We start from the raw sequence: 333,611 nt of genomic DNA, 5'->3' as shown, positions 1-333,611 counted from the left end.
GAACACAGGACGCTGGCGGCTTGGCCGGCCGTGTTCAGGCAACGATCTTCGCAGTCCGACATCTACCTCGGCAATTGGAAGGACCGCATCCCCGGTGTCACGTTCATGCGGCAAGTAAAGGCAGCAATTAGGTAATCTAAGTAGGACTTGCAGCGCTCTCGACTTGGAGTTGCGAAAGTGCCGTACCTGATATCTTCTTGCTACTAGTAGGCGAGAGATACCTTGGCGCTAATGCGCTGGCGCTGATGAACCAGTTTGAAGTAACGCTGGCAGGCAGCGGCACGGCATACGTATGGGGGATAAGACATGCGAACAAAAAGAACAAACAAGGTATTGTTTGTTGGCGGTCTCTCGGCCGGTATCCTTTCCGCCGCAGCATTCTTGTTCGGCTTAGCGGTTGGTGCTTACAGGCTTCCTCCATACGGCCTTATAGCGAGTGCGAGAAACGAGCTCACCGGACAACATGAAGAAGCCTTCTACAATGACCCACTGTTTCGGAAGCACGTTTCTTGTCCGGAAGACGCTGTAGTCGTTTTCGGCATGGGGCAGAGTAATGCCTCGAATACGAATAGCAGTGTATCCTCTCCCGTCTACAACCACCCAGTCTACAACTTTTTTGAAGGAAATTGTTATATTCTGCAGGATCCAGTCCTAGGGGCAGATTCATACGGCGGATCAATTTGGCCACACCTAGCTTCTGAGTTGAGTGCATTTACTGATAAGCCCGTGGTTGTCGCGGTGAGGGCGAAAAGCGGAAGTGCAATTGGTAGATGGCTTCCGCCTTCGCGCTATACCGACTCAGTGAAGAGGGAATTAGAACGATTGGCCGAGGCAAATCTTGAGCCAGAACTGTTCATTTGGTTCCAAGGTGAAACTGATGCTGCTGAAGGTATCGATACGGTTGCGTACGAGAAGTCGTTAGCGCTGCTAGTTGACACTATCGCACCGAAATCGACATGGCTTGTTGTAGACACCTCTGTCTGTGGAAAGGTTCGAGAGAAGTACGTTCCTCTTGGCTTAGCGAGAGAACGTCTCATGGACGCACGTTCAAATATTATTGTCGGGCCAGATACAGACGTGCTAGGAGATAGGTTCAGGCACGACAGCTGCCACTTTAATTGGTTGGGCAAGAAGGCCGTAGTCGAAGGAATAATGGAAACCTTATCCGGCACTGAACTCCTCACTGATCCGGAGGTAGGACACATCCGTTCGTCCGAGTTCGAGAGCAAGGGGGCGTTATGACAACAGACTCGACCGAAGCAGGGTCTGGGTGCGATCGACTTCTCAACTTAGAGCTTGTCTCGAAAGGCCGGCGCGCAGCATATCCCTGCACAAGCCTTCGGGTGACGATGCAAGCGTTGGCAATGCGGAGTGGCCTACCCAGTCCGCCGTCGTTGAGCGATTTATGTTGACATCCCCTTGATCGTAGGTCTGCGCCTGGCGGTAGAGTGGTGGACCGTCGCCGTACTCGACGGCCGATACGTACGTGATGAGCCGCGCCGCAAGCGTGCTTCGCCCGATCGGCAGGGACGGCTATTTGCCAACCGTGATGCGAACCATCGGACCGAATTCAGACCGTCCGGCCCCTTACCCACTACTTTGCACTTCCATCGCTAACGACCGGTCCCGGCCCGCCCGGGGCTAAACTGTCGCTCCATCCGTTGGTAACACGCCAACGCTAGGTACTGCCCATGTCCACCGGTTCAGCACTACGCTCAGCGCCGCCATTGCCTCCTCCATCTGAACAGTGCCACGGGGGGAACCAGCGGCATCGTGCGGGTGCAGAGGACGAACATGACAGAGAGGGTCGGCCGTTCCAAAACTGCGACCCGCATAGCTGGCAGGAGAATTGCTGACGCAATCACACGGCACACCTTCTGCGGCGGCGTTAAGCAAATCGAAGGATGAGAAGAGATGAAGTACCGTCCTGAAATAGATGGGCTCAGAGCCCTCGCAATTGTCCCCGTGATAGGATTTCATGCCAAATTTATTGGTTTTAGCGGCGGATATATTGGAGTAGATATCTTCTTCGTAATAAGCGGCTATCTTATAACGACCATCATTGCGCAGGAGGTGTGTGCGGGAAGGTTTAGCATTATAAATTTCTACGAAAGGAGAGCCCGCCGAATACTTCCAGCACTTTTCGCAATGTTAGCTCCAGTATACTTGTTTTCCTGGTCCTGGCTCCCCCCCTCTGCTTTTATCGATTTCAATGAGAGTCTCGTTGCGTCTTCAATATTCTCATCAAACCTCTACTTCTGGCATTCTGCGGACTACTTTGACACGGCCGCAGAACTCAAGCCTTTGCTACATACATGGAGCCTAGCGGTCGAGGAGCAATACTACATATTTTTTCCGGTCTTGATCTGCACAGTATGGAAATTTGGTCGATATATAGTTATAAGTATAATTGCTCTTATGTTCGTTCTCAGTCTAGGACTGGCTGAGTGGGGGGTGGACCAAGTTCCTAGTACAGCATTCTACTGGCTTCCGTTTCGGGGCTGGGAAATGCTTATAGGTTCGCTTTGTGCACTCTATCGAATGTACCACCCCCCCTCTGACCGCCTCAGCTACATAAACCATGGCACAAGCGTACTCTCTATAGTAATGATTATTACGTCGGTCGTTAGCTTTAATGAACAGACCCCTTGGCCAGGTCTGTACGCTCTCGTCCCAACGGTAGGTACAGCTTTAATTATTTTGTTTGCCCACGAGAGGTCGTTAGGAGGCCGTCTACTAGCATCGCGCATATTCGTCGCGACCGGCCTTATATCCTATAGCGCCTACTTATGGCACCAGCCGCTTCTAGCCTTCGTCAGGCATCGAACGATTGGCGAGCCTAGTCATATGCTACTCGGCCTAATGGTTGTTCTTACGTTTTTCCTCGCTTACTGCAGCTGGCGCTGGATCGAGGCGCCTTTTCGAAATCGAAGCCTAATCAATCGGAACCAGATCGCCGTAGGGTCGATCTGTGGTATCGTAATTGCAGCTGGTGTGGGCTTCTTGGGCGGTGGGCAATCCGAGATGCTGCAGGTTGGTTGGGCGAACCCCTTGAATTCGCCGCCGCAGGTTGCGCTCTATGACTCCGACAACGAGGCGCTTCGCCTTCAGTCATGGGAGCCACTTCGTAAGAAAACAGGAGATGCTAACTATAGTGCTTCCAACAATAGTGCTGATTATAACGCTTGGTTCGACCCCCTCGATTTTCGAGCTAATCTTCTGTTAGTAGGGAATTCCTTCTCGAAGGATCTCTACAATACATTGAGTGCAAGCAGAAGCGTCCGGGAACAATACGAACTAGCGCGTTTTGGCGTCCAAATCCGAGACCTTTCTTACGGGCACGCTTTCTTCGATAGTCCGAACTATCGTCAGGCAAATGTCGTCATACTCGTAACACGTTGGACCGACGCTGATGTTGAAAATCTGGCCTCCCTACTGGCGCGTGTAAGACACGATGGCAAGACTGCGGGCGTTGTGAAAGCGATAACGGAGTTTCCCGAGTACCGTTATGGAGCATGGAACCTTGCTGACAAAATAGTGTTCGAGAATAGAAGCCTCACCAATAGTGAGACGGCGAACCTGATAAACAAATCCTATACTGATTTTGTTCAAAACGGTCCAGTGAATCAGTTGCAGATCGCGCATAACCTTATGATTGAAGAAGTCAGTAGCAATTTTCCGAATGTAACTGTATTGGATCGAATGGATTATATTTGTGCGAAGCAAGAATGTATTGGGTCCAGCCCAAGCGTAGAGAAGACTTTCTATGACTATGGTCATCACACTCTGAGCGGTGCCGATATTTTCGGTAGGCAAATTGATGATCTTGCTTGGCTGGATCAGGTGAAAACGAAGGCGGTTCGGTAGGTAGTGCTAATCCGGCAACGGTTGGTAACCTGATCTGCTGGGCGGTGGTCCATTGGGCTGGCATCAATATGTCGATCAACGGGAGCACAAAAGTCCCCGTTGGCCGGGACCGACGTGGCAATTTATTAAAATCCCAACTGTTCGTTGACAATTAGCTTGCGATATCAGAACATTGCGGTGATCGCAGTAGGAACCTGTGAATAAGAAGGGCGCTATGAGTCGCCTTGATCAGCCGAGAAGATCTAATGCAGTGACGCGCCAGCGTCGTGGAATCAACAGTATGTGATTGCCGTGATTGCAACAGACTCAACATTACGAAACCGAAAACTAGGCTAGCTCGCTTGAGCGTATTGATTCCTCGCTGACCCGTTCGTGCTTCGTGTAGGGTTCGGTTCGGTTCGATAATTTCATTGCGCTGTCGTTTGGATGGCAGCGGCGCTGACGATGAACCTTCGGCGCCACGTGGTTGCGACGCTTCGGGCGGAATGTCGATCGGGGGGGCGTCGGTTCTGCGCCGGAGAGGCGACTGCGGGGCACCGGCTCCGGCAGTTAAAGGCGACGGGGAACCTTGAGCCGAAGCGGCACGGCGGCCGGTTTGGCTCGGTCTTGGATGGGGGCGAGGATCTGCTGCTAGCGATGGCCTGCGAGGTGAAGAGGGACGCGGAGGTCGCCGAGGTGGCAGAGCGACTCAAGGCTGAGCGAGGCTTGCGCGTCCACGTCACGACGATCTGGTAATGGCTTGAGCGGCGAGAGATCACTCACTGAAGCGTCCGCGGACGTTGCAGAGCACGAGCGCGATGACCTCCGCCTGAGGCGGCTCTGGTTCTATAGCCGGGCTGACATCGATCCCCAACGCCTCGGCCTCATCGACGAAACGAGGGCAAGCACGAAGATGGCGCGGCGGTGCCCCGGGGGGACGAGCGTCGCGTCGCCGCAGTCCTGCATGGGCTCTGGAAGACGACTACCTTCACCGTTGGCCTGCGCCCATCCTCCCTCGTTGCACCGATGGCGCTAGACGGACCTATGGATGGTCCCGCCTTCCTTGCCCATGTTAGGTACGTGCTCGTGCCCGACCTACCCTCCGGCGATGTTGTCGTGCCCGGAAAACCTGCCAACTCACAAGTTGACCGGCATTCGAAGGCGATGGCGGAGGCCGGGGCAGAACTGCCCTACCCCCTGGCGTGCTCAAAGTTTAGGACTTTCCTCAGGACTGCCGTACCTCGAACGGTCGATGCTCTCTAGTCAGCGATCGCCGCTGCGATCGAATGCTTCTAGCCAAGCGAGTGCCGCAGCTACGTCACCACCGCTGGTCGCGAACCGCAATAAGATCAAATACCTCTAGTGGTTCAGTAATCGAAATGCTTGCGGTATCCAACAACTAGCAGGCGTACTGTTCTTGGAAATTCAATCAAACCTTTCAGAGAACGACTTTAATGCTGCTCGCGCTCCAATCACGCATGGAACGCCACGGTCTTCGGATGCGCGACGTTGCTGTGCTCATTTGTAACGGGACTCAAGGGCTTGAGCGAGAGCTAGAAGCACTGCGGCGGGGGGAACGGGACAACGCTTTTCTACCAAAGCTGGTAGAACTCGAGCTCCTCACGACGATTTAGGCAGTACCTACACCCATCCGTCCGTGGGGCTTCATTCTAACAAGCAAAGAGCTTTCCCTCCCCGATCTTCGCCGCCGCGCTTTCTGGAAGCCAGAAGGAAAGGCGGAGCGAGTTTCCTGACGCACTATGGCCAATGCAGTACGCCCCGTTCGTGAAAGCTAAGATCAAGCGTTTCCCCTTCCTATATTGGGTTCGGCTACGCAGCCAGCTTCGGCATCAGTTAAGCCGAAAATGACGTAGTCCGGTTTCGCCTCGCAGGCATGCCTTCTAGCCGCTCGAGGGAACCAGTTCGACCCGGCAGGCTGAGCGGTGCGAGCGCAAACCTCGGTAGCTTTCTCACCCGATGAGCTCCCTGACTCTCTTAAAAACCTCACGGACTCGCGGAGGACGACATAACTTCATCCAGCAGCGCCTACTATGAAGACCCGTTGTGCTGCGCCGCGCCAAGCGCCGACCACGAGTGGGACCGTGACGGTTACGTAGCCGTCGTAGGTGGCAGCAAGTTCCGGAAAGGTTTCCTCTATTAGAACGGAGGACCGGTTAACGATGGCGCCAGGCTAACTTAGCTGGCGGAGCATATGTGGACCGATCCCGAGACGGAGGACCAGCTCCAACGGCTCTTCGATGTCGAGCCGGTCCAAGAGTGTTCTCGCTGCCCCCCCCTCATGGCAAAGTTGATAGCGGCTGGGCTCGTAATGCGAAGCCATGACAAAAGCTGGTTTGCGGTTCTGCGGCTGATCAAGGATGCTTTCTAGGCTACGCAGCGTCAGCTATTTCCCCCGCGATACGGAGGTTATTCCGAGGCTTCCTCTGATCGAGGACAGCATCGGTTACGCCTACGTCGTCGATCTGACGTAGCGCAGCTTCACGACTTAAGATGGGTTAGTCGTGGAACCCTGAAAACGAAGGAAGCTTCGCGGCGGATACCGGTCTGCGAACCTCGCATCGCTTTATATAGCCATGCCTCTCAAAGTGCATGTCATCGGAGGAGCGGTAACTAGGTACACAACAATGTGGGCGAGATTCGGGGCGGGCGGATCCACCGCCCGCGAAAATCGCTAAGCTCCAACAAGATACAGCAGAAGAGTGGCGGATGGAGAGGGATTCGAACCCTCGAGACGGTTACCCGCCTACACGCGTTCCAGGCGTGCGCCTTCGACCACTCGGCCACCCATCCGGCGAAGGGCAGTTAGGCCGGGACGGGGCGGGTTGGCAAGGTTGCTTGTGTGACGACCGCCCGGATGCAGTGAGTGCGCCTTTCGCGACCGCGAGAACGCGCTTTGTGCGCCTCCCCAACTCGATTACCGCGCCGTATCAAAGACTTATCGTCCCCTTCAAATACTTGCGCACCTATTGCGCTCAGCGACACTTATGTGATAGCTTCATGACAGTTGGATGACAGTCCCGCCCTGCGGGCGTGGCTTCAGGTTCGACGCGAACGAGCGATCGGGCCGCATTTTAGGAGAGGATGCTATGGTAACCCTTCGTACTGCCCTTCTCGCAGCTGGTACTGCAGGCCTTCTTGGCTTCGGCGCCGCTTTTGCGCAGGGCCCGGCCCCTGTTTCGTACGAGTTCGGCTTCTCGCTTGAGCGCGGCGACCTCGTGAACGCCGACGCTCGCGCCGCGACGCGCGACCGTCTCGCCGACGAGGCTGAGACCTACTGCGAACGGCTGACCGCAGAGCACGGCATGCCCGATCAGGTTCACGCCTGTACCGACGCTGTCATGGCGTCCGTCGAGGCCGAACTCAGCACGCAGGCTCGCGCCGCGCTCTACGCTTCTGCCGAGTAAGCTCTCTTTCTCGCGGAACGGGCGGCGGCGCTTGGGCGTTCGCCGCCCATAGTTGTTCCGCGAGCAAGTCATGAAAGCCGTCGTCTATCACGGTCTCGGCACATCCGCCTTGATAACGTTCCCGACCCGAAGATCCAGGACGACCGCGACGTCGTCGTCCGGCTGACCGCCAGCGCGATCTGCGGCACGGACCTTCACTTCGTCCGCGGCACGTTCCCGGGCATGAAGGAAGGCACGATTCTCGGCCACGAAGGGGTGGGCGTCGTCGAGGAGGTAGGCAAAGGCGTTCGCAACTGGCGTAGAGGCGACCGGGTCGTCATCCCCTCCACCATTTCCTGCGGCGGCTGTTCCTACTGCCGGTCGGGCTACACCGCGCAGTGCGACGAGGCGAACCCGGGTGGCAAGCGCGCGGGCACTGCCTTCTACGGCGGGCCTCAGGCGGCGGGCGGCTTCGACGGCCTTCAAGCTGAGTACGCGCGGATCCCCTACGCAAACTCCTCGCTCGTGAAGCTGCCCGACGGGGTCGACGACGAGCGCGCGATCCTGATGTCCGACATCTACCCGACGGGCTACTTCGGCGCTCACATCGCCGAGATCGAGGAAGGGGACACGGTCGCCGTCTTCGGCTGCGGCCCGGTCGGCCTCTTCGCCGTCGTCTCGGCGTTCCAGCTCGGCGCGGGGCGGGTCATCGCGGTGGACGGGCACGAGGACAGGCTCGCCAAGGCCCAGGCGCAAGGTGCGGAGCCCGTCGACTTCAACGAGGAAGACCCGATCGAGGCGATCTTGTCGCTGACCAACGGCGTCGGCGTGGACCGAGCGATCGACGCGGTCGGCGTAGACGCGGAGGCACCAAAGTCGGGCCCTGCCGCGAAGGACGCGAAGCCGACGCCCGGGCTCGTGGAAAAGATCACGCAGGACGGCACGAACCAGCGAGGGCAGCTCTGGAAGCCCGGCGACTCGCCGATGCAGGCGGTGTCCTGGGCGATCGAGGCCTTAGCCAAGGCCGGCACGCTGTCGGTCATCGGCGTCTACCCGCCGACCGACACCTTCTTCCCGCTCGGCCACCCGATGAACAAGAACCTGACGGTCAACATGGGCAACGCCAACCACCGCCGGTACATCCCGCACCTGATCGACCTCGTGGAGTCCGGCACCTTCGACCCCCTGAAGCTGATCACGCAGGACGAGGGACTGACCGACGCCATCTCGGCTTACGAGCAGTTCGACCAGCGCAAGTCCGGTTGGGTGAAGGTGGTTCTGGAGCCTTCGGCCTGATCGTGAGGCCGTCGGTACTGGCCATTCGGACATCGCCCCTCTAATCGGCCTCGATGTCCGAAAGCCTGACCGACCGGCGCCGCGAACGCCTTCTCGACGGCCCCGTCGCGCCGGTCCTCTTCTCTTTGTCCTGGCCGCTGACGCTGGGGCTCTTCGCGGTCGTGGCGATCAACGTGACCGACACGTTCTATGTCGGCCGCTTGGGTCCGGACCACCTCGCAGCGATCGGTTACTGCTTCCCCGTCATCTTCGGCATGTCGGCGATCGCGATCGGCATGGGGAACGGCGCGACCTCGGTCGTCGCACGCGCCTTGGGCGCTGAGGAGATGCGGCGGGCGCGGATCCTGACGTCGAACACCTCGATCTTCGTCCTCCTCTACTCCATCGCGCTCTCAGCGTTGATGTACGCTACCTCCGACTGGGTGTTCCTGAACCTCATCGGCGCGCCGGCCGAACTCATCCCCCTGATCCACGACTACATGAACGTGTGGTACGGAGGCCTCGCCTTCCTGATCCTGCCGATCGTGCTGAACGGGCTCGTGCGCGCCGCTGGCGAAGCGGTCGTGCCGAGTGTGCTGATGGTGCTCGCCGCCGTCGTGAACGCAGCGCTCTCACCGGTCCTGATCTTCGGCCTTCTGGGCGCGCCCGCCCTCGGCATGGCGGGGGCGGCGTGGGCGACGGTCGTAGCGCGCGGCTTCATCGCGGTGCTCGCGGTCGCCTACCTCTTCCGCCAGGACCTGATCGAGGTCAGCCGCGACAGCCTCTCAAAGTTTATCCCGTGCGTACGCGACGTCCTCACCTACGGCGCGCCCGCCTTCCTGGCGCAACTCGTGGGGCCGCTCTCCGGCATGATCCTGACGCGCCTCCTGTCCGAGGCGGGGCCCGACGTCGTCGCGGGCTACGCGGTCGGTGCGCGGGTCGAGGCGCTCGCCATCATCCCCTTCTACGCGCTTCAGTCCGGCATCTCCCCCTTCGTCGGCCAGAACGTCGGCGCGACGCGCTTCGGACGCCTGCGCGAGGCGGAGGCGTCGGTCCTCCTGTTCTCGCTCGTCTGGGGGGCCTTCGCGGGTGCGATGCTGTGGTGCTTCGGCGGAGACGTCGGCAACCTCTTTACGGACGACCCGATGATCGCCGCCGTCACGGACCGCTATCTGGGCTTCGTCGGCTTCGGGATCTGGGGCGCGGGTCTGCTCATCGTCAGTGTCGGAGTCTTCAACCCCCTGGGCTATCCGAACCTTGCCATGGGGCTGAACGTGCTTCGCTACATCGCGATCTATGTCGGGCTCGCCCTCCTGGCCGCCCTCGCCGTCCTGCCCTTCTGGGCCGGGACGACGGCGATCTTCCTCGCGGCGCCGATCTCCTACGTCGCGGCGGGCGTGGTCTCCTTCGCCCTCATCCACCGCCTGATCGAGAAGCCGAAACGCGTCGTTCCCGTCAGGACGGCCGCGACGGGACCTGCGTCGAGCACCGCGGAGCCGAGCCCCGCGCCCTAAGGCGAAGTCGATCGGAGCGCCTTAAGGTCCTCGCCGTCGTCCACGTCCCGCAGGGTCCTCAGGTGCGCGACACGCGCATCGCCGGGCAGGCTGGCAAGCGTGTCGCCAAGCGCGTGCTTCGTCGACCAGCGGACGCCTTCGAACAGGCCCGGCAGCGGGCGGCGGCGCGAGGCACCGATCAGCCAGTAGCCGCCGTCCTCGGCCGGACCGACGACGAGGTCGGCGCCGCGGAGCGCCGCGAAGGCCGCCGCCACGTCCGCCCTTGTCACCTGCGGTGCGTCCGTTCCGAGGATCACGACCGGCCCTGGAGGCAGGCGCCGCAGCGCGCGCCTCATCCGGTCCCCAAGGTTTCCGCCGCCCTGCGCGATACGCCGCACGCCCGGCGGCCAGCAGGCAGGGCCTACGCCCGGCGGCGCATCGGCGCAAAGGACCGTCCGCCAGCGCGGATCGGCAAGACGCCTGAGAAGCCTCGCCGTCGCCTGCCGGTAGAAGCTCGTCGCAAAGGCGGACCCTACGTCCTTCGCCAGGCGCGTCTTGACCCGGCCCGCGAGCGGCGGCTTCGCGAAGAGGACGAGCTGCGGCGTGACGCTCACGCGTAGCGCGCCGCGATCGTCTCGGTGGGCACGCCGCGAAGGTAGGCGAGGAGGCACCACTGATTGCGCAACACGCGGCGGACGTAGCCCGCCTGCTCGTAGCGCGCGGGTGATGTGACGGCTCGCGAAGCAAGCAGACGCAGTGCCCCCCGCCCCCCGTCCGCGACGATCCTACGTGCGATGTCGACGTCCTCGAAGAGCGGCAACGGCGCGAAGCCGCCGATGCGCTCGTATCTGGCGCGAGAGATGAGAAGCCCCTGATCGCCGTAAGGCAAACCGAGCGTACGGGTACGGAGGTTCGCGCCCGCTGCCACGAGCCTCGGAGCGATACCCTTCCTTGCGAAGGCGAGGCGGAAGGCGCCCGCCGCCTCGTCCCTCGCGCAGAACGCCCCGACCTCCCCTTCCCACTCCGGCGACAGCACCGTGTCGGCGTGCAGGAACAAGAGCCACTCGCCCCGGGCCGCCTCGGCGCCGCGCCCGAGTTGGCTGCCCCGACCCGGCCCCCCCGCTACGATCTGGCAGCCGGCGGCGTCGGCGACCGCTAGCGTCTCGTCCGCAGAGCCGCCATCGGTGACGATCACCTCGCGCACGAGGCCGTCCGCGTTCGCGTCCCAAAGACAAGCGAGCGTTTCGGGCAAGGCGTCCCGAGCGTTCAGCGTAGGGATGACGACAGAGATCACGGGCTGGCTTCTCCTGCTCACCCGTCCCTTAACGGGTTCGCCACGGCCTGTCCCGCCTGTGTCTACTGTGGAAACCTCGTTCTTGCTTTGTTCGCCCCTTACGCGCCATCCTCCCTTCATGGCCCGCGTCGTGTCCCCACCCTTCCTTCCGTCCAAGCCAAGCGCGGGGCGGGGGCGCGGCGCGCGGTCGAACGCCTCGGGCCGCTTCGAGCGCATAGCCTATGAGGGCTTCGACGACGGCTGGTCCGACGAGGCACCGGAAGAGCACAAGACGAGCGTTCAGGAAGAGCCCGCACGCAAGATCGTCACCTTCAACGACAGCCCCTATGTGGGCTTCGATCGCTCCATCAACCCGTACCGGGGCTGCGAGCACGGCTGCTCCTACTGCTTTGCGCGGCCGACCCATGCCTATCTCGGACTCTCGCCGGGGCTCGACTTCGAGACCCGCCTCTTCGCGAAGCCGAACGCCGCCGCCCTCCTCCGCCGCGAGCTGTCGAACTCGCGCTACGAGGTGCGGCCCATCGCGATCGGGACCAACACCGACCCCTACCAGCCGATCGAGCGGCGCTATCGCGTCATGCGGGAGGTCCTGGAAGTCCTGCATGAGTTCAGCCACCCCGTCAGTATCCTTACCAAGTCCGACCTTGTCCTTCGCGACCTCGATCTCCTTGCGCCGATGGCACGCGACGGCCTTGCTCGCGTCATGCTCTCGATCACGACCTTGGACGGCAAGCTCGCCCGCGCGATGGAGCCGCGGGCGCCGCGCCCCGGCCTCAGGCTCGAAGCGGTCCGCGTCCTTGCCAAGGCCGGCGTGCCGACCGGGACGGTGCACGGGCCGATGATCCCCGGCCTGTCCGACCACGAGCTCGAAGCGCTGATGGAAGAGGCCGCGGCGCGCGGCGCGACCTACGCCGCCTATACGATCCTACGCTTACCGCTTGAGGTTGCAGATCTCTTCGAGGAGTGGCTCGAGACCTTCGCGCCGAACCACAAGTCGCGGGTTCTGAACCACCTGCGCGAGATGAACGGCGGGCGGACCTACGACGTCGCTTGGTCCCGTGCGGAGGAGCCTCGCTCGACCGTCGCGCAGCTCATGCGCGCCCGGTTCAGGAACGCCTATAGACGCCTCGGCTTTACCGAGATGCCGGACCTCGACTGCAGCCGCTTCTCGCCCCCGGCGGCGGTACGTCCGCAACTGTCGCTCTTCGGCTAACGCAAGATCCGAATCTGCCTAGGCACGCGGCATGGCGCTGACCTTCGAGATCGAGGACGCCCTGCTCGGCCCCGTCGCGGGCGTGGACGAGGTGGGACGCGGCCCCTGGGCCGGGCCGGTCGTCGCCGGCGCCGTGATCCTGGACCGCGCCCGCGTGCCGAAGGGCCTGCGGGACTCGAAGAAGCTGAGCGCGAAGCGGCGCGAGGCGCTGTCCGCCGAGATCGCCGAGACGGCCGCGATAGGCCTCGGCTGGGTCTCGGTCGCGGAGATCGACGCGATGGGCGTCGGCAAGGCGACCCTCCTCGCGATGAGCCGCGCGCTCGAAGCGCTTCCCGTCCGGCCCGCTGCGGTGATCGTGGACGGCCTCGTCCTACCCGCCCTGCCGGAAGGGGTTGTCGCCCGTGCCTTGCCTCGGGCCGACGACCTCTCTCCCTCCGTCGCGGCCGCCAGCATCCTCGCCAAGGTCGCCCGCGACGCCGAGATGGCGCGTCTCCACGAGCATCACACCCCTTATGACTGGGCGTCGAACAAGGGCTACGGCACCAGGGCCCACGCCGATGCCTTGGAGATACACGGCGTCACGCCGCACCATAGGTTAAGCTTCGCCCCGATCGCGCGGCGCGCGGAAAGGAAGCCTTAACCCTCCTCAACGTTCCGTTACCGGAGCGTTCATCCCCTGTTAGCCATACCGGAGTCTATTGCCGAGGCATTAAGTCGAGGCGCTTCGTGACCACTCCGTATAAAGACTCCATCCTTCGCGGCGACTGCATCGAGGTCATGAAGAGCCTGCCGGACGCCTGCGTCGACCTCGTCTTCGCCGACCCGCCCTACAACCTGCAGCTCGGCGGCGGCCTGACCCGGCCCGATCAGTCGGATGTCGACGGCGTCACGGACGAGTGGGACCAGTTCGAAAGCTTCGCCGCCTACGACGCCTTCACGAAGGCGTGGTTGGCGGAGGCGCGCCGCGTGCTCAAGCCCAACGGCGCGTTATGGGTCATCGGCAGCTATCATAACATCTTCCGCCTCGGCTGCGCCGTTCAGGACCTCGGCTTCTGGATCCAGAACGACGTCGTCTGGGTAAAGACGAACCCGATGCCGAACTTCCGCGGTACGCGCTTCGCCAACGCCCACGAGACCCTGATCTGGGCCGGCCGCGACAAGAAGAGCCGCCCGACTTTCAACTATCACTCGCTCAAGGCCGCGAACGAAGACGTGCAGATGCGCTCCGACTGGACGCTGCCGCTCTGCACCGGACAGGAACGCCTCAAGACCGGCGGTAAGAAGACCCACCCGACACAGAAGCCAGAAGCGCTCCTGCACCGCGTCCTCAGCGCGACGACCAACCCCGGCGACGTGGTCCTCGACCCCTTCTTCGGCACGGGCACGACGGGCGCCGTCGCGAAGCGCCTCGGCCGACATTTCGTCGGGATCGAGCGGGACGAAACCTACGCCAAGGCCGCCGAGGCCCGCATCGCATCGATCGTGCCGGCCGACCCCGAGGACGCAGCGCCCCTCCCCTCGCCCCGCCGCCAGCCGCGCGTCGGCTTCGGTCAGCTGATCGAAAGCGGCCTCCTGGCGCCGGGCTCGAAGCTCTACTGCCCCAAGCGCAAGCACATTGCCCGCGTGAAGGCTGACGGCACGCTCGATACGTCGTTGCACCAAGGCTCGATCCACAAGGTCGGCGCCGGCGTTCAGAACGCGGCGTCTTGCAATGGCTGGACGTTCTGGCACTACGAGGAAGCAGGCAAGCTCGCGCCGATCGACAGCCTAAGGAGCGTCATTCGCCGCGGCATGAACTGACGCTAGCGCGACGCAGCGGCGAAAGACCGTCGGCAAGCCCGAGAGGTCGTCGGTAAAGAACGTTCCTGAAGGCGCGTCTCCCAACCGAGCCGTCTGGACGGTGAGCTTGAGAATGAAGTGGGTGAGGCCGTGCTCTACCTCTCCCACATTCACCCAATCGCTGGCCACAGGCGCGCCCGCGTCCGCCCCCCCTTCCTTCCAATCGCTACTGGGCAGGCCAAGCATGCCGCCGTAGAGGCCGTTCTCGGCGCGCCGCTCGCAGAGCACCGCCCCGTCCGGCCGGACGCCAACATAGACGACGCCACTACGCACCGGCCTCGGCTTCTTCGGCACGCGGACTGGCAGCTCCTCCGTCAGCCCCCGCGCAGCCGCGTCGCAGAACGGGCGCACCGGGCAGAGGAGGCAGTCGGGCCGCTTCGGCCGGCACACCCCGGCGCCCAAGTCCATCATCGCCTGCGCGTAGTCGCCTGGCCGGGCCGCAGGCGTCAGGGCCGCAGCCCCCGCCCGAACTTCGGCGCCTGCCTGCCGCACGGGCCGCTCGATCGCGAAGATCCGCGCCACCACCCGCTCGACGTTGCCATCGATGACCACCGCCCGCTCGGCGAGGGCGATCGCGGCGACCGCCGCTGCGGTGTAGGTGCCTAGCCCCGGCAGGGCCCGCAAACCTTCTTCGGTTTGTGGCCACCCCTGCTCGGCGACGACCTTCGCACAAGCATGAAGGTTCCGCGCCCGCGCGTAGTAGCCGAGCCCCGCCCACTCCGAGAGGACGTCCTCCTGCGGCGCTGCCGCGAGGTCACTCACCGTCGGCCAGCGTTCGAGGAAACGCTCGAAGCGCGGGCGCACCGTGGCGACCGTCGTCTGCTGCAGCATGACCTCGGAGAGCCAAACGCGGTAAGGGTCCGGCCGCTCGTCCGAACCCGGCGGCACGCGCCACGGCAGGATACGCGCGTGGTCGTCGTACCAATCGAGCAACGCTGACGCGAAGCCGTCCTTACCCCGCCCCTCGCCGCCTGCTACGCTCATCCTCGTCCCATGACCCAAGACCCACGCACAGCCAAGCCCGCTCCGTTTCCGACCAAGCCCGCGCGTCGGGGTCCGCCTCCCCTGTCGTCCCGCATCTCGCCGCAGGTCGCGAAGCTCGCGGCGAAGTCGGGCGCGATGGATCCCAGCCTCGCCGAGCGTTGGGCCGAGGTCGCGGGCGTCGACCTCGCTCGCCTCTGCCGGCCCCTCGCCCTCAAACGGCAGAAGAACGCGGTGACGCTCGAAGTCGCCGTGTCGAGCGGTGCGGCCGCGATGCGGGTGCAGTACGCGCAGAACCAGTTGTTGGCACGGGCGCGCACCGCTCTGCGCGAACCGAGGCTGACGCGCTTGTCGATCCGGCAGGCCGGCGCTCAGGTCGCGGAGGGCCGGAACTGGGCCAGCCGCCGGGTGACCGCGGAGGCTGAAGCGCCCTCGCCCGCCCCTCGTCCGGCCCGCAACCCGGCCGAGGCGCTAGAGCGCCTTCGAGCTGCAATAGCGTCGCATCGGCGGTAGCCGTCCGTCCGGTCACTTGCACCGCGAAGCCGCATCGGCTTGCTTGCAAGCAAACAATTGCGGAGATTCTTTCATGCGCACGACGATGCTGGGCGTCGCGGCCCTCGTGATGCTCGCCGCTTGCGGTGGGTCCGACGCGAGTGAAGAGGGCACGGCACCCTCGCTCGCCTCTCTCGACGGTGAGGCAGCGCAGACTGCGGCCCCCTCGAACACCGCCCCGGCGGAAGAGCCTGCCGAGACGATCTCGGAGCCGGAAGGCAGCCTTGCGACCGAAGACATGGTCTTGGGCTCCGACGACGCGCCGGTCACCGTCACCGAGTACGCCTCGGTAACCTGCCCGCACTGCGCCACCTTCCACACGCAGTTCCTGCCGGTGATCAAGGAAGAGCTGATCGATACAGGCCAGGTGCGCTTCGTCTTCCGCGAGTTTCCGACCTCGCCGGTCCAGCTATCCTACATCGGCTCGATCCTGGCACGGTGCTCTGCCACCGAGGCCGGCGCGCCGGGCTACTACACCATGCTGAGCGCACTCTATCAGCGCCAAAGCGACTGGGCGTACAGCGCCGAGCCCGCCGTCGCGCTCGAAGAGATCTTCTCCCAGGTCGGCCTCGACCGGGCGGCCATGGAACAGTGCCTGAGGCGTGAAGCGATCATCGAGAAGATCAACGCCAACGTGAAGGCAGGCCAAGAAGCGGGCGTTCAAGGCACACCGACCCTACTGATCGACGGCGAACGGTTCGAGTTCGGCCGCACTCCCGAAGAGACCGTCGAAAAGCTTCGAGCGATCGTCGCGGAGCGTAGCTGACGCGACCGACTCAAGGGAAGGTGCGGACGTCTTGGGAGGCTGTGAAGCTTGAAGTTCGACCGTCTGCGCCTCACCGGGTTCAAGTCCTTTTGCGAACCTGCGGAGCTCGACATCCTGCCCGGGCTGACCGGGATCGTCGGCCCCAACGGCTGCGGCAAGTCGAACGTGCTGGAGGCCCTGCGCTGGGTGATGGGCGCCTCCTCCGCCAAGGCGCTGCGCGCCGGCGGCATGGAGGACGTGATCTTCGGCGGATCGGGGACCAAGGACCGGCCCGGCCGTCCGGGGCGGGCCTGGGCCGAGGTGACGCTTTCCCTTGCCAACGAAGAAGGCGACGCGCCTGCGGGCTGGCCCGAGGCGCTGCGCGAGCAGCCGAGGCTGGAAGTCAGTCGTCGGATCACGCGGCGCGGCGAGGGCGCGGCTTCGACCTTCCGCGTCAATGGGCGGGAGGTCCGCGCCCGCGACGTACAGATCCTCTTCGCCGACGCCGCGACCGGCGCCAGTGCGGCGGGCCTTGTCCGGCAGGGTCAGGTCTCGGAGCTGATCGCGGCCAAACCGGAGAACCGTCGCCGCCTGCTTGAAGAAGCGGCGGGCATCACAGGCCTCCACGCTCGCCGCCACGAGGCCGAACTGAGGCTGAAGGCGACGCTGACCAACCTCGAGCGACTGGACGATACGCTCGGCGCACTCGAAGCGCAGCGCGCCAGCCTCGCGCGGCAAGCGCGGCAGGCGACCCGCTACCGCAACGCCTCCGCCGAGTTGAAGCGGATCGAAGCGATGCTCGCCTACCTTCGTTGGCAGTCGGCAAAGCATGCCGCCACCGAGGCCGACGCCGCGCTCGCTGCCGCCGAGGCGCAGGTCCGCGAGGCGAGCGCCGTTGCCGCCAGCGCCGCCGGCGACCTGACCCGCACTCGCGACGCCGTCGAGCCGCTCCGGGTCGCGGAAGCGGAGGCGCGCGCGGTGCTGGCGCGGCTACAGGCAGACGCAGAGAACGCGGAGGCCGAAGTCGACCGAGCGGAGGCGCTGATCGAACGGCTTAAGCAGACCGAACTCCGCCTTCAGGGAGACCTCACGCGAGAGAACGTGCTCGCGGAGGAGGCGGAGGCTGCGCTCAACCGGCTCGCGGACGAAGAGGAACGCCTGAAGGCGGAAACGGCGCCCGCCGCCGATCGGCTCGCAGCGCTCGAGGCCGAGGCGACGAAGAACGAGACCACCCTTCGTAAGGCGGAGGCATCCCGCGAGGACGCGCAGCGCGCCGCCGCCGAAGCAGAGGCGGAACGCCGGGCGGCGCTCACGGCGCAGGACGCGGCTGCAAGGGCGGAGGCAAGAGCGCGGCAGGAGCGCGACGCGCTTGCTCAAGCCGTCGGAGAAGAGAAAGGCGGCACGCAGCAGAGCGAGACGCTGCTGCGCCTGCGCGATGAGGCCAGCGAGAAGCTCGCTGGTGCAGAGCGCCGCTTGAGCGAGGTGGAATCGCAACGGGCGTCCGCTGCTGCCGCCCTCGAAGCCGCCCGCGCCCCGCGTGAGGCCGCTGCCGAACGGCTGGCGGCGGCGAGCGCCGAAGCACGAGCTCTTCAGCGTCTGCTCGAAGCCTCCGCGCCGGAACCTGGCGCCGTGCTCGATCAGGTGACGGCCGCCGAGGGCTTCGAGACCGCGCTCGCTGCAGCTTTAGGCGACGATCTCTCCGCGGCGCTCGACGAGAATGCGCAACGCCGCTGGTCGGCGCTGGGCGAAGTGCCGTTGGACGCACCGCTGCCGGACGGCGTGCGGGCCCTCTGCGACGTAATCACCGCGCCCGCTGCCCTCTCGCGCCGCCTAGCCGCGACCGGCGTCGTCGACGCTGTCGACGGACCGCGCCTCGCAGGCGCACTCTCGCCCGGCCAACGCCTCGTCAGCCGCGAAGGCGATTTGTGGCGATGGGACGGCTTCTCCGCCCGGTCGGGCACACCCGCGCCCGCTGCCCTTCGGCTCGAGCAGCGCAGGCGGTTGGAAGCGGTAGAAGCCGAAGAAGAAACCGCGAAGGAAGCGCTTGCGGCCACTGAGGCCGGGCTCGCCGACGCCAAGGCGGCCGAACAGGCGGCCGTGGAGGCCGAAAGAGAGGCGCGCAGGGTACTGCGCGATGCCCGTGACGGCCTTACGAAGGCCGACAGAGCGCTTGCGGATGCCAAGGCGGACGAGGCCAGGCGGGCTGCCAAGCGCGACGCGGCGAAGGCTCGACTGCAAAGCCTCGAGGAGCGGCTGAGAGAGCTTCAAGCTGAGTTGCGCGAGGCCGAGGCGTGCGTCGAGGCCCTTCCGGCCATCAGCGGCGTAAGCGAAGCCTTGAACCAGGCGCGGACCAACGCCCAAACCGCCCGCACCGCCTTCGACAAAGCGCGGAGCGCTTCATCGGAGGCTCGCCGCGAAGCGGAGGCCCGTGCCGCCCGGCTGCGGACCATCGGGGGTGAAACCGAAGACTGGCGTCGGCGCGGCGAGGCGGCTCAGGAGCGGCTCGCTCAAGTTCGCGAAGTCGCGTCCGACGTCGCAGAGCAACTGACCGCGGCCGAACGGGCGCCGGCCGCACTGAAGGCTCGGCGCGATGCGCTTGGCGAGGAGATCGCTGCTGCGGAGAGCCGCCTGCGACGGACCGCCGATGCCGTCGGCGAGGCGCGAGCCAGCCTTGACGAGGCGGAGGCATCGGCGCGGACGGCGAGCGAGACCGTCAGCACCGCTCGCGAGGCACGTGCCGCCCGCGCGGCGCAACGTGATGCCGCGCGGGAGCGGCTATGCGACGCCGAAGCAGCCGCAGCCGAAATTGCGGACGGTGCGCCGGACGGTCTGCTTGAACGAGCCGAACATGACGCGGCCTTGCCCCTTCCCGACGCCGGTACGCTCGAGGCGCGCGCGGAGAAGTTGCGGCGGGAACGCGATGCCCTCGGCGCCGTGAACCTCGTCGCCGAACGAGAGATGAGCGAAGTCGACGTCCGTTTGACCGAGCTGTCCGCCGAGCGGGGGGATTGCGAGGCGGCGGTCGGGAAGTTGCGCGGGGCGATCGGCACGCTGAATCGGGACGGGCGTCAGCGATTGACCGCGGCCTTCGAGACCGTGAATGGTCACTTCGGCGCGCTCTTCCGTACGCTCTTCGGCGGGGGAGATGCGCACCTCGCGCTGACGGGTTCGGATGATCCGCTCGAAGCGGGGCTCGATATCCTGGCGAGCCCCCCTGGCAAGAAGCTATCGTCGATGAGCCTGATGTCGGGCGGCGAGCAGGCGCTCGTCGCGACCGCCCTTATCTTTGCAGTCTTCCGTGCCAACCCCGCGCCGATCTGCGTCCTGGACGAGGTCGACGCGCCCCTCGACGACGCCAACGTTGAGCGCTTCTGCGACATGCTGCGGACGATGGCGGCGGAGACCGAGACGCGTTTCCTCGTCATCACGCACCACGCTCTGACCATGTCGCGCATGGACCGCCTCTACGGGGTGACGATGATCGAACGCGGCGTCAGTGCGCTCGTCAGCGTCGATCTTCAGGCGGCCGAGGCGATGGCCGCCTAGGCGCGAGCGCTAGATCAGGGACATGATCAGCGCCCCGCCCCCGCCCTCCGGCCGCCCCTTCGTCCGCGTTGTCGACTTGGAGACCACAGGGTCGCGCCCCCCAGCACACGGCGTATGCGAGGTCGGCTGGCAGGACGTCGAGCAGGACGGTGAGGACCGTTGGATCGTCTCGGAGAGCCGCGGTTCGACCCTGATCGATCCCCGCCGCGAAATCCCCGCCGTCACGCAGGCGATCCATCACATCGTCGACGACGACGTACACGGTGCGCCGGTCTGGGAGGAGGTGGCGCCGGTGGTCCTTCGCCCTAAAGGATGCATCGCTCTTGCCGCGCACAGGGCCGCGTTCGAGCAGCGCTTCTGCACGCCGAGGCTATCGGGCGGGGCCGCGTGGATCTGTACCTGGAAGGGCGCTCTTCGCCTTTTTCCCGGCAGCCCCTCTTTCTCGAACCAAGTCCTGCGCTACTGGCGCAAGCCGGAAGGCCTCGACCGCGACCTCGGTCTGCCGGCGCACCGCGCCCTGCCCGATGCCTACGTCACGGCGCATCATCTGCGCGACATGCTTGCCCTCGTGCCGGCCGAAACGCTGATCGCTTGGGAGCGCCTTCCCGGTCTGCCGCCCCGTGTTCCATACGGGGCTGACAAAGGAACCTACTGGCACGAACTGACCGACGCCGACCTCGCCCGCTATGCGAGGGATCGAGACGAAGACGTTCGCTACGCCGCAAACAATGAGCAGAAGCGAAGACAGGTCGGCGCGTCGCCTCCGCAGAGCGGAAAGCCGGTACAGGAAAGCTTTCTCTGAAGCATTTCGCACCCGCAGCAAAACGCTCCCGTGAGATGAACCTCTCGTGATCACTGTAAAAAAGGCGTGCGAGCGGGAGCCGAATGCCCCTCTCATATGTTTCGTTGTTATTAGTCGCACTCAGGGAACATGAATCATGAAGACTCTCCTTCTCTCCGGCGCCGCGATCGCAGCGCTGTCGCTCACTCAGGTCAGTGCACAGACGACAGAGGATCCTGCTCGTACCGTCCCGAGTGAGGCGACTACGCAAGACGACATGACGTCGGACTCCGCGACGGCCGACGACTACTTCGGCGCCGACGCGAATGCGGAAGTCGATGCCGACATGACGACGGCGCAGACCGACGGCTATGAAATGTCGGACGAAGACGAAACCGAGATGGCTTCGGACGACGTCGATGTGGACGAAACGACCGTCGCTCAAACCGACAGCACGGACGAATCGACGCCTCGCGCCGACGAAGAAGGTTCGGGCGACGACTTCTACGCGCAGGGCGATGCGGATACGGATTCGCCGTTCTCTGGGCAGACGAACTGGGAAACCGATCCCGATCGCGAAGCGCTCGACAGCGACGAGACCATGGAGTCCGAACTCGCCGAGGACGCGACCACGACCGACAGCCAGTCGAGCACCATGGCGGCGGACCAAAGCACGGACATGGATACGGGCTCGGCCGATACCTACGCCACGACCGATCCGATGGAGCCGTCCGACACGACCGTCGCTCAAGACGATACGATGTCCGACAGCACTGCTGCGGAAGATGAGACCCAGCTCGCGACCCCGAACATGGGCGACGTCAACAGCATGGATCCGCAGCTCGAGACTGCCGACAACTCGGACAGCATGGACGAGATGGCCACGGAGTCGAGCAGCACCGAGGTCGCTTCGGCGGACGAGCTGCCGCAAGTCGCCGAGGATACCGACCCTGACACTGCGGCCGACGACCTGAACACGCAGGAGCTCGCCTCCGAGCCGAAGCTGACGACCGAGCCCCGGACCGCGTCGACGACACCGGCAGCCGGCAGCAGCGATCCGATGATGCAGGACGACACGGACGCGCTGGCCGCGACCGACCTCGAAGGCGAGGAGAGTGCCGATCCGATGCTGGCGCAGGACGACATGTCCTCCGACCCGATGGCGGACGAACCGGTGATGACGGCAAACGCGTCGTCCTCTGATCTCCTCGCTTCGGACTACCTCGGCCAAACCGTCTATGACAGCGAAGGCGGCAAGCTGGCGCGTGTGGACGACGTCCTGCTCGACGATCAGGGTCAGGCGCAGGCCGTAATCCTCGCTGCGGGCGGCCTGTTCGGCCTCGGCGGTGACAGCTACGCCGTGGACTTCGACCGCGTCAGCGCCACGCAGGAAGACGGTCAGGTCCGGCTCGAATCGCAGATGAGCGAAGACGAAATCGCCCAGCTGCGTGAGTTCGACATGGCGTCCTACGAGGACCAGATGGGCACGATGATGCTGGCCTCCGAAGTTCGGGGTCAGGATCTGCCGATCGGGGAATCCGAGGAGACCGCGTCCGTCAACGACATCATGATGAGCAGCACGGGTCAGGTCGACTCGGTCGTGATCGCCTATGAAGGTGAGCAGTACGTGGTGCCCTTCGACCAGCTTGGCGTCGCCGAGGGTGACGGTGGCTTCTACGTGGACGCCGAACCTTCTGAGATCTCGTCCTTCGAAGTCTACGAGCCCCGCTCGTAAACCCTGACGGCCTGGGGACCGCGCGCTTAGCGGTCTCGAGAGATCAGCTTTCGAACGCCTCCGGGGAACCGGAGGCGTTCGTCTGTTGCACCACCTTCCTCGCCGCGTGCTGGCACGGCTCGTGCTTCACCGTTAACCCTCGGGCTGGACGGATGGTCTAAGCCGGCTGTCCTCTTCGCTACGGGAGCGTTCATGGCGGAGATCGCCACGACCTGGCAGATGTGGTTCGCCCTCGCCGTGATCCTCGCGGCGGTCGTCGGCTACGCGTCGGACAGAGCCAGCCTCGAGACCGTCTCGGGCGGGGTTCTCTCGATCCTACTCCTCGTCTTTCACTTCGCGCCGGTTCTCGACGGCGAGGGCGAAGTGGCACTCGGCACGGCTGAACTCCTCGCTGGGTTCGCCAGCCCCGCCCTGTTCGCGATCCTCGGGCTGCTCATCGTCGGGCAAGGCATGTATCAGTCGGGCGCCCTCGAGTACCCGACCCGTCTCCTCCTCGACGCCTACGACAAGTTCCGCCTCCTCGCGGTGCTACTCGTCTTCCTCTTCGTGATGGTGGTCAGCGCGTTCCTCAACAACACACCGGTCGTGGTGATGTTCGTCCCGATCATGGCGGCGATGGCGACGCAGGCGAAGATCGCACCGTCGCGGCTGATGATGCCGCTGAGTTTCCTTTCCATTCTCGGCGGCATGACGACCACCATCGGCTCGTCGACCAACCTGCTCGCCGTCGCTGAGTATCAGGTGGTCACCGGGACGCGGCTGAGCTTCTTCGCGCTCACGCCGCTCGGTCTGATCCTTGCTGGCGTCGGCGCGGTCTACCTCGCCTTCGCAGCCAAGTTCTGGCTGCCGGATCGGCGCGGCGGAGAAGCCACCACCGCGCCCGACGGTCGGCAGTTCGTCGCGCAGCTGACGTTGGAACGAGGGAACCCGCTGATCGGGCAGGTCTCGGTCGCCGGCTTCTTTCCCGACCTGCCAGACCTCACGGTGCGCATGGTCCAACGCGGCGACGAGGTGCTGCTGCCGCCCTTCGACGGTGTCGTCCTGCAGCTGAACGACAAGGTCATCGTCGCGGCGACCCGCGGGTCCCTGACCGACCTCCTGCGCAAACGGCCGCAGATCCTCCAAGGCTTCATGGCGGAGGTCGAAGTCGGCGAAGGGGCGTCGGGCGAACTCACCATGGTCGAGGCGGTGGTCGCACCGGGCTCGCGCATCATCGGACGGACGATCAGTCAGATCCGCTTCCGCTTCCAGACCAACTGCGTGATCATCGGCATTCAGCGGCGGTCGCGCATGATCCGCACCGAGGTCGCGCATATTCGCCTCGAAGCGGGCGACGTCCTCCTGATCCTCGGGGACCGCTCGGACGTCCGCTCGCTCAGATCCGACCGAGACATCCTGATGCTCGAGCAGTCGATGCAGCAGCTGCCCGACCCCGATCATGCCCGCTACGCAGGCCTCATCTTCCTGCTCGTCGTCTGCGCCGCCTCGACAGGCTTCCTGCCGATCTCGATCGCCGCCATCCTCGGCGCGACGGCGATGGTGGGAACCGGGTGTCTCAACGTGCGCCAAGCCAGCCGAGCCGTGGACCGCCGCGTCTACCTGCTCGTCGGAACGGCGCTCGCCCTCGGCGCAGCGCTCGACCGAACGGGCGGCGCGGCCTTCCTCGCGAGCTACCTCACCCCGCTCGCCACCGGGCCGGGAGGCACGACGCTCTTGTTGTCGGCCTTCTTCGCGATGACCGCTGCGCTGACGAACGTGTTGTCGAACAACGCGACGGTCGTTCTCTTCACGCCGATCGCGGTGAGCGCCGCACAAAGCGCAGGCATCGACCCCTTGGTCTTGGTCCTGACGGTGATCTACGCGGCGAACTGCTCCTTCGCGACGCCGATCGCGTATCAGACGAACCTTCTGGTCATGGGGCCGGGGCACTACCGCTTTCGGGACTTCGTGGTCGTCGGCGGGCCGCTAATCGTTCTTCTGTGGGTTCTTTATACTGTCGTCGCGCCGCCCTACTTCCGCGCGGTAGGGCTTCTGTGACACAAAGCTTCTAGCCTACTCCCCCAGCGACAGGGCAAACGCGCACGCATGACAAACGCCTTCCCGCCCCACGGCTCCAGTACGAGTCGGGAGTTCTACCTGACGGCCCCAGCGGCGTGTCCCTACCTACCCGGCCAGCAGGAGCGAAAGGTCTTCACCTTCCTCGGCGGCGAAGGGGCAACGGCCCTGAACGGTACGCTGTCTCAGCGAGGCTTCAGGCGTTCTCAGAACATCGCCTACCTGCCCGCTTGCGAGCGTTGCTCGGCCTGCAAGCCCGTCCGCATCCGTGCCGCGGAGTTCGACGAGCGTCCCTGGCGCCGGGTCCTCAAGCGAAACCGCGACCTGACGCGCAGGACGAAGCCCGCCAAGATCACGACCGAGCAGTTCTCCGTGCTGCGCGGCTACCTCGACGCGCGCCACGCCGGCGGCGGCATGGCGGGCATGACCGTGCTCGACTACGCTCAGATGGTCGAGCAGACCCCCGTCGCGACCGAACTGCACGAGTACCGCGACCCACACGGCCAACTCGTCGCCTGTGCGCTGACCGACCGGCTCGAGGACGGTTTCTCTATGGTGTACAGCTTCTTCGAGCCCGACGAAGCCGCGCGGTCGCTCGGCACCTACATGATCGCCGAACACGTCCTGCAGGCGCAGGCCGACGGCCTGCCCTACGTCTACCTCGGCTACTGGGTCGAGGGCTCGGAGAAGATGGGCTACAAGCGTCGCTTCTCACCGCTCGAAGTTCTGACCCGGCGCGGTTGGGCGGCGATCGAGTGATCTCTGCTCGTATGGCCGACGAGCCGTTCGGCCCCTGAACGCAGGATCCTACTCGGCCGCGACCTTCGCCGCCTCGATCTCGGCGGCCTTCTCCTCGACGAGCGCGACCAGGCGATCGATCATCTCGTCGTTCTTGAGCTTGAAGGCCGGAACACCGCCCAGATAGGCCATGCCGGCCTCCGCTCCGCCGCCCGTGAAGCCGATATCGGTCTCGCGCGCCTCGCCGGGGCCGTTCACGACGCAGCCGATCACCGAGAGGGAGAGAGGTGTCGAGATGTGCGCGAGGCGCGACTCCAGCTTCTCTACCGTGCGGATCACGTCGAAGCCTTGCCGGGCGCAGGACGGGCAGGAGATCACGTTCACGCCCCGATGCCTGAGACCGAGCGACTTCAGAATGTCGAAGCCGACCTTCACCTCTTCCTCGGGTTCGGCGGAAAGGCTGACGCGGATCGTATCGCCGATCCCCGCCCATAGAAGGTTGCCCAGGCCGATCGCGGATTTCACCGTCCCGCCGCGAAGGCCCCCTGCCTCGGTAATGCCGAGGTGCAAGGGCGCGTCGGTGGCCTCGGCGAGCGCCGTGTAGGCCGCGACGGTCAGGAACACGTCCGAGGCCTTCACCGATATCTTGTACTCCCGGAAGTCCAGGTCCTCGAGAATGTTCGCGTGGAAGAGCGCGCTCTCGACCATAGCCTCGGGACAGGGCTCGGCGTACTTCTCGAGGAGGTGCTTCTCGAGCGAACCTCCGTTGACGCCGATCCGCATCGAACAGCCGTTCGCGCGCGCGGCCTCGACGACCTCGCGCACACGGTCCTTCGATCCGATGTTGCCAGGGTTGATGCGCAGGCAGGCCGCCCCGGCCTCTGCCGCTTCGATCCCCCGCTTATAGTGGAAGTGGATGTCCGCGACGACGGGAATCGGGCTGTGCGCGCAGATCTCGCGCATCGCACGCGTCGAAGCTTCGGTCGGACAGGAAACCCGGACGATGTCGGCGCCGGCGTCGGCGATGCGCTCGATCTGCCCCAACGTCGCCTTCGCGTCCGCCGTATCCGTGTTGGTCATCGACTGGACCGAGACCGGGGCGTCGCCACCGACCGGCACGTCGCCGACCATGATCTTGCGCGACTGTCGCCGCTCGATGTCTCGCCAAGGGCGGATGCTCATGAATCTGTCCTGCGCCGCATGGGTTCTACCTAGGCCTAGTCCCCCGCTGCCTCAACGGCGGACGAAGTGCGCTTTGGTACGAAGGCCGGCGGACGCGCGCTACGGCTTGCGGAAGACGATTCGGGTGGTGCGCCCCGCCGTCGCGACGGATCGTCCACTCTCCTCTGCCGGCTCGAAGCGAAACCGCGCCACCGCGGCGAGCGCAGCGCTCTCGAAGCAGTCATTGGTCGTGTTCTGGACGTCCGGGTTCACGACCCGGCCCCGGGTGGAGACCCCGAAGACGATGGTGACGACCTCCTCATCGGCCGCACGACTCTCGCAGCGACGAGGGTAGACAGGCTCGACTGTCGATATCAGCCGGGCCGGCGTCGTCGTCGATAGCGTCACCGCAGGGACGGCTCTAACGCCGGACGACGCAAGGACTTGCGGCTCGGCCAGGTCTGGAACCGCGGCTGGCGTCGCCGACTGCAGTTCATTCACGGCCGACGCCGGGTCGGGGGCGGAAGCGCCGTCGGTGGAGTCAGCCGCGAGCTGACGCTCGTTCAATCGGTCGGCTCGGCTTGGAAAACTGGGCACCGTGTCGTCCGGCGCGGCGATAACCGGCGCGCCGTCTCGAGACGGGGCGGAGCGGGCGATGACGAGGGGAACGAGCGGCGGCAGCAGGCCGTCCCGCGCTTTGGCCGTCCGTGGCGGAACGATAGGCTCCACATTCGCCTCTTCGGGGCCGGCCGAGACCACCCTCCCCTCCGCAGCAGGGGTCGGCGTCGCCTGGGCCGCCGGCGCGAGGCTGGTATCGACCTCGTAGGTCACTTCTTGCTCGCCGCTGCGGCTCGCGATGGGGAAGCCTTCGGGGCTCGTTGCCGGCAGGTCAGGCGCAGCGGACTGAACGATCTGCCACGCGCCCCAAAGGAGAAAGCCTACAACGAAGAGGACCGCGAGGAGAGAGACCTCACGCGGCGTGTTCGATTCGGCCGTCCGTGCCCGTTTGACCACCGGGGCAGTGGCGGACCGCACCCAGCCCATCTCCTCGCGAAACCGAGCGACCAGAGGATCGGCAGGCAGGTCAAGATGGGCGGCGTAGGCCCGGACGAACCCAAGGGCGTATGGCGGGGCCGGAAGGCCCGCCGGGTCCATCGACTCGATGGCCATCAACCGCTCGGCCTTGACGTTGATCTCGTCCGCAACGCGGTCGAGGCGCAGGCCTGCCCCCTCCCGCGCCGCGCGTAGCATCGCTCCAGCCGTGGCGAGTTCGGTGACCTGCTCTGAATGCCCGTCTCCGGCCGTGCGCCGCGACCGCTCCGGGTCGAGAGGGACGATGTCGGCTGACCTTAGCATTCGTGCCCGCCTTCCTGCGCCACTCCTGCCCGGGAGAGCGCCCATGTTAGGGAAGCTTAACGCAAGCTTATCCGGTTTTGAACCGTTCCTTTCTATGCGAATATGGGGCCGGAACGGGGCACCGAGCGTGAAAGAACTTCTCCAGACATGACTGCGGAGCCTGACAGCGCGGCGATAAGCCTAAGAACGGCAGGGCCTGCCCCCGCTTGGCGGCCCGATGTTCGCGAGCACGCCGCTGCCGTCGGGGACCGCGCACTGACACGGCTCAATGCTTTGCTAGCGGCGCGATTCGGTCGGTCGCACCTCGTCTCCACCCTGAACGCCGGCCCGCGCCGGGACGATTCGGACGAAGAGGTGCGTGCCGACCTGTCCGATCTCGGGGACGCGCTCCCTCCCGGCACGCTGTCCTTGCAGCTGCGCGACCGCGACTTCGCGAGCGCCGAGCCCGCGATCCTCACTCACATTCGGCAGGCCGAAGGGCTGCCACCGGCCCTGCCGGCAGTACTCTTCCCCAGAAGCTTCGATGGCGTAGACGAGCTTCTCTCCGAGGCGTTCGCTGCGGGTTACCAGCCCTTCGAAGGCCCCCGCCCCATCGGACTGTCTTTCGCTGGGCTTCGCGACGTCGACATGATCGATGATCGGCTTCGCTTCGGGGCCGGCACTAGCTGGGGCGCTCTTCTGACCGCGGCGGCAAAGCGGGGAGAGGCCGTACCCGAGGGCACGCTCGCCGACCTCTTCGGAACGCCGGTCGAAGCCGCGGAAGCGGGACTTTTCGACGCCGCTGACGTCGAAAGGGTGGCTGGCCTCGCGGCCTGCGCGACCGCAACTCTTCCGCCGCTGGGTGTCGGCGTCACGGACAGGTGCTGGGCAACGCGCAGCACGGACGAGGCGAAGGCGCTGTTCGAGCGCACTGTGCGCCGTTACCGCCCGCTCTTCACCGAGGTGATCCCGCCGCTCGATGCCGAAGCGCTCGCCGTGGCGGGGTTCTGGCGCGGGTCGCGCCGATTCGCGCGGGGCGGAGCAGTCCTTCGCATCGTCTTCGAAGGCAGTCGTGCCCAACGCCTCGCCGCGATCACAGCCGCTAGCTGGTCGATCGGGCGGGCTGGCGGGGTCTTCCAACACCGTGGACGCCTGCCTGACAGAGACGTGCTGAGCGCGCTCGCGGTCGGCGCCGGGGCGGCACGCGTCGTCGTCGATCGCCTGCCCCCCTCCCAACCCGAAGGCGCGGTCGTCGGCGCCGCTCTCACCGCCATCAGAGGACGGATGACCGAACGTCACGTGATCTGGTACCCGCGTGACCTCACGGACTCTCTGGGTCAGGCGATGCGCTTGTTGAGGCGCCCGCCGGTCCCGGCTCCGATGGATTCCTGGGACGCGCTCCGCATCGCGCTCAAGAAGGCGATGCCGTGAGCGCCGACGAGGCGGCTTGGCCATTCGGCGCCGACCGGGCGATCGACGCTTTAGGGCTGCGGTGCCCCCTGCCCGTCCTGAAACTCGAGGCGGCGATGCGGTCGGCCTCACCCGGCAGCCGCATCGCGATCCGCGCGGACGACCCCATCGCCAAGCTCGATCTCGTACACGCCGCCCGGGATGCCGGTTGGCAAGCCACGCCGCAGGCCGCGGAAGATGGCCAATGCGTCTACCTCGTTAGCAAGCCCGACTAACCGCTACGGACGGAAGCCGTAGTAAGATCTTGCAACGTCTGGACGGCTCACACGTCTGGCACCATAGGTGCATTCCACCAAAGCCAAACGCCTATGCCGGCCTTATGGGATAAAGACGACCGCGCCGTGACACAGAACCTCTGCAGCGGTGGGCAAGCCCTGGACGATCCCGAGCGGCTCGCTGCCCTCAGGCGGACGGGACTCCTTGAAGGCGGGCCGGAAGAGGTCTTCGACCGCGCTGTGCGCTTGGCGACACGCCTCCTCTCCATGCCCGTCGGTTTGCTGTCTCTCGTCGAACAGGATCGGCAGGTCTTCAAGGGCCAGACGGGCCTTGGCGGGCGGACCGAAACCCCGATCAGCCATTCGTTCTGCCAGCACGTCGTGATGAGCGGAAAGCCTCTCAGCGTCGATGACGCCCGGCTCCACCCCCTCGTGCGAGACAACCCAGCGGTCGAGGAGTTGGGCGTCGTCTCCTACCTTGGCGTGCCGGTGCGCTCGCCCGATGGGCATGTCATCGGGTCGTTCTGCGCGATCGGCACCGAACCACGCCGGTGGACGAAGGATGATCTCGACGCGCTGCAGGACATCGCGGCGGGCGTATCGAGCGAGATCGACCTTCGCGCCGCCTTACGCCGTGCCGAAGAGTCCGAGGCGGAGTTGAGCGAAGCGCTCAACGAGAAGGACGTTCTGCTTCACGAGGTGAATCACCGCGTCCAGAACCTGTTCTCGCTCGTCCCGGCCATCGCGACGCTCTCGGCACGCAGCGCAGCGAACACCGACGACCTCGTCAGTGCGATCCGCGAGCGCGTCTCCGCGCTCGCCCGAGCGCATGCCCTGACGGTCAACCTCTACTCGGAAGATAGAGGCGTCGCGCTCGACGCGCTCATCCGTGCCGTGCTCGAGCCCTACGAGGATCGTGCCGACGCGTTCATGATCGACGGCCCGTCAGTCCGCCTCGCCAGCAAGTCCGGCAACATGATGGGCCTCGCCCTTCACGAGCTCGCCACCAACGCGGCGAAGTACGGTGCGCTTCTTTCCCCGCACGGGCGGATCGGCATCAAGTGGCGGGTCGAAACGACGCCCGATGCCCGCACACTCGTGTTCTCTTGGCGCGAGGCGGGGGGGCCGAAGGTGGCGACCGAACCGAACCGGGCGGGCTTCGGAACAAAGCTGATCGATCGGCTCTTCTCGGGCCAGAACGGGTCGCTCGAGCGGAAGTGGAAAGCGACAGGTCTCGAAGTAACGATGCACCTGCCGCTGCCGGTCAAGAACGAGGTCTGACAGCAAGGCCGGTACGCGGACGGGCTGTAAGAACCCGCCGCGTGGTGGGCCTCAACGGGGCGCGAGCACCATCATCATCTGGCGGCCTTCCATCTTCGGCATGGCCTCGACCTTGGTGACGCCTTCGAAGTCGTCCTGCACCTTCTTCAAAAGCTGCATGCCGCGCTCCTGGTGCGCCATCTCGCGACCGCGGAAACGCAAGGTCACCTTGACCTTGTCCCCTTCCTCGAAGAAGCGCCGCATCGCCTTGGTTTTGACTTCATAGTCATGCTGGTCGATGTTCGGCCGCATCTTGATCTCTTTGACCTCGACGACCTTCTGCTTCTTCTTCTGTTCGTTCTTCTTCTTCTGCTGCTGGTACTTGTGCTTGCCCCAATCCATGAGCTTGCAGACCGTCACGTCGTCGGCGACGGACATCTCCACGAGATCCAGCTGAGCCTCCGCAGCGATGTCGAGCGCATCGTCGAGCGACATCGGCCCCCTCTTCTCGCCTTCTTGGTCGATGACGAGAACGCGGGATGCGCGAATTGAGTCGTTCATGCGCGGCCCCGTGTTCTTGGGCGGGGTCATGTTCATCGGTCTGCGGGCTATGGGACTCTCCAGAAGTTGCTTGGGTTCGGCGCCTTCACGCCTTGCCCGCATATAGCTTCCGGTGGCGGCTTCTTCAATCGGCGGGCCGTGCAAACGCGTCGGCCGATCGCACGTGCCCCGCGCAACGCAAGGTCTGCAGCACGAAGGCCGGCTCGATCGACCTCGCCTCGCGAGAGACGAGGCGGATCACGTCGTGGCCAGCATGGCTTACGACGGGAGATGCGTCCTCGCCGGAAAGCAAGACGCCCGGACAGCGCGAGGCGAGCGCGAGGCAGGCAGCGTCCGCGCCGTCCGAGACGAAGAAGCGAGCGGTCCGAGCTAGAGGCACGAGCGCGGCGAGATCGCTCTCCTCGATCGCGAGCAGTCCCGAATCCTCGATCTCTCCGGCAAGGGCGTCCCAATAGGACGCTGGCCAATGCCCGTCGCGAAGAAGAAGCGCAAAGGGGGTGCCCTTGAGCGGGCTGCTGGCGGGCCTGCCGCCGAAGTCCGGATCCGGCAGGCTGTGGAGGACGATGAGACCGGCTTCGCGAAGAAGCTTGCGCATCGCGGGCCCGCCTAGCGGATGGGCGCTGGGCTGCGGTCCGATCCAGACCGAAGCCGACACCGCCGCGCGGAGCCCGGAATCAATGCCGTCGAGGTCGTAGGCCACGTCGTAAGCATCCACCCCCGCCGCTCGGACCTCGCTGAGGACCCGATCGACGTGCGGACTCCTTCGAACGAGCGGCGCGAAGCGCTCCGTCGTGACGAAGTCGAGCCGCGCGCCGGGATGAGCGTGCCGCAGAGCGGCGAGGATCGGCTCGGCGTCCAAGAGAGCGGCCAAGCCCTCGCGCTTGATGACGAGAACCAGCCTCGCCGTCATGCCTTCCGCTCCCTCGCCTCGAGTACATCGCGATAGACGCCCAACGTCGCCTCGACCATCGCCGCCGTCGAGAACTGCGCCGCCCGCTGGCGCCCCGCAGCGCTCAGGCGAGCCCCGAGCGCAGGTTCCTTCGCGAGCCGCAACAGCGCATCGGCGAGCGGCGCGGCCTGGCCAGGCTCGACGAGGATCCCTGTTTCTTCCGGCAGCACGGTCTCGCGGCTGCCGCCGTGATCGGTCGCGACCACGGGCCTGGCCATCGCCATCGCCTCGAGCGCAACCCGCCCAAAGGCTTCGGGCCGGGTCGAGGCCGAGACCGCGACGTCGGCCCAAGCGTAGGCTGCCGGCATGTCGTCCCATTCTCCAGGCATCACGACCGCATCGCTGAGTCCGGCCTGCTCTATCGTCGCATTCAGCATCCGCTCGTAATCCTCGTGGCCCTGGGGGCTCCCAAGAAGCGCGAGCCGCAGGGTCAGCCCGCGTTCCTGCAACTGGCGGGCCGCCTCGATGAGCACCGCTTGCCCCTTCCAAGGGGTCAGCCGCCCAGGCAGCAGGATTCGAAACCTGTCCTCACCCCCGAGCACGTCGAAGGCTGCCGTCAGCCGGTCGGGCGTCACCGCGCCCGGATCGAAGTCGCCGAGCGCCGCCCCTCTAGGAATCGTCACGATCCGCCGGCCCTGCATGAACCGCCAATCCGCGAAGGCCTCCCGAATGGCCGACTCCGTGAAGCGGGAGTTCGCGATGACGACGTCCCCCCTCGCCATGACCGAGTTGTACAAGAGCTTCGCGGTGCTCTTCCCACTATAGGCGCCGTGATAGGTCGTCACGAAGGAGGCCCCCGTCCTTCGCGACGCCCAGAGTGCGGGCCAGGCCGGCGCCCTGGACCGCGCGTGAACGATGTCGACTCCTTCGGTCCGAACGAGCGTCGCCAGTGCCGCTCGCGTTCGCGCCCAAACGAGGGGGTTCTTCGACGCCATCGGCAGCGTGACGTGCGCCCCGCCGAGCCCGGTCAATGCCGGGACGAGGCGCCCGCCCTCCGATGCGACGAGCACCCGGCCGCCCGCGCCGATGATCCCCTCCGCGACTTCAAGTACGGTGCGTTCGGCGCCGCCCGCCTCGAGCGCGGGGATGACTTGTAGGATGCAGGCACCGCTGAGCTTGAGGGTTTGGCCGGGCATCCGAGCGGCGTAGAGGTCCGCCTCATGACCGACAAGCAGCCTCCCGCCATGCTCGACGGCCCGAACGGGCGCATCGCCACCCTACGGCGGGAGGGGTCAGGCCCGACCGTCGTCTGGCTCGGCGGCTACGCTTCGGACATGCGTGGCACGAAGGCGGAGACGCTCGACGCCTGGGCCGCCCGGTCGGGCAGAGCCTTCTTCCGCTTCGACTACACCGGTCATGGCGAGAGCGAGGGCGCGTTCGAGGACGGCACGATCGGCCGGTGGCTCGCCGACGCCAGGGCCACGCTCGCACAGGTCGACGGCACCCTGGTCCTGGTCGGCTCTTCCATGGGCGCCTGGATCGCGGGCCTCCTCGCCCGAGAGGACTCCTCTCGGCTTGCAGGGCTGCTCCTCCTCGCACCGGCCCCCGACTTCACGCAGGACCTGACGCGGAAGGGGTGGAGCGAAGAAGAGCGCGCGCGCCTCGAGCGCGACGGACGGATCGCCTTCCCTTCGGCCTATGACGACAGCGAGATGGTCTATACCCGCGCCCTGTTCGAGGACGGTGCGAACCACCTTCTGCTTCACGCGCCGCTAGAGGTGCGCTGCCCAGTGCGAATCATTCAGGGGACGAAGGACGACGCCGTCCCCTGGACCCACGCGGTCCGTTACGCCGAGCACATGACCGCCGAGGACGTGACGGTCACGCTGGTCAAGGATGCCGATCACCGGCTCTCCTCCCCGCCCGACCTCGACCGCATGATCGCGACGCTGGAAGGTCTGCTCGCTTAGAGCGAGGCCGCCACCAGCATGTTGTTCACGACCGCGATGCCCGTCGCCGCGACGGCGATCGAGAAGATCGTAAGCACGAAGCGGTGCGGGAACCACACGATCATGGCCGTAACGAGAAGCTGGCAGGCGAGCTTCGGCGCCACCCAGTAATGCGCCAGCGACTCCATCGCGGCGGCGACGATCGGGTTCGCCTCGACGGCGCCTGCCGACAGGCCGTGCAGCGTCGAAGCGACGTCCGCGAAGCCGATCGCGTTGTAGAGAACGACGATGAACAGCGCCGCCAACCTGTTCGCTGGAACCGACCGCGCCCGCTGCGCCGCCTCCCCGACCTTGCTCCACCGCTCGACATAGCCCGTCGCCGTCGTCGCCATCTGCGCTCCGATCGTCATTTCTGCTCGTCCTCCGGTCTGCAAACCGCGGGCCACGCCTTAAGGGTTCCTTTACCCTGACCGATCGCACAGGTGACCCGCAAGCTCCCCGTCGCTAGTGTTTTCCCCAGTATGAACGAGCCCGTCCGCGCGCCACGCCCGCCGATCCTCCGAGCGAAGGCGGTCCTGCTATGGGAACGCGCGCAACAGGCCTTCCTGCCGCCCGTCCTTCTGCTCCTCGCAGGCGCCGCGGTCGCGCTTCTCGGTCTGTACGAGATCATGCCCTGGTGGGCCGAGACGGGCTTGAAAGTCGCCTTCTTACTCGCCTTTGCCGCCTTGGTAATTCGAGGCCTGCTTTCGTGGCGGGCGCCCGGCTGGACCGAAGCCGCGCGCCGGATCGAAGCCGACAGCGATCTTGCCCCCGGCACGATCAACGCGCTGCGGGACAGTCCCTTCGCGGGGACGGCGGACGATCCGTACTGGCGCGCCTATCAGGACCGCCTTCAGCGCCTTCTTGCCGGCACCCGGCTCCGCCGGCCCCGCGCCCGGACCGACGGCACCGACCGTCTCGGCCTTCGCTTCGGCCTCGCCCTTCTGATCGTCGCGGGGCTGATCCTCGCTGGCCCCGATGCGCCCTCGCGGCTCCGCTCGGCCTTCGTCCCGGGTCTCGGCAGCGCCGGGCCGGTCATGGCCGACGTCTGGCTCGACCCGCCTGCCTATACGAACAGACCGCCCGTGCTCCTCGTCCAGTCCGCCGAGTTGCCTGACGGAATCGGTGGGCAGATCGAGGTTCCGCAGGGGACCTCGGTGAAGCTTCGCCTAGCCGGATCCGGCAAAGGACCGCGCGCGAAGGTCACCCTCGCCACGGCGGGCGGGCGCGAGCGCCTTCGCGGCCAGCGCGGCGAGGGCGCCTTCACTGCGGAGGCGGCGCTCGACGAGAACGCAGCGCTGACCGTGCGCGCGGGCGGCAGCGTCGCTTCCTGGCCCATCGTGGTGACACGCGACGCAGAACCGCGCGTGACGCTGCTCGAACCGCCCGCCGAGGAGGGCGGCACCCGCATCGCGCTCGAGGTCCTGACCGCGGACGACTACGGCATCCAGGACGCCTCGATTCTCCTGCGGCTGCAGCCAGCTCAGGATCTGCCGCCGGACGTGCCTGGCCCCGATCAGAGCGTCCTCGCCGGCGAAGAGACGCTTCCCCTCCCCGCCCTCGCCGGGCCGGGTGGCGAACGGGCCGTGACGCTCGACCTCAGCGAACATCCATGGGCGGGCCTTGCGGTCGCGCTCGTCATCGAGGTGAAGGACGGCGCGGGCCACGCCGCCAGGACGAAGCCCGTGGCGCTGACCTTGCCCACGCGCAGCTTCTACAACCCCCTGGCTAAGACCGTCATCGAGGAGCGCCGCAAGCTGGCGGCCACCCCCTCCTCCTGGCCGAGGACCGCGCGTCTTCTCGACGCGCTCACGCTGGCGCCCGAGAAGACGGCCGAAAGCACGCGGGAGTACCTCCTTCTGCGGACGGCCTATCACGACGTCTGGGACGGCCGGGGCGAGGCGGTGGAGGAGGTCGTCGAGAGCTTCTGGCCTCTCGCGGTTGCGCTCGAGGACGAAGGGCTGACGCTCGCCCGTCAGCGTCTTGAGGCGGCGCAGCAGGCGCTTCGCCAGGCCCTCGCAGACGGGGCTTCGCAAGACGAGATCGAACGGCTGATCGAAGAGCTCCGACAAGCGATGAACGACTACATTCAGGCGCTCGCCCAGTCGGGCGACGCTTTCGCGGAGTCGTCCGGCGAGAGCCTCGGCGAGCAGGATCTCGACGACCTTCTCGACGCGATGAGGGATGCTTCCGACCGAGGCGCGGAGGCCGAGGCGGAGGCGCTCCTCTCCCAGCTAGAGCAGATGCTCGAAAACCTGAGTCTGTCTCGCAGCGGCGAAGGTCAGGAAGGCGAAGGCCAGCAGGCCGGACAAGGTCAGGGCCAGGGTGGAGGCAGCGGCCAAGGCGGGGGCGGCTCGTCCGGCGGGGGCAGCGGCCCTCTCGATCAGGCGGGTGACCTCATCGATCGGCAGCGCCGCTTGTCGGACGAGACCTTCTCCGCCCGCCGCGGCGAACGGGGGACCGAAGGGCTCGCGGGCGACCAGCGAGGTCTCGGCGAAGCGCTCGAGGCTCTTCGCGAAGGGGCGGACGAGAGCGCGGCGCAGGCCCTGACGGATGCAGGCCGAGCCATGGAAGGCGCGGCCCAGGCGCTGGAACGCGGCGACCTCGGCACCGCTCAGGCCCTGCAGGAGGCCGCCATCGAATCGATTGCCGAAGGCGCCGAGCGTATCGCCGAAGCCGAAGGCGACGACGGATCGGGCGAGCGGCGCGACCAGACCGGGGACGGGCGAAGCCAGCGAGCCGGCGATGGCGGGGGCCGAGATCCCCTCGGCCGGCCCTACGGACCGCAAGGGCAGACTGGCGTCGAGATACCGGACCTGTCCGACCCCGAACGGGTGCGCGAAGTCATCGACATTCTGCGCCGCCGCGTCGCCGACCCCGCCCTGCCCAGCGAAGAGCGCGAGTACCTCGAGCGCCTGCTGGAGCGGTTCTGATCAGACCACGCCGATATAGGGCAGGCCACGCTTGCCGCCCGCGTCGTCCATGCCGTAGCCGACGAGGAACGCGTCGCCGGGCGCTGTGAAGGCGGCGAAGTCCGCCGTGACGTGCGCGGCCCGCGTCGCCTGCTTGTCGACGGCCACCGCGATCCACGCCCTCTTCACGCCCTTGTCCTCGAGGATGCGCGAGGCGTGCGCCAGGCTTCGGCCCGAATCGAGCACGTCGTCGACGAGCAGCACGGTGCGCCCTTCGACGGGTCCGGTGAAGTCCTTGATGACCCGCACGAGGCCGGAACTCGACCGCGCATCGCCGTAGGAGGCGAGCTGGACGAAGTCGACCTGCGGGTCGGCCCCGTGGCGAACGAGGGCCCGCACGAGGTCCGCAGCGAAGACGAAGCCGCCCGTCAGCACCGGCGCCAGGATGAAGTCAGTGCCGAGCCGCTCGATGATCTCGCCTGCGAGGGCATCGGTCCGTGCGGCGATCTGTTCGGGGGTGAAGAGCTCTTTCATGCCGCCTCCTAGACCAGGGCTGACTGCAAGGGCAGCCCGCTTACATAGCTCGCGCTCAGCGCGGCGCGCCGCCGAGGACCGGCGGGCCGGCGTGCCCGGCGCCCCATCCGCTGCCGCGGGACTGAAGGGCGAACCCTTCCCGCTCGGACGCCTCGCCGGGCTCGACTGCGACGTTCAGCGCCCATACTCCTTCTGGCAGCAGCGCGCGAACGGCGAAGGGCCGTTCACCGCCGGGCGGCAGGGGTACGGCCGGCAGGGGTACGACCTGCGCCTCGCTGCCCGCTGGCCCGGTGGCGGTGAGGACGAGCCGGGGGAAGGTCTCGTCCAGCCCATCGTTCCGCACGACCCCCGTGATGCTGACGGCTGGGCCCTGATCGGACAGGGCGTACCGCCCGAGGGCCGCTTCGACGCTGAGGGCCGGGGCGGCCGCAGGCGGCCGGAGGTAGGCGTAGAGATTGCCCGCCGGCGGAAAGACCGATTGGACGCGGTCCGGCGCCGCGACGACCACGTAAGTCAGGCTCGCCACCGTCGCCGCGAGCAGCGTCCAGCCGAAGAAGCGCGCTGGCGTCATCGCGTTCGCCGCCTTCGTCCGCATCGCCCCGCGGGCTCGGCGGGTCGCCTCGTCCTTAGGTACGGGGCGTTCCGTGCGGGCGGCGGGTCGAAGCGCGGCGAGAAGAATGCGAACGCTTCGTGCGAGGCCGCCGACCGCCGGTGCGACCTGCTGCGCGAGGCTGCGCAGGAGGATCCGCATCGCCTCGCCCGCCGGCGGCACGGGATCGTTCGGCGCCGCGGCTGGCCGGGCGACTGTCGGAGGGGCAGCGTAGACGATGGCGAGCGCCTGCTGCTGTCCCCTCGCCGGAGAGTCCTGCGGGGCGTCATCCGCCTCGGCTGCGCGCGCGCCCTGCCGAGCGGGACCGTCGTAGAGGGCATCGATAACCGTCTGCGACGGCAACGCCTCGTCCCCGAAGCGGACGACAGGCGCGGCAGGCGCGACGTCCGCTGCGGCCGCGCCGGCGGCGATGACCTGCGCAATCTGTCCGCGCTCGAACCAAACCTTCTCGCAGGAGGAACAGCGGACCTCGCGGCCCCCCGGCGGAATAGCCGAGGCCGGGACCCGGTAGGCCTTGAGACAACCAGGACACGAGATCAGCATTGCGCGGCCCGGTCGCGATGGTAAGCCCGCAGGAGCTCATGACGGATACCACCGACACTTTGGAGCGTGCCCCCGACTCGCCGCAGGCCGCGCCGGGGCGCGACGTGATCGTACGGCTCGAGGACGTAGGCCTCACCTATGACGGCACGCGCGAAGTCCTGCGCGGTGCGAGTCTGACCCTGCGCGAAGGGGACTTCCGCTTCCTCACCGGGCCGTCCGGCGCGGGGAAGACGACACTCCTCAAGCTCATCTACCTCGCTCACAAGCCCACGACCGGGCAGGTGCGCGTGTTCGGCGAAGACGTCGCAACCCTGCCCCCCGGCGCCATGCCGGGTCTGCGCCGCCGAATCGGCGTCGTGTTCCAGGAGTTCCGGCTTCTCGACCATCTCACCGCCTTCGAGAACGTCGCCCTGCCCATGCGGGTGGCCGGCGTTAACCATCAGGGCTACGCGGGAGACGTTATCGACCTGTTAAGCTGGGTCGGCCTGTCTCACCGCATCGACGCGAAGCCGCCGGTCCTTTCGGGCGGCGAGAAGCAGCGCGTCGCCCTCGCCCGTGCGCTCGTCTCGAAGCCGGACCTGATCCTCGCCGACGAGCCTACGGGCAACGTGGACCCCGTCATGGGCGAGAAGATCATGCGCCTGCTGATCGAGCTCAATCGTCTGGGCACGGCGGTGATCGTGGCGACGCACGACCTCGGCCTCGTCCGCCGTCTGGGCAAGAACATCCTGAGGCTCAAGGACGGGCGCGTGACCCTGCACGGCCCCCTGCCCGAGAAGACCGACGGCGAGGAGCGGCCGTGAGCGACACGCAACGTACCGGCCGCCCTGTCCGCCCCACGCCCCTTCTGCCCGAAGCCGGGGCGGCGGGCGCGCCGCTGACGATCGTCGTCGCGATCCTCGCCTTCATGGCGAGCCTCGCGCTGATCGGAAACCTCGTCGTGGACCGCGCCGTCGAGGATTGGACGAGCGAGCTGACCGGTACGGTCACGGTACAGATTCCCGGCGAAGAGCCAGCGGCGATCGACCAGAAGGCGGAGGCCGTCGTCGGCCTCCTGGAACAGACCGACGGCGTGATCGGCGTTACTCGGCTCGACCGCGCCGAGACCGAAGCGCTCCTCTCGCCCTGGTTCGGTGCAGGGGGCCTGCCCGACGACATTCCCGTTCCTGCGCTGGTCTCTGCCGAGGTTACGGCGGCGCTCCGGTCCGATCTCAAGCCGCTTCGTGCGCAGCTGACGACGACCGCGCCGGACGCGGTGCTCGACGACCACGGAACGTTCAACGACCGGCTGGTTGCGGCGGCGACGCGCCTTGCCTCCCTCGCCTTCCTCGTCTTCGCCATGGTGATCGGGGCCGCGGCGGCGGTGATCATCTTCGCCGCTCGCGCCGGGCTCGCTGCGAACCGCTCGATCATCGAGGTCCTCCACCTCGTCGGCGCGACGGACGGCTTCGTCGCCCATCAAGTACAGCGCCGCTACTTCTCGCTCGGCCTGCGCGGCGGCGTGGCGGGGGCGGTCGTCGCCGCGCTCGTCCTCTTCTTCGCCGCGAGCTTCGGCGGCGGCGGAGACGGCGTCTTCCTGCCGAGGCTCGGCGCCGACCCGGCGCTGATCGCCTGGCTCGCCATCGTGCCGCTCATCCTATGCGCGGTCGCGGCAGTCTCCGCTCGAGTGACGGTGCTGCGAACCCTTCGATCGTTCTGACGCGTGCGCCGCCTACCGACCTTCAGCCGGCTTCGCGCGTGGGACCGGCATTTGCGCAACCATGCTTTGCCCGCCGCCTTCGGCGCCCTGGCGGGCGCTTCGGGTCTGCTCGCGATCGGTTTTCTCGTCTTCGTCATTGCCCTGCCCCAGCCTCGCCGCGCGACGCCGGAACGGCTAGAGGCCGCGGCACGGGACGTCCCGTTCGAGGCGCGCGGGATCGTCGCGCTGACGGGCGGAGCGGGCTTGAGGATCGAGGGTGCGATAGCGCTGCACCAAGCTAACCTCGCGCCCCGCATCCTCATCTCGGGCGTGAACCCCAAAGTCGGCAAGGCGAGCCTCGACACCGCCTCGACCGCGGCGGTCTTCGAATGCTGCGTCGACCTCGGCGTCTACGCGCGGACGACGAAGGGCAATGCCTTCGAAGCCCGGTCGTGGCTCCGCAGCCATGACTATCGCCTCGTCTTCCTCGTGACCTCGAACTTCCACCTGCCCCGGGCCAGGGCCGAGCTTCGCAGCCTTGCGCCCGAGCTGACGGTCATCGGCGTGCCGGTGGACAGCCGCACCGTGCCCCAAGACGGCTGGGTATGGTCGCCGCGGGCTTGGGTCGCGCTCGCGAAGGAGTATGTGAAGTACCTGATCGTGCGAACGCGGCAGGTAGTAGACCCTCGATGATCCAGCTTCGCTCTTACCTCTACGCCGCCTTCATGGCGGCCAGTACGCTCGTTATCGGCGTCTTGGGCCTGCCGAGCCTGCTGCGTCGCGATTGGGCCGTCGGCGTTTCGAAAGCGTGGTGCCGGACGCTTCTCTGGGGTGCACGCGTATTCTGTGGCCTGCGCTGGCGCGTCGAGGGCCGTGAGCTTCTGACCGACGGTCCTGCCGTCATCGCCGCGAAGCATCAGTCGATGTGGGAGACGCTGGCGATCATGACGTTGCTGCCGGACGCGGCCTTCGTTCTGAAACGAGAACTCTCCCGGATCCCCTTCTTCGGTTGGTACGCCCGCGCCAACGGCTTCATCTTCGTCGACCGTCAGGCGGGCGCGAAGGCGCTGCGCGAGATGACGGGTGCCGCGAAGGAAGCCGTCGCCCACGGCCGACAGATCGTCATCTTCCCCGAAGGGACCAGATCTCCCATCGGCGAGCACCTGCCCTATCAGCCTGGCGTCGCCGCGCTCGTCCGCACGCTCGGCGTGCCCTGCGTCCCCGTTACGCATAACGCAGGGGTCTTTTGGCGCCACCCGGGCCTCGAACGCCGCCCAGGAACGATCGTGCTGAAGATCCTAGACCCTTTCCCCGCCGACACGCCGCGCCCCGCTCTGATCGCAGGGCTCGAAGAGGCGATCGAACCTGCGACCCGGGCCCTTGAAGCCGAGGCGCTCGACTCTCTAGAGCCTGCCGCATGACCGATGCCGTTCGGACGCACCGCGTCCGCCTCGCCCTCATCCTCGCCGTCGTCGTTCTCCTGCTCGGTGGCTACACCGTGCTGTGGTTCCATGGCGCCCGCATCATGCGGGCTGAACTCGACCGTTGGGTCGCGACTGAAAGGGCGGCAGGCCGCGAGGTCGCCCATGGCGACATCCGCATGCGAGGCTACCCCGCCGCTCTCCGCGCGGTCGTCGACGCGCCGAGCTGGGCAGAGCCCGGCCAGTGGTCGTGGAACGCCGAGACGCTCAACGTCATCGCGGTCCCTTACGATCCGCGCCGCCTGATCCTCGCGCCCTTCGGCGAGCAGGCCGTCGTCTACGACGACGTGACCTATGCGCTCCGGGCCGAGGACATGCGCTTCAGCCTCTCTCGCGGCGCCTTCGGCGCGCAGATCGCGGGCCTGACGGCGGAGAGCGGCGAGCGCACCCTCGCTCTCGCGGTGGGTAAGGCGAACTGGGCGCGGAACGAGGACGGCACGGCGGTCCTGGGCGTCAGCGGACAGGACGCGCTCTACCGCGTGCCTTCCGGCGCGGTGTCGCTGCCCTTCGTCAACGCGGCCCTCTCCGAGAACGGCGGCGGCGAGCTTCAGGTCCAGGCCTTCAACGCCGCCGTCTCTCCCGACGCGGCGACCGACCCGACGCTCCTGGCGGGCGAGGGCGAAGCCTCGCTCGACGATGCCGGCTACCCCGCCGGGCGCATGACGCTGCGCCTGCGCAACCCCGAGCCACTCGTCACGGTCATGAGCGAGCAAGGCGCGATCCCCTCGAACCAGGCGCCCGCCGTCCTCAGCGTGCTCGCCTCCATGCAGGAGGACGGCGAGACGGCCTTGCCCCTGTCGATGCGCGACGGCCGGCTGCGGGTCGGCTTCGTCCCGCTCGCCGACCTGCCGAAGATCGGGGGCTAGGCTGCGATGAAGATGCGGCTTCGCCTCGCTCTCCTCGCCCTACTGCCGTCGGCTGCCGTGGCCCAGGACCGCGTTTCTCTATGGCCCGACGGGGCGCCGGGCTCCGAAGAGATGCGCGACGTTCCGGAGACGTCCGGCGATTGGTGGGTCCGCGACGTTCACGATCCGAGCGTGACCGTCTTCGCGCCCGACGGCGCGCGTAGCGGTACCGCCGTCATCGTGGTGCCGGGCGGCGGCCACGCGAACCTCGTCTTCAACTCGGAAGGCGTGGCCCCGGCGAAGTGGCTCGCCGCTCGCGGGGTCACGGCCTTCGCGCTCAAGTACCGCCTGGCCCGCCAGGAAGGCTCGCCTTACGACATAGAGACCGACGCCGCGGCGGACCTTCGCCGCGCTGTCCGCTTCGTCCGTGCGCATGCAGAGGAGTATGGGGTGTCGCCGGATAGGATAGGCGTGCTCGGATTCTCTGCGGGCGGCGAACTCGTCAACCTCGTCACCTACGGGCCGGCCGGGGGCGACGCCGAAGCCGCCGACCTCGTCGAGCGGCAAAGCGCGCGGCCAGACTTTCAGGTCCAGATCTACCCAGGCCCCATCGGCCTGCCCGACCACTTCGATCAGGCCCCGCCGCCCGCCTTCTTCCTCGCGGCCTTCGAGGACAAAGGACCGACCTTGACCTTGATGCGGCAGCTGGACCTCTACCGCGAAGCGGGCGTCCCGGCGGAGCTGCACGTCTTCGCCCACGGCGCTCACGCCTTCAACATGGGCGACAGGTCCGACTTCGCGACCGTCTCGGACTGGCCCGAACGGCTCGCCGATTGGATGATCGACAGTGGGTTCATGGATAACGGCAGGAGCCGGTGATCCCGAAGCGAACGCCACGTGTCGGCGCCGGCGCGATCTTCTTCCTGCTCGGCGCGACTTACGGCGTCTGGCTATCGCGCATTCCGGCGGTCAAGGCGCAGTTCGGCCTCAGCGAGGGGACGCTCGGCCTCGTACTCCTCTGCTTCGCCATCGGCTCGCTGCTCGCCTTTCCGCTCGCCGGGCTTCTCGCCGACAGGATCGGGCCGCATCGCCTCGCCCGCCTCGGGGGCGGCCTCGGCAGCGCGGCGTTGGTCGGAGCGGGCCTCGCGCCCACCGCGGAGGTGCTCGCGGTCTGCCTCTTCTTCATGGGCTTCGCGGGCGGGCTCACCGACATCGGCATGAACGGATGGGGCGCCGCGATCGAACAGCAGACGGGACGGTCGATCCTGTCCTCGCTGCACGCGATGTTCTCGATCGGCGCGGGAGCAGGTGCGATCTCCGGCGCCATCGCCGCTTGGGCGGGGGCGGCGCCCAGCGTTCACTTTGCGCTGTTCGGCCTCACTGGCACGCCGGTCCTTCTGTTCCTCGCCTCCGCGCCTTGGGCCCCGCCCGCCGGAACCGAGACTGAAGGGCCGCGCTTCGCCCTGCCCCGCCCCGAGCTTCTGCTCGTCGGCCTCCTCCTCTTCTGCGTCTCGTTGAGCGAAGGCGCGATGGCCGATTGGGGGGCGCTCCTCACGGTCGAGGTCGCAGGGGCCCGCCAGAGCGAAGCGGCGCTCGCCTTCGCCGTCTTCTCGGCCACGATGATTGCGATGCGCCTATGCGGCGATGCCGTGATCGAGCGGCTGGGCGCCGTCACGGTCGGACGCGGAAGCGCGCTGGCGGGCGCTGCGGGCGTGCTGATTGCGGTGACCGCCGATAGCGTTCCGGTCGCCTATCTTGGGTTCGCCCTGATGGGCGTCGGCTACGCGCTCATCTTTCCCATCTCGATCGCCCGCGCGGCGCGCGACGACCGGACCGGAGCGGGCCTCGCCATCGCGAGCGTGTCGAGCTTCGGCTACGCCGGCCTTCTTCTCGGTCCGCCGATGATCGGCTTCCTCGCCGAGGCGACGAGTCTCCCTGTCGCCTTCGCGAGCCTCCTGATCCTATCGCTCTTCACCCTCGCCGCAGCGTCGGCTCTCCGCCCACCCGCCTTGCGCGGACCGGCATTCGCGCCCTAACCTTTCGGCAACGAACGACCGGCGGCCGGACCGCGGGCAAGGGAGGATGGATGGGACGCGTCTACAAGACGTTTGCAACAGTTTGCGCCTCGGGTTTGACAGCGCTCGTTCTGAGCCATGCCCGCGCGCAGAAGTTCGAAGGCGTCGCGGAGACGCCGCCCATGGGATGGAACAGCTGGAACCACTATGGCTGCGACATCGACGAGGACCTGATCAAGCAGACCGCCGACGCGATCGCCCAGAGCGGGCTGCGCGATGCGGGCTACACCTACGTCAACATCGACGATTGCTGGCATGGCGAGCGGGACGAGGACGGCTTCATCCAGGCCGACCCAGAGCGCTTCCCCTCGGGCATCAAAGCGCTCGCCGATTACGTCCACGAGCGCGGGCTCAAGATCGGTCTCTACTCCGATGCGGGCCGAACGACCTGCGGCGGCAAGCCCGGCAGCCAAGGGCACGAGTATCAGGACGCGAAGCAGTACGCCCGCTGGGGCATCGACTACCTCAAATACGACTGGTGCGCGACGGGCACCGGCGAGGACCAGCGTAACCCGCGCGAGGCCTACGCGCTGATGCGCGACGCGCTTCACGCCGCGGGAAGACCGATCGTCTTCTCCATCTGCGAGTGGGGCGACAACAAGCCGTGGGAGTGGGGCGAGGACGTCGGGCACCTTTGGCGGACGACCGGCGACATCATCAACTGCTGGGATTGCGAGGTCGGGCACGGCAACTGGTTCAGTTCCGGCATCCTGCCCATCCTCGACAAGCAGGCAGGGCTGCGCGCCTATGCAGGTCCTGGGCACTGGAACGATCCCGACATGATGGAGGTCGGCAACCTGCCCGCCCTCGGCGAGAATCGCGCCCACTTCGTCATGTGGGCGATGCTCGCCGCGCCGCTGATCATAGGCACGGACGTCGTGAACATGGACCCGAAGATCCTCGAGATCCTGACCAATGAGGGCGTGATCGCGATCGATCAGGACCCGCTCGGCATCCAGGGCTTCCCGATCATGAAGTCGCCGGACCTCGAGTACTGGGTGAAACCCCTCGAGGGCGGCGACTTCGCATTCGCCGTCCTGAACCGGTCGGACGAGCAGAAGCGCTACGCCTATGACTGGGCGGCCCACCCTGTCGGTGACAACGCGAACGGCTGGAACGCCGACACCGCCAACATCCGCTACACCGTGTCCGACCTCTTACGCGGCCGCGACGTCGGTACGACGGAGACGCCACTGACGGGCGCCGTGCCCGCCCACGACGTCGTCGTCTTCCGCATGAAGAAGAACGGCTGAGCCCGCCGGAGATCGAAGAATGAAGCGCACCATGTTTCTCGCCGTCCTTGCGGCGCTGCCCTCGCTTGGCTTCGCACAGGATGCGAAGCCCGCCTTCGAGCACTTCATCACCCGCGAGGGCGCGAAGCTCTACGACGGCGATGAGGTCTTCCGCTTCGTTTCCTGGAACGTGCCGACGTTGAACTACGTCGAAGACGAGATGGCGTTCAGCGAAGTGAACCCCTACGCCCTGCCGAACGAGTTCGAGCTTCGCGACCTCTTCGAGAGCGTGAACCAGATGGGCGGGCAGGTCGTTCGCGGCTACACGATCCCCGTGCGGAACGAAGACTTCCCCGAAGACGCCGTCACTTACGTCGAAGCACCTGGCGAGTTCAACGAGGAGGCCTTCCGCGTCATGGATCTCGGCATCGCGCTGGCCGGGGAGTACGGCGTGCGCGTCATCCAGCCGCTCGTGAACAACTGGCCCTGGATGGGGGGACGGCCCAACTATGCGGCGTTCCGCGGCAAGGATACCGATGCCTTCTGCACGGACCCCGAGATCCGCGAGGACTTCAAGCAGACGATCCGCTTCGTCCTGAACCGGACGAACACGGTCAACGGGGTCAAATACAAGGACGACCCCACGATCATGGCGTGGGAGACGGGCAATGAGATGACCTGCCCGGCTGAATGGGCGGTGGACATCGCGCGCACGATCAAGTCGGAGGCGCCGAACCAGCTCGTCCTCGACGGCTACCACGCGGTCGGCAACAAGGGGCAGGACCCCGTCTACGTGCAACAGCACTCGATCGACGAGGACGCGATCGACCTCATCTCGACGCACCACTACGAAGAGAACCCCCGCGAGGTCATCGCGAACATCGCCGAGAATGTACGCCGGATCGGCGGCAAGAAGCCCCTTCTCGTCGGCGAGTTCGGCTTCATGTCGACGACCGCGATGGAACAGGTGATCGACTTCGCGATGAGCGAGGACACCATTCCCGGGGCCTTGATCTGGTCGCTGCGCCGCCACCACCGCGATGGCGGCTGGTACTACCACACCGAGCCCTTGGGCGGGGGCCTTTACCGCGCCTATCACTGGCCGGGCTTCGGCGAGGGCGAGGTCTACGATGAGCGCGCACTCGTTCACATGACGCGGCAGAAGGCCTTCGCCATTCAGGGCAAGGACGTTCCTTCGCGCAAAGCCCCCGCCGCCCCCACCCTGCTGCCGATCGAGCAGGCAGGCGCGATCTCCTGGCAGGGCTCGGCCGGCGCCTCGGCCTACACCGTCGAACGCCGACACGGCGGAGACGGGGACTGGACGGCCGTCGCTACGGGCGTGGACGACATGCAGACACCCGGCTTCCCCCTCCTGTCGGACATTGGGGTGAGGGTCGGAGAACCCTACTACTATCGCGTCACCGCGCTGAACGAAGGGGGGGAGTCCGCGCCCTCCAACGTCGTCGGTCCCGTAGTCAGCGAGTTCCTGACGCTCGTCGACGACGCGGAGAACCTCGGCACGGCCACTTTCTGGGAGAACGTCTCGGTCGTCACTGGAGACTACCGCTCCTACAAGGAAGCCTACGACCGCCTGATGGGCGAGGAAGGCGCGTCCCTCACCTATACCGCGCCCGGACGGCTGCGCGAACTGCGGATCTACGCCTTCGAGAAGTCCGAAGAACCGCACCTCTCCCTTACCGTCCGTTCGCAGGCGGGCAAGGAACGTCGGGCGAAGATGCGGCATACGGACTACGCCTCGTCCGAGAGCAACTACGACTACGCCGTCCCCCGCCTCTACAGTTTCATGCCGACGCGGCGGCAGGACGTGCAGGACATGATCCTGGACTTCTCGGGTCGGTCCGACATCGTGCGCGTGGAGATCGACTACGTGCCCGAAGAATGAGGCTTACCCGCCGAGCAGCAAGAGCGTCGTCGCGCCGTTCGAGATGCCCGCTTGCAAGGCGTAGAGGTGGTCGACCAGCGTAAGTGTCGACTTCGCCGCGTGGCAGCGGTCGTCGACGTAGAACCAGTAGCCACGGTAAGGCACGGCGACGGCGGCTGTGTCCGGCTTGGTCTTCGACGACATGACGGCGAAGTAACCGCCCGTCACCTCGTCCCAAGGGGGCGGTGCCGTGCAATGGCTGGAAAGGTCGGCCCGCGCGGAGGTCCCCACTAGGCTCTCGTGCTCAACCGGCACGGCGACGGTCTTCGACAGCGCCGACATAACCCCCAGAAGGGAGCGTCCGCGCACGGCGAAGTCGCCGAGCATGTTCCCCCGTGTCGTGATCTCCGCCATGTATCGATTGCCCGACATCGGCACGACGTCGGCTGCCCAGTTCTTGGTCAGGAACTCGGCCAATGCCTGACCTTCGCGGACACCGCGATCCCACTTGAGGATCACACGTGGATCGCCGCCTGCCTCCTCCGCGTCGATCACCTGAGCCAAGAGGCGGTCACTGTCCTGCAGCGTGCGCATCAGCGATGCGAGCTGTCTGAAGCGGACGTTGTTGGGCAGAACCTCGCTACTCGGTCCCGTCGAGACGCGGGCGTTGTCGACGTTCCCGATCCGCGCCACGCAGCAGAGAAGCAGGCGCTCCACGCTCCAGCCCGACTGGCTGAGAAGGAAGATCGAAGCCGGCGGCAGCGGCTGGAGAAGCTGCTGCGCGAAGTCCTTACCCCGCAGCGCGTTGTAGACGACTGTCGGCTGGCTGCTCGTATCTCCGCCGATATTCCCCGACAGCACCTCGTTCAGCGGGTTGCCGTCCAGCGGGATCGCGCTCGACAGCCCACCCCGATACGAGGTGCGGTCTTGCGTCGTCATGCGCTCGACGTCGACGAAGGTGACGGGGTCGTCGTAGCGCAGTCGGACGATGTTCAGGAGCAACTGCTCCTGGCGCGCCTGCGAGATGGCGTTGGAGTAGGTCAGCGTGTCGATCGCGACGGGCGCTGGCGGACGCACGGTCGAGGAGGCGCACGCGCTCGCCGTCAAAGCCAGCCCCGCGGCCAGCACTCGCCTCGTTCCGAACCCCATGTCGCCTTCTGCCCCGTCAGCCCGCTCCGGTCTACAGTCGGGGGACTTAACGGAGAGGTGTCAGCTCTCGCCGCGCTGTGCGGCCGGGACGAGAAAGCGCGAGACGAGGCGGTGCAGCGACTGGACGTGACCATCGACACCGCGCGCGTCGGGGTCCGAGGTCATGATCGCGGTAAGCCCCAAGCTCGGGGCGACGTAGATCATCTGGCCGCCATAACCCCAGGCGTAGGCGAGCCGGATCGCGCCCGCTTGCCCCAGCCACCACCCATAACCGTAGCTGCCACCGCTCCAGGGCGAGCGCACGCGAGGCCGCCAACTCTCGTCGACCCAGCTGTCCGGCAGGACGCGTACGCCGTCATGCACGCCGTTGTTCCGGTAGAGCTCACCGATCTTGAGAAGTGCGCGAGGCGAGAGCGCCATCTGGTTGCCACCCATATAGACGCCCTGAGGGTCCCGCGTCCAAGGCGGCACCTCGATGCCCAAGGGTTCGCCGAGCCAGTCCCGTGCGAGCGCGAGCGTGCTTCGCCCCGACGCCCGCGTCAGGACGGTCGAGAGGAGGTGCGAGCTGCCAGTCGAGTAGATCATCCGTCCGCCAGGATCGGCCACGAAGGGCTGCTCGAGCGCGTATGCGACCCAATCCTCGCTCACGACCCATGGGCCGTAGTTCCGGCTCGAGGTCGAGCCTAGCCCTGCGCGCATCGTCAGCAGGTCCTCGATGGTGATCTCGGAGATTCGGGGGTCGGCGTCCTGCGGGACGCGCTCACCGAGTAGCGGCGCGATCTGCGCGTCGACGCCGGACAGAACGCCCTGCCCAATCGCCACTCCGGCGAGCGCGGAGAGGACGGACTTCGACGCGCTCTTGATGTTGACCGGCGTGTCAAGGTTCGGCCCTTGAAACACCCGCTCTCGCACCACGGCGCCGTCGCGCGCGACGATCATCGAGCGAAGCTGCGGCAGCGTCGCCGCCTCTCCGAACGCTTGGTCGAGCAGGCTCGCAAAAAGGCCCGTGGTCTCGGCGCGGGAGCAGCCAGGAGCGACCGCCGAGGCGGAAAGGGCGGCCACGAAGCCGCGTCTCGTCAGATGCATAGGGCGAAGATGGGACATCTCCGCCGTTGCGGCCAGAAAGCTTTCGGCTTTGAAACGAAGTCTAGCGAACCGCCAACGCGTCGCGGACCCGCTCGGCGATCATCGAGGCGGCATCTGCGAGCGCGACCTCCTGCTTCTCGCCGGTGGCGCGGGTCTTCACCTCGACCTTGCCCTCCTTGAGACCGCGCGGGCCGACCGTGACCGCGTAGGGCAAACCGATCAGGTCCATCCGCGCGAACTTCTCGCCCGCCCGGTCGCCCGTGTCGTCGTAAAGGACCTCGACCCCCTGCCCTTCGAGCTCGGCGACCAGCGCCTCGCAGGCCGCGTCCGCTTCCGCGTCGCCCGCCTTCAGGTTCACGACACCGCAGTGGAAAGGCGCGACCGGCACCGGCCAGATCGGCCCCGCCTCGTCGTTGTGCGCCTCGATGATCGCGCCGACGAGGCGGCTGACGCCGATCCCGTAAGAGCCCATCTCGATCTCGTGCTCCTGCCCGTCCGGGCCTTGCACCTTGGCACCCATCGGCTCGGAGTACTTGTTCCCGAAGTAGAAGATGTGCCCGACCTCGATGCCCTTCAGCGTCGTGCGGTCGGCTTCGCCCACCTCTGCCCACAGCCCCTCGTCGTGCATCTCGTCCGTACGCGCATAGAGCGAAGTCCGCTCGGCGAAGAGCGGCTCTAGGTCACCGCCGAAGTCCGTGTCCACGCCGGGCGCGGGCAGGTCGGCGAGACCCTTGTGAAGGAACACTTCCGACTCGCCGTTCTCGGTCAGAAGGACGAACTCGTGGGAGAGGTCGCCGCCGATCGGCCCGGGATCCGCGCGGACCGGCACGGCGCGCACGCCCATGCGTTCGAAGGTCCGCAGGTAGGCGACGAACATCTTGAGGTAGGACCGCCGCGCGTCCTCAGGCGTAAGGTCGAAGCTGTAGGTATCCTTCATCAGGAACTCCCGCCCCCGCATGACGCCGAAGCGCGGACGCAGTTCGTCCCGGAACTTCCACTGCACGTGGTAGAGCATGAGCGGGAGCTGCTTGTAGGAGCGCGTGCCCGCCCGGACGATCTCGGTGATCATCTCCTCGTTCGTCGGGCCGTAGAGCATCTCCCGACCCGAGCGGTCCTCGATGCGCAACATCTCGGGGCCGTAGGCGTCGTAGCGCCCCGATTCCTGCCAAAGGTTCGCAGGTTGGATCGTCGGCATCAGCATCTCGACCGCGCCCGCCCGATCCTGCTCCTCCCGCACGATCGCCTCGATCTTGCGCAGGACGCGGAGGCCGAGCGGCAGCCAGGCATAGATGCCCGCCGCCTGCTGACGGATCATGCCCGCGCGCAGCATGAACCGGTGCGAGGCGATCTGCGCGTCGCCCGGCGTCTCCTTCAGGGTCGGCAGGTAGAAGCGGGAAAGGCGCATGGGAGGCTCCGCGGCAGGCATCGCGCGGAGTTATCGGCGCGGTGCCCCGCTGTCCACGCTCACCGTGCTAGCGCCTAGTGAATGAGGAACCGCTTCGCGACGGTGTGCGTCACCAGGTAGACGAGGGCTGCGAAGACGAGCGCCGTCGGTAGGCCGCGATGGGCGAGGAGCATCGCGACGAGCGTCACGACGGACAGGACGGCCGGCGCCGCGTACTCGACTTCGATCACTAAGAACCGATGCAGCGTTCGGCGCCGGTTTTGGATAAGGGGATCTGACGTAGGATCGGTGACCATCGGCCCGTCTCCGGGTGCGGGTTGGGCCGCCCCTCGAGCCGAAAGATGGCCGAGACGGCCCACCGCTCAACGGATCGGTCCGCGAGAGCGGCGACACCATTCTACGCCTGTCCGGGATCTGTATCCAGCGCGGCGCCATCGCGCTCGACTCGCGAGCGGTAGCGCCGAATGTAAATGGTGCGGTCGAGAAGACTCGAACTTCCACCCGTGTTACCGGACAGCGACCTCAACGCTGCGCGTCTACCAATTCCGCCACGACCGCACTGGCGAGGGGGTCTCCCTCGCGGAAGCGCGCCGATAGCAAAGCGAAGCGGGCCTGTGAAGCCCAATCGTTCCCCGCTAGACGCCTTTCATGACAGAGCGTGCGAACTGGACCGAAACGCCCGTCGCCTGGCGCGTAAGCGAGGGGCGCGTCCTCTACCCTACCGCCGTCGAGGCGATGGAAGCGCGGGTCGCGGAGATCCAAGCCGGCACGGCACCGGAGCTCGTCTGGCTTCTCGAGCATCCGCCGCTCTACACGGCGGGCACGTCGGCCAAGCCCTGCGACCTGCGCGACCCGGACCGCTTCCCGGTCTACGATTCGGCGCGCGGCGGCCAGTACACCTATCACGGACCCGGTCAGCGCGTGGCCTACGTGATGCTGGATCTGACGAAGCGGACCCGCGACGTCCGCCGCTTCGTCGCGGACCTCGAAGACTGGATCATCGGCGCGCTCGACCGCTTCGGCGTGAAGGGCGAGCTTCGCGACGGACGGATCGGCGTCTGGGTCGACCGCTCCGGCCCTGGCTACCGCCGCGAGGACAAGATCGCCGCGCTCGGCGTCCGCCTTCGCCGTTGGGTCAGCTTTCACGGCGTGGCGCTCAACGTTGAGCCGGACCTCACGCACTTCGGCGGCATCACGCCCTGCGGCATCCAAGAAGAGGGCTTGGGCGTCACGAGCCTCGTGGACCTCGGCCGCCCCGTTACCATGGACGAGGTCGATGCCGCGCTGCGTGCCTCCTGGGAAGAGGTCTTCGGCCCTACGGTGGACGAGGCCGAACATGAGAAGGCCCCGCCGGGGCGGGGCCTCTCCGAACTCGTCTAAGCGATCGCTCGGCTCGTCAGTGAGCCGCGCCGTAGTAGCCGCTGAGCTCCGTCCGGTATGCCTGGTCCGCAAAGTTCGGCCAGTTGTCCTTATCGAAGCCCGGCGCGTCCTTCAGGCGCTCCTTCGGCACGTTCAACACGAGTTCCTTCTTCGCCGTGTCGACCGTGAACTGGTCCCACGGAACGGCGAATAGCTTGTCGCCGACGAACATTACGCCGCCGAACTGCAGGACCGCGTACTCGATCCGGCCCGTGCTCGTGTCGAGCATGATGTCCTTGATGCTGCCTAGCGCCTCGCCCGCGTCGTTGCGGACGTCGTCGCCGATGATGCTGGTGGCGGAAAGCGTCAATGCCATAGTGTCCTCCGATCAAATCTTCCAAATAGAATTCTCAAACAACGGCCTAAGCCGCGTCGTCCGCAAGCCGCGGACTTATCAAGGCAACAGGTGTGGGCAGGCTCGGGTTCGCAACCTTTAAGGATGTTCATCAGCTCGCGCAGAATGGGGCCCTGCCCTCGCAAGGGGCGGAAAGGCACGCTATGTCGGGTCCCATGGACACCCTCACCGCCCGCGCGCCCGACTCTATCATCCGGCACGACGCCGAAGGCTTCGAAGGCATGCGCAAGGCCGGCCAGCTCGCCGCCTCTTGCCTCGACATGCTCGTGGCCGAGGTGAAGCCGGGGGCGGACTCCGCGCGGCTCGACGACCTCGCCTACCAGTTCATCCGCGACCACGGCGCGGTCTCGGCCACCGTCGGCTATCGCGGATTCGGTCACGCGCTCTGCATCTCGCCGAACCATGTGATCTGCCACGGTATCCCGGGCGGCAAGCCCGTCAACGCCAAGCCGATGAGGGATGGCGACATCCTCAACATCGACATCACCGTGGTGCTCGATGGCTGGCACGGCGATACGAGCCGCATGTACTGGGCCGGCGAGCCGAAGGTGCTGGCGAGGCGCCTGACCGACGTGACCTATGAGTGCCTTTGGGCCGGCATCGACCAGGTGAAGCCGGGGAACACGCTCTACGACATCGGCAAGGCGATCCAGGACCGGGCCGAGGCGGACGGCTTCACCACGGTCCACGACTTCTGCGGCCACGGCCTCGGCAAGCGGTTCCACCAGGCACCGAACGTCGTCCACTACGGCGAGATACGCGATTTGGCGGGCCGCGTGCACCGCGCCCCTGCGACCGTGCTTGAGCCCGGCATGTTCTTCACGATCGAGCCCATGATCTGCGCCGGCAAGCCCGACATGCGTGTGCTCAAGGACGGTTGGACCGCGGTCACGCGCGACCGCTCGCTGACCGCGCAGTTCGAGCACGCCGTGGCGGTGACCGAGGACGGCGTCGAGGTCTTCACGCGCAGCCCGGTAGGGTACGATCGTCCACCCTACGCGGGCTGACCTTGAGCGTGCCGAACCCGAATGCGGGGCACCGGAAGCGCCTGCGGGAGCGCTTCCGCCGCGCCGGGTCCGAAGGCCTACAGGACTACGAGCTCCTGGAGCTGATCCTCTTCAACGCGATCCCCCAGCGCGACGTGAAGCCGCTGGCCAAGGCGCTGATCGCCACCTTCGGCAGCTTTGCAGACGCCCTCGCCGCCCCGCGAGGGCGGCTTTGCGAGCTGACGGTGCCTGTCGAGGGGAAGCCTCCGCTGAAGATGACCGATCGCGCTTGCGACGAGTTCGCGCTCACCCGCGCCGCGGCGCTCCAAATGATGCAGGACAACGTCCTAAAGCGTCCGGTCCTGTCGTCCTGGCAGGACCTCCTCAGCTACTGCCGATCCCACCTCGCCTACAACACGACCGAAGAGTTCCACGTGCTCTTCCTCGACGCGAAGAACCGTTTGATTACGGACGAGGCCCAAAGCAAGGGCACGGTGAATCACACGCCCGTCTATCCGAGGGAAGTCGTAAAACGCGCCCTCGCTCTCGACGCCGCCGCCCTCATCCTCGTTCACAACCACCCTTCGGGCGACCCCACGCCGTCCCGTGCCGACATCGAGGTGACGAAGCGCATCGTCGACGCGGCGAAGAGCGTCGACGTCCGCGTGCACGATCACCTCATCATCGGTCGCGGGCGCGAGGTGAGCTTCAAGAGCTTGGGTTTGCTCTGACCGCGAAGAACGGCTCTTTCGGGCGGTTCGCCGTTCTCTTCCTCCTTCGGCGATAAGAATGGGCGCGGGGAGCTTCAGACGGGTCCTTGCCGAGACGCCGCGCGACCGCGCGATCTCGGGGTCCGGACCTCCGAACGTCGCGGCCCGGTACAAACCCAACGCCTTTCGCTGCGGCGACCCGCGTGCGGGCTCCCGCCTGGGTTCATGGAACTCGCTACGGGCGGGCGCTTCGGCGTGCCCGACGGCCAACGTGACATTCGCTGGCGCCGAACCCGCTGCGCACAGGCCGAAGGCCCGTGCCGCCAGCAAGCGCTCAAGTAGCGAGCGCCAGCGAGCGGTAGCGCCGCAAAAGACTCCGGCGGGCGGTCAGCCCGCCGGTAGCGCCACAAAAAAGGCCCCGCCGAAGCGGGGCCTGACCTCCGTAGACTGACGGGAGCTGTCAGCGTTTGGAGAACTGGAAGCTGCGGCGGGCCTTGGCCTTGCCGTACTTCTTACGCTCGACGGCGCGGCTGTCGCGGGTCAGGAAGCCGCCCTTCTTGAGGACCGGGCGCAGGCTCGGCTCGTAGAAGGTCAGCGCACGGGCGATGCCGTGGCGGACGGCGCCGGCTTGGCCGGACGGTCCGGAACCCTTGACCGTGCAGTACACGTCGAACTGGTCCTTGCGCTCGGCCGCTTCGAGGGGCTGGCGCAGAACCATCTGAAGGACGGGACGGCCGAAGTACTCGGTGTAGTCCTTCTTGTTGACGACGATCTTGCCGTTGCCGGGCTTGATCCAGACGCGCGCGACGGCGGTCTTCCGCTTGCCGGTCGCGTAGGAGCGGCCGAGGTCGTCAATCTTCGGCTCGGCCGGGACGTAGTCGTCCTGAACGGCGTCCGCGTCGATGACGCCCGCTTCCGCGGCGGCGTCTTTCAGGCCTTCGAGGCCGGTGGTGGTCTCGGACATGCTTAGCGCCTCGGCTTGTTCTTGGAGTTCATGGCGGCGACATCGAGCGTCTCGGGCTGTTGCGCCTCGTGCGGATGCTCGGGCCCGGCGTAGACGTGCAGGTTCTTCATCTGACGGCGCGCGAGCGGGCTGTCCTTCGGCATCATCCGCTCGACCGCCTTGGTCAGCACGCGCTCAGGGAAGCGGCCTTCGAGCACCTTGTCAGCCGTGGTGGCTTTGAGGCCGCCCGGATAGCCGGTGTGCTTGTAGTAGGTCTGCGTCTGGCGCTTGTTGCCGGTGAAGGCGACCTTCTCCGCGTTGACGACGATGACGTTGTCCCCGTCGTCGACGAAGGGCGTGTAGGTCGGAAGGTGCTTGCCGCGCAGGCGCATGGCGATGATCGAAGCCACGCGGCCGACCACGAGGTCCTCCGCGTCGATCACCACCCACCGCTTCTGCACGTCGGCCGCCTTCGTGTTGTAGGTCTTGCTGGCCTCGGTCTGCATGGCGTCCCTTGAGGGTTGTTCGGAAGCGGGGCGGATAGCAGCATGGACGTTGTTGTCAACAACCGTCTGAAAGTCGCAAGTCGGACAGCGGCTTAGCCACACGGTATGATCATACCACACTTACGGCTGGGGCGGGATAGCCGAACGGTTTCCGCGTGTTACATGGCGAGGACGTTCGAACGAGACCTTCATGACGAGATCCCTTCTGCTCGCCGCGGCCACCGCCGCCCTCCTTTCCGCCTGCGGCGACCGGGAGGCCGAGGTGCCGCCGGTGCCCGAAGAGGCTGCGGCCCCCGCCCCGGCCGAAAGCGAGAGCGCCCGCGAGGCGCCGCAGGCGGAGGTCGCTGTCAGCGACGTGCTCGGCAGCTTCGGCGGCGAGACCTACGGCATGGCGGTCTGGGCGCACCCGACGCTCTCCTTCGAGGGCGCGGTCCTGGTCGCGAACGGCGATGCAGGCCTAGCCGTGGTGCCGATCGACAGCGACGTTGCGATGAGCACGGTCGAGGGGACCTTCGACGGCCCGGTCGCGGTCAGCTACCCGGACGACGGCGATCCCTCCAACACGCTCGTGGCCGCTGCGTCGGGTGAGGAGATCGTCCTCCTCGACATCGACCCCGACACCAGAGCCTTCAACGAGGTCGGTCGGCTGCCGGCGCCGGACGGCACGCGCGCGCTGTGCGCACGCGGCGACCTCCTCCTTCGTGCCGACGGCGGAGGCCGGGTGTCCTTGAGCAGGATCGAGATCGGCGACGGGCGCGCGGTGCGGACGGAAGAGACGCCGTTGCGATTCGCGACGTCCTGCGCGGCGGCGGCTTCGAGCTTCTTCGTTCTCTCCGAAGAAGGCCTCGTTGCGACGCTGGACGACATGGGCGACCTCGACGCGACCTATGAGGAGGCATTCGGCGAGGGTCGAGTGACCGACCTCGTCGCCCTCTCCGCGGACGAAGACGAAGCGCTCCTGATCGCGCTCGACGAGCAAGACAGGTTCCGCCTCGCCCAGGCGAACGCACCGCTCGTCTCGCTCGCCTCGGCACAAGAGCGCGGACGCGCCGGCATCGGCGCGCTGGCGGCGGGCTCGGGCAATTACGGCAGCATCTACCGCGACGGCGTCCTGGCGGTGCTCGATCAGGGCCAGACGCTCAAGCTCGTTCCCTGGGTCGGCCTGTCGCGGTCCTTCGGCGTCGGTCAGTCCGAGACGGTGGGGCCGCGGACCCTCAACGCCGAGGCGGTCAGCGGCCCTGCGGCACCGCAGATAGAGCTGCCGTCGAGCGTGGGTGGCGCGCCGGGCGAGTAGCGCCGCTCAGGGCGTGGACGGACCAGACGGCGGCGGTCACGACGACGAGCGCCCCCGCCTGGTGCGCGAGGCCGAGCCATAACGGCACGGCGGCCATGACCGTCGCGATGCCGATCACCGCTTGGAACGTCACTGCGCCAAGGAGGCTCGCGCCGTAACGCCGGGTATCTCGCCCCGCCCGGTAGCACTTCACGGCGAAGGCGATGGCGAACGCGAGGACGAGGTAGGCACCGATGCGGTGGTTGAACTGCACCGCCGCGACCCGCTCGAAGAGGTCCGCGAAGCGGGACGGCTCGCCGAAGTAACCCTCCGGCACAATCTTGCCGCCCATGAGCGGCCAATCGTTGAACGTCTTGCCGGCCCGGAGCCCCGCCACGAAGGCGCCGAGCACGATCTGCAACGAGATGGCCGCCAGCATTCCCCAAGCCCAACCGCCGAGCTTCGACCCGGCTGCGACCGCTCGTGATCCGGAAAGGGAGAGGAACTGCCACACGATCAGGGCGTAGAGGAGAAGCGCCGTCGAGAGGTGCAGTGCGAGACGGTACTGGCTGACGTCCACCCGCTCGGACAGGCCCGAGGACACCATGTACCAGCCGATCGCGCCCTGCAGGCACACGAGGGCGAAGAGCCCCCAAAGCTGCCAGCGCAGACGGCCGCGAACCGTACCTCGAACGCTGAACCACAAGAGCGGCGCGAACACGGCGAGGCCGATGATCCGGCCGAGGTTCCGGTGCGACCACTCCCACCAGTAGATGCCTTGGAACTCGGAGAGGGTCATCCCGGCGTTGACGCGGTGGTACTCGGGGATCTGCCGGTAGAGCGCGAAGGCCTCTTCCCAATGGGCATGGCTCATTGGCGGCAGGGCGCCGAGGACGAGGTCCCACTCGGTGATGGACAGCCCCGAATCGGTGAGCCGGGTCGCACCGCCGACGATCACCATGGCGGCGACGAGGACAGCGAGCAGCAAAAGCCAGAGGCGGACGGAACGGGGCGCGTCGGACATGGTTTCCCTATAGGCGCCGCTTACGGCATAGGAAGAGGCGATCATGCCGCAACCCGCTAGGAGGATAGGATGCAGCCGCGTCAGAAGAAGCTGATCGGTGTGCTTCTCTTCCTGCCCGCACTGATCCTTTACGTCGGGCTGGTGCTTTGGATCGCCGATCATCTACCCTCGCACTGGGCGATCTACCTCGTCTTCTACGTCGTGGCCGGCACGGCGTGGGCGTTTCCGCTCAAGCCCGTCTTCCGCTGGATGAACAGCCCCGCCGCGTCGTGACGAGGATCGACCTCAACGCCGACCTCGGCGAGCTGCCGGGCGAAGAGGGGGCGGCACTCGACGCGGCGATCATGCCGCTCCTGTCGAGCTGCAACGTCGCCTGCGGCGGTCATGCCGGGAACGAAGAGACGATGCGGCGGACCCTCGCCATCGCGAAGGCGCACGGAGTCGCGCCGGGGGCGCACCCTTCTTACCCCGACCGCGAAGGGTTCGGCCGCCGCGAGGTGCAGATCGGAAACGACGCCCTCGCCGCTTCGCTCGCCGGGCAAGTAACGGCGCTGATAGAGGCCGCGGCCGCGACCGGCACGGCGCTGACGCACCTCAAACCGCATGGCGCGCTCTACCATGTCGCCGCTCGCGACGAGCGCGTGGCAGCGACGCTCGCGACGATCGCCTCTTCGCACGGCCTTGCTCTCGTCGGTCCCCCGACCGGCGCGCTTCGCGCGGCCGCCCACGCCGAAGACCTCGCCTACCTCGCCGAGGGCTTCGCCGACCGCAGCTATCAGGCGGATGGGACGCTGACCCCGCGGGGACGGCCCGGCGCGGTGCTGACGGATCACAAGGCCCAGGCGCGACAGGCTCTGAGCCTCGCGCGCGGTCGGCCGCTCGATACGCCTGGCGGCAGTGTGACGCTGCGCGTCGAGACGCTCTGTCTTCACGGCGATACACCCGGCGCGATCGGCGCCGCGCGGGCGATACGAAGCGCGCTCGAAGCGGACGGGATCGAGATCGGAGCGCCCCATGCCCGCTGATGAGCACGCGATCTCGCCGTTCGGCGACGACGCTCTGACCGTCGCGATCGCCGAGCCGGTCCTGGCGATCGAGGCGCGCGCCGAGCTTCTGCGGGCGGAGGGCTGGGCCGAAGCGGTCCTCGCCACCACGGGCACGCTGACCCTTCGCTTCGATCCCCTGCGCGTCGGAGCGGACGAAGCGGCGAGCCGGTTGCGGGCTGCGCTAGCCCGGCCCGCCCCGCCGCCCGGTGCCGTCGCCCAGGAGGTCGTTCTGCCCATCCGCTATGACGGGCCGGACCTCGGAGCGGTCGCGCGAATGGCGAACATGACCACAGGTGACCTCGTCGAGGCACACGCCGCCGCGACTTACACCGTCGCCTTTCTCGGCTTCACGCCGGGCTTCGCCTATTTGGACGGTCTTGACGCGCGACTGTCCGACGTGACGCGTTTGGCCAGCCCCCGCGTCAGAGTGCCTGCGGGCAGCGTCGGCATCGCGGGCGGACGAAGCGGCGTCTACGCCCTGCCCGGCCCGGGCGGCTGGCCGCTGATCGGGACGACGGACGGGCGGTTGTTCGACTCGAGCGCTGACGATCCCTTCGCCTTGCGAGCGGGCGCAACCGTGCGATTCGAGCCTTCATGACCGCAGCGCTAACTGTCCTCGACCCCGGCCTACAGACGACCGTGCAGGCAGGGCCAAGGCGTGCCGCCCGTCACCTCGGCGTGCCCGCGAGCGGTGCGGCGGATCCGGTCAGCCTCGCGCTCGCGAACCGCTTGGTCGGCAACCCTTGGGACGCGGCAGCGATCGAGCTCACCCTGACGGGCGGCTCCTTCCGTGCGGAGAGGACGCTGACGGTCGGGATCGCCGGCGCCCCGTGCACCGTTCAAGTCGATGGGCGCAGCTTCGGGCTGCATCGCGGTTTCCGCTTGGAGCGGGGTTCGAAGCTGGCGCTCGGTCCAGCGTCGGCAGGCTGCCGGACCTACCTCGCTGCCGAAGGCGGCATCGACGTTCCTGCCGTGCTCGGCAGCGCTTCGACCTACCTGCCCGCCGGGCTCGGTGGTCTGGAGGGCCGCTCGCTGCGGAGTGGAGACCGCCTGCCGGCCGGCAGCGCATCGGGCGTAGAGGTCGTCTCGACGCCCGATGCCCTGCGCCCCCCTTGGGATCGGAACTGGACGTTGCGGGCCTGCCTCGGGCCCGGGGGCGAGCTACTGACCGAGGCCGGCCGCGCGCTTTTGTTCGGCGGGGGCTGGCGCGCGGGACGGGCAGCCGACCGCACCGGCGTAAGGCTGGAGCGATCCGATGGGGGCACCCTCGCGCTTCCGTCCGTCGGGTCGTTGCCGAGCGCCCCCGTCTTTCCCGGGACCTTGCAATGCCCCGAGGGCGGTGCGCCGATCCTGCTCGGTCCCGACTCAGGCACGACCGGCGGCTATCCCCGCATCGCGCAGGTAATCCGCGCGGACCGGCATCTCTTCGGTCAGATAAGACCCGGCGATGCGGTTCGCTTGCTTCTTTGGACGCCCGACGACGCCCGCGCCGTCTTGGAAGAGAAGGCGACGCTCCTCTCGTCATGGATCGGCAAGGATTTTCAGCTCGACTGAGCGGGCTTGCCGGGCGGCTCAGACCCTCACATCCTCCGGCAGGGAGGATCTCGAACATGATCGGACGGCTCCTTGCGTTCGTCGTCGGTGCGGCCGGAGCGGTGGCGGCAAGCCAGGCTCCGGGCTTCACCCTTCAATACATGCAAAACCTCGAAGGGCGCGTCGCCGAGCTGCGCACCGTGATCGACCGCTTCGACGCGGAGATCGTACGGATCGGCTACGATCGCGCCTCGGCTCTCGAAGAGTGCGAGACCGCGACGCGGCTGCTCGGCGTCTTCTGCCGCGGCATCAATGCGGACATCGCGCGGTACGAGCGGCTGTCCGCGCACCAGGCCCGCCTGGTCTCCGCGGAGGACTGGGTTCGCCCGCTCGTTCTGGCCCGATCACCGGAGCGGGACGTCACGGAAAGCACGCTCGACCAGTTCGAGCCCGCCTTGCCCGTCACGCCTGTGGGCTTCGGTTATGCCGGCGGCGGCTTCGTCCTGGCCTGGCTCGCCGCCTCGGCGGTCTTCGGTGTCTTAGGCGCGGCGTTCAGGCCTCGGCGTGGGCGGCGGGGAAAGATCCGGCTGACGTGACCCATCTTGCGGCCGGGGCGCGCACCGACCTTGCCGTAGAGGGTGAGCGCGGCGCCTGCCTCGCCCGCCAACGCCGACCAGTCTTCCGCCTCGGCACCGATCAGGTTCTCCATGACAGCGTCCGAGTGGCGGGCAGGATCGCCTAGGGGCCAGCCCGCGACGGCGCGGATGTGCTGCTCGAACTGGCTTACCAAGCAGGCTTCGTGGGTCCAGTGGCCCGAATTGTGGACCCTAGGCGCGATCTCGTTGGCGATCAGGCCGTCCGTTTCGGACCAGAAGAACTCGAGCGTCAGGACGCCGACATAGGAGAGCGCGTCCAGCACGCGGCGGGTCGCATCCCTTGCGCCCTGCACGACCTCGTCGGGGACACCGGCCGGCACGGTGCTACGGCGCAGGATGCCGTCTTCGTGGTCGTTGCGGCTGAGGTCGTAGAAGGCAACCGAACCGTCCGTGCCGCGCGCTGCGACTTGGCTGACCTCGCAGTCGAAGCGGACGAGGCCCTCGAGGATGCACGCCTTCTCTCCACAAGCAGAGAAGGCCGCCTGTGCGTCGCGGTCCGACGCGATGCGAGCCTGTCCCTTGCCGTCATAGCCGAAGCGGCGCGTCTTGAGGATGCCGCCCCCGAGCTTGATCGCAGCGCGCTCGGCGCTGTCGGCATCGTCGACCGCTTCGTGCGGCGCCACGGGAATGCCGAGGCCGGACAGGAAGCGCTTCTCCGCCAGCCGGTCCTGACAGACGGCGAGAACCTGGCTGTCGGGCGCGGCACGAGTCAGCCCCGCGACGAGATCGACCGAGGCGGCGGGGACGTTCTCGAACTCGAAGGTCGCGGCATCGACCGTGGCAGCGAACGCGCGAAGCGCCGCCTCGTCTTCGTATGCGGCGGCGGTGTGCCTCGCCGCGACCCTGGCCGCCGGGGGCGCCCCGTCCGGGCCGTAAGTGTGGACATCGAAGCCGAGCCGCGCGGCCGCCCCCGCCAGCATCCGGCCGAGTTGTCCCGTGCCGAGGATGCCGATCGTCGAGCCGGGAGGAAGCGGCGTCATTCGCTGGGCTCGTAAGGAGGTTGCTCGAGGACGGCGTCGGTCTGGGCTTGGCGCCACGCGTCGAGACGGCCCGCGAGCGCTTCGTCCGACAGCGCGAGGATGCCTGCCGCCATGAGGCCCGCGTTCTTGGCCCCCGCCTCGCCGATCGCCAGTGTGCCGACGGGTACGCCGCCCGGCATCTGCACGATCGAGAGCAGGCTATCGAGGCCGGAAAGCGTGCGCGATTGCACGGGCACGCCGAGGACGGGCAGAGGCGTCATCGCGGCGACCATGCCCGGAAGGTGCGCGGCGCCCCCCGCCCCTGCGATCACGACCTTGTAGCCGTCGTCGCGCGCCGACTTCGCGAAGTTCGTCAGGCGGTCGGGCGTCCTGTGCGCCGACACGATGAGATCCTCGTGCGTCACGCCGAGTGCGTCGAGAATCTCCGCCGCGTGCCGCATGGTCGGCCAGTCCGACACCGACCCCATGATGATCGCGACCGCCGCCTCACCCGCCGCCATGTCCGTTCCTCTTGCCCACCGAAAGGCCCTGCCCCGAAGCCGGAGCGTGTAACGGCAAGGCCGCCCGGCGGCAAGAAAGCGGCACAGGATGCCCTACAGCTTTTGCGTGCGTGTCCGCTATCGCGCGCAATCTCATCGAAACTGAACGAAGGGTTTCACGCTTCCTCAGCCCGCCTCCTCATAGCGTCTGCTTGCGGGGCAGACCGAAGGGCAGTCGATATGAGCGATGTAGACCGGACAATTCTGACCCTTGCCGATGTGGGGAGCGGCATGCGTCGATTCGATGAGATGGAGTTGGAGATCGCCCTCCTGAAGGACGAACTCGCACGGGCCGAGCGGCGGATCGAAGAGCTGAACAGGCTCGCCGACCGCGACGCGTTGACCGGCGTCCTGAACCGCCGGGCCTTCGCGAGGGAGATGACACGGACCATCGCGGCCAAGCGTCGGCACGGCAGCTCCGCCATGCTGGTGACCTTGGACGTCGAAGGCCTAGACGCGATCGCTGCCCGTCACGGACACGCGGCCTGCGACGCGGTGCTCGCCCATCTCGGCGAGACGATCCTGACGCAAATCCGTTCCACGGACGCGGCGGGCCGACTGGGCGGGGACGAGTTCGCACTGCTCCTCGCCTTTGCCGACCAGGACGGCGCCGACCGCAAGATGCGGCGCCTGACCGCCAAGCTGTCGGAGCTCCCGTTCAGCTGGAACGGCCAGACGCTCGAGGTCGGGGTGCGCTACGCCATGCGGCCCGTCACCGATCAGGACGTCGAGACGCAGCTCAGCCATGGGACCACGGACCTGCACAACGCGCAGGTCGTGATGCGAGTGATCCGCTAGCCGCGGAGTCCGTTGATCCGCGCGATCAAACCGGCGGTGGACGCATCGTGCGTCCCCGCCTCGCCGCCCTGCAGTTCGGGCAGGATCGCCTTGGCGAGCACCTTGCCGAGCTCGACGCCCCACTGGTCGTAGGAGTTCACGTCCCAGACCGCGCCCTGAACGAAGATCACGTGCTCGTAGAGCGCGATCAGCGCACCGAGCGTCATCGGCGTGACCTTCTCGACCAGCATGCTGACGGTCGGCCGGTTACCCGGAAACGCCTTGTGCGGCGCGAGGCGTTCGGCCTCTTCCTCCGACGCGCCCCCCGCGATCAGTTCCGCTTTCGCCTCCTCCGCCGTGCGGCCCTGCATCAGGGCCTCGGGCTGGGCGAGGAAGTTCGCGAGCAACTTCGGGTGGTGATCGCCGAGCTCGTTGTGGGAGTGCGCCGGGGCGATGAAGTCGCATGGAATGACGTCCGTGCCCTGGTGGATCAGCTGGTAGAAGGCGTGCTGACCGTTCGTCCCCGCCTCGCCGAAGAGGATGGGCCCCGTGTCGTAAGCCACCTTCTCGCCGGACAGCGTCACGGACTTGCCGTTCGACTCCATGTCCGCCTGCTGAAGGTAGGCGGGCAGCCTGTGCAGGTACTGATCGTAGGGTAGGACCGCATGGGCGTGCATGCCGAGGAAGCTTCGGTGCCAGACGCCGATCAAGCCCAGGAGCAGCGGCAGGTTCTCTCTGTCCGGTGCGCCACGGAAGTGATCGTCCATCGCCGCCGCGCCGTCCAGGAGCGCGCGGAAGTTCTTCCAGCCGATCTGAAGCGCGATGGGCAGGCCGATCGCCGACCAGAGCGAGTAGCGCCCGCCGACCCAGTCCCAGAAGCGGAACATGTTCGAAGGCTCGATGCCGAAGCCTTTGACCGCGTCCTCATTCGTCGAGAGCGCGACGAAGTGCTTGGCGACGTCCGCTTCGCCCGCGCCCTTGGACAAGAACCAGTCCCGTGCGGACTGCGCGTTGGTCATCGTCTCCTGCGTCGTGAAGGTCTTCGACGCGATGACGAAGAGCGTCGTCTCGGGGTCCATGACCTTCAGCGTCTCGGCGAGGTGCGTACCGTCCACGTTGGACACGAAGTGTACCGACCGCCCCGGGATCGCGTAGGGCTTCAGCGCCTCGGTCACCATGACGGGGCCGAGGTCCGAGCCGCCGATGCCAATGTTCACGACGGTCTTTAGCGGCTTGCCGGTGTAGCCGAGATGCTCGTCCGTATGCACCTTCGCGCAGAAGGCTTCCATCTGCGACAGAACGGCCTTCACCTCGCCCGTGACGTCCTCGCCGCCGACGGCGAACTTGCGATCGCCGCCACGCAACGCTGCGTGAAGGACGGCGCGCCCCTCGGTCTCGTTGATCGGCTCTCCCGCGAACATCGCGTCGCGCCGCTCGGTCACGCCGCATGCCTTCGACAGCGCCAGCAGAGCGTCCAGAACGTCATCGGTGATGCGTGTCTTGGAGTAGTCGACGAACACGCTGGCCGCCTCGCCCGAGTACCGCTCGAACCGGCCTTCGTCCCTGCCGAAGAGGTCGCGCATGTGGCGCTGCCCGTCGGTGCCGGCCAGGGTTTGTAGGGTCTGCCACTCGGAAAGGTCGGTCCGGCTGGTCATGGTCTCACTCATTCAAAGAAGCCCGCCTGGCGGGGCGAGCGGGCTGTAACAAAGGCTGCGCGCGGGCGTAACCGGTAGCCTCAGTGCCTCAGTACTTTACCGAGCAGCCGTAAGGTTGGGTTTGCGTCGTCACCACGCGCTGATCGTTGCGCAGGCTGGCGAGGGCGGCGCTGACGTAGTTCTCGGCGCGGGGGATGTCGTCGATGTCCGCCGAAGGGATCGTGTCGATGGCACCTGCGTAGCGCAGCGTGCCCGTCTCATCGATGACGAACATGTGGGGCGTGGTCTTCGCGGCGTAGAGCTGTCCGACCTCGCCGTCCTCGTCGAGGAGGATCGCCGTCGGCGCGGCCTTGCGCTCGGCGGACAGCTCGGTCGCGCGGTCGCCGCTGACGTGTCCCTGCTTGCCCGGCGCGGACGAGATGACAGACAGCCAGACCGTCCCGTCCGCCGTCGCCCGGCGTTGAAGAGCCTGCATGTTGCCGCTGTCGTAGTGCTTCTTGACGAAGGGGCATTCGTTGTTGGTCCACTCGAGGACGACCTTCTTGCCCTCGTAGTCGGACAGCGAGACGGTCTGCCCCTCGGCCGTGCGGGCCGAGAAGTCCGGCGCGGGCTGGCCGACCCGCGGCGCGGCCGTGGCGGCGCCCGCTAAGAGGCTAGCGGCGCTCAGGGTTGCGGCGATGCGTTTCATGACTCTCTCCCTTCGAGGACCGCGACCACGCCGTTCACGGACAGCATCTGCGGCAGGATCCGCGGCGCGTCGGCACCGGGTGCGTAGTAGAGATAGAGCGGGACACCGCTTCGGCCCTGCCGTTCGAGCGCGGCGGTGATGACGGGGTCGGGCACCGTCCAGTCGGCGACCATGTAGCGTGTGCCGCTCGCCTCGAACGCCGCGACGACGGCGTCGCGGTTCAGGACCGTCTGCTTGTTGACCTGGCAGGTGACGCACCATGCCGCCGTGAAGTCGACGAAGACCGGCGTCCCTCGCTCGCGCAGGCTCGACAAGACGGCCTCGTCGTAAGGAGCGGCGTCAAGGACCGATCCCGCCTCCGAAGAACGCGGTGCGGCGTCCGCAGCGCTCAGGCGGACGATCGGAACGATCGCCAGGAGAAGAGCCGCCGCCGCCACGATCCTGAAGGCGCGCCCGCCCACCGCCTGCCCCCGGCCGAAGGCCCAGCCCGCAAGGCCCGCGAGGACGAGCGCGATGCCGAGCGTCAGCACGCCGTTCGGCCCCGCCTGCACGCTCAGCACCCAGGCCAGCCAGACGAGCGTCGCGAACATGGCAAAGGCGAAGAGCTGCCGAAGGGTCGTCATCCAAGGCCCCGGCCGCGGCAACGACCGAGCGAGCCCCGGCAGGAGCGAGATCAGAAGGTAGGGAAGCGCGAGACCGAGGCCGATCGCGAGGAACACGCTGACGCCGAGGGCGGCAGGCTGCGTAAGGGCGACGCCGACCGGCACGCCGAGGAACGGTCCGATGCAGGGCGCCGCGACGAGGACGGCGAGGACGCCGGTGAAGAAGGCTCCGAGATCCCCGCCTCGCTCCGCCAGGCTTTGGCCTCGTCCCTGAACGCTCGTGCCGACTTCGAAGGCGCCGAGAAGGTTGAGGCCGATGAGGAAGATCAGGACCGCGAAGAGCCCGATCACGACGGGGTTCTGTAGATGGAAACCCCAGCCGACCGCCGCGCCGCCCGCGCGGAGCGCGAAGAGGAGACCAGCCATGACCGCGAAGCTTACGAGCACGCCAGCGGTGTAGAGCCCCGCCTCCCGCCGCAACGCAGTCCGGTCGGCCTGCGCCGCGCGGGCGAGCTGCGAGGCCTTCAGGAAGACGATGGGGAAGACGCACGGCATGACGTTGAGGACCAAGCCGCCCAGAAAGGCGAGCATCAGGATCGCTCCCAGCCCGGGCGTCCGGCCCCGCCGGGCGGACACGTCGCTCGTTAAAGCCGGAGGAGCGACGGAAAGGGCCTCCCCGGTTCGGGCGGCCGAGATCGGCGTGCCGACCCGGCGATCGTCGGAACCGGTGACGAGGAGGCCGTCGAGGCTCTCAGGCGGCGCGTCGAGGTAGGCGAAGCCAGGGTCGAGCGCGATACGCGTCTCGCCGTCCCCGTCGGTCACCTCGTGGCGCCCGGCCGGCTCGACGAGGTTCGCTTCGTAGGGAAAGAACTCGGGCGCTTCGAGGTCCGGAGGCAGGATGAGGACAGGCCCCGTCCCGTCGTCTGCGTAGCGGGCAGCGATGCTCCCTGCAGGCCTATGGACCGCCCTCGCCTCCTCGATCAGCCCGCCATAGCGGCGCTCGGGCGGCGCGGGGGCGTCCGTGATCGGCAGGTCGAGCGTCAGCGTCGCGCTTTCCGGAATGCAGATGTCGCTACAAATGAGCCAGCTTGCCTCGACGGACAGCGGCACCGTCCGGCCGGGCTCTGCGTCCTCGGCCAGGCTCAACGGAACGACGAACACGGCTTCGTCTTCATGCCCGTAGTTCACGAGCGTACCGAGGGACAGGCGGTGCGGTAGGGGGTAGAGAGGCTCGCTCGCCTCGAAGCCGTCGGGCAGCGACCAGTCGAGCGAGAGGGGCAGCCCTGAATCGCCCGGGTTCTGCCAGTAGACGTGCCAGCCGGGATCGAGCCTTTGGTAGACGGCGAGGTCGATCGTCTCGCCAGGCGCCCCGCCCTGCCGTGCCGCGATCAACCGCGTCGTCGCATGGCCAGTCTCGACGGGCGCGCCGACCTGCGCGGCGGCAGGGGCTGCCCAGAAGAGGCAAAGTAGAAAGAGAAGCCGGATCACGGCATCAAACTAAGCGAAGCCGATCCGATCCGCGAGGGGGCGCCGTGCCGCGCCCACTCGCTTAGCGGTAGGGGGCGTCGAGCTCGAGGTTGCGCGCGATCAGACGCTCCCAGCGGTCGCCGTTCGAGAGCAGCTTCTCCTTGTCGTAGAAGAGCTCTTCGCGGGTCTCGGTCGTGAACTCGAGGTTCGGCCCCTCGACGATGGCGTCGACCGGGCACGCCTCTTGGCAGAAGCCGCAGTAGATGCACTTCGTCATGTCGATGTCGTAGCGCGTCGTGCGGCGCGAGCCGTCCTTGCGGGGCTCGGCTTCGATCGTGATCGCTTGGGCCGGACAGACAGCCTCGCAGAGCTTGCAAGCGATGCAGCGCTCTTCCCCATTGGGGTAACGACGCAGCGCGTGCTCGCCCCGGAAGCGCGGGGATTGAGGCCCGCGCTCGAAGGGGTAGTTCACGGTCGCCTTGGGGCGGACGTAGTACTTCAGCGCGAGGCCGAAGGCCGACAGGAAGTCGGTCATCATAGCGCCTTTGAGCGCCTGCGCGATGCGGGCCATTACGAAACCCTCCAAGAGTGGAACCAGTCCGCAAAGGCCGGGAACAGCAGCATCAGACCGGCGACGATCACGAGGTAGGCGACCGAGGTCGGCAGGAAGATCTTCCAGCCGATGCGCATCAGCTGGTCGTAGCGGTACCGGGGCACGATGGCCTTCACCATCGCGAACAGGAAGAAGATGAAGACAATCTTGAGCGCGAGCCAGAGGGGCCCGAGCGCTTCGAGCCCGAGGAAGTTCCCGAAGGGCGAGTGCCAGCCGCCCAGGAACAGGATCGACGTCATCGCGCACATCAGCACGATGTTCATGTACTCGCCGATCATGAAGAGGAGGTACGGCGTGGAGCCGTACTCGACCTGATAGCCCGCGACGAGTTCCGATTCGGCCTCGGGCAGGTCGAAGGGCGGGCGGTTCGTCTCGGCGAGGGCCGAGATGAAGAACATCACGAAGAGCGGGAAGAGCGGGATGAAGTGCCAGTTCAGGATGCCGAGCCCGCGGTTCTGCGAGTTGACGATGTCCGAGAGGTTCATGCTGCCTACGAGCAGCAGCACCGAGATGATGATGAAGCCGAGAGAGACCTCGTAGCTCACCATCTGCGCGGCGGAGCGAAGCGAGCCGAGGAACGGGTACTTCGAGTTGGACGCCCAGCCGCCCATGATGATGCCGTAGACGCCCAAGGACGACACGGCGAACAGGTACAGGATGCCGACGTTGATGTTCGAGACGACGAGCCCCGCCCCGACCGGAATTACGGCCCAGGAGATCGTGGCCAGCATGAAGGTGATCAGGGGCGCGATCAGGAAGACCGTCTTGTCCGCCCCCGCCGGGATCACGACCTCCTTCAGCACGAACTTGAAGAAGTCCGCGAAGGACTGAAGCATGCCGAAGGGTCCGACCACGTTCGGCCCTTTGCGCATCTGCACCGCGCCCCAGACCTTGCGGTCGAAGAGCAGCAGGAAGGCGAGCGCGACCAGGATCACGACGACCAGCGCCAGGATCTGGAACAGGGTCGTCAGCGTGCCGGCGAAGGGGTTCGTCCAGTCGCGGACGACGAGGCCTTGGAAGATGTCCATGCGCGCGCCCCTAGCGGATGCCGCGGCGTCCGCAAAGTCTCTCCGGGCGCGGTTTTCAGCCGCGCTCCAACCTCACGCGGCACCGTCCGGCTGATCGCCCCAGATAACGTCGTCGCCGTCCCCGCCGAACAGGACGTCGGCGCCCGCCATGCCGATCAGCACGTCGTCCCCGGCGCCGCCTTCGAGGACGTTCCTGCCCTCCCCGCCTTCGATGAGGTCACCGAACGCGGTGCCGACAGCGCTTTCGATGCTCTCGAGCTCGCTCAGGGACGCCCCGGCAGGATCGAGGAGAAGGTTGCCGGCGAGGTCGACGTGCACACCGAACATGTAGGCCGACAAGTCCACCGTATCGGCGCCGTTCCCGCCGATCAGCGTGTCGTAGCCGCCGTTCCCGGCCAGGACGTCCGCGCCGCCGCCACCCTCTAGCCGGTTGTTCCCGGCGTCGCCGAAGAGCCTGTCTCCGAAGCGGCTGCCGATCAGGTTCTCGATGCTGCGGAGCGTGTCGACGCCTTCGGTGCCGAGGTCGAACACCCCGCCGGGATCGGAAAGGTCTATCGCGACCGCGCCGCGGGCGGCTGCGTAGGAGACGGTGTCGTTCCCGAGGCCGCCGTCGAGAAGGTTCGAACCGCTGTGGCCGACGACCGCTCCCGCGATCGGCTCGCCATCGTCCCCCAACCACATCGCATCGACGAAGCCGGGGTCGGCGCTGTTCCCGATCAGGAGGTCGTCGCCCGCGCCGCCGATCGCGTCCTCGATCATGACGCCGTTCGCGATGGCGAGGTTGTAGGTCAGGCCCCCGAGGCTGCTGAACGCTTCGGGCCGAAGGTCGATTACCTGGTCGTTCGCATAGTCGGATGCGTCGATCACATCGACGCCGCCCGCGTCCCATATGGCGCCGATCATCGCGTCGCCGGGGCCGCTCAGCGTCCAGCCCTCATCGTTCGTGTTCGAGCCGAAGCCGTAGATCGTGCCGTCCGCCCGGGTCTCGGTGTTGACGCCGTAGAGGCGTTGCAGCGCCGCGACGTCGTGCAGCATCGGTCCGGTCGCCCAGCGGCCGCCGAAGTCGGCGCCGGTGAAGCTCTCCGAGAAGTAGCTCATCAGCGTGTACTGGCGGCTGTCCTCGAAGTAGTCGGCTGAAGCCGCGTAGCTCGCTTCTGTGTCGTCGGAGGCGTCGTAGTCGCTTGGGTGCAGAAGGCCGATCGCGTGACCGAGTTCGTGCATGGCCGTCGTAAAGGCGTAGGTGTCCGGCGAGGAAAGCCCGGCCACACCGATGTTCACGGCTGCGGCGCTGATCTCGCTGTCGAAGCCGCGCGTGGTGGTGCTGCCGCCGTTCGTGTCGATCTGTCCGAAGATGTCGATCTGCGAGGCGCCCGCATTGTCGACGTGAATTCCATCGGCGCCAGCCACCCTATCGAAGGTCAGCCGAGCGACTTCCGACAGAAGCTGGATCGCATACTCGACGCGCGCGATCTCGGCAGCGGTCAGCGCCCTGTGCTCGGAAGGGTCATCGACGCCGTCGGTCGCGTTCGTGATCTCCCCCGCCGCCAGGTAACCGTAAGTGACGGAGCCAGGGCTGCCCAAGCCCTGCGGGTTGTAGCGCCCGTTCTCCCAAGTGCCGGTGTCGTAGTCTCCGTCGTCCCACTTGGCGCTGTCATTGTAGAAGCCGCGCGAGATCGTGGCGGCCGCCTTGTCGTAACCGTAGCTGACCTTGGCGAACGGATTGCGAGCCTCGGCATAGGCGTCGCTGGCAAGGGCCCCTAGCGTCCAGTGGGGAAGCCGAGCGGCATCGTCACCGGAGAGGACTCCGGTGGGCGCCTGCGCCCCGCCAGGTTTCAAAGAGTCCACGCACCGCTCCGCCCACGTAGCCAGTGACGGCTATGAAGCGAATCTAAGGGAGCGGAGACTCCGGCAAAAGCGAACTGGCGGAAACGTTAACGGAAATTGCGATTTCGACGCCTCACACCCGCGCGAGCCGGCACGTCCCGCGCGAGCGGGACGCGCCCGCTTCTACTCGGCCGCGAGCGCCTTCGGCTTCGCGAACGTCGTCGAGCACTCGGCCATGATGGCCGATGCCCGTGCGATCGGATTGGTCAGGTAGTAATCCCCGATCGGTAAAGAGAAGCCGTCGCCGGAAAGCGCCCCCGCCCCGTCGAAGAGCGAGGCGGACGGGGCCGCCCCCGGCTCGGCGAGGTCGAGGGTCGCGAAGACTTCGTTCTCCTCGATCATCCGCTGACGCAGAGCGAAGAGGTCGTCATAGGGCAAAGCTTCGCCCAGGCGCCCGGAGAGCGCCCGGATGATCGCCCAGTCCTCGCGCGCCTCTCCGAAGGGGAAGTAGGCACGGATAGCCTGCTGCACGCGGCCCTCGAGGTTGACGTAGAGGCCCGACTGCTCGGCGTAGGAGGCGGCGGGGAAGACGACGTCCGCGACGCTGGCGCCCCTGTCGCCGTGGCTGCCTTGGTAGATGACGAAAGCGTCGCGCAGCGCTTCCACGTCGCACTCGTCGGCGCCGAGGTTGTAGACGACTTCGATCTCGCCCGAGCGGGCCCCGTCCAGGATACCGGCGAAGTCGCGGCCGCCTGCGCTCGGCAGGAAGCCGAGGTCGAGCGCGCCTGCGCGCGCTGCGGCCGTCTGCAGGACGCCGAAGCCGTTCCAGCCGTCAGTGCCGGTCGCGCCGACCGCCTCGGCGAGCTTGAGCGCCGCGCTCATGACGCCGTGCGCATCCCCTCGCACGAGGGCGCCGCTGCCGATGAGAACGAGCGGCCGCTTCGCGTCCTTCAGGACGTCGAGGAAGCCGATCTTACCCTCGTGCAGCGCGGTCAGGCTGTCCGTGCCTGCGCCTAGATGCTCGTAGTCGTAGGTGAGGTCCGTCGCCTGACCGATCAAACCGACCTTCAGGCCCATCTTGTTCAGCCAGTTGCGGCGGATGCGCGCGTTGAGAAGCGGCGCTTCGTGGCGCGGGTTGGTGCCGATGAGCAGGATCGCGTCGGCCTCGTCGATGCCCGCGATGGTCGAACCCATCAAGTAGGCGCCGCGCGGCGCCCGCTCGCCGTTCGGAAGCACACCGACGCTAGAGCCGTCCTGACGACAGTCGCGGTGCGGCGTGCCGATCTTGTCTGTCAGGTCCTTAAGCGCCATCACCGCCTCGGCCGGGACGAGGTCGCCGACGAGCGCGCCGACCTTCTCTTTCGGCGTCGCTTCGAGCCGGGCACGCACGACCTCGAAGGCTTCGTCCCAGGTCGCCGCCCGGAGCTTGCCGCCCTCGCGGATGAAGGGCTTGTCGAGGCGGCGCTTCCTGAGGCCGTCCCAGATGAACCGCGACTTGTCGGCGAGCCACTCCTCGTTCACGCCGTCATGCACGCGCGGCAGGATGCGCAGGACCTCGCGCCCCCTCGCGTCGATGCGGATGTTCGAGCCCATCGCGTCCATGACGTCGATGCTCTCGGTCTTCCGCAGTTCCCAGGGCCGAGCCATGAAGGCGTAGGGCTTCGACGTCAGCGCACCGACCGGGCAGATGTCGATCAGGTTGCCCGAGAGCTCGGTGTCGACCGCCTTCTCGAGGTAGGTGGTGATCTCGGCGTTCTCGCCCCGGTTGACGAGGCCGAGGTCGTTCACGCCCGCGACCTCGGTCGCGAAGCGCACGCAGCGCGTGCACTGGATGCAGCGGGTCATGATCGTCTTGATCAGCGGACCCATGTACTTCTCTTCGACCGCGCGCTTGTTCTCCTCGAACCGCGTGCCGCCGCGGCCATAGGCCATGGCCTGGTCCTGAAGGTCGCACTCGCCGCCCTGGTCGCAGACCGGGCAGTCGAGCGGGTGGTTGATGAGCAGGAACTCCATCACCCCCTCACGCGCCTTCTTGACCATGGGGGTGTTCGTGAAGAGCTCCGGCGGCGCGCCGTCCGGGCCCGGGCGCAGGTCCTTCACGTTCTGCGCGCACGAGGCGACCGGCTTGGGCGGGCCGCCCTTCACCTCGATCAGGCACATGCGGCAGTTGCCGGCGACCGACAGGCGCTCGTGATAGCAGAAGCGCGGGATCTCTTCGCCCGCCGCCTCGCAGGCCTGAAGCAGGGTCAGGGCGGGGTCGACCTCGACCTCATGGCCGTTGACCTTGATCGTGCGCGTGGCGGGAGCGGGCTTGGCGGTGTCTGACATGGACGCTTCTGTGTTCCGGCTTTCGCTCCCCGTCTAGCCCATATGCTGCGCGACGAAAGGGGGCCGCGACCCTAAGCCCCGCGTTCGCGGCGCCAATCGGTTCCGAGGGACCGTTCCGCGGCCACCCGCGAGCAGGATCCGCCGAGGGTGGTGAAGTGTGCGCGAGGCCTGCGCGCTTGGGCTTACGCACCTCGGCGAGTGAGACTAGGTCTCGATGATGAGAACCGACGCAGCCGCCCCGACCGTCAAGCACCTCGCCGACTACGCGCCGCCCGACTACGAGGTCGAAACGGTACGCCTGGTCTTCGCGCTCGATCCTCGCGAGACGGTCGTGACGGCGATCTTGAGCCTGCGTCGCCGCGAAGGCGCGGCGGACGACGCTCCCCTCGTTCTCGACGGAGAGAAGCTGTCCTTACGCGAAGTCGCGATCGACGGGCGGAACTTGGGCGCGGACCAGTACGAGGTGAGCGACAGCACGCTCGTCATCGCTTCTGTGCCCGCTGCCTTCTCCCTGACCACGGTCGTCGCCATCGACCCGCAGGCGAACACAGCGCTGTCCGGTCTCTACCTCTCTTCGGGCATGTTCTGCACGCAGTGCGAGGCGCAAGGCTTCCGCCGCATCACCTACTACCCCGACCGCCCCGACGTGCTGTCGCGCTTTTCGGTCAGGATCGAGGCGCCGAAGAGCGTTCCCGTCCTGCTTTCGAACGGCAACCCGGGCGCGAGCGGCGACCTGCCCGGCGGCCGGCACTTCGCCGAGTGGGACGACCCCCACCCCAAGCCCGCCTACCTCTTCGCTCTGGTAGGCGGCGACCTCGCCTCGCTCGATGACCGCTTCGTCACCATGTCGGGGCGCGAGGTGACCTTGCGGATCTTCGTGCACGAGAAGGACCTCGGACGCTGCGCCTACGCGCTCGACGCGTTGAAGCGGGCGATGCGGTGGGACGAGGAGGTCTTCGGCCGGCAGTACGACCTCGACCTCTTCATGATCGTCGCCGTCGACCACTTCAACTTCGGCGCGATGGAGAACAAAGGCCTCAACATCTTCAACGCCGCCTGCGTGCTCGCGAGCCCTGAGACGGCGACCGACATGGACTACGAGACGATCGAGGCGATCGTCGCGCACGAGTACTTCCACAACTGGTCGGGCAACCGCGTGACCTGTCGCGACTGGTTCCAGCTCTGCCTCAAGGAAGGCTTCACCGTCTTCCGCGACCAGGAGTTCTCCGCCGATCAGCGCGACCGCGCGGTCCAGCGGATCAAGGACGTCCGCCGCCTTTGGGCCCGTCAGTTCCCGGAGGATGCCGGCCCCCTCGCCCACCCGGTGCGGCCGTCGTCCTACGTCGCGATCGACAACTTCTACACCGCGACCGTCTACGACAAGGGCGCAGAGCTCGTCCGCATGATGAAGGCGCTGGTCGGGGCCGAGGCCTTCCGCGCCGGGACCGACCGCTACTTCGAGAAGAACGACGGCACGGCCGCCACCGTCGAGGACTTCGTCGGCGCGATCGAGGCGGCGTCGGGCCGCGACCTCTCGCGCTTCATGGCCTGGTACGCCGAGGCGGGCACCCCGGTCCTGCGCGTCGAGGAGTCCCGCGAGGCCAGCGGCAACGGCGTGACCCATACGCTGACGCTCACGGCGGAGGCCGGAAACCGTCCCGTGCCGGTCCGGCTGGCGCTCATCGACGAGGACGGCGAAGCCGCCTCGGAGCGCCTCGTCGAGGTCGAGGGCCACGCCAACGTCGTTACCGAAGGCGTGACCCCGGGTGCCGTCGCCTCGGTCCTGCGCGGGTTCTCGGCACCGGTTCGCGTCGAGCGGAACCTCAGCGTCGACGAACGGCTGAAGCTCGCGCGGGCGGACACCGATCCGTTCTCGCGCTGGCAGGCAGGCTACGCCCTCGCCGTCGACGCCGCCTTGTCGCTCGGCGGCCTCGGTGACCTCGAATCCCCCGAACTCGTCGCCGACGAGCTAGGGGCGGCGATCGCCAAGAGCGTCGAGAACGAGGCCTTCGCACCTGCCTTCCGGGCCGAAGTGCTGCGTCTGCCGTCACTCACGGACTTGGCGCGCGCCTCGCGCGTCATCGATCCCGAAAAGCTTCAACTCGGCCGCGAGGTGCTGCGCTCGCGGGTGCTGTCGTACTGCCGCCCGGTGCTGGAAAGCCTGCATGACGGCCTCGCGTCGGACGAGCCCTACGACCCGGGCGCGCTGCAGGCCGGGCGCCGGGCGCTGCGCAATGAGGCGCTGCGTCTCCTTCTGGCCGACGCGGACGAGGCGCCGGCACGCCGGGCCCTGCGCCAGGCCGAAGAAGCCGACAACATGACGGACGAGGCGGCCGCGACCGCCGCCCTCGCCCACGCGCCCGTGGCCGAGCGCGAAGCGGCGCTGGCCCGTTTCTACGATCGCTGGAAGGACGACGCTCTGGTCCTCAACAAGTGGTTCGCCTGGCAGGCGGCCTATACGGGGCCAGGGGCGCTCGAAGAGGTTCGAGCGCTTACGGAGCACCCTGCGTTCGACAAGGGCAACCCGAACAAGGTTCGTGCGCTGATCGGCGTCTTCGCGATGGAGAACCTGCCGACCTTCCACGCCGCGGACGGCAGCGGGTACGACTTCTTCTTCGACTTCGTGTCCGAACTCGACGGCAGGAATCCGCAGGTCGCCTCCCGGCTCCTGACGGCGACGGAGTCCTGGCGCAGGCTGGAACCGCTGCGGCGCGATTTGATCGAGAAGAAGCTGCGGTCGCTCGCGGAGCGCAAGGGCCTCTCCGACAACCTCTACGAGACGGCGCAGCGCCTCGTTTCCTGACGAATAGGTCAGAACGCGTCGTGACAAGTGCGCGAAGCAGCGTATGATTCCGTGTGGGCCAAAGCACGGAACGAGGGATGGGGAAGCCAGACGCGCGACGACAGCCAGGCGAACGGGTCCTGCCCACGCCGCGTCGCGTCACGGCGCTGACTCTGCTTGTCCTGGGCGTCTGCCTCGGTGTGCTCACCATGCGGGCGGTGATCGACACGCGCGCGGCGCGCAGTGCGCCCTTGGCGGACGTGCAACTCGCGGCCGTCGAGGCGGCTGACCGGCTGGCGGCCGCCCCGCCGATCACCCCTGGGGCCGCGCCGCCTCGGACCGCGAAGGCCATGCTCTCCACCGCGGCGGGGCCGGGCGGCATGGCCTTTCTCCTCGACGACGAAGGGCGGCCGCTTCTCTTCGGCGGCACGCCGGCCCGGTTCGATGTCGACCCTTCGGGCCTGACGCGGATCGAGGGATGGGCGCGCGTCGGCGATGAGCGGGTTCGCGTCGCTCGGCGGCCCGTCGCCGGCGGCCAGGAAGTGGTCGTGCTCCGCCCGGGCGGACCGGCGGCCTTCCCGCCCGTCTGGCTCCCGCATGCCCTGGCGGCGCTCGCTCTCACGCTCCTCACCGGCGCCCTCCTCGCGGCGCTCCGCGGTTACGCGGAACAAGCCACGCGCGACGCACGCGAGAAGGCGCTGCTGTTGAAGCGTTTGATGGGACCCGAGCGCGCGGGGTGCGGTATCTGGCGGGCCGACGGCGAATCGATCGAGCTGCCTGGCGCCCTCATCGCCAAGCTCGGCGGTCCGCGGGCGGACGTTCGGGTACGGAAGTCGGACGTTCGCGAGGCCTTCCACGAGCGCGATTCCTCTCGCGCGCTGTTGTTGACCTCGGGCTCCGAGGAGCTGAACGACCTGCGCTGCCGCGTGCGGTACGGCTCGGGCGACTGGCAATATGTTTACATGAGCGTGCTCACCCGCACCCCCGAAGTGACCGAAGGCATCGTCGTCCCCGTGTCCGAACGCGGCCTCGACGACGGCCGCTCCTCGCAGCTGATCCAGCGGCTGCGCGAGACGCTCGAAGCGATCCCGCAGGCCTTCCTCCTCTGGGACGCGTACGGACGGCTGGTCGCGTGGAACGACGAGTTCCGCATCATCTTCGAGGTGAAGGCCGGCGACATGCGCGAGGGCATGGACGCCGAAGCCCTCGCGGAGGTTTGCAGCATCGACGCGCGCTACCTGCACGACTACTTCGCCCCGCCGAGCGAGGCCTCCGTGCAGACCGAGGCGACCTTCCCCGACGACCGGGTCTTGCGGATCACGCGCCGCCGGACCTTGGGCGACGGCTGGGTCTGCATCGGCACGGACGTGACCGACGCGAAGGCCGATGCCGAGGCGAAGGCGATCCGCGAACGCGAGCTCCGCGCCACCGTCGCGGTCCTCAAGAAGTCGCGCCGCGAGCTGAGCGAGGCGATGGAGAGCTATCAGCTCGAGAAGGCCCGCGCCGAAGAGGCGAACCGGTCGAAGTCCGAGTTCCTCGCGAATATGAGCCACGAGCTTCGCACGCCGCTAAACGCGATCATCGGCTTCTCGGAGATGATGGAAGCGGAGTTCTACGGTCCGCTTGGGCACGACAAGTATGACGACTACGTCCGCGAGGTGAACAAGTCGGGCCGTCACCTCCTCGCCCTGATCGACGACATCTTGGACCTCTCGAAGATCGAGGCCGGCAAGCTCGAACTCAACTTCACCCAGATCGACCTCGAGCGGCTCCTGCACGAGGCGCTCCGCTTGATCGAACCGCAGGCACGCGCAGCCGACATTCACCTTCGCGCCTTCGCGACCGATCCCGTCCCCAGCGTCTGGGGCGACAGCCGCGCGATCAAGCAGGTGCTGATCAACCTCCTCTCCAACGCAGAGAAGTTCACACCGCAGGGCGGCTCGGTCACGGTGATGACCAAGATCGATCTCGACACCGTCACGGTGATGATCGCCGACACGGGCGTCGGCATCCCCCCGACCCAGATCGAGCGGCTCGGCGCCCCCTTCGAACTTCTCGAGGACCATTTCGCGACCAAGCGGCGCGGTTCAGGCCTCGGCCTCGCGCTGTCGAAGTCCCTGATCGAAGCCCAGTCGGGCATTCTCGCCATCGCCTCCGAGGTCGGGCGCGGCACCGTCGTCTCCTTCGTCCTGCCCCGCCGCCCCGGCGCGCCTGTGCGCCTGCCCTCGATCCTCAAAGGCGGCAGCACCCACGTGATGACGAAGACGCCGGACGCGCGGAACGGGTCCGCAGCCCACAACGAGAAGCCTCGCGCCTACGCGGCGAGCTAGGACGGAAGGACGACGTCCAAGGCGGCTCGCACCGCCGCCGCCGCCGCCTCGACCTCTTCGAGGACAGACCCGTCGATCCCGGGCAGTTGTCGTAGGCGGCGCTCTTGCGGTGCGGTCAGCGCCGCGGGCGGAACGGCGCCGAAGGTGGCGCGGCTGTACTGGGCCACGGCCTCGAAGAGGCTGTGCGCCCGGCCAACCTGCGCGGCGAGATCGGCGGAGAGCGCACCGGCGTCGGCATGGTAGGCGAGCGCCGCACGGGTGGCGCGGGGCGGCCGCTCGGCGCCCACCTGCCTGGTAAGGGCAAGGTACTGCGCGAGGAAGTCCGTATCCGTGAGCCCGCCCTCGATCCGCTTCACGTCGAGTGGGCTCCTGGGCGGCTGTCCCTCGAGGAGCCGTCCGCGCATGTCGCGGACGGCGGCCGCGACCTCTGCCGGGTCACGGGGCTTCGCCAGCACGTCTTCGATGACGGCTTCGACCTCCGTACCGAGATCGCCTTCGGTCAGGATGACCCGGGCCTTGGTCAGCGCCATCGCCTCCCACATCCAGGCCGCCTCGTGGTGATAGCGGTTGAAGGCCGATAGGGAGACCGCCGCAGGCCCCGCGCCGCCCGACGGGCGCAGCTTCATGTCGATCTCGTAGAGGACGCCCTGACCGGTCGGCGCGGAGAGCGCGGCCACGAGGCGGCGGACACGCTTCAGGACGGCTTCGGACGCTTCGGGCGGCCCGTCATAGACGAAGACGAGGTCGAGGTCCGACGTCACGGTCAGGCTGCGGACGCCGAGACGGCCGAAGGCGAGGATGCAGAACGGGGGCAGGTCGACGCCGGACGCCCGAAGGGCATCGCGGACCTTCTCCGACAGCAAGGTCACCGCCCCATCGGCGAGGTCGGAGAGCGCCGCGCCGACGGCGTCCGGGTCCGCCCGGCCCAAGGTCAGCTCGGCCGCATGCCGGAGGCGCCCCTCGGAGACGACCCGCCGGGCCGCGTCCATGGCGCCCTCCAAAGACGGCTCGTTCGGAAAGACGGGCGGCTCGTCGTCGCCGAGCAGCGCTTCGACCAGGGAAGGCCGCCCGGAGAGCTGCTGCGCGAGCATTGGTGAAGCCGCGCAGAGGGTTACGACGTCCTCTAGCGCTTCGGGGTGGGCGGTGAACAGGGAGAACAGCTGAACGCCCGAGGGCAGGCCTGCCAAGAGCTGGCTCATCCGTGCGAAGGCCGTATCGGGATCGTCGGTCCGCGCGGCGGCGGCGAGGATGTGCGGCACGAGGGCGGTCAGAAGCTCGCGCGCTCTGACCGATCGCGTCGCCGCGAGCGTTCCTTGGTGCCACCCTCGGACGGCCCCGATGATCGCACCGGCATCGGAGAACCCCATTCCGTTCAGCGTACCAACGGTTCGAGGATCGTCGTCCACCCCGGTGAAGACGAGGCTGCCCGGCGCGACTTGCTCGGCGCCAGGGACCTCGAAGAGATCGGCATAGGTGTCGTGAATGCGGTGGAGCGTGGCCGCGATGCCGGCGTCGAAGGCCGCGAGGTCCTCCTCACCGAAGAGGGTCGCCACCGGTCGCCTATGCGCTTCTTCGGCGGGCAGGGTTTGGCTCGCCTCGTCCTGCCGCATCTGGATGCGGTGCTCGACGTCGCGCAGCGTCGTGTAGTCCGTGGCGAGGTTCGCCGCGACGTCGGGCGCGACGTGTCCCGCCGCGCTCAACGCCCGCAGCGCGTCCAGGGTACCGCGGACCCGTAGGGACGGATCGCGGCCGCCGAGGATGAGCTGCTGGGTCTGGGCGAAGAACTCGACTTCGCGGATGCCGCCGGGGCCGAGCTTCACGTCGCCGCCGGGCACGCGGATGTCGGGGTTGCCGACCTTTGCGTGGATCTGCGCCTTGATCGCGCGGACGTCCGACAAGGCCCAGTAGTCGAGCGTGCGGCGCCAGACGAAGGGCCGGATCATGGCGAGGTAGGCGTCGCCGACGTCCCTATCCCCTGCGCAGGCGCGCGCCTTGATATGCGCCGCCCGCTCCCAGTTCTGACCGTACTGCTCGTAGTACCGCTCGGCCTGAGCGAGGCTCACGGCGACCGACGTCGAGGACGGGTCGGGACGAAGGCGGAAATCGGTCCGGAAGACGTAGCCGTCGGCCGTCCGGTCGCTGAGGATCGAGGCCAAACGCTGGACGATGCGGACCGCGACGCCCTTTGCGCCGAGGCGGCTCGCGGCGGGTACGTCCATGCGCTCGGCGTCGAAGACGGCGATGAGATCGATGTCGGAGGAGTAGTTGAGTTCCCGCGCGCCGAGCTTTCCCATCGCGATCAGCGTGATACCGCTGACGGAACCGCCCTGTGCATCGCCCGGGACTTCGGTCGAGGCCGAGCGGAGCGCCGCCTCGACCGCGGCGTCGGCGAAGTCCGAGAGGTCCGCGGTGACCTTCGACATGGACCAAAGACCCGAAAGGTCTCCAAGCGCTAGTGCGAGGTGCGCCTGTTCCTTCGCGCGGCGAAGGTCACGAGCCGCGTCACCGGCGTCTATGTCCGACAGGAAGCGAGTGCCGAGCGCGTCGTCTTCGGGGCGTTCCAGAACGGCATCGACGTCGTGCCGTTCCATCAGGCGCGCGAGGTAAGGTGCCGCCTCGGCGACGCCGCTCAGGAAGGACCGAAGCTGGCTGCCGGCTTGCCCAACCTTCGGCCCGTCCGAACATGCGCCCAGGCGGACGAGCGCTTCGGCTCGTCCCCTTTGGTCGATCTGGCGCGAGAGCGCTTCGCCGAAGCTCGTCATGCGTTCGGCGTTAGCCCGCTTAGGCGGGCTTTGCGAGCCTCGCTCAGCTGATGCCGGCAGCGGCCTTCAGGTTCGAGGACGGCTTGAAGCGCAGGGACTTCGACGCCTTGATCTTGATCTCTTCGCCGGTCTGCGGGTTCCGGCCCTTGCGGGCGGCGCGCTTGGTGATCGTGAAGGTCCCGAAGGTGCCGATGGTGTACTTGCCTTCCTTCTTCGACTTCTTGAGACCTTTCTCGATCTCGCCGAAGACGAGTTCGACCATGCGTTTGGCTTCGGCGTTGGTCATGTTGCCGGACTTCGCGACGTTCTCGACGAACTGGGCCTTGCTCATGGACTCTCTCCTGTTGGGGGCGGATGCCGCGTCCCGGAATGGAGCAGTGAGTCTGAAGAATTTGCAAACGCCTATTCACCAAACCCGCTTCGCAGAGCCGTTTCAGGCCTTCGCTTCGCTCAGAGCGCCATGGGAGGCCGGTTTGGACGGCTTCGGCTTCTCCGGCGCCGGCGGGAAGGCGATCCGCACGCCGAGGCCGTAGGCCGTGGGCGGTACGAGCCCCCGCGCGTCCGGATCGTGTGGCAGACCCCGCCCGATCGTCAGCTGCGCGTTGTGGCGCCGCGCGATCGCGGCGACCAGCGAGAGGCCGAGGCCGTTTCCGCTCGTCGAACGGCTCCGCTCCAGACGGACGAAGCGCTGGAGGATCCGTTCCCGATCCCCTTCGGAGACACCGGGGCCGTTGTCCATGACGGACAGGAGCACGCCCCCGCTCGGCCGCGGCACGACGGTCAGCTCGATCGCAGGATGCGTCTCGGTCGGTCGGCGCCCGTATTTGAGAGCGTTGTCGAGAAGGTTGGCGATCAGCTGACTGATGAGCTCCCGGTTGCCGAGTACGTCCGGCACACGCTCTACGTGGCCGTGAAGGGCGAAGCCCGCCTCGTCGGCGGCTGGCTCGTAGAGTTCGAGCATCTCCTCGGCGACCGCCGCGACGTCGACGGGCACTTTGGAGCCCCCGCCCTCCCCGGACTCGATCCTGGTGATAGAGAGAAGCGCGTTGAACGTGGCGAGCAGCCGCTCGACGTCCATGGTCGTCCGCTCGATCACCTCGTCCTTGTCCGCCTGCGGATCGCCCATCGCCGTCTCGAGGCGGGCCTTGATGCGGGTCAGCGGACTGCGAAGGTCGTGGGCGATGTTGTCCGAGACCTGCCGCATGCCGGTCATCAGGCGCTCGATCTGATCGAGCATGCCGTTGATGTTGGTCGAGAGGGTATCGAACTCGTCGTCCGAGCCCGTCAGCGCGACGCGTCGGCTGAGGTCGCCGTCCCTGATCGCGCGGACGGTACGGCCGATCGCATCGACGCGCCGGAGGAACGCACCGGAGTAGATCGAGCCGAGGACGAGCCCCAAGAAGAGCGTCACGCTGCCCAGACGCAGGATCGTGTTCCGCGCGTCCTGACGGATCTGGTCGATGTCACGGATGTCGCGGGCCGCGAGGATGATCGCCCGCACCTCCTTGCCGTCCGGGGTGCCGTAACGAAAGGTCGCGACGCGCCCGACGGCGGGGCGGCTCTCGGTGACCACCACGCCATCGACGACGGCCCGCGCGTCGTAGTCGAACTCGAACATCTCAGGCCCCGCGTTCAGGACCTCGCGCGGCGGGTTGATGAAGTCGGTCGAAAGGATGCGGATGGGCGGCCCGCCATAGACGACGAGGTAGAGCGCGTTGTCCTGAACGATCTTGAGGCGGTTCACCTCGTTGTTGACCCGGTTGAGGCCAACGAGGCCGTCCGAACCGGCGCTGGCGTTGACGCGGGCGAGATGGTTCAGCTCGCGGAACAACTCCTCGTCCAGGCGCTCCATCGTCTGCCCGATGGTCGATTCGTACACGAAGTATCCGATCCCCACGACCGATAGGACGAAGAAGGTCGTATAGATCAGCGTGTAACGGAACGCGGAGGTGCGAAGAAGGCGCGGGACGAGCCTGAGGCGCGTCAGCCGCCGCGTCTCCTCGCCCTTCGTCACAGCGCCTCGCTTCGGCTCAGTCTTCGTCGGTCAGCGTGTAGCCGGCGCCGCGGACGGTCTTCAGCAGAGGCTTGTCGAAGCCCTTGTCGATCTTGGACCGCAGGCGGGAGATGTGCACGTCGATGACGTTTGTCTGGGGGTCGAAGTGATACTCCCAGACGTTCTCGAGCAGCATGGTGCGGGTCACGACCTGGCCGGAGTGGCGCAGCAGGTACTCGAGCAGGCGGAACTCGCGCGGTTGCAGGTCGATCTTGCGACCGCCCCGGCGCACGGTCCGCGAGAGGATGTCCATCTCGAGGTCGGCGACCGAGAACTTGGTCTGGATGTTCTGCGGACCCCGGCGGCGGCCGAGCGCCTCGACGCGCGCGATCAGCTCGGAGAAGGCGTAGGGCTTGACGAGGTAGTCGTCCCCGCCCGCCTGGAGCCCCGCGACGCGGTCGTCGACTTCGCCGAGCGCGGAGAGGAAGAGCGCCGGGGTCTCGTCGCCCTCCTCGCGGCGCTGCTCCAACATGGAGAGACCGTCCAGCCCCGGCAGCATGCGGTCGATGACGTAGGCGTCGTAGCCGCCGGACTCGGCCATGTTCTTGCCGGTATCACCGTCGAGCGCGTGGTCGACGGCGTGCCCGGCCTCGCGCAGTCCCTTCACCACGAAGGTGGCTGCATCGGCATCATCCTCGACGACTAGAATGCGCATCGGGGTCTCCTCGAGTCTTCGTCCAAGTTAATCTTCAGGTCGGAACTAGTGCCGTTCGGCGCAAGGGAACAGGCCGGGGCGCAGGGCCCCGGCCGGAACGCTTAGCTGTCCGAGGTCACCGGCAGCGCGCGGAAGTCGAGCCCGCGGGCCGTGAGAACCCGGACGAGGACGGCTTCCTTGCCGCGGTCCCGCGCCATCTTCACGACGTCCTCGAGGTCGGAGAGGCTCTCGACCTCCCGGTTGTCGGCCTCGGTGATGACCATGCCCTCGCGAATACCGGCCTCCGACGCCTCGGAAGAGGGATCGACCTTGGTCACGAGGACCCCCGTCACGTCCTCGTCGAGCTGGTAGCGCGATCGCACCGCATCGTTGAGCGGGGCGAGCGTCACGCCGAGGCTGTCGGCGAGGCGGTCGTCGCCCTCGGGCTGGCCGCCCGGCGTCGTCGCGGAGGCGATCCGGTCGTCGTCGCGCCGCTCGAGTTCGACGTTGACGGTGCGCTCCTTGCCGTCGCGAAGGACACGAACCGGCACGCGCTGGCCCGGCGAGGCCCTGCCCACCGTCCGGGTCAGCATGGTGGCGGAGTCGATGTCCGTGTCGCCGAAGCGCAGGATGACGTCTCCGTCCTCCAGGCCCGCCTTGGCCGCCGGGGAGTCGTCCTGCACGGTGCCGACGAGTGCGCCGCGTGCCTCATCGAGGCCGACGGCGGAGGCCAGGCGATCGTCGAGGTCGGTGATGCCGACGCCGAGCCAGCCCCGGGTGACGCCGCCTTCTTCGATGATCTGGCGGGTGACTTCGGAGGCCGTGTCGGCCGGCACCGCGAGGCCGATGCCGACATTCGCGCCGGTCGGCGAGATGATGGCCGTGTTCACGCCCACGACGTTGCCGCGCAAGTCGAAGGTCGGCCCGCCCGAGTTGCCGCGGTTGATGGAGGCGTCGATCTGGATGAAGTCGTTATAGACTCCATCGCGCAGCTCGTCGCCACCGATCGCCGAGACGATGCCGGAGGTGACCGTGCCGCCGAGCCCGAACGGGTTGCCGACCGCGAGCACGTAGTCGCCTACGCGCAGGTCGGCGTTGGGCGAGAACTGAACGTAGCGTTGGTTCGAGGAAGGCTCGACCTTGAGGACCGCGATGTCGGTGGCGGGGTCGGTCCCGACGAGGGTCGCCTGAAGCTCGGTGCCGTCGTGCAGCACGGCCACGATCTCGTCCGCCCCGTCCACGACATGGTTGTTGGTGACGATGTGACCGTTGGCGTCGATGAAGAAGCCCGAGCCCTCACCCATCGCCTGACGCGGTTCGGCGGGACCGTTTCCGCTGAAGCGGTCTCGGAACTGATCGCGGAACTGCGGCGGCAGCATGCGCTCGAACTCCGGCGGGAGGCCCGCCATGGTCGACTCTTCGAGTGTCTGCGTCGTGCGGATCGAGACGACGGCGGGGCTCACGTCCTCGACGAGGTCGGCGAAGGAGAGCTGCTGTATGAAGCCCGGATCCGGCCGCATCAGCTGCGGCTTCGCTTCCCGAGGCGCGTCGTTCTGCGCGGAGGCGAACTGAACGCTGCCGACGCTGAGCGCGCCCAGGGCGAACGCACCGGCGGAAGCGAGAAGGGTCTCACGGCGGGCAGAAGTGTTCATAAAGTAAGCCGTTTCTTTGGGTTGCACTGAACGCATCAGAACGATGGCTACAAAGTGGCGATTCCCAACTTAACGGGTACTGTCCACGCGCTTAAACCTGCGTAAGCTGTCCTACAGTAGAACAGGGCGCCGGATCAGGAAGCGCGGCGGAGCATGTCCTCGCGTGGGTCCGCCTCGCCTTCTTTCCAACTCTTCAGGAAGGCTTCGAGCGCCGGGTCCGGCTTCTCCGGAAGAACGATGCGGGTACGGGCGATGAGATCGCCGCTGGTCCCCGTCTTGCTGTTCTTCAGGCCTTTGCCGCGCAGCCGGAACGCCGTGCCGGAAGAGGTGTTCGCCGGCACCCTGATCGCGACGGTGCCCGTCACGGTCGGGACCTCCACCTTGCCGCCCAGCACCGCTTCCCTGAGCGTCACCGGCACGTCGATCGCCAGGTTGTCGCCTTCGATACGGAAGAGGCCGTGCGGCTTGACGCTGACGTCGACGAAGACGTCGCCCGCCGGACCGCCATTGATGCCGGGGTTGCCGCGGCCGCGCAGACGCAGGGTCTGCCCGTCGCGCAGGCCTTCGGGGATCGTCACGTCGATCGTCTTGCCGTCCGGCATGGCGACGCGCTTCGTGACGCCGCGCGCGGCCTCGAGGAAGTCGACCGACAGGCGGTAGCGCACGTCGCGCCCCTTCTGCGGCCGCGGCGCGCGGGGGCCGCGCGGCCCGCCAGCCCCGAAGAGGTCCGAGAAGATGTCACCGATGTCCTCGAAGCCGCCGCCCGAAGAGGTGCTTCGATAGCCGCCCGAGCGCCCGCCGAACGGGTTGCCGCCGCCACCGCCGAAGCCTGGCGCCCGCTCGTTCCCGTCCGCGTCGATCTCGCCGCGGTCGTAGCGTTTGCGCTTCTCTTCGTCCCCGACGATGTCGAACGCGGCCGAGACCGCCTTGAATCGGTCCTCGGCGGCCTTGTCGCCCTGGTTGCGGTCGGGGTGATACTGCTTGGCGAGCTTGCGATAGGCCTTGCGGATCTCATCCGCCGAGGCCTGCCGCCCGACGCCGAGCACGCTGTAGGGATCCTGTGCCAATCGCTGTTCGCCTCGAGAAAACTGCCCCCGCATATCTTAGGAAAGCGGGCGCAGTTTCAAGGGATGCGGTCACAGGCGGAGGCGTGCGGGCCTGCCGGGGCCCACGAGAGCGGAGAGCTGCTGAACCCAGACTTCGGTGGCCCCCGCCGCGTCAACGAGGGCTTCGGGCGCGCCGACCTCGGTCCGCGAGCGCTCGCCGGCCTCGTCCCAGACGGTGACGCGGTAGCGCTCCTCCGCCTCGCCGAGCGGCGTGTCCTCACCCCAGGCGTCGCCGCCGATGCGGCTCCGACGGACCCAGGAAAGAAGCGTCCGCGCGTCTCGCGCCGCCGCCCGAAGATGCGCCGGCGCGAAGGGCCGCGCGCTGACGCCCGCGACCGAGACCGGCACCTCCGCGAAGGGGAACCGGCCCGGCTGCGCACCCGCCGGCCCCGCCTGCCAGGCTGCTGGCGTGCCGAGTGCGTCCGCGGGCAGCGCCAGCGTCTCGGCGCCGCTGAGGAAGACGATGCGGGTACCGGACAGCGCCCCCTGCGCCGCCTCGTCCTCCGTGCCTCGCTGGCCGCGAAGGAGCCTGGTCAGCCGCCAGGTGCCGTCCTCGCCGAGGACGGCGTCTTGGTACTGGAGCAGCTCCCACCCCTGGCCGACCCGCACCGCGGCGTAGCCGCCGCCCGACAGGACGGCTTGGCGATCGAGGCTCGACAGCGCCCCGGCGGAAAGCCTCACTCGCAGCACGCTCGCACGGTCCCACCGCGAGGTCGGCCCCGGCGGCAAATCCGCCGCGAGGCGCCCGACCAGCGCGGGCGCGGCGACCATCGCCGCGCGCGGTGCCTCCGCCCCCGGCCCCGCATGGATCGCGACCGCCCCCGGCCAAGGCTCGGCGAAGGCTGCGACGTGCAAGAAGAGGCCGTCCGGCTCGCCGGGAAGGAGCGGGATGTCGAGCACCTCGGCGACCACCGGCCCCTTCGCCCGAGGCAGCGGCGACGCCGTGCCCGAGAGGCCGGTGTAGCGCGCGCGGTAGAGCGAGGGGTCGGTCGCGACCGCCTCGACCTCCCGGTAGTCCCCGTCCGCAACCGCCGTCAGGCGCAACGTGCGGCCTTCGAGCGCCACGACGTCGGCGGGCTCGAAGCGTAAGTCTCCTGGCGGCAGCGAGAAGCGGGCCCCTTGGTCCGACGAGGCCGCCTCCGCGAGAAGACAGGCGAGCCGCCCCTCCGCTTCGCCCTGCTCCAAGACCACGGCGGTGACGAGCGCACCCGCCTGCCCCGACCGCGCGTCGGGCAACGCCGCATCGGCGTGGCCGGTGCGATAGTCCGAAAGCCCGTCCGTGTAGGTCAGAGAAAGGCTCGTCGCTCGTTCAGCGGGCGCCCCTCGGTTCGCGATCAGGATCGTCTCTCCGGTATCGACGAGCTCGCGAGGGTCCAACGCTTCCTCCGCGTCTCGGCCCCGGGGCCGCACGATCAGCACGCCGTCCCGCTCGGTCGCATCGAGCTGGTAGAGGTCGAAGAGCGGTTGCAGCGCGTCGCGACCCGGCATCGGCCGGTCGATGACGTAGCCCGTGACGAGGGCGGCGCAGGCCGAGGCGTCGACGGCGTGAAGCCCCGACGCTCGCGCGACCTCCTCGATCAGCGCGCCGAGCGGCACCTTGCCCGCCCGCCCGTTCAGCCAGTGCCCATAGGTCCAGTTCTCCGCGTCCGACCAGACGTCGCTTCGGACGGGGAAGTCCGGGAAGGGCCTCGCGTCCCAGGTGTAGAGGAAGACGCGCGAGGGCTCGACCATCGACCCGCCGTAGACCGGCGAGAGCGGGTTGTTCTCCGCCTTCGTCCAGTAGGACAGGTGCGCCTCGATGAACCGCCGCTGGATCAGGTCGTCGCGGTTCCGGTCCGAGTGGTAGGGAAAGAAGGACTCGGAGGACTTCGGGTCCACGAACACGTTGGGCTGGTTCGCGCCCTTGTCCGCCGCGCTGCAGCCGATCTCGTCCGACCACGCCGCTTCGTACTGATACCCGCGCAGGCCTTCTGGGTCGGCGGCGGAGAAGACGTGCGCTTCCGCCCCGTTCGGCCAGACGAGGCTGTGCCGGGAGAAGACGTAGCGCGGCCGCTCCGCCTCTGGCCCGATGTGGGCGAGGCCCGAGGGGCCCTCGATCATCACCTCGCGGGCGTCCTCATAGGTCTCGCCGACGAGCGCGATCCGCCTCGCCCCGCCGCGCACGACCTCCGCGATCCACTCAGCGCCCGCCCTCGTCTTGCCCGCCCCCCGGCCGCCCAGCAGGAGCCACGTCGTCCAGTCCCCGGGCGGCGTCTCCTGATCGAGCCTTCGCCAGTCGCTCCAGAGCGTCAGGGTCCGTCGGCAGGCCTCTGGCCTCCAACCGTCGAGCCAGCTCTCCCTTCCCGAGAGCAGCAGCATGGCGCCGCAGTCGGCGTTCCAGCTCTCGCCGAGATCCGTCGTCTGCTTCGGGGGCGGGGTGTCGGTCGCGTTCATTCAGGTCCATGCTCAGGATCTTCTCGACGTTGGTACGGTGCGTGCTGATGATGCGCCCGCGCTTCTCCGCAGCCGCGACGTCTTCGGGCTTCGACCAGTCGAGACCGAGGAGGATACCCGCGTAGTCGCAGGTCAGGCGCAGGACGCCCGCCGCGAGGGTGGCGCCCGCATCGTCGTCATCGGGGGGCAGACGCGCCTCCGTTCAGCTTACGGAGAGCGCAGGTTAGGCCAGCGGCAGGTTACGGGGATAAGTCCGTCAGTCGCGCTCTCGCGTGACGTAGCGCCAGAGCTTCGACGCCTTCACGCGGGCTTCGGAGCGAAGGTCCTTCGAGACGGCCTCGCCGGCCTCTTCGACGCTCTCGGGCCGCCCGCTCACCAGCGGATGCCAGTCGGCGAGGTCCCGGCCCTCGGCGAGCCGGCGATAGGCGCAGCTGCGCGGCATCCAGGATAAAGTGCCCGCGTTCTTCGGTGTCACCTGAACGCAGCCGGGCACGAGGCGCAGGCGGTCCGCATAAGCCGAACAGCGCCGGGCCTCGGGATCGAAGAGGCGGCACGACACGCTCGTCTCGTACAGCTCGCCCGTATCTTCGTCCTCGAGGAGCACCATGCAGCACTTCCCGCAGCCGTCGCAGAGGCTCTCCCACTCCGCCTCGGACATCGCCTCGAGGGGTTTGGTCTTCCAGAAGGGGGACGGCTCTGTCACGAAGACTAGCTAGCGAGCATGGCCCTCCGCGCAACCGCCCCTTATGGTCGCGCAAATCGTGGAGCCCGAATCCTGCCTGATCGCCGTCGCTCTCACGCCGCCTTCGGCCGAAGCCTTCTCGTCGCCGTGCGCGACGGGTCTGCGCAGTCTTGGCGAATCGTTCGGGCCGCTTTGCCGCTGGCGGGGCGCGGGGCGGGGCGGGCCGCCGCGCTCCTGCCCGGGCTGCTGCTCCCCGGGCTCGCCCGGTCCCTGCTCGTCGCGGGGTCGGCCGGCCTCACCTTCGCCTGCGTGGCGTTGATCGCGAACCTCCGTTTCGCCGCCGCGGTGCTGCCCGACCAGGACATCGATCTCCTCTCGGCCGGCCGGCCGATCAGCCTCACCATCCTCGACAGGAACGGCGAGCGCATCGGCACCCGGGGACTCGAATACGACGAGGCGGGACGGCGCATCGCCGCCTCTCACATCAGCTACTTCGACCCGGTGCCGCTCTCGGACCTGCCGCCTTACGTGGTCGACGCCTTCATCGCGACCGAGGACCGCCGGTTCTGGCACCATCCGGGCTTCGATCCCAAGGGCCTCGTGCGCGCCCTCGTCGCCAACCTCGAAGCGGGCACGGTGGTCGAGGGCGGCAGCACGATCACGCAGCAGCTGGCCAAGAACCTCTTCCTGAGCGCCGACCAGACCTTGATGCGCAAGCTCACGGAGATGCAGCTCGCGCTCTGGCTCGAGGCGCGGCTGACCAAGGAAGAGATCCTCTCCTTGTACCTCAACCGCATCTACCTGGGCGCGGGCACCTACGGCATCGAAGCGGCGGCGGACGCCTACTTCTCGAAGGATGCGCGCAGCCTGAACCTCGCAGAGGCGGCACTCCTCGCCGGGCTGCCCAAGGCGCCCTCCTCGCTCGCCCCGACCTCGAACCTGGAAGGGGCGCTCTCGCGGTCGCGCGAAGTGATCGACAACCTCGTCGAGACCGGCCGGATCGACCCGATGACCGCCCACGTCGCCAAGGTCGTGCCGCCGGACCTTGCCCTTCGGGAGCGCAGCGCGGGGTTCGGCTACTTCCTCGACCGGGTGACGGAGGACGTCTACGCGCGGTTCGGCCGGCTGACCGAGGACATCACCGTCACGACGACCCTCGATCTCGGCCTTCAGGTCGAGGCGCAGGAAGCGGTCGCTGCGTCGCTCGACGACGAGGCGGTCGAGCGCGGCGCAAGGCAAGCGGCGCTGATCGCCTATGACGCCCGGGGCGGGATCGTGGCCATGGTCGGCGGCCGCTCCTACGAGCAGTCTCAGTTCAACCGGGCGAGCCAAGCCAAGCGGCAGCCGGGATCGGCCTTCAAGCCCTTCGTCTTCCTGGCGGCGCTCGAGGCGGGCTTCGATCCCGACACCATCGTGGTGGACCAGCCCGTGCGCGTCGGCGACTGGACGCCGAGCAACTACAACAGCCGCTATCGCGGCCCGCTGCGCCTATCCTCGGCCGTCGCCGCCTCGGCGAACTCGGTGGCGGTCCAGGTCAGCGAGGCGATCGGCCGCGAGCGCGTGGTCGACGCCGCGCGGCGCGTCGGCATCGGCCGGACCCTGGAGCCGCTCCCGTCGCTGGCGCTCGGAACGCTCGAATTGACGCTCGAGGATCTGACGGCCGCCTACCTTCCCTTCGCTCAACAAGGCAGCGAGGTCTCCGGCCACGTGATCGAACGGGTCGAGACGCGGACGGGCAAGGAACTCTACGCCTTCTCGGACATCGAGGGCTTCAAGGTCCTAGAACCGGCCATGGCCGGCGAGATGACGCGGATGCTCGCGAGCGTCGTGGAACGAGGCACCGGCCGCGCCGCCGGCCTTCCGGACCGGCCTTCGGCCGGGAAGACCGGCACGACCAATGATTGGAAGGACGCCTGGTTCATCGGCTACACGCCGCAGCTCACGGCCGGGGTATGGGTCGGCAACGATGCGGCCGACCCGATGAACGGCGTCACAGGCTCGTCCTACCCGCTGGCGATATGGCGGCGCTTCATGACGGCCGCCCATCGCGGCCTTCCGGTTCTTCCCCTCGACGAGGGCAAGCCGGGCCTGTCCGGTACCGAGCCGCTGGCGGGCCTGTACGCAGGCCTGCGGGGCGACCTCGTCCGAACCGCCTACGGCGCGGACAACGAACGCCTTTCCCGCCTCGGACAGGAAGGACGGATCGTCGGCCGCGCGGCGCCGGGCGTCGAGCGCTGAGCGGTCCTTCGGCAGCTCTTATTCGGCCAGGACCGCCGCCGCGCCGCGGCCGTCGAGCTCGATGACCCAGAGGTCGCGGTCGAACTCGCGCTCCTGCTCGATGCGGGACGCAACGTCCGCCTCCGTCGCCCCCTCCTCGCTGCGCGGCTGCCAGCCTTCGTCGTGAAGGTAGGCGTAGAGGCCGACGCCGCCGGGTTCCCGCGTGACGGCGTAGAGCAGGCCGGCGTCCGGGTCGCCCCGGTGCAATACGGTCGCGAAGACGCCCGCTGCCTGCGCGCGCCGGATCAGCGCGCCGGTTACGACGTGCGTCTTGAGGCGGTTCAAGCCCGCAGCGGGTTCGCGCCCGCCACCGCCTCGAAGGGCAGCGTCACCGTCGCCGTCGTTCCCTGCCCCTCGGTCGAGGCGAGCTCCAGCTCGCCCCCATGAACGCGGGCCAGTGCTTGGCTGAGCGACAGGCCGATGCCGGTACCGCGCGCGCCCCGGACCCCTTCGGCCCGCGCCTGCTTGAACCGGCGTCCGACCAGCTTGAGGTCCCCCGGCGACATGCCGACGCCCGTATCTTCGACCACCACGCGAATCTCTCCGCCGAGCGGTTCGACCCTCACCGAGACGCCGCCCTTCGCGGTGAACTTCAGCGCGTTGGAAAGGAGGTTCAGCATGATCTGCCGGACGATCTTCGGGTCCAGGAGCAAGAGCGGCAGGCCGCTCGGCACGTCGCATCGCACGTAGAGTCCTGCGCTCTCGGCTTGGAGCCGCACGATGTCGGCGCAAACGGTGACGAGCGCTCCGAGATCGGTGGGCTCGCGGTTCAGCGTGACCTCGTTCGCTTCGGCCTTCGAGAGGTCCAGAAGATCGGTGACGAGCCCGAGGAGGTGCTGGCCGCTGTCGTGGATCACCCGGGCGTAGTCCTGCACGCGCGCTTCGGGCGCCGTGCCCAGGCTGTCCTGGCGCAGCGCGTCGGCGAAGCCGATGACGGCGCCCAGCGGCGTGCGGATCTCGTGGCTGACATTGACGAGGTGCTCCGTCCGCTTCGCCGCGAACCAGGCCGCGTCCAGGCTCTCGGCCCGCAGGGCGGCATCGCGGCTCGCCCTGTCCGACACGTCGCGCAGCACGCTTCGGAACCCCTTGTCCGTGCGGGTCAGGGTCACCTCGAGCGGCCGCCCCCCCGCCGCCCGCGCCTCGAAGCGGGAGAAGCCCGTCCGCGCCGCCTCGTCCAGGGCGCTCAGCGCCGCGGCGTGATCGTCGGCCGCGATCGCGTCGGTCAGCCTCGCCCCCCGCACGGCGGCCGGGTCGATGCCCAGTACGGCCGACGCGTCCTCGGAGACCCGAAGGAACCTGCCGTCTCGCTCGTGCAGAGCGAGCACGTCGCCGCCCCCCCCGGACCAGAGCGCATCGCTCTGCCGCCTCGAACCGCGTCCTGATCGTAAACGACTCACCAGCATGCGTTAACGATACGGTCGGGCTTGTTAACGGAAGCTGAAGGCAGAGCCGGCAGGGTCGCCGACTGGGCTGAGGGCGGCACGGCGAGAGCTAAATTATCGGTCACTGTCCCGTTTCGGGACCTCAGGATGAAGTGACCGTGATAGCATGGGAAGGGCAGGTCCATCATGGCGAAACGACTGGATCGAGAAGCTTTCTCGGAGGGTAGAATGGGTGTGAAGGCAGGTATCTGCGGCGCGATCGGTCTCGCCGCCATCGTGGGATTCGCGTCGGCTGGCGAGGCCGTGGTGCCGACGGCATCGGCGCAGGAGGCCTCCTCTCTGCTCGAGAGGACGGCGTCCGACTACGTCTTCCTGCGCACGGACATCGACTACATCGGCAGCTCGCCGGTGAAGGACGCCAAGGGCATGCGCGAAGCGCACAACCGCCTGGCTTCCTTCGATCCGGAAGCGCTCGCCCGTGGCTGGGTCGCCTATGCCGCCCTGGTCGCGGCCGACACGCCGAGCTTCGCCGAAGCGATCGAGCAGCGCACCAACAAGCCCAAGAAACGCGAAGCCTTCCTGAAGGAGCTGCGCGACAACCCCGCCGTCGTGCGGAACATGGAAGGCTCGGAAGAAGCCATCGCGGCGATCCGCGCCGTCGCCGCGCGCGACGCGACCAAGATCAACGCGCTCGGCGACAAGTTCATCGATGACGCCTACCAGATGCAGGCCTTCGGCTGGGCGAAGCAGAAGATTCCGGCCAACGGCTCGCAACGCGTCGCCAGTGCCCTCGCCTACGCGAAGACCCGCGCTCACCCGTCCATGGCCGTTTCGACCCGGGCGCAGACCAAGGCCGGCACCTTCCGTCCGAACCTCGCCGGGGACGCGACCTGGACGCCGATGTGGTCGGTGGATACGACCCCGCCCTCCGAGGCGGACCGGACCGGCGTCCTGATGACAAAGGCGCTCGTTCTCGCCGCGCGCTACGCGACGAACGACCTGACGGCCGAGCACCTCGACCTCTACGCCGACAACAAGACGTCCGATAAGTGCCTCGTGAACGCGAAGCTGAACCTCGACCAGTGCATCGCCGCGACGCGCACGCCCTACGAAGAGGCCTTCTGCCTCGGCGAGCACGCGCTCAACGACGTGAGCTACTGCGTCGGCTGGGTCGCGAACGCGGGCCGCATCAAAGAGTGACCCTCCCCGGCTAGCGGCGGGCCCGTCCCGCCGCTACCTGCCGGGCATGGAACCCGGTACCCCCTCCTTCGACGACATCGCGGCGGACTTCGCCTTCATCGACGATTGGGACGAGAAGTATCGCTACCTGATCGACCTCGGGCGGCGCCTCGAACCCCTCCCCGCCGAGCTTCACGACGACACGCACAAGGTCAGAGGCTGCGCGAGCCAGGTCTGGCTCGCCGTCGACGAAGCCGACGACCGGTTGCAGGTGCGCGGCGACAGCGACGCGGCGATCGTCAAGGGCCTCGTCGCCCTGATGATCTCGCTCTTTTCCGGCAGGACGCGCGAGGAGGTCTCGGCCCTCGATGCGGAGGAGAAGCTGCGCGAGCTCGACCTTCAGGACCACATCACGCCGCAACGCTCGAACGGCGTTGCGAGCATGATCAAGAGGCTCAAGGCCGAGGGTCGCTAGTCGCCGGAGGCGACGAGCTTAGCCTCGGCGTCTTCGTTCCTGTAGAAGGTGTAGCTCAGGGTGATCTCGCGGACATCGTCGAGGTTGTCGTCGTCGGCGATCGACGGATCGATGAAGTAGGTCACCGGCATCGACACGCTCTGCCCCGGCTCGAGGCGCTGCTCGGTGAAGCAGAAGCACTGCACCTTCATGAAGTAGAGCCCCGCCTTCGCCGGCTGGACGTTGAAGGTCGCCGTCCCGACGACCGGCGTGTCCGAGCTGTTCGTCGCCGCGAAGTAGGCCATGGCCGTCTCGCCGACGTGGAGGGTCTGGCTGACCTGCTCCGGCTTGAACGACCACGGCAGGCCGGGGGCGACCGTGCCGTCGAACCGGACTGTGACCTTGCGGTCGAGGACGCGGTCCGATCCTGCGTCCGCCCGCTGCGTCGTGCCGTCGAAGCCGGTCACGCGGCAGAACGTGTTGTAGAGGCTCGGCGCGGCCGCCACGAGGCCGGTCATGCCCGCGATGGCGGTGCAGACGATCAGGACGACGCGTCCGTTCGACGTCATCACTGCCCCGCCAGCCGGCCGGCTTCGATGCTCTGCGCCAGGCGCAGCACGGTGATGGCGAAGACGAGCACGCAGAACCCGACGACGCCGAGCGCGACGGCGACGTTGCGTTTGCTGCGCGCCCGCTGCTCCTCGGGCGTCGGCTCGTAGACCTCGCCGGTCGGAAGACCCTCGCGGGCGTAGTCGTGCTGTTCAGCCATGCAGTCCCAGCCAATGTTCGATCAGAAGGGCTGCGAACAGCCCGAACAGGTAGAAGATAGAGTAGCCGAAGAGCGATCGGCAGGCGGCGTTCTGTCCCGCCTCGTCCTCGCGTCGCCGCACGGCCCAGGCCCGGCGCAGAAACTCCGCCCCGGCGCCGGCGGCGATGACGCCGTAGAGCCATCCGGCCGCGGGCGTCAGGACAGGAAGGACCGCGAGCGGCGCGAGCAGGACCGAGTACCACCAGATGAGGCCGCGCGTATGCGGCGCGCCGCGGACGTTCGGCATCATCGGGATGCCGGCGGCTTCATAGTCGCCCGCCTTCAGAAGGTTCAGCGCCCAGAAGTGCGGCGGCGTCCAGACGAAGATGATCGCGAAGAGGAGCCATGCCGCGAGCGGGGCGTCCCCCGTGACGGCCGCCCAGCCGACGACCGGCGGCAACGCGCCCGCCGCGCCGCCGATGACGATGTTCTGCGGCGTTCGGCGCTTGAGGCCCATCGAGTAGATCACGGCGTAGAAGAAGATCGTGAAGGCGAGAAGGCCCGCGCCCAGATAGCCGCGTCCCGAGAGCGCCAGCACCCAGACCGACAAGAGCGCGAGGAAGCCGCCGAACGCTGCCGCCTCGGCGCGCGGCACCCGCCCGGAGGGGATTGGCCGGTTCTTGGTCCGGCTCATGACGGCGTCGATGTCCGCGTCCCACCACATGTTGAGGGCGCCCGACGCTCCTGCCCCGACCGCGATCGCGAGCAGGGAGAGAAGCGCGAGCGGCCAGGACGGGACGGGCCCGGGCGCCGCGACCATGCCGACGAGCGCCGTGAAGACGACGAGGCTCATCACCCGCGGCTTGAGAAGCGCGAAGTAGTCGCCCGGCGTCGATAAGGACATCAACGGCGTCTGCGGCCCGGCAGGACTGTAGCTCTTCGGCTCGCTCGTGTTCATCCGCTGCCTCTAACAGAAAGGGGCGCCCGAAGCGCCCCTTCCGTTCGTTCGGTGATCGACCGGTTACTTGATGACCGGCAGCTCGTTGAACTGGTGATAGGGCGGCGGCGAGGGAAGCGTCCACTCCAGCGTCGTCGCTCCTTCGCCCCACGGGTTGGCCCGGGCGCCCTTGCCGCGGCGGAAGAGCGCCGCTTCGGCGATGCCGACCAGCCAGATCAGGACTGCGGCCGCCGTGATGTAGTAGCCGATGGTCGAGACGTGGTTCCAGAAGGCGAAGCCCTCGGGGTAGTCGATGTAGCGCCGCGGCATGCCTTGCAGGCCGAGGAAGTGCTGCGGGAAGAAGATCAGGTTCACCCCGACGAACATGACCCAGAAGTGCGCTTGGCCGATCTTCTCGTTGTAGGCGTGGCCGAACATCTTCTCGTACCAGTAGTACCAGGCCGCGAAGATCGCGAAGACCGCGCCGAGGCTGAGCACGTAGTGGAAGTGCGCGACCACGTAGTAGGTGTCGTGCATGTAGTGGTCGATGCCGGCGTTCGCGAGCAGGACGCCCGTCACCCCGCCGACGGTGAACAGGAAGACGAAGCCGACGGCGAAGAGCATCGGCGTCTTGAAGTCGATCGACCCGCCCCACATCGTCGCGATCCACGAGAAGATCTTGATGCCGGTCGGCACCGCGATGACCATGGTGGCCGCCACGAAGTAGGCCTTCATGTCGACCGACAAGCCCACCGTGTACATGTGGTGCGCCCAGACGATGAAGCCGATGAAGCCGATCGCGACCATGGCGTAGGCCATGCCGAGATAGCCGAACACGGGCTTCTTCGAGAAGGTCGAGATGATGTGGCTGACGATGCCGAAGGCCGGCAGGATCAGGATGTAGACCTCCGGGTGACCGAAGAACCAGAACAGGTGCTGGTAGAGCACCGGGTCCCCGCCCCTGGCCGCATCGAAGAACGCCGTGCCGAACATGCGGTCGGTCAGCAGCATGGTGATCGCGCCCGCGAGCACCGGCAGCGACAGCACCAGCAGGAACGCCGTGACTAGCACCGCCCAGGCGAAGAGCGGCATCTTGTGCAGCGTCATGCCCGGCGCGCGCATGTTGAAGATCGTCGTGATGAAGTTGATCGCGCCCAGGATCGAGCTGACGCCCGCAAGGTGGAGCGAGACGATCAGGAGGTCCATCGCCGGGCCGCGCGTCGCGACCGACAGCGGCGGGTAGAGCACCCAGCCCCCGCCATAGCCCTGCTCCGCCCCGTAGCCGGGTGCGAAGAAGCTGAGCGTGAGCAACGTCGCGGAGGCGCCGTAGAGCCAGAACGATATGTTGTTCATCCGGGGGAACGCCATGTCTGGCGCCCCGATCATTATGGGCACGAAGAAGTTGCCGTACCCCCCGATCAGCGCGGGCATGACCATGAAGAAGATCATGACCAGGCCGTGATAGGTGATCAGCACGTTGTAGAAGTTCTTGGCCGATTCGATCCGCGCTTCGGGCACGCGCTCGACGCGGCACTGATCGCCGCCGACGAGCTCGCCGGTGGCGCAGGCGCCGTCGACGGCCGGGATCATCTCGTACTGCGCCGTGAAGTTCGTCAGGAAGGTGATTCCCGGTTCCTTCAGCTCCTGCCGCATGGCGCCGGACATGGCGCCGCCGATGATCCCCGCGAAGATCGCGAAGATCAGGTAGAGGACGCCGATGTCCTTATGGTTCGTCGAGAAGAACCAGCGGACGAAGAAGGACGGCTTGTGGTCGTGCGCATGGTCGTCATGCGCCGCGTGGTGGGCTTTGGGGTCGGCCACGGAGACGCGGTCGGCGGTGTAGGACGTGTCTGACATCGCGTCGGTCCTTTAGTTGAGGTCGGTCGTAGCGGGCGCGGCCGCGGCGAGTTGGTCTTGATTCTGGAAGAGCGGCTCGAGACCGTTGAAGTCGCGCTGCTCGTCGACCCAGGCTTCGAACTCGGGCCGGGAGACGACGCGCACAGCGATCGGCATGAACGCGTGGTCCTTGCCGCAGATCTCGGAGCACTGGCCGTAGTAGGTGCCCAGTTCCTCGGTGTAGAACCAGGTCTCGTTGAGGCGCCCCGGAATGGCGTCGATCTTCACGCCGAAGGACGGCATCGCCCAGGAGTGGATGACGTCGCGGCCGGTCGTGATGACCCGCACGGTCTCGCCGGCCGGAACGACCACGTCGTTGGTCGCGGCGAACCGGTACAGCTCGGAGGGCACCGCGTCCGGCGGTGCGATCAGCGCGTCGAACTCGAACTCGCCGAAGTCGGGGTAGGAGTAGTTCCAGCCCCACTGATAACCCGTCGCTTTGATCGTCATGCTCGGGGCCGGGACGATCTGCGATTCGTCGGCGCCGAAGAGGCCCAGGATCGGCTTACGGCCCACCCGGCTGCGTCCGCCGATGACCTCGAGACGTTCGGTCTGCGGCAAGGCGCCGGCGAGCGTCACGGTAAGCTCGGGCTCGCCGAAGCCTTCGACTTCGTACTCGTCCGTCTCGAGAAGCCGGCGCTCGCCGCTCTCGACGTTCACGGCCGCGACTTCGATATGCCGGTTGGTCTCGATCAGGCGGGAGTCGGGGAAGTCGTTGGCGACCGTGACCGTGCGCTGTCCCGGCTCGGCGACCACCTTCTGCCCGTCCGGCATGGTGTCTTCGAGGTAGAGAAGGTCGAAGGAGGGGAGCGCGATGATCAGGAGGATCAGCACGGGCACGAGGGTCCAGGCGACCTCGACCAGCGTGTTGTGGCTGAACCGGCGCGGGATCGGATTGGCGACCTTGTTGTAGCGGACGAGCACCCAGATGATCAGGCCGAGCACGAAGAAGCTGATCAGGAGCTTCATCGGCAGGAGGATGAACTCGTAGAAGGCGTGGATCTCGTTCGCGATCGGCGTGACGGCTTCCCGCATGCCCGTCCCGGTGGGGTCGGGCAGGTTCGCCTCGGTCGAAACCTCGACGCCGGTTGCCTGCGCGACCTTGGCGACCGCCTGCGATACCTCGTCGGCGGGGCCGACGTCGTCGGCCGTCTCGCTCGTCGCGGTAGCGGCACCCTCCTGCTCCTGCGCGAGGGCCTGCGGCGTGAATAGGAAGCCCGCCAGCAGGAGGCCTAGAACGGGTAGAAGGGTTCGCGCGGTCATGGGCGGCTTATAGGTCCGTGGCTGCCTGGATGTCGCCGCTTATGGGCCGGAAAAATGGTCGCATCAACACCGGCGCCTCAAACGCGGACCGTTTGTCGTTTCCGGGGTTCGGGAGTATGATTGTCGCAAACAATAATCACATGGGAGGTTGCGATGATCGCGTTGGTCTTGGCGTTGGCCGCCATGGCGGGACCGCGGACGGACGGTCCCGGCATCACCCTCCTCGCCGGGGAGGACTGGGCGAGGCGGTGCTACCTGCACGCGGTCGACACGATGCCGGACGAGGATGCGGTGAGGGACTGCGACCGTGCGGTCGCGAGCCAAGCGAACATTCGCGGCAACCTTGGCGCTTCGGTCGTGAACCGGGGCGTCGTCCGGTTTCGCCTCGGTGACTACCGGGCCGCGGCGGACGACTTCACGCTCGCGATCGACGGCTTCGGCATGAAGACCGCTCGGGTCTTTATCAACCGGGGCCTCGCTTGGGAGATGGCGTCCGGCCCGGACCTCGACCTCGAAGGGCTCGCCCGCGCCGACTACGCTCGCGCTCTGAAGCTCGACCCCGATAACGAGGTCGCGCTCGAACGCCTGCGTCAGCTCGAAAGGCCTTACATCGAACGGGAGGTCGTGTTCGACCGCGCCGTCACGAGCTGAGGCGAGAAGGCCCCTATCCTCCCCGGCCCGCCGACCCTAACTTGCGGGCATGGCCTCTCTCTTCTTCGACAGAACCGACCTCGACGCCGTCCGGACCCAAGGCGTCGTCGACGACGCCCTCTCCGGCGCCGACGACGGCGAGCTCTACTTAGAGCACAGCCAGTCCGAAGCCTTCGTCTTCGACGACGGACGCTTGAAGACGGCGAGCTACGACGTCTCGCAGGGCTTCGGCCTGCGTGCCGTCCTCGGCGAGACGACGGCCTACGCGCACGCGTCGGAGCTTTCTGAGGCCGCGCTCAAGCGCGCCGCCGCCTCGGTCCAGGCCGTTCGCACCGGCCAGGGCGGCACGCTCGCGGGCGGACCGGCTCGCACGAACACGTCGCTCTACACCGCCGACAACCCGCTAGACGGCCTCGCCTTCGACAAGAAGATTCGGCTTCTGCAGGACATCGACGCTTATGCGCGGGACCTCGACCCGCGCGTCCGGCAGGTGTCGGCGAGCCTCTCCGGCGAGCACGTCACGGTCGAGATCGTCCGCCCCGGCGGTCAGATCGTCCGCGATGTCCGCCCCCTCGTGCGCCTCAACGTCGCGGTCACGGCGGGCGAAGGCGATCGGCAGGAATCGGGCTCGGCCGGCGCCGGCGGCCGGGAGACCTACACCCGCCTCATCGATCCTCGCTTCTGGCAGGCCCAGATCGACGAGGCGCTGCGCATGGCGCTCGTGAACCTCGAAGCCGTCCCCGCCCCCGCCGGCGAGATGGAAGTCGTGCTCGGCTCCGGCTGGACCGGCGTGCTCCTGCACGAAGCGGTCGGTCACGGCCTCGAAGGTGATTTCAACCGCAAGAAGACGTCCGCCTTCGCCGGACTCCTCGGCGAGAAGGTCGCGGCGGACGGCGTCACCGTCGTCGACGACGGAACGCTCGAAGGGCGCCGGGGCTCCCTTACCGTCGACGACGAAGGCACCCCGACCTCGCGCACGACCCTGATCGAGGACGGCCGCCTCGTCGGCTTCATGCAGGACAGGCTCAACGCCCGCCTTATGGGCGTCGCGCCGACCGGCAATGGACGACGCGAAAGCTTCGCCCACGCCCCGATGCCGCGCATGACCAACACCTTCATGACCGGCGGCGAGCACAGCCGCGCCGACCTGATCGGCAGCGTCAAGGACGGCATCTACGCCGTGAACTTCTCGGGCGGTCAGGTCGACATCACGAGCGGCAAGTTCGTCTTCAACTGCACCGAGGCCTACCGCGTCCGGAACGGGAAGGTCGGCGAGCCGCTCAAGAACGTCGCCCTGATCGGCGACGGGCCGACCGTCATGCGCCGCATCTCGATGATTGGAAACGACTTCGACCTCGACCCCGGCATCGGGGTCTGCGGCAAGGCCGGCCAGGGTGTGCCCGTCGGCGTCGGCCAGCCGAGCTGCAAGATCGACCGCATCACGGTCGGCGGCGCGGGCGGCTAGGCCGCCGCGCTGCCCCGTCGCTGGCGAATGATGTCGTCGTAAGCGCCGTTTATGCGCTGGCAGACCTTGCGCGCGGCGTAGACCACCGATTCGTCCATGCCGAGGCTGGCCAGCCTGTCCGGATGGCTCGCTTTGACCTTCTCCATCCAGGCGGTGCGGATCTCGGAATCGGTCGCGGTTCGTTCGACGCGCAGCAGGCCGTAGGGATCCCGAACCTCGACGGGCTCCTGCGCCATCAGGCGGGCGGACAGGATCGCCTGCTTCGCCACGACCTCGATCTCGCCCTCTGGACTTTCGACAGGCACGAAGGCGCGCGAATCGTTGAGGAGGTCGGACAGGCGTTCGCCTGGACAGACGAACACCTCGCCCTCGACCTGACGCCCATCGGTCAGGCACAAACTTACCATGAGCTTCGACTTGCCCTGGCGGATGACGGTCTTCTCGAACATGAACGGCCTCCGTGCTGACGGGATCGTTGCAATGCCAAGGCCATGTCGGCTCGCGCTCCTATGATCGTGACCCGCTTCGCCCCCTCCCCGACCGGACTCCTGCATTTGGGCCATGCCTACTCGGCGATCCTGAACCACGACGCGGCACGAGCGCATGGCGGACGGTTCCTTCTGCGGATCGAGGATATCGACCGGGGCCGGTGCCGTCCCGAGTTCGAAGAGGCGATCTACGAGGACCTCGCTTGGCTCGGTTTGAGCTGGGACGCGCCCTTGCTGCGCCAATCGGAGAGGATGGCTGCTTATCGCGACGGGCTCGAAGCCCTGCGGGACCGCGGCCTCGTCTACCGCTGCTTCCTTACGCGTGCGGAAGTCGCCGAAGCGATGTCGGCGCCGCACGGTCCTGCGTCCGCGTTCAAGGGGGCGCCCCTGCCGCCCGCCGAGGAGACCGCCCGGCTCGAAGCGAACGAGCCGTTCGCCTGGCGCCTCGACATGGACGCAGCGGTCGCGGCCATGGGCGTGCTTCCTGTCACGGAGATCGTGGACGGCGCCCGGCATACGCGCGCTGCCGATCCGGCCCGTCACGGCGATGTCGTCCTTGCCCGGAAGGATGTCGGTACGAGCTATCACCTCGCCTCGGTCACGGACGACATCGCGACCGGCGTGACGGACGTCATTCGCGGCGAGGACCTGAAGGAAGCGGCCGACCTTCACGTTCTCCTCTACGCCCTCTTCGGTTCCGCCCCGCCCACCTACCGGCACCACCCCCTCGTCACTGACGAAGGGGGGCGGCGGCTCGCGAAGCGGGACAGGTCGAAGACACTGCGCAGCCTGGCGGACGCCGGCGAGACGCCTCTCAGCGTTCGCGCCCGGTTGGACCTGAGAAAGGGATGACGCCGCTTCTGGCTTCGCTCGGCGGCATCGCGGTCGGCCAGCCCGTACGAAGCTTCGCGAGGGCCCGCAGCCGCTCCTCGAGTTTGCAGAGGCGCTCGTCGAGCCTGTTTCCTTCGTCCCGCGCGTCTTCGACGACGGCACAGGCATGCGACACTGTCGTCCGCTCCCGGCCGAACGCGTCCGCGACCTCCTGATAGGTCAGCTGATAGCAGACATGGGCGAGGTACATCGCCACCTGCCGCGCGAAGGCGACCTCCTGCTTGGCCCGGCTCGCCGAGGCCAACGCGCTCTCCGCGATGCGAAACTCCGCTGCGACCAGTCGTCTCGCGGTGAACGCGAACCAGTCTTGCGGCGCGCCTGCGCCGCTACTCTCCAACGTCATGTTTTTGCCCTTGCCCTGGTTGTTCCGGACCACCCTCTCCGGATGTCCCATCTTACGAGACACAACCTACACGGGGACAAGTTTTTCTTGGTTTAGTGGACAGTTTTATTCGAATTGAACTGATTCAACTACAGTAAGCCGTCATTAAGAAACAGCGTCTGTTCCTGCTCGGAAATCGCTCCGTGCCCCGCTACGCGCCGCTTGCTTCTACCGAACGTTCGGATCCGGTCGTTACCGGACCCTTGCGGCCTGTAAGCTTCCGTTTACCCGGCGGCGAAGACGAGAAGCAGCGTGATCGCGAGGACGACGGCGGTCGTGAGCGCCGTGTAGCCCACCGTCCACGTCCGCGCCAAGCCGCCCTCGGGCCCGTGCGTCGCATAGAGGCGGCGGATCGTGCCGGCAGCGCCCGTTCGCGCACCGCCCCAGACCGACCGCCATGCCGCCGAAGTCCAGACGACGCCGCCCATCAAGAGCTTCCGCCCCGGCACCCGCCAGAACCAATCGACGTCGAGGTTCACCGACCGAACCTCCGCCGGGTACAGACGGAACTTCACGAGGAGCGCGAAGGCCAGGATCGCGAACATCAAGAGCTGCATCTGCGTGACGACGTGCGCCGATGTATAGGCCGTGTACTCCGCTTCGAACGGCAGAAGCGCGTAGAGCGCCGACGGCACGACGCCGATGAAGATGCACAAGAACGCGGCGATGCCCATCGCGATCAGCATGGGCAGGGGCGCCTCCTTCGGACGTGCCCGCCCGGTGATCGAAGGCGCGAAGTTGTCGTGCGCGAAGAAGGCGAAGTACGGGATCTTGATCCCTGAGTGCTCGAGTACCCCGGCCGAGGCGAAGAGGAGCGCGAGGTAGGCCCAGAAGTGGTGCTGCTCCGCCGCGGCGAGCGTGATCATCGACTTCGCGACGAAGCCGGAGAAGAGCGGGAAGGCCGAGATCGACATGGCCCCGACGATGGTGAAGACGGTCGTCAGCGGCATCGACTTGTGAAGCCCGCCGAGCTCCGTCGCCTTGGTCGTTCCGACCCGCGTCAGCACCGCGCCCATCCCCATGAACAGGAGCGCCTTGTAGATGATGTGGACGAAGGCATGCGCCGCCGCGCCGTTCAGCGCCAGCGGCGTGCCGATGCCGATGGCGCAGACCATGAAGCCGAGCTGGTTGTTCAGCGAGTAGGCCAGCACCTTGCGAAGGTCGTTCTCGATCAGCGCGAAGAAGACCGGGAAGGCGGTCATCACGCAGCCGATGACGATCAGGATGTCCGTGCCTGCGAACCCGCGCGCGAGCGTATAGATCGCGAGCTTGGTCGTGAACGCCGAGAGCATGACCGCGCCGACCGCGCTCGCCTTGGGGTAGCTGTCCTGAAGCCAGGTATGGAGGAAGGGGAACGCCGCCTTGATCGCGAAGCTGAGGAGGAAGAGGAGCGGCGCGAGGGCGACGCGGCCGTCAGGGCCGATGAGTTCGAAGCTGTTGAAGGCGAGGTCGTTCCCCTGCCCCGCCCAGACCGCGATCCCGCCCATGAGGAGGAGGCCGGAGCTGACCTGGACCACGAGGTAGCGCATCCCCGCCTTGAACGCGGCGTGCCCGCCCCCGGCCCAGACGATGAACACGGAGGAGAGCGCCGCGAGCTCCCAGTAGACGAAGAGCGTCAGGAGGTCCCCTGCGAGCGCGCCGCCGATGGCGGCGCCCGCATAGATGAGGCCCATCGACGCCTCGAGCCGCGTCGCGTGACGCCAGCCGTAGATGACGTTGAGCGCCGCTGCGACGTGAAAGATGAACGAGAAGATGAAGGAGAGCCGATCGACCCTCACCCCCGTCAGATCGAAGCCCATCACGCTCGACTGCGCGAAGAGGAGCGGCTCGCCGACGGGCGCGTTGCCGTAGGAGAGAAGGTGTACGAAGGCGATCGCGACCCCGACGACGCCCGCGACGTTCCGGCCCATGCGCGGCAGGAGCGCCGCGACGAGCCCGGCGAGGATGAGGACCATGCCGGGGCTGAGGGCGGCGGGCAGGACTTGGGTCACGAGCGCCTCCCGGCGGGCTGTGAGAGCAGGGTCTCGACGGGCAGCGAGACGGTCAGCATGCGGCTGCCGTTCGCCTCGGCGAGGCGGTCCGCGAAGTCCGTGAGGTAGCCTTGCGGATCGGCGAGCGTGCGCAGGTAGGCGCTGCCGTAAGAGGTCGAGGCGTGAAACCCTGCGAGGTCCTCGGCCGCCATTTCGAAGCGGTGCGGTACGCGGACGCGCTCGGGCGCGGTCCAGTCCCCATGCGCATCGAGCGTCCGCGCGGCGTAGTCGTGGCGTCCTAGGCGGTCGTGCATGAACGGCTTCCACCGCGCCTTGATCTCGTCCTCGATGACCGCCTTGGTCGCCGGGCCGGGGTCGGGGCGGTAGTAGGTGCAGACCGCGAGCAGCGCCCCCGGCACCGCGACCTCGGCGAGCCTCGAGAGCACCCGGGGCCCGTCGAACCAGTGGAAGGCCGTGCCGCAGGTGACGAGATCGACCTTGCCGGGCAACGGCGCGGTCTCCGCGGAAGCGACCTGCACGTCGAGGTTCGGCGCAGGCGCGATGAGCGCCGCCATCTTCGCGTCGGGCTCGACGGCGGCGACCCGCTCGAACCTGTCCGTCAACGGACCCAGCATCGCACCTGTCCCGCTGCCGAGGTCCAGGGCGACGCCCCGCCCGGCCGTCCGCGCGAGGAGCAGATCGAAAAGCGCCTGCGGGTAGCCGGGGCGGTAGCGGGCGTAGGCCTCCGCCGCGCCGCCGAAGAGGAGCGTCTCGGCGCTCACGCCTTCGCCTCGTCCATGTCGGTCACGCGCACGGCGTCGTCCGCGACGGGGTTGTGCGGCAGCTCCGCCTCCGCGCCGTCATAGTAGCCTTCGGGCCGCATCAGGATGCGGCGGAGGTGCTGCCCGGCCAGCACGATGAAGGCGAAGGAGACGAAGCCGACCACCGCGTAGAAGGCCGGGAACGCGTCCGCCGTGAAGTGCGGGTGCATCTCGTGCATCGCCGCAAGCACGAAGCCAAGCGCCGCGAAGAGGACGCAGGACGCGATGAGCACGATCCAGATGATGCGGATCGTGCGCGGCCGCTCGAAGACCGAGTGCTCGTCTTCGCGGATCTTCGGATGCTCGCTCATCGTGCCACCAGGGGTTCGAGGAAGGCCACGAGGTCGCCCATGAAGAAGAAGAGCAGCACCGTGCCGATCGCGGTGATCCACGCAGGCACGAGGCAGAAGAGCGGCGCCTCGTCAATGACCGCGGCCGGCGCGTGGCCGGAGGCGGGCGTCGGCACGGGGTCCATGAAGGCGCGCACCGCCGGGGTCAGGAGGTAGACGATGTTCATCAGGCTCGAGACGATCAGGACCGCGATGAGCCAGCCGTGCCCGCCCTGAAGCCCGCCCATCATCAGGTAGAACTTGGGCCAGGACCCCGCCATCGGCGGCAGGCCGATGATCGAGCACGCGCCGATGATGTAGGCGATCCAGGTGTAGGGCATCGCCCGCCCCGTGCCGCGCATTTCCGAGATCAGCGAGTGGTGCGCTGCGGTGTAGACCGCGCCCGCGCACATGAAGAGCGTCATCTTGCCGAGCGCGTGCGCCGCGATCTGCGTCGCCCCGCCAATGACGCCGAGCGAGGTCGCCATCATCGCGCCGAGCGTGACGTAGGAGAGCTGCGAGACCGTCGAGTAGGCGAGCCGGGCCTTGAGGTTGTCCTGCGTCATCGCGATGGCGGAGGCGAGGAGGATCGAGCCCGCCGCGATCCACATGTAGAGCTCGGACGCGCCCGAGGCGGCCAGGTAGTCCGTCCCGAAGACGTAGAGCGACACCTTCAGCACCCCGAAGACGCCCGCCTTCACGACCGCGACCGCGTGCAGGAAGGCCGAGACCGGTGTCGGCGCGACCATGGCGTTGGGCAGCCAGGGATGGACCGGCATCAGCGCGGCCTTGCCGATCCCGAAGACGAAGAGACCGAGCAGGATCACCGGCCCCGCCCCGCGCAGGTCCGGCGCGTCTGCCAGGATGCCGCCGAGCGCGAAGTCCGTCGTGCCGGTCAGAACGTAGGTCCAGATCACCGCCGGCAGCAGGAGGCCGATCGAGGTGCCGATCAGGATGCCGAGGTAGATGCGCCCCCCTGCCCGCGCCTTGGCGTCGCGCTTGTGCGTGACGAGCGGGAAGGTCGAAAGCGTCAACGCCTCGTAGAAGACGAAGAAGGTGAGCAGGTTTCCGGCGTAGGCGATGCCGAGCGCCGCGGTGATCGCGATCGCGAAGCACATGTAGAAGCGCGTCTGACCCTTCTCGCCGTTCCCGCGCATGTAACCGATCGAGTAGAGCGAGTTCACGATCCAAAGGCCCGACGCGATCAGCGCGAAGAGCGCGCCGAGCGGCTCGACCGAGAAGGCGACGTCGAGGCCGGGCAGCATCGTCAGGACCGTGACCTCGGGCCGCGCGCCGCCAGCGACGCCGACGAAGACCGTCAGCACGCAAAGGAAGGTCAAGACGGCCGTCGTCAGCGTGATCCCCTCGCGCAGGTTCGGCGCGCGGTCGGTCAGCATGATGCCGACGAAGCCGATCAGCGGCAGGATCAAGCTCGCGAGGAGCGCGGTCTCGGGCGTCAGCATCAGAACGCCCCCCCGCCGAAGCTGAGCGCGAGGAGGCCTTGGGCCGCCTCGGTGCAAAGCGCGACCAGCCCTTCGCCGTCGACGCCGACATAGACGTTGAGCGCGGTGACGACCGCCATGGGGATCAGCATGCCGAGCGGCACCGCCCGGCCTTGTACGGCCGGGGCGCCCGCTGGCGGGTCTGCGAGGAACATCTCATAGGCGACCCGGCCGATATAGGCGACGGCGAGCAGGGAAGAGGCGACGATCAGGAGCACGATCAGCAGCGAGGGAACGGCCAAGGTCGCGCCGAGCGCCGCTTCGATCAGGACGAACTTGGACACGAAGCCGGCCGTGAGCGGCACGCCGATCAGGCTGAGCCCGCCGATGATGAAGCAGGCGGCGGTGAAGGGCATCGTCCTTCCGATGCCGCGATAGTCGGAGAGGCGGTGCGACCCGATCGCGTAGTAGACGCAGCCGACCGCCAGGAAGAGCGAGGCCTTCATCAGCGCGTGGTTGACGACGTGGGTCAGCGCGGCGGCCACCCCCGCCTCCGTCGCGAACGAGATACCGAGCAGCATGTAGCCGATCTGCGCGACGGAGCTGAACGCGAGCATCTGCTTCACGTCGTCCCGGAAGACCGCGATCAGGCTGGCGACGAACATGCCGGCGAGGCCGAGGACGAGGAAGAGGCCGAGCGCGACCTCCGTAAACGGCGCGGAGAAACCGACGATCGTGAAGAGGAACCGCAGCATCGCGTAGACGGCGACCTTGGTCGCGGTCGAAGCGAGGAAGGCCGTCACCGCCGAGGGCGCGTAGGTGTAGGCGTTGGGCAGCCACCGGTGCAGCGGGAACATGGCGAGCTTCAGCCCGAGCCCCGTGACGATGAAGGCGAAGGCGGCGCGAACGACCTTGTTGTCCTGGCCTGCGAGCTTCGCATGCAGGTCCAGCATGTTGAGCGTGCCGGTCATCTGGTAGAGGAGGCCGAGGCCGATGACGAAGAAGGTCGCGCCGATCGTGCCGAGCACGAGGTAGGTGAAGGCCGCCGTCAGCGCCCGCCTGTCCTGCCGCGCGCCCATCGCGACGAGCGCGTAGGTCGACAACGAGCTGATCTCCAGGAAGACGAACACGTTGAACGCGTCGCCCGTGGCGACGACGCCGATGAGGCCGGTCAGGCAGATGAGGAAGGCGCCGTAGAAGGCCGGCGTCTGGTCGCGCCCCACCTCTTTCAGGACCGACGCGCGGGCGTACGGAAAGACGACCGCTGCCATGCCGGAGACGAGCGCCATGACGATCGCGGTCGCAAGGTCGATCCGGTAGACGATGCCGAGCGGCGCGGACCAGCCGCCGAGGTAGTAGGTGATCACCCCTTCTTGCATCACCACGCCGAGCAGCGTCGCGGCGAGCGCGAAGGTCGCCCATGAGACGAGCGTCGCGAAGAGCCAGGGCAAGCGCCCCTTCGGCAGCAGTACGCAGGCCGGCGCCGAGATCAGCGGGACGACGACGGGGAGGACGGGAAGGTGGTCGACCAGCGCCACTACGCTGCCCCCTCGGCCTGGCCTTCGGTCAGACCGTACTCTGCGGCGTTGTCCATGGCTTCGAGCGCGTCCTCTTCGACCGTGCCGTAGGCCTCTTTGATTCGCACGCAGATGGCGAGGCCGACGGCGGTCGTGGCGACGCCGACGACGATGGCGGTGAGGATCAGAACATGCGGCAATGGGTTCGAGTAGATGGTGTCACCGACGGTCCGGGTGATCTCCACGACGTCGACGCCGGGCGGGTCGCCGACCGGCACGTGCGAGGGGCTTGCGAGGAGGTCGGCGCCGGGCGCGACGTCGGCGGATCCGCTGCCCAGGGGGTGAAGCCCGGCCTCGGCGCCGTGGGCGGCCCCGGCATGCGCGTCCGCGGCGTGCGAAGCGCCCTCCCCGCCGACGGTCGCGCCGTGCAGGTCGGCAGCCCCTTCCGCGTCGTGCTCGTCACCGTGACCCTCGAGGAGGATCGGCGCCGTGCCGCCCGTGATGCGGCCGATCGAGATGTAGAAGATGAAGACCGAGGTCTGGAACAGGTTCAGCCCGATCAGGGACTTCACGAGGTTCCCGCGGCTGAACACGATGTAGAGGCCGGTCATCATCAGAACGATGACGATCCAGTAGTTGTACCGGGCGATCACGAAGTCGAGCACGTCTACCATGCGTCGTCGGAAGGTTCCGCCTCCCTGCCCGCGAAGAGGTAGAAGATCTGCAGCATGGTCGACGCCACCGCCATGCCGACGCCGAACTCGACCATCAGGATGCCAAGGTGCTGGCCCGCATTGTGGTGGCTGTCGGGGTCCAGCACGTTGTAGTCGAGGAAGTTGCCGCCGAGGAACAGGGTCAGGAACCCGGTCCCGACGTAGATCATCACGCCGAAGGCCATGCCGAAGGTCAGGAAGCGCGGCGGGATGGCACGCTTGGTCTCCTCCAGGCCGAAGCCGAGCGCGTAGAGGACGAAGGCGACGGCCAGGATCACGCCCGCCTGGAAACCGCCGCCCGGGCCGTAGTCGCCGTGAAACTGTACGTAGAAGGCGAAGAGCACGATCGGCGCGAAGAGCAGCTTGATCGTGACCCGCAGAATGACGTGTCCCATGCCCATCAGATCAACCTTCCCTCAACGCGGACCGTCGGACAGCGGACGGGCGGGCGCGGGCGCTTCGCCGACAGGGCTCGCTTCGTCTTCGCTGGGCGCAGGGTCCGTCACCTTCCGTCCGCCGCGGATCGATCCCGATCCGAGGAGGAGAAGGCAGGCCAAGCCGGCCGTGAACACGACGAGCGTCTCGCCCATCGTGTCGTAGCCGCGATAGCTGGCGAGGACGCCGGTGACGATGTTCGGCACGCCGATGTCTTCGGGGCTCCGCTCGACATAGGCCTGCCCGACATAGGCGTTCGCCGGGCTGTTGGGGTCGCCGATCGCCGGCATGTCGATCGTCGCGTAGACGAGCGCCGCCCCGACGATCACGACGATGGCGAGCGGCAGGATGGTGCGCCGGCTCGACACGCGTTGCTCGCGCTTCGACGTCAGCGCCATGCCGGACAGAACGAGCACGGTCGAAACCCCCGCCCCGACCGCGGCCTCGGTGAACGCGACGTCCACCGCGTCGAGGACGACGAAGAAGGCGGCGGACAGAAGGCTGTAGATGCCCGACAGCATGGCGACGCCGAACAGCCGCCGCATGCGGACCATGGCGAGGCCGCACAGCATCAGGAGCGTCAGGAGCGACAGGTCGATCAGGACCGTCCAGCTGAAGCCCGGCTCGAACGGAATCTCCATCAGGACGCTCCCTCCGTCCTTCGCGCGGCGCGGACCGGACGGGGTCCCTCGCCTTCCTCGGCGGGCGTGAGGTCCGCGCCGGTCAGGGGCCGCAATCCACCGACGAAGGCCGCATGCGCGGCGGCGTGCGTGCTGACGGGGCTCGTCAGCACCAGGAAGACGAAGATGAAGAACAGCTTCACGATCGTGATGAGGTCGTCCGCCTGCAGCGCCATGGCTAGGAGGACGAGGTCCGCCCCCATCGTATCGGTCACGCCGGCCGCGTGCATCCGCGTGTAGAAGTCGGGAAACCGCAGGACGCCCAGCGCGCCGGCGAAGACCAGGAGCCCGCCGAGGAGGAAGAGGCCCCGGGAAAGGACGTCGAGGATCACGTCAATCATGCCGGTCCTCCTCGCGATCCACGCCGGTCATGACCGGTGCGAGCGCCTGATAACGGAAGAACTTCAGGATGGCGATGGTCGCGACGAAGTTCAGGAGGGCGTAGAGGAGCGCGATGTCGAGGAAGTCAGGCCGGCCCGTCAGGAACCCGACCAGGCCCAGGAGCAGCACGGTCTTGGTGCCGAAGCTGTTCACCGCCAGCACCCGGTCGTAGAGCGTCGGCCCCTTGATCGCCCGCACGAGGACGAGCGCCATCGCCGCGACCACGGCCACCGTTGCGACGGCAAACATCAACACTTCACCGCCTGCGTTCTCGGCTCGGCTCGGTCGAACGCGGTGACGCGGTCGCCCATGTCGCCGATGGCGTCCTGATCGGCCAACGCCTCGGTCAGGGCGTGAATGACGAGCGTGTCGCGGTCGACGTCGACCGTGATCGTCCCGGGCGTCAGCGTCACCGAGTTGCCGAAGATAGTTCTGCCGAGGTCGGAGACCTGGTTCGCCGGCACGCGGATCATCTTCGGCGACAGGCGCAGCGTCGGCCGCAAGACCTCGCGCACCACGATGACGTTCGCCTTGCCGATCTCGACCGTCAGCCAGAACATGTAAGGAAGGATGCCGGGGAAGACGCGCGTCGGCACGCCTTCGCGGTCGAGGATGCCGAGGTGGTGGGTCAGCCAGACGGTGACCGCCACGCTCATCGCACCGAAGCCGAGGAGCGTCGGCTCGTCGAAGTAGAACGATAGGAGCAGCCACAGCGCGCCGAGCGCGACCGTCAGCGCGAGGATGCGTCCAGCGAGGCTGCTGAGGAAGCCGAGCATCGAGCCTGCGAGAGAAAGTCCGCCGGAGGCGCGAACAGGAGACCTACCGGCGTGCCTTCTGCCCGCCGGCGGGCGCAAAATCGCGACCTTTGCTCAGGAACGCAACAGGGGGCGCCGGGAAACTTTAGACAGCCCCGAAGTAGCCGCCGTCATCGCCGCTGGCGGACTCCGCCGTGCCGAACCCTTCTGCGTCCGGACGCCAGTCCCAGTAACGCAGGACGGTCCGCGCATAGTCGCGCGCGATCGTGTCGAACGTGGCCACCAGATGCTCCCGCCGTTCGGCATCGAACTCGGGCCCCGTGCCGTCCTTGGGCAGGCCTGCCGCCCCTTCCAGGATCTGCGTGAAGGCGCCGCGCGACACTCCGATGCTTTTGGCGAGGATCGAGAACGGCTCGCCACCGCCGTCGAGCATGACGCGCGTCGCACAGTCGGTAGAGATGCCGGCGAGCAGGCCGACAGCCTCGCACAGCTCTCCTGTCGGCACGGCGCGCGCGACGGTCAGGGTCTTCTCGACCACGTCCATGGTGACGGTCTCTCCGTTCCGTCCCCGCGGGCGGTGGCGCCGATCGATGAGGTGGAGCAGCCGCTTGACGACCGGATCGGGCGCCTCGGCCGTGAACACGGCCCGATACATCGGCTGAAGCGTGTCCTGGATCACCGTTCGGTCGATGGCGAAACGCGACAGGATGCGTTGCCGCTGCGGCGTGCTGGCCCACCAGAACATGGTGAAGCCGTGACCGGACTGAAGCTCGGGACGGGCGAGCAGCAACGTTCGCACCTCGGCGTCGTGACGGCTCTTGAACAGGAGTTGTTCGATCCGCTCCGGCGAGAGCGCGACCTCCGTCCGACGCAGAATGGCGGCGATGACCGGTCCCTCGTCCCAATCGAGCAGCGCTTCGGCGACGGCCGGTGTCAGGTCGTCCCGCTTCGCGATCAGGCTCCGGTGTTCCGCGGTCTGGCCGGCGACCTCCACGAGGAGAGGCTCGCCGATCTCCTTGAGGCGCGTCAGCAGCGGCTCCGCCACGTCGATCTGATCGTGCAGAAGGCGACGCAGGAGAATGCCTGGTGGGCTCCCGACCGCCGTCATCCGCTCCGCGACCTCTCGGCGCAAACCGATGTCCGCCGTCGCCATCAAGCTTGCGAGCACGTCGGCGACGAAGGCGCGTTCGTTCTGCGTCTGCCGCCCGGCGGGCAGGCTCAGGACGTCCACCAGGCGGCGGACCAGCTCCGGCTGGGTTCCGCTGCTCGCCAGCGTTCCCGCTGCGTTCTCGTTCGTCTGGGCCGCCGGCTGCATGGCTCGCCTTCAAGCTTCGATTAATCAGGCCGCCGGTGTCCCACATCGGGCTTAACGCCCGCTTTCGTGTTCCGGTCGAAAGCGGTAGGCGGCGGCAAAGCCCGGTCAGGATCCTCTCATGCGACGCTTCGCTCCCGCCGCCCTGCTGCTCGTACCCGCCTGCGCATCGCTCAGCGACGCGGCCGACGGGCCGTTCTACGGCTCTGGCGTCAGCGACGGCTGCCGCACGGCGGAGGCCCGCAACCTGAGCTTCTCCGTGCGCGAGTACCGCGACGAGGCGCTCTTCGACGCCGAGCCGAGCTACCGGGCGGGTTGGCGGGCGGGTTACGCCCAGTGCCAGCCTGCCGAGAACATCTCGGCCCGGCCCGAAGACTTCGGCCAGCAGGACACCGACTTCTAGCGCGGCGAACCAGCTGATCTTGTTGCAGTGCAAGGGAATTCGCTGCGTTCTCTTCTTCGATTGGACCTGTTCTTGCGGTAGCCTCTTCTTAGAGTCGGGCAGCATCCGGCTGCCCGCGTCAGGGAGAGACGCGATGCAGAGGTTCGTTCTAGGATTGCCCTTCGCAGGGATCGTCACCGCAGCGCTGTTCGTCCTCATGTACGGCCTGATCATGCCTGGCGAGATCTTCATCCCCGGCGAGATCAAGGAGCGGCCCTACATTCCCCCGCCGCCGAAGCCTTTCGAGCCCGACCCCCCGTCCATCGAACGCACGATCGCTCCTCTTCCGGAAACGCCGCCGCTCATCCGGCCCGACTATACAGGTCCGGCAAGCAGCGACCCGGCGAACGGCTTCGTCGAGCCGACCCTGTCGGTCGGCGAGATCGACCCGTCGGGCGGAACCGCCTCCGCGGTCCTTCTTCCCCTCATCACGATGAGCCCCGCCTACCCGGCGAACTGCCTCGCCAGGGGTACGAGCGGCCACGCGACCGTCCGCTACGACGTCACTCTAGGGGGGCAGGTCGTCAACGCCGTCGTCACGGAGAGCTCGAACCGCTGCTTCGAGCGGGCGGCGCTCGATGCGATCGCGGCCTGGCGCTACCAGCCCGCCATGACCACGGAGCAGGGCTACATCGCGCGCGGCGAGACGAAGCGGTTCGCCTTCGAGGTGCAGTGACGCTTCGGTTCCTGCTCGCACTTCCAGTCGCGCTGCTGATGCTGACAGGCAGCGCGGCCGGTTTTCAGCAGGCGATCTCGCACTACCGAGGGACGCTGATCGCCCTTCCCGATCCGCCGCCGACCGCCCTGGCGGTCAGGCTGTCGGAGCTCGAGCGGAGACCAACTTTCCATTCCGCTATCGGCCCTTGTGTCCTCTTCTCTATCCCGCACCCGCGCGACGAGGTCGCCCGTATCCGCGCCGAGGACGGGAAGAACGACAACCTTCCGTGACCTACCGCACGGACGCGCTTCGGCTGCGTCCGGCACTTCTCTCCTTCGATGGCCGGCCTTACCCTCCGGCGAACGCCTCAAAGGGGAGAGACCGATGCGTTTTCGTCACCTGCTTGCCGCTGCCGCCTGTGCCGCCGCCTTCTCTAGCGCCGCCCTCGCCCAGAGCTTCACCGGGAAGGACGTCGAGTCCTTCATGACGCTCATGGATCGGGTCGAGGGACTACGGGACAAGTATCCTGACGAGGAACTACAGGCGTCCTTGCCCGACGGGCCGATGGGCTTTTCGGACCTGCTCGGCGCCGATGGCCGCTTCAAGATCTTCTCGACCATGGCGGACCGCCTCGGCGAGATGTCGTCGAGTCCGGCCGCGCGGGACTTCTCCTCGGCGGTGAAGGAGAGCGGCTTCAAATCCCTCGGCAGCTTCGGCGACACCGCCGACTCGATCATGATGGCCTACATGGCGCTGAGCATGGACGAGGACGCGTTCGAGGGCATGGAGGAGCTCAAGAACATGGATCCCTCCATGCTCGCCATGATGCCAGAGGGCGTGCGCACCCAGATGGCGGGCATCTCCAAGCTCGCCGAGGCGGTCCAAGCCGTGCCCGAGGACGACCTCGACACGCTCCGGCCCTATCAGGACGAACTCAACGACAAGTTCGGGCAGTAGCCGGGGCAGCCCCCGCCCTTACTCGGCCGCCATTGCCGCCGCTGCCTCGGGCTGCCAGCGCAGCACGGGGCGGCGCGCGGCCTGCGTCTCGTCGAGGCGGCGGCGCGGGGCGAGGCGCGGGGCGGACTTGAACTTCTCCGCCTCGCCGGACTTCGCGTCCTTCGCCAGCGCGAGGAGCGAGTCGCAGAACTCGTCGAGGCTGCGTTTCGACTCCGACTCCGTGGGCTCGATCAGCATCGCGCCCGGCACCACCAGCGGGAAGTACATCGTCATCGGGTGGAAGCCCTCGTCGATCATCGCCTTGGCGAAGTCGATCGTGCCCACCCCCGTGCCCTTGAGGAACGCGTCCGAGAACAGCGCCTCGTGCATGCAGTGCCCGTCGAAGGCTGGCGACATCTCGGCCGACAGGCGCGCGAGCACGTAGTTCGCATTGAGGACCGCGTCCTCCGCCGCCCGCGCGATGCCGTCGCCGCCATGGGACAGCATGTAGGTCAGCGCCCGGACGAACATGCCCATCTGGCCGTGGAACGCCGTCATCCGGCCGAAGGCGTCCTCGGCTTCCGAAGCGTCCTCGACCAGGCGGAAGCGGCCCTCTTCCTCCACGACGAAGGGCAGCGGCGCGTAAGGCGCCAGCGCTTCGGACAGGACGGTCGGGCCTGAGCCCGGGCCCCCGCCGCCATGCGGCGTCGAGAAGGTCTTGTGCAGGTTGATGTGCATCGCGTCGATGCCGAGATCGCCCGGGCGCACCTTGCCCGCGATGGCGTTGAAGTTCGCGCCGTCGCAGTAGAAGTAGCCGCCCGCCTCGTGGACGAGGTCGGCCATCTCGCGGATGTCCCGCTCGAAGAGGCCGCAGGTGTTGGGGTTCGTCACCATGATGCCCGCGACGTCGTCCCCGAGCTTCTCGCGGAAGGCGGCGATGTCGACCCGGCCGTCCGTGCTTGCGGGCAGCTTGTCGACGGTGAAGCCGCACTGAACGGCCGTCGCGGGGTTCGTTCCGTGCGCGGACTCTGGGACCAGGACCCGCGTGCGCGTCTCCGCTTCGCCCCGCGCGATCAGCGCCGCCTTGATCGCCATCATCCCGCAAAGCTCGCCATGCGCGCCCGCCTTGGGGCTCATCGCGACCGCGGGCATGCCGGTCAGCTCCTTCAGCCAGCCGGCGAGCTGCGCGATCAGCTCGAGCGCGCCCTGCACCGTGCTCTGCGGCTGCAGCGGGTGGATGTCCGCGAAGCCCGGCATCCGCGCGACCTTCTCGTTGAGGCGCGGGTTGTGCTTCATCGTGCAGGAGCCGAGCGGGAAGATGCCCATGTCGATGGCGTAGTTCTTCTGGCTCAGCCGCACGTAGTGCCGCATCGCCTCGGGCTCGGCGAGGCCCGGAAGGGTGGGTGCTTCGTCCGCCGCCAGGTCGCCGAGGCGCGACGCCGTGCCTGCGGGTTCCGGCAGGTCCACGCCCGTTCCCTCGAAGTCGCCCTCGTCGAAGAGGAGCGCCACCTCGAGCTGTAGGGCCCTATGCCCCGTATGGGTCGGCGCGGCTGCCGCTGCGGAAGGGACGGCACGGGTGGGACGGCCTTGGGCGTTCATGCTCATGGAAAGGTCCGTAGGCGAAGGGTGGGAAGAGGAAGGGTCAATGGACGGTGCCCCCGCTGGGGCCGGTGACGGGCGGCAGGGCCTCGGGGTTGCTCGCCTCGACCTCGGCGAGCTTGTCCTGATACTCCTGCTCGGTGATCACGCCCCGCGCGCGCAGCCAGGCGAACTTCGCCTTCTCGCGCTCGGGGTCGTTGTCGCGGTCGACGTCGCCGTGCTCCGCGAGGAGCACGGCGCGGCGGCGCGTGACGATCTCGTGCATGACCTCTTCGTACCGGTCGTCGTGCAGGACGAGCATCCGCCCGTGCCCCGTGTCGATGACGGTGAAGGTCGCGGTCAGCTTCTGGTAGCCGATCCAGGACAGGCCTGCGAGGCCGAGGAGGACCGCCGCCGAGACGAAGTAGAGCGGCGCCGTGATCGCCCGGACGAGGTTCAGGACGACCAGGGCCAGCCAGAAGAAGCTCGCGGCGCGCAAGGCCTCGAACTTCTCGGTGTACTCCGTATGCGTGAACGGGATCTCGTCGTAGGGCACCTTGTAGCTGAGGGCGTGCTGCGCATCCTCGAAGCGGTAGTGCAGCGCGTCGTCCGCGAAGGCGAACCACATGCGGTTCGACAATCGCTTCTGGCGGACGCTCGGCCCTTCGAGCTCGATGAGCGACATCACAGGACCGCCTTCAGCCCTTCTGCGAGGGCGCGTACGTCTTCGTCCGTCGTCACTTCGGTGGCGGCGACGATGAGGAGGTTCGCCATCTCCGGATCGTTCGGCCACAGCCGCCCGCCGGGGACGCCCGCGACGATGCCGCGCTCGGCAAGGGCTTCGACGACCTCGGCCGCGTCCTTCGGCAGGCGGACGGTGAACTCGTTGAAGAAGCGCTCGTTGAGAATTTCGACGCCCGGCACCGCCGACAGGGCGTCCGCCGTGCGGCACGCCGTCTCGTGGTTGAGGATCGCGAGGCGGCGAAGCCCCTGCCCGCCGAGGAGGCTCATATGGACGGTGAAGGCGAGCGAGCAGAGCCCCGAATTGGTGCAGATGTTCGACGTCGCCTTGTCGCGCCGGATGTGCTGCTCCCGCGTCGACAGGGTCAGGACGAAGCCGCGCTGACCGTCCGCATCCACCGTCTCGCCGCAGAGCCGCCCGGGCATGTGCCGGATGTGCTTCTGTCGCGCAGCGAAGAGGCCGACGTAAGGCCCGCCGAAATTCAGCGCGTTGCCGATCGACTGGCCTTCGGCGACGACGATGTCCGCGCCTTGCGCGCCCGGCGACTTCAGAAGGCCGAAGGACACGGCCTCGGTGACGACCGCGACCAGAAGCGCGCCGTGCTCGTGCGCCTTCTCCGCCAGCGCCGAGAGGTCGCGAACGTGGCCGAACACGTCCGGCGACTGAACGACGATGCAGGAGGTCTCGTCGTCGATCATGTCGGCGATGGAGCCGTGCCCGTCCGCGGATGAGGGCGCTTCGAGCACCGTGTCGCCGATCAGCTCGGAGTTGGTATGGATCACCGCCGCGTAGTGCGGATGCAGACCGCCCGAGCAGACGACCTTCTTCCGCCCCGTCACCCGCCGCGCCATCAGCGCGGCTTCGGCGCACGCGGTCGAGCCGTCATACATGGAGGCGTTGGCGACCTCCATGCCGGTCAGGGTCGCGACCTGCGTCTGGAACTCGAAGAGGTACTGAAGCGTCCCTTGGGCGATCTCGGGCTGATAGGGCGTGTAGGCGGTCAGGAACTCGGACCGCTGAATGATGTGGTCCACCGTCGCTGGCACGTGGTGCTTGTAGGCGCCGCAGCCTGCGAAGAACGGCGCGTCGCCCGCCGCCAGGTTCTTCGAAGCGAGCGCCCGCATCTGCCGCTCGACCGAAAGCTCGCCTTGATGCGGCGGCAGGTCGAGCTTGGGGTTCAGCGCGTCGGCGGGGACGTCCGAGAACAGCTCGTCCACGGCCGACACGCCGACAACTTCGCGCATCGCGGCACGGTCGGCTTCGTTGAGGGGAAGATAGCGCATGAATCAGTTCCTAGTCTGCTGCCGCGGACAAGCCAGGCATGGAGAATGCAGGCGGTCGCATTGCCGGGCGTCAAGTTCGACGATGGCGGCGCATAGAACTCGCCGATCGTGGAAGTTCTCCATTGCATCTCGATCCCTTTTGACCAGCAGCCCATAGCTGCCTGAGAACATGAGGAGGAGCGAGAGGACAGCGACGACGCTCCCTTTCCTCCGCGTCCAACCAACTAGCACCGGCATCGCGACGGCCGTCGCTACAGCCAAAGGCGCGAAGATGGCTCCATAGCGGAAGAGGTCGGAAACAAACGGAGCGGCAATCAGGATAGCAGGCACGAAGATGGCTGCAGCCAGAAACCACGGTGGTAACCGGTGCTGCCCTTCACCCCGCGTCATCAGTGCTCTTTCCCCAACGTCTTCCGAAACACGTCCCCATCGTCCTTGAACGTCTTGAACTCGAGCGCATTGCACGCCGGGTCCATCACGAACATCGTCCCCTGCTCGCCGGCCTTCCCTGCGAACCGCACATAGGGTTCGATGATGAACGGCACCTCCGCCGCCTTCAGCTTCTCACCCAACGCTTCCCAGTCGGACCATTCGAGCAGGAGGCCGAAGTGCCGCACCGGCACGCCGTGCCCGTCGACCGCGTTCGCCTGCGCTGCGCGGCACTCGTCCGGCGCGTAGTGCGCGACGATCTGGTGGCCGTGAAGGTCGAAGTCGATCCACTCCCCGGGCGCCTCGCGCCCCTCGGGGCAGCCGAGCACGCCGCCGTAGAAGCCGCGCGCGGCTTCGAGGTCGTTCACCGGAAAGGCGAGGTGGAAGCGGGGGCGTGTCACTTGCGCTCGTCCGTCACCTGATGGTGCGCGTGGTGACGCAGCTTCCGCACACCCGCGATGGCGAGCGGAATGCCGATGGCGAGCAGGATCAGGGCCAGGATCAGCTCGATCGCCTTCACGATCAGGGCGATGACGGCGACGACGATCAGCGCGACGCCGATCCAGGTCAGAAGATGGCTCGTTTTCTTACTCATCGCGGTCGCGACCTTTCCCCCACCAGGAGGCGGGAACGTATTGGGCGAGGTCGTGGACCGCGCCGAGGATGGCGCCGAGGACGGCGAGGACCAGGACCTGATCGGCGATCAGGCCGAGGACCAGGCCGCCTATGGCGCCGGTGATGATGCTCTTCTCGCGGGCGTCGGGCCCGCGGCGGCGGGGCTCACTCATCGCTCAGCTGCGCCTTGTACGCCGCTTCGTCCATGAGGCTCTCGAGCTCGCTCTCGTCCTTCAGCTTCAGCTTGACGAACCAGGCGCCCTCTTCCGGGCCCTCGTTCACCTGCTCGGGCGCATCGACGATGGCAGAGTTTACCTCGACCACCTCGCCCGACACCGGCGCGTAGACGTCGGAGGCGGCCTTGACGCTCTCGACCACCGCCATCTCGGCGCCCTTGTCGAAGCTCTTTCCGACGTCCGGCAGCTCGACGAAGACGACGTCGCCGAGCGCTTCGGCGGCATGCGTCGTGATCCCCATCGTCACGATTCCGCCCTCAGGCCGAACCCACTCATGGCTCTTGGTGAACTTCATCATCTTCAGCGGGCTCCTCGGTAGTAGCGTTGCGGAACGAAGGGTAGGCGGACGACCTCCGCCTCCATCGGCTTGCCGCGCACCATCAGGTGCACGACCGTGCCGGGCTCGGCGAAGCGGGCCTCGACCCGGCCCATGGCGACGGGCGCGTCGAAGGTCGGGCCGAACCCGCCGGAGGTGACGGCGCCGATGACCTCGCCCTCGGCGCTGCGCACTTCGACGCCCTCGCGGGCGGGCGCGCGGCCGAGCGGCCTCAGGCCGACGCGGACGGCCTCGCAGCCTTCCTTCAGCTCGCGAAGGATGCGCTCGGCGCCGGGGAAGCCGCCTTCCTGACGACGCCGCTTGCCGATGGCGAAGGTGATGGCGGCGGAGACGGGCGTGTCCGCTTCGGTCAGGTCGTGCCCATAGAGGCAGAGCCCCGCCTCGAGCCGCAGCGAATCGCGCGCGCCGAGGCCGATGGGCGCCACGTCCTCATGCGCGAGCAGGCGCCGGGCCAGCGCCTCCGCGTCCGAGTTCGCCACCGAGATCTCGTAGCCGTCCTCGCCGGTGTAGCCGCAGCGGGACAGAGTCACGGGAATGCCTTCGAGCTGCGTGTGCCGCATCGACATGAACGGCATCTCCGGCGCCATCGGGTCCAGAGCGCCGATCACCGTGTGCGCCAGGGGGCCCTGCAGCGCGAGGAGGGAGCGGCCCAGGACGTCGAGCTTCGCCCGCCCGGCCAGCTTCTCTTCGATCAGCGCGAAGTCCGCGTCCTTGGTCGCGGCGTTGACGACGAGGAACAGCTTACCGTCCTCCTCGGTCCGCGTGATCATCAGGTCGTCGAGCACGCCGCCGTCATCCGCCAGCAGTACCGTGTAGCGGATGCGCCCGGGGCTGAGCCCCGCGATCTCGCCCGGCACCAGCGTCTCGATCGCGGAGGCGGCCTCTGCGTGGTCGCTCGCCGTCAGGAACGCCTGCCCCATGTGGCTGACGTCGAACAGCCCCGCCTTCTCGCGGACATGCAGGTGCTCGCCCTTCACCCCCATCGCGTACTGAACGGGCATCTCGTAGCCGGCGAACGGCACCATCTTGCCGCCGAGCTCGCGGTGGAGCGCGTCCAGGGGCAAAGTCTTCAGAAGCGTATTCTGGGGCGTATCGTTCAAGGTGCGAGTCTCCGGGCGGCGCCTTTCGGCTTCGTCCCCGGCTGTCGCGACGCCTGAGAGATTCCGCGAGGCCTCGCCCGCACAGGGACTGGCCCGCTTGCTCCTTCGGCAGGGCCTGCCGGCCCTTTTCCAGCCTTTGATCCTCTCCCGCGGTCCTGTTGCCTGAGCGTTTCCGGGGCGGTTGCGCCTTCGGCCCTGGCCTGTTCGCCAGTGTCTCCCGCGGAGGAGCGCCGAACCCTCGGTGAGTCCGGCCGAAGGCGAACCTAGGGGCACGCCCGCCCCTGTCAATCGGGGTCGGTGCGGTCCCGCCGGTCCGGTTGCCGCATCCGCCCTTCGTACCGATATGTCGGGACGAGGCGGAGAAGGAAGAGCAACGCGATGGCAACGGGTTGGGCGCGGGACGGCGCCGTTCAGGATCAGATCGACGACACCGTCAGCGACGCGGTCAGCCACGCGCGAGCGCGCCTGCCGCACGGCGAGAGCGCCGAGTTCTGCGTCGAGTGCGAGGAGCCGATCGCGGAGCGCCGCCGTCAGGCCCTGCCGGGCGTGCAGACCTGCCTCGCCTGCCAGTCACGGCGCGACGGACGACACCGCATGCCCGGCATCAACCGCCGCGGCAGCAAGGACAGCCAGCTGCGCTGAGCGGTCGCTTGCGCCGCCCCCCTCGCCCGCCTAACCGCGAGGGGATGAGCAGCCCCGTCAACGAACGCCCCGAAGACGTCCTTTCCGCCGTGATGGCGCGCGCGAAGGCCGCCGGGGCCGATTCCGCCGACGCCCTCATCTACCGGGCCGTCAGCGCCTCCGTCTCCGTCCGCCTCGGTGAGGTCGAGGAGGTCGAGCGGTCGGAGAACCGCGACCTCGGCCTGCGCGTGCTCGTCGGTCGGCGCCAAGCGTGCGTCTCGACGACCGACTACAGCCCCGCGGCGCTGGACGAGCTCGCCGAGCGTGCCGTCGCCATGGCGCGCCTCGCGCCGGAAGACCCCTATCTCGCGCTCGCCGACCCGGCCCGCCTCGCGAGCGGCGACCTCCCCGACCTCGACCTCTTCGACGGCATCGAGCCGCCCGCCGACGCCCTGCGCGAGCGGGCGCTCGCCTGCGAGGCCGCAGCGCGGGACGTCGAGGGCGTGACGAACTCCAGCGGCGCGAACGCGTCCTTCGGCACCGCGCAGTCCTGGCTCGCGACCAGCACCGGCTTCCTCGGCGCCGCGAGCGGCGGCAGCCACGGCACTTCCGTCTCGGTCCTGGCGGGCGAAGGCACGGCGATGGAGCGCGACTACGAGTACGGCGCCGCCACCCACCTCTCGGACCTCCGCACCCCAGAAGAGATCGGCCGGACCGCCGGGGAGCGCGCCGTCCGCCGCCTGAACCCGAAGAAGCTCGCGAGCCGCAAGGCGCCCGTCGTCTACGAACAGCGCCTCGCCGCCAGCCTCCTCGGCCCGCTCGCGGGCGCCATCAACGGCGCGGCGATCGCGCGCGGGACGAGCTTTCTCAAGAACAAGCTCGGCCAGGAGATCTTCGCCTCCGGCCTCACCGTGACCGACGACCCGTTCGTCCCCCGCGGCTTCGGCTCCAAGCCCTTCGACGGCGAGGGCGTCCGGCCCGAGACGCTCAGCGTCGTCGAGGATGGCCGCCTTACGACCTGGCTCCTCAACACCGCGCAAGCAAAGCAGCTCGGCCTCGAGACCAACGGCCGGGCCAAGCGCGGCACGGGCGGACCGCCCGGCTCCGGCGCGACGAACCTCGACCTCCAGCCGGGCACGATGAGCCTCGAAGAGCTGCTGCGCGATACGCATGAAGGCCTCTACGTCACGGACATGTTCGGCCCCCAGGTGAACGGGAACACGGGCGACTACTCCGTCGGCTGCTCGGGCTACTGGATCGAGAACGGCGAGGTCGCCTACCCGGTCTCCGAGATCACCATCGCCGGCAACCTTCTCGAGATGTGGCAGAGCCTCACGCCCGCCTCTGACTTCGTGCGGCGCGGCGCCCGCAACGCCCCCACCGTCCGCATCGCGCAGATGCAGATCGCAGGCGCCTGAGGTGACGCGCCCCCTGCCCGAGGACCACGAGCGGATGTGCGCTGCGGTCCGCCAGGCAGGCGAGGCCGTGCGCCAACGCTTCGAAGCCGGCAACACCAAGGCGTGGGAGAAGGACGACGACACCCCCGTCTCCGAGGCCGACTACGAATCGAACGACATCCTCAAGGCGGCCCTCCTCGACGACGAGGACTATGGCTGGCTCTCTGAGGAAAGCGCGGAGGACGAGGACCGCCTCTCCGCCTCGCGCACCTGGATCGTCGATCCGATCGACGGCACCCACGCCTTCTTGAAGGGACAGCCGCACTTCGCGGTCTGCGTTGCGCTCGTCGAGGACGGCAGGGCGGTCAGCGCGGCCATCTTCAACCCGGCGACGGACGAGTTCTTCGAGGCGATCCGCGGCGGCGGTGCGCGTTGCAACGGCGAGGCGCTCTGCGCCTCCTCGGCGGAAGAGCTCGACGGCTGCCGCGTCCTGGGCTCGAAGGCGATGTTCGAGCATCCGGGCTGGCCCGAGCCTTGGCCGGTCATGCGCCTCGCCTACCGCAACTCGACGAGCTACCGCCTCGCCCTCGTCGCGGCGGGACGGTACGACGCCACCATCGCGCTCGTCCGAAAGGCCGACTGGGACGTCGCGCCGGGCGCGCTCATCGCGTGCGAGGCGGGGGCGGTCGCCACGGATCACAAGGGCGATCCCTTCGTGTTCGCAAAGCCGCACCCCGTTCAGCGGGCTCTTGTCTGCGCCGCGCCGCGCCTTTATCCGCGAATCATCGAACGGCTTGGCCACCTGCCCGACGACCTGCGGCAAGTCGCTCTGTGAGCCCGGCTCTTTAACCTTACGAGGTCCCGATGTCCGAAACCGAAACCATCACGTCGAAGCAGCTTCTCCACCTCGTCTTCGGCGGAGAGCTCACCAGCCCGCGGGAAGCGCGCTTCAAGAACATCGACGAGATCGACGTCGTCGGCATCTTCCCCGACTATGCGAGCGCTGAGCGTGCCTGGCGCTCCAAGGCGCAGGCGACCGTGGACAGCGCGCATACGCGCTACTTCATCGTCCACCTGCACCGGTTCCTGGATCCCGACGGTGACGGCCTGATCGGCTGAGGAAGAAGCTTACGCCGGCGCCGGGCGCCAACCTGGCCGCGCCGCTCGGCGCGGCAGACGCCCGGAGACGGCGGCAAGCAGCAGAAGAACCGGCATCGCCACCGCGAAGGCGACGAGGATCAGCCCCGTCACCGCGACCGCGAGCAGCAGAAGCGCCAGCGCACCGGCTGTCCGGACGGAGGGCGGCAGGCTGGCCCCTGCAAGGTGAGGAAGGCTCGCGCCTCGTGCCGGCGCCTCCTCGGACGAGAGGACGGTGCGGCGGGGCATGAGAGCGAGCGCTGACATGGTCATAGGTAAGCAGACACCCGAACGCTTGAGAAGGGTCCCGGACGCCTCCTGACCGCGCGGCCTTCTTACAACTGCGCGAGCAGGTGCTCGGCGGAGGAGACCTCGAAGGCGCCTCCCTCCTCGACGTCCAGCCGTTCGACGACGCCGTCGTTCACGACCATCGCGTAGCGGCGCGACCGTTTGCCCATGCCGAAGCCCGTCCCGTCGAGGACCAGGTCGAGCGCCTCGGCGAGCGCGGCGTTGCCGTCGGCGAGCATCACGATGCCCTCTGCGCCGGACGCTTCCGCCCAGGCCTGCATGACGAAGGCATCGTTCACCGAGGTACAGACGAGCTGGTCGATTCCCTTCTCGGCCAACGCGTCCTTCTTCTCGACGAAGCCCGGCAGGTGACGCGCCGAGCAGGTCGGCGTGAACGCCCCGGGCACCGCGAAGAGCACCGAGCGCTTGCCTGCGAAGAGCTCGCTCGTCGACACCGCCTCCGGTCCGTCCGGCGTGGCGCGCATGAGCTGCAGGTCGGGGAGGCGTTCGCCGGGCTGGATCATGGATCGGTCCTTCGTTTGACCCAGGGCCCCTGGCCCTCGCCGCGCCGCAGGTAAAGGGGGCCCCGCAGCTTTGCGAAACGACACGTTCGGGCGAGCGCCGCTTGCTTGTTTCACCGTTTCGCCTTCCTAATTCAGTCTTATGGCGATCTCATCCTACATCGGCCCCGAAGGTCAGACCGCTGGCGGCACCGGCTCAGGATTGGCCGGCCGCTTCCTCATCGCGATGCCGCAGCTCGACGGTGGCGCCTTCGCGCAGTCGCTCGTGCTCGTCTGCAGCCACGACGAGGAGCACGCCTTCGGCGTCGTCGTGAACAAGCCGATCTCCGGGCTCTACATGGCCGACATCGTCTCCGAGATGTCCATCACGCCGAGCCCCTCCGCCCTGACACGCGCGGTCCATTTCGGCGGTCCCGTCGACATGCAGCGCGGCGCTCTCCTCCACTCTCTCGACTGGCGGACGGAAGAGACGCTGATCGTCGCGCCGGGGATCGGCATGACGGCCACGCGGCCCGCCCTCGTCGCCGTCAACGAGGAAGAGGGTCCGCGCGACGCGGTCCTCTTCATGGGCCACGCGGCCTGGGGTCCCGGTCAGCTCGACGCGGAGATCAAGTCGAACGCCTGGCTCGACGCGGACGGGGCGCCGTCCCTCATCTTCGGCGACGATCCCGAAGGCGCGTGGGACGAGGCGCTGCACTCGATCGGCGCCAGCGGCGCGCTGCTCTCGGCGATCGCGATGCCGCCGGGTGATCCTCTGCCGAACTGATGCTCAGGGGGCAGGTCGCCCGAAGAGGTAGCCCTGTCCGTACTGGCAGCCGAGCGCTCGCATCGCCCGGGCGGTGCGTTCGTCCTCCACCCCCTCGGCGATGACGGGTACGCCTAGGCGGCGCGCGATCGTCGTCATTCGCATCAGGCTCGCTCTGACGGCGCGGCTAGAAGGCGCCTGCGCGAAGGCCTTGTCGGTCTTCGCGAAGTCGAACTGGAACTGGGTCAGTCGCGCCAAGGTCGCGTGCCCAGCGCCGAAGTCGTCCATCGCGATCCGCGCGCCCGCCCTTCGCAGGCCCGCCATCACCGCCGCCGCCCGTCCCGGCGCCATGATCCGGTCCTCGGTCACCTCGATCACCAAGGCGCCGGCGGGGGTCCGGTGGCGCCCGAGGATGGCCTCGACCATCCCGACGAGGGGCAGCTCATCGAGAACCCGCGCGGGCACGTTCACCGAGACGAAGTGAAGGCTCCGCGACCGATCGGCGATCCGCCGTGCGGCGAAGTCGATCATGCGCTCCGTCAGCGCCAGCCCCTGATGCCCCCCGACGAGCCTCGGAACGAAGGCGTCGGCCTCCAGGAGCGTGCCGGTCTCGCCGCGGAGCCTCGCCAAGGCCTCGTACCCGACGATCCGGCCGCTTCCGAGCTGGACGATGGGCTGGAAGCGGGCCGTTAGGTCGTCGAGCCCGACGCCGCTCAAACCGTCTCCGCCTCGGCGCGGGACCGCTGCGGCGCGGCGGCGCTCAGATCGCTGCGCAGGAGCGAGACGAGCTGGTGGTCCCGCCGCGCCCCGTTCACCTCGAGGAAGCCGCGCACGACGCCTTCCTTGCGGAACCCGGCCTTCTCGAGAACCCGTCCCGAGGCCAGGTTGTCCGGCAGGTAGGCCGCCTCGACCCGCTCGAGCGCCAGGCTCTCGAAGGCAAAGGCCGTCAACGCGCCGACCATGGCCGTCGCGTAGCCCTTTCCCCGCTCCGGCGCGTCCGTCCAATAGCCGAGGCTCCCGCTGCGCGCCGCCCCTTGGCGCACGGAGGCGAGCCGGCACACGCCGACGAGACGATCCTCGACGAAGGCATGAAAGGCGAAGCCGGTTCCGAGGCTCCGTTCCGTCGCATAAAGACGAAGCCGGCGCCGGTAGGCCCGCTCGGTCAGGTAGTCGCGTGGCCAGCGAGGCTGCCACGCGCGCAGCCCTTCGACGTTGCGCAGCGCGACTTCGGCCCACTGCCGATAGTCCCGCTTCGACGGCGCGCGAAGACTGACGGGGCCGTGGATCAGCTCGTCCGTTCCCGATGTCGTCTCCCTCACCGGCCTGCGAGCTCCCGCACGGCGTTCTGGACCACGCCGAGGTCGGCGGGCAGCGCATCGTAGCGCTCCTTCGCGCCCATCAGGCCATCGAGGCGCGGCGGCAGGCCGGGCCTGTACCCCGTCGCGGCCTCGACCGCGTCCGGAAACTTGGCCGGATGCGCCGTGGCGAGGGTGACGAGCGGTCCTTCGAGGCCGTCCTCGCGGGCCTGCGCCGCCGCGTGAAGTCCCACGGCGGTGTGCGGATCGATGGTCATGCCCGTCGCTTCTCGTACGTCGCGCATGGCGGCGTCGACCGCCTCCCCGGACGCGGCGTAGGAGGAGAACTCCTCGCCGATCCTGCTGCGCATGGCCGCGCTGAGGTCGAAGCCGCGCCCCCCCGCCTGATGCGCCATCAGCGCCCGGACGGTCGCGGCGTCTCCGTCCGAAGCCTCGAAGAGGAGCCGCTCGAAGTTCGAGGAGACTTGAATGTCCATGCTGGGCGACGTCGTTGCGGCGACCCCCTTCGGCTCGTGCAGTCCGGTCCGCAGAGCGCGGTCGAGGATGTCGTTCTCGTTCGTCGCCACGATCAGGCGGCCGACCGGCGCGCCCATCCGCTTGGCGACGAGGCCCGCGAAGACGTCGCCGAAGTTCCCCGTCGGCACGCAGTAGGAGACGGGCGCCCCGCCCCGCGCCAAGTGAAGCGACGACGTCACGTAGTAGGCCGCCTGCGCCACGATGCGGGCCCAGTTGATCGAGTTGACTGCGCCGAGGGACACCTCGTCCCGGAACGCATCGTCCGCGAACATCGCTTTGACGAGCGCCTGGCAGTCGTCGAACGTCCCCTCGACCGCGACGTTGAGGACGTTGGGGGCGGTCACGGTCGTCATGAACCGCCGCTGCACTTCGGAGATGCGCCCCTTCGGATGCAGGACGCAGACGCGCACCGCGGAGAGCCCGGCGAGCGCCTCGATCGCCGCCCCGCCCGTGTCGCCCGAGGTCGCGGCCACGATCGTCATCCGCCGCCCCGCCCGCTCGAGCGCTCGTTCGAACAAGCGTCCGAGGAGCTGCATCGCCACGTCCTTGAAGGCGAGCGTCGGTCCGTGGAACAGCTCGAGCAGGAAGTCGTCCGCCCCGTGCTGGACCAGCGGCGCGACCGCCGGGTGACCGAACCGGGCGTAGGCGGCCTGAGCGACGGCTTCCGCCTCGCCGCCCGGCAGGTCGGGCGCGAAGGCCTGCAGCACGCGCGCCGAGACCTCGGCGAAGGGCTTGCCCGCCAAGGCTTCGACGTCGTCGAGCTGCGGCCAACTCTCCGGCAGGAACAACCCACCATCAGGTGCCAGGCCGCCGAGCATCACCTCGGTGAAGCTGAACGTCCGTCCGCCGGGATCGGCGCGGGTAGAGCGGTATCGCATGAGAAGAAGGCCCTGTTCGCGCCGAAGCGGTTAGCCCATCGGCGGGCGCAGCGGAACCGGCCCGGCTACTCTTCCTTGGGCTTGGGCGGCCTGACCCGGCCGAGTGAGTCCGCGACCACGGCGCCGCGCTCGCCGAGCGGACGGGGCCGGCCGCTCGTCGTGTCGACGGCCGTCTGATGCTCGGCCTCGGCGTTGATCTTGGCCCCCGTGATGACGACGAGCGAGGTCACCCAGATCCAGGTCTGCAGCAGGATCACCGCCCCGAGCGAACCGTAGGTCTTGCCGAAGTCCGCGACGGACGCCGCGTACCAAGAGATGAGGCCCGACGCTAAGAGCCAGAGGACACCGGCGAGCACGCTGCCCCAGGTGACCCAGGACAAACGCGCCGGCCGCCGGCTCGGTCCGTAGCGGTAGAGGAGCATGGTGCCCGCGACCATGCCGCCGAAGAGGACCGGCCACCGCAACAGCGAGAGGCCGAGTTCCGCCACGAGCGGCAGGCGCAACGCCTCCAGGAGCGGCGGCACCGCGACGACGAGGATCAGCGTCATCGCGGCGAAGAAGATGAACCCGAAGGTGAAGCCGAGCGACAGGAGGTTGATGACGAGGATGTTCCGCCGCTCCTTCTCGCGATAGGCGACGTTGAGCGCCTCGAACATCGCCTTCATCGAGCGGTTCGACCCCCAAAGCGCGACGAGGAACGCGATGATCGAGGCGATGCCGAGCTTCGGTGCGGAGGTCGAGGCCACCCGCGTCATCTCGTCGTAGAGGAACTTCGCCGCGTCGTCCGGAACGACCGCCGACAGCGCCAGCGCCTGATCGGCGGCTTTGGAAGGGTCCGAGATGAGGCCGTAGATCGAGACGAAGAGGGCGATGGCGGGGAACAGAGCCAGCAGCGAGTAGTACGCGACCCCGGCCGCCACCAGCATGAGGTGGTCGTCCAGGAACCCCCCGCCGAAGCGGCGCAGCACGTCGAACCAGGCGCGCGGCGGCAATTGCCGCGGCGTGATCGCATGCCGCCCCCGGTCCTTGGCGAGCTGATGCGTGTCGAGCGTCATGCGGAGGAGCTAGCGCGCGCCGATTGGGCTTCCAGGGGTTCTCCCCGCTTCCGGTCCGCAGGCTTCATCGTGCGTTCCTTCGTCTCCTGCATGACGAGCGCGGCGGTCGCGCCGTGGACGACGACCGAGATCAGGATCGCGAGCGCGGCGACGCGCCAGGCAACGTCGATGCCCGGGAACGCCTCGTGGTTCTGCGCGTAGGCGAGGTAGAAGATCGAACCCATTCCCCTGATTCCGAAGAAGGCCGTCACCCCCCGCTCGATCGGCCGCGTACGGTGGCCGATCAGGGCGATCATCCCCGCGGCGGGACGGATCGCGAAGACGAGGAGGCCAGCGAACACCCATTCCTGCCACCGCGCGGCGCTCAGCGTATCGGTCGCGAGCAACGCGCCGAACCACAACAGAAGGAGCGCCATCAACAGCCCCTCGGTCTGGTCCGCGTAGTGATGCGGCTGCTCTTCGTAGCCGTCCTTGTGATGGACCCGGGCGTAGTGCCGGGCGGCGCGGGCGGACACGAAGACGGCCAGGAACCCGTATCCCGACAGGAGCTCCGTCAGGCCGTAGGCGAGGAACGTCGCGCCCATCACGGTCAGGCCCGAATTGTTCTCTTCCTGCTCCGCGTCGCCCACCGGCGAGTAGACGATGCGCGAGAGCGACCAGCCCACCGCGATCCCGACGAGGATTCCGGCCAGCACGCGGTAGACGAGGTCGAATCCGATCCAGTGCAGAAGCTCGGTCTCGGCATACCGGCCGATCGTCGCCTCCGCCCCGAGCGCGGCGAACCCGATCGCAAGGTAGACGAACGGAAAGGCCAGACCGTCGTTGAGGCCGGCTTCCGCCGTCAGAGCGACCTCGACCTCGTGCTCCTCGCCCGAGCCGGGACTGCCGACCTGGACCGAACGCGCGAGCACAGGGTCGGTCGGCGCGAGGCAGGCGGCGAGCAGGATCGCGGTGGCGATCGGCAGGCCGATCAGCCCGAGGCCCAAAAAGATCAGCGCGAGGATCGTCAGCGGCATGGCGATCGAGAGGAGACGCCAGGTCGCGCCCCACGCGTGAAGCCCCATCGGCCGATCGACGGCCAGGCCCGCGCCCGCCAGGCTGACGATGACGATCAGCTCCGAGGCGTGCTCGATCACCGTCAGCTCCAACCCTCCGTCGCGGGGATCGAGGAAGGGCAGCGCGAAGGGGCTGAGCGCGATGAGCGCGCCGACGAGCACGTAGAGCGCGGGAACGCTCACGAACTTCGATTGCTGAAGGATCGGTAGGAAGGTCAGCCCGAAGAAGGCTGCTCCCCCGACCACGTAGAAGACGTCGCGCGCGTCGACGGAGAGAAAGTCAGGCACTGCTCAAGAACACAAGCCGAATTCCTGCGTTCCCCATGCCGGCTGCGACGGTTGACCGCTGAAAGGCCCGCCGCGACACTCCATCGGACGGGCGGTCGGCGACGCATCGACCGCCCCTAAAGGGTGGGAAACCATGACGTATCTTTCGCGGCGCCGGATGATGGCGCTCAGCGCCGCCATGCTCGGTGCGGGTTGCAGTGGCGGCTCGAACGACGCCTCGCCCTCGACCCCGGCTCCAACGCCCCCGCCGCCGGCACCGCCCCCTCCCCCGCCTGCACCGCCCGCAGGGCTTACGCCTTTGAAGGAGGCGGCGTCGGCGAGGAACATGCGCTTCGGAACCGCGATCAGCACGGGCGGTACGCTCGACGACGCAGGCTATCGTGACCTCGTCAGGCCCCACTGCAACGTCCTCGTCGCCGAGAACGAGATGAAGTGGCAGGCCTTGCGTCCCTCCGAGGACCGGTTCGACTTCACCGATGCGGACGCGCTCGTGAACTTCGCCCGGAACGAGGAGATCGACTTCCGCTTCCACACCCTTCTTTGGGAGGTCGAGGAACGCTACCCCGCCTGGCTGCGGACCTACGACTTCGGCGCCGCTCCGGCCGCCGAGGCCGAACGGCTTCTGACCGGGCACATCGCCCGCGTCGCGAGCACCTATCGGGACAACATGACGGGCTGGGACGTCGTCAACGAGGCGGTCGATCCTGCGACGGGCGGCTACCGCACCTCGCCCTTCTCGCAAGCCTTCGGCGGCATGGAGGCCGTTCTCGACACGGCGTTCCGCGCCGCGAGGGAGGCGCTTCCGGACGCGCCGCTCGTCTACAACGACTTCATGAGCTGGGGCTCGGACGGCACGCACCGCGACGGGGTGCTTCGCCTCCTCGAAGGCCTGCTGAACCGCGGCACGCCGATCGACGCGCTGGGCCTGCAAAGCCATCTTTGGGGCGGGAACGAAGCGGGCGACTTCGCGGACGAGGCGGGGTGGCGCACTTTCCTCGACGAGGTGACGGGCATGGGTCTCGGCCTCGTCGTCACGGAGCTCGACGTCAACGACCGCGACCTTCCGGCGGACCTCGCCGTCCGCGACGCCCGCATCGCCGAGGTCACGCGACGCTATCTCGACCTGACGATGAGCTATGAAGGCCTGCGCGACGTCGTCGTTTGGGGCCTCGTGCACCGCTACTCCTGGCTTCAGTACTTCCAGGCGCGCGCCGACGGCCTCCAGAAGCGCGGCACGCCCTTCGACGACGATTACGAACCGACCCTCATGGCAGAGGCGATAGCGGAAGCGTTCGAGGCGACGAGCGTCCGCCCTTGAGGTTCAGCCGCAGCGGACCGCAGTGACGACGCCGTCCTCGTCGACCTCGATCGTCATCCGGGTTCCGACATACTCCATAGTCACGACCTCGCCCGGACGGATGATCCGGGTGTCGAGGTCGGCGGGCAGGCTCACTGCGGCCAGCGGGTTGCCGACCAGGCTCCGATAGTCGTCGGCACCGCAATCCGGCGCCGCGGACAGGGTGGCGGGCGCGCCGTCGGCTTGGACGGGCGGAGACGTCGGCGGCTCGGCGGTGCCGCAAGCGGCGAGGATCACGAAGGGGGCGAAGCGAGTCGCGAGCATGAAGAAGCGTCCGGGTGACGAGAGAGACCACTCTGGCTCTGTGCCGAACGCGGCACAACGAGCCGCCGCAGCGCCGCTCCCGCGAGTTAGATCGAAGGATGGTGGAGGGGGCTGGATTCGAACCAGCGTACGCATACGCGGGCAGATTTACAGTCTGCTGCCTTTAACCACTCGGCCACCCCTCCGGAGCGCCTCGTCCCGAAGCCTGGCTTCGGAGCGGCGCGTATAAGGGAGCGTTTCTAGCCTCGCAACCCCGTTTCCTTGCCGAGGGAGGCCCGCTAGGCGCGAGCGATGACACCGCCCCCCGCAAAGCCCGACACGCCGAGAGGCTACGGCCGGAAGACCGCGCCCGAGCGCGTCTGGATCTACGGGCGCCACCCCGTGCTCGCCGCGCTTCGCAACCCGGCGCGCCGCTGCCGCCGCCTCGTCGCGACCAAGAACGCGGCCGACTGGCTTACCGAGCAGGGCTGGACCGAGAAGGCCGCCGACGACCTCAAGCCCGGCGCGATCGACGCGCTCCTGCCGCAGGGTGCGGTCCACCAGGGCCTTGCCGGCGAGTTCACCGACCTGCCTCGCGCCCGACTGAAAGACGCCTGCGACGCCGCCGCGGGCCGCCCCGTCCTGGTCCTCGATCAGGTCACCGATCCTCAGAACGTCGGCGCGCTGATCCGCGTCGCAGCCGCCTTCGGGGCGCAGGCCGTGGTGGTTCAGGACCGGCGCACCCCGCCCGTCTCCGGTGCGCTCGCGAAGGCGGCGGCCGGCCTCGCGGAGACCGTTCCATTGGTGCGGGTGGTCAACATCGCCCGTTCGCTCGAAGCGCTCAAGGAAGCGGGCTTCGTGGCGACAGGCCTCGCCGGCGAAGGCGCGGCCGCCCTGCCCGCCTACGCGCCGACACGCCCGGTCGCGCTCGTGGTCGGCGCGGAGGGACCGGGGCTGCGCCAGCTCGTGCGGGAGACCTGCGACGAGCTGGTCGCCATTCCGATGGCCGCGGGGGTCGAGAGCCTCAACGTCTCCACGGCGGCGGCGGTGGCGCTCTACGCGCTCACCGCCGGACAGGGCTGATTCAGCCGACGATCTCGTCTTCGGAGAAGAAGTAGGCGATCTCGTCCTTGGCGGTCTCCGGCGCGTCCGAGCCGTGCACCGTGTTCGCCTCGATCGACTCGGCGAGCTCCTTGCGGATCGTGCCCGCGTCGGCGTTCTCGGGGTTCGTCGCGCCCATGATCTCGCGGTTGCGCGCGATGGCGTTCTCGCCTTCGAGTACTTGGACCACGACCGGGCCCGAGGTCATGAAGCTGACGAGGTCACCGAAGAACGGCCGTTCCTTGTGGACGGCGTAGAAGCCTTCGGCCTGTTCCTTGGTCATCTGAATGCGTTTCTGCGCGATCACGCGCAGGCCGCCCTCTTCGAGCATGGAGACGACCTTGCCGGTGATGTTGCGGCGGGTCGCGTCGGGCTTGATGATCGAGAAGGTCCGTTCGAGCGCCATGGGCGCCTCCTTTTGTTGAATTCGGTCGCGGGCGCATAACAGCGCCGTCGCGGAGAGGCCAGACGGTCAGTCGTCCCGAAGCTCGCCGTCGACGCCCAGCCGCTCCTCGCCCTTCGCGACGATCTTCTTGATGACCGGGATGGCTCCGAACTCCAGGACCGGCACGGTGATCATCGTGGTCAGAAGCACGCTCACGGGCAGCGGCAGCTGCGTGAAGCCGAGCGCGTGCAGGGCGTAGTTCGCGAGGAGCACGCTCGGATAGACGGCGATCCAGATCAGGAACGCGACGATCGACCGTTCGGCCAAACGGCTCATCGCGTCGCGTCGCTGAACGGTGGGGGCGTCATGACCATACTCTCCCCAGGCCAACGTCATGAACGTATGAAGGTTCCGGTGCGCAGGCCCAGGAAGCCGCTGACAGGCGGGGCGGAACGGCGCATCATCGGCTGATGTCCCGCCCGCTGCCGCCCGTCCGCCTGACCTCGGACCTCCTCCTCCAGGCCTACCGCATCGGCTACTTCCCCATGGGCGAGGACCGCTACGCGCGCGAGGTCTTCTGGGTGCGGCCGGACGTGCGAGGCGTTCTGCCGATAAGGGGCATCCACATCCCCCGCCGCCTGCGGCGAACCGTGCGCCGCGACCTCTTCGAGATACGCGTGGACACCGCCTTCCGCGCGGTGATGGAAGGCTGCGCCGCCCCCCAAACCGAGCGCGAGCAGACCTGGATCAACGGCGAGATCCTCGATGCCTACTGCCAGCTCCACACGCTCGGCTACGCCCACTCGGTCGAAGCGTGGCTGGACGATGTCCTCGTCGGCGGGCTCTACGGCGTCTCGCTCGGCGGCGCCTTCTTCGGCGAGAGCATGTTCTCGGTCGTCACCGACGCCAGCAAGGTCTGCCTCGTCCACCTGGCAGGCCGCCTCTCGGCGGGCGGCTATGGTCTCCTGGACACGCAGTTCACGACCGATCACCTGCGGCGCTTCGGGGTCGAGGACGTCCCCGCCGACGACTATGCGCGGCGGCTCGAAGCGGCGCTGCGCATCGAGGGCGACTTCGCCGCCCTGCCCCCTCAGGTCTCCGGGTCGACCATCTTACAGTCGATCACCCAGACGTCGTAGACCGGGTGCTCGAGGGCGTTGAGGGACGGGGTCGAAGCGAACATCCAGCCGCGGAACAGCGCGGGCCGCGCCTCTTCTGCCCCCGGGCGTGCCGCTCTGCGGGCGGCGGCCTTCTCCTCGCGCTGCGCCGCGCGGGTGCGGCGGCCGTGGACGTCGGCATCGGAGGCGAAGACCTCCAGGAACACGCTCGTCTCCGGGAACTCTTCGGGCGGGCGCTTGTCGCATGTGCGCGGCAGCAGGGTCAGGGTCCCGAAGGACATCTCTTCGCCGATGGGCACTTCGAGGTCGCGATAGGCCGCCGTCACCTTGTCGAGGGCGCGCAGCGTGACCGAGACGGGCTTGAGGGGGTTGTCGGACTGCCGCCGCAGCAGCTCCGCGCCGAACGCGATGCCGGAGGGCGAGCGGGACAGGCGGTCGAGTTCCGTACCGTCCTCTTCGGCGATCTCGGGCGTCGTGGTCCAGCCGAGAGGCTCGTTCGCTTCGGCCGCGTCCGGACGCAGCGCCTGAACGGGCGGGCCCGCCTGCGCCAACGCCATGCTCGGCACGGCGGAGAGCACCGCGATCAGACCTGCTCGAAGGGATGTCGTCATGCCTGCCCTGCCCGGCTTGCAATGCTTGCCTGCGCTTGAGCCTACGCTTCTTCGGGGCTCCACGCCTCGTAATCTTGGTCCACCTTCCGGCCCTCGTCCACCCGCGTCAGCGAGCCGATGGGCCGGTAGGCGAGCGGCGTGCCGGTCATGTTCGGAAGGTGCTGGCGCTCGAACTTCTTGCGCGGCAGCGGCACGACCGTCGGCGGCTCGTCCCAGATGTGGTGCAGCCAGCCGTGCCAGTCAGGCGGCACGCGGCTCGCCTCGGCGACGCCATGATAGACCACCCAGCGACGACGGCGACCGTCGGAGAAGGACGGCGACTTGCCCTCCTCGTAGTACTTGTTGCCCTGCTCGTCCTCGCCGACGAAGCGGGCCCCCCTCCGCCAGAGGGTGAGCGACGTGCCGAAGGTGGCCGAGTGCCACCAGACGAAGATGCGCTTGATGATGCCGATCATGGACGCGCTTATGCGGCAGCGAAGCTTCGCCGTCCACGGCAAAGGCGATCGCGACCGGCCCGGCCCGGAAGGCGGGGAAGCCTCACGACTTCGTTCCCGAAACGCCGACGATCCTAGCGCCACGCTGAACTTTTCGTTCAGCTTCGAAACTTAGATTGCGCCTGGTTGGCGGGAGATCCTGCGTGGGCAATCGCGTCCTGACGGACAAGCAAGGCAACGCCTCGCGCGTCGCGGCCGCGCCGCGCCGCGTGCGTGAGGCCGCGATCGTCGAAGGTCCACGATGAGCTGGCTCTCGCGCATCTCCATCAGAGGCAAGATCACCTTCGGGATCGTGGGGACGACGATCTTCGTCCTCTTCGTCGCGAGCGCGAGCTTCGTCGGCTACGAGGCGGCGACCTTCGAGCGGGACCTCGTGCGCGAGCGCACGGAGCTCGCGCGGGTCACGGCGTCCAACATCTCCGCCGCCGTGGTCTTCGACGACGTCCTCGCGATCGAGGAGAACCTCGGCGCGTTCGAGGAGATCTCCGACATCACGAACGCGGCCGTCCTGACGCCGGCGGGGACGCTCATCGCCGCCTATCACCAGGAGGGCCGGCCGCTGACGCCGCCGCAGGCGCTGCCGGTCGGCGCGGAGGGCGCCGCCCGGGTCGGCGGTACCGTCGTCGTCCAAGCCCCTGTGCGGATCGGCGACGAGGTGCTGGCCGCGCTCCAGCTGACGGTGAGCAAGGAGCGCCTCGGTGAGCGGGTCGGTCAGTACATCGAGATCGCCTCCGCGGTCCTTCTCGTCGCGATCGTCGTCGCCTGGGTCCTCTCTTCGCTCGTCGCCCGCGCGATCGTCCGGCCGATCCAGGCGCTGACCGACGCCACCGCCGACATCCGCGACCTCAAGGACTACAGCCGCCTCGTGGACGTGAAGAGCCAGGACGAGGTCGGTCTCCTGGCCCTCGGGTTCAACGCCATGATCGGCGAGGTGAAACGCCGCGACGAGACGCTGGAGGAAACCGTCCGTCAGCGTACGCTCGAGCTGAGGACTTCGATGGAGAAGGCCGAAGCCGCCAGCAAGGCGAAGTCGGAGTTCCTCGCCAACATGTCCCACGAGATCCGTACGCCCATGAACGGCGTCCTCGGCATGGCGGAGGTCCTTCTCGACACGCCGCTCGATTCCCATCAGCGCGAGCTCGCCGGCATCATCATGTCGTCCGGCACCAGCCTCGTGACGATCATCAACGACATCCTCGACTTCTCGAAGATCGAGGCGGGCAAGTTCGAGCTGAGCCCCTCGCCCTTCAACCTCCACACCGCCATCGAGGACGTCGTCAGCCTCGTCTCGGGCCGCGCCAGGGAGAAGGACCTCGAGATCGTGGTCCGCTATCAACCCGGCTTGCCGGAGCATCTCGTCGGCGACGGGGGGCGTTTGCGGCAGGTGATCACCAACCTCGTCGGCAACGCCGTCAAGTTCACCGACAAGGGCCACGTCCTCGTCGAGGTCACGGGCTCGGACGAAGGCGAACGGGCCGCCTTGCGCCTCTCTGTCACCGACACAGGCATCGGCATTCCCGCCGACAAGCTCGACCGGATCTTCGAGAAGTTCGAGCAGGTCGATGGGTCGTCCTCGCGCCGCTACGAGGGAACCGGCCTCGGCCTCGCGATCTCCCGTTCGATCGTGGAACTCGCGGGCGGCACGCTGAAGGCCGAGAGCGAGCTCGGTCGAGGCTCCACATTCTACTTCGACATCGCCTTGCCGGTGGACGCCGCGGGGGCTGCGAACGGCAAGGTCGCGGCTTCCATCGGCGGCGTTCGCGTGCTCGTGGTCGACGACAACGAGGTCAACCGGCGCATTCTTCGAGAACAGCTGACGACCTGGGGCGCCGAGGTGGTGGCCGCGCCGTCGGGTCCGGAGGCCCTCTCCGTCCTGCGCGGCATGGGCGCGTCTCCCCCCGACCTGATCGTCACCGACTATCAGATGCCCGGCATGAACGGCGAGGCGTTCGCCGAGGCGGTGAAGGCGCGGCCGGAAAGCGCCGACGTCCCGATCATCATGCTCTCCTCCGTGAACGAGGCGCAGTCCGCCAGCTCGCGCGAGCAGAAGCGCTTCGCCGCCTGGCTCGTCAAACCGATCCGGACCACGCTCCTCATCGACGCCCTCGCGCAGGCCCTGAGCGAGACCGCCCGAACGACGGCGGGCGAGCTGCGCGAGGTCGTGCGCAAGGCGACCGAGCCCGCGCCGCGCCCGAAACCCGCCGACGTCGTCGCGCTCGACCTCCTGATCGCGGAGGACAACGTCGTGAACCAGATGGTCCTGACCAACATGCTCGCGGACCAGGGGCACGAGATCGAGATCGCCTGCAACGGGCGCATCGCCGTCGAGAGGTACAAGGCGAAGCGGCCGGACATCGTCATCATGGACGTCTCCATGCCGGAGATGGACGGCATCGAAGCGACGCGCGCGATCAGGGGACACGAGGCCGAAGCCAAGCTGCCGCGCACGCCGATCATCGCGGCGACGGCGCACGTCATGAACGAGGACAAGGACCGCTGCCGTGCCGCCGGCATGGACGACTACATCTCCAAGCCGATCAAACGCGACGCCATCATCGCCGTGATCGCGAAGTGGAGCCCGACGGTCGACAAGGAGAAGAGGCGCGCCTGACGGCTCTTGAGCTTACGCCGCGTCGGGCGGTTCCAGCGTGAAGGCCGCCCCCGGCAGCGGCTTGTCCCAGCCGGGCACGTGCGGCGGCGCCTCGGGCGACCAGCCGACCACTTCGAGAAGGCCGGACAGGTAGCCGTTCGAGTTGTAGCCGCCCGACCAGCGGAACGGGATCATGTCGTAATCGGTAAGGTCCGCGTAGCGCGCATCGACCTCGAACAGGCGCTCGACCGCCTCGCGTTCGGTCATCTCGCCGGACACGACCAGCGGGTGCTGGATCTCGGCATCGTAGGTATCGGGGATCAGCAGGCTCGCGTCCCATGCGCGGTTCACGCTCGACACCAGCGTGCCGAAGATGGGGTTCATGTCCTTGGGCCCCGCTCCGAGCGTCGCGTAGCGGCGCCCGTCCGGAAGCGTGCGGGTGAAGCGGGGATCGCCTTCGAAGGCGGGGTGATCGTCGACGATGACCATCAGATAGGCGTGGTTGCGGCCCGCGAAGACCGGATGCGCCTGGAGGCGGACCTCGAGGTGAGGCGTGTCGGTCGAACGGCCTTCGCGGCCAAGCGCGATGGCGTCGAGTTCGTGCAGCACCGCGTCGGCACCGTGCCGCGAGGCGGCCTCCCGGAGCGCGCCTTCGGCCTCCGGGTCCGCCTCGATGAAGTCTCTTACCGCGCCGGCCTCGTCCGCCGCCACGATCTCTTCGGCCGTCTTCAAGCGAAAACCTCCGCCGTACCGCTGGCGTCCTGCTTCGGTCCCTTACCGCGCAGCGTGAAGCGCCAAGTCATCAAGCCGCTGAACAGGCATATGGGAACGGCCCAGAAGGCGAACAGGGCACCCCCGACGACGATCAGGAAGACCACGGCCGTCGCGAACCCCGACACGGCCGAAGCGAGGAGCGTCGTCCAGACCGACCAGCCGAGCCTCGGCCAGAACAATCCGAGCAGCACGCCGCCGAGCGCTGCGGGAATGCCGCCGACGATGTGGGCCCCCACCATGGCCAGGATGAACGCGCCCACCATGCTGCCGAGGGACCTGAACACCAAGGCGAGGGGCATGCCGGCACTGAGGTCCTGGCTGACGCCGAACAGCACGAACCCGGCCGAGACGGCCACCGCGCCCCAGATCGGTCCGACGCCGAGGCATAGAAGCGCGAGCTTCATAAGCCCCGGACCGCCTGAAGAGTTTCCGGCCATTCGTCCCCCTAGCGTCTCCTGGAACCAGAGCCTGCCATGACGGCCTAGGCAAGCCCGCCACACCTCGCCGCGTTGCGCCGCCGCGCCATCTTGGTTACCGCCGCCGAACGAAGACGCCCGAGGCCCGAATGACCGTCCTTACCGAACCCGACATGCCAGAAGCGCCGGACACGACCGTCTCGGCGGGAGAGGTGTTCGGCATCGAGACGAAGATGACGGTCCCCGCCTTCTCCGAAGGCAACCCTTACGTTCCGCCGCTCGACCCGACCTACCGGTTCGACCCGAAGACCACGCTCGCGATCCTGGCGGGGTTCTCTCACAACCGCCGCGTCATGGTTCAGGGCTATCACGGCACGGGCAAGTCGACGCATATCGAGCAGGTCGCCGCCCGCCTCAACTGGCCTTGCGTCCGCGTGAACCTCGACAGTCACGTCAGCCGCATCGACATGATCGGCAAGGACGCGATCGTGGTGGAGGACGGCAAGCAGGTCACCGCCTTCAAGGAGGGCATCCTGCCCTGGGCCTTCCAAAGGCCCGTCGCCCTCGTCTTCGACGAGTACGATGCGGGCCGGCCGGACGTGATGTTCGTGATCCAGCGCGTGCTGGAGGCGGAGGGCCGCCTGACGCTGCTCGATCAGAACCGCGTCCTGATGCCGAACCCCTACTTCCGGCTCTTCGCGACGACCAACACGATCGGCCTCGGCGATACGACGGGCCTCTATCACGGTACGCAGCAGATCAACCAAGGTCAGATGGACCGCTGGTCGATCGTCACGACGCTCAACTACCTGCCGCATGACGAGGAGGTCGAGATCGTCGCCGCGAAGCTGCCCTCCTACGCCGGAGACGACGGCAGAAGGACGCTCGGGGCCATGGTCCGCGTCGCCGACATGACCCGAAACGCGCTGATGAACGGCGACATCTCGACCGTGATGAGCCCGCGGACAGTCATCACTTGGGCGCAGAACGCCGAGATCTTCGGCGATGTCGGCTACGCCTTCCGGGTCACCTTCCTCAACAAGTGCGACGAGATGGAACGCCCATTGGTGGCCGAGTTCTACCAACGCGCCTTCGGCGAAGACCTTCCCGAAGCGGCCCACCTCGTCGACGTCGCGTGAGGCGGCGGCTCCGGCTGCCACTGACAACCAATCTGTCTTGAAGTCGTCACGTTTGCGCTATCATTGCGCCATGGCATAGGACTCGCAGGCCAGATTGCGCCACGGTCATCCTCGGCCGAGTAGGCAGGAGTTTGGCCTCGCATGACGCATGACTTGGATGGACAGCGCATCCTCGTGGTTGAGGACGAGGCCATCATCGCGATGGACCTCAACTGGTCGCTGAGCGACCACGGCGCCGAGGTCGTCATCGCTCGGAGTCTGGCTGACGCGAACTCGCTCAACCTGGCGGCCTTCGACCTCGCCGTACTCGACATCGACGTCGGGGACGGGCTGGTCTGGCCGGTGGCCAACGCGTTGCAGGCGCTCGACGTGCCGTTCCTGTTCCACTCCGCGACCTGCCGGGAGGACGGGGTCGGCTTTCGCTTTCCGGGCGTGCCGTTCCTGACCAAGCCGGCCGGCGGCGCACGCCTGATCGAAGCGCTCGTCGAGGCGGCGACGGCCCGAACCAAGCTCGAAGCCGTCGCCTGAAGGCTTCTTAGTCTTCGATCTTACGGAAGCTCTTGATCTTCGTGGGTTCGCGAGGCGGCTCGCCCTTCTTGATCGCGTGGACGGCGTCCATGCCTTCGACCACCCTGCCCCAGGCGGTGTACTGGCGGTCGAGGAAGCTCGCATCGTCGAGGCAGATGAAGAATTGGCTCGAAGCGGAGTTCGGATCGTTCGTCCGCGCCATCGAGCAGACGCCCTCGGCGTGGCTGACGTCGTTGAACTCGGCGGGGATCGTCTTCTCGTAGCCGCCCGTGCCGGTCCCGGTCGGATCGCCCCCTTGCGCCATGAAGCCGTCGATCACGCGGTGGAACACCGTGCCGTCGTAGAAGCCGTCTTCGGCCAGCTTCGTGATCTGCGCGACGTGCTTCGGCGCTTTGTCTTCGAACGTCTCGATGACGACGTCGCCGGTTTCGAGCTCCAGCTTGAGCTTGCTCATGAAGTAATCTCCTTGTTGACGCGGACCGGGACGGTCACGTTGCAGACGTCCCGAAAGAAACCCGTCGAGCTTAGGGCACCCGTCGAGCGCAGCCAGGCCGTGAAGGTCTCCGAGTCCGAACGCAACACTTCGACGGCCGGACGGTCCTCGACGGGAATGTCCGCCGCGATGCGCATCCGCACGATCGGCGTCGGCCGCGCCGGCGGTTCGCCCCTGTTGATGCGGCGCGTGTTGCGCTGGCCGTCCACCACCCGGCCCCAGACGGTGTAGCGCTGGTCCAGGCTCGACCGGTTGTCGCCGAACATGACGAAGAACTGGCTGTTCGCCGAGTTGGGATCGCCCGCCCGCGCCATCGACATCACGCCGGGACAGTGAAGCCCCCAAAGCGCGACCGTATCCTCGACCAGAAGGCCCGGCAGCGTCGCAGGCTGCGCGCCGACGGGCACCGAGCCCAAGAAGCCGATCTGGGCGGCGCGGTTGTCCCGGCCGAGCGGCACGAAGGCGTCGAGCCCCGCCACGGGCCGTGCGAACTCGCCGGGCAGGTTCGGCAGCGTCGAGCCGCCCGTCCCCGTCGCGGTAGGATCGCCGCCTTGCGCCATGAAGCCTTCGATCACGCGGTGGAACACCGTGCCGTCGTAGAAGCCCTGCCGCGTCAGGCTCTTCACACGTTCGACGTGCTGCTGCGCTAGGTCCGGACGCAGCTCTATCAGCATCGTCCCGCTAGGCAGGTCCATGACGAGCAGGTTCTCGGGATCGACCGCTTGCCAAACCTCCTCCGGCGCCGCTTCGAGGATTTGGCTCGGCGTTTGCGCCGGCGTCTGCGCCTGCGCTGTCGTCAGCGCGAGCGCGGCGAGAGTTATGTGAAGGATGCCCATTGCGTGCCCGTCCGTCCCGTGAAGCGGCGTTGTAACCGCAGGATCTCGAGCGCGCCACCGCGCGCAGCCTGAACGCTCCGCAAGACGGTTCGATGACGATCCCGTGCTTCACGGCGCTGTAGGGCCACCCGCAGGTTGGCTTCGGTTAAAGAAGGATGAAGCCGGTGGTATGAGCCGCTCCCCGGCAGGATCAGAACATGACCGAAGGCCAGGCGCGCCGCGTCGCGAACGATCTTGAACTGACCGGAAACGCCGACACCACCCTGAGAGGCAAACGGGTGCTCGTCGCCGAGGACAACGTGATCCTGTCCATGCACCTCTCGATGATGTTGGAAGAGGCCGGCGCCACGGTGATGGGCCCCTACCCCTTCGTCGACGAGGCGCTCGGCGCGCTCGCGCAGGAATCTCCCGACCTCGCCGTCCTCGACTACGAGCTCGCGACCGGCAACAGCCGTCCCATCGCCAAGCGCCTGACCGACCTCTCCGTTCCCTTCGCCTTCTTCACCAGCCACGACGCCTGCGACCTCGAACCCTGGTCCACGGACGCTCCGGTCGTCTGCAAGCCGAACACGGACGAGACGCTGATCGTAACCATGACCGGGCTTCTCGGTCACGACGCCTGAGCGCGTCAGCCTCGGGCCTTCTCCAGCAAGCGCTTCTCGACCACCGGCGGAACGAAGGCCGATACGTCGCCTCCGAGCCGTGCGATCTCCTTGACCAAGCGCGAGGCGATCGCCTGGTAGCGCGCATCGGCCATCAGGAAGACCGTCTCGATCTCCTCGTTCAAGAAGGAGTTCATGCCGACCATCTGGAACTCGTACTCGAAGTCGGAGACCGCCCGCAGACCGCGCACGATGACGTCGACGCCGTTCGCCTCGGCGAAGTGCATAAGCAGCCCCTCGAAGGGCATGACCGTGACCTGCGCGCGGGCGTCCGCGTCGATCCCCTCCAGCGCCTCGCGGACCAAAGCGGCCCGTTCGTCCAGCGTGAACATCGGATCCTTGCCCGTGTTCACCGCCACGCCGACGATGAGCCTGTCCACGAGCTTCACCGCCCGCCGAAGGATGTCGATGTGGCCGAGCGTGATCGGGTCGAACGTGCCGGGGTAGAGGCCGGTAAGCTGTGTCATGACGGCATCCTTAGCCGCTGAGTCGCGACGGCGTCACACCCTTAGTGGCGCCGCCGCCAGGTTGCCTCGCCCCGCGAGGCCCTCGCTGCGATAGCGGCGCGCCAGCGGAGGCGGGCTGCGCTAGGTCCGTGCGATGACACCGATGATCACCGCCCTCGTCCTCCTCGCCGCCCAGCCCGGCTGGCGCCCGCTCCTGAGCGAAGACCTCGCCGACTGGAACGTCTACCTCAGCTACCGCCATGGATCCGACTACGACGGCAGCGTGCCGCGGAACGCCGACGGCACGCCGATCGAACCCGTCGGCCTGAACCCGCCGGACCAGGACGTCTTCGTCGTCGAGACGGTGAACGGCGAGTCCGTGCTGCACGTCTCCGGCGAAGTCTACGGCATGGCGTTCACGGACGAGGTCTTCGAGAACTACAGGCTGCGGATGCAGGTGCGTTGGGGCGAGGTGGTCTGGCCGCCGCGCGAGGCGCTCCTCAAGGACACGGGCCTTCTCTACCACTCGGTCGGCGAGCCCGGCGCGGACTATTGGCGTACTTGGATGCGCAGCCAGGAGTTCCAGATCATGGAAGGGCATGTCGGGGACTACTGGACTCAGGCGGGCAGCGCGTTCGACCTGCGCGGCTTGCCCCGCGAGGGCGTGATGTCGCCGGTCGCGAGCATGCGCCATGGTTGGGTCGAGATCGCCGAGGGTTCGGCCGCGGGCAACTTCGCCATGCGCTCGCACGACGCGGAGAGCCCGACGGGCGAGTGGACGCAGATCGAGTTGATCGTTTTCGGGGACCGTGCCGTACATGTCGTCAACGGCGAGCCGGTCATGGTGCTGAAGGGTTCGCGCTACACCGCAGAGGACGGCGAGGTCCGGCCGCTGACCTCGGGCCGGCTCCAGATACAGAGCGAGGCGGCCGAGGTCTTCTTCCGGCGCATTGAGGTCATGCCGATCGATGCGATGCCCGAAGCCTACGTGCCGCTATTCGAGTGAGCCCGCGCCTTACGGCGAAGACCTGCACTGTCGATCGAACCCGAAGGGTCGGCGCCGCGGAGTAGCCTCCGGGCGCCTTATCCCATCCAACCGTCCGAAGGCGCCGCCTTGACGAGCGTCGGCTTAGCGAACGCCCTACTCCGCGCCGGTGACGCGGCGGACGACCTCGCCGTCCTCGTTCAAGAAGGCGATCGCCGCCTCGCCCTCCGGCGTGACCGAGAGGCGCAGGCGCGTCCGCCCTTGCGCGTCGCGAAGGGCGACCGCCGCCTCGTCGTCCCGGTCCCGGCCGAAGAAGGCGCGGGAGGCCCCCTGCTCCTCCTTCGCCAAGCGGGCAAGGACGGCCTCGCGCGCCTCGTCGGTCTCGGCGCGGGCGAGCGCGTCGAAGCCTTCGAAGTCCATGGCCTCGGCAGGGCGATCCGTGACGAAGAGGCCGGCGACGCCCGAGCCGTCCTCCTCATAGCCGATCAGCTGGACGATCTGGTCCTGTTCGTAGGCGTCGAAGGTCAAAGAGCCCCCGGTCTCGGTCGTGCCGTCCTCCCGCGTCCGTCCGGCCACGACCAGCCCGCCGACCTCGGTGCCCTCGTCATTGTAGAAGAGCATGCCCGACTGCGTGCGGGAGGGATGCCGATAGGCCTGTCCACGAACGATGATCTGAGGATCTCGCGCCTTGGCGTAGAGGATGAGGCGCGGCGTGCCGTCCGGTTCGACGACGTCCAGACGCTCGACGACGAGGTGGGCGATGCGTTCGGTCCCGTTCTGCGCTTCCGTTCGCGACAGAAGAAGCGCGAAGGCGCAGGTCAGGATTGCGGCGTAGATCGTCAGGGTGGCGGTGATGGGTTTCATGCGCTCTCCTCCGCAAGGGACCTAGGCCGCTCGCGCGAAGAGGCACGACGCCCTCGCTACTCGCGCATCTCGCTCGCGCGCATCGGCATCGCGTCGATGGTCTCGCAAAGACGTTCGATCGTCAGGACGTCATGCGTTCGAAGCTTCTCGCCGCCGTCCTTGCCGACGAGGATCACGGTGAAGCCGTCGGGGCGGTAGCGGCTGGCGAGGCCCGTCCCGGCGTCGCCGACGATCACGACGACGTCGCGTTCCGTCAACGCCTCCCCGTCCGCCTCGAAGACGTCGCGCTGACGATCCGCCTCGCCTTCGTCCCCGGCGAAGACGAGCACAGGGCGGGCGGACCAACGGAACTGCTCGAGGTCGGGCTCGACCTCGGCGGCCGCGAAGATCGGAAAGAGGGCGAGGATGGTCGGTATCATCGTCTAGGAGCTAAAGCGCCCAAGCCTGCGGGACACCCCGAGCACGGTGCAGGGGCCCGCGATGCTGGCGGCGTGAGCGCCGAGCACCGCAGGCCTTCGCCGTTAGGGCAGGCGCCTCAGGACGACCCCGCCTCCGGCGCGTCGCCGGCTTCGTCCAGCTCTTCGTTCGCCTCGGCTTCGGGCACGTGCTCGACCGAGACGACGTGTTCGCCGTCGCGGGTGTTGAGGATCGTGACCCCTTGGGTGTTCCGCCCGGCGATGCGGATGTCGCGGACGTGGGTGCGGATGAGCTGGCCGCCATCGGTGACGAGCATGATCTCGTCGCCGTCCTCGACCGGGAAGCTAGCCGCGACGCGGCCGTTCCGCTTGGTCGTCTGGATCGCGACGATGCCCTTCCCGCCCCGGTTCGTGGTCCGGTACTCGTAGGCCGACGAGCGCTTGCCGTAGCCGTTCTCGGTGACCGCGAGGAGGAACTGCTCGCGCGCTTCGAGCTCGGCGATGCGCTCGGGGCTGAGGGCGGCTTCCTCGCCGCCCTCCTCGTCGCCGCCCTCGGTCTCGACCCCTTCGGTCGCGCGGCGCATGGCGGCGGCGTGGCGCAGATACGCGCGCCCTTCCTCGGGTTCCACGCCTGCGCGCAGGATCGTCATGCCGATGACGAAGTCATCGTCCTGGAGCTTGACACCGCGAACGCCTGTGGACGTCCGCCCGCTGAAGACCCGGACCGAGTCCAGCGGGAAGCGGACGGCGTAGCCTTCGGCCGTCGTGAGAAGCACGTCCGTGTCCTCGTTGGCGAGGCCGACGCCGACGAGGACGTCGCCCTCGTCGAGCTTCATCGCGATCTTGCCCGCGCGGTTGACGTTGGTGAAGTCGGACAGCTTGTTCCGCCGGACGTTGCCCGAGCGGGTCGCGAAGAGGATGTCCATCGCCGCCCACTGCTCCTCGTCGTCCGGGAGCGGGAGGATGTTGGTGACGCGCTCGTCCTGCTCGAGCGGCAACAGGTTGATGAACGCCTTGCCCCGCGCGGTCGGCGCGCCTTCGGGCAGGCGCCAGAGCTTGAGCTTGTAGACCATGCCCTTGTCCGTGAAGAACAGGAGCGGGGTGTGCGTGTTGCCGACGAAGAGCTGGGCGACGAAGTCCTCGTCCTTCATCGACATGCCCGAGCGGCCCTTCCCGCCGCGGCGCTGCGCGCGGTAGGTGTCGAGCGCGGTGCGCTTGACGTAGCCCGTGTGGGTGACGGTGACGACCATCTCCTCGCGCGCGATGAGGTCCTCGTCCTCCATCTCGATCGCGTCGACGAAGTGCGAGCGGCGGGGGGTGGCGAACTCGTCGCGCACCTCGGTCAGCTCGTCCTTGATGATCGTCAGCACGCGGCCTCGGTCGCGCAGGATCTCGAGGTAGTCGGCGATCCGCTCGGCCAGGGCCTTCAGCTCGTCGCCGATTTCGTCGCGGCCGAGGGCGGTCAGGCGCTGCAGGCGCAGATCGAGGATCGCGCGCGCCTGCGTCTCGGTCAGGCGCAGCGTGTTGCCGTCCGACAGGACCGAGCGCGGGTCCGCGACGAGGCGGACGAGCGGGCCCATGTCCGCCGCGTCCCAGTCGCGCGACATCAGGGCCTCGCGCGCCTCGGCGGGGGTGGCGGAGGCGCGGATGGTGCGCACCACTTCGTCGATGTTGGCGACGGCGATGGCGAGGCCGACGAGGACGTGGGCCCGGTCGCGGGCCTTGGCGAGCTCGTACTTCGTCCGCCTCGTGACGACCTCCTCGCGGAAGCGCACGAAGGCCTCGAGCACGCCTCGGAGCGTCATCTGCTCGGGCCGGCCGCCGTTCAGCGCCAGCATGTTGACCCCGAAGGAGGTCTGAAGCTGGCTCTGCTTGTAGAGGTTGTTGAGGACGACCTCGGGGTTCGCGTCGCGCTTGAGCTCGATGACGACGCGGATGCCCTCGCGGGAGCTCTCGTCCCGCAGGTCGGCGATGCCCTCGACCTTCTTCTCGCGGACGAGGCCGGCGATCTTCTCGACCATCGAGGCCTTGTTCACCTGATAGGGAATCTCGGTGACGATGATGGCCTGGCGGTCCTTGCGGACCTCCTCGATGGAGGTGACGCCGCGCATGACGACGGAGCCGCGGCCGGTCAGGAGGCCCTGACGGCTGCCCGACTGGCCGAGGATCAGGGCGCCGGTCGGAAAGTCGGGGCCGGGCACGATCTCGACCAGCGCCTCGTCCGTGATCTGCGGATCCTCGATCAGCGCGATCGTCGCGTCCACGACCTCGCCGAGGTTGTGCGGGGGGATGTTGGTCGCCATGCCGACCGCGATGCCGCCGCCGCCATTGACGAGGAGGTTCGGGAAGCGCGCGGGCAGGACGACGGGCTCCGCTTCGGAGCCGTCATAGTTGTCCTGCTTGTCGACCGTCTCCTGATCGATGTCGGCGAGGAGCGCCGTCGCCGACTTCGCCATGCGCACCTCCGTGTAGCGCATGGCGGCGGGCGGATCGGCGTCGATCGAGCCGAAGTTCCCCTGCCCGTCGAGAAGCGGCAGGCGAAGCGAGAAGTCCTGTGCCATGCGGACGAGCGCGTCGTAGACCGCGCTGTCGCCATGGGGGTGGTACTTGCCGATGACGTCGCCGACGACGCGGGCGGACTTCTTGTAGGGGCGGTCGTAGGTGTACTTGTTCTCGTGCATCGACCACAGGATGCGGCGGTGCACGGGCTTCAGGCCGTCGCGCGCGTCGGGGATCGCGCGGCTGACGATCACGCTCATGGCGTAGTCGAGGTAGGACCGCTCCATCTCGTCGGTGATGGAGATCGCCTTCGTGCCCGGCGGCAGCGGCGGCGGCATCATGTTCTCGGGCGCGGTGCCCTCTTCGGTGTCGAGACCGTCGCCGTCCACGGGTTCGGTCGCAGGCCTGTCGTCGTCTTGTGCCAAGGTCGTCCTAAGTGGTGTCTCTGAGTCGTGAACGCTCTAGCATTTCGCTGCCGGAATGGCCAGGGCGAGAGGGAAGGAAGTACGATGAAGCGAACGACACAAGCCGCTGTTCTCACTAGCGTTCTTGGCCTTGCCATGGCCTGCAGCGAAGCGCCCGCGGAGGCGCAGGCGCAACAGGCCGAGTCGGTGCCGCCGAGTCAGGCGAAGCCGATGATGAACCAGACGGCGCAGACCGAGCGGACCGCGCAGGCGAACGACGAGGCGACCGAGTTCCCGGCGCCCGGCGCAGGGTCGGACGCGACCGCGCGGTTCATGGGCAGCCAGGGCGACGAGATCGGCACGGTCGAAGCGACGGACGGGCCGAACGGTGTCCTCATGCGCGTGAGCCTGAGCGGTTTGTCCGAAGGCTACCACGCCATCCACCTGCACCAGGTGGGCGACTGCTCAGACTACGACGCCGGGTTCAAGGCGTCGGGCAGCCACGTCAATCCGGGCGGTAACGAGCACGGCCTTCTCAACGAGGCAGGCTACGAGGCCGCGGACCTGCCGAACCTCTACGTGCACGCCGACGGCACGGGCCGGGGCGAGTTCTTCACGGACAAGGCGACGCTCACCGAGTTGAACGACCAGGACGGCTTCGCGGTCCTCGTACACGAGAACGAGGACGATCACATGACCCAGCCCATCGGCGGCGCGGGCGGGCGGGTCGCCTGCGCGGCGGTCGGGGCCACGGGCGGCGGCATGTAGTTGGCGGAGGGCAACGCGACCGTTCCGACCGGCGCTTCGGTGGACGACTTCCTGTCGGGGGTCGAGCCGGCCGGCCGCCGCGAGGACGGTCTCGCCCTCAAAGCCCTGTTCTCCGAGGAGACCGGCGAGTTCCCCTTGATGTGGGGCTCGTCGATCGTCGGCTACGGCCGCTATCGCTACCGCTACGAGACCGGCCGCGAAGGCGATTGGTTCTGGTGCGGATTCAGTCCGAGAAAGGCGAAGATGTCGCTCTACTTCATGCCCGGCTACGGCGCTTACGAGAAAGAGATCGCCGCGCTCGGCCCGGTCAAGACGGGGGCGAGCTGCGTCTATGTCGGCCGCCTCGCCAAGGTCGACGAGGCCGCCCTCCGGCGCCTCGTAAGAACCTGTACGCAGCGCATGAGGGCCGAAGCGTGAGCCTGCGTCAGGCCCTTGGCGACCTCGAGGTCTCGACGCGCGGCGAAGGCTTCTTCGACGTGACGCGGCAGGTCGCGTCCTGGCTGCAGGGTCAGGGCGCCCAAAACGGCCTCCTGACTATCCTCTGCCGTCACACCTCGGCCTCGCTGACGATCCAGGAGAACGCCGATCCCGACGTGCTGACCGACCTGAAGACGGCGCTTCACCGCTTCGCGCCACAGGACGGACGGTACGTCCACGATGCGGAAGGCCCGGACGACATGCCCGCGCACATCCGCACCATGCTGACCTCGGCGACGCTCTCCGTGCCGGTGCGCGGGGGGCGGATGCACCTCGGCACCTGGCAGGGCGTCTACCTGATCGAGCACCGCGCGAGGCCGCACGAGCGGCGCTTGTCGCTTCACTACCTCGGCGACTGATCCGGCACGCGCGGGTCGAGGGCGAAGGCCGTGGGCGTCGTGCGCGGAACCGGGACGTAGGGCGCCGTGGCGGCGGGGGCCGTCCGGCGGGTCATCCTGACGGCACAGAAGAAGACCAGCACCACGTAGACGCTCGCCACCCACCAGAAGAGGCCCGCGGGCCCCAGAAGGCGCATCGCCTGAGGCGCGACGGAAGCGCCCGCGATGGCGGCGACGCCGTAGAGCAGCAAGAGGCCCCCGTTCACCGACAGCGCCTCGCCCGGATCCGCATGATCGTTCGCATGGGCGACCGTCAGGCCGAAGCACGGCATGGCGAAGACGCCGAAGACCGCGCCCGCCCCGAGCAGCGCATGGAAGGAGACGGTCCCCGCGAGCGGCAGGCAGACGGCCGCCCCCGCCGCGCCCACGGCGCAGCTCATCAGGACGGCCCGCCGGTCGAACCGGTCCGAGAGCCAGCCGACGGGCCACTGCGCCAGCGCGCCGCCAAGGATGATGGAGGCGACGAAGGGGCCCGCTGCCGTTCCGGCGTAGCCGAGGCTGCGCACGAAGACCGGTCCCATCGACCAGTAGGACGACGCGGCGAGCCCGACCATGGCCGCGCCCGCGAAGGCCACGGGGGAGACGCGCCAGAGCCGTCCAAGGTGCAGACGCGTGGAGACGGGCGGCGGCGGCGCCTCGACCCGGGTCAGCGCCACGGGCACGAGGGCCAGCGAGATCGCGACGGACAGAAGAGAGAACACGACGAAGCTCTGCGGATCGAACAGCGTCAGCGAGGCCTGCATCGCCGTGACGAAGCTGAAGTCCGTGATGCGGTAGGCGGACAGCACCCGCCCCCGCGTCGCGTTGGTCGAGCGCTCGTTCAGCCAGGCTTCGAGTACCATCTGCATCGCGGCGAAGGAGAATCCCGTCAGCACACGAAGCGCCAGCCAGAAGACCGGCTCGACGACGATGGCATGGGCCAAGGTCGCGGCCGAGGCGATCGACGCGAAGGCGGTGAAGGACCGCACGTGCCCCACGTCGCGCACGAAGGCGGGCGCGAACCGGCAGCCCAGGACCAGCCCGACATAATAGGCCGAGAGGAACATCCCGATCACCGTGACCGGGAACCCCTCGATCCCGCCGCGAACGGCGAGCAGCGTGCTTTGAAGGCCGTTGCAGCCGAGCAGGAGGCCGCCCGACAGCAGAAGCGGCCAGAGGGACATAACCAGCCGCATCGCGGACTCTCGGTGACGGGGGGAAAGGCCATCCCATGAAAGGGATGGCGCGAGTGACGGGGCTCGAACCCGCGACCTCCGGCGTGACAGGCCGGCACTCTAACCAACTGAGCTACACCCGCGTCGCACCGAAGTGCGAGGCCGCCTGATAGGAGGCCGGGCGGCGGGGGTCAAGCGTCAAACCCGCCTCCGCGGCGCTTTCGCGGGAGCGGCTCTCGACGCTGCCAAGAATGGGTACGGCGGCGCACAACGCGTGTTACCGCGCCAGCGAAGAACTCACGCGAGGAGCACCTCATGTTCGAAGACCTGAAGGGCCGCAGCGCGGTCGTCACCGGCTCCACCTCCGGCATCGGGCTGCACATGGCCGAGGCCCTGGCCAAGATGGGGGTCGCCTTGACCCTCAACGGCCTCGGCGAGGAGGCGGAGATCGAGAAGGAGCGCAAGCGCCTCGAAGACACCTACGGCGTCACCGTCCGCTTCGACGGCGCGAACCTCATGGATCAGGCCGAGATCCGACGCCTGATCGCGGATGCCGAGGCCGCGCACGGCAAGATCGACATCCTCGTCAACAATGCCGGCATGCAGAAGGTCGCGCCGATCGACGAGTATGACGAGGCGACCTGGGACCGCCTCGTCGCGCTCAACCTCTCGGCCGTCTTCCACGCGACCAAGGCCGTCCTGCCCGGCATGAAGAAGCGCCGCTGGGGCCGGATCGTCAACACGGCCTCCGCCCACGGCCTCGTCGCCTCCCCCTTCAAGGCGCCTTACGTCGCGACCAAGCACGCGGTCCTGGGGTTCTCCAAGGCGGTCGCGCTCGAGGTCGCCGAGCAGGGCATCACCGTGAACTCGATCTGCCCTGGCTACACGCTGACGCCGCTGGTCGAGAACCAGGTCGCGGACACGGCGAAGGCGCGCGGCATGACCGAGGAAGAGGTGAAGTCCGAAGTCATGCTCAAGGCGCAACCGACCAAGGAGTTCGTCACCTACGAGCAGCTCAACGGCATGCTCCTCTACCTCTGCTCGGACGCGGGGGCGTCGTGCACGGGCAGCTCCTACGTCATCGACGGGGGCTGGACGGCGCAATGAGCGAAGCCCCTCGCAAGGGCCTCAACCTCGCGCTCCAGGGCGGCGGCGCGCACGGCGCCTACGCCTGGGGCGTCGCCGACCGCCTGCTCGAGAGCCGAAGGGTCACGCTGAACGCCATCACCGCGACCTCGGCCGGGGCGATGAACGCCGCCGTCATCGCCTATGGGCACGCGAAGGGCGGGGACGAGGGCGCACGCGAGGCGCTCGAAGGGTTCTGGCGCAAGGTCTCCGAGATGAAGGGCCTGATGGGCGTCCCGGACGTGCCCGAGCCCTGGCGCAGCCTCGTCCCCGGCCTCGCCGACGCGGAGCAGATGATCTCCTTCGCGGTGATGGAACTCGCGGCGCTGTCGCTCAGTCCGTACCAGTTCAATCCCGTCAACTACAATCCGCTTCGGGTCGTCCTCGAGGAGGCCGTCGACTTCGACGTCATCCACCGCGAGGGCGACATCAAGCTCTTCATCAGCGCCACGAACGTCCGTAGCGGGAAGGTCCGCGTCTTCCGCAAGGAGGAAGTGACGCTCGACGCGGTGATGGCGTCGGCCTGCCTGCCGCAGCTGTTCCAGGCCGTCGAGATCGGCGGCGAGGCCTATTGGGACGGCGGCTACATGGGCAACCCGTCCTTGTGGCCGCTCTTCTACGAGACGGACGTCGAGGACCTCCTCGTCGTGCACATCAACCCGATCGAGCGCGACGAGGTCCCGATGACCGCAGCGCAGATCGACAACCGCATCAACGAGATCACCTTCAACTCGGCCCTCCTGAAGGAGATGCGCGCCGTCGCGTTCGTGCAGAAGCTCCTGCGGGACAAGTGGGTGACGCAGACGCACGCGGCCGAGCTGTCCGACATCAAGTTCCACGCAATCCGCGCCGACAAGACGCTGAAGGATCTGAGCCTCGCCTCCAAGTACGACACGAGCTGGGGGTTCCTATGCGACTTGCGCGACCGGGGACGGCGGGCGGCGGAGTCTTGGCTCGACGCGAACTGGGACGCGGTCGGCGAACGCGGAACGGTGGATTTGCACGCCGAGTTTCTTGATCTTTAGGACTTTCCGCTGATCTTCGCCTCCGAGACAGGGGGCACAACATGACGCTACGACGAGGCACGAGCGGTGACGACACGTTGCTCGGAACGACCGGCGCCGACACGATCTACGGCGAGAGCGGCGACGATCACCTCGACACCGGACCCTCCGGCAGTTCCTACCTCTGGGAGAGCGATTATCTCTACGGCGGCAGCGGGAACGACAGCTTGTTCGGCCGCTCAAACGGTGCGCGCCTCTACGGCGAGAACGGTAACGACACGATCACTGCCGTCGGAGCGTTGGCCCACCTCGATGGGGGCTCCGGGAACGACACGCTTCACGGATCGAACTCTATCGTTTCCGTCTACGATCGTTTCGCCGGCTTAGCTCGGTCGGAGACTTTCGATCCAGGGGCCGGAATTGACACTATTCATACCGGCGACGGTCTGGACCGCATCGAGCTGTATTCGACATCACTGTCTGAGCGTATTGTCTACCTCGAAGATTTCGCCCCCGGCGACTTCCTGATGTTATCAGCGCCAATAGACGATGAGCAACACAAATGGATCACGCCCGTTGAGCTTCATATCGACGGCGATGGAAATGGTACCTTCGAAACGAAGGTCCACTTTACCGACCCAATCGACCCATTGACTCTAGTACGAAGCATCGATCAGCTCGGAGGCTTCACTTATCTACAGTTGGTCGGCGCTACGCAATATGATACGATCGGTGACGCTAACGATAATCTGCTCGTAGGCGGCCGGTATGCCGATCGTTTGTCAGCGGGAGGGGGAAACGACGTCGTTGAAGGTTTCGCAGGAGACGATACCCTCGTCGGCGGGGCTGGAATCGACGTGATTCTCGGCGGCGACGGCGCCGACCTTATATACTCTGAGGATCCCGGTGTGTCGGCATCCTTCTCTTCCGGCGAAACGCTGGTCGGCGGCGCAGGAGATGATACGATCTACTCGGTCACCTCGAGCGAGCCTGACTCCAAAAGAAACGTTATTCACGACGAAGCAGGTGACGACCTACTCATAGGCTCAGACGGCAACGAGTTCTGGGTTCTCGGTCCGGGCTCCGATACGTTATCGGCGGGCGGGGGTTGGGATACATTAGTCGTGCAAACCGGATACTCGGGCCGACATAGCGTCAGCCTGCGCGGCGGAGTCCTGCGGTCCGACGCCGATGCGAACGTGGTATCGGGTGTGAACGAACTGAACATCGACGGGGGTGGAGACGATGACTTCATTTCCATCTACAGCGATGACCTAAGATCGGACGCTATCGACGCGATGACGCTCTACGGCATGGCGGGGAACGACTTTCTTGAGGTCGTTGGAAAAGGTTCTCATGAATTGATCAATACTCAGGGTGCGGACACGCTATTGGGTGGCGCAGGAAACACTCTGGTTGAAGCGACATTCGCTGATACCCTCATCGTTACGGGAGAGGGTCGAGATTCTATAACCTTCAGATATCTTGGTGACAGTGACGCAGGGCGGACGACCATCGTAGACTTTACGCCTGATGATCAGTTAATTCTCTACCTCGATCGAGACCGCATGTCGGTGGAAAGCACGTCTAGCGAGACACGGCTTCTACTTCATGACGATAGCGGAGGATCGCAGACGATCGAGATTGTCTTGGTTGGATCATACGACGGTATCTTCAGCTTATCCCAACCTGATGCGGTTGGACAGCAGCTCATCTCGTACGAGGGTACCGTGAGAGCGCGCGGTTTCGCCGGGGGGTCTGCCGCCGACGACCTCGTCGGCAGCGCCGGAAACGACAGTCTGTGGGGCTTCTTGGGTGACGACACCATCACCGGCGGGCTCGGCGGCGACGTCATCCACGGCGGTGACGGCAACGACGTCATCTGGGGCGACGGCGCCTAGCGCCGAGCCCTTTCCTATCCTTCACGAAGTCCGGGCGGACTCCCCGCCCGCCTCGCTGTTTCCGCAGTGAAACGACAGCGAGGCGCTCCATGGCCATCACCCTTTCCCGCATCCACCACGTCGGCATCATCGTTCAGGACCTCGACCGGACGGTCGCGTTCTACAACGCGCTGCTCGGGACCGAGCCGAGCATCAGAACCGAGGTCGGCAACTCCGCCGGGCTCGCCCAGCAGATGCAGGTCGGACAGGCCGCGGGCGACGCCGACGCGAAGATCGCCTTCTACGACGTCGACAACACCTCGCTCGAGTTCATTGAGGTCGTCCGTCCGCAACAGGACCTTCACCAGCAGCCCGTCGCGCAGCCGGGGGCGAAGCATCTGTGCTTCCAGGTGGACGACGCGGAGGAGGCCTTCGCGGCGCTGCGCGCGGCGGGGCACGAGTTCCACGCGCCGGTCGTCCACTTCGACGAGAACCAGCCGGACCTCAAAGGCGTGAACTGGGCCTACTTCGAGGATCCCGACGGCAACGTGCTCGAGATCATGGAGGACCCCAACAAGAAGGGCGTGAAGGGCGCGGCGCAGAAGGTCGGCCTCGCCAAGGGCTGAGGCGCCTACTCCTCTGGTCGGACGTTGCCGCGCAGGGACTTCACCTGCCCGCGGCGCGTCTTCGCCTCCAGGCGCCGGCGCTTGCTCGCGAGGGTCGGCCTCGTCCTAATCCTCGGCTTGGGTGGCGTGAGCGCGTCGCGGATCAGGTCGGCCAGGCGCGCCCGCGCGATCTCGCGGTTGCGCGCCTGGGACCGCGTCTCCTGCACATGCAGGACCAGCGCACCGTCCTGCGTCCAGCGCCGCCCCGCGAGGCGCCTCAGGCGCGCCTTCACCGGCGCGGGCAGATTCGGCGAGCGCGCCGCCTCGAATCGAAGCTCGACGGCGGTCGCGACCTTGTTGACGTTCTGACCGCCGGGGCCGCCCGAGGTGGTGAAGCTCTCCGTAACCTCCCAATCCTCGATCGTGACCCGGTCGGAGATGCGCAGGCTCACGAGACCTCCTCGATCAGCTCGGGCCCGTCCGGCTTCCACGAGTTCACGGCGCGCCCGACCTTCCACCAGGTGAGGTCCGGCGGCGGCTGGCCGACGATATCCTTCGCCGCGCGATCGTCGGTCTCGTCGGCGTGGAGCCAGTCCTCGTAGCGTTCGGGCTCGACGAAGACGGGAACGCGGTGGTGCAGCTGGCGCAGCTTGCCGACGGCGGGCCGGGTCAGGAAGGCGGCCGTCGTCATCTCCTCGCCGCCCGCCCCCAGCCACTCCTCCCAAAGCCCCGCGAGGCAGAAGAGCGGCATGGAGCGGTCCTTGGCGATGAGGTAGGGCTGCTTGCCGCCCTCCTCGTCCAGCCACTCATAGGCGCCGTTCATCGGGAAGAGGCAGTGGCGCCGGCGCCAGGCGTTCTTGAAGCTCGGCTTCTCCGCCGCCGTCTCCGAGCGGATGTTGACGATGGCCTTCTTGAGGAAGCTGCCCTGCCGGTCCCAGGCGGGCACGAAGCCCCAGCGCACGAGGTCGTAGCGCCGCTCGCCCTTGGGCCCCAGGCGGATCACCGGCACGGGCTGGGACGGCGCCACGTTGTAGCGCGCGGGAAAGTTGTCGGTGATCTTGATGCCGAAGGCCTCGGCCATGTCCGACGGCGTCTCGGTGATGACGTAGCGCGCGTTCATGGGGAGCGTTATGAGGGGGAATGGCCGACCCCCTCAAGCCGATCCTGTCCGCAGGCGCAGTCGTCTTCCGCGGCGACCGCGTCCTCCTCATCCGGCGCGGGCGTCCGCCCTTCCTGGGCCACTGGTCGATTCCGGGCGGCAAGGTCGATCATGGCGAGCCGCTGCGCGAGGCCGTGCTGCGCGAGGTGCTCGAAGAGACGGGCGTGACCGCGCGCGTCGTCGGCCTGATCGACGCGTTCGAGGCGCTGCCCGCGAGCTCCGACGAGGCGCACTTCGTCATGATCGACTTCGTCTGCGAGCACGTCTCGGGCGAGCCGATACCGGGCGACGACGCGGACGACGCGGCGTTCCTGTCCATCCCCGAGGCGTTGTCCCGGATCGCCTGGGACAAGACGCGCCTCGCGGTCCAGGGCGCCCTCGCCTTCCGCCGGGCGAACGCACCGGCGCTGTCGGGGCGGGTCGAGTGAAAGCGCTCCTCGCCGCGCTGTTGTTCGGCCTCGTCCCGGCGCCCGCGGGCGGACGCGTGCCGGAGGCGGAGGAAGCCTTCGCGGCGCGCCAGGCCGACCTCGTCTCGCTGGCAGGGTCGCTCGGCACGCTGCACCGGCTGCGCCAACTCTGCGACGAGGGGGAAGACCCGGATCTCTTCCGCACCCGGCTGATGGCGCTCATCCCGCTCGAAGTGCCCGTGGCCGCGACGCGAGCCGAGATGATCGCGGCTTTCAACGCGGCCTACCGCGAAGCGAGCCAGGAGCACGCGATCTGCGGGCCGGAGGCCGAAGCGCTCTACGCCGAGGAGGGCGAACGAGCGCTGGCGGTGACAGAGCGCCTCTACGCGCCTTTCCGCTAGCCGCTCTTTCAGCGTCTGGGCAGCGTCTCCTGGAAGCGCACGGGCTCACCGCCCGGCTCGCCGATCAGGCTGTCCTCCCACATGACGCGCCGCCCACGGATGATCGTGCCCTTCGGCCACCCCGTCGTCTCGAAGCCGTCGAAGGGCGTCCAGCCGGACAGGTTCGCCTGGTCCTCGTGCCGGATCGTCCGCTTGGCTTTCAGGTCCACTACGGTGAAGTCCGCATCGTAGCCGATGGCGAGGCGCCCCTTGCCCGCGATCTGGAAGATCCTGTTCGCCCCCGCGCTCGTCAGGTCCACCAGCCGTTCGAGGGTCAGGTGCCCCGCCGCGACGTGGGTCAGCATGACGGGCAGCAGGGTCTGCACGCCCGGCATGCCGGAGGGCGACTTGGGGTAAGGCTTCGCCTTCTCCTCGCGCGTGTGGGGGGCGTGGTCCGACCCGATGACGTCGAAGAGGCCCTCGCGCAGCGCGTCCCATAGGGCGAGGCGGTGATGCGCGTCGCGAACCGGCGGGTTCATCTGCGCGAATCCCTTCAGCCGTTCGTACGCCTCCGGCCCTTCCAGGGTCAGGTGCTGCGGCGTGCACTCGCAGGAGGCGACGTCCTTGTTCGCGGCCAAGAGCGGCAGCTCGTCGGCGGTCGAGATGTGAAGGACGTGGATCCGCCGTCCGGTCTTCCGCGCGAGGCGCAGGAGGCGCTCGGTCGAACGAAGCGCCGCCTCGGGGCTGCGGACTTCGGGGTGAGACGTCCAGTCGCCGTCGCGCGCGAGCTTCGCGTTGTCGCGAAGCATGTACTCGTCCTCGGAGTGGAAGGCGACGCGGCGCATCCCGTTCCTGAGGACCAGCTCGACGCCCTCGTCGTCTTCGATGAGGAGGTTGCCGGTGCTCGCGCCCATGAACAGCTTCACGCCGCAGACGCCGGGCAGAAGTTCGAGCTCGCCCAGCTGTTCCGCGTTCCCGCGCGTCGCACCCATGTAGAAGGCGTGATCGACGACCATGCCCCGGGCGCGGTCGAGCTTGTCGCCTAGCGTCGCTTCGTCCGTCGTCAGAGGGTTGGTGTTCGGCATCTCGAACACCGCCGTCACGCCGCCGAGCGCCGCGCCGCGTGCGCCCGCCGCCAGGTCTTCCTTGTGCGTGTTGCCGGGCTCTCTGAAGTGGACTTGCGTGTCGATGACGCCGGGCAGGACGTGAAGGCCCGTGCAGTCGATGACCTCGCCCGCATCCGTGCCGGCGGGCACGTCCAAAGCGGCGATCTTGCCGTCCTTGACGCCGACGTCGCGGACGCCCGCGCCGTCATGGTTCACGACGGTGCCGCCGCGCAGGATGAGGTCGTAGGTCATTGCATCGGTCCTACCAAAAGCTCGGGGTCGACGAGCGTGCCGTGCCACTTCACCGACCAGTGGACATGCGGGCCCGTCGCGCGGCCCGTCATGCCGGCGCCGCCGAGGACGTCGCCTTGGCTGACGCGGTCGCCCGCTCTCACGTCGATGCGCGACATGTGCATGAGTGCGCTCTCCAGGTTCTGTCCGTGGTCGATGAGGACGAGGCCGCCCTCGAAGAACATGTCGGGCTCGGCGAGCGTGATCACCCCGTCGGCAGGCGCGCGCACGGGCGTGCCGACGAAGTCCATCGGGCTCTTCATCGACAGGGGCCGGGCCACGTCGACGCCGGAATGCGGGTTCTTCGGCACGCCGTTATAGGTGCGGTAGGAGCCGAAATGGCTGGTGATCCGCCCCGTCGCGGGCCAATCGAAGCCACTCTGCCAGAAGGCCGAGGGGACGGAGGACGCGCGTGCGGCGTTCTTCTTCTCCGTCCCGATACGGATGCGCTCCAAGTCTTCCGGCTTGTAGGGGTTCACCTTGCTGTCGGGGACGCCGGTGATCTCGTCGAGGAGCAGCCACTCCCTGGGCGCGATCGTCAGCACCCGCTCTTCCGCGGTCCCGTCCGGCAGCGCGATGCGCAGGGTGGACCGCTCGCCGTGGTCCCGCCCGAAGCCGAGGACGAAGCGGCCGTCCTCGCTGACGGGGACCGCGTCGCCGTCCAGGGTGACTTCGGCGGCCGGGTCCGTCGTGCCGAAGGCGAGCCCGCCTTGCGAGAAGACGCTGTCCGCCGTGAACCAGGGGGCGGGGTCGTCCGCCGCCGCCTCGTGCGGGGTCGTCCTGCTCGGCGAGAGCGTCGGCTCGGGGGGCGCGGCGTGCGCGGCGCAGGCGGCGACGAGGAGCGCTGCGAGCGCCCGCATCAGAACGCCTCGCCGTTCGCGCGCGCCTTCTCGTAGGCCTCGTTCGCAGCCGTAGCGTCGGCATAGGCTTCCTGCCGCGCGACGCTCCAGTAGCGAAGCTCGTCCAGCGCGATCTTTCGTCCCGTCACCGCGCAGGTCACGTAGGCCCCGGCGCGTTGCACGTCGAAGTCCGCGTCGAGGTAGCGAAGCTTGGCCTCTCGGCCCTGATCGGTCGTATCCAGCATGGGGGGCTCCTAGCAGAGGCTCACTCGAAGAGGGAGGTCTGCGGCGCCGCCTCTTTCGCGCGCTTCGGCTTCGCCTTCGGACCGTCGGCGATCACCGCCTCGCGCACCCCGTCGGCGAAGCGGAGGGCCACCTGGCCCTGGGCCTCGGACGCCCGGCGGACGACGGCGCCGTCGGCGGCGGTAACGAGCGCGAAGCCGCGCTCCAGCACGCCTTGGTAGGAGTAGCTGGTCAGGAGGCGGCCTTGCGCTTCGAGCCTCTGCCCCGCCCGGTCGAGGAGCGCGGTCGTCGCGGCGAGGCGGCGCGCCGCGGCGGCGGTGTCGGCGCTGCCTTCGCGAAGCGAACGGCGAACCGCCGCCGCGGGAAGGCGCGAGCGGTCGAGCCGCGCGCTCGCCCGGTCGAGGCCTCGCAGCGGGGCGCGCGAGAGCCGCTCGGCGCGGGCTTCGAGGCGCTGAGCCCGAAGCGCCAAGGGCTGCCGAAGCAGCGTCGGGGACAGGCGCCCCGTCGTCCGCCCGGCCCGCACGGCGGCCCTGTCCGCGAAGCCGAGCGCGGCGCTGCGCAGGCGCTGGCTCGCACGGGCGAAGCGGTTCTCCGCGCGCTCCAGTGCGACGCTGAGCGAGCCGCCGAGCCGCTCCGCCGCGCGGTCGAGGCGCTGCTCCGCGGGCTGGATCAGGGCTTCGGGCCGCCCCAGCCCCCGCCCCGCTGCGGTGAGCGCGAGGTCGCGGCGCTCGACCGTCCGCGAGAGTGCCGTGCCGAGCTGCGCCGCCCTGCCCTCGACCTCGGCGAGGAGGTCGAGCCGCACGGGCACCGCCATCTCCGCCGCGGCGGTCGGCGTCGGCGCGCGGACGTCGGAGGCGAAGTCGATCAGCGTCGTGTCGGTCTCGTGTCCGACGGCGGAGATCAGCGGGATGCGGCTTCCCGCCGCCGCCCGCGCGACGCCCTCGTCGTTGAAGCACCAGAGGTCCTCGAGGCTGCCCCCGCCGCGCGCGACGATGAGGACGTCGGGCCGGGGAAAGCCCTCGGGCAGGCGGTTGAAGCCTTCGATCCCGGCGACGATCTGTTCGGCCGCGCGCTCGCCTTGGACGAGGGCGGGCCAGACGAGGACGCGGGAGGGGAAGCGGTCGCGCAGGCGATGCAGGATGTCGCGGATGACCGCCCCGGACGGCGAGGTCACGACGCCGATCACGCTCGGCAGGTAGGGCAGCGGCCGTTTGCGCGCGGGGTCGAACAGCCCTTCCGCGGCGAGCTTCTTCTTGCGCTCTTCGAAGAGCGCCATCAGCGTGCCCGCGCCTGCGGGCTCCAACGTGTCGATGACGAGTTGGTAGCGCGACTGGCCGGGGAAGGTCGTCATCCGACCCGTGGCGATGACCTCCATCCCCTGCTCGGGGCGGACCTTCATCCGGCTCGCCGAGCCCTTCCAGACGACCGAGGAGAGGACGGCCCGCTCGTCCTTGAGGTCCAGGTAGACGTGCCCAGAGCCCGCCCGCGTCACGCGGCCCAGCTCGCCGCGCACCCGGACGTAGCCGTAGGCGTCCTCGATCGTGCGCTTGAGGGCGCCCGAAAGCTGGCTGACGGTATACTCGGGCGTGTTGCTTGGCGTCGTCGAGGACATGCCCGACGCTTAACCGCCTTCGCCACGGAAAGCGAAGGCCGAGCGTGCCCCCGGACACGAAGAAGGCCCCGCGAGGGGGCCTTCGACGTTTCGAAGTTTGCAGAGCGGCGTTACGCGCTCGCGCCTTCCTGCTTTGCGTCCTCGGCGAAGACCTTGAGCGGTTCAGCCCGGCCCTCGACGACCTCCTCGTTGACGACGACCTCCTGCAGCCCGTCCAGGGTCGGCAGGTCGAACATCGAGTCGAGGAGGATGCCCTCCATGATGGAGCGCAGGCCCCGGGCGCCGGTCTTGCGGCCGATGGCGCGGCGGGCGACGGCCTTGAGCGCTTCCTCGGTGAAGGTCAGCTCGACGTCCTCCATCTCGAAGAGGCGCTGGTACTGCTTGACGAGCGCGTTCTTCGGCGTCGTCAGGATCTGAACCAGGGCCTCCTCGTCGAGGTCCTCGAGGGTCGCGATCACCGGCAGACGGCCGATGAACTCGGGGATCAGGCCGAACTTGAGGAGGTCCTCAGGCTCGACGCCGCGAAGCACGTCGCCGATGCGGCGGTCCTCGTCGACTTCCTTCACCTTCGCGCCGAAGCCGATCGAGGCGGCGTCGCCGCGCGACTGGATTACCTTGTCGAGGCCGGCGAAGGCGCCGCCCACGATGAAGAGGATGTTGGTCGTGTCGACCTGCAGGAACTCCTGCTGCGGATGCTTGCGCCCGCCCTGCGGCGGCACGGAGGCAACGGTGCCCTCCATGATCTTCAGGAGGGCTTGCTGCACGCCCTCGCCCGACACGTCGCGCGTGATGGACGGGTTGTCCGACTTGCGCGAGATCTTGTCGATCTCGTCGATGTAGACGATGCCGCGCTGCGCCCGCTCGACGTTGTAGTCGGCCGACTGCAGGAGCTTGAGAACGATGTTCTCGACGTCCTCGCCGACATAGCCGGCCTCGGTCAGCGTCGTCGCGTCCGCCATGGTGAAGGGCACGTCGAGGATGCGGGCGAGGGTCTGCGCGAGCAGCGTCTTGCCCGAGCCCGTGGGCCCGACGAGCAGGATGTTGGACTTGGCGAGCTCGACGTCGTTGTTCTTCTGCGCGTGGTTCAGGCGCTTGAAGTGGTTGTGGACCGCGACCGAGAGCACGCGCTTGGCGTAGCTCTGACCGATCACGTAGTCGTCGAGCACGTTGTGGATGTGCTGCGGGCTCGGCACGCCGTCGCCGGACTTCACGAGAGAGGACTTCGACTCCTCCCGAATGATGTCCATGCAGAGCTCGACGCACTCGTCGCAGATGAAGACGGTCGGACCGGCGATCAGCTTCCGCACCTCGTGCTGCGACTTGCCGCAGAACGAGCAGTAGAGCGTGTTCTTGCCGTCGCCGCCCGAGCCGGAGGGGCCTGCGCCGTTGCCTTTGACCTTGCTCATTCAGGGTCTCCTCGCCGCTGGTCCCGAAGGCCGCGGCTGTTCCAAGTGAGGCCGGAAGTCCCGACTGTGCATGATCGGGTCCATCGGCGCAACGCGGCGCGTATCCTCACGCTCCGCGCAATTGGTTACAAACGTGTTGCGTTTACGATTGCGGGGCGGCCGGTCCTTGGGCGCCCTCGCCCGGCGCGGCGCGCCGTTCCAGCACCTGATCGATGAGGCCGAACTCCAGCGCCTCTTCCGGCGTCATGAACGTGTCCCGGTCGAGGGTCTGCTCAATCGTGTCGTAGTCCTGACCGGTATGCTCGACGTAGATCTCGTTGAGGCGGCGCTTGGTCGCGATGATGTCGCGCGCGTGCCGCTCGATGTCGGACGCCTGGCCCTGGAAGCCGGCGGAGGGCTGGTGGACCATGATGCGGGAGTTGGGCAGCGAGAAGCGCTGGCCCTTGGTCCCCGCGGTCAGCAGCAACGACCCCATGGACGCCGCGAGGCCGATGCACATCGTGCTGACGGCCGGGCGGATGTACCGCATGGTGTCGTACATCGCGAGGCCGGCCGTGACCGAGCCGCCCGGCGAGTTGATGTAGAAGGCGATGTCCTTCTTCGGGTTGTCCGCTTCGAGGAACAGGAGCTGCGCGACGATCAGGGTCGAGACCTGGTCGTGCACCTGGCCCGAAAGGAAAATGATCCGCTCCTTCAGAAGGCGCGAGTAGATGTCGAAGCTGCGTTCCCCGCGGCTCGTCTGCTCGATCACCATCGGGACGAGCGTGTTCATGTAGATGTCGTGGGGATCGCGTTCGGTCATCGGAAACCTGTCATTTCGAAGGGACGGACACCGGGCTAGCCCGCCCTCGGTGAATAGGGAGTGTAGGTAGGACGCGGGGCACGGACGCGCAAGCATCGCGCGTTTCGATCGCGCCCGCCACTCCCTGGCGGCGAGGCGGCGTCAGTCCTTTCGCAGGCGATAGGTCTCGCCCTCGCCCGGAAACCGTCTCGTCCGCACGTCCTCGGCGTAGGCGCGGGCCGCCTCGCCGATCTCGCCGCGCAGGTTCGCGTAGCGGCGCACGAACTTCGGCGTCCAGTCGAAGGCACCGAGCATGTCGGGCGTGACCAGCACCTGCCCGTCGCAGGCCGCGCTCGCGCCGATCCCGATCGTCGGGCACGACACCTCGCGCGTGATCCGCTCGGCCAGCGCCTCGTCCACCCCCTCGATCACCATGGCGAAGGCGCCGCCCTCGTCCGCCGCGCGGGCCTCGGCGAGCACGGCTTCGGTCTCGGCCTCGCTGCGACCCTTCGCCTTGAAGCCGCCGGTGACGAGGCTCGCCTGCGGCCGAAGGCCCACATGCGCCATCACCGGCACGCCCCGTTCGCTCAAGTAGCGCACGGTTTCCCCGGCATAGGCGCCGCTCTCGATCTTCACCGCCCCGGCGCCCGTCTCGGACAGGACGCGGGCCGCGCTCGCGAAGGCCTGTTCGGGCGAGGCTTCGTAGGTCCCGAAGGGCAGATCGACGACGACGAGGCTCCGCTCGGCGCCGCGCATGACCGCCTTGCCGTGCAGGATCATCATCTCGAGGGTCACGCCGACTGTGCTCGGAAGGCCGTGCACCACCATGCCGAGTGAGTCGCCGACGAGCAGCAGGTCGCAATGGGGGTCCAGCATCGCGGCGGTCGGCGCGTCGTAGGCCGTCAGGCACACGACGGGCGTTCCGCCCTTGGCGGCTCTTATGCTCGCTGCGGTCTGGCGCGGGGCGTTGGTCTTGGTCTGCTTGCTCATCGATCAGTTCGTCGGCTTCAGCGCGGCGAGGCGCTCTTCGGACAGGCCGAAGCGGGTCTGCACCGCCCGCATCGCCTCGCCGTCCCCGCCGAGCTGCCACAGCGCGCTCACGAGCCGTTCCTTCTCGTCCGCGTCGAGGACGCGCGCCGCTTCCGCCGCGCTCTCGGCGTCCGCGCCCTCCGCCTCGGCCCGCAGCTGCGCGGTCTTCGGCCGGGTCAGGAGGAAGAGCTTCATCAGCACGGCGTCGACCGCGTCGCGCTCGATCTCGGTCGCGTCCTCGCCGCCGACCGCCATCATCAGGAGGCCGGCCGCCCCGGCCCGGGGAGAGAGCGCCGCCATGTTCAATCGTCCCCGAACTGCATGAGGCTGAACACCTCGTCCGTCAGGCCGGCCAGCGCCTCGCGGCCGCCCAAGCCTTCGAGCTCGATGACGAACGCGCAGGCGACGGGCCGCGCGCCGAGCTCCGCCAGCAGCTCCGCCGCCGCGACCGCCGTGCCGCCGGTCGCGATGAGGTCGTCGATCAGGAGGACGCGCTCGCCCGGCGCGACCGCGTCGCGGTGCAGCTCGAGGACGTCCTCGCCGTACTCCAGGCTGTAGGACCGCGAGATCGTGTCGTGCGGCAGCTTGCCCCGTTTCCGGACCGGCACGAAGCCCGCCCCGAGCGCGGTCGCCAGCGCGGCGCCGAAGACGAAGCCGCGCGCCTCGATGCCTGCGACCTTGTCGATCCGATGCGCCTTGAACGCGCTCGCCAAGCCTTCGACCGTTCGCCTGAACGCCTCGCCGTCCGCCATGAGCGGCGTGATGTCGCGATAGACGATGCCCGGCTTCGGATGATCCGGGATCGCCCGGATGGCGGTCTTGAGATCCATTGTCCTCGTCCCTCGTCGCCCTGCGACGCCTTCTGCCGTGGACCGGTGTGTAGCGGCCCGCTAGCGCGGCGTCATGCGCATCCTGGCTCTTTGTCTCCTCGTCGTCCTGTCCGCCTGCGGCCAAGGGACGGAGGCCCCGCCGCAGAGGACGACCGCGGACAGGCTCGCCGCGCCGCCCGATGCCGCCTATGGCCAGCGCTTGGCGCAGATCTGCCGGACCTGCCACGAGGTGGCGCAAGGCACGGGGCACAGGGTCGGCCCCAACCTATGGGGCGTCGTCGGCGCCCCCGCCGCGCACCATGCCGACTTCGCCTACTCGGCGGCGATGAAGCGCTCGGGCCTCGTCTGGAACGAAGAGAGCCTCGACGCCTACCTCGCGAACCCCCAGGGCTTCGTGCCCGGCAACCGCATGGCCTATCCCGGCATGCCGAACGAGGCGGACCGCCGGGACGTCATCGCCTACCTCGAAACGCTGAGCGGCCCCGAAGAGGGCGCCGCTCCCTGAGCGCGCGTCAGCCGCCCTGGCTGGCGACCGTCACGGTCTCCGCTTCGCTTCGCCGATAGCTGTCCGCCTCGGCCTCCGGCATCGCTTCGAGCCGGTCCTGCGTGTACCCGGCCGCCACCAGACGGTTGCCGCGCAAGGACAAGTCGCCGAGGGGCACGAGCACCGACCGCTCGCCGAGCCCGAGGAAGCCGCCCGCCTTGACGAGGGCGAAGGTCTGACCGTCCCGCTCCACGACGTCGGCGACCTCGCCGAGCTCGTCCTCCTCCTCGTTGATGAGCCCGGCTCCGCGGACGTTCTCGGTACGAAGCTCGGTCGTCGCACCGCGCGGGGCGGTCTGCATGGCCTGCTGCGGGGCCTCGGCGTTCTGCGAGGCTTGCGCCCGCGCGGGCGGGACGGGTTCGTCGCCGCGCAGGACGCGGACCTGAACCTCGCCGGTCCGGCGGAACTCGACGTTCGGCGCCTCGCCGCCCTCGATCTGAACGTCGGGCTGGTCGCCGCCTTCGATGCGGACCTGAGGGTCGGCGCTGGCGTAGTCGACCTGCGGCTCGCCCTCGGCCTGTTCGATCTGAACTTCGGGCTCGGCCTGCTGTACGTCGATCAGCGCTTGCTGGCGGACGCTGACGCCGGTTTCGCCTGCGACCCCCGCGCCCTCTTCGGGAACGCTGCCCTCCGAGACGCGTACGCTGGGCTCGGGCTGCTGGACGGAGACAGTGGGCGGCGCCTGGCGCACTTCGACCTGCGGTTGCGCTTGGGTCACGCCGACCTGCGGTTCCGGCAGGCGGACGATGACCTCCGGCTGCGGCTGCTCGATGGTGATGGTCGGGCGCGGCATCTGCACCCTGACCGTGGGCTGCTGCATCCGCACCACGATCTCGGGCTCCGCCTGGCGCACGGAGACGTTGGGCTGAGCCTGCCGCACCGATACGTTCGGCGGCGACTGCTCGACCGAAACGCGCGGCTGGGGCGTTACGACCCGAACGGTATCGACGTCGGCCGCCGTTCTCGTCTCGCGCTGAACCTCGGTCTGGGCCTCGGTTTCTATTTGGTCGGTTTCTGTCCGGTCAGCTTCTGGCCGATCGACTTCTGTCCGGTCGATCCGCGCGGCGGGGTCGGGCTCGGGGCGGGTCGGCCGGTCCTCGCCTTGGGCGGGCGCGACGAGGCGCTCCGGCGGCGGGGTGGGCGCCAGCGGCTGCGCCGGTTCGGCCGCTGCCAATTGCTGCTCGACCCGGGCCAGCGCCCGTTCGCAGGGCTGCGCTTCGCCGCGATAGGCGACGCGGCGCGCCTGGGTCAGGGTCATCGGGATCTGCAGCCCGTCCTCGCTCGCCGACTGGACGGCATCGATGAGCTCTTGGCAGGAAGGCTCCAGCTGCGCGCCCTCGGCTTCCTGAAGCGGCAGCGCGAGCGCCGTGCCGCCGAGAAGCAGGCCGAGAATAGTGGTCATGACAGTCTCCCTGGTCCGATCTAGGCGCGGCCAGGCGCACGACTCGTCCGGTCCCGCCCCCTCGCGCCATGTCCGAGGCTAACGGCGCAGAACGCACAGGGTTCCTGGCGCAGAACCAGGAAGGCGGCGAACTTGTCCCCACGTTCTTAGCCTATGGCACTCTTGTCTCGTCGCGGCAGGGCCGGGGCTGGGCGGACAGCTGACGTCTCCCTTGCCTGCCGCCACGAGGTCACGTGCTGGCGAAGTCTGGATGATGGAATGCATCCCACTTGGTCAGGCCAGACACGCGCCGGGCGAGCTGAAGAACGGCCCCGGCGGATCGCGCTGAGGAGCGTGGAGGACTTCGTGCCGCGCAGCGAGCGAGGGTGTGGGACCCCTTGCGCCGCAGACAACCTACTACCACCCCGAACTGCGGCGAGCCGCGCGCGGGACACCCCGGACTACCTCATACCGCACGACGGGCGGACGAGAACGGCTGCCCGCTGCGCGCCCGCTGGCGCACAGGCCAAAGGCCCGTGCCGCCAGCCCGCGCTCAAGCAGGCGGGCGGTCAGCCCGCCGGTAGCGCCACTAAGAATGAAAGTGCCGGGGTTCTGTTGCCAGGCCCCCGGCGGCCCCGCCTAGGACGGGAAAAGCCCTAGGACTTAAAGTGCGGTATCTCCGCGCTGCTTACGCAGCGAGGGCGACACCTTCCATGTTGTTGTCGTTGGCAACTATTCATGGTTGACCAAATAACGGAGGTCACCCGAGCAAAAGCCGATCCTCTACACGTCCGTCGATGCTGTTTCGGCCCCGCCGCAAGCCGCCCCCGGTGTCGGGAGGACGCCCTCTGGTGGAGCCGCCGGGTACTGCCCCCGGGTCCGGGCCGTTTATTACGATCGCCGTTTATCGCCATAGGCGCACGAGGCGTCCCCACTCATATAGCAGCCCACCCCCTCGCGGAGAAGGCCGCGCCCCCATATTGTTATCAAACTGCAATCAAAAGGGCGTACAGAGCGCGCATGGACAAGCAGGACTTCAAGCGCTGGCGCAAGTCGCTCGGCTTCTCGCAGAAGGACGCGGCAGAGGCGCTCGGCCTCAAGCGGCGTATGATTCAGTACTACGAGAAGGGCGAGCGGGACGGCGAGAAGGTGAAGATCCCGCTCTCGGTCCGCCTCGCCTGCTACGCTCTGGCCCACGGCGTGACCGACTATCACGGCCCGAAGAAGAAGGACGGCGAGAAGGTCGAAACCGATCTCAAGCTGGTCGAGAACGCCTAAGCGTCTCGGGAAAACACGGGCCCCTCGCGCGCGCCGACCTGCTAGCGTCGCCGCCTGACGCTGATTCCCTGGAGAGCGCGCCATGGATGCCTACCTCGCCTTGATGCGCGACGTGCTGGAGACGGGCACGGACCGCCCCGACCGGACGGGCACCGGGACCAGGAGCGTCTTCGGCCGCCAGCTTCGTTTCGACCTCGAAGAAGGCTTCCCGCTCGTCACGACGAAGAAGGTTCACCTCAAATCGGTGATCCACGAGCTCGTCTGGTTCCTGCGCGGCGAGACCAACATCGCCTATCTGCGCGAGAACAAGGTTTCGATCTGGGACGAGTGGGCCGACGAGAACGGGGACCTCGGCCCGGTCTACGGCGCGCAGTGGCGCTCCTGGCCGAAGAAGGACGGCGGCGTGGTCGATCAGATCGCCGAGGTGCAGGACCTGATCCGGCGCGATCCCAACTCCCGCCGCCTCGTGGTGTCGGCTTGGAACCCGGGACAGTTGCAGGAGATGGCGCTGGCGCCCTGCCACTGCCTGTTCCAGTTCTACGTCGCAGACGGAAGGCTTTCCTGCCAGCTCTACCAGCGCTCGGCCGACATCTTCCTCGGCGTGCCCTTCAACATCGCGAGCTACGCGATCCTGACCCACGCTATGGCGCAGGCCACGGGCCTTCGCCCCGGCGATTTCGTCCACACCTTCGGCGACGCCCACCTCTACCACAACCACTTCGATCAAGCCCGAGAGCAGCTTTCGCGTGAGCCCCGGCCCCTCCCCCGGCTGACGATCGATGCGGGGCTGAAGGACGTGCGCGACCTGCGCTTCGAGGACGTGAGCGTGGAAGGCTACGACCCGCATCCCGCGATCAAGGCGCCGGTGGCGGTTTGAGCGGCCTGCCCGTAGCGCTGGTGGTGGCGATGGCGGAGAACCGCGTCATCGGCAGAGATGGCGGCCTGCCCTGGCGCATGTCCGGCGATCTGAAGTGGTTCAAGGAAGTCACGCTCGGCAAGCCGGTGATCATGGGGCGGACGACCTATGAGAGCATCGGCCGCCCCCTGCCCGGCCGCGAGAACATCGTCCTGTCGCGTCAGACGGACTTCGCCCCGGGCGGCGTCCAGGTCGCGAGCACGATCGAGGACGGCCTCGCCCTCGCGAACGAATGGGGCGCGGAGACGGGCGCGGACGAGGTCTGCGTCATCGGCGGCGGCGCGGTCTACGCCGAGGCCCTGCCGAGAGCGGACCGGATCTACCTCACCGTGATCGAAGCCGAGGTCGAGGGCGACACGCGCTTCCCGCCCCTGGACGAGGCGGACTGGACGGTCACCCCTCTGCGCCGCGTCGCTTCGGACGGGCGCAACGACCACGACGCGCGGATCGAGCGCTGGGACCGGAAAGAACAGGCGTAGCAAGGGTTCACAGACAAGGCGGCGCGCCCTACCGGGCATGATCCCATTCCGCCAACCAGGACGCTTCCGCCCGTGCTCCGACGCTTGCCGCCGCTCGCCTTCGCTCTTCTCGCTACGCCGACCCTCGCGCAAGAAGCCGACACCATCGTCGTCACCGCGACGAAGACGGCCGCTGCGATCGAAGATATCCCCGCCAGCGTGGACGTCCTTACGCTCGGTGAGGAGCCAGGCAGGCTGCGCGGTGCCGAGGACGTGGCGAGCCTTCTCTCCGGCGTGCAGGTCGCGGTAGCGAACGGCAGCCAGCCCGTCTTCCAGATCCGCGGCATCGGCGCGGTGGATCACCAGGCGCTGACCCCCGGGGCGGCGGCGGTCTATCGCGACGGCGTCTTCCTCGCGACCAACGTACAGACGGGCTTTCTGCTCTACGATCTCGCCCGGGCCGAGGTCCTGAAAGAACCGCAGGGCACGCTCTACGGCCGCAACGCCTCGAGCGGCGCGATCGACTTCGTCAGCGTCCGGCCGGGACCGGACCAGCCTGGCTCACTCCGCGTTGGGGCGGGCAACAAAGGCTACGCGGACGTCGAAGCCGCCGGCGGGACGCAGCTGGCGGAGGGCGTCTACGGCCGGCTCGCAGGCCGGGTCCTGCGACAGGGGCCGTTCCTCGACAACGTCGCAGGTCCGCGCGAGGCGGGCGGCGTCCGCGAGGCGTTCGGCCTGCGCGGCAGCGTTCTACGCGAGGGCGGCGTCGAGGTCCTTCTCTCCGGCCACTACGAGCACGAGGGCGGCGTCAACGCCTCGCCGCGCAACGACACGCTTGATCTTGCGGACCACGAGATCGCCGTCGGCGCCGACGGTGTGCGGGACACGGACAACGACTTCTGGGGCGGACGGCTCGAGCTCTCCGGCGAAGCGGGCGGCTGGGACCTCTTCTCGCTGACCGCCTACGAAGCCTACAGTCAGGATTACGGCTTCGACTTCGACGGGACGCCCGCGCCTTACGGCGATCCGAATCTCAACGCGAACCTGTCCTACGACCGGAACTTCTTTCAGTGGAGCGAGGAGTTGCGCGGCAGTCGGACCTTCGGCCGACTGTCCACCATGATCGGCCTCCACGGATCGGCTGACGACTTCGCCCAGGATTACCTGATCTGGTGCGGCGCGCTCGACCGCGCGGCGCAAACGGGCACCTGCCCGTACGTCGGTGCGCCGGGCCGGGTCGGGCCGACCCCGGCCTCGGATTCACAAGTCCTCAGCCTGCTGACGCGAATCAATCAGGATCGCCGGACCGCGGCCGTCTTCACGAGCAACGACGTGATGGTGACGGACACTCTGACGCTAACCCTGGGCGGGCGCTGGACCTACGAGCGGATCGAGGGCGAGGGCTTCGGCATCCACCTCTTCGCCGACGGCACGCGCGCTTATAACGACCGTGACGGACTCGGCGCGGCGGTGGGCTCGAACGTGATCGAGGACGACCGGCTGACCGGAAACGGGGCCCTGCGCTGGCGGGTGGCGCCGTCGCAGACCGTCTACCTGTCCTACGCGACGGGCTACAAGTCGGGCGGCTTCAACGGCGAGGTCGCGAACAATGCGGGCCACTACCAAGACGAGGGCCTGTTCGGTGCCGAGACGGTGGGCGCGCTGGAGCTCGGCTACAAAGGGCGCGTCGGCGTCGCGCGGATCGAGGGCGCCTTGTTCCATCAGGACTATGACGATCCGCAGGCCCGCATCTTCGTCGACTTCCCCCAGCCGGACGGCGGCGTCATCGTCTCGAACTCGCTGTCGAACCTCGACGCGGCCGAGGTCTGGGGCGCCGAGGCGAGCGCGGCGCTGAGGCTCTTCGAAGGCTTCGAGGTGGAGGGCAGCGTGACGCTGCTCGATACCGAGATCCAGCAAGGCGCCGGCGCCAACGAGGCGTTCGGCGGCAACTCCTTGCCCTTCGCTTCGGACGTCACGGCAGTCCTCGCCGCATCCTACGAAAGACCGCTTGCGGAAGGATTCGGTCTCTTCGCCCGCGCCGACGCGAAGCATTCGAGCGGCTTCTACCTGGACGCGGAAGGCCTGACGGAACGGCGCCAGGAGGCCTACACCATGCTCAACGCCGAGGTCGGCCTGACCTTGCCGCGGGGCGCACGCGTTTCGCTCTGGAGCCGCAACCTGACGAACGAGGACGTCGCCGTCTCCGGCTACGGCTTCATCGGCTACGACACCTTCCGGTCGCCCCCCCGGACTTGGGGCCTCAGCGCCGAACTGTCGTTCTGATCGCCCCTACGACTGCGCCTCGCGCTTCATCGCCTGGTCGAGGCACTCCGCCATCTTCTTGCGGATGTCGTGATCGGACAGCTTCTTCGGGAGGTCGGACCGCAGCTTGCGGAAGACATCCTCGGGGCCCGGCTCCTCGAGGTCGGCACGCACGACGCTACGCGCGTAGTCCGTCGCCGCGTCCCCCTCGAGACCCAGCACTTCGGCCGCCCAGGCGCCGAGCAGCTTGTCGCGGCGCGCCTCGATCTTGAAGCGCGCCTCCGCGTCGTGAGCGAACTTGGCTTCGAACTGGCGCTCGCGATCGTCGAAGGTGGTCATGGGCAAGGCTCCGGCAGTAAGACCGTAAGACTAGGCCAGCTCGCGCGGGGTGCAAACGGCTTTGCGCCCCTCCCCCCTGCGTGCTAGCGCCCGGGCTTCCAAAGAGAACGAGACGACCGACGACAGGAGCCCCGCATGGCGCGCGGTAAGCAGATCTACGAGGGGAAGGCGAAGATCCTCTACGAGGGCCCGGAACCCGGCACCCTGATCCAGCACTTCAAGGACGACGCGACGGCGTTCAACAACCAGAAGCACGCCGTGCTCGAAGGCAAGGGCGTCCTCAACAACCGAATCTCCGAGTTCATCATGTCGGGCCTTGAGCGGGTCGGCGTGCCGACGCACTTCATTCGCCGCATCAACATGCGCGAGCAGCTGATCCGCCACGTCGAGATCATCCCCCTCGAGGTCGTTGTCCGCAACGTCGCTGCCGGTTCGATCGCGAAACGCCTCGGCCTGCAGGAGGGCGACGCCCTGCCCCGTTCGGTCGTCGAGTTCTACTACAAGGACGACAAGCTCGGCGATCCGATGGTCTCCGAGGACCACATCACGGCGTTCAACTGGGCCAGCCCCCAGGAGATCGACGACATGATGGCCTATGCGCTCCGCGTGAACGACTACCTGTCGGGCCTCTTCGCGGGCGCTGGCATCCGCCTCGTCGACTTCAAGCTCGAGTTCGGCCGCCAGTACGAGGGCGAGATGGTCCGGCTGATCCTCGCCGACGAGATCAGCCCGGACTGCTGCCGCCTCTGGGACGACAAGACCGGCGAGATCATGGACAAGGACCGCTTCCGCAAGGATCTGGGCGGTGTCGTCGAGGGGTATAGAGAAGTCGCGCGGCGCCTCGGCGTACTTCGCGACGACGACAAGCCGGGCAAGGCGAACGGTCCCGTTCTCGTCAGCTCGAACGACGGAGAGCCGAAGTGAAGGCACGCGTGACCATCACCCTCAAATCCGGCGTCCTCGACCCGCAGGGCAAGGCGATCGAGAGCTCGCTTCACGGCCTCGGTTTCGAGGGCGTGTCGGGCGTGCGTCAGGGCAAGATGATCGAGCTCGACCTGCCGCAGACCGACGAGGCCGAAGCCCGCGCCGAGGCAGAGCGGATGTGCCAGCGTCTGCTCGCCAATCCGGTGATGGAGACCTACCGGATCGACCTCGAAAGCTGACGTCTCACCGTGTCGGCGGGGCGAGCGCGGCGCTGACCTCGGGCGTCTCTTCGTCCTTCGCTGCCGGCGTCGCGCTTGGCAGCTCCGGGCGGGCCTTCGGGCTCTCCGCCACGAGCTGCAGGTCGCGCGATTCGAACAGGCGGTAGGTGTCGCGGTACCAGGCGGAATCGGGGAAGTTGTGCCCCAGAAGCGCGGCGTAACGCTTAGCCTCGGGAACGATGCCGAGCTGAAGGTAGGCCTCGACCGAGCGGTGAAGCGCTTCGGGCACTTGGCTCGTCGTCTGGTACTGCTCGATCACCGTGTTGAACCGGCCGAGCGCCGCGACCAGCTGGCCTTCCCGCAGGTACCAGCGCCCGACGTCCATCTCCTTGCCGGCCAGGTGGTCGCGGGTGAGGTCGATCTTCAGCCGGGCATCGCGGGCGTACTCGCTCTCCGGGTAGCGGCGGATGACGTCTTCGAGCGCCGTGAGCGCGTTGCGCGTGATGTCCTGGTCGCGGCCCACGTCCCTGATCCGCTCGTAGAAGTTCATCGCCTTGAGGTAGTAGGCGTAAGCGGCGTCCTTGTTGCCGGGGTGGATCGCGAGGAAGCGCTCGATCGAGGCGATCGAGTCTTCGTAGTCGTTGGTTCGGTACTGGGCGTAGGCCGTCATCAGCATCGCGCGGCGCGCCCATGCCGAGTAGGGGTGCTGCCGCTCCACTTCGGCGAAGTAGGCGATCGCCTCTTCGTAGCGCTTGCGCTCGAGTTGCTCGGCGCCCTCGCCGTAGAGCTTCTCGACCGGCTCCTCGACGTAGGCGAAGCGCTCTTCGTCACCGCGAGACGCACAGGAAGCGAGCGTCGTCGTCAGCACGAGGGCCAGGAGCGGGGCGGCTTTGAGCATGAACGGATCCTCGGGGCGGCGGGGCCCCTGCCCCGCCCGGTCTTGTCGTCGGTCACGTTTGTATGAAGCGATGCGCAGGGACGCAAATGGCGACGCCGCGCTGGCAGGTGAAACCCTGTTCAGGCCAGGATGCGGCCGCGGGCTTGGTCCGCATCGAGCAGGGTCACGACCTCCACGTCGGTGGAGGCCGCGATGGCCGCAGCGAGCATGGTATTGAGCGTGTGGCCCGGCTTGTAGGCCGTCACCCGACCGATGACGGGCTTGCAGAGAAGATGCAGGTCGCCAATCAGGTCGAGGGTCTTGTGCCGGACGAACTCGCCGTCGAACCGCAGCCCTTCTTCGTTGAGGACCGCGCCGTCCGCGACGACGATGGCGTTGTCGAGCGATCCGCCGAGCGCCAATCCTTGCGCCCGCATGGCTTCGACGTCGGAGAGGTAGCAGAAGGTCCGCGCCGCCGCGACGTCGCGGCGGAACGCGTCCGCCGAACCTTTCAGCGTCAGCTGCTGGCGGCCAATCAACTGGTCGGGATAGTCGACGGTGACGTCGACCCGGAAGGCAGGAGCCTCGTCCGCGTCCAGCGGCTCGACCACGGCCATGGCGTCTCCGTGACCGACGTGGATCGGCGCGGTGACGCGCAGCGCGCGGCGGGGGGCGGGCAGAGACCTGACGCCGACACGTTCGATCGCCTCGAGGAAGGGTTCGGCGCTGCCGTCCATGATCGGGACTTCGGGACCGTCGAGCTCGACGATCGCGTTGTCGATGCCGCAGCCAGCCAGCGCAGCCATCAAGTGCTCGACCGTCGAGACGGAGGCACCGTGAACGTTCGAGAGCACGGTCCCGAGGGTCGTCGACGCGACGTGGAAGGGCGTCGCCGGGATCGTCACGCGGGAGAGCCGCTCCGACTGATCACCCGCGCCGCCTTCGAGCAGGTCCATCCGGCGGAAGAGGACACCCGTACCGGCGGGCGCAGGCCGAAGGGCAAGCGCGACCGCTCGGCCGCTGTGAAGGCCAATGCCTTCGCACGCGACCGACGCGCGGACCGTTCTCGCCTGTGCAACTGCGATCACCATGACCTCACCTTCGCGTCCCAGGCCGACACAGCGGTACCGGACCTGAGCGTTCGCGGTTGCAATATGGTTTCGGGCGCCGGAAAGCCGAAGTCACGCTGTGTTACGGCGCGATACCGCGCTGGACTTGCACGTCTGGCGTGTTACTCGACGGTAACGGACTTAGCGAGGTTGCGGGGCTGATCGACGTCGGTGCCCTTCGCCACCGCGGCGTGGTAGGCAAGTAGCTGCACCGGCACCGCGTAGATGAGCGGCGCGAGGAGGCCCGTCAGCCGCCCCTCGGGCAGGCTCGGTACCGGAACCCGCCCCCACAGCTCGCCGCCCCGCGCCGCCTCCGCCAGCCCCGCTTCGTCCGAGATGAGGCAGCACTTGCCGCCCCGGGCCATGACCTCCTGCATGTTGGAGACGGTCTTCTCGAAGAGCGCGTCCTTGGGGGCGAGGACGATGACGGGGACCGCCTCGTCGATCAGTGCGATGGGCCCGTGCTTGAGTTCGCCCGCGGCGTAGCCCTCGGCATGGATGTAGCTGATCTCCTTGAGCTTGAGCGCGCCCTCCATGGCCAGCGGGAAGCTGACGCCCCGGCCGAGGTAGAGGACGTCCCGCGCCCCCGACATCTCGTGTGCGAGGTCCCTCAGCGCTTCGTCCATGGCCAAGGCTTCGGCGAGGTGGCGCGGCACCTCGAGGAGGGCGCCGACGAGCCGCTCCTCCTCCTCGCGGCTGAGCACGCCGCGAGCCACGCCTGCGCCGATCGCGAGGCAGGCCAGCGTCGCGAGCTGACAGGTAAAAGCCTTGGTCGACGCCACGCCGATCTCGGGACCGGCGTGGGTCGGATAGATCGCGTCCGCTTCGCGCGCCATGGTGCTCTCGGGCACGTTGACGACGGCACAGGTCTGCTGGCCCGCCGCCTTCGCGTCCTTGAGCGCGGCGAGGGTGTCCGCCGTCTCGCCCGACTGGCTGACGAAGAGCGCCGCGCCGCCTGGCATGTAGGGCACGTCTCGGTAGCGAAGCTCCGAGGCGATGTCCGCCTCAACGGGAAGCTTCGCGTAGGTTTCGAACCAGTACTTCGCGATCAGCCCGGCGTAGTAGGCGGTGCCGCAAGCGGAGAGCGTGAGCTTGTCGATCCGGCCGAAGTCGAGGCCTCCTTCGGGCAGCGTCACGCGGCGGGCGACGGGGTCGAGGTAGGCCGAGATCGTATGACCCACGACCTCGGGCTGCTCGTGGATCTCCTTCGCCATGAAGTGCCGGTGTTCGCCCTTGTCGACGAGGGCGGCGGCGGCGTCCGAGATCTGCTCGGTACGCTTCGCAGGCAGGCCATCCTCGCCGAAGACTTCGAACCCGCGCCGCGTGACCGCCGCCCAGTCGCCATCGGCGAGGTAGGTGACCCGGTTCGTGAAGGGCGCGAGGGCGTAGGCGTCGGAGCCGACATACATCTCGCCTTCGGAAGCGCCGACCCCCCGCCCGATCGCGAGCGGACTGCCGCGTCGGGCACAGTAGAGCGTGTCGGGCTCGTCCTCGAAAAGGACGGCGAGCGCGAAGGCGCCCTCGAGCCGGGCGAGCGTGCCTTCGAAGGCGTCGCGGGGATTCTGTCCCTCGGCGAGCGCCTGTCCCATCGCCTGGGCGATCGTCTCGGTGTCGGTCTCGGACTCGAAGCGGACGCCCTTGGCCGTGAGCGCTTCGCGCAGGCGGGCGAAGTTCTCGATGATGCCGTTGTGAACGACGGCGACGCGGAGGCCCGTATGCGGGTGGGCGTTGGCGGTGGTGGGGCGTCCATGGGTCGCCCAGCGGGTGTGGCCGATGCCGACCGCGCCCGGCAGCGGGTCTTTCGCCACGACCTCGCGCAGGCGGGCGAGTTTGCCGACGGCGCGGCGCCGGTCGAGCCGTCCGTCCGCCACGGTCGCGATGCCCGCCGAATCGTAGCCGCGATACTCGAGCCGTTGGAGCCCTTCGATGAGGCCGGACGCGACGTCTCCGCCACCCAAGATGCCGACGATGCCGCACATGGCTACTTCTCCTTCCGCTCGCGGAACGAAACCGCCCATCCGGGCTTCTCGACCTGGCGCCCTCGAGCGAGAGCCAACGCATCGCTCCGCACGTCGTCGGTCACCACGGATCCGGAGCCGACATAAGCCCCCTCCCCGACCGTGACCGGGGCGACGAGGGACGAGTTCGACCCGATGAAGGCGCGCGCACCGATCCGCGTGACATGCTTTTCGTAGCCGTCATAGTTGCAGGTGATGGTGCCAGCGCCGATGTTGACGTCCGCGCCTACCTCGGCGTCGCCGAGATAGGTGAGGTGGCCGACCTTGGCGCCTTCGCCGAGGACGGCCTTCTTCGCTTCGACGAAGTTACCGACCTTTGCGCCCTTTCCGACCTTCGTGCCCGGACGAAGACGGGCGAAGGGCCCGACGCTTGCGCCGGCCTCGATCACGCAGCCTTCGAGATGGCAGAAGGCCTCGACCCGGGCGCCGCTCTCGATCCTGACGCCAGGGCCGACCACCACGTTCTGTCCGATCACGACATCCTGGCCCACTTGCGTGTCGTGCGAGAGGTATAGCGTCGCCGGATCACGCAGGGTGACCCCCGCGAGGGCGAGGGCAAGCCGCGCACGCCGTTGGAACACGCCCTCGGCCGCGGCGAGTTCGGCCCGGTCGTTGACGCCCGAAACCTCCTCGGCGGAAGCCTTAACGACCGCCGCGCGCTCCCCGGCGCCTCGCGCCAGGCCGACCAGGTCGGTGAGGTAGAACTCGCTCTTGGCATTCCGGTTCCCGATCCGCGGAAGAAGCGCCCGCAGGACGTCCGAACGCACCGCCATCACGCCTGCATTGCAGAGCCGAACCGCGAGCTCGTCGGCGCTCGCGTCCTTCGCCTCGACGATCCGATCGAGCGCGCCCGACCCGTCCGTGACCAGGCGACCATAGGCGCCGGGCTCGTCCGGCTCGAAGCCGAGGACGGCGAGCGCTGCCCCGTCGTCGATCGCCCTCGCCATTCGGCCCAGCGTTTCCGCCGTCACGAGCGGCGTGTCCGCGTAGAGGACGAGGACGATGCCCTCGAAGCCCTCCAGCTTCGGCAGGGCGGCGGAGACCGCATCGGCCGTGCCGCGGGGCGGATCCTGCACGGCGATCTCGACGCCTTCGGCCAGATCCCCCGCCGCCGCACCGACCCGAGGCGACATAGCACCGACCACGACGACCTGCCGGGCCGCGCCAAGCGCCGCCGCGGCGTTCAGGACGTGGCCGAGCATGGGGAGGCCGCCAACTTCGTGGAGGACCTTGGGCAGGGAGGAACGCATCCTCGTGCCCTGGCCTGCGGCGAGGACGACGCTGGCGATCGCGGTCATGCGGACTCCTGACGGTTGCGTTCCGCCTGTAGCGCCGGAGGTCCACCGCCTCTAGGGGGGCCCATGGCCACCACTCCCCCCGACCGCCCGTTCTCGGATCTCGTCGTCATCTTCGACCTCGACGGCACGCTCGTCGACAGCGCGCCGGACCTTACCGAGGCGATGAACGTAATCCTCGGCGAGGAGGGAATGGCGCCTTTGCCCGAGAGGGAGGTGCGTCACCTCGTCGGGGAAGGCGCGCGGGCGCTCCTGCGACGCGGCTACGCAGAGCATGGCCGCCGCTTCCCCGAGGGCGAGGAGGGCGACGTGTTGGTCACCCGCTACGTGGATCGCTACGCGGCGCGGATCGCCGAACGCACCCGCCCCTTCGGCGGTTGTGAGGATGCCCTCGCGCAGCTGGCCGAGGCGGGCGCAGCGCTCGCGGTCTGCACGAACAAGGTGGAGAAGCTCGCCTTCCCGCTCCTGGATGCCCTCGATTTGACGAAGTGGTTCGATGTCGTCCTGGCTCGCGACAGCCTCGATCGGTGCAAGCCCGACCCGGCACCGCTCATCGAGATCCAGCGCAGGACGGGGCGCGCGCGGGGCGTGATGATCGGCGATACGCCGACCGACCTTGCGGCGGGCCGGGCCGCAGGCATGCCGGTGCTGCTCGCAGAGTTCGGCTATGGCAGCTTCGAAACGAGCCACGCCGTGAAGGACGAACAGCGCTTCGAGGACTTCGAAGCGCTGTTCGAGAAGATCCGGTCGCTGGGCGGACGAACCGGGGACGTTTCTTAGGCAGTCTCGCCCGACATGTTTCGGCGAGGCATGCCGTTGACCATGTCGCTGCGAACGTCATAGCGGGACGACCGCATGGTCGAGACGAAGCCTTGTTGAACGAGCTCGACGTTCACGTCGAAGCCCTTCTTCCGCCAGTAGTCCGCGATTAGTACTTGAAGACGGTTCGCACCGTCCGAAGAACAATAATCCGACATGCGAATCTCCCTGCTGCGGCTGTGACTTTGTAAGCGCTGCCTTCGGAACTTGTCTATAGGACGGCCTTGTAGGAAGTCCGATTTCGGGACGCCAATAGCTTAACAAACGCGTGATCTGTGGAAGTCTGTGCTACGCCGGACCCGTCCCTATAACCTTGTCCTATAGAGGCGCAGGACGAAAAGACACGGTGCCGGAGGAGATTCAGTGAGTGCTGGCAAGCCTCTAGCGTCCACGTCCGCAGAGGGCGGCACTATCGGTCTTCGGATCCGAACGGCCCGCAAGGCGCTCGGCCTCAACCAAGGCGCGCTCGCCAAGCGGCTCGGCGTGACCCAACCGACCGTGGCCAATTGGGAGGCGGGAGTCCATGACCCCCGCCAGCTCATGCTCGCCAAGATCGCCGACGCGCTTAGCGTCTCGCTCGGCTGGCTCGCGGGTGGCGAGCGGTCCGGGCGCGAGCAGGACACGAGCCCCGGCGCGCCCTACCTGCGACGACCGTTGCAGCACGTACCGATCCTGACGCCCAACAGCCTGTCCCGCGTCGTGACCGGCCAGCTCGATCCGCATGAGGTCGCGACCGACTACGTGCCGATCACCTATGGCGGCGGCAGGCTCGTGGCTGTCTTCCTGCCGGAGGCGGAACCCCGATCCGGCATTCCTTCCGAGACGCTCTTCGTCCTCGACACGGAGCGGCGGCGCCCCCTGAGCGGCGAACTCGTGCTGCTCGAAGATGCGGGCGGGCCCGTCCTCCATCGGTGGCAGGAAGGAGAGACCGGCCTCGCGCTCGGCCGGGTGATCGCGTCGGTCCGCTTTCACTGAGCGGTTCGCGACGCGACCGCTTCCCTCGATGGGCGGCGGGCTCTAAGCGCAGGGCGTGCCGAACAGCCTACCCCGCACCGAGAACTTCGCCTTCGCCGACTGGCGGATCGAGGACGGCACGGCCGTCTTCGCCTTCGAATGCGGACGTTTCGGCCGGTTCGAGGAACGGGTCTGGTTTCCGGACACCCCCATGCCGGCCGACCCCGGCGAGGCCCTCTCGCGCCTGCTTACCCTGCTGCACGTCGCCCTCGGCGTCAGCACCTACAAGGCGGCGGCGGCGAAGAGGATCACCTTCCCCGCGCTGGGACCGGCCGGGCGCGGCATGGCGCGCCGTCTCTACGCGGACGGTCTCGCCGAGTTCTTCGTGAGAGCCGGGCTCGACTTTCCGCCCGATACCGAGATGAAGTTCGCTCCGGCGCCCCCCGCCCTCGCCCCGGCGCCCCCCGCCGAGGGGCCGGCCTTGGTCGCCTTCGGCGGCGGCAAGGATTCGCACGTCGCGCGCGCCATCGTGCAGGCGGCAGGCGAGGACGTGCACCTCGCTGCGGTCATCCTCTCCGATGCGGTCGGGAACGCGATCCAGGCGACCGCGCCGGCCCCCGTCACGCTGCTTCACCGGCGCCTCGACCCGAAGCTCTCGGCACTGGAAAGCGCCTTCAACGGCCACGTCCCCATCACCGCCATCAACATGCTGGTCCTTACGGTCTATGCGATGCTGACGGGTCACGGCGCCGTCGTGTTCGCCAACGAGCGTTCGGCGGACGAGCCGACCATGCGGCTCGGGCGCATCGAAGCGAACCACCAGGACTCGAAGTCGTCCCGCTTCGAGGCGCTGCTCGACACCGCGGTCGCCGAAGCGGCCCCCGGCGCGCCCCTGCCCTTCTCGATCCTCCGCCCCTACTCCGAGGTCTGGATCGGCGAGACGTTCGCGACGCTGAAGGAAGCCTTCCCACGCTTCACGAGCTGCAACCGGAACTTCCGGCTCGCAGGCGATGCGAGCGCCCGTTGGTGCGGGGCGTGCGCGAAGTGCGCCTTCACGAGCCTCATCCTCGGCCCGCACCTCACCCCCGAGGAGACGGAGACGGCATTCGGCGGCGTCTTCCTCGACCGCCCCGCCCTCCAGCCCTACTACGAACAGCTCCTCGGCCTGACGGACATCAAGCCGTGGGACTGCGTCGGCACGATCGAGGAGAGCCGCGCGACGCTTTGGACGCTCTCGACTACCGAGTGGGGCCGGGCGCGGCTGGCGACCCGGAGCTTCCTGCCGAGGGTGCTCGCTCAGGAGAGCGAGGCCTCGCTCGAGCAGGCCTGGGCGAGGGCACGCACGCCGCTGCCGGACGTCACCAGCGTTCCCGAGCGCTACCGCCGGGCGGCAGAGCGCCTGTGAGCGTCACTCACGTCCTGTTGCACGGCCTCGGCGTCGAAGGGCAGGCCGCGAAGCGCTACTTCGAAAGTCATACGGCTCTGCCCGTCCGCCTGTTCGACGTGAAGGCCGAGGGCAGCGAGACGATCGAGGAAGCGATATCCCTCCTCGGCCCCGACACGCTCTACCTACGCTCTCCTGGCGTCCCCCCCGAGGACGCGCTTCACCGCGCCGCGCTCGATGCCGGCGCGACGGTGACGACGCCTACCGGCTACTGGCTCGCCAACCTCGCCCCGACCGGGACGGTCACGGTGACCGGGACGAAGGGGAAGAGTTCGACGACGGCGCTACTGTCGGCCCTACTGACCGCCGGCGGAGTCTCGAGCGCGCCTTACGGCAATATCGGGCGGCCCGTCTTGGACCGGGCTCTACCGGGGGAGACGGCGCCCGTCGTCGAGTTGTCGTCCTACATGATGCACGACCTCCAAGCGCCGGAAGAAGGCCGCCGGTGGCGCCACGTCGTGACCAACCTCTACAAGGAGCATACGGACTGGCACGGCGGCGAGGCAGCCTATCGGGAAGCGAAGCTCCGGCCCTACCGGTGGACGCCACCTTGCCCCGGGGTCGCGCCTTCCGCCGTCATCGAAGCGGCCGGCCTGCCGGGCACTACCGTGCCGACCGAAGCGGTCGTACCACTCGACGATGGCCGCTTGCGCATTGGCGGGGAGGCGTTCGAGCCGTCGGCCTACGGTGACGCCTTCGCGAGCCCCGGCCTCCAGCAGGCCGTAAGGATCGCCGCGGCCGCCGCCCTTCCCGCTCTCGGTCCGTCCGGCGTCTTGGCAGCCCTGCTTACCGTCCTGCCGAGTTGGGAGGGCCTGCCCTCGCGTCAGGCGCGAGTGCCGAGTAGGGATGGCCGGCTCTGGATCGACGACGCCCTCGCCACGGTGCCCGAAGCGACGCGTCAGGCCTTGGTCCGGTTCCGCGACCGGCCCGTCAGGCTGATCCTCGGCGGTAAGGACCGGGGACAAGACTACCGCGCGCTCGCGGACGAGATGGCAGCGTTCGACGTCAGGGTCTTCGGCTTCGGCGAGGTGGGGCCGAAGATCGCGAGCCTCGGTTGGCCCGTCTTCGGCTCCATGGAGGAAGCGGTGGCGGCGGCGCGCGCCGACTGCCCTTCGGGCGGCGTCGTCCTCTTCTCCCCCGCAGCGCCGTCGGGAGCGCCGCATGCGAGCTATGCGGAGCGCGCGGCGCTCTTCGCGAGGCTCGCGAGCGAGGCGTAAGCGGGACGGCGCGACCAGGCGTAGCGCTTGAGACAGAAGAGGAATGTGCTTCGCCGCTGCGCGGCTTCGCGCTAGTGTCGCCCCATGCGCCCTTCCCGTCTTCTCCCCGTCCTTCTTCTTGCGGCCTGCGCCAGCGGCGCCGCCTACGGCCCTGCCAGCAGCCCTTCCGCGCTCGGGTACCGCGAGCAGCCGATCGAGGCAGGGCGCTACCGCGTCGTCTATCGGGGCAAGAGCCTGCAGGTTGCCGAGGACGGCGCGCTCCGCCGAGCCGCAGAGCTCGCTCTCGCCGACGGTTATGACTGGTTCACCGTGGTCAGCCGGGCGGCAGAGAGCGAGGGCGGCTACAGGAGTGGTCCGTCGATCGGCCTCGGAGCCGGCAAGGGCGGGCGAAGCTCGGGCGTCGGCCTCGGCGTGCAGCTGCCTCTAGGCGGCGGAGGCTCGAGCGAGACGGCCGTCAGCCTGGAAGTGGTGATGGGGCGGGGCGAACGCCCCTCCGATCCGCAGACTTACGACGCCAACTCGGTCGCTTCGACCCTTCAAGGTTAGGCCGTCAGACCGACCGGCGCCTACGGGCCAGGCGACCATCCAGCCGCTGCGCCCGTTCTTCTTCGGTTCGAGGCCGAAACAGCTCGAAGGCAAGCCCACCGAGGACGCCTGCCGCGATCTGAAGCCACAGCCCCAACTCCGTCTGCGCGCCCAAGATCGGCATGACGCCGTAACGGCTCTTCATGATGAAGAGCGCGACGGCGACTGCCATGCCGCCGCCGACTGGATACGCGATCGGCGCGAGCGCCGGAAGCATGGCCGCCACCAGGTTCGCGACGAAGAAGGCGATCGCGAAGCCGATCAGGATCACGACGAAGTAGCTTCGCAGCCCCGCGATGTCGGCGACCGTCGTGTCGATGTTCACGTTCAAGGGGACGTCGCGCCCGACGCTCTCGACGCCGGACAGGACGACCTGCGTCGAAGCGATCGAGGCGAGGACGTAGGCGATCACGCTCGCGGCGAGCCAGGCGACGATGGTTCCGAGAAAGCGCATGAGACCGTAAGCTTGACCGCCGCCCCGTGCGGCGTCTTCTGAGGTGGACGCCTGCGTTCCGAAAGGCAAGCAAGGCGGCTAAGGGGCAAAGAACACTCTCACCGCCGCCGACCGGAAGACCCCCTCGACCGCATGACGCCTGTCCTTCTTTTCCTCGCCGCCAGCCTCGCTCTCCCGCCTCAAGGGCCCGCGCCCACGATCGGCGAAGCCCCCAGCGCCGACCCGTCTCGTTACACGGTCGAGACGATTACCGACGCGCTCGATCACCCATGGTCTATCGCCTTCCTGCCCGAAGGTCCGGGCGCCGGCGACGTGTTGGTCAGCGAGCGTCCCGGCCGCTTGCGGATCGTAAGGGACGGACGCCTTTTGGAAGAACCCGTCACCGGGCTGCCGGAGGTCTACGAAGCGGGACAAGCGGGCCTCTTCGAGGTCAGCCCCTCGCCGGACTTCGCCCGCACCGGCCTCCTCTACCTGACCTATGCGGCGGGAATGACGGGCGACAACACGCTCGCTCTTGCCCGCGCCCGGTACGTGCCGACGCCGCAAGGGGGGCGCTTGGAAGCGCTGGAGGTGCTGTTCGAGGCAGTGCCCCACCGGGAGACCGACGCCCATTACGGCGGCCGGATCGCCTGGCTCGGCGACGGCACGCTGTTGCTGACGTCGGGCGAAGGCTACGCCTACCGTCATCAGGCGCAGGCGATGGACAGCCACCTCGGCAAGGTGCTCCGGCTCGACCGGGACGGGCGGGCCCCCGCCGACAATCCGTTCCAGGGCGTACCGGGGGTTCTGCCCGAGATCTGGTCCTACGGGCACCGGAACCCCCAAGCCATCACGACCTTGCGCGGCGGCGTGTTCGAAGCCGAGCACGGCCCGCGCGGCGGCGACGAACTCAACCTCATCGAGCGCGGCGCGAACTACGGTTGGCCCGCAGCGAGCTATGGCATGGACTATTCGGGCGCGTTCATCACGCCCTTCGCGACGTGGGAAGGCACTGAACAGCCTCTCGTCCAGTGGACGCCGTCGATCGCGCCCTCATCGCTCACCGTCTACGACGGCGTCCTCTTTCCTGCGTGGCGCGGCCAGCTCCTGATGAGTGCGCTCGCCTATCGGCACGTCCGCCTCATCGACCCCGACGATCCTATCCGGCAGGAGGAGCTCTTCGGTGAGCTCGGCAGCCGCGTGCGGGACGTGGCCGTCGCCCCGGATGGCTCGGTCTGGCTCGCTCTGGAAGCGGACGAAGGCCGCGGCGGCCGGCTCGTCAGGGTCACCCCTTCGCGCTGAACAGACCTTCACACACCGTCACTTCGCCGTGAGGCCCGATCGGGCTAGATGCGGCCCCAACGACGGGCCGGGGGCGCCCGGCCCAAGCAGGAGTACTTCATGACGCAAACGGCGAACCGGCGGAGGCTCCGCCTTGCCCTGTTGAGCGGCGCGGCGAGCGGGCTGATGGCAGCGAGCGCCGTGGCGCAGACCGAAATCGCGAACGAGCGCACGACGCCGATCGCGACTTCTGCGGCGGGGGACGTCACGGTGACCGAAGGGGGCAGCATCACGGTGCCCAGCGGAACCGCGCTGACGATCGATTCGGACGCCGACGTCGTCATGGACGGAACGATCGACGTCTCGGGCGAAGCCGTGGGCGCACGGGGCGTGCTGATCACCGGGGCCCAGGCAGGCAGCTACACCCAGGCCGGCGACATCACCATTCAAAGCGCGGTCGAAACCGTGCGGAACCAGGCGCCTGCCGTGTTCCCCGCGGACCGGTACGGCCTCCTGCTCACCGAAGACGCCGCGCTGACCGGGGACGTCAGCCTGGGTTCCGGATCGAGCATCAGCGTCGAGTCGGCTGGCGGCGCGGCCGTGTCGCTCGAGGGCACGTTGACTGGTTCGTTCAGCAATGCAGGCGCGCTTCGCGCAGCCGGTGAGGATGCCAGCGCGCTTCGCATCGGCGGCACCGTCACCGGCGACGTCACCCTCAGCGCCGGCAGCACTTTTCAAGCGGCCGGCATAGGCGCCACCGGGCTCGATCTTTCCGGCTCCGTCGGGGGCGGCGTCGTGATCGGCGGGACCATCGGCTCCAGCGCCTTCACCACGCAGGGCAGCGGAACGGGCGACGCCGCTCCCATCGACCAGACCGCGCTCGCAAGCGGCGACGGCGTTCGGATCACGGGTTCGGTCGCGGGTGGCGTGACCACCGCGGCTGCGACCTCGACGACCAATGCGGCCGTCCTCGTCGCGAACGGTAGTGGGCGCGCGCTCTACGTTGGCGACGGCGCCGAGATCGGCGCGCCCGCGGCGGACGGCTACGGCATCGTCAACGGTGGTACGATTGCCGGCGACGGACGGGTCGTCACGAGTGGGGGCTCGTTCAGCCCGGTTCTCGGCACCGACGCGCGTGCGGTCGTGATCGGCGACGCAGTCGTCGAGGGCGGCTTCCGGAACGCTGGCGGCATCACCGCGACCACGAACGGCCTCGATGTCGGGTCGGTCGCCCTGGACCTCGGCTCCGGCGCCGAGCTTTCCCGCGTGTCCAACGCCGGCACGATCAGCGCCACGGCGACGACCGACACCGGGCAGGCCGTCGCGGTAAGGAACGCCTCTCCCACCCTCAGCCGTTTCGTCAACACCGGAACGATCAGCGCATCGGTTAGCGACTACGTCGACACAAACGACACGACGGGGGCGGACGATGGCGCGCTGACGGCGCGACAGGCGATCGCGATCGACTTCCGCGCGAGCCCGACGGGTATCGAGCTGATCAATGACGGCTCTACCACGACGGCGGGCGCGATCCGCGGCGACGTGTTGTTGGGCGCCGGGGCGGACCGCTTCACCGTGACGACCGGCTCGGTCTCCGGCCTGATCGATCTCGGCGACGGCGACGACGTCCTCGCGCTGAGCGGCGGCAGCACGGTCACGAGCCCAGCCCTGCGTTTCGGCGCCGGCAACGATACGTTGACCCTGCTGAACTCCCGCTTCATCGGCAATGCCGACTTCGGGGGCGGCACGGCTGATACGCTCAGCATCGCGGGCACCGCTGGTTTCGCCGGAACGCTGACAGGTGCCCAGAACCTCTCAGTGGACGTTCGCGACGGGGGCGAGCTGTCGCTGGTCGGAGCGGCGCCGGCTCAGGTCCAGAGCCTGACATCGGACGGCGGCACCTTGCTGTTCTCGGTCGCCGGAGAAGGATCGACGTTCAGTTCACTGAGCGCATCGGGCGACATCACCTTGTCCGATGACACGGTGATCGCGACGCGGTTCGCCTCCGCCTTCGACGGAGACCTCACGACGACGATCCTACGCGCGGGCGGCGCGTTCAACGCCGACATCGCCGCCCTGCGAGAGGGGACGGTGAGCAGCAACGCCTTCTTGTTCGATCAGGACATCGCCCTCACGGAGGACGGCCAGGGCATCGATCTGACCTTGCGCCGCAAGGGCGCCGCAGAAGTCGGGATCGGCGATGCCTTCGCCCCCGCCTACCCGGCGGTGATCTCGGCGCTCGCCGCGGCCGGTTCGACGGACCCGCAACTCGGCGCCGCCGTCTTCAACATCGGCACGTTCGAGCGCCGCCGCGGCGAGACCGTGCTCACGCCGCAAGAACAGTTCTCCGAGGCCTTCTCGCAGTTCCTCCCCGCGCCGCTCGACGGTCCGCTTACCTACGCTCGCGCGCAGAACGCCTCGGTCACCTCGATCGTCACGCAACGCGTCGAAGCGCTGCGTCAGGGCGGTGCGCGGCAACGGACGGCCTGGCTTCAAGAGGAGACCTTGTTCGTCAACCGCGATGCGGACGAAGGCTCGCTCGGCTTCGACGGCGGTGGCTTCGTCGTCGCGCTCGGCGCGGACATGCCGTTCGGCCCGATCGACGTCGTCGGTGTCAGCGCCTCGATCGCCTCGGGGCGGTTCGACGAGAAGTCCGGCGAGGACTTCCCCTTCGACCAGCTGACCTATGCCGGCAGCGTGTACGCTGCCGACGTCCTGGGCCCGATCGCGATCGACGGGCGCGTCGCCTACGGCATGACGAAGACGGAATCCGAACGCACCGTCCAGATCGTCACCGACGAGCAAGGCAACACGCTCAACCGAAGCGTCATCGCGGACTGGGACGGCACGCAGCTGTCCGCTTACGGAAGAGTGCGCTACGAGGGTCGCGCCGGTGCGTGGAACATTGAGCCCTTCGCCAGCGTCGACTACCTCAAGCTCGACGAGGACGGCTACGCCGAGGAGGGCCCCCAAGGCGCGGTCATCGCGCTGACGGCGGACGACCGCAGCGCGACGAGCCTGCGGGGGAACCTCGGGGTGACCGTCGGGCGCCGCTTCGACTTGCGGCCTTCGAGCTACGACACCAGCATTCCCGGCATCATCGAGCCGCGCCTCACGGTGGCGTGGAGCCAGGAGCTCGACGAGGACGACCTGACCGCGACCTACCGCTTCGGGGAGGGCGATCCTTTCACGCTGACGCAGCAGAAGGAAGACGGCGCCGCGATCCTCGGCGGGGACATCGCCTATCAGAACGAGTACGCGAAGCTTTCGGTGGGCGTCTCCGCGACGGTGGGCGACGTGACGGAAGTCTACACGCTTCGAGCGGGCGTCGGGCTGCGCTGGTAGTCAGCGCCCGCCGCCCCAGGCAGGGGGAAGCGGCGGGCAAGGATGAAGCCGATCGGCGTCACGAGGAGCGTAAGGAAGCCCGCGAAGGCGCCCAGGCGGGGCAGGAGCAGCGCCGCGGGCACGACCGCAAAGCCGAGCATCGCCGCTACCCGGTAGCGCCACAGCGCCCGAAGCGTGAGCTGGTGTTCGGTCGGCGTCAGCACCAAGAGTTCGGTGCGCTTACTGGCATGGCCGTACATGGCCGCCAGGCAGGCATAGACGAGGGCGTAGCCTGCGCCGAAGTAGGCCGCGATCGTCTGAGCGCCTTTCCAGTCGAGGCCCATCGCCTCGGCTCTGCTCATCTCTCCGAATGAGGCGAGGACGTAGGCGTAGAGCGCTTCGTAGACGAAGCGGAGGGGATAGGCCGTGAAGAGGACGATCAGGAGGAGGCAGGCGTTGAGGCCGACGATCCGGCTGTCCGCGAGGCCGTAACGCCGAAAGAAGACGAAGTGGGCGTTCCACACCGCGAGGAGCGTCGCGAATGCGCCCGTGATCGGAACGAGTCCGACGACGTAAGCGTTCAACGCACCCACCGTTCCGACCGCCCCATCCGCCGCGACGATCATGCCGAGCGCGAGCGCGAAGACGATGTCGGAGAGGTTCTCGATGCGCGTGACCTGCTCGCCGCGCCAGCGAAAGCGCAGATCGTGATCGAAGGCCGCTGCCAGAGCGCTCCGCACCCCGCCCGTCAGTCCCCCTCGCCAGGCCTGTCCAGGCTCTCGGCGATTCGCACCAGCTGCACGAAGCCCGCGCGGTCGCCGTACTCGTCGCGCCCCTTGGCCCCGTTCGCCATCTCGATCAGCGCGTCGTAGGAGAGCCCGTCGGCACGGCCCGACCGGCCGAGCTTCTCGCCGAGCGCCGCGACCGCGGCGGCGAAGCGGGCGTCCTCGCTTGGCGCGTCCGTCCTGTCCGCAGGCGTGATCGGCCGTGTGATCAGGCGACTGTCGTCCTCGCCCGGACGCTTGTAGCGGATCTTCAGGAAGGCGAGCTCAGCGTCCGGGTCGTAAGGGGCCGCGTCCTTCTCGTCGTAGCGGCGGTCCGGCAGGCTCCCGGCCTCCCCCGCCCTCGTCACCTCGTAGAGCGCGGTGACCGTGTGGCCGGAGCCGATGTCGCCGGCATCGATGCGGTCGTTGTCGAAGTCCTCTTCTCGCAGGGCCCGCGTCTCGTAGCCGATCAGGCGGTACTCGGAGACCGCCGACGGGTTGAACTCGACTTGGAACTTCAGGTCCTCGGCGATCGGGAACATCGACGAGGTGAACTCGCGCACGAGGACCCGTCGCGCCTCGGCAAGGTCGTCGATGTAGGCTGCAACGCCGTTCCCGTTCTGCGCGATGCGCTGCATCATCGTGTCGTTGAGGTTCCCGGCTCCGAAACCCAGGACCGAGAGGTAGATGCCGGTCTCGCGCTTGCGCGCGACGAGGTCTTCGAGCCTTTCGTCCGAAGTGACGCCGACGTTGAAGTCGCCGTCGGTCGCGAGGATCACGCGGTTGACCGCATCCTTCCGCAAATTCTGCTCGGCGAGGTCGTAGGCGAGTTCGATGCCCTCTCCCCCCGCGGTCGAGCCGCCGGCGCTCAAGCGGTCCAGGGCCTCGCGGATCGCGAGCTTCTCGTTGCCCCCGGTCGGTTCGAGCACGACGCCCGCCGCACCCGCATAGACGACGACGGCGAGGGTGTCGTCTTCGCCGAGTTCGCCCGCCAGGAGCTTCATCGACTCTTTGAGAAGCGGCAGCTTGTCGGGGGCGTTCATCGAGCCCGACACGTCGAGCAGCAGGACAACGTTGCTGTCCGGCACCTCCTCGGGCTCGAGGTCGTAGCCGCGCACGCCGATGCGGATGAGCTCGGTCTTCTCGTTCCAAGGCGTCCCGAACACCGAGACGTCCGCGGCGAAGGGCTCGTCCGCGCTCTTCGGAGCTGAGTAGTCGTAGTCGAAGGCGTTGATCATCTCCTCGATCCGCACGGCCTCGGAGGGCGGCAGGGCCTGCTGGTTCAAGAAGCGGCGGACGATGGAGTAGGAAGCGGTGTCGACGTCCGCCGAGAAGGTGCTGACGGGGGCGTCGGCGACGCGGAGGATGCCGCTCGGCTCGCCATTGTCGAAGCGGGATGTGTCGGCGGGTTGTTCGTAGTAACCGCCCGGGGGCGGCATCGGTGCGTATGCTCGCGCCGCCGCGCTTTCAGAACGCACGCCGGTGACGACGATGGAGTCAGAGAATTCAGGCTCTTCTTGGACGGTCGGGGTCGCCTTCGAGGGCCCCTTCGACTCCTCGCTATCGCTCGCGCATGCGGCGAGCAGCAATGCGGCGACCGCGACTCTGCTTCCCGATCCCATAAGACCCCTCCTTCTCTTCCCGAAGGAAGCCTATCCCCGCCCGCCTCCGGCCGACAAGCGTGCGAAACCGTACCCTCCCGCGCCCCGGACTTGAGCGCCGCCATGCATCGTGGGTAAGGCGGCCCCGAACCCTCACTCCCCGGGAGCCCGTCTCTTGAGCACCGCCTGCACCTTCGTCCTTTTCGGCGCCACCGGCGACCTCGCCCGGCGCATGCTGTTCCCCAGCCTCTACTTCCTGCACCTCGAGGGCTTCCTCGCCGAGGAGCAGAAGATCGTCGCGACTTCGCGGTCCGAGCGCGAGGACGCCGAGTTCCGCGAGGCGGTCCGCGAGTGGGTGCAGGAGCGTGCGGGGGACCGCTACGACCCGGACGTCTTCGACGCCTTCGCCCAGCGTATCTCCTACGTTTCGGTCGATGCGAGCGAGCCTCAGAGCTTCGAGAACCTCGCTCAGCATCTCAAGGCGTACTGTCAGGACGAGATCGTCTTCTACCTGTCGACGAGCCCGTCGATCTTCGGGGCGGTTTGCCAGGGCCTGAAGGCCAACGGCCTTTCCAAGGCGCCGAACCGGATCGTCGTCGAGAAACCCATCGGCTCGGACCTCGCCTCGAACATCGAGATCAACGAGACGGTCGCCGAGGCGTTCTCGGAGGACCGGACGTTCAGGATCGACCACTACCTCGGCAAGGAGACCGTCCAGAACCTCATCGCGCTGCGCTTCGGCAACAGGATATTCGAGCCGCTCTGGAACGCTCAGGCGATCGAGAGCGTGCAGATCACCATCGCGGAGACGGTCGGTGCCGAGGGGCGCGGCGGCTACTACGACGAGTACGGCGCGATCCGCGACATGGTGCAGAACCACCTTCTCCAGCTCGTCTGCCTCGTCGCGATGGAGCCGCCCACCAGCCTCTCGGCCGACAGCGTGCGCAACGAGAAGGTGAAGGTCCTCAAGTCCCTCGCCCCGATCACGCCCGAGAACGTCGAACACAAGACGGTGCGTGGCCAGTACGAAGGCGGCTACGCCGAGCAGGGCGCCCCCGCCTCCTCCTACAAGGAAGATGTCGAGAACGAAGACTCGGACACCGAGAGCTACGTCGCGATCGCCGCGGAGGTCGAGAATTGGCGCTGGGCCGGCGTGCCCTTCTACCTCGAGACCGGCAAGCGCATGGCCGAGCGCAACACGCAGATCGTCATCCGCTTCCGCGAGGTGCCGCACTCGATCTTCGGGGCGGAGACCAACCCGAACGAGCTCATCATCAACCTGCAGCCCGAAGAGCGCATCACGCTGCAGATCATGAACAAGAAGCCGGGCCTGACGGCGGAGGGCATGCCGCTTCAGGAGCTGGGGCTGAACCTGTCGCTCGCCGAGCACCACACGGCGCGCCGCCGCATCGCCTATGAGCAGCTGATCCTCGACGCGCTCAACGACAACCCGGCGCTCTTCGTCCAGCGGGACGAGCAGGAAGCCGCCTGGCGCTGGATCGACGGCATCATCGATGCTTGGCAAGCACGCGGCATGCGGCCGAAGTCCTACCGCTCGGGCGGAACCGGCCCCTCGTCGAAGCATTCCCTTACGGAGCGCAACGGCCACTCCTGGTACGAGTAGCCGCACGCGGGAGGAAACCATGATCGAGACCTTCGAAAGCCGCGAGGCGATGACCGAAGCGGCGAAGACCGCGTGCCTGCACGCGCTGCGTGCAGGCGTCGAGGAGCGCGGCGCGGCGTCCTGTGCCCTGTCCGGCGGCTCGACCCCGGTGCCGCTCTACGAGGCGCTGTCGGAGACCGAGTTCGACTGGGACAAGGTTCACGTCACCCTCGCCGACGAGCGCGACGCGCCGGACGACACGCCCGCGCGCAACGACAAGCTGCTTCGGGAACATCTTCTGAAGGACTACGCGTCCGCGGCGAAGCTGACGCCGATGGTAGGGCTCGACCACCTGCCGGACGCCTTCTCGCCGCTCGACCTGATCGTTCTCGGCATGGGCGACGACGGGCACACGGCGAGCTTGTTCCCGAACTCGCCGGGGCTGAAAGAAGCGCTCGAAGGCCCCGCGGACGAAGTCTTCAAGGTCACCCCGGACCCCCTGCCCCCCGGCGCGCCCTACGCCCGCCTCACGCTCAGCCGCGCAGGCCTCCTCGGGGCGCGTTCGATCCTCCTCCTCGTAACGGGAGAAAAGAAGCGCGCCGTGCTTGAAGAGGCGATGCGCGCTGGCCAGGTGGAGGACATGCCGGTCCGCGCGATCCTCCATGCGGACGGCGCCCCGTTGCGCGTCCTTTACGCCGACTAGGATACCCCATGCACCCGACCGTCAAATCCGTCCGCGACCGGATCGAAGAGCGCAGCCGCGACACCCGCGCCGCCTACATGGAGAAGGTCGCGTCCATGCGCGGCCGCGGCCGCCGCGATCACCTCGCCTGCGGCAACCTCGCCCACGGCTTCGCCGGTGCGCAGAGCCGAGAAGACCAGATGGCCCTGAAGGCCGGGGTCAAGAACATCGGCATCATCACCGCCTACAACGACATGCTGTCGGCGCACGCGCCTTACGAGGACTATCCCAAGATTCTCCGCGAGGCCGCGCGAGAGGTCCGCGCGACGGCGCAGGTCGCCTCGGGCGTTCCCGCGATGTGCGATGGCGTCACGCAAGGCCAGGACGGCATGGAGCTGTCACTGTTCAGCCGTGACGTCATCGCGATGGCGACCGCGATCGGTCTTAGCCACGACATGTTCGACGCGGTCCTGTGCCTCGGCATCTGCGACAAGATCGTTCCTGGCCTGACGATCGGCGCCTTGTCCTTCGGCCACCTGCCGACGTTGATGGTGCCGGGCGGCCCGATGACCTCCGGCCTGCCCAACAAGGAGAAGGCCCGCATCCGCGCGCTCTACGCCGAGGGCAAGATCGGCCGCGAGGAGCTGCTTCAGGGCGAGATGGACTCCTACCACTCCCACGGCACCTGCACCTTCTACGGCACGGCGAACTCGAACCAGATGCTGATGGAGCTGATGGGGCTTCACCTGCCGGGCGCCGCTTTCGTCAATCCGGGCACGCCGCTTCGGAACGCCTTGACCCGCGAGGCGGCAAAGCGGGTCGTGAAGATGGGTCCCGAGCTCTGCATGGCGGAGGTCTGCAGCGCAGGCGCGTTCGTCAACGCCGTGGCAGGCCTTCACGCGACGGGCGGCTCGACCAACCACACGCTGCACCTCGTCGCGATGGCCAGGGCCGCAGGCTGGATCCTCACCTGGGACGACATCGCCGAGCTGTCGAGCGTCGTGCCCCTTCTGGCGCGCGTCTATCCCAACGGCCCCGCCGACGTGAACCACTTCCACGCGGCGGGCGGCCTCGCCTTCGTCACGCGCGAGCTTCTGAAGTCGGGCCTTCTCTGCGACGACGTCGTCACCGCGATGGGCCCGGGCCTATCGGAATATACGAAAGAGCCGATCCTCAAGGACGGCGAGCTCGTCTTCCGGGAGGGGACGGAACACTCGCTGAACACCGATATCGTCCGTACCGTGGAGAAGCCCTTCGCTGCGCAAGGCGGCCTCAAGCTCCTCGAGGGCAACCTCGGCCGCTCGGTCATCAAGACCTCCGCCGTCGCGCCCGAACACCGCGTGGTGGAGGCGCCGGCGATCGTCTTCCACACCCAGGACGAGTTCCTCGCACGGTTCAAGGCAGGCGAGCTCGACCGGGACTTCGTCGCCGTGCTGCGCTTTCAGGGGCCCGCCGCGAACGGCATGCCGGAGCTTCACAAGCTCTCTCCGCAGCTCGGCGTGCTTCAGGACCGCGGACGCAAGGTCGCGCTTGTTACCGACGGCCGCATGTCCGGTGCGTCTGGCAAGACGCCGGCGGCGATCCACGTCACGCCCGAGGCGATCCACGGTGGCCCTATCGCCCGCGTCCGCGACGGCGACGTCATCCGGCTCGACGCGAACGCCGGCACCCTCGAAGCCAAGGTCGGGGACCTGATGGACCGTGCGCCCGAGGTCTACGTCGCGAACACGCATGATGGTCTTGGAAGGGAACTCTTCGGCGGGTTGCGTTCCAAGGTCGGTCCCGCCGACGAGGGGGCCTGCACGCTCTTTGCTTAACCCCGTGAGGCGGAGGAAACCGCCGCCTCATTAAGGTGTTAGGCGCCCATGACCGCTTTCCTATCGCCCCGCTGGATCGTCGCGCTGCCGGCACGCAACGAGGCGGAGCGATTGCCGGCTGCGCTTTGTGCGCTGGATCTGGCCGCGGCGGGAGCGCGAGCCCAGGTCGGCGTTCTGGTCTTCGCCAATGGGTGCGAGGACGACACGGCCGCAATCGCGCGCCGGATGGCATGCGATCTTTCGCGGATCGACCTCGCCGTCGTCGAAGCCGACCTGCCCAGCCAGGACAACCACGCGGGCGGGGCCCGCCGCGCCTCGGTCGAAGCCGCCCGGCACGTTTTCGGGGCGCACCCGCAGGACCTCCTCTTCACGACGGACGCGGACGCGCAGCTGGCCCAGGACGCCTTCCGCCTCGCCGAAGGCGCGTTCGACGGGGCCGCGGACCTCGTCCTCGCCCGCATCGACTGCATCGCCGACCCCTTCGACCCCGCCCCCGAAGCGGCTCTGGCCTGGGGTACGCCCGCGGTCCTGTGGCGACACAAGGTCCGGACGCTCGCCGAGACGGTAAGGACGGGCCAGGTTCCCTACCCCCCGCTTCACGACGATTATGGAGGGGCGGGCATCGCGATCCGCTTCGCGGCCTACGATGCGCTTGGCGGCTTCGCCTCGGTCCCTTTCGACGAGGACAAGCGCCTCGTCCTCGCGGCCGATCGAGCCGGTCTGCGAGTGGACCGCGCCTGCGGCTTCGCCGTCTCGGTCTACACCCGGATGACCGGCCGCGCCGTAGGCGGCATGGCAACTGCCCTTGCCCAGAACGTGCTACGCGCGGCGCAGAACGCGCCCTGCCTCGTCGAGCGGCACGACATGACCCTGGCGCGCCTGCTGCGCGATCCGTCCCATGCCAGCGCCTTCACGGACGAGCCTGCGGCGCTCGAGCCGGTCGAGGCCGCGATCCACGGCCTCGACGCCGCCATGGCGCGCTACGCGGCGAGACCCGTGGCAGGAACGGCGTGAGCGCCGCGCTTACCGCGTTGACCGAACGCCTTCGGGGGGCGCGGACGGACGCTTTTCCGGCGGATGGCGTGAACGTGCTCGCAGAAGGCAGCTACCTTCGCGCCGAGACGATCGAAGAGCTATCGGCGCCGGGCAGCCGAGAGGTCCCACCTGGTATGTTCGACGTGCTCGTGGCGGTCGGCCGGGGCGACCTTGCCCTCGGTCGCCTCTATGAGGGGCACGTCAACGCGCTTGGCCTGATCGAACGGCTCGGTACGCCGGATCAGAAGAGTTGGGCGAGGGGGCTCGCCGAGGAAGGCGGCCTCCTCGGCGTTTGGGGCGCCGACGACTTCGCCCGGCCAGGGCGGATCGAGGGGAACGTTCTGCGCGGGCGCAAGACCTACGCCTCCGGCGCGAGCGCGCTCTCCGCCGCCATCATCATCGTCAAGGACGAGGAAGGAGACACGCACGCTTTCGTCTTGGAGGCGGAACGTCTCGCTGGGCGGTTCGATCCGGCCTGGTGGCGGCCGCTCGGCATGGCGACGACCGACAGCTTCGCAGTCGAGATCGACGGGATCGAGGTCGGCGGCCCGGACCGGCTCAGCGGACGAAACGCGTACCTCGCGCAACCCTACTTCGGCGGCGGCGCGGTGCGCTTCGTCGCCGTTCAGCTAGGCGGCATCCTCGCCGTCTGGGACGCGGCGTGCTCGCACCTCGCCAGAACCGGACGCGAGGCGGACCCGCATCAGGCCGCCCGGCTCGGCGAGATGCTGGCCGAGTGCGAGGCAGCCTATGGCGGCGTGCGCACGGCCTATGCCCGCCTCGCCCGGGCAATCGCCTGGACAGAATCAGAAGGCGTTGCCGAGGACGCCCTGATCGCCGACGCGGCCCGGACCCTGACCGTGCAGGCGGGAAGCCGGGTCACGGACCTCGCCATCCGCTCGGTGGGTTGCAGCGGCCTCATGGCCGGGCACGACCTCGAACGCGCCGTGCGGGATCTCACCGTCTACCTTCGCCAGCCTGCGCCCGATGCCGCCTTGGTCCGGGCGGGCAGCGCCGCGGCGCAGGGATCGTACAGGCCCGTCTTCGATGATTGACCGACCGGTCGATTGGGCCGCCTTCGCCCGCCTGTCGGGCGCGGGGCGCGGTATCGTCGCGATCGCGCCGCATCCCGACGACGAGACGCTCGGCTGCGGGGGCCTGATCGTTCAAGCTCGCCAGCGCGGCGTTCCCGTTCACGTCGCGCTCCTTACCGACGGCGCCGCATCGCACCCGCAAAGCCGCGATTGGCCGCCGCGAAGGCTAGCCAGGCTCCGAACGACCGAACTTCGGCGTGCGCTCGCAAGGCTCGGCGTCGACACGCCGCCCCTCCTCCTCGGACTTCCGGACGCCGGAACGCTCGGCATCCCTTTAAGCCAGCGCGACACGGCCCTTCGGCGCTTGGCGGCACTGATCGTGCGGGTCCGACCGGGCCTGGTTCTGACGACCTGGCGGCGGGAGCCGCATTGCGATCACCAGACCGCCTACGCGCTCGGACGGGCCGCTTGCGACCGGACCGGCGCCCGCCTTGCCGAGTATCTGGTCTGGACGCCGCTCTTAGGGGCGGCGGGCGACGACCCTTTGCCTGGCGAGGGACGGAGCGTCCGCCTTCGTCTCGGCGCCGCCCGCCTGCAAAAGCAATTCGCCCTCGACGCGCACCTCAGCCAGCTCGGCGCGGTCGTCGGCGACGATCCCGAAGGTTTCGCCCTGACCTCGCCGCAGCGACGCACGATGACCGGACCGCACGAAACCTATGTCTTGTGAAGACAAGGTCTCGGGTCACCTTCGCCACTTCGAGACGCTCTACGCGGCGAGCGATGATCCGTGGCGCTACCGGAGCCTCTGGACCGAAGAGCACAAGCGGCGCGTCGTCGGCACCCTTCTAGGGTCCCACCGCCTCGCCTGCGGGCTCGAGATCGGGTGTGGTCCGGGCGTTTCGACCCTTGCCTTAGCCCCGCGCTTTCTGCGCCTTCTCGCCTTGGACGGCTCGAGCCGCGCGGTGGAGATCGCGAAGAGACGTCTTCGTGCCGAGCGCCACGTAGAAGTCCGGCGAGCGATCCTGCCCTGCGCTCTGCCCCGCGCCGCCTTCGATGCCGCCATAGCGAGCGAGGTGCTCTACTACCTGCCGGATCGGGCCCGCCGCGATCTCATCGGAAGCCTTGCCGCCGCCCTCAAGCCGGGTGGGCGGTTCGTCACGGTCAATCATCTGAAGCGCTTCGACGACGCAGAGGTGAACGTCGATCGGCTAACGGCGGAGCTGGCCGCCGCCTTCGGCCCATCGCGGCGCCGCGTGAACGGTGCGTCGTGGCGCGCGGACCTCTATCGCCGCCGATAGGTTGCCAGCGCGCTTCGCTGACGCGACAAGCAGCCAACGCGAGCAAGAGGGACCGCTATGCGCATCGTGATGATCGGAACGGGCTATGTCGGCCTCGTCTCGGGCGCCTGCTTCTCGGACTTCGGTCACGAGGTCGTCTGCGTCGACAAGGACGCGGGCAAGATCGACCGCCTCCTGAAAGGCGAGATGCCGATCTACGAGCCCGGCCTCGACACGCTCGTCGCGCGCAACGTTGAGGCGGGGCGCCTGTCCTTCACCCTTTCCCTCGAAGAGGCCATGCCGGGCGCGGACGCGGTCTTCATCGCGGTCGGTACGCCCTCGCGACGCGGCGACGGCCATGCCGACCTTTCTTACGTCTACGCCGCGGCCGAAGAGGTCGCGAAGCTGATCGGCGACTACGTGGTCGTCGTCACGAAGAGCACCGTCCCCGTCGGCACCGGCGCCGAGGTCGAGAAGATCATTCGGGAAGCGCGGCCGGACCTCGTCCCGGGTGATAACTTCTCCGTCGCCTCCAACCCCGAGTTCCTTCGCGAGGGCGCAGCCATTTCGGACTTCAAACGTCCGGATCGGGTCGTCGTCGGCGCCGAGGACGAGAAGGCGCGCGACGTGATGCGCGAGCTGTACCGTCCTCTCTTCATCAACGAGACGCCGATCCTGTTCACCGGCCGGACGACGTCCGAGCTGACCAAATACGCAGCCAACGCGTTCCTCGCGACCAAGATCACCTTCATCAACGAGATCGCCGACATCTGCGAGAAGGTCGGCGCGGACGTCCAGCAGGTCGCCAAGGGCATCGGCCTCGATGGCCGCATCGGGAAGAAGTTCCTCCATGCCGGCCCCGGCTATGGCGGCTCCTGCTTCCCCAAGGACACGCTCGCCCTCGCCAGGACCGCACAGTCCGTCGGCGCACCGACCCGCATCGTCGAGGCGGTGGTCGAAATCAACGACGCCCGGAAGCGGTCCATGGCGGCGCGGATCGCCGACGCCGCAGGCGGAAGCCTGAAGGGCAAGACGGTCGCGGTCCTAGGCCTGACCTTCAAACCCAACACGGACGACATGCGCGACAGCCCCGCGCTCGACATCGTACCGGCGCTTCAGAAGATGGGCGCGACCGTGAAGGCGCACGACCCCGAAGGAATGCACGAGGCGAAGAAGCACCTTCCAGACCTGACCTATTGTTCGGGCCCTTACGAAGCGTTGGAGGGCGCGGACGCCGCAGTGCTCGTGACGGAGTGGGACGCCTACCGTGCCCTCGACATGGACCGGGTGTCCAAGCTGATGGCCTCGCCGGTGCTGGTCGACCTCAGGAACGTCTATACGCCTCAGATCATGCGCGAAGCAGGGTTCACCTACCGTTCGATCGGACGAAGCTGATCAGGTCATACCGAAGGCCAGGCGGAGGTTCTCCATCGCTTGGCTGGCCGCGCCCTTGAGCAGGTTGTCGTGTGCGCAAGCGACGGTCAGGACGTTCGTGTCCTCGTCGAGCGCCATGCCGCCGATGACGGCCGCGGCGGTCCCTGCGACCTGCGCAGGCTCCGGCGGCTCGTCCTGCAGGCGTACGACGGCACTGTCGGCGTAGGACGCCCTGTACCGCCCCTTCAACTCGGCGAGGGTATGACCGAGCGCCAGCGGCGCGGTGCAGGTCACGATGAGCCCACGGAAGAACTGCGCCACGTGCGGCGCGAAGGCGACGGGATGGCCGACTGCGCGTGTGATCTCGTGCTGATGCCCATGTCCGCCGAAGCCGTAGGGCAGCACGTTGTCACGCAGTCGCGCGGGATCGTTCTTCGGCCCCGGCGTCGTTCCCGCACCGGAGTACCCCGAGACGCCGAAGGCGGACGGTATGCCGACGAAGAGGTCCCGCACCGGCCACAGAGCGAGTATGGCCGCCGTCGCGTAGCAACCGGGGTTCGCGATCCGCTTCGCCGCGCGGATCGGCGCCCGCCCGAGTTCCGGCAGACCGTAGGTCCACCCCGGCGTGTCCCGGTAGTCCGCGCTGAGGTCGACGATGACGCTGTCCGGCGAAGCCGCTTCGATCGCTTCGACGTACGGGGCGGCCAGACCGTTCGGTAGGCCTAGGACATACGCGTCGCAGCGGCGTGCGGCGACCTCTTCCGGTCCGAGCTGCTCGATCGTCAGGCTGCCCGTCGCGCCCTCGAACGCCTCACCCAGGGTCTTCCCGCAAAGCTCGCGGGACGTCGCGAGCGCGAGGGAGAAGCCGGGATCGGCTTCGACCAACCGTACGACCTCTCGTCCGACGTAGCCGCGCGCCCCGATCAGGCCGACCGTCTTCATGCCGCCTCCTCGAAGTCGGGTGGCAGGCTCGCCAGCTTCTCGCCGAGTTCGATCGCGGCGAGGTCCGCGTCGCCATACCAGTAGACGTGCCAGAAACCCCGGCGGAGGAAGCCGTCGGCCTCGCTCGCATAGAAGGCGTTGAACGGGTTGCGTGCCCGGCTGCGCCAGACGAGGCGCGGCGAGCGCGCCTTGAGCCGTGCCCATACCGCCTTGGCGAGGCCCTCCCCCCGGGCGTCGGGGTCGACGGCGAACTTGTCGAGGCAGTGCATGGGACCGAGGTCGGTCACGATCGCGGCGGCGCGGGTGTTCTCGGTCCTGATCGAGTAGGCCGCGTCGAGCCGCTGCCAGTAGTCCGGCCGCAGGCGCCGCCCGAAGGCGCGCTCGATCAACGGGGTCAGCGCGCGGGCGTCGGCGCCTTCCTCGGTCAGGATCCGCTCGCCCTGACGGATCAGCGTGCCCGCCCCGCCATGGGTGAAGAGTTCGCGCACGAGGTTGTTCGCGTCGGTCATCGAGACCGAGCTCGATAGGGGAAGCTCGGAGAGGAGCTGCGCGATCTGATCGAGCTTGAGCGCCATCCCGCCATGGACCCAGTCGGCCGCGCGCAAACCCTCGAGATCGGTCGCCAAGTTGATCGAGTCGACGATCCGCCCCTCGCCGTCGAGCATGCCGCCCGTGCCTGTGAGGAAGACGATCTTCTGCGGCCGCAGCGCGAGGGCGACCTGCCGCGCGACGTCGTCGGCATTGACGTTGAGGAGCCGCGCCTCCGCATCGAGGTGCGCGCAGCCGATGAGCGGCACCATGCCCGAGGCGAGGAGGCCGCGAAGCGCCTCCTCGTCGATGCCCGCGACCTCGCCGACATGGCCGTAGCGCTCGGCATCGAGGAGGCGCGCCGTGATCGTGCCGGGCGGGACGAGGACGGCGTTCCCGCCCCTGGCACGCATCGCCTCGACCAGAAGGAGGCCGGTCCGCGCGGTCTCCGCCGCGACGATCGGCATGGCCGGGGCGGGCGTCACCCGCAGCCCGTCCCGCCGCTCGGTCCCGATGCCGGCCGCGCCGAGGCGCCCGTCGAGCTGCGGGCCGGCGCCGAAGACGATGACGGGGCGCAAGCCCAGCGCCTGCAGAAGCGCTAGCCTGTCGGCTAGCGTCTCCAATTCCTGCGCCATCAGCGCGCCGCCGACCTTGACGACGGCGAAGCAGCCCTCATCCGCCGCCGAGAACTGGTCGAGGTAGGCGCGGACCTCCCGCCCCTCGCGCAGGTTCGCGAGCAAAAGGCTCGCCTGGTCGCGGAAGCTGGGCTCGGTCATCCGGTCACGATCCGTTCGTAAGCCTCGTAAGTGGCGAGCAGGCTGTCATAGGACACCCACTCGTCCGCCGTGTGCGCCTGAGCGATGCTGCCGGGCCCAAGGACCGCGACCGGCACGCCCGCCGCGGCGAAGAGCGCGGCCTCGGTGAAGAAGTGCACCGGCTCGCCAGGCGCGAGGCCATAACGACGAACGTGGTCCGCGGCTAGGGCCTGCGCCTTCGTGGCCGGCCCTCCTGCGTCCGAAGGCAGGGCCGGGCCCGTGAAGCGCGTCGTGTGCTCGGCATCGGGTGCGAGCGCGCGAAGCTCGGCGAGGACCGCCTCGTGGTCCGTGCCGGGCTGTGCGCGGAAGCCGTAGAGGACCTCGGCGCTGGCCGCGACCATGTTGGGCTTCACCCCGCCCTCGATCCGGCCGAAGTTCAGCCGGTTCTGCGGACCGATTTCGGTTTCGAGGCACGCCCCGATCCATCGCGCGGCGTCGTGGACAGCGGACTGCGTGACGGCTTCGGACGCGTGCGCGCTGCGCCCCGAAAACCGGGCCGAGGCGCTGACGAGGCCTCGGTGCCGGGTCACCGCCCGCGCCTCGGTCGGCTCGGCGACGACCGCGAAGTCCACGTCCGGCGGCGTCTCCAAGAAGCGGCGCACGCACCAGGACTTCCCCGCCTCCTCGTCCGTGGTGAGGACGAGGCGCATGGGCGCGTCCGTCTCTGCGGCGAGCGCCATGAGGACGGCTGCCGCTCCCTTGATGTCGCAGGCGCCGAGGCCGATCGCGCGGTCCTCGGCTCTCAGCAGCTCGTGCGGGTTCCGCGACCAGCCCTGGGCGGCGGGTACGGTGTCGAGGTGAACGTTGAAGAGGACGGACGGGCGCCCTCGCACGGCGTCGAAGATGACCGAGCCGTTCCCGAGATCGGTCACGTCGAGGTCGAAGCCCGGCAGCCCTTCGCGCACGGCAGCAGCGAGGGGGCCATCCGACGCGATCGTACGCGGCGGGTTCTGCGTGTCCGCGGCGATCAGCGGGGCGAGCCGGCTTAAGATGCGGTTTAGCCGCTCCGTCATCCGCCCCGCCCCATGATCATTCCGCCGTCGAGAAGACGTAGGCGACGCGCTCGACCTCGCCCGGCGTCTCGACCAGAAGGGCCTGACGCTCGGCGGGCATCACGTTGCCCATAGCGAAGCCCGAGACGACGAGCAGGCGCTCGGTCCCGTAATAAGTCGCGTCGAACGCGGTCATCGAGCCCGCGGCGCAGGGCTTCACCACGTAGGAGTAGCGCCCGTCGCCGTAGCGGTAGAAGCCGTCGCGCTGGTTGCGCTCGGCGAGCTTGCGGGCCTTCTCGCCCGTCAGCTTGTAGACCGCGATCCGCTCGCCCGCCGCCGCGTCGAGCCCTTCGGGGGCCGGCGTCTGGCAGTCGAGCATGGCGCGCGGCGACGCGTAGGGCGCGTTCGACGCGCAGGCGCCGAGCGCCGTGAGGCCAAGCACGGCGAGCGCCGCACCGAAGCCAGTCGTAGTTGCCTTGTTCATTCCCGATCTCTCCTCCGCCACAGAACCGTGGACTGGCCGAAGAGGCCGGTGAAACCTTCGGCCACCTCGCCGGTCCATGCCGCCTTCTGTGCATAGACCGCGCCGGGGCGCTTCAGGATGTTGTCGGAGCGCACCGCCACGGCGTGGACGGTGCCGCCCGCCGCGCGCAGCTCGACCTCGCCGGTCGTCCGCCTGCGGCTCGAGGAGAGGTAGGCTTCGAGGTCGTCACGCAGGGGGTCGTAGTAGCGGCCGTCATAGACGAGGTCGCACCACGCCTCGCCCACCGTGCGGCGGAAACCGTTCTGCTCACGGCTGCTGACCGCCTCGCAGAGCGCCGTATGGGCGGCCTCGAGCGCGGCGAGGCCCGGCGCCTCGAAGACGATCCGGCCCTTGAGGCCGACGAGCGTGTCGCCCGTGTAGATCTCGTAGCCGACGCCGTAAGGGCCGAGGCAGTCGTTGAGCGCTTTCAAGAGCGCCGCGCCCTCCGCCTTCTTCCCGTCCACCGAGACCGGCACGCCGTCCTCGAACTGCACGCTCAGGGACAGGGGCTCTCGCGGCCAATCCTGGGCTCCGGCCGTCAGGACGCGCGCGTCCTCGCCCGGCACCTCCCACTGGTCGATGGGGCCGCCCGACAGCGTCGCGCCGAGGAGGTTCTCGTTGACCGAGTACTTCGACGCCCGCTCCGGCACGGCGAAGCCGCGCTCCTTGAGGAACGCCATCTCGTACTCGCGGACGTTGTCCTTGTCCTGAATGTCGCGGATCGGCGCTAGGACCGGGCGCTCCGTCAGCGCCTGAAGCGTGACGTCGAAGCGAACCTGGTCGTTCCCCATGCCGGTGCAGCCATGAGCGATGGCGTCGGCGCCGACCTCGTCCGCGAGCTCGACCCCGAGCCGGGCGATGACGTAGCGGTCGGCGCAGAGAACGGGATAGCGCCCCTGGCGCCGCGCGCCGCCCCACAAGAAGGGAAGGACGACTTCGGACCAGAGGAGCGAGCCCGCGTTCAGCGTGCGGTGGTCCGCCGCGCCGAGCTCCATCGCGCGGGCGGCGATGCTCTCCTCCGCCTGCGGATCGACCGAGCCGGAGTGCACGTAGTAGGTGACGACCCGCCAGCCCTGCTCGCGTAGCGCCGCGACGCAGTAGGAGGTATCGAGGCCGCCAGAGAAGGCGAGGACGACGGTCTTCTGGCTCATAAGGCCCCCAACAGCTTGGACATGACGGCTTTCTGGACGTGAAGGCGGTTCTCCGCCTCCTCGATGATGAGGCTGCGCGGGCTGTCCGCGACGGCGTCCGTGACCTTCACGTTCCGCCGCATGGGCAGGCAGTGGGAGAAGGTCGCGTCGTTCGTCAGCGCCATCTTCGCCTCGTCGACGATGAAGCGCTTGAACTCCGGCGGCGTCAGGCGTTCTTCCATCGGCAGGCCGATCTGGTCGAGCCGTCCCCAAGACTTCGCGTAGACCGCGTCCGCGCCGTCATAGGCCGCCTCGACATCGGTCGTGACCGTCAGCGTGCTGCCGTTCTCTTTCGCGAAGCGCTGCCCCTGCTCCATGAACATGGGGTCGAGGAGGTAGGCTTCGGACGGGACCAGGAGCGTCACGTCCATGCCCATCTTGGTCGTCGCCAAGAGCCCTGAGTTCATCACCGCCGTGTTCAGCGGCTTCGGATGATAGGTCCAGGTCAGCGTGATCTTCTTGCGTGCGAACTCGCCATGCGCGTCCTGCAGCGCCATCAGCATGGCGAGTTCCTGACAGGGGTGGACGATCGTCTCCATGTTGACGATCGGCACCGTCGCGTGCGCCACGAAGGCGGACAGGAGCGGGTCCTCGCGCTCGGCCTGCCAGTCCTGGAACTTCGGGAAGGCCCTGATCCCGATGAGGTCGACGTAAGCCGACAGGACCCGCGCCGCCTCCTTGGCGTGCTCCTCCGCATCGCCGTCCATCACCGCGCCCTCGGCGAACTCCAAGGGCCAGGTGCCGCCCGCGTCCAGCACGACCGGCGTGCCGCCGAGCTGCGCGAAGCCGACCTGGAACGAGGTCCGGGTCCGAAGCGAGGGATTGAAGAAGACGAAGGCCGCCGTCTTGCCGGTGAGGCGCGACTGACGCGGCTCCGCCTTCAGCGCGCGGGCGTCGTCCAGGAGCGCCTGGAGTTCGGCCTGAGACCAGTCTGCGGTGGTGAGGAAGGAGCGGGGCAAGGGAGCCTCTCTCGGAAAACAAAAGCCCGGCACGGGGGCCGGGCGCGACGGAAGGGAGAACACTCGTGTCAGCGAGCGGTCGCGCGGCCTCGTCGGTATCGACGTCGGAGATGCATGAACGTCCTCATGGTTGACGGGACGCTAGTCGCGACCCATGCGTCCCGCAAGCAGCGAACTGCACGTGAGGGCCGAAAAATGACCGATCCTGCCGATGGCTCCAACGACAACCGCTCCTCCATGTGGGGCGGCCGCTTCCGCGCCGGCCCCGCCGAGGCGATGGAACGGTTCAATGCCTGCTTGGAGGACGACAAGCGCCTCGCCATGGAGGACGTCGCGGGCTCGATCGCGCACGCGCGCATGTTGGCTCGGCAGGACATCCTCTCGGGCGACGAGAGCGACCTGATCGTCGACGGCCTGGCGCGGGTCCGCGAAGAGATCGTCTCCGGCGCCTTCGTCTGGAAGCCTGCCCTCGAAGACGTGCACATGAACGTCGAGGGGCGGCTGCGCGAGCTGATCGGCGAGGTCGCGGGCAAGCTGCACACCGGCCGCTCGCGCAACGACCAGGTCGCGACCGACATCCGCCTTTGGACCCGCGCGTCGCTCCATAGGATCGAAGAGGCGCTGAAGGACGCGCAGCGCGCTTTCCTCTCCCAGGCCAAAGGGCATGAGGAGAGCGTGATGCCGGGCTTCACCCACCTTCAGATCGCCCAGCCCATCTCCTACGCGCAGTGGTGCCTCGCCTATGTCGAGATGCTGGGCCGGGACGCGAGCCGCATGGCGGACGCCTGCGCGCGCCTCAACGAGAGCCCGCTCGGCGCGGCGGCGCTCGCGGGCACGCCGCACCCGATCGACCGGCCCTCGACGGCCGAGGCGCTGCACTTCGACCGCCCCATGCGCAACAGCCTCGACGCGGTCTCGGCCCGCGACTTCTGCTTGGAGGCGGTGGCCGCCGCCTCGATCTGCGCCACGCACCTCTCGCGGCTCGCAGAAGAACTCGTCATCTTCGCGACGCCGCAGTTCGGCTACATCAAGCAGTCCGACGCCTACTCGACCGGCAGCTCGATCATGCCGCAGAAGCGCAACCCCGACGCAGCGGAGCTGCTGCGCGGCAAGGCGGGCATGGTAGCGGGCGCCTTCGTCGCGCTGACGGTCGCGACCAAGGGCCTGCCGCTGGCCTACTCGAAGGACCTGCAAGAGACGAAGCGCCCGCTGATGGACGCGCTCGACGGCCTCGAAGAGTGCCTGGAGATCGCCGCCCGCATGGTCGAGACGATGACGCCGAACACCGAAGCGATGGCGCGGGATGCGGGCGAGGGCTTCGCCACCGCGACCGATGTCGCCGACATGCTGGCGCAAGCGGGCATGCCCTTCCGCGACGCCCATCACGTCGTCGGCGCCCTCGTCGCCCTGTGCGAGGACGAGGGCTGCAAGCTGCACGAACTGCCGCTCGCCAAGGCACAGAGCGTCTCGCCCGCCGTCAGCCAAGAGATGCTCGATGGCCTCACCCCGCTCGCGAGCCTCAAGCGGCGCACGAGCGAGGGGGGGACGTCGCCGGAAAGCGCCCGAGCGCAGATCGTGTGGTGGCGCGAGCGGCTCGGCTGAACAACCCTGCCGTGGCCGCGCTGCGATCCGTCCCGGGCGCAGCGCAGTTCAGGTAGCGACCCGACTTCCCCCGGTTGCGGTCGCCCTTCCTTCTCCCTCGACCTTGCGACTTTTCCAGACTCCTGCGGACTCGACTCGCCCTTCGGCCGGGATTGAGAACATATAGCGAACTTCATGGACCATGGAGGCCGCCGTACTTGTCTCGTTCGCAGCAGATCGAAGCCTTGCGCGCGCAGATCGGCGTGGGCAGCGAGGTGCCGAAAGCGGTGCCTTTGGCCTTCGGCGCCGCCCCGATCGACGAGGCGCTGCCCGGCGGCGGGCTGGCGCTCGGCAGTCACGAGCTATGCCCCGGCGGGGCGGACCTGCCGCACGAGGCGGCCTGCGTGCAGCTTGCGGCCTGGCTTCTCGGCCAGGCGCGCGGACCGGTGGTCTGGGTATTGCCGAGGCTGACGCTGTTTCCGCCCGCTCTTGCCGAGGCGGGGCTATCGCCGTCCCGTGTCCTGTTCGCGGAGGCGGGGCGGGACGAGGACGTGCTGGCAGTGGCAGAGGAGGCGCTGCGTCACGGCGGCCTCGCGGGCGTCGTGTGCGAGGCGTCGCGACTGACGCTCACCGCCTCGCGGCGGTTGCAGCTTGCAGGCGAGGCGGGCGGTGTGCCCTGCCTGACCTTTCGGCGCTGGCGGCGCGGGCAGGCGCCGTCGGTGGGCACGGCGTGCGCGACGCGCTGGACGGTCACCGCCCTGCCCTCCCGCGCGCCATCCGGCTTGCCGCGTGCTGCCTGGCGGTTGGCGCTTACCCGGTGCCGCGGGGGGCAGCCCCGCAGCTGGGACGTCGCGCTGGAGCCGCAGAGTGAGCCGGGGACGCCGCTACGCTTGCGTTTGGCTGACGCGGTGGCCGGCCGACAGGCTGTCCCGACGGCCCGGCGGTTTGCCGCCTGAACCCTTCGTCGTGGCGGAGGCAACGGGTCAGAAGCGCCTCGTCCTATGTGCGAGCTATGCCGCCGCCGCCGCCGGCGTCGCGCAAGGGCAGACCGTCGCGCTGGCCCAAGCGAGCGTGCCGGGGCTGACGGTCCTCGAGGCGGACCGCGAGGCGGACGCGGCGTCCCTCGCCCGCCTCGCGGTCTGGGCCTTGCGCTACACCCCGCTCGTCGCGCCCGACGGGCGGGACGGGCTCGTCCTCGATACGACCGGAGCGGACCATTTGGCAGGCGGCGAGGCCGCGCTGCTGTCCGACCTGCTGACACGCCTGCGCAAGGCGAAGCTCTCAGTACGCGGCGCCTTGTCATCGAGCCACACGCTCTCCTGGGCCCTCGCCCGGTTCGGCACAGGGACGGACGGGCCTGGCCGCATCGTCCCGCCGGGGGGCGAGGAAGAAGCGGCGGCCCCCCTTCCCGTCGCGGCCCTCGGGATGACACCGGCACAGGGCAGCGCCCTGCGCCGCTTGGGGCTCGATCGGATCGGCGAGGTCGCGGCGGCGCCTCGATCCTCCCTCGCCTTGCGGTTCGGCCCCGATCTGACGGGCCGCCTCGACCGGCTGCACGCGCGGATGCCGGAGCCCCTGACGCCCATCGAAGCGCCCGAGCTCATCCGAGCCCGCTTGCGCCTCGCTGAGCCGATCGCGCATCAGGCCGGCATCGAGGCGGCGCTCGAGCGGCTGACGGACGAGCTTTGCGCCGCGCTCGTCCGGCGCGGCCTCGGCGTGCGCATCCTCGATCTCCACTACCGGCGGGTGGACGGAGAGGTCCAGATCCTCCGTGCACGCGCCGCCGCATCGAGCCGTGATCCCATCCACCTTCGGCGTCTGTTCAAGGAGAGCCTGGAGACGATAGACCCAGGCTTCGGCATCGAGCGGCTGGACCTCGTCGCGGTCAGGACGGGCAGGCTCGAGGCACGCCAGCGGGTAACGGGCGAGGAGAACCCGCCGCCCCTCGAGCCCCTCATCGACAGGATCGGGGCACGGGTAGGCCCCGGGCACGTGTACAGAGTGGCGCCGACCGAGGCCGATCTACCTGAGCGGTCCTGCCGCAGGACGGGCCCGCTCGCAGCGCCCGCTATTCTCGTCTGGGACCGAGGCCCCCGCCCCGCCCTCCTGATAGAGCCGCCCGAGCCCGTGGAGGTTCTTGCCCTCCTGCCCGACCACCCGCCCCGCCGCTTCACCTGGCGAGGATGTCAGCATCAGGTCACCCGCGCGGACGGGCCCGAATGCATGATGGCGGAGTGGTGGCGTGCGGACGAGGAGGTCGCACTAACACGCGACTACTACCGCGTGGAGACACAAGCGGGTGGCCGTTACTGGCTCTTCCGCGCCCGCGACGAAGCGGCAGGCACGGCCTCATGGTTCGTACATGGGGTCTTCGCGTGAGTACCTATTGCGAGCTTCAGTGCACCTCGCACTTTTCCTTCTTGCGCGGCGCGTCGTCCTGCGAAGAGCTGTTCGCACAAGCCGCCATGCTCGGCCTGCCAGCGCTCGGCGTCGTGGACCGGAACTCGGTTGCAGGCCTCGTCCGTGCGCACGAGGCGGCGAAGGTGACGGGCGTGCGCGCCGTGCTCGGTTGCCGGCTGGATCTCGACAACGGCACCTCTCTCCTCGTTTACCCTCAGGACAAACCCGCCTGGTCCCGCCTCTGCCGCCTTCTGACGATCGGCAAGCGGCGCGCGGGCAAGGGGGCATGCGACCTTGGGTGGGAGGACGTCGCCGAGCACCGCGAGGGGATGCAGGCCGTCCTCATACAAGACGATCCCGGCGAGCGGATGACGCTGGACCTTGCCCGGTTGAGAGAAACGTTCGGCGATCGTGCCTACATCGCGCTGACCCGCCGCTTCTTGGCGGACGAAAGCGAGCGATTGGCTCGCGTGGTCAGGCTCGCACGGGCCGCGCGGGTGGGCACGATCGCGACGAACGACGTCCTCTACCACGCGGAGTCTCGCCGCGTGCTCCAGGATGTCGTCACCGCGATCCGCGAGGGCTGCACGGTGGAAGCGCTGGGCCGCAGGCGGGAGCGGACGGCAGGGCGGTTCCTCAAACCGCCAGAAGAGATGGCGCGGCTCTTCGAGGACTACCCCGAGGCGGTGGCGAACACCGAGGCGCTGACCGCGGCGTGCGCCTTCAGCCTGTCGGAACTCCAGTACCAGTACCCGGACGAGGAAGCGGACGGACAGACCGCGGCGCAGCGGCTGCGCTGCGTCGTCGAGGCGGCGATCGCGCGCCGCTATCCGGCCGGCTGCCCGGACGATCTGCGCGTGCTGATCGAGCGGGAGCTCGCGCTCATCGCCAAGCTGTCCTACGAGCCCTACTTCCTCACCGTTCACCGCATCGTCGAGGCCGCACGGAACCAGCTGAACGTGCTCTGCCAGGGGCGCGGCTCGGCGGCCAACTCCGCCGTTTGCTACGTGCTCGGCGTCACCTCGATCGACCCCGTCGAGAACAAGGGCCTCCTCTTCGAACGCTTCGTGTCCGAAGAGCGCGGCGAGCCGCCCGACATCGACATCGACTTCGACGCAGGCAGGCGCGAGGAGGTGATCCAATGGGTCTACGAGACCTACGGGCGCGACCACGCCGCTTTGACCGCTACCGTAGTGCGCTACCGCGCACGCGGCGCGATCCGCGAGGTGGGCAAGGTGCTCGGCCTGCCCGAAGACGTGACCGCCGAGCTCTCGAAGCTCACCTGGGCCTGGGACGAAGCGGGCGTGACCGAGGCGCAGGCCGCTTCCCTCAAGCTGAACCTCGCCGACCGCCGCCTGCGCATGACGCTCGACCTCGCGCGGCAGCTGATGGGCGCGCCTCGTCACCTCAGCCAGCACCCCGGCGGCTTCGTCCTGACGAAGGACCCCCTGATCGACCTCGTCCCGATCGAGCCCGCGGCGATGGAGCGCCGTCAGGTGATCGAGTGGGACAAGGACGACATCGACGCCCTGCACTTCATGAAGGTCGACGTCCTCGGCCTCGGCATGCTCGGCGCGATGAGCCGCTTCTTCGACCTGCTGCGCGAGCATAAGGGCGAGGATTACGACCTCACGACCGTCCCCGACAAGCAGGAGGACGTGTACGAGATGATCTGCAAGGCAGACACGCTCGGCGTCTTTCAGATCGAGAGCCGGGCGCAGATGGCGATGCTGCCGCGGATGAAGCCGCGAAGCCTCGACGACCTGACCGTCGAGGTCGCCGTCGTGAGGCCGGGACCGATCCAAGGCCAGATGGTGCATCCCTACCTCAAGCGGCGCGAGGGGCTGGAAAAGACTGAATATCCCACGCCAGAGTTCAAGGAGGTCCTTGAGAAGACGCTCGGCATCCCTCTCTTCCAGGAGCAGGCGATGTCGATCGCGGTTCGGTGCGGCGGCTTCACACCTGGAGAGGCGGACGAGCTTCGAAGGGCTATGGCGACCTTCAAGTACACGGGCGGCGTGAGCCACTTCCGAGACAAGCTCATTACGGGGATGGTCAAGCACGGCCTTTCCCGCGACTTCGCCGAGCGGACCTTCGCGCAGCTCGAAGGCTTCGGCTCCTACGGCTTTCCTATGTCCCACGCGGCGAGCTTCGCGAGGATCGCCTACGTGTCGTCCTGGGCGAAGTGCCGCCACCCGGACGTGTTCCTCGCCGCCCTCCTCAACGCGCAGCCCATGGGCTTCTACGCGCCCGCTCAGCTCGTCTGGTGCGCGCGGAACCACGGCGTCGAGGTAAGGCCGCCTTGCGTCAATGCGAGCCGGTGGGACTGCACGCTCGAAGAGGAGGCCGGGCCGAAAGGCTGGCTCGCCGTGCGGATGGGCCTGCGCATGGTGTCGGGCCTGCCCGAGGCGGAGGCGGCGCGCCTCGTCCTCGCCAGGACGCCGGACGGCGCGCGCTTGCCCTATCAGGGTCCCGAAGATGCGCAGCGCCGGGCGGGCCTGTCGGCCAAGGCCATCCGCAAGCTCGTCGAGGGCGACGCCTTCGCCGCCTGCGGCCTCACCCGACGCGGGGCGGGCTGGCAGGCCGCAGCCCTGCGGGATACCCCTTTGCCCCTCTTCGAGGCAGCGGACGATGCCGAGGGGAAGATCGCATCGGAGGCACGGGAAGAACCTTTCGACCTCCCGGCGATGACCACGCGTCGAGAGGTGGTCGAGGACTACGTCTCGACGGGGCTGTCTCTTCGCGCGCACCCCCTCGTCTTCATGCGGCGCGCCCTGCGCCGGAAGCGCGTGCTGACCGCCGACGAGGCGCACGCCTTACGCGACAAGTCTTCCGTCCGCGTCGCAGGCCTCGTCCTCAGCCGCCAACGGCCGGGCTCGGCCAAGGGCGTCATGTTCCTCACGTTGGAGGACGAGACCGGCCCCGTGAACGTCATCGTCTGGCCGAGCCTGTTCGAGCGCTACCGCCGCACGGTGCTCACCGCCGGCATGATCGGCATCGAGGGCCAGTTGCAGCGCGAAGGCGAGATCCGGCACGTGGTCGCGAGGCGCCTCGTGGACCTGTCCTCGGCCCTCGCCCGGCTCGGCGACGACGCCGGCCTGCCGACACGCTTCGGCCGCGGCGACGAGGCCCGCTCGGGCGGCGGCCCGGACCGCCGAGGCCTGCCGCCGGGGTCGGGGGCCCGGCTCCAGCCCATCACCGAGGACTACAACCGCGACTTCCAGCACCGCACGATCCTAGGCGAGCCCGACGCCCCGCAGCTGCGCGTCCGGCCGAGGAACTTCCGGTAAGGCGCCCTCAGGCCGCCTTCGCCTTCTCGCCCCGGAGGACGGTGCCGATGCGCCTTGCCGCCTCGCGCAGGCGGTCTTCGTCCTGGACGAGGGCGATGCGGACGTGGCCCTCGCCCGCCTCGCCGAAGCCCGTGCCGGGGCTGAGCGCGACGCCCGCCTCGCGCACCAGGCGCTTGCAGAAGGCGAGCGCGTCGTCGCCTTGGCCCGCCGGGATCTCCGCCCAAGCGAACATCGACGCCTCGGGCCGCGGCAAGGACCAGCCTGCGTCCTCGCAGGCGTCCAAGAGCACGTCGAGGCGCGAGCGGTAGGCCGCGCGGACCTCCGCCGTGATGGCCTCCGCATTGTCGAGCGCGACCGCGCAGGCCTCCTGGATGGGCTCGAAGCTGCCGTAGTCGAGATAGGCCTTCACCCGGGTCAGCGCCGCGATGAGGCGCGGGTTGCCGACCGCGAAGCCCGCGCGCCAGCCCGCCATGGAGAAGGACTTGGACGCGGAGGTGAACTCGACCGCCACGTCCTTGGCGCCCGGCACCTGCAGGATCGAGGGCGTCGGCTCGCCGAAGTAGATCTCGGCATAGGCGAGGTCGGAAAGGAGGAAGATGCCGTGCTTCTTCGCGAAGGCGACCGCCTCCTTGTAGAAGTCCAAGGTCGCGACCTCCGCCGTGGGGTTCGCGGGGTAGTTCAGCACCATCGCGATGGGGCGCGGCACGCAGTACTTGAGCGCCCGCTCCGCCGCGCGGAAGACGCCGTCGTCCGCCTTGACCGGGATCGGGCGGACGACCCCGCCGACCATGACGAAGCCGAACATGTGGATGGGGTAGGACGGATTCGGCGCCAGGATGACGTCGCCAGGCGCCGTCATCGCGAAGGCGAGGTTCGCGAAGGCGTTCTTGGAGCCGAGCGTGTGCACGACCTCGGTGTCCGGATCGAGCTTCACGCCGAAACGCCGGGCGTAGTAGTCCGCTTGCGCCTGGCGCAGGCGCTTGATGCCCTTGCTCTCCGAGTAGCGGTGGCAGGACTTGCGCAGGACCGCTTCGCGCAGGGTCTCTGTGACGATCTCCGGCGCGCCGAGGTCCGGGCTGCCCATGGAGAGGTCGATCACGTCGCGACCGGCGGCCTCGGCTTCTGCCACCAGTTCCTTGACCTGCGCGAAGACGTAGGGCGGGAGCCTGCGGATGGCGTAGAAGTCTTCCATTGTGACCGATCGTGCTGCGACAGGGCATGTTGGTGAACGATGACGACTAAAAAGTGAAGAGAGGGGTGGTCTCTTTCGTGGCGCTACCGCTCGCTCGCGCTCGCTACTTGAGCGCTGGGCTGGCGGCGCGGGCCTTCGGCCTGTGCGCCAGCGGCGCTGGGCCGGCGGGTTTCGGGCACGCCGAAGCGCCGACCTGTCGTCGGTGTCGAAGTCGCCGGGTGTCCGGACGTCCCCGCGCTGAGCGGGGAGTTGGATTGATACTGTAGCCCAGAACGGTGAACGTCCGGCGGTGATCTTGCCAAGGGGCCCTCGCAGGGGGCGACCTTTCGGCGCCTTGGTCCGCGATAGCGCTTGAAACCCTCGTCCTTCAGCGATGAGCCATGAGCCCCGATCAGCCACTCATGGTACGGGCCGCTACGCCCGCTCGCCTTAGGATCACCGTCCCCCGAACCGATGAGTAGCGTGCACACCGCCCGGCCTGTCCGGGAGAACGGGGGCAGCATGGCATCGGGAAACGAGGCGGGGATAAGTTTCGAGCCGAACCGACGACGGCGCCGCCCGGTCGAGGCTGAAGTCCCAGCTAAGTCGAGGCCTGCCCCTCCGCGATCAGAGCGTCGTCGCGGGCTTTCGCCTTCTGGTAGGCGGGCCGCCCCTTCAGCCTCTCCGCGTAGTCCGTGAAGGCATGGAGGCTTGGCAGGCTGCCGAACCGGGTACCCCACAGCACTTGCGCACCGAAGTAGACGTCCGCTGCGGTGAAGGCGTCGCCGCAGACATAGGCGCGGGACAGGAGAAGACCTTCCATCGTTTCGACCACCAGGTCGTAGGTGCCAAAGCCGGCGACGCCGCTCTGCTCCTTCGTCGGAGTCCAGCCGAACGACTTCGCCGTCACGGCTTGTTCGAGCGGGCCTGCGGCGAAGAAGAGCCAGCGATAGTAGTCATGCCGCGCGGCGGGCGGAGGCGCGAGCTTCGCGTCCGGGAAGGCGTCCGCGAGGTAGGCGCAGATCGCCGCGCATTCGGTCACGACACGGCCCTCGTGAACGATCGCCGGGACCTTGCCCATCGGATTGATCTTCTTGTAATCAGTACCCTTCATCGAAGGGCCCCAGTTCATCAGACGCTCCTGATAGTCGGCGCCCACCTCCTCCAGCATCCACCTGACGGTCTGACCCCGCGACATGGGATTGGTATAGAAGTCCAGCATGACGGTCCCTGTTCGCCTTCGGCGCGAAAGGGTGAACCGGCCTTCCGAACGCGGCAAGTTCGGGATGCAGCACTTCTCTACCGTAGACGGATGGTTAGCATTGCCACGACGTGCTGCGTCGCAGCTTTGCTTTAAAGCAAAGTACTGACTTTGTTGGCGTGTCCCCGCTTGCCTTTGGCCTCGGATGCGCAATCTCCAGCCGAACTCACGAAGCAGGGACACCCCTCATGTCACAGACACAAGACAGACTCGGCGTCGCGGTCGTCGGCCTCGGCGGCGCCGTCGCGACCACGGCCATCGCCGGCATCGAGAGCATCAAGTCGGGCTCGAACGACCTTTCCGGCCTGCCGCTCGCGGATAGGGCGGTGGGGGGTTTGAAACCCTATGACGGGCTCGTCTTCGGCGGCTGGGACCTCTGCGAGGACGACCTCGGCACGGCCGCGCTCGGCCACGGCGTCCTGTCCGAGAAGCACCTTTCGGGCGGCGCCGCCGCGCTCAAGGACATGCACGCCTGGCCCGCCGTCGGCAGCGAGGACTTCTGCAAGAACGTCACCGGCGGCAACAAGATCGCGGTCGCAGGGCATAGGGGCGCGGTCGAGCGCATCCACGACGACCTGTCGATGTTCAAGGAGGAGCAGGGCCTCGACCGCGTCGTCATGCTGAACCTCGCCTCGACCGAGCGGACGCCGGACCTGTCGGCGGAGGCGTTCTCGAGCCGCGAGGCCTTCGAGCGCGCGCTCGACAGGGACGACCCCGAAATCAGCCCCGCCATGCTCTACGCCTACGCGGCGATCACGGCGGACACGCCCTACGGCAACTTCACGCCGTCCGTCGCCGCCGACGTGCCGGTGCTCGCCGCCCTCGCGGCGGAGCGGGGCGTGCCCGTCGCGGGCAAGGACGGCAAGACGGGCCAGACCTTCCTCAAGACGGTGATCGCGCCCGCCCTCCGGGCCCGGGCCCTGCACGTGGACGGATGGTTCTCGACCAACATCCTCGGCAACAGAGACGGCCTCGCCCTCGACGACCCGAACAGCCTCAAGAGCAAGGTCGGCACGAAGCTGTCCGTTCTCGACCAGATCCTCGGCTACCCCGTCGAGGATCACCAGGTTCACATCCACTATTATCGTCCGCGCGGGGACGACAAGGAGGCCTGGGACAACATCGACATCTCAGGGTTCTTAGGCGAGCGGATGCAGATCAAGGTCGACTTCCTGTGCAAGGATTCGGTCCTCGCAGCCCCCCTCGCCATCGAGATCGCGCGGACGCTCGACCTCGCCAAGACCCGCGGTCAGGGCGGCGTGCAGGAGCAGCTCTCGGTCTTCTTCAAGATGCCGCAGACCAAGGACGGCGCGCTGCCCGAGCACGCCTTCCTAAAGCAGGTGCAGACGCTCGACGACTGGCTCGGCGAGGCGTGAGCGCCGGAGGCCTGGACCCCGCCCTCCTGCCGCTCCTCCGCGAGCTCGGCGACCTGAAGCGGGTGCGGAGCGCGGACATGGACGGCAGCTTCGCGACGCGCGGATTCCTGCGCGGCTGGGGGCGGCTCGTTCGCGGCGAGGACGCCGTGTCGGTGGCGCACGCCCAGGTCGCGGGCGCGCTCGCCGCCGCCCGGCTCGGCGCGATGGACGGCGACAAGCTCGCGCAGCTGGGCCTGGACGAGGAGGCCGCGCGAAGCGTCCTCCTGCGGAGCATGGACGAAGTGGCAGGACCGTTGGACAGGGACCTGACCGAGACGCTGCGGCGCGCCGTGCCCCTGCATGAGGACGATGCCGAGGAGGACGCGCCCGCCTTCGCGCACGCCCTCGGCCTTCAGCCGCGCGCGGGCGTCACCTGCCCCGGGCGGCCGCGCATCATGCTGCAGCCCGAGGAGAACCACGCCGACCACTGCTTCATGGTGGCGGTCTACGCGAGCCTGATGGCGCCCGCCTTCGGCGCGGACCCGGTACGATGCTGGTGGTTCGGCACGGTGCATCACCTGCACAACGCGGCGATGCCCGATGCGGGGTTCACCGGCGAGATGCTGCTGGAGCCGCATCTAGGCGCCGTCATCGAGGAGGCACGGCGCCAGGCGCTGGACGAGCTCGAGGGCGATCTGCGCGAGGCGGCGGCGGGCGTTTTCGAAGAGATCGGAGGCGACGGCACGCCCGAGGCGCGCGCCTTCCACGCGGCGGACGTGATCGACCGCGTCCTCGAGATCGAACACCATGTGAAGGCCCGGTCCGTGACGATGGACACGGTCCTTGGCGAGTACGAACTGGTCCACGAGGGCCCCGTGAAGGGATTCCATGACGACGTCCTGCGCGCGGTCGGCCTGCCGTGACCTTGCGTTCGCCGGTCACGCGCATGACGCTTCGGGCGGACACGCCGCACTCGCTGACGGACGGCGAGGCGCGCTGGCCGGTCGTTGACGGCATCCCCTACCTGCGCGCGGGCAGCGAGGCGCTGGCGGCGGAGGCGGTCGCCGCGCTCGATGAGGACGCGGCGGACGAGGCGACCGCCCTCCTCCTCGCAGAGAACGATCCGTGGTGGGATGAGGCGCCGCCGCCGCACGACGTCCTGCTGTCCGCGGTGCGCGAGAAGGACCGGCTCTCCTTGCGCGAGGTCATGGACCGGCTCGGCTGGGGCCGGGTCGGCACCTACTTCGCGCATCGCTGGTCGGACCCGACCTTCCTCGCGGGGCTGACGCTGCTGGAAGCCCATTGGCGCGCACCGGAGAGCGCGTTCGAGCTCGCCTGCGGGATCGGGCACTACCTCCGTGCGCTGTCGCGTGCGGGCGTGAGCAGCGTCAGCGGGGCGGATGTCGTCTTCGGCAAGCTCTGGGTCTGCCGCCATTGGGTCTGCCCCGAGGCGGACCTCCTTTGCTTCGACGCGGACGCGGCCTGGCCGGCGACGCCGGCGGCGGACCTGATGCTGTGCGCGGACGCCTTCTACTTCCTTCGCGAGAAGGCCGCGATCGCGGAGCGCCTGCGCGAAGGCGCGGGGGCCCTCTACGCCGTGCCGCACGTTCACAATGCGGGCGCCGAGAACCACTCGGCGGGGGCGGCTGCGCGTCTGGACGAGCTTCGCGCGCTGTTCCCGGGCGCGGCGATCTACGACGATGCGGGCCTGACCGAGGCGGGGGCCGCCGGAAAGCCGGTGCGCGCGGAGATGGGCGACGCGCCGGACGCGTTCAGCCTCATAGGCGGACCGGCGCTCGGCGCGTCCGCGCTGCCCTGCCCGCTCCTGCGGCCGGAGGACGGAACGCCGCTTCGCCGCAACCCGCTCCTGACCGATCAGGGCGTCGCTTGGCCTTCCCCTCGCTACGAGGAGGAGTACGGACCCCTCGCGACCTACGGCCGCCCGGGCGTGCCCAACACCGCCGCGATGACCGAAGGGGTCGCGCCGTTCGTCCGTACACGTGAACTCCTCGACCTGCCGGAGCGCTGGTGATGCGCTGGGGGATCGCAGGGTATGGCTGGGTCGCGCGCGACTACATGGCGCCGGGGATCGAGGCTGCGGGCGGCGAGGTCGTCAGCGTCGCCGACCCGTCCGAAGCGGCCCGCGCCGCCGCGGAGGGACACGGCGCGAAGGGCTTTGCGAGCCTCGAAGAGATGCTGGCGGAGGAGCGCCTGGAGGCGCTCTACGTCGCGAGCCCGAACGACCGCCACGAGGCGGCGGTGCGCCTGGCGGCGGCGGCGGGCGTGCCAGTCCTGTGCGAGAAGCCGATGGCCGCGACCCTCAAGGGCGCGGAGGCGATCGCTTCGGCGGTCGCGGCGTCCCCGGCGCTCTACGGCACGGCGTTCGATCAGCGCTACCACCCCGGCCACGCGGCCCTCGCCGAAGCGGTCGCGGCGGGTGCAGTCGGCAAGGTCGCGGCGGTGCGCATCGTCTACTGCTGCTGGGTCGATCCGACCTGGAGCCGGGGGACGGGCGAGAACTGGCGCGCGGACCCGAAGGCCGCAGGCGGCGGCGCGGTCCTGGACCTGGCGCCGCACGGCCTCGACCTCGTGCAGCGCGTCCTGGGCGAAGAGGTGACGGACCTCCACATCAGCCTTCAGAACCGCGTACACCCTTACGCGGTCGAAGACGGCGGCGTCCTGTCGGGGCGCACGCCGTCGGGCATCCTTCTTTCGATGCACACCGCCTACAACACGCCCGAAGCCCTGCCGCGCCGCAGGCTCGAGGTGGTCGGCAGCGAGGCGATGCTCGTCGCGACGGACACGATGGGCCAGGACCCGGGCGGCAGGCTCGTCCGCATCGACGGGCTGACGGGGGAACGGGCCGAGGTCGACTTCGACCGGGCCGCCTCGCCCTTCGCGCGCCAGGCGCGGGCGTTCATGGCCGGCGTACGGGGCGGGACGCACGACTTCGACGTCCACCGCGACCTCGCGCTCATGCGGCGTTTCTTCACCGCCTATGAGGAGGCGCGACGATGGCTCTGACGCACTACGCCTGCACCAATTGCGGCTTCTGGCAGGCCTACTTCGCTCCCCCGCCGGACTGCCCCGTCTGCACGGACGTCCGCAACGATCTGCCCGAGGATGGGTGGGACTTCCTTCCCGCGCGCGAAGCGGAGGCCCGCTTCACGGGCGAGGTCCGTCAGATCTCGGACGGGTTTTGGGCGGCGCGGACCTCGCCGCCCTTGGGTCTCAACGGTCAAGGCTGGCTGATGCGCAAGGACGGCGTCAACGTCGCCTTCGAGGGCGCGCCCTACTACACGAACGCCATGCTGGACGAGATCGAGACGCTCGGCGGCGTGCAGATCCTGGCCGCAAGCCATGCCCACGGCTACGGGGCGTTGTGGCAGCTCCAGGCACGCTTCGACCCCGAGGTGGTCGCGATCCAGAAGGACGACCTTCGTATGACGAAGGCGTTCAAGGTGACCCTGCCCTATGACGACGCGCTCGAACTCCTGCCCGGCCTGACGCTGCACCACGTGGGCGGTCACTATGAGGGGCAGGCCGTCCTCCATGACGAGGGGGCGGGGCGGCTCTTCTGCGGCGACGTCTTCAAGATCGATCAGACCGAGGACGGACGCTCCCATGCGATCAGCAGCCACAAGGCGTTTCACAAGGACATTCCGCTGACGCATGGCGAGCTTCAGCGGTACCGGGACGTCATCGCGCCCTTGGACTTCACTGAGGTCTGCACCCCCTTCGAGCACGCGCCCGATGTCGGCCGCGGGGCGTGCGTCGCCGCGCTCGACCGCGCGCTGTCCGAGACGCCCAAAGTCCGCCGCTACGCCTTGAAGGACCTGTCGTGATCCGAAGCCCCCTCCCCCTACCGCCCGCAGCGCGCGCCTATGTCGACGCGCTGCCGCCCGGCGACTGGTGGTTCTTCGACCAGGCCCCGATCGATAGGGCGGGCGTCCCGGCCTTCGCCGCCGCCTTCCTGCCGGACGACCCGGGAGCCGCCTGCACCCCGCTGCAGATCAACACCGGCTACGGCGAAGAGCCCGAGCAGGCCATGATCGCCGCCGCCGCCGAGGCCTATGAGTGGATCAGCGCACGGACGGGCCTCGTCGGCCGCGAGGTCGTGCGCGGGAGCTATGACGAGCTCGTCCGCGTTCACGGAGAAGCGGCCGTCGCCGACCCCTTGCGGCTCTGCCTTCCGGCCGGGAGCCCGGTGGAACGGACCACGCCCCTCGCCTGGACGCGCGGGCAGCGCATGCTCTCGGGGGAGGAAGCGCTGGTTCCGCTCGACCTCGTCGCGCTCGCCAAGGATCAGCTGCCGGAAGGCTACGAGCCCTTCACCACGCTCATCACCAACGGCCTCGGCGCGGGGCCGACGCGGGAGTGGGCGGCGAGCCACGGGCTGTTCGAGCTGTTGCAGCGGGACGGGAACGGCCTTCGCTTCCGCGCGCTCGACGCTGGGCTGGCGATCGACATGGAAAGCGCGCCGGAGGGCGTCCGGCGCCTCTACGACGACCTCCGCGCCAAGGGGCTCGAGGTCGTCCCGAAGCTCGCGACGACGGAGTTCGGGACGGCGAACGTCTACGTCGTCGGGCCGGACGAGGACCCCTCCGCCCCGCACGTGCCGATCGCGCTGACGGCGACGGGCGAGGGCTGCGACATCGACGCGGCCCGCGCGCTGCGAAAGGCGCTGCTGGAGTACGCCCATGCCCGCGCGCGAAAGGCGGTGAGCCACGGCACGCTCGAACAGGTCGCGCCCTTCCTGCCCGACGGCTACTGGGCGCGGATCGAGCCGATCGTGCGCGCCCAGGCGCACGACGCCGAGGCGCGCCAAGTCGAAGGCTTCCGGCAGTGGCTGAAGATGTCGGGGGCCGAGCTGAAGGCGCTGCTGGAAGACCCGATGTACCGGGTCCGCGAGACGGTCGCCTTCTCGGCCCTGCCGCGCGACGACACGCAGACGCCGGGGGGGCGCGGCGCGGTGATGGCGGGTCGGCTCCAGGAGGCGGGGATGGACCCGATCCTCGTTCCCTACACGGCGGAGGACGCGCCGATGCAGGCCGTCCGCGTCGTCTGTCCTGGCCTCGAGGTCGAGACCATGAGCTACTACCGCATTGGAGAGCGCGGCGCGAAGAAGCTGATCGAGGCGGACAGCCCGCTGATCGTCTGGGGCGAGGAGACCGAAACGCGCAGGCCCGTGCGGATGCCGCCCGACGGTTATGACCGGCTCGGCGCCCCCCCCCTCCTCGACACGGCGGCCGTCGACCGGACGGTAGGGCACCTCTACCCCCTCTACCGCGAGCCCTGGGAGCACCAGATGATCTTTCGGCGGGACGCATGACCCTTCGCTACGCCTACAACACCAACGGTGCGGCCTCGCACCGGCTGGACGATGCGCTGACCTTGATCGCGGAGGCAGGTTATGACGGCGTCGCGCTGACGCTCGATCATCATCACCTCGATCCGTTCGCGAAAGGATGGAGGGGTGAGGCCGAGCGCGTGGCGCGGCGGCTCGAGGACCTGAAGCTCGGCAGCGTCATCGAGACGGGTGCGCGTTACCTCCTCGACCCGCGCATGAAGCACGAACCGACCTTGGTGACGCCGGACGCAGAAGGACGCGCCCGCCGCGTCGCCTTTCTCTCCCGCGCGGCGGAGATCGGCGGCATCTTAGGGTCCGAGGCGGTGTCTTTCTGGGCCGGGGTGCCGCGACCGGGTGTGGACCGGGACGAAGCGCGGGGCTGGCTGTCCGACGGCCTCGAGCGCGTGCTGGACGCAGGCGAGGCGGCCGGCATGGACATGGCGTTCGAGCCCGAGCCCGGCATGCTGATCGAGACGGCGGGCGAGTACGGAGCGCTGGCCGAGCGCCATCCGCGCCTGAAGCTCGCGCTCGACACGGGGCACTGCCTCGTGACCCAGGACATCGAGCCGAACGAGGCGGTACGGCGCTACGCCGACCGCCTCGGCACGGTCGCGATCGAGGACATGAAGCGAGGGGACCACACGCATTTGCCCTTCGGCGAGGGGGACATGGACGTGCCCGCCGTGCTGGCCGCGTTGAAGGAAGTGGGCTTCAGCCGTCTCGTCAGCGTCGAGCTCTCGCGCGAGAGCCCGCGGGCGCACGCGGCCATCCCGGAGTCGATCGCCTACCTGAAGGCGGTCGAGGCATGAGGGTCCTCTTCCTCTCCCGACGCTACTTCCCCGCGATTTCGGGCATGTCGATCTACGCGGCGAACCTGCTGCGCGAGCTGGTCGCGCAGGGGCACGACGTCACCATGGTTTCTCAGTACCGGGACGACGACTACGGCAAGTCGGTCTATGGCGGCGGACCGCCCCCCGCCGTGCCAGGCGTCCGCGTCGTAGGCCTGCCGCAGACGGGAGAGGCCGCGACCGGCGACTTCGAGAGCGACATCGAGGTGATGGTGGAGACGATGATCGAAGAGCACGCCAGCGCGCCCTTCGACGTGATCCATGCGCAGTACGGCTACCCCACGGGGTGGGCAGCGCTGCTCGCGGGGCGCGAGGCGGGCCTGCCGGTCGTCGTCTCGATCCAGGGCGGGGACGGGCACTGGGTCGGCTCGTGCTGCGAGTGTCACAGGCTCGCCATGACGCGGGTCTTGGATCACGCCGACCGCGTGCTGATCGGCGGGGAGAGCTTCGCGGCGGAGGTCCACGAACGGCTCGGCACGCCGCTGGAGCGGTTCACGCTGATCCCCGGCGCGGTGGACACGAAGCGCTTCACGCCGGGGAACGGCCCGGGCGAGGGTCCGGTGCGGCTGCTCTATCACGGGCGGGTCGATGCGCGAAAAGGGGCGCTCGACACGCTCCATGCGCTGGCACGGCTCGAGACGAAGCGGGACTGGCGGTGCACGATGTCCGGCATCGGCCCGGACCTCGCGGCGGCGAAGGCCCTGGCGGACGAGCTGTCGCTAGGCGGGCGCGTGAGCTTCACGGGGTACGCCGACTACGAGACCGTGCCCGACCTCTACCGCGCGCATGACGTCTTCTTGTCCCCGACCTACGCGGAGGGGTTCTCCAACACCGTGCTCGAAGCCATGGCGTCGCGTCACGCGATCCTGGCGGGGCGCTCGGTCGGCATCGTCGACTGCTTGCGGGATGGCGAGAACGGTATCCTGGTCGAACCGGGCGACATCAACGCCATCGCGCGGGAGACCGCGCGGCTGGTCGACGACGCGCAGCATAGGGAACGCCTGGCGGGGGCGGCGCTGCGCGAGTGCCGCGAGACCTACTCCTGGGCGGTCGTCGGCCGGATGATCGCCGACCAGTACGAAGCGGTCGCAGGGCGCACCCAAGCGCGAGGCTTCGAGACTGCCCTGCCCCGCGACCCGTGCCGCTTCCGCGCGGAGCCGCACCTGTTGTGAGCCGGACGGTCCTCGCGCTCTCGCCGCACCTCGACGATGCGGCGTTCTCGGCGGGCGGCCTCCTCGCGCGGTTGGCGGCGGGCGGGGACCGCGTGATCCTCGCAACGGTCTTCACCGGCAACGTCGCCCGGCCGACGGGCTTCGCACTCGCCTGCCAGCTCGACAAGGGTCTGGCGCCAGACGCGGACTACATGGCGTTGCGCCGGGCAGAAGACGAGGCCGCCTGTGCCGCGCTCGGAGCGGAACCCCTCCACCTGCCCCACCTCGAAGCCCCGCATAGAGGGTACGAGGACGCCCCCTCCCTCTTCGGCGGTGTACGCACCGAGGATCGCGAGGAGGCCGCGGTCGCCGAGACGCTGCGCAGCGCGTTCGGCGGGGAGCGCATCGACCTCCTCCTCTTGCCGCGAGGGATCGGCGGGCACGTCGATCACGAGGTCGTCCGGCGGGCGGGCGGCGTCCTCGACGCGAAGCGCCGCCTCTACTGGACCGATTGGCCTTATGCGGACAGGGAGGCGCCGAAAGCCCCCTTCGCGGCGGAGGACGGCAGACTGCTGTCCGAGACCGTCACGCTGACACCGCGCGAAGCGGACGCGAAGCTCGCCGCCTGCCTCGCCTACGAAACGCAGCTCGGCTTTCAGTTCGGCGGGGCGGAGGCGCTTCGGGAGCGGCTCGCCGGCATCCAGTCCGAGACCTACCTCGCCTAAGCCCGGTCGTTGCCGCGGATGAGCTGGACCGTCTGGGTCGGGAAGGCGAACTCGATGTTCCGTTCGCCGAAGAGGTCGACGATCTTCCGGTTCACAAACGTGCAGTGCTCGAGATAGGTGAACCAGCCGCGCTCCGTGTCACGCTGGGCGTCCTCGTCCTCACCGCCCATGAAGTACCAGTGGTAGCCGCGGATGGTCAGCCAGGCCTCGCCGAACTCCGGGAAGCTGACATGCGGGTCGCCGTCGCGACCCTTGGCGTTGGCATCCTCCAGGACTTCGTCGTCGGTGAAGACATCCATCAGCGCCTGCATCGCCCGCTCGGCCTCGCGCGCGTCGGGGCGGTAGGGGATGGCGATGTTCAGCTCCCGGCGGATGTAGCCGCGCGCGGAGAGGTTCTCGACCTCGCGGTCGATGAACAGCATGTTGGGGATGGTGATGATGTTCCCGCCGAGGTCGCGAAGGTCCGTCGACTGAAGACGGATGTCCTCGATCGTGCCCCAATGGGTGCCCAACCGGCCCTTGAACTTGATCCAGTCGCCGATGACGAAGGGCCGGTTCACGAAGATCGACACCGCGCCGAAGAGGTTCTTCACCGAGTCCTGCGCGGCGAGCGACAGCGCGAGGCCGACGACGCCGAAGCCGACGATGAGCGCGCCGACGTTCACGTGCAGCACGCTTTCGAGGACGAAGAGAAGGACGACGAGCGCGACGAGCGTGCGGAGGATGCGCCGGATGGCGGTCACCAGCATCCGGTCGTAGTGGCCCTCGCCCTTCCGCTCGATCCGCCGCTTGGTGAAGGCGGCGACGACGTCGATCAGCGAGATGGCCAGGAGCGCGAGCGCGATCACCATGAGGAACTGCGGGATCGCGAAGCGCAGCGGCCGCAGCACTGGTCCCAGCGCCAAGAAGCCGAAGGCGACGGTGAAGAGGATCGTGAAGACGACGAGGCCGCCCGAGGCGCCGAGGCCGCGCAGCGTGCGGGCAAGAAGGCTGTGGTCGCCCTCCTCGACCCGGCCCGCCCCCCAGCGCAGGAGACGATAGAAGAGGATGCCGCCGCCGATGCCGACGGTGAAGGTCCCGAGGAAGCCGAGCCAGCCCAAGAGGCCCGTCTCTTCGAAGAGCGGCGAGAAGACCCGGACGAAGTACTGCCCTTCCTGGCTTTCGTCGTAGCGCGGCGGCAGGGGCGCCATGGCGTCGGACAGCGCCTGGAGGCCGTCCAGCGTCCGCCTCGAGAAGGTCCAGCGGCCGTCCGCCGCCTTCTCGACGGTGATCTGGCCGTCCGGCGGGGTCTCCAGCGTCTGCCAGACCCAGAGGTGTTCGGTCGCCCGGGGGAAGAAGACGAAGCGCGTGTCGCCCGCCGCCTCGATCGCCTCTTCGCCCGGCAGAGCCGCGGGCGAGACGGGGCCCAGGCGCAGGAAGACGCCGTAGAGCGTGTCGGCTTGGGCGCGCGAGGCTCCCGCCGGCAGGCTCGCGAGGGCACGACCGTAACCAACCTCGTCATAGCCGCGGTCGACGAGCGCCATCGCCTCGACGAAGGTCATGATGGTGGCGCGGGGGCTGTCCTGGCCGTTGAAGCGCGGGTCGTCGACGAGGTCGCGCACCTCGCCGGGCTGCATCTTCTCGATCAGAAGGCGGCTGCCCGATTCCAAGGCTTCGAGCAGGTCCGAGAAGACGCCGCCCGAGGCGGATTCGGGATCGGCAGGGGGCCGATCAGAGCCACCGCCGGACGATGGGGCCGTCTGGGCGGCCGCGGTGCCGAGCGTCAGGACGGCGCAAAGGCACAGAAAGAGACGAAGAATGACATGCATAGCCGGGATCGAGGCCTAGCGACGCTCGCCGCGGGGGTCCACGCCGCGCCGCACCCCTCGCCAACCGGCGGCGGCTGCGGTTATGCCTCGGTCCGGAACGAGGGAGTTCGAGAATGGAACGTGCGGTACGGTTGGGCCTCCTCGCAGCGGTGACGGCGCTCGGTGCCTGCGCGAGCCCGCAAGGCGCCGGAACGCGGAGCGCCCGGGCGGTGCACGACGAAGCGCTGGTCCTCGACAGCCACCTCGACACGCCCGCCGCCCTCGTCCGCCCCGGCTTCGACGTCACGGCGCGTCACGAGGCGGGCCGCGACGACAGCCAGGTCGACCTGCCCCGCATGAAGGAAGGCGGCCTCGATGGCGGCTTCTTCGTCATCTACACGCCGCAAGGACCACTGACCGAAGAAGGCTACGCCGAGGCGGCGGCGACGGCCGAAGAGCGCGCCTCCGCGATCGAGCGCATGGTGCGCGAGCACCCTTCGGACTTCGCCCTGGCGACGACGTCTGAGGGCGCGCGGCAGGCCGAGGCCGAAGGCAGGCGGGTCGTGCTGATGAGCATCGAGAACAGCTATCCGCTCGGCGAGAGCGTCTTCGGCCTCGAAGGCTTCCACCGCCGCGGCGTACGGATGGTCGGGCCCGTCCACTTCCGCGACAACCAGTTCGCGGGCAGCGCGACGGGCGAAAGCGGCAAGGGACTCACGCCCCTCGGCTTCGAACTCGTGGCGGAGGCGAACCGGCTCGGCATGATCGTCGATGCGAGCCATGCGAGCGACGCCGCCTTCGACGACATGCTGGAGGCGTCGAGAACACCGATCATCCTGTCGCATTCGGGCGCAAGAGCGATCTACGATCATCCGCGCAACATCGACGACGACAGGCTGCGCAAGCTTGCAGCGGCGGGCGGCTTGATCCAGGTCAACGCCTATGGCGGCTACCTCGCCGACCTGCCGGAGACGCCGGAACGCGACGCGGCGCTCGAAGCGTTGGGCGAAGGTCCCGGAGCGACCATCGAAGACGAGGCCACCCGCGCGCGGCGGCGCGCCGAGATCGACGCCGCCTATCCGCGTCCCTATGCCAGCTTCGAGGACTTCACGGCGCAGCTCCTCCACATCCTGGCCGTCGTCGGGCCGGACCACGTCGGCATCGGCGCGGATTGGGACGGGGGCGGCGGGGTCGACGAGATGCGCGACGTGAGCGACCTGCCGATGATCACCGAACGGCTGCTCGAAGAAGGCTATACGCCCGAAGAGATCGAGAAGATCTGGGGCGGCAACCTTCTGCGCCTTCTCGATGCGGCCGCAGCGGCGGCCGACTGACGCGTGGACACGCTTTCGACGCTGATCCCGCCCCTCGCCGCGATCGCCTTCGCGATCGTCCTCCGCAACGTCTACGGCGCGCTTCTTCTCGCCCTGTTCCTGTCCGAAGCCTTCGTCGCGGGCGGTCCTGTCGGCGGCCTGACCGCCAGCTTCGACCGCGTCGTCGAAGTCTTCGGCAGCGCCTACAACACGCAGATCCTGCTCTTCTGCCTGCTGATCGGCGCGGTGATCGCGCTCGCCCGTGACTCGGGCGGCGTCGCAGCGACAGCGCGCGCGCTGCTCGGCCGAGGCATCGTCCGCACGCCTCGCCGCGCCGAACTGATGGTCGCGGCGACGGGCACGGCGCTCTTCGTCGAGACGAACGTCAGTCTTCTCGGCTCCGGCGTCCTCGGCCGGCCGCTCTACGACGCGCACGGCCTGTCGCGCGAACGCCTCGCCTACATCATCGATTCCACGAGCGCGCCGGTCAGCGTCCTCGTCCCCTTCAACGGTTGGGGCGCCTACGCCATGGGTCTCGTCGCGGCCCAAGGCCTCGCGCAGCCCTTCGGCGTCGTGCTCGGCGCGGTGCCGCTCAACTTCTACGCCTTGCTCACCGTGGGGCTCGTCTACGTCACGGCCCTGACGGGCCGCGTCTTCGGGCCGATGCGGGCGGCCGACGCGCGAACGGAGGCCGTCGCGGCGCCAGGCGGCGCGGCGCCGACGCGGCCGCGCTACATGTGGGTGCCGCTCGGCGTCCTCGTAGGCGGTGCCCTCCTCTTCATGACGCTGACCGGCGGCGGTTCGATCGTGAACGGCGACGGGGCGCGCTCGATCCTCTGGGCGGTCAGCCTCGCGGCCCTGCTCGGCGCGCTTCTGGTCAGGCGGGACCGGGTCATGGATGGCCAGGCCGTGGGGCGCGCGGTCTTCGGCGGGATCGGCGAGATGGTGCCGCTCGTCACCGTCCTGCTCCTCGCGCTCGCGCTCGGCGCTTCCTTGAACGCCCTCGGCACGGGCGAAATGGTGGCGCGCCTCGCGGCAGGGTCCTTGCCGCCCTTCCTCGCGCCGGCCGTTCTCTTCGTCGCGGCGGGCGTCGCGAGCTTCTCTACGGGCACGAGTTGGGGGACTTACGGCCTGCTGATACCGATCGCCATGCCGCTGGCCGCGGCGCTGGGCGTGCCGCCGACCCTCGCCCTTGCGGCAGTTCTGGGCGGCGGGGTCTTCGGCGACCACTGCTCGCCCCTGTCGGACACGACGCTGATCGCGAGCGTCGCGTCGGGCACGGAGCACCTCTCGCACGTGACGACCCAACTGCCCTACGCGCTCGCCACCGGCGCTGCCGCTCTCGCCGCCTACCTAATCAGCGGGCTCGTCGTCTCGTTGTAAATCTAGAGCAAACAAACCGGACGAAGTCGGCCCCCATCACGGTTCGTGATACGAATTCTCAAAACGCGCCGTGAATCCGCTTCAGGTCTGAAGGCTGTATTAGGTCTGTACTCGCTACGCGGCAATATCGGGGAAGTATTGGGGCGGACATGTCAGTCAAACAGAGCGTCTACGAGCGCGTGACGCGGTCGGTCACGAGCTACGCTATCCGCATGCTCGATCCGGTCGGGATCGTTCAGACCTAAAACACTGGTGCCGAGAGGATCAAGGGCTATACGACCGATCAGATCATCGGTCAGCACTTCGCCTGCTTTTATCCCCATAAGGGGCAGGTCGCGCACGATCCGCAAAAGGCGTTGGAGACCGCACTGAGAGAGGGTGAGTACTCCACGCAAGGATGGCGCATCCGCGCGGACGGCCGCCTGTTCTGGGCCTCGGTCTCGATCACGCCCGTCTATGGCGACGAGGACGAGCTTATCGGGTTCACGAAGATCAACGCGCGACTGCACCGCGGACAGAGAAGCCAACGAGCAGCTGGCGCGCTCCGAGCGTAGCTTCCGCCTACTGGTGCAAGGCGTGACCGACTACGCGATCTACACGCTCGACAAGGACGGCCGCGTTGCGAGTTGGAACCCGGGCGCGGAGCGGGCCAAGGGCTACACCGCGGACGACATCACCGGACGCCACTTCTCATGCTTCTACCCGTCGGAGAGCCAGGCGGCTGGCGACCCGGCCCAGGCGTTGGAGATGGCACTTCGCACAGGAACGTTCGAGGCCGAGGGTTGGCGGGTCCGCAAGGACGGAACCCGCTTCTGGGTCATGGTGGTCATCGACCCCGTCTACGACGGGGACGGCGAGTTGATGGGCTTCGCGAAGATCACCAAGGACTGCACGGAACGCAACGAGACTGCGAGGGAAGCGCAAGAGACCGCGGACGGCTTTCGCCTCCTCGTCGAGGGTGTCACCGACTACGCGATCTACATGCTCGATCCCCAGGGGCACGGGCAGAACTGGAACGCCGGCGCGGAGCGGGCGAAAGGCTACAAGGCCTCCGAGATCGTGGGCCACCACTTCTCCCGCTTCTCAGCGAGAAGGACCGCGAGGCAGGCTTGCCGGACAAAGCCCTTTCCGAGGCGCGTGAGAAGGGCAAGTTCGAGGCGCAAGGCTGGCGCTACCGAAAAGACGGCACGCGCTTTTGGGCGAGCGTGGTCATCGATCCGATCTATCACGAGGGTACGCTGATCGGTTTCGCCAAGATCGCGCGGAAGTTCACCGAGTAGAAGGCGAGCCAGGAGAAGGTCGAAGGTCTCCTCGAAGAGCAGCGCGAGACCTCCCGCGAGCTCGAGGCGGCGCTGGAGACCGCGCGCCGCGAGCGTGGCGAAGTCGGCTTTCCTCGCCAACATGTCTCACGATATCCGTACACCTATGAACGGCATCCTGGGCATGTCCGAAATCCTGTTGAACGCGGAGCTCGGGCAACGCGAACCGATGTTCGCAGAGACGATCCACCAGTCGGGCAACGCGCTTCTCACCGTGATCAACGACGTGCTCGACTTTTCCAAGATCGAAGCCGGCAAGGTCGAACTCGACCCTGTCCCGTTCGACCTGCGCGGCGCCGTCGAGGACGTTGCGACCCTGCTGGCGACCGCCGCGCACGAGAAGGGCATCGAGATCGCGGTACGCTGCGCGCCGGAAGTGCCGCTGCTCGTCGAGGGCGATGCGGGGCGCCTGCGCCAGATCGTCACGATCCTCACCGGCAATTCGGTCAAGTTCACGCCGTCGGGCCACGTCCTGATCGAAGTGAAACTCTCCGCCGAAGGCCGTAACCACATCAGCGTCGCCGATACCGGCATTGGGATTCCCAAGGGCAAGCTCGGGCTGATCTTCGACGATTTCAGCCAGGCCGAAAAGACGACGACCCGCCACTATGGCGGCACGGGCCTCGGCCTTGCCATCACGCAGCGTCTGGTCGACCTGATGGGCGGCGAGATTGGTGTGACGTCGCAGTTTGGCGAGGGCTCGACCTTCTGGATCGAACTGCCCTTCAGTCTCGCGGATGCGAGAACGCTTCCCGCCACGCAGGAACGTCCGTTGGCGGAAGGCCTTGTGCTCCTCGTCGACGATGTCGCGGTGAACCTCAACATCCTCGAGGAGCAATGCCGCGGCTGGGGCCTTCGTTGTCGGAGAGTTGACGGGGGCCGACAGGCGGTCAGGATGCTCGAGCGGGCGGCAGCGGATGGAACGCCTTACGATGCGGTCTTGCTGGACTATCACATGCCGGACATGGACGGACTCGCCGTCGCGCAACATGCCGCACGGTCGAAGCTGCTGGATCCTGCTCGGATCGTCGTTCTGTCTTCGGTCGACAACGACAACTCGGTCGCCGCTTTCAGAGCGCCCGGCGCGTCGGACTACCTGGTCAAGCCGGTTCGGGCAAAGCAGCTCTACAACTGCCTCGCGGCGATCTCCGCTGCCGAGCCGGAGGCCGAAGGCGCTTCGCCCCCAAGCCTGCAGGCTACCGAAACGCCCGCGGCATCGACGCCCGAGCCTGCCGCCGTGAACGATCACCGCCTGCGCATATTCGTGGCGGAGGACAACGCGGTGAACCGCCTCGTCTTGCAAAACCTCCTCGACGGCGATCAGTATGCGGCCTCCTTCGCAGAGGACGGTGCGGCGGCCTACGATGCCTACCGAGAGGAAGAGTTCGACGTGGTGCTGATGGACCTCTCCATGCCCAAGATGGATGGGATCGAGGCGACGAAGTACATTCGTGCCCATGAGTCGAAGAAGAACGCGCCCCGAACGCCCATCCTTTGCCTCACGGCCCATGCTATGACCGGTCAGCGCGACCGATGCCTGGAGGCCGGCATGGACGACTACCTATACAAACCAAACCGCTCCGACGCCTTCCACGCGATGATCGGAAAGTGGACGCAAGGCGGCGTAACGCACTGTTGCGACGCGGCGAGTTGGAGCGGGTAGCGAGAATCGAACTCGCGCGTTCAGCTTGGGAAGCTGACAGGCTACCATTACATCATACCCGCTAGCCCGGTCGCGTTGTGTGCGCTGAGGCTCGAGCGCTGTCAATGAGGTGCTGGTGTCCGAAGGAAGACGTCCGCTCGCCCTGGAAGAGCGGGAGCGCGAGGAGAGGCGGTTGTTCAGCCCGTCCGCCGCGCGGAACCGCGCGGCCATCGTCGACGCCTTCGGCTCGCTCATGCCGACGGGAGGCGTCGTCCTAGAAGTCGCGTCGGGAACGGGTGAGCATGGGGCCGCTCTTTGTTCGGCCTATCCTTCTCTCCGCTGGCTGCCGTCCGAACCCGACGAAGGCTCCCGCGCGAGCGTCGCGGCGTGGGCCGAGAGCGTTCCTGACGGCTGCATGGCGGCGCCATCGGATCTCGACGTCACCGTCCCTGGCTGGTGGCGAGACGTGTCCGAGGTGCCCGACGGCGTCTTCTGCGCCAACATGATCCACATCGCGCTCTTCTCGGCCTGCGAGGGGCTGTTCCGGGGCACGGCGGCGCTGCTTCGGCCCGGCGGGCGGTTGATGCTCTACGGGCCGTTCTCGCGGCGCGGCGTCATGGCCGAGAGCAACCGGCGCTTCGACGCCTCGCTCAAGGCGCGCGATCCGGGTTGGGGCGTCCGCGACCTCGACGACGCGCTGCAGCCGCTCGGCGCGTCGCTGGGCCTGCACCTCGCCGAGATATGCGAGATGCCGGCGAACAACCTCTCGGTCGTGTTCGAGAAGGGCTAGCGCCCGTAGCGCAGGAAACGGACGAGGGTGTCGCCGAAGCCGCGCTCGTCCTCCTGGACGAAGCCGGCCGTTTCGGGGGCGGCATCGTTTCGCCCCTGCTCCGCCACGATCAGCGCGCCCTCGCCTAGCCACCCCCCTGCCGAGAGGCCTGCGAGCGTCGGCGCCACGAGATCCTGCCCATAGGGCGGGTCCAGGAACGCCAAGGAGAAAGGCCCCCCCATGCCGGCAGGCTTCGCGCCGAGCTGCGTGGCCGAGCGGCGGTGGAGGCGGGTGACGCCGTTGAGGCTCAGCGCCTCGCAGTTCTCGCGGATCGCGCCCCTCGCCGCGGCGGCGGTCTCGACGAAGAGGCAGAAGGCGGCGCCCCGGCTGATCGCCTCGATGCCGAGGGCACCCGACCCAGCGAAGAGGTCGAGGACGCGCGCGCCTTCGAGCATCTCGTCCTCGCGATGCGCGAGGATGTTGAAGAGCGCTTCCCGCGTCCGGTCGGTCGTCGGCCGCGTGCCCATGCCCTTCGGCGCGCGCAGGGGTCTGCCGCCGAGGCTGCCGCCGGTCACCCTCACTTCCGGCCTATCCCGAGTTCGGCCGACAGCTTCGCGCCGAGCTGCTCCTTGAGCTGCTTCGTCGGGACCTCCTCGACCGCGCCGGTCTGCAGGCCGCCGAGCTGGAAGGGGCCGTAGGCAGTGCGGATCAGGCGGTTCACGTGAAGGCCGAGGTGCCGCAGGATCGCTCTGACCTCGCGGTTCTTTCCCTCCGTGATCGAGAGGGTGATCCAGACGTTGCCGCCCTGGATCTGGTCGAGCTTGGCCGCGACGGGGCCGTAGCGGACGCCGTCGATCTCGACGCCTGCCGAGAGCCGATCGAGCTCGTTCTGCGTCACCTGACCGTAAGCCCTCGCCCGGTAGCGGCGACGCCAGCCGTTCGACGGCAGTTCGAGCGCCCGGGAGAGCCCCCCATCATTGGTCAGGAGAAGGAGACCTTCGGTCGTGAGGTCGAGCCTTCCCACCGACAGGACGCGGCCCAGCGCCGGCGGCAGCGCCTCGAAGACGGTCCGGCGGCCCTGGGGGTCCTTGTGCGTCGTCACGAGGCCGTCGGGCTTGTGATAGCGCCAAAGCCGGACCGGCGGGCGGCCGCCCACCCGCTCGCCGTCGAAGCGAATGTCCTGCCCCTCGGTGACGAGGGTCGCGGGTGTCGTGACCGTCTGGCCATCGACCGTGACGCGGCGCTGCTCGATCAAGCGCTCCGCCTCTCGGCGGGACGCCACGCCCGCGCGGGCGAGGACCTTGGCGATCCGTTCGCCTTCGCGCGCCCCGCCGTCTTTTTCTTGTCCGTTCATTCCTCCGCGCTACGGTCCCGGCGGGCACGCGGCAAGCCCGCCTGTAGTTAAGGGGCCAAACGCACGGCCCCCGTGCTACAGACGGGCAGGAGCCGCGTCAGGGCGGCGAAGCATCGGCCCCCGAGGGCGGGGCGAAGGAGCGGAGAATGAAGAAGCTGATGATCGGGGTCGCTGCCATGGCCGCGCCCCTCGCGATGACGGCAGCCTGCACGACCACCGACCCCTACACCGGGGAACAACGGGTCAACAAAGCCTCGCGCGGGGCCGCGATCGGCGCCGTGGTCGGCACGGTCGGCGGCATCGTCGGCAGCGACAAGACGAGCGACGCGGTGCTTGCCGGGGCCGCGGGCGCGGCCATCGGTGCGGGCGTCGGCGCTTACATGGATCGCCAGGAGCAGGAGCTGCGCAACGAGCTCGCCTCGACCGGCGTCCGCGTTCAGCGCAACGGCGACAACATCCGCCTGATCATGCCGGGCAACATCACCTTCCCAACGGGGCAGTCCTCGGTGAAGCCGGAGTTCTACGCGACCTTGAACTCGGTCGCGACCGTACTCGAGAAGTACAACAAGACCAACGTGCTGGTCGAAGGCCACACGGATGACGTGGGCTCCGATCAGTCGAACCTGAACCTGTCGATCGCGCGGGCGGAGGCCGTGGGCAACTACCTGGCGAGCCGGGGCGTCGCGGTGCCGCGGATCAACGCGCTCGGCTACGGCGAAACGCAGCCGATCGCGGCGAACACGAACGAGACGGGCCGCGCCCAGAACCGCCGTGTCGAGATCCAGCTGACGCCTACAGGCTGACGCCGCGAGGCTAATGTCGGCCGCCCGCCTCTCGCTGCGCGGGCGGCCGCGAAAGGCTCGCACCGGAAGCGGCGGAGGCGATTTCGCTAGCCTAGGACGCGAACGCCGTAGCGCCGCCGCATCTTCGCGAGCTTCGGATCGATGTAGGTCCGGCAGAACGGCGCGTCGGGTCGGCGCTCGTAGTAGCGTTGATACCGGTCGCCGGACGGGCGGAACGCGGTCAGCGGAAGCACCCGAGTCACCACTGCCGATCGCATCTCCATTTGAGCCTGCGCGAGGGCGGCCTCGGCGAGGCGCTCGGTCCCCTCGTCCGGTGCGTAGACCGCACTACGGTACTTGCCCCGCATGCTGTGGTCCGATCCGCTGGAATGGGTGCGAAGATGGACGTCGATCAGGACCGCGAGGGGGATCGCGCCAGGAGAGAAGGTGACGCGTACCGCCTCGGAGAAGTCGTCATCGGGGGCGACGCTGGCGATCCACCCCTGCTCCACGCGGCCGACGCCGCGCAGATGTGAAAACACCGCCTCGGTGCACCAATGGCAGCCGCCCCCGAATCCGATCACCAATTCTTCGTTCATCACTGTGAGATAGGGGTCGAGGTGGCGCCGCGGAACGAGGACGGCATGCAGCGATCGACACGGCGCTTCGCCCTCGTCTCCATCTGCGTCGCTGCGGTTCTCGGTGCGGGCGCTCTGGTCGTCCTCGACGGGTTCGAGCAGCCGAGCGCCGCCGCTACGCCGCCTCAGCGCGCAGAGCCAAAGGCCGAGGCGCCGAAGCCAAAGGCCCCGCCCGACATGCCGCCCATGGCAGAGCCGACCGATCTACCCGAGGCGCCGATCAACCCGGTGCCATACTAGCCGCCGAGCCTCAGGCATCGGCGCGTTCGGCCCTGTAGCCGGTCTGCACGCCCAGCGCCTTGAGCTTCCGGTGAAGCGCGGAGCGCTCCATGCCAATGAAGGCGGCGGTGCGGGAGATGTTGCCGCCGAACCGGGAAATCTGCGCCATCAGGTACTCCCGCTCGAAACGCTCGCGCGCCTCGCGCAGCGGCAGGCTGATGACCTGCTCCATTCCCTCGCCCGTCGGCAGGCTCGGTCCGCTGCCCAGGACCTCTTCGGGAAGCTGGGCGAGGCTGATCGGCCCCTCGCCGCGTCCCGCCATGATGAGGGTGCGTTCGAGGACGTTGCGGAGCTGACGCACGTTGCCAGGCCATTCATAGGTCTGAAGCGCCGCCTGCGCGTCCTCCGTCAGGCTGCGCCGCCCGAGGCCGCTGCCCCCCGGAAGCGACTTCAAGAAGTGATCGGTGAGGGCAGGGATGTCGTCGCGCCGGTTGGACAGCGGCGGCGTCGTGATCTTCACGACCGCGAGCCGGTGGTAGAGGTCCTTGCGGAACCGGCCTTCTTCCGATCCGGAGAGAAGGTCGTCCGAGGTCGTGGAGATGATCCGGACGTCGACGCTGACGGGCTGGGCGCCGCCGACGCGGCGGAAGCGCTGGTCCACCAGGACCCGCAGGATCTTGCTCTGCGTCTCCATCGGCATGTCGCCGACCTCGTCGAAGAGGAGGGTGCCGCCATGGGCCTGCTCCATCAAGCCGATCGTACGCGGATGGCCGTCCTCGCCCTCGATGCCGAAGAGGGCCTCCTCCATCCGCGTAGGCTCGATCGAGGCGGCGGAGACGACGACGAAGGGCCGATCCGCCCTGTGCGATTGGGCGTGAAGGGCGCGCGCGACCGTCTCCTTGCCGGAACCGACCGGCCCGTCGATCAGCACGCGGCTGCGGGAGTCCGCGACGCGGTCGATGACGCCGCGCAGTTGTACCATGGCGCTCGAATTGCCGACGAGCGCAAGGTCCGCCGACCGCATGCGGAGCGTCGTGTTCTCGCGCCGCAGCTGCGCCGTCTCGAGGGCGCGTTCCGCCGTCAGGAGCAACTTGTCGGCGGACAGCGGCTTCTCGATGAAGTCGTAGGCGCCCTTGCGGATGGCGGCGATCGCCGTCTCGACGTTGCCGTGCCCAGAGATGATGATGACCGGCAGGTCGGGGTGGAGCGTCTTCAGCTCGGTCAGGATCTCGAGCCCGTCGAGGCGCGAGCCCTGTAGCCAGATGTCCAGGACAACAAGGCTCGGCAGGCGCTCGCGCACGGCGGCCATGACCTGGTCGGAATCGCGTGCGGTGCGAGGCTGGTAGCCTTCGTCTTCCAAGATGCCGGCGATCAGCTCCCGGATGTCCTGCTCGTCATCGACAACGAGCACGTCGACGGCCATGGGTTTCATGCTTCAAGCCTTTCCCGCGCGGCCCCGCCGCGCGTTTCCTCCTGTGCGGGCAGGACGATGCGCGCGCGCGCGCCGCCGCCCTCCGCATTGTCGATCTCGAACCGGCCCCCTTGGTCCTCGGTCGCCTTGCGGACGATGGCGAGGCCGAGCCCCGTCCCCTTCTCGCGCGTCGTCATGTAGGGCTCGGTCAGCCGATGGGCGGCTTCCGGGGGCAAGCCGGGGCCGTTGTCGCCGACCTCGATGACCGCCTCCCCGCCCAGACGCAGCAATGCGACGCTGACGGAAGGGTCGTCCACGGCGTGTTCCGTGACGGCCTCGGCGGCGTTCTTCAGCAGGTTGCCGACCGCTTGGCTGAGAAGGCGCCCGTCGCACGCCGCGAGCACGGGCGCTTCCGGCAGCTCGGTGACGAAGCGGACGGTGGGGAAGGCGACGGTGATCGGGAAGGTCGCCTCGCGGATCAGCTCGCCGAGGTTTTCGGTCGCCATGACCGGCTCGGGCATGCGGGCGAAGGCGCTGAACTCGTTCACCATGCGGCCGATGTCGCCGACATGGCGGATGATGGTGTCGGTGCAGCGGTCGAAGACCTCGCGGTCGTCCTGATCGATCTGCTTGCCGTAGCGGCGGCGGATACGCTCCGCCGAGAGTTGAATGGGCGTGAGGGGGTTCTTGATCTCGTGCGCGATGCGGCGCGCGACGTCGCCCCAGGCCGCGCTTCTCTGCGCGCCGACGAGCGCCGTGATGTCGTCGAGCATGACGATGCTGCCCGCCTCGTCGTGCTCGCCGCCCTCCGCCACGATCTGCACGTTGAGGATGCGGGTCACGCCGCGGCGTTGCGCCTCGATCTGACCCGAGAGGCTGCCGTCATGGGTTCCGCTCGCGCGCTGGAGGAGAGGGGCCAGTTCCGGGGCGACCGAACCGAGCGGCGTGCCCTGCAGCGTGCGCCTGCCCATGCCGAGGATGCTCGCGGCGGCCGGGTTCGCGAAGACGACGTGCCCGTCACCCGAGACCGTCAGTACCCCTGCCGGCACGCCGGACAACACGGTCTCGATGAAGCGGCGACGCTGTTCCTGCTCCTCGTTCGCGGCGATCAGGTCCGCCCGCTGCGCCTCGAGCTGCTCGGTCATCGTGTCGAAGACGCGCCCGAGGTCGCCGAGCTCGTCCCGGCGCGGGGGGAGGTTCACGCGGCTCGAGAGGTCGCCCTCGGAGACGCGCCCCGCCGCCGTCGCGAGCCTGCGCACGGGGTCGACCACGCTCTCCGCGACGAGGAGGCCGAGATAGACGGCCGCGAGGAGAAGGATCATCAAGAGGAGGCCGTAGCCGACGGCGAAGTTGACGCTGAGGTTCGCAAGCCGGCGCCTGACCCCCGCCGCCTCGTCGCGGAAGTCGCGCACGGCGAGGAGCTGACCGCTCAAGGCGGGCAGTTCCGACTTGTAGGCGATGAGGGTCGCGCCCCCGAGCGCCTCGGTGCGGAGCGTCGCGTAGTAGGTGTCGAGCGTGGTCGCGTCGAGCACGTTGAAGGAGCCGTCGCCCGCCTCCTTCATGCTTTCCAGGACCGAGATCGGCGGAAGGTCGAAGGGCTCGCCCGGCATCTGGCTCACGGCGGCGACCACCCGGCCGTCCGGCCCGAGGATCGTCAGCCCCGCGAACTCGCGAAGCACCGCCTGGCCGAGGAGCCAGCTGCGGAAATAGACGGGGGAGGCCTCCGGTCCGCCGCCGAAGCGTTCGAGGACCACGAGGTCCTCGGCCAGGCCGCCGAGCTTGACGCCCGCCTCCTGCGCCTGCGCCGCGAAGTAGCCGTTGGCGAGGTCGCGGGCCACGGCGTTGGACGCCTGGACCCGCTCGAGGAAGTAGTTCTGCGCGAAGGACTGAAGGACGGCACCTGAAAGGACGAAGGCGACCACCGCCGGCACGATGCTGACGACCGAGAGCACGCCGACGAGGCGGCCGTGCAGCTTCGCCCCCCGGCTGCCCGCCCGCGCGGCGCGGTAGAGGGCGAGGAGGCGGCTGCCAACCAGAAGGCCGAGGACGCCGACAAGGACCAGGAACAACGCGAAGAGGACCGGCACGGCCGTCGGCACACTGTCCACGAGGTGGGCGAGGACCCAAGCGGTCGTCGCGAAGACGAGGCTCGCGAGCAGGGCGAGGAGGACGAGGACGGTCCGGTTCGACAACCGGCCCGGCCTTCTCAGGAACAGCTTTTGCCGGCTTGCCAACGCGACGCCTCGATCGACCTGCGGCGAGAATGCATCACCTGTTACCGAGATTCAACACAATCGGTAACCATGAACGAACGTTGTGCGCCTTCGCCTCAGGCTGCGATCGCGGCGGGCTCCTCGAGCATCGCCGCCTCGAGGCCGGCGGCGACCTGTTCGGCATCGGTCGACCGGCAGAGCGCGCCCGCGAGGGCCCGGCCGCCGTCCGGCGCCGAAGCGTGGACGTGCCTGACATAGGCCGCGACGTGCTTGCGCGCCGTGCGGATGCCGAGCGCCCTGCCCCGCTCGGCGCTTTGGCCGTGGCCGCATGCGTAGTGCGTGACGGTCTCGCGGTAGTGACGAACCGCGATGCGCGCCCGCGTGCGGGGATCGGGCTCCTGCGCCTCGCCGCCACCTTCGAGCGCCCTGGCGATGCCTGCGAGGAGCCAGGGGCGCCCCTCCGCCGCCCGGCCGATCATGACGCCGTCCGCGCCCGACGCCGCGAGCGCGGCGCGGGCGTCGCCAGCGGTCCTGACATCGCCGTTGACGAGGAGCGGGATCGTCACCGCGTCCTTGACCGCCTGGACGGCGTGCCAGTCCGCCTCGCCCTTGTAGAACTGGCAGCGGGTCCTGCCGTGCACGGTGACGAGCTGTACGCCCGCCTCCTCCGCCCTGCGCGCGAGCTCGGGCGCGTTGAGGCTGTCATGGTCCCAGCCGAGGCGCATCTTGAGCGTCACCGGAACGGACACGGTACCGACCGTCGCCTCGATCAGCGTCAGGGCGTGGTCGAGGTCGCGCATCAAGGCAGAGCCGGAGAGCGCGCCCGTCACCTGCCGCGCGGGGCAGCCCATGTTGATGTCGATGACGTCCGCGCCGTTCGCCTCGGCGATCCGGGCGCCTTCGGCCATCCAGCGCGCCTCGCGACCGGCGAGCTGAACGACGTTGAGGCCGAGCCCCTCGTCCAACGCCGCGCGCAGCACCACGTCGGGCCGCGCTCGCGCCAACTCTTCGGACGCCACCATCTCGGAAACCACCATCCCCGCCCCGCAGGCCGCGACGGCACGCCGGAACGGCAGGTCCGTCACGCCGGACATGGGCGCGAGGACGACGTTGTTCGTCAGGGTGTGCGGGCCGATGCGCAGCATGGACGTGCCCATAGCGAAGACTCCGGCCTGGGTCAGCCTGCTGTCGAAGATGCAGGCCACTGGACCAAAAGGCCCTCCATGAACAACGCCGTGAGAGCATTCGTGATGATCAACAGGTAGATCATCGCCCACACGCGCGCGCCGATCTCGTAGCCAGTCAGCCGCTGAACCGTAGTCGTTACGATATCGGCGACGAGCGAAAACGAGATCACGACGAGGAACACGATCCCCGTCCATGGGGGAGCGACATACCAGTCAGGCAGAGAGGCGAGTACGACTGCGTAGCAAAGCGCCATTGCGCTTACGAGGGCAATCCAAACCGCAACTTGGCGTGGCTGCCATCGCCCGAACGGTCGGCGGTACCGAGCCCGCATCCCGTCGGACATATGATCGAGCACAGCGCCGTTCGGACCAAACTCGCGCCTTCCGCCCATCACGCTCTCCCCGATCTCGTTTGATCCTACCGAGGCGCGCGTCCGCCGTCACGCGGGCTGATCGAGCCGGTTCGCTGCTCTTCCAGGCTACGCGTCAGCGGCGTGACCTCCGCCCCGGTATGCGCCGTGCTCGCCGGTTCGATCAGCGCGATCAGGCACTCTTCGTCGGCGACGGGATTGTGGCGAACGCCGCGCGGCACGACGTGAAGGTCGCCCGGGTTCAACGTGACGGCGGGGCGGTCCTCGTACTCGATGCGCAGGCTGCCCTTCAGCACCAAGAACGCCTCGTCCTCTCCCGCGTGGTCGTGCCAGACGAACTGCCCTTCGAGGCGCGCGACCTTGACCATGGCGCCGTTGACCTCGGCGACGATCTTCGGCGACCAGGTCTCGGGCCGCGCGGCGGCCTCCGCTTTGAGGTCGGTCACGGTCATAGGCGTGTCTCCAGCTTGCGCCGGGCTTCGGGCAGGGTCTTGCCCGCCGGGGCCAGTAGGCGGTCTTCCAGGAAGTAGCCCGTCATGCGGAGCGCGGCGGCGACGTCGCCCCGCACGGGCTCGCCCATGCCGATGAGGAAGGGCGGAAGGGGCAGCATCTTGTCCTTGTACGGCATTCCCGCTTCCTGGCTGACGGCGGTGCCGCTCTTGGGGCTGACGAAGACGAGGTCGGCGCCGTCCTCGAGCATCCGGCCCGTCGCCGCGCAGCGGTCGAGCGTGAGACCGAAGCCGAGCGCGTCGAGGAGGCCGACCTCCCACTTCGCGAGCAGGATCGGGAAGAGGAGCTTCTCCTCGACGTGGTCGAGGATCACGCAGGTCGCGTCGTAGAGCTGGGTCTGCTGCTCGCCCTCCGGCAACACGGTCGCCAGCGTATCGGTCACCGCCGTCAGTCCGAGGAGCGCGTGCCGCTCGGCCAGGGCGCCCGCCGCGCGGGGGCGGCGCAGCTCCAGGTCGAAGTAGCCGAGGGCGCGTTCGCCCTTGCCGTGCCAGGTGACGGCGACGCCGTTGCCGGGCTGCAGGAGCGGACCCTTCGACTTGCCCTGCCCGCCATAGACGATCGCGCCTTGCCGGCCGTGAAGGCGCGTGAAGAGGTCGCCGATCGCGTTGCTCTCGCCTTGGGCCCTCGCGTCGAGGACGATCGCATCGTCCGACCAGTTCACGGCTTGGGCAGGCCCTCGAGGCCGAGGCCCCTGAAGCGTTCCGCGTCCTGCGCCCAGTTCTCGCGGACCTTGACGAACAAGAAGAGGTGCACGGTCTCGCCGAGAAGCTCGGTCAGCTCTTCGCGCGCGAGGCGCCCGACGGTCGAGATGGTGTGCCCCTTCCGTCCGAGGACGAGGGCGCGCTGGCCCTCCCGCTCGACGTAGACGACCTGCTCGATGCGAAGCTCGCCCTTCTTAGTGCGCGACCAGCCCTCGGTCTCGACCGTCAGGCTGTAGGGCAGCTCCTGATGGAGGCGGAGGAACAGCTTCTCGCGCGTCACCTCGGCGGCCATCAGCCGGTCGGAGATGTCCGAGAGCTGATCCTCGGGGTAGAGGAACGGCCCTTCGGGCATGAGCGACGTCAAGTGCCGCTTGAGGTCGTCCGTCCCCCGCCCCTTGTCGGCGGAGATCATGAAGGTGTCGGTGAAGACGCCTTCCGCGTTCATGCGATCGGCGAGCTTGAGGAGCGGCGGCGCCGGGATGAGGTCGATCTTGTTGAGGACGAGGATCGCCTTGAGCCCCTGCTCCTTCAGGCCGTCCACGATCCGGTCCGTGTCCTCCGCCGCGCGCCTCGCCGCAGCCTTCCCGGCCTCATCGGACGCGGCGATGTAGGACGGCGCGTCGACCATCAGGATCAGCGCGTCGGTCCCTTCGGCGCCCTCCCAAGCGGCTTGCACCATCGCGCGGTCGAGCGCGCGGCGCGGCGCGAAGATGCCCGGCGTGTCGACGTAGACGATCTGGACCGCCTTGCCGTCCGCGCCGTCCTCCATCGCGATGCCGCGGATGCGGGCGCGGGTCGTCTGCACCTTCTGGGTGACGATCGAGACCTTCGCGCCGACGAGGCGGTTGACGAGGGTTGACTTGCCCGCGTTGGGCGCGCCGAGCACGGCGACGATGCCGCAGCGTGACGTCTGACCGGTCATATCAACAAAGAACCCGTTTAGTAGGCTGGGACAAAGCGGTTATAGAACCTGCGAGAGCACTAGTCGCAAACAACGCACGCACAAAGGCGCTAGAAAACGTCGATAGATCATTCACATGAACAACGACTCCTAACGTCTCCTCCATAATCTTGTCAGATGTGAACCAAACAACCGCTGCCAGCATCGCCCCTGATACCCCCACTACGGATTTATAATACCGGCCCCCAAGGCGCCGTGCGTTTCCCGTCCTTTCGTCGATATCACCAACGATCGGAACCGCCTTCCAGACCGCCAATATAGACGCGAGCAGTATTGGGATATATCCAATCAGACGGTTAGATAACACTTCCAACCCTGCCGCTAACATTGAGACAACACCACAAGAAATCCAGGTCACTACCACCAGGCGTATCAGTCTTGAGAATGAGCGGGGGGCAACTACATTATCCATATGCGGACTGGTCGTCGTGTTGCTTCGTCTCCTCTTAAGTTCCCGGTGTTGGTTGGGTAGGAACACAAGGACGAAAAACAACACGATGGGGCAATAGGCCAACAGAGCACTATCCGTCGCCTCGGCGAGGCAAATTGATATGATGCCTGCCAGTGCGAACCACCCCATTTGGCGCAGTTCAGCTCCCCAATTAGCCATCGTCCGACCACACCCCTTCCCGGATCAGCACCTTTCGTGCAGCCTCTGTCTGGGCGGCGCGCTTCGAGGCGCCTTCCGCTACCTCCGGCGCCACACTGCCGACGATGACCCGGGCGGTGAAGACGGGCGCGTGGTCGGGGCCCTTCCGCCCCGCGTCTTCGTAGCTGGGCGTGCCGTGCCCCCTCTCCTGCGCCCACTCCTGCAGCGCCGTCTTGGCGTCCTCGTGCCCCCGCGCGATGCGGTCGAAGTGCTTGAGCCAGAAGCTGTCATAAGCGCGGCGCGCCGCCTCGAGCCCGCCATCGACGTAGAGCGCGCCCAGAAGCGCCTCGCAGGCGTCGCCCAGGACGCCGTCGCGGTCGCGCCCTCCATTCGCCGCCTCGCCACGCGACAGCTTCAAGGCCGGCCCGACCTTCCAGCTGCGCGCCGCCTCGGCGCAGGTCTCCTTGCGCACGAGCGCGTTGAGCCGCGGGGCGAGTTCGCCCTCCGCCATCTGAGGGTAGCGGCGCCAGAGTTCTTCGGCGGTGAGGAGGCCCAGGACGCGATCGCCGAGAAACTCGAGCCGCTCGAGGTCGCGCACGTCGGCCCGCCCGCCCGACAGGCTGGAATGCGTCAGCGCGCGGTCCAAGAGGTCGCGCCGTTCGAAGCTGTGCCCGATCGCCTCCTCGACGGCCGCCTCGGCGTCCTTGCGCCGGCTCACCGCCTCACTCGACCTTGTCGCCGATCCGGCCGTAGCGGATGGCGCCCGGCCACTTCCACACCTGCCAGAGGCGGGACTTGTCGCCGTCTACGGAGAAGGCGATGCGCGTCGCGCGGCCGACGAGCTGGTGCTCAGGCACGAAGCGGACGGTCGGCGTGCGGCTGTCCAGGGAGTTGTCGCGGTTGTCGCCCATCATGAAGAAGTTGCCGTCGGGCACGGTGATGAGCGGCGTCCGGTCGTACTCGTAGTCGTCACCGCGGCACTCCTGGATCACGTAGGAGACGCCGTCCGTGTTCGTCTCTCGATAGAGCTGTCCGCCCGGATAGCCGTCGCAGTCGGGCTCGCCCTCGACCGGGGTCCGCGCGAGCTGTTGTCCGTTGACGTAGAGGCGGCCGTGCATGACCTGAACCGTGTCGCCAGGCAGGCCGATGACGCGCTTGATGTAGTCGCGGTTGCGGTCGTTCTGGTTCTTGAAGACGACGACCTCGCCGCGCTCGGGCGTATCGGCGAAGAGCCGCCCCTCGCCCGGCAGGCGCGTCAGAGGGTAGATCAGCGACGCCTTGGAGTAGCCGTAGTCGATCTTGTCCACGATGATGAAGTCGCCGACGGCGAGCGTCGGCTTCATCGAGCCCGACGGGATGTTGAAGGGCTGGAACAGGAAGAAGCGGACGAAGAGGGTCACCGCGACCGCGATCAGCACGGTCTTCGCGATGTCCCACGCCTCCTCGCCGGCGGTCATGGGCTTCTTCTCGTCGAGGGTCTCGTCCTTCATGCCGGCGCTGCGGCTGCTCGTTCCGGTCATGCTCATCTCGTTGGGCCTTCTCATCGGGCCTGGGGCGAAGCGTAGAGGATGACGAAGGCCTGGGCCAGCGGACCGTCATCCGTGATGGTCAGGTGGATCTGGACCTCGTGCCCCTTGGGCGTGATGGCGTCCAGGCGTTTTCTCGCCCCACCCGTCAGCTGCATGGTGGGCGCGCCGGAGGGAAGGTTCACGACGCCCATGTCGCGCCAGAAGACGCCCCCGCTGAGCCCGGTGCCGAGCGCCTTGGCCGTCGCCTCCTTCGCGGCGAAGCGCTTGGCGTAGGACGCGGCGCGCATTCGCCGCTTGTCGGACTTGGCGCGCTCGATGTCGGTGAAGACGCGGTAGGTGAAGCGCTCGCCATGCCGCTCGAGGGTCTGTTCGATCCGGCGGATGTCGATGAGGTCCGAGCCGATGCCGACGATCATACGAGCATCCCCGTACGCGCGTCGTCGATCAGGCGCCGCATCTCCCGGATCGCGTCGTCGAGCCCCATGAAGACCGCTTCGCCGACGAGGAAGTGGCCGATGTTGAGCTCGCGCATGGCCGGGATCGCGGCGATGTTGGAGACGTTCTGGAAGGTGAGGCCGTGCCCGCCGTGAACCTCGAGCCCCAGCCGGTCGCCGAGCGCCGCCGCGCGGTCGATCGCGTCCCAGGCGGCTTGAATGCGGGTCGGCGTCGTCGAGAGCGCCGCCTCGGCGTACTCGCCGGTGTGAAGCTCGACGACGGGCGCGCCGATGCGGGCCGCCGCTTCGACCTGGCGCTCGTCGGGGTCGATGAAGAGGGAGAGGCGAGAGCCCGCCGCGCCCAGCTCTTCGGCGAAGCGGCGCAAAGCCTCCTCCTGCCCCGCCGCGTCGAGGCCGCCCTCGGTCGTGCGCTCCTCTCGCTTCTCAGGCACGAGGCAGACCGCGTGGGGGCGCAGCTCGAGCGCGATCGCCAGCATCTCTTCGGTCGCGGCCATCTCGAGGTTCAAGGCCGCATCCAGCGCCCGCAAGCGCTGAACGTCCTCGTCGCGGATGTGGCGACGGTCCTCGCGCAGGTGGGCGGTGATGCCGTCCGCCCCCGCCATGAGCGCGAGCTCGGCGGCCCGGACGGGGTCGGGGTGCGCGCCGCCGCGTGCGTTCCTGATCGTCGCGACGTGGTCGATGTTCACGCCCAGGCGGCAGCGCGGCGCGCTCGCGGCGGGGTTGCCGCTCACGCGAGGCCCCGGCTGCCGGGCTTCACTGCCGGCAGGTCACGCAAGTGGTCGGGGAGGGCGTCGGCGGGCCAGGCCTGCACGTCGAGCTGCGCGAGCGGGACGAGCGGCACGCCGACATCGGACTTTCCGTCCGACCGGTCGATCAGGCAGGCGAGGCCCAATACGTCGGCGCCCGCCTCCCTCGCCGCGGCGATGCATTCACGCGCGCTGAGACCCGTCGAGACGATGTCCTCGACGACGACGACCTTGGCCCCCTTCGGCAGGGGGAACCGGCGAAAGGCGAAGCCGCCGTCTGTCCGCTCGGCGAAGACGAAGGGAACGCGAAGCTGCCGCGCGGTCTCGTAACCGTAGATGATCGCGCCCATCGCGGGGGAGACGACGAAGTCGGGCGCGTCGTCGATCCGCGCCTCGATCTTCTCGGCGAGCGCGCGGCAGAGGACTTCGGTCCTGTCGGGGTAGGTACTGACGACCGACTTGTCGAGATAGGTATCGGAGTGCAGCCCCGAAGAGAGGATGAAGTGCCCCCGCTTGAGGGCGCCCGTCTCCTCGAAGAGCTGCAATACCTCCGCCGTCTTCATATGCATTCCTTTTCCGACCGTTTCGCCTCGACCACGTAGTCCGAGGCGCGCAAGCCCGTCAGCACGTTCGCCAGGTGCCGCGCGTCGCGTACCGCGATGTCGAAGCAGAGGTCCGAGAAGCGGGCCTCCCTGTTGCCGAGCTTCATGTCCACGATGTCCGCGTCGTAGCGGGCCAGCATCGTGCCGATGTGCCCGATCGCGCCCGTCCGGTTGTTCACGGTGACGACGATCGGCGCGACGAAGGCGGTGCTCGGCGCGCTCGACCAAGCGAGGTTCAGCCAGTCGGCATCCGCCGCCGCCGCCAGGACGTCGCAGTCGATGCGGTGGACGGCGACCGTGCCGCCCTGCCCCGCAACCCCGACGATGCGCTCTCCGGGCAACGGCCCGCAGCAATCGGCGAGTCGAACCTGCGCCCCGCGGGAGACGCCTTCGAGCGAGACTTGCGCCGCGGGCAGCGTTCGCCCCGCCGCCACCGGCGCGCCCGGCTGGCTGCGTCCGGCGGCTTCCAGGTTCGGATAGACGGCGGAGACGACGTCCTGACCGGAGACTTCGAGCCGGCCCGCCGCTTCGAGGAGCGGCTTGAGCCCGCGATAGCCCATGCGCTTCGCCGCCCCCCTCACCGCTTCTTCGCCGAAGGGCAGGTCGCGCGTGGCGAAGGCAGCCGTGACGATCCGCCTGCCGAGCTTCAGCTGCTCCTTCTGCGCGAGCATGCGGATCCGGCGGCGGATGCCGCTCTTCGCCGTGCCGGTGACGACGAGCCGTTCCCAGTCGGACGGAATGGGCGCATCGTCCGCGCGCAGGATCTCGACGACGTCGCCGGACTTGAGCGGCGTCCTGTTCGGCCGCGCGACGCCGTTGATCTTCACGCCGGCGTAGGAATCGCCGATCTCCGTGTGCAGCGCGTAGGCGAAGTCGAGCGCCGTCGCCCCCTGCGGCAACGGGATGACGCGGCCGCGGGGCGAGAAGGGGAAGACCTGATCGCGGTAGAGGTCGAGCTTGGTCTGGGCCAGGAACTCGGCTGGGTCGCCCCCCTCCTCGAGGCTGCCGACGGTGCTTCGCAGCCACTCATAGGTGTCGTAGCGCCCGCTCTGATGAATCTCGACCGTCTGCCCCGTCTTCTGCTGCGCGGCGGCGTCCTTGTAACGCCAGTGCGCCGCGATCCCGCGCTCGGCGGTCTCGTGCATCGTCTTGGAGCGGATCTGCACCTCGACCTTCTGGCCGTTGTGCCCGTCGCCGGTGACGAGGACGGCGGTGTGGATCGACTGGTAGTTGTTGGGTTTCGGTGTCGAGACGTAGTCGTCGAACTCGCCCGGGATCATCGGGAAGGCCGTATGGATGACGCCGAGCGCGCGATAGCAGGCCGCCGTGTCCTTCACGATGACCCGGAAGGCGTAGATGTCGGCCAACTCCTCGAACAGGCTCTCCTTGCGCTGCATCTTCCGCCAGATAGAGAAGGCGCGCTTCTGCCGGCTCGTGACCTCCGCCTCGAGGCCCGCCTCGGTCAGCTTACGGCGGATCGTCTGGGCGAGCGTGACGACGTCGTGGACCGCGCCCTCGGCGAGCTGATCGAGCTCCGCCGTGATCCCCTGATAGGCCTCGGGGAAGAGGTGCTCGAAGGAGAGGTTCTCGAGCTCCTCCTTGATGCGATGAACGCCGATCCTGCCCGCGAGCGGCGCGTAGATCTCCATCGTCTCGGTGGCGATCCGGCGGCGCTTCTCCTCGGCCATGTATTCGAGGGTGCGCATGTTGTGCAGGCGGTCGGCGAGCTTGACCAGGAGGACGCGGGCGTCCTTCGCGGTCGCCATGATGAACTTGGCGAAGCTCTCCGCCTTCCCGTCGGCATCCGCCGCAAGTTCGCGCTTGGAGATCTTGGTGACCCCGTCGACGAGGGCCGCGACCTCGTCGCCGAACATCTCGGCGATGCTTTCGCTCGTCACCTCCGTGTCTTCGACGACGTCGTGAAGGAGCGCGGTCGCGATCGTCGCCGGATCGAGCTTGAGTTCGGTCAGGATCGCCGCCACGGCGAGCGGGTGCGTGAAGTAGGGATCGCCCGAGCTGCGCTTCTGATCGCCGTGCGCCCGCATCGAGAAGACGTAGGCCCGGTTCAGGAGGCCCTCGTCCGCCTGCGGATCGTAAGCCCGCACGCGGTCGACGAGCTCGTACTGCCGGATGAAGCCGGGAGGCGGACCCTTGTGCGGCGCTACCGCCGCCTCGCCGCCCCGCGCCGCCGACGGTGCGCCCGCCGCCTCAGCGTCCGGAACAGCTTGATGCGCGCCGTCAGGCGCCGAACCCTCAGGAAGGATCGCTTGCGCCTCTGCGTCGCCACCCTGCGCCGAAGCGCGCCCTGCCGCCGGGCGCGCTGGCGCCGGGTCCGTCTGTGCGAAGGGCGCGCCATCGGCAGCCACAGGGTGTCACTTGTTCGAGGGCGAGATCGGCGCCATGCCCGTCGACTGAAGCGCCTTGAGGAGGTCTTCCTCGGAGACGGTATCGTGCTCGGGCAGGTCGGCCTTCGCCGCCGCCAGGCCTTCGGCCTCTTCCGGCTCGTCGACGTCCAGCTGCGTCTGCAGCGAGGTGACGAGGTCGTCGGCGATCTCCTTGGAGGTGATCTTCTCGTCCGCGATCTCGCGCAGGGCCACGACCGGGTTCTTGTCACGGTCGCGGTCGACGGTGAGCGGCGCGCCCGAGCCGATCAGGCGGGCGCGGTGAGCGGCCAGGAGGACGAGGTCGAAACGGTTGTCGACCTTGTCGATGCAATCCTCGACGGTGACGCGGGCCATAAGGTCTCCGGAATCTCTGGGAACAAGGCACGTAGAGGCGTCGGCGCCCAAGCGCAAGGCGGCGCAGGGCCGCGATCGTTTCGCTCTACTCGGCTACCTTCACCACCATCTTGCCGGTGTTCGTCCCCTCGAAGAGGCCGACGAAAGCGGCGGGCGCTCGGTCCAGGCCCTCATAGACCGTCTCCTCGTGCTTGACCCGCCCGGCGGCGACGAGCGGCGCGACCTCGCTGAGGAACTCTTCCGTCCTGTCCATGAAGCGGGTGACGATGAAGCCTTCCATCAGCACTTGCCGGGTCAGCAGGTTCGCGAAGTTCGAAGGACCGGCAGGCGCCTCGGTCGCGTTGTACTGCGAGATGAGCCCGCAAAGCGCGATGCGGCCGCGATCGTTGATGCAGTTGAGGACGGCCTCGAGCTGCATCCCGCCGACGTTCTCGAAGTAGCCGTCGATCCCCTTCGGCGCGAGGTCCCGCAACGCGGTCGTCAGCGAGGCGGCGTCGTGCTCCTTGTAGCCGACCGCAGCGTCGCACCTCGCCTCCCGGACCAGCCAGTCGCGCTTCTCCTTCGTGCCGGCCGAGCCGATCACGCGAAGCCCTTTCTGCTTGCCCAGCTGGCAGACCAGCGAGCCCACCGCGCCCGCCGCGCCCGACACGTAGAGCGTCTCGCCGGCCTTGGGCCGGATGAGCTGCGTCAGCCCGGCCCAAGCGGTCAGCCCCGGCATGCCGAGGACGCCCAAGAAGGCGGAGGGCGGCGCGAGGCTCGGGTCGATCTTCCGAAGCGCGCCCGCCGGAACGACGCCGTGGCTGCGCCAGCCGAGCCCCCCTTGCGCGACGACGAGGTCGCCGGGCGCGAAGCCGTCGACCTTCGATTCGAGCACCCGCCCGACCGCGCCGCCGTCGAGCGGCTCGTCCAGCGCGAAGGGCGGAATGTAGCTCTTCACGTCCGGCCGCATGCGGCCGCGCATGTAGGGATCGACGGAGAGGTAGAGCGTCTCGGCGAGGACCTCCCCCTCCTTGGGCGCGGGCAAGTCGCGCTCGACGGTCTCGAAGATATCGAGCGTCGGCTTCCCTTCCGGGTAGCGCGTCAGGTGGATCTCGCGGGCAGTGGTCATGAGGGGCCTCCGGACCGACCGCTTCGCGCCCCGCACGGCTTTCTTCAACGCCCGGCCGCAGCCCCCTTCTCCAAGAAGCGGCGAAGGTCCGCCCCGAACGCGTCCGGCTGGTCCTGATGCGGCCAGTGCCCGGCCCCCGCGTAGCGGCGCAGAGAAACCTCGCCGAACGCCGCCATGCGTCCATCGGCCTCCGGATCGCTGGCCCAGCTGTCCGTCCCGTAGGCCAGGAGCACGGGACAGCGGATCGCTGCGTAGAGCGGCAGGTAGTCGGCGGGCGGGGTCGGCCGGACCGTGGCGAAGGCGACGAGCGGGTCGTGCCGCCACGTCCATCCCTCCGGTCCTCGCCGCAGGGCGGCCTTGGCAAGGTGGCGAGCCTGCGCGGCGCTCAATCGGGGGTGGAGCGCACCGAACCGTGCGATCGCCTCCTCCTCATCCGCGAACACCCGCCGCGGCCGGCGGCCCCGCGCGAGCCGCGCCTCGGTCTCCTTCCGCAGGCGCGCAGCCCAGGGCGCCGCAGTCACGCGATCGTAGGCCTCCTGCGAGAAGCCGAGACCTTCGATGACGCAGAGCCTCGAGACCCTCTGCGGAAAGGCGGCGGCGTAGCGAAGCGCGACGTTGCCGCCTGCCGAGTGGCCGACGAGCGCGATCGGCCCCGGCCAGCGGCCTTCCGCCCACTCGTTCACCGCGGCGAAGTCCGCAAGGTAGTCGTCGTCGCCATAGCCGCCGCCCGGCACGTGGGCCGACCGCCCGTGACCGCGCAGCTCCGGTACGACGAGGCAATAGCGGTCCACGAGCGTGGCGACGGTCCAATCCCAGCTCGCGCCCGTATCCTTGAGACCGTGCTGAAGGAGGACGGGCGGCTTCGCCTCATCGCCCCAGATTCGGACGGCCAGGCGCAGGCCCGCGACCTCGACCGTCGTATCGGAACAGGGCACGCCCGTCGGAAGTCCGCTCATCCCTATGCTATGCCCGATCGTGGCGATTTGGTCACGTTGGGTTGCCGATCGTCTTTAACCCGAGACGGCGTCTTGTCTTTGGCACGCGCCCTGCTTACCTCGCAGTCGCGAAGGCGCGGTGCCGATTCTGCCGAGGCGGAGATCAGGGCGTAACACGCAGCCTCGCGTCCAGACTTCCGTACAGGGTCGCCCCCCTGGCGAGGCAGGACAGACCGCCCTGCGCTTCGTGGCCTGACGGCTTGCGGCGCGCAACTCACGCAAGACTCCTCAGACCTACCAAGCACTAAGGCACTCATGAAGTTTGTTGATCTCGGCCTCGAGCCGAAGACCCTGCAAGGGGTCATGGACGCCGGCTACGACGAGCCGACTCCCATCCAGGCGAAGGCGATCCCCGAAGCGCTGCAAGGACGCGACGTCCTCGGCATCGCGCAGACGGGCACGGGCAAGACCGCCGCCTTCACCATCCCGATGATCCACCGCCTCTCCAAGGGCAGGGCCAAGGCGCGCATGCCGCGCAGCCTGGTCCTCGCGCCGACGCGCGAACTCGCTATGCAGGTGGCTGAGAGCTTCGAGAAGTACGGCAAGTACCACAAGCTCTCCATGGCGCTCCTGATCGGCGGCGTGTCGTTCAAGGACCAGGAGATGAAGTTGACGCGCGGCGTCGACGTCCTCGTCGCGACGCCCGGCCGCCTCCTCGACCACCACGAGCGCGGCAAGCTCTTGCTGACCGGCATCGAGGTGATGGTCGTCGACGAGGCAGACCGCATGCTTGACATGGGCTTCATTCCGGACCTCGAGCGGATCTTCAACCTCCTGCCCTTCACGCGGCAGACGCTGTTCTTCTCCGCGACGATGCCCGACGAGATCACGCGGATCACGAACCAGTTCCTCTCCGCGCCGACGCGGGTCGAGGTCAGCCGCCCGGCCCAGACCGCCGAGACCATCCGGCAGCTGATCGTGAAGATGCCGCAGGGCGGCGACGCGCTGAAGCGCGCGACCCTGCGCAAGGTCATCGACGACGCGGAGAACCTTCAGAACGGCATCGTCTTCTGCAACCGCAAGCGGAACGTCGACGTCGTCGCGAAGTCGCTGCAGAAGCACGGCTACGACGCGCGGCCGATCCACGGCGACTTGGCGCAGGCGTTCCGCATGGAGACGCTGAAGGCGTTCCGCGACGGCGAGCTGAAGCTGCTGATCGCCTCGGACGTCGCGGCCCGAGGCCTGGACATCCCCGAGGTCTCTCACGTCTTCAACTTCGACGTACCGGTGAACTCCGACGACTACGTCCACAGGATCGGCCGGACGGGCCGCGCGGGCCGCAAGGGCACGGCGGTGATGCTGGTGACGCCGAACGACACCAAGCAGTTCGACGCCGTCCTCAAGACGACGAGCCAGGAAGGCATCGAGGAGGCCGACCTCGGCGACTTCTTCGAGACGGTCGAAGTCGAGGAGAAGCCTCGGCGCAAGCGCAGCGAGCTCGCCAAGTCCGGCACCAGGAGCCGCAGCCGGAAGAAGCCTGCGGACGAGAAGGTCGCGGAGGAGCCGAAGCCTGAAAAGGTCGAGGAGAAGTCCGAAGCCGCCGCCGAAGCGCCGAAGGACGAACCGCGCAAGACGGACAAGCGCGACGACGATCGCCGCTCTTCTCGCGGCGGCCGTGGCCGGTCGCGCCGCGACGACGGCCCGGCGATGAGCCATGGCGACAGGGTGGTGGGCTTCGGCGACCACGTGCCGGCCTTCATCTTGCGCGACGACGCCGCGAAGGCCGCCTAGGCTTCGGGCGACAGGAGCTTGCCGGGGTTCATCAGGCCTTTGGGATCGAAGGCCTGCTTGACCGCCCGCATCAGAGCGATCTCGACCGGGCTCTTCCGCTCGGCGAGTTCGTCCCGCTTGAGCTGGCCGATGCCGTGCTCTGCGGAGATCGAGCCTTCATGCGCGACCACGACGTCATGGACGCGGCGTTCGATCTCGCTCGCCCTCTGCCGCCACGCGGCATCGTCGGCGCCTTCGGGACCGAGCACGTCGTAGTGGATGTTGCCGTCGCCCATGTGCCCGAAGGCGATGACGCGCGCGCCCGGCACCAAGGCCTCCACCGACGCGTCCGCCTCCTCGAGGAACGCCGGCACGCGCGCGACCGGCACGGAGACGTCGCACTTCACGCAGTAGGTCGGGTCGTTCTTCATGGCCTCCGACGCGTTGTGGCGGATCGCCCAGAGGCCTTCAGCCTGCGCCAGCGTCTCGGCGATCGTGCCGTCCGTCACGAGCCCCCGCTCGAAGGCCTCTTCCAACAGGCCCTCCGCGACCGCGCGTAGCGTGCCTTCCGTCCCGGCGGTCAGCTCGGTCAGGACGTAGGCAGGCGACGCCTCGCCGACCGGGCGGTGGAGGTCGGAGAAGTGTTCGAGCACGAGGTCGACCGTCGCGCCGTTCATCAGCTCGAAGGAGGTCACCTGACCGCCCGACCGCTCCTGCGTCAGCGCGAGGAGTTCCACCGCCGCCTCGGCGCTCGGCACGCTGAGGAAGGCGGTCACCCGCTCGCGCGGCGCAGGGTGGAGGCGCAGAACGGCGGCCGTGATGAGGCCGAGCGTTCCCTCACCGCCGATGAAGAGCTGCTTGAGGTCGTAGCCCGTATTGTTCTTTCGCAGCGCGTTCAGCCCGTGCCAGATCCGGCCGTCCGGCAGGACCGCCTCGATCCCCAAGGTGAGGTCGCGCGCGTTGCCGTAGCGGAGGACCGAGACCCCACCCGCATTGGTCGACAGGATCCCGCCCACATTCGCGGTGCCCTCGGAGCCGATCGAGAGGGGGAAGAGCCGACCGGCCTCTTCGGCCGCAGCCTGGACCTCGGCGAGCGTCACCCCCGCCTCGGCCGTCAGCGTGCCGCCCTCGGGCGAGACCTCGCGAACCTTGCGAAGGCGCTTCGTCGAGACCAGCACCTCGCCGTTCGGCACCTGTCCGCCGACGAGGCCAGTGTTCCCGCCCTGCGGCACGATCGCGATGCCGTTCTCATAGGCGTAGGCGAGGACGGCGCCGACCGCCTCGGTGCTGCCGGGTGCCAGGATCAGCGGCGTCTCCCCCCGCCAGCGTCCGCGCCACTCGGTGAGGTGCGCCTCGCGGTCCGGGCCCTCGACGAGCGCCCTGGGTCCAGCGCGCTCGGTCAGTGCGTTGATGTGTTCGGGGCTCGGCGCGGTCGGTCCTGTCATGGGCCCCACCTAGCCCCCTGCCGCACTGCCCGCGAGCCCTGGGGCTACACAAGCGCGCCCCGCCCCGCTAACGGGCGCCTAGCATCGCGGAGACAGATCATGGCCAAGCTCGCCACCGTGTTCGGCGCCTCGGGCTTCCTCGGACGCCACGTCGTGCGCGAGCTGACCACGCGCGGCTGGCGCGTCCGCGCCGCGGTCCGCAGGCCCCACCTCGCCGAGTACCTTCAGGTCTTCGGCGTGCCCGGCACGGTGCAGCTCTTCCAGGCGAATGTCCGCCACCGCCGCTCGGTCGAGGACGCGGTCGCGGGGGCCGACGCCGTCGTCAACCTCGTCGGCCTCTTGGGCGAGGTGGGCAAGAACACGTTCGACGGCACGCAACGCGACGGCGCCCGCATCGTGGCGGAGTCGGCGGCGGACGCAGGCGTTCGGGACCTCGTCCACGTCTCGGCCATCGGAGCGGACGCGGACAGTGACAGCGACTACGCCCGCACGAAGGGCGAGGCGGAGCGGCTCGTCGCCGAGGTCTTCCCCGAGGCCGTCATCCTGCGGCCCTCCATCGTGTTCGGTCCGCAAGACGCCTTCTTCAACCGCTTCGCCGGCATCGCCCGCCTCTCCCCGGCGCTGCCCCTGATCGGCGGCGGCAAGACGCGGTTCCAGCCCGTCTACGTCGACGACGTCGCGGACGCAGTCGCGGCGGCCGTCACCGACCCGGCCCATCGCGGCAAGACCTTCGAGCTCGGCGGACCCGAGGTGATGACGTTCAAGGAGCTCATGCAGCTGACCCTGCACGTCACCGGGCGCCGTCGGGCGCTCGTCCCCCTACCCTTCCCCATTGCGGGGCTGGTGGGACAGGCTGGCGACCTCGCCGCGAAGCTGCCCTTCGTTCAGGCCCCGCTGAGCGCCGATCAGGTGAAGCTCCTGAAGCGCGACAACGTCGTAGGAGAGACCGGCAAGGTCGGCACGTTCGCGGACCTCGGCATCACGCCGACGGCGATGGACGCCGTGCTGCCCAGCTACCTCTACCGCTACCGCAAGCACGGCCAATTCTCGCCGGAAGTCGCCCTTTAAGCTGCCTTAATCGGCTTTACTCACCCTGACGTGACCGTCCGTTCACGCGCGTAGCAGCGAAGAGCGGAACCGCGCCCCTGAGCCTGTGTTGCCCTATCGCAAGGAGGGGGTGCGCCTTCGCGCGCCCTGCTCCTCCCGAGGACAACCGAAGGAGCGTGTCATGGACGATACGACGAACGACAAGGCGCACGACGCCAAAGAGAAACTGGTCAAGCCAGAGACGGAGACGGCCGTTCGCGACGCCGCGGAGGCAGTGAAGCACACGGCGTCCAAGGCGAAGACGACGGCCTCCCAGAAGGCGAAAGAGGCCAAGGGTGCGGCGGGTGACGTCGCGCACGAAGTCTCGGGCGAGGCGCACGCGCAGTTCGACAGCGCGAAGGACCAAGCCCGCTCGACGGCTGCCGAGCTCAAGAGCAACGCCCAGCAACGCGCTCGTGAGGAAGCGGAGACCCGAAAGGCGCAAGCGACCGGTGCGCTCGGCCTCGCCGCGCGTGACCTGCGCGCCGCCTCCGACGCGGTGGAAGAGTCGTGGATGACCCGCGCCTTCTCGACCGTCGCGAACCAGCTCGAGGACGTCAGCCGCTCGATCGAGAACAAGTCGCCGAACGAGCTCCAGGCCGTCGCGCGCAACGCGGCGCGCAACCATCCGGGCCTGTTCTTGGCAGGCTGCTTCGCCGCCGGCGTCGCGATCACGCGCACGCTGAAGGCCGCCGCCTCGGAACAGACCGGCCACCTCTACGACGACGGAGCTTCGGGCGACTATTCCGGTTCGCGCGACTACGGCGCGGCGTCGTCGGACCGTCCGGGCGCGACGAGCGGCGCGAACTTCGCCGACGAGACCTACTCGTCGGCGACGTCGGATGTCTCGGCGGGCAGCGGCATCGGCGAAGCCGACGCGGGTTACGCCGGAACGCGGGCGAACGATCCGAACGATCCGACGCTCGGCAACGATCTGAACCGCCAGTAAGGAGGGCAAGATGGCAAGCGCAACACCCCCTAACGGAAGTGAGTACACGGCGGAGCAAGTCCGCGTCGCGGGCGGCCCCGGCTACGTGGCTGACCCGTCCGTTGGTACGCTGATCTCCAGCCTCCTGTCGGACACGTCGCGCCTCGTCCGCGACGAGGTTCGGCTCGCCAAGGCCGAGGCCGGCGAGAAGGCGACGCAGGCCGTTCACGGCGTGAGGGACATCGCGATCGGCGGCGGCATCGCCTTTCTCGGTGTGATCTTCCTTCTGCTCGCGGCGGTCTACGGCCTGTCCGAAGTGATGCATCCGGCCTTCGCCGCGCTGATCGTCGGCGCCGTGGTCGCGATCATCGGCTACGTGCTTCTCAAGAAGGGCACGGCGGATCTCAAGGCGAAGAACCTCGCCCCCAAGCGGACGCAAGCGAACATCTCGCGCGACGCACACATGGTTAAGGAGTCAGTCTGATGGCTAAGAACGACGAAATCTCTTCGATCGAGTCGGACCTGGAGGCTACGCGCGCCAGGACCGAAGCGACGATCGACGCCCTGCAACGCAAGCTGCAGCCGCGCGCCGTGGTGGACGAAGCGACCCGCTTCTTCCGCGGTACGGACAGCGGCAAGTATGCGGAGGACGTCACGCGGAACGCGCTGGCGCAAGCCCGCGAGAACCCCGTGCCGCTCCTCTTGATGGGCATCGGCGCGGCGCTCCTCGCGACCAAGCGTCCGGGCCGTACGACTTATGTCAACGAAACGACGGCCTACGGCCTCGGCGCGGATACGGATGCGGAGGTCTTCGCGGACGACTACGCCGCGCAGCAGGCCGAGCTCGACGCGCTCTATGATGCGGAGTGGGAAGAGACCCACCGCGTCATCGGCTCGTCCGAAGCGATCGACCGGACCTATACCCGCCTCGACGACGAGGACGAGGATACCTATCAGAACCGCCTCTACGAGGCGCGCGGCCGCGCCTTCGAGATCGAGCGTCACGACGACGAGGACGACAAGTCCTTCCGTCAGCGGATCGACGAGCGTCTGCACCGCGCTAAGTCGAAGGCCGGCGAGTACAAGACGCGCGCCGGGGACTATCGCCGCCGTCAGACCGAGAAGGCCTCCGGTCTCTATCAACGGGCGGGCGACCGCACCTCGGCCTTCTACGGCGACGCCAAGTCCCGCGCGGGTGGCCTGTACGGCAGCACGCGGCAGCACGCGTCCGACTTCGCGCAGGGGACGCAGGCACGTGCGGGCCGTTTCGCCGACAGCACGAAGCAGCACGCCAGCGACCTCGCTCACGGCACGCAGGACGCTGCCCGTCGCTCCGTGCACGCGACGACGGACTTCTACGAAGAGCGTCCGCTCGTCGCCGCCATCGCGGCGGTCGCCGCGGGTGTGATCGCGGGTTCGTTCTTCAGCGTGACGGGCAATGAGCGCCGGGCCCTGCGTCCGGTCTCCGACCAGCTCGGCGACGCGGCGAAGCGCCTCAACGAAGCCGCGAACGCGAAGATCGCCGAGTACGCGCACCGCGTTCAAGAGTTCGCCGAGCGCACGGAAGAGCGCGTCGACGACGTCGCTGCGAACGACGTCGGCAGCAACGAGGTCTCGGACGCCGAGACCGACACGACGGGTTACACCCCGTCGTCGCAGCCGACCGGTGCGTCCTCCTAAGCGCGAGACCAATGAGCGAACGAACGGGCGGCCTTCGGGCCGCCCGTTCTGCGTTTCAGGCGAGAGAACGCTAGCGAATCCGCGTGTCGTTCCCTAAGTGTTCCTATATGTCGGATTGGCAGCGCAAGAACTGGGCGGCCGCGCAAGAGGCGCAGGATGCGGCTATCGCGAAGCAGCGCGAGCGGGAGAAGAAGGCCCGCGAACGGTCCGCCCGCAACGCCCAGCGCAAGATCGCCCGTCTGCGCAAGACGCTCGCCGAGAACGGGGAGATTACCGACTTCGAGGACGAGTTCGCGGGCTCGGTCGCCGAACGGCTCGACAAGTACGGCGCGGCCTTCGCGGATCCGGGCCTCGGCCGTCCCGGCGACGCGTTGTCGAGTGCGCAGAAGCGGGTCGTCGCGAGCATGAACCGCAAGGTCAAAGAGGCGCGGGCGGCCGAGAAGGCGAAGCGCGCCGAGGCGGCTGAGACCGAAGAGGACAAAGCCGCGCCCGCCCCATCCGCGAACGTGGTTCGCCTGACCCCTCGGCGCTAGCTTCCAGTGGTGACCGTCCTCGCCCCCGCAACCATTGTCGTCACCCTCGATGCCGAGGACGATGCCGAAGGCTTCCAACGGGAGGCCCGATGCCTCCTTGCCGACCGCGTTCCGCCCGGTCAGGTCGTCTGGCGCGTCAGGGGCGCCGAGCACGACCTCTTCGCCGCGCCGCCAGAGCGGACGGTTGCGAAGGGCGAGGTCACCCTGCCCCGCCCGGCGGTCGAGCTCGCCAACGTGGCGGTGCATCACTCGGATCCGAGCCGGTTCTCGTTGATCTACGCCTTCTTGTACCGCTCGCTGACCGATCGCGGGCTGGCCGAGAACCCGGCCGATGCGCAGGTCGCGGCGCTTCGCCGGATGGAGAAGGCGATCCGTCGGGACGCCCACAAGATGCATGCCTTCGTCCGCTTCCGGCGGGTAGAGGCCCAGGACGGCGCCGAGCGTTTCGTCGCCTGGTTCGAGCCGGACCATCACATCGTCGAACGCGAAGCGCCCTTCTTCATCCGGCGCTTCGCCAACATGGACTGGACCATCGTGACGCCGCGCCGGACGGTGCGGTGGGACACGGAACGCCTTCATGTCGGGCCCGGCGGGCGGCGCGAGGACGTGCCGGCAGACGACGCCTTCGAAGATGCTTGGCGGACCTATTACGGCTCGATCTTCAACCCCGCCCGGGTCAAGGTCTCGGCGATGCGCGCCGAGATGCCGAAGAAGTACTGGCGCAACCTGCCCGAAGCGCGCGCCATCCCCTCATTGATCGAGGCGGCGCCCGCGCGGGTCGCCAAGATGGCCGAGGACGCGCGCCGTGACGACGAGGCGCGGCTCGGCCATGCGATGCCGCAGCGACAGGCGCGGCCGCTCGCCATGCCAGCCATCCACACCCTCGTGCGCGGCTGCACGAACTGCCCGTTGCACGAGCCCGCAACGCAAGCGGTCACCGGCGAGGGGCCGGCGGACGCACGCCTCTTCCTCATCGGCGAGCAGCCCGGCGACATGGAGGACCTCGAAGGCCGCCCTTTCGTCGGCCCGGCGGGTCAGGTCCTGACGCAGGCCATGACCGAGGCCGGGATCGAGCGAGGCGAGACCTACCTCACCAACGCGGTCAAGCACTTCAAGTTCGAGCTTCGCGGCAAGCGGCGACTGCACAGGACGCCCTCGGCCCGCGAGGTCGACGTCTGCGCCGAGTGGTTGCAGGCGGAGCACCAGGCCGTGGCGCCGCACGTGACCGTCACGCTGGGCGCGACGGCCCTTCGTGGCCTTCTTGGCCAATCCGTTCCTCTCGCTAGGGTGCGCGGCACGGTGCTCGACCTGCCGACGGGGTCGAAGCTGATCCCGACCTTCCACCCCGCCTATCTTCTTCGCCTGCCCGATGATGGGGCCCGGCGGATCGAGGAGGGTAAGTTTCTGTCCGACCTCAAGCGCGCCAAGGCGCTCCTCGCCGCGTGACGGCCCTGCCCGACGCCTCCTTACGGCTCGACCGGTGGCTGTGGCACGCCCGGGTCTTCAAGACGAAGGCAGGGGCGGCGAAAGCCGTGCAGGAGGACGGCGTCCGCATCACCCGCACCGGTCAGACGCAGCGCTGCGAGAAGCCGAGCTTCGGGGTGCGGGTCGGCGACATGGTGGCGCTGAGCCGCGGCCGGCGGGTCCTGGTCCTCGAGGTGGTGGCGCTCGGCGAGCGGCGCGGACCGTCCGCCGAGGCGCGGGCGCTCTACGCCGACCACTCGCCGCCGCCCCCGCCGCGGGAGGTCGCGCCGCCGCCCGTGTTCGAACGGGGTGAGGGCGCTGGCCGCCCGACCAAGAAGGATCGCCGGGCGCTCGACGCGCTTCGGGAACAGGAGGACTAGGATGCTCGGAAAGCTGTTCGAAGGTTTCAAGAAGGAAGAACCCAAGGACGAGGCGGCGTCCGTGCCGCGCGCCCTCGCCGCCCTGCTCGTCGAAGCCGCGCGGGCCGACGAGGACTACACCGACGCCGAGCGGGCCGTCATCGACCGGGTGCTCGAACGCCGCTTCTCGATGAGCCGGGACGAGGCGCGGACGACGCGGATCGAGGCGGAGACCGACCAAGCCGAAGCGAGCGACCTTTACGGCTTCAGTCACGTCGTGCGGGACGGCCTCGACCGCGAAGGCAAGCTCGGCCTGATCGAGGACATGTGGCGGGTGGTCCTGACGGACGAGACGCGCGACCCGTTCGAGGAGCAGGTCATCCGGCGTCTGGTCGGCCTCCTGCACCTCGAAGACACGGACAGCACGACGGCCAGGCGCCGGGCGGAGGCGGCGAGCCGGCCGTAGGAACGGCCGGTCCCCCGTCAGTTCAGCGTGTCGGCCTGCGCCAGGGTCGCGACGGGCACCTGATCGGAGACCGCCGGGGCGCCCGTCATCATGGCGAGCGTCGTGCCGACCAACGCCGCGATGGCGCCGACGCAAGCGTAGCAGACGTTCGAGCGGCGGGCCGGGGGCGCCGCGTGGGAATAGTGTGTCATGTCGCCCTCCTTATGTGTCATGGAAGTGTCACAGATAAGCGCAACCGGTGCGCTCTGTCAAGGGAGTGCGCAAAGAATGCGCTCCGGTCGCGGGAACGGGATCGGCGTCCAAATCGTTGATCACTCATGAACATCTTCCACCTCTCCCCCGATCCGCGCGCTGCGGCCCGGCTTCATTGCGACAAGCATGTCGGCAAGATGCTGGTCGAGAACGTCCAGATGCTCTCGACCGCGCTCGTGCTGTCGGGCGGCGAGGCGCCGTGGAAGCCCGCCTTCGCGAACCATCCGATGAACCGATGGGTCCGGCAGAGCGCGGACAACTTCCGCTGGACCTGGGACCTCTCCGACGCCCTCGGCGAGGAGTACGTCCACCGCTTCGGCAAGGCGCACCGCGCCCATGACGCTCTTCGCAGCTTCGACCGCGACGCCCTCGCCCGCCTCATCGGCGAAGGCGAGCGGACCGTTCCGCCCCAGTGCATGGGCGAGGACTTCAAGGTCGAGGGCGATACGATCGCGGCCTATCGCCGTTTCTACGCCGGCGACAAGGCGCGCTTTGCAACGTATACGAAGCGCCCCGTACCCGAATTCATGCTGGATGCGTTCCTGCCGATGACGGAGGAAGAGATCGCGGAGGCGGCCCGGCACGAAGCGTGATCGGAAGCGAGGCAGCCCGAAGCGTCCGTGGTCTCTTTCGTGGCGCTACCGGCGGGCTGACCGCCCGCCTGCTTGAGCGCTGGCTGGCGGCACGGGCGTTTGGCCCCGGGCGCCAGCGGCGCGGGGCCAGCGAGACCGGAAGCGAGGCAGCCCTCATCGTCCGCTTGCGCGGTGGTACGATGGTCCGGGGTGTCCCGCGCGCGGCTCGCCGCAGCGAAGGGTTTGGTTTGGAGGTGCTGCGGCGTGAAGGGTCCCACACCGTAGCCTGACGCGCGGCACGGGACCCTCCACGCCCCTCGGCGCGATCCGCCGGGGCCGTTCTTCAGCTCGCCCGGCGCGTGTCTGGCCCGATACGGCGGGATGCATTCCATCACCCAGGCCGACCGGCACGTGGTCCCGCAGCGGCAGGCAAGGGAGACGTCAGCTGTCCGCCCCGCCCCGGCCCTGCCGCGACGGGGGAAGCATGGCACGGAGCGGAAGGGCGGGGATAAGTCTAGATGTCTACATGATCCGGGCCTGTGATAGGCATAGGACCGGGGTTCGTAACCGAACGCTCGCTGCCGCCAGGACCCTGATCGAGGGGCTATGCTTCTCAGCTGCCGAAGCCGAACCGGTAGCCGACGAGGATAGCGGCCGAACCGAGGCCTCACATCCATTCGAACGGTATTAGGTCTCGCGTCGATGTTGTAAAAGAGACACCCTCGCCAGCAGTATAAGCGCCTCAACGAAGTTCGGCGTCTTCGCCCGAAGGAACGAATAGCGCTGTCGTTTCGATGTCGGGCGGCGGAGACCGGTACCCGCCGCCGGCGCCGTTCCGCCCCGCGCCGGACCGGCTTTTCCAGTCCGGGCGAGCGTCACCGGAAGCGGACCTTCGGACTTGACGGTCGCCCGTTCGATGCCGAACACCTGACGAATGCGAGAACCTGTCATTCGCACCGTCGACCCCAGCGAAGCCGAAGCGCTTGCGACGATGAGCCGGCGGACCTTCATCGCGACGTTCGCGAGCGGGAACACGGCCGAGGACATGACGGCCTATGTCGAGCGGTCCTTCAGCGCCGAGAAGATGCGCAAGGAACTGACAACCCCAGGTTCGACCTTCTACTTCCTCGAGGCAGAGGACGGGCCGGTCGGCTACCTCAAGGTCAATGTCGGCGACGCGCAGACCGAGCAGCTGCCGGGCGACACGCTCGAGATCGAACGCATCTACGTCGAAGCGGACCGGCAGGGCGAAGGGTTCGGCAAGGCGTTGTTGGACTTCGCGCTAGCGGAAGCCAGGCGCGCCGGTCGGGAGGCAGTCTGGCTCGGGGTCTGGGAGAACAACCCGAAGGCCATCGCCTTCTACGAACGCAAGGGGTTCGTCCCGTTCGGTGCCCATGACTTCACCGTCGGCGCCGATGTCCAGACCGACATCCTGATGCGGCTCGAACTTCCCTAGGCCGACGATCGAGCTTCTCGTATCGGCATCAGCGGCGGGATTACTTTCGCCTCCCCTTGATGTCCGGTCTTGCGCCGTCTTGAACCTTCCCGCCTCGGACCGGAACCGCCCGCTCCGTCGCGATGGGGGCACTCCTGACCCATCGTTTCGGTCGGCTTGCGGCCTCTTGCCGCGATCCTGCCTCACGGTCCGGCCGCGACCATGGGCCTGAACCGGCCTTGAGCCGCGCGATCGACAGCGACCTCACATCCTGAAGACGCCGAAGGTCGTCTCTTCGATCTTCGCGTTGAGGCTCGCCTCGAGCGCGAGCGCGACCACGGTCCGCGTGTCCTCGGGCGCGATGATGCCGTCGTCCCAGAGGCGGGCGGTCGAGTAGTAGGGGCTGCCCTCCTCCGCGTACTTCGCCTCGATGGGCGCCTTGAAGGCGGCGCGCTCTTCCTCCGACCACGCCTCTCCCTTCTTCATGCCCATCTCCTTGACGGTGGCGAGGACGTTGGCGGCGGCCTCGCCGCCCATGACCGAGATCCGGGCGTTGGGCCACATGAAAAGGAACCTCGGCCCATAAGCCCTGCCGCACATGCCGTAGTTCCCAGCGCCGTAGGAGCCGCCGACGATGACGGTGATCTTCGGCACCTTCGCGCATGAGACCGCGGTGACGAGCTTCGCGCCGTGCTTGGCGATGCCGCCGTGCTCGGCGCCCTTGCCGACCATGAAGCCCGTGATGTTCTGCAGAAAGAGGATCGGGATGCGGCGCTGGCAGCAAAGCTCGACGAAGTGCGCGCCCTTCATCGCGCTCTCCGAGAAGAGGACGCCGTTATTGCCTAAGATGCCGACGGGCACGCCCTCGATGTGGGCGAAGCCGCAGACGAGGGTGGTGCCGTAGCGGGCCTTGAACTCGGAGAACTCCGAACCGTCCGTGATCCGCGCGATGACCTCGCGGATGTCGAAGGGCTGCTTGAGGTCGTGCACGGGGACGCCGCGAAGCTCCTCCGCCGGGTAGAGCGGCGGGCGGGGCTCGGCCCTGAGGACCTGGTCGCCCCAGCCTTGCCGGTTGAGGCTGCGCGTGACGTCGCGCGCGATGGCGAGGGCGTGGGCGTCGTCTCGGGCCAAGTGGTCCGAGACGCCGGAGATGCGGGTGTGCACGTCACCGCCGCCAAGCTCCTCCGCCGTCACCTCCTCGCCCGTCGCGGCCTTCACCAGCGGCGGCCCCGCGAGGAAGATCGTCCCTTGGCCCTCCACGATGACGGTCTCGTCCGACATGGCGGGCACGTAGGCGCCGCCGGCGGTGCAGGAGCCGTGGACGACCGAGATCTGCGGGATGCCGGCGGCGGACATGTTCGCCTGGTTGTAGAAGATGCGGCCGAAATCGTCCTTGTCCGGAAAGACCTCCGACTGCATCGGCAGGAAGGCGCCGCCCGACTCGACGAGGTAGATGCAGGGCAGGTTGCACGCCGCCGCGATCTCCTGCGCGCGGAGGTGCTTCTTCACGGTGATCGGATGGTAGGAGCCGCCCTTCACGGTGGGGTCGTTCGCCGCGACGAGGCAGAGCTGTCCCGCGACGCGGCCCACGCCCGCGACGATGCCGCCCGCGTGGATGTCCCCTGAGTACATCCCGTAGCCCGCCAGTTGCCCCACCTCCAAGAAGGGCGTGCCGGGGTCGAGCAGCGCCTCGATCCGCTCGCGCGGGAGGAGCTTGCCGCGAGACTTGTGCCGGGCCTGACGCTCTTCTCCGCCGCCGAGCGCCGCGGTGCCGACCCGCTCGCGCAGCTCCGCGACGAGGGCGTCCATCTTGGCGCGGCGTCGCTTGTAGTCCTCGGAGGCGGTGTTCAGTTCGGTTTTGATCGCCGGCACGAAAGGCCTCCCTCGCCCTACGCAGCGAGGGCTCCGCGCCCCGCGGGGCCGGGGCTTGCTCAAGGCTTGCCCCGACCGCGCCCGTTTCTCAACCGTCGAGGTCCACCTTCGGCTCCCGGTCCCAGTGCCTAAGCTTGCCGAGCGTGCCGACGAAGCCGTCCACGCCCCCGTCCAGTTCGAAGCAGCCCTCGTCGAGCGCCTCGGCGACGCCCGCCTTCTTCAGGAGCGGCATGGCCCCGTCCGTATAGGCAAGGAACTTCGCATGGGCGAAGGCGTCGGCGACGAAGTCGCGGCTCGGCGCGTCGTTCATCAGCATCTGGCCGCCCTCCGCGGAGGCGAGGATCGCGACCGCGTCGTAGAGGACCGAAGGGCCGCCATCGACCTTCTGGTCGCCCTCCACCATGCTTCCGTCCGACAGCTCCACGCCGCCGACCATGGGGGCTACGACCTCGACCATGCCGCCCGCCGACGTCACGGCGGATTTGAGCGCCGCGAAGGTGTCCGCGTCGGCGCCGTCCGTCATCAGGACGCCGAGCTTGCGGCCCTTAAACGTGCCCTTGTTCATCTTGACGATGCTGAGGGCGTCCGAAGGCGCAAGGTCGGTGATCGGCGCACGGGCGGGCCTCGCCGGCTCGGGCAGCTCCAGGCGCAGGCCCTTCGCGACCTTCTTGGCCAGCGTCTCGTCGATGTTGAGAAGGTGGCTGACGACCCGCGAGCGGATCTTTCCGTGCTCGACCTTGGAGAGCTCGAAGGTCAGGGCGTCCGCCATGTGCTTCTGCTCAGGGGCCGACTGGCTGACGTAGAACTGCCGTGCCTGGCTGTAGTGGTCGGCGAAGGTCTCGGAGCGGTGGAAGGTCTTGGGGCCCCGCACCTCCTCGGGGTAGTGCTTGTAGCCCCGGTCGGGGTCCTCGCGCGGGCCGCCCGCCTCGGTGCCCCAGGAGTTCGGCTCGTAGTTCGCCCGGCCCATGGGGTTCTTCATCGCCATGTGCCCGTCCTGCTGGAAGGTGTGCACGGGGCAGCGCGGCTGGTTCACCGGGATGCGGGTGAAGTTGGGCCCGCCCAGGCGCTTGAGCTGGGTGTCGAGGTAGGAGAAGTTCCGCCCCTGCAGGAGGGGGTCGTCGGAAAAGCCGATGCCAGGCACCACGTTCTGTGTACAGAAGGCGACCTGCTCGGTCTCGGCGAAGAAGTTGTCGACGTTCTCGTTGAGGGTCATCGTGCCGACGATCCGAACCGGCACGTCCTCCTCGGGGATGAGCTTCGTCGCATCGAGGACGTCGAAGGGGAAGCTGTCCGCGAAGTCCTGATCGAAGAGCTGCACGCCGAGGTCCCATTGCGGGTAGTCGCCCTTCTCGATCGCGTTCCAAAGGTCGCGGCGATGGAAGTCGGGGTCGGCGCCGTTGAGCTTCACCGCCTCGTTCCAGGCGACCGACTGCATCCCCAGCTTCGGCTTCCAGTGGAACTTGACGTAGGTGCTCTTCCCCTCGGCGTCGATGAGGCGGAAGGTGTGGACGCCGAAGCCCTCCATGAAGCGGAAACCCCGCGGGATCGTCCGGTCGGACATGATCCACATGATCATGTGCATCGTCTCGGGGCTGAGCGAGGCGAAGTCCCAGAAGTTGTCGTGCGCCGTCTGCGCCTGCGGGAAGCCGCGGTCGGGCTCGGGCTTCGCCGCGTGGATGAGGTCGGGGAACTTGATCGCGTCCTGGATGAAGAAGACGGGAATGTTGTTCCCGACGAGGTCCCAATTGCCTTCGTCCGTATAGAACTTGACCGCGAAGCCGCGCACGTCGCGGGCGACGTCGGGCGAGCCCTTGTTTCCCGCCACGGTCGAGAAGCGCGTGAAGACGGGCGTCTTCTTGCCCTTCTGGAACAGGCCCGCCGAGGTCACGTCCGACAGGTCGTCCGTCGCCTCGAAGACGCCGCGCGCGCCGTAGCCGCGGGCGTGGACCACGCGCTCGGGGATGCGCTCGTGGTCGAAGTGGAACATCTTCTCACGGAAGTGGAAGTCGTCCATCAGCATCGGCCCCGGGGCGCCGGCCTTCAGGTGATTCTGGTCGTCGGCGACGGGGATGCCCTGCTGGGTGGTCATCGTCTCGTAGCCGTCGCGCGTGGTCTGACGGTTCGCGCCGCTGTCGTCGAGCTTGAGGTCTGGGTCCTGAGCCATGGGGGCACCTTCGTTCCGGGTCTGCGTGGAGCAGGAGCCGAACGAAGGGCCGGGGCCCGGCGTTCCCCTTCCGACTGTTAAACTTCGGACGAAGCGGGGACTTTCGCGCCGCGCGCGGGAAGGCGCAGGAAGAAGCGCATCATGACCTCCGAAGCGTCGGGGCCCGCAGGATCCGTGTAGCTGCCCGAAGGGTCGCCGCCGGACCAGGCGTGACCGAGGCCCTCTACGGTCCAGGACTCGCACAGCGGCGTGCCATGGGCGAGGTGCGTCGTTCGGCGGACGTAGCGGCGGCCGTTCGCCTCCCCCCTCGCCTCCCGGCTGAGGACGAGGCGGGGGCCGCCCGCGGCCTGGCGCGCCAGCGCCTCCGCATTGCGGGGAGAGACGGTCGTGTCCTGATCGCCGTGGAAGATGAGCGTCGGGGTGCGCGGCGTCCCGGGCAGCGCGTCTTTCGGACCGGACCGCATGGCCGCGATCGCGGCGCGCACGCCGACCGCGGCGCCCGAGGGCACGCCCGAGTGCACGAAGAGGCCCGCTGCGAGTTCGGGATAGCTGGCGGCGAGCCGTGCGGCCATCGCGCCGCCGGCGGAGAGGCCCGCGAGGAAGATGCGGCGGGGGTCGGCGCCCTCCTTCGCGGCGACGTCACGGATGAGGCTCGCCAGGAGCGCCGCCTCGCCGCTCGCGCCCTCGCCGCGGAACCAGTTCCAGCAACCCTGAGGGTTCTCGAGCCGGCTCTGTTCCGGGTAGAGGACGAGGACGCCCGCCCGATCCGCGAGGGGGTTCACGCGGGTGCCGCGCGCGAAGTCCTCGGCGTTCTGGGCACAGCCGTGAAGCATGACGAGGAGGGCCGGGCGGCGCGGCAGCGAAGACGGCCTGTAGAGGCGGTAGTCGCGGGCGCCGCCGGCGCCGCGATAGCGGTGGGCAGCCCAACTGCCCTCGCCGCGCCCTTGCCGGCCGAGGAGGCGCGAGAACGGCTCGGTCCATCCGCGCTGAGCCGTACGGAGAACGGACGCCAGGGAAGGCGACAGCGGATCGAACATTCGGCACCGCCTCGCTTGTTGCGCCGCAGCAGAATTCGCCAGTTAGGGCGCCCCTACCCCAGTCGCCAGTTCGATTCGGTTAACGCGCCGCAAGCGTGCCGCCGCGCGTTGCGGCCCCGCGGCCTCTCGCCCTAAGCCGTCCCCAAAACATCGACGGAGGAAGACCCATGAGCACGAACAGCTTCCAAGGCTTACGCTTCGGTCTGCCTGAAGAGGTCGAAGAGGTCAGAAGTCAGGTCCAGCGCTTCGTCGCGGACCGCATCGCGCCGATCGCGGCGAAGGTCGACGAGGAGAACGAGTTCCCGGCGCACCTCTGGGGCGAGATGGGAGAGATGGGCCTCCTCGGCATCACCGCGCCCGAAGAGTATGGCGGCGCGGCCATGGGCTACCTCGCCCACGCGGTCGTCATGGAAGAGATCAGCCGGGGCTCGGCGTCCGTCGGCCTCTCCTACGGCGCGCACTCGAACCTCTGCGTGAACCAGATCAGCCTCAACGGCTCGGAGGAGCAGAAGGCGAAGTACCTGCCCAAGCTGATCTCCGGCGAGCATGTCGGCGCGCTCGCCATGTCCGAGCCCTGGGCGGGATCCGACGTCGTCTCGATGAAGCTTCGCGCCGAGAAGAAGGACGGCGCCTACGTCCTCAACGGCAACAAGATGTGGATCACCAACGGGCCCAACGCCGACACGCTGGTCGTCTACGCCAAGACCGATCCGCAGGCGGGCGCGAAGGGCATCACCGCCTTCCTGATCGAGAAGGGCACGCCCGGCTTCTCCACCGCGCAGAAGCTCGACAAGCTCGGCATGCGGGGGTCGAACACCTGCGAACTCGTCTTCGAGGACTGCGAGGTGCCGGAGGACGCCGTGATGGGCGGCGTCGGCAACGGCGTCCGCGTGCTGATGTCCGGGCTCGACTACGAGAGGGCGGTCCTCGCGGCCGGCCCCCTGGGGATCATGCAGGCCTGCATGGACGTGGTGCTGCCTTACGTGCACGAGCGCGAGCAGTTCGGCACCCCGATCGGCGAGTTCCAGCTCGTCCAGGGCAAGATCGCCGACATGTACTCGACGATGAACGCCTGCAAGGCCTACGTCTACGCGGTGACGGGGGCCTGCGACCGGGGCGAGACGACGCGCCAGGACGCGGCGGGCTGCATCCTCTACGCCGCCGAGAAGGCGACGCAGGTGGCGCTCGACGCGATCCAGCTTCTGGGCGGGAACGGCTACATCAACGAGTACCCGACGGGGCGCCTCCTGCGCGACGCGAAGCTCTACGAGATCGGGGCGGGCACATCGGAGGTCCGCCGTATGCTGATCGGGCGGGAGCTGTTCCGCCTGACCGCATGACCGCAAAAGTCTTGCCCGTCCTGATGCTGATCGGCTCCAACGTCTTCATGACGCTGGCCTGGTACGGGCATCTGAAGTTTCGGGGGGCCCCGCTCCTGCTCGTGATCCTGGCGAGCTGGAGCATCGCGCTCGTCGAGTACTGCCTCGCCGTGCCCGCCAACAGGATCGGCATCGCCGCCTACTCGCCGGCGGAGCTGAAGACGATCCAGGAGGTCGTGACGCTATGCGTCTTCTTGGGCTTCGCCGCGCTGTACCTGAAGCAGCCGATCACGGCGAACCACGTCCTAGGCTTCGCCCTGATCGGGCTCGGCGCCGCCGTCGTCTTTCTGAGGCCGTTCCGATGAACCCTGAGCGTTGGGAGTACCGGGTCTGGGGGGAGGCGGCGCGGGACGCCGAGCTTCGCCTTCAAGGCGAAAAGGAGATCGGGGCGGAGTACCGCACCGACACCTATCTTCTGACAGCGGACGAAGCGGTCCTGCCGAAGATTCGCGCGGACGAGCGGTTCGAGGTCAAACGAAGGCTCGAGGTCCGGGACGGCTTCGAGCGGTGGGTCGCCGAGACCTCCGCCCCCTTCCCTCTCGGCGCCGAGACGGTCGCCGCCCTGCTGCCCGATGCCCCCGCCCACGCGCTGACGGACGCGAAGGCGCTGCGCGCCTACGCGGAGAGCTTGCCGGACCTTCTCGTCCTGTCCGTCCGCAAGCACCGGCGGCGCTTCGCGCTCGGCGATGCGGAGGCGGAGGTCACGGCCGTACAGGCGAGCGACGACGTCCTGCGTACGGTCGGGATCGAAGCGGAGGGCTTCGAAGCGGCCCTCGCCGCAGCCGAGGCGCTCGGCCTGAGCGCGGCGCCGAACCGCGACTACGGCGCGGCGCTGCGGCGCTCTTAAGAGCCGAGGCCCTTTCGTACCTGCGCGATGACGATCGTGCCGATGACGCCGGTGAAGAGGCCGCTCAGCGTGTCGAACTGATCGTCCGACAGCCATTGCTGCCCTTCGGGCAGGATGAGGTGGAGGACGTAGATCACGGCGAGGATCACCACGAGGAGCGTCCCGACGCCGACCGCGAGGAGGCGGACCCAGGCGAGGAAGCTCTTGAACTGCTCGTCCCGCTTGGCGTCGCCGCGCAGCGCCTGGTCCTTCAGCTCCGCCTCGGTCCGGCCTTCGTCGAAGACGTCCTGCTCCCGCCGCGCGGCGTCCGAGGAGTCGCCCGCGACGAGGGCGCCCTCGGTCTGGCGTCCCCTGTCGCCGATCGGGCGCGGGCGAGGCTCTCCCGTCTCGCTCACGCGGCCTGCGAGAGGGCTTCGTAGTAGTCCTGGATGCGGTCGTTCGAGATCACCGAGCCGAAGGCGCCGTCGTGATAGACCTGCGACCAGGGGCTGCCCGGCGCGTGGGTGAGCTTGGAGAGGTCGAAGCCGTCGAGCCGGCCGTAGCGCTCGTAGACGTCCTCGAGCAGCGGCATCTCCTCCTCGCCGAGCTCGTCGCCGACCGGGGCGGGCAGAAGGTCCGTCACCGGCGCGCCCTTATAGGTGCGCAGACGATCGTAGAGGCGGGGGATGACGGGGCCGTACTGCCACGCCTCGACCGGGTCGCGGATGAGGGCGCGGCCCGTCAGGCCGAGCTTCCAGCCATGCGCGATGTAGACGAGCTTCAGAAGCTGCATCGGCGTCAGGGCGTGCCTGTCCTTCCTGGCCAGCTCCAAGAAGCGGTTCGCCACCGTGAGGCTGTCGTGCATGCCATCCACCTTCCGTCCGCCCTCTATCTAGGCCACGTCAAGGGGGATGTGAACAAGTTGCGAACACCGGGGACGGTGGCGCCGCCCCCGGCATTGGTCGCGCCTATTGCTGGAAGGCGCGCAGCATCCAGAGGCGCTTCTCGATCTCGCGCGTGACGTCGATCAGGATGTCCTGGGTGGTGGGATCGTCGCTCGTCGCCTCGATGCGGGCTTCGACCCTCTGCGACACGGTTCCGTACTCCTGCGTCAGAAAGGCGAGGACCTGATGGTCCTGGATCGGGCCGCCCTCCATGACGGGAAGGTTCGCGCCGTCCGCGACCGCGCCGTTGCGGCCGTCCGCCGGCGCGCCGAGCGCGCGCTTGCGCTCGGCCACCGTGTCGATCAGTGGCGAGAGGCCCTGGTAGGTCTCGCCGAGCAGGTCGTGCAGCGAGTAGAAGAGCGGCCCTTCGACGTTCCAGTGCGCCTGGTGGGTGTCGTGCTTGAGCGCGATCAGCTCGTAGAGCGTGTCCTGCAGCGCCTTGTTCGAGGTGTCTCGGACGTCCTCGCCCAAGGGCAGCATCGATGAGGCCTCCTCGTTCTTGTAGACGGAGAGGTCTTGGGCCGCCGCTGGAAGCGCGAGGACGAGGGGTGCGAGGGCGGGAAGTAGGAAGCGTTTCAAACCTGAGTCTCCTGCGTCGTGTCTCTTTCGGACACGACACGAGCAGGACGGGTTCGGACGGTGCGTCAGGCTGCCCCGGCGTTCAGGAGCGCGCCGAGCCCGGCGGACTGGTAGGCCGCATCGAGCGCGCGCTGCTGGTCGAGGATCGCCTGGCCCTCCGTCGGCAGCGGGGCGCCGGAGCGCAAGGCGTCGACGAGGGCGGCGAGCTGGTGGTCGTAGGTCGTGCCCTCCGCGATCGGCGCCGTGCCCGCCTCGCCCTGTGCATGCCAGGAGAGCGCCGCGCCCTGATGCGGGGCGACCGGGTTGACGAAGCCCGCCTGCCCACGCTCGCCCTCGGCGAAGATGGCGGCCATGCGCACGGTCTCGGGGCGCATGTCGCAGTTCAGCTCCGCCTCGCCGCCCGAGGGGAAGACGAGCTCGACCCGCATGGCGTCGTCGACGCCCGAGGGCGCGGTCGTCGCCCGCGCCGTCACCCGCTCCGGCGCCTCGCCGAAGACGGCGATCGCCCAGGCGAGCGCGTAGCAGCCGAGATCGCGCATGGCGCCGCCGCCGAGTTCGGGCCGGTAGCGGATCTCGCCGTCCTTGTCGGGAATGGGCACGGTGAAGACCGAGCGGACCTTCTTCACCGGGCCGATGCGGTCGTCTGCGATCCAGCTCAGATAGGTCTCGAAGGCGGGATGGTAGCGGTGGTGGAACGCCTCGACGACGCGGCGGTCCGACGCCTTCGCCGCGGCGAGCACGCTCTCCGCCTCGGCGAGGTTCATCGCGAAGGGCTTCTCGCAGAGGACGTGCTTTCCCGCCTCGAGCGCGCGGATCGTCATCGGGGCGTGCTCGCTGACCGGCAGGGCGTTGTAGACGAGGTCGACATCGTCCGCCTCGATCAGCGCGTCATAGGTCGTATGCCGCTCGACGCCGTGCGCGGCGGCGAAGGCGCGCGCCTTCTCCTCGTCGCGCGCGGCGACGGCCTTGAGGACGACGTCGTCCCTGTCCATGGCGGGCTTGACCACCGCCTTCGGCGTGATCCGGGCGGCGCCGAGAAGGCCGATGCGAAGAGGTTCGGTCATGGGGCGATCCTTTGGTTCGGGCCGCCCTATCGAAGTTGACGCCGCCCCGCGAGGGGGCGGCGCAGCGTCAGACGAACATCGTCGCGGGCTGCTCCAGGTAGGCTTTGACGGTGCCGACGAAGCTCGCCGCGTCCCAGCCGTCGACGATCCTGTGGTCGAAGCCGCAAGAGAGGTTCATCAGCTTTCTGGGCACGACGCGACCCGCCTCGTCGTAGCGGGGCAGGGTCTGGATCTTGTTGATGCCGATGATCGCGACCTCGGGGTGGTTGATGACCGGCGTCGTGACGATGCCGCCCAGGGCCCCGAGCGAGGTGATGGTGATCGTACTGCCGGAAAGCGCCTCGCGGGTGGCCGAGCCGTCGCGGGCGGCGGCCGAGAGGCGCGCGACTTCGTCCGCGTTCTGCCACAGGTCGTTGGCTTCGGCGTTCCTGACGACGGGGACCATCAAGCCGCCCTCCGTCTGCGTCGCGATGCCGATGTGGAGAGCGGACGACTGGCGCAGGATCCCCGCCTCGTCGTCGTAGCGGGCGTTGACCTGCGGGAAGTCGCGCGCCGCGAGCGCGATGGCGCGCATGAGGTAGGGAAGCAGCGTCAACTTCGGCCTGTCCGTGCCCTTCGCTTGCGTATTCATGTGCGCACGGAGGGCTTCCAGCGCGGTGACGTCCACCTCGTCGACGTAGGTGATGTGCGGAATGCGGCGCTTGGACTCGGCCATGCGCTCGGCGATCTTGCGGCGAAGGCCGCGGATCTGGATTTCGGTGACGCCGTCCGCGGAGGGCGCGGGGGCCGGGGCGGGCTTGCGCGGAGGCGGGGCGGGCCTTGCGGGCGCTTCGGCTCTCACCGAGCCGCCTGCGATGTGGCGGTCGAGGTCCTCGTGGACGACGCGGCCCTTCGGCCCCGTACCCTCGACACCTGCGAGGTCGACGCCGAGGCCCTTCGCCCGCCTACGGACGGTCGGGCTCGCCAGCGCCTTGCCCATGACGGCGGCGACGGCGGGCTCCCTCGCCGTCCCGGCGACCTCCGCTTCGGCGTCCTCCTGCGGCGCCTCATCGAGGGTTGTTCCCTCAGCCGGCTCGCCGGCGGCGCCTGCGACCTCGATCTTGATGATCTCGGTGCCGACGGCGACGATCTCGCCGACCTCGGCGCCGATCCAGACGACCTTTCCCGCGCGGGGGGACGGGATCTCGACCGTCGCCTTGTCGGTCATCACGTCGGCGAGGTTCTGGTCGGGTTCGACCGCGTCGCCGACCGCCACGTGAAGCTCGACGAACTCGGCCTCGGCGACGCCCTCGCCGACGTCAGGGAGCTTGATGGTGTAGGTGGTCATGAACGGAAGCTCTCCCGGAAGCGTATCGAAGGGCCGCGCGGCGACCCGCGGTGTAGGCGGTGGCAGGGGCGGGAGGTCACGCCGACGTGACCTCTCTAAGCGCCCGACCCACCCGGTCCGGCCCCGGCAGGTACGCCCACTCCTGCGCATGCGGATAAGGCGTGTCCCAGCCCGCGACGCGCAGGACAGGGGCTTCGAGGTGGTAGAAGCATCGTTCCTGAACGAGCGCCGCGAGCTCGCCGCCGAAGCCGCCCGTGAGCGTCGCTTCGTGCACGATGACGCAGCGGCCGGTCTTCTTCACGCTCTCCTCGATGGTCTCGAGGTCGAGGGGGATGAGCGACCTGAGGTCGATGACCTCCGCGTCGATGCCCGCCTCCTCGGCCGCCGCCATGCAGATATAGACCATGGTGCCGTAGGCAAGGACGGTGACCGCCTCGCCCGCGCGCCGCACCTCCGCCTTGCCCAAGGGGACCGTGTAGTGACCTTCCGGAATGCGTCCGTCCTCGTGCTTGGACCAGGGAACGAGCGGCTTGTCGTGGTGGCCGTCGAAGGGGCCGTTGTAGAGGCGCTTCGGCTCCAAGAAGATGACGGGGTCGGGGTCCTCGATCGCGGCGAGCAGCATGCCCTTGGCGTCGTAGGGCGTGGACGGAATGACCGTCTTGATGCCTGAGACGTGGGTGAAGATGGCTTCGGGCGACTGGCTGTGTGTCTGTCCGCCGAAGATGCCGCCGCCCGTCGGGGTGCGGATCACGATGGGGCAGGTGAACTGCCCGTTCGAGCGGTAGCGGATGCGCGCCGCTTCCTGCGTGATCTGGTCGTAGGCCGGAAAGATGTAGTCGGCGAACTGGATCTCGACGACGGGTTTCAGGCCGTAGGCGGCCATGCCGATCGCGGTCGCGACGATGCCGGACTCGTTGATCGGCGCGTCGAAGACGCGCGAGGTGCCGTGCTTCTCCTGAAGCCCCGCGGTGACGCGGAAGACGCCGCCGAAGTAGCCGACGTCCTGTCCGTAGACGACGACGTCCTCGTCCTCGCCGAGCGCGACGTCATGCGCGTCGCGCAGCGCCTCGATCATGTTGGCGGTGCGGGTGTTGGCCCCTTGCATCGTCAGAACCCCGCCTTCTTGCGCTGCTCGTCGAGGCGTCCGGGCGGCGTCGCGTAGACGCCTTCGAACATGTAGCCTGCCTTGGCGCCGCGCCCCTCGTGAACGAGGCCGTTCGCCTCCGCCCGCGCCTCGGCGTCGCGCATCTCGGCCTCGGCGGCCTTCTCCATCGCGTCCGCGTCGTCCTCGCTCAGCGTCCCCTCCGCGATGAGGTGCTGGCGCAACCGCTGGATTGGATCGCCGAGCGGCCAGTGGGCCGCCTCGTCCGAGGGGCGGTACTTGGACGGATCGTCCGAGGTCGAGTGCGCGCCCGCGCGATAGGTGACGTGCTCGATCACGGTGGGACCGAAGCCCGCCCTCGCCCGCTCCGCCGCGTAGCGTGAGACCGAGAGGACCGCGAGGAGGTCGTTGCCGTCCACGCGCAGCGCCGGGATGCCGTAGCCGAGGCCCCTGCGCGCGAAGGTCGTCTCGAGCCCGCCCGCGATGCCGCTGAACGAGCTGATCGCCCACTGATTGTTGACGACGTTGAGGATCACCGGCGGCTTGTAGACCGAGGCGAAGACCATGGCGGCGTGCCAGTCGCCCTCCGCCGTCGCGCCGTCGCCGATCCAGGCGGCCGCGACCTCGTCCCCGCCCTTGACCGCGCTCGCCATCGCCCAGCCCACGGCCTGCGGATACTGGGTCGCGAGGTTCCCCGAGACGGTGAAGAAGCCGTACTCCTTGAACGAGTAGAGGATCGGCAGCTGCTTGCCTTGCAGCGGGTCCTCTTCGTTCGAGTAGATCTGGTTCATGCAGACGTAGGGGTCGCATCCGTTCGCAAACAGGATCCCCTGCTGGCGGTAGGTCGGGAAGTGCATGTCGCCTGGCCGCAGCGCGAGCGACTGGCCGACGGCGACCGCCTCTTCGCCCAGGCAGGGGACGTAGAAGCTCGTCTTGCCCTGGCGCTGCGAGCGGACCATGCGCGCGTCGAAGGCGCGGGTGCGGACCATGGCTTCGAGGGCGGCGAGCTTGTCCTCCGCCGCGATCCCTTCGGCCCAGTCGCCATGCGCGCGGCCTTCGTCGTCCAGGACCCGGATCAGGCCGTCCGCGTAAGCGCCCGCGTCGTGCGCCCCGAGGTCCAGGGGCGGGCGGGGCAGCGCGCCCGCCTTTCCGACATCGAGGTGGCTGAAGTCAGGGGCCTGGCCGGGCCGGACCTTGGGCGCGGGCACGCGCAAACGCACGCGCTCCGGTGCGGCGCGCCGTTCTTCCACTTCGTCCTCCCTTGGCGGTCCGTTGTATCCGTCCATCGCCTTCTCCCTTCGGAAGAAACAAGAAGATGGCGCAAGCGGGCCCCCCGGTCACGCAGAGGAACGGGCGAAGTTGCAGCCCCTCTTCGCAGAGCTTGGGGATCAGCCCCCCTTCTCAGAGCAGATAGTTGCGCTGCGCCGCGCTGCGACGCGCCGATCATGCCGCAAAAAGAGAAGGGGCCCCGCAGGGCCCCTTCTCGATTCCATCGAGGCGTTCCGCCTTACATCGTGCCGCCTTGCAGGCTGACGGTGGCGTTGGCGCCCATCTCGCCGACGTCGATCATCGCCGAGTTGAAGTCGGGACGACCGCCGGAGTAGCCCGACAGGCCCCACGGTTCGGTCGGGGTCGGCGTGCCCATGGCGAGTTCGCCATTGCCGTCCGTGTCTTGGAACGCGGCCACGGCGTAGGAGCCGGGCTCGACGTCGTCGAAGTTCACGGTGACCGTGCTGCCCGTCGCGGTGGCGGTCTCGGTGTACTCGCCTTCGTTCTTCAAGAAGCCCTGCGCGGTCTGAAGCGCGACGTAGACCTCGCCGGCATCAGGCTGCACGCCATTGATCGTCACGGTGACGGTCGCGCCTTCTTCCATCGTGCCGTAGGTGGTGCCGCTCGTCGACATGCTGTCGTCCGTGGCCATGGTGTCGCCGCCCATGTCCTCTTCGGTCGTCACGACGGTCGCATCGTCCTCAGTCTCGACTTCGCCGCCGCCGCAGGCCGCGACGCCGAGGGTGAGCAGGGCGATCAGGGGTAGGTGTTTAGTCACAGCTTGTGTCTCCCGAGCTTGGTTCTCGCTGGGTGAACAACGAAAGCGGCGCGCTCGTTCCGCATGCAATGAGCGCTGCCTCGCGGGAACGCTGCGCCGCGGGGCTTCGTTCGGTCCCTTGAGAGACGGAGAACACCATGACCGACGCGAAGCGGACCGACCCTAAGCTCTGGGAAGAGGTGAAGAAAAAGGTCACCGAAGGCGACAAGGGCGGCGAGCCGGGCCAGTGGTCCGCGCGCAAGGCGCAGATGGCCGTCTCCGAGTACAAAAGTCGCGGTGGCGGCTACGACGAGAGCGGCGCGAGCCAGGACGAGACTTCGTTGCACGCGTGGACCGAAGAGGACTGGGGCACGAAGTCCGGCGAGGAGAGCGGCGAGACCGGCGAGCGTTACCTGCCGAAGAAGGTGCGCATGCTCCTCACCGAGGACGAATACGCCCGCTCGACCAGGAAGAAGCGCGGCGGCAACGAGCAGTTCGTGGATCAACCCGACGACGTGCGCGAGAAGGTGAGCCACATCAAGGCGAACGGTCCGACCAAGAAGATGCTCATGGAACGCGCCAGAGAGCTCGAGATCGATGGGCGTTCGGACATGACGAAGGACGACCTCGTCGCGGCGATCGAGCAGGCGACGGACGAGAACGGACGGAAGAAGGGTTCGGGCGGCGAGACCAAGGCGGAACTCTACGAGGACGCGCGGGAAGAAGGGATCGAGGGCCGCTCGAAGATGAGCAAGGACGAGCTGAAGGAGGCGCTGTCATGAGCATTCGCGGCGACGATCCTTACGACCTCGAGCGCTTCGTCGACGCGCAACTGCCCGCCTACGCCCGGGCGCTCGGCGAACTGCGCGGGGGCGAGAAGCAGACCCACTGGATCTGGTACATATTTCCGCAGATCGCCGGCCTCGGATCGAGCCCCACGGCGCAGCGCTTTGCGATCAAGAGCCTGGAAGAGGCCGCCGCCTACCTCGCCCACGACGTGCTCGGCGCGCGTCTGCGCGAGTGCACCGAGGCGGTGCTGGCGCATGAGGGAAGAAGCGCGAACGCGATCTTCGGGCATCCCGACGACCTCAAGTTCAAGAGTTCGATGACGCTGTTCGAGCGGGCGGCGGCCGAACCCGACCTCTACGCCCGGGCGCTCGACACCTTCTATGGCGGCGAGCGGGACGCCGAGACGCTGAAGCGTCTCTGATCGAGGCGCATGCGAAGGTGGACGCTCGTCCGTCCTTACGCCCGGACCCTGCGCCGATCCGCCTTAGCGGGGGCGGGCGTCAGGGCGAAGGTACCGGCGCGAAGAGCCGTGAGTGCCTCGTCATGGTCTTTCCTTAACTCCGTACACCCCTCCCAATGGAACGCCTAGGGGAGCCGTTTCCTCACAGGGCCGGGAGGGTACGCCCTTCTGGGACCGCGCGGCCGTGGGCGGCCTCTGTGGCCGCGCTTTGCGAACCTGCCTGACAAGGCGCAAGAAGGCCGAAAAACGGAGGAAACACGATGCTCCTACCGAGCGAGGATCCGATCGTTCTGGCGTCGATCGCCCGCACGCCGATCGGCGGCTTTCAAGGCGAGCTCGAAGCGCTGAGCGCGCCGCAGCTCGGCGCCAAAGCCATCGCTTCGGCGATCAGGCGGGCCGGCCTGCGCGAGGAGGAGGTCAGCGAGGTGCTGATGGGCTGCGTCCTCTCCGCAGGCCTCGGCCAGGCGCCCGCGCGGCAGGCGGCGCTCGGCGCCGGCCTGCCCGACAGCGTACCTTGCACCACGGTCAACAAGATGTGCGGCTCGGGCATGAAGACGGTGATGCTCGGCGCCCAAGCTCTGTGCGCCGACCCCATGGCGGTGATCGTCGCGGGCGGCATGGAGTCGATGACGAACGCGCCCTACCTCCTGCCCAAGGCGCGCGGCGGCATGCGCCTCGGTCACGGCAAGGTCGTGGACTCGATGTTCTTCGACGGGCTCGAGGACGCCTATGAGGGCGGGCTGATGGGCAACTTCGCGGAAGCTTGCGCGTCCAAGTACGAGTTCTCCCGCGCGGAGCAGGACGAGTACGCGATCGAGAGCCTGAACCGGAGCCTCGCCGCCTCTGACGGTGCGTTTACGGACGAGATCGCGCCCATCTGCGTCGAGACGAAGACCGGGACGGTGAAGGTCTCGAAGGACGAGCAGCCCTTCAAGGCGAAGCCCGAGCGGATCACGCAGCTGAAGCCCGCCTTCAAGCGCGAGGGCGGCACGGTGACGGCGGCGAACGCCTCGTCCATCTCCGACGGCGCGGCGGCGGTCGTCATGATGCGCGCGTCGCGCGCCGAGGCGCTCGGCATCGCCCCCATCGCGCGGTTGACCGCCATGACGAGCCACGCGCAGGCCCCCGCCTGGTTCACGACCGCGCCCGTCGGCGCGCTGAAAGCGCTCATGGAGGAGACCGGCCTCACCAAGCAGAAGATCGACCTGTTCGAGGTCAACGAAGCCTTCGCGGTCGTGCCCATGGCGGCCATGGCGGACCTTCAGATCCCGCACGAGAAGATGAACGTACACGGCGGGGCCTGCGCGCTCGGCCATCCGATCGGGGCTAGCGGCACGCGGATCCTCGTGACGCTGGTCGGCGCCTTGCGGAGGCGGGGCCTGCGGACCGGGGTCGCGGCGATCTGCATCGGCGGGGGCGAGGCGACGGCGGTGTCGTTGGAGCTCGTGTCCTGACCGCGCATACGCGGTGCTTCGTCTGCGGCCGCCGCCCGGCGAAGGTCACGCCCGCCTGGCAGGCTTGCGACTATTGCGATACGCGCTGGCGGCGGCGCGCGGACGGCACCCGCGCCCATGCCGCCTCTTTCCGGCTAGGGACGAGTTCGAAGGACTGGCGCCTGACTTCAAGCACGGCCCGCGCCGTCGCGGCTTCGCGCGGCCCGGGCAGCCCCCTGCCCCCGGTCACCCTCGGTATCATGGCTCGCCAGTGCGACCTCGATGCGGCCATCGCCCTTTGCGAGCGCCTCGTCCCGCCTTTGGCGGAAGCCGTGATCCTGCTCGATGCCGACGAGGTGCCGTCGGTGCGGCTGCCCGAGAAGGTCCGGCTCTACGCAGAGCCCTTCGCAGGCGACTTCGCCGCGCGGCGGAACGCCGTGCAGCGGCTCGCGGCGTCTTCTTGGGTGCTTCAGCTCGACACGGACGAGACGATGCCGCTGTCGAGCGTCGCGCGGCTCGGCACGGTCCTGCGCCACGCGGCGCGGGACGGCGTCACCTCGCTCGGGCTACCGAGGCGAAACTTGGTCGATGGCCGCTTGTCGGACCTCTACCCCGATCCTCAGTACAGGCTGAACCGCCGCTTCGTCCGGTTCGCGGGGGTCGTTCATGAGCGCCCTGCCCTTCTCTCCCGCCCGCGGCACGCCCGCTTGGCGTTGGGCGCCCCGATCGAGCACCATCTGAGCGCGGCGCGCGTGCGGGCCCGCACCGAGGTTTACGGCGCGATGGCGAAGGGCGGCGCGCGCCCGTCCGACGAAGCGGCGCTGCTGACCCCCTTCCGCCCCTGAAGCACGCGCCGGTAGAGCGCCTCGGTCTCCGCGCCGAGGCTCTTCCGCGTGAAGCGCCTCGCAGCGACCGCGCAGGCTTCGCGCGCGGCGTGCATTCTGTCCTCGTCCTCCAGGAGCGACCGGACGGCCGCCGCGAGCGCCCTGCCCTCGCAAGAGGCGGAGAGGACGCCCGTTCCCGCTTCGCCGACGAAGGCGCGGGCCGAAGGGTCCTCGGCGCAGGCGACGAGCGGTCGGTGGGCCTGGATCGCTTCTTGATAGACGAGGCCGAAGCTCTCGTAGCGCGAGGGCGCGAGGACGGCGTGCGCCGCGCGAAGCTCGGCCCGCAGCGCATCCTCCGACAGCTTGCCCAGGGCGACGCAGTTCCGCGGCAGCTCGCCCTCCCCCTGCGCGATGCCGACGAGGCGTAGTTCGTACGCGGCCCCCAGCAGGCCTGCCGCCTCGAGGAGCGCATCGAAGCCCTTCCGCCGGGTCGGCCGCCCGACGAAGAGGAGGCGGTGCGGCGGGCCGTCCGGCGCGGGCGGCGCGGCCGTGACCGCGCCGGGCGGCAGGCTGAGGCCGATGACCGCGTGAAGAGGCCCGGGGGGCGCCACGCCGTACAGCGTCGCCATGGCCGCGCCGTGATGATCCGTGTTCGAGACGAACCCTGCGGAGGCTCGCGCTTGCGCCCGCTCGAGCCCCGCCGCCGCGCGAAGATCGAAGGCGGCCCGCGCGTCGCCCGGCTCGGCCGTGCCCGAGACCGGCGTCGAGCAGCGCGTGACGAGCGGGAGGCCCAGGCGGGGGACGCAGACACCGGGAGCGTACCAGTTCGTGGACTCGACGAGGTCGAAGGGGCCCGACGCCCGCACCGCCTCGGCGAAGGCGATCGGCGCGGCGAGGTGGCCGGTGCCCGCCCGTTCGCGCAGCGCCTTCAGATCGCCGGTCATGTGCCGCCCTGCCCCGAGGACGCGAACGCCGCCCGCCTCTTCGTCGTCCGTGCGGTCGAGCGCGAGGACGGTGACGTCGTGCCCGCGCGCGGCCAGGCTCTCCGCGACCTCCCGGGCCGCCATTGCGAGGCCGCTCTTCGCCGGCGGGTAGTCCCAGGCGAGGAGCGCGGTGCGGAGGGGGGACGTCATGCGATCTTCCAAGGCGGCGAGTCGGCAAGCTAGGCCGACTGGATTTGCGAACCAGCCCGGCGCAGGAGTGTCCCCCTCCGAGCGACACGAAGGAGGCTTTCATGCCCACCGCCCTCATCACCGGCGCCAATCGAGGCATCGGGCTCGAGCTTACCCGCGCCTATGCGGCCGAAGGGTACAAGGTCCATGCATGCTGCCGCACGCCGAGCCAGGCGAACGAGCTTCGCGACGTCGAAGGCGACGTGACGATCCACGCGCTCGAGGTCACCGATCACGGCGCCGTCGACGCGCTCGCCACCGAGATCAAAGAGCCGATCGACGTGCTGATCGCGAATGCCGGGGTCTACGGTCCGGGCTCGGAGGCGCAGACCTTCGGCTCCCTCGACTACGGCGCGTTGCGCGACACGCTGGAGACGAACCTCCTGGGCACGGTGAAGACCTGCGAGGCCTTCCTGCCGCAGGTCGCGCAGTCGGGGGAGAAGAAGATGGCCGCGATCACCTCGAAGATGGGCTCGATTGCGGACGCTTCGGGCGGTTCGGTCATCTACCGGACGTCCAAAGCCGCGCTGAACATGGCGATGGCCGTCGCGGCGCCCGAAGCCAAGCGCCAAGGCGTCGCCGTCGCGGTCCTCCATCCCGGCTGGGTCCAGACCGACATGGGCGGCCCCAACGGCAACATCGACGCGAAGACGAGCGCTGCGGGCCTCAAGGAGCGCATCGCCGGGCTCAAGCCCGCCGACAAGGCGCCCTTCCTCGCCTATGACGGCCAGGAGATCCCCTGGTGAGTAAGGCTGGCGGCTGCCTCTGCGGCGACGTCCGCTTCCGGATCGAAGGCGAGACCGGCCGCGTGACGGCCTGTCACTGCACGCAGTGCCAGCGCTGGTCGGGGACCTACTGGTCCTCGGTCAGCGTGCCCCAAGATGCTTTGGTGATCGAGCACGGCGCGGAAAGCCTCGCCTGGTACCCCTCCTCCGAGCGCGCCGAGCGCGGCTTCTGCGTCATCTGCGGCGCGAGCCTCTTCTGGCGGCAGATCGACGAGGCCGCGCCCCACGTCGCGGTGGCGATCGGCGCGCTCGACCAGCCGACCGGCCTCTCCGTGGACCTGCACATCTTTACGGCCGACAAGGGCGATGCCTACCAGATCGGCGGGGACGCGCCGCGGGCGGCGGGGGATGGCTAGGGTTCGGCTACCCCCTTGTCACCACAAACCGTCGAGGCTTCCCACGTCGTGGAAGGCAGCGACCTTAATCCCTTATAAGGGACGCTTCCTCGCTAGACCGGTTCGATCGATCCCCTCAGCTAGAAGCCGTCTAGAAGCTCCAGCGAAGGTCTCGACCGAGTTCGAGCCCCGCGACGCGGGCCATGACGCCCAGCCATCGCTTGACCTGATCCTTCGAGTTGTTGGTGTTCACCCACCACTCGCCGTCTAGCGGCGCGGCGTGCTTCTCAGCGAGGTGCGCCTTGTCGAAGAGGTCGATCTTCGAACGCGCGACGAGGCCCCGCGTCCGCCCCCTCTCCCCCTGCAACCGGTCTAGGAAGTCCGGGTCCCTGTCGGCGAGCCTGCGCAGCGTTCCGATGAGGAGCGCTTTGAGGTTGGGGTAGCTGCGAGCGTCCCCTAATACGTCGACCGCGTAGACCCCCGTACGCCGGGCTGCGAGAGCCTCATCGCGCTTCGCGGCGAAGTCGGGCGGCGCCTCGCTTCGGCCCGACAGCGCGGACAGCCGGTCAGTCGCTGGGTCGAAGACGTGCGTGGGATGCCCTGGAGACCGTCCAACGAGGAGGCGGTCGCTCTCTATCATCAAAGCCGGATCCTCGAAGCCAGCCGCTTCGAGTCGGCGAGCAAGCTCCCCTAGCCGGACGTACGCTACGCTGAACCGTGGCACTCCACCTTCCCTTATAAGGCGCGAATTCATCATGGCTGCCTAGCTGTTTGCAGTCAATCTTTCCCTTATAAGGAAGTTCAGGCGGCCTGTCGCTGTTGGTTCCTTCTCCTTCGCGCCTAGCTCGCGGCTGACCCGTGTTGCGCTGACAGTTCGCCAAGGACTGAATGCCGCGAACCTCAGCTGAAGTTGTAAGGGTCCACGTCCACCGTGCACCGCACGCTACTCGGCAGCTTCACCCGCGACAGCCACGCGCCGAGCACGTTCTGCACGCTGACGCGGCGCGCCGTCTTGACGAGGAAGCGGACGCGGTAGGTGCCTCGCAGGCGATAGAGCGGCGCGGGCGCCGGGCCCCAGACCTCGACGCCGTCGGCGTGCGGGACGGCCTGCACCAAGGTCTGTGCCGTCTCCATCAGCTTGGCCTCGTTCTCGCCGGAGAGGACGAGGGCCGCGAGGCGGCCGTAGGGGGGGAAGCCCAGGCTTCGCCGCCCGTCGAGCTCCGCCGCGAGGAAGCCGTCGCGGTCCTGGCCCGCGAGCGCGCGGATGACCGGGTGCTCGGGCTGGTAGGACTGCAGCATGACCGAGCCCGGCTTCTCCGCCCGGCCGGCGCGCCCCGAGACCTGGGAGAGCACCTGATAGGTCCGCTCCGCCGCGCGCAGGTCGCCGCCTGCGAGTCCGAGGTCCGCGTCGACCGCCGCGACGAGGGTGAGGCCGGGGAAGTTGTGCCCCTTCGCGGCGGCTTGCGTCGCGACGAGGATGTCGATCTCGCCGGCTGTCATCCGTTCAAGGAGCGACCGCGCCGCGCCTGCGTGCTGGACCGTGTCTGAGCTGAAGATCTCGACCCGTGCGTCCGGCCAGCGCTCTTGCGCCTCCTCCGCCACGCGCTCGACGCCAGGGCCACAGGGCGAGAGGCTGTCATGCGCCCCGCAATGGGGGCACGCCTCGGGCTTCGGCATGGAGAAGCCCGTGTGGTGGCAGACGAGGCGGTTCGTGTACCGATGCTCGACGAGCCAGGTGTCGCTGTCGGGCGCGCACATGCGCTCCCCGCACTTTCGGCACAGGACCACCGGCGCGTAGCCGCGGCGGTTGAGGTAGAGCATGACCTGCTCGCCGCGGCGCAGGACCTCCGTCGTGCGCTCGACGATGGGCGGGGAGAGCCAGCGCTGCTTGTCGGGCGGGCTGGCACGCATGTCGACGACTTGCGTGTCGGGCAGCTCGGCGGGGCCGAAGCGGGAAGGAAGCTCGACGCGGCCGTACCGGCCCTCCTCCACGTTGGCGAGGGTCTCGAGGCTCGGCGTCGCGGACGCGAGGACCACGGGGAAGCCTTGCCGCGCGCCCCGCGCCACGGCCATGTCGCGCGCGTGGTAGAGGACGCCGTCATGCTGCTTGTAGGCGGCCTCGTGCTCCTCGTCGACGACGATCAGCTTGAGGTTCGTGTAAGGAAGGAAGAGCGCGGAGCGCGCGCCGACGACGAGCCGCGCGCCGCCGTCCGCGACCCGCTTCCACACCCGCCGCCGCGCGGCCGACGTCATGCCGGAGTGCCAGGCGGCGGCGGGCGCGCCGAAGCGCGCTTCGATGCGTTCGAGAAAGGGCAGGGTGAGCGCGATCTCGGGCAGGAGGACGAGAACCTGCGCGCCCTCGTCCGCGCGCAGCGCTTCGGCGACGGCCTCAAGGTAGACCTCGGTCTTGCCCGACCCCGTCACCCCGTCGAGCAGCGTCGCGGAGAAACCACTCGCGCGGACCTTCTGAGACAACGCCCGCACCGCCGCCGCCTGGTCGTCCGACAGCGCACGGCCTGGAAGGTCGGGGTCCGGCGGATCGAAGGCCGGGTCGGGATCGAGTTCGACGACCCTGAGCGCGCCGGCCTGCGCGAGGCCGCGCACCACCGCCTCCGTCACGCCCGCGCGCTTCGCGAGCTGCGCCGCCGTCATCGGACGGCCGGGACGGGCGGCCTTGAGGACCGCGCGCCGCTTCTCGGTGAGCTTCAGTTCCAGGGGCGGGCTCTCCGCCGGCACGAAGGCCGACTTGCCCCGCGCCTTCTCGAGCGCGCTGCCCGACCGCATGACGAGGCGCAGGACGACGCCGCGCGGCGAGACGCAGTAGGCCGCGACCCAGTCGACGAAGTCGCGCACGTCCGCGCTCAAGGGCGGGGCGTCCAGGACGCCGACGACCTCCTTCAACTTCGCGTCCGGCACGCTGCCATCGGCCTCGTCGCCCCAGGCGACGCCGATCACCTTGCGCGGCCCCAAGGGCACCACGACGAAGTCGCCGGGGCCGACGATCATGCCGTCGGGCACGGCGTAGTCGTAGCCATTCCCCGCCGGCAGGGGCAGCAGGACCTTGACCCGAACCTTCGGCTCGGGCGCACCGGCGATGTCGAGAAAGGCCTGCGCGGCGGGCATGGAGACGCTCCTTACCCCGTTCCCACTTCGTTCCTAGAGGGCGGGGCCGGACCTGCCAAGCCGCCTCTCGCGACGCGGCGCGCACGGCCCGCGTGCAGGAGGCCCGGCGAGTTCAGCCAGCGGGGGGCCTGCGTGACGCGCATCACGCCATGGTGTCCGAAGCGCGCCTATCGCGCCTTGGCCGGGCCCCTGCCCGCTGGATAGGCAGAACGGGCGCCTGCGGCTCGGCGCGATCGAGGAGGGAACGGCCGTGACGGGAACGAAGGACCAGAACGAAGAACCGCGCCTGGCCGGCCGCCGCCGGTTGCTGCGCGGCGTGACGGCGGGGGCGGGCGTGCTCGCCGCCGGCGCGGCGCTGCCGGCGGCAGCGAAGGGCCGCGCGCGGGCGAGCCTCTTCACGAGGGCCACCCATCCGGTCCTCGCCGACAGCCCCTTGAAGCGCGCGAGCGACGCCTTGCGCCTGCGGCTCGGCCTCGCCCGGGACGCCTTCGACGCCCGGGTCGGCGCGCAGGCGACCAATGGCGACGAGGCGGCGCATGAGGGCTACTGCGCCATGTTCACCAAGGCCCTGCCGCACGACGCGCTCGGCCACGTCGACCCGCCCGCCTATGAGCGACTGCTCGATGCGCTGCGGCAGAACAGCGGAGCCGCCTACGACCGGATCCCGCTCGGGGGGCCGCGCAAGCTCGCCAACCCCGAGGCGGCCTACGACTTCGCCATGGCAGGCCTCGACGGCCAGGCGCTCCGCATGCGTCCCGCCCCCGGCTTCGCGTCGGAAGAGACGGCGGGCGAGGTCCTGGAGCTCTACTGGAAGGCGCTGCTTCGCGACCGTCCGTTCCTGAAGTTCGGCAGCGACCCCCTCGTCGCCCGCGCGGCTTCGGACATGAACGCCTTTGCGCATACGGCGGGCGGCCCGCTTACCCCTTTGACGGCGTTTCGCGGCGAGACGGCGGGGGACCGCGTCGGCCCCTATGTCAGCCAGTTCCTGCTGCGCGACGTGCCCTTCGGGAACTCGGTCCACGTCCAGCGCTATGCGAGCCCGCCCGCAGGGGCGGACTGGGGCACGTCGTGGGACGAGTGGCTCTTCGTTCAGAACGGCGGCGTGCCGGGTACGCCGGACCTTCGCGGCGCGCGGTTCATTCATGACGGCCGCAGCCTCGCCGCCTACGTCCATACCGACTTCACCTACCAGACCTACCTCAACGCCGCCCTCATCCTGCTCGGCCTCGGTCCCGACGCCGTCGCGAAGGACAGCCCGGCGCGCAGTTCGAAGACGACGGGCGGCTTCGTCAGCTTCGGTCCCGCCGACGTCGTCGACGCGGTCGCGGGCGCCGCGCGCGAGGCGCTCCACGCCACCTGGTTCCAAAAGTGGTCCGTTCACAGGCGGCTGCGCCCCGAGGCCTATTCGGGGCGCCTGCACAACCAGCTGACCGGCCGTCACGCCTACGGACTGCCCGAAGCGCTCGGTGAGACCGATGGCGTCGGGCGCACGAAGGCCCGGCAGGGAACCGCCCTACTCAGCCAGACCTATCCCGAAGGGGCGCCGACCCACCCCTCCTTCCCCGCCGGCCACGCCGTCATCGCCGGTGCCTGCGTGACCATGCTCAAGGCGTTCTTCGAGGAAGGCTTCGTCCTGCCCGCCCCCGTTCAGGCGAACGAGCACGGCACGGCGCTCTTGCCGGTTCCGAATGCCCTCACCGTGGGCGGAGAGCTCGACAAGCTCGCCGCCAACGTCGCGCTCGGTCGCGACTGGGCCGGCGTCCACTACCGGTCGGACGGCATCGACGGGCTGAAGCTCGGCGAGGACGTGGCGCTGTCTCTGCTCGCCTCGCGGGCCGCTTGCTACTCGGCCACCTTCGACGGCTTCTCGCTGACCCGGTTCGATGGCAGCCGCGTGACGATCGGCGCGGGTGGCCTCTCCGCCTGAGGCGTGGCAGACCTCAGGGCATGACCCGCGTCCTCCTCGTCTGCCTCGGCAATATCTGCCGTTCTCCTGCTGCTGAAGCGATCCTGCGCGACAAGTCGGAGAAGGCGGGGATCGACCTCGAGATCGACAGCGCGGGCACGGGGCGCTGGCACGTCGGCAAGCCACCGGACGCGCGGATGATCAAGGCGGCGGGCAAGCGGGGCTACGACCTCAAGACGCTGCGCGGGCGGCAGGTCGACACGGGCGACTTCTACACCTTCGACCTGATCCTGCCGATGGACACCTCGAACATGGCGGACCTCGAAGACCTCGCGCCGCCCGACGCGACGGCGAAGCTGCGGCCCTTCCTCTCCTACGGCGTGGGCGGCGACGTGCCCGACCCCTATCATGGCGGGCCGAGCGGTTTCGAGACCGTGCTCGACATGATCGAGCATGCGAGCGACGGCCTCGTCAAAGCGCTGGCTTCGCGTCGTGCCTAGCCTTCTTGCGATCGGGGCGGGCTACTCGGTCCGGCCGCTTCTGAGGCGCCTCGCGGACGAAGGCTGGGCCGTGACGGGCACCACCAGAAGCGAGGAGAAGGCCGACGCGCTGCGTTCCGAAGGCGTCACCGCGCTGCGCTGGGCCGCGCCCGCCCGGCTGCCAGAAGAGGTCGTGCGGACGGCGGACGCGATCGTCGTATCGGTGTCGCCGGGAGAAGAAGGGTGCCCCGCCCTTCATGCGCTGCCCGAGGAGACGCTGCGGGCCGAAACCCGTCTTCTCTACCTCTCATCCTCGGGTGTCTACGGTGACAAGGACGGCGCTTGGATCGACGAGACCGCGACCTGCACGCCCGGGACCGCGCGGGGGCGGCGGCGCCTTGAAGCCGAAGCGGGCTGGCAGGCGCTCGCCGCGCGGGTTGGCGCCCGCCTCACCCTCTGCCGCCTCGCCGGCATCTACGGGCCCGGACGAAACGCGGTGGAGAGCCTGTCCGGCGGCACGCGCGGCGCGCGGTCCGGCCTTTCCCAACGCGTGATCAAGCCCGGTCAGGTCTTCAACCGCATCCACCGCGACGACATCGCGGGCGGTCTTCACGCGTTGCTGGACGCCGACGCCCCGCCGGGCGTCGTCAACTTCGCCGACGACGAGCCGAGTCCGCCGCAGGACGTGATCGCCTACGCCGCGAGGCTTCTGGGTGTGGGCGCGCCCCCCGAAGTCCCGTTCGAGGCCGCCGAGATGTCCGACATGGCGCGCAGCTTCTACGCCGAGAACAAGCGCCTCAGGAACGATCAGCTCAGATCGCTGCCGGCCTTCGCCTTGCGCTACCCGACCTATCGCGAGGGGCTGGACGCCGCTGTCCGGTCGCTGCGCACCGAAGCCTAACCCCGCCGAAGGAGCTTCATCGCCGTCGCGCCGATCGCGGCGAGGATGCCGCCCGTGACGAGCGGGCGGCGGGCCTTGGCGTGCTTCTCTTCGGGCGTCGCCGCCTCGGCGGGCACGGGTTCGGACGCCGCCGGGGGCGCCTCGGGCTCGATCTCAGGCTCGGGCTCGGGCTCGGGCTCGGACGATGGGGTCGTCTCGTCCGATCCGAGGGCATTCGCGGGCGGTACGGGCGCCGGCGCGGCCGTCAGCGCATCGTCCGCCGCGGCGCCGGGCGCCTCCTCCGCCGCCGGCAGCGCCTCTTCTTCCGCGGGTGCCGATGCGGCGATCGCGGGTTCGGCCTCGACCGGCTCTGCGGGCTCGGGCGGGCTCTGCGTAGCCGGCGCAACCGCCGGGGTCTCCGGCGCTTCGGCGCTTGGCTCGGCCGCAGGGCTCTCGGCGCCTTTCAGGGTCGCTGCCATGCCTTCGAGCCAAGCGCCGAAGCGCTCCTTCGTCTGGGCATCTTCGAGCGCTTCGGCCGGGAAGTCCGGATAGCCCGTGACGCCTTCGGTCGAGAGGTCGCCGACGACGGCAGAGAGCTCATCGCGCAGCCCCTGCCGGGCGTCCTCTTCCTGATAGGCGGGCGCGGACTGGATCCAGCGCAGCGGCAGGCAGATCCGCGCGGGCTCGGACTTGAGCTCCAGCGCGACGACCGAGCCCTTGCTCGTCTCGGCAGGAAGACGAACGCCGAGCTGCCTGCCGTTCGGCGTGACGTAGGCCTCGCCGCCGAGCGCGTCCGCCTTCGCAAGGACGTCCCGCATGATCCTTGCCGAGGCCTCGCCCGACGGCGTCACGTTCGCCTCGATCCACTCCTGGACAGTCATCGCACGTTCCCTTGTCTCGCGAACGCAGCCTAGGCAGTCCCGGCGCCCCCGCACAAGGCGGGCCTCTGCGCCGGGCCCAAGGGCCGTCTTAACTTCGTCGTGGCAGGAGAGCGGCGGCCGGCACGAAGGGGGCAGACATGGCTTACGAGTTCGCGAGCGGCGGGGTGCGCTTCGCGCTGAGCGAGACGGAAGGCCTGGCGCGGATCGAGCGGCGTCCCGTGCCCCTCTCCGCGCGGCAACGCCGCCTCCTGCAAGTGCTGGTTCAGAACCCCGGCCGACTGATGACGCGCGAGGACCTGCGGGCCTGTGTCTGGGACGGCGAGGAGCTGGCGGACGGTACGGTCGAGCACGCGGTTCGCGCCGTCGCGGCGGCGCTCGGCGACGAGCCGCAGGCGCCCCTCTTCATCGAGACGTTGCCGCAGCGAGGCTGGCGCTTCCTGCCCGACGAGGCGGTCGTCCTCGGCAAGGCCGCAAAGGCGCGCGCCGAACCCGCCTGCGCGATGACCGACCTCGCCTCGCGCCTTCGCGCGGCGGCGAAGGAGGATCACCCCGGGCCGGTCGTCGAAGAGGCCCGGCGCCTCGGCGAGATGCGGGACCTGCCGGACCCCTACTTCGTGGCGCTGGCGCGCGGCGACCGCGAGACCGCGGCGCGCGAGCTCGAAGACGCGGCGTAAGCCTGCCTCAGATGTCGAGCTCGGCTTCGAGCGCGCGGCCCTGGATGAACTCGCGGCGCGGTTCGACCACGTCGCCCATCAGGCGGGAGAAGACGTCGTCCGTGTCCTCCGCCTCGTCGATCTCGACGCGGAGGAGCTGGCGCGCGTCGGCGTCGAGCGTCGTCTCCCAAAGCTGGTCGGGGTTCATCTCGCCGAGGCCCTTGTAGCGCTGTAGCGCGATGCCCTTGGCGCCGGCCGAGCGGATCGCGGCCAAAAGCTCGACGGGACCGTAGACGGTGGTCTCAGCCGCGCCGCGCACGAAGGTCGCAGGCTCGCCGAAGAGGGGGGCGAGCGGCCCCATCGCCTCGGCGAGGCGCCGCGCGTCGGCGCTGGTCAGGAGTTCCTCGGACAGGCCGTAAGCCTCGCGGACGCCGCGCACGTCGCGCGCGATGGTGAGCGTGCCCTGCCCGTCGATCTGGGCGGTCCAGCCCTCCTCGCCTTCGTCGGCCAGGCGGTCGAGGCGCTCGGCGAGGACGTCGCCCGTCTCCTGGCTCGCAGGCGACCCAAGGACACCGGCGAGCGCCGCCTGCACGATCACCGCGCGCGGGTAGCGGTTGGGGAAGGCGCCGATCCGGCCGTGCGCCGCGCGGGCGGAGGCGACCTTGTCGGCGAGGTCGGCGGCGACGAGCACCTCGCCGGAGCCGAGGCGGAGCGATGCGTCCTCGAGGCCTTCGCGGTACAGATAGTCCTCGAGCGCCGCCTCGTCGGTGAGGTACTGCTCGGACTTGCCGCGCGAGACCTTGTAGAGCGGCGGCTGCGCGATGAAGAGGTGACCACGCCGCACGACCTCCGGCATCTGACGGTAGAAGAAGGTCAGGAGCAGCGTACGGATGTGCGCGCCGTCGACGTCGGCGTCGGTCATCACCACGATCTTGTGGTAGCGCAGCTTGTCGATGTTGAACTCGTCACGGCCGATGCCGGTGCCGAGCGCAGTGATCAGCGTGCCGACTTCCTGCGAGGAAAGCATCTTGTCGAAGCGCGCGCGCTCGACGTTCAGGATCTTGCCCTTGAGCGGCAGGATCGCTTGGTTCTCGCGGTTGCGCGCCTGCTTGGCGGAGCCGCCGGCTGAGTCGCCCTCGACGATGAAGAGCTCGGACTTCGCCGGGTCGCGCTCCTGGCAGTCGGCGAGCTTTCCGGGCAGGGAGGAGACGTCGAGCGCGCCCTTGCGCCGCGTCAGCTCGCGGGCCTTGCGCGCCGCCTCGCGGGCGGCAGCGGCCTCGACGACCTTCTGGACGAGCTTCTTCGCCTCGTTCGGGTGCTCCTCGAACCAGGCGCCGAGCTCTTGGCCCACGACGTTCTCGACCACGGGACGGACCTCGGAGGAGACGAGCTTGTCCTTGGTCTGAGAGCTGAACTTGGGGTCCGGCACCTTGACCGAGAGGACGCAGGTCAGCCCCTCCCGCGCGTCGTCACCGGAAAGGGAGACCTTCTCCTTCTTCATGAGGCCAGAGGAGGTCGCGTAGCCGTTCACGACCCGCGTCAGCGCGGCCCTGAAGCCCGCAAGGTGCGTGCCCCCGTCGCGCTGCGGGATGTTGTTGGTGAAGCAGAGGACGCGCTCGTGGTAGCTGTCGTTCCACCACAGGGCGCCGTCGACGGTGATGCCGTCGCGCTCGGCCGTGAAGCTGATCGGCGCCGAGACGAGCGGCGTCTTCGCCGCGTCGAGGTAGCGCACGAAGGCTTCGATCCCGCCCTCGTAGAGGAAGGTCTCCTCCTTGGTGTCGACGTGGCGCGCGTCGCGCAGCACGATCCGGACGCCGGAGTTGAGGAAGGCCAGCTCGCGCAGGCGCCGCTCCAGCGTCTCGTAGTCGAACTCGACCATGGTGAAGGTGTCGGTCGAAGGCAGGAAGGTGACCTCGGTGCCGGTCTGTTGCGTCTCGCCCGTGACTACGAGGTCCTCGACCGCGTCGCCGCGGCGGAACTCCATCTCGTGGACCTTGCCCGCGCGCCAGATGCGAAGGCGCAGCCAGTCCGAAAGCGCGTTGACGACCGAGACGCCGACGCCGTGAAGGCCGCCCGAGACCTTGTAGGAGTTCTGGTCGAACTTACCCCCCGCGTGCAGCTGGGTCATGATGACCTGCGCCGCGGACACGCCCTCTTCCTGGTGGATGTCGGTCGGAATGCCCCGGCCGTTGTCGGAGACCGTGGCCGAGCCGTCCTCGTTCAGCGTGACCGTGACGAGGTCGGCGTGCCCGGCCAGCGCCTCGTCGATCGCGTTGTCGACGACCTCGTAGACCATGTGGTGCAGGCCCGAGCCGTCGTCCGTGTCGCCGATATACATGCCCGGCCGCTTGCGCACGGCGTCCAGGCCCTTGAGAACCTTGATGGAACCGGCACCGTACTCGGTGTCGGCGAGGATGTCTGAACGGGCGGCGGCCGCGTCTGCGGTCATAGGGAACCCTGACTGTTGAGGCGCTCGAATCTCTGGGTTCCAAGCTAGCCGATCGGTCGGCAAAACCCAAGCGTTACGAGGGCGAAACGAAGTCGCGCGAGCTTCGCGCAGCGTCTTCTCCATATAGGCATTTCGGCCGCGAAACTGAACCCCCTCAGCCTCGCTCCGTAAGCGTTCCTTCGGACACCGCGAAGGCCTGCGCCCGGGCCCCCCAAGCGTCGAACAGCTCTGCGTCCGTGCCGGTGAGGAAAGCCTGGCAACCGAGCTGCTCGAGGATGTCCGAAAGCGCCGCGCGGCGGTGCTGGTCGAGGTGCGCCGCGACCTCGTCGAGGAGGAGGATCAAGGGCACGTCCGCCTGGTCCCGCCGCGCCGCCGCGCCCGCGAGGACGAGGCCGATGAGGAGGGCCTTCTGCTCGCCGGTGGAGCAGAGACGCGCAGGCTGAGCCTTGTCCGTGTGCGTGACGTGGAGGTCCGAGCGGTGCGGGCCGGTCAGCGCCCTGCCCGCCTCGGCGTCCCTCCGGCGGCCGTTGGCGAGGCGCTCTTGGAACTCCGCCTCGACGTCCGAGGCGGCGCGGATCGCGAGCCCCTCTTCGAGGAAGCCTTCGAGCGCGACCTCGGCGCCTGGGAAGGCGCCCTCGCGCAAGCCTTCATAGCCGCGCGCGAGGGCCGCGGCGGTCGCGCGCCGGGCGGCGGCGACCGCCACGCCGCTCTCGGCCATCTGCGTCTCGAGGACGGTGAGGAGGCGCGGATCGGGCGAGCGGGGCCCGGTCAGCGCGGCGTTCCGCTGCCGCATGGCGTGCTCGTAGGCGGCCGACGCCTGCGCGTGGGCGCGGTCCTGGGTCAGCGTCATCCGGTCTAAGAAGCGCCGCCGCTCGGACGCGCCCTCGACGAAGAGGCGGTCCTGCGCCGGCGTCAGCCAGGACATGGCGACGTGGTCCAAGAAGGCCCCCGGCCCGGAGGCGGGCTGGCCGTCCACCCGCGCCTCGCGCCGCTCGGGCCGCGGCGGCGCGGATCGGATGGAGAGGCGCGTCTCGTCCGGGTCCGCATCGGTCCCGAGGCTAACCCCGACGCCGAAGCCGTCCGCTCCCTGACGACGGACGTCGGACAGGCGCGCGGAGCGCAGGCCCCGCCCCGGCGAGAGGAGGCTGATCGCCTCCAGAAGGTTCGTCTTGCCCGAACCGTTGGGGCCGGTGAGGACGACCGAGCGCCCGTCGAAGCGCTGGTCGAGGGCGGCGTAGGAGCGGACGTTCTGGAGGGTGAGGCGGCGGATGGCTGTCAAAGCTTAATTGGATCTGCTTCTGGATGGCCGTTCCAGTCGAAGCACCGCTGTTCGCTCATCGCTTCATTCAAGACCGCACTGACCCATACATGCTCTTCAAATGATTTTTTCTGTCCTGTCGTAGCCTGAACTTCGGCTTCGTTCAGGAACCGGTCTGTACGAACCTGAAAATTGTTATACCGATCATAACTCAGCACGACTTCGTCGTCGTTCGCCCAGACTGCCTCGATGCACGGCATAAAGAGGCCCCGCACGACTGGTTTGGACTTCGCCAAACCGGCTGGTGTCAGGTCGCAATCAATATACTCCACAAAAAGCGTGCGGTATCGGTAGCTAGCGACTGGACCTCCACCACCCTCGATAGCAAATACTATCGCACGAGTCCTATCCGGACTGGGAACGATGGAGACAACTCTTCCATCGCGAATGGATGGCGAGTTTAAAAGAGCGTACGCCAGCGCTGCGCTCAACGACACGCCGACAAGCAGAAAGATTGTTCCTACAGGCCGGAGTTTCATCAAACCCGCAGCGGCATCAGCACGTAGAGCGCCCGCGCGTCCTCTTCGTCCTGCACCACCGTGGGGCTCGCCGGGTCGTTGAGCTTGAAGGTCGCGGTCTCGCCGTCGATCTGGCCGGAGATGTCGAGGAGGTAGCGGGCGTTGAAGCCGATCTCCATCTCGTCCGCCGGGTAGTCGACAGGCAACTCCTCGGTCGCGGTCCCGGTCTCGGGGTTGTTGACCAGAAGCTCGAGCTTGTCGCCGCCGATCGAGAGCTTCACCGAGCGGGTCTTGTCCGCCGACACGGTAGAGACGCGGTCGACCGCGCGGGCGAAGTCGGCGTTGTCGACGCGCATGATCTTGTCGTTCCCCGCCGGGATTACGCGCTGATAGTCCGGGAACGTCCCGTCGATCAGCTTCGAGGTGAGGACGACGTCCCCGCTCGAGAAGCGGATCTTGGAGGCCGAGACCGTCACCATCACCTCGTCCTCGGCATCGTCCAAGAGCCGGCGAAGCTCGAGCACGGCCTTTCGCGGCACGATCACGCCGGGCATGGCGTCCGCGCCCTCGGGCAGCGGCGCGTCGAGCCGGGCGAGGCGGTGTCCGTCCGTCGCGACCGCACGGAGGGATTTCTGCCCCGCCTCGTCGCTGGCGTGCAGGTAGATGCCGTTGAGGTAGTAGCGCGTCTCCTCCTGGCTCATCGCGAAGCGGGTCTTGTCGATGAGGCGGCGGAGGTCGGACGCGGGCGCGGTGAAGCTCGTGCCCTTCTCGTCCGTCTGGATCTGCGGGAAGTCGGCTTCGGGAAGGACGGCGAGCGTGAACTCGGACCGCCCAGCGGTGAGGCGCAGGCGCCCGCCCTGCCCGCCCGTCTCGAGACCCACCTGCGTGCCGTCCGGCAGCTTGCGCACGATGTCGAAGAGCGTGACGGCGGAGGCCGTGACCGCGCCGTCGATTTCGACGTCGGCGGGCACCTGCTCGACCACCTCGATGTCGAGGTCGGTCGCGGTGAGGGAGAGCGTTCCGCCATCGCCCCGCATCAGGACGTTCGACAGGATCGGGATCGTGTTGCGCCGCTCCACGACGGACTGCACGTGGCCGAGCGCTTTGAGGAGCGTGCCGCGTTCGATGGTGACCTTCATGGCGCTCGGGCCCTCCAGCGCTGTCGCTTAAGTGAATCGGGGGACGAGACTAAGCACAGCCGCGCGAGGCGCGCCAGCACATCGCTACTCGGGGGAAGGTGGGCCTCCCCGGTCAGGGAGAGAGGAAGACCGGGGAGGCCGAGCCTGCCGGGGCGGCCCGCCGCGCAAGGGGGGAGAGGGAAGCGCGGCTAGCCGAACGCCCCGGCAGGGGAGCCGTGATTGCTCAATCGGCTGCCGGTGGCAAGAACACCGACCCCTCTGCGCATCACGAATTGTTACCGCTAACAGAAACGTTATGAACCCGAGCGTGGCGGCTCCCGACAAATTGTCAGGTGTCCGGCTTCCGTTCCGTCTAAACCGGCGCGTCCTACATCGCGCGCCCCGGCGCCCGGCTTCCCGGAAGGCTGCTTGTCCCCTCTTCTCGATGCGCTCTCCGAGCACCGTGCCGTCATCGCGATCGGCCTCGTCGTCCTCCTCCTGATCGGCTTCGTCCGCGAGCGCATGCCGCCTTCGGTGACGGCTGCCGCGGGCGCCGCGCTGTTCCTGGCGTTCGGCCTGACGCCCGTCGATCAGGCGATGGGCGTGTTCTCGAACGAAGCGCCGATCGCCATCGCGGCGCTCTTCATCCTCTCCGGCGCGCTGGTCCGTACAGGCGCGCTCGAAGCCGTCGCGTCACGCACGCTGGCGCTGTCGAAGACACGCCCCCGTCTTGCCATCGGACTCCTCTTCGGCGGGACGTTCCTGGCGTCGGCCTTCATGAACAACACCCCCGTGGTGATCGTCACGATCCCGATCGCGACGGCGCTGGCGGCCTCTCTCGGGGCATCGCGCAAGCGGTTCCTGATCCCGCTCTCCTACATCGTCATCCTCGGCGGCACCTGCACCTTGATCGGCACGTCGACCAACCTGCTCGTCGATGGGGTCCTGCGCGCACGCGGCCTCGAAGGGTTCGGCGTCTTCGAGATGACGGGCGTCGGCCTGATCGCGGCGGCGGCGGGCATGGCGACGCTCGGCGTCTTGGGGCGCTGGCTTCTTCCCGGTGGCCATGACGGCGACACCGTGGCCGAGGAGCCCTCCGCCATCCTCAGCGAGCTTCGCGTGCGAGAGGGCGCGAAGGTGGTCGGCAGCCCGCTTGCGGGCTTGCGGGCGCTCGCGCCTCGAGGGGTCAACCTCGTCGCCGCCTACAGGGGCAGCGAGCGGCTCGACCAGATGCCGGGCGCCGTGCTGCAGGCGAAGGACCGGCTGATCATCCGTGCGACCGAAGCCGAGCTTCTCACCCTCCTCGCCTCGCCCGACTTCGAAACGGGCCTCGCCATCCGCACGCCCAGCACCGCGCCGCTCGAGACGGTGACGCTGACCCTCGCCGCCAACGATCCCGCCGTCGGCGGTCCCCTGCGCAGCGCGCCCTTCGCCTCGCGCCTGCCGGTGCGCATCCTCGGGGCGGCGCGGCACCGCCACCTCGCAGGGCCCGACATGGCGAACCTGATCCTCAAGGCCGGAGACCAGCTGTGGGTTCAGGCGACCGCCAACACGGTGAGGATCCTGCGCGAATCGCCGACGCTGATCGTCTCGGGCCCGCCGACGCAGTTCGCGTTTCGCCGGGAACGGGTCGCCCTCGCGGCGATCGTCATGATCGGCGTCGTCGCGCTGGCGGCCTTCGGCGTGATGCCGATCTCGGCGCTCGCCCTGATCGGCGCCGCCTTGATCCTCTACCTGCGCTGCGTCGACGCCCAGGAAGCGTGGCGCTCGATCGACATGGACGTCCTGGTCCTCATCTTCGCCATGCTGATCATCGGACGGGGCCTGGAGGCATCGGGTTCGGTCGCGTTGATCGTGGACGCGCTGACCCCCTGGCTCGCGGACCGTTCGCCCTTCTTCCTCCTTCTCGGTGTCTACGCGCTGACGTCCTTCCTGACGGAGCTCGTCACCAACAACGCGGTCGCGGTGATCATGACGCCGCTCGTGATCGGCCTCGCCGCCGCCCTCGGCATTGAGCCTCATCCCCTCGTCCTCGCCGTGATGTTCGCCGCGAGCGCGAGCTTCGCGACGCCGGTCGGCTATCAGACGAACACGCTCGTCTACTCGGCGGGCGGCTACCGGTTCTCGGACTTCCTGAAGGTCGGGGTGCCGATGAACCTCACGGTCGGCATCGCGACCTGCGGCGCCATCGCGGCGTTCTACAGGTTCTAGGAGGCGAGCCGCGGCACCGCTGACGCGGCGCCGCGGCGAGACCGCTAGGCCGGGACCGGCGAGAGGGAGGGCGAGCCGCCATCGGGGGCCGCCACCTCCGCCGCGAGCTTCAGCGCGTCGAGCCTGGTCGCTTCGCGCCAGCCGGGCTGCAGCCCGGCATCGGCGCCGAGGCCTTCGAGCTGCGCTGCGACGGTGGCGTTCACGCCGCAGGCGAAGACCGCCTTGCGGGCGTCCGTCGCGTCGGTGACGATCGACTCGACCGCCCTCGCCGCCGAGACGTCGACGCGCGGCGCGCGGGAGAAGTCGAGGACGAGGGCGGTGCGCTCCCGCGCCCGGTCGCGCACCTTGTGGGCGAGGTCGGCCGCGGCGCCGAAGCTCAAGGGGCCGTCGAAGGCGAAGACCTGGATGCGGCCGTGGGCCGCCTTCATGATCGCTTCCTCCTCCACGGTCAGCGGCGTGACGACGTGCTCGCCGAACTCCTGGAGCTGCTGGTCGGCGACCCCCTTCACGAAGGCCAGGGCAGCGAGGAATACGCCGATGCCGACCGCCGTGATGAGGTCTACGAAGACCGTCACCAGAAGGACGAGCGCCATCAGCAGGAGGTCCCACCGCGGACCCCTATGCGCCCGCTTGATGTAGGCGAAGTCGATGATGTCCCAGCCCACCTTGATCAGGATGCCGGCGAGAACGGCATGCGGGATCTGCCGCGCGAGCGGCGCGAGGGCGAGGACGACCGCCAGCAGGAGGAGGCCGTGCACCATGCCCGACAGGCGGGTGACGCCGCCGGTCTTGATGTTGACCATCGTCCGCATGGTCGCGCCCGCCCCGGGGATCGCGCCGAAGAGGCCGGCGACTGAGTTGCCGATGCCCTGCCCGATCAGCTCCCGGTTGGAATCGTGCCGGGTCCTCGTCGCGTTGTCGGCGACGAGGCTCGTCAGCAGGCTGTCGATCGCGCCCAAGACGGCGAGGATGATCGCGGCTTCGACGACCAGGAAGGCCGTGGACCGGTCGACGGAGGGCAGCACGAACTCGGGCAGGCCGACGATGAGGTCGGCGCCGAGGATCGGCACGTCGAGGAGAAGCCCGATCAGCGTGCCGACGATGAGGGCCGCGAGCGCGCCGGGGATGAACCGCCCGATCGCCTTCGGCCAGAAGAACACCATGGCGAGGGTGAGAAGACCAAGCGCGAAGGCGGCGAAGTTAGGGTCCGAAACGGCCCCTGGGATCGCCTGAACGGCGGCGATCGTGCCCCCGCCCGCAGGCTCCGAGCCCAAAAGGCGGCTTGCCTGCAGAAGGATGATGATCACCCCGATCCCCGACATGAAGCCGGAGATGACGGGATAGGGGACGAGCCGTATCGTCTCGCCGAGGCGGAAGGCGCCCATCAGGATCTGGAGGATCCCCGCCAGGACGACGGCGGTGAAGACGACGCCCGCCACCTCCCCGAAGGGCAGGACGCCCTGATTGGTCATCTCGCCGACGAGGCCCGCGAAGACGACGACCATCGGCCCCGTCGGCCCCGTGATCTGCGTCTGCGTGCCGCCGAAGAGGGCGGCGAAGAAGCCGGTGAAGATCGCGCCCCAGAGCCCCGCAATGGGTCCGGCGCCCGACGCCTCGCCGAAAGCGAGCGCGAGCGGCAGGGCGACGATGCCGGCGGTGATGCCGCCGTAAAGGTCGCCCTTGAGGAAGCGGAAGTCGAAGTAGCCCTTCGGCGCCGAGGGTAGAGTGCCGGCGCTGGCGCCGGTCGCGCTGTTGGTCATCTTGGCCGTTCCCTCAATGATCTTGAGCGGTCACTTGCGCCGCGTACTCCGCCACCTCGTTCTTGTAGCGCTCGGCCACCGGCTCGAAGCGCTCGTCGTTCTCGTCCCAGGCGACGACCTCGCCGGATGCGATGTCGTAGACCCAGCCGTGAAGCTGCACCCGGCCCGCCGCGAGGGCGGCGGCGACGTAAGGGTGCGTCTTGAGGTGGGTGAGCTGAAGAAGGACGTTCTGCTCGATGAGAAGGCGCATCTTCTCTTCGTCCGACTTGCCCTGCCCGAGCTCCTGCACGGTCTGCACGGCCGCGCGGGCATAGGCGAGCCACTCGGCGACGTGCGGCAGGCCGCCCAGCGTCTCGGGCGCCATCGCGCCCGCCATCGCGCCGCAGCCCGTGTGGCCGCAGACGACGATGTGCTTCACCTTGAGGGCGGCGACCGCGTACTCGATCGTCGCGGTCGTGCCGCCTGTGTGAAGGGTATGCGGGGGGACGATGTTGCCGGCGTTCCGGACGATGAAGATCTCGCCGGGCTCGGTCGAGGTCATCAGGTTGGGGCTGATCCGGCTGTCCGAGCAGGTGATGAACAGGGCCTCGGGCTCCTGGCCCGTGGAGAGCTGATCGTAGAGCTCGCGGCGTTTCGGGAACGCCTCTTGCTGGAACTTCACGACACCGGCGGCGATGCGGGGCATACGGGTTTTCTCCTGAGTGTAGGGTCCTAGACGCCGAGCCAGGCGGCAAGAGCGGCGTGCAGGAGCTGAGGGTCGATGGGCACGCGGCCTTCGATGAAGTGAACCGCGTTCGCGACCCAGTCCGCGAGGCTCGCATCGGTCAGATGATAGAAGTGCTGACGGCCTTCGCGCCGTTCCTCCACCAACCGGTGCGCTTTCAGCTGTGCCAAGTGCTGGCTGACGCGGGTTGCGGGGAGGCTGAGTGCCTCCGCCAACTCGCCGACGGCCTTCTCGCCACCGCGCAGCTCCTCGATGAGACGCACGCGGTCTGGATGGCCGAGCTGCTTGAACATCTCGGCGAGTTCCTTGGCGACGAGGCTGTGCTGAGACACGGAACCGCTCCTTGCCCGCCCATCATATGCGAAAACTTGCAGATGTGAAGGCATGAGGCCGTCATTCCGACCCGTCTTCGTTCGCAGGCTCAGCCGGCGCTAGAGCTAGAGGATGAACTTCGACAGGTCGGCGTTGCCGGCGAGGCCTTCGAGCCGAGCGAGCACGAAGGCCTTGTCGACCGTCACCGTCTCACCCGCACGCTCCGCTGCCTCGAAGCTGACCTCCTCGACCACGCGCTCGAGGATCGTCGCGAGCCTCCGCGCGCCGATGTTCTCGACGTTGGCGTTCACCTGCGCCGCCATGTCGGCGAGCGCGTCGATGCCGTCCTCGGTGAAGTCGAGCGTCAGCCCCTCGGTCGCGAGCAGCGCCTCGTACTGCTTGAGGAGGCTCGCCTCCGTGTCGGTCAGGATGGCGCGGAAGTCCTCGCGCGTCAGGGCCTGAAGCTCGACCCGGATCGGCAGGCGCCCCTGGAGCTCGGGCAGGAGGTCGGACGGCTTCGCCGTGTGGAAGGCCCCGGACGCGATGAAGAGGATGTGGTCGGTCTTGATCTGGCCGTGCTTGGTCGCGACGACCGCGCCCTCGATCAGGGGGAGGAGGTCGCGCTGGACCCCTTCCCGGCTGACGTCGGCGCCCGACGCGTTGCCGGACTTCGCGACCTTGTCGATCTCGTCTAGGAAGACGATGCCGTCGTTCTGCACCGCCTCGATGGCCTCGGCCGTGATCTGCTCGTCGTCGAGGAGCTTGTCGCTCTCGTCGTTGATCAGCGGCTCGTAGGCCTCCTTGACGGTCATCTTCTTGGTCTTGGTCCGCCCGCCGAACGCCTTGCCCATCATCTCGGAGAGGTTGATCACCGAGGCCGAGCCGCCCGGCATGCCGGGGATGTCGAAGCTCGGCATCCCGCCCGTGTCCGAGACCTCGATCTCGACCTCCGCGTCGTCGAGCGTGCCCTCGTTGAGGCGCCGCCGGAAGCTCTCGCGGGTCGCCTCGGACGCGGTCGCGCCGACGAGGGCGTCGATGACGCGGTCCTCCGCCGCCTCGCGCGCGCGGGCCCTCACCTCCTCGCGGCGGCGGTCCCGCACGAGGCCGATCGCGACCTCCATCAGGTCCCGGACGATCGAGTCCACGTCCCGGCCGACATAGCCGACCTCGGTGAACTTGGTCGCCTCGACCTTGAGGAACGGCGCGTCGGCGAGCTTCGCCAAGCGGCGCGAGATCTCGGTCTTGCCGACGCCGGTCGGGCCGATCATCAGGATGTTCTTCGGCGTGACCTCTTCTTGCAGCGGCCCCTGGAGCTGGCGCCTGCGCCAGCGGTTGCGAAGCGCGATCGCGACCGCCTTCTTCGCGTCGCGCTGGCCGATGATGAAGCGGTCGAGCTCCGCGACGATCGCCTTGGGGGTGAGGTCGCTCATCGGGCTTCTCCTTCGCCTGTCGCGCCGGCGGCGCCGATCGTCTCGAGGGTGACGCGGTCGTTGGTGTAGACGTCGATCGAGCCTGCGATCTTCAGCCCCTCGCGCACGATGTCTTCGGCCGAAAGGTCCGTGTGCCGCAGGAGCGCCAGCGCGGCGGCCTGCGCGAACGACCCGCCCGACCCGATGGCGATGACGCCCCCACCTTCTTCGGTCTCCGGCTCGATCACGTCGCCGAGGCCAGACAGCATCAAGGTCGTGTCCCCGTCCGCGACGATCATCAAGGCCTCTAGCCGCCGCAGGGCGCGGTCGGTCCGCCAGTCCTTGGCGAGCTCGACGCAGGCGCGGGTCAGCTGGGTCGGATACTGCTCGAGCTTGCCCTCCAGGCGCTCCAGAAGCGCGAAGGCGTCGGCCGTGCCGCCCGCGAAGCCCGCGATCACGCGCCCGCCTGCGATCCTGCGCACCTTGCGCGCGTCGCCCTTCGAGATGGTCTTGTCCATCGAGACCTGGCCGTCGCCCCCGACGGCGACCGTTCCGCCCCGGCGGACGGCGAGGATGGTGGTCATGCGTACTCCGAAACGCTTGCGTTGCCGTCCGACATGGGGAAGCGTCGCGGGAAGGGAAAGCCCGGGAGGGGAAAAGCCATGAGACGTATCGGTTTGGGGCTATGCGCGCTCGCGCTCGCAGGGTGTTCCACCAGCGTGCAGACAAGCTCGGGCCGCGAGTACCTAGGCCGCTACGACAGCGCGGTCGCCGGGGCCTCGGACGCGGCCCTCGGTGTCGACGACGCAGCGTTCCGGGCTGCGGCCAGCGTCGAGCCTCTCCTGCGCTTTCCGGCCCGCATCGGCATCGCCCGGATCGAGGGCGGCCAGCTCACCCCGATCCCCGACGACGAGATGGCGTCCTGGGCGGCGCTGATGGAGGAGACCGGTGGCGCCTACGGCGAGGTGACGCCCCTCAACCTCCTCGTCGCCGAACTCGCCTCGAGTGGCGCCGTGACCGGCTCACCAGCGCAGCGCGCGGTTCAGAAGATTCGGCTCGGCGCCGCGCGCCAGCACATGGACGCGGTCTTCGTCTACGAAGTCTTCGGCACCCACGACGCGCGGCAGAGCCCGCTCTCGGTCGGCGACCTGACGATCATGGGCGCCTTCTTGCTGCCGGGGCGCAAGGTCGACGCTCTGGGGCACGCCGAGGCGATCCTGCTCGACGTGCGAAACGCTTATCCCTACCTCACCGCCTCGGAGACGGTGACGAAGGACGGGCTCGCTGCGGCTGCGCGGGCCGTCGGGCGCGGCGAGAAGCTGCGCGACGCGGCTGAGGCGCAAGCTGTGGCCGACCTCGCGGCGTCCCTGCCCCCGGCCCTCGCCAAGCTCGCCGTGGAACTCGGCAACCTGCCGGACGAACCGGTCGAGACCGCGGCACTCGATTGAGCGGCGCCATTGCGACTGCGGCCATCGGCGCCGCTTCCGCCCAGGGCGAAAAGCACGTATGATCAGCGTGATGGCAGGGGTGCATCGCTCGAACGCCGCGCGGTGTGCCGCGCTCGCCCTCCTCGCGGCCTGCTCGGGCGGCGGGGGCGGCTCCTCGTCCTCGCCGCAGCCGAGCCGCGCGCCGACGCCGGCGCCGACCGTCAGCACGGCGCCGACCTGGGAACCCGGCACCTACCCGGCGTCCTCGACCCTCGCGAACCGCTGCGAGCGGCCGCGTACAGGGGTCGACCTCGAGGGGAACCCCTTCCCCGACAGAGCGGGCTCGCTCGCCTATGAGAAGTTCTGGCTGCGCTCCTGGACGCACGAAACCTACCTCTGGGCGAACGAGGTGCCCGACCGGAACCCCGCGAACTACGCGAGCCCCGTGGCCTATTTCGACACCCTGAAGACGACCGCGACCACGCCGTCGGGCACGCCGAAGGACGACTTCCACTTCAGCCAGCCGACCGAGGACTACCTTCGGGACCGGAACTCCGCCCCCGCGGCGAGCTACGGTGCGCGCCTGGCCGTCATCGATCCCTACCCGCCGCGCGAGGTCCGCGTCGTCTACACCGATCCCGGCACGCCCGCCGCGCCCGTCCTCGCGCGGGGCGACCGCATCCTCAGCGTCGACGGCGAGGACCTGGTCTATGGCGGCGAGACCGAGGCGGCGCTCGATACCATCAATGACGGCCTCTTTCCCCGCGCGGCGGGCGAGACCCACGTCTTCGAAGTCCAGGATACGGAAGGCCGCAAGCGCAGCGTCACGATCACCTCGGCAAACCTCTCCGAGGCGCCCGTCAACACGGTCCGGGTGCTCGACCGCGACGGCGGGAAGGTGGGCTACCTGCTGCTGAACACCTTCAGCCCCTACGCGACGGAGGCGGCGCTCGCGGACGCGGTGCAGACCCTTGCGGACGAAGCGGTGAGCGACCTCGTCCTCGACCTGCGCTACAATGGCGGCGGCCTTCTCGCCATCGCCTCTCAGCTCTCGCACATGATCGCGGGCCCCGCCTATACGCGCGGCCAGACCTTCGAGCAGTTGCGGTTCAACACGGGCGTGGGCGGCACGAACCCGATCACGGGCGGGCACAACGATCCCGTCCCCTTCTTCGCCGAAGGGCTCGGCTTCTCCTATGACGACGGGGCGGTGCTGCCGGTGTTGAACCTACGCCGGGTCTACATCCTGACGACCGAGGCGACCTGCAGCGCGAGCGAGGCCGTGATCAACGGGCTTCGAGGCGTCGACTTCGAGGTCGAGCTGATCGGCAGCACGACCTGCGGCAAGCCCTACGGCTTCTACCCCGAGGACAATTGCGGGCAGACCTACTACACGATCCAGTTCCAAGGCGTGAACGACAAGGGCTTCGGTGACTACGCCGACGGCTTCGCGCCGACCGAGTCCTTCGACGGCTTCGCCGTCTCGGTGCCGGGCTGCTCGGTGGCGGACGACTACACCTATCCGCTCGGCGACCCGCGCGAGCGGATGCTCGCCGCGGCTCTTCAGCGTCGGGAGACGGGCGCCTGCCCGGGCCTGACGATGGCGAAGGCGGCCGCCCCGGCCTGGACGCGCGGGGCCGTGCAGAGCGGCCCGCCGCTGATCCCGCGCAGAGCGCCCCTCGCGGACGAGCGCGACATGCGCCTGCCTGGCGGACGGCTGTGAGACGGCCGGTCGCCGCGGCGGGACCGGCCGCTTTGTTTCTTCTTTGCGCCTGCGCGGGCGTGCCCGACGAAGAGGGGCCCGCCCTTCTGACCGAAGAGGGCGTCGATGCCGCCCGCACCGCGCTGTCGGCGGCGCTCGGCCGCGCGACGATCACCCTCGGCGAGCCTTCCGCGACGACGGCGCCCGTCCTCGTCGTCCTGCCGCCGCGGCCCGGCCCTTACGAGGCCAACAGCCCCGCCCTCCCCCTGCGCTTCGACGTCCGCTCCGACGCGGAAGGCTGCCGCCTCGTGCCCGAAGCCGATGGGCGGCGGACGTTGACCTTGCCGAAGAGCGCCTGCCGACCGGTCCCGCCGCGCTGATTGCCCGTGCCCGCGACGCCCGTTAGCGTGCGGGCGGGAACGAGGACCGCCACCATGAACGCCTTCCGAATCCTCGCTTACGTCCTTCTGGGCCTGGCGCTCGCCCTCTTCGGCGCGGACGTCGTGACCAGCCTCGAAGCGCAGCAGGTCACCCTGCGCGCCACCAGGGCGATCCTCTCGCTCTTCGGGCTCGATCTCGGCGTGCAGGAGGGCGGCTGGTTCGCGCGCGTCGGCAACTTCCTGCTGGCGACGCCGCTTTGGGCCTCGCTCGCGACCTTGGGCGCCCTGATGGTCCTGATCCTGCGCCCGCCGCGCTGAGGATCACTCCGCCGCCTGGCGCTCCGCCTCCGCCGCCGCGACGAGCTCCTCCGCGCGCTGGTTCAGCGTGACGTAGTCGACCTTGCCGGTGCCGAGGAGCGGGATGTCCGACAAGTGCAGCACCCGCTTCGGCACGGCGAGCTCGGGCACGCCGTGGCTCTGCGCCCAGTCGAGGAGCGCGGTTCGGTCGGGACGCTCCTCCTCGGTCAGGAGAACGATCTGCTCGCCCTTCTTGTCGTCCGGCAGCACGACGGCCGCGTGGATCGAGTCGGGCCAGACGACGCTGGCGCAGTTCTCGACGACCGAGAGGCTGATCATCTCGCCCGAGATCTTCGCGAACCGCTTCAGGCGGCCCTTGATCGCGACGTAGCCGCCGCCGTCGATGGTGACGACGTCGCCCGTGTCGTGCCAGCCGTCCTCCGGCGGGACGACCTTGCCCGTCTCCGGGTCGAGGTAGCCGGCCATCACGTTCGGGCCGCGCACCAGGAGCCGCCCGCCGTGCTCGAGCCCTTCGACGGGGATGAGCTTCGTCTCGACCCCCGGCAGGAGCTTCCCGACCGTGCCCGGACGGATGTCGCCCGGCTGATTCACGGCGAGGACGGGGGCGCACTCGGTCGCGCCGTACCCTTCGAGGACGGAGAAGCCGAAGAGCCGCCTTGCAAGGTTGCGCGTCTCGTCCCGGACCTTCTCCGCGCCGCAGACGGCGTAGCGCAAGCTGGACATCGAGCCGGGCTTCGCCGCCCGCAGGTAGCGCGACAAGAAGGTATCGGTCGCGAAGATGATCGTCGAGTTCGTCTTCCGGATGACCTCCGGAATGATCTTCACATGCAGCGGGCTCGGATAGGGAACGAGCGGCTTGCCCTCGATCAGCGGGAAGAAGCATCCCGCCGTCAGCCCGTAGGAGTGGAAGACGGGCAGCGGGTTGAAGCAGACGTCACCCGCTTCGAGGTCGACATGGCCGCGGATCTGCTCGACGTTGGCGACGAGGTTCTGGTGGTTGAGGACGACCCCCTTCGGGTCGCCCTCCGTGCCCGAGGTGAAGAGGATGACGGCGGGCGTCTCGGGGCTCATCGGACGGCGCAGGAGCGCGGGCGCCTTCTCGCCGAGCGCGGCGCGCAGCTTCTGGAAGCCGGTCAGGTTCTCCTTGATGTCCTCGAGGTAGCGGATCCGGGCATGCGCCGAGAGCGCGTCGACCACGCCCTCGAGCCCGCCTTGCTCGATGAACTTGCGGCTGGTCAGGACCGACTTGATCCGCGCCGTCTCGACCGCCGACCGAAGCGCCTTGTCCCCGGCCGTGAAGTTCAGCATCGCCGGCACGCGGCCGTCGACGTAGAGGGCGAGGAGCGTGATCACCGCGCCCGCGCTCGTCGGCAGGAGGACGCCGACGTTCTCCCCGCGCTTCGTGAAGCGCGAGATCGCCGCGCCCAGGGCGAAGGCGCCGCGCACCACGTCCTTGTAGCTGATCGCCTTGCCGTCGGGCTCCAGGATCGCCGTCGCGTCGCGGCCGACCCGGGACTTGGTGTCGAGCAGCTTCGAGAAGACCGTCTCGCGGCTCTTCGACCAGATCTGGCGACGGCTCTTGCGCGCGTCGGCGAGGAGCCGTTCCTCGGCGGCAGCGCGCTCCTTCGCCTCGGCCTTGGCCGTCTGGTCGGCTTCCTCGGGCAGCGCGTCGTCGGCGTCCCGCTTCTTCTTGGCCATGGTTCGGCTCCTCCTGCCGCCGGGTGGCCGCTGTTGGCGTGGGCGCGTTCGCGCCGTTGGCACGCAGGGGCGGGCGGCCCTATGGTTGCCGAACCATCTATCTCTCCGCGTAACACCCGGCAACAGAGGGTGACCGCGGACCTCGGACAGGAGCAGAGCCTTGCGGCGGACCCCGCCCCCTTCACGACTGAGGATCGCCTGGGCCCTTCTCATCCTCGGCGTGCTCGGGCTCGTCCTCGCGGCCGTCCTCGTCCCGCCGCCCGCCGCGCCGGACCGAAGCGTGGACCTCGCGCTGCCGACGCGGCCCGACCCTTACGCGCCGACCGGAAGCGCCATGATCGCCGAGCCGATGCCGGAGGATGACGAGCTTCCCATCGTCGTGCGCGGCGCGGAGCCCGAAGAGGCCGCCTCCGACGGCCCGGGCGAGGTGGTCATCTCGGTCCTCGACACGCCTGGCCGCACCCCGCGCGCGCCGCACGAAGGGAACCCGGCCACGCCGCCCGCCGCGCCCGACCCCGGCCTCACCCGATCGACGCCCGACGGCCCGGTCCCGGCACGAGGAGCGGACGGGCGGACCCCCTTCGAGGCGTACCGACGGACGCAGAAGGCCGGCGAGGGCGCGAGCCTCGGCGTCGTCCTCAGCGGCCTCGGCCTCGACCCCGCCTTGACCGAGCGGGCGCTCGCGCTGCCGCCGGAGGTCTCGCTCGCCTTCGCGCCCTATGCTCGCGGCCTGCCGAGCCTGATCGAACGCGCCCGTTCGGCTGGGCACGAGGTGCTGATCGAACTGCCGATGAGCACGCCGGGCGTCGCGCCGGCCGCTCTCGGCCCCGCCGCGCTGTCGGCGGAGAGGGACGCGCGCGGCAATGACAGGCGCCTCGCCTGGCTCCTCGCCCGGGCGCCGGCCTACCCCATGGTCACGAACTACCTCGGCGCAGGCTTCTCGCGCGACGAGGCCGCGATGGGACGGCTGATGGCACGGGTGGCCGAGGCCGGGCTCGGCTACGTCGACGACACGGGCGCCGCCGCCGGCGCCGCCCGGATCGCCGGCGTGCCCTACGCCGCGACGGACAGGCTGATCACGCCGGAGGACGGCAACCCCGCCGCGGCGCTTCGCGCGGCCGCCGCCGCGGCGCGGCCGGGACGGGTTTCCCTCGTCAAGGTCTACGCCTCGGACGACGCCGTCACGGCGATCGAACGCTTCCTTGCAGAGCCGCGCGTCGGGGTAGTGCCCGCCTCGAGCGCGGTCCGCACCCAGTAGGAGACTGCCATGATCGTACCGGACGGCCTCGAGGACTACCGCCCTAACGTAGGGGTCTGCCTTTTGAACCGGCAGGGCCTCGTCTGGCTCGGCACCCGGGCCGGGGTCGGCGAGAACGAGCCGCTGACGGCGTATCGCTGGCAGATGCCGCAGGGCGGCATCGACGAGGGCGAGGCGCCCGACCTCGCCGCCTTCCGCGAGCTTCGCGAGGAGACGGGCGTCACCTCGGCCCGCCTCCTGACGATGACGCCGGGCTGGCTCGCCTACGACTTCCCGGCAGAGTACCGGAAGAAGCGCTGGCGCGGACAGCGGCAGAAGTGGGCGGTGATGCTGTTCGAAGGCGAGGACGACGAGGTCGACCTCGACGCGGACGAGCACAAGGAGTTCGACGACTGGCGCTGGGCCGAGCTGTCGGAGGCGGCGGGGCTCGTCGTGCCCTTCAAGCGCGGCGTCTACGAAGAACTCGCGGCGAGCATCGCCCCCCTCGCCGCCTTCGTCGCGGCGCGGGGCTGAACGCTACTCTTCGCGCTCGACGGTCAGGTTCAGCCGCTCGATGAGCTGGGCCGGTCGCGCCGCGCCGTCCGAAAGCGTGCCGAGGACGACGGGGCTCGACGGATCGATCGAGATCTTGAGCGTGCCGCCCTCCGAGACGAACTGCGACACCGCGTCGGCGTAGTCCGGCACGCGCGGGCTCACGCCCTGCCCCTGCAGCGCCGCGATCGTGACCGTGCCGGCGACGCCCTCGCGCAGGCGGGCGGGGTCTCGCCCCTCCATCGCGCCGTAGACGGCGAAGAGCGCGCCGATCAGCGCCTCGTCCTCGAGCGTCAGCGTGATCCCGTCGATGGCGACGGCGCTCAGCGCCTCCTCGCCGCCGCCGAGAACGGCGGCGTGGTCGAAGGCCGACATCCGGGCGTCGAGGCGGCTCGAGAAGAGGTCCTTCGCCTCGCCTTCGCTGGTGAAGCGGATCGTGTCGGCGTCCGCGTCGTAGGCATAATCGACGCGCGACGAACTCTTCACCGCGGTCAGTCCTTGCGCCTTCAGGACGGGGAGGAGCTCTGCTTCCTCCTCGCCGAAGTAGACGGAGTAGTCGGTGGTCACCCCTTCGGTCGCCGCCGAGAAGCGCTGCGGCATGTAACCGAGGAAGTCGATGTCGGAGATCGTCGTCCGAGCGGCGCTCGTGGCGAGCTTGCCGTTCACGTAGGTCTTCTGATCGCGCAGCTCCGCGCCCCCGACCTCGATCATGTCGTCCGCATCCATCGGCGGCTCCTCGCCGGCGGCGAGGTAGGGCAGGAGACCAGCGACGCTCATGCCGTCCCAGCGCAACGAGGCGATCGTCGTGCGCGCGTTCTCCGGCAGGAACAGGCCGCCGAGCGGGCCGTTCAGAACGCCGGCGAGCGCGGGGCTCATGCTCGCGAGCCGGCCGCGCACGGCCGAGACCTCCTCGCCGGTCATCGTCTCGAGCGCGCGCAGGTTCACCCGGCCGAGACGTCCTTCCTCGTAGCCGTTCAGGGTGAGTTGCGCGACCGAGACCGTGTTCTCGTTCGTCACGACGAGGTCCTGAAGCGTGACGTCCCCCATGGCGAAGCTCGTCAGCCAGGCGGCCGCGGCGACGGCGTCCTCGCCTTGCGCTTCCGGCCGGCGCACGCGCAGGTCCTGCACTTCCGCCCCGCCAAGGCGGATCATGGTCGGCGCGGGCCGCGCGCCGGGACCGGCGTCCGCGCCGCAGCCTTCCGTGCCTTCATCCTCGCAAGGGTCCTTCGTCAGGGTCACGTCGTAGAGCCGCAGGCGCTCGAAGGGGGCCTGCAGATCGCTTGCGGCAGACCCGATGGCGCGCGCCGCGTCGAGGTCGGGCGCGAACAGCTCCGCGCGGCCGATCGCGACGTCGGCGTCGCCTCCGGACGGGGCGATGCCGGTGACCACGAGCGCCCCGATCTCTTCATCGAAGGACGCGCTCTCATAGGAGCCCGCATCGAGGCCGAGAGCCGAGAGGTACGCCGCCGGGTCGACCGGCTCGGCGCCCCGCGCACTGTAGGGCCGGAAGCCGTCCTGCGTTGCGATCGTGGCGCTCTCGGCCTTGCTGAAGCGGTAGGCCGAGGCGCCGCCCGCCGTCGCGAGGGCAAGGGCGGAAACGATCAGAGCGGTCTTCTGTCGGGACGGGGTCACAAGGGGGTCCTTCGGATTCCGGCAGGGTCGAACCCGAGGCTAGGCTCTCCCCCGCCCCCCGCTAGGACGCTTCGGCAACAGCCGCCCACTAACTTCGCGGTAGTGTACGGTCAGAACTTCGCTTCGCCGTCCCTTATCGCTTCGATCAGGCGGAGAGCCTCGGGGGCGGCCCAGTCCGCGGCGCCTTCGAGGCGCCCGACCTCCCGGCCCCTCACGTCGTAGATCGCGGTCAGCGGCAGGCCGAGGTCGCCGCCGAAGGCGCCCAAGAGAGACAAGGAGGGATCGGACCAGAGGGGAAAGGCGCCCGCGACGCCGGCCTTCTCGAGCAGCGCGGTCTGCGCGTCGGAGGGCCGCTCGACCGCGATCGGCAGCAAGGTCACGCCCGTGCGTTCGGCCATGGCGACGAGGCTCGGCAACTCTTCGAGGCACGGCGCGCACCAGCTCGCCCATAGGTTCAGCACCACGACCTCGCCGCGCCCCGCGAGCGCGCGAAGCTCGGCTTCGTCCCCGCCGGCCTTCGTGACGGTGACCGGGGGAAGCCCGCGCGGCACGTCCGCAGGGCGGAACCCTTCGACCTCTCCGGTCAGAAGCGGGCCACGATCGGTCTCCGCCCCCTCTTCCCAGGGGCGGCTCTTCGGCACCGACGCCGCCAGGATTACATAGGCGAGGAACGCGCCCCCGAGGATCATCATGACGATCAGCAGCGTGCGCGGTTCGGTCAGGGTGCGAAGAAGACGCATCGGGGACGACCCTCGGTTGCCAAGACGGAAGCGGTTCGGGCAGATGCCAAGAGCGTCCGCCCCTGGCAAGGTGGCGGCTCGCCGCCCCGATCCCTCCTTCGAGGTCCGAATGAGATTCTTGTTGATCCTCGTCCTCCTCTCGCTGCCCCTGGCGGGCTGCGGACGGCGCGCGCCCCTCAAGGTGCCGCCCCCGCCGCCGCAGGAAGAGCCCTCGCCGGCCTACGGAGGCTGAACCGTGGATCACTTCGAGCGCCGCGGCGGCGTCCTCCACGCGGAGGACGTTCCGATCCCGAGGATCGCCGAGGCCGTCGGCACGCCCTTCTACGTCTATGCGAGCGCCACCTTGCGCCGGCACGCCCAGGTCTTCCGGGCCGGGGTCGGAGAGGACGCGCTCGTCGCCTTCTCCGTAAAGGCGCTGTCCAACGTCGCCGTCCTGAAGGTGCTCGCGAGCGAGGGCCTCGGCGCGGACATCGTCTCGGGCGGCGAGCTCGCCCGCGCGCGCTCGGCGGGCATCCCCGGCGAGCGCATCGTCTTCTCCGGCGTCGGCAAGACGCGCGCGGAGATGACCGCGGCGCTGGAGGCCCGGATCTACCAGTTCAACGTCGAGAGCGAGGCGGAGCTTCGCACTCTCTCCGAGGTCGCCTCGGCGCGGGGCTCGGTCGCGCCCGTCGCGCTCAGGGTGAACCCGGACGTCGACGCGGGCACGCTCGACAAGATCTCGACCGGTAGGAAGGACGACAAGTTCGGCGTGCCGTGGGAACGCGCGCCCGCGCTCTACGACCTCGCCCGGCGCCTGCCCGGCATCGAGGCGCGCGGCGTCGACCTGCACATCGGCAGCCAGATCGCGAGCCTCGCGCCCTTCGAGGCGGCCGCCCGGCGCGCGGGCGACCTGATCGAACATCTTCGCGCCGAAGGACACGACATCGACCGGCTCGACCTCGGCGGCGGGCTCGGCATCCCTTACGGCGACGGCGTCACGCCGCCGGACCCCGCCGCCTACGCGGCGGCGCTGCGGCGCGTGACGGACGCCCTCGACGTCCGCCTCGTCTTCGAGCCGGGGCGGATGATCGCCGGCAATGCCGGGCTCATGATCGCGGGCGTGATCTACACCAAGGCGCAGGAGGCGCGGTCCTTCGCGATCTTGGACGCAGGCATGAACGACCTGATCCGCCCCGCCCTTTACGGCGCGAGGCACGCAATCGTTCCGGTCGCGGAACGAGACGGCGATCCTTCGCCCTTCGACGTCGTAGGGCCTGTCTGCGAGACGACGGACCTCTTCGCGCGGGACGTCCCCCTGACCGCCCCCGCGCCGGGCGACATCCTCGCCTTCAAGACGGCGGGGGCCTACGGCGCGGTGCAGGCGTCGCAGTACAACACGCGGCCGCTGATCCCCGAGGTTCTCGTGGACGGCGACCGGTTCGCGGTGGTGCGGCGGCGTCCGAGCACCGAGGACATGCTCGCTCTCGAGGAGCTGCCGGACTGGACGGACCGCCCCGCCGATTGACCCCCAGGCGCCCGGCCCTTACCTCCGGGCCATGACCGTCAGGACCATCCTCACCGTGCCCGATCCGCGCCTGCGCGAGGTCTCGAAGCCCGTTCCGGAAGTGAACGACGAGACCCGCGCGTTGATGGATGACATGCTGGAGACGATGTACGACGCCCCCGGCATCGGCCTCGCGGCGATCCAGATCGGCGTGCCCCAAAGGGTCATCGTCATGGACCTCGCGGGCGAGGGCGAGCCGCCGCAGCCGCGCTACTTCGTCAACCCCGTGATCTCGGAGCCGTCGGACGACGCGGTGCCCTACGAGGAGGGCTGCCTGTCGATCCCCGGCTACTACGAAGAGATCTGCAGGCCGAGCCGCTGCGTCGTCAGCTACCTCGACTATGACGGCAACGAGGTCACCGAAGAGGCGACCGGCCTCTTCGCGGTCTGCATCCAGCACGAGATGGACCACCTCGAGGGCGTTCTGTTCCTCGACCACCTCTCGCGGCTCAAGCGCGACCGGATCATGAAGAAGATCAAGAAGGACGCGCTCGCCGCGGCCTCCTGAGGAGAGCCTCCCATGCGCGTCGTCTTCATGGGCACGCCGGACTACGCCGTGCCCGCCCTCGCCGAGCTGATCGCGAGCGGTCACGAGGTCGTCTGCGTCTACAGCCAGCCGCCGCGCCCGCGCGGCCGGGGGCACAAGCTCCACCCCTCGCCCGTCCACGCCTTCGCGGAAGCTCACGGCATTCCCGTCCGCACGCCGACGAGCCTCAAGAAGCCAGACGCGCAGGACGCCTTCGCGAACTTGCGCGCCGAGGTCGGCATCGTCGTCGCCTACGGCCTGATCTTGCCGCAGGCGATCCTGGATGCGCCTGACTATGGCTGCCTCAACCTTCACGGCTCGCTCCTGCCCCGCTGGCGCGGCGCCGCGCCGATCCAGCGGGCGATCATGGCGGGCGACGCGGTGACGGGGGTGCAACTCATGCAGATGGAGGCGGGGCTCGATACGGGGCCGGTCCTCCTCTCCGAGACGGTGCCGATCGAGCCCAGCGAGACCTATGGCAGCCTCCACGACAAGCTCTCGCGGACGGGTGCCGACCTCCTGCCGCGCGGCCTCGCCGCGCTCGAACGCGGCGGGCTCACACGGGTGCCGCAAAGCGAGGACGGCGTCACCTACGCGCACAAGATCACGGCCGAAGAAGCCCGCATCGACTGGAGCCGCCCCGCCGCCGAAGTCGACGCCCACATCCGTGGGCTTTCGCCTTTCCCCGGCGCGTGGACCGAGGACGCACGGGGCACGAGGCTCAAACTGCTGCTTTCTCGTATCGGTAGCGATACGAACGAAGCCGCAGGGACGGTGCTCGCGAAGGTGGGCGCGCTCGGCGTGGCTTGCGGCGACGGCCGGACGGTCGAACTCGTCAGGCTTCAACGGCCGGGCGGCCGACCGCAAGCGTCCGAAGAGTTCCTGCGCGGCTACGACCTGCCGCCCGGCAGCGTCCTGACCTGATCCTCATGCCGCGCTACCGCCTCACGGTCGAGTTCGACGGCACGCCCTTCGTCGGCTGGCAGCGTCAGGACAACGGCCCCTCGGTGCAAGGCGCGCTCGAGGCCGCGGGCGAAGCGCTCACCGGGGCGCCCGCCCCCGTCGTCGGCGCGGGCCGGACCGATGCAGGCGTTCACGCGCTCGCCATGACGGCCCATATCGACCTTCGAAAGCCCTTCCCCGCCAGGACCGTACGCGAAGCGCTCAACGCGCATTTGCGGCCTGCGCCTATCGCCGTGCTCGACGCCGAGGAGGCCGAAGAAGGCTTCCACGCCCGCTTCAGCTGCACGGGACGGTCCTACCTCTACCGGTTGCTCGCCCGCCGTGCGCCGCCAGCCCTCGAGCGCGAGCGGGTCTGGCACGTGCCCATCCCTCTCGATGAAGGCGCGATGGCAGAAGGCGCGAAGGCCCTGATCGGCAGGCACGACTTCACCACATTCCGCTCGGTCCACTGCCAGTCACGAAGCCCCGTCAAGACGCTGGACGAGGTGCGCATCGAGCGGGCCGGCGACGAGATCCGCCTGCACCTCGCGGCGCGCAGCTTCCTTCACAACCAGGTCCGCTCGATCGCCGGCACGCTCGAGCGCGTGGGCGCCGGCGCATGGCCGCCCGAGGCCGTGGGAACCGCGCTTTCGGCGAAGGACAGAGCGGCGTGCGGGCCGGTCGCTCCCGCCCGCGGCCTCTACTTCGCCGCTGCCCGTTATGACAGCTCAGCGTAGGCCCTTCGGCTTCTGTTTCTCTTCCGGAACAGCCGAGTTGCCGGCTTCCTTCCCAACTTCGTTCCCTGCGGCGGCCATCTGCACGAGCACGGGATGTTCGCTCTCAGGGTAGGCCGCCCGAAGCGAGCGGGAACATTCGGCGGCATGGTCGGCGAGCCAGCGGTCCCGCGCAGCGTAGTCGGTCAGCCCGTCGGCGGTCGCGTTGACCTCCTCGATCGCGCCTGCGGCGGCGGCACGAACCGCGTCGTCTTCGCCCGGCGCGGAGGCCGAGAGTTCGTACTTCCACTTCAGAAGCTCGATCCCAGCGCTGCGCCGCGTCTCCTCCGGCACGTTCGTGATCACCTTCAGCTCCTCAATCACGCGGACGAAGACGGCACCGCAATGAGCGGCCTCGTCGGTCGTGAACTCGCCTTCTTGGGCACGTGCCGTGCCGGTCGCGGCGAGAAGGAGGGCGAGGAAGAAAAGCGTCCGCATGGGCGGTCTTTCTGCGTGTCGAGCGTCAAAGCTAGCCGGGCCGGGGACGCGGGATAAGGGCGAACGCGTTACGATGACGCGAGGCTGGGCGAGCCGATGAAGCTCGAGGCCAGGGTAGAAACGACGAGACCCACGAGAAGATCGACCAAAAAGACGACGGCGAGAACGCCGATCGTGGGCCCCGTCTTCGTATCGAGCGAGCGCTTCACGACGCCGAAGAGGAGCCACACCGAGAGGACGGTCGCCAGAAGCGCAAAGGGTCCGAAGAGGAGCGGCGTGCTGGCAGCGACCGCAGCCGCCGCGCCGAGCCCCGCGATCAGGTTCACCGCAAGACGTGACCAGTTGAAGCCGATCAGAAGCGGCGTCACGCGCCACCCTTCCTGACCGCGAGACGCCAGCTTGGCGAGAACGAAGAGAGTCGCGCTCCAAGACAGGACCGTCGCGACGACTTGAAGCGTGGCGGTGACCGCCGGACCTGCCAGCGCCTCGTCGGTGCGGGACAACTGTACCTGACGCGCCACCTCGCCGATCAGCATCACCGCCGGCAAGGAAAGGGGGATCGCCCAGAACGAGGCGAAGACACCTCGCGCCGTCAGGTCGAGCCTCTCCTCCCAATCCCCCTCGCCGCGGGCCATGGCGAAGGTCCCGGCCATACCGCGCGTGATCTCCTTGCCGCTCACCACGCCGCGTACCCCGCGAGGATCCGGCCGTAGATGCATGTCAGCGCTTCGAGGTCCTCGACGGCCACGTTCTCGTTCACCTGATGCATGGTCGCGCCGACCAGGCCGAACTCAATCGTCGGTGCGTGGCGCGAGAGGAAGCGGGCATCGGACGTGCCCCCGGAAGTCGAGAGTTCGGGTCGTACCTTCGTCTCTGCCTCGACCGCGTCCGCGACGAGCCGGGCGAACCGGTCGTCCTCGGTCAGGAACGCCTCGCCCGAGACACGGGGCGCGAGGTGCCACTGGGTAGGGCCGGCGGCGGTGGCGATCCTGCGCTCGAGTTCCCGCACCAAGGTCTCCCCCGTCCAGTTCGGGTTGAAGCGGACGTTGAACCGCGTCCAGGCCGACGCCGGTATGACGTTCTCCGCCCCCTCCGGCGTGCCCCATCCGGTGAGCTCTAAGTTGGAGGGCTGGAAGCGGTCATACCCGTCATCGAGCGGCACATCCGTGAGCGCGGTGAGGATACGCTGCAGGACGGGCAGCGGGTTCTCCGCGCGGTCGGGATAGGCGACGTGCCCCTGCCGCCCATGGACGGTCAGGATCGCGTTGCAGGACCCCCTTCGCCCTACCTTCATCATCGAGCCGATCCGGTCCGGATTGGTAGGCTCGCCGACGAGGCAGTGTTCGAAGCCTTCACCGCGCGCCTCGACCGCGCCGAGCACGGCTTTGGTTCCATGTATGGCCTGGCCCTCCTCGTCCCCAGTGATCAGGAAGGCGAGCGGCGGGGTGCGCTCTCCCGCCCGCGCGACGGCCGCGACCATCGCGGCGATCCCGCCCTTCATGTCGGCGGCGCCCCGCCCATGAAGACGGCCGTCCGCGATGACCGGATCGAACGGGCCCGACTGCCAAGCGTCCATATCTCCGGGCGGTACCACGTCGGTATGGCCTGCAAAGCAGAAGCGCGGTCCGCCCTCGCCCCGAACGGCCCAAAGGTTGTCGACCGATGTTGCCCCTTCCCCGAAGGAAAGCCTCGTGCAGCGAAATCCGAGTTGCTCGGCCCAGAACTGCAGCAGGTCGAGCGCCCCGCCCTCGATCGGTGTGACCGAGGGGCAGCGGATGAGGTCGCTCGCGAGCGCGACCGGGTCGGTAAGGTCGGTCATGCCTCGCTTATCGCGGGCGAAGGGGGCGTCGGCAATGGCCGCTGCGTGGCGGCATGCTGGCGGACACACGAAAGAAAAAAGCCCCGCCCCCGGGGGGGGCAGGGCTTCCTGATATCCTACCTCGTAGGCGCGTTACGCTTGCTTGCGGCGACGGCGCAGCAAGGCACCGCCTGCGAGCGCTGGTGCGAAGAACAGTGCAGCGCCCGGCAGCGGGACGGGATTGAGGCTGTTCTCGGCGACCACTTGCCCGCGGATCAGACCCATCGGGGCTGCGACCGTGTGCAGGTTGAAGTATAGGCCGATGTCCTCGCCCTCGTTCGCCGCGAGCAGCTCGCCGAGGAAGTCGTTAAGCGTCGCGCCGCCATTACCCTCGCTGAGGTCCCAGGTGCTGCTGACGGTGATCGTGCCGTCACCATCGCCGAAGTCGATCGTCGTGTCCGCGTCGGTGTCCGACGTGCCGAGGCCGAGCGCGGTGTCGAAGAGCGAGAAGACGACCGGGCCGCTCTCGCCGCGGTCCCCGTCGTGAATGTGGAAGCCGGTGACGACTTCGCCGCCCGTGCCCGCGTCCGTTCCTTCGACCACGTCGATCTGACCGCTGTCGACGATGCCGCTGAAGTCGAGGTCGCCCGTGAAGTCGACGCTCATCGACAGGCTGTAGAGGCCGTCCTCGTCCTCGACGACGGCGAGCGAACCCTGACCGAACTGGTTGGTGTAGCCTTCGCTCGGCGTGCCGCTTTGCGCGACCTCGATCGTCGCGCTGAAGATGGTCGCGGCGCTGGCGCCCGCGCCGATCGCGAGGGCGCTGGTCCCTGCGAGTCCGGCGATGAGAATCTTCTTCATGAGGTGGTCTCCCTTCTCGTCGGCGTAATGCCGTGCGGAAATGGGACACACATGAGGCGGCACGGTTCGGTAAAAGACTGAGAAAGGCCGCAATTCAGCGGTCACGCGTTCGCGAGGAACGCTTCCGCCTGCTCTTTGTGCGCGGGCGTGACGTGACCCGAGAGGTACATCCAGATCCCCGCCAACACGCCCGCATCGTCCAGGAGGCCGATGAGGGGCATCGCGTCCGGGATCAGATCGACGGGGTTCAGGAAGTAAAGAAGCGCGAGGGCGAACCCGGCCTTGGCATGGGTCGGCACGCCGGGGTCCCGAAGCGCGTAGTAGGCCGCGAGGAGGCGAACGGCGACCTCCGGGTTGAGCCGCGAGAGCACGCGCACGAACTTCGCCACGAACTCGAGGTCGATCCGGCTGCGGGCCTCGCCGATGTCCTCTTCGGACATGTGGGAGGCGTCCTCCAGCAGGAGCTTCGCCTTCGCGGCGTGCGCGTCCGAAGGAGAGGCGCTCTCCGCCGCCATGCGCTCGGACTCGCCCCCATGCCGCCGCCAGAACCCAGCCATACGCTCTCCTTGTCCTCTTTCCTCCATGTGGCGACCGGTACGCCCCTCGCAAACGAGCGAAAGAAGGGTTACCTCTCCGTCAGACTGAGGAGGACGCCCCTTGCGACAGGACGACAGCGCCGCGCTGCCCCAAACCGCGACGCCGCCCGTGCCCCGCCGCAGCCTTGCCGCCCTCTTCTTCGGGACGGGCCTCGCGATCATGCTCGCCTTCGTCCTGTGGGTCGCGAAGGGCGTGATCGTGCCGGTGGTGGTCGCAGCCTTCGTCAGCTTCCTCATCGTGACGGTGAAGCGCGGCATCGACCGGGTACCGGTGATCGGCCCTCGCCTGCCCGAGCCGATCGAGTTCACTTTGGCCTTCGCCGTCATCGTGCTCGCCCTTTTCGGCCTCGGCCTCGTCATCCGGGACAACATCGAGGAGGTGCTGGCGCAGTGGCCTGCCTATCAGGCCCGCTTCACCGAACTCGCGACGGCGGCGATCACCTGGGCGAACGAGCACGGCCTCGTAAACCAGGACGCGAGCGAAGCCCTGGCGGACGTGCCTCAGCAGCTGATCGAGTTCGGACGCGGCGCCCTCGGCGACGTGGCTGAGGCGGCGGGCGGCATATTGGGCGGGCTCGTGACCATCGGCCTCTACACCGCCTTCATGCTCGTCGAGCGCGGCCGGTTCTTCAAGAAGATCACCCGCATCGCGGGGCCGAGGGACGCGCGCGCCATCGTCTCGGACGTGATCGACGACATCGGCCACCTCGTGCGGCAGTACATCTCGATCAAGACGCTGACGAGCCTGATGGTCGCCGCCGTGTCCTTCGTCATCATGATGGTGCTGGGCGTCGACTTCGCGGCCTTCTGGGCGCTCGTCATCTTCGCCTTCAACTTCATTCCGATCATCGGCTCGATCGTCGCGGTGATCCTTCCTTGCGTGCTCGCCCTCGTTCAGCCCGAGGGCGGGCCCGGCCTCGCCCTTCTCACCCTCGGCCTTCTCACCGCCGCCGAGCAGGCGGTGGGATCGGTGGTCGAGCCGCGGCTCCTCGGCAAGTCGCTGAACCTTTCCCCGCTCGTCATCCTCTTGAGCCTCGCGAGCTGGGGGACGCTTTGGGGCTTCGCCGGCATGCTCCTCTGCGTGCCGATCACGGTCGCGATCATGATCGTCCTGAGCCAGTTCGAATCGACGCGGGCGATCGCGATCCTCCTGTCGGACAACGGCGAGATCGCGCCGCTGAAGCGCGGTCACACGGATCTGGAGGAGCGGGGCATGATGCGCCGGGGAGAGGCGCTAGGCCAGTAGCGCTGCGAGCGCCCTCGCCTCCGCCTCCCGGCCCGAGCCGTGCCGCCAGGCGAGGCCGAGGTCGCGCGACGGGGAGGCCTCTCCGTCGCGCACGGGCACCGCGACGAGGCCAGCCCCCTCGGCGAGCCCCTGTTCCACCGCGAGCCTCGGCAGCAGCGTCGATCCGAGCCCGGAGCGCACCATCTGCGCCAAGGTGAAGAGGCTCGTCGCGCCGAAGGCGTCCGCCGTCTGCCGATCCTGAAGCTTGCAGGCCGAAAGGGCATGATCGCGCAGGCAGTGCCCGTCCTCGAGCAGCAGCAGGTTCTCGCGACCGATCTCGGCGCTGCTGACCGAGGCCTGGCCGGCCAGAGGATGGTCCGGCCGGCAGACGAAGACGAAGGGGTCCTCGGCGAAGATCAGCGTGTCGAGGCCCTCGTCTTCGATCGGCAGGGCGAGCACCGCCATGTCGTGCCGCCCGGACCGCAGGCCCGCGACCAGGGTGTCCGTCAGCTCCTCCCGCAGGAAGAGGCGCAGGTCGGGGTAGGTTTCATCGAGAAGGGGCATGAGCCGGGGCAGAAGGAACGGGCCGATCGTCGGGATGAGGGCGAGGCGCAGCTCCCCGGTCAGCGGCGGCCGGGCCTCGGCGATCCGCACGAGCTCGCCCGTCAGCGCGAGGATCTCCTGGGCCCGGCTCGCGACCTCCTCACCGAGCGACGTCAGCGCGAAGCTCCGCGCGGAGCGGTCGACCAATGGCGCCCCAAGGATCGTTTCGAACTCCTTTACGCCCGCCGAGAGCGTCGACTGCGAAACGAAGCAGTCGTCCGCCGCCCGGCTGAACGAGCGCCGCCGGACGAGGGCGGTGAAGAACTGCATCTGACGGAGGGTGGGAAAGGCGGCCATGCGTCAGATCGAGAGTCGCTGCGTTCCAGGAGACCCTTGAAGCGGTCTTCGAGAGCCGCGTCGAGGCCGCGCCCGCGCCGGGCGGGACCCAGCGCATCCGAACGCCCTCCCCCGACGAGGCGGCCCGGACATCATTCTTCGTCAGGTGTGAAGAAAGTTGGGCAGGGCGCGGAACCCTCGCCCCCCGGCCCGCGTTCTCCAGTCGCTTCGGACGGACGAGCTCTGCCCTTGGAACCGCGCTGCGGTGACACGCTCAAAAGTTCGAAGGGAATGGCCTGCCGCTGCCCTACCCGAAAGGCAGACCATTCCTGAAGAGGAGCGCTGGCCGGGACACTTCCCCCCTGCCCTGAGTCCCCGCCAGCGCTCCCACCTCCTCCCGGTCCGAAGGCCTGAGACGTCGCCGCCGGTGCCGCGTCAGTGACCGCCGGCGAAGCGTCGTCAGCCGCTCATCGCCCTCGCGACGGCCTTGGCCGAATCCGCCGTCATGGCCGCGACGATGGCGCCGGCCGTCTGAGGCGGCATCGCCTCGAGGATCCGCGCTGCGGCGTCGGCGTCCAGGGACGAAAGCACCGCCGCCGCTTTCGCGGGCGGCATCGCACCGTAAAGCGCGGCCTGGCGGCGTCCGGCGTTCTCATGCTCTTCCGCCTGAACCGCCCTAGCCCGCGCAGCGTGCCGCTTCGCCTCGGCCAACGCCATGTCGGCCGCGATCGAGCGGGCTTCGATCGCCTCGGCCCGCTCGTCGAGGTCCGCGGACCAATCGTCCAGGGCCTCGAAGGCGTGCGGCGCCTCCGTAACGGGTTCCAGCGACGATCGCGGTACCGCGTCCAGGCTTACCAGCGCCTCGGCACCCCGGCCCGCCGCCCCGACGCCGAAGAGCACCGTCAGAACCAGGAGGATCGAAGGGCGCCCACTCACGACCCGACGGCCTTAAGGAACGGATTCGCCATCGCGGCGGCACGCTGGCGAACCGGGGCGGCGTCGGCGCCGAGCGTCGTGGGCTCGTTGCGGGCCGGTCTGTCCGACGGCTTCTCGCTCCGAATGGCTCGAACGGCCTTGCAGGCGATCGCGACGCCATGTTCCAGCGCGTCGAGTTCGACCCGAGCCCGCGTCGCCAAGACGGTCAGGGATCGCTCGGCCGCGTCGGCGGCTTGCTTCGCTCGGCGTTCTGCGCTTGCGGCTTGGCCGTCCAGTATTCCGGCGAGGTCGTCGACGCTCTGTTGCTGGACCTTCAACCTCGCGCAGGCGGCGTTGAGCTTTTCGACCTCCTCACTCGCCGTCCTGCCGATGCCTTCGCTCGCGGCCTGAGAGGCCTTCGTCGCTGCCGTCAGCTCACGGATGGCGCGGCCAGCGCCTTCCTCCAGACGGTGAAGCTTCGACAGCTGACGATGCAGGCGTGCGCAGTACAGCACCGCCGAGGCGCTCGCGCCCAGGGCCGCGAGGTCGAGTGTGAGGGTAAGAGGAGTCATGAAAGCCTCAGGTCGTGATGAAGTCGGTGATGAGGATGGTACGCGGTGCGTCTTCGCCGAGCACTTCGCGAGCCCGGTCGTGCAGAACGCCGCGCAAGGCTTCGAGACCGCCGGGCGCAGTCAGGACGTCCGTGTCCATGCTACGCACGGCCGCCGTGAACCCGTCGCGCAGACGCGGCGTCTCCACCTCGACGGCATGGACGCCGTCCGTGTCCGTTTCGATCGCGACGACGAGGCGCAGGCGGGGGGCGCGGCGGCGCGGATCGTTGACAGCGCCGCCGGACGCGGCGTGGCCGGCGGCCCCCTTGCCGTGGCCCACGGCCAGGATCCAGTAGTTCTGAAGCGCGTCCGCAAAGCTGATGCCGTGCACGAACAGCCGGCGACGAGGTTCAGAAGCGTGATGAGGCGGCCCGCCTCGCGCGCGTCGGCGAGCTCGATCATCGCGTCGACGTTCGACATGAGGACCGTGCCGTCCGCGTCGGCCAAAGGGTGCGAAGGGTCGAAGACCCGCTCTCCTTCCTTTTGGCTGAGGCGCACGGGACCCGCCTCGACGCCGCCCTCGAAGGGCCGGAAGGCGACGAGCTTGCGCTTGTAGCCGGGCGTGTCCGCGTTCGAGAGGTTCTCGGAAGAGAGCCGTAGGCGCGTCGTCTGCGCCTCCATGCCGGAGGAGGCGGCGCGCATCGCACCGAGGATCGGATCGACGCTCACCGCGGGCTCCCCGCCGCGAGGCGCATCAGGTCGAGCGTCTTGGTCCAGACGGTGATTGCGGCGTCATGACGGCCAGCGTTCTGCGCCATCCGGACGAGCTGCGAGTCGAGGGAGATCGGGTTCCGGCTCTCCTTCGCCTGCAGGGGCTCGCCGCGCAGCGCATCGCCGAAACGGGCGGCTTCCTTCGCCTTGGCGCCGCGCATGTCGGCCCGCGCGACGTTGTCCGCCGTCACGGCGTGGACGTGCCCTGCGTGCCGCGCCATCGCCGAGGCGAGGCCCAGGAGGGAGGGGTTCGGTAACATCCGGGTCTCCTTGATGAACGGAGCCTTAAGATGTGCAACTCATGGTTGATGGACCGTTAACGCATCACGGATACGTGTACCGTTCGGGACGCCGCCGCCCCATGGCGGGACTGAACGCCGCGGTGGACATGGAGAGGACGAGGCGGGACAGACGGGCGGAACGCTACGCCCGCTTATCAGGAGCCCGCCCATGAAGACCCGCGCCGCAGTCGCCTTCGAAGCCGGAAAGCCGCTGGAGGTCGTAGAACTCGACCTCGAAGGGCCGAAAGCCGGCGAGGTCCTGGTCGAGGTGATGGCGACCGGCATCTGCCACACCGACGCCTACACCCTGTCGGGCAAGGACCCCGAGGGCGCCTTCCCGGCCGTGCTCGGGCACGAAGGCGCGGGCATCGTCCGCGAGGTCGGCCCTGGCGTCACCGACGTCGCGGTCGGCGACCACGTCATTCCGCTCTACACGCCCGAATGCCGGACCTGCGAGTACTGCCTCAACCCCAAGACGAACCTCTGCCAACGCATCCGCACGACGCAAGGCCAGGGCGTCATGCCCGACGGCACCTCGCGCTTCTCCTACAAAGGCGAGAAGATCCTCCATTACATGGGCACCTCGACCTTCTCGAACTTCACGGTCCTGCCCGAGATCTCGCTCGCGAAGATCCGCCCCGACGCGCCCTTCGAGAAGGTCTGCTACGTCGGCTGCGGCGTCACCACGGGCCTCGGCGCGGTCATGTTCACTGCGAAGGCGGAGCCGAACTGCACCGCCGTCGTCTTCGGCCTCGGCGGCATCGGCCTGAACGTCATCCAGGGGCTGAAGCTGATCGGCGCGCGGCAGATCGTCGGCGTCGACCTGAACCCCGGCAAGGTCGAGATGGCGAAGCGCTTCGGCATGACCGACTTCGTGAACCCCAAGGACCACGGCGAGAACCTCGTCGGCCACCTCGTCGAGCTGACCGGCGGCGGCGCGGACTACTCGTTCGAGTGCATCGGCAATGTGAACGTCATGCGCCAGGCGCTCGAGTGCTGCCACAAGGGCTGGGGCACCTCGGTCATCATCGGCGTCGCGCCGGCGGGCGCGGAGATCAGCACCCGCCCCTTCCAGCTCGTCACCGGCCGGAACTGGCGCGGCTCCGCCTTCGGCGGCGCGCGGGGCCGGACGGACGTGCCGGGCATCGTCGACATGTACATGGAAGGCCGCATCGACATCGACAGCCTGATCACCGACGTGATGCCGCTAGAGGACATCAACAAAGGCTTCGACCTCATGCACGAAGGCAAGGGCGTGCGCAGCGTGGTGACCTATTAAGGTCACCCGCACACGGATGGTCGGTGGGTGTGGACTCGAACCACTCCCCGCATACGGGCGCGGCTTTACAGGCCGCTCGCCGGAACCCCCGGCTTTACCCACCGATCGGTACGCGAGGATATGCATGCCTGAGACAGGCAACGCCCCGCGTTCTATGAATGAGGAGAGCGTGCAACGGCACGCATACGGCTACGATCCCCTAGAGGGGATATCGAACGGCGTATGCGAAGTTCCTGATCACGCCACCCCAATCGGCGAACTGTCCGCCAAAGTCAAGACCAAGAAGAAGAGGTCACCATGAAGACCACGAACAGCTGGAAGAGCTTCGGCGGCACCCTCTCCGTGCACGAGCACGATTCGAGCACCTGCCGCTGCCCCATGACCTTCGCGGTCTACACCCCGCCGGGCGAAGGGCCCTTCCCCGTTCTTTGGTACCTCTCGGGGCTCACCTGCAGCTGGGCGAACCCGATGGAGAAGTCGGGGCTTCAGGCGCATGCGGCGAAGTACGGCGTCATGGTCGTAGCCCCCGATACGAGCCCCCGCGGCAAGGGCGTGGCGGACGACGAGGCCTACGACCTCGGCCAGGGGGCGGGCTTCTACCTGACCGCGACGCAAGCGCCGTGGTCTGAGCACTACAAGATGGATGTCTACGTCACGGAGGAGCTGCAAGAGCTCGTCTTCGACCACTTCCCCGGCGACCCCGCGCGTCAGGGCGTCTTCGGCCACTCCATGGGCGGGCACGGCGCGTTGACGCTGCACCTCAAGAACCCCGACACCTACCGCTCCGTCTCGGCCTTCTCTCCGATCGTCGCGCCCTCGCAGGTGCCCTGGGGTCACAAGGCGTTCGGCGCCTATCTCGGCGAGGACCGAGCGAAGTGGGCGCAGTACGACGCGAGCGAACTCGTCCGTGAACGGCCCTCGCAGGCGAAGATCCTGATCGATCAGGGGGTCGCCGACGGGTTCTTGGAAGAGCAGCTGAAGCCAGAACTCTTCGAGGCCGCCTGCGCGGAGGCCGGACAGGATCTCACCGTCCGCCGCCATGAAGGCTACGACCACTCCTACTACTTCATCGCGAGCTTCATGGGCGACCACATCAAGCACCACGCAGAGGCGCTGAGAGGCTGAGCCCTACCCGCCCGTCACGCTCATGTGGCGGGCGACGCTCGGCGCTTCGCCGCGCTTGATCGCGAAGTCGTGCCCCCAAGGCTTCGCGCCCACGGCGTCGACGATGGCCGCCCGGAGGGCCCTGTCGTCCCCGCCCTCGCGCAGGACCGCGCGAAGGTCCGTGTTCCGGCCGCGCCCCAAGCACTGGTAAAGCTGTCCCGTACAGGTCACCCGCACCCGGTTGCAGCCATCGCAGAAATTGTTCGTCAGCGGCGTGATGAGACCCAGGCGTCCACCCGTCTCCTCGACGCGGACGTAGGTCGCGGGCCCGCCCGTGCGGTCGGGCAGCGGCGTCAGCGTCCAGCGATCCGACAACGCTTCGCGCACGTCCGAGAGCGGCAGGAACTGATCCGCCCGGTCCTCGCCGGTCTCGCCCATCGGCATGACCTCGATCAGGGTCACGTCGTGCCCGCGCGCGTGGCCCCACTCGATCAGGGGTACGATCCCCGCCGCCTGCCCCTTGAGCGCGACGGCGTTGAGCTTGACGTGGAGGCCCGCGGCGGCGGCGGCTTCGATCCCTTCGAGCACGACCGACACGTCACCGCCGCGCGTGACCTCCGCGAAGCCCTCCGGGTCGATCGTATCGAGCGAGACGTTCACGCGCCGCACGCCGCAGGCGAAGAGGTCCTCCGCGTGCCTGCCGAGCTGCGTCGCGTTGGTCGTCAGCGTCACCTCGTCGAGCGCGCCCGTCCCGAGGTGTCGCGACAGCCGTTCGAAGAGGCGCATCACGTCGCGGCGGACGAGCGGCTCGCCGCCCGTAATGCGCAGCTTGCGCACGCCGAGACCGACGAACGCCGC

The 333,611-nt window shown here is 68.5% G+C and carries 328 protein-coding genes, 6 tRNA genes, 1 other RNA gene, 6 pseudogenes and 1 riboswitch (1 of these 342 running past the window's edge); of the genes and pseudogenes, 155 read left to right on the top strand and 186 right to left on the bottom strand.

Annotation, left to right across the window (positions count from 1 at the left end; genetic code table 11):
* The first annotated feature begins 306 nt into the window (after positions 1–306).
* Positions 307–1,242 (top strand): sialate O-acetylesterase, encoded by a 936-nt coding sequence (locus GGQ59_RS05640; protein WP_183816606.1) that lies wholly within the window; start codon positions 307–309, stop codon positions 1,240–1,242.
* 42 nt (positions 1,243–1,284) lie between these two features.
* Here the strand turns inward: GGQ59_RS05640 and GGQ59_RS15550 are convergent, their stop codons facing one another.
* Positions 1,285–1,521 (bottom strand): IS66 family transposase, encoded by a 237-nt coding sequence (locus GGQ59_RS15550; RefSeq protein WP_425511351.1) that lies wholly within the window; start codon positions 1,519–1,521, stop codon positions 1,285–1,287.
* Positions 1,522–1,914: 393 nt separating this feature from the next.
* Between GGQ59_RS15550 and GGQ59_RS15160 the strand changes: the two genes are divergently transcribed.
* Positions 1,915–3,867, top strand: coding sequence for an acyltransferase family protein (locus GGQ59_RS15160; protein ID WP_183816604.1), 1,953 nt, complete (start codon positions 1,915–1,917; stop codon positions 3,865–3,867).
* A gap of 2,700 nt (positions 3,868–6,567) precedes the next feature.
* On the opposite strand, the gene GGQ59_RS05625 is transcribed toward GGQ59_RS15160, so the two are convergent.
* Positions 6,568–6,657, bottom strand: a tRNA-Ser gene (locus GGQ59_RS05625).
* A gap of 296 nt (positions 6,658–6,953) precedes the next feature.
* Here GGQ59_RS05625 and GGQ59_RS05620 point away from each other — a divergent pair.
* The 3 genes and pseudogenes from GGQ59_RS05620 to GGQ59_RS05610 all read left to right on the top strand — a co-directional run bounded on the left by GGQ59_RS05620 (position 6,954) and on the right by GGQ59_RS05610 (position 10,039).
* Complete coding sequence (locus GGQ59_RS05620; RefSeq protein ID WP_183816602.1) at positions 6,954–7,271, top strand: UrcA family protein; 318 nt, start codon at positions 6,954–6,956, stop codon at positions 7,269–7,271.
* Between the two features lie 70 nt (positions 7,272–7,341).
* Positions 7,342–8,546: pseudogene (locus GGQ59_RS15390) on the top strand (zinc-dependent alcohol dehydrogenase).
* Between the two features lie 53 nt (positions 8,547–8,599).
* Positions 8,600–10,039, top strand: a complete 1,440-nt coding sequence (locus GGQ59_RS05610) for an MATE family efflux transporter (RefSeq protein WP_183816600.1) — start codon at positions 8,600–8,602, stop codon at positions 10,037–10,039.
* On the opposite strand, the gene GGQ59_RS05605 is transcribed toward GGQ59_RS05610, so the two are convergent.
* On the bottom strand, positions 10,036–10,632 hold the full coding sequence (locus tag GGQ59_RS05605; RefSeq protein WP_183816598.1) for a TIGR04282 family arsenosugar biosynthesis glycosyltransferase: 597 nt from the start codon (positions 10,630–10,632) through the stop codon (positions 10,036–10,038). The genes GGQ59_RS05610 and GGQ59_RS05605 overlap by 4 nt on opposite strands.
* A complete protein-coding gene (locus GGQ59_RS05600; protein ID WP_221400873.1) occupies positions 10,629–11,312 on the bottom strand; it encodes a TIGR04283 family arsenosugar biosynthesis glycosyltransferase in 684 nt (227 codons plus the stop codon). The genes GGQ59_RS05605 and GGQ59_RS05600 overlap by 4 nt, the downstream gene beginning before the upstream one ends.
* A gap of 118 nt (positions 11,313–11,430) precedes the next feature.
* On the opposite strand from GGQ59_RS05600, the gene GGQ59_RS05595 reads away from it, so the two are divergent.
* The 3 genes from GGQ59_RS05595 (at position 11,431) to GGQ59_RS05585 (ending at position 14,325) form a co-directional block, all read left to right on the top strand.
* A complete protein-coding gene (locus tag GGQ59_RS05595) occupies positions 11,431–12,525 on the top strand; it encodes a PA0069 family radical SAM protein (protein ID WP_183816594.1) in 1,095 nt (364 codons plus the stop codon).
* A 31-nt stretch (positions 12,526–12,556) separates the two neighbouring features.
* Positions 12,557–13,165, top strand: coding sequence for a ribonuclease HII (locus tag GGQ59_RS05590; protein ID WP_183816592.1), 609 nt, complete (start codon positions 12,557–12,559; stop codon positions 13,163–13,165).
* Positions 13,166–13,302: 137 nt separating this feature from the next.
* Positions 13,303–14,325, top strand: coding sequence for a site-specific DNA-methyltransferase (locus GGQ59_RS05585; RefSeq protein WP_183816769.1), 1,023 nt, complete (start codon positions 13,303–13,305; stop codon positions 14,323–14,325).
* Here the strand turns inward: GGQ59_RS05585 and mutY are convergent.
* Positions 14,293–15,348, bottom strand: coding sequence for an A/G-specific adenine glycosylase (gene mutY / locus GGQ59_RS05580; protein ID WP_183816590.1), 1,056 nt, complete (start codon positions 15,346–15,348; stop codon positions 14,293–14,295). The genes GGQ59_RS05585 and mutY overlap by 33 nt on opposite strands.
* A gap of 9 nt (positions 15,349–15,357) precedes the next feature.
* Between mutY and GGQ59_RS05575 the strand changes: the two genes are divergently transcribed.
* The 7 genes from GGQ59_RS05575 (at position 15,358) to GGQ59_RS05545 (ending at position 25,518) form a co-directional block, all read left to right on the top strand.
* Positions 15,358–15,858 (top strand): DciA family protein, encoded by a 501-nt coding sequence (locus GGQ59_RS05575; protein ID WP_183816588.1) that lies wholly within the window; start codon positions 15,358–15,360, stop codon positions 15,856–15,858.
* Positions 15,859–15,931: 73 nt separating this feature from the next.
* Positions 15,932–16,663 carry a DsbA family protein gene (locus tag GGQ59_RS05570; RefSeq protein WP_183816586.1) on the top strand — a complete coding sequence of 244 codons (732 nt, stop codon included), beginning with the start codon at positions 15,932–15,934 and terminating at the stop codon, positions 16,661–16,663.
* Between the two features lie 48 nt (positions 16,664–16,711).
* Positions 16,712–20,188: a chromosome segregation protein SMC gene (smc, locus tag GGQ59_RS05565; RefSeq protein ID WP_183816584.1), complete on the top strand. Its 3,477-nt coding sequence runs from the start codon at positions 16,712–16,714 to the stop codon at positions 20,186–20,188.
* Between the two features lie 22 nt (positions 20,189–20,210).
* Positions 20,211–20,990 (top strand): 3'-5' exonuclease, encoded by a 780-nt coding sequence (locus GGQ59_RS05560; RefSeq protein ID WP_183816582.1) that lies wholly within the window; start codon positions 20,211–20,213, stop codon positions 20,988–20,990.
* A gap of 136 nt (positions 20,991–21,126) precedes the next feature.
* A complete protein-coding gene (locus GGQ59_RS05555; RefSeq protein WP_183816580.1) occupies positions 21,127–22,704 on the top strand; it encodes a PRC-barrel domain-containing protein in 1,578 nt (525 codons plus the stop codon).
* Positions 22,705–22,896: 192 nt separating this feature from the next.
* Positions 22,897–24,741: an SLC13 family permease gene (locus GGQ59_RS05550; protein ID WP_183816579.1), complete on the top strand. Its 1,845-nt coding sequence runs from the start codon at positions 22,897–22,899 to the stop codon at positions 24,739–24,741.
* A 48-nt stretch (positions 24,742–24,789) separates the two neighbouring features.
* A complete protein-coding gene (locus tag GGQ59_RS05545) occupies positions 24,790–25,518 on the top strand; it encodes an arginyltransferase (RefSeq protein ID WP_183816577.1) in 729 nt (242 codons plus the stop codon).
* Between the two features lie 48 nt (positions 25,519–25,566).
* On the opposite strand, the gene ispG is transcribed toward GGQ59_RS05545, so the two are convergent.
* Both ispG and GGQ59_RS05535 read right to left on the bottom strand, forming a co-directional pair.
* A complete protein-coding gene (gene ispG / locus GGQ59_RS05540; RefSeq protein WP_183816575.1) occupies positions 25,567–26,679 on the bottom strand; it encodes a flavodoxin-dependent (E)-4-hydroxy-3-methylbut-2-enyl-diphosphate synthase in 1,113 nt (370 codons plus the stop codon).
* A 99-nt stretch (positions 26,680–26,778) separates the two neighbouring features.
* Positions 26,779–28,014, bottom strand: coding sequence for a TonB family protein (locus GGQ59_RS05535; protein WP_183816573.1), 1,236 nt, complete (start codon positions 28,012–28,014; stop codon positions 26,779–26,781).
* A 273-nt stretch (positions 28,015–28,287) separates the two neighbouring features.
* Between GGQ59_RS05535 and GGQ59_RS05530 the strand changes: the two genes are divergently transcribed.
* From GGQ59_RS05530 to GGQ59_RS05520, 3 genes are all read left to right on the top strand, one after another.
* Entirely contained in the window at positions 28,288–29,424 is a 1,137-nt protein-coding gene (locus GGQ59_RS05530) for a hypothetical protein (protein ID WP_183816570.1), read from the top strand.
* The gene (locus GGQ59_RS15150) at positions 29,421–29,678 is read left to right on the top strand and encodes a sulfurtransferase TusA family protein (protein ID WP_183816568.1); all 258 of its coding nucleotides are present in this window, start codon (positions 29,421–29,423) and stop codon (positions 29,676–29,678) included. Before GGQ59_RS05530 ends, GGQ59_RS15150 begins: the two co-directional genes overlap by 4 nt.
* A 126-nt stretch (positions 29,679–29,804) precedes the next feature.
* The gene (locus tag GGQ59_RS05520) at positions 29,805–30,959 is read left to right on the top strand and encodes a GAF domain-containing protein (protein WP_183816566.1); all 1,155 of its coding nucleotides are present in this window, start codon (positions 29,805–29,807) and stop codon (positions 30,957–30,959) included.
* A 51-nt stretch (positions 30,960–31,010) separates the two neighbouring features.
* On the opposite strand, the gene infC is transcribed toward GGQ59_RS05520, so the two are convergent.
* The 3 genes from infC to GGQ59_RS05505 all read right to left on the bottom strand — a co-directional run bounded on the left by infC (position 31,011) and on the right by GGQ59_RS05505 (position 33,584).
* Positions 31,011–31,535, bottom strand: a complete 525-nt coding sequence (gene infC, locus GGQ59_RS05515; RefSeq protein ID WP_183816564.1) for a translation initiation factor IF-3 — start codon at positions 31,533–31,535, stop codon at positions 31,011–31,013.
* 88 nt (positions 31,536–31,623) lie between these two features.
* Positions 31,624–32,409, bottom strand: a complete 786-nt coding sequence (locus GGQ59_RS05510; RefSeq protein WP_183816562.1) for a glycosyltransferase family 9 protein — start codon at positions 32,407–32,409, stop codon at positions 31,624–31,626.
* Complete coding sequence (locus tag GGQ59_RS05505) at positions 32,406–33,584, bottom strand: glycosyltransferase family 4 protein (RefSeq protein WP_183816560.1); 1,179 nt, start codon at positions 33,582–33,584, stop codon at positions 32,406–32,408. The genes GGQ59_RS05510 and GGQ59_RS05505 overlap by 4 nt, the downstream gene beginning before the upstream one ends.
* A gap of 24 nt (positions 33,585–33,608) precedes the next feature.
* On the opposite strand from GGQ59_RS05505, the gene GGQ59_RS05500 reads away from it, so the two are divergent.
* Complete coding sequence (locus GGQ59_RS05500; protein WP_183816558.1) at positions 33,609–34,358, top strand: alpha/beta hydrolase; 750 nt, start codon at positions 33,609–33,611, stop codon at positions 34,356–34,358.
* On the opposite strand, the gene GGQ59_RS05495 is transcribed toward GGQ59_RS05500, so the two are convergent.
* Entirely contained in the window at positions 34,355–34,747 is a 393-nt protein-coding gene (locus tag GGQ59_RS05495; RefSeq protein ID WP_183816556.1) for a DUF5658 family protein, read from the bottom strand. The genes GGQ59_RS05500 and GGQ59_RS05495 overlap by 4 nt on opposite strands.
* Positions 34,748–34,858: 111 nt before the next feature.
* On the opposite strand from GGQ59_RS05495, the gene GGQ59_RS05490 reads away from it, so the two are divergent.
* On the top strand, positions 34,859–37,309 hold the full coding sequence (locus GGQ59_RS05490; protein ID WP_183816554.1) for a DUF4175 domain-containing protein: 2,451 nt from the start codon (positions 34,859–34,861) through the stop codon (positions 37,307–37,309).
* Here GGQ59_RS05490 and GGQ59_RS05485 read toward each other — a convergent pair whose 3' ends face one another.
* Positions 37,310–37,822: a phosphoribosyltransferase gene (locus GGQ59_RS05485; RefSeq protein ID WP_183816552.1), complete on the bottom strand. Its 513-nt coding sequence runs from the start codon at positions 37,820–37,822 to the stop codon at positions 37,310–37,312.
* Positions 37,823–37,877: 55 nt separating this feature from the next.
* A complete protein-coding gene (locus tag GGQ59_RS05480) occupies positions 37,878–38,975 on the bottom strand; it encodes a zinc-ribbon domain-containing protein (protein WP_183816550.1) in 1,098 nt (365 codons plus the stop codon).
* A 38-nt stretch (positions 38,976–39,013) separates the two neighbouring features.
* Here GGQ59_RS05480 and ftsE point away from each other — a divergent pair, with 38 nt between their 5' ends.
* From ftsE to GGQ59_RS05435, 9 genes are read left to right on the top strand one after another with little or no spacing between them, the layout of a single operon-like run.
* Positions 39,014–39,778, top strand: a complete 765-nt coding sequence (gene ftsE / locus GGQ59_RS05475) for a cell division ATP-binding protein FtsE (RefSeq protein ID WP_183816548.1) — start codon at positions 39,014–39,016, stop codon at positions 39,776–39,778.
* Positions 39,775–40,674, top strand: a complete 900-nt coding sequence (locus GGQ59_RS05470; protein WP_183816546.1) for a cell division protein FtsX — start codon at positions 39,775–39,777, stop codon at positions 40,672–40,674. Before ftsE ends, GGQ59_RS05470 begins: the two co-directional genes overlap by 4 nt.
* 3 nt (positions 40,675–40,677) lie before the next feature.
* Complete coding sequence (locus GGQ59_RS14950) at positions 40,678–41,346, top strand: ElyC/SanA/YdcF family protein (protein WP_183816544.1); 669 nt, start codon at positions 40,678–40,680, stop codon at positions 41,344–41,346.
* On the top strand, positions 41,343–42,074 hold the full coding sequence (locus GGQ59_RS05460) for a lysophospholipid acyltransferase family protein (RefSeq protein WP_183816542.1): 732 nt from the start codon (positions 41,343–41,345) through the stop codon (positions 42,072–42,074). The genes GGQ59_RS14950 and GGQ59_RS05460 overlap by 4 nt, the downstream gene beginning before the upstream one ends.
* Positions 42,071–43,000 (top strand): DUF2125 domain-containing protein, encoded by a 930-nt coding sequence (locus GGQ59_RS05455; RefSeq protein ID WP_183816540.1) that lies wholly within the window; start codon positions 42,071–42,073, stop codon positions 42,998–43,000. Before GGQ59_RS05460 ends, GGQ59_RS05455 begins: the two co-directional genes overlap by 4 nt.
* Before the next feature lie 6 nt (positions 43,001–43,006).
* Positions 43,007–43,858 (top strand): alpha/beta hydrolase, encoded by an 852-nt coding sequence (locus GGQ59_RS05450; RefSeq protein WP_221400872.1) that lies wholly within the window; start codon positions 43,007–43,009, stop codon positions 43,856–43,858.
* Complete coding sequence (locus GGQ59_RS05445) at positions 43,855–45,015, top strand: MFS transporter (RefSeq protein WP_183816538.1); 1,161 nt, start codon at positions 43,855–43,857, stop codon at positions 45,013–45,015. The genes GGQ59_RS05450 and GGQ59_RS05445 overlap by 4 nt, the downstream gene beginning before the upstream one ends.
* Positions 45,016–45,065: 50 nt before the next feature.
* On the top strand, positions 45,066–46,307 hold the full coding sequence (locus tag GGQ59_RS05440; protein ID WP_183816536.1) for a glycoside hydrolase family 27 protein: 1,242 nt from the start codon (positions 45,066–45,068) through the stop codon (positions 46,305–46,307).
* 19 nt (positions 46,308–46,326) lie between these two features.
* On the top strand, positions 46,327–48,189 hold the full coding sequence (locus GGQ59_RS05435) for a cellulase family glycosylhydrolase (protein WP_183816534.1): 1,863 nt from the start codon (positions 46,327–46,329) through the stop codon (positions 48,187–48,189).
* Positions 48,190–48,192: 3 nt separating this feature from the next.
* On the opposite strand, the gene GGQ59_RS05430 is transcribed toward GGQ59_RS05435, so the two are convergent.
* From GGQ59_RS05430 to GGQ59_RS05410, 5 genes are all read right to left on the bottom strand, one after another.
* The gene (locus tag GGQ59_RS05430) at positions 48,193–49,317 is read right to left on the bottom strand and encodes a hypothetical protein (RefSeq protein ID WP_183816532.1); all 1,125 of its coding nucleotides are present in this window, start codon (positions 49,315–49,317) and stop codon (positions 48,193–48,195) included.
* 60 nt (positions 49,318–49,377) lie between these two features.
* Positions 49,378–50,379: a serine hydrolase gene (locus GGQ59_RS05425; RefSeq protein WP_221400871.1), complete on the bottom strand. Its 1,002-nt coding sequence runs from the start codon at positions 50,377–50,379 to the stop codon at positions 49,378–49,380.
* Between the two features lie 85 nt (positions 50,380–50,464).
* Entirely contained in the window at positions 50,465–51,808 is a 1,344-nt protein-coding gene (gene proS, locus GGQ59_RS05420) for a proline--tRNA ligase (RefSeq protein WP_183816528.1), read from the bottom strand.
* Positions 51,809–51,882: 74 nt separating this feature from the next.
* Positions 51,883–52,038 (bottom strand): hypothetical protein, encoded by a 156-nt coding sequence (locus tag GGQ59_RS05415; RefSeq protein ID WP_183816526.1) that lies wholly within the window; start codon positions 52,036–52,038, stop codon positions 51,883–51,885.
* A 241-nt stretch (positions 52,039–52,279) separates the two neighbouring features.
* Positions 52,280–52,366 (bottom strand) — tRNA-Leu (locus tag GGQ59_RS05410).
* Positions 52,367–52,456: 90 nt separating this feature from the next.
* Between GGQ59_RS05410 and lipB the strand changes: the two genes are divergently transcribed.
* The gene (lipB, locus tag GGQ59_RS05405) at positions 52,457–53,188 is read left to right on the top strand and encodes a lipoyl(octanoyl) transferase LipB (RefSeq protein ID WP_183816524.1); all 732 of its coding nucleotides are present in this window, start codon (positions 52,457–52,459) and stop codon (positions 53,186–53,188) included.
* Positions 53,189–53,204: 16 nt separating this feature from the next.
* Here lipB and GGQ59_RS05400 read toward each other — a convergent pair whose 3' ends face one another.
* Positions 53,205–53,543, bottom strand: a complete 339-nt coding sequence (locus tag GGQ59_RS05400; protein ID WP_183816522.1) for a PRC-barrel domain-containing protein — start codon at positions 53,541–53,543, stop codon at positions 53,205–53,207.
* Positions 53,544–53,737: 194 nt separating this feature from the next.
* Between GGQ59_RS05400 and map the strand changes: the two genes are divergently transcribed.
* Together map and radC are read left to right on the top strand one after the other, a co-directional pair.
* Positions 53,738–54,589 (top strand): type I methionyl aminopeptidase, encoded by an 852-nt coding sequence (gene map, locus GGQ59_RS05395; protein WP_221400870.1) that lies wholly within the window; start codon positions 53,738–53,740, stop codon positions 54,587–54,589.
* A gap of 8 nt (positions 54,590–54,597) precedes the next feature.
* Positions 54,598–55,299 (top strand): RadC family protein, encoded by a 702-nt coding sequence (gene radC / locus GGQ59_RS05390; RefSeq protein ID WP_343074259.1) that lies wholly within the window; start codon positions 54,598–54,600, stop codon positions 55,297–55,299.
* Positions 55,300–55,738: 439 nt separating this feature from the next.
* On the opposite strand, the gene rpsI is transcribed toward radC, so the two are convergent.
* Together rpsI and rplM are read right to left on the bottom strand one after the other, a co-directional pair.
* A complete protein-coding gene (rpsI, locus tag GGQ59_RS05385; RefSeq protein WP_183816518.1) occupies positions 55,739–56,242 on the bottom strand; it encodes a 30S ribosomal protein S9 in 504 nt (167 codons plus the stop codon).
* A 2-nt stretch (positions 56,243–56,244) separates the two neighbouring features.
* Positions 56,245–56,727 carry a 50S ribosomal protein L13 gene (rplM, locus tag GGQ59_RS05380; protein ID WP_183816516.1) on the bottom strand — a complete coding sequence of 161 codons (483 nt, stop codon included), beginning with the start codon at positions 56,725–56,727 and terminating at the stop codon, positions 56,245–56,247.
* Positions 56,728–56,917: 190 nt separating this feature from the next.
* On the opposite strand from rplM, the gene GGQ59_RS05375 reads away from it, so the two are divergent.
* Positions 56,918–58,021, top strand: coding sequence for a hypothetical protein (locus GGQ59_RS05375; RefSeq protein ID WP_183816514.1), 1,104 nt, complete (start codon positions 56,918–56,920; stop codon positions 58,019–58,021).
* Here the strand turns inward: GGQ59_RS05375 and GGQ59_RS05370 are convergent.
* The gene (locus tag GGQ59_RS05370) at positions 57,957–59,024 is read right to left on the bottom strand and encodes a COX15/CtaA family protein (protein ID WP_183816512.1); all 1,068 of its coding nucleotides are present in this window, start codon (positions 59,022–59,024) and stop codon (positions 57,957–57,959) included. The genes GGQ59_RS05375 and GGQ59_RS05370 overlap by 65 nt on opposite strands.
* Positions 59,025–59,093: 69 nt before the next feature.
* On the opposite strand from GGQ59_RS05370, the gene GGQ59_RS05365 reads away from it, so the two are divergent.
* The 5 genes from GGQ59_RS05365 to GGQ59_RS05345 are packed head-to-tail and all read left to right on the top strand — an operon-like array spanning position 59,094 to position 62,199.
* Entirely contained in the window at positions 59,094–59,297 is a 204-nt protein-coding gene (locus GGQ59_RS05365; RefSeq protein WP_183816510.1) for a DUF2842 domain-containing protein, read from the top strand.
* Positions 59,294–60,049: a 5-oxoprolinase subunit PxpA gene (pxpA, locus tag GGQ59_RS05360; protein ID WP_183816508.1), complete on the top strand. Its 756-nt coding sequence runs from the start codon at positions 59,294–59,296 to the stop codon at positions 60,047–60,049. Before GGQ59_RS05365 ends, pxpA begins: the two co-directional genes overlap by 4 nt.
* Positions 60,039–60,668 carry a 5-oxoprolinase subunit B family protein gene (locus tag GGQ59_RS05355; protein ID WP_183816506.1) on the top strand — a complete coding sequence of 210 codons (630 nt, stop codon included), beginning with the start codon at positions 60,039–60,041 and terminating at the stop codon, positions 60,666–60,668. Before pxpA ends, GGQ59_RS05355 begins: the two co-directional genes overlap by 11 nt.
* Positions 60,665–61,624 (top strand): 5-oxoprolinase subunit C family protein, encoded by a 960-nt coding sequence (locus GGQ59_RS05350; RefSeq protein WP_183816505.1) that lies wholly within the window; start codon positions 60,665–60,667, stop codon positions 61,622–61,624. Before GGQ59_RS05355 ends, GGQ59_RS05350 begins: the two co-directional genes overlap by 4 nt.
* Before the next feature lie 56 nt (positions 61,625–61,680).
* A complete protein-coding gene (locus GGQ59_RS05345; RefSeq protein ID WP_183816503.1) occupies positions 61,681–62,199 on the top strand; it encodes a DUF2937 family protein in 519 nt (172 codons plus the stop codon).
* Here GGQ59_RS05345 and GGQ59_RS05340 read toward each other — a convergent pair.
* Positions 62,085–63,239, bottom strand: a complete 1,155-nt coding sequence (locus GGQ59_RS05340) for a 5-(carboxyamino)imidazole ribonucleotide synthase (RefSeq protein WP_183816501.1) — start codon at positions 63,237–63,239, stop codon at positions 62,085–62,087. The genes GGQ59_RS05345 and GGQ59_RS05340 overlap by 115 nt on opposite strands.
* The gene (purE, locus tag GGQ59_RS05335) at positions 63,236–63,739 is read right to left on the bottom strand and encodes a 5-(carboxyamino)imidazole ribonucleotide mutase (protein ID WP_183816499.1); all 504 of its coding nucleotides are present in this window, start codon (positions 63,737–63,739) and stop codon (positions 63,236–63,238) included. The genes GGQ59_RS05340 and purE overlap by 4 nt, the downstream gene beginning before the upstream one ends.
* Positions 63,740–64,009: 270 nt before the next feature.
* Between purE and GGQ59_RS05330 the strand changes: the two genes are divergently transcribed.
* Positions 64,010–64,576: a GGDEF domain-containing protein gene (locus tag GGQ59_RS05330; protein WP_183816497.1), complete on the top strand. Its 567-nt coding sequence runs from the start codon at positions 64,010–64,012 to the stop codon at positions 64,574–64,576.
* Here GGQ59_RS05330 and pgi read toward each other — a convergent pair.
* The 7 genes from pgi to nuoG form a co-directional block, all read right to left on the bottom strand.
* Positions 64,573–66,210, bottom strand: a complete 1,638-nt coding sequence (pgi, locus tag GGQ59_RS05325; protein WP_183816765.1) for a glucose-6-phosphate isomerase — start codon at positions 66,208–66,210, stop codon at positions 64,573–64,575. The two genes, GGQ59_RS05330 and pgi, sit on opposite strands and share 4 nt — an antisense overlap.
* An 88-nt stretch (positions 66,211–66,298) precedes the next feature.
* Complete coding sequence (locus GGQ59_RS05320) at positions 66,299–66,898, bottom strand: thioredoxin family protein (RefSeq protein ID WP_183816495.1); 600 nt, start codon at positions 66,896–66,898, stop codon at positions 66,299–66,301.
* Positions 66,895–68,988, bottom strand: coding sequence for a cytochrome c biogenesis protein CcdA (locus GGQ59_RS05315; protein WP_183816493.1), 2,094 nt, complete (start codon positions 68,986–68,988; stop codon positions 66,895–66,897). Before GGQ59_RS05315 ends, GGQ59_RS05320 begins: the two co-directional genes overlap by 4 nt.
* Positions 68,989–69,049: 61 nt before the next feature.
* Entirely contained in the window at positions 69,050–69,538 is a 489-nt protein-coding gene (gene nuoI, locus GGQ59_RS05310) for an NADH-quinone oxidoreductase subunit NuoI (protein WP_183816491.1), read from the bottom strand.
* On the bottom strand, positions 69,538–70,608 hold the full coding sequence (gene nuoH, locus GGQ59_RS05305) for an NADH-quinone oxidoreductase subunit NuoH (RefSeq protein WP_183816489.1): 1,071 nt from the start codon (positions 70,606–70,608) through the stop codon (positions 69,538–69,540). Before nuoH ends, nuoI begins: the two co-directional genes overlap by 1 nt.
* 72 nt (positions 70,609–70,680) lie before the next feature.
* Positions 70,681–72,453 (bottom strand): M10 family metallopeptidase C-terminal domain-containing protein, encoded by a 1,773-nt coding sequence (locus tag GGQ59_RS05300; RefSeq protein WP_183816487.1) that lies wholly within the window; start codon positions 72,451–72,453, stop codon positions 70,681–70,683.
* Between the two features lie 162 nt (positions 72,454–72,615).
* A complete protein-coding gene (nuoG, locus tag GGQ59_RS05295; protein ID WP_183816485.1) occupies positions 72,616–74,760 on the bottom strand; it encodes an NADH-quinone oxidoreductase subunit NuoG in 2,145 nt (714 codons plus the stop codon).
* A 217-nt stretch (positions 74,761–74,977) separates the two neighbouring features.
* On the opposite strand from nuoG, the gene pepN reads away from it, so the two are divergent.
* On the top strand, positions 74,978–77,563 hold the full coding sequence (gene pepN / locus GGQ59_RS05290) for an aminopeptidase N (RefSeq protein ID WP_183816483.1): 2,586 nt from the start codon (positions 74,978–74,980) through the stop codon (positions 77,561–77,563).
* 77 nt (positions 77,564–77,640) lie between these two features.
* A complete protein-coding gene (locus tag GGQ59_RS05285; RefSeq protein WP_183816481.1) occupies positions 77,641–79,872 on the top strand; it encodes a PAS domain-containing sensor histidine kinase in 2,232 nt (743 codons plus the stop codon).
* Here GGQ59_RS05285 and GGQ59_RS05280 read toward each other — a convergent pair.
* From GGQ59_RS05280 to GGQ59_RS05245, 8 genes are all read right to left on the bottom strand, one after another.
* Complete coding sequence (locus GGQ59_RS05280; RefSeq protein ID WP_183816479.1) at positions 79,869–82,634, bottom strand: bifunctional [glutamine synthetase] adenylyltransferase/[glutamine synthetase]-adenylyl-L-tyrosine phosphorylase; 2,766 nt, start codon at positions 82,632–82,634, stop codon at positions 79,869–79,871. The genes GGQ59_RS05285 and GGQ59_RS05280 overlap by 4 nt on opposite strands.
* 43 nt (positions 82,635–82,677) lie before the next feature.
* Complete coding sequence (locus tag GGQ59_RS05275; protein WP_183816477.1) at positions 82,678–82,965, bottom strand: HU family DNA-binding protein; 288 nt, start codon at positions 82,963–82,965, stop codon at positions 82,678–82,680.
* A gap of 102 nt (positions 82,966–83,067) precedes the next feature.
* Entirely contained in the window at positions 83,068–84,648 is a 1,581-nt protein-coding gene (locus GGQ59_RS05270) for an ATP-binding protein (RefSeq protein WP_183816475.1), read from the bottom strand.
* Positions 84,649–84,664: 16 nt separating this feature from the next.
* Positions 84,665–85,342, bottom strand: a complete 678-nt coding sequence (locus tag GGQ59_RS05265) for a response regulator transcription factor (RefSeq protein ID WP_183816473.1) — start codon at positions 85,340–85,342, stop codon at positions 84,665–84,667.
* Between the two features lie 101 nt (positions 85,343–85,443).
* Positions 85,444–86,973 (bottom strand): Do family serine endopeptidase, encoded by a 1,530-nt coding sequence (locus tag GGQ59_RS05260; RefSeq protein ID WP_221400869.1) that lies wholly within the window; start codon positions 86,971–86,973, stop codon positions 85,444–85,446.
* A 134-nt stretch (positions 86,974–87,107) separates the two neighbouring features.
* A complete protein-coding gene (locus GGQ59_RS05255; RefSeq protein WP_183816469.1) occupies positions 87,108–88,040 on the bottom strand; it encodes a DnaJ C-terminal domain-containing protein in 933 nt (310 codons plus the stop codon).
* A gap of 69 nt (positions 88,041–88,109) precedes the next feature.
* Positions 88,110–90,512: a baseplate megatron protein TIM-barrel domain-containing protein gene (locus tag GGQ59_RS05250; protein WP_183816467.1), complete on the bottom strand. Its 2,403-nt coding sequence runs from the start codon at positions 90,510–90,512 to the stop codon at positions 88,110–88,112.
* 256 nt (positions 90,513–90,768) lie between these two features.
* Entirely contained in the window at positions 90,769–91,215 is a 447-nt protein-coding gene (locus tag GGQ59_RS05245; RefSeq protein WP_343074256.1) for a YcgN family cysteine cluster protein, read from the bottom strand.
* 126 nt (positions 91,216–91,341) lie between these two features.
* Here GGQ59_RS05245 and GGQ59_RS05240 point away from each other — a divergent pair, with 126 nt between their 5' ends.
* A complete protein-coding gene (locus GGQ59_RS05240) occupies positions 91,342–93,432 on the top strand; it encodes a PBP1A family penicillin-binding protein (protein ID WP_183816466.1) in 2,091 nt (696 codons plus the stop codon).
* 18 nt (positions 93,433–93,450) lie between these two features.
* Here GGQ59_RS05240 and GGQ59_RS05235 read toward each other — a convergent pair whose 3' ends face one another.
* Positions 93,451–93,756 carry a DUF1491 family protein gene (locus GGQ59_RS05235; protein WP_183816463.1) on the bottom strand — a complete coding sequence of 102 codons (306 nt, stop codon included), beginning with the start codon at positions 93,754–93,756 and terminating at the stop codon, positions 93,451–93,453.
* Positions 93,753–94,796 (bottom strand): ATP-binding protein, encoded by a 1,044-nt coding sequence (locus GGQ59_RS05230; RefSeq protein WP_183816461.1) that lies wholly within the window; start codon positions 94,794–94,796, stop codon positions 93,753–93,755. The genes GGQ59_RS05235 and GGQ59_RS05230 overlap by 4 nt, the downstream gene beginning before the upstream one ends.
* 285 nt (positions 94,797–95,081) lie before the next feature.
* Between GGQ59_RS05230 and GGQ59_RS05225 the strand changes: the two genes are divergently transcribed.
* Together GGQ59_RS05225 and GGQ59_RS05220 are read left to right on the top strand one after the other, a co-directional pair.
* Positions 95,082–96,053, top strand: a complete 972-nt coding sequence (locus GGQ59_RS05225; protein ID WP_183816459.1) for a hypothetical protein — start codon at positions 95,082–95,084, stop codon at positions 96,051–96,053.
* A gap of 46 nt (positions 96,054–96,099) precedes the next feature.
* Entirely contained in the window at positions 96,100–96,507 is a 408-nt protein-coding gene (locus GGQ59_RS05220; RefSeq protein ID WP_183816457.1) for a SufE family protein, read from the top strand.
* Here the strand turns inward: GGQ59_RS05220 and GGQ59_RS05215 are convergent.
* The 6 genes and pseudogenes from GGQ59_RS05215 to GGQ59_RS15545 all read right to left on the bottom strand — a co-directional run.
* Complete coding sequence (locus GGQ59_RS05215; protein WP_183816455.1) at positions 96,504–97,055, bottom strand: cytochrome c oxidase assembly protein; 552 nt, start codon at positions 97,053–97,055, stop codon at positions 96,504–96,506. The genes GGQ59_RS05220 and GGQ59_RS05215 overlap by 4 nt on opposite strands.
* Positions 97,055–97,255 (bottom strand): protoheme IX farnesyltransferase, encoded by a 201-nt coding sequence (locus GGQ59_RS05210; RefSeq protein ID WP_183816453.1) that lies wholly within the window; start codon positions 97,253–97,255, stop codon positions 97,055–97,057. The genes GGQ59_RS05215 and GGQ59_RS05210 overlap by 1 nt, the downstream gene beginning before the upstream one ends.
* Complete coding sequence (locus GGQ59_RS05205) at positions 97,248–98,192, bottom strand: heme o synthase (RefSeq protein ID WP_183816451.1); 945 nt, start codon at positions 98,190–98,192, stop codon at positions 97,248–97,250. Before GGQ59_RS05205 ends, GGQ59_RS05210 begins: the two co-directional genes overlap by 8 nt.
* Before the next feature lie 63 nt (positions 98,193–98,255).
* Positions 98,256–100,028, bottom strand: coding sequence for a cytochrome c oxidase subunit I (gene ctaD, locus GGQ59_RS05200; protein ID WP_183816449.1), 1,773 nt, complete (start codon positions 100,026–100,028; stop codon positions 98,256–98,258).
* A gap of 12 nt (positions 100,029–100,040) precedes the next feature.
* Positions 100,041–100,532 (bottom strand): annotated as a pseudogene (locus tag GGQ59_RS15385) (cytochrome c oxidase subunit II); the annotation flags it as partial.
* A gap of 339 nt (positions 100,533–100,871) precedes the next feature.
* A pseudogene (locus GGQ59_RS15545) lies at positions 100,872–101,330 on the bottom strand (cytochrome c oxidase subunit II transmembrane domain-containing protein); the annotation flags it as partial.
* A gap of 153 nt (positions 101,331–101,483) precedes the next feature.
* Between GGQ59_RS15545 and GGQ59_RS05190 the strand changes: the two are divergent.
* Together GGQ59_RS05190 and tldD are read left to right on the top strand one after the other, a co-directional pair.
* Positions 101,484–101,981: a hypothetical protein gene (locus GGQ59_RS05190; protein WP_183816445.1), complete on the top strand. Its 498-nt coding sequence runs from the start codon at positions 101,484–101,486 to the stop codon at positions 101,979–101,981.
* Between the two features lie 49 nt (positions 101,982–102,030).
* Positions 102,031–103,446 (top strand): metalloprotease TldD, encoded by a 1,416-nt coding sequence (gene tldD / locus GGQ59_RS05185; protein WP_183816443.1) that lies wholly within the window; start codon positions 102,031–102,033, stop codon positions 103,444–103,446.
* Here the strand turns inward: tldD and GGQ59_RS05180 are convergent.
* The gene (locus GGQ59_RS05180) at positions 103,443–103,895 is read right to left on the bottom strand and encodes a J domain-containing protein (protein ID WP_183816441.1); all 453 of its coding nucleotides are present in this window, start codon (positions 103,893–103,895) and stop codon (positions 103,443–103,445) included. The two genes, tldD and GGQ59_RS05180, sit on opposite strands and share 4 nt — an antisense overlap.
* A gap of 60 nt (positions 103,896–103,955) precedes the next feature.
* Here GGQ59_RS05180 and gluQRS point away from each other — a divergent pair, with 60 nt between their 5' ends.
* Complete coding sequence (gene gluQRS, locus GGQ59_RS05175) at positions 103,956–104,786, top strand: tRNA glutamyl-Q(34) synthetase GluQRS (protein WP_183816439.1); 831 nt, start codon at positions 103,956–103,958, stop codon at positions 104,784–104,786.
* Here gluQRS and GGQ59_RS05170 read toward each other — a convergent pair.
* The 13 genes from GGQ59_RS05170 to GGQ59_RS05110 all read right to left on the bottom strand — a co-directional run bounded on the left by GGQ59_RS05170 (position 104,749) and on the right by GGQ59_RS05110 (position 115,565).
* Positions 104,749–105,168, bottom strand: coding sequence for a helix-turn-helix domain-containing protein (locus GGQ59_RS05170; RefSeq protein ID WP_183816437.1), 420 nt, complete (start codon positions 105,166–105,168; stop codon positions 104,749–104,751). The genes gluQRS and GGQ59_RS05170 overlap by 38 nt on opposite strands.
* 263 nt (positions 105,169–105,431) lie before the next feature.
* Positions 105,432–107,198 (bottom strand): Na(+)/H(+) antiporter subunit D, encoded by a 1,767-nt coding sequence (locus tag GGQ59_RS05165; RefSeq protein ID WP_221400868.1) that lies wholly within the window; start codon positions 107,196–107,198, stop codon positions 105,432–105,434.
* Positions 107,195–107,959, bottom strand: a complete 765-nt coding sequence (locus GGQ59_RS05160) for a methyltransferase domain-containing protein (protein ID WP_183816435.1) — start codon at positions 107,957–107,959, stop codon at positions 107,195–107,197. Before GGQ59_RS05160 ends, GGQ59_RS05165 begins: the two co-directional genes overlap by 4 nt.
* Positions 107,956–108,309 (bottom strand): hypothetical protein, encoded by a 354-nt coding sequence (locus GGQ59_RS05155; protein ID WP_183816433.1) that lies wholly within the window; start codon positions 108,307–108,309, stop codon positions 107,956–107,958. The genes GGQ59_RS05160 and GGQ59_RS05155 overlap by 4 nt, the downstream gene beginning before the upstream one ends.
* Positions 108,306–109,790 carry a proton-conducting transporter transmembrane domain-containing protein gene (locus GGQ59_RS05150; RefSeq protein ID WP_183816431.1) on the bottom strand — a complete coding sequence of 495 codons (1,485 nt, stop codon included), beginning with the start codon at positions 109,788–109,790 and terminating at the stop codon, positions 108,306–108,308. The genes GGQ59_RS05155 and GGQ59_RS05150 overlap by 4 nt, the downstream gene beginning before the upstream one ends.
* On the bottom strand, positions 109,790–111,307 hold the full coding sequence (locus GGQ59_RS05145; RefSeq protein WP_183816423.1) for a proton-conducting transporter transmembrane domain-containing protein: 1,518 nt from the start codon (positions 111,305–111,307) through the stop codon (positions 109,790–109,792). Before GGQ59_RS05145 ends, GGQ59_RS05150 begins: the two co-directional genes overlap by 1 nt.
* Entirely contained in the window at positions 111,307–111,960 is a 654-nt protein-coding gene (locus GGQ59_RS05140; RefSeq protein ID WP_183816421.1) for a sodium:proton antiporter, read from the bottom strand. Before GGQ59_RS05140 ends, GGQ59_RS05145 begins: the two co-directional genes overlap by 1 nt.
* Positions 111,954–112,394 (bottom strand): Na(+)/H(+) antiporter subunit B, encoded by a 441-nt coding sequence (locus GGQ59_RS05135; RefSeq protein WP_183816419.1) that lies wholly within the window; start codon positions 112,392–112,394, stop codon positions 111,954–111,956. The genes GGQ59_RS05140 and GGQ59_RS05135 overlap by 7 nt, the downstream gene beginning before the upstream one ends.
* Before the next feature lie 21 nt (positions 112,395–112,415).
* Entirely contained in the window at positions 112,416–113,075 is a 660-nt protein-coding gene (locus tag GGQ59_RS05130) for a DUF4040 domain-containing protein (protein WP_183816417.1), read from the bottom strand.
* A complete protein-coding gene (gene mnhG, locus GGQ59_RS05125) occupies positions 113,075–113,455 on the bottom strand; it encodes a monovalent cation/H(+) antiporter subunit G (protein ID WP_183816415.1) in 381 nt (126 codons plus the stop codon). Before mnhG ends, GGQ59_RS05130 begins: the two co-directional genes overlap by 1 nt.
* The gene (locus GGQ59_RS05120) at positions 113,448–113,744 is read right to left on the bottom strand and encodes an MrpF/PhaF family protein (protein WP_183816413.1); all 297 of its coding nucleotides are present in this window, start codon (positions 113,742–113,744) and stop codon (positions 113,448–113,450) included. Before GGQ59_RS05120 ends, mnhG begins: the two co-directional genes overlap by 8 nt.
* Positions 113,744–114,271: a Na+/H+ antiporter subunit E gene (locus tag GGQ59_RS05115; protein ID WP_183816411.1), complete on the bottom strand. Its 528-nt coding sequence runs from the start codon at positions 114,269–114,271 to the stop codon at positions 113,744–113,746. Before GGQ59_RS05115 ends, GGQ59_RS05120 begins: the two co-directional genes overlap by 1 nt.
* A 124-nt stretch (positions 114,272–114,395) precedes the next feature.
* Positions 114,396–115,565 (bottom strand): DUF2336 domain-containing protein, encoded by a 1,170-nt coding sequence (locus GGQ59_RS05110; RefSeq protein WP_183816409.1) that lies wholly within the window; start codon positions 115,563–115,565, stop codon positions 114,396–114,398.
* Between the two features lie 118 nt (positions 115,566–115,683).
* Between GGQ59_RS05110 and GGQ59_RS05105 the strand changes: the two genes are divergently transcribed.
* From GGQ59_RS05105 to GGQ59_RS05090, 4 genes are all read left to right on the top strand, one after another.
* A complete protein-coding gene (locus GGQ59_RS05105) occupies positions 115,684–115,965 on the top strand; it encodes a hypothetical protein (protein WP_183816407.1) in 282 nt (93 codons plus the stop codon).
* 133 nt (positions 115,966–116,098) lie between these two features.
* Complete coding sequence (locus GGQ59_RS05100; protein ID WP_183816405.1) at positions 116,099–116,680, top strand: energy transducer TonB; 582 nt, start codon at positions 116,099–116,101, stop codon at positions 116,678–116,680.
* The gene (locus GGQ59_RS05095; RefSeq protein ID WP_183816403.1) at positions 116,677–116,952 is read left to right on the top strand and encodes a hypothetical protein; all 276 of its coding nucleotides are present in this window, start codon (positions 116,677–116,679) and stop codon (positions 116,950–116,952) included. Before GGQ59_RS05100 ends, GGQ59_RS05095 begins: the two co-directional genes overlap by 4 nt.
* A gap of 94 nt (positions 116,953–117,046) precedes the next feature.
* Entirely contained in the window at positions 117,047–117,619 is a 573-nt protein-coding gene (locus GGQ59_RS05090; RefSeq protein WP_183816401.1) for a hypothetical protein, read from the top strand.
* A gap of 18 nt (positions 117,620–117,637) precedes the next feature.
* Here the strand turns inward: GGQ59_RS05090 and gcvPB are convergent, their stop codons facing one another.
* From gcvPB to gcvT, 9 genes are read right to left on the bottom strand one after another with little or no spacing between them, the layout of a single operon-like run.
* Entirely contained in the window at positions 117,638–119,203 is a 1,566-nt protein-coding gene (gene gcvPB / locus GGQ59_RS05085; RefSeq protein ID WP_183816400.1) for an aminomethyl-transferring glycine dehydrogenase subunit GcvPB, read from the bottom strand.
* A gap of 37 nt (positions 119,204–119,240) precedes the next feature.
* Positions 119,241–119,861 (bottom strand): hypothetical protein, encoded by a 621-nt coding sequence (locus GGQ59_RS05080; protein WP_183816399.1) that lies wholly within the window; start codon positions 119,859–119,861, stop codon positions 119,241–119,243.
* Positions 119,861–121,201: an aminomethyl-transferring glycine dehydrogenase subunit GcvPA gene (gene gcvPA, locus GGQ59_RS05075; protein WP_183816398.1), complete on the bottom strand. Its 1,341-nt coding sequence runs from the start codon at positions 121,199–121,201 to the stop codon at positions 119,861–119,863. The genes GGQ59_RS05080 and gcvPA overlap by 1 nt, the downstream gene beginning before the upstream one ends.
* A 3-nt stretch (positions 121,202–121,204) precedes the next feature.
* Positions 121,205–121,591: a hypothetical protein gene (locus GGQ59_RS05070; protein ID WP_183816397.1), complete on the bottom strand. Its 387-nt coding sequence runs from the start codon at positions 121,589–121,591 to the stop codon at positions 121,205–121,207.
* A complete protein-coding gene (locus GGQ59_RS05065; protein ID WP_183816396.1) occupies positions 121,591–122,031 on the bottom strand; it encodes a VOC family protein in 441 nt (146 codons plus the stop codon). Before GGQ59_RS05065 ends, GGQ59_RS05070 begins: the two co-directional genes overlap by 1 nt.
* Entirely contained in the window at positions 122,028–122,225 is a 198-nt protein-coding gene (locus GGQ59_RS05060; protein ID WP_183816394.1) for a hypothetical protein, read from the bottom strand. Before GGQ59_RS05060 ends, GGQ59_RS05065 begins: the two co-directional genes overlap by 4 nt.
* Complete coding sequence (locus GGQ59_RS05055) at positions 122,218–122,418, bottom strand: hypothetical protein (RefSeq protein WP_183816392.1); 201 nt, start codon at positions 122,416–122,418, stop codon at positions 122,218–122,220. The genes GGQ59_RS05060 and GGQ59_RS05055 overlap by 8 nt, the downstream gene beginning before the upstream one ends.
* Positions 122,411–122,776, bottom strand: coding sequence for a glycine cleavage system protein GcvH (gene gcvH / locus GGQ59_RS05050; protein ID WP_183816759.1), 366 nt, complete (start codon positions 122,774–122,776; stop codon positions 122,411–122,413). The genes GGQ59_RS05055 and gcvH overlap by 8 nt, the downstream gene beginning before the upstream one ends.
* Before the next feature lie 5 nt (positions 122,777–122,781).
* Positions 122,782–123,918 (bottom strand): glycine cleavage system aminomethyltransferase GcvT, encoded by a 1,137-nt coding sequence (gene gcvT / locus GGQ59_RS05045; protein WP_183816390.1) that lies wholly within the window; start codon positions 123,916–123,918, stop codon positions 122,782–122,784.
* Positions 123,919–124,058: 140 nt separating this feature from the next.
* Positions 124,059–124,148, bottom strand: a riboswitch (glycine riboswitch).
* A 148-nt stretch (positions 124,149–124,296) separates the two neighbouring features.
* Here gcvT and GGQ59_RS05040 point away from each other — a divergent pair.
* From GGQ59_RS05040 to GGQ59_RS05025, 4 genes are read left to right on the top strand one after another with little or no spacing between them, the layout of a single operon-like run.
* Complete coding sequence (locus GGQ59_RS05040) at positions 124,297–124,560, top strand: DksA/TraR family C4-type zinc finger protein (protein ID WP_183816388.1); 264 nt, start codon at positions 124,297–124,299, stop codon at positions 124,558–124,560.
* Positions 124,561–124,604: 44 nt separating this feature from the next.
* Complete coding sequence (locus GGQ59_RS05035) at positions 124,605–125,957, top strand: TldD/PmbA family protein (protein WP_183816386.1); 1,353 nt, start codon at positions 124,605–124,607, stop codon at positions 125,955–125,957.
* 1 nt (position 125,958) lies between these two features.
* The gene (locus GGQ59_RS05030; protein WP_183816384.1) at positions 125,959–126,771 is read left to right on the top strand and encodes an inositol monophosphatase family protein; all 813 of its coding nucleotides are present in this window, start codon (positions 125,959–125,961) and stop codon (positions 126,769–126,771) included.
* 29 nt (positions 126,772–126,800) lie between these two features.
* A complete protein-coding gene (locus GGQ59_RS05025) occupies positions 126,801–127,055 on the top strand; it encodes a DUF4170 domain-containing protein (RefSeq protein ID WP_183816382.1) in 255 nt (84 codons plus the stop codon).
* Positions 127,056–127,064: 9 nt separating this feature from the next.
* On the opposite strand, the gene GGQ59_RS05020 is transcribed toward GGQ59_RS05025, so the two are convergent.
* On the bottom strand, positions 127,065–127,340 hold the full coding sequence (locus tag GGQ59_RS05020) for a hypothetical protein (RefSeq protein WP_183816380.1): 276 nt from the start codon (positions 127,338–127,340) through the stop codon (positions 127,065–127,067).
* A 68-nt stretch (positions 127,341–127,408) separates the two neighbouring features.
* Positions 127,409–127,885 carry a peroxiredoxin gene (locus GGQ59_RS05015; RefSeq protein ID WP_183816378.1) on the bottom strand — a complete coding sequence of 159 codons (477 nt, stop codon included), beginning with the start codon at positions 127,883–127,885 and terminating at the stop codon, positions 127,409–127,411.
* A 139-nt stretch (positions 127,886–128,024) separates the two neighbouring features.
* On the opposite strand from GGQ59_RS05015, the gene GGQ59_RS05010 reads away from it, so the two are divergent.
* The gene (locus GGQ59_RS05010; RefSeq protein WP_183816375.1) at positions 128,025–128,648 is read left to right on the top strand and encodes a YqgE/AlgH family protein; all 624 of its coding nucleotides are present in this window, start codon (positions 128,025–128,027) and stop codon (positions 128,646–128,648) included.
* A gap of 3 nt (positions 128,649–128,651) precedes the next feature.
* Here the strand turns inward: GGQ59_RS05010 and GGQ59_RS05005 are convergent, their stop codons facing one another.
* The 5 genes from GGQ59_RS05005 to GGQ59_RS04985 form a co-directional block, all read right to left on the bottom strand.
* The gene (locus GGQ59_RS05005) at positions 128,652–129,344 is read right to left on the bottom strand and encodes an EAL domain-containing protein (RefSeq protein ID WP_183816373.1); all 693 of its coding nucleotides are present in this window, start codon (positions 129,342–129,344) and stop codon (positions 128,652–128,654) included.
* Positions 129,341–129,946 (bottom strand): GNAT family N-acetyltransferase, encoded by a 606-nt coding sequence (locus tag GGQ59_RS05000; protein ID WP_183816371.1) that lies wholly within the window; start codon positions 129,944–129,946, stop codon positions 129,341–129,343. The genes GGQ59_RS05005 and GGQ59_RS05000 overlap by 4 nt, the downstream gene beginning before the upstream one ends.
* On the bottom strand, positions 129,943–131,337 hold the full coding sequence (gene thrC / locus GGQ59_RS04995; RefSeq protein WP_183816369.1) for a threonine synthase: 1,395 nt from the start codon (positions 131,335–131,337) through the stop codon (positions 129,943–129,945). Before thrC ends, GGQ59_RS05000 begins: the two co-directional genes overlap by 4 nt.
* A gap of 65 nt (positions 131,338–131,402) precedes the next feature.
* Positions 131,403–132,392: a YihY/virulence factor BrkB family protein gene (locus GGQ59_RS04990; protein WP_183816367.1), complete on the bottom strand. Its 990-nt coding sequence runs from the start codon at positions 132,390–132,392 to the stop codon at positions 131,403–131,405.
* On the bottom strand, positions 132,389–133,735 hold the full coding sequence (locus GGQ59_RS04985) for a cation:proton antiporter domain-containing protein (protein ID WP_183816365.1): 1,347 nt from the start codon (positions 133,733–133,735) through the stop codon (positions 132,389–132,391). Before GGQ59_RS04985 ends, GGQ59_RS04990 begins: the two co-directional genes overlap by 4 nt.
* Positions 133,736–133,868: 133 nt before the next feature.
* Between GGQ59_RS04985 and GGQ59_RS04980 the strand changes: the two genes are divergently transcribed.
* Positions 133,869–135,053, top strand: a complete 1,185-nt coding sequence (locus GGQ59_RS04980; protein ID WP_343074251.1) for an endo-1,4-beta-xylanase — start codon at positions 133,869–133,871, stop codon at positions 135,051–135,053.
* A gap of 3 nt (positions 135,054–135,056) precedes the next feature.
* Here the strand turns inward: GGQ59_RS04980 and GGQ59_RS04975 are convergent, their stop codons facing one another.
* Both GGQ59_RS04975 and GGQ59_RS04970 read right to left on the bottom strand, forming a co-directional pair.
* Positions 135,057–135,356, bottom strand: a complete 300-nt coding sequence (locus tag GGQ59_RS04975; RefSeq protein ID WP_183816361.1) for an I78 family peptidase inhibitor — start codon at positions 135,354–135,356, stop codon at positions 135,057–135,059.
* A gap of 99 nt (positions 135,357–135,455) precedes the next feature.
* Positions 135,456–135,541 (bottom strand) — tRNA-Tyr (locus GGQ59_RS04970).
* 106 nt (positions 135,542–135,647) lie between these two features.
* On the opposite strand from GGQ59_RS04970, the gene GGQ59_RS04965 reads away from it, so the two are divergent.
* A complete protein-coding gene (locus tag GGQ59_RS04965) occupies positions 135,648–136,418 on the top strand; it encodes a TrmH family RNA methyltransferase (RefSeq protein WP_183816359.1) in 771 nt (256 codons plus the stop codon).
* Position 136,419: 1 nt separating this feature from the next.
* Here GGQ59_RS04965 and ndk read toward each other — a convergent pair whose 3' ends face one another.
* Positions 136,420–136,842 carry a nucleoside-diphosphate kinase gene (gene ndk / locus GGQ59_RS04960; protein ID WP_183816357.1) on the bottom strand — a complete coding sequence of 141 codons (423 nt, stop codon included), beginning with the start codon at positions 136,840–136,842 and terminating at the stop codon, positions 136,420–136,422.
* Positions 136,843–136,908: 66 nt separating this feature from the next.
* Entirely contained in the window at positions 136,909–137,217 is a 309-nt protein-coding gene (locus GGQ59_RS04955) for a putative antibiotic biosynthesis monooxygenase (RefSeq protein ID WP_183816355.1), read from the bottom strand.
* Between the two features lie 74 nt (positions 137,218–137,291).
* Here GGQ59_RS04955 and aat point away from each other — a divergent pair, with 74 nt between their 5' ends.
* Entirely contained in the window at positions 137,292–137,960 is a 669-nt protein-coding gene (gene aat / locus GGQ59_RS04950; RefSeq protein WP_183816353.1) for a leucyl/phenylalanyl-tRNA--protein transferase, read from the top strand.
* Here the strand turns inward: aat and GGQ59_RS04945 are convergent.
* Complete coding sequence (locus GGQ59_RS04945) at positions 137,912–138,550, bottom strand: DUF2155 domain-containing protein (protein ID WP_221400867.1); 639 nt, start codon at positions 138,548–138,550, stop codon at positions 137,912–137,914. The two genes, aat and GGQ59_RS04945, sit on opposite strands and share 49 nt — an antisense overlap.
* Positions 138,551–138,591: 41 nt before the next feature.
* Complete coding sequence (locus tag GGQ59_RS04940) at positions 138,592–139,005, bottom strand: NADH:ubiquinone oxidoreductase subunit NDUFA12 (RefSeq protein WP_183816351.1); 414 nt, start codon at positions 139,003–139,005, stop codon at positions 138,592–138,594.
* A gap of 280 nt (positions 139,006–139,285) precedes the next feature.
* Here GGQ59_RS04940 and GGQ59_RS04935 point away from each other — a divergent pair, with 280 nt between their 5' ends.
* Complete coding sequence (locus GGQ59_RS04935) at positions 139,286–141,655, top strand: response regulator (RefSeq protein ID WP_183816349.1); 2,370 nt, start codon at positions 139,286–139,288, stop codon at positions 141,653–141,655.
* Positions 141,656–141,667: 12 nt separating this feature from the next.
* Here GGQ59_RS04935 and GGQ59_RS04930 read toward each other — a convergent pair whose 3' ends face one another.
* Positions 141,668–142,366, bottom strand: a complete 699-nt coding sequence (locus GGQ59_RS04930; RefSeq protein WP_183816347.1) for a hypothetical protein — start codon at positions 142,364–142,366, stop codon at positions 141,668–141,670.
* On the bottom strand, positions 142,363–142,812 hold the full coding sequence (locus tag GGQ59_RS04925) for a hypothetical protein (RefSeq protein WP_183816344.1): 450 nt from the start codon (positions 142,810–142,812) through the stop codon (positions 142,363–142,365). The genes GGQ59_RS04930 and GGQ59_RS04925 overlap by 4 nt, the downstream gene beginning before the upstream one ends.
* A gap of 185 nt (positions 142,813–142,997) precedes the next feature.
* On the opposite strand from GGQ59_RS04925, the gene cobS reads away from it, so the two are divergent.
* Both cobS and GGQ59_RS04915 read left to right on the top strand, forming a co-directional pair.
* Entirely contained in the window at positions 142,998–143,963 is a 966-nt protein-coding gene (cobS, locus tag GGQ59_RS04920; RefSeq protein ID WP_425511350.1) for a cobaltochelatase subunit CobS, read from the top strand.
* A gap of 141 nt (positions 143,964–144,104) precedes the next feature.
* A complete protein-coding gene (locus tag GGQ59_RS04915) occupies positions 144,105–144,491 on the top strand; it encodes a response regulator (RefSeq protein ID WP_183816340.1) in 387 nt (128 codons plus the stop codon).
* A 7-nt stretch (positions 144,492–144,498) separates the two neighbouring features.
* On the opposite strand, the gene GGQ59_RS04910 is transcribed toward GGQ59_RS04915, so the two are convergent.
* Positions 144,499–144,945 (bottom strand): peptidylprolyl isomerase, encoded by a 447-nt coding sequence (locus tag GGQ59_RS04910; protein ID WP_183816338.1) that lies wholly within the window; start codon positions 144,943–144,945, stop codon positions 144,499–144,501.
* Positions 144,942–145,820 (bottom strand): peptidylprolyl isomerase, encoded by an 879-nt coding sequence (locus tag GGQ59_RS04905; protein WP_183816336.1) that lies wholly within the window; start codon positions 145,818–145,820, stop codon positions 144,942–144,944. The genes GGQ59_RS04910 and GGQ59_RS04905 overlap by 4 nt, the downstream gene beginning before the upstream one ends.
* Before the next feature lie 197 nt (positions 145,821–146,017).
* Between GGQ59_RS04905 and GGQ59_RS04900 the strand changes: the two genes are divergently transcribed.
* Positions 146,018–146,443, top strand: coding sequence for a response regulator (locus GGQ59_RS04900; protein ID WP_183816334.1), 426 nt, complete (start codon positions 146,018–146,020; stop codon positions 146,441–146,443).
* A gap of 5 nt (positions 146,444–146,448) precedes the next feature.
* Here GGQ59_RS04900 and coaD read toward each other — a convergent pair whose 3' ends face one another.
* Complete coding sequence (gene coaD, locus GGQ59_RS04895) at positions 146,449–146,949, bottom strand: pantetheine-phosphate adenylyltransferase (protein WP_183816332.1); 501 nt, start codon at positions 146,947–146,949, stop codon at positions 146,449–146,451.
* A 133-nt stretch (positions 146,950–147,082) separates the two neighbouring features.
* Here coaD and GGQ59_RS04890 point away from each other — a divergent pair, with 133 nt between their 5' ends.
* Positions 147,083–147,934 (top strand): 3-keto-disaccharide hydrolase, encoded by an 852-nt coding sequence (locus GGQ59_RS04890; RefSeq protein ID WP_183816330.1) that lies wholly within the window; start codon positions 147,083–147,085, stop codon positions 147,932–147,934.
* A 135-nt stretch (positions 147,935–148,069) separates the two neighbouring features.
* On the opposite strand, the gene GGQ59_RS04885 is transcribed toward GGQ59_RS04890, so the two are convergent.
* The 3 genes from GGQ59_RS04885 to gyrA form a co-directional block, all read right to left on the bottom strand.
* Entirely contained in the window at positions 148,070–148,777 is a 708-nt protein-coding gene (locus GGQ59_RS04885) for a hypothetical protein (protein WP_183816328.1), read from the bottom strand.
* 56 nt (positions 148,778–148,833) lie between these two features.
* Entirely contained in the window at positions 148,834–149,196 is a 363-nt protein-coding gene (locus GGQ59_RS04880; protein ID WP_183816326.1) for a DUF4174 domain-containing protein, read from the bottom strand.
* A gap of 116 nt (positions 149,197–149,312) precedes the next feature.
* Positions 149,313–152,033 (bottom strand): DNA gyrase subunit A, encoded by a 2,721-nt coding sequence (gene gyrA / locus GGQ59_RS04875; protein ID WP_183816755.1) that lies wholly within the window; start codon positions 152,031–152,033, stop codon positions 149,313–149,315.
* Positions 152,034–152,201: 168 nt separating this feature from the next.
* Between gyrA and GGQ59_RS04870 the strand changes: the two genes are divergently transcribed.
* The 3 genes from GGQ59_RS04870 to GGQ59_RS04860 are packed head-to-tail and all read left to right on the top strand — an operon-like array spanning position 152,202 to position 153,700.
* Positions 152,202–152,864 (top strand): superoxide dismutase family protein, encoded by a 663-nt coding sequence (locus GGQ59_RS04870; protein ID WP_183816324.1) that lies wholly within the window; start codon positions 152,202–152,204, stop codon positions 152,862–152,864.
* On the top strand, positions 152,865–153,281 hold the full coding sequence (locus GGQ59_RS04865) for a DUF1801 domain-containing protein (RefSeq protein ID WP_183816322.1): 417 nt from the start codon (positions 152,865–152,867) through the stop codon (positions 153,279–153,281). It abuts the gene before it with no gap.
* Between the two features lie 2 nt (positions 153,282–153,283).
* Positions 153,284–153,700 (top strand): secondary thiamine-phosphate synthase enzyme YjbQ, encoded by a 417-nt coding sequence (locus GGQ59_RS04860; RefSeq protein ID WP_183816753.1) that lies wholly within the window; start codon positions 153,284–153,286, stop codon positions 153,698–153,700.
* Here GGQ59_RS04860 and GGQ59_RS04855 read toward each other — a convergent pair.
* Together GGQ59_RS04855 and GGQ59_RS04850 are read right to left on the bottom strand one after the other, a co-directional pair.
* Complete coding sequence (locus GGQ59_RS04855; protein WP_183816320.1) at positions 153,685–154,902, bottom strand: MFS transporter; 1,218 nt, start codon at positions 154,900–154,902, stop codon at positions 153,685–153,687. The genes GGQ59_RS04860 and GGQ59_RS04855 overlap by 16 nt on opposite strands.
* A 57-nt stretch (positions 154,903–154,959) precedes the next feature.
* Positions 154,960–155,036: transfer RNA gene (locus tag GGQ59_RS04850), tRNA-Asp, on the bottom strand.
* A gap of 172 nt (positions 155,037–155,208) precedes the next feature.
* Here GGQ59_RS04850 and GGQ59_RS04845 point away from each other — a divergent pair.
* From GGQ59_RS04845 to GGQ59_RS04830, 4 genes are all read left to right on the top strand, one after another.
* On the top strand, positions 155,209–156,000 hold the full coding sequence (locus tag GGQ59_RS04845; RefSeq protein ID WP_183816318.1) for a 3-hydroxybutyrate dehydrogenase: 792 nt from the start codon (positions 155,209–155,211) through the stop codon (positions 155,998–156,000).
* Positions 155,997–157,043, top strand: coding sequence for a patatin-like phospholipase family protein (locus GGQ59_RS04840; RefSeq protein WP_183816316.1), 1,047 nt, complete (start codon positions 155,997–155,999; stop codon positions 157,041–157,043). The genes GGQ59_RS04845 and GGQ59_RS04840 overlap by 4 nt, the downstream gene beginning before the upstream one ends.
* A 41-nt stretch (positions 157,044–157,084) precedes the next feature.
* Positions 157,085–158,923, top strand: coding sequence for a calcium-binding protein (locus GGQ59_RS04835; protein WP_183816314.1), 1,839 nt, complete (start codon positions 157,085–157,087; stop codon positions 158,921–158,923).
* Positions 158,924–159,012: 89 nt separating this feature from the next.
* Entirely contained in the window at positions 159,013–159,528 is a 516-nt protein-coding gene (locus GGQ59_RS04830) for a VOC family protein (protein WP_183816312.1), read from the top strand.
* 5 nt (positions 159,529–159,533) lie between these two features.
* Here the strand turns inward: GGQ59_RS04830 and arfB are convergent, their stop codons facing one another.
* Both arfB and GGQ59_RS04820 read right to left on the bottom strand, forming a co-directional pair.
* Complete coding sequence (gene arfB, locus GGQ59_RS04825) at positions 159,534–159,953, bottom strand: alternative ribosome rescue aminoacyl-tRNA hydrolase ArfB (RefSeq protein WP_183816751.1); 420 nt, start codon at positions 159,951–159,953, stop codon at positions 159,534–159,536.
* A 2-nt stretch (positions 159,954–159,955) separates the two neighbouring features.
* Positions 159,956–160,627, bottom strand: a complete 672-nt coding sequence (locus GGQ59_RS04820; protein ID WP_183816309.1) for an SOS response-associated peptidase — start codon at positions 160,625–160,627, stop codon at positions 159,956–159,958.
* A 20-nt stretch (positions 160,628–160,647) separates the two neighbouring features.
* On the opposite strand from GGQ59_RS04820, the gene GGQ59_RS04815 reads away from it, so the two are divergent.
* The gene (locus tag GGQ59_RS04815) at positions 160,648–161,094 is read left to right on the top strand and encodes an NUDIX hydrolase (RefSeq protein ID WP_183816307.1); all 447 of its coding nucleotides are present in this window, start codon (positions 160,648–160,650) and stop codon (positions 161,092–161,094) included.
* A complete protein-coding gene (locus GGQ59_RS04810; RefSeq protein ID WP_183816305.1) occupies positions 161,091–161,474 on the top strand; it encodes a TIGR02301 family protein in 384 nt (127 codons plus the stop codon). The genes GGQ59_RS04815 and GGQ59_RS04810 overlap by 4 nt, the downstream gene beginning before the upstream one ends.
* 8 nt (positions 161,475–161,482) lie before the next feature.
* On the opposite strand, the gene GGQ59_RS04805 is transcribed toward GGQ59_RS04810, so the two are convergent.
* The 9 genes from GGQ59_RS04805 to GGQ59_RS04765 form a co-directional block, all read right to left on the bottom strand.
* Positions 161,483–162,811 carry a dihydroorotase gene (locus tag GGQ59_RS04805; RefSeq protein WP_183816303.1) on the bottom strand — a complete coding sequence of 443 codons (1,329 nt, stop codon included), beginning with the start codon at positions 162,809–162,811 and terminating at the stop codon, positions 161,483–161,485.
* Positions 162,808–163,710, bottom strand: a complete 903-nt coding sequence (locus tag GGQ59_RS04800; protein ID WP_183816301.1) for a M23 family metallopeptidase — start codon at positions 163,708–163,710, stop codon at positions 162,808–162,810. The genes GGQ59_RS04805 and GGQ59_RS04800 overlap by 4 nt, the downstream gene beginning before the upstream one ends.
* The gene (locus GGQ59_RS04795; RefSeq protein ID WP_183816299.1) at positions 163,710–163,934 is read right to left on the bottom strand and encodes a DUF2093 domain-containing protein; all 225 of its coding nucleotides are present in this window, start codon (positions 163,932–163,934) and stop codon (positions 163,710–163,712) included. Before GGQ59_RS04795 ends, GGQ59_RS04800 begins: the two co-directional genes overlap by 1 nt.
* 20 nt (positions 163,935–163,954) lie before the next feature.
* The gene (gene xseA, locus GGQ59_RS04790; RefSeq protein ID WP_183816297.1) at positions 163,955–165,544 is read right to left on the bottom strand and encodes an exodeoxyribonuclease VII large subunit; all 1,590 of its coding nucleotides are present in this window, start codon (positions 165,542–165,544) and stop codon (positions 163,955–163,957) included.
* 110 nt (positions 165,545–165,654) lie between these two features.
* Positions 165,655–166,950, bottom strand: a complete 1,296-nt coding sequence (clpX, locus tag GGQ59_RS04785; protein WP_183816295.1) for an ATP-dependent Clp protease ATP-binding subunit ClpX — start codon at positions 166,948–166,950, stop codon at positions 165,655–165,657.
* Positions 166,951–167,092: 142 nt separating this feature from the next.
* The gene (gene clpP, locus GGQ59_RS04780; RefSeq protein ID WP_183816293.1) at positions 167,093–167,752 is read right to left on the bottom strand and encodes an ATP-dependent Clp endopeptidase proteolytic subunit ClpP; all 660 of its coding nucleotides are present in this window, start codon (positions 167,750–167,752) and stop codon (positions 167,093–167,095) included.
* Between the two features lie 141 nt (positions 167,753–167,893).
* Positions 167,894–168,721 (bottom strand): 3-methyl-2-oxobutanoate hydroxymethyltransferase, encoded by an 828-nt coding sequence (gene panB, locus GGQ59_RS04775; protein WP_183816291.1) that lies wholly within the window; start codon positions 168,719–168,721, stop codon positions 167,894–167,896.
* Between the two features lie 3 nt (positions 168,722–168,724).
* Positions 168,725–169,060 (bottom strand): hypothetical protein, encoded by a 336-nt coding sequence (locus GGQ59_RS04770; RefSeq protein ID WP_183816289.1) that lies wholly within the window; start codon positions 169,058–169,060, stop codon positions 168,725–168,727.
* Between the two features lie 2 nt (positions 169,061–169,062).
* The gene (locus GGQ59_RS04765) at positions 169,063–169,590 is read right to left on the bottom strand and encodes an adenine phosphoribosyltransferase (RefSeq protein WP_183816287.1); all 528 of its coding nucleotides are present in this window, start codon (positions 169,588–169,590) and stop codon (positions 169,063–169,065) included.
* Between the two features lie 73 nt (positions 169,591–169,663).
* Between GGQ59_RS04765 and GGQ59_RS04760 the strand changes: the two genes are divergently transcribed.
* The gene (locus tag GGQ59_RS04760) at positions 169,664–170,095 is read left to right on the top strand and encodes a c-type cytochrome (RefSeq protein ID WP_183816286.1); all 432 of its coding nucleotides are present in this window, start codon (positions 169,664–169,666) and stop codon (positions 170,093–170,095) included.
* Between the two features lie 7 nt (positions 170,096–170,102).
* On the opposite strand, the gene GGQ59_RS04755 is transcribed toward GGQ59_RS04760, so the two are convergent.
* Together GGQ59_RS04755 and ssrA are read right to left on the bottom strand one after the other, a co-directional pair.
* Positions 170,103–171,536 (bottom strand): PRC-barrel domain-containing protein, encoded by a 1,434-nt coding sequence (locus tag GGQ59_RS04755; protein WP_183816284.1) that lies wholly within the window; start codon positions 171,534–171,536, stop codon positions 170,103–170,105.
* 579 nt (positions 171,537–172,115) lie between these two features.
* Positions 172,116–172,484, bottom strand: a transfer-messenger RNA (tmRNA) gene (ssrA, locus tag GGQ59_RS04750).
* 51 nt (positions 172,485–172,535) lie between these two features.
* Here ssrA and GGQ59_RS04745 point away from each other — a divergent pair.
* The 4 genes from GGQ59_RS04745 to GGQ59_RS04730 all read left to right on the top strand — a co-directional run bounded on the left by GGQ59_RS04745 (position 172,536) and on the right by GGQ59_RS04730 (position 176,450).
* Entirely contained in the window at positions 172,536–172,793 is a 258-nt protein-coding gene (locus GGQ59_RS04745; RefSeq protein WP_183816282.1) for a helix-turn-helix domain-containing protein, read from the top strand.
* A gap of 82 nt (positions 172,794–172,875) precedes the next feature.
* Positions 172,876–173,670 (top strand): thymidylate synthase, encoded by a 795-nt coding sequence (locus GGQ59_RS04740; RefSeq protein ID WP_183816280.1) that lies wholly within the window; start codon positions 172,876–172,878, stop codon positions 173,668–173,670.
* 29 nt (positions 173,671–173,699) lie between these two features.
* Entirely contained in the window at positions 173,700–174,188 is a 489-nt protein-coding gene (locus GGQ59_RS04735; RefSeq protein WP_221400898.1) for a dihydrofolate reductase, read from the top strand.
* A gap of 72 nt (positions 174,189–174,260) precedes the next feature.
* On the top strand, positions 174,261–176,450 hold the full coding sequence (locus GGQ59_RS04730; RefSeq protein ID WP_183816278.1) for a TonB-dependent receptor domain-containing protein: 2,190 nt from the start codon (positions 174,261–174,263) through the stop codon (positions 176,448–176,450).
* Between the two features lie 6 nt (positions 176,451–176,456).
* Here the strand turns inward: GGQ59_RS04730 and GGQ59_RS04725 are convergent, their stop codons facing one another.
* Positions 176,457–176,768: a DUF1476 domain-containing protein gene (locus GGQ59_RS04725; RefSeq protein WP_183816276.1), complete on the bottom strand. Its 312-nt coding sequence runs from the start codon at positions 176,766–176,768 to the stop codon at positions 176,457–176,459.
* A 135-nt stretch (positions 176,769–176,903) separates the two neighbouring features.
* Between GGQ59_RS04725 and purC the strand changes: the two genes are divergently transcribed.
* On the top strand, positions 176,904–177,692 hold the full coding sequence (gene purC, locus GGQ59_RS04720; RefSeq protein WP_183816274.1) for a phosphoribosylaminoimidazolesuccinocarboxamide synthase: 789 nt from the start codon (positions 176,904–176,906) through the stop codon (positions 177,690–177,692).
* Complete coding sequence (purS, locus tag GGQ59_RS04715; RefSeq protein WP_183816272.1) at positions 177,689–177,931, top strand: phosphoribosylformylglycinamidine synthase subunit PurS; 243 nt, start codon at positions 177,689–177,691, stop codon at positions 177,929–177,931. The genes purC and purS overlap by 4 nt, the downstream gene beginning before the upstream one ends.
* Positions 177,932–177,935: 4 nt before the next feature.
* Here the strand turns inward: purS and GGQ59_RS04710 are convergent, their stop codons facing one another.
* From GGQ59_RS04710 to glmU, 4 genes are all read right to left on the bottom strand, one after another.
* On the bottom strand, positions 177,936–178,808 hold the full coding sequence (locus GGQ59_RS04710) for an outer membrane protein assembly factor BamD (protein ID WP_183816270.1): 873 nt from the start codon (positions 178,806–178,808) through the stop codon (positions 177,936–177,938).
* 119 nt (positions 178,809–178,927) lie between these two features.
* A complete protein-coding gene (lpxC, locus tag GGQ59_RS04705; RefSeq protein WP_183816268.1) occupies positions 178,928–179,878 on the bottom strand; it encodes a UDP-3-O-acyl-N-acetylglucosamine deacetylase in 951 nt (316 codons plus the stop codon).
* 140 nt (positions 179,879–180,018) lie between these two features.
* Positions 180,019–181,875: a glutamine--fructose-6-phosphate transaminase (isomerizing) gene (gene glmS / locus GGQ59_RS04700; protein ID WP_183816266.1), complete on the bottom strand. Its 1,857-nt coding sequence runs from the start codon at positions 181,873–181,875 to the stop codon at positions 180,019–180,021.
* Positions 181,876–181,877: 2 nt separating this feature from the next.
* Positions 181,878–183,212 carry a bifunctional UDP-N-acetylglucosamine diphosphorylase/glucosamine-1-phosphate N-acetyltransferase GlmU gene (gene glmU / locus GGQ59_RS04695; RefSeq protein WP_183816264.1) on the bottom strand — a complete coding sequence of 445 codons (1,335 nt, stop codon included), beginning with the start codon at positions 183,210–183,212 and terminating at the stop codon, positions 181,878–181,880.
* A 63-nt stretch (positions 183,213–183,275) separates the two neighbouring features.
* Here glmU and GGQ59_RS04690 point away from each other — a divergent pair, with 63 nt between their 5' ends.
* Positions 183,276–183,989 carry an HAD-IA family hydrolase gene (locus tag GGQ59_RS04690; RefSeq protein WP_183816262.1) on the top strand — a complete coding sequence of 238 codons (714 nt, stop codon included), beginning with the start codon at positions 183,276–183,278 and terminating at the stop codon, positions 183,987–183,989.
* Here GGQ59_RS04690 and GGQ59_RS04685 read toward each other — a convergent pair.
* Positions 183,986–184,186, bottom strand: a complete 201-nt coding sequence (locus tag GGQ59_RS04685) for a hypothetical protein (protein ID WP_183816260.1) — start codon at positions 184,184–184,186, stop codon at positions 183,986–183,988. The two genes, GGQ59_RS04690 and GGQ59_RS04685, sit on opposite strands and share 4 nt — an antisense overlap.
* A gap of 205 nt (positions 184,187–184,391) precedes the next feature.
* Between GGQ59_RS04685 and GGQ59_RS04680 the strand changes: the two genes are divergently transcribed.
* The 4 genes from GGQ59_RS04680 to GGQ59_RS04665 all read left to right on the top strand — a co-directional run bounded on the left by GGQ59_RS04680 (position 184,392) and on the right by GGQ59_RS04665 (position 188,189).
* Positions 184,392–185,003, top strand: a complete 612-nt coding sequence (locus tag GGQ59_RS04680; RefSeq protein WP_221400865.1) for a helix-turn-helix domain-containing protein — start codon at positions 184,392–184,394, stop codon at positions 185,001–185,003.
* Between the two features lie 55 nt (positions 185,004–185,058).
* Entirely contained in the window at positions 185,059–186,387 is a 1,329-nt protein-coding gene (locus GGQ59_RS15375) for a MurL-like N-terminal domain-containing (RefSeq protein WP_183816258.1), read from the top strand.
* The gene (locus tag GGQ59_RS15370; RefSeq protein ID WP_183816256.1) at positions 186,384–187,643 is read left to right on the top strand and encodes a Mur ligase family protein; all 1,260 of its coding nucleotides are present in this window, start codon (positions 186,384–186,386) and stop codon (positions 187,641–187,643) included. Before GGQ59_RS15375 ends, GGQ59_RS15370 begins: the two co-directional genes overlap by 4 nt.
* 84 nt (positions 187,644–187,727) lie before the next feature.
* The gene (locus GGQ59_RS04665; protein WP_183816254.1) at positions 187,728–188,189 is read left to right on the top strand and encodes a CC0125/CC1285 family lipoprotein; all 462 of its coding nucleotides are present in this window, start codon (positions 187,728–187,730) and stop codon (positions 188,187–188,189) included.
* A gap of 4 nt (positions 188,190–188,193) precedes the next feature.
* Here the strand turns inward: GGQ59_RS04665 and GGQ59_RS04660 are convergent, their stop codons facing one another.
* Positions 188,194–188,682 carry a hypothetical protein gene (locus tag GGQ59_RS04660; RefSeq protein WP_183816252.1) on the bottom strand — a complete coding sequence of 163 codons (489 nt, stop codon included), beginning with the start codon at positions 188,680–188,682 and terminating at the stop codon, positions 188,194–188,196.
* 132 nt (positions 188,683–188,814) lie between these two features.
* Here GGQ59_RS04660 and GGQ59_RS04655 point away from each other — a divergent pair, with 132 nt between their 5' ends.
* Both GGQ59_RS04655 and GGQ59_RS04650 read left to right on the top strand, forming a co-directional pair.
* On the top strand, positions 188,815–189,963 hold the full coding sequence (locus GGQ59_RS04655) for a PQQ-dependent sugar dehydrogenase (protein ID WP_183816250.1): 1,149 nt from the start codon (positions 188,815–188,817) through the stop codon (positions 189,961–189,963).
* Between the two features lie 99 nt (positions 189,964–190,062).
* Positions 190,063–193,287, top strand: a complete 3,225-nt coding sequence (locus tag GGQ59_RS04650; RefSeq protein ID WP_183816248.1) for an autotransporter outer membrane beta-barrel domain-containing protein — start codon at positions 190,063–190,065, stop codon at positions 193,285–193,287.
* On the opposite strand, the gene GGQ59_RS04645 is transcribed toward GGQ59_RS04650, so the two are convergent.
* Both GGQ59_RS04645 and GGQ59_RS04640 read right to left on the bottom strand, forming a co-directional pair.
* Positions 193,251–194,006, bottom strand: coding sequence for a TMEM175 family protein (locus tag GGQ59_RS04645; RefSeq protein WP_183816245.1), 756 nt, complete (start codon positions 194,004–194,006; stop codon positions 193,251–193,253). The genes GGQ59_RS04650 and GGQ59_RS04645 overlap by 37 nt on opposite strands.
* Positions 194,007–194,014: 8 nt before the next feature.
* A complete protein-coding gene (locus GGQ59_RS04640) occupies positions 194,015–195,469 on the bottom strand; it encodes a vWA domain-containing protein (RefSeq protein WP_183816243.1) in 1,455 nt (484 codons plus the stop codon).
* Between the two features lie 337 nt (positions 195,470–195,806).
* Between GGQ59_RS04640 and zwf the strand changes: the two genes are divergently transcribed.
* From zwf to GGQ59_RS04600, 8 genes are read left to right on the top strand one after another with little or no spacing between them, the layout of a single operon-like run.
* On the top strand, positions 195,807–197,255 hold the full coding sequence (gene zwf, locus GGQ59_RS04635; RefSeq protein WP_183816240.1) for a glucose-6-phosphate dehydrogenase: 1,449 nt from the start codon (positions 195,807–195,809) through the stop codon (positions 197,253–197,255).
* A gap of 19 nt (positions 197,256–197,274) precedes the next feature.
* The gene (gene pgl / locus GGQ59_RS04630; protein WP_183816238.1) at positions 197,275–197,937 is read left to right on the top strand and encodes a 6-phosphogluconolactonase; all 663 of its coding nucleotides are present in this window, start codon (positions 197,275–197,277) and stop codon (positions 197,935–197,937) included.
* Between the two features lie 8 nt (positions 197,938–197,945).
* Positions 197,946–199,733, top strand: a complete 1,788-nt coding sequence (gene edd / locus GGQ59_RS04625) for a phosphogluconate dehydratase (RefSeq protein ID WP_183816235.1) — start codon at positions 197,946–197,948, stop codon at positions 199,731–199,733.
* A gap of 48 nt (positions 199,734–199,781) precedes the next feature.
* Positions 199,782–200,747, top strand: coding sequence for a glycosyltransferase family 2 protein (locus tag GGQ59_RS04620; RefSeq protein WP_183816233.1), 966 nt, complete (start codon positions 199,782–199,784; stop codon positions 200,745–200,747).
* Positions 200,744–201,823 (top strand): acyl-CoA dehydrogenase family protein, encoded by a 1,080-nt coding sequence (locus GGQ59_RS04615; protein ID WP_183816231.1) that lies wholly within the window; start codon positions 200,744–200,746, stop codon positions 201,821–201,823. The genes GGQ59_RS04620 and GGQ59_RS04615 overlap by 4 nt, the downstream gene beginning before the upstream one ends.
* Positions 201,816–202,529 (top strand): PIG-L deacetylase family protein, encoded by a 714-nt coding sequence (locus GGQ59_RS04610; protein WP_183816229.1) that lies wholly within the window; start codon positions 201,816–201,818, stop codon positions 202,527–202,529. The genes GGQ59_RS04615 and GGQ59_RS04610 overlap by 8 nt, the downstream gene beginning before the upstream one ends.
* Complete coding sequence (locus GGQ59_RS04605; protein ID WP_183816227.1) at positions 202,519–203,100, top strand: class I SAM-dependent methyltransferase; 582 nt, start codon at positions 202,519–202,521, stop codon at positions 203,098–203,100. Before GGQ59_RS04610 ends, GGQ59_RS04605 begins: the two co-directional genes overlap by 11 nt.
* Before the next feature lie 57 nt (positions 203,101–203,157).
* Entirely contained in the window at positions 203,158–204,474 is a 1,317-nt protein-coding gene (locus GGQ59_RS04600) for a UDP-glucose dehydrogenase family protein (protein WP_183816225.1), read from the top strand.
* Here GGQ59_RS04600 and argC read toward each other — a convergent pair whose 3' ends face one another.
* Genes argC through GGQ59_RS04570 form a run of 6 tightly spaced genes read right to left on the bottom strand, consistent with a single transcriptional unit; the run spans position 204,475 to position 210,402 of the window.
* A complete protein-coding gene (gene argC / locus GGQ59_RS04595; RefSeq protein ID WP_183816223.1) occupies positions 204,475–205,395 on the bottom strand; it encodes an N-acetyl-gamma-glutamyl-phosphate reductase in 921 nt (306 codons plus the stop codon). It lies immediately after the preceding gene.
* Entirely contained in the window at positions 205,392–206,699 is a 1,308-nt protein-coding gene (locus GGQ59_RS04590; protein WP_183816221.1) for an acetylglutamate kinase, read from the bottom strand. Before GGQ59_RS04590 ends, argC begins: the two co-directional genes overlap by 4 nt.
* Entirely contained in the window at positions 206,696–207,751 is a 1,056-nt protein-coding gene (locus GGQ59_RS04585; protein ID WP_183816219.1) for an acetylornithine deacetylase, read from the bottom strand. The genes GGQ59_RS04590 and GGQ59_RS04585 overlap by 4 nt, the downstream gene beginning before the upstream one ends.
* Before the next feature lie 16 nt (positions 207,752–207,767).
* Entirely contained in the window at positions 207,768–208,214 is a 447-nt protein-coding gene (locus tag GGQ59_RS04580) for a hypothetical protein (RefSeq protein WP_183816217.1), read from the bottom strand.
* Positions 208,211–209,404 carry an argininosuccinate synthase domain-containing protein gene (locus GGQ59_RS04575; protein ID WP_183816215.1) on the bottom strand — a complete coding sequence of 398 codons (1,194 nt, stop codon included), beginning with the start codon at positions 209,402–209,404 and terminating at the stop codon, positions 208,211–208,213. Before GGQ59_RS04575 ends, GGQ59_RS04580 begins: the two co-directional genes overlap by 4 nt.
* Positions 209,401–210,402 carry an N-acetylornithine carbamoyltransferase gene (locus GGQ59_RS04570; RefSeq protein ID WP_183816213.1) on the bottom strand — a complete coding sequence of 334 codons (1,002 nt, stop codon included), beginning with the start codon at positions 210,400–210,402 and terminating at the stop codon, positions 209,401–209,403. The genes GGQ59_RS04575 and GGQ59_RS04570 overlap by 4 nt, the downstream gene beginning before the upstream one ends.
* Before the next feature lie 195 nt (positions 210,403–210,597).
* Here GGQ59_RS04570 and argH point away from each other — a divergent pair, with 195 nt between their 5' ends.
* From argH to GGQ59_RS04550, 4 genes are all read left to right on the top strand, one after another.
* The gene (argH, locus tag GGQ59_RS04565) at positions 210,598–212,004 is read left to right on the top strand and encodes an argininosuccinate lyase (RefSeq protein WP_221400864.1); all 1,407 of its coding nucleotides are present in this window, start codon (positions 210,598–210,600) and stop codon (positions 212,002–212,004) included.
* A gap of 197 nt (positions 212,005–212,201) precedes the next feature.
* Positions 212,202–212,939, top strand: coding sequence for an ImuA family protein (locus GGQ59_RS04560; protein WP_183816211.1), 738 nt, complete (start codon positions 212,202–212,204; stop codon positions 212,937–212,939).
* Positions 212,940–212,949: 10 nt separating this feature from the next.
* On the top strand, positions 212,950–214,362 hold the full coding sequence (locus GGQ59_RS04555) for a DUF6504 family protein (RefSeq protein ID WP_221400863.1): 1,413 nt from the start codon (positions 212,950–212,952) through the stop codon (positions 214,360–214,362).
* Complete coding sequence (locus tag GGQ59_RS04550) at positions 214,335–217,673, top strand: error-prone DNA polymerase (protein WP_183816207.1); 3,339 nt, start codon at positions 214,335–214,337, stop codon at positions 217,671–217,673. Before GGQ59_RS04555 ends, GGQ59_RS04550 begins: the two co-directional genes overlap by 28 nt.
* Positions 217,674–217,680: 7 nt before the next feature.
* Here GGQ59_RS04550 and GGQ59_RS04545 read toward each other — a convergent pair whose 3' ends face one another.
* Entirely contained in the window at positions 217,681–218,865 is a 1,185-nt protein-coding gene (locus GGQ59_RS04545; protein ID WP_183816205.1) for an aminotransferase class I/II-fold pyridoxal phosphate-dependent enzyme, read from the bottom strand.
* Positions 218,866–219,445: 580 nt separating this feature from the next.
* A complete protein-coding gene (locus GGQ59_RS04540; protein WP_183816203.1) occupies positions 219,446–220,066 on the bottom strand; it encodes a glutathione S-transferase family protein in 621 nt (206 codons plus the stop codon).
* A gap of 227 nt (positions 220,067–220,293) precedes the next feature.
* Here GGQ59_RS04540 and GGQ59_RS04535 point away from each other — a divergent pair, with 227 nt between their 5' ends.
* The 9 genes from GGQ59_RS04535 to GGQ59_RS04495 are packed head-to-tail and all read left to right on the top strand — an operon-like array spanning position 220,294 to position 229,534.
* Positions 220,294–221,481 carry an inositol-3-phosphate synthase gene (locus tag GGQ59_RS04535; RefSeq protein ID WP_183816201.1) on the top strand — a complete coding sequence of 396 codons (1,188 nt, stop codon included), beginning with the start codon at positions 220,294–220,296 and terminating at the stop codon, positions 221,479–221,481.
* On the top strand, positions 221,478–222,383 hold the full coding sequence (locus GGQ59_RS15365; protein ID WP_221400862.1) for an HD domain-containing protein: 906 nt from the start codon (positions 221,478–221,480) through the stop codon (positions 222,381–222,383). The genes GGQ59_RS04535 and GGQ59_RS15365 overlap by 4 nt, the downstream gene beginning before the upstream one ends.
* Positions 222,380–223,492 carry a class I SAM-dependent methyltransferase gene (locus GGQ59_RS04525; RefSeq protein WP_221400861.1) on the top strand — a complete coding sequence of 371 codons (1,113 nt, stop codon included), beginning with the start codon at positions 222,380–222,382 and terminating at the stop codon, positions 223,490–223,492. The genes GGQ59_RS15365 and GGQ59_RS04525 overlap by 4 nt, the downstream gene beginning before the upstream one ends.
* A complete protein-coding gene (locus GGQ59_RS04520; protein WP_183816198.1) occupies positions 223,492–224,484 on the top strand; it encodes a Gfo/Idh/MocA family protein in 993 nt (330 codons plus the stop codon). The genes GGQ59_RS04525 and GGQ59_RS04520 overlap by 1 nt, the downstream gene beginning before the upstream one ends.
* Entirely contained in the window at positions 224,475–225,305 is an 831-nt protein-coding gene (locus GGQ59_RS04515) for an MBL fold metallo-hydrolase (RefSeq protein ID WP_183816196.1), read from the top strand. Before GGQ59_RS04520 ends, GGQ59_RS04515 begins: the two co-directional genes overlap by 10 nt.
* Positions 225,302–226,792, top strand: a complete 1,491-nt coding sequence (locus tag GGQ59_RS04510) for a YcaO-like family protein (RefSeq protein WP_183816194.1) — start codon at positions 225,302–225,304, stop codon at positions 226,790–226,792. The genes GGQ59_RS04515 and GGQ59_RS04510 overlap by 4 nt, the downstream gene beginning before the upstream one ends.
* Positions 226,789–227,619, top strand: a complete 831-nt coding sequence (locus GGQ59_RS04505; RefSeq protein WP_183816192.1) for a sugar phosphate isomerase/epimerase family protein — start codon at positions 226,789–226,791, stop codon at positions 227,617–227,619. The genes GGQ59_RS04510 and GGQ59_RS04505 overlap by 4 nt, the downstream gene beginning before the upstream one ends.
* Positions 227,616–228,830: a glycosyltransferase family 4 protein gene (locus tag GGQ59_RS04500; protein ID WP_183816190.1), complete on the top strand. Its 1,215-nt coding sequence runs from the start codon at positions 227,616–227,618 to the stop codon at positions 228,828–228,830. Before GGQ59_RS04505 ends, GGQ59_RS04500 begins: the two co-directional genes overlap by 4 nt.
* The gene (locus GGQ59_RS04495; protein WP_183816188.1) at positions 228,827–229,534 is read left to right on the top strand and encodes a PIG-L family deacetylase; all 708 of its coding nucleotides are present in this window, start codon (positions 228,827–228,829) and stop codon (positions 229,532–229,534) included. Before GGQ59_RS04500 ends, GGQ59_RS04495 begins: the two co-directional genes overlap by 4 nt.
* Here GGQ59_RS04495 and GGQ59_RS04490 read toward each other — a convergent pair.
* Positions 229,531–231,342, bottom strand: a complete 1,812-nt coding sequence (locus GGQ59_RS04490) for a mechanosensitive ion channel family protein (RefSeq protein ID WP_183816186.1) — start codon at positions 231,340–231,342, stop codon at positions 229,531–229,533. The two genes, GGQ59_RS04495 and GGQ59_RS04490, sit on opposite strands and share 4 nt — an antisense overlap.
* Positions 231,343–231,455: 113 nt before the next feature.
* Between GGQ59_RS04490 and GGQ59_RS04485 the strand changes: the two genes are divergently transcribed.
* From GGQ59_RS04485 to GGQ59_RS15360, 5 genes and pseudogenes are all read left to right on the top strand, one after another.
* Complete coding sequence (locus GGQ59_RS04485) at positions 231,456–232,655, top strand: dipeptidase (RefSeq protein ID WP_183816184.1); 1,200 nt, start codon at positions 231,456–231,458, stop codon at positions 232,653–232,655.
* 3 nt (positions 232,656–232,658) lie between these two features.
* On the top strand, positions 232,659–234,017 hold the full coding sequence (locus GGQ59_RS04480; RefSeq protein WP_183816182.1) for a Na+/H+ antiporter NhaC family protein: 1,359 nt from the start codon (positions 232,659–232,661) through the stop codon (positions 234,015–234,017).
* 257 nt (positions 234,018–234,274) lie between these two features.
* Positions 234,275–234,571 (top strand): annotated as a pseudogene (locus tag GGQ59_RS04475) (PAS domain-containing protein); the annotation flags it as partial.
* Positions 234,552–235,294: pseudogene (locus tag GGQ59_RS14750) on the top strand (PAS domain-containing protein); the annotation flags it as partial. The pseudogenes GGQ59_RS04475 and GGQ59_RS14750, both read left to right, overlap by 20 nt.
* A 97-nt stretch (positions 235,295–235,391) precedes the next feature.
* Complete coding sequence (locus GGQ59_RS15360) at positions 235,392–236,999, top strand: response regulator (protein ID WP_343074249.1); 1,608 nt, start codon at positions 235,392–235,394, stop codon at positions 236,997–236,999.
* Here GGQ59_RS15360 and GGQ59_RS04460 read toward each other — a convergent pair.
* Positions 236,988–237,061, bottom strand: a tRNA-Gly gene (locus tag GGQ59_RS04460). The genes GGQ59_RS15360 and GGQ59_RS04460 overlap by 12 nt on opposite strands.
* A 53-nt stretch (positions 237,062–237,114) precedes the next feature.
* On the opposite strand from GGQ59_RS04460, the gene GGQ59_RS04455 reads away from it, so the two are divergent.
* Positions 237,115–237,768, top strand: a complete 654-nt coding sequence (locus GGQ59_RS04455) for a DUF938 domain-containing protein (RefSeq protein WP_183816178.1) — start codon at positions 237,115–237,117, stop codon at positions 237,766–237,768.
* On the opposite strand, the gene rsmD is transcribed toward GGQ59_RS04455, so the two are convergent.
* Together rsmD and GGQ59_RS04445 are read right to left on the bottom strand one after the other, a co-directional pair.
* On the bottom strand, positions 237,765–238,328 hold the full coding sequence (rsmD, locus tag GGQ59_RS04450; RefSeq protein WP_183816176.1) for a 16S rRNA (guanine(966)-N(2))-methyltransferase RsmD: 564 nt from the start codon (positions 238,326–238,328) through the stop codon (positions 237,765–237,767). The genes GGQ59_RS04455 and rsmD overlap by 4 nt on opposite strands.
* Positions 238,325–239,101: a pseudouridine synthase gene (locus GGQ59_RS04445; RefSeq protein ID WP_183816174.1), complete on the bottom strand. Its 777-nt coding sequence runs from the start codon at positions 239,099–239,101 to the stop codon at positions 238,325–238,327. The genes rsmD and GGQ59_RS04445 overlap by 4 nt, the downstream gene beginning before the upstream one ends.
* 146 nt (positions 239,102–239,247) lie before the next feature.
* Here GGQ59_RS04445 and GGQ59_RS04440 point away from each other — a divergent pair, with 146 nt between their 5' ends.
* Positions 239,248–239,904 (top strand): YiaD family glycine zipper/OmpA-like lipoprotein, encoded by a 657-nt coding sequence (locus GGQ59_RS04440; protein ID WP_183816172.1) that lies wholly within the window; start codon positions 239,248–239,250, stop codon positions 239,902–239,904.
* An 86-nt stretch (positions 239,905–239,990) separates the two neighbouring features.
* Here the strand turns inward: GGQ59_RS04440 and GGQ59_RS04435 are convergent, their stop codons facing one another.
* Positions 239,991–240,482 carry a peptide-methionine (S)-S-oxide reductase gene (locus GGQ59_RS04435; RefSeq protein ID WP_183816170.1) on the bottom strand — a complete coding sequence of 164 codons (492 nt, stop codon included), beginning with the start codon at positions 240,480–240,482 and terminating at the stop codon, positions 239,991–239,993.
* A 45-nt stretch (positions 240,483–240,527) separates the two neighbouring features.
* Between GGQ59_RS04435 and GGQ59_RS04430 the strand changes: the two genes are divergently transcribed.
* Positions 240,528–240,761, top strand: coding sequence for a hypothetical protein (locus tag GGQ59_RS04430; RefSeq protein ID WP_183816168.1), 234 nt, complete (start codon positions 240,528–240,530; stop codon positions 240,759–240,761).
* Positions 240,762–240,771: 10 nt separating this feature from the next.
* On the opposite strand, the gene ntrX is transcribed toward GGQ59_RS04430, so the two are convergent.
* From ntrX to GGQ59_RS04350, 16 genes are all read right to left on the bottom strand, one after another.
* A complete protein-coding gene (ntrX, locus tag GGQ59_RS04425; protein ID WP_183816737.1) occupies positions 240,772–242,163 on the bottom strand; it encodes a nitrogen assimilation response regulator NtrX in 1,392 nt (463 codons plus the stop codon).
* 5 nt (positions 242,164–242,168) lie between these two features.
* Positions 242,169–244,385: a sensor histidine kinase gene (locus tag GGQ59_RS04420; protein WP_183816166.1), complete on the bottom strand. Its 2,217-nt coding sequence runs from the start codon at positions 244,383–244,385 to the stop codon at positions 242,169–242,171.
* Between the two features lie 95 nt (positions 244,386–244,480).
* Positions 244,481–245,521, bottom strand: a complete 1,041-nt coding sequence (dusB, locus tag GGQ59_RS04415) for a tRNA dihydrouridine synthase DusB (protein WP_183816164.1) — start codon at positions 245,519–245,521, stop codon at positions 244,481–244,483.
* A 20-nt stretch (positions 245,522–245,541) separates the two neighbouring features.
* The gene (locus GGQ59_RS04410) at positions 245,542–245,733 is read right to left on the bottom strand and encodes a hypothetical protein (RefSeq protein ID WP_183816163.1); all 192 of its coding nucleotides are present in this window, start codon (positions 245,731–245,733) and stop codon (positions 245,542–245,544) included.
* Between the two features lie 236 nt (positions 245,734–245,969).
* On the bottom strand, positions 245,970–246,374 hold the full coding sequence (locus tag GGQ59_RS04405; protein WP_183816162.1) for a cupin domain-containing protein: 405 nt from the start codon (positions 246,372–246,374) through the stop codon (positions 245,970–245,972).
* Entirely contained in the window at positions 246,371–247,093 is a 723-nt protein-coding gene (gene recO, locus GGQ59_RS04400) for a DNA repair protein RecO (protein WP_183816161.1), read from the bottom strand. The genes GGQ59_RS04405 and recO overlap by 4 nt, the downstream gene beginning before the upstream one ends.
* Entirely contained in the window at positions 247,090–248,055 is a 966-nt protein-coding gene (era, locus tag GGQ59_RS04395) for a GTPase Era (RefSeq protein WP_183816160.1), read from the bottom strand. Before era ends, recO begins: the two co-directional genes overlap by 4 nt.
* A 641-nt stretch (positions 248,056–248,696) precedes the next feature.
* On the bottom strand, positions 248,697–249,401 hold the full coding sequence (gene rnc, locus GGQ59_RS04390) for a ribonuclease III (protein WP_183816159.1): 705 nt from the start codon (positions 249,399–249,401) through the stop codon (positions 248,697–248,699).
* 4 nt (positions 249,402–249,405) lie between these two features.
* A complete protein-coding gene (gene lepB / locus GGQ59_RS04385) occupies positions 249,406–250,203 on the bottom strand; it encodes a signal peptidase I (protein WP_221400859.1) in 798 nt (265 codons plus the stop codon).
* Between the two features lie 20 nt (positions 250,204–250,223).
* Positions 250,224–250,628, bottom strand: coding sequence for a holo-ACP synthase (gene acpS, locus GGQ59_RS04380; RefSeq protein WP_183816158.1), 405 nt, complete (start codon positions 250,626–250,628; stop codon positions 250,224–250,226).
* Positions 250,625–251,398, bottom strand: coding sequence for a pyridoxine 5'-phosphate synthase (locus GGQ59_RS04375; protein WP_183816156.1), 774 nt, complete (start codon positions 251,396–251,398; stop codon positions 250,625–250,627). Before GGQ59_RS04375 ends, acpS begins: the two co-directional genes overlap by 4 nt.
* On the bottom strand, positions 251,395–251,976 hold the full coding sequence (pyrE, locus tag GGQ59_RS04370; RefSeq protein ID WP_183816155.1) for an orotate phosphoribosyltransferase: 582 nt from the start codon (positions 251,974–251,976) through the stop codon (positions 251,395–251,397). Before pyrE ends, GGQ59_RS04375 begins: the two co-directional genes overlap by 4 nt.
* Positions 251,973–254,381 (bottom strand): RelA/SpoT family protein, encoded by a 2,409-nt coding sequence (locus tag GGQ59_RS04365; protein ID WP_183816154.1) that lies wholly within the window; start codon positions 254,379–254,381, stop codon positions 251,973–251,975. The genes pyrE and GGQ59_RS04365 overlap by 4 nt, the downstream gene beginning before the upstream one ends.
* A 6-nt stretch (positions 254,382–254,387) precedes the next feature.
* A complete protein-coding gene (gene rpoZ / locus GGQ59_RS04360; protein WP_183816153.1) occupies positions 254,388–254,753 on the bottom strand; it encodes a DNA-directed RNA polymerase subunit omega in 366 nt (121 codons plus the stop codon).
* Between the two features lie 85 nt (positions 254,754–254,838).
* Positions 254,839–255,861, bottom strand: coding sequence for an NADP-dependent oxidoreductase (locus tag GGQ59_RS04355; RefSeq protein WP_183816152.1), 1,023 nt, complete (start codon positions 255,859–255,861; stop codon positions 254,839–254,841).
* A gap of 44 nt (positions 255,862–255,905) precedes the next feature.
* A complete protein-coding gene (locus GGQ59_RS04350; protein WP_183816150.1) occupies positions 255,906–256,817 on the bottom strand; it encodes an alpha/beta fold hydrolase in 912 nt (303 codons plus the stop codon).
* Between the two features lie 294 nt (positions 256,818–257,111).
* Here GGQ59_RS04350 and GGQ59_RS04345 point away from each other — a divergent pair, with 294 nt between their 5' ends.
* Positions 257,112–258,587, top strand: a complete 1,476-nt coding sequence (locus GGQ59_RS04345; RefSeq protein WP_183816148.1) for a DEAD/DEAH box helicase — start codon at positions 257,112–257,114, stop codon at positions 258,585–258,587.
* Here GGQ59_RS04345 and GGQ59_RS04340 read toward each other — a convergent pair.
* Positions 258,584–260,011, bottom strand: coding sequence for an FAD-binding oxidoreductase (locus GGQ59_RS04340; RefSeq protein WP_183816146.1), 1,428 nt, complete (start codon positions 260,009–260,011; stop codon positions 258,584–258,586). The genes GGQ59_RS04345 and GGQ59_RS04340 overlap by 4 nt on opposite strands.
* A gap of 99 nt (positions 260,012–260,110) precedes the next feature.
* On the opposite strand from GGQ59_RS04340, the gene GGQ59_RS04335 reads away from it, so the two are divergent.
* From GGQ59_RS04335 to GGQ59_RS04300, 8 genes are all read left to right on the top strand, one after another.
* Positions 260,111–261,079 (top strand): complex I NDUFA9 subunit family protein, encoded by a 969-nt coding sequence (locus GGQ59_RS04335; RefSeq protein WP_183816144.1) that lies wholly within the window; start codon positions 260,111–260,113, stop codon positions 261,077–261,079.
* Between the two features lie 160 nt (positions 261,080–261,239).
* Positions 261,240–262,046 (top strand): hypothetical protein, encoded by an 807-nt coding sequence (locus tag GGQ59_RS04330; protein ID WP_183816142.1) that lies wholly within the window; start codon positions 261,240–261,242, stop codon positions 262,044–262,046.
* A gap of 10 nt (positions 262,047–262,056) precedes the next feature.
* On the top strand, positions 262,057–262,509 hold the full coding sequence (locus GGQ59_RS04325) for a phage holin family protein (protein WP_183816140.1): 453 nt from the start codon (positions 262,057–262,059) through the stop codon (positions 262,507–262,509).
* Positions 262,509–263,705, top strand: coding sequence for a DUF3618 domain-containing protein (locus GGQ59_RS04320; protein ID WP_183816139.1), 1,197 nt, complete (start codon positions 262,509–262,511; stop codon positions 263,703–263,705). Before GGQ59_RS04325 ends, GGQ59_RS04320 begins: the two co-directional genes overlap by 1 nt.
* 107 nt (positions 263,706–263,812) lie before the next feature.
* Positions 263,813–264,238: a hypothetical protein gene (locus tag GGQ59_RS04315; RefSeq protein WP_183816137.1), complete on the top strand. Its 426-nt coding sequence runs from the start codon at positions 263,813–263,815 to the stop codon at positions 264,236–264,238.
* A gap of 9 nt (positions 264,239–264,247) precedes the next feature.
* The gene (locus tag GGQ59_RS15355; protein WP_221400858.1) at positions 264,248–265,684 is read left to right on the top strand and encodes a UdgX family uracil-DNA binding protein; all 1,437 of its coding nucleotides are present in this window, start codon (positions 264,248–264,250) and stop codon (positions 265,682–265,684) included.
* The gene (locus tag GGQ59_RS04305; RefSeq protein ID WP_183816135.1) at positions 265,681–266,082 is read left to right on the top strand and encodes an RNA-binding S4 domain-containing protein; all 402 of its coding nucleotides are present in this window, start codon (positions 265,681–265,683) and stop codon (positions 266,080–266,082) included. Before GGQ59_RS15355 ends, GGQ59_RS04305 begins: the two co-directional genes overlap by 4 nt.
* Position 266,083: 1 nt before the next feature.
* Entirely contained in the window at positions 266,084–266,527 is a 444-nt protein-coding gene (locus GGQ59_RS04300; protein WP_183816133.1) for a tellurite resistance TerB family protein, read from the top strand.
* A gap of 17 nt (positions 266,528–266,544) precedes the next feature.
* On the opposite strand, the gene GGQ59_RS04295 is transcribed toward GGQ59_RS04300, so the two are convergent.
* The gene (locus GGQ59_RS04295; protein WP_183816131.1) at positions 266,545–266,718 is read right to left on the bottom strand and encodes a hypothetical protein; all 174 of its coding nucleotides are present in this window, start codon (positions 266,716–266,718) and stop codon (positions 266,545–266,547) included.
* A gap of 126 nt (positions 266,719–266,844) precedes the next feature.
* On the opposite strand from GGQ59_RS04295, the gene GGQ59_RS04290 reads away from it, so the two are divergent.
* Positions 266,845–267,372: a hypothetical protein gene (locus tag GGQ59_RS04290; RefSeq protein WP_183816129.1), complete on the top strand. Its 528-nt coding sequence runs from the start codon at positions 266,845–266,847 to the stop codon at positions 267,370–267,372.
* 913 nt (positions 267,373–268,285) lie between these two features.
* Positions 268,286–268,807, top strand: a complete 522-nt coding sequence (locus tag GGQ59_RS04285) for a GNAT family N-acetyltransferase (protein ID WP_183816127.1) — start codon at positions 268,286–268,288, stop codon at positions 268,805–268,807.
* Positions 268,808–269,050: 243 nt separating this feature from the next.
* Here GGQ59_RS04285 and GGQ59_RS04280 read toward each other — a convergent pair whose 3' ends face one another.
* The 3 genes from GGQ59_RS04280 to GGQ59_RS04270 form a co-directional block, all read right to left on the bottom strand.
* Positions 269,051–270,658 carry a carboxyl transferase domain-containing protein gene (locus GGQ59_RS04280; protein ID WP_183816125.1) on the bottom strand — a complete coding sequence of 536 codons (1,608 nt, stop codon included), beginning with the start codon at positions 270,656–270,658 and terminating at the stop codon, positions 269,051–269,053.
* An 88-nt stretch (positions 270,659–270,746) separates the two neighbouring features.
* The gene (locus GGQ59_RS04275; RefSeq protein WP_183816123.1) at positions 270,747–272,822 is read right to left on the bottom strand and encodes a catalase; all 2,076 of its coding nucleotides are present in this window, start codon (positions 272,820–272,822) and stop codon (positions 270,747–270,749) included.
* A 77-nt stretch (positions 272,823–272,899) separates the two neighbouring features.
* Complete coding sequence (locus GGQ59_RS04270) at positions 272,900–273,859, bottom strand: extracellular catalytic domain type 1 short-chain-length polyhydroxyalkanoate depolymerase (protein ID WP_183816121.1); 960 nt, start codon at positions 273,857–273,859, stop codon at positions 272,900–272,902.
* A 167-nt stretch (positions 273,860–274,026) separates the two neighbouring features.
* On the opposite strand from GGQ59_RS04270, the gene GGQ59_RS04265 reads away from it, so the two are divergent.
* Genes GGQ59_RS04265 through GGQ59_RS04255 form a run of 3 tightly spaced genes read left to right on the top strand, consistent with a single transcriptional unit; the run spans position 274,027 to position 276,085 of the window.
* The gene (locus tag GGQ59_RS04265; protein ID WP_183816119.1) at positions 274,027–275,199 is read left to right on the top strand and encodes an isovaleryl-CoA dehydrogenase; all 1,173 of its coding nucleotides are present in this window, start codon (positions 274,027–274,029) and stop codon (positions 275,197–275,199) included.
* Complete coding sequence (locus GGQ59_RS04260) at positions 275,196–275,543, top strand: DMT family protein (RefSeq protein ID WP_183816117.1); 348 nt, start codon at positions 275,196–275,198, stop codon at positions 275,541–275,543. Before GGQ59_RS04265 ends, GGQ59_RS04260 begins: the two co-directional genes overlap by 4 nt.
* On the top strand, positions 275,540–276,085 hold the full coding sequence (locus GGQ59_RS04255; protein ID WP_183816115.1) for a hypothetical protein: 546 nt from the start codon (positions 275,540–275,542) through the stop codon (positions 276,083–276,085). Before GGQ59_RS04260 ends, GGQ59_RS04255 begins: the two co-directional genes overlap by 4 nt.
* On the opposite strand, the gene GGQ59_RS04250 is transcribed toward GGQ59_RS04255, so the two are convergent.
* The 8 genes from GGQ59_RS04250 to GGQ59_RS04215 all read right to left on the bottom strand — a co-directional run bounded on the left by GGQ59_RS04250 (position 276,082) and on the right by GGQ59_RS04215 (position 283,127).
* Positions 276,082–276,480, bottom strand: a complete 399-nt coding sequence (locus tag GGQ59_RS04250; RefSeq protein WP_183816113.1) for a hypothetical protein — start codon at positions 276,478–276,480, stop codon at positions 276,082–276,084. The genes GGQ59_RS04255 and GGQ59_RS04250 overlap by 4 nt on opposite strands.
* Entirely contained in the window at positions 276,477–276,929 is a 453-nt protein-coding gene (locus GGQ59_RS04245) for a Panacea domain-containing protein (RefSeq protein ID WP_183816111.1), read from the bottom strand. The genes GGQ59_RS04250 and GGQ59_RS04245 overlap by 4 nt, the downstream gene beginning before the upstream one ends.
* Positions 276,930–277,032: 103 nt before the next feature.
* The gene (locus tag GGQ59_RS04240) at positions 277,033–277,587 is read right to left on the bottom strand and encodes a Dps family protein (protein WP_183816109.1); all 555 of its coding nucleotides are present in this window, start codon (positions 277,585–277,587) and stop codon (positions 277,033–277,035) included.
* 65 nt (positions 277,588–277,652) lie between these two features.
* Complete coding sequence (locus GGQ59_RS04235; RefSeq protein WP_183816107.1) at positions 277,653–278,651, bottom strand: Gfo/Idh/MocA family protein; 999 nt, start codon at positions 278,649–278,651, stop codon at positions 277,653–277,655.
* A gap of 67 nt (positions 278,652–278,718) precedes the next feature.
* Positions 278,719–279,978: a dihydrolipoamide acetyltransferase family protein gene (locus tag GGQ59_RS04230; protein ID WP_183816105.1), complete on the bottom strand. Its 1,260-nt coding sequence runs from the start codon at positions 279,976–279,978 to the stop codon at positions 278,719–278,721.
* Positions 279,979–280,054: 76 nt separating this feature from the next.
* On the bottom strand, positions 280,055–281,083 hold the full coding sequence (locus GGQ59_RS04225) for an alpha-ketoacid dehydrogenase subunit beta (RefSeq protein ID WP_281373716.1): 1,029 nt from the start codon (positions 281,081–281,083) through the stop codon (positions 280,055–280,057).
* Between the two features lie 2 nt (positions 281,084–281,085).
* Positions 281,086–282,366 (bottom strand): thiamine pyrophosphate-dependent enzyme, encoded by a 1,281-nt coding sequence (locus GGQ59_RS04220; protein WP_183816103.1) that lies wholly within the window; start codon positions 282,364–282,366, stop codon positions 281,086–281,088.
* Between the two features lie 221 nt (positions 282,367–282,587).
* The gene (locus tag GGQ59_RS04215) at positions 282,588–283,127 is read right to left on the bottom strand and encodes a DUF2141 domain-containing protein (protein ID WP_183816101.1); all 540 of its coding nucleotides are present in this window, start codon (positions 283,125–283,127) and stop codon (positions 282,588–282,590) included.
* 137 nt (positions 283,128–283,264) lie between these two features.
* Here GGQ59_RS04215 and GGQ59_RS04210 point away from each other — a divergent pair, with 137 nt between their 5' ends.
* From GGQ59_RS04210 to GGQ59_RS04195, 4 genes are all read left to right on the top strand, one after another.
* A complete protein-coding gene (locus tag GGQ59_RS04210) occupies positions 283,265–283,888 on the top strand; it encodes a Rho termination factor N-terminal domain-containing protein (protein ID WP_183816099.1) in 624 nt (207 codons plus the stop codon).
* Entirely contained in the window at positions 283,885–284,316 is a 432-nt protein-coding gene (locus GGQ59_RS04205; protein WP_183816097.1) for a DUF1810 domain-containing protein, read from the top strand. Before GGQ59_RS04210 ends, GGQ59_RS04205 begins: the two co-directional genes overlap by 4 nt.
* A gap of 299 nt (positions 284,317–284,615) precedes the next feature.
* Positions 284,616–285,809 carry an acetyl-CoA C-acyltransferase gene (locus GGQ59_RS04200; protein ID WP_183816095.1) on the top strand — a complete coding sequence of 398 codons (1,194 nt, stop codon included), beginning with the start codon at positions 284,616–284,618 and terminating at the stop codon, positions 285,807–285,809.
* Positions 285,810–286,048: 239 nt separating this feature from the next.
* Positions 286,049–286,633: a glycosyltransferase family protein gene (locus tag GGQ59_RS04195; protein ID WP_183816093.1), complete on the top strand. Its 585-nt coding sequence runs from the start codon at positions 286,049–286,051 to the stop codon at positions 286,631–286,633.
* Here GGQ59_RS04195 and GGQ59_RS04190 read toward each other — a convergent pair.
* Positions 286,561–287,745 carry a glycosyltransferase family 4 protein gene (locus GGQ59_RS04190; RefSeq protein ID WP_183816091.1) on the bottom strand — a complete coding sequence of 395 codons (1,185 nt, stop codon included), beginning with the start codon at positions 287,743–287,745 and terminating at the stop codon, positions 286,561–286,563. The genes GGQ59_RS04195 and GGQ59_RS04190 overlap by 73 nt on opposite strands.
* 101 nt (positions 287,746–287,846) lie before the next feature.
* Between GGQ59_RS04190 and GGQ59_RS04185 the strand changes: the two genes are divergently transcribed.
* Both GGQ59_RS04185 and GGQ59_RS04180 read left to right on the top strand, forming a co-directional pair.
* Positions 287,847–288,530: an SDR family oxidoreductase gene (locus GGQ59_RS04185; RefSeq protein WP_183816089.1), complete on the top strand. Its 684-nt coding sequence runs from the start codon at positions 287,847–287,849 to the stop codon at positions 288,528–288,530.
* The gene (locus tag GGQ59_RS04180; RefSeq protein WP_183816087.1) at positions 288,527–288,925 is read left to right on the top strand and encodes a GFA family protein; all 399 of its coding nucleotides are present in this window, start codon (positions 288,527–288,529) and stop codon (positions 288,923–288,925) included. Before GGQ59_RS04185 ends, GGQ59_RS04180 begins: the two co-directional genes overlap by 4 nt.
* Before the next feature lie 130 nt (positions 288,926–289,055).
* On the opposite strand, the gene GGQ59_RS04175 is transcribed toward GGQ59_RS04180, so the two are convergent.
* Together GGQ59_RS04175 and GGQ59_RS04170 are read right to left on the bottom strand one after the other, a co-directional pair.
* A complete protein-coding gene (locus tag GGQ59_RS04175) occupies positions 289,056–289,544 on the bottom strand; it encodes a hypothetical protein (protein WP_183816085.1) in 489 nt (162 codons plus the stop codon).
* A 260-nt stretch (positions 289,545–289,804) separates the two neighbouring features.
* A complete protein-coding gene (locus GGQ59_RS04170; RefSeq protein WP_183816083.1) occupies positions 289,805–292,027 on the bottom strand; it encodes a primosomal protein N' in 2,223 nt (740 codons plus the stop codon).
* 250 nt (positions 292,028–292,277) lie between these two features.
* Here GGQ59_RS04170 and GGQ59_RS04165 point away from each other — a divergent pair, with 250 nt between their 5' ends.
* The 3 genes from GGQ59_RS04165 to GGQ59_RS04155 are packed head-to-tail and all read left to right on the top strand — an operon-like array spanning position 292,278 to position 295,313.
* The gene (locus GGQ59_RS04165; protein ID WP_183816081.1) at positions 292,278–293,954 is read left to right on the top strand and encodes a vanadium-dependent haloperoxidase; all 1,677 of its coding nucleotides are present in this window, start codon (positions 292,278–292,280) and stop codon (positions 293,952–293,954) included.
* Positions 293,955–293,974: 20 nt separating this feature from the next.
* Positions 293,975–294,433 (top strand): low molecular weight protein-tyrosine-phosphatase, encoded by a 459-nt coding sequence (locus tag GGQ59_RS04160; RefSeq protein ID WP_183816079.1) that lies wholly within the window; start codon positions 293,975–293,977, stop codon positions 294,431–294,433.
* A complete protein-coding gene (locus GGQ59_RS04155; RefSeq protein ID WP_183816077.1) occupies positions 294,426–295,313 on the top strand; it encodes an NAD-dependent epimerase/dehydratase family protein in 888 nt (295 codons plus the stop codon). The genes GGQ59_RS04160 and GGQ59_RS04155 overlap by 8 nt, the downstream gene beginning before the upstream one ends.
* Here the strand turns inward: GGQ59_RS04155 and GGQ59_RS04150 are convergent.
* Positions 295,310–296,173, bottom strand: a complete 864-nt coding sequence (locus tag GGQ59_RS04150; protein ID WP_183816075.1) for a hypothetical protein — start codon at positions 296,171–296,173, stop codon at positions 295,310–295,312. The two genes, GGQ59_RS04155 and GGQ59_RS04150, sit on opposite strands and share 4 nt — an antisense overlap.
* A gap of 137 nt (positions 296,174–296,310) precedes the next feature.
* Here GGQ59_RS04150 and GGQ59_RS04145 point away from each other — a divergent pair, with 137 nt between their 5' ends.
* On the top strand, positions 296,311–296,847 hold the full coding sequence (locus GGQ59_RS04145) for a winged helix-turn-helix domain-containing protein (RefSeq protein ID WP_183816073.1): 537 nt from the start codon (positions 296,311–296,313) through the stop codon (positions 296,845–296,847).
* 7 nt (positions 296,848–296,854) lie between these two features.
* Here the strand turns inward: GGQ59_RS04145 and gyrB are convergent, their stop codons facing one another.
* From gyrB to dnaN, 4 genes are all read right to left on the bottom strand, one after another.
* Positions 296,855–299,275: a DNA topoisomerase (ATP-hydrolyzing) subunit B gene (gene gyrB / locus GGQ59_RS04140; RefSeq protein WP_183816071.1), complete on the bottom strand. Its 2,421-nt coding sequence runs from the start codon at positions 299,273–299,275 to the stop codon at positions 296,855–296,857.
* Positions 299,276–299,429: 154 nt separating this feature from the next.
* The gene (gene recF, locus GGQ59_RS04135; RefSeq protein WP_183816069.1) at positions 299,430–300,554 is read right to left on the bottom strand and encodes a DNA replication/repair protein RecF; all 1,125 of its coding nucleotides are present in this window, start codon (positions 300,552–300,554) and stop codon (positions 299,430–299,432) included.
* A complete protein-coding gene (locus GGQ59_RS04130) occupies positions 300,551–301,024 on the bottom strand; it encodes a hypothetical protein (protein WP_183816067.1) in 474 nt (157 codons plus the stop codon). Before GGQ59_RS04130 ends, recF begins: the two co-directional genes overlap by 4 nt.
* Positions 301,025–301,071: 47 nt before the next feature.
* On the bottom strand, positions 301,072–302,190 hold the full coding sequence (dnaN, locus tag GGQ59_RS04125; RefSeq protein ID WP_183816065.1) for a DNA polymerase III subunit beta: 1,119 nt from the start codon (positions 302,188–302,190) through the stop codon (positions 301,072–301,074).
* 408 nt (positions 302,191–302,598) lie between these two features.
* On the opposite strand from dnaN, the gene GGQ59_RS04120 reads away from it, so the two are divergent.
* Positions 302,599–304,380, top strand: coding sequence for an SLC13 family permease (locus GGQ59_RS04120; RefSeq protein WP_183816063.1), 1,782 nt, complete (start codon positions 302,599–302,601; stop codon positions 304,378–304,380).
* 44 nt (positions 304,381–304,424) lie between these two features.
* Here the strand turns inward: GGQ59_RS04120 and GGQ59_RS04115 are convergent, their stop codons facing one another.
* The 5 genes from GGQ59_RS04115 to hslV form a co-directional block, all read right to left on the bottom strand.
* Positions 304,425–306,140: a SulP family inorganic anion transporter gene (locus tag GGQ59_RS04115; RefSeq protein ID WP_183816060.1), complete on the bottom strand. Its 1,716-nt coding sequence runs from the start codon at positions 306,138–306,140 to the stop codon at positions 304,425–304,427.
* Positions 306,141–306,153: 13 nt separating this feature from the next.
* On the bottom strand, positions 306,154–306,825 hold the full coding sequence (locus GGQ59_RS04110) for a carbonic anhydrase (RefSeq protein ID WP_183816058.1): 672 nt from the start codon (positions 306,823–306,825) through the stop codon (positions 306,154–306,156).
* Positions 306,826–306,851: 26 nt separating this feature from the next.
* Positions 306,852–307,196 carry a metalloregulator ArsR/SmtB family transcription factor gene (locus GGQ59_RS04105; protein WP_221400857.1) on the bottom strand — a complete coding sequence of 115 codons (345 nt, stop codon included), beginning with the start codon at positions 307,194–307,196 and terminating at the stop codon, positions 306,852–306,854.
* Between the two features lie 105 nt (positions 307,197–307,301).
* The gene (gene hslU, locus GGQ59_RS04100) at positions 307,302–308,606 is read right to left on the bottom strand and encodes an ATP-dependent protease ATPase subunit HslU (protein WP_183816054.1); all 1,305 of its coding nucleotides are present in this window, start codon (positions 308,604–308,606) and stop codon (positions 307,302–307,304) included.
* Positions 308,603–309,169: an ATP-dependent protease subunit HslV gene (gene hslV, locus GGQ59_RS04095; RefSeq protein WP_183816052.1), complete on the bottom strand. Its 567-nt coding sequence runs from the start codon at positions 309,167–309,169 to the stop codon at positions 308,603–308,605. The genes hslU and hslV overlap by 4 nt, the downstream gene beginning before the upstream one ends.
* A gap of 78 nt (positions 309,170–309,247) precedes the next feature.
* On the opposite strand from hslV, the gene GGQ59_RS04090 reads away from it, so the two are divergent.
* From GGQ59_RS04090 to GGQ59_RS04075, 4 genes are read left to right on the top strand one after another with little or no spacing between them, the layout of a single operon-like run.
* A complete protein-coding gene (locus tag GGQ59_RS04090; RefSeq protein WP_183816050.1) occupies positions 309,248–310,033 on the top strand; it encodes a YgdI/YgdR family lipoprotein in 786 nt (261 codons plus the stop codon).
* A gap of 58 nt (positions 310,034–310,091) precedes the next feature.
* Entirely contained in the window at positions 310,092–311,735 is a 1,644-nt protein-coding gene (locus tag GGQ59_RS04085; RefSeq protein WP_183816048.1) for a S41 family peptidase, read from the top strand.
* Positions 311,732–312,094 (top strand): hypothetical protein, encoded by a 363-nt coding sequence (locus tag GGQ59_RS04080; RefSeq protein WP_183816046.1) that lies wholly within the window; start codon positions 311,732–311,734, stop codon positions 312,092–312,094. Before GGQ59_RS04085 ends, GGQ59_RS04080 begins: the two co-directional genes overlap by 4 nt.
* 54 nt (positions 312,095–312,148) lie before the next feature.
* Entirely contained in the window at positions 312,149–312,412 is a 264-nt protein-coding gene (locus GGQ59_RS04075) for a hypothetical protein (protein ID WP_183816043.1), read from the top strand.
* A 3-nt stretch (positions 312,413–312,415) separates the two neighbouring features.
* Here the strand turns inward: GGQ59_RS04075 and GGQ59_RS04070 are convergent, their stop codons facing one another.
* Positions 312,416–314,110: an AMP-binding protein gene (locus tag GGQ59_RS04070; protein WP_183816041.1), complete on the bottom strand. Its 1,695-nt coding sequence runs from the start codon at positions 314,108–314,110 to the stop codon at positions 312,416–312,418.
* 160 nt (positions 314,111–314,270) lie between these two features.
* Here GGQ59_RS04070 and GGQ59_RS04065 point away from each other — a divergent pair, with 160 nt between their 5' ends.
* Together GGQ59_RS04065 and GGQ59_RS04060 are read left to right on the top strand one after the other, a co-directional pair.
* Complete coding sequence (locus GGQ59_RS04065) at positions 314,271–315,368, top strand: divergent polysaccharide deacetylase family protein (RefSeq protein ID WP_183816039.1); 1,098 nt, start codon at positions 314,271–314,273, stop codon at positions 315,366–315,368.
* A gap of 9 nt (positions 315,369–315,377) precedes the next feature.
* A complete protein-coding gene (locus GGQ59_RS04060) occupies positions 315,378–315,881 on the top strand; it encodes an RNA pyrophosphohydrolase (protein WP_183816037.1) in 504 nt (167 codons plus the stop codon).
* Positions 315,882–315,884: 3 nt separating this feature from the next.
* On the opposite strand, the gene GGQ59_RS04055 is transcribed toward GGQ59_RS04060, so the two are convergent.
* Complete coding sequence (locus GGQ59_RS04055; protein ID WP_183816035.1) at positions 315,885–317,531, bottom strand: hypothetical protein; 1,647 nt, start codon at positions 317,529–317,531, stop codon at positions 315,885–315,887.
* Positions 317,532–317,641: 110 nt separating this feature from the next.
* A complete protein-coding gene (locus tag GGQ59_RS04050; protein WP_183816032.1) occupies positions 317,642–318,271 on the bottom strand; it encodes a TlpA family protein disulfide reductase in 630 nt (209 codons plus the stop codon).
* Between the two features lie 109 nt (positions 318,272–318,380).
* On the opposite strand from GGQ59_RS04050, the gene GGQ59_RS15135 reads away from it, so the two are divergent.
* The 5 genes from GGQ59_RS15135 to truA are packed head-to-tail and all read left to right on the top strand — an operon-like array spanning position 318,381 to position 322,019.
* The gene (locus GGQ59_RS15135; protein ID WP_281373713.1) at positions 318,381–318,503 is read left to right on the top strand and encodes a hypothetical protein; all 123 of its coding nucleotides are present in this window, start codon (positions 318,381–318,383) and stop codon (positions 318,501–318,503) included.
* Positions 318,504–318,506: 3 nt separating this feature from the next.
* A complete protein-coding gene (gene lysA / locus GGQ59_RS04045) occupies positions 318,507–319,775 on the top strand; it encodes a diaminopimelate decarboxylase (RefSeq protein ID WP_183816030.1) in 1,269 nt (422 codons plus the stop codon).
* A gap of 31 nt (positions 319,776–319,806) precedes the next feature.
* On the top strand, positions 319,807–320,322 hold the full coding sequence (gene def, locus GGQ59_RS04040; RefSeq protein ID WP_183816028.1) for a peptide deformylase: 516 nt from the start codon (positions 319,807–319,809) through the stop codon (positions 320,320–320,322).
* Between the two features lie 12 nt (positions 320,323–320,334).
* Complete coding sequence (fmt, locus tag GGQ59_RS04035) at positions 320,335–321,264, top strand: methionyl-tRNA formyltransferase (RefSeq protein ID WP_183816027.1); 930 nt, start codon at positions 320,335–320,337, stop codon at positions 321,262–321,264.
* Between the two features lie 5 nt (positions 321,265–321,269).
* Complete coding sequence (gene truA, locus GGQ59_RS04030) at positions 321,270–322,019, top strand: tRNA pseudouridine(38-40) synthase TruA (protein ID WP_183816025.1); 750 nt, start codon at positions 321,270–321,272, stop codon at positions 322,017–322,019.
* Here the strand turns inward: truA and GGQ59_RS04025 are convergent.
* From GGQ59_RS04025 to GGQ59_RS04005, 5 genes are all read right to left on the bottom strand, one after another.
* Positions 322,011–322,493, bottom strand: a complete 483-nt coding sequence (locus GGQ59_RS04025; RefSeq protein ID WP_183816023.1) for a hypothetical protein — start codon at positions 322,491–322,493, stop codon at positions 322,011–322,013. The two genes, truA and GGQ59_RS04025, sit on opposite strands and share 9 nt — an antisense overlap.
* Positions 322,494–322,561: 68 nt before the next feature.
* A complete protein-coding gene (locus GGQ59_RS04020) occupies positions 322,562–323,176 on the bottom strand; it encodes a hypothetical protein (protein WP_183816021.1) in 615 nt (204 codons plus the stop codon).
* Entirely contained in the window at positions 323,170–324,312 is a 1,143-nt protein-coding gene (dapE, locus tag GGQ59_RS04015) for a succinyl-diaminopimelate desuccinylase (RefSeq protein ID WP_183816019.1), read from the bottom strand. Before dapE ends, GGQ59_RS04020 begins: the two co-directional genes overlap by 7 nt.
* Positions 324,313–324,444: 132 nt before the next feature.
* Positions 324,445–325,152, bottom strand: coding sequence for a CHRD domain-containing protein (locus GGQ59_RS04010; RefSeq protein ID WP_183816017.1), 708 nt, complete (start codon positions 325,150–325,152; stop codon positions 324,445–324,447).
* Between the two features lie 101 nt (positions 325,153–325,253).
* The gene (locus tag GGQ59_RS04005) at positions 325,254–325,709 is read right to left on the bottom strand and encodes a YkvA family protein (protein WP_183816015.1); all 456 of its coding nucleotides are present in this window, start codon (positions 325,707–325,709) and stop codon (positions 325,254–325,256) included.
* A gap of 100 nt (positions 325,710–325,809) precedes the next feature.
* Here GGQ59_RS04005 and GGQ59_RS04000 point away from each other — a divergent pair, with 100 nt between their 5' ends.
* Entirely contained in the window at positions 325,810–326,994 is a 1,185-nt protein-coding gene (locus tag GGQ59_RS04000) for an AI-2E family transporter (protein ID WP_183816013.1), read from the top strand.
* On the opposite strand, the gene GGQ59_RS03995 is transcribed toward GGQ59_RS04000, so the two are convergent.
* The 6 genes and pseudogenes from GGQ59_RS03995 to GGQ59_RS03975 all read right to left on the bottom strand — a co-directional run bounded on the left by GGQ59_RS03995 (position 326,983) and on the right by GGQ59_RS03975 (position 330,349).
* Positions 326,983–327,873, bottom strand: coding sequence for a hydrogen peroxide-inducible genes activator (locus tag GGQ59_RS03995; protein ID WP_183816011.1), 891 nt, complete (start codon positions 327,871–327,873; stop codon positions 326,983–326,985). The two genes, GGQ59_RS04000 and GGQ59_RS03995, sit on opposite strands and share 12 nt — an antisense overlap.
* A 438-nt stretch (positions 327,874–328,311) precedes the next feature.
* Positions 328,312–328,788 carry a magnesium transporter MgtE N-terminal domain-containing protein gene (locus tag GGQ59_RS15350; RefSeq protein ID WP_183816009.1) on the bottom strand — a complete coding sequence of 159 codons (477 nt, stop codon included), beginning with the start codon at positions 328,786–328,788 and terminating at the stop codon, positions 328,312–328,314.
* Positions 328,785–329,339, bottom strand: coding sequence for a hypothetical protein (locus GGQ59_RS03985; protein ID WP_183816007.1), 555 nt, complete (start codon positions 329,337–329,339; stop codon positions 328,785–328,787). The genes GGQ59_RS15350 and GGQ59_RS03985 overlap by 4 nt, the downstream gene beginning before the upstream one ends.
* Positions 329,340–329,346: 7 nt before the next feature.
* Complete coding sequence (locus GGQ59_RS14920) at positions 329,347–329,709, bottom strand: flagellar basal body-associated FliL family protein (RefSeq protein ID WP_246408267.1); 363 nt, start codon at positions 329,707–329,709, stop codon at positions 329,347–329,349.
* A 230-nt stretch (positions 329,710–329,939) separates the two neighbouring features.
* Positions 329,940–330,020, bottom strand: a pseudogene (locus GGQ59_RS15345) (flagellar basal body protein); the annotation flags it as partial.
* 23 nt (positions 330,021–330,043) lie between these two features.
* On the bottom strand, positions 330,044–330,349 hold the full coding sequence (locus GGQ59_RS03975; RefSeq protein ID WP_183816005.1) for a hypothetical protein: 306 nt from the start codon (positions 330,347–330,349) through the stop codon (positions 330,044–330,046).
* A 190-nt stretch (positions 330,350–330,539) separates the two neighbouring features.
* Between GGQ59_RS03975 and GGQ59_RS03970 the strand changes: the two genes are divergently transcribed.
* Positions 330,540–331,649: an S-(hydroxymethyl)glutathione dehydrogenase/class III alcohol dehydrogenase gene (locus GGQ59_RS03970; RefSeq protein ID WP_183816003.1), complete on the top strand. Its 1,110-nt coding sequence runs from the start codon at positions 330,540–330,542 to the stop codon at positions 331,647–331,649.
* Positions 331,650–331,666: 17 nt separating this feature from the next.
* Here GGQ59_RS03970 and GGQ59_RS03965 read toward each other — a convergent pair.
* Positions 331,667–331,753 (bottom strand) — tRNA-OTHER (locus tag GGQ59_RS03965).
* Between the two features lie 193 nt (positions 331,754–331,946).
* Between GGQ59_RS03965 and fghA the strand changes: the two genes are divergently transcribed.
* Positions 331,947–332,774 (top strand): S-formylglutathione hydrolase, encoded by an 828-nt coding sequence (fghA, locus tag GGQ59_RS03960; RefSeq protein WP_183816001.1) that lies wholly within the window; start codon positions 331,947–331,949, stop codon positions 332,772–332,774.
* A 3-nt stretch (positions 332,775–332,777) separates the two neighbouring features.
* Here the strand turns inward: fghA and moaA are convergent, their stop codons facing one another.
* Positions 332,778–333,611, bottom strand: partial view of a GTP 3',8-cyclase MoaA gene (gene moaA, locus GGQ59_RS03955; RefSeq protein ID WP_183815999.1) — the 3' portion only. The gene runs 165 nt beyond the window's last position; 834 of the gene's 999 nt are visible here — the last part of the coding sequence; its start codon lies beyond the right edge, outside the window; it ends in the stop codon at positions 332,778–332,780.

This window comes from Parvularcula dongshanensis, from assembly GCF_014199615.1.
Taxonomy (GTDB): domain Bacteria; phylum Pseudomonadota; class Alphaproteobacteria; order Caulobacterales; family Parvularculaceae; genus Parvularcula; species Parvularcula dongshanensis.
This window is presented reverse-complemented; position numbering and strand designations above follow the sequence as displayed.

Coding starts and splice junctions, on each gene's coding strand:
- map (WP_221400870.1), top strand. CDS start 53,738: ATGGACACCCTCACCGCCCGCGCGCCCGACTCTATCATCCGGCACGAC.
- GGQ59_RS04605 (WP_183816227.1), top strand. CDS start 202,519: ATGTCTTGTGAAGACAAGGTCTCGGGTCACCTTCGCCACTTCGAGACG.
- GGQ59_RS04075 (WP_183816043.1), top strand. CDS start 312,149: ATGAACGCCTTCCGAATCCTCGCTTACGTCCTTCTGGGCCTGGCGCTC.
- pgl (WP_183816238.1), top strand. CDS start 197,275: ATGATCGAGACCTTCGAAAGCCGCGAGGCGATGACCGAAGCGGCGAAG.
- GGQ59_RS04260 (WP_183816117.1), top strand. CDS start 275,196: ATGACCGCAAAAGTCTTGCCCGTCCTGATGCTGATCGGCTCCAACGTC.
- GGQ59_RS05105 (WP_183816407.1), top strand. CDS start 115,684: ATGCGACGCTTCGCTCCCGCCGCCCTGCTGCTCGTACCCGCCTGCGCA.
- GGQ59_RS05365 (WP_183816510.1), top strand. CDS start 59,094: ATGCAGCCGCGTCAGAAGAAGCTGATCGGTGTGCTTCTCTTCCTGCCC.
- aat (WP_183816353.1), top strand. CDS start 137,292: ATGTCCCGCCCGCTGCCGCCCGTCCGCCTGACCTCGGACCTCCTCCTC.
- GGQ59_RS04550 (WP_183816207.1), top strand. CDS start 214,335: ATGGTTCGTACATGGGGTCTTCGCGTGAGTACCTATTGCGAGCTTCAG.
- GGQ59_RS04800 (WP_183816301.1), bottom strand. CDS start 163,710: ATGCGGGCGCTCGCAGCGCTCCTCGTCGCCGCCTGCGCCGCGCACGCC.
- GGQ59_RS03985 (WP_183816007.1), bottom strand. CDS start 329,339: ATGACTCCTCTTACCCTCACACTCGACCTCGCGGCCCTGGGCGCGAGC.
- GGQ59_RS04225 (WP_281373716.1), bottom strand. CDS start 281,083: ATGCAAGGGGCCAACACCCGCACCGCCAACATGATCGAGGCGCTGCGC.
- GGQ59_RS04335 (WP_183816144.1), top strand. CDS start 260,111: ATGGCCAAGCTCGCCACCGTGTTCGGCGCCTCGGGCTTCCTCGGACGC.
- GGQ59_RS05100 (WP_183816405.1), top strand. CDS start 116,099: ATGCAGAGGTTCGTTCTAGGATTGCCCTTCGCAGGGATCGTCACCGCA.
- GGQ59_RS04795 (WP_183816299.1), bottom strand. CDS start 163,934: ATGCTGGATACGACCGATCAGGGCCGAGAGGCCAAGCTTCGCTACCTC.
- GGQ59_RS05500 (WP_183816558.1), top strand. CDS start 33,609: ATGACCGACAAGCAGCCTCCCGCCATGCTCGACGGCCCGAACGGGCGC.
- argC (WP_183816223.1), bottom strand. CDS start 205,395: ATGAAGACGGTCGGCCTGATCGGGGCGCGCGGCTACGTCGGACGAGAG.
- GGQ59_RS04910 (WP_183816338.1), bottom strand. CDS start 144,945: ATGAGCAAGCTCAAGCTGGAGCTCGAAACCGGCGACGTCGTCATCGAG.
- GGQ59_RS05055 (WP_183816392.1), bottom strand. CDS start 122,418: ATGAGTGAGCCCCGCCGCCGCGGGCCCGACGCCCGCGAGAAGAGCATC.
- GGQ59_RS04815 (WP_183816307.1), top strand. CDS start 160,648: ATGGCCGACCCCCTCAAGCCGATCCTGTCCGCAGGCGCAGTCGTCTTC.
- GGQ59_RS04975 (WP_183816361.1), bottom strand. CDS start 135,356: ATGCTCGCGACTCGCTTCGCCCCCTTCGTGATCCTCGCCGCTTGCGGC.
- GGQ59_RS03975 (WP_183816005.1), bottom strand. CDS start 330,349: ATGTTACCGAACCCCTCCCTCCTGGGCCTCGCCTCGGCGATGGCGCGG.
- GGQ59_RS05280 (WP_183816479.1), bottom strand. CDS start 82,634: ATGACGAGCTTCGGCGAAGCGCTCTCGCGCCAGATCGACCAAAGGGGA.
- GGQ59_RS04350 (WP_183816150.1), bottom strand. CDS start 256,817: ATGAGCGGACTTCCGACGGGCGTGCCCTGTTCCGATACGACGGTCGAG.
- GGQ59_RS05575 (WP_183816588.1), top strand. CDS start 15,358: ATGACCCAAGACCCACGCACAGCCAAGCCCGCTCCGTTTCCGACCAAG.
- GGQ59_RS04990 (WP_183816367.1), bottom strand. CDS start 132,392: ATGACGCTCGACACGCATCAGCTCGCCAAGGACCGGGGGCGGCATGCG.
- GGQ59_RS05060 (WP_183816394.1), bottom strand. CDS start 122,225: ATGAGTAAGAAAACGAGCCATCTTCTGACCTGGATCGGCGTCGCGCTG.
- GGQ59_RS04740 (WP_183816280.1), top strand. CDS start 172,876: ATGGATGCCTACCTCGCCTTGATGCGCGACGTGCTGGAGACGGGCACG.
- GGQ59_RS05455 (WP_183816540.1), top strand. CDS start 42,071: ATGACCGATGCCGTTCGGACGCACCGCGTCCGCCTCGCCCTCATCCTC.
- GGQ59_RS04585 (WP_183816219.1), bottom strand. CDS start 207,751: ATGACGGAGCGGCTAAACCGCATCTTAAGCCGGCTCGCCCCGCTGATC.
- truA (WP_183816025.1), top strand. CDS start 321,270: ATGCCGCGCTACCGCCTCACGGTCGAGTTCGACGGCACGCCCTTCGTC.
- dusB (WP_183816164.1), bottom strand. CDS start 245,521: ATGGGCACGTCCATGCTGCGCATCGGCCCGCACACCCTGACGAACAAC.
- ftsE (WP_183816548.1), top strand. CDS start 39,014: ATGACGGATACCACCGACACTTTGGAGCGTGCCCCCGACTCGCCGCAG.
- GGQ59_RS04320 (WP_183816139.1), top strand. CDS start 262,509: ATGGCTAAGAACGACGAAATCTCTTCGATCGAGTCGGACCTGGAGGCT.
- rpsI (WP_183816518.1), bottom strand. CDS start 56,242: ATGTCCGAGACCACCACCGGCCTCGAAGGCCTGAAAGACGCCGCCGCG.
- GGQ59_RS05040 (WP_183816388.1), top strand. CDS start 124,297: ATGGCAACGGGTTGGGCGCGGGACGGCGCCGTTCAGGATCAGATCGAC.
- gcvPA (WP_183816398.1), bottom strand. CDS start 121,201: ATGCGCTATCTTCCCCTCAACGAAGCCGACCGTGCCGCGATGCGCGAA.
- GGQ59_RS05555 (WP_183816580.1), top strand. CDS start 21,127: ATGAAGACTCTCCTTCTCTCCGGCGCCGCGATCGCAGCGCTGTCGCTC.
- GGQ59_RS04835 (WP_183816314.1), top strand. CDS start 157,085: ATGACGCTACGACGAGGCACGAGCGGTGACGACACGTTGCTCGGAACG.
- GGQ59_RS05430 (WP_183816532.1), bottom strand. CDS start 49,317: ATGGGGTTCGGAACGAGGCGAGTGCTGGCCGCGGGGCTGGCTTTGACG.
- glmU (WP_183816264.1), bottom strand. CDS start 183,212: ATGACCGCGATCGCCAGCGTCGTCCTCGCCGCAGGCCAGGGCACGAGG.
- GGQ59_RS15160 (WP_183816604.1), top strand. CDS start 1,915: ATGAAGTACCGTCCTGAAATAGATGGGCTCAGAGCCCTCGCAATTGTC.
- lpxC (WP_183816268.1), bottom strand. CDS start 179,878: ATGGTGATCGCAGTTGCACAGGCGAGAACGGTCCGCGCGTCGGTCGCG.
- GGQ59_RS05485 (WP_183816552.1), bottom strand. CDS start 37,822: ATGAAAGAGCTCTTCACCCCCGAACAGATCGCCGCACGGACCGATGCC.
- GGQ59_RS05535 (WP_183816573.1), bottom strand. CDS start 28,014: ATGCTAAGGTCAGCCGACATCGTCCCTCTCGACCCGGAGCGGTCGCGG.
- GGQ59_RS05115 (WP_183816411.1), bottom strand. CDS start 114,271: ATGCTCGGCTTCCTCAGCAGCCTCGCTGGACGCATCCTCGCGCTGACG.
- GGQ59_RS05225 (WP_183816459.1), top strand. CDS start 95,082: ATGGGTGTGAAGGCAGGTATCTGCGGCGCGATCGGTCTCGCCGCCATC.
- GGQ59_RS05265 (WP_183816473.1), bottom strand. CDS start 85,342: ATGCGCATTCTAGTCGTCGAGGATGATGCCGATGCAGCCACCTTCGTG.
- GGQ59_RS05495 (WP_183816556.1), bottom strand. CDS start 34,747: ATGACGATCGGAGCGCAGATGGCGACGACGGCGACGGGCTATGTCGAG.
- lepB (WP_221400859.1), bottom strand. CDS start 250,203: ATGACCGGAACGAGCAGCCGCAGCGCCGGCATGAAGGACGAGACCCTC.
- GGQ59_RS05560 (WP_183816582.1), top strand. CDS start 20,211: ATGATCAGCGCCCCGCCCCCGCCCTCCGGCCGCCCCTTCGTCCGCGTT.
- GGQ59_RS04935 (WP_183816349.1), top strand. CDS start 139,286: ATGAGCTGGCTCTCGCGCATCTCCATCAGAGGCAAGATCACCTTCGGG.
- GGQ59_RS05610 (WP_183816600.1), top strand. CDS start 8,600: ATGTCCGAAAGCCTGACCGACCGGCGCCGCGAACGCCTTCTCGACGGC.
- GGQ59_RS05450 (WP_221400872.1), top strand. CDS start 43,007: ATGAAGATGCGGCTTCGCCTCGCTCTCCTCGCCCTACTGCCGTCGGCT.
- GGQ59_RS03970 (WP_183816003.1), top strand. CDS start 330,540: ATGAAGACCCGCGCCGCAGTCGCCTTCGAAGCCGGAAAGCCGCTGGAG.
- GGQ59_RS04085 (WP_183816048.1), top strand. CDS start 310,092: ATGATCAGCGTGATGGCAGGGGTGCATCGCTCGAACGCCGCGCGGTGT.
- GGQ59_RS05250 (WP_183816467.1), bottom strand. CDS start 90,512: ATGAACGCGACCGACACCCCGCCCCCGAAGCAGACGACGGATCTCGGC.
- GGQ59_RS04435 (WP_183816170.1), bottom strand. CDS start 240,482: ATGAACGAAGAATTGGTGATCGGATTCGGGGGCGGCTGCCATTGGTGC.
- GGQ59_RS05120 (WP_183816413.1), bottom strand. CDS start 113,744: ATGTTTGCCGTCGCAACGGTGGCCGTGGTCGCGGCGATGGCGCTCGTC.
- GGQ59_RS04735 (WP_221400898.1), top strand. CDS start 173,700: ATGGCGGAGAACCGCGTCATCGGCAGAGATGGCGGCCTGCCCTGGCGC.
- GGQ59_RS04150 (WP_183816075.1), bottom strand. CDS start 296,173: ATGACTGTCCAGGAGTGGATCGAGGCGAACGTGACGCCGTCGGGCGAG.
- GGQ59_RS04760 (WP_183816286.1), top strand. CDS start 169,664: ATGCGCATCCTGGCTCTTTGTCTCCTCGTCGTCCTGTCCGCCTGCGGC.
- GGQ59_RS05015 (WP_183816378.1), bottom strand. CDS start 127,885: ATGATCCAGCCCGGCGAACGCCTCCCCGACCTGCAGCTCATGCGCGCC.
- GGQ59_RS04710 (WP_183816270.1), bottom strand. CDS start 178,808: ATGCTCAAAGCCGCCCCGCTCCTGGCCCTCGTGCTGACGACGACGCTC.
- ctaD (WP_183816449.1), bottom strand. CDS start 100,028: ATGTCAGACACGTCCTACACCGCCGACCGCGTCTCCGTGGCCGACCCC.
- GGQ59_RS04955 (WP_183816355.1), bottom strand. CDS start 137,217: ATGACGTTGGCCTGGGGAGAGTATGGTCATGACGCCCCCACCGTTCAG.
- GGQ59_RS04090 (WP_183816050.1), top strand. CDS start 309,248: ATGAGACGTATCGGTTTGGGGCTATGCGCGCTCGCGCTCGCAGGGTGT.
- GGQ59_RS05135 (WP_183816419.1), bottom strand. CDS start 112,394: ATGGGACACGTCATTCTGCGGGTCACGATCAAGCTGCTCTTCGCGCCG.
- GGQ59_RS05080 (WP_183816399.1), bottom strand. CDS start 119,861: ATGTCGCTCATCGAGCTCGAAGGGCCGAGCGTCCGCCAGAAGCGATTG.
- GGQ59_RS04890 (WP_183816330.1), top strand. CDS start 147,083: ATGACACCGATGATCACCGCCCTCGTCCTCCTCGCCGCCCAGCCCGGC.
- GGQ59_RS05460 (WP_183816542.1), top strand. CDS start 41,343: ATGATCCAGCTTCGCTCTTACCTCTACGCCGCCTTCATGGCGGCCAGT.
- GGQ59_RS05140 (WP_183816421.1), bottom strand. CDS start 111,960: ATGGTAGACGTGCTCGACTTCGTGATCGCCCGGTACAACTACTGGATC.
- GGQ59_RS04235 (WP_183816107.1), bottom strand. CDS start 278,651: ATGACCGAACCTCTTCGCATCGGCCTTCTCGGCGCCGCCCGGATCACG.
- GGQ59_RS05190 (WP_183816445.1), top strand. CDS start 101,484: ATGATCGCGTTGGTCTTGGCGTTGGCCGCCATGGCGGGACCGCGGACG.
- GGQ59_RS04315 (WP_183816137.1), top strand. CDS start 263,813: ATGTCGGATTGGCAGCGCAAGAACTGGGCGGCCGCGCAAGAGGCGCAG.
- GGQ59_RS05355 (WP_183816506.1), top strand. CDS start 60,039: ATGCCCGCTGATGAGCACGCGATCTCGCCGTTCGGCGACGACGCTCTG.
- def (WP_183816028.1), top strand. CDS start 319,807: ATGACCGTCAGGACCATCCTCACCGTGCCCGATCCGCGCCTGCGCGAG.
- gluQRS (WP_183816439.1), top strand. CDS start 103,956: ATGATCGTGACCCGCTTCGCCCCCTCCCCGACCGGACTCCTGCATTTG.
- GGQ59_RS04620 (WP_183816233.1), top strand. CDS start 199,782: ATGACCGCTTTCCTATCGCCCCGCTGGATCGTCGCGCTGCCGGCACGC.
- GGQ59_RS04230 (WP_183816105.1), bottom strand. CDS start 279,978: ATGACCACCTACACCATCAAGCTCCCTGACGTCGGCGAGGGCGTCGCC.
- GGQ59_RS05590 (WP_183816592.1), top strand. CDS start 12,557: ATGGCGCTGACCTTCGAGATCGAGGACGCCCTGCTCGGCCCCGTCGCG.
- GGQ59_RS04745 (WP_183816282.1), top strand. CDS start 172,536: ATGGACAAGCAGGACTTCAAGCGCTGGCGCAAGTCGCTCGGCTTCTCG.
- GGQ59_RS04175 (WP_183816085.1), bottom strand. CDS start 289,544: ATGATAGAGAGCGACCGCCTCCTCGTTGGACGGTCTCCAGGGCATCCC.
- GGQ59_RS04765 (WP_183816287.1), bottom strand. CDS start 169,590: ATGGATCTCAAGACCGCCATCCGGGCGATCCCGGATCATCCGAAGCCG.
- GGQ59_RS04110 (WP_183816058.1), bottom strand. CDS start 306,825: ATGCCCCGCATCGCCGCCGGTGTCGTGAAGTTCCAGCAAGAGGCGTTC.
- GGQ59_RS04545 (WP_183816205.1), bottom strand. CDS start 218,865: ATGGAAGACTTCTACGCCATCCGCAGGCTCCCGCCCTACGTCTTCGCG.
- GGQ59_RS05640 (WP_183816606.1), top strand. CDS start 307: ATGCGAACAAAAAGAACAAACAAGGTATTGTTTGTTGGCGGTCTCTCG.
- purC (WP_183816274.1), top strand. CDS start 176,904: ATGGCGCGCGGTAAGCAGATCTACGAGGGGAAGGCGAAGATCCTCTAC.
- GGQ59_RS04255 (WP_183816115.1), top strand. CDS start 275,540: ATGAACCCTGAGCGTTGGGAGTACCGGGTCTGGGGGGAGGCGGCGCGG.
- GGQ59_RS04185 (WP_183816089.1), top strand. CDS start 287,847: ATGCCCACCGCCCTCATCACCGGCGCCAATCGAGGCATCGGGCTCGAG.
- GGQ59_RS05020 (WP_183816380.1), bottom strand. CDS start 127,340: ATGTCAGCGCTCGCTCTCATGCCCCGCCGCACCGTCCTCTCGTCCGAG.
- proS (WP_183816528.1), bottom strand. CDS start 51,808: ATGCGCCTTTCCCGCTTCTACCTGCCGACCCTGAAGGAGACGCCGGGC.
- GGQ59_RS05205 (WP_183816451.1), bottom strand. CDS start 98,192: ATGAACACGAGCGAGCCGAAGAGCTACAGTCCTGCCGGGCCGCAGACG.
- GGQ59_RS03995 (WP_183816011.1), bottom strand. CDS start 327,873: ATGGCCGCCTTTCCCACCCTCCGTCAGATGCAGTTCTTCACCGCCCTC.
- GGQ59_RS05155 (WP_183816433.1), bottom strand. CDS start 108,309: ATGAGCGAGCATCCGAAGATCCGCGAAGACGAGCACTCGGTCTTCGAG.
- GGQ59_RS04500 (WP_183816190.1), top strand. CDS start 227,616: ATGAGGGTCCTCTTCCTCTCCCGACGCTACTTCCCCGCGATTTCGGGC.
- purE (WP_183816499.1), bottom strand. CDS start 63,739: ATGGCGGCGGGTGAGGCGGCGGTCGCGATCATCATGGGGTCGGTGTCG.
- gyrA (WP_183816755.1), bottom strand. CDS start 152,033: ATGATGCCGCCGCCGCTGCCGCCGGGCACGAAGGCGATCTCCATCACC.
- GGQ59_RS04880 (WP_183816326.1), bottom strand. CDS start 149,196: ATGATACCGACCATCCTCGCCCTCTTTCCGATCTTCGCGGCCGCCGAG.
- GGQ59_RS04840 (WP_183816316.1), top strand. CDS start 155,997: ATGAGCGAAGCCCCTCGCAAGGGCCTCAACCTCGCGCTCCAGGGCGGC.
- GGQ59_RS15135 (WP_281373713.1), top strand. CDS start 318,381: ATGAGATTCTTGTTGATCCTCGTCCTCCTCTCGCTGCCCCTGGCGGGC.
- GGQ59_RS04915 (WP_183816340.1), top strand. CDS start 144,105: ATGACGCATGACTTGGATGGACAGCGCATCCTCGTGGTTGAGGACGAG.
- infC (WP_183816564.1), bottom strand. CDS start 31,535: ATGAACATGACCCCGCCCAAGAACACGGGGCCGCGCATGAACGACTCA.
- GGQ59_RS04540 (WP_183816203.1), bottom strand. CDS start 220,066: ATGCTGGACTTCTATACCAATCCCATGTCGCGGGGTCAGACCGTCAGG.
- GGQ59_RS05505 (WP_183816560.1), bottom strand. CDS start 33,584: ATGCCCGGCCAAACCCTCAAGCTCAGCGGTGCCTGCATCCTACAAGTC.
- GGQ59_RS04845 (WP_183816318.1), top strand. CDS start 155,209: ATGTTCGAAGACCTGAAGGGCCGCAGCGCGGTCGTCACCGGCTCCACC.
- GGQ59_RS05150 (WP_183816431.1), bottom strand. CDS start 109,790: ATGCTGACGCCCGAGACCGCGCTCCTCGCGAGCTTGATCCTGCCGCTG.
- clpP (WP_183816293.1), bottom strand. CDS start 167,752: ATGACCGAACGCGATCCCCACGACATCTACATGAACACGCTCGTCCCG.
- GGQ59_RS05320 (WP_183816495.1), bottom strand. CDS start 66,898: ATGAAACGCATCGCCGCAACCCTGAGCGCCGCTAGCCTCTTAGCGGGC.
- GGQ59_RS04220 (WP_183816103.1), bottom strand. CDS start 282,366: ATGGACGGATACAACGGACCGCCAAGGGAGGACGAAGTGGAAGAACGG.
- GGQ59_RS05370 (WP_183816512.1), bottom strand. CDS start 59,024: ATGTCCGACGCGCCCCGTTCCGTCCGCCTCTGGCTTTTGCTGCTCGCT.
- cobS (WP_425511350.1), top strand. CDS start 142,998: ATGCCAGAAGCGCCGGACACGACCGTCTCGGCGGGAGAGGTGTTCGGC.
- panB (WP_183816291.1), bottom strand. CDS start 168,721: ATGAGCAAGCAGACCAAGACCAACGCCCCGCGCCAGACCGCAGCGAGC.
- fmt (WP_183816027.1), top strand. CDS start 320,335: ATGCGCGTCGTCTTCATGGGCACGCCGGACTACGCCGTGCCCGCCCTC.
- GGQ59_RS04005 (WP_183816015.1), bottom strand. CDS start 325,709: ATGGCTGGGTTCTGGCGGCGGCATGGGGGCGAGTCCGAGCGCATGGCG.
- GGQ59_RS04330 (WP_183816142.1), top strand. CDS start 261,240: ATGGACGATACGACGAACGACAAGGCGCACGACGCCAAAGAGAAACTG.
- GGQ59_RS05215 (WP_183816455.1), bottom strand. CDS start 97,055: ATGACGTCGAACGGACGCGTCGTCCTGATCGTCTGCACCGCCATCGCG.
- GGQ59_RS05275 (WP_183816477.1), bottom strand. CDS start 82,965: ATGAGCAAGGCCCAGTTCGTCGAGAACGTCGCGAAGTCCGGCAACATG.
- GGQ59_RS04245 (WP_183816111.1), bottom strand. CDS start 276,929: ATGCACGACAGCCTCACGGTGGCGAACCGCTTCTTGGAGCTGGCCAGG.
- GGQ59_RS05130 (WP_183816417.1), bottom strand. CDS start 113,075: ATGGAGATTCCGTTCGAGCCGGGCTTCAGCTGGACGGTCCTGATCGAC.
- nuoH (WP_183816489.1), bottom strand. CDS start 70,608: ATGGACATCTTCCAAGGCCTCGTCGTCCGCGACTGGACGAACCCCTTC.
- GGQ59_RS04640 (WP_183816243.1), bottom strand. CDS start 195,469: ATGCCGCCCCCGGGCGGTTACTACGAACAACCCGCCGACACATCCCGC.
- GGQ59_RS05340 (WP_183816501.1), bottom strand. CDS start 63,239: ATGACGCCGCTTCCTCCCGGCTCGACGATCGGCATCCTCGGCACGGGA.
- GGQ59_RS05435 (WP_183816534.1), top strand. CDS start 46,327: ATGAAGCGCACCATGTTTCTCGCCGTCCTTGCGGCGCTGCCCTCGCTT.
- pepN (WP_183816483.1), top strand. CDS start 74,978: ATGAGAACCGACGCAGCCGCCCCGACCGTCAAGCACCTCGCCGACTAC.
- GGQ59_RS04885 (WP_183816328.1), bottom strand. CDS start 148,777: ATGAAACCCATCACCGCCACCCTGACGATCTACGCCGCAATCCTGACC.
- GGQ59_RS04405 (WP_183816162.1), bottom strand. CDS start 246,374: ATGACCGTGACCGACCTCAAAGCGGAGGCCGCCGCGCGGCCCGAGACC.
- GGQ59_RS04520 (WP_183816198.1), top strand. CDS start 223,492: ATGCGCTGGGGGATCGCAGGGTATGGCTGGGTCGCGCGCGACTACATG.
- hslV (WP_183816052.1), bottom strand. CDS start 309,169: ATGACCACCATCCTCGCCGTCCGCCGGGGCGGAACGGTCGCCGTCGGG.
- GGQ59_RS04535 (WP_183816201.1), top strand. CDS start 220,294: ATGTCACAGACACAAGACAGACTCGGCGTCGCGGTCGTCGGCCTCGGC.
- GGQ59_RS05595 (WP_183816594.1), top strand. CDS start 11,431: ATGGCCCGCGTCGTGTCCCCACCCTTCCTTCCGTCCAAGCCAAGCGCG.
- GGQ59_RS04905 (WP_183816336.1), bottom strand. CDS start 145,820: ATGGGCATCCTTCACATAACTCTCGCCGCGCTCGCGCTGACGACAGCG.
- GGQ59_RS05345 (WP_183816503.1), top strand. CDS start 61,681: ATGATCGGACGGCTCCTTGCGTTCGTCGTCGGTGCGGCCGGAGCGGTG.
- GGQ59_RS05260 (WP_221400869.1), bottom strand. CDS start 86,973: ATGAACACTTCTGCCCGCCGTGAGACCCTTCTCGCTTCCGCCGGTGCG.
- fghA (WP_183816001.1), top strand. CDS start 331,947: ATGAAGACCACGAACAGCTGGAAGAGCTTCGGCGGCACCCTCTCCGTG.
- GGQ59_RS04355 (WP_183816152.1), bottom strand. CDS start 255,861: ATGACCACTGCCCGCGAGATCCACCTGACGCGCTACCCGGAAGGGAAG.
- tldD (WP_183816443.1), top strand. CDS start 102,031: ATGGCCTCTCTCTTCTTCGACAGAACCGACCTCGACGCCGTCCGGACC.
- GGQ59_RS04820 (WP_183816309.1), bottom strand. CDS start 160,627: ATGAACGCGCGCTACGTCATCACCGAGACGCCGTCGGACATGGCCGAG.
- GGQ59_RS05350 (WP_183816505.1), top strand. CDS start 60,665: ATGACCGCAGCGCTAACTGTCCTCGACCCCGGCCTACAGACGACCGTG.
- GGQ59_RS04900 (WP_183816334.1), top strand. CDS start 146,018: ATGACCGAAGGCCAGGCGCGCCGCGTCGCGAACGATCTTGAACTGACC.
- GGQ59_RS04115 (WP_183816060.1), bottom strand. CDS start 306,140: ATGACCAACAGCGCGACCGGCGCCAGCGCCGGCACTCTACCCTCGGCG.
- coaD (WP_183816332.1), bottom strand. CDS start 146,949: ATGACACAGCTTACCGGCCTCTACCCCGGCACGTTCGACCCGATCACG.
- GGQ59_RS04650 (WP_183816248.1), top strand. CDS start 190,063: ATGACGCAAACGGCGAACCGGCGGAGGCTCCGCCTTGCCCTGTTGAGC.
- GGQ59_RS04265 (WP_183816119.1), top strand. CDS start 274,027: ATGAGCACGAACAGCTTCCAAGGCTTACGCTTCGGTCTGCCTGAAGAG.
- GGQ59_RS04690 (WP_183816262.1), top strand. CDS start 183,276: ATGGCCACCACTCCCCCCGACCGCCCGTTCTCGGATCTCGTCGTCATC.
- GGQ59_RS04430 (WP_183816168.1), top strand. CDS start 240,528: ATGCAGCGATCGACACGGCGCTTCGCCCTCGTCTCCATCTGCGTCGCT.
- GGQ59_RS04940 (WP_183816351.1), bottom strand. CDS start 139,005: ATGATCGGCATCATCAAGCGCATCTTCGTCTGGTGGCACTCGGCCACC.
- xseA (WP_183816297.1), bottom strand. CDS start 165,544: ATGTCCTCGACGACGCCAAGCAACACGCCCGAGTATACCGTCAGCCAG.
- GGQ59_RS04205 (WP_183816097.1), top strand. CDS start 283,885: ATGAGCATTCGCGGCGACGATCCTTACGACCTCGAGCGCTTCGTCGAC.
- GGQ59_RS04590 (WP_183816221.1), bottom strand. CDS start 206,699: ATGACCGAGCCCAGCTTCCGCGACCAGGCGAGCCTTTTGCTCGCGAAC.
- GGQ59_RS05285 (WP_183816481.1), top strand. CDS start 77,641: ATGGGGAAGCCAGACGCGCGACGACAGCCAGGCGAACGGGTCCTGCCC.
- rplM (WP_183816516.1), bottom strand. CDS start 56,727: ATGCAGACCGAGGCCAGCAAGACCTACAACACGAAGGCGGCCGACGTG.
- glmS (WP_183816266.1), bottom strand. CDS start 181,875: ATGTGCGGCATCGTCGGCATCTTGGGTGGCGGAGACGTCGCGTCCGGC.
- GGQ59_RS05620 (WP_183816602.1), top strand. CDS start 6,954: ATGGTAACCCTTCGTACTGCCCTTCTCGCAGCTGGTACTGCAGGCCTT.
- GGQ59_RS04300 (WP_183816133.1), top strand. CDS start 266,084: ATGCTCGGAAAGCTGTTCGAAGGTTTCAAGAAGGAAGAACCCAAGGAC.
- GGQ59_RS04200 (WP_183816095.1), top strand. CDS start 284,616: ATGCTCCTACCGAGCGAGGATCCGATCGTTCTGGCGTCGATCGCCCGC.
- GGQ59_RS04770 (WP_183816289.1), bottom strand. CDS start 169,060: ATGGCGGCGCTCTCTCCCCGGGCCGGGGCGGCCGGCCTCCTGATGATG.
- GGQ59_RS04515 (WP_183816196.1), top strand. CDS start 224,475: ATGGCTCTGACGCACTACGCCTGCACCAATTGCGGCTTCTGGCAGGCC.
- argH (WP_221400864.1), top strand. CDS start 210,598: ATGACCGATCCTGCCGATGGCTCCAACGACAACCGCTCCTCCATGTGG.
- dnaN (WP_183816065.1), bottom strand. CDS start 302,190: ATGAAGGTCACCATCGAACGCGGCACGCTCCTCAAAGCGCTCGGCCAC.
- GGQ59_RS05070 (WP_183816397.1), bottom strand. CDS start 121,591: ATGACGCGGGGTGAAGGGCAGCACCGGTTACCACCGTGGTTTCTGGCT.
- GGQ59_RS04665 (WP_183816254.1), top strand. CDS start 187,728: ATGCGCCCTTCCCGTCTTCTCCCCGTCCTTCTTCTTGCGGCCTGCGCC.
- hslU (WP_183816054.1), bottom strand. CDS start 308,606: ATGAGCGACCTCACCCCCAAGGCGATCGTCGCGGAGCTCGACCGCTTC.
- GGQ59_RS05440 (WP_183816536.1), top strand. CDS start 45,066: ATGGGACGCGTCTACAAGACGTTTGCAACAGTTTGCGCCTCGGGTTTG.
- GGQ59_RS05090 (WP_183816401.1), top strand. CDS start 117,047: ATGCGTTTTCGTCACCTGCTTGCCGCTGCCGCCTGTGCCGCCGCCTTC.
- GGQ59_RS04580 (WP_183816217.1), bottom strand. CDS start 208,214: ATGAACAAGGCAACTACGACTGGCTTCGGTGCGGCGCTCGCCGTGCTT.
- GGQ59_RS04830 (WP_183816312.1), top strand. CDS start 159,013: ATGGCCATCACCCTTTCCCGCATCCACCACGTCGGCATCATCGTTCAG.
- GGQ59_RS04725 (WP_183816276.1), bottom strand. CDS start 176,768: ATGACCACCTTCGACGATCGCGAGCGCCAGTTCGAAGCCAAGTTCGCT.
- GGQ59_RS04290 (WP_183816129.1), top strand. CDS start 266,845: ATGAACATCTTCCACCTCTCCCCCGATCCGCGCGCTGCGGCCCGGCTT.
- GGQ59_RS05220 (WP_183816457.1), top strand. CDS start 96,100: ATGGAACCCGGTACCCCCTCCTTCGACGACATCGCGGCGGACTTCGCC.
- GGQ59_RS04485 (WP_183816184.1), top strand. CDS start 231,456: ATGGAACGTGCGGTACGGTTGGGCCTCCTCGCAGCGGTGACGGCGCTC.
- GGQ59_RS04965 (WP_183816359.1), top strand. CDS start 135,648: ATGACACCGCCCCCCGCAAAGCCCGACACGCCGAGAGGCTACGGCCGG.
- GGQ59_RS04060 (WP_183816037.1), top strand. CDS start 315,378: ATGATCGTACCGGACGGCCTCGAGGACTACCGCCCTAACGTAGGGGTC.
- GGQ59_RS04685 (WP_183816260.1), bottom strand. CDS start 184,186: ATGTCGGATTATTGTTCTTCGGACGGTGCGAACCGTCTTCAAGTACTA.
- gyrB (WP_183816071.1), bottom strand. CDS start 299,275: ATGACCGCAGACGCGGCCGCCGCCCGTTCAGACATCCTCGCCGACACC.
- GGQ59_RS05330 (WP_183816497.1), top strand. CDS start 64,010: ATGCGTCGATTCGATGAGATGGAGTTGGAGATCGCCCTCCTGAAGGAC.
- GGQ59_RS04445 (WP_183816174.1), bottom strand. CDS start 239,101: ATGAACGGACAAGAAAAAGACGGCGGGGCGCGCGAAGGCGAACGGATC.
- GGQ59_RS05180 (WP_183816441.1), bottom strand. CDS start 103,895: ATGTTCGAGAAGACCGTCATCCGCCAGGGCAAGTCGAAGCTCATGGTA.
- GGQ59_RS04010 (WP_183816017.1), bottom strand. CDS start 325,152: ATGAAGAAGATTCTCATCGCCGGACTCGCAGGGACCAGCGCCCTCGCG.
- GGQ59_RS04340 (WP_183816146.1), bottom strand. CDS start 260,011: ATGACAGGACCGACCGCGCCGAGCCCCGAACACATCAACGCACTGACC.
- GGQ59_RS04285 (WP_183816127.1), top strand. CDS start 268,286: ATGCGAGAACCTGTCATTCGCACCGTCGACCCCAGCGAAGCCGAAGCG.
- GGQ59_RS05400 (WP_183816522.1), bottom strand. CDS start 53,543: ATGGCATTGACGCTTTCCGCCACCAGCATCATCGGCGACGACGTCCGC.
- GGQ59_RS05550 (WP_183816579.1), top strand. CDS start 22,897: ATGGCGGAGATCGCCACGACCTGGCAGATGTGGTTCGCCCTCGCCGTG.
- GGQ59_RS04755 (WP_183816284.1), bottom strand. CDS start 171,536: ATGACCACTATTCTCGGCCTGCTTCTCGGCGGCACGGCGCTCGCGCTG.
- GGQ59_RS04070 (WP_183816041.1), bottom strand. CDS start 314,110: ATGGCCAAGAAGAAGCGGGACGCCGACGACGCGCTGCCCGAGGAAGCC.
- GGQ59_RS04190 (WP_183816091.1), bottom strand. CDS start 287,745: ATGACGTCCCCCCTCCGCACCGCGCTCCTCGCCTGGGACTACCCGCCG.
- mutY (WP_183816590.1), bottom strand. CDS start 15,348: ATGAGCGTAGCAGGCGGCGAGGGGCGGGGTAAGGACGGCTTCGCGTCA.
- GGQ59_RS05210 (WP_183816453.1), bottom strand. CDS start 97,255: ATGGCTGAACAGCACGACTACGCCCGCGAGGGTCTTCCGACCGGCGAG.
- mnhG (WP_183816415.1), bottom strand. CDS start 113,455: ATGATTGACGTGATCCTCGACGTCCTTTCCCGGGGCCTCTTCCTCCTC.
- GGQ59_RS04655 (WP_183816250.1), top strand. CDS start 188,815: ATGACGCCTGTCCTTCTTTTCCTCGCCGCCAGCCTCGCTCTCCCGCCT.
- GGQ59_RS04980 (WP_343074251.1), top strand. CDS start 133,869: ATGACGTATCTTTCGCGGCGCCGGATGATGGCGCTCAGCGCCGCCATG.
- GGQ59_RS05375 (WP_183816514.1), top strand. CDS start 56,918: ATGACGAGATCCCTTCTGCTCGCCGCGGCCACCGCCGCCCTCCTTTCC.
- rpoZ (WP_183816153.1), bottom strand. CDS start 254,753: ATGGCCCGCGTCACCGTCGAGGATTGCATCGACAAGGTCGACAACCGT.
- GGQ59_RS04440 (WP_183816172.1), top strand. CDS start 239,248: ATGAAGAAGCTGATGATCGGGGTCGCTGCCATGGCCGCGCCCCTCGCG.
- GGQ59_RS04925 (WP_183816344.1), bottom strand. CDS start 142,812: ATGAAGCTCGCGCTTCTATGCCTCGGCGTCGGACCGATCTGGGGCGCG.
- GGQ59_RS04855 (WP_183816320.1), bottom strand. CDS start 154,902: ATGTCCCTCTGGCCGCTTCTGCTGTCGGGCGGCCTCCTGCTCGGCTGC.
- GGQ59_RS04345 (WP_183816148.1), top strand. CDS start 257,112: ATGAAGTTTGTTGATCTCGGCCTCGAGCCGAAGACCCTGCAAGGGGTC.
- clpX (WP_183816295.1), bottom strand. CDS start 166,950: ATGAGCAAGGTCAAAGGCAACGGCGCAGGCCCCTCCGGCTCGGGCGGC.
- lipB (WP_183816524.1), top strand. CDS start 52,457: ATGACAGAGCGTGCGAACTGGACCGAAACGCCCGTCGCCTGGCGCGTA.
- GGQ59_RS05510 (WP_183816562.1), bottom strand. CDS start 32,409: ATGACGGCGAGGCTGGTTCTCGTCATCAAGCGCGAGGGCTTGGCCGCT.
- pyrE (WP_183816155.1), bottom strand. CDS start 251,976: ATGAAGACGGCGGAGGTATTGCAGCTCTTCGAGGAGACGGGCGCCCTC.
- pgi (WP_183816765.1), bottom strand. CDS start 66,210: ATGACCAGCCGGACCGACCTTTCCGAGTGGCAGACCCTACAAACCCTG.
- edd (WP_183816235.1), top strand. CDS start 197,946: ATGCACCCGACCGTCAAATCCGTCCGCGACCGGATCGAAGAGCGCAGC.
- acpS (WP_183816158.1), bottom strand. CDS start 250,628: ATGATCGTCGGCATCGGCTCGGACCTCATCGACATCCGCCGGATCGAA.
- ispG (WP_183816575.1), bottom strand. CDS start 26,679: ATGAGCATCCGCCCTTGGCGAGACATCGAGCGGCGACAGTCGCGCAAG.
- ndk (WP_183816357.1), bottom strand. CDS start 136,842: ATGGCGCTCGAACGGACCTTCTCGATCATCAAGCCCGACGCGACCCGC.
- GGQ59_RS05170 (WP_183816437.1), bottom strand. CDS start 105,168: ATGACGTTGGAGAGTAGCGGCGCAGGCGCGCCGCAAGACTGGTTCGCG.
- GGQ59_RS04145 (WP_183816073.1), top strand. CDS start 296,311: ATGGCTTACGAGTTCGCGAGCGGCGGGGTGCGCTTCGCGCTGAGCGAG.
- GGQ59_RS04275 (WP_183816123.1), bottom strand. CDS start 272,822: ATGGCTCAGGACCCAGACCTCAAGCTCGACGACAGCGGCGCGAACCGT.
- GGQ59_RS04575 (WP_183816215.1), bottom strand. CDS start 209,404: ATGAGCCAGAAGACCGTCGTCCTCGCCTTCTCTGGCGGCCTCGATACC.
- GGQ59_RS05585 (WP_183816769.1), top strand. CDS start 13,303: ATGAAGAGCCTGCCGGACGCCTGCGTCGACCTCGTCTTCGCCGACCCG.
- GGQ59_RS04195 (WP_183816093.1), top strand. CDS start 286,049: ATGGCTCGCCAGTGCGACCTCGATGCGGCCATCGCCCTTTGCGAGCGC.
- GGQ59_RS04050 (WP_183816032.1), bottom strand. CDS start 318,271: ATGCGTCTTCTTCGCACCCTGACCGAACCGCGCACGCTGCTGATCGTC.
- GGQ59_RS04160 (WP_183816079.1), top strand. CDS start 293,975: ATGACCCGCGTCCTCCTCGTCTGCCTCGGCAATATCTGCCGTTCTCCT.
- GGQ59_RS04600 (WP_183816225.1), top strand. CDS start 203,158: ATGCGCATCGTGATGATCGGAACGGGCTATGTCGGCCTCGTCTCGGGC.
- GGQ59_RS05010 (WP_183816375.1), top strand. CDS start 128,025: ATGGCGATCTCATCCTACATCGGCCCCGAAGGTCAGACCGCTGGCGGC.
- GGQ59_RS04805 (WP_183816303.1), bottom strand. CDS start 162,811: ATGACCTACGACCTCATCCTGCGCGGCGGCACCGTCGTGAACCATGAC.
- era (WP_183816160.1), bottom strand. CDS start 248,055: ATGACCGGTCAGACGTCACGCTGCGGCATCGTCGCCGTGCTCGGCGCG.
- thrC (WP_183816369.1), bottom strand. CDS start 131,337: ATGCGATACCGCTCTACCCGCGCCGATCCCGGCGGACGGACGTTCAGC.
- ntrX (WP_183816737.1), bottom strand. CDS start 242,163: ATGGCCGTCGACGTGCTCGTTGTCGATGACGAGCAGGACATCCGGGAG.
- gcvPB (WP_183816400.1), bottom strand. CDS start 119,203: ATGAGCATGAACGCCCAAGGCCGTCCCACCCGTGCCGTCCCTTCCGCA.
- GGQ59_RS04945 (WP_221400867.1), bottom strand. CDS start 138,550: ATGACGACATCCCTTCGAGCAGGTCTGATCGCGGTGCTCTCCGCCGTG.
- nuoG (WP_183816485.1), bottom strand. CDS start 74,760: ATGTCAGACACCGCCAAGCCCGCTCCCGCCACGCGCACGATCAAGGTC.
- GGQ59_RS04295 (WP_183816131.1), bottom strand. CDS start 266,718: ATGACACACTATTCCCACGCGGCGCCCCCGGCCCGCCGCTCGAACGTC.
- GGQ59_RS04325 (WP_183816140.1), top strand. CDS start 262,057: ATGGCAAGCGCAACACCCCCTAACGGAAGTGAGTACACGGCGGAGCAA.
- gcvH (WP_183816759.1), bottom strand. CDS start 122,776: ATGAAGTTCACCAAGAGCCATGAGTGGGTTCGGCCTGAGGGCGGAATC.
- GGQ59_RS05545 (WP_183816577.1), top strand. CDS start 24,790: ATGACAAACGCCTTCCCGCCCCACGGCTCCAGTACGAGTCGGGAGTTC.
- GGQ59_RS05110 (WP_183816409.1), bottom strand. CDS start 115,565: ATGCAGCCGGCGGCCCAGACGAACGAGAACGCAGCGGGAACGCTGGCG.
- GGQ59_RS04170 (WP_183816083.1), bottom strand. CDS start 292,027: ATGCCCGCCGCGCAGGCCTTTCTCGACATCGCCGGTGCGCCCGAGCCG.
- GGQ59_RS05490 (WP_183816554.1), top strand. CDS start 34,859: ATGAACGAGCCCGTCCGCGCGCCACGCCCGCCGATCCTCCGAGCGAAG.
- GGQ59_RS04270 (WP_183816121.1), bottom strand. CDS start 273,859: ATGTTCGATCCGCTGTCGCCTTCCCTGGCGTCCGTTCTCCGTACGGCT.
- GGQ59_RS05035 (WP_183816386.1), top strand. CDS start 124,605: ATGAGCAGCCCCGTCAACGAACGCCCCGAAGACGTCCTTTCCGCCGTG.
- GGQ59_RS04210 (WP_183816099.1), top strand. CDS start 283,265: ATGACCGACGCGAAGCGGACCGACCCTAAGCTCTGGGAAGAGGTGAAG.
- dapE (WP_183816019.1), bottom strand. CDS start 324,312: ATGACCGACCTTACCGACCCGGTCGCGCTCGCGAGCGACCTCATCCGC.
- GGQ59_RS04870 (WP_183816324.1), top strand. CDS start 152,202: ATGAAGCGAACGACACAAGCCGCTGTTCTCACTAGCGTTCTTGGCCTT.
- GGQ59_RS04660 (WP_183816252.1), bottom strand. CDS start 188,682: ATGCGCTTTCTCGGAACCATCGTCGCCTGGCTCGCCGCGAGCGTGATC.
- GGQ59_RS05025 (WP_183816382.1), top strand. CDS start 126,801: ATGTCCGAAACCGAAACCATCACGTCGAAGCAGCTTCTCCACCTCGTC.
- GGQ59_RS04505 (WP_183816192.1), top strand. CDS start 226,789: ATGACCCTTCGCTACGCCTACAACACCAACGGTGCGGCCTCGCACCGG.
- GGQ59_RS05480 (WP_183816550.1), bottom strand. CDS start 38,975: ATGCTGATCTCGTGTCCTGGTTGTCTCAAGGCCTACCGGGTCCCGGCC.
- nuoI (WP_183816491.1), bottom strand. CDS start 69,538: ATGGCCCGCATCGCGCAGGCGCTCAAAGGCGCTATGATGACCGACTTC.
- GGQ59_RS04490 (WP_183816186.1), bottom strand. CDS start 231,342: ATGCATGTCATTCTTCGTCTCTTTCTGTGCCTTTGCGCCGTCCTGACG.
- GGQ59_RS05570 (WP_183816586.1), top strand. CDS start 15,932: ATGCGCACGACGATGCTGGGCGTCGCGGCCCTCGTGATGCTCGCCGCT.
- GGQ59_RS04025 (WP_183816023.1), bottom strand. CDS start 322,493: ATGCGGACGCTTTTCTTCCTCGCCCTCCTTCTCGCCGCGACCGGCACG.
- GGQ59_RS04610 (WP_183816229.1), top strand. CDS start 201,816: ATGATTGACCGACCGGTCGATTGGGCCGCCTTCGCCCGCCTGTCGGGC.